The 460,050-nt window shown below is 60.6% G+C and carries 406 protein-coding genes, 8 tRNA genes and 12 pseudogenes (2 of these 426 cut by a window edge); 214 read left to right on the plus strand and 212 right to left on the minus strand.

The annotated features are described in order from the left end of the window. From K3F44_RS09950 to K3F44_RS09995, 10 genes are all read left to right on the plus strand, one after another. Positions 1-26, plus strand: the 3' portion of a protein-coding gene (locus K3F44_RS09950) for a hypothetical protein (protein ID WP_220633948.1). The gene continues 226 nt to the left of window position 1, outside the view; the window shows 26 of its 252 coding nt (coding positions 227-252); the start codon falls outside the window, past its left edge; its stop codon occupies positions 24-26. A 539-nt stretch (positions 27-565) separates the two neighbouring features. Beyond that, positions 566-841, plus strand: a complete 276-nt coding sequence (locus K3F44_RS09955) for a hypothetical protein (protein ID WP_150568872.1) — start codon at positions 566-568, stop codon at positions 839-841. Next, positions 838-1,098, plus strand: a complete 261-nt coding sequence (locus K3F44_RS09960; RefSeq protein WP_220633949.1) for a DUF551 domain-containing protein — start codon at positions 838-840, stop codon at positions 1,096-1,098. Before K3F44_RS09955 ends, K3F44_RS09960 begins: the two co-directional genes overlap by 4 nt. A 20-nt stretch (positions 1,099-1,118) precedes the next feature. Beyond that, complete coding sequence (locus K3F44_RS09965; protein ID WP_220633950.1) at positions 1,119-1,547, plus strand: hypothetical protein; 429 nt, start codon at positions 1,119-1,121, stop codon at positions 1,545-1,547. Next, entirely contained in the window at positions 1,544-1,771 is a 228-nt protein-coding gene (locus tag K3F44_RS09970) for a hypothetical protein (RefSeq protein WP_220633951.1), read from the plus strand. The genes K3F44_RS09965 and K3F44_RS09970 overlap by 4 nt, the downstream gene beginning before the upstream one ends. Then, the gene (locus K3F44_RS09975) at positions 1,768-1,989 is read left to right on the plus strand and encodes a hypothetical protein (RefSeq protein ID WP_220633952.1); all 222 of its coding nucleotides are present in this window, start codon (positions 1,768-1,770) and stop codon (positions 1,987-1,989) included. Before K3F44_RS09970 ends, K3F44_RS09975 begins: the two co-directional genes overlap by 4 nt. A gap of 519 nt (positions 1,990-2,508) precedes the next feature. Next, the gene (locus K3F44_RS09980; RefSeq protein WP_220633953.1) at positions 2,509-3,633 is read left to right on the plus strand and encodes a hypothetical protein; all 1,125 of its coding nucleotides are present in this window, start codon (positions 2,509-2,511) and stop codon (positions 3,631-3,633) included. 10 nt (positions 3,634-3,643) lie between these two features. Beyond that, the gene (locus tag K3F44_RS09985; protein ID WP_220633954.1) at positions 3,644-4,408 is read left to right on the plus strand and encodes an ERF family protein; all 765 of its coding nucleotides are present in this window, start codon (positions 3,644-3,646) and stop codon (positions 4,406-4,408) included. Further along, positions 4,392-5,009: a YqaJ viral recombinase family protein gene (locus tag K3F44_RS09990; protein WP_220633955.1), complete on the plus strand. Its 618-nt coding sequence runs from the start codon at positions 4,392-4,394 to the stop codon at positions 5,007-5,009. Before K3F44_RS09985 ends, K3F44_RS09990 begins: the two co-directional genes overlap by 17 nt. Before the next feature lie 77 nt (positions 5,010-5,086). Continuing rightward, entirely contained in the window at positions 5,087-5,539 is a 453-nt protein-coding gene (locus tag K3F44_RS09995; RefSeq protein ID WP_220633956.1) for a hypothetical protein, read from the plus strand. A 74-nt stretch (positions 5,540-5,613) separates the two neighbouring features. On the opposite strand, the gene K3F44_RS10000 is transcribed toward K3F44_RS09995, so the two are convergent. Continuing rightward, positions 5,614-5,847 carry a PLDc N-terminal domain-containing protein gene (locus K3F44_RS10000; protein ID WP_220633957.1) on the minus strand — a complete coding sequence of 78 codons (234 nt, stop codon included), beginning with the start codon at positions 5,845-5,847 and terminating at the stop codon, positions 5,614-5,616. A gap of 120 nt (positions 5,848-5,967) precedes the next feature. Here K3F44_RS10000 and K3F44_RS10005 point away from each other — a divergent pair, with 120 nt between their 5' ends. Then, positions 5,968-6,282, plus strand: coding sequence for a hypothetical protein (locus tag K3F44_RS10005; RefSeq protein ID WP_220633958.1), 315 nt, complete (start codon positions 5,968-5,970; stop codon positions 6,280-6,282). Positions 6,283-6,285: 3 nt separating this feature from the next. Here the strand turns inward: K3F44_RS10005 and K3F44_RS10010 are convergent, their stop codons facing one another. Next, positions 6,286-6,561: a hypothetical protein gene (locus K3F44_RS10010; protein WP_220633959.1), complete on the minus strand. Its 276-nt coding sequence runs from the start codon at positions 6,559-6,561 to the stop codon at positions 6,286-6,288. A 114-nt stretch (positions 6,562-6,675) separates the two neighbouring features. Here K3F44_RS10010 and K3F44_RS10015 point away from each other — a divergent pair, with 114 nt between their 5' ends. From K3F44_RS10015 to K3F44_RS10025, 3 genes are all read left to right on the plus strand, one after another. After that, positions 6,676-7,221: a hypothetical protein gene (locus tag K3F44_RS10015; protein ID WP_220633960.1), complete on the plus strand. Its 546-nt coding sequence runs from the start codon at positions 6,676-6,678 to the stop codon at positions 7,219-7,221. Positions 7,222-7,284: 63 nt separating this feature from the next. Continuing rightward, positions 7,285-9,228, plus strand: a complete 1,944-nt coding sequence (locus tag K3F44_RS10020) for a DNA cytosine methyltransferase (RefSeq protein WP_220633961.1) — start codon at positions 7,285-7,287, stop codon at positions 9,226-9,228. 154 nt (positions 9,229-9,382) lie between these two features. Next, positions 9,383-9,829 carry a hypothetical protein gene (locus K3F44_RS10025; protein ID WP_220633962.1) on the plus strand — a complete coding sequence of 149 codons (447 nt, stop codon included), beginning with the start codon at positions 9,383-9,385 and terminating at the stop codon, positions 9,827-9,829. Between the two features lie 39 nt (positions 9,830-9,868). On the opposite strand, the gene K3F44_RS24820 is transcribed toward K3F44_RS10025, so the two are convergent. After that, positions 9,869-10,168: a hypothetical protein gene (locus K3F44_RS24820; protein ID WP_259407052.1), complete on the minus strand. Its 300-nt coding sequence runs from the start codon at positions 10,166-10,168 to the stop codon at positions 9,869-9,871. A 178-nt stretch (positions 10,169-10,346) separates the two neighbouring features. Here K3F44_RS24820 and K3F44_RS10030 point away from each other — a divergent pair, with 178 nt between their 5' ends. From K3F44_RS10030 to K3F44_RS10065, 8 genes are all read left to right on the plus strand, one after another. Then, positions 10,347-10,670 carry a hypothetical protein gene (locus K3F44_RS10030; protein WP_220633963.1) on the plus strand — a complete coding sequence of 108 codons (324 nt, stop codon included), beginning with the start codon at positions 10,347-10,349 and terminating at the stop codon, positions 10,668-10,670. Then, a complete protein-coding gene (locus K3F44_RS10035; protein ID WP_220633964.1) occupies positions 10,667-11,023 on the plus strand; it encodes a hypothetical protein in 357 nt (118 codons plus the stop codon). Before K3F44_RS10030 ends, K3F44_RS10035 begins: the two co-directional genes overlap by 4 nt. Further along, complete coding sequence (locus K3F44_RS10040; RefSeq protein ID WP_220633965.1) at positions 11,020-11,268, plus strand: hypothetical protein; 249 nt, start codon at positions 11,020-11,022, stop codon at positions 11,266-11,268. Before K3F44_RS10035 ends, K3F44_RS10040 begins: the two co-directional genes overlap by 4 nt. A gap of 94 nt (positions 11,269-11,362) precedes the next feature. Beyond that, positions 11,363-11,581: a hypothetical protein gene (locus tag K3F44_RS10045; RefSeq protein WP_220633966.1), complete on the plus strand. Its 219-nt coding sequence runs from the start codon at positions 11,363-11,365 to the stop codon at positions 11,579-11,581. 43 nt (positions 11,582-11,624) lie between these two features. Then, positions 11,625-12,398 carry a site-specific DNA-methyltransferase gene (locus K3F44_RS10050; RefSeq protein WP_220633967.1) on the plus strand — a complete coding sequence of 258 codons (774 nt, stop codon included), beginning with the start codon at positions 11,625-11,627 and terminating at the stop codon, positions 12,396-12,398. Positions 12,399-12,454: 56 nt separating this feature from the next. After that, a complete protein-coding gene (locus K3F44_RS10055; RefSeq protein ID WP_220633968.1) occupies positions 12,455-12,871 on the plus strand; it encodes a hypothetical protein in 417 nt (138 codons plus the stop codon). 39 nt (positions 12,872-12,910) lie between these two features. Next, a complete protein-coding gene (locus K3F44_RS10060) occupies positions 12,911-13,147 on the plus strand; it encodes a DUF4224 domain-containing protein (RefSeq protein WP_220633969.1) in 237 nt (78 codons plus the stop codon). Between the two features lie 3 nt (positions 13,148-13,150). Next, the gene (locus K3F44_RS10065) at positions 13,151-14,215 is read left to right on the plus strand and encodes an integrase (protein WP_220633970.1); all 1,065 of its coding nucleotides are present in this window, start codon (positions 13,151-13,153) and stop codon (positions 14,213-14,215) included. A 101-nt stretch (positions 14,216-14,316) separates the two neighbouring features. On the opposite strand, the gene K3F44_RS10070 is transcribed toward K3F44_RS10065, so the two are convergent. Together K3F44_RS10070 and sohB are read right to left on the minus strand one after the other, a co-directional pair. Then, positions 14,317-14,390, minus strand: a tRNA-Cys gene (locus K3F44_RS10070). A 152-nt stretch (positions 14,391-14,542) separates the two neighbouring features. After that, on the minus strand, positions 14,543-15,562 hold the full coding sequence (gene sohB, locus K3F44_RS10075) for a protease SohB (RefSeq protein WP_101323058.1): 1,020 nt from the start codon (positions 15,560-15,562) through the stop codon (positions 14,543-14,545). 197 nt (positions 15,563-15,759) lie between these two features. Between sohB and K3F44_RS10080 the strand changes: the two genes are divergently transcribed. The 4 genes from K3F44_RS10080 to K3F44_RS10095 all read left to right on the plus strand — a co-directional run bounded on the left by K3F44_RS10080 (position 15,760) and on the right by K3F44_RS10095 (position 18,918). Continuing rightward, entirely contained in the window at positions 15,760-16,470 is a 711-nt protein-coding gene (locus K3F44_RS10080) for a histidine phosphatase family protein (protein WP_150568823.1), read from the plus strand. 54 nt (positions 16,471-16,524) lie between these two features. Next, entirely contained in the window at positions 16,525-16,842 is a 318-nt protein-coding gene (locus tag K3F44_RS10085; RefSeq protein ID WP_101320731.1) for an SCP2 sterol-binding domain-containing protein, read from the plus strand. A gap of 217 nt (positions 16,843-17,059) precedes the next feature. Then, positions 17,060-18,127 carry a phosphotransferase family protein gene (locus tag K3F44_RS10090; protein WP_150568822.1) on the plus strand — a complete coding sequence of 356 codons (1,068 nt, stop codon included), beginning with the start codon at positions 17,060-17,062 and terminating at the stop codon, positions 18,125-18,127. Positions 18,128-18,150: 23 nt separating this feature from the next. Next, the gene (locus tag K3F44_RS10095; protein WP_150568821.1) at positions 18,151-18,918 is read left to right on the plus strand and encodes an SDR family oxidoreductase; all 768 of its coding nucleotides are present in this window, start codon (positions 18,151-18,153) and stop codon (positions 18,916-18,918) included. 9 nt (positions 18,919-18,927) lie between these two features. Here the strand turns inward: K3F44_RS10095 and K3F44_RS10100 are convergent, their stop codons facing one another. Continuing rightward, positions 18,928-19,278 (minus strand): hypothetical protein, encoded by a 351-nt coding sequence (locus K3F44_RS10100; RefSeq protein WP_101320737.1) that lies wholly within the window; start codon positions 19,276-19,278, stop codon positions 18,928-18,930. Positions 19,279-19,395: 117 nt separating this feature from the next. Here K3F44_RS10100 and K3F44_RS10105 point away from each other — a divergent pair, with 117 nt between their 5' ends. Further along, the gene (locus tag K3F44_RS10105) at positions 19,396-19,698 is read left to right on the plus strand and encodes an RcnB family protein (protein WP_101320739.1); all 303 of its coding nucleotides are present in this window, start codon (positions 19,396-19,398) and stop codon (positions 19,696-19,698) included. A gap of 1 nt (position 19,699) precedes the next feature. On the opposite strand, the gene K3F44_RS10110 is transcribed toward K3F44_RS10105, so the two are convergent. Beyond that, a complete protein-coding gene (locus K3F44_RS10110; RefSeq protein ID WP_220633971.1) occupies positions 19,700-20,860 on the minus strand; it encodes a GGDEF domain-containing protein in 1,161 nt (386 codons plus the stop codon). 244 nt (positions 20,861-21,104) lie between these two features. Here K3F44_RS10110 and K3F44_RS10115 point away from each other — a divergent pair, with 244 nt between their 5' ends. From K3F44_RS10115 to K3F44_RS10125, 3 genes are all read left to right on the plus strand, one after another. Beyond that, complete coding sequence (locus K3F44_RS10115) at positions 21,105-21,500, plus strand: glycine zipper domain-containing protein (RefSeq protein WP_220633972.1); 396 nt, start codon at positions 21,105-21,107, stop codon at positions 21,498-21,500. 201 nt (positions 21,501-21,701) lie between these two features. Next, entirely contained in the window at positions 21,702-23,531 is a 1,830-nt protein-coding gene (locus K3F44_RS10120) for an SLC13 family permease (protein ID WP_220633973.1), read from the plus strand. Between the two features lie 104 nt (positions 23,532-23,635). Further along, positions 23,636-25,048 carry a GGDEF domain-containing protein gene (locus tag K3F44_RS10125; protein ID WP_220633974.1) on the plus strand — a complete coding sequence of 471 codons (1,413 nt, stop codon included), beginning with the start codon at positions 23,636-23,638 and terminating at the stop codon, positions 25,046-25,048. Between the two features lie 545 nt (positions 25,049-25,593). Here the strand turns inward: K3F44_RS10125 and K3F44_RS10130 are convergent. Both K3F44_RS10130 and K3F44_RS10135 read right to left on the minus strand, forming a co-directional pair. Beyond that, positions 25,594-25,947, minus strand: a complete 354-nt coding sequence (locus K3F44_RS10130; protein WP_150569955.1) for an SH3 domain-containing protein — start codon at positions 25,945-25,947, stop codon at positions 25,594-25,596. A gap of 64 nt (positions 25,948-26,011) precedes the next feature. Continuing rightward, on the minus strand, positions 26,012-26,503 hold the full coding sequence (locus K3F44_RS10135) for a GNAT family N-acetyltransferase (RefSeq protein ID WP_150569954.1): 492 nt from the start codon (positions 26,501-26,503) through the stop codon (positions 26,012-26,014). Positions 26,504-26,629: 126 nt separating this feature from the next. On the opposite strand from K3F44_RS10135, the gene K3F44_RS10140 reads away from it, so the two are divergent. Continuing rightward, complete coding sequence (locus K3F44_RS10140) at positions 26,630-27,577, plus strand: LysR substrate-binding domain-containing protein (RefSeq protein WP_220633975.1); 948 nt, start codon at positions 26,630-26,632, stop codon at positions 27,575-27,577. Positions 27,578-27,841: 264 nt separating this feature from the next. Continuing rightward, complete coding sequence (locus tag K3F44_RS10145; RefSeq protein WP_101320753.1) at positions 27,842-28,027, plus strand: hypothetical protein; 186 nt, start codon at positions 27,842-27,844, stop codon at positions 28,025-28,027. A gap of 11 nt (positions 28,028-28,038) precedes the next feature. Here K3F44_RS10145 and K3F44_RS10150 read toward each other — a convergent pair whose 3' ends face one another. Beyond that, positions 28,039-28,353: a hypothetical protein gene (locus tag K3F44_RS10150; RefSeq protein ID WP_220634172.1), complete on the minus strand. Its 315-nt coding sequence runs from the start codon at positions 28,351-28,353 to the stop codon at positions 28,039-28,041. Positions 28,354-28,710: 357 nt separating this feature from the next. Here K3F44_RS10150 and K3F44_RS10155 point away from each other — a divergent pair, with 357 nt between their 5' ends. The 3 genes from K3F44_RS10155 to K3F44_RS10165 all read left to right on the plus strand — a co-directional run bounded on the left by K3F44_RS10155 (position 28,711) and on the right by K3F44_RS10165 (position 31,029). Further along, positions 28,711-29,046, plus strand: coding sequence for a hypothetical protein (locus K3F44_RS10155; protein ID WP_101320755.1), 336 nt, complete (start codon positions 28,711-28,713; stop codon positions 29,044-29,046). Positions 29,047-29,261: 215 nt separating this feature from the next. Continuing rightward, the gene (locus K3F44_RS10160; RefSeq protein ID WP_220633976.1) at positions 29,262-30,503 is read left to right on the plus strand and encodes a DUF1835 domain-containing protein; all 1,242 of its coding nucleotides are present in this window, start codon (positions 29,262-29,264) and stop codon (positions 30,501-30,503) included. 190 nt (positions 30,504-30,693) lie between these two features. Beyond that, the gene (locus K3F44_RS10165) at positions 30,694-31,029 is read left to right on the plus strand and encodes a hypothetical protein (protein WP_101320759.1); all 336 of its coding nucleotides are present in this window, start codon (positions 30,694-30,696) and stop codon (positions 31,027-31,029) included. On the opposite strand, the gene K3F44_RS10170 is transcribed toward K3F44_RS10165, so the two are convergent. Next, a complete protein-coding gene (locus K3F44_RS10170) occupies positions 31,019-32,623 on the minus strand; it encodes a hybrid sensor histidine kinase/response regulator (RefSeq protein WP_310794638.1) in 1,605 nt (534 codons plus the stop codon). The two genes, K3F44_RS10165 and K3F44_RS10170, sit on opposite strands and share 11 nt — an antisense overlap. 123 nt (positions 32,624-32,746) lie before the next feature. Here K3F44_RS10170 and K3F44_RS10175 point away from each other — a divergent pair, with 123 nt between their 5' ends. Then, positions 32,747-33,349, plus strand: coding sequence for a response regulator transcription factor (locus K3F44_RS10175; RefSeq protein WP_101320763.1), 603 nt, complete (start codon positions 32,747-32,749; stop codon positions 33,347-33,349). Between the two features lie 21 nt (positions 33,350-33,370). Here K3F44_RS10175 and K3F44_RS10180 read toward each other — a convergent pair whose 3' ends face one another. Next, positions 33,371-34,969 carry a histidine kinase famiy protein gene (locus K3F44_RS10180; protein WP_220633978.1) on the minus strand — a complete coding sequence of 533 codons (1,599 nt, stop codon included), beginning with the start codon at positions 34,967-34,969 and terminating at the stop codon, positions 33,371-33,373. Between the two features lie 439 nt (positions 34,970-35,408). Between K3F44_RS10180 and K3F44_RS10185 the strand changes: the two genes are divergently transcribed. Next, positions 35,409-36,026 (plus strand): glutathione S-transferase family protein, encoded by a 618-nt coding sequence (locus tag K3F44_RS10185; RefSeq protein ID WP_150569949.1) that lies wholly within the window; start codon positions 35,409-35,411, stop codon positions 36,024-36,026. 227 nt (positions 36,027-36,253) lie between these two features. On the opposite strand, the gene K3F44_RS10190 is transcribed toward K3F44_RS10185, so the two are convergent. Next, entirely contained in the window at positions 36,254-36,871 is a 618-nt protein-coding gene (locus K3F44_RS10190) for a hypothetical protein (protein WP_220633979.1), read from the minus strand. Positions 36,872-36,964: 93 nt separating this feature from the next. Then, complete coding sequence (gene arfB, locus K3F44_RS10195; RefSeq protein WP_101323061.1) at positions 36,965-37,378, minus strand: alternative ribosome rescue aminoacyl-tRNA hydrolase ArfB; 414 nt, start codon at positions 37,376-37,378, stop codon at positions 36,965-36,967. A 116-nt stretch (positions 37,379-37,494) separates the two neighbouring features. Between arfB and K3F44_RS10200 the strand changes: the two genes are divergently transcribed. Beyond that, positions 37,495-38,226: a LexA family protein gene (locus tag K3F44_RS10200; RefSeq protein ID WP_409077663.1), complete on the plus strand. Its 732-nt coding sequence runs from the start codon at positions 37,495-37,497 to the stop codon at positions 38,224-38,226. 296 nt (positions 38,227-38,522) lie between these two features. Next, positions 38,523-39,173 (plus strand): polysaccharide lyase family 7 protein, encoded by a 651-nt coding sequence (locus K3F44_RS10205; RefSeq protein ID WP_220633980.1) that lies wholly within the window; start codon positions 38,523-38,525, stop codon positions 39,171-39,173. Positions 39,174-39,343: 170 nt separating this feature from the next. On the opposite strand, the pseudogene K3F44_RS10210 reads toward K3F44_RS10205, so the two are convergent. The 3 genes and pseudogenes from K3F44_RS10210 to K3F44_RS10220 all read right to left on the minus strand — a co-directional run. Further along, positions 39,344-39,640, minus strand: a pseudogene (locus tag K3F44_RS10210) (transposase); the annotation flags it as partial. Between the two features lie 247 nt (positions 39,641-39,887). Further along, a complete protein-coding gene (locus tag K3F44_RS10215; protein ID WP_220633981.1) occupies positions 39,888-40,286 on the minus strand; it encodes a TonB family protein in 399 nt (132 codons plus the stop codon). Between the two features lie 275 nt (positions 40,287-40,561). Then, a pseudogene (locus K3F44_RS10220) lies at positions 40,562-40,897 on the minus strand (terminase gpP N-terminus-related DNA-binding protein); the annotation flags it as partial. A 199-nt stretch (positions 40,898-41,096) separates the two neighbouring features. On the opposite strand from K3F44_RS10220, the pseudogene K3F44_RS10225 reads away from it, so the two are divergent. From K3F44_RS10225 to K3F44_RS10250, 7 genes and pseudogenes are all read left to right on the plus strand, one after another. Continuing rightward, positions 41,097-41,210: pseudogene (locus tag K3F44_RS10225) on the plus strand (phage holin, lambda family); the annotation flags it as partial. Further along, positions 41,207-42,040 carry an N-acetylmuramidase family protein gene (locus K3F44_RS10230; protein WP_220633982.1) on the plus strand — a complete coding sequence of 278 codons (834 nt, stop codon included), beginning with the start codon at positions 41,207-41,209 and terminating at the stop codon, positions 42,038-42,040. The pseudogene K3F44_RS10225 and the gene K3F44_RS10230, both read left to right, overlap by 4 nt. A 235-nt stretch (positions 42,041-42,275) precedes the next feature. Beyond that, a pseudogene (locus K3F44_RS24825) lies at positions 42,276-42,647 on the plus strand (LysB family phage lysis regulatory protein); the annotation flags it as partial. Further along, positions 42,568-42,834: an Rz1-like lysis system protein LysC gene (lysC, locus tag K3F44_RS10235; RefSeq protein ID WP_220633983.1), complete on the plus strand. Its 267-nt coding sequence runs from the start codon at positions 42,568-42,570 to the stop codon at positions 42,832-42,834. The pseudogene K3F44_RS24825 and the gene lysC, both read left to right, overlap by 80 nt. After that, positions 42,818-43,297, plus strand: a pseudogene (locus K3F44_RS10240) (phage tail protein). Before lysC ends, K3F44_RS10240 begins: the two are co-directional and overlap by 17 nt. A 681-nt stretch (positions 43,298-43,978) precedes the next feature. Next, positions 43,979-44,368 (plus strand): OB-fold protein, encoded by a 390-nt coding sequence (locus tag K3F44_RS10245; RefSeq protein ID WP_168199522.1) that lies wholly within the window; start codon positions 43,979-43,981, stop codon positions 44,366-44,368. A 23-nt stretch (positions 44,369-44,391) separates the two neighbouring features. Next, entirely contained in the window at positions 44,392-45,285 is an 894-nt protein-coding gene (locus K3F44_RS10250) for a viroplasmin family protein (RefSeq protein WP_140174214.1), read from the plus strand. 201 nt (positions 45,286-45,486) lie between these two features. On the opposite strand, the gene K3F44_RS10255 is transcribed toward K3F44_RS10250, so the two are convergent. Then, a complete protein-coding gene (locus K3F44_RS10255; RefSeq protein ID WP_140174213.1) occupies positions 45,487-47,634 on the minus strand; it encodes an AAA family ATPase in 2,148 nt (715 codons plus the stop codon). 550 nt (positions 47,635-48,184) lie between these two features. Beyond that, positions 48,185-48,550, minus strand: a complete 366-nt coding sequence (locus tag K3F44_RS10260) for a histone-like nucleoid-structuring protein, MvaT/MvaU family (protein ID WP_140174212.1) — start codon at positions 48,548-48,550, stop codon at positions 48,185-48,187. A 422-nt stretch (positions 48,551-48,972) separates the two neighbouring features. Here K3F44_RS10260 and K3F44_RS10265 point away from each other — a divergent pair, with 422 nt between their 5' ends. Together K3F44_RS10265 and K3F44_RS10270 are read left to right on the plus strand one after the other, a co-directional pair. Then, positions 48,973-50,217, plus strand: a complete 1,245-nt coding sequence (locus K3F44_RS10265) for a helix-turn-helix transcriptional regulator (RefSeq protein WP_145187269.1) — start codon at positions 48,973-48,975, stop codon at positions 50,215-50,217. A gap of 467 nt (positions 50,218-50,684) precedes the next feature. Then, the gene (locus K3F44_RS10270; RefSeq protein WP_140174210.1) at positions 50,685-51,662 is read left to right on the plus strand and encodes a phospholipase D-like domain-containing protein; all 978 of its coding nucleotides are present in this window, start codon (positions 50,685-50,687) and stop codon (positions 51,660-51,662) included. Positions 51,663-51,771: 109 nt separating this feature from the next. Here K3F44_RS10270 and K3F44_RS10275 read toward each other — a convergent pair whose 3' ends face one another. The 7 genes from K3F44_RS10275 to K3F44_RS10305 all read right to left on the minus strand — a co-directional run bounded on the left by K3F44_RS10275 (position 51,772) and on the right by K3F44_RS10305 (position 59,317). Next, complete coding sequence (locus tag K3F44_RS10275; protein WP_140174209.1) at positions 51,772-52,401, minus strand: hypothetical protein; 630 nt, start codon at positions 52,399-52,401, stop codon at positions 51,772-51,774. Then, positions 52,398-53,834, minus strand: a complete 1,437-nt coding sequence (locus K3F44_RS10280; protein ID WP_168199521.1) for an AAA family ATPase — start codon at positions 53,832-53,834, stop codon at positions 52,398-52,400. The genes K3F44_RS10275 and K3F44_RS10280 overlap by 4 nt, the downstream gene beginning before the upstream one ends. Before the next feature lie 387 nt (positions 53,835-54,221). Beyond that, the gene (locus tag K3F44_RS10285) at positions 54,222-54,677 is read right to left on the minus strand and encodes an NUDIX hydrolase (protein WP_140174207.1); all 456 of its coding nucleotides are present in this window, start codon (positions 54,675-54,677) and stop codon (positions 54,222-54,224) included. A gap of 41 nt (positions 54,678-54,718) precedes the next feature. Then, complete coding sequence (locus K3F44_RS10290; protein WP_140174206.1) at positions 54,719-55,369, minus strand: DUF7002 family protein; 651 nt, start codon at positions 55,367-55,369, stop codon at positions 54,719-54,721. Positions 55,370-55,372: 3 nt separating this feature from the next. Beyond that, a complete protein-coding gene (locus K3F44_RS10295) occupies positions 55,373-57,052 on the minus strand; it encodes an adenylosuccinate synthetase (RefSeq protein ID WP_140174205.1) in 1,680 nt (559 codons plus the stop codon). A gap of 3 nt (positions 57,053-57,055) precedes the next feature. Beyond that, the gene (locus K3F44_RS10300; protein ID WP_257225386.1) at positions 57,056-57,622 is read right to left on the minus strand and encodes an AAA family ATPase; all 567 of its coding nucleotides are present in this window, start codon (positions 57,620-57,622) and stop codon (positions 57,056-57,058) included. Positions 57,623-58,270: 648 nt separating this feature from the next. Next, the gene (locus K3F44_RS10305) at positions 58,271-59,317 is read right to left on the minus strand and encodes a DUF4062 domain-containing protein (RefSeq protein ID WP_140174204.1); all 1,047 of its coding nucleotides are present in this window, start codon (positions 59,315-59,317) and stop codon (positions 58,271-58,273) included. A 426-nt stretch (positions 59,318-59,743) separates the two neighbouring features. Between K3F44_RS10305 and K3F44_RS10310 the strand changes: the two genes are divergently transcribed. Continuing rightward, the gene (locus K3F44_RS10310) at positions 59,744-60,292 is read left to right on the plus strand and encodes a hypothetical protein (RefSeq protein WP_145187296.1); all 549 of its coding nucleotides are present in this window, start codon (positions 59,744-59,746) and stop codon (positions 60,290-60,292) included. Between the two features lie 95 nt (positions 60,293-60,387). Here K3F44_RS10310 and K3F44_RS10315 read toward each other — a convergent pair whose 3' ends face one another. Then, positions 60,388-60,612, minus strand: coding sequence for a hypothetical protein (locus K3F44_RS10315; RefSeq protein WP_145187299.1), 225 nt, complete (start codon positions 60,610-60,612; stop codon positions 60,388-60,390). 511 nt (positions 60,613-61,123) lie between these two features. Between K3F44_RS10315 and K3F44_RS10320 the strand changes: the two genes are divergently transcribed. The 3 genes from K3F44_RS10320 (at position 61,124) to K3F44_RS10330 (ending at position 65,137) form a co-directional block, all read left to right on the plus strand. After that, entirely contained in the window at positions 61,124-62,764 is a 1,641-nt protein-coding gene (locus tag K3F44_RS10320; protein WP_259407053.1) for an SIR2 family protein, read from the plus strand. 350 nt (positions 62,765-63,114) lie between these two features. Further along, a complete protein-coding gene (locus tag K3F44_RS10325) occupies positions 63,115-64,161 on the plus strand; it encodes a hypothetical protein (protein ID WP_140174200.1) in 1,047 nt (348 codons plus the stop codon). 202 nt (positions 64,162-64,363) lie between these two features. Beyond that, positions 64,364-65,137, plus strand: coding sequence for a hypothetical protein (locus K3F44_RS10330; protein ID WP_140174199.1), 774 nt, complete (start codon positions 64,364-64,366; stop codon positions 65,135-65,137). Position 65,138: 1 nt separating this feature from the next. On the opposite strand, the gene K3F44_RS10335 is transcribed toward K3F44_RS10330, so the two are convergent. Continuing rightward, positions 65,139-65,519, minus strand: coding sequence for a hypothetical protein (locus K3F44_RS10335; RefSeq protein WP_140174198.1), 381 nt, complete (start codon positions 65,517-65,519; stop codon positions 65,139-65,141). Between the two features lie 415 nt (positions 65,520-65,934). Between K3F44_RS10335 and K3F44_RS10340 the strand changes: the two genes are divergently transcribed. Both K3F44_RS10340 and K3F44_RS10345 read left to right on the plus strand, forming a co-directional pair. Continuing rightward, entirely contained in the window at positions 65,935-66,642 is a 708-nt protein-coding gene (locus K3F44_RS10340) for a hypothetical protein (protein ID WP_140174197.1), read from the plus strand. 305 nt (positions 66,643-66,947) lie between these two features. Continuing rightward, the gene (locus K3F44_RS10345) at positions 66,948-67,142 is read left to right on the plus strand and encodes a hypothetical protein (protein WP_038453505.1); all 195 of its coding nucleotides are present in this window, start codon (positions 66,948-66,950) and stop codon (positions 67,140-67,142) included. Positions 67,143-68,030: 888 nt separating this feature from the next. Here K3F44_RS10345 and K3F44_RS10350 read toward each other — a convergent pair. The 3 genes from K3F44_RS10350 to K3F44_RS10360 form a co-directional block, all read right to left on the minus strand. Then, positions 68,031-68,528: a hypothetical protein gene (locus K3F44_RS10350; RefSeq protein ID WP_140174196.1), complete on the minus strand. Its 498-nt coding sequence runs from the start codon at positions 68,526-68,528 to the stop codon at positions 68,031-68,033. A gap of 186 nt (positions 68,529-68,714) precedes the next feature. After that, positions 68,715-69,029, minus strand: a complete 315-nt coding sequence (locus K3F44_RS10355) for a hypothetical protein (RefSeq protein WP_145187325.1) — start codon at positions 69,027-69,029, stop codon at positions 68,715-68,717. Next, positions 69,029-69,760: a metallophosphoesterase gene (locus K3F44_RS10360; protein ID WP_140174194.1), complete on the minus strand. Its 732-nt coding sequence runs from the start codon at positions 69,758-69,760 to the stop codon at positions 69,029-69,031. The genes K3F44_RS10355 and K3F44_RS10360 overlap by 1 nt, the downstream gene beginning before the upstream one ends. Positions 69,761-70,098: 338 nt before the next feature. Between K3F44_RS10360 and K3F44_RS10365 the strand changes: the two genes are divergently transcribed. Beyond that, on the plus strand, positions 70,099-70,512 hold the full coding sequence (locus K3F44_RS10365) for a helix-turn-helix domain-containing protein (RefSeq protein ID WP_371921251.1): 414 nt from the start codon (positions 70,099-70,101) through the stop codon (positions 70,510-70,512). A 13-nt stretch (positions 70,513-70,525) separates the two neighbouring features. Here the strand turns inward: K3F44_RS10365 and K3F44_RS10370 are convergent, their stop codons facing one another. The 5 genes from K3F44_RS10370 to K3F44_RS10390 all read right to left on the minus strand — a co-directional run bounded on the left by K3F44_RS10370 (position 70,526) and on the right by K3F44_RS10390 (position 75,954). Further along, positions 70,526-71,182 carry an HAD family hydrolase gene (locus K3F44_RS10370; RefSeq protein WP_220633984.1) on the minus strand — a complete coding sequence of 219 codons (657 nt, stop codon included), beginning with the start codon at positions 71,180-71,182 and terminating at the stop codon, positions 70,526-70,528. 439 nt (positions 71,183-71,621) lie between these two features. Further along, the gene (locus K3F44_RS10375) at positions 71,622-71,933 is read right to left on the minus strand and encodes a hypothetical protein (RefSeq protein ID WP_140174192.1); all 312 of its coding nucleotides are present in this window, start codon (positions 71,931-71,933) and stop codon (positions 71,622-71,624) included. An 833-nt stretch (positions 71,934-72,766) separates the two neighbouring features. After that, positions 72,767-73,036 (minus strand): MbcA/ParS/Xre antitoxin family protein, encoded by a 270-nt coding sequence (locus tag K3F44_RS25100; RefSeq protein WP_088523308.1) that lies wholly within the window; start codon positions 73,034-73,036, stop codon positions 72,767-72,769. A gap of 212 nt (positions 73,037-73,248) precedes the next feature. Further along, positions 73,249-73,887: an NAD(P)H-dependent oxidoreductase gene (locus K3F44_RS10385; protein WP_220633985.1), complete on the minus strand. Its 639-nt coding sequence runs from the start codon at positions 73,885-73,887 to the stop codon at positions 73,249-73,251. Positions 73,888-74,292: 405 nt separating this feature from the next. Continuing rightward, positions 74,293-75,954 (minus strand): choline dehydrogenase, encoded by a 1,662-nt coding sequence (locus K3F44_RS10390; protein ID WP_220633986.1) that lies wholly within the window; start codon positions 75,952-75,954, stop codon positions 74,293-74,295. A gap of 705 nt (positions 75,955-76,659) precedes the next feature. Between K3F44_RS10390 and K3F44_RS10395 the strand changes: the two genes are divergently transcribed. The 7 genes from K3F44_RS10395 to K3F44_RS10425 all read left to right on the plus strand — a co-directional run bounded on the left by K3F44_RS10395 (position 76,660) and on the right by K3F44_RS10425 (position 86,980). Next, positions 76,660-78,123: an APC family permease gene (locus tag K3F44_RS10395; protein WP_256660719.1), complete on the plus strand. Its 1,464-nt coding sequence runs from the start codon at positions 76,660-76,662 to the stop codon at positions 78,121-78,123. A gap of 64 nt (positions 78,124-78,187) precedes the next feature. Beyond that, positions 78,188-79,621, plus strand: coding sequence for an aldehyde dehydrogenase family protein (locus tag K3F44_RS10400; RefSeq protein WP_088523312.1), 1,434 nt, complete (start codon positions 78,188-78,190; stop codon positions 79,619-79,621). 122 nt (positions 79,622-79,743) lie between these two features. Continuing rightward, complete coding sequence (locus tag K3F44_RS10405) at positions 79,744-80,532, plus strand: FadR/GntR family transcriptional regulator (protein ID WP_088523360.1); 789 nt, start codon at positions 79,744-79,746, stop codon at positions 80,530-80,532. Then, positions 80,532-81,206 (plus strand): cache domain-containing protein, encoded by a 675-nt coding sequence (locus K3F44_RS10410; RefSeq protein ID WP_140174190.1) that lies wholly within the window; start codon positions 80,532-80,534, stop codon positions 81,204-81,206. The genes K3F44_RS10405 and K3F44_RS10410 overlap by 1 nt, the downstream gene beginning before the upstream one ends. 237 nt (positions 81,207-81,443) lie before the next feature. Continuing rightward, positions 81,444-82,175 carry a TorF family putative porin gene (locus tag K3F44_RS10415; protein ID WP_088523314.1) on the plus strand — a complete coding sequence of 244 codons (732 nt, stop codon included), beginning with the start codon at positions 81,444-81,446 and terminating at the stop codon, positions 82,173-82,175. Positions 82,176-82,805: 630 nt separating this feature from the next. Beyond that, a complete protein-coding gene (locus tag K3F44_RS10420) occupies positions 82,806-84,728 on the plus strand; it encodes an ATP-binding cassette domain-containing protein (RefSeq protein WP_140174189.1) in 1,923 nt (640 codons plus the stop codon). Between the two features lie 152 nt (positions 84,729-84,880). Continuing rightward, positions 84,881-86,980: a methyl-accepting chemotaxis protein gene (locus K3F44_RS10425; protein ID WP_088523316.1), complete on the plus strand. Its 2,100-nt coding sequence runs from the start codon at positions 84,881-84,883 to the stop codon at positions 86,978-86,980. Positions 86,981-87,347: 367 nt separating this feature from the next. On the opposite strand, the gene K3F44_RS10430 is transcribed toward K3F44_RS10425, so the two are convergent. The 11 genes from K3F44_RS10430 to K3F44_RS10480 all read right to left on the minus strand — a co-directional run bounded on the left by K3F44_RS10430 (position 87,348) and on the right by K3F44_RS10480 (position 96,998). Beyond that, complete coding sequence (locus K3F44_RS10430; protein ID WP_088523317.1) at positions 87,348-87,974, minus strand: TetR/AcrR family transcriptional regulator; 627 nt, start codon at positions 87,972-87,974, stop codon at positions 87,348-87,350. 219 nt (positions 87,975-88,193) lie between these two features. Next, on the minus strand, positions 88,194-88,853 hold the full coding sequence (locus K3F44_RS10435; protein WP_088523318.1) for an amino acid ABC transporter permease: 660 nt from the start codon (positions 88,851-88,853) through the stop codon (positions 88,194-88,196). After that, positions 88,853-89,500: an amino acid ABC transporter permease gene (locus K3F44_RS10440; protein WP_088523319.1), complete on the minus strand. Its 648-nt coding sequence runs from the start codon at positions 89,498-89,500 to the stop codon at positions 88,853-88,855. The genes K3F44_RS10435 and K3F44_RS10440 overlap by 1 nt, the downstream gene beginning before the upstream one ends. Further along, the gene (locus tag K3F44_RS10445) at positions 89,500-90,267 is read right to left on the minus strand and encodes an amino acid ABC transporter ATP-binding protein (protein WP_220634175.1); all 768 of its coding nucleotides are present in this window, start codon (positions 90,265-90,267) and stop codon (positions 89,500-89,502) included. Before K3F44_RS10445 ends, K3F44_RS10440 begins: the two co-directional genes overlap by 1 nt. Before the next feature lie 176 nt (positions 90,268-90,443). Beyond that, on the minus strand, positions 90,444-91,340 hold the full coding sequence (locus K3F44_RS10450) for a nitrilase-related carbon-nitrogen hydrolase (RefSeq protein WP_088523321.1): 897 nt from the start codon (positions 91,338-91,340) through the stop codon (positions 90,444-90,446). After that, positions 91,333-92,832, minus strand: coding sequence for a class I adenylate-forming enzyme family protein (locus tag K3F44_RS10455; RefSeq protein ID WP_088523322.1), 1,500 nt, complete (start codon positions 92,830-92,832; stop codon positions 91,333-91,335). Before K3F44_RS10455 ends, K3F44_RS10450 begins: the two co-directional genes overlap by 8 nt. A gap of 45 nt (positions 92,833-92,877) precedes the next feature. Beyond that, positions 92,878-93,360: a MaoC/PaaZ C-terminal domain-containing protein gene (locus tag K3F44_RS10460; protein WP_042571930.1), complete on the minus strand. Its 483-nt coding sequence runs from the start codon at positions 93,358-93,360 to the stop codon at positions 92,878-92,880. Positions 93,361-93,375: 15 nt separating this feature from the next. After that, positions 93,376-94,188 (minus strand): polysaccharide deacetylase, encoded by an 813-nt coding sequence (locus K3F44_RS10465; RefSeq protein WP_042571931.1) that lies wholly within the window; start codon positions 94,186-94,188, stop codon positions 93,376-93,378. Next, entirely contained in the window at positions 94,185-95,369 is a 1,185-nt protein-coding gene (locus tag K3F44_RS10470) for an acyl-CoA dehydrogenase family protein (protein WP_088523324.1), read from the minus strand. The genes K3F44_RS10465 and K3F44_RS10470 overlap by 4 nt, the downstream gene beginning before the upstream one ends. Further along, on the minus strand, positions 95,366-96,154 hold the full coding sequence (locus tag K3F44_RS10475; RefSeq protein ID WP_088523325.1) for an SDR family NAD(P)-dependent oxidoreductase: 789 nt from the start codon (positions 96,152-96,154) through the stop codon (positions 95,366-95,368). Before K3F44_RS10475 ends, K3F44_RS10470 begins: the two co-directional genes overlap by 4 nt. Positions 96,155-96,209: 55 nt before the next feature. Continuing rightward, positions 96,210-96,998 carry an aspartate/glutamate racemase family protein gene (locus K3F44_RS10480; RefSeq protein ID WP_088523326.1) on the minus strand — a complete coding sequence of 263 codons (789 nt, stop codon included), beginning with the start codon at positions 96,996-96,998 and terminating at the stop codon, positions 96,210-96,212. A 347-nt stretch (positions 96,999-97,345) separates the two neighbouring features. Between K3F44_RS10480 and K3F44_RS10485 the strand changes: the two genes are divergently transcribed. The 4 genes from K3F44_RS10485 to K3F44_RS10500 all read left to right on the plus strand — a co-directional run bounded on the left by K3F44_RS10485 (position 97,346) and on the right by K3F44_RS10500 (position 100,668). Beyond that, positions 97,346-97,744 (plus strand): RidA family protein, encoded by a 399-nt coding sequence (locus tag K3F44_RS10485; RefSeq protein ID WP_140174186.1) that lies wholly within the window; start codon positions 97,346-97,348, stop codon positions 97,742-97,744. A gap of 17 nt (positions 97,745-97,761) precedes the next feature. Continuing rightward, positions 97,762-99,342 carry an NAD(P)/FAD-dependent oxidoreductase gene (locus K3F44_RS10490; protein WP_088523328.1) on the plus strand — a complete coding sequence of 527 codons (1,581 nt, stop codon included), beginning with the start codon at positions 97,762-97,764 and terminating at the stop codon, positions 99,340-99,342. A 277-nt stretch (positions 99,343-99,619) separates the two neighbouring features. Next, positions 99,620-100,021: a thioesterase family protein gene (locus K3F44_RS10495; protein ID WP_140174185.1), complete on the plus strand. Its 402-nt coding sequence runs from the start codon at positions 99,620-99,622 to the stop codon at positions 100,019-100,021. Between the two features lie 38 nt (positions 100,022-100,059). Then, complete coding sequence (locus tag K3F44_RS10500) at positions 100,060-100,668, plus strand: TetR/AcrR family transcriptional regulator (RefSeq protein ID WP_371921252.1); 609 nt, start codon at positions 100,060-100,062, stop codon at positions 100,666-100,668. Between the two features lie 40 nt (positions 100,669-100,708). Here K3F44_RS10500 and K3F44_RS10505 read toward each other — a convergent pair whose 3' ends face one another. The 4 genes from K3F44_RS10505 to K3F44_RS10520 form a co-directional block, all read right to left on the minus strand. Continuing rightward, a complete protein-coding gene (locus tag K3F44_RS10505) occupies positions 100,709-101,554 on the minus strand; it encodes an ABC transporter substrate-binding protein (protein ID WP_088523330.1) in 846 nt (281 codons plus the stop codon). Positions 101,555-101,620: 66 nt separating this feature from the next. Next, a complete protein-coding gene (locus K3F44_RS10510; RefSeq protein ID WP_088523331.1) occupies positions 101,621-102,280 on the minus strand; it encodes a TetR/AcrR family transcriptional regulator in 660 nt (219 codons plus the stop codon). A 56-nt stretch (positions 102,281-102,336) separates the two neighbouring features. Further along, entirely contained in the window at positions 102,337-103,137 is an 801-nt protein-coding gene (locus K3F44_RS10515; protein ID WP_088523332.1) for a citryl-CoA lyase, read from the minus strand. Positions 103,138-103,900: 763 nt separating this feature from the next. Further along, on the minus strand, positions 103,901-104,692 hold the full coding sequence (locus tag K3F44_RS10520; RefSeq protein ID WP_218570365.1) for an FAD-dependent oxidoreductase: 792 nt from the start codon (positions 104,690-104,692) through the stop codon (positions 103,901-103,903). Between the two features lie 173 nt (positions 104,693-104,865). On the opposite strand from K3F44_RS10520, the pseudogene tnpC reads away from it, so the two are divergent. Then, positions 104,866-105,824: pseudogene (gene tnpC / locus K3F44_RS10525) on the plus strand (IS66 family transposase); the annotation flags it as partial. Between the two features lie 26 nt (positions 105,825-105,850). On the opposite strand, the pseudogene K3F44_RS10530 reads toward tnpC, so the two are convergent. Next, positions 105,851-106,974: pseudogene (locus K3F44_RS10530) on the minus strand (sensor histidine kinase). A gap of 110 nt (positions 106,975-107,084) precedes the next feature. On the opposite strand from K3F44_RS10530, the gene K3F44_RS10535 reads away from it, so the two are divergent. Continuing rightward, positions 107,085-107,570, plus strand: coding sequence for a hypothetical protein (locus K3F44_RS10535; RefSeq protein WP_257225365.1), 486 nt, complete (start codon positions 107,085-107,087; stop codon positions 107,568-107,570). A gap of 283 nt (positions 107,571-107,853) precedes the next feature. Here the strand turns inward: K3F44_RS10535 and K3F44_RS10540 are convergent, their stop codons facing one another. From K3F44_RS10540 to K3F44_RS10570, 7 genes are all read right to left on the minus strand, one after another. Then, positions 107,854-109,443 (minus strand): hypothetical protein, encoded by a 1,590-nt coding sequence (locus K3F44_RS10540; RefSeq protein ID WP_177438141.1) that lies wholly within the window; start codon positions 109,441-109,443, stop codon positions 107,854-107,856. Then, the gene (locus K3F44_RS10545; protein WP_088523333.1) at positions 109,412-110,464 is read right to left on the minus strand and encodes a nucleoid-associated protein; all 1,053 of its coding nucleotides are present in this window, start codon (positions 110,462-110,464) and stop codon (positions 109,412-109,414) included. The genes K3F44_RS10540 and K3F44_RS10545 overlap by 32 nt, the downstream gene beginning before the upstream one ends. A gap of 843 nt (positions 110,465-111,307) precedes the next feature. Beyond that, positions 111,308-111,964: a hypothetical protein gene (locus K3F44_RS10550; protein WP_140174184.1), complete on the minus strand. Its 657-nt coding sequence runs from the start codon at positions 111,962-111,964 to the stop codon at positions 111,308-111,310. Then, positions 111,933-115,313 carry a hypothetical protein gene (locus K3F44_RS10555; RefSeq protein WP_145187356.1) on the minus strand — a complete coding sequence of 1,127 codons (3,381 nt, stop codon included), beginning with the start codon at positions 115,311-115,313 and terminating at the stop codon, positions 111,933-111,935. The genes K3F44_RS10550 and K3F44_RS10555 overlap by 32 nt, the downstream gene beginning before the upstream one ends. A 148-nt stretch (positions 115,314-115,461) precedes the next feature. Continuing rightward, positions 115,462-116,889: a site-specific integrase gene (locus K3F44_RS10560; protein WP_140174182.1), complete on the minus strand. Its 1,428-nt coding sequence runs from the start codon at positions 116,887-116,889 to the stop codon at positions 115,462-115,464. Between the two features lie 217 nt (positions 116,890-117,106). Then, positions 117,107-117,196 (minus strand) — tRNA-Ser (locus K3F44_RS10565). A 45-nt stretch (positions 117,197-117,241) separates the two neighbouring features. Further along, a tRNA-Ser gene (locus K3F44_RS10570) sits at positions 117,242-117,328 on the minus strand. Between the two features lie 120 nt (positions 117,329-117,448). Here K3F44_RS10570 and K3F44_RS10575 point away from each other — a divergent pair. The 8 genes from K3F44_RS10575 to K3F44_RS10610 all read left to right on the plus strand — a co-directional run bounded on the left by K3F44_RS10575 (position 117,449) and on the right by K3F44_RS10610 (position 123,209). Next, positions 117,449-118,120 carry a Bax inhibitor-1/YccA family protein gene (locus K3F44_RS10575; RefSeq protein WP_101320786.1) on the plus strand — a complete coding sequence of 224 codons (672 nt, stop codon included), beginning with the start codon at positions 117,449-117,451 and terminating at the stop codon, positions 118,118-118,120. A gap of 185 nt (positions 118,121-118,305) precedes the next feature. After that, positions 118,306-119,685, plus strand: coding sequence for a nucleobase:cation symporter-2 family protein (locus tag K3F44_RS10580; RefSeq protein ID WP_101320788.1), 1,380 nt, complete (start codon positions 118,306-118,308; stop codon positions 119,683-119,685). 73 nt (positions 119,686-119,758) lie between these two features. Continuing rightward, positions 119,759-120,151 carry a sulfurtransferase complex subunit TusD gene (gene tusD / locus K3F44_RS10585; RefSeq protein ID WP_101320790.1) on the plus strand — a complete coding sequence of 131 codons (393 nt, stop codon included), beginning with the start codon at positions 119,759-119,761 and terminating at the stop codon, positions 120,149-120,151. Between the two features lies 1 nt (position 120,152). Beyond that, positions 120,153-120,515 carry a sulfurtransferase complex subunit TusC gene (gene tusC / locus K3F44_RS10590; protein WP_220633987.1) on the plus strand — a complete coding sequence of 121 codons (363 nt, stop codon included), beginning with the start codon at positions 120,153-120,155 and terminating at the stop codon, positions 120,513-120,515. Further along, positions 120,512-120,808 (plus strand): sulfurtransferase complex subunit TusB, encoded by a 297-nt coding sequence (gene tusB / locus K3F44_RS10595; RefSeq protein ID WP_220633988.1) that lies wholly within the window; start codon positions 120,512-120,514, stop codon positions 120,806-120,808. Before tusC ends, tusB begins: the two co-directional genes overlap by 4 nt. Next, entirely contained in the window at positions 120,805-121,140 is a 336-nt protein-coding gene (locus tag K3F44_RS10600) for a TusE/DsrC/DsvC family sulfur relay protein (protein ID WP_220633989.1), read from the plus strand. Before tusB ends, K3F44_RS10600 begins: the two co-directional genes overlap by 4 nt. Next, positions 121,137-122,150 (plus strand): glycosyl transferase family protein, encoded by a 1,014-nt coding sequence (locus tag K3F44_RS10605; protein ID WP_220633990.1) that lies wholly within the window; start codon positions 121,137-121,139, stop codon positions 122,148-122,150. The genes K3F44_RS10600 and K3F44_RS10605 overlap by 4 nt, the downstream gene beginning before the upstream one ends. A 96-nt stretch (positions 122,151-122,246) precedes the next feature. Next, entirely contained in the window at positions 122,247-123,209 is a 963-nt protein-coding gene (locus tag K3F44_RS10610; RefSeq protein WP_220633991.1) for a glutathione S-transferase family protein, read from the plus strand. Between the two features lie 36 nt (positions 123,210-123,245). On the opposite strand, the gene K3F44_RS10615 is transcribed toward K3F44_RS10610, so the two are convergent. Both K3F44_RS10615 and K3F44_RS10620 read right to left on the minus strand, forming a co-directional pair. Further along, positions 123,246-124,028 carry an SDR family NAD(P)-dependent oxidoreductase gene (locus K3F44_RS10615; RefSeq protein ID WP_219860469.1) on the minus strand — a complete coding sequence of 261 codons (783 nt, stop codon included), beginning with the start codon at positions 124,026-124,028 and terminating at the stop codon, positions 123,246-123,248. Positions 124,029-124,118: 90 nt separating this feature from the next. Beyond that, a complete protein-coding gene (locus K3F44_RS10620) occupies positions 124,119-125,159 on the minus strand; it encodes a sigma-54-dependent Fis family transcriptional regulator (protein ID WP_150569904.1) in 1,041 nt (346 codons plus the stop codon). Between the two features lie 158 nt (positions 125,160-125,317). On the opposite strand from K3F44_RS10620, the gene K3F44_RS10625 reads away from it, so the two are divergent. Next, positions 125,318-126,241 carry a LysR family transcriptional regulator gene (locus K3F44_RS10625; protein WP_101320804.1) on the plus strand — a complete coding sequence of 308 codons (924 nt, stop codon included), beginning with the start codon at positions 125,318-125,320 and terminating at the stop codon, positions 126,239-126,241. A 3-nt stretch (positions 126,242-126,244) separates the two neighbouring features. Here the strand turns inward: K3F44_RS10625 and K3F44_RS10630 are convergent, their stop codons facing one another. Genes K3F44_RS10630 through K3F44_RS10640 form a run of 3 tightly spaced genes read right to left on the minus strand, consistent with a single transcriptional unit; the run spans position 126,245 to position 129,963 of the window. Then, a complete protein-coding gene (locus tag K3F44_RS10630; protein WP_101320806.1) occupies positions 126,245-127,039 on the minus strand; it encodes an SDR family NAD(P)-dependent oxidoreductase in 795 nt (264 codons plus the stop codon). Between the two features lie 12 nt (positions 127,040-127,051). Beyond that, positions 127,052-128,932 (minus strand): TRAP transporter large permease subunit, encoded by a 1,881-nt coding sequence (locus K3F44_RS10635; RefSeq protein WP_202883886.1) that lies wholly within the window; start codon positions 128,930-128,932, stop codon positions 127,052-127,054. Continuing rightward, a complete protein-coding gene (locus K3F44_RS10640) occupies positions 128,932-129,963 on the minus strand; it encodes a TRAP transporter substrate-binding protein (RefSeq protein WP_220634176.1) in 1,032 nt (343 codons plus the stop codon). Before K3F44_RS10640 ends, K3F44_RS10635 begins: the two co-directional genes overlap by 1 nt. Positions 129,964-130,354: 391 nt before the next feature. Here K3F44_RS10640 and K3F44_RS10645 point away from each other — a divergent pair, with 391 nt between their 5' ends. The 5 genes from K3F44_RS10645 (at position 130,355) to K3F44_RS10665 (ending at position 135,462) form a co-directional block, all read left to right on the plus strand. Then, positions 130,355-131,524 carry an acetyl-CoA acetyltransferase gene (locus K3F44_RS10645; RefSeq protein WP_150572323.1) on the plus strand — a complete coding sequence of 390 codons (1,170 nt, stop codon included), beginning with the start codon at positions 130,355-130,357 and terminating at the stop codon, positions 131,522-131,524. Then, positions 131,521-133,098 (plus strand): acyl-CoA synthetase, encoded by a 1,578-nt coding sequence (locus tag K3F44_RS10650; RefSeq protein ID WP_220633992.1) that lies wholly within the window; start codon positions 131,521-131,523, stop codon positions 133,096-133,098. The genes K3F44_RS10645 and K3F44_RS10650 overlap by 4 nt, the downstream gene beginning before the upstream one ends. Beyond that, complete coding sequence (locus K3F44_RS10655; RefSeq protein WP_181108605.1) at positions 133,095-133,646, plus strand: hypothetical protein; 552 nt, start codon at positions 133,095-133,097, stop codon at positions 133,644-133,646. The genes K3F44_RS10650 and K3F44_RS10655 overlap by 4 nt, the downstream gene beginning before the upstream one ends. Continuing rightward, entirely contained in the window at positions 133,643-134,041 is a 399-nt protein-coding gene (locus K3F44_RS10660; RefSeq protein ID WP_101320816.1) for a PPC domain-containing DNA-binding protein, read from the plus strand. The genes K3F44_RS10655 and K3F44_RS10660 overlap by 4 nt, the downstream gene beginning before the upstream one ends. Before the next feature lie 110 nt (positions 134,042-134,151). Further along, the gene (locus K3F44_RS10665; protein ID WP_259407054.1) at positions 134,152-135,462 is read left to right on the plus strand and encodes an OprD family porin; all 1,311 of its coding nucleotides are present in this window, start codon (positions 134,152-134,154) and stop codon (positions 135,460-135,462) included. Positions 135,463-135,552: 90 nt separating this feature from the next. On the opposite strand, the gene cysG is transcribed toward K3F44_RS10665, so the two are convergent. From cysG to ftsK, 6 genes are all read right to left on the minus strand, one after another. After that, a complete protein-coding gene (gene cysG / locus K3F44_RS10670; RefSeq protein WP_220633994.1) occupies positions 135,553-136,941 on the minus strand; it encodes a siroheme synthase CysG in 1,389 nt (462 codons plus the stop codon). After that, positions 136,942-138,222: a serine--tRNA ligase gene (gene serS, locus K3F44_RS10675; RefSeq protein WP_101320823.1), complete on the minus strand. Its 1,281-nt coding sequence runs from the start codon at positions 138,220-138,222 to the stop codon at positions 136,942-136,944. Positions 138,223-138,250: 28 nt separating this feature from the next. Beyond that, complete coding sequence (gene crcB, locus K3F44_RS10680; protein ID WP_220633995.1) at positions 138,251-138,625, minus strand: fluoride efflux transporter CrcB; 375 nt, start codon at positions 138,623-138,625, stop codon at positions 138,251-138,253. Continuing rightward, a complete protein-coding gene (locus tag K3F44_RS10685) occupies positions 138,622-139,947 on the minus strand; it encodes a replication-associated recombination protein A (protein WP_101320827.1) in 1,326 nt (441 codons plus the stop codon). Before K3F44_RS10685 ends, crcB begins: the two co-directional genes overlap by 4 nt. Before the next feature lie 12 nt (positions 139,948-139,959). Then, positions 139,960-140,583, minus strand: coding sequence for an outer membrane lipoprotein chaperone LolA (gene lolA / locus K3F44_RS10690; protein ID WP_101320829.1), 624 nt, complete (start codon positions 140,581-140,583; stop codon positions 139,960-139,962). A gap of 62 nt (positions 140,584-140,645) precedes the next feature. Next, positions 140,646-143,012: a DNA translocase FtsK gene (gene ftsK, locus K3F44_RS10695; RefSeq protein WP_178080833.1), complete on the minus strand. Its 2,367-nt coding sequence runs from the start codon at positions 143,010-143,012 to the stop codon at positions 140,646-140,648. Between the two features lie 402 nt (positions 143,013-143,414). Here ftsK and aat point away from each other — a divergent pair, with 402 nt between their 5' ends. From aat to infA, 3 genes are all read left to right on the plus strand, one after another. After that, positions 143,415-144,095, plus strand: a complete 681-nt coding sequence (gene aat, locus K3F44_RS10700; RefSeq protein ID WP_150569897.1) for a leucyl/phenylalanyl-tRNA--protein transferase — start codon at positions 143,415-143,417, stop codon at positions 144,093-144,095. 55 nt (positions 144,096-144,150) lie between these two features. Next, complete coding sequence (locus tag K3F44_RS10705) at positions 144,151-144,858, plus strand: arginyltransferase (protein ID WP_101320835.1); 708 nt, start codon at positions 144,151-144,153, stop codon at positions 144,856-144,858. A 102-nt stretch (positions 144,859-144,960) separates the two neighbouring features. Further along, positions 144,961-145,179, plus strand: a complete 219-nt coding sequence (gene infA, locus K3F44_RS10710) for a translation initiation factor IF-1 (RefSeq protein WP_002553999.1) — start codon at positions 144,961-144,963, stop codon at positions 145,177-145,179. An 87-nt stretch (positions 145,180-145,266) separates the two neighbouring features. Here infA and clpA read toward each other — a convergent pair whose 3' ends face one another. After that, positions 145,267-147,537 (minus strand): ATP-dependent Clp protease ATP-binding subunit ClpA, encoded by a 2,271-nt coding sequence (gene clpA, locus K3F44_RS10715; protein WP_101320837.1) that lies wholly within the window; start codon positions 147,535-147,537, stop codon positions 145,267-145,269. A 30-nt stretch (positions 147,538-147,567) separates the two neighbouring features. Further along, entirely contained in the window at positions 147,568-147,930 is a 363-nt protein-coding gene (gene clpS, locus K3F44_RS10720) for an ATP-dependent Clp protease adapter ClpS (RefSeq protein ID WP_101320839.1), read from the minus strand. A 228-nt stretch (positions 147,931-148,158) separates the two neighbouring features. On the opposite strand from clpS, the gene cspD reads away from it, so the two are divergent. Next, a complete protein-coding gene (cspD, locus tag K3F44_RS10725; protein ID WP_220633996.1) occupies positions 148,159-148,419 on the plus strand; it encodes a cold shock domain-containing protein CspD in 261 nt (86 codons plus the stop codon). Positions 148,420-148,488: 69 nt separating this feature from the next. Here cspD and icd read toward each other — a convergent pair whose 3' ends face one another. Continuing rightward, positions 148,489-149,745 (minus strand): NADP-dependent isocitrate dehydrogenase, encoded by a 1,257-nt coding sequence (gene icd / locus K3F44_RS10730; protein WP_220633997.1) that lies wholly within the window; start codon positions 149,743-149,745, stop codon positions 148,489-148,491. A 427-nt stretch (positions 149,746-150,172) separates the two neighbouring features. Between icd and K3F44_RS10735 the strand changes: the two genes are divergently transcribed. The 8 genes from K3F44_RS10735 to K3F44_RS10770 all read left to right on the plus strand — a co-directional run bounded on the left by K3F44_RS10735 (position 150,173) and on the right by K3F44_RS10770 (position 160,157). Continuing rightward, the gene (locus tag K3F44_RS10735; protein ID WP_101320843.1) at positions 150,173-152,398 is read left to right on the plus strand and encodes an NADP-dependent isocitrate dehydrogenase; all 2,226 of its coding nucleotides are present in this window, start codon (positions 150,173-150,175) and stop codon (positions 152,396-152,398) included. Positions 152,399-152,465: 67 nt separating this feature from the next. Continuing rightward, positions 152,466-152,906 carry an NUDIX hydrolase gene (locus tag K3F44_RS10740; RefSeq protein ID WP_188036305.1) on the plus strand — a complete coding sequence of 147 codons (441 nt, stop codon included), beginning with the start codon at positions 152,466-152,468 and terminating at the stop codon, positions 152,904-152,906. 56 nt (positions 152,907-152,962) lie between these two features. Continuing rightward, entirely contained in the window at positions 152,963-154,087 is a 1,125-nt protein-coding gene (gene mnmA, locus K3F44_RS10745) for a tRNA 2-thiouridine(34) synthase MnmA (RefSeq protein ID WP_220633998.1), read from the plus strand. Continuing rightward, complete coding sequence (gene hflD / locus K3F44_RS10750) at positions 154,084-154,710, plus strand: high frequency lysogenization protein HflD (protein ID WP_101320849.1); 627 nt, start codon at positions 154,084-154,086, stop codon at positions 154,708-154,710. The genes mnmA and hflD overlap by 4 nt, the downstream gene beginning before the upstream one ends. 258 nt (positions 154,711-154,968) lie before the next feature. Then, positions 154,969-156,339 carry an adenylosuccinate lyase gene (gene purB, locus K3F44_RS10755; protein WP_101320851.1) on the plus strand — a complete coding sequence of 457 codons (1,371 nt, stop codon included), beginning with the start codon at positions 154,969-154,971 and terminating at the stop codon, positions 156,337-156,339. An 81-nt stretch (positions 156,340-156,420) separates the two neighbouring features. Beyond that, entirely contained in the window at positions 156,421-157,587 is a 1,167-nt protein-coding gene (locus K3F44_RS10760; protein WP_150569895.1) for a cupin domain-containing protein, read from the plus strand. Further along, entirely contained in the window at positions 157,580-158,014 is a 435-nt protein-coding gene (locus tag K3F44_RS10765) for a GNAT family N-acetyltransferase (protein WP_101320856.1), read from the plus strand. Before K3F44_RS10760 ends, K3F44_RS10765 begins: the two co-directional genes overlap by 8 nt. 175 nt (positions 158,015-158,189) lie before the next feature. Then, positions 158,190-160,157, plus strand: a complete 1,968-nt coding sequence (locus K3F44_RS10770) for a DNA topoisomerase III (RefSeq protein ID WP_220633999.1) — start codon at positions 158,190-158,192, stop codon at positions 160,155-160,157. A gap of 15 nt (positions 160,158-160,172) precedes the next feature. Here the strand turns inward: K3F44_RS10770 and K3F44_RS10775 are convergent, their stop codons facing one another. The 3 genes from K3F44_RS10775 to K3F44_RS10785 all read right to left on the minus strand — a co-directional run bounded on the left by K3F44_RS10775 (position 160,173) and on the right by K3F44_RS10785 (position 163,363). Next, complete coding sequence (locus K3F44_RS10775; RefSeq protein WP_220634000.1) at positions 160,173-161,270, minus strand: extracellular solute-binding protein; 1,098 nt, start codon at positions 161,268-161,270, stop codon at positions 160,173-160,175. Continuing rightward, the gene (gene aguA, locus K3F44_RS10780; protein WP_220634001.1) at positions 161,270-162,379 is read right to left on the minus strand and encodes an agmatine deiminase; all 1,110 of its coding nucleotides are present in this window, start codon (positions 162,377-162,379) and stop codon (positions 161,270-161,272) included. The genes K3F44_RS10775 and aguA overlap by 1 nt, the downstream gene beginning before the upstream one ends. Positions 162,380-162,475: 96 nt before the next feature. Further along, complete coding sequence (locus K3F44_RS10785) at positions 162,476-163,363, minus strand: LysR substrate-binding domain-containing protein (protein WP_101320864.1); 888 nt, start codon at positions 163,361-163,363, stop codon at positions 162,476-162,478. A gap of 136 nt (positions 163,364-163,499) precedes the next feature. Here K3F44_RS10785 and K3F44_RS10790 point away from each other — a divergent pair, with 136 nt between their 5' ends. After that, positions 163,500-164,840 carry a glutamine synthetase family protein gene (locus tag K3F44_RS10790; protein WP_220634002.1) on the plus strand — a complete coding sequence of 447 codons (1,341 nt, stop codon included), beginning with the start codon at positions 163,500-163,502 and terminating at the stop codon, positions 164,838-164,840. 106 nt (positions 164,841-164,946) lie between these two features. Continuing rightward, the gene (locus tag K3F44_RS10795) at positions 164,947-165,726 is read left to right on the plus strand and encodes a TSUP family transporter (RefSeq protein ID WP_101320867.1); all 780 of its coding nucleotides are present in this window, start codon (positions 164,947-164,949) and stop codon (positions 165,724-165,726) included. On the opposite strand, the gene nudC is transcribed toward K3F44_RS10795, so the two are convergent. Both nudC and K3F44_RS10805 read right to left on the minus strand, forming a co-directional pair. After that, complete coding sequence (nudC, locus tag K3F44_RS10800) at positions 165,694-166,524, minus strand: NAD(+) diphosphatase (RefSeq protein ID WP_150569890.1); 831 nt, start codon at positions 166,522-166,524, stop codon at positions 165,694-165,696. The genes K3F44_RS10795 and nudC overlap by 33 nt on opposite strands. A 35-nt stretch (positions 166,525-166,559) precedes the next feature. Continuing rightward, on the minus strand, positions 166,560-167,372 hold the full coding sequence (locus K3F44_RS10805; protein WP_101320871.1) for a crotonase/enoyl-CoA hydratase family protein: 813 nt from the start codon (positions 167,370-167,372) through the stop codon (positions 166,560-166,562). A gap of 217 nt (positions 167,373-167,589) precedes the next feature. On the opposite strand from K3F44_RS10805, the gene nhaB reads away from it, so the two are divergent. Further along, on the plus strand, positions 167,590-169,092 hold the full coding sequence (gene nhaB / locus K3F44_RS10810; protein WP_220634003.1) for a sodium/proton antiporter NhaB: 1,503 nt from the start codon (positions 167,590-167,592) through the stop codon (positions 169,090-169,092). A gap of 10 nt (positions 169,093-169,102) precedes the next feature. Here nhaB and K3F44_RS10815 read toward each other — a convergent pair whose 3' ends face one another. Together K3F44_RS10815 and K3F44_RS10820 are read right to left on the minus strand one after the other, a co-directional pair. Next, positions 169,103-169,744, minus strand: a complete 642-nt coding sequence (locus K3F44_RS10815; RefSeq protein ID WP_220634004.1) for a LysE family translocator — start codon at positions 169,742-169,744, stop codon at positions 169,103-169,105. Positions 169,745-169,879: 135 nt separating this feature from the next. Beyond that, complete coding sequence (locus tag K3F44_RS10820; protein WP_220634005.1) at positions 169,880-172,240, minus strand: FdhF/YdeP family oxidoreductase; 2,361 nt, start codon at positions 172,238-172,240, stop codon at positions 169,880-169,882. Between the two features lie 152 nt (positions 172,241-172,392). Between K3F44_RS10820 and K3F44_RS10825 the strand changes: the two genes are divergently transcribed. Further along, the gene (locus K3F44_RS10825) at positions 172,393-172,698 is read left to right on the plus strand and encodes an NIPSNAP family protein (RefSeq protein WP_101320879.1); all 306 of its coding nucleotides are present in this window, start codon (positions 172,393-172,395) and stop codon (positions 172,696-172,698) included. A 43-nt stretch (positions 172,699-172,741) separates the two neighbouring features. On the opposite strand, the gene K3F44_RS10830 is transcribed toward K3F44_RS10825, so the two are convergent. Next, the gene (locus tag K3F44_RS10830) at positions 172,742-174,025 is read right to left on the minus strand and encodes a Zn-dependent hydrolase (RefSeq protein WP_220634006.1); all 1,284 of its coding nucleotides are present in this window, start codon (positions 174,023-174,025) and stop codon (positions 172,742-172,744) included. A 50-nt stretch (positions 174,026-174,075) separates the two neighbouring features. Continuing rightward, complete coding sequence (locus tag K3F44_RS10835; protein ID WP_220634007.1) at positions 174,076-175,566, minus strand: NCS1 family nucleobase:cation symporter-1; 1,491 nt, start codon at positions 175,564-175,566, stop codon at positions 174,076-174,078. A gap of 599 nt (positions 175,567-176,165) precedes the next feature. Here K3F44_RS10835 and hydA point away from each other — a divergent pair. From hydA to preA, 3 genes are all read left to right on the plus strand, one after another. Further along, positions 176,166-177,605 carry a dihydropyrimidinase gene (gene hydA, locus K3F44_RS10840; protein WP_220634008.1) on the plus strand — a complete coding sequence of 480 codons (1,440 nt, stop codon included), beginning with the start codon at positions 176,166-176,168 and terminating at the stop codon, positions 177,603-177,605. Positions 177,606-177,736: 131 nt separating this feature from the next. Next, positions 177,737-179,104 (plus strand): NAD(P)-dependent oxidoreductase, encoded by a 1,368-nt coding sequence (locus K3F44_RS10845; protein ID WP_220634009.1) that lies wholly within the window; start codon positions 177,737-177,739, stop codon positions 179,102-179,104. Continuing rightward, entirely contained in the window at positions 179,105-180,379 is a 1,275-nt protein-coding gene (gene preA / locus K3F44_RS10850) for an NAD-dependent dihydropyrimidine dehydrogenase subunit PreA (protein ID WP_220634010.1), read from the plus strand. Positions 180,380-180,431: 52 nt separating this feature from the next. Here the strand turns inward: preA and K3F44_RS10855 are convergent, their stop codons facing one another. The 6 genes from K3F44_RS10855 to gnd all read right to left on the minus strand — a co-directional run bounded on the left by K3F44_RS10855 (position 180,432) and on the right by gnd (position 187,261). Next, positions 180,432-181,052: a TetR/AcrR family transcriptional regulator gene (locus tag K3F44_RS10855; RefSeq protein ID WP_101320893.1), complete on the minus strand. Its 621-nt coding sequence runs from the start codon at positions 181,050-181,052 to the stop codon at positions 180,432-180,434. Between the two features lie 54 nt (positions 181,053-181,106). Next, the gene (locus tag K3F44_RS10860) at positions 181,107-182,297 is read right to left on the minus strand and encodes an MFS transporter (RefSeq protein WP_220634011.1); all 1,191 of its coding nucleotides are present in this window, start codon (positions 182,295-182,297) and stop codon (positions 181,107-181,109) included. A gap of 121 nt (positions 182,298-182,418) precedes the next feature. Next, complete coding sequence (locus K3F44_RS10865) at positions 182,419-182,877, minus strand: GNAT family N-acetyltransferase (RefSeq protein ID WP_150569881.1); 459 nt, start codon at positions 182,875-182,877, stop codon at positions 182,419-182,421. Positions 182,878-182,915: 38 nt separating this feature from the next. Continuing rightward, positions 182,916-184,706, minus strand: coding sequence for a glycoside hydrolase family 15 protein (locus K3F44_RS10870; RefSeq protein ID WP_220634012.1), 1,791 nt, complete (start codon positions 184,704-184,706; stop codon positions 182,916-182,918). A 72-nt stretch (positions 184,707-184,778) separates the two neighbouring features. Continuing rightward, positions 184,779-186,281 (minus strand): glucose-6-phosphate dehydrogenase, encoded by a 1,503-nt coding sequence (gene zwf, locus K3F44_RS10875; protein ID WP_101320901.1) that lies wholly within the window; start codon positions 186,279-186,281, stop codon positions 184,779-184,781. Continuing rightward, a complete protein-coding gene (gene gnd / locus K3F44_RS10880; RefSeq protein ID WP_101320903.1) occupies positions 186,278-187,261 on the minus strand; it encodes a phosphogluconate dehydrogenase (NAD(+)-dependent, decarboxylating) in 984 nt (327 codons plus the stop codon). The genes zwf and gnd overlap by 4 nt, the downstream gene beginning before the upstream one ends. 198 nt (positions 187,262-187,459) lie before the next feature. Here gnd and K3F44_RS10885 point away from each other — a divergent pair, with 198 nt between their 5' ends. The 13 genes from K3F44_RS10885 to K3F44_RS10945 all read left to right on the plus strand — a co-directional run bounded on the left by K3F44_RS10885 (position 187,460) and on the right by K3F44_RS10945 (position 206,501). Continuing rightward, positions 187,460-187,627, plus strand: coding sequence for a DUF6026 family protein (locus K3F44_RS10885; RefSeq protein ID WP_178080778.1), 168 nt, complete (start codon positions 187,460-187,462; stop codon positions 187,625-187,627). A gap of 90 nt (positions 187,628-187,717) precedes the next feature. Further along, positions 187,718-188,173: a DUF4440 domain-containing protein gene (locus K3F44_RS10890; protein WP_220634013.1), complete on the plus strand. Its 456-nt coding sequence runs from the start codon at positions 187,718-187,720 to the stop codon at positions 188,171-188,173. 145 nt (positions 188,174-188,318) lie between these two features. Continuing rightward, on the plus strand, positions 188,319-188,837 hold the full coding sequence (locus tag K3F44_RS10895) for a sigma-70 family RNA polymerase sigma factor (RefSeq protein ID WP_220634014.1): 519 nt from the start codon (positions 188,319-188,321) through the stop codon (positions 188,835-188,837). Next, complete coding sequence (locus K3F44_RS10900; RefSeq protein WP_220634015.1) at positions 188,834-189,760, plus strand: DUF4880 domain-containing protein; 927 nt, start codon at positions 188,834-188,836, stop codon at positions 189,758-189,760. The genes K3F44_RS10895 and K3F44_RS10900 overlap by 4 nt, the downstream gene beginning before the upstream one ends. An 804-nt stretch (positions 189,761-190,564) precedes the next feature. After that, positions 190,565-192,886: a TonB-dependent siderophore receptor gene (locus tag K3F44_RS10905; RefSeq protein ID WP_220634016.1), complete on the plus strand. Its 2,322-nt coding sequence runs from the start codon at positions 190,565-190,567 to the stop codon at positions 192,884-192,886. A gap of 11 nt (positions 192,887-192,897) precedes the next feature. Continuing rightward, positions 192,898-193,731 (plus strand): alpha/beta hydrolase, encoded by an 834-nt coding sequence (locus tag K3F44_RS10910; RefSeq protein WP_220634017.1) that lies wholly within the window; start codon positions 192,898-192,900, stop codon positions 193,729-193,731. A gap of 499 nt (positions 193,732-194,230) precedes the next feature. Beyond that, positions 194,231-195,790 carry a glycogen synthase GlgA gene (glgA, locus tag K3F44_RS10915; RefSeq protein ID WP_101320916.1) on the plus strand — a complete coding sequence of 520 codons (1,560 nt, stop codon included), beginning with the start codon at positions 194,231-194,233 and terminating at the stop codon, positions 195,788-195,790. A 14-nt stretch (positions 195,791-195,804) separates the two neighbouring features. After that, entirely contained in the window at positions 195,805-197,547 is a 1,743-nt protein-coding gene (gene treZ, locus K3F44_RS10920) for a malto-oligosyltrehalose trehalohydrolase (protein ID WP_181087550.1), read from the plus strand. Beyond that, a complete protein-coding gene (gene malQ, locus K3F44_RS10925; RefSeq protein WP_220634018.1) occupies positions 197,544-199,613 on the plus strand; it encodes a 4-alpha-glucanotransferase in 2,070 nt (689 codons plus the stop codon). Before treZ ends, malQ begins: the two co-directional genes overlap by 4 nt. After that, entirely contained in the window at positions 199,610-202,378 is a 2,769-nt protein-coding gene (locus tag K3F44_RS10930; protein WP_220634019.1) for a malto-oligosyltrehalose synthase, read from the plus strand. Before malQ ends, K3F44_RS10930 begins: the two co-directional genes overlap by 4 nt. Before the next feature lie 14 nt (positions 202,379-202,392). Next, on the plus strand, positions 202,393-202,713 hold the full coding sequence (locus tag K3F44_RS10935) for a DUF2934 domain-containing protein (protein WP_101320924.1): 321 nt from the start codon (positions 202,393-202,395) through the stop codon (positions 202,711-202,713). A gap of 151 nt (positions 202,714-202,864) precedes the next feature. After that, positions 202,865-205,018, plus strand: coding sequence for a glycogen debranching protein GlgX (gene glgX / locus K3F44_RS10940; RefSeq protein ID WP_101320926.1), 2,154 nt, complete (start codon positions 202,865-202,867; stop codon positions 205,016-205,018). Positions 205,019-205,424: 406 nt separating this feature from the next. Continuing rightward, positions 205,425-206,501 (plus strand): autotransporter outer membrane beta-barrel domain-containing protein, encoded by a 1,077-nt coding sequence (locus tag K3F44_RS10945; RefSeq protein ID WP_220634020.1) that lies wholly within the window; start codon positions 205,425-205,427, stop codon positions 206,499-206,501. 48 nt (positions 206,502-206,549) lie between these two features. On the opposite strand, the gene glgB is transcribed toward K3F44_RS10945, so the two are convergent. From glgB to K3F44_RS10960, 3 genes are read right to left on the minus strand one after another with little or no spacing between them, the layout of a single operon-like run. Continuing rightward, on the minus strand, positions 206,550-208,763 hold the full coding sequence (gene glgB / locus K3F44_RS10950; protein WP_150569869.1) for a 1,4-alpha-glucan branching protein GlgB: 2,214 nt from the start codon (positions 208,761-208,763) through the stop codon (positions 206,550-206,552). Next, positions 208,764-212,075, minus strand: a complete 3,312-nt coding sequence (treS, locus tag K3F44_RS10955; protein ID WP_220634021.1) for a maltose alpha-D-glucosyltransferase — start codon at positions 212,073-212,075, stop codon at positions 208,764-208,766. 25 nt (positions 212,076-212,100) lie between these two features. Next, positions 212,101-214,119: an alpha-1,4-glucan--maltose-1-phosphate maltosyltransferase gene (locus K3F44_RS10960; protein WP_220634022.1), complete on the minus strand. Its 2,019-nt coding sequence runs from the start codon at positions 214,117-214,119 to the stop codon at positions 212,101-212,103. Positions 214,120-214,258: 139 nt separating this feature from the next. Here K3F44_RS10960 and K3F44_RS10965 point away from each other — a divergent pair, with 139 nt between their 5' ends. The 5 genes from K3F44_RS10965 to K3F44_RS10985 all read left to right on the plus strand — a co-directional run bounded on the left by K3F44_RS10965 (position 214,259) and on the right by K3F44_RS10985 (position 220,323). Continuing rightward, the gene (locus K3F44_RS10965) at positions 214,259-214,420 is read left to right on the plus strand and encodes a hypothetical protein (RefSeq protein WP_181003808.1); all 162 of its coding nucleotides are present in this window, start codon (positions 214,259-214,261) and stop codon (positions 214,418-214,420) included. Positions 214,421-214,770: 350 nt separating this feature from the next. Beyond that, positions 214,771-215,934, plus strand: a complete 1,164-nt coding sequence (locus K3F44_RS10970; protein WP_220634023.1) for an isovaleryl-CoA dehydrogenase — start codon at positions 214,771-214,773, stop codon at positions 215,932-215,934. A gap of 18 nt (positions 215,935-215,952) precedes the next feature. After that, positions 215,953-217,560, plus strand: coding sequence for a carboxyl transferase domain-containing protein (locus K3F44_RS10975; protein ID WP_220634024.1), 1,608 nt, complete (start codon positions 215,953-215,955; stop codon positions 217,558-217,560). 4 nt (positions 217,561-217,564) lie between these two features. After that, positions 217,565-218,377: a gamma-carboxygeranoyl-CoA hydratase gene (locus K3F44_RS10980; RefSeq protein ID WP_220634025.1), complete on the plus strand. Its 813-nt coding sequence runs from the start codon at positions 217,565-217,567 to the stop codon at positions 218,375-218,377. Next, entirely contained in the window at positions 218,374-220,323 is a 1,950-nt protein-coding gene (locus K3F44_RS10985; RefSeq protein WP_220634026.1) for an acetyl/propionyl/methylcrotonyl-CoA carboxylase subunit alpha, read from the plus strand. The genes K3F44_RS10980 and K3F44_RS10985 overlap by 4 nt, the downstream gene beginning before the upstream one ends. A gap of 50 nt (positions 220,324-220,373) precedes the next feature. Here the strand turns inward: K3F44_RS10985 and K3F44_RS10990 are convergent, their stop codons facing one another. Then, on the minus strand, positions 220,374-221,081 hold the full coding sequence (locus K3F44_RS10990; protein WP_220634027.1) for a LexA family transcriptional regulator: 708 nt from the start codon (positions 221,079-221,081) through the stop codon (positions 220,374-220,376). A gap of 97 nt (positions 221,082-221,178) precedes the next feature. Here K3F44_RS10990 and K3F44_RS10995 point away from each other — a divergent pair, with 97 nt between their 5' ends. The 3 genes from K3F44_RS10995 (at position 221,179) to K3F44_RS11005 (ending at position 223,731) form a co-directional block, all read left to right on the plus strand. Then, positions 221,179-221,484: a DUF6124 family protein gene (locus K3F44_RS10995; RefSeq protein WP_101320948.1), complete on the plus strand. Its 306-nt coding sequence runs from the start codon at positions 221,179-221,181 to the stop codon at positions 221,482-221,484. A gap of 430 nt (positions 221,485-221,914) precedes the next feature. Continuing rightward, positions 221,915-222,421 carry a sigma factor-like helix-turn-helix DNA-binding protein gene (locus tag K3F44_RS11000; RefSeq protein WP_220634028.1) on the plus strand — a complete coding sequence of 169 codons (507 nt, stop codon included), beginning with the start codon at positions 221,915-221,917 and terminating at the stop codon, positions 222,419-222,421. Between the two features lie 161 nt (positions 222,422-222,582). Continuing rightward, on the plus strand, positions 222,583-223,731 hold the full coding sequence (locus K3F44_RS11005; RefSeq protein ID WP_220634029.1) for a M14-type cytosolic carboxypeptidase: 1,149 nt from the start codon (positions 222,583-222,585) through the stop codon (positions 223,729-223,731). Here the strand turns inward: K3F44_RS11005 and K3F44_RS11010 are convergent, their stop codons facing one another. The 7 genes from K3F44_RS11010 to K3F44_RS11040 all read right to left on the minus strand — a co-directional run bounded on the left by K3F44_RS11010 (position 223,732) and on the right by K3F44_RS11040 (position 230,034). Next, positions 223,732-224,700, minus strand: a complete 969-nt coding sequence (locus K3F44_RS11010) for a spore coat U domain-containing protein (protein ID WP_220634030.1) — start codon at positions 224,698-224,700, stop codon at positions 223,732-223,734. Continuing rightward, positions 224,697-227,018, minus strand: a complete 2,322-nt coding sequence (locus tag K3F44_RS11015) for a fimbria/pilus outer membrane usher protein (RefSeq protein WP_220634177.1) — start codon at positions 227,016-227,018, stop codon at positions 224,697-224,699. Before K3F44_RS11015 ends, K3F44_RS11010 begins: the two co-directional genes overlap by 4 nt. A 77-nt stretch (positions 227,019-227,095) precedes the next feature. Continuing rightward, positions 227,096-227,872, minus strand: coding sequence for a molecular chaperone (locus tag K3F44_RS11020; RefSeq protein ID WP_150569861.1), 777 nt, complete (start codon positions 227,870-227,872; stop codon positions 227,096-227,098). 36 nt (positions 227,873-227,908) lie between these two features. Beyond that, complete coding sequence (locus tag K3F44_RS11025) at positions 227,909-228,412, minus strand: spore coat U domain-containing protein (protein WP_150569860.1); 504 nt, start codon at positions 228,410-228,412, stop codon at positions 227,909-227,911. A 3-nt stretch (positions 228,413-228,415) separates the two neighbouring features. After that, positions 228,416-228,949 carry a spore coat U domain-containing protein gene (locus tag K3F44_RS11030; RefSeq protein WP_103437931.1) on the minus strand — a complete coding sequence of 178 codons (534 nt, stop codon included), beginning with the start codon at positions 228,947-228,949 and terminating at the stop codon, positions 228,416-228,418. Positions 228,950-228,966: 17 nt separating this feature from the next. After that, entirely contained in the window at positions 228,967-229,497 is a 531-nt protein-coding gene (locus K3F44_RS11035; RefSeq protein ID WP_101320964.1) for a spore coat U domain-containing protein, read from the minus strand. A 30-nt stretch (positions 229,498-229,527) separates the two neighbouring features. Beyond that, on the minus strand, positions 229,528-230,034 hold the full coding sequence (locus K3F44_RS11040) for a spore coat U domain-containing protein (RefSeq protein ID WP_188036386.1): 507 nt from the start codon (positions 230,032-230,034) through the stop codon (positions 229,528-229,530). Between the two features lie 345 nt (positions 230,035-230,379). Between K3F44_RS11040 and K3F44_RS11045 the strand changes: the two genes are divergently transcribed. From K3F44_RS11045 to K3F44_RS11055, 3 genes are read left to right on the plus strand one after another with little or no spacing between them, the layout of a single operon-like run. After that, on the plus strand, positions 230,380-232,632 hold the full coding sequence (locus K3F44_RS11045) for an ATP-binding protein (protein WP_409077664.1): 2,253 nt from the start codon (positions 230,380-230,382) through the stop codon (positions 232,630-232,632). A 15-nt stretch (positions 232,633-232,647) separates the two neighbouring features. Then, positions 232,648-233,109, plus strand: a complete 462-nt coding sequence (locus K3F44_RS11050) for a response regulator (protein ID WP_101320970.1) — start codon at positions 232,648-232,650, stop codon at positions 233,107-233,109. Positions 233,110-233,120: 11 nt separating this feature from the next. Next, positions 233,121-235,505, plus strand: a complete 2,385-nt coding sequence (locus K3F44_RS11055; RefSeq protein WP_220634032.1) for a hybrid sensor histidine kinase/response regulator — start codon at positions 233,121-233,123, stop codon at positions 235,503-235,505. A 95-nt stretch (positions 235,506-235,600) separates the two neighbouring features. Here the strand turns inward: K3F44_RS11055 and K3F44_RS11060 are convergent. Then, positions 235,601-235,675, minus strand: a tRNA-Gln gene (locus K3F44_RS11060). A 268-nt stretch (positions 235,676-235,943) separates the two neighbouring features. On the opposite strand from K3F44_RS11060, the gene K3F44_RS11065 reads away from it, so the two are divergent. Together K3F44_RS11065 and zapE are read left to right on the plus strand one after the other, a co-directional pair. Then, positions 235,944-236,186: a DUF465 domain-containing protein gene (locus K3F44_RS11065; protein ID WP_101320974.1), complete on the plus strand. Its 243-nt coding sequence runs from the start codon at positions 235,944-235,946 to the stop codon at positions 236,184-236,186. Between the two features lie 171 nt (positions 236,187-236,357). Then, on the plus strand, positions 236,358-237,437 hold the full coding sequence (gene zapE / locus K3F44_RS11070) for a cell division protein ZapE (protein ID WP_220634033.1): 1,080 nt from the start codon (positions 236,358-236,360) through the stop codon (positions 237,435-237,437). Here the strand turns inward: zapE and K3F44_RS11075 are convergent. Then, positions 237,434-239,323 (minus strand): propionyl-CoA synthetase, encoded by a 1,890-nt coding sequence (locus K3F44_RS11075; protein ID WP_220634034.1) that lies wholly within the window; start codon positions 239,321-239,323, stop codon positions 237,434-237,436. The genes zapE and K3F44_RS11075 overlap by 4 nt on opposite strands. 200 nt (positions 239,324-239,523) lie before the next feature. Here K3F44_RS11075 and K3F44_RS11080 point away from each other — a divergent pair, with 200 nt between their 5' ends. Then, positions 239,524-240,390 carry a LysR family transcriptional regulator gene (locus K3F44_RS11080; RefSeq protein WP_101320981.1) on the plus strand — a complete coding sequence of 289 codons (867 nt, stop codon included), beginning with the start codon at positions 239,524-239,526 and terminating at the stop codon, positions 240,388-240,390. Here K3F44_RS11080 and K3F44_RS11085 read toward each other — a convergent pair. The 5 genes from K3F44_RS11085 to K3F44_RS11105 form a co-directional block, all read right to left on the minus strand. Beyond that, complete coding sequence (locus K3F44_RS11085; RefSeq protein WP_220634035.1) at positions 240,364-241,521, minus strand: HPP family protein; 1,158 nt, start codon at positions 241,519-241,521, stop codon at positions 240,364-240,366. The two genes, K3F44_RS11080 and K3F44_RS11085, sit on opposite strands and share 27 nt — an antisense overlap. A gap of 133 nt (positions 241,522-241,654) precedes the next feature. After that, positions 241,655-242,974, minus strand: a complete 1,320-nt coding sequence (locus K3F44_RS11090) for a sensor histidine kinase (protein ID WP_220634036.1) — start codon at positions 242,972-242,974, stop codon at positions 241,655-241,657. Continuing rightward, positions 242,971-243,639 (minus strand): response regulator transcription factor, encoded by a 669-nt coding sequence (locus K3F44_RS11095; protein ID WP_101320987.1) that lies wholly within the window; start codon positions 243,637-243,639, stop codon positions 242,971-242,973. The genes K3F44_RS11090 and K3F44_RS11095 overlap by 4 nt, the downstream gene beginning before the upstream one ends. Beyond that, on the minus strand, positions 243,640-243,954 hold the full coding sequence (locus tag K3F44_RS11100) for a PepSY domain-containing protein (RefSeq protein WP_101320990.1): 315 nt from the start codon (positions 243,952-243,954) through the stop codon (positions 243,640-243,642). Then, a complete protein-coding gene (locus K3F44_RS11105) occupies positions 243,954-244,259 on the minus strand; it encodes a PepSY domain-containing protein (RefSeq protein ID WP_103437942.1) in 306 nt (101 codons plus the stop codon). The genes K3F44_RS11100 and K3F44_RS11105 overlap by 1 nt, the downstream gene beginning before the upstream one ends. Before the next feature lie 225 nt (positions 244,260-244,484). Between K3F44_RS11105 and queD the strand changes: the two genes are divergently transcribed. Further along, positions 244,485-244,841, plus strand: a complete 357-nt coding sequence (gene queD, locus K3F44_RS11110) for a 6-carboxytetrahydropterin synthase QueD (RefSeq protein WP_101320994.1) — start codon at positions 244,485-244,487, stop codon at positions 244,839-244,841. A 6-nt stretch (positions 244,842-244,847) separates the two neighbouring features. On the opposite strand, the gene K3F44_RS11115 is transcribed toward queD, so the two are convergent. Beyond that, positions 244,848-245,621, minus strand: coding sequence for a hypothetical protein (locus K3F44_RS11115; RefSeq protein ID WP_259407055.1), 774 nt, complete (start codon positions 245,619-245,621; stop codon positions 244,848-244,850). A gap of 67 nt (positions 245,622-245,688) precedes the next feature. Continuing rightward, a complete protein-coding gene (locus K3F44_RS11120; protein ID WP_101320998.1) occupies positions 245,689-246,156 on the minus strand; it encodes a DUF1289 domain-containing protein in 468 nt (155 codons plus the stop codon). A gap of 407 nt (positions 246,157-246,563) precedes the next feature. Here K3F44_RS11120 and acnB point away from each other — a divergent pair, with 407 nt between their 5' ends. Further along, positions 246,564-249,173: a bifunctional aconitate hydratase 2/2-methylisocitrate dehydratase gene (gene acnB / locus K3F44_RS11125; RefSeq protein WP_220634178.1), complete on the plus strand. Its 2,610-nt coding sequence runs from the start codon at positions 246,564-246,566 to the stop codon at positions 249,171-249,173. A 118-nt stretch (positions 249,174-249,291) separates the two neighbouring features. Here acnB and prpF read toward each other — a convergent pair whose 3' ends face one another. The 5 genes from prpF to K3F44_RS11150 form a co-directional block, all read right to left on the minus strand. Continuing rightward, positions 249,292-250,479 carry a 2-methylaconitate cis-trans isomerase PrpF gene (prpF, locus tag K3F44_RS11130; RefSeq protein ID WP_220634038.1) on the minus strand — a complete coding sequence of 396 codons (1,188 nt, stop codon included), beginning with the start codon at positions 250,477-250,479 and terminating at the stop codon, positions 249,292-249,294. A gap of 136 nt (positions 250,480-250,615) precedes the next feature. Next, positions 250,616-253,204 carry a Fe/S-dependent 2-methylisocitrate dehydratase AcnD gene (gene acnD, locus K3F44_RS11135; protein ID WP_150569850.1) on the minus strand — a complete coding sequence of 863 codons (2,589 nt, stop codon included), beginning with the start codon at positions 253,202-253,204 and terminating at the stop codon, positions 250,616-250,618. A gap of 155 nt (positions 253,205-253,359) precedes the next feature. Further along, positions 253,360-254,487, minus strand: coding sequence for a 2-methylcitrate synthase (prpC, locus tag K3F44_RS11140; protein ID WP_101321016.1), 1,128 nt, complete (start codon positions 254,485-254,487; stop codon positions 253,360-253,362). Between the two features lie 66 nt (positions 254,488-254,553). After that, positions 254,554-255,444 (minus strand): methylisocitrate lyase, encoded by an 891-nt coding sequence (gene prpB, locus K3F44_RS11145; protein ID WP_220634039.1) that lies wholly within the window; start codon positions 255,442-255,444, stop codon positions 254,554-254,556. Beyond that, positions 255,441-256,157 carry a GntR family transcriptional regulator gene (locus tag K3F44_RS11150; protein ID WP_101321020.1) on the minus strand — a complete coding sequence of 239 codons (717 nt, stop codon included), beginning with the start codon at positions 256,155-256,157 and terminating at the stop codon, positions 255,441-255,443. The genes prpB and K3F44_RS11150 overlap by 4 nt, the downstream gene beginning before the upstream one ends. A 306-nt stretch (positions 256,158-256,463) precedes the next feature. On the opposite strand from K3F44_RS11150, the gene K3F44_RS11155 reads away from it, so the two are divergent. From K3F44_RS11155 to K3F44_RS11175, 5 genes are all read left to right on the plus strand, one after another. After that, positions 256,464-257,000, plus strand: a complete 537-nt coding sequence (locus K3F44_RS11155) for an ATP-dependent zinc protease (protein ID WP_101321022.1) — start codon at positions 256,464-256,466, stop codon at positions 256,998-257,000. A 5-nt stretch (positions 257,001-257,005) separates the two neighbouring features. Next, the gene (locus K3F44_RS11160; RefSeq protein WP_101321024.1) at positions 257,006-258,541 is read left to right on the plus strand and encodes an inactive transglutaminase family protein; all 1,536 of its coding nucleotides are present in this window, start codon (positions 257,006-257,008) and stop codon (positions 258,539-258,541) included. After that, complete coding sequence (locus K3F44_RS11165) at positions 258,541-259,524, plus strand: alpha-L-glutamate ligase-like protein (RefSeq protein ID WP_150573635.1); 984 nt, start codon at positions 258,541-258,543, stop codon at positions 259,522-259,524. Before K3F44_RS11160 ends, K3F44_RS11165 begins: the two co-directional genes overlap by 1 nt. Positions 259,525-259,656: 132 nt before the next feature. Beyond that, a complete protein-coding gene (pabB, locus tag K3F44_RS11170; RefSeq protein WP_181108129.1) occupies positions 259,657-261,000 on the plus strand; it encodes an aminodeoxychorismate synthase component I in 1,344 nt (447 codons plus the stop codon). A 100-nt stretch (positions 261,001-261,100) separates the two neighbouring features. Next, positions 261,101-261,835 (plus strand): phosphoadenylyl-sulfate reductase, encoded by a 735-nt coding sequence (locus tag K3F44_RS11175; protein ID WP_101321028.1) that lies wholly within the window; start codon positions 261,101-261,103, stop codon positions 261,833-261,835. 48 nt (positions 261,836-261,883) lie between these two features. On the opposite strand, the gene cysB is transcribed toward K3F44_RS11175, so the two are convergent. Continuing rightward, positions 261,884-262,858: an HTH-type transcriptional regulator CysB gene (gene cysB / locus K3F44_RS11180; protein ID WP_101321031.1), complete on the minus strand. Its 975-nt coding sequence runs from the start codon at positions 262,856-262,858 to the stop codon at positions 261,884-261,886. Positions 262,859-262,985: 127 nt separating this feature from the next. Then, positions 262,986-263,483, minus strand: coding sequence for a universal stress protein (locus K3F44_RS11185; protein WP_101321033.1), 498 nt, complete (start codon positions 263,481-263,483; stop codon positions 262,986-262,988). A gap of 285 nt (positions 263,484-263,768) precedes the next feature. Here K3F44_RS11185 and K3F44_RS11190 point away from each other — a divergent pair, with 285 nt between their 5' ends. Then, complete coding sequence (locus tag K3F44_RS11190) at positions 263,769-264,845, plus strand: 3-deoxy-7-phosphoheptulonate synthase (RefSeq protein WP_150569846.1); 1,077 nt, start codon at positions 263,769-263,771, stop codon at positions 264,843-264,845. A gap of 57 nt (positions 264,846-264,902) precedes the next feature. Here K3F44_RS11190 and K3F44_RS11195 read toward each other — a convergent pair whose 3' ends face one another. After that, positions 264,903-265,184, minus strand: coding sequence for a GNAT family N-acetyltransferase (locus K3F44_RS11195; RefSeq protein ID WP_101321037.1), 282 nt, complete (start codon positions 265,182-265,184; stop codon positions 264,903-264,905). Positions 265,185-265,691: 507 nt separating this feature from the next. On the opposite strand from K3F44_RS11195, the gene oprI reads away from it, so the two are divergent. Further along, the gene (oprI, locus tag K3F44_RS11200) at positions 265,692-265,943 is read left to right on the plus strand and encodes an outer membrane lipoprotei OprI (protein WP_003259780.1); all 252 of its coding nucleotides are present in this window, start codon (positions 265,692-265,694) and stop codon (positions 265,941-265,943) included. Between the two features lie 136 nt (positions 265,944-266,079). Here oprI and K3F44_RS11205 read toward each other — a convergent pair whose 3' ends face one another. The 3 genes from K3F44_RS11205 to K3F44_RS11215 all read right to left on the minus strand — a co-directional run bounded on the left by K3F44_RS11205 (position 266,080) and on the right by K3F44_RS11215 (position 268,128). Next, positions 266,080-267,057 (minus strand): L,D-transpeptidase family protein, encoded by a 978-nt coding sequence (locus K3F44_RS11205; RefSeq protein WP_101321039.1) that lies wholly within the window; start codon positions 267,055-267,057, stop codon positions 266,080-266,082. A 125-nt stretch (positions 267,058-267,182) separates the two neighbouring features. Then, on the minus strand, positions 267,183-267,464 hold the full coding sequence (locus tag K3F44_RS11210; RefSeq protein WP_101321041.1) for a hypothetical protein: 282 nt from the start codon (positions 267,462-267,464) through the stop codon (positions 267,183-267,185). A 58-nt stretch (positions 267,465-267,522) separates the two neighbouring features. Next, complete coding sequence (locus K3F44_RS11215; protein ID WP_178080780.1) at positions 267,523-268,128, minus strand: arylesterase; 606 nt, start codon at positions 268,126-268,128, stop codon at positions 267,523-267,525. Between the two features lie 10 nt (positions 268,129-268,138). Between K3F44_RS11215 and K3F44_RS11220 the strand changes: the two genes are divergently transcribed. The 3 genes from K3F44_RS11220 (at position 268,139) to greB (ending at position 271,975) form a co-directional block, all read left to right on the plus strand. Next, on the plus strand, positions 268,139-268,822 hold the full coding sequence (locus K3F44_RS11220) for an ABC transporter ATP-binding protein (protein WP_220634040.1): 684 nt from the start codon (positions 268,139-268,141) through the stop codon (positions 268,820-268,822). Continuing rightward, positions 268,822-271,329 (plus strand): ABC transporter permease, encoded by a 2,508-nt coding sequence (locus K3F44_RS11225; RefSeq protein ID WP_220634041.1) that lies wholly within the window; start codon positions 268,822-268,824, stop codon positions 271,327-271,329. Before K3F44_RS11220 ends, K3F44_RS11225 begins: the two co-directional genes overlap by 1 nt. 169 nt (positions 271,330-271,498) lie before the next feature. Then, complete coding sequence (gene greB, locus K3F44_RS11230) at positions 271,499-271,975, plus strand: transcription elongation factor GreB (RefSeq protein WP_101321050.1); 477 nt, start codon at positions 271,499-271,501, stop codon at positions 271,973-271,975. Positions 271,976-272,007: 32 nt separating this feature from the next. Here greB and K3F44_RS11235 read toward each other — a convergent pair whose 3' ends face one another. Both K3F44_RS11235 and K3F44_RS11240 read right to left on the minus strand, forming a co-directional pair. Further along, a complete protein-coding gene (locus tag K3F44_RS11235) occupies positions 272,008-272,316 on the minus strand; it encodes a hypothetical protein (RefSeq protein WP_101321052.1) in 309 nt (102 codons plus the stop codon). Between the two features lie 205 nt (positions 272,317-272,521). Continuing rightward, positions 272,522-273,931, minus strand: a complete 1,410-nt coding sequence (locus K3F44_RS11240; protein ID WP_181108123.1) for a transglycosylase SLT domain-containing protein — start codon at positions 273,929-273,931, stop codon at positions 272,522-272,524. A gap of 148 nt (positions 273,932-274,079) precedes the next feature. Between K3F44_RS11240 and K3F44_RS11245 the strand changes: the two genes are divergently transcribed. From K3F44_RS11245 to K3F44_RS11255, 3 genes and pseudogenes are all read left to right on the plus strand, one after another. Continuing rightward, positions 274,080-274,889: a TatD family hydrolase gene (locus K3F44_RS11245; protein WP_181108122.1), complete on the plus strand. Its 810-nt coding sequence runs from the start codon at positions 274,080-274,082 to the stop codon at positions 274,887-274,889. Positions 274,890-274,997: 108 nt separating this feature from the next. Next, the gene (locus K3F44_RS11250) at positions 274,998-276,476 is read left to right on the plus strand and encodes a methyl-accepting chemotaxis protein (RefSeq protein WP_220634042.1); all 1,479 of its coding nucleotides are present in this window, start codon (positions 274,998-275,000) and stop codon (positions 276,474-276,476) included. 75 nt (positions 276,477-276,551) lie between these two features. Then, a pseudogene (locus K3F44_RS11255) lies at positions 276,552-276,773 on the plus strand (terminase); the annotation flags it as partial. A 2-nt stretch (positions 276,774-276,775) separates the two neighbouring features. On the opposite strand, the gene K3F44_RS11260 reads toward K3F44_RS11255, so the two are convergent. The 3 genes from K3F44_RS11260 to K3F44_RS11270 all read right to left on the minus strand — a co-directional run bounded on the left by K3F44_RS11260 (position 276,776) and on the right by K3F44_RS11270 (position 278,745). Then, positions 276,776-277,573 carry an acyl-CoA thioesterase II gene (locus K3F44_RS11260; protein ID WP_220634043.1) on the minus strand — a complete coding sequence of 266 codons (798 nt, stop codon included), beginning with the start codon at positions 277,571-277,573 and terminating at the stop codon, positions 276,776-276,778. Between the two features lie 111 nt (positions 277,574-277,684). Beyond that, positions 277,685-278,452: a CHAD domain-containing protein gene (locus K3F44_RS11265; protein ID WP_150569839.1), complete on the minus strand. Its 768-nt coding sequence runs from the start codon at positions 278,450-278,452 to the stop codon at positions 277,685-277,687. Positions 278,453-278,466: 14 nt separating this feature from the next. After that, complete coding sequence (locus tag K3F44_RS11270; RefSeq protein WP_101321064.1) at positions 278,467-278,745, minus strand: hypothetical protein; 279 nt, start codon at positions 278,743-278,745, stop codon at positions 278,467-278,469. 154 nt (positions 278,746-278,899) lie between these two features. Between K3F44_RS11270 and K3F44_RS11275 the strand changes: the two genes are divergently transcribed. Beyond that, positions 278,900-279,940, plus strand: a complete 1,041-nt coding sequence (locus K3F44_RS11275) for a patatin-like phospholipase family protein (protein ID WP_101321066.1) — start codon at positions 278,900-278,902, stop codon at positions 279,938-279,940. Positions 279,941-280,013: 73 nt separating this feature from the next. Here K3F44_RS11275 and K3F44_RS11280 read toward each other — a convergent pair whose 3' ends face one another. The 12 genes from K3F44_RS11280 to K3F44_RS11335 all read right to left on the minus strand — a co-directional run bounded on the left by K3F44_RS11280 (position 280,014) and on the right by K3F44_RS11335 (position 290,710). After that, a complete protein-coding gene (locus K3F44_RS11280; RefSeq protein WP_181108118.1) occupies positions 280,014-281,885 on the minus strand; it encodes a SurA N-terminal domain-containing protein in 1,872 nt (623 codons plus the stop codon). A gap of 180 nt (positions 281,886-282,065) precedes the next feature. Continuing rightward, complete coding sequence (locus K3F44_RS11285) at positions 282,066-282,338, minus strand: HU family DNA-binding protein (protein ID WP_101321070.1); 273 nt, start codon at positions 282,336-282,338, stop codon at positions 282,066-282,068. Between the two features lie 170 nt (positions 282,339-282,508). Then, positions 282,509-284,905 (minus strand): endopeptidase La, encoded by a 2,397-nt coding sequence (gene lon, locus K3F44_RS11290; RefSeq protein WP_220634044.1) that lies wholly within the window; start codon positions 284,903-284,905, stop codon positions 282,509-282,511. A gap of 153 nt (positions 284,906-285,058) precedes the next feature. Further along, entirely contained in the window at positions 285,059-286,342 is a 1,284-nt protein-coding gene (clpX, locus tag K3F44_RS11295; protein ID WP_101321075.1) for an ATP-dependent Clp protease ATP-binding subunit ClpX, read from the minus strand. A gap of 108 nt (positions 286,343-286,450) precedes the next feature. After that, positions 286,451-287,092 carry an ATP-dependent Clp endopeptidase proteolytic subunit ClpP gene (gene clpP / locus K3F44_RS11300; protein ID WP_101321077.1) on the minus strand — a complete coding sequence of 214 codons (642 nt, stop codon included), beginning with the start codon at positions 287,090-287,092 and terminating at the stop codon, positions 286,451-286,453. Between the two features lie 91 nt (positions 287,093-287,183). Further along, the gene (gene tig, locus K3F44_RS11305) at positions 287,184-288,497 is read right to left on the minus strand and encodes a trigger factor (RefSeq protein WP_103437967.1); all 1,314 of its coding nucleotides are present in this window, start codon (positions 288,495-288,497) and stop codon (positions 287,184-287,186) included. Positions 288,498-288,731: 234 nt separating this feature from the next. Next, positions 288,732-289,037: a DUF6388 family protein gene (locus K3F44_RS11310; RefSeq protein WP_150569837.1), complete on the minus strand. Its 306-nt coding sequence runs from the start codon at positions 289,035-289,037 to the stop codon at positions 288,732-288,734. Positions 289,038-289,239: 202 nt separating this feature from the next. Next, positions 289,240-290,019 carry a class I SAM-dependent methyltransferase gene (locus tag K3F44_RS11315; RefSeq protein ID WP_150572403.1) on the minus strand — a complete coding sequence of 260 codons (780 nt, stop codon included), beginning with the start codon at positions 290,017-290,019 and terminating at the stop codon, positions 289,240-289,242. Positions 290,020-290,256: 237 nt separating this feature from the next. Next, positions 290,257-290,332 (minus strand) — tRNA-His (locus K3F44_RS11320). 33 nt (positions 290,333-290,365) lie between these two features. Then, positions 290,366-290,450, minus strand: a tRNA-Leu gene (locus tag K3F44_RS11325). Positions 290,451-290,507: 57 nt separating this feature from the next. Next, positions 290,508-290,583: transfer RNA gene (locus K3F44_RS11330), tRNA-His, on the minus strand. A 50-nt stretch (positions 290,584-290,633) separates the two neighbouring features. Then, a tRNA-Arg gene (locus K3F44_RS11335) sits at positions 290,634-290,710 on the minus strand. 269 nt (positions 290,711-290,979) lie between these two features. Between K3F44_RS11335 and folD the strand changes: the two genes are divergently transcribed. Beyond that, the gene (gene folD / locus K3F44_RS11340; protein ID WP_101321083.1) at positions 290,980-291,834 is read left to right on the plus strand and encodes a bifunctional methylenetetrahydrofolate dehydrogenase/methenyltetrahydrofolate cyclohydrolase FolD; all 855 of its coding nucleotides are present in this window, start codon (positions 290,980-290,982) and stop codon (positions 291,832-291,834) included. A 78-nt stretch (positions 291,835-291,912) separates the two neighbouring features. Here the strand turns inward: folD and K3F44_RS11345 are convergent, their stop codons facing one another. Further along, positions 291,913-293,616 (minus strand): bifunctional diguanylate cyclase/phosphodiesterase, encoded by a 1,704-nt coding sequence (locus K3F44_RS11345; protein ID WP_101321085.1) that lies wholly within the window; start codon positions 293,614-293,616, stop codon positions 291,913-291,915. A gap of 401 nt (positions 293,617-294,017) precedes the next feature. Here K3F44_RS11345 and K3F44_RS11350 point away from each other — a divergent pair, with 401 nt between their 5' ends. The 4 genes from K3F44_RS11350 (at position 294,018) to K3F44_RS11365 (ending at position 297,878) form a co-directional block, all read left to right on the plus strand. After that, positions 294,018-295,328, plus strand: coding sequence for a C4-dicarboxylate transporter DctA (locus tag K3F44_RS11350; RefSeq protein WP_101321087.1), 1,311 nt, complete (start codon positions 294,018-294,020; stop codon positions 295,326-295,328). A 69-nt stretch (positions 295,329-295,397) separates the two neighbouring features. Next, on the plus strand, positions 295,398-296,105 hold the full coding sequence (locus tag K3F44_RS11355) for a FadR/GntR family transcriptional regulator (protein WP_101323070.1): 708 nt from the start codon (positions 295,398-295,400) through the stop codon (positions 296,103-296,105). A 16-nt stretch (positions 296,106-296,121) separates the two neighbouring features. Further along, entirely contained in the window at positions 296,122-296,817 is a 696-nt protein-coding gene (locus K3F44_RS11360; RefSeq protein WP_101321089.1) for a GntR family transcriptional regulator, read from the plus strand. 74 nt (positions 296,818-296,891) lie between these two features. After that, on the plus strand, positions 296,892-297,878 hold the full coding sequence (locus tag K3F44_RS11365; protein WP_259407056.1) for a hypothetical protein: 987 nt from the start codon (positions 296,892-296,894) through the stop codon (positions 297,876-297,878). Here the strand turns inward: K3F44_RS11365 and K3F44_RS11370 are convergent. Then, a complete protein-coding gene (locus tag K3F44_RS11370) occupies positions 297,868-298,296 on the minus strand; it encodes a PACE efflux transporter (protein ID WP_101321091.1) in 429 nt (142 codons plus the stop codon). The genes K3F44_RS11365 and K3F44_RS11370 overlap by 11 nt on opposite strands. 107 nt (positions 298,297-298,403) lie before the next feature. Between K3F44_RS11370 and K3F44_RS11375 the strand changes: the two genes are divergently transcribed. From K3F44_RS11375 to K3F44_RS11385, 3 genes are all read left to right on the plus strand, one after another. Further along, positions 298,404-299,282: a LysR family transcriptional regulator gene (locus tag K3F44_RS11375; RefSeq protein WP_188036398.1), complete on the plus strand. Its 879-nt coding sequence runs from the start codon at positions 298,404-298,406 to the stop codon at positions 299,280-299,282. Between the two features lie 176 nt (positions 299,283-299,458). Further along, the gene (gene mcpA / locus K3F44_RS11380; RefSeq protein WP_150570771.1) at positions 299,459-301,345 is read left to right on the plus strand and encodes a methyl-accepting chemotaxis protein McpA; all 1,887 of its coding nucleotides are present in this window, start codon (positions 299,459-299,461) and stop codon (positions 301,343-301,345) included. 168 nt (positions 301,346-301,513) lie between these two features. Beyond that, complete coding sequence (locus tag K3F44_RS11385; RefSeq protein WP_101321097.1) at positions 301,514-302,299, plus strand: sulfite exporter TauE/SafE family protein; 786 nt, start codon at positions 301,514-301,516, stop codon at positions 302,297-302,299. A 33-nt stretch (positions 302,300-302,332) separates the two neighbouring features. Here the strand turns inward: K3F44_RS11385 and K3F44_RS11390 are convergent, their stop codons facing one another. Further along, entirely contained in the window at positions 302,333-303,379 is a 1,047-nt protein-coding gene (locus K3F44_RS11390) for a DUF1176 domain-containing protein (protein WP_220634045.1), read from the minus strand. 100 nt (positions 303,380-303,479) lie between these two features. Further along, positions 303,480-304,019 carry a histidine phosphatase family protein gene (locus K3F44_RS11395; protein WP_150570769.1) on the minus strand — a complete coding sequence of 180 codons (540 nt, stop codon included), beginning with the start codon at positions 304,017-304,019 and terminating at the stop codon, positions 303,480-303,482. Positions 304,020-304,123: 104 nt separating this feature from the next. Here K3F44_RS11395 and K3F44_RS11400 point away from each other — a divergent pair, with 104 nt between their 5' ends. After that, positions 304,124-304,693 (plus strand): biliverdin-producing heme oxygenase, encoded by a 570-nt coding sequence (locus K3F44_RS11400; RefSeq protein ID WP_220634046.1) that lies wholly within the window; start codon positions 304,124-304,126, stop codon positions 304,691-304,693. Here K3F44_RS11400 and K3F44_RS11405 read toward each other — a convergent pair whose 3' ends face one another. From K3F44_RS11405 to K3F44_RS11425, 5 genes are all read right to left on the minus strand, one after another. After that, the gene (locus K3F44_RS11405) at positions 304,694-305,026 is read right to left on the minus strand and encodes a DUF3325 domain-containing protein (RefSeq protein ID WP_220634047.1); all 333 of its coding nucleotides are present in this window, start codon (positions 305,024-305,026) and stop codon (positions 304,694-304,696) included. Next, positions 305,023-306,558: a PepSY domain-containing protein gene (locus K3F44_RS11410; RefSeq protein ID WP_220634048.1), complete on the minus strand. Its 1,536-nt coding sequence runs from the start codon at positions 306,556-306,558 to the stop codon at positions 305,023-305,025. The genes K3F44_RS11405 and K3F44_RS11410 overlap by 4 nt, the downstream gene beginning before the upstream one ends. Further along, positions 306,555-306,842: an iron transporter gene (locus K3F44_RS11415; RefSeq protein ID WP_220634049.1), complete on the minus strand. Its 288-nt coding sequence runs from the start codon at positions 306,840-306,842 to the stop codon at positions 306,555-306,557. The genes K3F44_RS11410 and K3F44_RS11415 overlap by 4 nt, the downstream gene beginning before the upstream one ends. A gap of 23 nt (positions 306,843-306,865) precedes the next feature. After that, the gene (locus tag K3F44_RS11420) at positions 306,866-309,106 is read right to left on the minus strand and encodes a TonB-dependent siderophore receptor (RefSeq protein WP_220634050.1); all 2,241 of its coding nucleotides are present in this window, start codon (positions 309,104-309,106) and stop codon (positions 306,866-306,868) included. A 223-nt stretch (positions 309,107-309,329) separates the two neighbouring features. Then, on the minus strand, positions 309,330-311,270 hold the full coding sequence (locus tag K3F44_RS11425; RefSeq protein WP_220634051.1) for a methyl-accepting chemotaxis protein: 1,941 nt from the start codon (positions 311,268-311,270) through the stop codon (positions 309,330-309,332). Positions 311,271-311,520: 250 nt separating this feature from the next. On the opposite strand from K3F44_RS11425, the gene K3F44_RS11430 reads away from it, so the two are divergent. Beyond that, on the plus strand, positions 311,521-312,801 hold the full coding sequence (locus K3F44_RS11430; protein WP_220634052.1) for a Y-family DNA polymerase: 1,281 nt from the start codon (positions 311,521-311,523) through the stop codon (positions 312,799-312,801). A gap of 2 nt (positions 312,802-312,803) precedes the next feature. On the opposite strand, the gene K3F44_RS11435 is transcribed toward K3F44_RS11430, so the two are convergent. Next, positions 312,804-313,235 carry a LexA family transcriptional regulator gene (locus K3F44_RS11435; RefSeq protein ID WP_101321117.1) on the minus strand — a complete coding sequence of 144 codons (432 nt, stop codon included), beginning with the start codon at positions 313,233-313,235 and terminating at the stop codon, positions 312,804-312,806. A 102-nt stretch (positions 313,236-313,337) separates the two neighbouring features. Here K3F44_RS11435 and K3F44_RS11440 point away from each other — a divergent pair, with 102 nt between their 5' ends. Continuing rightward, complete coding sequence (locus K3F44_RS11440) at positions 313,338-314,045, plus strand: SOS response-associated peptidase family protein (protein WP_220634053.1); 708 nt, start codon at positions 313,338-313,340, stop codon at positions 314,043-314,045. 41 nt (positions 314,046-314,086) lie between these two features. On the opposite strand, the gene K3F44_RS11445 is transcribed toward K3F44_RS11440, so the two are convergent. The 7 genes from K3F44_RS11445 to K3F44_RS11475 all read right to left on the minus strand — a co-directional run bounded on the left by K3F44_RS11445 (position 314,087) and on the right by K3F44_RS11475 (position 321,259). Beyond that, on the minus strand, positions 314,087-314,296 hold the full coding sequence (locus K3F44_RS11445; protein ID WP_103438003.1) for a formate dehydrogenase subunit delta: 210 nt from the start codon (positions 314,294-314,296) through the stop codon (positions 314,087-314,089). Then, a complete protein-coding gene (fdhF, locus tag K3F44_RS11450; RefSeq protein WP_220634054.1) occupies positions 314,293-317,178 on the minus strand; it encodes a formate dehydrogenase subunit alpha in 2,886 nt (961 codons plus the stop codon). The genes K3F44_RS11445 and fdhF overlap by 4 nt, the downstream gene beginning before the upstream one ends. Continuing rightward, positions 317,175-318,728 carry an NADH-quinone oxidoreductase subunit NuoF gene (locus K3F44_RS11455; RefSeq protein ID WP_101321125.1) on the minus strand — a complete coding sequence of 518 codons (1,554 nt, stop codon included), beginning with the start codon at positions 318,726-318,728 and terminating at the stop codon, positions 317,175-317,177. The genes fdhF and K3F44_RS11455 overlap by 4 nt, the downstream gene beginning before the upstream one ends. Continuing rightward, positions 318,722-319,207 (minus strand): formate dehydrogenase subunit gamma, encoded by a 486-nt coding sequence (locus tag K3F44_RS11460; protein WP_220634055.1) that lies wholly within the window; start codon positions 319,205-319,207, stop codon positions 318,722-318,724. Before K3F44_RS11460 ends, K3F44_RS11455 begins: the two co-directional genes overlap by 7 nt. A gap of 322 nt (positions 319,208-319,529) precedes the next feature. After that, entirely contained in the window at positions 319,530-319,817 is a 288-nt protein-coding gene (locus K3F44_RS11465; protein ID WP_101321127.1) for a DUF3077 domain-containing protein, read from the minus strand. A gap of 24 nt (positions 319,818-319,841) precedes the next feature. Next, complete coding sequence (locus K3F44_RS11470) at positions 319,842-320,096, minus strand: hypothetical protein (protein ID WP_101321129.1); 255 nt, start codon at positions 320,094-320,096, stop codon at positions 319,842-319,844. Between the two features lie 401 nt (positions 320,097-320,497). Further along, complete coding sequence (locus K3F44_RS11475; protein WP_259407057.1) at positions 320,498-321,259, minus strand: hypothetical protein; 762 nt, start codon at positions 321,257-321,259, stop codon at positions 320,498-320,500. A 513-nt stretch (positions 321,260-321,772) separates the two neighbouring features. Here K3F44_RS11475 and K3F44_RS11480 point away from each other — a divergent pair. Beyond that, positions 321,773-322,336, plus strand: a complete 564-nt coding sequence (locus K3F44_RS11480; RefSeq protein ID WP_220634056.1) for a type 1 glutamine amidotransferase domain-containing protein — start codon at positions 321,773-321,775, stop codon at positions 322,334-322,336. Between the two features lie 667 nt (positions 322,337-323,003). Then, complete coding sequence (locus K3F44_RS11485; RefSeq protein ID WP_220634057.1) at positions 323,004-323,210, plus strand: hypothetical protein; 207 nt, start codon at positions 323,004-323,006, stop codon at positions 323,208-323,210. 209 nt (positions 323,211-323,419) lie between these two features. Here the strand turns inward: K3F44_RS11485 and K3F44_RS11490 are convergent, their stop codons facing one another. Next, positions 323,420-324,367 carry a DUF2971 domain-containing protein gene (locus tag K3F44_RS11490; RefSeq protein WP_220634058.1) on the minus strand — a complete coding sequence of 316 codons (948 nt, stop codon included), beginning with the start codon at positions 324,365-324,367 and terminating at the stop codon, positions 323,420-323,422. Positions 324,368-325,347: 980 nt separating this feature from the next. Here K3F44_RS11490 and K3F44_RS11495 point away from each other — a divergent pair. Together K3F44_RS11495 and K3F44_RS11500 are read left to right on the plus strand one after the other, a co-directional pair. After that, positions 325,348-326,775, plus strand: coding sequence for an AAA family ATPase (locus K3F44_RS11495; RefSeq protein ID WP_220634059.1), 1,428 nt, complete (start codon positions 325,348-325,350; stop codon positions 326,773-326,775). Next, positions 326,762-327,460, plus strand: a complete 699-nt coding sequence (locus K3F44_RS11500; protein WP_220634060.1) for an HNH endonuclease — start codon at positions 326,762-326,764, stop codon at positions 327,458-327,460. Before K3F44_RS11495 ends, K3F44_RS11500 begins: the two co-directional genes overlap by 14 nt. Here the strand turns inward: K3F44_RS11500 and K3F44_RS11505 are convergent. The 5 genes and pseudogenes from K3F44_RS11505 to K3F44_RS11520 all read right to left on the minus strand — a co-directional run bounded on the left by K3F44_RS11505 (position 327,437) and on the right by K3F44_RS11520 (position 333,167). Next, positions 327,437-328,226, minus strand: a pseudogene (locus K3F44_RS11505) (DNA adenine methylase). The gene K3F44_RS11500 and the pseudogene K3F44_RS11505 overlap by 24 nt on opposite strands. Before the next feature lie 152 nt (positions 328,227-328,378). Continuing rightward, positions 328,379-328,612 (minus strand): annotated as a pseudogene (locus tag K3F44_RS24830) (lysis protein); the annotation flags it as partial. A gap of 384 nt (positions 328,613-328,996) precedes the next feature. Continuing rightward, entirely contained in the window at positions 328,997-329,983 is a 987-nt protein-coding gene (locus K3F44_RS11510; RefSeq protein ID WP_220634061.1) for a hypothetical protein, read from the minus strand. Next, entirely contained in the window at positions 329,980-331,503 is a 1,524-nt protein-coding gene (locus K3F44_RS11515) for a DUF3696 domain-containing protein (RefSeq protein ID WP_220634062.1), read from the minus strand. Before K3F44_RS11515 ends, K3F44_RS11510 begins: the two co-directional genes overlap by 4 nt. 505 nt (positions 331,504-332,008) lie before the next feature. Next, positions 332,009-333,167: pseudogene (locus tag K3F44_RS11520) on the minus strand (site-specific integrase). A gap of 57 nt (positions 333,168-333,224) precedes the next feature. Between K3F44_RS11520 and dusA the strand changes: the two are divergent. The 3 genes from dusA (at position 333,225) to K3F44_RS11535 (ending at position 337,395) form a co-directional block, all read left to right on the plus strand. Further along, entirely contained in the window at positions 333,225-334,244 is a 1,020-nt protein-coding gene (gene dusA, locus K3F44_RS11525; RefSeq protein WP_220634063.1) for a tRNA dihydrouridine(20/20a) synthase DusA, read from the plus strand. A gap of 244 nt (positions 334,245-334,488) precedes the next feature. Then, positions 334,489-335,415 carry a transaldolase gene (gene tal / locus K3F44_RS11530; protein WP_101321150.1) on the plus strand — a complete coding sequence of 309 codons (927 nt, stop codon included), beginning with the start codon at positions 334,489-334,491 and terminating at the stop codon, positions 335,413-335,415. A 102-nt stretch (positions 335,416-335,517) separates the two neighbouring features. After that, complete coding sequence (locus K3F44_RS11535; RefSeq protein WP_220634064.1) at positions 335,518-337,395, plus strand: alkaline phosphatase D family protein; 1,878 nt, start codon at positions 335,518-335,520, stop codon at positions 337,393-337,395. A gap of 34 nt (positions 337,396-337,429) precedes the next feature. Here K3F44_RS11535 and rssC read toward each other — a convergent pair whose 3' ends face one another. From rssC to K3F44_RS11550, 3 genes are all read right to left on the minus strand, one after another. Further along, the gene (rssC, locus tag K3F44_RS11540; protein ID WP_101321154.1) at positions 337,430-337,912 is read right to left on the minus strand and encodes an anti-sigma factor antagonist RssC; all 483 of its coding nucleotides are present in this window, start codon (positions 337,910-337,912) and stop codon (positions 337,430-337,432) included. Beyond that, complete coding sequence (gene rssB, locus K3F44_RS11545; RefSeq protein WP_220634065.1) at positions 337,909-339,093, minus strand: two-component system response regulator RssB; 1,185 nt, start codon at positions 339,091-339,093, stop codon at positions 337,909-337,911. Before rssB ends, rssC begins: the two co-directional genes overlap by 4 nt. Before the next feature lie 319 nt (positions 339,094-339,412). Continuing rightward, positions 339,413-340,120, minus strand: a complete 708-nt coding sequence (locus K3F44_RS11550) for a VacJ family lipoprotein (RefSeq protein WP_101321158.1) — start codon at positions 340,118-340,120, stop codon at positions 339,413-339,415. A 189-nt stretch (positions 340,121-340,309) separates the two neighbouring features. Here K3F44_RS11550 and K3F44_RS11555 point away from each other — a divergent pair, with 189 nt between their 5' ends. Both K3F44_RS11555 and K3F44_RS11560 read left to right on the plus strand, forming a co-directional pair. Continuing rightward, a complete protein-coding gene (locus K3F44_RS11555; protein WP_220634066.1) occupies positions 340,310-340,867 on the plus strand; it encodes a phosphonoacetaldehyde phosphonohydrolase-related protein in 558 nt (185 codons plus the stop codon). A 122-nt stretch (positions 340,868-340,989) separates the two neighbouring features. Then, positions 340,990-341,253: a DUF4404 family protein gene (locus tag K3F44_RS11560; RefSeq protein WP_101321164.1), complete on the plus strand. Its 264-nt coding sequence runs from the start codon at positions 340,990-340,992 to the stop codon at positions 341,251-341,253. A 46-nt stretch (positions 341,254-341,299) separates the two neighbouring features. On the opposite strand, the gene queF is transcribed toward K3F44_RS11560, so the two are convergent. After that, a complete protein-coding gene (queF, locus tag K3F44_RS11565) occupies positions 341,300-342,130 on the minus strand; it encodes an NADPH-dependent 7-cyano-7-deazaguanine reductase QueF (protein WP_220634067.1) in 831 nt (276 codons plus the stop codon). 66 nt (positions 342,131-342,196) lie between these two features. Continuing rightward, positions 342,197-342,688: a plastocyanin/azurin family copper-binding protein gene (locus tag K3F44_RS11570; RefSeq protein ID WP_181107922.1), complete on the minus strand. Its 492-nt coding sequence runs from the start codon at positions 342,686-342,688 to the stop codon at positions 342,197-342,199. Between the two features lie 151 nt (positions 342,689-342,839). Here K3F44_RS11570 and K3F44_RS11575 point away from each other — a divergent pair, with 151 nt between their 5' ends. Beyond that, positions 342,840-343,520, plus strand: coding sequence for a heavy metal response regulator transcription factor (locus tag K3F44_RS11575; protein WP_181107921.1), 681 nt, complete (start codon positions 342,840-342,842; stop codon positions 343,518-343,520). Beyond that, positions 343,517-344,920 carry a heavy metal sensor histidine kinase gene (locus tag K3F44_RS11580; protein WP_220634180.1) on the plus strand — a complete coding sequence of 468 codons (1,404 nt, stop codon included), beginning with the start codon at positions 343,517-343,519 and terminating at the stop codon, positions 344,918-344,920. The genes K3F44_RS11575 and K3F44_RS11580 overlap by 4 nt, the downstream gene beginning before the upstream one ends. Here K3F44_RS11580 and K3F44_RS11585 read toward each other — a convergent pair. From K3F44_RS11585 to K3F44_RS11595, 3 genes are all read right to left on the minus strand, one after another. After that, positions 344,898-346,142, minus strand: a complete 1,245-nt coding sequence (locus K3F44_RS11585; protein WP_101323074.1) for a lipoprotein-releasing ABC transporter permease subunit — start codon at positions 346,140-346,142, stop codon at positions 344,898-344,900. The two genes, K3F44_RS11580 and K3F44_RS11585, sit on opposite strands and share 23 nt — an antisense overlap. 61 nt (positions 346,143-346,203) lie before the next feature. Beyond that, on the minus strand, positions 346,204-346,887 hold the full coding sequence (gene lolD, locus K3F44_RS11590; RefSeq protein ID WP_178080783.1) for a lipoprotein-releasing ABC transporter ATP-binding protein LolD: 684 nt from the start codon (positions 346,885-346,887) through the stop codon (positions 346,204-346,206). Positions 346,888-346,894: 7 nt separating this feature from the next. Beyond that, a complete protein-coding gene (locus K3F44_RS11595; protein ID WP_101321174.1) occupies positions 346,895-348,145 on the minus strand; it encodes a lipoprotein-releasing ABC transporter permease subunit in 1,251 nt (416 codons plus the stop codon). A gap of 93 nt (positions 348,146-348,238) precedes the next feature. Here K3F44_RS11595 and K3F44_RS11600 point away from each other — a divergent pair, with 93 nt between their 5' ends. Next, positions 348,239-348,823 (plus strand): PilZ domain-containing protein, encoded by a 585-nt coding sequence (locus K3F44_RS11600; protein WP_101321176.1) that lies wholly within the window; start codon positions 348,239-348,241, stop codon positions 348,821-348,823. Positions 348,824-348,854: 31 nt separating this feature from the next. Further along, a complete protein-coding gene (locus tag K3F44_RS11605) occupies positions 348,855-349,571 on the plus strand; it encodes a glycerophosphodiester phosphodiesterase (RefSeq protein ID WP_101321178.1) in 717 nt (238 codons plus the stop codon). Positions 349,572-349,619: 48 nt separating this feature from the next. Here the strand turns inward: K3F44_RS11605 and sthA are convergent, their stop codons facing one another. Both sthA and K3F44_RS11615 read right to left on the minus strand, forming a co-directional pair. Then, positions 349,620-351,014, minus strand: a complete 1,395-nt coding sequence (sthA, locus tag K3F44_RS11610) for a Si-specific NAD(P)(+) transhydrogenase (protein ID WP_101321180.1) — start codon at positions 351,012-351,014, stop codon at positions 349,620-349,622. A 338-nt stretch (positions 351,015-351,352) separates the two neighbouring features. Further along, positions 351,353-352,816, minus strand: a complete 1,464-nt coding sequence (locus K3F44_RS11615) for a glyceraldehyde-3-phosphate dehydrogenase (RefSeq protein WP_101321182.1) — start codon at positions 352,814-352,816, stop codon at positions 351,353-351,355. Between the two features lie 168 nt (positions 352,817-352,984). Between K3F44_RS11615 and mfd the strand changes: the two genes are divergently transcribed. Genes mfd through K3F44_RS11630 form a run of 3 tightly spaced genes read left to right on the plus strand, consistent with a single transcriptional unit; the run spans position 352,985 to position 360,321 of the window. After that, positions 352,985-356,434, plus strand: coding sequence for a transcription-repair coupling factor (mfd, locus tag K3F44_RS11620; protein ID WP_220634068.1), 3,450 nt, complete (start codon positions 352,985-352,987; stop codon positions 356,432-356,434). 10 nt (positions 356,435-356,444) lie between these two features. Then, the gene (locus K3F44_RS11625; protein WP_103438022.1) at positions 356,445-357,017 is read left to right on the plus strand and encodes a CsiV family protein; all 573 of its coding nucleotides are present in this window, start codon (positions 356,445-356,447) and stop codon (positions 357,015-357,017) included. Between the two features lie 4 nt (positions 357,018-357,021). After that, a complete protein-coding gene (locus K3F44_RS11630) occupies positions 357,022-360,321 on the plus strand; it encodes a DEAD/DEAH box helicase (RefSeq protein ID WP_220634069.1) in 3,300 nt (1,099 codons plus the stop codon). Between the two features lie 43 nt (positions 360,322-360,364). On the opposite strand, the gene nagZ is transcribed toward K3F44_RS11630, so the two are convergent. Both nagZ and K3F44_RS11640 read right to left on the minus strand, forming a co-directional pair. Beyond that, entirely contained in the window at positions 360,365-361,363 is a 999-nt protein-coding gene (gene nagZ, locus K3F44_RS11635; protein ID WP_220634181.1) for a beta-N-acetylhexosaminidase, read from the minus strand. An 81-nt stretch (positions 361,364-361,444) separates the two neighbouring features. Next, on the minus strand, positions 361,445-362,158 hold the full coding sequence (locus K3F44_RS11640; RefSeq protein ID WP_101321193.1) for a TetR/AcrR family transcriptional regulator: 714 nt from the start codon (positions 362,156-362,158) through the stop codon (positions 361,445-361,447). A gap of 235 nt (positions 362,159-362,393) precedes the next feature. On the opposite strand from K3F44_RS11640, the gene lexA reads away from it, so the two are divergent. Continuing rightward, a complete protein-coding gene (gene lexA / locus K3F44_RS11645; protein ID WP_101321195.1) occupies positions 362,394-363,002 on the plus strand; it encodes a transcriptional repressor LexA in 609 nt (202 codons plus the stop codon). A gap of 13 nt (positions 363,003-363,015) precedes the next feature. After that, positions 363,016-363,495 (plus strand): SOS-induced cell division inhibitor SulA, encoded by a 480-nt coding sequence (sulA, locus tag K3F44_RS11650; protein WP_220634070.1) that lies wholly within the window; start codon positions 363,016-363,018, stop codon positions 363,493-363,495. A 51-nt stretch (positions 363,496-363,546) separates the two neighbouring features. Here the strand turns inward: sulA and K3F44_RS11655 are convergent, their stop codons facing one another. The 7 genes from K3F44_RS11655 to K3F44_RS11685 all read right to left on the minus strand — a co-directional run bounded on the left by K3F44_RS11655 (position 363,547) and on the right by K3F44_RS11685 (position 371,871). Beyond that, positions 363,547-363,780, minus strand: a complete 234-nt coding sequence (locus tag K3F44_RS11655) for a hypothetical protein (RefSeq protein ID WP_101321200.1) — start codon at positions 363,778-363,780, stop codon at positions 363,547-363,549. A gap of 50 nt (positions 363,781-363,830) precedes the next feature. Further along, complete coding sequence (locus tag K3F44_RS11660) at positions 363,831-364,352, minus strand: DUF6586 family protein (RefSeq protein WP_101321202.1); 522 nt, start codon at positions 364,350-364,352, stop codon at positions 363,831-363,833. 173 nt (positions 364,353-364,525) lie between these two features. Then, on the minus strand, positions 364,526-367,138 hold the full coding sequence (gene topA, locus K3F44_RS11665; protein ID WP_150570742.1) for a type I DNA topoisomerase: 2,613 nt from the start codon (positions 367,136-367,138) through the stop codon (positions 364,526-364,528). A 101-nt stretch (positions 367,139-367,239) separates the two neighbouring features. Continuing rightward, the gene (locus K3F44_RS11670; RefSeq protein ID WP_101321206.1) at positions 367,240-367,491 is read right to left on the minus strand and encodes a DUF1653 domain-containing protein; all 252 of its coding nucleotides are present in this window, start codon (positions 367,489-367,491) and stop codon (positions 367,240-367,242) included. A gap of 78 nt (positions 367,492-367,569) precedes the next feature. Then, complete coding sequence (gene fadA / locus K3F44_RS11675) at positions 367,570-368,745, minus strand: acetyl-CoA C-acyltransferase FadA (RefSeq protein ID WP_220634071.1); 1,176 nt, start codon at positions 368,743-368,745, stop codon at positions 367,570-367,572. A 31-nt stretch (positions 368,746-368,776) separates the two neighbouring features. After that, a complete protein-coding gene (fadB, locus tag K3F44_RS11680; protein WP_220634072.1) occupies positions 368,777-370,924 on the minus strand; it encodes a fatty acid oxidation complex subunit alpha FadB in 2,148 nt (715 codons plus the stop codon). 509 nt (positions 370,925-371,433) lie between these two features. Further along, positions 371,434-371,871: a hypothetical protein gene (locus tag K3F44_RS11685; protein WP_220634073.1), complete on the minus strand. Its 438-nt coding sequence runs from the start codon at positions 371,869-371,871 to the stop codon at positions 371,434-371,436. A 109-nt stretch (positions 371,872-371,980) separates the two neighbouring features. On the opposite strand from K3F44_RS11685, the gene K3F44_RS11690 reads away from it, so the two are divergent. Further along, on the plus strand, positions 371,981-372,421 hold the full coding sequence (locus K3F44_RS11690; RefSeq protein ID WP_101321214.1) for a universal stress protein: 441 nt from the start codon (positions 371,981-371,983) through the stop codon (positions 372,419-372,421). Between the two features lie 49 nt (positions 372,422-372,470). On the opposite strand, the gene K3F44_RS11695 is transcribed toward K3F44_RS11690, so the two are convergent. Further along, positions 372,471-374,396, minus strand: a complete 1,926-nt coding sequence (locus K3F44_RS11695) for an ATP-binding cassette domain-containing protein (protein WP_101321216.1) — start codon at positions 374,394-374,396, stop codon at positions 372,471-372,473. 216 nt (positions 374,397-374,612) lie between these two features. Here K3F44_RS11695 and K3F44_RS11700 point away from each other — a divergent pair, with 216 nt between their 5' ends. Then, a complete protein-coding gene (locus K3F44_RS11700) occupies positions 374,613-376,541 on the plus strand; it encodes a transglycosylase SLT domain-containing protein (RefSeq protein WP_150570740.1) in 1,929 nt (642 codons plus the stop codon). 59 nt (positions 376,542-376,600) lie between these two features. Here K3F44_RS11700 and K3F44_RS11705 read toward each other — a convergent pair whose 3' ends face one another. Continuing rightward, on the minus strand, positions 376,601-377,404 hold the full coding sequence (locus tag K3F44_RS11705) for an MOSC domain-containing protein (RefSeq protein ID WP_188036425.1): 804 nt from the start codon (positions 377,402-377,404) through the stop codon (positions 376,601-376,603). 63 nt (positions 377,405-377,467) lie between these two features. After that, complete coding sequence (locus K3F44_RS11710; RefSeq protein ID WP_101321223.1) at positions 377,468-378,403, minus strand: chemotaxis protein CheV; 936 nt, start codon at positions 378,401-378,403, stop codon at positions 377,468-377,470. Positions 378,404-378,747: 344 nt separating this feature from the next. On the opposite strand from K3F44_RS11710, the gene K3F44_RS11715 reads away from it, so the two are divergent. The 3 genes from K3F44_RS11715 to K3F44_RS11725 all read left to right on the plus strand — a co-directional run bounded on the left by K3F44_RS11715 (position 378,748) and on the right by K3F44_RS11725 (position 381,109). Then, on the plus strand, positions 378,748-379,188 hold the full coding sequence (locus tag K3F44_RS11715) for a histidine kinase (protein WP_220634074.1): 441 nt from the start codon (positions 378,748-378,750) through the stop codon (positions 379,186-379,188). A 375-nt stretch (positions 379,189-379,563) separates the two neighbouring features. Next, entirely contained in the window at positions 379,564-380,460 is an 897-nt protein-coding gene (locus K3F44_RS11720) for a sensor histidine kinase (protein WP_220634075.1), read from the plus strand. Then, the gene (locus tag K3F44_RS11725; RefSeq protein WP_101321230.1) at positions 380,450-381,109 is read left to right on the plus strand and encodes a response regulator transcription factor; all 660 of its coding nucleotides are present in this window, start codon (positions 380,450-380,452) and stop codon (positions 381,107-381,109) included. Before K3F44_RS11720 ends, K3F44_RS11725 begins: the two co-directional genes overlap by 11 nt. On the opposite strand, the gene yegS is transcribed toward K3F44_RS11725, so the two are convergent. Next, positions 381,093-381,980 (minus strand): lipid kinase YegS, encoded by an 888-nt coding sequence (yegS, locus tag K3F44_RS11730; RefSeq protein WP_101321232.1) that lies wholly within the window; start codon positions 381,978-381,980, stop codon positions 381,093-381,095. The genes K3F44_RS11725 and yegS overlap by 17 nt on opposite strands. A 291-nt stretch (positions 381,981-382,271) precedes the next feature. Here yegS and K3F44_RS11735 point away from each other — a divergent pair, with 291 nt between their 5' ends. Then, complete coding sequence (locus K3F44_RS11735; protein ID WP_220634076.1) at positions 382,272-383,729, plus strand: mannose-1-phosphate guanylyltransferase/mannose-6-phosphate isomerase; 1,458 nt, start codon at positions 382,272-382,274, stop codon at positions 383,727-383,729. Positions 383,730-383,786: 57 nt separating this feature from the next. Further along, a complete protein-coding gene (locus K3F44_RS11740) occupies positions 383,787-385,034 on the plus strand; it encodes a glycosyltransferase family 4 protein (RefSeq protein ID WP_220634077.1) in 1,248 nt (415 codons plus the stop codon). Here K3F44_RS11740 and glp read toward each other — a convergent pair. Both glp and moaB read right to left on the minus strand, forming a co-directional pair. Further along, on the minus strand, positions 385,023-386,210 hold the full coding sequence (gene glp, locus K3F44_RS11745) for a gephyrin-like molybdotransferase Glp (RefSeq protein WP_220634182.1): 1,188 nt from the start codon (positions 386,208-386,210) through the stop codon (positions 385,023-385,025). The genes K3F44_RS11740 and glp overlap by 12 nt on opposite strands. Before the next feature lie 22 nt (positions 386,211-386,232). Next, entirely contained in the window at positions 386,233-386,772 is a 540-nt protein-coding gene (gene moaB / locus K3F44_RS11750; protein ID WP_101321240.1) for a molybdenum cofactor biosynthesis protein B, read from the minus strand. 182 nt (positions 386,773-386,954) lie between these two features. Between moaB and K3F44_RS11755 the strand changes: the two genes are divergently transcribed. After that, a complete protein-coding gene (locus tag K3F44_RS11755; RefSeq protein WP_150570734.1) occupies positions 386,955-387,176 on the plus strand; it encodes a YgdI/YgdR family lipoprotein in 222 nt (73 codons plus the stop codon). Positions 387,177-387,340: 164 nt separating this feature from the next. On the opposite strand, the gene K3F44_RS25105 is transcribed toward K3F44_RS11755, so the two are convergent. The 3 genes and pseudogenes from K3F44_RS25105 to K3F44_RS11765 form a co-directional block, all read right to left on the minus strand. Continuing rightward, on the minus strand, positions 387,341-388,108 hold the full coding sequence (locus tag K3F44_RS25105; RefSeq protein ID WP_375139929.1) for a methyl-accepting chemotaxis protein: 768 nt from the start codon (positions 388,106-388,108) through the stop codon (positions 387,341-387,343). A gap of 165 nt (positions 388,109-388,273) precedes the next feature. After that, positions 388,274-389,017 (minus strand): annotated as a pseudogene (locus K3F44_RS25110) (methyl-accepting chemotaxis protein); the annotation flags it as partial. A gap of 132 nt (positions 389,018-389,149) precedes the next feature. Continuing rightward, complete coding sequence (locus K3F44_RS11765; RefSeq protein WP_101321247.1) at positions 389,150-390,913, minus strand: ABC transporter transmembrane domain-containing protein; 1,764 nt, start codon at positions 390,911-390,913, stop codon at positions 389,150-389,152. Between the two features lie 266 nt (positions 390,914-391,179). Here K3F44_RS11765 and K3F44_RS11770 point away from each other — a divergent pair, with 266 nt between their 5' ends. After that, a complete protein-coding gene (locus tag K3F44_RS11770; protein WP_178080784.1) occupies positions 391,180-391,347 on the plus strand; it encodes a PA1571 family protein in 168 nt (55 codons plus the stop codon). An 89-nt stretch (positions 391,348-391,436) separates the two neighbouring features. On the opposite strand, the gene pdxB is transcribed toward K3F44_RS11770, so the two are convergent. From pdxB to K3F44_RS11795, 5 genes are all read right to left on the minus strand, one after another. Next, positions 391,437-392,579 carry a 4-phosphoerythronate dehydrogenase PdxB gene (pdxB, locus tag K3F44_RS11775; protein WP_220634079.1) on the minus strand — a complete coding sequence of 381 codons (1,143 nt, stop codon included), beginning with the start codon at positions 392,577-392,579 and terminating at the stop codon, positions 391,437-391,439. Positions 392,580-392,639: 60 nt separating this feature from the next. Further along, positions 392,640-392,882 (minus strand): sulfurtransferase TusA, encoded by a 243-nt coding sequence (tusA, locus tag K3F44_RS11780; protein WP_101321253.1) that lies wholly within the window; start codon positions 392,880-392,882, stop codon positions 392,640-392,642. 75 nt (positions 392,883-392,957) lie between these two features. Further along, complete coding sequence (locus K3F44_RS11785; protein WP_150570731.1) at positions 392,958-394,361, minus strand: aspartate aminotransferase family protein; 1,404 nt, start codon at positions 394,359-394,361, stop codon at positions 392,958-392,960. Between the two features lie 114 nt (positions 394,362-394,475). Then, a complete protein-coding gene (locus K3F44_RS11790) occupies positions 394,476-395,798 on the minus strand; it encodes an ATP-binding protein (protein WP_103438045.1) in 1,323 nt (440 codons plus the stop codon). Continuing rightward, on the minus strand, positions 395,795-396,469 hold the full coding sequence (locus K3F44_RS11795; RefSeq protein WP_101321259.1) for a response regulator transcription factor: 675 nt from the start codon (positions 396,467-396,469) through the stop codon (positions 395,795-395,797). Before K3F44_RS11795 ends, K3F44_RS11790 begins: the two co-directional genes overlap by 4 nt. A 182-nt stretch (positions 396,470-396,651) precedes the next feature. Between K3F44_RS11795 and dsbD the strand changes: the two genes are divergently transcribed. From dsbD to dsbG, 3 genes are read left to right on the plus strand one after another with little or no spacing between them, the layout of a single operon-like run. Beyond that, entirely contained in the window at positions 396,652-398,364 is a 1,713-nt protein-coding gene (gene dsbD, locus K3F44_RS11800) for a protein-disulfide reductase DsbD (RefSeq protein ID WP_220634080.1), read from the plus strand. Then, complete coding sequence (locus K3F44_RS11805; RefSeq protein WP_101321261.1) at positions 398,364-399,200, plus strand: TlpA disulfide reductase family protein; 837 nt, start codon at positions 398,364-398,366, stop codon at positions 399,198-399,200. Before dsbD ends, K3F44_RS11805 begins: the two co-directional genes overlap by 1 nt. A gap of 1 nt (position 399,201) precedes the next feature. Next, positions 399,202-399,960, plus strand: a complete 759-nt coding sequence (dsbG, locus tag K3F44_RS11810; protein ID WP_220634081.1) for a thiol:disulfide interchange protein DsbG — start codon at positions 399,202-399,204, stop codon at positions 399,958-399,960. 13 nt (positions 399,961-399,973) lie between these two features. Here the strand turns inward: dsbG and rlmM are convergent, their stop codons facing one another. Then, positions 399,974-401,050 (minus strand): 23S rRNA (cytidine(2498)-2'-O)-methyltransferase RlmM, encoded by a 1,077-nt coding sequence (gene rlmM, locus K3F44_RS11815; RefSeq protein ID WP_150570728.1) that lies wholly within the window; start codon positions 401,048-401,050, stop codon positions 399,974-399,976. 243 nt (positions 401,051-401,293) lie between these two features. On the opposite strand from rlmM, the gene acnA reads away from it, so the two are divergent. Together acnA and K3F44_RS11825 are read left to right on the plus strand one after the other, a co-directional pair. Continuing rightward, the gene (gene acnA, locus K3F44_RS11820; RefSeq protein ID WP_220634082.1) at positions 401,294-404,035 is read left to right on the plus strand and encodes an aconitate hydratase AcnA; all 2,742 of its coding nucleotides are present in this window, start codon (positions 401,294-401,296) and stop codon (positions 404,033-404,035) included. Positions 404,036-404,158: 123 nt separating this feature from the next. Continuing rightward, on the plus strand, positions 404,159-405,724 hold the full coding sequence (locus K3F44_RS11825) for a PAS domain-containing methyl-accepting chemotaxis protein (protein ID WP_150570726.1): 1,566 nt from the start codon (positions 404,159-404,161) through the stop codon (positions 405,722-405,724). Between the two features lie 47 nt (positions 405,725-405,771). Here the strand turns inward: K3F44_RS11825 and K3F44_RS11830 are convergent, their stop codons facing one another. From K3F44_RS11830 to K3F44_RS11850, 5 genes are all read right to left on the minus strand, one after another. After that, positions 405,772-406,656 (minus strand): pseudouridine synthase, encoded by an 885-nt coding sequence (locus tag K3F44_RS11830; RefSeq protein ID WP_150570725.1) that lies wholly within the window; start codon positions 406,654-406,656, stop codon positions 405,772-405,774. A 50-nt stretch (positions 406,657-406,706) separates the two neighbouring features. Next, complete coding sequence (locus tag K3F44_RS11835; protein ID WP_150570724.1) at positions 406,707-407,012, minus strand: transcriptional regulator; 306 nt, start codon at positions 407,010-407,012, stop codon at positions 406,707-406,709. A 72-nt stretch (positions 407,013-407,084) separates the two neighbouring features. Beyond that, positions 407,085-407,516 carry a D-Ala-D-Ala carboxypeptidase family metallohydrolase gene (locus K3F44_RS11840; protein ID WP_150570723.1) on the minus strand — a complete coding sequence of 144 codons (432 nt, stop codon included), beginning with the start codon at positions 407,514-407,516 and terminating at the stop codon, positions 407,085-407,087. 107 nt (positions 407,517-407,623) lie between these two features. Then, positions 407,624-407,863: a glutaredoxin family protein gene (locus K3F44_RS11845; protein ID WP_150570722.1), complete on the minus strand. Its 240-nt coding sequence runs from the start codon at positions 407,861-407,863 to the stop codon at positions 407,624-407,626. 56 nt (positions 407,864-407,919) lie between these two features. Continuing rightward, entirely contained in the window at positions 407,920-409,128 is a 1,209-nt protein-coding gene (locus K3F44_RS11850; protein ID WP_150570721.1) for an ammonium transporter, read from the minus strand. A 313-nt stretch (positions 409,129-409,441) separates the two neighbouring features. On the opposite strand from K3F44_RS11850, the gene K3F44_RS11855 reads away from it, so the two are divergent. From K3F44_RS11855 to K3F44_RS11880, 6 genes are all read left to right on the plus strand, one after another. Then, positions 409,442-409,756: a YqjD family protein gene (locus K3F44_RS11855; RefSeq protein ID WP_101321284.1), complete on the plus strand. Its 315-nt coding sequence runs from the start codon at positions 409,442-409,444 to the stop codon at positions 409,754-409,756. Between the two features lie 9 nt (positions 409,757-409,765). After that, positions 409,766-410,137 (plus strand): phage holin family protein, encoded by a 372-nt coding sequence (locus K3F44_RS11860; protein WP_101321286.1) that lies wholly within the window; start codon positions 409,766-409,768, stop codon positions 410,135-410,137. Then, positions 410,134-410,463: a hypothetical protein gene (locus K3F44_RS11865; RefSeq protein WP_101321288.1), complete on the plus strand. Its 330-nt coding sequence runs from the start codon at positions 410,134-410,136 to the stop codon at positions 410,461-410,463. The genes K3F44_RS11860 and K3F44_RS11865 overlap by 4 nt, the downstream gene beginning before the upstream one ends. A gap of 77 nt (positions 410,464-410,540) precedes the next feature. Continuing rightward, complete coding sequence (locus K3F44_RS11870) at positions 410,541-411,872, plus strand: deoxyguanosinetriphosphate triphosphohydrolase (protein ID WP_101321290.1); 1,332 nt, start codon at positions 410,541-410,543, stop codon at positions 411,870-411,872. 316 nt (positions 411,873-412,188) lie between these two features. Further along, entirely contained in the window at positions 412,189-412,809 is a 621-nt protein-coding gene (locus K3F44_RS11875) for a response regulator transcription factor (RefSeq protein ID WP_101321292.1), read from the plus strand. Further along, positions 412,809-416,417, plus strand: a complete 3,609-nt coding sequence (locus K3F44_RS11880; protein WP_220634183.1) for a response regulator — start codon at positions 412,809-412,811, stop codon at positions 416,415-416,417. The genes K3F44_RS11875 and K3F44_RS11880 overlap by 1 nt, the downstream gene beginning before the upstream one ends. Positions 416,418-416,468: 51 nt before the next feature. On the opposite strand, the gene K3F44_RS11885 is transcribed toward K3F44_RS11880, so the two are convergent. After that, positions 416,469-416,813, minus strand: coding sequence for a YggL family protein (locus tag K3F44_RS11885; RefSeq protein ID WP_101321297.1), 345 nt, complete (start codon positions 416,811-416,813; stop codon positions 416,469-416,471). A gap of 184 nt (positions 416,814-416,997) precedes the next feature. On the opposite strand from K3F44_RS11885, the gene dacB reads away from it, so the two are divergent. Next, positions 416,998-418,458, plus strand: coding sequence for a D-alanyl-D-alanine carboxypeptidase/D-alanyl-D-alanine-endopeptidase (dacB, locus tag K3F44_RS11890; RefSeq protein WP_220634083.1), 1,461 nt, complete (start codon positions 416,998-417,000; stop codon positions 418,456-418,458). 65 nt (positions 418,459-418,523) lie between these two features. Here the strand turns inward: dacB and K3F44_RS11895 are convergent, their stop codons facing one another. Together K3F44_RS11895 and rlmKL are read right to left on the minus strand one after the other, a co-directional pair. Then, positions 418,524-420,881 (minus strand): diguanylate cyclase, encoded by a 2,358-nt coding sequence (locus K3F44_RS11895; protein ID WP_220634084.1) that lies wholly within the window; start codon positions 420,879-420,881, stop codon positions 418,524-418,526. Positions 420,882-420,982: 101 nt separating this feature from the next. Next, on the minus strand, positions 420,983-423,184 hold the full coding sequence (gene rlmKL, locus K3F44_RS11900; protein WP_220634085.1) for a bifunctional 23S rRNA (guanine(2069)-N(7))-methyltransferase RlmK/23S rRNA (guanine(2445)-N(2))-methyltransferase RlmL: 2,202 nt from the start codon (positions 423,182-423,184) through the stop codon (positions 420,983-420,985). Positions 423,185-423,730: 546 nt separating this feature from the next. On the opposite strand from rlmKL, the gene rmf reads away from it, so the two are divergent. Next, complete coding sequence (rmf, locus tag K3F44_RS11905; protein ID WP_101321305.1) at positions 423,731-423,946, plus strand: ribosome modulation factor; 216 nt, start codon at positions 423,731-423,733, stop codon at positions 423,944-423,946. A 97-nt stretch (positions 423,947-424,043) separates the two neighbouring features. Here the strand turns inward: rmf and K3F44_RS11910 are convergent, their stop codons facing one another. Beyond that, complete coding sequence (locus K3F44_RS11910) at positions 424,044-425,069, minus strand: quinone-dependent dihydroorotate dehydrogenase (RefSeq protein WP_101321307.1); 1,026 nt, start codon at positions 425,067-425,069, stop codon at positions 424,044-424,046. A 138-nt stretch (positions 425,070-425,207) separates the two neighbouring features. Here K3F44_RS11910 and K3F44_RS11915 point away from each other — a divergent pair, with 138 nt between their 5' ends. The 5 genes from K3F44_RS11915 to cobA all read left to right on the plus strand — a co-directional run bounded on the left by K3F44_RS11915 (position 425,208) and on the right by cobA (position 430,869). Continuing rightward, on the plus strand, positions 425,208-426,422 hold the full coding sequence (locus K3F44_RS11915; protein WP_220634086.1) for a CmpA/NrtA family ABC transporter substrate-binding protein: 1,215 nt from the start codon (positions 425,208-425,210) through the stop codon (positions 426,420-426,422). Between the two features lie 11 nt (positions 426,423-426,433). Next, positions 426,434-427,009: an ANTAR domain-containing response regulator gene (locus K3F44_RS11920; RefSeq protein WP_220634087.1), complete on the plus strand. Its 576-nt coding sequence runs from the start codon at positions 426,434-426,436 to the stop codon at positions 427,007-427,009. 192 nt (positions 427,010-427,201) lie between these two features. After that, complete coding sequence (locus tag K3F44_RS11925; RefSeq protein WP_101321311.1) at positions 427,202-428,413, plus strand: NarK/NasA family nitrate transporter; 1,212 nt, start codon at positions 427,202-427,204, stop codon at positions 428,411-428,413. A gap of 9 nt (positions 428,414-428,422) precedes the next feature. Continuing rightward, a complete protein-coding gene (locus K3F44_RS11930) occupies positions 428,423-430,093 on the plus strand; it encodes a bifunctional protein-serine/threonine kinase/phosphatase (protein WP_220634088.1) in 1,671 nt (556 codons plus the stop codon). A 26-nt stretch (positions 430,094-430,119) separates the two neighbouring features. Next, positions 430,120-430,869, plus strand: a complete 750-nt coding sequence (gene cobA, locus K3F44_RS11935; protein WP_150570715.1) for a uroporphyrinogen-III C-methyltransferase — start codon at positions 430,120-430,122, stop codon at positions 430,867-430,869. 75 nt (positions 430,870-430,944) lie between these two features. Here cobA and K3F44_RS11940 read toward each other — a convergent pair whose 3' ends face one another. The 8 genes from K3F44_RS11940 to ppsA all read right to left on the minus strand — a co-directional run bounded on the left by K3F44_RS11940 (position 430,945) and on the right by ppsA (position 438,991). Next, positions 430,945-431,979, minus strand: a complete 1,035-nt coding sequence (locus K3F44_RS11940; protein WP_101321317.1) for an OmpA family protein — start codon at positions 431,977-431,979, stop codon at positions 430,945-430,947. A 110-nt stretch (positions 431,980-432,089) separates the two neighbouring features. Continuing rightward, a complete protein-coding gene (gene sigX / locus K3F44_RS11945) occupies positions 432,090-432,656 on the minus strand; it encodes an RNA polymerase sigma factor SigX (RefSeq protein WP_101321319.1) in 567 nt (188 codons plus the stop codon). A 113-nt stretch (positions 432,657-432,769) separates the two neighbouring features. Then, positions 432,770-433,594: a mechanosensitive ion channel family protein gene (locus tag K3F44_RS11950; RefSeq protein ID WP_150570714.1), complete on the minus strand. Its 825-nt coding sequence runs from the start codon at positions 433,592-433,594 to the stop codon at positions 432,770-432,772. Positions 433,595-433,596: 2 nt separating this feature from the next. Then, positions 433,597-433,848, minus strand: a complete 252-nt coding sequence (locus K3F44_RS11955) for a CrfX protein (RefSeq protein ID WP_101321323.1) — start codon at positions 433,846-433,848, stop codon at positions 433,597-433,599. Between the two features lie 89 nt (positions 433,849-433,937). Continuing rightward, a complete protein-coding gene (locus K3F44_RS11960) occupies positions 433,938-434,933 on the minus strand; it encodes a CorA family divalent cation transporter (protein WP_150573137.1) in 996 nt (331 codons plus the stop codon). Between the two features lie 27 nt (positions 434,934-434,960). Then, complete coding sequence (gene rraA, locus K3F44_RS11965) at positions 434,961-435,452, minus strand: ribonuclease E activity regulator RraA (RefSeq protein ID WP_101321327.1); 492 nt, start codon at positions 435,450-435,452, stop codon at positions 434,961-434,963. Between the two features lie 47 nt (positions 435,453-435,499). Further along, positions 435,500-436,519 (minus strand): alpha/beta fold hydrolase, encoded by a 1,020-nt coding sequence (locus tag K3F44_RS11970; RefSeq protein ID WP_220634089.1) that lies wholly within the window; start codon positions 436,517-436,519, stop codon positions 435,500-435,502. 96 nt (positions 436,520-436,615) lie between these two features. Further along, entirely contained in the window at positions 436,616-438,991 is a 2,376-nt protein-coding gene (gene ppsA, locus K3F44_RS11975; RefSeq protein ID WP_101321331.1) for a phosphoenolpyruvate synthase, read from the minus strand. 176 nt (positions 438,992-439,167) lie between these two features. Here ppsA and K3F44_RS11980 point away from each other — a divergent pair, with 176 nt between their 5' ends. After that, the gene (locus tag K3F44_RS11980) at positions 439,168-439,986 is read left to right on the plus strand and encodes a pyruvate, water dikinase regulatory protein (RefSeq protein ID WP_101321333.1); all 819 of its coding nucleotides are present in this window, start codon (positions 439,168-439,170) and stop codon (positions 439,984-439,986) included. Positions 439,987-440,789: 803 nt separating this feature from the next. Here the strand turns inward: K3F44_RS11980 and K3F44_RS11985 are convergent. Then, positions 440,790-445,655 (minus strand): NAD-glutamate dehydrogenase, encoded by a 4,866-nt coding sequence (locus K3F44_RS11985; protein WP_220634090.1) that lies wholly within the window; start codon positions 445,653-445,655, stop codon positions 440,790-440,792. Between the two features lie 326 nt (positions 445,656-445,981). Here K3F44_RS11985 and K3F44_RS11990 point away from each other — a divergent pair, with 326 nt between their 5' ends. The 5 genes from K3F44_RS11990 (at position 445,982) to K3F44_RS12010 (ending at position 450,949) form a co-directional block, all read left to right on the plus strand. After that, complete coding sequence (locus K3F44_RS11990; protein ID WP_101321337.1) at positions 445,982-446,335, plus strand: hypothetical protein; 354 nt, start codon at positions 445,982-445,984, stop codon at positions 446,333-446,335. An 82-nt stretch (positions 446,336-446,417) separates the two neighbouring features. Beyond that, on the plus strand, positions 446,418-447,128 hold the full coding sequence (locus tag K3F44_RS11995; protein WP_220634091.1) for a FadR/GntR family transcriptional regulator: 711 nt from the start codon (positions 446,418-446,420) through the stop codon (positions 447,126-447,128). A gap of 105 nt (positions 447,129-447,233) precedes the next feature. Next, positions 447,234-448,427, plus strand: coding sequence for an L-2-hydroxyglutarate oxidase (lhgO, locus tag K3F44_RS12000; protein WP_220634092.1), 1,194 nt, complete (start codon positions 447,234-447,236; stop codon positions 448,425-448,427). 38 nt (positions 448,428-448,465) lie between these two features. Next, positions 448,466-449,794, plus strand: coding sequence for an MFS transporter (locus K3F44_RS12005; RefSeq protein ID WP_101321344.1), 1,329 nt, complete (start codon positions 448,466-448,468; stop codon positions 449,792-449,794). A 195-nt stretch (positions 449,795-449,989) separates the two neighbouring features. Continuing rightward, on the plus strand, positions 449,990-450,949 hold the full coding sequence (locus K3F44_RS12010) for a MoxR family ATPase (RefSeq protein ID WP_101321346.1): 960 nt from the start codon (positions 449,990-449,992) through the stop codon (positions 450,947-450,949). 6 nt (positions 450,950-450,955) lie between these two features. Here K3F44_RS12010 and K3F44_RS12015 read toward each other — a convergent pair whose 3' ends face one another. After that, on the minus strand, positions 450,956-452,245 hold the full coding sequence (locus tag K3F44_RS12015; protein WP_188036446.1) for a DUF2235 domain-containing protein: 1,290 nt from the start codon (positions 452,243-452,245) through the stop codon (positions 450,956-450,958). A gap of 298 nt (positions 452,246-452,543) precedes the next feature. Between K3F44_RS12015 and K3F44_RS12020 the strand changes: the two genes are divergently transcribed. From K3F44_RS12020 to K3F44_RS12050, 8 genes are all read left to right on the plus strand, one after another. Then, entirely contained in the window at positions 452,544-453,488 is a 945-nt protein-coding gene (locus K3F44_RS12020) for a DUF58 domain-containing protein (RefSeq protein WP_101321350.1), read from the plus strand. Further along, positions 453,485-453,979: a DUF4381 domain-containing protein gene (locus K3F44_RS12025; protein ID WP_188036447.1), complete on the plus strand. Its 495-nt coding sequence runs from the start codon at positions 453,485-453,487 to the stop codon at positions 453,977-453,979. The genes K3F44_RS12020 and K3F44_RS12025 overlap by 4 nt, the downstream gene beginning before the upstream one ends. Next, positions 453,972-455,048: a VWA domain-containing protein gene (locus K3F44_RS12030; RefSeq protein WP_101321354.1), complete on the plus strand. Its 1,077-nt coding sequence runs from the start codon at positions 453,972-453,974 to the stop codon at positions 455,046-455,048. The genes K3F44_RS12025 and K3F44_RS12030 overlap by 8 nt, the downstream gene beginning before the upstream one ends. A gap of 132 nt (positions 455,049-455,180) precedes the next feature. After that, positions 455,181-455,258: a hypothetical protein gene (locus K3F44_RS25115; RefSeq protein WP_409077670.1), complete on the plus strand. Its 78-nt coding sequence runs from the start codon at positions 455,181-455,183 to the stop codon at positions 455,256-455,258. Positions 455,259-455,356: 98 nt separating this feature from the next. Further along, a complete protein-coding gene (locus tag K3F44_RS12035) occupies positions 455,357-456,769 on the plus strand; it encodes a tetratricopeptide repeat protein (RefSeq protein ID WP_409077671.1) in 1,413 nt (470 codons plus the stop codon). Further along, positions 456,766-458,397 carry a BatD family protein gene (locus tag K3F44_RS12040; RefSeq protein ID WP_188036448.1) on the plus strand — a complete coding sequence of 544 codons (1,632 nt, stop codon included), beginning with the start codon at positions 456,766-456,768 and terminating at the stop codon, positions 458,395-458,397. The genes K3F44_RS12035 and K3F44_RS12040 overlap by 4 nt, the downstream gene beginning before the upstream one ends. A 77-nt stretch (positions 458,398-458,474) precedes the next feature. After that, positions 458,475-459,713: an exonuclease SbcCD subunit D C-terminal domain-containing protein gene (locus K3F44_RS12045; protein ID WP_150570225.1), complete on the plus strand. Its 1,239-nt coding sequence runs from the start codon at positions 458,475-458,477 to the stop codon at positions 459,711-459,713. Next, positions 459,710-460,050, plus strand: partial view of an AAA family ATPase gene (locus tag K3F44_RS12050; RefSeq protein ID WP_220634093.1) — the 5' end (the start) only. The gene runs 3,304 nt beyond the window's last position; the window shows 341 of its 3,645 coding nt (coding positions 1-341); its start codon is at positions 459,710-459,712; its stop codon lies beyond the right edge, outside the window. The genes K3F44_RS12045 and K3F44_RS12050 overlap by 4 nt, the downstream gene beginning before the upstream one ends.

The following is a 460,050-nucleotide window of genomic DNA, read 5'->3' on the forward strand; positions in this document are numbered from 1 at the left end:
ACGATCGTTTCTCAGCATCAGCCTGACGTTAACTGCCCGATGCCCTGCTCCCCATCGCAGGGTGCATCGGAGTGTGAACTGAATCCTGCCGCCAAGCAGCACAGCTTCTATCCAGCGAGATCGGGAGGAACGAACACCGGTCGATGCAGGGATTGGCTCCTGCCAGTTCACACCCCGATGTAGCCAGAACGCACTGAGCTGATCAGTGAGGTCGCCCCGCCATAGGCGGCCTGTTCTCCAACCCTAATTCCGGCGAGTATCAGCAACGGGAAGCGCTCGATGTTGCAAGCTTCGAGTGAGGCATCCGCTGTTGGTAGCAGGGGCTCTCAATCACCAGCCTGCAGTGAGCCAAAAGCAGGCCCGATGCTCCCTTGGCGGGGTTCATCGGAAAGCGCATGGAACCGTCCGGATCAAATGTCGTTACCGGCCATGCGCTTCCCGATACACCCCGCATCCCCTTCCATTCACATACGACCGCATCGGCAGGCGCCAGGCCACCTTTCACGGTGGGTTTGGTCACCCGCGCCTGGCTCCTGGCCAATGCGGTTCTACTGAGGTTCACACGATGAGCAATAAGGACACTTTTGCTTTCCCTACGCCGGCGAGCGAATACGGCGGTCACGGAACCGCATTCGGTATGACCCTGCGCGACTACTTCGCGGCTCACACCGCCGAAGTTTCCGATGAGATCGGCATCCAATATGCCGAGAAAATAGTCGGCCGGAAGATGCCGGATTTTGCTGCTTTGCCTTTGGACAATGCAGCTTTTTGGGCGGAATACCGGGCCATCATGCGCTACATCGAGGCCGACGCCATGCTCGCCGCCCGGGTGAAGCCATGAGCGGCTGGATCAAGTGCTCGGACGGCAGGCCCGCCGACGGCCAAGTGGTGGTCGTGTGGCGAAAGTGGCCGAACTGGAACTGCTTCGCTGCCGAGCTGGACTGCTGGCAGGCCGATTCGAGCGATACCGAAGGCGGCACCTGGTACGAGGCCGAGGAATCCTGCCAGCACATCGAAAACTGCGCTGACGGCCCTGGCGAAGTCGCCCGGCCTATCACCACTCACTGGCACCCTCTGCCAGCTGATCCCACCGAGTAACCCACCACCTGGAGGCGACCATGGGCGCACTTCGAGCAGCACAGTTTGAGTACGACAACCGCCTCCCGCCGGCGGTGAGCGACGATGACGCCGATCAGGCGGAGTGGATCGAAACGAACGCGGCTCGGCTGGTTCTTGGCTACCGCATCATCTGGGGTTATCGCGGCGAGCGCGGCGAGGTCACTCAGGCCGATATGGCGAGGGCTGTTCAAGATCACCTGAACAATCGCCAGATTGAGGGCCTGGATACCAAAGACGCATTCGGCCAGCTGGTAATGGCGGGCACCGGTACCGGCAGCGCTGGCTTAATTCTGGGCCTGTGCACTTACCTCCTCGGCGGACCGAACGCTCTCACTGAGATCGCAGCCGACCTGCTGCGGCCGCACGCCGCCAAGGCAGTGGCCGCTGAGCGCGAACGCGAGCGCGATGAGCAGGAGTGCGGATTTTGAAGGCCGCCGCCCAGATGCACGCCCTGGCGATCGGCGAGGTGATGTCCCAGCTTGAACAGCTCGCCAAGTCGCCCCCCCCCGTACCTGATCAGACCTTTGTCTTCGGCATGCTTGAGGGCTTCGAGAAGATCGGCCTCTTCGATCTCCAGACCCTGACCCGCATTCGGACAAAGGTCGTCGTCACCACCACCCAACGTGTTGAGCAATTGAGGGAGCCAGCATGACCACACCACTGATCACCACGCTAATTGACGAGCAGATCGCCGAATTGCCCGAGGCCCAGGCATTGCCCGAAGGTCGTGTGCTGATGCTGTTCACCGGGCCGACCATGTTCGAAGCCAAGCGCGCGGCTGCTGAGGCGTTCATCGAGAATCCCGAGGCCTGGAGCTGCCGCGCCTGCCTCTGCGGTGAGTGGACCGTCGGGTATGAGGTTCGGGCATGAGCCACACCCACGATCCAGCTCCTAGCGATAGAGCGCGGCAGTTCATCCGATGGTGCGCTGAGCACATCCTTGAATGGCGAGAGCCTTACGTCAGTTGCGCTCGCTTCATAGGCAGTAAGAGCAAATGGTGGAGGAACAACGTGGATTGGCGCGAGCACCACAAGTCACTGTCGCCGAACCTGTGGGCCGTATGCACCAAGCGCCAGTGGCTCGAAGCGAGGGCGAAGTTGTGACCCGCTACCAGCGCGCCCGCCGCCTTGTGATATGGCGAGGCTCCTTCTCTGCCCTCTTCACCTGCACCGTATTCATGCTCGCCAGCGCACTGGCTGGCTCAATCACTTCCTGATCACACATCCGGCGCACGGCGGACCCTCGGGATAACCGTACCCCTTCGGGAGCGTAAGCGGCGAGAGCGCGCAACCATCCACCGCAGCCAGGGCCTTGAGCGTACCTCCGTGCCTGGGTGACCTGGCATTCCCTATTTCAACTGACGGCGCCGGCCTGGCGCGAGGTGTACCAATGTCCGCACAACAGAAACTGATCAAGATCGAAGAGATCAGCGAGGCGAACGCCCCGGCCATCTACGTGGCCGGCGGCCTGCAGCAATTCATCAGCCTGGTGAAGGGTGAGGTCGAAGGCGAAGTGCCCGACCTGACCACTCGCAAGGGTCGCGAACGTATCGCCAGCCTGGCCGCCAAGGTCAGCAAGTCAAAGACCGCCGTCGAGAAGCCCGGTCGCGACTACCTTCGCCGCCTGAAGGAAATGCCGAAGGTCGTCGAGGCGGAATTGCGCGAGTTCGTCACGGAAATGGACAAGCTGCGCGACGAGACGCGCCGGCCGCTGACGGAGTGGGAGCAGGCCGAGGCGGCGCGGATCGCTCGGCATGAGCAAGGCGTGGCCGCTATCAAGGCTGAAGGCACTGAGCTGGGCCTGTTGGACGCCGAGGACTTACTGGCTCGGATCGGCCGTGTCGAAGGAGTGACTCTGGGTCCTGACTGGGAAGAGTTCGCCGCTGAGGCCGGCCAGGTAAAAGACCAGGTGCTGGCCGCGCTGCGCGAAGCTCTGGCTGCGCGACAGAAATACGACGCCGAGCAAGCCGAGCTGGCCCGCCTGCGCCGTGAAGCAGAAGATCGCGCCGAGCAAGACCGCATCCGACTGGCACAGGAAGCGGCTGTCGAGGCTGAACGCCAACGCGTGGCGCAGGAGCAGCAAGCTGAACGCGAAGCCGCAGCCCGCCGAGAGCAGGAGCTGATCGAACAGGCTGCCACACAAGAACGCGAGGCCGAGAATCAGCGCCTCCAGCTCAAGTTGCAGGCCGAACAAGCCGAGCGCGCCCGCATCCAGGCCGAGGCCGACCGCGTTGCCGCCGAGCAGCGGATGGAGCAGGAGCGCCAGGCCGCCGTCCGCCGGCAGGAAGAAGCTGCCGAGCAAGCGCGCCAGGAAGAGCGCCGCCGGGCCGACGCAGCAGCAGCCGAAATCGTCCGCCAGCAGGAAGCCCGTGAAGCCGACAAGGCCCACAAAGCCAAGATCAACCGCGCTGCACTGGAAGCATTCATCGCCGGCGGCATGCCCGAGTCCTGCGCCAAGCAAGCGGTCACCTTGATTGCCCAGCGCAAGATCCCGAACATCGCCATTTCCTACTGAGGTAGCAGCCATGAGCAGCACCATCATTATTCCTGAGCAGCGCCGCCAGCCAGTAGTGGCGGCAGCACCCGTCGACAGTAGTATCCTGGCTGTGATCAGTCGGGCCGCAACCGATCCGACCTGTGATATCGACAAGCTTGAGCGCCTGATGGCGATGCACGAGCGCATGCAAGCCCGTGACGCCGAGGCTGAGTTCAACGCCGCCATGGCAGCCATGCAGAGCGACATCCCAAGCATCGCCGAGCGCGGCGCCATCGTCGTGAACGGCCAGAAGCGCAGCGACTACGCGACCTTCGAAGACATCAACGATGTGATCAAGCCGATCATGCAGACGCACGGCTTCGCGATCACCTTCAAGGTCGAGAACTTGCCCGCCGGCCTAAGCGTCACAGGCATCCTGATGCACCGTGCTGGTCACCGCGAAAGCACGACCATGCTCCTGCCGCTCGACACCAGCGGCAGCAAGAACGCGGTCCAGGCGGTCGGCTCATCCACCAGCTACGGCAAACGCTATGTCATGAGCGCGCTGCTCAACCTTACCACCCGAGGCGAGGACGATGACGGTCATGCCGCGGTGCCGACGGCAAACGTCACCACCGTTCAGGCGTCCGGCATCAATGCCCTGCTCGAGCGCTGCACCGAGAAAACGCGCGACTGGTTCACAGGCGAATACGGCTCTGCCGAATGCGTGCCGAAGGGCCGTCACGACCTGCTCGTCGCTCAACTGAACAAGGCCATCAGGGCTGCGGAGGCTGCAAATGCGGATAGTCAGTGACGTTGAGCAATGCACCCAGGCGTGGCTGGATCTGCGCCTGGGCATCATCACCTGCAGTGAACTGGACTGCCTTCTGGTGAATGGCAAGGGCCAGTCAGGCTTCGGCGCCGGCGCCTTCACCTACATGAATACGCTAATCGGCGAGCGCATCACCGGCGAAGCCGCCGATCCGTTCAGCGGAAATCGGCATACCGAGCGCGGCCATGAGCTGGAAGGTGTTGCCCGGGGCCTGTACTGCGACAGCGAAGAGGTCGAAACACATCAGGTCGGGATAATCCTCAACCACGGCATCGGCTACTCGCCAGACGCTCTGGTAGGCGAAGACGGCCTGACCGAGATCAAGACCAAGCTGCCGAAACTGCAGGTCGACGTCATCTTGGGCGGCGAGATCCCGAAAGAGCACGTTGCACAGTGCCAGGGCGGGCTTTGGGTGTCCGAGCGCGAGTGGATCGACTTCATCTGCTACTGGCCGGGCATGCCTCTGTTCGTTAAGCGTGCCTACCGGGACGAGGCGATGATCCGCAAGCTCTCTGAGCGCGTGAAAACCTTCTACGAAATCCTCGACGAGCGCATGAATCGGGTGCTCGGCATCGCAGCTTAGGGGGGGGCAGTATGAACCCATCAATCGACTTGGAGGCAGCGAAAGCTGCCTTTCTCTCATCTGGGGGAAGCATTGTTGTGCTTGAGGGCTTCCAGTATGTGCCGCCTCGCCCGCACCGCGATGTCGAAAAGGTGCAGACCCCCAAGCCAAAGCCACAGAGCGCAAAGAAGAAGCGGCGCCACGAGCAGCTTGTCTACCTGCGTTCGCTGGCCAAGACCATGACCTGCGCAGAGGCGCGTGAGCGAACCGGGCTATGCCGGACCACTCTGTACCTGGCAGCCGTCGAAGGTGGTTTCTCATTCCAGCCCGAGCCGCGCACTGCGCGCTCAACAGGTGAACGACAGTACGCCAGCCTCGAAGCCGACAAGGCACTGGCCCAGCAGATCACCGAGCTGCGCGACGCCGGGCTAAACCGGACCCAGGCCAAGGCCAAGCTCGGAATCTCCGACCGCAAGTTCTGCCGCGTCATCCATCTGTTCGGCGTCGACTACCCCAAGGTTGAGGGCAAGCGATGCGACGGACCAATCTGAAGGTTCGCCAGCGCCGCCGGCAAGAACAGTTGCACCTGCCGTCCAGCGGACTTATTTCAGAACCCAAAGAAGCTTCAACCTTTGCTGTGCTCTGGGGATGTAGGCCCTGCACCAGGCTTGATGCCACGTGGTCCGGCGATCCCCCATACAACCAGCCCGACTACGGGGAAAACCACGATACCCAAGAACCAGGCTACCTTGACGCCACCGGACTTGTCGCTTCGGAAAACACTCACGATGGCCCACAGGTCTACCAAAATGACGATCACCGCAACGGCAATCCAGAAATAGCTGACAGGATCTGACATGACTGCTTCCTCCTCGTTTGATAAAGGGTTGGCAACGTGCCGTATACAGGGTTCAAAAGATCGGAGCGTCAGACGACAGCATCCTGAGCAGGACGTGGAGAGGTTTGAAGGAGTTGCCGTATGGCTATGACACAACAAGTGCGGGACGAGAAACGCCGGGCCAAGGCAGCCAAGCTGCAGGAAGAAGACCTGCGCTTGAAGGTTCGACCAGGGACTAGACAGGCCCTGCTGGAATTGATGGAGTGGGCCGGGATCGAGGAACAGGGCGAGGCGATGACGTTGATGATTCATCACCTGCATGGGCTTGGCCCGGGCGGAGCGCTGCCGCTGCTGGAACCGCCGCGCCACGAAATCACGGTGTCACCATCTGTGGCGCGTAAGTTGGAACTGGCCTACCTGAAGGAGAAGATGCGAATCCAGCCAGATGACCAATGATAATCAGTCCTTGCCCTCAAACAGAGTGATTGTGACGCCGTTTTCCACATCCGGATCCTGAGAGTACGTTTGACTGACTTTTTCGAGATGGCACGAGAAACCTCCTTCCCCCCACGAGACATCAGCTAACCCTCCGTTGCTGAACGAAATGCGGTGAAAGACCCGACCATCACGTTGCTCGATTTGGTGCTCAGTCACTTGGTCAATGCTTTTGATGGAAATACCTGTGATGGTTTCCGCCAAAGTCACTACGCCATCTTTCATTGTAAAACTTGGCATTGATCACTGCTCCTATGTTCCGGCCCTTTACCGGGACCCCGTAATACCCCATCCCAAACCAAATTGCCACCATGCCGCCCGGCCACGGAGGGCGGCACATGCATGGAGAAAGCCATGAACGTCGAGATATCGACCGTCACCAAGCTGCTGATCACCGGGGCCGAAGGCCTGGACCCTATCAGCGTGTACCTTGAAGACCTGTCACCCTGCAAAGGCAAGATCACCGTCAGCTGCTACGACAAGACCTGGCACGCCTACTGGGGAGGCATGTGGGACGGCCTGACCATTGGCCAGTTTTTCTGCAAGCTGCACGACGCCTACATCATCGGCTACTTCGACCGGGCGCTGAGCTCTCGCCGGTTCAGTGCTGAAGCGCTTGCCGATAAAGCGCGGAAGGTGATCGTGCAAATGCGGCGTGACAGGGATCTGGACGCAGAAGACGCCCGGAGCCTGCTCGACGAAGCAGAGGATGTTCGCTACACCAGCTCGCTCGATGAGTGCGGCGGCGCCCACCGCGAGTTCATGCACCGCGTCTTCGGTGACGACTGGTGGAACCTGCCGGCCGACGCCATGGAGCGCAACCCCGACTGGGACTACCTCTGCCGCATCATCGCCACAGTTCAGCAGGCCCTGGCCAAGCAGTTCCCGATCGCCGCCTGACCCGCGCTGCCCGCCAGCGCCTTCCCCTATTCAACGATAACGCCTCCCCGGCGAGGAACGCCCATGTCTGCATTCCAGAAAAAGAACACGCTCGACTTCAAAACCCAATATGGCCTTGGCTTCGACCCGCAGGACGATGAGATCGTCGTGGACTTCTTCTGTGGCGGTGGCGGCGCCGGTACCGGCCTCGAGATGGGATTGAGCCGCGCGGTAACGGTCGCCAAGAACCACAGCCCGGCGGCGATCAGCATGCACACCGCCAACCATCCTGCCGCGCGGCACTTCACCACGGACGTTTTCGATGGTGATCCCGACGAAGAGTGCCAGGGCCGGCCAGTGGGCTGGTTCCACATGAGCCCGGATTGCACCCACCACAGCCAAGCCGCAGGCGGCCAGCCGCGCAAGCGCGAGATCCGCAATCTGTCATGGATCGGCCTCAAGTGGGGCGGCAAGAAAAAGCCCCGGGTCATGAGCCTGGAGAACGTGAAGCAGATCCTGCAATGGGGCCCACTGATTGCCAAACGCGACAAGGCCACAGGCCGAGTGATGAAGCTGGACGGCACAGTGGCTGCGATTGGAGAGCGCGTTCCGGTGCACCAACAGTTCCTCGTGCCCGACCCGAAACGTCGCGGCACCACCTGGCGGCGGTTCGTACAGCTGCTGGAAGGCATGGGCTATCAGGTCGAATGGCGCGTGATCAAAGCCTGCGACTTCGGCGCGCCGACCAGCCGCGAGCGACTTTTCATGATCGCCCGCTGCGACGGTCAGCCGATTGTGTGGCCGGAGCCAACACACGCCAAGCACCCTGCGAAGGGACAGCAGAAATGGCGCACCGCCGCCGACTGCATCGATTGGACCGTGCCGAGCAAGAGCATCTTCGGCCGCAAGAAGGATTTGGCCGGCGCCACGCTGCGAAGGGTAGCCAAAGGCATGAAGAAGTTCGTGTTGGACAACCCGCAACCATTCATCGTCCCGATTGCAAACTGGTCTGGCGAGCTGGCCCAGTCAGCGCAGGAGCCGCTGCGCACCGTAACGTCCTGGCCTCGCGGTGGATCATTTGCCATGGCCAGCCCAATCATCGCCCCCGCGACCCATCAGGGCAGCGATCGCGTCAACGACCCGGCAGAGCCGGTGCCGACCATTACCTGCGCCAACCGCGGGGAGCTGATGATAGCGAGCCCGATTATGGTTGGTGCTGGCGGGCCGATTTATGCGGGCCACCCAGTAACAGCCGACCAACCCATGGGCACCCTGATGACCCGTAGTCATCGCGCACTCGCATCAGCGCACCTGGTGAAGTTCCGATTCAACAGCGAGGGCTCCGCCATAACCGATCCCGTACCGACCATCACCAGTGGAGGAAACTACAAGCGCCCAGCCGGAGCGGCGCATGCCATGGGCGTTTGCACGGCCTTCATTGAGCAGGCGAACGGCGGTTTCAACACGACACCAGCCAAGGGCGCAGATGAGCCGCTCACCACGGTCACCAACACCGGCAGTCAGCAGCGCTTGGTGACTGCAAATCTGGCCACGCTGCGTAAAAACTGCGTGGGCAGAGGTGTCGATGAGCCGGTGCCGACGATGACCGCCGGCGCCGAGCATCACGCGCTGATCGAGTACAAGCTGTCGCCCGAGCACGAGGAAGGCGCCCTTCGGGTTGCGGCATTCCTGGTCAGCTACTACGGCACAGAGAACGTCAGCGCTTGCGATGCCCCAGCGCCCACGATCACCACCAAGGATCGACTCGCCCTGGTGACCGTATTCGTGAAAGGCACCCCGTACGTGATCGTCGACATATGCCTGCGGATGCTGCAACCGCACGAGCTTTACCGCGCCCAAGGCTTCCCGGCCAGCTACATCATCGACAAGGGTGCAGACGGCAAGCCGTTCACCAAGACCCAACAGGTGCACATGTGCGGCAACAGCGTCAGCCCGCCGCCGATGGCTGCGCTGGCCCGCGCAAACGACCCCTGGAGGATCACACAGAGCCAATCGGAGGCCGCATGAAGCCAATCCCCCGCTCCTACTCCCGGCCCCGAGTCGGCATGCCCCAGTTCCAGCTCTCAAATACGTGCGACGAGTGCGGCGGTAGTCGCGCCCACGGAAACCACAAGGCCTGCTCGAAGAAGCGACAGGCAAGGTATCAATCGGAGAATCGAGCATGAGCAATAACCAGATGGTCATCGTCCCGCGTGAGCAATTAGCGAGGGTCCGCGAATGGATCGAATCCGCTCGTGATGGCGTCCTGTACCCAATCGCTCGAGACTTCGACGGCGTGGTTGGGCGCAATGCCGAGGGCCTTGGTCAAGGCACTCCAGAGCTCTTGGATTTGATAGATGGATTGCTGGCAGCCAAGCCGGCCGAGCAGCACCAGGTAGCGCCAGAGCTGACTGATGATCTCCGCGAGATCCTAGGCCGCCCGAACTTCACCTGCCACTTCATCGCCAAGGCGCTGCGGGTTATGGGCCATTCGATCGCCCACAAGTCCGAAGATGAGCAGGCCGTGGTGATTCACTGGCTGCTCGGCATTTACTTGAAGCATGGCCCGGATTGGCGCCAGCGCGCGGCCGCAGAGCTGGAGGAAGCAAGCCAATCATTGAATACCTGATCGACCCGCTCTCCCCGAACAGCCCTGCAATCCAGACCACTATCGCGCTGCAGCGCTGACCCTGGCAGTCGGTGCACCGTTCACGGCTATCTGACGGGCTCGGCCGACTCCCCAAACAAGGGCCCTAGTCATCGACTCGTGGGGCCTTGACTCGTATGCCTCTTCGTAGATTGGCATACCAGAAGCCGCGTACACGCCAACAAACAACTGCGTATTACCGGTACGAGACAAGCGAACCTGGACGTCAATGACCGTCCCGTCATCGAGTATTTCATCGTGCATTCGATGGTGAAGGGTCGGATCAGCCCAAGTCCAAAATACATTCCCTCGAATCCTCATGTCGCCCTCCTTCGACTCGCTTTAATGGTTGTTCCCTCAGCAACTTTATCTAACCAACGACGACAGACAACCTTTAATGTCCGATATGCGGACTGCGTCTGACAACCGGCAACTTTTCTTATACCGAATAAATAATTTGTACAACTTATTGCCGCGATATGGCGGCCAAGGAATCGTCATGCCTGAAGAAATGAAGATGATCCAGCCGGCGCCGGTTGTGCGTGATGAACACGGCTTTTGGACCCACCCGGCCTGGCCCTCCACCGACGATGAATTAATACCGTACTCCTGGTTCGATGACCGCGGGCTGGACATCAAGCAGGTTGATTTCGAGTACGACGCATCCGAGACCCTGCAAGCGGCCTGGTATCAGGACGGCACCGCAGACTGCACCACCTGGAATCCGAGCCAGCCAGCCGGCGATGGCTGGTTCACCTTCTCGATCCACGACACAGAGGACGGCCCGATCTGCGTTTGGGTTCGCCACAAGGTGGCACCATGACCCGCCTCGCCCTCTGCCTCCTGCTGCTGGCCACCCTGTCCGGCTGCCGTGAGGCTACACCGCCACCAACCTCGTCCGTTATCAGCGGCTTCAAAGTGGAGAAGCTCTTCAGCACTGAAGGCTGCTCGGTCTATCGATTCATCGACGGAGGGTACCGGCGCTACTTCACCAACTGCTCAGGGTCGGCCTCCTGGTCTCAAGACTGCGGTAAAGGCTGCCCGTCGGCGCAAGAGATATCGGGCGGCAGCCACCAGGCCGGCAACGAGCGCCAGCTCTCCCCGCACGAAAAAGATTCAGGACCTACACCCGCACTGGCGCCTGGGCGCTGGATTGATGAGAGGTATGAGCTGTGAAAGACGCATCAGCACTAGGCCGCGACATGTGGATCATGCTCCGGCCAACCTTCGACGATGTTGCAGAGGCGAACGGATTCGACGGACCAATCGAAAAAGGCCAGCTCTGGGCCGGATTCATGGCGGCGGCAAACGGGGCCATGTATGCGCAGCTGGGCGCTGCCAACGCTCGCATTATCAACGATGCAATCCGCGACGCTGTTACGGACGTTGCCCGAAGCAAACTCCAGGTTGTGAAGCCATGACCTACCTGATCGAAGCGAAGACCTGCACCTGCCCATCCGGCGCCGGCTCACTGCGCTGGCCGTGCCCGGCTCATCCGCCAGAGGAGAAGCAGCCATGAATGATCTTGCTATGTGGCTGGGTTACGCGGTCATGGCTTGCGCCGGGGTAGCCTTAGTCGCCCTCGTGCTCTTCGTTCTGTCCTACGCCTCCATAACGATCGTGAACAAGTGGATCAAGGCCATGATGCGCGCCTATGACCTGAACACGCTGCGCAAGACAATGCGCAAGCTCGAGGCGGAAGGAAAGGTACGCAAAAAGGAGTTTCAGCCATGATCGCCCTCGCCTACATGGCCTACCTGATCGCAAGGGGGCCGCGATGAGCGAAGTCAGCCTGTACCACGGCGAGTGCCTGGAGGTGATGAGGTCGATCCCAGACGCCAGCGTCGACCTGGTGCTGGCTGATCTGCCCTATGGCACAACGCAGTGCGCCTGGGATGTGGTGATTCCTTTTGCCCCCCTGTGGGAGCAGTACTTGAGAATTGCCAAGCCCGAAGCGGCAATCGTGCTGTGTGCGGCTCAGCCTTTCAGCTCACTGGTGGTCGCCAGCAACCCCCGTGACTACCGCTACGAGTGGATCTGGGAGAAAGGCAACGCCACCGGCTTCCTCAACGCCAAGAAGCAACCGCTCCGGGCGCATGAGAGCGCCCAGGTCTTCTACCGGCGCCAGCCGGTGTACAACCCGCAAATGACGACCGGGCACGAGCGGCGTACGGCAAAGCGGAAAACGGTCAACTCGGAGTGCTACGGCAAGGCCCTGGCGCTCACCGAATACGACTCCACAGACCGGTACCCGCGCTCGGTTCAGTTCTTCTCGAGCGACAAGCAGACCGCCAACTTCCATCCGACTCAAAAGCCAGTCAGCTGGATGCGGTTCCTGATCGCTACCTACACCAACCCCGGGCAGGTAGTGCTCGATAACACGATGGGCAGCGGCACGACCGGCGTCGCCTGCATCCAGATGGGCCGGCGCTTCATCGGCATCGAGCAGGACGAGGCGCACTTCGGTACCGCGCAGCAACGCATCGCCGAAGCCATCACAATTCGCGACACCCAGGCAGCGCAGATCGAACTGTTCGAAGCGCGAGCCTAACCCCTCCCCCTACAACTCAAGCCCGCCGACATGCGCGGGCGTGGAGAGCTATTGCCATGACGAAAGAAGAATTGGCCGCCCAATTGACCGGTCTCGAGTACCCCACCCGCATACCTGGCTCGCTGATCGTCGCGGCACAGAGCGCCGGCCTGGTGATTATCTGCGGGGCCAGCGACGACCTGATGGAGTTCTACGGCGCCCGCCGCGAGGAGATCGGCTGCTACGACGGCGGTACCGCCTTCGTTGACGCAGATGGCGTACTGCCCGACCGGGACTGCTTGGATGGCGATGAAGAAATTGCCGAGTACGTGCAGCGCCAGAAGTCAGCCAAGGCGATCGAGGCGCTGTGGTGCAAGGAGGACGGCTACAGCTGGACCTACAAGACCGACATCCCGCACGCGACCTTCGAAGTCGTTGAAGACGGACAGCCCTACTGCCGCGGGATCGTGTTCGCGCTGGCGGAGCTGGCCTGACCACCAACCTGCCGCCACCGGCGGCGTGGAGACCATCCCATGGAACACACCAGCGAGATCCTCGACGAGGAGGAAGTGGCGCGCCTAACCGGTTACCAAATCCCAAGCAAGCAGATCGCCTGGCTTGCGAACAACGGCTGGCAATACACGCTCACCCGGGCCCGGCGGCCGATAATCGGCCGGATGTATTTCCGGATGAAAATGGCAGGCGTGAAGCCGAATGCCACGAACACAACAACCGAAACCTGGACTCTGGACTTATCGCGCGTGGGGTAAAGGATGCGCAGCAGGAAGGCAACGAACAAGGATCTGCCGCCACGGATGTTGCGGCGGGTCCGGAAACTGAAAAGCGGAAAACTTTGGGTTGGCTACTACTACGACGGGAGGGATGCAGACGGGAAGCGGCAGGAGGTGCCGCTGGGGACTGACCTCGCTGAGGCCAAGCTGGAATGGGCGCGCCTTGAGCACAAGGCAGCACCGAAGGTGATGGCGAAGATGGGTGAATTGTTCGACCGCTACGACCGGGACATCATTCCAGGTAAGTCGCCGCGCACTCAGAAAGACAACAAGTACGAACTGGAGCGCTTGCGCAAGGCATTCGCGGACGCCCCGATTGAGGCAATCACTCCACCGGTCATTGCTCAATACCGCGATGCACGCTCAGCAAAGACCCGGGCAAACCGGGAGATCGCCCTGCTCTCTCACGTATTCACGATGGCGATGGAGTGGGGATTCGCCGAGCGCAACCCGTGTTTGGCGGTTCGCCGGAACAAGGAGAAGGTACGCGACTTCTACGCGGCTGACGAGATATGGGACGCGGTGTACGCAGAGGGTGACCAAGGGCTGAAAGACGCCATGGACCTTGCGTACCTGGCTGGCCAGCGCCCTGCTGACACGCTGAAGTTCAGCACCGTCGACCTGGACGAGGACTTCTTGTGGGTGGACCAGAACAAAACCGAGAAGAAGCTGCGCATCAGGCGGCACCTGAATGGGGAGCTTACTGGCCTGGGCCGGTTCATTGATGCCCTGCTGGAGCGGCGCAAGCTGCAGGGCGTGCGAAACTCTCGCCTCATCACCAATGACTCAGGCCTGCGCATGAGCTGGGAGATGCTGAGGAACCGCTTTAGCGAAGCCAGGGACAAGGCGGCAAGAAAGCTCACCGCTGACGGCAACACCGACCTGGCGGGGAAGGTTCGTCAGTTCCAGTTCCGCGACATCCGCCCGAAAGCTGCATCGGAGATCGAGGACCTCGGCCAAGCCAGCAGGCTGCTGGGACACTCGAAAGAGGAGATCACCAAGCGGGTCTATCGCCGTGTCGGCGAGGTGGTCAGCCCGACCAAGTAACCTGCTGATGCGGAAACGATGCCTGATGATGCGGAAACGATGGGGTTTTCCAAACCACAAAGAAAAACCCCGCAGACGTTAATCTGCGGGGCTTTCAAATATGGAGGCCGAGGTCGGAATCGAACCGGCGTAGACGGATTTGCAATCCGGAGCATAACCACTTTGCTACTCGGCCTCAAAGGTTGGATCTAGCGGCTTGCGCCCTGCTATCTCCTTGAAACTTCAGCGCTTTTCAAGCTTGCTGCGCTTCAATGGACGCCATTATGTCTGCATTCGCTTGGCCTTGCAACCCCAATCTCAGAAAAAATCTTCAAGGGGTTCAAGGTGTTAGCGTAAGCGGCCGAGCTTGCTCCACAGCCCCACCAAGGTGTTCTCAACCGCGCCGCTGGCGGCCACACCAATGCGCTCCTGCAAGCTTTTGCGTTCGGCAAACCGCAGGTGGTAAAGGTTGGCTTCACGGGCGCGGTCACTGAGGTATTCGTCGCTGGTGCGCAGCTCATCAACCAGCTGCATGTTCAGCGCCGCAACACCCAGCCAGACCTCGCCGGTGGCCACCTCGTCCATATGCAGCTGCGGGCGATAACGACCAACAAAGTCCTTGAACAGCTGATGGGTGACGTCGAGGTCTTCCTGGAACTTCTCGCGGCCCTTCTCGGTGTTCTCGCCGAATACGGTCAGCGTGCGTTTGTACTCACCGGCGGTCAGCACTTCAAAATCGATGTCGTGCTTTTTGAGCAGGCGATTGACGTTTGGCAACTGAGCGACCACGCCGATCGAGCCAAGGATGGCAAACGGTGCGCTGACGATCTTGTCGCCGATGCAGGCCATCATGTAACCGCCGCTGGCAGCTACCTTGTCGATGCACACGGTGAGTGGGATACCGGCCTGACGGATGCGCGCCAGTTGCGACGAGGCCAGGCCATAACTGTGCACCAGCCCACCGCCGCTCTCGAGCCGCAGCACGACTTCATCACGCGGGGTGGCGAGGGTCAGCAGCGCGGTAATTTCATTACGCAGACTTTCGGTGGCAGAGGCTTTGATGTCGCCATCGAAATCAAGAACGAAGACCCGCGCCTTGTCCTCGCCCTTGGCTTTCTTCTGCTGCTTGTCGGCCTTGGCCTGCTGCTTGCGCAGGGCCTTGAGTTGAGCCTTGTCGAACAGGCCCGCCTCGAGCCGCTCACGCAGCGCCTTGTAGAAGTCGTTGAGACGGGTGACCTGCAACTGCCCGCCGGGCTTGCCGCGGCCTTTGCCGCGCAGGCCGGCAATAGCCGAAAGCACCACCAGAAAAGCAATCACCAGGGTGGCGGTTTTGGCGAGAAAGCTTGCGTATTCTGCAAGAAACTCCACGTTGACTCCTTTATAAATCAGCACCTGCACGGTGCGAAACTGCTGCCAGCATACCGGGGCGTACCGGGCACTGCCAGCAGGCGAAAACGCTGGCAACATCTTTCAAACAAGCTTTTCAAACGCTTGTATGTTTTTTCGTTGACAGCCACTCTGGCGCATCCTAACCTCCCAGCAACTTCACTCGGCCGGATATCGATGTGGGCAACCTCTACCTGATCCGACATGGCCAAGCCTCGTTTGGTGCCACCGACTACGACGTACTGTCGCCGGTCGGCGTGCGTCAGAGCCAGGCTTTGGGCAGCCATCTGGCCAACCTCGGCTTGCGCCTGGATCGTTGCATCGCCGGCGACCTGCGCCGGCAACAGGACACCGCCCTGCTCGCGCTCGAAACCATGAGCACCCTGGGCTGCGCGGTGCCGGCGCTGGAGACCGATGCCGGCTTCAATGAATTCGACGCCGACGGGGTGATTCGCACACTGCTGCCGGCGCTGCTGCCAGAGGAGCCGCGGGCGCTGCATGTGCTCAGCAACGCTGCGCAAAACCGCAGCGAGTTTCAGCGCCTGTTTGCCTTGATGGTGCAGCGCTGGCACGACGGCCAGCATCCGGCCGATGGGCTGGAGAGCTGGGAGGCTTTTACCGGCCGCCTGCGCAGTGCCCTGCAGCGGGTGTTGGACGCCGCCGACAGCGGCGACAACGTGGCTGTTTTCACCTCGGGCGGCAGCATCGCCGCCCTGCTCCACCTGATTACCGGCATCACCCCCAGCCAGGCGTTTGCGCTGAACTGGCAGATTATCAACACGTCGTTCAGCCAGCTGAAGTTTCGCGGCCATGACGTGGCACTGGCTTCCTTCAACTGTCAGGCCCATGTGCAGCTGTTGAAGGCGCCGGAGCTCATCACCTATAGGTGAGCCCGGCCTGTTGTGTCCCTGCGGACGCGAATTTCACTTAACAAGGAATACACCATGAGCGATGTAGCTAAAGCCGTCGAAGCGATGAAAGCCAAGTTCAATCCCGCTGCTGCTGAAGGCCTGGACCTGGTGTTCGGCTTCAACATCACCGACGAAGACAAGCAGTACGCGCTGGTCGTCAAAGACGGCACCTGCGACATCCAGGAAGGTGAAAACCCAGACGCCAACTGCACCCTGGTGCTGGACAGCGAGACCCTCAAAGGCATCGTCAGCGGCGAAACCGATGGCATGCAAGCGTTCATGGGCGGCAAGCTGCGCGTTGAAGGCGACATGATGCTGTCGATGAAGCTCAGCGAGCTGTTCCCTGCCTGAGTGGCAACGACGACTGTCTGAAAGAAACCGAAGCCTGCACCGGCTTCGGTTTTTTTTTGCCTGCTACGGCGCTCATCGCCCAATGTAGGTAATGCACATCAAGCGTACTGATCAAGCGCCAACACGCCTGCCTATATGGCGACTGGCACGCTTGTTCCATTACAGCAGGCCGATTAGATTAGCCAATAATCCTCGATACCGAGAATAAGGATCACGCATGACGCTGACTGACCAGTCCACCCAGGTACGCCCCGGCGAAGAACTCGATGCCAGCGTCATCGATCCCTATCTCAAAGCTCATCTGCCTGGCCTGGAAGGCATGCCGCTGATCAGTCAGTTCCCAGGCGGCGCCTCTAATCTGACCTACCTGGTCAGCTACCCACAGCGTGAGTTCGTGTTGCGGCGTCCGCCCTTTGGCGCCAAAGCCAAGTCAGCGCACGACATGGCTCGTGAGTTTCGTATCCTCAATCAGCTCAACAGCGGTTTTCCTTACTGCCCCAAGGCGTACCTGCACTGCACCGACGAAAGCCTGATCGGCAGCGAGTTCTACCTGATGGACCGGGTCGAAGGGATCATCCTGCGCTCGGACATCCCGCTGGAGCTGGGCCTCGATGCCCAGCGCACCGAAGCCCTGTGCAAAAGCTTCATCGACCGTTTGGTGCAATTGCATCAAGTGGATTACCGCGCCTGCGGCCTGGCTGACCTGGGCAAACCCGAGGGTTACGTGCAGCGCCAGATCGAGGGCTGGATCAGCCGCTATGAGCAGGCCGCCACCCCGGATGCACCGCGCTGGCAGCAGGTCATGGACTGGCTGCGGGCAAAGATGCCAGCCGACCACCCGCGCTCAGCCATCGTGCACAACGACTACCGCTTCGACAACGTCATCCTCGACGCAGCCAACCCGATGCAGATCATCGGCGTTCTGGACTGGGAGATGACCACCCTCGGTGACCCGTTGATGGACCTGGGCAACAGCCTGGCTTACTGGATCGAGGCCGACGACCCCGCCCCCATGCAACTGATGCGGCGCCAGCCAAGCAACGCTCCGGGCATGCTCAGCCGGGCGCAGTTCGTTGCCTACTACGCCGAGCGCGCCGGCATCCGCATCGACAACTTCGACTTCTACTATTGTTATGGACTGTTCCGCCTCGCAGGGATCGTCCAGCAGATCTATTACCGCTTCCACCACGGCCAGACGCAGGACAAACGCTTCGCGCAGTTCATTCACATGAACCGCCTGCTTGAGCAGATGGCGCTGCAAGTGATCGGCAAGTCCGCACTTTGACCACACACAACAAGGGACACAGCATGGCCAAGACGCAACTGTTCGACCTCGACGGCAAGATTGCCTTCGTCTCCGGCGCCAGCCGCGGCATCGGCGAAGCCATCGCCCACTTGCTGGCGCAGCAAGGCGCGCATGTGATTGTCTCCAGCCGCAAGCTGGACGGCTGTCAGCAGGTCGCCGACGCGATCATCGCAGCCGGCGGCAAAGCAACTGCAGTGGCCTGCCATATCGGTGAGCTGGAACAAATCCAACAGGTGTTTGCCGGCATTCGCGAGCAGTTCGGCAGGCTCGACATCCTGGTCAACAACGCGGCCACCAACCCGCAGTTCTGCAACGTGCTGGACACCGACCCAGGCGCCTTTCAGAAAACCGTCGACGTCAACATTCGCGGTTACTTCTTCATGTCGGTAGAGGCCGGCAAACTGATGCGTGAGCACGGTGGTGGCAGCATCATCAACGTGGCCTCGATCAACGGCGTGTCCCCGGGGCTGTTCCAGGGCATCTACTCGGTGACCAAGGCCGCGGTGATCAACATGACCAAGGTGTTCGCCAAGGAGTGCGCGCAGTTCGGCATCCGCTGCAACGCCTTGCTGCCAGGCCTGACCGATACCAAGTTCGCCTCGGCACTGGTCAAGAATGACGCCATCCTCAACGTCGCCCTGCAGCAGATACCGCTCAAGCGTGTGGCGGCGCCCAGCGAGATGGCCGGCGCAGTGTTGTACCTGGCGAGCGACGCCTCGAGTTACACCACCGGCACCCTGCTCAATGTCGACGGTGGTTTCCTGTCCTGAGCCGGCCGGTTACAGGCAGGTCGCCGCAGCAGCCCGGCGGCGCAGTGCGGTGGTGTCGGCTTTTTGCGCGTAATAGTCGACGCGTGTGCCACCGTCTTGCGGATAGATGTCGGCAAACGACTCTGCCTCACGGGTATAAACCGTCAAGCCGCCACTCTTGCGCGGCTGCAGGTAACCACTGGCGTCGACCCCAAAGACAGCCTCATCCTGCCAACTGAACTGGATGCATTGGGCAACCAGTTCCGCAGCCTTTTGCGATTTCAGCTGTGCAGTCGGCGCAGTGCCGCGCGCGGCATCCATGGTCGACGAGGCACACCCCAGCAGCATCAATGCTGCGGCCATCGGCACAATTGCACGCATGTTTCATCCTCGTAGGCAAAAAAGAACGCGACTCTAGCATTTGCGTGCCTGCACAAGTGAATTCTCGACGCTCAGCCGTTGTCGCATTAACACACCTATTGCATTTGGAGACTGTGCATGAAAATGCGCCCACTGCTGTCCGCCCTGCTGTTCACCGCCACCCTGCCTTGCCTGCCATTGGCTGCCACTGCAGCCGAAAGCAACGTCGAGAGCGTCAAGGCGCCGGAGTCTCACGACCGCGAACTGAAGGTCGGTGACAAGGCCCCGGATCAATACAAACGCGATGATGCCGCCGTGGTTGACTGGAAAGCCAACGGCCTGCCAGCGCCGGAAAAAGAAAGCCACTGGGTAAAAATGGGCAATCGCTTCGTGCTAGTGCAGATCACCAACGGTGTCGTGCTGGCCATTCACTCGAAGTGATCTAGCAGGGGCCAGACACTGCTGCCATGTGCACGGTATTACGCCCATCCGCCTTGGCCTGATACAGCGCCGCATCCGCTCGCCCGAGCAGCGCTGCAGCACTGTCATCAGGCCCGGGCACTGCGCACCACAGGCCGACGCTGAAGCGCAGCTCGATGGTGTCGTCAGCGAACTGCGCCGGGCTTTGTGCGATGGCCTGGCGCAAGCCCTGCAGTGCCGCCATCGCGCCCTCACGCTCGGTATGTGGCAACAGCAGCAGGAATTCCTCCCCGCCATAACGTCCCAGGCTGTCAGCCGCACGCAGGCGCCGTTGTAGCTGGCGAACGCAGTGGCACAACACCTCATCCCCAGCCAGGTGGCCATACAGATCGTTGATCCGTTTGAAATGGTCGATATCGATCATCGCCACCGCCAGGTGACTGCCCTCATCCCGCGCGCGCTCCAGCTCTTGGTCGAAACGCTGCAGGATGGCCCGCCGGTTGTAAGTGCCAGTGAGCACATCATGCAGCGCCATGTGCTGCAAGCGCGACTCGCTGCGCTCCTTGGCCATCAGCACCAGGCCAAGCGAATACATCATTACCGTTACCGTGCCGATCGCCACCGATACTGTCTGCTTGAGGTTGCTGATGTCGTAGCGCATCTCGGCTGCCTCCCCAGCCAGCACCGCGATAACCCGCATGCCCAGGCCTACTAGGCTTATAGAAGCGCCGATCACCAACAGCAGATGCGCCCGACCGGGACGTTCGGCATGACGTCGCGCCCAATGCAGCAACAGCCCGCATTGAGCCATGAGCACTACGGTGGCCAGCAGCATGCGCGGCTCGAGCGTCTCCAGCAGAAGCATCAGCCCACCTAACATGCCTAACGGAATGATGAAAATAACTCGCCACGGTACTTTCAGTTCACGCACCCGAAACAAGCTTGCCGAGTAGAACGCCAACGCCAGCGACAGCAGGCTGTTGCCCAAGGCATAGCTGACCCACAGTGGGGCCTGGGCATACAGCGTGTAGCAGATGTATGCGAGGGCGTGCGCAAGCAGGCCGCAGCCAGTCAGCAGCAGGTTGTCACGGCGGTTGTTTTGACCCACCAGCAACAGACAGAACGCCATGATGGTGGCAACCAGCGCGACGGCGGCGAACAGTGTAGGGGTATGGGCGATCATGTTGGTTAACCAGGCAGCGGGTGGCCGTCTCACTGCGGCCTGCCAACCAGTCTAGGGCGCCCCACGCAAACCGGCCATGACCGAACGGGACAGATCAGCAGCCATCGAGCCCGAGCGTTCCATCGAGTGACAAAAAATCCACTGTCGAAGAAACCAAATCGATCGAACCCGGTCCTACTGAGTACACCGTAATCCCTTACGGATCAATGACCTGACTTAGCCACTTGTTTCGAGGTTCACCATTATGCGTCTGACTCTGCCTTCTCTCGCCTTGGGTCTGTTGCTGAGCCAAAGCGCTTTTGCCGGTGACGGCACTGCAGCTATCGGCGGCGGCCTCGGCGGCGTGCTCGGTAATGTGGTCGGTCAACAGATGGGGGGCCGCACCGGCGCAGCTATCGGCGCGGGCCTGGGCGGCGCAGCTGGTAGCGCCGTCGGCGCGCGCAAAGGCAATCGCACCGAGGCAGCGCTGGGCGGCGGCCTGGGTTCGGCAGGTGGCTCGCTGGTCGGTGGCGCCCTCGGCGGCTCGACCGGTTCGACCGTCGGCGCTGGCGTGGGCGGCGCAGCGGGTGGCGCTTTGGGTAATCACATGGGCGACAACGGCGGCAGCAAGAAGAAGCACAAGCGTCGCCATCGCCACTGATCGCAGCTCAGAAAGCCGGGGCCCCGTTGCCGCCCCGGCAATCGCAAGCCGCCCCACCCTCACAACGCTTAGGCTGCTCCCGCACTGCACCAATGCAGCGCGTCAAAAACCTGCATCACATCAACACCCCCATCACGCCAAACTGCCACACTGACTGCTACTGTCTTGTATGCCCCCTGCGTGAAGGATCACTTCCTCGTCATGAACCCTGAGCTACTCATGGTGCTCGGCCTGCTGGCCGTGGTTATCCTGTTATTCATCCTCAACCGCCCACGCATGGACGTGGTTGCGTTGCTGGTCATCGTATTTCTGCCGCTGTCCGGCATCCTCACTGTAGAGCAAGCCCTGGCCGGCTTCAGCGATCCTAACGTGGTCCTTATCGCGGCGCTGTTCGTCATCGGCGAAGGCCTGGTGCGCACCGGCATTGCCTACCGCATCGGTGAATGGATGAGCGCCCGCGCAGGCAACAGCGAAGCGCGTCTGCTGGTCTTGCTGATGGTTTCGGTAGCCGGCCTGGGTTCGGTGATGAGCTCGACTGGAGTCGTCGCTATCTTTATCCCGGTGGTGCTGAGCATTGCCGCGCGGCTCGGCCTGGCACCCAGCCGACTGATGATGCCGTTGAGCTTTGCCGGTTTGATCAGCGGCATGCTCAGCCTGGTTGCCACGCCGCCCAACGTGGTTGTACACAGCGAGCTGGTGCGTCATGGCGAGCAGGGCTTCGGCTTTTTCAGTTTCACCCCGTTCGGCCTGGTAGTGCTGGTGCTGGGCATCGGCTACATGCTGCTGACCCGACGCTGGCTCAACGGCGAAGTACGCAAGGATGGCCGCACCGAAAGCCGCCGCACCTTGCTCGACCTGGTGCTCGACTACAAGCTCAATGGCCGCGAACGGCGCTTGCGCATTCGCCCTGACTCACCGCTGGTGGGGCATACCCTGGGTGAACTGGAATTACGCACCCGCCACGGCGCCAACGTGATCGGTATCGAGCGCCAGCACAAGTTCACCACCCGGGTGATCAGCGCCGACTCCAACAGCGTTTTGCAACAGGGCGATGTGCTGCTGCTCGATCTGTTCGCCAACCGCGATGATCTGCGCAGCCTGTGCCAATCGATGCGCCTTGAGCCGCTGCACTTCAAGGCGGCCTACTTCATCGATCAGTCGCAGGAACTGGGCATGGCCGAAGTGTCGCTGCCACCTGGCTCGCAGCTGATCGGCAAAAGCATTCTTGAGCTGACCTTCCGCAGCCGCTACGACCTCAACGTAGTCGGTCTGCGCCGCGAACAGGCCGCCATCGACGAGCAACTGGTGGAAGAAAAACTGCGCCAAGGCGATACCTTGCTGGTGGTCGGTCCCTGGAAGGCCGTGCGTCAGCTGCAAAGCCAGCCCAAGGATTTTCTGGTGCTGAGCCTGCCTGCCGAGATCGATCAGGTGGCGCCGGCACGAAGCCGCGCGCCATACGCCTTGATCAGCCTGGCGGTGATGGTTGGCTTGATGGTCAGCGGGCTGGTCCCCAACGTCATCGCCGCGCTGATCGGCTGCCTGCTGATGGGCGCCGGGCGCTGCATCGACATGAACAGCGCCTACCGCGCGATCCACTGGCAGAGCCTGGTGCTGATCGTCGGCATGTTGCCATTTGCCTTGGCCCTGCAGCAGACCGGCGGCATCGATCTGGCGGTCGGCGGCCTGGTCAGCCTGCTCGGCAATGCCGGGCCCAGCGCCATTCTTGCCTGCCTGTTCGCCGTGACTGCGATTATCGGCCTGTTCATCTCCAACACCGCCACCGCAGTGCTGATGGCGCCAGTGGCGATCAGCACCGCCGATCAACTGGGCATGTCGCCCTACCCGTTCGCCATGACTGTTGCACTGGCAGCCTCGGCGGCGTTCATGACGCCGGTGTCTTCACCGGTCAACACCTTGGTCCTGGGGCCTGGCCAATACCGCTTTGCTGACTTCGTCAAAGTGGGGGTGCCGTTCACCTTGCTGGTGATGCTGGTAACTGTGGTGATGGTGCCGTGGTTCTTTGGGCTCTAGTGAGGCAATTTGACAGCAGGCGGGCTGGCGAAACACACTGACACTAATTACCCAGGTGCCTGCAGTCGTTGTCCTGGATCCGTCTATGCCAGCCGGTAGAACCCATGGTGTTTCCAGCACGCTCGCAGCTCCTGCCTTATGTTGTCCTGTTCGGCCTGACCCTGGCCCTTACCCTTGGCGGCGTTCTCGCCCGCCCGATCGAGTCGTTGTCGCTGTTCTGGCCGGTCAACGCAGTGCTGGCAGGCGTCCTGCTGCGCTATCCCCGCCAGGCGACTCCACTTGGCTTCGCCTTGGTGTGGCTGGCCATGGTCGCTGCCGACCTGGCCTGCGGGAGTAATTGGCAACCGGCGCTGTGGTTCAACCTGTGCAATCTGAGCGTGATCGTCACGGTTTGGCTGCTGCTGGTCCGCTTGCCGCGCCAGCATCGGCGTATGCGCAGCCCTCAGGGCGTGCTTTGCGTGTTTGCCGCGTGCGCCGCTGGCGCCATGGTGGCGGCAAGCATGGCCTGCCTGATGTCGTCACCGTGGTTTCAGGAATCGATGCGCGCGACCTGGCTGGCCTGGTTCAGCGAACAGTTTTCCACCTGCATATTGATCGTGCCGGCCCTGCTGACCGCGCCCTCGCGGGGCGTGTTGCCGCATGGCGGCGGCAAGCCCGTTCGCCTGGCACCGCTGCTGGTGCTGGTGGGTTCGTTGGCATTGAGCATCGTATTTGGCGGCCCTGGCGCGATTGCGTTCCCGATCGCCGCCTTGCTCTGGTGTGCCTGGACTTACTCACCCTTCCTTGTGTCACTACTGGCGCTGATGGCGGGTAGCAGCTTGATCGTCGCCGTGGCGCAAAACCTCATGCACTTCAGCGTGCCGCAGAGCGTGTCGGGGGTGACCACGCTGATGTCGGCACGGTTGGGCATCGCCATGCTGGTACTGGGCCCTCTGGTAGTGGCCTGCGTGAGCAATGCCAACCGGAGCCTGCTGGCGAGGCTTGAACAACAGGCAACCATCGATCATCTGACCGGCGCCCTCACCCGCAGCGCTTTCACGCGTTTGGCCAATGCCCTGCTCGACAGCCGCCAGCAGCTTGATCAGGCCATGCCGCTGACCTTGATGATGCTCGATATCGATCACTTCAAAAGCATCAATGACCGCCATGGCCACGGTGTCGGCGACCAAGTGCTGCGCACCTTCGCCCACGCCCTGCAAGAGCAGCTGCGCGATGGCGAGCTGTTTGCCCGGTTGGGTGGCGAAGAGTTTGTCGTGGTCTTGCCCGGGCTTGCGCCCGAGCATGCCCAGTTCACTGCCGAACGCCTGCGCCGGGCAGTGCAGGACCTACACCTGAACCACGCCGACCCGCGCCTGCAGATGACCGTCAGCATCGGTTTGGCAGGTTGTGCCGAGGGCGGCCCATCGCCTGCGCTGGACGCGCTGCTGGTATGCGCCGACAAGGCGCTGTATCGCGCCAAGGCACGTGGCCGCAATTGCGTCGAGCTCGCCGAACAGGCGCTACGGCAGACCGTCTGAATCCAGGCCGATAATCGCTGCTCAAATTCTGCTCAATCTAACGCAGGCCGCTAACCACCTAACCTGCAGCGATTTATCCACAGACCTACCCACGTTTTCTGTGGACAGTTTTCCCAAGGCAAAGAACGACTTATCGCACATACGACAACGCCGAGTCGGCTTGTAGGCCACTCGGCTATGGGTAGTTGCACAAGGGTGAGCGCCGCAGCTCTGGCCCGCCTGGGGAAGCAGCGGGCCGGCAGCGGGGTATCGCCGGTCAAGGCGGCGGAATGGTGCCCAAAAGGCCGATACAGATTGTCAGCAGCAGAAAACCACCGAGGAACAGCGCAAGCTTGCCCATTGGAACCTCTACAGTGTGAACACGAATTGGCGTAGCTGGCCCGGGGCGGACCATCGCGGCACAAGTAGCTTGGCGTGCAACGGTCAGTCGACTGGGCTTGTGAGGTATTTTCCGCCTTCGGCTGATACGGTTACAGATGCAGGTTCGCGGAAAAAAAGCAGATCAGATGAGACCAGTAGCTGGCCGCAGGCACCTTTTCAAAGCGTCACTCCAGCAGTTGCAGCTTCTCGAGAGGCAGCCAGCCCAACTCACCATTGCCAGCACGGCGGCACCACAACCAGCCGTTCATGGGCAGCAGGGCGAGCACTTGCTGCCCCGGATCAACATCCAGCTCATGCGCCGAGTAGTGCTCCAGCGCCCTGCCCTGGGCGACGCCAACCCGCTCGATAAGCTGCGCCGGGATCCAGCCAGGCTCCTGCCCGGCGCAGGTACAGAGGTACCAGTCCAGCCAGCTCTCGTTACCTTCGTAACGCTGGCCGATCTCGAGCAGATCGCCCTTGGCGACCCGGATAGGTCGCGGGTATCCGGATCGATGAGCTTGGATAACAACGTACTTCACTTGCCTCTCCCTGGCTGAGTGCGCGTCGGGCCAAAGTTGGCGCGCCGGAAATCATATAACTGCCTTACAACGCCATGACCATCTCGTGCCAGCTCATGCCACCGTGATCGGAGGGTGATGGCTGCACATAGCGATAGCCGAGTTTTTCGTACAGGGCGACGTGGCGTTGCTTGCACATCAGATGGATCGTCGCCTTGCCCCGCGCGCGCATCTGCTCGACGAAGTGCGCCATCAGCAGCCCGGCAAAGCCGCGCCCCTGCAGCGCCGGGTCTACCACCACCGACATGATCACCACATTGGCAGCGCGCGGATCATGCCCGACCAGCTCCTTGAAGGCCTCATCGGACATCACCACCTGCTCGGCGCAACCGCTGTTGATGAAACCAGCAATCTCGCCATCCAGTTCCAGAATCAGAAAGCCCTCTGGATACTGCTCGATGCGCATGGCTATCTTTTCCCGAGTGGCCGCCTCATCGCCCTCGTAGGCGCTGGTTTCGATCTGGTAGCAGCGCTCCACATCCTGCAAGCTGGCCTGGCGCAAGGTTGGCGTGGTCATCAAACTGTCCCCCATTTCGGTAAAGCCCGCCATGCTAGCGCAACTGCCGGCGAACTTGTTGCTCGCGGGACAGACTGACGCCAGAATCAGCCGATCAGCCCACACGCGCCGCAGGAAGCCGCCCCCATGAGCACCGCCAAGCGACGCACCGCGCCCAGCGTGATCAATCATCTGGTTGCCTTTGAGGCCGCTGCCCGGCTGGGCAGCTTTCGCGCGGCAGGCGAGGCGTTGAGCGTCACCCAAGGCGCAGTCGCCCAGCAGGTACGCACGCTGGAAGAGAAGCTCGGCATGGCCCTGTTCGAACGCCTGCCACGCGGCCTGTGCACGACGCCCCAGGGCCGCGAGTACCTGCTGCGAGTCCAGCAGGCATTGCACATCATCGAAGACGCCACCACCGAGCTCCTCGCTCAAGGTGCCCCGGGCGATCCCCACCAGGTGGTGCTCAGCACCACGCCAGCCTTTGCCAGCCGCTGGTTGATCCCACGGCTGGGCCGGCTGGCGGCGGCACATCCGCAGATCGCGCTGATGATCGATGCCTCCGACAGTACCCGGCCACTGACCGGCAAAGGCGCGGTGGACATGGCCGTGCGTTGGGGCACTGCCCCTTTCGCGGGCTGTCACGCGCGTCACCTGCTGGCGGGCCAGGCTCTGCCCGTGTGCGCGCCGTCACTACGTAACGCGGGTGACTGGCAGGTACCTAGCGATCTGGCCAGTGCACCGCTGGTTTCCGACAGCCACAACAACTGGAAGCGCTGGTTCGATCACCACGGCCAGCCAGGCACCCGGTTTACCGGCCCAGTGTTCTCGCAAACCATTCTGGCGATAGAGGCTGCCGAGCAAGGCATGGGCATCGCCTTGGTGCCAGCACTGCTGGTAGCCAACGCCCTGCAGGCTGGCACGCTGGTACTGGCCTTGGCGGGCCATGAGTTACCCACCAGTGCGGGCTTCTACATACTTACTGGGGAAGCTGCGGCAGGTGGTTCGGCAGCCGCGCTGGTCACCCAATGGCTAGAGCAGGAGGCCGCCGAGCCAGGTCAATTGCAACAGGTCATTTCACGCGAGCCGCGCAGCTAGACGGATACAGGTGCAGTAACAAATTATTTCAAAGCGCAGACAAAAACTTTGGAAACACTGCACCGCTTGGCCTGTGAGTGCATTGAATACAAACGCTTCGAAATATCGGCACACACCCATCGTAGGACGGCTCTGATCTGCTTGTAGGATTAAGCCTACAGCAGTGCAATACCTGTACGAAAACGCAGTTCCGGCTCCCAGAATGAGCTGATACGGTCGGCTCATTCCTACAACGGCAGGGACGCCATGAGCCGGAGAATCGAGATGGAAAACTACGACCAGTCCGCCCTAGCACTGCAGAAAAACCTACTCACCCTGCGTCAGCAGCGCGATCGTCAGCGCGCAGTCGGCAACCACACCGAAGCTGATCATCTGGACAAGCTGATCACCGGCATCGAGCAGACGTTCGCCCAGTTGCAGGACACGTTTAAGCCGACGACCCTGCAATGATCTGAGCCGCCTCAGGCGTTGAATTTCTGCCGCACGACCCAGCTCAATGCCCAGCCGGCGAATGCGTAGAACGCGTCCAGATAAACCAGGCCTTTGTAGTTGGGCAGCAGCCCACCCTGTGCCAGCAGTTCGGCCATGTCCGGCGTCGGCGGGCTCAGCAGGTAGTAGGCGTTGGGCAACAATGCCAACGCCAGCAGGATCAGATACGTCACGCCTTTGAACAATGACTCTCGCTCGGGCGATTGTGCGGCCAGGCGCATCCCGAAAAAGGCGACCACGCCCGCTACTGGCAAGACCCACAGATGGGATGGCATGCTGAAGAAGATCTCTGCTGCCAGACTGCGTGATTCCACGGTTGAAGCTCCTTGTCAAAATGGGCAGGGCTTTTGCGGCGGCTGCATGACCGCCAAAAGGCCGGGATTGTTACAAGCGCGCAGACCAATTGCAAAGTCCGTACTGACTGAACGCGACCGCTCTCCCCCTTCGACGAGAATTACTACGACGGCTTGGGCACCTTTGCCTCAGGTTCCTGCGGCGAGCCCCGCACTGCGGTGGGCAATGCCAAGTGGCGCTTCTGACAGTGACGCGGGAATGAAGACAGCCAACTGCAGAACGTCGGGGTGTTCTGGTAAAGTGCCGCCGCCCAATATTTGGATTCGGGCTCTAGTCCATGGAGTAGTAATGTGAAGTCATTCAGCAAAGTCATCGCCTCTGCAGTACTGGGTCTCGCTCTGGCAGGTTGCACCGGCACCGCCATGAAAACTCAGCAGTACGACAGCAGCCAGTACACCGTTGTTGGCCACAGCGAAGCCAGTGCCACCGGCCTGATGCTGTTCGGCTTGATCCCGATTCGCCAGAACAGCCGCTTCGTACGCGCGCAAGATTACGCCATCAAGGCCAAGGGCGGCGATGCGATGATCAACACCCAGGTACAAGAGAGCTGGTTCTGGGCATGGGTTCTGAATGGCTACACCACCACCGTTTCCGGTGATGTGATCAAGCTGAAGACTGCTCAGTAAGTAGCGTCTTGCTTGATAAAGCCCGGTTCGCCGGGCTTTTTTATGTGTGCCAGCACGCGATCAGGCTTTACCTCCGTGACGCCTGGCCGTTACAGTCGATGCCTGGGCGTGTGCTGCGCCTGCGGTCCGCGCGAAGGGGTTTCCCAGGCATGCGTTGTACATTGCCCATTCCAGCTCCCGGCTTGTCGGCGGACCGAGCCCTGTAAGGAGTTGGCATGCCCACCATTAATGCTTCCCGCCATCATGGTCTTGTTGACCTGCCCTCGCTGCGCAAACGCGCAAAGCAGTTGCTCAAAGCCCTCAAGAACAACCAAGCCGAAGATACCCGCGTGCAGTTGCGCGCAATCGGCGTGCCTGGCCCTGAGTACAAGCTCGCCGACACTCAGTGGCTGGTAGCGCGTGAAACGGGTTTCTCTAGTTGGCCAAAGTTGATTGCACATGCCGACAGCGTCGCCTTCGCCGCACGTCATCCGGACTTTGCTGCGACCAATGAAGCCACCGTTCAGCACTGGCGCTGCGGCAACGATATCGAGCACAGCCTGCGAGTCGCTGGCTTCACGGGCACATTTCATATGTTCGATGATCCGATGGTCATGGGCCCTGTTCCGGCCCTGCCTGACGACGATTACTGGCAAGTGCGTGCAGCGTTCATTCAGCAGACATTCGGCCTATCGCCACGTGATGCCCAGCAACGCCAAGCCTCACAACACCAGGCCCTCGCGCAACTTGGCCACGATAGTGAATTGGTGCTGTGGTGCGAGGGCGACGCCTATGATCAGTTGTTTCTGATTCGGCTCCTGGCGAGTTTGGCTACGGTGCCGCGCAGGCTGGAACTGATCGAGATCAACCGCGTGCCGGGCGTTGAGCGTTTCATTGGGCTGGGCCAGCTGGCGCCGGATGTGCTTGCATGGCTCTGGCCACAACGGCGAGCACTGGCTGCAGATGCCTTGGCGCTGGCACGGGAGGCATGGGCGGCCTATACCTCAGCCGACCCTGGCAACTGGGCGCGGATGGCAGGCCAGGTGCATCCGGCATTGCCGCTGCTCGGGCCCGCGTTGGCCAGGCAACTCCAGGAACTCCCGGGCGCCTCGGATGGCTTGAGTCTGACCCAGCGTCTGACCCTGCGGATACTGGCAGATCACGGAGCGCTGCCTGCCGGCAAAGTGTTCACTCATTTGAGCAAGGACTATGAACCTCTGCCCTTTCTGGGGGATTTGATGTTCGCTACGCTGTTGCGCCCGCTCATCGATGCGCCGCAGCCACTGGTGCAGGAACAGCCGGGCGGTGAGTGGCAGCACGGTCTTGTTCGAATCACCGACCTGGGTGAGCGCGTATTACGAGGCACCGTGAATTGGCTCGACTGTGCCCCAGCCGAGCGCTGGGTTGGCGGCGTGCAGATCGTTGCTGAGCAAAAGCCATGGGTCGTCAGTGAACACGGGGACGTCTGCCGGCGTTGATTCAGTGATCAACACGCTCCTTTTACCGCAGCCCTAAAGTGCCACTAGCACACTTGTGCTAATCGACCCCGCACCCACCTGGCGCTATATTCGCCAGCAACCCCAATGCTCCCCGCCAGCACGGCGAATTCGCCGTGCAAGGGATCGTTGCGCAAAAAAAAAACCAAAACATCCCCAAGGAAGAAGCGCCATGAAACTGCACGCTCCAGTCACCCGCCTCGCCCTGCTCGGCGCCCTGATGATCGGCGTTGCCGGTTGCAGCCATATGAAACCCACCGAAGACCATCTCAAAACGCTCTCGGAAACCAATATCGGTGAGACGGTCAAGCGCGTTTCCAATGTGCGCAGTGACTCCATGACCACGTATTACATCGCCAGCACCGCTTCCGGTGACTACAACTGCTCCGTGCCCAGCGGTGCCAGTGGCGGAATGTTCGCCGTGGCCAGCTTCGGCATGATGAAACCCGCCGCCTACTGCCAGCCCAAAGGTGCCCGCGGTAATGGGTTGACCCCGTTCAACCAGTAAGCGGCCCCTGACTGAGCTCGCGCAGAGCGCCCCGTAGTTCAGCGGGGCGCACTGGCTTGGACAGAATGGCGATGTGCCGATCGTGCAGGGCTGCCTGGATCCGCTCGAGATCATGCCCGGTCAGAATCAGCGCTGGCACCGCCACGCCGCGCTGCGCGCGCAGGTGGTCGATGCATTCGATACCGGTGGCGTGGTTGCCCAGGTCATAGTCGGCGACGATGATGTCGCAATCGCTGACCAGATCACGCCCGCTCGACTCCGCCTGCACCTTGCAGCCCCAGCGCTCCAGCAATGCCTGGGTGGCGAACAGCACGTTGTGGTCATCTTCCACCAGACACACTTTCAAACCGGTCAACAGCCCCGCCTGACGTGGATCGTCGCGCACAACGTGTTGCTCCGGCGCGGTCGCCAGCGGCAAGCCGCTGAGGCTGACCGAAGTGCCACGGCCCACCCGCGAGCGCAGCATCACGTCCATGCCCATCAACAGCCCCAGGCGCTTGACGATAGACAAGCCCAGACCGACCCCTTCAACGTCTTTATCGCGCAGCTGGCGAACGCGATAGAACTCCTCGAACACCCGCGACAGATGCTCCTCGGCAATCCCCTGCCCTTGGTCGTGGATCTCCACCACCAGCCCGCCGTGGCGCCGGCGCACGCCGACCAGTACAGGGCGCTGGCGGCCGTACTTCAAGCAGTTGGAGAGCACGTTCTGCACCATGGTCGCCAACAGTGCCGGGTCGACCCGCACCCAGTGTTTGCATGGCCGCAGGCGCAATTCGACCCCGGCCCAACGGGCGGCTTCGGCATTCTGGCGGAGTAACTCGGCGAGCAACTCGCCCAGGTGAACTTCCTGGTACTTGGGCAGCAAGCGGCCGTTGTCCAGGGTGTAGAGATCGAGAATGGAGCGGAACAATTGCGAGACGTTCAGCAGCGACCGGTCGATGTTGTCCACCAGCCGCCGCTCCTCTTCGCCCAGGCGCGCCTCACGCAGGCAGGCGGTGAACAGGCCGATGGAGTGAATGGGTTGGCGCAGATCATGGCTGGCCTGGGCCAGAAAGCGCGACTTTTCCAGGTTGGCGGCGATGGCCTCTTCGGAGGCCTTGCGCGTGCGCTCCAGCAGCAGGTGGGCGTAGACCGGAATCACCGTACTGGTGATCATCAGCATCAGCATCATGAACGGCTGCGCCTGCCACAACGGATTCAGCCCGTACACGACCAGCAGCGCCAGCAAGCCAAGGACGGTGGCAATCGCCAGGTAGCGCGAACCATAGCGCATGCCGTTGCCCAGGTTGACCCAGACCATCACCGCATACAGCGGCAACGCCGCCTCGCCGCCGATCACCAGGCCGAACGAGGTGCCGGTATAATCGTGAATCATCCCGAAAACCCGCCGCGCCGGATAATGCCCGGGCCAGCGCGCGATGACCTGACGAAGTACGATCGAGGCCAGCAGGAACACCACGATATAGAGCATCACCGGCACGTAGTGCGCCACCGACTGCCCTGGCAAGAAGCCCAGCACACCGATGTACACCATGGCGCAAAGGGCTACCACAATACGCAGGTTGGCTTGATCCAGTTCAGCGTCTTTCATGAACTTCACGGGCAACGTCCTTGTACGGTCATCGTAATGCTGGCACGCCGAGCAAGCAGGCCCTGAGCAGAGTGTTAAAGTACCACGCAGGCGCAACACCTGACCCCCAGGGAGGGGCACTCCATGACATGCCGCATCATCATCGCTGACGACCACCCCATGTTTCGCGAGGGGATGCTGCGCACGGTGCAACGCTTGCTGCCCGAGGCTCAGGTAGAGCAGGCCGGCGATCTGGACACAGTGCTGAACATGCTCGAACGCGACAGCGACGTGGACACGCTGATCCTCGACCTGCGCTTCCCCGGCCTGACCTGCATCAGCCAACTGGGTGAGCTGCGCAAGCAGCTGCGGCGTACCACATTGATCGTGGTATCGATGGTCGATGACCCGCTGTTGATCGAACAGGTGATGGCGATGGGAGCCGATGGCTTCATCGGCAAGAACATCGCGCCCGAAGAGATCGGCCAGGCGCTGCTCGCCATCCGCGAAGGCGAGGTGCTGGTCAAGTTCGCACCCTCAGGGCTATTACCTCTGGACACCAACACCCTGACTACGCGCCAGCAGGAAGTGTTGCGGCTGATCGCTCAAGGCAAGACCAACAAGGAAATCGCCAAGGCCCTGGATATTTCGCCGTTTACCGTGCGCATCCATGTATCCGGATTGCTGCGAACCCTCAACGTGCCATCGCGGGCAGCGGCAGCCGTCAAATACAGCGCATCCTTGTAAGTCAGCGCTGCAGGGACACTGTTACACGCCGCCCGGTGAATCCAGCACCATCCTCACCTTGCGGCCAAGTTCCTGCGGTAAGTACGGTTTGGATATCACTTCAAATTCAGAACCGCCAATGTCAGTTCGCTCGATCGAGCTCTCTGCATAGCCAGTGGTCAGCAGCACCTTCATCGACGGATGCTGCAACTGCACCTTGCGCGCCAGCGTCACGCCATTGATGCCGCCCGGCATGATCAGGTCAGTGAACAGCAGGTCGAAGTGCAGCCCCTTCTCCAGGATCATCAACGCATCCTTGGCATCATTGGCCACCTGGGTCTCATAGCCCTGTTCTTCGAGGATCACCTGGGCCAGCTCGGCAACATCGGCGCGGTCTTCCACGATCAGGATGCGCTCATCACCGGTTTTGGACTTGAGCAGGCTCGCGCGCTCCAAGGGGTGCAGCTCGCTGGCATCGGCGGGGAAGTAAAAGCGCACGGTAGTCCCTACGCCCTCTTCCGAGTAGATCTTGACAGTGCCACCGGACTGCTTGGCAAAGCCATACACCATCGACAGCCCAAGGCCGGTGCCCTTGCCCTCGTCCTTGGTGGTGAAGAACGGGTCCATCGCTCGACCGCGCACGGCCTCGGGCATGCCCTCACCGTTGTCGGTGACCGAGACGCAGACGTAATGTCCCGCATGCAGCCCTTCATAAGACGCTCGCGCATCTTCGGTCACGATGACGTTCTTGGTTTCAATATTGAGTGCCTGGCGCTCATCCCCAGCCATGGCATCGCGCGCATTGATGATGACGTTGAGCAAGGCGATCTGCGCCTGAGCCGGATCGATACGGCAGTTGTGCAATTCGTCATCCAGGCTGAGCGATACAGAGACACCATCGCCCAACGTCTGGTTGATCAACACCTGTGCGTCAGCGACGATCTGATTGATATTGATCACCCGCCCCTGCAGCGATTGCTTGCGCGAGAAGGCCAGCAATTGCTTGGTCAACGTATTGGCCCTTTCCACCGCCTGGGTGGCATGGGTCAGGCCCCTGACGATCCTGGCCAGATCGGGCTGCTCCTTCTCGGCAGCCGACTTGGCCAACGAGACATAACCACCGATGACCTGCAGCAGGTTGTTGAAATCGTGCGCTATGCCGCCTGTCAGCTGCCCCAATGCCTCCATCTTCTGCGACTGGCGCAATGCATCTTCCACATCTCGACGCCGGCTGACGTCCAGCTGGGATGCGAAAAAGTATTTGAGCTCACCGCTGTCGTTATAGATCGGCGAGATGAATAGCGCATTCCAGAACGAACTGCCGTCTTTACGGTAGTTCAGCACCTCGGTGGAAAAGTCATAGCGCTGAGCGACGGCCTGGCGGATCGCAGAGATCACGTCCTGATCCGTATCCTTGCCCTGCAGGAACCGACAGTTGTGGCCGATCAACTCATCTTCGCCATAACCGGTCATTTCCTGAAAGGCCTGGTTGGCAAAGATGATCGGATTGTCCGGCTGATTGGGGTCCGTGACGATCATCGGCATGCGCGTGCTTTCGACCGCGGCGAAGAAAATGTCCTTCGGATGGCCCATGACTTCAGCAGTGAATCGATTGTCTACTCTAATCCCACTGGTCGGCACTGCGGAGTCCTCTGCGAAGGTGCGCTGGGGTCTGCAAATTGTCGAGACCCAATGATGACGGGGGATGCAGGGCAGCGCGCCCAGATCCAAGCCATTGCGCTTGGATCATTGGGCAGCAGCAAAGGTTCGCAGATTTTTCGATTCAGCTCGCTGTCACCAATCGTAAGTCATTTCCACAGATGCAACCCGCTCCTGCCCGTAGTAGCAGCCAAACGCATAGTTGCAGTCCGAAATGAACTCGCGGTCAAACACGTTCTGGGGATGGCAATAGCCCGCTGCAGCGAGCGCATGTTTGGACCGCGGCGATCCTCTGCGTAACCGTCGGCACCGCAACTGTCAAACCTGTTCTGTGAACATAACCTCATCACGCGGTCAGTATGTATTCGGCAGCGCGGCTCTATTCATGCCCTCGCCTCCACCATGACTGAGGATCACCATCATGATCACCCTGCATCACTTGAACGAATCGCGCTCCATTCGAACGCTATGGCTGCTGGAAGAGATGGGCGTGCCCTACAAAACGGAGTTCTATACCCGTGATCGAGCAACCCATTTCGCCCCTGAGTCGCTGAAGGCCATTCATTCACTCGGCAAGTCGCCGGTGATCGAGCTCAACGGTAAGGTGGTTGCGGAGTCAGGTGCGATTACCGAGATTCTGATCGAACGTTACGCCCCGCACCTGGCGCCGGCGAGAGACAGCGATGAGTACGTCGAGTACCTGCAATGGCTGCACTTCTCTGAAAGCTCCGCCATGCTGCCGCCGCTGCTTCAGGTGTTCATGCAGCGCGAGACGGCCGAGCTGGTTTTCCTGCCGAGCTATGCCCAGGCCGAGGGCAAGAAGATCTTCGCTTATGTGGATGACCAGCTGGAGAACAAAGACTACCTGGTGGGCGGCAAACTGAGCGGCGCTGACTTCATGATGTACTTTGTGGCCGAGCTTATTCAGCGCTTTGACCGCAAGGGTGAATACCCGAACATCGGGAAGTATCTGCTCAATCTGAAAACGCTTGAGAGCTGGAAGAAGGCGCAGGCGATCGAGGCTAGCCACTACGGATAAAAAGGTCCGTAGTATCAGCTGAGGTCGGTCCTAGGCTGTCGCCTTGAAGCGCATCGCTTTCAAGGTGTTCTGAAATTGCACATGCTTCAAGATCGCTGGGGCCGCTGCGCGCCCCAGCGAGCACAAGCGAGAGAAAAATCCAGAAAAATGCAGAGACCTTGAAAGGGATGGCCTTGAAGCGGGCATGTAAAAGCCTGACAACTTCGAGACCAGCAGCGCTCGTCAGCTTAGCGACTCCTTGGGTAGGCCGCTTTGGCAACAAGAACGACAGAGACGTCGTACATGATGTCGCCCCCTCTTGTTGTCTTGTAAATATTACAGAGCATTCTGCCCTCGCCCTTAGGTGGAATCACTCTGATAGCATCTGGACCTGTGGTTCTTTCCAGGCTCAACGGCGCGGCTGTCAACTCTCCCGCGTAAATCTCGGCAACCACGATATTTTTGGGTGTCGTCTTCTGCGACCGTTGCCTGACTCCCTGCCCCAGCCCCCTGAGCCTTCCGGCAATCAAACGAACGCACATGTCATCCAACTGCGTCTTGAGGGGTCTGGCATCCCTGCTGGAGGGCCATCGGACAAAATCACTCTTGACGCTCTTGACATCCTTTTTCAGCAAATTCTCACCCGCAGACGGCACGCCGGAAGCATCCGCAGCGAAAATATAGCTAACCGTCGAGGGATAAGCAGATGCCAGCCGGCGCGGATCATTCCGGGCAAGGTGCTGTTTGATATAAGCCTGCGTATACCACCGCGCTTCAATCTTTACTCTCTTCTTGTCGGTAGCCGCGTGGGCGCTATTGGCAAAGACCAATGAAAGCACTGCGATGGCAATCAAGCTGAAATTCACGAGAGATCCTTTCTGTTTGTTGTGATGTGACGCGGCCGTTGGTTCAATCCTGCTATAGCAAAAGCTTCAGTGGCCTTGTTCCCGCCAGCAGTACTAGAAATCCACCTTGCCCCGACCTGACTTGATGGTGCTGCGCTTGGCTTTGCCTTCGAGGCGGCGGGTCTTCGAGCCCAGGGTCGGTTTGGTCGGGCGGCGTTTTTTCTCGGTCTTGCCGGCAGCAATGATCAGCTCGGCAAGCCGCGCCAAGGCGTCGGTGCGGTTCTGCTCCTGGGTGCGGTACTGCTGGCCCTTGATGATCAACACGCCGTCGCTGGTGATGCGGCTGTCACGCAGCGCCAACAGCCGCTCCTTGTAAAAGTCGGGCAGCGACGAGGCGCGGATATCGAAGCGCAGGTGCACAGCGCTGGACACCTTGTTGACGTTCTGGCCACCGGCGCCCTGAGCGCGGATGTAGGTCAGTTCGATGTCGGTATCCGGCAGATGCACAGTGTTGGAGATGGTCAGCATGAGATGGCCTTTGTGGTTGCGCGCATTATCACAGGGTTGGCGGCTCGCCCATAGCAGCACAGCAAACTCCCTGAAGCAGTGCCGGAGTCGCCCTTCCGCAACGGAACGCGTTATAGATGATAACCCAAGCTATAGATAACAAAAACATAGGTTATTTGAAGCTTTATAACGCGTGTTTTACCCTTGGCGGTATGACCAAAGCCCCCGAAATGCTCAAAGATCGAATTCACCAACGCCGCACAGCCCTGGACTTGAGCCAGCAGCAGCTCGCCGAAAGATCAGGGGTGAGCCAGGTCACTATTCAGCACTTGGAGAGCGGCCGAAACGCGACGTCGAAGAAGTTGCTGGAGATCGCGAGGGCGCTCGGCGTAACTGCGGAGTGGCTGGGCTCGGGGCAAGAGGCTCCACCGGCAAGGAGTAACGTGCAGGCGACGCACGTTCTGCCAGAGTCATACCAGTATCCGGTGATCAGCTGGGTTGCTGCAGGCGCCTGGGCCGAAGCGGTAGAACCGTTCCCGCCTGGCTACTCGGACAGGTATGAAATGTCCGATTACGACTCGAAGGGCACTGCCTTCTGGCTTGAGGTCAAAGGTGACTCCATGACCTCCCCAGTAGGCACCAGCATCACTGAAGGCATGCTTATCCTGGTAGACCCGGAGGCTGAAGCGATTTCCGGAAAGCTGGTCATCGCCAAACTTTCCGACAGCAACGAGGCCACCTTCAAGAAGCTTGTAGAGGATGGAGGCCGCCGCTTCTTGAAGCCACTGAACCCTGCATACCCAGTAGAGCAGTGCATGGAGGGCTGTCGCATTGTCGGTGTGGTAGTGCGCGCCATGATCAAGCTTTAAGCGCTTACCCTCCCAAGGCCCAGCCATCGAGCTGGGCTTTTTTTCGCCTAGCGTATTTCGCCGCGCCCAGTTCTCCAGCATTGAGAACCTTCGGCACGCAGGGGTCCCGCGCGTAGCGGGATTCCATGGCGGAAATTATAACTTGTGTTATTGACATAAGGGAAACCTGAATTATCATCAATCAATAACACAAGTTATTTTTGGCTTCGATAGCCATGACGCTCTGCCCAACCTGACGTGTCCACCTTGATGCACCCAGGCCATTACGTGTCTACAACGCGGCCTGGATTCCTACCTTGAACAAGGAGATCACCATGCACGCATTTGGCAACATCACCGCAAACGGCAAGGTCTATCTTTACCCAGCCGAGCTGCCCAGAGACCTGCTCTGGATCGACCAGAACGGCCACACCAACTACTGGTGCTCGGTCCAGGCTGGCACCAGCGGCAGTTCAAAGAACCCACGCACCGAGGGCCGGCAAACGCTGCCAGGCACCGCTGTGTCTTTCAACTGGCTCCCGGGCAGCGCCAGGCACTCCATGTCCGGCCGGGTGCGGGTCGAGCAGGCGCCTTCCAGCGGCAAGGTCATCATCGGCCAGATCCACGCAGTCAATGCGCTCAACCCTTTTCTGATGGTGATCTGGTGGAATGGGTATGTGCGCATCGAGATTCGCGATGTGCCGCTCGGCGTCACCCGCACGCTGCTCAAGAAACAGATGCCGCTGGGCCAAGTGTTCGATTACTGCATCCAGGTCGACGAACGCAGTCAGCTAACTGCCACGCTCGACGAGCTCAGCGCCGGCGCGCCGGTGAATTCGAAGTGGAGCAAGTACCCGTTCTACTTCAAGGCAGGTGCTTATGTGATCGATAACAAAGGCGATGCAAGCGAGGGCGGATGGGTGGTTTACGAGGCGCTCGACGTGATCGACGGAGTGCTGCCCGCTTGATCACAGGGCTGGGTTTGCATGCCCCAAAAACGTTAAAGGCCCTGACAAGTCAGGGCTCTCAACAATCAGAGGCATCATACCCAACAATCCGCGCCACAGTGGTCGCCTGTCATGGTGGCCATTATTGTGCCACTATCTCCACTTCATTTAACCGTCATTCAATCGCTGTACTAGCCTCTGTACGAAAAGAGATGTCGCAAACACCGCGGGGAACAAGCCAGCGAGACCATAGCGGCATAGCTTTTCGCGAGCTTGTCGAAGCGCGTCACCATGCGTCGGTTCTCTTTCAGCCAGCCAAACATGCGCTCGATGATGTTGCGCTGTCGGTACTTGGGCCGATCAAACAGCCTTGGTAAGCCAGGCTTGGGTTTGCGCTTCATCGAGCGCAGCGGGATGACGGGTTGTATTCGATATCGGTCGCAATAACGGCGTAGCGCTTCTGCATCGTAGCCCTTGTCGGCAAGCAACCTGGTTGGAAACCTTACAAAAAATCAGCTTCCGAGGGATGCCGATTGGGTTTCTCGGGATTTCGTACAGAGCCTAGACTAAATAGGCCGCGTTTTGTTGTTCCAAGGACGATGCAACGCAAGAAATCGGGAGCACATCCAGAGTGGATAGAGTGGATGCAGAGCGGCTCAGGGTAACGCAGTAGCGACAGTGCGCATGCAAACAGCCCAGCGCGAGGCTGGGCTGTGGCGTTTCAGCCTGCACGGTCTACTGGCAGAGGCCGCAAGGATCTTCACCAGGAACGAAAACAAAGGGCGCTACCACTTCAATCTCGCCGTTTTCCAACATCCATGAAGGAGGGGCAGGCATAGGCGATGCATCTGTGACAATCTGCTGCGCGACCGCGAGAAAAAAAGGTGAACCTGAGTGCTCAGTTATTCTTTGTCGCAACAGATTGCCCTTGGCATCGAGGACAAAAGCAACCTTGACGATTCCGTGTAAATTTTGAACACGCGCCTCTTCCGGGAACGTCTTGAATAGAGCAATTTGGTGTAGTACCTGGCTTACCCACAGGTTTTGTTCGGCCTGCTCCTGTGGGCTCGGCCCGCTTTGGCACCCTGCGAGTACGGCCACCATCAAGGCTAGAGCTGGTATCAAGTTTCGCATGCGTTCTCATTGTCCCTAAAAGTCACAGAGTAACTCTGCTCCAAGTGTTGCGAGCGTCCGGTGAACCCACCTCGTGTAAGGCAGGCCGGCCCCAGTGTAACGTGATAGCAATCGCAGGATCCCACTTGACCGAGCCTGCGCAGACACATCATTACATCCTCCAGCGCGCTCTGCTGCGGAGTGACCCATGCGGGCAAACGAGTGACCACGTCGATGCTACGCCACAGTTGGGATGACGCGCGCGAGGAGGCAGTCAGGAGGCGACCGAAAGCGGGGGCTATATTCGGGTTCAGCTCGGTTTCGGTACCGCCACCCTGGAAGCGCTGAATTCTGGCTTGGCGCTCCAACTGGCGGTGCAGCAGACCGATTTCCTTGAAGTCCCCGGCACTCTTACCGTCCTTGAGGATCAGCTGCACGAGTCGGGCTTCCAGGGCGCCGCCGATGCGCCCTACGTTGTCTGCCCGGTCCCACTCGTCTCGGGCCTTCCAGCTGTGGACGGTCTTCTCCTTCTCGTCCAGGTAATCGCCAATATCAGTGATGCGCCAACCGGTCCAGTACAGGAACTTGGCGTGTCGGCGCGAGTCGGTGGTCGGTTGGGCTGTAGTGTTCATGGCGCCGATGCTGACGCTCACGCGCGCGTTGCCCCACTGGCGCACCCTGTAGCCCGCCCTCCTACAAAGCCATCGCGTTGCCGTACAGCAGCGCTTTGCGGACCATGCCCTCATCGCTAGGCACAACGCCACAGCACCGAGGACAGCCCGAATGGCCGCAAGCACCGCACCCGCCAAGAAACTTCGTTCCGACTGGTTCCGCATCCCAATCAGTGCTGCTCCGTTTTTCGGCGGTGTCATTGGCCTGCTGGGCGTCGAGTTCACCCGCGCCACCGCGAAGAAGTTCTTCACACGCAAAGAGGGAACCGCATGACCACACTTCGACACGGCGATCGCTCACAGGCTGTTCGTGAGCTGCAGCGCCTGCTCAACGCCAACGGCGCCAAATTGGACGCCGACGGTGCCTTTGGCGATGCAACCGAGGCGGCAGTCCGGACCTACCAGGGGAAGGTCGGGCTCGTCTCCGACGGCAAAGCCGGCCCGAAGACCATGGCCAGTCTGCAAGGCCTGGACATACGCAAGCTCCTCAAACATTCGGATCTGCTGCAGGCCTCCGCTCGCCTAGGCGTGCCGGTCGCGGCTGTGTACGCCTTGAACGAAGTTGAATCGAAGGGCCGCGGCTTCCTGGACAATGGAAAGCCGGTGATCCTCTTTGAGCGCCACGTCATGTACAAGCGTCTGCAACTGGCTGGTTCGCCGGGCGATGACCAGGAGCAGTTGCTCCACCGCGCCGATCTGCTGGCCAAGCAGGCGCCGAACCTGGTCAATCCAAAAGCCGGCGGCTACATCGGCGGAAGCGCCGAGCATCAGCGCCTTGCTCAGGCCCGGCAGCTGGATGAAGTAGCGGCACTGGAGTCCGCGAGCTGGGGTGGCTTCCAGGTAATGGGCTATCACTGGCAGCGTCTGGGTTACTCCAGCGTGCATGATTTTGTCGACGCAATGATGCGCAGTGAAGCAGACCACCTGGAAGCCTTCGTCCGCTACATCGAAGCCGACGCCAATCTGCTCAAAGCCTTGAAAGCCCAGAAGTGGGCAACGGTAGCCAAGCTCTACAACGGCCCGGACTACCAGCGGAACCTGTACGACGTGAAGCTGGAGCGCGCTTTCGAGCGGCACCAGAACCGCGCTTTGGTGGCGGCATGAGCGAGCGAGGGCAGAACCATCGCTTTCCATATCGAGAACTTATCCAGCGCATGACGAGCCTGTCACCAACTGGGGGATGCAGGGCTGTGCTTCTGCCGGCGGGGACTGACATCGAGGAATGCCAGAAGACCGCCGACGCACTAAAACAGGTGATGCCTACCCCGCCATTGGTGATCTGCGGCGATCTGCAGGCTCTCGATGAAGCAGACATGAACGCAGCCGGCTGGTATCGAAAATGATTGGCTTGCGCGAAGGGCTGTTGGCCGGAGCTTTGTTTGCTGCGGTTTCGGCTGGTCTGTGGGGGTGGGGCCAGCAGGTCTTGCTAGGGACTGAGAAGGGAAAATCAAAGGCCCTCCAGGACCAACTCACCACAGCCCAGGGCGAAGCCCGCGACAACCTGGCCGCTGCCAACACATTGAAAACCACCCTGGAGCGTGAACGCGAGAGCCAAGCCAAGCTGCTGCTGATACAGGGCGAGCTCCGCGCAGGGCTGGCGAACCGCGAAAGCCAGATCGAGGACCTCAAGAATGAGAACGAAGAACTTCGCAACTGGGCTGGTCAGCCTATTCCTGGTGCTGCTCGCCGGCTGCGGCAGCGTCCTGCGATCACCGGAGCCGCCGCCTACCGTCAGTGGCTGTCCCGTGGTGGTGCCTTGCCAACTGCCGGCGACGAAGCCAGCCCGGAACGGCCATCTACTGACTGATCAAGAGCGTACCGAGCTGGCCTGGGCCGAATGCGCTGCCCAAGTCGACGCGGTATTCCAGTACCAGGTGACCCATGAACAAACCCGATAGTCTTCGTGACCTCCTGCTGCAGGCCGTGCCCGGGCTGAGGAAAAACCCCGAGCGTCTGTTGATGTTCATTGATCAAGGCAAGGTCCGCTGCACGGCGGCTGTGAGTCTGTAGTTCGAATACAGCTACACCCTGCAGATGATCTTGACCGACTTCGACGGGCACACTGACAGTGTGATGATCCCAATCCTAGACTGGCTGCGGGTCAATCAATCCGAATTGCTCGTAAACATGGACAAGTCTGCCGAGGGTCTCAAGTTTGAGGCCGATATGCTTGACCGCAGTAAGGTGGATCTCAGCCTCACCCTGCCATTAACTGAGCGCGTGATCGTGACTCGCAGAGGTGGCGGCGGCTTTGCTGTCGAGCACGCCGCCGAGCCCCAATACGAGGGCTACGCCGAGCAGGGGTCTGTCACTCTATTTGCGGATGACGAACCGATCGCCACCTGGCATCGACGGCGATGATCTTCAAGCACTACGCGAAGTGGATCAGCGAGGACGGCCCTGATGTGGTGGGGTTGTTGAATCAGGCGCTCAGGTTGACCTGAACGCACAAAAAAGGGGCCGCTAGGGCCCCTTTCTTCTGCCTGTCATTCCCAAAGTGTTCCCAAAACGCTCCCATTTGCGGGTTCAGCGGTGGCGAACATCAATGAAATCAAGCACTTGTGTGGCGGAAGCGTAGAGATTCGAACTCTTCTCTAAGGAGTCCCCCCGTATACCGGTGGTAGGAATCCGTCACTGCTCACCTTGATTTCAAGTCTAACCCAATGAAAACGGGCCTCTCAAGCTTTTTTCATTTTCCACCCAAAAGATGCAACTAGTTGCACCTTAAGTGGTTACAGCTTATGAGAGGGATCTGCCCCGAGACTAACGCGCCCTCCCCGTCGACCTGCTGCATAGGAGCTCGCGAACAGCGGCGGATAGGTCATACCGATGGCCGCACCGGTGCACCGCCGAGGTCTTTTGCGTTGACCGTAACCAAAGCACCTGAGGGCTGTCCGAGGTCGCCCCTCACTCGTAACTAGCAATGCCCCCACGCTGATCTCTCGTTCAACGAATGATGCTACCCTTCAAAGCCTCACCCCCGCGAGATAAGCGATGGCCCGTCAGTCCAGGAACGCTAAGAGTTGGAGCTCACGCTACCGAATGGTTGTCGTCGCGCTCGGTCTGACCTGTTTTGCGGCGATCCTGTACGATGAATTGCACGCATCCGAGACGACAGCTCGCTATGTCCCGATCTACTGGCTCCTGTCTGCCTATGACAGTAACCAGTCACGGGCCGCCGAGCTCTACGCCGGCAACCGAGTGGCTACGCGCGGCACAGTGGAAGCCATCTACATTAACCGCGACCAGGCGTATTTACGCTTGACCACCAAGCCAGAGCCGCCGATCCACTTGCAAGGATTCTTCAACCCTTCGAAAGCCGCGATGTTGTCCTCGCTTTCAGAGGGCGATGCCATCAAGGTAGAGTGCACCATTGGCGAACCTGGCGAGCTATTGCTTGCTCACGATTGCTCGCTTCAACAAGCGAATTAGGTAAGTCAGGAAGGTTGCACAGGATGGCAAAGAAACCCAAATTCTACGCTGTCGTTCGCGGTCGGAAACTCGGGATTTTCAACAGCTGGGAAGATGGGGCTCGCCCGTCTATTGACCGGTTTCCAGAGGCGAAGCACCAGTCGTTCGCAACGCTTGCGCTCGCTGAGGAGTGGTACCGCCAGAACACCCTCACGCCTAGCTCGAATCACTCACCAGTTCTTCACTTCAGCACGCAAACGTCCAAGCCGCAGACGACCTCCGTCCGTAAGCAGACGGCACTTGAAGGCGTTGGTGCCAAGAAATATGTTGCTTATCTAATCATTGATCCCGTGACAGAGGAGCCTTTTTACGTGGGCCAGACGGGCGACTTCGGAAGTCGGCAGCAAGGCCATCTCGGGAAAGCCAACCACGACTGCAAGCGTGCAGCAGCCAAGATCGCCCAGATACTCGATGCGGGAATGACCCCAATATTTAAAGTTGTGGAAACCTGCGATTCTGAAGAGGACTCGTTGGAGGCAGAGTCACGCTGGATCGAGCACTGTACCTCCAGGGGTATCACGGTTTGGAACCGCTGGAGGGAGCACCGCGAAATCCAGGCATTACACATGAAGCCCAAAATCCAGTTTGATCGAATCATCGGGGACGGCCCCTTTACCCTCGGCCCTTACCAATACGACTCCAGGTTTGAGCTGAAGAGCAAGCTCAATGCCTTTCTTGCGAAATCTTCCCAAGGTGCTATACAGCTGCGCATAGCCACCGAGAAGCTCAAGTTGATCTGGAAACTCACCCGCCAGGCAGGGGAAGTGAGTGAATTTCGCATCATCAAGGACGCATCCAAGCATCAGCTCGAAGCAGTCCTCGTGTCCGGGTCAACCGTGAACTTTGACTATGGCGCCGCGATTGACCGCCTCCCCTAACTTCCCTGCTAAGCAGTAGGAGTGCACCTCTAGCCGCTTCCCCATGCTCCCTCACGAGACGTTACTAGAAAACTATACACAACCCTTACTCCCACCTTCCGTGGTTATTTTCAACATAGAAAGCTACGAAATCAACCTGCTCACTACTACCAAGACTGCCGTCTTCACTATTAAGAACGTAATTCACACTAATCAGCCGACTCAAGCATACTCTCCCATCATCTTCTCATAGTGCTCTTCAAAGCCAGTCCTAACAAAAACCTGCCTGAATCGATCCACGTAATGCGATGGCACAATCTCACCAAAATCCGTCAAGTTCACTGCGTCGGAATGAGACTCTCGATTGATATATCGATAGAGGGCTTTGAATTCAGTATCCTCATCAGATAGCGCCAGTAGCGCTGCCTGGAGTTCATCCTGCCGATGAACGAAGGTAAAGTAATACTCCAAGATGTTTCGCATCATATTCGGAATTACGCTAGAAGAAGTGCGGCCCGCCTGAGCATCCTTGATAGCCTGCCAGAATGACTGATAGTCATTCTGTACATCACTGGCCTTCATCGGTGTAATCATGCTGTGCGCTGCTTTGGTGATACGGAACAACGAGTATTCATCGGACTTCTTGAGGTGTTTAAGCATTTCATGAAAGAAGAATAAATTGTGCGTCAGGATAAATACTTGTTTGAAGCGTTCCTTTGGACTCAGCACTCGCCGATGGATCATCGTAGCGATGTCGTAAATATAGTTATGAGAGAGGCTTGAGATTGGATCATCAATGACAATGATCCGCTCACTTTTAAGCTTGCCACCTTTTTCGTCTAGCTCGCCATTACAGACTTCAAGGAAGTACAGGAATGAGATCAGAGTCTTCTCTCCCTCGCTGAGCGTCTTGAATACCCCAGCCTGCTGATCAGGCCGCTGAAGACGGTAGCGCGGCAACTCCCCCTCCTCCCTGACTACCACAAAGCCGTTCAGGCCCAATGCGGTAAGCGAGGAGTTAATGCTGTCAATGGATTGATCAATATTCGTGATCTTGGCTTTACTCTCGGCGATGATGTCTTGGTGAGCTTGTGATTTGAGACGGATCTCATCCGCCAGCTTACGTTTCGCGTCCTTCTTGACCCCAAGCTCCTCGTGCACCTTCCTGGCCGATGCGATGGCAGCATCGCAACTGGCTCTGAAGCAGATCCAGAAGCGTGACTTGATTTTTTCCAAATGGTTTTTCTTGTCTTTTACCTTAAGATTGAAAGCATCTATTTTCCTTTGATCTTCCGCAATCAAGTCGGAGAGATCATCAATGATCAACCCGGTAGGATCCAGTGCCACAACCATTGAAGGACTGGCCACTTTGGCATCCAGCTTTTGCGTATTTAGAGAAAGCAGAGTATCGAGTTTCGTAATCAGCAGCTGATACTCAGACGCGTGGTATTCGGGACGCTTGAGCTGGGTTCTCAAGCGAGTGACGCCGCCTTCGTAACGCGTTTTCAGGGCTTTCAATTGGGTAATGCGCTGTTCATACGTTTTGTCGAACACCTTCTGGATTTCTTCGTAAAATCCAGATGGCAGGGTTTGCTGACAAAACGGGCACTCCTCTCGCTGGGGGTACTGCAACCCTTGCTTAACCCAATCGGAGTTTCCAAGGTTGGTGATCAATGCCGAAAGATAGGAGTCGCCGGAGCCGGCAATGGCCTCCGACAGCAATGAGCTGACTTCAACGTCCGCTTCGGCGAACCTGATAGTTGGTATCGCCGGCAACTCAGCATCACTGGCTGATTGCAGCTGTTCCGCCTCCGCCGCCAACGCTGCGAAATCATCCGGCGACGGCGCAAGAGACAGGGTGCGTAGCTTTTCCCCAAGCCGTTCCTTAGTGTTGAGAGAGGCGAAGCAGTACCGCAGAGGCCCGGTATCGAAAGGTCGTTTGAGGGCCCATAGTTGATCGAGCAAACCCGCTTTATTGGATTTCTGGGATTCCCCGAACCCATTGCCCGCTGCCACCTCGGCCTGATGTTCAATCAGTAGCTTTTTGAGTGCTTCTTCAGCCGCGAGCAGCTTTTTCTCGGCCTCAATATTTCCTTCATTGAGCGTGAAGATGCCGGGCTGTGAGCTTGCGTGAAAATTGGTCTCCATGAAGGTGTGGTTGTAGACCATCACTTCACGTTCTGCCGAGACAGGCTGGGTCTTGCACTGGTGGTAGAGCAGGTCAGAAGGATCTTGAAGATAGTTGCCGATCGTGGTCTTACCCGTCCCGTTGTGCCCATAGAACATGTTCACTTTGGTGAGGGGGCCGATCTGGGAGTTTTGCTCGGGGGAGTAGCTCGAAACGCCGCGCAATATCAAAGTCTTGATCACGATGCTGTCCTTAGCTGCTGAAGGCCACTACTCGGTATCCTATTACCGTCGAGCCCAAGAGGAAAGACTGCTTTCGAGGCCTGTTTAGGCGTTTCCCCGGGCCAACCTTCGCCACGACGACACGCCAACCGTGCCCTGTTCAACCCACAATTTGCCGACGTCTCGGCTTGTGCCAGCCAGGCGCATGGTTCTCAACAGATTTCCCTTCAAATCGCTGTTCCACAGGAGTGATGCGAGCGCAGATCGCATTGGCTTGGCTTGGCTCATGGCACAAAACCCTGGATCGTTTCCATCCCAAATACGACCAGACTCCACCGCCTCGAAGAGAACATCGGCTCCGCCACTATCAGTTTGGGCGAGGACGATATGTCATCGGTTGCCGCTGGGCTTGATCAGATCTAGATCGTGGGTGACCGTCACCCAGCCCAATTCCAGAAAAACTTTAGCCGATAAAAGTTCTCGTTAACGTGATTCCGGCTTTCGTGGCAGGAAAACAAAAGCAAAAAACGGCCTCAATGGCCGTTTTTCTCATGAAGCGAATTTCCGAGACTCAGGAGAGCCAGGACTCAACTACATCGCTTCCATACTGAGCCTTCCACTCTTTCAACTGCTTGTGGTTGCCACCTTTGGTCTCAATGATCTCGCCACTTTCTGGATGCTTGTAGCGCTTGACCTGGCGCGCTCGGCGCGGCGCTTTTTCAGTAGCCGCAGGAACAGCTGCGCGGCGATCTGACTGAGGATCCAGGAGGTTGATGACGTCCCGGAGGCTGTATCCATACTCGCCCAGTAGAGCGCGGAGTTTGGTCTCAAATTCGATTTCCTTCTGCAGCTCCGAGCTGCCCTTCAGAGCCTCCAGCTCTGCAAGCTGCGCGGCCAGCTTCTGTTCAAGGGCACGAAACTCTAGAAGACGCGACATTGATACCTCCTCAATACGTGATAAGTAAGTTTAATTTAAAGCATTAAACACAATGCCCCCGAATTCAATCAAGATTAATCGCGTCATCAGCACTGATCCGTACAAACAGCGCTCGTGTGCCCCACTGAACTCTGGTTGTGCATACCCTATCTTGATCACCCGCGCGGCCAACACCGACGAAGGCCTTTCGGTAGATCTCACGAGGTGTCGCAGCACCGGGCTATGCCTGAACACCATCAAGTGTCACGCCAACCTATGGCGAGCCTCTTCCACAAGGTAGATTTCTGCCACATCATCGCTACTTGGCGCGAAAATTTTGCGACGTAACTTCCAACTCCTTTCCCACTGGAAACCAAGGTCGGAAGGTTCAATAGCGACCCTTCTCGACTGAGACATACCTTTATCGTTTGCTAGGACATAATTTGATCGAGCTACTGAAATCAAAGATCGGGCTGCTACACGGTGCAGAGCTCGAAAAATTCGTGAGACAACTGCTGCCGACGGTCTCCAGCGATTACGAGCTCTTGACCGATACACTGAATCACCTGGGCCGAGTCACCCAGGGGCCTGCCGACCTGCATGCCTACAAGCAGTCCAATGGTCGTTACATCGCTGTGCTGTGCTCTGGCCAGATCTCTGGGCTCCAAGCCAAGGTGTTGAGCGACATTGAAAAGCTCAGACGAGAGGACTGCGCGATCCGAGATCGGATAGACCATGTGGTCATCTGTCTATCAATGCCCGGCAGTACTGACGAAGAGATCTATCGCGGAGCATGCGAAAAATACGGATGGTCAACAACCGTGTACGCTCTGGATGGTCTGGCTCAGCTCGCGAACCAAAGCCCGGAACTCACTGATGCCCTGTGCGCTCGGGAACTGTCCGAAATGAGAAAAAAGCTAGCCCTTGAATCGCCTCCGCTGCCAGTGCCCTCATCCGCCCCACCCAAGGAGCGGCTCTACGACTGCGGGAAGCGAGTCGGTACCGTGAGAGCTCGCCTAGGGCTGTCCCCAAGCGAGTTCATTGATCTGATCGACTACGACAGTGAAAAGCGACTGGGCCAGCTGGAATCCGAGACGCTCGACATGAGCCAGTCAGAGATCACCAAGGTTTGCGAAGCAACAGGGGTTTCCGCAGAATGGCTGATACATGCCAAGGGAAGCATGTTCCCGATCGAGAGCATCTCAACCTACCACTGGGCAGAGCTAAAGCAGCTGAATGATGCGAACCCCAAATCGGTGCACATGCTCGTCAATAGCAAGACCCAGCAGTTGGTGATGCTCGCGCATCTGCACGCCAAAAATTGGAAAATCTACTGCATCGCATTCGATCTCAACTTTTCTGGATGGGCTGATGGTCATTTCAACATCCCAGAGATCTACGACATGCTCAAGCAGCTTGATGACGACTACAAACGACGCATCCATGGCCGGGTGATCAGCCCCGAGAGCTTTGCCGATATCCTCTCAGGTGACACTCATCCAGCACCTTTCCTCAAAAAGACCAATAATGCATATATGCATTGGTTTGACGACTTCCTTGACTATCGTCACAGGCATTCGGTAGCTGAGAACTATGAAGATTGGTACGGGGAGTGGTTCACAACCGCTCAAGAGTATTTCAGACGTTACGTAGTCGAGAAGGTGGCGTCCACCGCCGTTGAGCACTAAGCCAGTACCTGAGGCACGTGGGATCCGGGAAAGGTTGGCCATGACGTCTAGAACTGGAGAATGGCCAGTCAGGTTTCACAGAGGCTAGGACAGCGCTTACCTGTGCCGACGTGCTAGTCGTTGCCCGCCTCGGCGGGCATTCTTTTTTCAGCAATATAACCAGCACAGAACCCACGGGCTATTCCCCCACTGCTTAGTGAAGCAATATCAAAATGAACAAGAGTATTTTCGTTAATAGCAATGTACCAATCTACCCAAGATGGATCTGCAAGGTTGCTCAAGCGCTATAAATCCACGTTAGCCAAGCGATACATGGCATCCCGACCAAGGAGGATGTACCATTGGCAGCCTAATTAGACTTCTAATATCTGGCTCATTACCGACCAAATCGATGCCATCAGATCAATTAGCAGAAAGTCTAACGAAATTTTAGTATACCCCAACTTAACAGCAAGGATTAGGGATAGATGCTCAGGCCACCCTCCAAAAAAGAAGAAGTACATTTCGACAACATCGATTACTACCTCACTCAATGCCTGCAAAAATGCAGGGAATCCCTGAAGGTGTGTGTTGCCTGGATTTCCTGGGATCGGTACGCGCCGATTTTTAAGAGGCTGGCCGAAAAAGGCGCCACTGTAGAAATCATCTTCAACAACGACCCCAAAAACAGCGGCGCTTCTAGATTACAGGGCATTCCAGGAATAACGCTTTACCCTGTCAATACCCGACGTAAAAACTCTATAATGCACAATAAATTCTGCATCATTGATGACACCACATTACTAACCGGCAGTTTTAACTGGTCGCGCAACGCTGCAACACACTTCGAAAACATCCTGATTCTCTATAATCATTTTGATGTCATCAAGGAATACAAGCATGAGTTCGAAGATTTAAAGTGGCATTACGATTTTTACTCGATAGCCGAGAACATCGTATGCGGAAGCAAAGAGGAAGGTAGTCGGCATCCTTGTAAGTCCACGGCTTATCACTTGGGAATCCTAGGGGCATCGCGCGGATACAATAACGAGTCGACAGTTACCGTATGGAAGCTTTGCAGAGTATATGGACATGCAAAGCTGATTTCTGAGTCTGAAGAAATTTACTTGAATGACACCCTGTTTTCAGAGAACGAAGACGACCATAACTTTCCCCACACCAAAGACGCCATGTTGCAGTCTTTCGATGGAGAGAGAAGCAGAATGACAAGAGTTTCAAAATATTTTTCGGACAGGCACGAACTCCAGATTGATGCGGTCGGCATAGTCAGCATCATGAATGAACCAGAGCATTTAAAGTATCAAGAGCCGCCGGAACATGGCATTAGGATACTATGGCGCAACATGTACAGTCGCAAAATCATTCCTGACGAATTTTATGATGGCGAGTCTGATGGCGTGGACGAGATAATTGAAAGCACACTCAACTCCAATTATTACGACTAAATTTCAATATGCACCAAATGCCACTAAGCTTAGCCTCCTATCTTAGCGCCTCACCCAGGGCAGTTACATTGACTGCCCTGAGAAAATCGGAGGAAAACTTGCATTTCCTTTATAGCACGCGACTACCGAGACCTTGGACGGCTTGTACGACTAGAGCTTCTACATTGTGGGGAAGCAAGCCATGATCACGAGATTCATATAGAACTTCCTTTGCTCGCTCTCTCGTCAACCCAGGAGAGTCTAGGCTTAGGTTTAATATTGTCCATATTCCTTTTTCTGTCTTACCCACCGCAACTACTGGTAGGTCGTCATCATCCTTATCAAACCCTATATGCACCTCAACCTCATCCAAATAAGGATGCACCACATAAAACTCACAATCCTCATACTTTGCACTCAGAGTTTTAACAGTCGGCAAATCACCCTTATTAGAAAAACCGTTACAATACTCACAGGAAAGTACCAAATTTACGGCCAAAAATGTCCATTCCGGATGAATGGATTTTGGCGCGATATGGTCTCTGTGAATGGTTCGCCGCCCATCTTCCCCCAGGGGTAACATGCACCAAGCACAAAAGCTTTTTTGAATTGTTTTGCCTTGCTTCAAAATCTCATCACGAAATTGTAAAACGGCTTGCGACCTGCCATACCAACGCTTGGGTCGAATCGATACTGCGTATTTATCGAGTTTTGCAATGACACTGGCTGGAATCACAGCATGCGCTGCGAACCTAATCATGCCTCTGCATCCAGAAATGATGAGATTCGTTCGAGGATCACGTTCATTGCAATATTGTCAGGGCCATTGACCCGCTGTAGCCTTTCGTAAATATTAGTCAACTTTGACTGTTCGAGCGGCAATGTACCAGAAATCATCTGTAGGGCATTTCGCAGGTCATCTTCGACATAGATATTTCCAGCGGTTGCGACACCAAAAGCTCGATAAAGGATATTTTCTGGCGATCGTCCGTAGACATCCCCCTCAAACAGTTCAAAGCGGCACCTACGGCTGCTTTCGTCTTTCTGCGCAATCACCAAAGAAGAATTTTTATCATCAAGATCGGATATCATAAAATGCGAATGTGTGGCGATGAGTACATGGACACCCGATATGGATTCCAAGCATTTTTTTAGCGTTGGAATGTAGCGCATCTGCCACTCGGGGTGCAGACTTACTTCAGGCTCATCAATTACCACCAAGGAGTCTTCAGCTATTTCAGACAGAAGCCTAGAGTGGGTACCGATCAGTTGTTGCTCTCCAGAGCTCAGCTCTGAGAAAGGATATTCTTCTACATCATTTTTTCGTGAAAAAATTAGCGAAGCGCTTCTGAATGCCCTTAAACGCCTAGCTGCTTCATACCCTTTGCGCCAAGAGCTCAGCTCAAGATCGCTCATACTGGAAAGGTCACATAAATAAGTGACGCCCTCCACAGGATAATCCTTTAACCGCTGCAGAAAATTAAAAGCAACTGTCGTGCCATCAGAGGCCTGCTTAGTTACCCAGCCCGGCCTCTGCATCTCCAGCAAGACATTTTCCACTTCGCGAAAATCTTTAGAAAGCACTCTATCATTAATTGGCGAAATCTTAATCGAAAGCTGGTCGCTATACCCAGCCAGTGACAACCAGCTTTCCAAACTCCGCCTAAATTTCGGCCTTTCATAAATTTTTAGTACACCCTGAATTACTTTTGCTTCCAGTGCACCGGTTGTTGTGAGGTTTGTCGACTGCCTTAAACCTAAATACTTATAGAATGACTTTGGGTCATCTCTAACAAATCGAAATCTATCTACGGGCAAGTGCGAAACCACCGCAGCTTGCTTGGGGAACGGCATACTTCTCAAGTTGCATTCGATATCATTCGCATAACACTTGAATGAAAAGTGCTCGCCTAACTTGATTTGATACTCGACCCCATCGAGCCTATAGGCTATTTTTTTAAATCCTGAAAAGCTTCTCATTTTCCAGGTTTTTTTTTGATCATTACCAAGCCTGAGCTCTGCCAAGTATGTGAAGGCATCCACAATCCGACTTAGCACACGACTTTTACCCGAGCCATTCGGGCCAATAACTACGGAGACCTTGGTTTCACCTTGATCCTTGACGTCGTCAAGCAGCGGGATGTGAAAATCGCGATCTTGGTACTCGCGTAGCAAAAAACCAGTCTTACGCATCCATCTAAATTCCATTTGGGTATGGTGGGCTACTCAATGAGCGCCATCATAGTGCCATACTCCCATCCAGGGCAATCTAATGGGCTGCTCAAGATAGCTGCCCCGCGCCATAAATTCGCGACGTCATAAAGGTTCAGTGTCATAAGGGTGTTGGGCGGGGTGAGAAGTCACCCGGATAACCGTTCTCGACTCAAAGACGCTGTTACAGCGGTCTATAGACGTTGCCCTGGCACCGCCCAGACCTGGGTGGTTGTCGTCGCTAATCGCTTGCCCGTTTCATGACCCCGATTTCGCAACGAATAGGAACAACAGGACATCCAATTCGACAACCATTTCTAACTGAGCCTATCCAGAAAGAGCCTTGGAGCTTGTGCGCTCCTGATCGGCTTACGACCACTTTAGAGCCTGGGTTAGTAATGTAGGTAGATCCGGCGGAAACACAACCTCCTGGCACGCTAGCAACTCCTCCTCTGACCACCACCTCACTTCACTGACCACTTCACGCTCTTGGTCACTCCAACCCGTGGCGTCAAGCTGCTGCTCATTTGCATGCACCACGAAGTAATGTTCAACCGCGAGCACACGCTCGCCATCCGGCATCACCCAAGGAAACTCCTTGCGAGCAATGCACTGGCTGACGGACTGAACCTTGAGGCCAGTCTCCTCATGAAGCTCGCGCACTGCCGCTTCCTCAAATGCCTCGCCAGCCCTTAACTTCCCGCCAGGTGTCGCCCAGTAGCGCATGCCTGCCAAGACACCGGTGCGGTACTGGATCTTGAAGAGCAGTAGGCGGTTTGACGGGCTGATTAACAAGACCCGAGCTGCTAAACGATGGCGCAGCATAGTTCCCGCCCCTGCAGGTGGATTGATGTCAGGCGAGCAGGTTATCCAATAACGCCTAAGACCTCGCTGCCTTTCATACGGCGAACCTCCACCACGTATTCGGCGATGTTAGGTACGGCGTAGTCGACCACTAGCTCGACAACTGCCTTGGCTGGGCTGCCGGAAGGTTTCACAGGATAGTCTGGGATTCTGCGGAACACATCGGTACCACGACGGTGAGGAATAGGCCAAGTGTTGCCAGAGTTCATGTGGCACAGCCAAATCTTTTCAGCATACGCAGGGATCAGCGCCGCTGAGTTGAGGGTGAGCACGTCGTGCTCAAGATTCCGATAATCACGTGCGCCAAGCAGACGGTGGAGTCGTTCCTCTTCGACCCAGAAGAAGACTTTCTCGTTGATCAGCTCATACCACTGCTGCGGGGTTGTTCCATCCGTAAGCGCCTGCAGCAAACGCCCTTCGGGCATAGGTTTTTGATCCCGCAGCACGATATTGGACGGGTGCCCTGCCCTCACATCCATCTTCTGATCGCGATGCTCGCTTTCGAAGCGAGCTCGGTCATCCCCCTCAACTTCGAGATGGTCGAGCACGGCAGTGGTGCTCATCAGCCCGTGGGTGCGAATGCTGTCCCAAGCACCGCGCTCCGCCATGTGATACACGCGCGGGTACATCTCAATCAGCTTTTCCAGATTCATTCGTTACTTCCTACCAGATCGTGCAGTCCAGTTACGTCGGTCGATTAGAGAGCGCAGATCACTAGCCCCTGTGTCACGCGAGAATCGGGTATTGATGAGCGACACAGGCGCTTGTGAAACTCGCTCTAGCTCCTCCACAAACTTGATGGTTTCTGGATCGAGCTGCTCAAAGCGGCGCGCCTGGCTGTTGGTGGATTTGAGGTAATCCGCGAACGTAAGAACGATGTCGGTGGGCGCGTTGAGCGCACACGCCTTGCGGAATTGATCCCATTCGAACCAGCCTACGCGCCGGTTCCGCCGAGTGGTGGAGGTCTTCTCGGCTGCATTCAGTGCCGTGCCGTCTAGACCAGCAAATTCAGCAATCTCGTCGAAGGTCGTACCATGCTTAAGCTCTCCGGAGGTGTGCCCCTGGTCTCCATCAGGATCTCCAACACGAATGGGCATTGGCCGGATAACCATGAGTATTTTTCGGATGCGGCTGGGTGATATCCCAGCCTCGGCAAGGCAACCTGCGACGTTGGTGTCCCTTGAGGTCACATGAGGGTAGTCCCCATGAAATATGCTTAAGCCACTGCCTTGTGTGCCCTCCAGCAATATGGAGTGACCTCTACGGTAGGCCTCTTCCAGCCTATCTGTCGTACACCCATGGTAGTTTCCATCTGTACCTACGTATGGCCGTAATTCCTCGACATCCCTGGCGAGCCTGATCGTCTTCTTGCCTCTGCTAAGAATGCGCCTTGCCGCTGCTGCACCGCTCCCACTGCCCGTGGACGCGATTGTAGAGACCAAATGAGCCCGCTCCGTTTCAAGGTCATCATCTTCGATGATAGTGGCCTGGGGATCGATGAATAGTCGGTCAGGGCCGATATTGCACTCCTTGATCTCCTTCAAGAGCCCCGGCAATCGAATCGTCATCCCAGGGCCCAGCAGAAGCCTCGCACTTACGTCCCGCGACCCTGAGGGAAGATGATGGTAGGTATAAGGGCCAAGAGGGCTAGCGACTGTGTGTCCGGCATTGGGGCCACCGACGCGAACCATTACGTCATATTCACGGGCTAGGTAAGAAACGATGTTGCCTTTGCCCTCGCTCCCATACTGCCCCCCAATGAGTACATCCACGCACCTGATTTCGGGTGGTGTGAAGAGATGCAAGCGAGCGGCGACCCGCACAAGTGTGTCATTGGAGGCAGATCTCTCGGTGTAGATGCGGACGTCTGCATCCGCCTTGAGCAGCTCGATTTCGGCCTGGTCTCTAAGTTGGTTAACCTGGTCGTAAGCCGCTGGATCAGTATGCCCCTGGACACGCTCTGCGTACCGTCTCTGAAGCGTCGGATCGCTTGCATAGAGATGGACATGGATAAGGTTTGCCCCGAAGGTCTTTCGAAACTCCAGCACCTGCGCCAGAGTGTTCAGGTGATCGACCACCAGCGGCGGGCCTTCAACGTCCTTGGCGCATCTCGACTTGGTTTCCTGAAGCATCCAATGCTCATGTTCAGCCCCCTCCAGCTCACGCCGCCGATCAAGCACCGCCGGCTGATCAAGCTGTAGATGCCAGTCAGGATTTTTAGACTCTCGACGATCGCAAACGACGTCGAAGCTATATTCCTTTACCAGCAAATTAGCCAAGCCACTTTTTCCGCTGCAGGTCTTGCCACTGATGACTACTATCTGCCGAGTTTCCATGCGCTACGTCCCCCAGACTTGAATGATCTGATCTGCGATATCGGATGGGGTAAGCCCTTCGGTATCTAGGATTTGGTCGGCCAGGCTCGCCAAAGATCGCGCGCACTGCTCGTTGGGATGTGAAACGTCTGTCTCGTACTGAGGGAGATGATGCGGGTTCCGTGAAGCGTATCTCTGCTTGAGTACGGCTTCTGACGCGACGACGTGTACGTGCTTGACTGCATCTGTGAAACGATTCCTGAACAGCTCCACCTGTCGGGGCTTGCGGACGGCATCAACTAGCCAATTCTCGACGTCGGGTCGAGCCGTGATCGCAGGTATGGCTACAGACTCTATGAGCCAGGAAAAATCAGTCTCTTTGTCTAACGCATCGCCAAGTTCTTGCAAGTTATGGCGATCAAGCATCTGGTATCGGGCAGTAAGCTCCGCACGCAGATAAGCGCCACTGCTGACGGGGAAAAAGCCATAGCGTGCTTGCAGCACTTCAGAGATTGAGGTTTTGCCGCAGGCCATCGGCCCACTAAAAAGAAGTAGTCGCTTCACCGTGATGACGTTCCCTGTCTTGGACATGCAATATCACGGTAAAGCGTAGCTTGGTTCCCCAGAAACACACTTCAATCTAGAAGCTTCAAAAAGGCATGACATTCTCGCGCTGAACCTGCGAAATTGTCTCGTTAATGCCACTGGCCTTGCCATTACCTGAGGCCAAGGCACCCACAAGGCGCAGATTTGCGTCCGGGGAGTCAGAATCTGCACCGCACCGAGTAAGGGGCACCGCTCCGCAAGCGCGGCAGCCAGGAGACTGCTAACGCTCGTCGATCAAATGCGACCACGCTGCCCGATTCTTCACAAGTCGCGATCAGCAAGGGCTGTTGTTAGCCCTGAGCGGAGTTCCAGCAACCCTAGATGCCATAGAAACGCCCCATTACCCGGGGCAACGATGGCTGAATTAATCATCATCAGCGCAGTGGCAGGCGCCCTGGCATGTCACCCTCCGAGCCGAAATGAGGACATCCGGGCGCCCTCGACCTCGGCTTGTAAACCAAATTTTTGACGTGTTAACCAATGCGGTTTACACATCAAAAAAGAGGTTTACAGGGGGTGTGAGCGGCGAAGCTCTTCTTGGTGGTGATATTGAAGCGACCGCCCCACGTCCCACGATGAACAGTCCAGACGGTCTGCCTTATAGGCTTTGCCCTCACCGGCCCACGTACACCATCACATGGACATTTTGCGCTCAAACCTGAACATCACCTCGTCCAACCAATGACGGTACGCCGCCGGCGTGGCAGGAATCAACAAGCTCCGCTCTTCCAGCTTCTGCTCAGATCGGAACGGCAACGAAACGCTGTTGGAAGATGAAGCCGGAGGCTCAGCGAAGAGCTTGTGGTCAACCCCAGTTAGGCTGATCTGGAACCACCCACTCTTCCCTTCGCACAGCAGCCCGAACGCAGCTTCAGCGCCTGCTCTGACCCTGGATGGCGATAGGTAATACGAGTCCATGACGCCTCGCGACGTCGAAGCGTTGGCCAGTGAAATCGACAACCAGCACAAACCACTCTCATGGTGTCGCCACTTCAAGTCCGGAGTATCAATTCCCGTCTGATCGGCGCTATCGAAGTCCTTGTAGCCGCCTTTGATCGAGCCAAGCCCAGCCTGGCACAGCTTGAGAAAAAACGGGTCGTGTTGAGCATGGGCGGCGCGCAACGTGCCGAGGGTTTCAGGCTGAGGCAAGAACGCTACCTCCAGGCGAGCTTCGTGGTCATAGCCACCCCGCCGGCCATTGCCATCTTTCTGCTGCAAGCGCTGTACGAACTCTTGCTCCGATATGGCCTTACGACTCAGAGATAGTTGATTCAGGCCCTGAACGATGCCGTCTGATAGCTCATGCTGATCAGAAAATGTCAGCCGGAACAGGCCGTCGAGATAGTCGGAGACTTCCCGTGAAAACGCTCTCTGGCGCTCTTCCATCTCCACTGTTTCGAGAAAAGCCAGGATAGGCTTGCCGGTCGTCTTCGCTCGCCGAAACTCCTGTTGAGTAACTGACTCACCAGTGTCAGTTTCGTAGCCGAAATTCGCGCCAAGGATAAGTACCACGGCATCAGCTTGGTCGATCTCCGTCATGCACGCATGCTGCGAAGAGTAAGGACGTGCACCGAAGTCCTCGCACATGACTGGCGTGTGCCCCAGCAGTGTGATCGCCTTCCTAGCTGCAGCCCGGTACTGCTCAAACCCTCCGACAACGGAGCTCACGAACACCTTCATAATGATCCCCCAAACGCACGCCAAACTGACGGCCTTAGGGAACTACTGTATGTCCTAACAGCGGTCAGTGCCAAGCACCCGACGGAGCCAATTAGCGTCCGAATTGCGGGTGATAAGCCTTCTCCCACCTGCAGCGAATAGGGCACCAGAAGACGCTGAGCTTCATATTCATTTGGAGGGCAGCCGGGCGCGGGCATAGATAGACGCGAAAACGCGTCGCACGGAACACCGATGGCGATGACCAGAGCGACCACCGCCTTGACAGCCTCGCAACAGTTACTGCACCATTTTGGCCATAGGTACGACTACAGGTGCCTGAGCCGCCCGCTGGCCCAAGTGAGAACACTGTTAGCAAAAATCTGACGACTACCCACAAATCTTGGGCCTGAGCGGGCCAGAGCTCCGTATTGGATTTATGGGATAGTTATGTCCAAAACTCTTACCACCACACATCCCCTCACCCCCGAGCTTTTTCAGCAGATTAAGCGCGAAGCCAAGATTTTGAAGCGTAATAGCCAGAAGGCTTTGCGACATAAAGCCTGCTTGTCTATCGTCGCGCGCCGCTACGGCTTTGAGTCGTGGAAAAACTGCTTCGAAGCCTTCAAGAATGCATTCAAATCGTGGCGCGACCACGGTAAAGACCGCTGCGCAGCGGCACCAACCGACGAAAGAAAATCCTATTACTTCGTCCAGTTGCACGACTTCTTTGAGCGCAGCTTCTTCAGCCATTGGGTTGGGTGGTCGGACGACGGTTATGAGCTCCGAGTTCCATCGAAGGTTAACCCTGCTTGGTTTATCAGAGCCTTCCGGGAAACCAGAAAGGAGACGCTCTACGTGATCGAGACGCAGGAGGACTACAACCGCTGGACACTGTTCTGGCACGGCCCGGCATTGGTGGAGTGTGATCTAATGCTTTCAGAGGTGCCCAAATTCCTCAGCCCCGAGCCGTCCTATAGCCGGCCTCGACTGAAGTAAAACGCACAATGGGCAGGGCTCGCATCCCAGGCTGCGGGCCCTTCTCATTGCCTCCAGTTCGGATAGTCGAACCAGTTTGGCATTGGCTCCAGCGATTACGACTCTTCAATGTGCTTGAGTACCTGCTCCAGCTTCTCCTTTGGCCAAAGGAGTTCCTTACCGTTTTCCCTAGAGGCGTTCAGAACCTGTCCCGGGTTCATGACATTCACTTTGCGAATAACGCTAGCAACGGTCGCTTGGTGTACCTTCGTAGCGATGTTCAAATCGTGGGCTTGCAGCTGATCGGGGGTGAAGATGTGAAGATCTAGGTTCTGAGTCATGGCCAGCTCTCCTCAATCGCTCATTGTGAGCTCATCAATCTACGCCTCTTTCCTGCGCGCACAACACCGCTGCTCCGACATGTCCATGCAGTCGACGAGCGGTGGGAAACCGTCACCACACCAATGCTCAAGCCAGAGCAAGGCGTTTTCACCCGACTCTGGAGCCACCCGCCCTTCCCCCAGATCGCATGTTCATTCCAGAGAACTAGTTCTTCTGAGCCCCACCGAGCCTCCCCCATGGTCATGGCGTTGACATGGAGTCCAGAAGAAGCGATCCCTGCGTCAGTGATGGCCATTAGCTAGAATATCCCCACCCAGGATAACGTCAGCGAATCCGAGAGTTTCTGATTCGCTCTCCCCAGAACACAAGGAAGACCTTATGCCCATGATCGCAAATGACCCAACTACCCAGCTTGCATTTTCGGTGTACGAGAACAAAGGGGTGTACGCACTACTCCTGGGGTCAGGAGTGTCACGCTCTGCCGGCATCCCGACTGGGTGGGAGATCACCATGGAGCTGGTCAAGCGCGCCGGTATTGCCTCAGGCGTAGGGGAGCAAGAAGACTGGCATGCTTGGTATGTAGGTCAGACAGGAGAGCAGCCTAACTATTCGACGCTGCTTGAGACCCTGGCAGGGACGCAAAGCGAACGCAGGGCGATTGTTCAAGGCTTCCTGGAGCCCACAGCCCAAGAGCTAGAGGATGGGTTGAAGGTTCCCACACGGGCTCATCGAGCTATTGCAGAAATGGTGCGTGCTGGACACGTACGTGTCATCGTCACCACTAACTTCGACAGGCTAATGGAAAATGCTCTGCGTGATGCCGGCATTGAGCCCACTATCGTGAGTTCAGTCGACGCCTTGGCAGGGGCCGAGCCGATCACCCATTCCCAGTGCTTCATCCTCAAAATTCATGGTGACTACAAGGACGCCAGAATTCTGAATACGGATGTGGAATTGGGTGACTACTCTGCCGAGTTCAACGCCCTGCTCGACCGCATCATCGATGAGTTCGGTTTAATCGTCGCCGGCTGGTCAGGGGAATGGGATCATGCCCTGAGGGCCGCGTTTCTGCGCGCCCCCTCACGCCGCTACCCAACTTACTGGCTTGCCCGTGGTGGTCTCTCTGAACGTGGCCAGGAATTGGTCACACAGCGTCGCGCATCGGTGGTCACTGGCACTGACGCGGATACATTTTTCGACGCGCTTAAGCTGAAGCTTGAGACCATCCAGCAATCACGCCAGCCCAACCCGGCAAGCGTCGAGCTGATGATCGCCATGACAAAACGCTTCATGGATCGACCTGAACACAGGATCCAGCTCGACGACTTGGTCACGACCCAAACTCGGCAGACGATTTCTGATTTCTCCCCGCTTTTCGCAGGAGGGGCTGACGTGAGAAACGAGGCTTTCAGTGACTGGGTTCCAGAATACGAGGCCATTGTCGAACCTATCGCCCGCCTTGCTTCAGTATTAGGACGTTGGGGCACAGGTGACGAGTTGCGGCTCGTCCTGGACGCAGTCCAAGGGCTGTATGCCGAAGCTCATAGAGAGCAGGCTGGCTATACACACTGGCTAGCCCTGAAAGACTATCCGGCAATGTTGGTCGTGCTTGGCTATGCACTTGGGCTAACTCGTGCGAATCGCCTGGACGTTCTGCATCGGCTATTCAGTTCAACAGTTATTAACCGGCGCGAGCGGCCTAGTGTGGTGGGCTATGAACTATCACCGTTCTACCTTGAGTCCGGCAACGGGCTTCTAGCGCACTGGAAAACCCTAGAGGGCCAGAGCAGCGCCCGTACTCCCCTATCCAATCGACTTGCCAGCCTCATTTCCTGCAAATGGGCCCCCTCGTTTGCCGGAGTGCATGATCCTGAGCTGCTCTACGAGCGATTCGAGTTTATGAACCTACTGTTCTTCGTTCAAGAGAATGGCGTCAACGAAGAACAGCTCAACATTCTGATCCAGCAAAGTCAATTTCGAAATATCGCGATGGGGCGACTGTCATGGCACTCGGAAACCATCTCTCGCTTCGCTCAGGAATACTCTATCCCGGAATTCAGGGAGCCTTTGCTTGCTGCCGGCTTCGCCTTTGGCAGTGAAAGCTACCTCCAGCGATTTTTAGAGGGATTGGCGCGATTTAACAGGTGGTGAGACCTCCACTCCAGCGCTCAAGGCATCCAGGTCATGGATCACCGCTTGCCTCCAGATCCCGACGGAAGATTCCTCAGCATGTTGAAGATCCGCCTTCGAGGTACCAGCATTGATAGGCGTTTTCACCACCTGCTCAAGGAGGCAATCCAGCAAGCCAAGCAACGATCTCTTCGACCAGTAACCTACGTCGCCATGGTGGCGCAGCCCATCATGCGACAATGCCCGCCTCTTCATTTAAGCCCGGAGCCCGCTTTGGAGATCCCAGTAGGATGACGGTTGTAGAGAGCTAAAGCGAGCATCCATAGCCCTCACCGGCTTACCAAGAACGACGATTGCGACAGGACTTCAGAATGCTTGATCTAGCGCTGCTTGCTGCAACAATACTGTGTCCCGCATTGACCACCTTCTGGCTAGTCAGCAGAAAGCTCGGGGAAGGTCATGACTTGCATACCAAAGCACGCTCTGTCTTTGAGCTCAACACCGAGCATGGATTGATCAGGCAAGGTTTGCTGTGGTTAGCCATTGGCATTCCCTTGAGCCTAGGCTTCGCATTCGGCCTATGGACGTGGTCAGGTTATGAGGTAAGTCTCACAACCGAAGGGTACAAAAGGTTCGCTGAGATAAGTCTTCTTCCACTGGCGCTCATGTCAATATCACTGCCATTAGCCGCTTTGGTTGCACGCTTTCACTCGACCCAACAAGCTGCTAGACAAATCACTCTAAGCCGAACCAAGAACAATTTAGATGCTTACTACGCGCATCGAAAAGCCATGTTCGAATATTTCAAAGAAATAGACGATACCAAATACTTCAACCAGTATACGTTCAGCTACAAAACCCACCCAGTGATTCATAAAAGATTTTTTATTGGTACACCTGAAGACGGCACGCCCGTCATACATAAGCATGCCTTTGAACAAATTGAAAGTCTTATACAGGGAGCCGCCAGCCACTTGAGAGGCGTACTAGATGGAAGCAACAAAGACTCATTTAGCTTTTATCTGGCAGCAAGCAAAAACATTTATCACGCAGCAAAAAAACTAAACATCAAAAAAATATACATGACAATGAGAGAGCAAGGAGTGTATGTGCGATATGAAGACAACTCCGACGCCCCGACTTTTGGCACAAGCACCTTAGAAACTTTAGCTGCACTCCGCTTTACCTGGGAGTACTACAACAATCTGTGCGATTTTTCGGGAAGAGATCGTATGGATATCCCTCCCGAGCTAGAGGCCGTGTTCACAAAGACTGAGTTCTGGCTGAACAAGGGGAAATTCATTGAGGCGCTGCATGAAGGCCCAATTGCTGAGCTGGTAGCCAGTGGCCGCGCGAGCCTCGGAGAGCTGCATCACACACTTCAACCTAAGTCGGTCGGCTCAGCTACCTTGGAATAAAATCGGCCAAGTGGCGGGACTTTTCCCGAATAGAGCGCCAGGCCGAGCTTCGGGAAAACTCGCGCAAGCTCAACCCAGGCAACCCTCCAACGTCAATTGCGAACTGCTGGAGGAGCGTGCTCAAACGCTGCAGACAACCATCAGGGTGGCGATACCCGGCTCAACGCTTTAAGGTCGCCCTTTTGCCCACAAGGAATGACGGATGGCTGCAAGAGGTGGATTCTCGAACCGCGTTTACCAAGTTCAGGATATTTTCAGTCAGGCGCTGTACCCAAGAATGCGCGAGGAGCCGCTGCTCAACGAAGCAGATGAGCTGGTAATTCCAGTGAGAAATATCGACAGTCCCCATTTCAGGCGAATTGGCCGGGCCTCCTTTGGCACGCGTCTAGGAAGAAGCGAAAACGACCCCACGCACGATGAATGCGTGAGCTTGCTCTACGAAAACTTGAGTAGCGACAAAATCAACCGTGTCTCGATCTCAGTCTACGTCTTTGATGACAACGGGAAATATCAGGAACAGGTGGTCTTTTCCACCCTGGCAGGGACAGATTACCGTTGGTTCATGGAAAGCACCGCTCGCGTAGGCTTTCACGACGATAGGTACATCCAACCCGACCTCTCTGGGCGGGATGCCAACAAGTTCTTTCCCACCTCCAGCTCCCCTAACGTGATCATCGAGGTGATCCGTACCCACATTCCTGAAGAGACGACATTCGCGCGCCTACAGGAGCTCTCCAAGGCAAACACACTGGTGATCTTCTACTTCATCAACGAGCAAGAGGATGGGAGCAAAATCAACCGGTATCGGAAAAAAGACGACCAGTTGACGATACGGGTATCGAGGTACATGGTCGGCGGAGAGGTCTATGTGAATGGTTCGCCAGTGTTCGCTCAGCAGCCGGAGGAGAGCTTTTCACATTGGTATCGCTTCCTCTCCAACTCTTTCTTCGCTGACGGCATGAGACAGGCAAAATAGGCTACAGCGTCAGGGGTTGGAGGATGCACTGGGCTTCTCGCACGATCTGCCCTACCACCTTCCTCTGGTGCGCTACCGCTTCCCAGTATCCCTGACGCTCCGCCAGTGCCATTGCAAGTTCAAAATCTTGCTGCCTGATGGCCAAGTCTGTGTACTTGCGCACCACATCAGGTCGGACGGCAAACAACATTTCCTCAGCCGAGCGGATCGCTGTCTCCTCATCCCGGACTATGGGAAAGCCTGCGTCATCTTCGATGGTGTAGCACCATGCGTCACTCTCACCGACCTGGTAATCAAGCCCAAAGCTGAAAGCCAACGGGTCAACAAAGATCCCTACCTTGATAAAAGGCAATCTTGGGTGTGGTCTAGCATCTCGCATCATGATCTCTCGCCGCCTCAAATTCTGCGCCTTGCCCCTAACATCGCGTTGAAGCTGTGGCTTCGGTTGATTTGCTCTCATTTAGTTTGCAGATGGAGCAGAACCGAGCTCAAGAGTTTGTGGTATGAAATGTCGAGAGCAGCTGCGTCCCTGACGCATAACGTTAACGGATGGAAGGCTCAGACGAGCAACAACAGCTTCCAATTGTCGCGGAGGCGCCTTGTCAACCTACGTGCATGCACGGCCAAGCTCTCCAATAGGCATGAGGAACGCCTCTGAAAGGCTACTTGAGTGTGCAAGGCTTGGCGATCATACGCCCCCTCAACCCAGCGCCCGCGGCTTTGATAAGCGGCCTGATAAGCCATCATCTCCAAGACCACTCAGACCTGCCCACCACTCATCACTATAAGGACTTCAGATGCTGCAATGGATTACCCAACGATTTCGACAGGCTCGTCGATACCTTCCCTCAAACCATTTTCAGGATATCCCTGGGAGCTACGAGCCCACGATTGATGACCTGAGAGAAGAAGCCATCAATTTCGACAAATATGTGAAGGCTTACGTTGAGCGCGCGACGGGAAAAAAGCCGAAGGACTCACTAGGGGACTTGGTTCGTCACATCCTAAAGGCTCACCCGCAGAATCCTGAACACCCTGAAATCTGGGAGGAGTTCGTGAAGAAAGCGATAGATCTCAAAGGCTATCGCAATAGCATCATCCATGCAGACACCGAAGGCCTCCCACCCATTTCAGAACTATATGAGCAATTCAAAAAAGCAAACGCAATTCTCCGACCGTTCAGCGTCTATGGTGCCCGCCGAGACCGTTTCACGCAGTTCCGCTGGAAAATGGACTTTCTGAATTTCAAGATTGACGAGCAGTCTTTTTGTTTGTCCCAGCAGGACATTGAAAATCTGCTATCCGAACTGCACCCATCATCGCGAAGCAGGATCTACTTCAAGGCTGGCAAGCAGGTTAATAGCGCGATGCTGGACGTCGAAAATATAGCCCGTACGTATTTTGTAGAGGGCTACGAGCCTTTCAAGCTGAGCGATGAGGAGGCCATGGCTCTGGACGACTTGCTGATCTGCTTCCTCGGGAACCCTGGGCTCAGGATGTCTTGAGCAGAAGTGTTCAAGCGATGGCGAACGTCGACTATGTGATTGCCTATACACCACGGCCCACCTCCCCAGCATGCTTTCTACCGGAATCGTCACCGTGTCGCGGGAGGTCTCACCGTACCATCCGGGCCTCAATGCGGTCGCGAGTCCTGCTTCAGCGCGCCGAGGAGCGGCTCCAACTGGCATTTTTCCACATGCTGAGCAAGCTCCTTTGGGTCAGTGCCGTGTCATAACGCGACAATCACGCCGTGCTACGATCCTGCCACCATCGCATCACGCAGGGACGCCCCCCAATCAACGAGACGCGCATGACCTTATCCGACGCCATCCTAGTTCTGATGCTCGCTGACCGAATCCATGGTTCGGATGAAGCAGTCCGCCGCGCGGGCAAGAATATCGTTAAGAAGCTGCCCCGCAGCAAAAGAGACATCATCTACGAACTGATCAGTAACCCCCGCCCCAGGGAATTGATCCACCACATCGCGCTGAATATCGACGATTAGCCCGCCCGCGCGGCTGTTTGAGGCAAGGGAGGCTCGCGCTCAATCGCCTCACTGAAGAGCAGAGCATGCCCATGGCAATGAGTACCAATAAGACACGATACCAAACGCATCGGCTATGCATCGCCCCACGCATCCAAGTTGATCAGCGGGAGGGCTTTCTAGCGGGCGAATTAGCGCAGAGGCAGCGATGGGTGAATGGCCTCCGCAAACGCTTGGCCTGAATTGCTACTGGGAAACCAGGTGCCAGGCTCCGGCCCGTGTCAGCCGTTGCCCTAGGCCGCAATTCGCACCTCCGCGATACTTTCCGAGACGCTCGGTATCTGATGTCCTCAGTTCACCCTTGATCACCATGAACGTCATCGGGCCGCAATGAGTACGCAGCTTGATGCTAGAAGCCCCATATCCATGCCCCGCAATTTCATACGGCGCTTCCAGCGCCGCGACCTCAGCGCCTTGCTGAATGACTACACGAGCCTCCCCTCTCGTACCATGTACAAGGCTAGAACTGCTGAGTTCCAACCATGCGCCGTCCCCCAATGCCTGTGCTGCAGCGCCTGTATAGATTCCTGGGCACAAGATGCAGATGACTCCAACCATTGCGACCACATGCGCTGCCGACTTCTTCAAAACTGACACGTCTGGCTCCTTCTCACTTTCTCAAAATGCCCATAACAGTTGAGCAACGACTCAAGCTATCAGGTCTGTCAGGAAGAAACCTCCGAAGGCAGTGCAACCACTCACAGGGCTCTTCTTGACGTGCCTGCAGGACGGAAATCGGGAGCGGGAGTCAGTTCGGGCAGATGTTGATGGCAGGCCAACTGGTAGGGAAAACCTGACGCTCTGGGTCAACAGCAGCTCGCTTGCTCAAATCACTGGCTTCAAGCGCATTTATCGAACGACAACCCCATGCTCCGCCAGCTCTCGCACCAGAGTCTCACGGCGCAGCAGACCGGGTATTTTGAAAGCACTTCTGTACGCATAAAACAATCCAACCGGTATGAATACCAATCCAACGCCGAAGGTTGCTGTCGCGATGATCAGCCCCGCTGGGATGGCCGCCACGGCAAAAATAATGCCTTTGAGGACACTGGACTTCGCAACCGCCCGCATGTGCTCCAGATCATACTCAACCTTTCCGTTACTTTTTTCGAATGCAATGAGAACAATCGACTTCTTGCCAAGATGTTTGTAGTACCAAGTGCGCCGAGCATCTGTAGCGATCGCACCATGCCTCCTCAAATAGTTGAGCATCACGACTTCTTTAAAGTAAAAAGTCGTCCCTGCTTCATCCTCACACCGAACATTTCGATAGAGGGCATCTAGATCGCCACTCGCTTGAAGATCAAAGTTCTTAACTGTGACTGCAATTTTTTTAAGTTCAGACATGCATTATCCTTAAGCGCACTTATTCACTACGGAGGCTTGCGCGTAAATCTCATCGGTAGCGCAATACGTCACCGCCTTCAATCAGATAGGCGGCTTAGAGAATTGGAAAACTGCACCGGAGGTAGAATCCTGCGATCCGGCGTAATTGATAGCTAGCACTGAGTAGCAGCGCCCTGCGAAGCTCGGCTACATGTTCAGCTCGCTAGTGATTACGTAATAATCCTCACCACTAACACTACGCATCAATTTGAAACCCGACCTGGCCTCGACATATTCAAGAGGCGGTGTAGCGATGGTCATGCCATCCTGATTCACCCCTGACCGATCGCCGTAGATCAAAGCGGCATATCGCCTCCCGGCCTGAGCAGCATCGGCTAAGAACGCGTCGATAGGGACATTCCAGTCAATGCCCTGCGCCTGGATTACCTCCAAGGGAAAGTCCCGCACAAGGGAATCGGAATCGACAGCGAACAAAGGTTGCTTGTTCAAGTGATTAACCATCAAATCTGGATCTCGAAATAGGGATCAAAGCCCGTGTTTTCATTTGGATAGCCCTTAGGGTTCGAGATCACCCGGCAGCCAGCTAACTCAACGTCGACGGCGTAGTGCGTATGGCCAAATACCCACACATTCGCCTGAGCAATGAGCTCATTCCAGTCGTTCGCATAGGAGGCTGTGAGATGGCCTTCGTGCTCGTTACCTATCACCATCGAAGATGGTGAGTGATGTGTCAGCACGAGTGTTTTACCCTCAAATTGTTTTTCCAGCTCCTCACGGAGCCAAGCCTTGGCGACGTGGTTCCTGGAAATGACATCATCGGGCCGCAAACGCCTGTAGTTCAAATCAGCACGAATGTATTTGAAGTCGCTCATCCACTCCCGGGCCATATTGGTCGCCGCCACCTGGTCACCTGTCGATGTAAAATCAGTCCACCCCGTCGTACCCAGGATCCTGAGATTGCCAAACGTCAGGGTTTCATTCTCTAAAATGTGGACGTGGCCAGCGGCGGCGTCCCTCATTTTCTGCAGCGTTCGATCAACATGGCCGTCGTAAAATTCGTGGTTACCACTGACGTAGGCCACTGGGCATTCGAACGCCGCATTGGCCCAACGGACACCTCGCCCCTTCTTGTCAATGTCGCCCCCCAATAGGACGAGGTCGACGCCAGTGCAATCCGGAGCCTCCCAACCGTCAAACTCTCGGTGTAGGTCAGAATAAATCCGCACTCTCAAACCCTGACCTCCATTGAACTGGCAACCTCTCGGAAAGGATGATTGCAACGCGATTTAGGGGTTTATTGATCGTCAGGAGCCCCCCTGAAGACCATGACGAAGGGCGCTTGGCATATGCAGGCTCGGCCCCACGCTGGCCCATCACCGCCGGCCAGCCCAGAGCAACACATGGCGCAAAAGCGCCCTCGAACAGTTTTATACACTATGTGATGTGTAACTGTACACGCCGACGTGGCTACATCCTCAGTTTTGAGGACAACGACTTGACGTCGATAAGGCCCGCGCTTGCAGCAGTCATACGCTCAGTTCGTGGTAGCTTGGGCTTGACTCAAGAGGGTATGGCGCAGGCAACCTCCCGCACCTATCTGACCAAAATTGAAAGTGCCCAGAGCTCTCCTACCCTGGATAAATTCATTGAGCTTGCGGCTGCGCTCGAACTGAGCCCAGTGGCGCTGATGGCCTTGGTTCTGGGTACGCGTGACGAGCAGTCGAGCGCTGACCTACTGGCCCAGGCTAGAGAGGAATTGGAGGCGCTCCAAATGCGGGTGACCCCGGAAGACATCGCTGCACAGATGATGGGCACCGAGGTCGTTAAACGGCCACCCGCACGTCCAGCGGATCTGATAAAGCTGCAGAAGGTTCAGGCGTGTAAAGAGTCTGGCCTGAGCCAGGCAGCAACAGCCCGGCAGCTGGGAATCAGCAGATCAACTGTCAGCTTTCTATGGAAGCGAGAGCTGCCGGATGCTCCCTAGACCGGCTGCCCCATCAACCCCTACTTTCCCCTAGACGCTCACCCTTGATCACACGTTCTGCAAACTGAACGAGATCGGAGAGAGATCCAGCTCCCGTTCTGTCCATAAAGTGCCCGGAAATCCCGACAGCCCTAGGGCCTTTTTGATCACATTGCAGGGAATCGCCGACCATCACGACTTTGCCACAGGGGTCAGTCAAATCCGTCCCCAAGCGTGCACCTAATTGACGGCAGATCTCGCGATAGATTCCCTCATGAGGCTTCATAAGACCGACCTCATAGCTCAAGGCAAACCCATCCATGTCGCTCAGCAGATTCCTAAGCACAGGGCCGTAGGGCGCCGCCAGATTCGAACAGACTCCCATCACCATTCCCTCTGCCTTTAGTAACTGCTGCGCCTCAATGGCATCGGCATACACCGAGATCGACTCCAGCTCATCAAGGAGGTAATCCTGCAACGCCATCAATTGCTGCGAGCTCAATCTGATGCCGAAAACTTCAGCAGCCTCCTCCAGGGACAGGCTCGTCGTCATCAGGCAATGGAGGTCTGAAGCGCTTGGCTTGCGACCTTGCTGAGCACCAATGCGCAGCAATTTCCGGAATGGATGGTGCTTGCGCCTGATGTGAACCACAGTTCCAAAAGCATCAAACACTGCAGCAACGATTGGCATGAGATTGGCTTCCAAGAGTGCCGGCTAGCGTGCCGGCGGACTACGAACGGCTGGATCGTAGTAAGCAGTAAAATGGCCACACGTACACAACACTGAATCACCATCGAGGAGCGGGTATGCCCTCCAATGAATGCTTGCCGATTTCACGTCGTCGTGGACATACCCATAGCGGTAATCCGAGAAGCTGAGGGGTCTCGAACACTCTCGGTTACCACAGACCACAGTGTCGGGCCGTTGCTCATGGCGTGAAGGCATAATGATTCGCTCTCAATGGTGAATAGTCTGCGTGGGTAACCCGTTCACCAAGTCCTGCTCCACTGCAGGTGATCCCCTTTCTGTAATCGCCTGGGCTTTGAAACCACGCCTGCTGCGGGGACGACTGAGACAGGCAATGAATGCCCCGCCCCGCTCCCCCCTCCCAGCCAGCGATGCCGCATACTCAAACCTGAACAGGGGTGACTGAGATTACGTTGAAATATCGATACTTATTCTTTTTAGCCGCCGCTTTCGCTTCTGCCTCCGCAATCAATGTGCTGAGGGTATCGGCATCATGAGTGAACACGTCCTCCGGCCCTTCGAACTCCTTGGTGACGTGCAAAATGACACGCAACCTGGAGGACAGGCGTTTAGCCCTAGACGGCTTGACAGCCTCTAGCAACGCGGCCTGCTGCTGAATCGGCTCGCCGACAGAGCCAACCGTGTCCCCGAACAACGCGGCTCTCATCTCTTCTTCGCTTAGGTTCTCACTCATGTTTCAGATCTCAAGCACTTCAATTTCAGGGTGAATACCGTAAACGGGCCATAGGACGCTCAAGGGATGCATTTTACACGTACCCGCTAGATCACTCATGACTTCAGGCTTGAAGCAACTCCTGGTGCAAGGCTGGCCCGCCCCCCTCTGACAAAGGTGGCCAATGAAAGCAAAAACACTACATATAGATAAGAATCGCAAACAAATACACAAAGAACACTATATGTAGTTTTTTTAAAAAATTTACGTTTGGTTTGTAATCAAAGCGGAAGCAGCAGCCTGACGGCTGCAAAGTAAAGCGATCTCCCCACGCTGCACCCTTCTCGACCTCAGCTTCACTGCCAAGCTTCAAACCGTGGGATCTGGAAGGCGGAAGAATCGGATGTAAAAGCCGGCTGTATCCTGTGAAATTGACGGGTGTCTAAGCCACTACAGCTTTTTCTTTGCCCTCAAATATAAAACTCCGTCTCGCTTTAAAAATTTCAAGAGGGGGGGGGGGCTGAATTTGTCGCGAATCTGAACGTTATGTCGCGCAGACGACAGTTTGGACGACACTGGACGGGGATATCTTTCGAAGGCGGACTCTGACCGATGTGGATTTCCGAGCTCATCGCGACACGCACGAGTCACTTATTCATGCTCGGGTGCGACTGCTGTTCCTTTCTAGCTGAGTAATTGTTGCGCCGAGGTTACCCAGGAAGAGAGAACGTCACTGGAGGAGCCGAGTTGTTGGCAGGGACGCTTTCTGTAACCTACTCGGCAAGCTATGGCGCTTAGAGCCCTGTAGGGCTGTGCATCCGAAGAGGGCATGCCCAGTACGAAGCACCGTTGCGCTAGGCAGAAAAGCCATGATCCAGCCGTGTGAGCAGGTCTAATGCCTCTTTGATGTCTACGTCAGCCGGATTCTTCCCGCCTAAATTTGGCACGGGGGTGGTCAGCCATCGTATGGCGCGCACCCGATCGCCGAAGACTCGGACAGCAGCCTCTAGTAAGACAGGATCGATTCTCTCCATTGATGCTCCCTGAGCCCGGATCGGACTGCCTTCGGTGACAAATGTCGAGCCGGAGTCACCTGCCCCGTTTGCCTGCAACAAGTGCATCATAGGCCACGCGGCTCGACAGGCCCACCCTAAGCCTTGTCAGAAACTCTGCAGCAAGTGAACACGGGCCAGGAAACGCGCGCATGCCTGTCCAAGGCCAGCCAAAATGTCCCCCCCTAGCACTGGGGCCTGGTCATTACGGCAGCGATAGCAGAGATGTTGAGACAATTAAATCTCACGCTGTACAAGTGCGTCGACACCGCTGCTCCGTTCGGTCAGATACACTCCGAATGGCTCTGCTTAGCCACTGATCGATGGGGTAATGTCGCTGTAATTTCGGCCATGAAAGAAGCAAAGTTTTCATCATCGACATAGTCGGCTCCCCAAAGCATGGAAGTCCGGACGTCCTTTAGTCCGCAATACCCCAAAATGCCATCAACCACCTGAGTTTGAAATGCTGCTTTGCTTCCGTGTCGGCAGAACGATTCTTCGCCCGTTGTGATGGTGATAATGAGATGAACTGGGACAGGCTTCAGTCGCCCCGATGCTTTGCCATCACCCTGGTAGTCATAGGCCCATCCTGATGTGAACACACGCTCAAACCAACCCTTCAAAAGCGCAGGAACAGTCCACCAGTAAATTGGAAAAACAAAGTAGACCATGTCAGCCTTGTCGAATCGTCGCTGCTCCCTGACCACATCTTCTGGCAGATCACCCTCGCCTCGGTAGTAAGACACATCAGCAGGTGTCATAGCCGAAATAAATCCTTCAGCATGAAGGTCAGCAACCTCTACAGAAATATCGGCATCTATCAGCGCCTCACGTACCTGCCGAACGATTGAGTGGGTGAGTGATTCGGTCATTGGATGTGCGGCAATGATCAGTGCATGCTGCTTTGACCTAGTAGGAGCCATTAAAAACCTCTGCGTTCATGTCACGGTATTTTCGCGCATTATCGAAAGGAAAGCGAAGCGCCTGCCTAATCCCCAGGAATCTTGGCGCATGAGTCGCTCAAAAAAAATTCGGTGGGCGATGTTGGAGCTCCGTGAACCGATGGCCTTCTTTGACGGGCTCTACTCTCAAACCACGTGAGACCCCGGCTAGGCCGCTCCAGCAGTGGGTTCTCATGCCACCACCCCATCGGAAAGAGCTGCAAGATTTTTGAAGGGGTACTTCGCTCACACCGGTGATTAAGGGGGCGCACAGAGAATGGCCACCTGTGTCAGAGCATGCGGCTCAATCTGATGCGGTTTGGAGAGGCAACCGTCGAAGGGTAATGTCGCAGTGCGAGATAAGGGGGCCTAAGCCCCCCTCTCGAATCAGGCGTGTTCAAGCTCTGCTTTATAAAATTTTGCATTGGAGGGCGGAAGTTGGCGCCCCAGAATCATATCTGCGGCTTTTTCTGCGATCATGATGGTCGGAGCGTTGGTATTGCCGTTAGTAACCTCAGGCATTACCGACGCATCGACCACCCGCAAGCCGCGAACACCCTTAACGCGAAGCTGGCCGTCGACAACCGCATCACTGCCGCCACCCATCTTGCAGGTACCACAGAAGTGATAACCACTTTCCGCGTGATCGCGAATGAAGTCGTTAAGACCCTCATCATGCATCTCGGTTTTAAGCGGTTTCAACATCTTCCCGCGATACGGCCTGAAAGCATCCTGCTCCATGATTTCGATGGTCGAACGGATGGCGTTTCGTGAATCGATCCAGTCCTGCTCATGGGTCAACCAGTTGGGCTGGATAAGAGGCGCATCTTCAGGATTAGCAGAGGCGAGATTCAGCCAGCCTCGGCTCTTTGGCCGTTGAGGGCCAAGGTGCACTTGGTAGCTGTGGCCTTCAGCAGCCATTCGCCCGCTGTACTCGGCAGCAACCCCCACGAAGTGGCACTGAACATCCGGCCAAGGCTTATCAGGGGTCGAGCGCAAGAAGCCTCCCGCCTCGAAGAAGTTCGAAGCACCCAAGCCCGTATGCTTCGCCAACCACTCGGCGCCAATGGCTGCTTGCCTATGCAGCTTCAACTCCTTGTAGTACGAGACAGGCTTCAAACAGTCGTAGGCCACGATGTATTCAATATGATCACCGAGGTTCCGGCCCACACCAGGCGAATTGCAGACTACCGGAATACCGTGTTTTTTGAGCTCGTCCTCTGGCCCTACGCCCGACAGCATAAGCAATTGGGGCGACTGGATGGCGCCCGCAGACAGGATGACCTCGCGATCACAGCGAATCACTTGTTCGCTGTTTTCACTACGCAGAGCAATGCCGACGGCTTTGTCTCCTTCAAACACCACGCGTCGCACCAGCGCACCTGTGATTACCGTTAGGTTCGGGCGGGTCATCGCTGGGTGAAGATAAGCACGAGCAGCACTCTCCCTTACCCCATTGTGAACGGTCATATCCATGCGACCGAAACCCTCTTGGCGATAGGCGTTCTGGTCATTGACGTGCGCGTGGCCTGCTTCCTGGGCCGCTTCAAGGAACACCTGATACAGCGGGCTAGCTCCAAAGCCCTTGGTAACATGCAGTGGGCCAGAGCCACCCCGATACTCGCTTTCGCCTTGGTCGTAAGTTTCAGACTTCTTGAAGTATGGGAGACAGTGAGCGTAAGACCAGTGAGCCAGTTCTGGATCCGAAGCCCAGTTATCAAAGTCCATCGCGTTACCACGAATGTAGACCATCCCGTTAATGGTCGATGAGCCGCCCAAAACCTTCCCCCTGAAGTAGGGTACGCGACGGTTGCGAAGCTCAGGCACAGGCTCAGTCAGGAACTGCCAATTATAGGTTTTCCCCACCAGCGGATACGTAAGGGCAGCTGGCATTTGGATGCGGAAATCCCATTTCCGATCAGGCCCACCCGCCTCGATGACCAGCACCTTGACGTTGGGATCTTCACTTAGACGGTTTGCCACAACACAACCGGCCGAGCCGGCGCCTACGATGATGTAGTCGTACCCGCCACCCTTCACTGCACTCATTTCGCTCACCTTTTTGTTCGATTTTTCAACTGCCAGATCGGCAACACACGTCAGAAATTTGCGCTCTGAAGCTGGCCGGGCGGCACCTTAACCTGAGGAAAATTCGGCGCGCCGTGCATAAACCGCGCGACGTCGACGATAGCTCTCTCCCAAATGCTTCAAAATGAGGCGAAAATCGCTCAAATCGCACCATTTTGACCCGGTTACAGCGCGACCTAGCTCAGCGCAGGACTGCCTGTTCGTCTTTTCAAACTACCAAGCAAAAAAGATCTTGTCTAAAAATATTTGTAGACGTAGATTTAAGGCCAGCCCAGCGTTGCCTGCGGTTCACAAAAATAAGAGGCATGAAAATGACAACGATCAACGTCATCAGACGTGTCGCAGTGGTGGCAGCCCAGAGTCCCCTCTTTCCGAGCGAATCTGAGGCGAATCATTACTGCTGTGATGTGCGCGAAGAGTCCGTCAAGGACGTCCAACACTGCGTACCAAAAATAAGAAAAACAGGCTCTCCTAGCAGCCTGATTGAGCAGATCGAGCGCTGCTCCTTCAATGCTCTCCTTCCCCTACTGCCCAGGCAGCCACTACGGCTGAATTTTCTTACGCAAACGAATGCTCAGACGGGCTGATCCAGCCGTACGACGTACGAACTTGCAGCAAGTCCAAACTTACCTTGGCGGCACCTCTGCATAGACGGGGATTAAATGTATGAGTTATTCAGAACCTGCAGGGCTTAGCATGACAGCCCCTAAACAGCACCAGCCAGCGCAGCGTCTGCGCGGCAATCTCGGCACGTTCGACATCGTGTTCACAGTGCTCGCGTACAACGCCCCCTTGACCATCATCATTGGGTTGATCCCAGTGATTATTGGCATGGGTAACGGTCTGGGCGCCCCCCTCACCTACCTGGCGGCGGGCGGCTTGATGCTTCTTTTCGCCGTTGGCTTCACAACGATGGCTCGGCACGTGCCCAATGCGGGAGCGTATTACGCATATATCACTGCTGGCCTGGGTCGCTCTCTAGGGTTAGGCAGTGCCTTCATGGCGATCTTGGCTTATACGTTCATGCTGGTTGGGGCGTATCTCTATGTCGGGGTCACCTTCTCGACCATTTCACTCTCGTGGATCGGCCTGGAGACGCTGCCTTGGTGGCAGTGGTCGTTAGGTTTTGCCGCTATCGTGGCGGTGCTTGGCCACTTCCGCATATCGCTTTCTGCAAAGCTTTTGTCCTTGGCTCTTGTCTGCGAAGTGATCATTACCTTTGTCTGGGAAGCCGCCGTGTTCCAAGACGGAGGAGCCAACGGCTTATCACTGTCGTGGCTGACCCCCCAAGCATTGACCTCCGGATCGATTGGCTTGGCAGTACTCTTCGGCGTTACGTGCTTCGCAGGCTTCGAAGCCACTGCTGTGTTTCGTGAGGAGGCCCGCAATCCGGAAGTCACTATTCCCCGGGCGACCTACATTTCGATTATTGCCATGTCAGTGTTGTTCGCCTCAGCTACCCTGTGTTTCATCCTTGGATGGGGGCCGGAAGTAGCTCTAGATAAATCGATCAACGATCCAGTTAATGCCGGCATGGGCGTCATCGAGGCCTACTTGGGGAACGTGGGGGTCAGCATCGTCCACACGCTGGTATGCACCAGCATCTTCGCCTGCGTACTCGCAATCCACAACATCCTGGCTCGGTACATCTACTCCCTGAGCGTTGACGGCGTCCTGTTCAAATCACTGAGCACCGTCCACCCGACTCATGATTCGCCGTATCGCGCCTCAGGAATGGTTGCCATCATCACCGTACTCAGCATGTTCGCCGCCATTTATTCAGGTGTTGAACCCTACTCGGGTTACTCGTCCCTAGTGGGCATCGCCGGTTATACGCTGCTGATACTCCAGATCCTGACCTCGGTCGCGGTCATCGTGTTCTTCATCAAGACGCCCAACAGTGTGAGCGCGATGAAGACCAAGGTAGCTCCCGCTCTTGCACTAGTCGGCCTGTCTACGACCGCCTGGTTGGCAACCCAGAACATCGGTTTGCTCACAGGTAGCGAAAGCGTAGCCATGATCTTGCTAGCGTTTCTCTTTGGATCTTTGGTGTTCGGCTGCATCTACGCCATTTGGCTAGAACGCTCATCGCCCCTGGTCTACAGAGCGATAGGACGTCAGGTGATCTAACTCGTAGCGGGCTGCGATCGACTGCAGCCCAACAACGCCACCTTAGGAATGGAAGTTAAGCAACATGCAGAAGTACTCGACATTCTTCATCGGCGGGCAGTGGGTAGCACCTGCGTCGTCCACCTTCTCGCGACTCGCAGTGATTGATCCAGCAACAGAGGAAGCATTCGCCGAGATCGCGATGGGCACCAAAGAAGACGTGGATCTCGCCGTCCAAGCAGCTTCCAAAGCGTTCGAAACTTTCTCCCAGACTACCGTCGAGCAGCGCATTAACCTGCTGGATGGGGTTCGACGCGGTTTGGAGGAGCGTCGTGAGGACATTGCCCAGATCATCAGCCGTGAAATGGGCGCGCCGATCACGTTTGCTCGCGAAGCACAAACCTTTACCTGCATCGCTCACGTAGAAGCGATGATCGATATCCTTCGCAGCTATAAATTCGAGGAATCGCTTGGCACCACGCAGATCCTCAAAGAGCCTATCGGGGTAGTAGGTCTGGTTACACCGTGGAACTGGCCGCTCAATCAAATCATCTGCAAAGTGATTCCCGCGATCGCTGCCGGTTGCACTGTCGTGCTCAAGCCCAGTGAGATCGCTCCTCTCGATGCCATCATCTTCGCCGAGATCCTTGAACATGCGGGCGTCCCTGCCGGGGTATTCAACCTGGTAAACGGCGACGGGCCAACGGTTGGGGACGCTATTTCCCGCCACCCGGATATTCAGATGGTGTCCTTCACCGGTTCGACCCGTGCAGGCATTCAGGTGGCCAAGTCCGCTGCAGATACTGTCAAGCGAGTGACCCAGGAACTCGGTGGCAAATCTGCAAATATCATTCTGCGCGGAGCGGATCTGGAACAGGCTGTGGCTACAGGTGTCACCGTCTGCCTCAGCAACAGTGGACAGTCCTGTGACGCGCCTACCCACATGCTCGTTCCTGCGGAGCACTACGAACAGGCCCTGGCGATCGCAGCCAAGGTCGCGAATGAGGCCATCGTTGGCCTTCCAAGCGACCCTGCAACCGAGTACGGCCCGCTTGCCAGCCGCATGCAGTTCGATAAAGTTCAGACCCTGATCGAATCTGGTGTCAAAGAAGGCGCACGCCTGGTCGCCGGCGGCCTGGGTCGCCCTGACCATCTGCAGGTCGGTTTCTACGCTAAGCCGACAATTTTCGCAGACGTAACTCAAGAGATGGCGATTGTACGTGAAGAAATCTTCGGCCCCGTGCTGGTGATCTCGTCCTACGACACCGAGAAACAGGCGATCGAATTCGCCAACTCCGGTCTCTACGGTCTGGCGGCGTATGTGCAGTCCAACGACAAAGCAAAGGCCAACGCTGTCGCTAGGCAACTGCGGGCAGGTTCGGTGTTTGTAAATTATCCGGACTGGGACGTGATGGCTCCATTCGGCGGCTATAAGCAGTCTGGGAATGGTCGGGAAGGAGGGCCGCACGCCCTTACGGAGTATCTGGAAGTAAAAGCAATCGTTGGCTACGGCGCTTAACGTCCCAAACCGTGGCCGGCGCTCGTTTGATGCCCGGCCCTGGTTCTGATCGCCAGCGTCGACCCGAAGCGTGAGTTAGGTAGAATAGGAAGTCGGCTCCAATGTATTCCTATGAGGACTCAATGATCAGTGGTGTAAACCATCCCCAGCGCTTAACCATGTTCGCTCTGCGCTCGGAGCAGACGTTCGGCGTTGAATCCGTGATAGCAAGATTGCGCACGGCCATCGATCTTGGGTTTCTCCAGCACGGGGAGATGCTTCCTAAAGAAGCGCTGCTCGCCAAAGAGCTTCATGTGACAGCCTTTACGTTAAGAGAAGCGCTGGCTCAGCTCCGGGCAGAAGGCATGGTGGACACGAAGCCTGGCCGAGGTGGTGGAACGTTTGTTAACCATGCTTCAAGGCTTGTGAGAGGTAAAGCTACCTCACGGCTGCGAGAGCTGTCGGCTGTGGCACTTAGGGACTTGGCAGACTGGAAGGCGATGCTTTTAGGAGAGTCCGCAGAGCTCGCAGCTACGAGAGCTTCACCGTCGAACATCGCTCGGCTCGTTGGGTATAAGGCAAGGATCGCCGATGCCAAGGATGCTTTGACAGCTTGCCGAGCCCACGCTCGATTTGACGTCGAGCTTGCATCTGTAGCTCAGTCCGTTCGACTGAGTGCTGCAGCACTACAGATTTATGAAGACTTCGGATGGTTACTGGCCCTGGCCCACGAAGAACAAGAATATACCGATCTGTGCGCCGCCACTGTCGGAGAAGTTCTTGAGAGAATCACCCAAGGTGAAGGCATAGAAGCCGGGAACGTGGCACGGTCACGGACTCGCGTGTCTTTTGACAATCTCGTACGTTTAAGATTGAAGCTGATTGCCGAAGGCGCAGAGAATATCTTAGGCGAAAAGTTAGAGACCGCGTAATGTTGAAGCCGTTGGTAGACTCAGCTAGTGCTGTTTTTGACTCAACCTTCACCGAGCTAGAAAAGCTTGCGAGTCGGTTTGAGCTTCTGATTTCGAGCTCGAAGAACACTAAGAAAAGCATTAGTGAGTCGGGGCTGTCAAAAATTCGCCCGGACATGGTTCGATCCCTAACCAGCGTGGGAGTTTATGCCTATGCGCTGGGCATCGTTCTTGATGAAGGTGTAATTGAGGATTCGCCGTTTTGGCTGAACTGGATTGAGATCGACTCGGATGGCATCATCAATGATGACTCGAATATCAGGTACCCATGGCGCGGAAATTTCTATGAGTACCCAAATGCCGATTGGATGGTGATCCCTAAGACTCAGCGCTGCCCAGCAATTGTGGGCCCTTATGTTGACTTCGATAAACACATCATTACGCTCGCAACACCAATAGTTGTACAAGACCGATTTCTAGGTGTAAGCGCCGCCGACATCCGTTTAAGCGATTTCGAAAGAATCGTGGCCACCCCGCTTTCACGCATAGGCCGAGACTGTCTGCTCTGTAATCATGAGGGACGGGTAGTGGTATCCAATACAGCCAGTGCTCCCGTAGGCTCTCTAAACCCGGCATATTTGGGTGCGGGCGAAACCGTATCGACAACCGGCTGGAGAGCAATCATTCTAGATTGAAAGAGCAGCTTGTCGCTTCCTTTCAGCAGTAGGTCTTACACGGGCTACGACGGACAAATTCCTGATTAATAGCAACCCATAAGTGTCTATAGAACGAGCAACAAAATCGTACGCCCAAAATACTGACTACCGGGTATGATTTTACGATACCTAGTGTTCATTTATTCCGCAGGACGCTGGGCTACGCGAGTACCTTTGAGCAACTGAAATCTGCCAACAACATAATAGGATAAAAATGTGAAGACCAAATTTGGCATTATTACAGCTTCGATTCTCAGCTTCTCCTCCGGCATTGTCAGTGCCGCTGAGTTGAATGATGATTTTTCGATCGCACTGACGGCTGGCGTATTCAGCGACTATTGGTCACGAGGTGTGTCGCAAACCAAAGGTGATCCTGCGCTGCAGGCCTCGGCGACCCTTATCCATTCCAGCGGTTTGTATGCGGGCGTATGGTCTTCGAATGTAGACTTCGGCAACGGCAGCAAGACTCGACAAGAAATCGACTATTACGCGGGGTACTTCTGGCAGATATCAGATGATATTTCTCTAGACCTAGCCTATTACAAATATGAATACCCCAGACAGTCTCTCTCGAATTACTCTGAATACTATGCAAAATTAACCGCATATGGCTTCAACGTAGGCGGATACTATTCAGACGATCTAAATGATGATCAGAGCTACCTTTATAGCTTTGCAGGCTACACCGCCAATCTTCCCCACGAGGTCAAGTTAGACCTAACCTACGGAAAGGTCGACTACAAAGATCCTGTTTTTGTAAATGGCAGTGGTCAGTCTCGCGACAGTTATAATCTATGGCTAGCCAAGGTCAGCAAACCACTCTATGGCTTCGTATGGTCTGCCGCGTACGGTGATACAGATCTCTCCAGACAAGAGTGCATGAACTTCAATGGTTATGACGACATCTGCTCAAGCACGGTAATTTTCGGCGTCGAAAAGTCCTTCTAAACCGAACGGGAGGGCATTCTTGCCCTCCCCTCCCCTGCATCAGGGTGTTCGCACATGTTTATGAATCTCTGCCCCCTAGGCCAACAAGCCAAAATGGCTTCGAGGCCAGGCGCATAGCATGAGCACCGCATGCAACGGCGCACAAGGCGCCTAAATGCTCAGCTGAGCCCAATCGTTCACCCATTGGCAAAACTCGCAGCCGGAAACGACGCGTAAATTTTAGTCGGTGTAGGGGTATGGTCTAGGTGACGTACGGCTGGAGCTCGCTAGCTCGTGCTTGCTCGGAGTCGATTCGAACTCGCTGGGCCGACCAGTGATAGAGGCTGGCATTCGCATGCCCCAATATCAGCGTTGGCAGATGCCGCCTGGGATGAAAAGGCTATAGGGTTTGAGACCAGCCCAAACGCTCGCTTTGGGTTTGCGAGCATCCGAGATTTCTCATAGCTCCAGTCGCAGCGTTTTGGCCCATCCATGGGAATGCGATGGCACCCTCAATTCACATCCAGCCCCAGCTTAAAAACCCATCATGCATATTTCAAAACCTAGTGGTATCATTTTCTGACCACTCGGTATTTTTGCTATTCCCCTCCCCTAGCAATGCCGAGCCTTCCATTGCAGTCAGGCCTCCACATGATTTCTCTGAAGAACATAGAACTGAGATTGGGCACCAAGGTGCTTCTGCAGGACGCCACCATGACTGTCAATGCCGGAGAGAAAGCCTCTCTGATCGGAAGGAACGGTGCGGGGAAATCAACACTGTTTTCGCTTTTATGCGGCGCGCTTCATGAGGAGGCCGGCAAGGTCGAGCTACCCCGCCAGTGGCGTATTGCCCAGGTTGACCAGCACATGCCGGAGACCTCGGATGCTGCGACAGACTTTGTGCTTCAAGGAGATACCGTCCTGATCCATGCGAGAGCGGAGCTGAGACGTGCGACCGATCGCGACGACGGAATGGCAATCGCACAGGCGTACGGTGACCTTGCTGATGCCGGCGACCATGATTCAACGTCCCGAGCTCAATCTCTCATCCTGGGCCTTGGCTTCAAACCGAGCGACCTTGAAAAACCAGTGAATAGTTTTTCGGGTGGCTGGCGAATGAGACTACAACTGGCCAGGGCACTCATGAGCCCATCTGATCTGCTGCTGCTGGACGAACCGACTAACCATCTGGATCTTGATGCTCTGGTTTGGCTTGAAGAATGGCTCAAGAAATATGAGGGCACATTGCTGGTCATCAGCCACGATCGTGAATTCCTGGATGCCGCTACCCAGGTCACCATTCACCTTGAGCATGCGCAACTCACCCGATACAGCGGCAACTACAGCGCATTCGAACTCCTACGCGTGCAGAAGCTTGAGCAGCAACAAGCCGCTCACGAAAAGCAGCAGGAAAAAATGCAGCACCTGCAGAAGTACATTGATCGATTCCGCTACAAATCCACCAAAGCCAGGCAAGCTCAGAGCCGTATCAAAGCGTTGGAGCGCATTGAAAAAATCAGCGCCGTGGCCGCTGACGCCGAGTTCACGTTCACTTTCAAAGAGCCCGACCATCTACCAAACCCCATGATCGCGATTGACGACGCTGACTTCGGCTACCAGACGTCCGATGGAAGCCCTGATCGTAAAGTTCTGTCTCATGTCCGCAAAACCATAATGGCAGGCCAGCGGATTGGGATTTTGGGTGCGAACGGCCAAGGCAAATCGACTTTCATCAAGTCCATCGCGCGTGACTTGGAACCCCTTGCTGGATCGATCACCGAGGGAAAAGGGCTGACGATCGGCTATTTTGCCCAGCAAGAATTGGACGTCCTGGATCCTGAGCAGACGCCGCTGCACCATATGCTGGAGCTTGCACGCAAATCAGGGCAAGCCGGTCAGAGCGCCAGGGAACAGGAGCTGCGGAATTTCCTAGGCACATTCAACATCAACGCAGGCATGGTGACCCAGACCGTTAGTACATTGAGTGGTGGCGAAAAAGCACGCCTCGTGCTTTGCATGATTGTCTGGCAGAAGCCAAACCTGCTGTTACTCGATGAACCGACCAACCACTTGGATCTCGCTACTCGTGAAGCTCTCTCCCTTGCACTGAACCAGTTCGAGGGAAGCGTGATGCTTGTGAGCCACGACCGGGCCTTGCTTCGCGCTGTCTGCGATGAATTTTGGCTTGTAGGTCGAGGAGAGGTAACCCCTTTCGAAGGTGACCTTGAAGACTATCACCGCTACCTAGTTGATGAGTCCAAACGCAGCGCCGAGGCTAGACGGGCCGCGCATCCCGCTGTCGAACGCCCCGTAAAAACTGCACACCAACCTCACGCCTCAGGCTCGAAGCGATTAAAAAGCATCGAGCGTGAATTGCAAAAAATTGAGCAGAGGCTTACCCAAGCACAAGAGAACAAAGGTCGGGCCGAAAGTCGGATGTGCCCCATGCTGTCCTACACAGAAGTTCAGACCATCACGCTGGAATGGGAAACCATGGGCAAGCTCATTGGAGAGCTCGAAGAACAATGGTTGTTATTGCAAGACGAAGCTGAAGAATTATGCGCCAAGCGCTAGATCGCATTTACACCCTTAGGACACAGCCGAGCGATCTATAAAGAAAACAATAGTCACCCGTGCGAGCGAGGTTGGCCGCACTGATGATCCTTGCAACCATTCGAAGAATCAAACTGCCGATCTAGAATAACAAACACAGGGGCCAGAATCAGATGCTTCACAACCTTGCAATCAAAACCAAGATCACACTCGCTTCTTTAACCATCATATTAATTGTAATAAGCATTATTACATGCATAGGAATATTAAAAAATTCTGAGAACAACGACCTAATATACAGCAGCAGCAATGAGATAATTTCTCAGAGCATACAACAAGTCTTAGATTCAAAGTCTGCCGAACAGACAGAAAAAATCAGAAGCACTTTCAACAGCCAGATCAACCTCATTGAGTTCCTCGCCCACCAGACCTCCTCGATGCAAGCGCTCATCACCAACGGAGCAGATGCACGTAAAATCCGCTTAGAACAGAACACTCTGCTCAAAGATCTCTTCGAGGCTCACCCTAATATCCTGGGGCTCTGGATCATCATGTATCCCAATCAACTAGGTGAGGACAGCAACTTCGTCAACGCGTTGACAGCGGGATCCAATGAAGTGGGTAGATTTTCCAGCTATTGGGTGAGGCCTGACGGGCGATCTGTCAACCTGGCCACAAAAGAAGATAGCTTGAAAGACACGACCGTAGGCGACTCCGGCTATCCGGCCAACTACTACATGACATGCCCCGACACCAATAGGAGTACCTGCGTCTTGGAGCCGTTCTACGGTTCCGATTCGGGTACAGAGATTTTTATGACCAGTTTTTCGACGCCGATCATCGCCGACGGTAAGGTCATCGGAGTTGCTGGTATCGATGTTTCCCTCTCCTCGCTACAGGCAATCGCCGAAGAAGCTAAGCGCCAGCTATACGATGGAAAAGGCAACCTGGTCATTACCACCAGTCAGGGCCTAATCGCCGCGAATAGCGCTGATCCTGCGTCGATAGGCAAGAAAATGGAGACTGGCAATAGTTCAGGCCCTAACCCCTCAACTGCTACACAAAACGCGCCACTGAAGGTTACCAAGAATCTGGAAGTGGGCAGCACTGCTCCCTGGAAGATAAGTGTGGAGCTCCCGAGCGAGGTAGCCAGCGCAGACTCACTCGCACTAAAAAAAGCCCAGTCTGACCTTCAGCAAGCCTCCACGGTATTCTCGACACTCATTGCCGTAATCGCTGCCCTAGTCGGAGCTGTGGCCATGTGGTTCATCGCGGCAGGCCTGACAAAACCTATGAGCGGTGTAGCGGCAATGTTGAAAGACATTGCTGAAGGCGAGGGAGACCTGACCAAGCGCTTGCATTACGCCAGTACAAACGAGCTTGGAGAGCTGGTGCGCTGGTTCAACCTGTTCCTAGACAAGTTGCAGCCCACCATTCAGAAGATCCGATCAGCCACCGTAGAGACACGCTCAACTGCCAGTCGGTCTAATCAAATAGCCAAAGAAACCAGCATGGGGATGCAGTCGCAGCTGCGGGAAATCGAACAGGTTGCCACAGCCTCCCACGAGATGAGCGCCACTGCACATGAAGTGGCGGCCAGTGCAGCCAGAGCAGCAAGTGCGGCCCAGGGTGCGGATGAGTCTGCCAAGCATGGCCTGCAAGCAATCGCGCGCAGTACGCAAGATATCACCGGACTGGTGGAGACCCTGTCTGCCGCAATGACGGAAGCACGGTCGTTATCAGAAAATAGCGAAGAGATCGGAAGCGTTCTGGAGGTCATCAGAAGCATCGCCCAGCAGACTAACCTCCTCGCCCTCAATGCCGCGATCGAGGCGGCACGCGCAGGAGAAAGCGGGAGAGGTTTTGCTGTCGTGGCGGATGAAGTACGGAACTTGGCCATGCGCACGCAAGAGTCCATTGAACAGATCCGGGAGGTGATTGAGCGCCTGCAATCCGGTACCGAGGGCGTGGTCAACTCCATGCAGAGCAGCTACACCAAAGCTGAAATCAGTCATGAGACGATCCAGGCGACGGCGCGCTCGTTCGGAACCATCAGCGATGCTGTTTCCGTGATCAGCGAGATGAATCTCCAGATTGCCGCTGCCGCTGAAGAACAAAGCGCCGTTGCAGAGGACGTTAATCGCAACATCACGAACATCCGGCAGGTCACAGATGAGTTGAGTATCAGCGCCACAGAGACTGCGGCGATCAGCGAACATCTCAGCTCTCAAGCAGACCTTCAGTTCAGCCTGGCAGAGCAATTCAAATCTTAAAACCCATGGGCCCTCACGGGCCCTTTTTTCTCGGTTTGCTCTCCCTTCAGGCCACCAGGCACGTCGCAACTGCAATGCCCGCGCTGTGGAAATTGGGGTCTGCTCGGCATCACTACATGGGCAGAAGTCAGCTAACAATGTGAGCTTCAGGCCCCTTCGCTCGCAGAAGTGAACCGGCAAGAATCATGCATGAGGCCAGCGCAACGTTGAATGCGCTGTTCAGGTGTTGGAGACCTTACCGGCTCGATCAAATTCGCCTTGCACCGCGCCCAGCGAGACAATGATGAGCCTGGGATCCAGGAGTGCCAGCGGATAGGCCATCGAGCATGCGGCCAGAAGTGGTCAACAGAGCTCATCAATGATCCATCTACGTTGTGCCTGCCAGCCGAAGCGCCATTCCTTTCAGAGCTTCAATCGAATCCTGAAGCTTTTCCCCGCTGATAGTTGAGTTATTTATCAACTCATCAAGCATCGCGACGATGGCTTTCGCAGCGAAACGAGCATCTTGGTCGGGAAAGACCTGCGTCGCTTGTCCGTAAGCTAACAGCTCCCATAGCCGAGTCACTTTACGATCTCGAAGCACATTGAGCTCCGATAGTATGCCACTATTCAAGAGATGACCTTCGCGACGGAAAAGCATATGGTGCAATCTGTACTTGAGCCCACAGCGAACATACGCTTCGACGTAATTCTCCACAGCTTTCGATGTAGGGACTTTCCTTTGGCTTGCAGTGCTGACCTCCTCTAGTAAGCTGCTCGCCGCGCTCATGAACAAGTCTGCCAACAGCTGTTCCTTTCCCTCGCTAAGCTTATGAATTGACCCTAGCTTAATATTGGCCAGGGAGGCAATTTGGCGCAAACTAACCGAGGCATAACCGAATTCTAGAAAAAGAGAGAGCGCTGCTTGCTGGACTTCGTGCTTTCTGCCCGGCAACTGATCAGCCTCGATGCGATCTGTTAAATAGTGAAGATATGATTTCGGAAGATAATGCATCTAAGAATCCCGTTCAAAAAAAATGGGCTACCTACGCTAATAAATACTAACGCAGGAGCCCCAAAACGAAGATAGAGACGAGCAGCGGCAAAAAAGCCTGACCTATATGCTGGTACATAAGGCGGGAAAGCTCCCAAGCTAATATGCCAACGCAGCAGTGATGCAAACTAACAATACCAAGTGGTATTTTTGTTAGTCAACCTCATCAGCCGCTATTTATTAGGCACTTTCGTACCGAGATAAATGCTTTTCATAACGCCCTACGAACACGGTCGCCGGTACGCATACCGCCGCATACATCAGCCCGGTTAGCAACAATACCGACATATATTCGAAGGATGCAGATCCAATGTCATTGGCCACGCCGACAAGTTCGGGCAGCGCAATAGTGAAGCACAACGATGTGGTTTGCAGGATCACCAGAGAAAAGCCAAGCAGTGGCGGCAGAGCGATCCTCATCCCTTGAGGCAAGATTATGATCTTTAATGCATCCCAGCTGCTGAGTCCTAAGGTGCGAGCCGCCTCTCGCTGGCCCTGAGGTACTGCCCCCAGTCCTCCGCGAATGATTTCACTGGTGTACGAACCGGTACTCCAAGCCAACGCAAGGATTGATGCGGTGAAAGAAGGCAGCGTGAGGCCAGCGCTAGGCAGTCCGAAGTAAAAAAACTGAAGCAGGATCAGCACCGGCCCTCCGCGTCCGACCTCGATGAAGATGAGCGCGAGTGCACGGTTGAGCCGTTTTTTCGATCCTACCCACAGCGCGAATAACAACCCCAACGGAATCCCTATCACTAGGCTGATGGCGGTGACCTGCAGGCTCAGCCAGTAGCCATCCATCAGTTGAGGGAACCACTCAATCCAGCGGTCAATGAGCTCCATTACCGTTCAACCTTTGCACGAAGGTGAATATCAAGCTGTCGCGACAGCAGGGCCATAACAACGCTCACAACGAAGTACAGTAGGCCCGCGATGGCGTACACACTCAGGCCTCGGAATGTCTCCTGAGAGATATGGTTTGCGACCTGAGCCAGTTCCGACACACCGATAGTGGACGCAATGGCGGTGTCTTTCAGCAGGCCGATACAATAGGTACTCGCCGCTGGAACCGAGATCCGTACTACCTGGGGAACGATCACATGGACGTACTTCTGCCAGGTACTCAACCCCAGCACCTTTGTAGCTTCATACTGCCCTTTCGGTACTGCACTCAACGCTCCACGATAGATCTCGGCCATGTTAGCGGAGGTGATCAATGCCAAACCGATGATCGCTGCCACGAATGGACTTAGCTGAATCACGTACTGGCTGAATGCGAAGAAAATGAAGAACAGCCAAACAATTGGCGGAATTGAGCGCAAGGTCAGAATGATCGCGATGGCGATATTCCGAAGGATCTTGTGCTTGGAGATCCTCATAGCGCAGATCGGAATCCCCAGGATCGCTCCCCCCAGAAACGATCCGGCGGTGAGGGCGATCGTCCAGGGCAAGGCAGCGAGCATCGCCGCCAAAATTTGACTTGTTTCCATCACCGATCCCTCACGGCGGTCAGAAACTGTTGTACCCGTGGGTGCTGGGGATTACGCATGACATCGACGCTGCGCCCTTGCTCGATGATGCCGCCATCAGCCATTACCACCACGCGATCAGAGACGTTTTCTGCGAAGCGCATTTCATGCGTCACGACAATCATCGTCATACCTTCGTTGGCCAGCTCACGCATGACCGCGAGTACTTCCAGTCCAACTTCGGGGTCAAGTGCAGAGGTCGGCTCGTCGAAGAGCATGACTTCAGGATCGAGAGCCAGGGCGCGCGAGATCGCAATCCGCTGCTGTTGGCCACCGGAGCACCGGGAAGGGTACATGTTGGCTTTCGAGGCTAGGCCTACCCGCGTCAGGAGCTGCATGGAACGCTCGTCAGCTTCCTTGGCGCTGCGTTTCAGCACGCGGCGCTGGGCCAAGCTCACGTTCTCCAGAACGGTAAGGTGAGGAAAGAGATTGAAAGACTGAAAGACCATCCCGAGCTTTCGGTTCAGAAAAGCCAGCTGTTGCTTCGTGGCTCCTTTGCTAGCATCGATCGTCTGCCCACCAATGCAGATGGTGCCCTCTGTTGGCGGTTCAAGCTGGTTGATGCATCGCAGAAAGGTGCTTTTACCCGAACCACTAGGGCCAATGATCGCCACCACTTCGCCCGATGCCATCGAGAAGTCAACGTCATGGAGCACTCGAACGGAACCGAAGGACTTACCTAGGCCTTGTACAGTCAGGATAGGTGAGGCGTTTTCTCGGCGATTCATGTCTTTTATCTGCGCGACTTTAGTCATTTTTTCTCTGTCTTATTAACTGAATCTCTATGCCTGACCTGGAGTCGAGGCACATCACGGCAGCATTGCTAAATACAATCCCTGTTCGAGGTTATGCGGGTTATTTTCTTATCTTCAATGCGGGGCATACCTGCCCCGCGCGCTAACAATCAATTAGCTTGAAAACTTTTGTAAAGTTCAGGTCGGCGGTCTTTGAGGTGCCGAACCTCTCCACGCTCGCGGGACAGTCGCAGAGTGGCGAGGTTGAGATCTGCATGGATCAAACCCTCCTCACCCTCGCTGAAATCGGAAACCGCGTAGGTACCGTCCTCGACATTCATCCGGTTGTCGATCGGGCAAGCGATGAATGCTTCACCCGTCCCATTAACTGGGTAGTCGTTTGGAATGCCCAGATTGCCTACGAGTGGTGAAACGCAAACATAGATCTGGTTTTCGAGGGCCCTAGCGTGTGCGCTGTACCAGCTGCGCCAAGCCCCGCGCTTCTCCGTCAGGGTCGGCACGAACAGGACTTCGATGCCTTCAGCCACCAATGCTTGGGTGAGCTCCGGATACTGCACGTCATAACAGACGAACAAACCGCATTTCACGCCATCGATCTCGAACGCCGACAGGGTTTCGCCACCTGTGCTGTTGATGGCGCGCTCCCCACGGGTCAGGTGAATCTTGTCCTGACGCAACTGGGAGCCATCTGGGCTGAACACGAAGGCGCTGTTAAGACCCTTACCGTCTTCCTCATGCCAGAAGGTGCCGCCCACCAGGTAGATGTCGTGTTTCTTCGCCAAAGCAGACATCAGATGCTGGAATTCCGGGAGCATCGGGCTGAACACTTCACGGTAGAAGTCCGAAACTTTGGAGTTGTCGATTTCAGCAGCGGTGCCATGAGTCCACAGCAAGCCCATTGCCAAGAACTCGGGCAAAACCAATACCCGGCTGCCTGCAGCCTTGGCATCCACAACGAAGCGCTCAACGTGCTCGGCAAATTGCGCAAACTGCTGGTAGTGCTGGATACGGAATACTGAAACGGATACTTTCAAATTGTCAGACATGTGCTTTCCCCTTCCACAGCTTCAGCAGTTCTTTTTTGTCGATCTTGCCGGTGTTTCCAAGTGGCATCTCTGCCAGCGCAATGAATTCACTTGGCACTTTGAACTCAGCCAGCACCAAACGGCAGTATTCAGCCAGATCTTCTGGCTTAGGTTGAGTCCCTTGAGCAGCGACGAGGTACGCAACAGGCAGCTCGCCGAACTTCTGGTCTGGAACGCCAATCACAGAGGCCTGCACGACTTGTGGGTGAGACAACAACGCCTCCTCTACCTCAGCCGGGGCAATGTTGGCTCCGCCTTTGATGATGATGTCCTTAATCCGGCCAGTCAGGTAATAGAAGCCTTGAGCATCGACATGCCCAAGGTCGCCGGTGCGGAAGAAGCCGTCAACGAAGGCGGCAGCGCTCACTTCAGGCGCCTTGTAGTAGCCAGAGGTGGTAGCTGGAGCGCGCACCAGAATTTCGCCAGTCACGCCTGGGCCAACCTCTTGACCGTCACCGTCAACAATCTTGATCAATACGCAAGGGCTTGCTTTGCCGATCGCGCCTGCAGGCACTGGGGTGCTATCCCCGGAAAATTTGCCAAATACCGGTCGCACCTCAGTGAGTGCGTAATAGTCCTGGATCTCGACACCGAACTTGCTCTTGAAGCGGGCGCGCAGGTCGCTTGCCAATGGAGCGCCCGCCGAGATGACAGCGCGCATGGAGGACAAGTCGAAGTCCAGCCCGTTCTGCTCTGCGTATTCCAGCATCATGGAGAACATGGTTGGCACACCTTGGAACACGGTGACGCCATGCTGGACGAAGGCCTCAAGGGCTTCTCGCGGGTGGAACCGACGCTGGATGATCGTCTCGCACCCGGCCTGCAGCGCCATAGAGGCTGCGGTCGATAGTCCGTAAAGGAAGCCCAGCGGGAGTGCGACCAGCAGCTTGTCACTTGGCGTGACATACCACATATCGATCAGGGAAGCGTTGCCTGCCACCTCAGCCGGCTGACTGTAGAGAACCGCTTTGGGTACCCCAGTGGAGCCCGAGGTGTAGATGATCAGAAAGTCGTTCTTGATCGCCTCAACTTGCTCAACCTCTTCACTACCAGCGATGGTATTGCTGAAAAATTCACTGACTTCAATCAGACTGCAGGCTGTATCACTGACTGCCGTAACGGCATTCTCGTGCAGCTTTTTGTCAGTGAATAAGAATTTCACATCTGCGTGGCCAAGGATGTAGCTGACTTCAGCTGCACTGAGCACCGCATTAATCGGGACGAATGTTCCGCCCATCTTCGACATGGCGTAGTACAACACCATGATCTCAATATTGTTCTCGCAGTAAACCGCGATGGTGGTGTCAGCACTGACGCCTGCGTTTTTCAACAGGACAACAGCTCGATCAATTTCGCGCGCCAACGCACTATAACTGAGCACTTTGTTATCAAACCGCAAAGCCACACTGTCGCTTCGCTCAGTAGCGTGCTCTTCAACAAAACCTACGATCATCTTGCAAAACCTCAAAAATAGTACGTTAGCGGGCGGCCAAACCAATTACTCTGGTTTGCAGTGCATCATGACCTTCCACTCGCCTTCTTGAACCGACTCGCCGCGCTGGTTCACCAAAGCCACCTGGAAGTTCACAATACCCACGCCTGGCTTTTTGGTTTCGCGCTTGGAGCCAACCTTCTGATTGACATGGATAGTGTCGCCGATCTTGATCGGGCCGCGCAGATCCCAGGTCATACCGAGGAACGCAATTGCAGTGCCTTCCTTAATGCCGAGACGGCTTTCCAAACCGGTTGCGATAGCGAAACCAGCTGGGCCATGCAGGATGCGACCGCCGAATACGGTGTTCTTGGCGAACTCCTCGTCAGTGTGCACCGGGTTATGGTCACCGGTGAGTGCTGCAAACATCACGATGTCAGCTTCGGTGATCGTGCGACGTGGGGAGTTCCACTCTTGACCTTCATACAGCTCGTCGAAGTAGAGAGCGTTTTGGCCGATACCAGCTTCTTGTTTAACAGCAGCAGTCATGATTATCTCCAGCGTTTATTTATTAATCAGGGGTACAGCGTTGATCATGGTCGAGAACACAACATCATCGAAGCTCTGCATATACTCGATCAATTCTTCCAACATCTTGATACGTGGGCCGCGCCCAATAATTTCCGGATGGCAAGTCAAAGTGAACACACCGTTTTGAGCGCGTGCGGCATCAAACTCGGCAGCCCAGTACTTGTATACATCCGCAGGCAGGCGATTGCCGGTGTTCATCGGCTTGACCATGAACTGGAAGTACGGATAGTCATCAAGCTCCCAAGCAACAGGGAACTCGACCACCGAACTTTCGGGGCCTTTTGTGAAACCTTCTTCGGTAAGGACATCATCAGTACGTGCATAGAACAGTTCAAAGTCGTTAGACATCATGCTGCTGTCGTAACGAAGTCCGAACTCTTCCAGCAAAGGAATGGTGTTCGGGCTCAAGTCCCAAGCGGGCGAGCGATAACCTTGAGGACGCACCCCAGTGACGTCTTGCAATACCTTGATGCTCTTGGCCAAAAGCTCACGCTCCTCGGCGAGCTCAAGGTTCACCGGGGACTCATGCAAGAATCCGTGGCACGCGACTTCGTGACCGTCCGCTACAACCTGCTTCACCAAGTCTGGATAGGAGGTTGCAGTGTGCGCTGGCACGAAGAAGGTGGCCGGCACCTCACGACGTTTCAGAACATCCAGGAGCCTCGGCATACCCACATTCGCGCCGTATTCACCCCGCGACAGCGGTGTAGGCGACACTTGCTTGAAGGTGCTAAGCCAGATGGCTACGCCATCGAAGTCGAAGGTCAAGCAGACGGTCGTGGTCATGCTGGCAGCCCCAGAGCGTCCACTTCGCTACCGTCGATGATGCGACGGGCGATAACGATCTTTTGAATATCGTTGGTACCTTCACCTACGATGTAGAGCGGGGCCTCACGGTACAGGCGCTCAACAGGGAATTCGTTGATATAGCCGTAGCCGCCGTGAATACGCAGCGCGTCCTCACAAATTTCTTTAGCCGACTCACTGGCCAAGAGCTTGGCCATACCCGACAGCATGTCAGCGCGATGACCTGCTTCCTTCGCACGAGCCGCTTCTGCTGTCATCAGGCGAGCGGCGACCAGTTTGGTAGCCATGTCCGCCATACGAAGCTGGACGGCCTGATGCTGGTCGATGGTCACGCCGAACGAACTGCGCTCGCTTGCATAACGCTTGGCTTCGGCAAGGGCATTGGCGGCCAGACCGACGGCACTGGCAGCGATGGCAATACGACCGACTTCGAGCGAGTCCAGCAGGTGGCGCATGCCCAGACCGGTTTTACCACCGACAACCGCAGTCGCAGGCACTTTGACCTTGGAGAGCAGGATCTCGACGGTGTCGACCTGGGTATAGGCCATCTTGTGGAATTCGCTTTCCACGGTAACGCCAGGGAAGGCTTTTTCGACCAAGAACAAGCTGGAGCGTGGACGACCGGTTCCAGCGTCAACGCTGGTACGAGCCAATGTCAGCAGCAGCGTGGCGCGCTCGCCATTGGTCACAAAGATCTTGGTGCCGTTGAGCACGAAGTCCGATTCGTCTGCGGAAGCAACGGTGGTGATCGATTGCAAGTCAGAACCGGCTGCCGGTTCGGTCAGGCACAGCGCGCCACGGTGTTCCCCGGTTGCCATGAGAGGGAGGTACTGGCGCTTTTGCTCTTCAGTACCATGCTTGCTGATGGCATAAGCAACCGTGCAGTGGCTGTTGATGAAGGCAGCCAAAGTTGTCCAGCCAGCAGCGATGGCTTCCATCACGGCAGCGAAAACCGGCAACCGCAGTTGGTAGCCGCCATACTCTTCCGGAATGGCCAAGCCGAACAGGCCCATTTCTTTCATCGCGGCCAGCATCTCTGCAGGAAAGGTCTTGCTCAGTTCAAGCTGCTGAACGTTAGGCCGAACTTCCTTGGCGATGTACTTACGGACGGTTTCGAGAATCTCTTTCTCGACATCATCAAAGTCGTTGAATTGGCTCATGCAGTCCACCCTCCGTCTGCGGCAATAGCTTGGCCAGTGATGTAGCTCGCTTCTTCAGTGGCCAGGAAATAAATGAGGTTCGCGATCTCTTGTGCAGTACCTTTGCGCTGCGCCGGAATGATTCGGTTGATCCACTCAGGATTCGCACCGACGCCACGGTTCATGAACTCTGCAGCAGAGCTGACGATTGCAGCCGAGTTGCCACGCACATCAGTGTCGATCGCACCAGGGCAGACTGCGTTGACGGTGATGTTGTGCTTTGCATGGGTGTTGCTGATCTGACGGGTCAGACCCACCACACCAAATTTCGAAGCGGTATACGACGCGCCGTCTGCGCCGCCAATCAGCCCGCCAATGGACGAGGTGTTGATGATTCGCCCGTAGTTCTGCTTGACCATGTGCTTGATCGCGGCCTGGCAGCCAAAGAAGGTGCCTTTAAGGTTGATATCGACCATGTGATCCCAGAGGTTCTCGGTGGTCTCCTCGACATCAGCCATCCCGTCGAAAACCCCGGCATTGTTTACGAGGATGTCGATGCGGCCATACTGGTCGACTGCGCTCTGCACAAGCGCTTCAACGTCTGCTTGGTTACGAACGTCTACCTTGACGAACCGGACTTCGGCGCCAGTCTCCGCCAGTTCACGGGCAACGGCTTCACCGCGTTCGGCGAGAATTCCACCGATAACCGTTTTCACACCGGCAGCGGCAAATGTCTTGGAAAGCGCCAAGCCAATACCGGACTCACCGCCTGTGATGACCGCTACGCGGCCTCTGAGGTCAAACATAGTTATCTCCACATCATCAGGGGCTGAGTCGAAGGACGCAGCCCTTCAGACAGAATTATTTAGCGAAGCGCTGACGACGCCCGAAGCGCTCACGAACCGCAGCAAACTCTTCTGGGCGCTTCTGGGTCATCTGCTCGTAGTAACCGATGCGGCTGATGCCATATGCACCCATTTGCTTCAGCAGGCCGAGCGATTCCGCCATCTTCAGCGCGAAGGTGTTGGGATTAAGGATGGTGGGGTCGCGGTACTGGCCATTGCTGAGTAACCATTTCTCTGTGGCTGCAGAAATGATGGTGCAGGCCAGAATGACCGCTTCCACGCCGCCAACCTCACGGGCTTGTTCGGACGCCGAAAGTGCGTCACGGGCAACGCCTTCCAGGTCTTTGATCATGTCGGTGATGTGCCAGTCGATGTAACGGACATCGCGACACTTCTGCTCGGCACCATAGATTTTCACGAGGTCGGTCATGTAAGCCGCTGACTTCCGGTGATCAGTCACGAGCAGATAGTCGTAGCCAAAATAGCTTACGTGTTGCATCGCAGCCTCAAGAGGCCCGATTACGGGAATGTCCACCAGCTCACGAGCTGCGCGCACGCCTGGGTCGTTGCAGCAACCGATGATCACGGCATCGAAGCCATCTTTCTCAGCTTGGATCACACACTCAAAAAGCTCTTCTTCTACGAGGTGCTTGGGGTACCACCAGTCGCAGTTCTCGGGAACGTTTTCAGTATTGGTGACCACCAGCTCGTTCCCCTGATTGAGGTACGGCGTGAGGGTTTCAGAGATCAACCCGTTATAGGCAGACGTACCGAAGGGGTTGATGAAATTGACGCGAACACCCATAGGAAAAGCTCCGCTGTTGTTATAGCCCCGCCTCGAACGGAGCTTTCGGAAAAACCTACCAGCCGTATTAAAAATTAGACCGTCGAGTCAGTATGATTGAATCTTGCGACGTGTCAATAGGTCACGATCGTCTCGATACGCCTCTGCGTACCCGATCTCGGAAAGGCCCAGAACGCACCAATTAGCGACGCCCCGCGCCAGATCAGTGCAGCGTGAATCTGCTGACTCGCCTCTTGCACCGTGCCGGTCTGTTGTATAGATTATACCCATCGGTCAGTTTTTTAGTATGGCCGGACAATCAGAGGTGACTCATACCTCCAACTCCAAAATGATGTGAGGAGCAACGGATGATCAAGGCAGTAAACGTGGGCGCAGGCTTCCCAGGCGTATCCACCGCCACCCTCTCGGGCGAAGGCGAAATCCTTTTTTTGAGCGGCCATTGCCCAACCGATATCAATGGCGATGTTGTAGAGGGCGACTTCGAAGCTCAGGTACGCGCGGTATTTGAAAACCTGAAGGCAACTCTCGCCGAAGCTGGCGTGGGCTTTGAGGCAGTCGCGAAGCTGACTACGTACGTCGCGCACTTCGAGCCGTCAATGCTTCCCATCTTCAAGAAAGTGCGAAACTCTTACGTGAACGAGGCGTGCCCACCGGCCAGCGCTCTGGTTACCGTACCCATGCTCTACGACCCAGCCGTTTTGATCGAAATCGATGGCTTCGCAGTAGTACCACGTCAACCGAAGTAAATAAGCGAGCTGCCAGAATGTCTCAATTCGATGCTGTGATTGTCGGCGCCGGCCATAACGGCCTGGTATGCGCTGCGTACCTGGCCAAAGCTGGGAAAAAGGTCTGTGTGGTCGAAAGACGTAATATCGTAGGCGGAGCAGCCCTCACGGAAGAACTGTGGCCCGGCTTCCACCTTTCGGTTGCATCCTATTGGATGTCGTTGATGCAGCCCAAAATCATGCTTGACCTTGACCTGCCCAAATACGGCGTCGAAGTGATTCCGACCCCTCCCGGTATTCATCCATTCCAAGATGGCTCAGTCGTCACACATTGGGCAGACGTAGACCGGATGTGCGCCGAAATCCGCCGATACTCAGACAAGGACGCTGACGTCTACCCGGCTTATGTAGAGCACATGAAGAAACTGGTGGGCCATCTTCGCAAGCTGCTGTTTGAGGTGCCTGTTGATATCGCGACGGGCAAGGTAAAAGACCTGACCAAATCAGCCGCCCTGTTGTGGCGTATGAAAGCGGCAGGCCCGATGTTTTACGACATCTGGGATCTGCTGACGCTGAGCTGCCACGACTTCCTCCGCCGTTGGTTCGAGAGCCCTCAAGTGCTCACAATGTTTGGGTGCTACACCTCTGGCAGCGGCGGCAACATTGGCCCGATGGTTCCTGGCACTGCCTATGTGCTCGCTCGACCCTATCTTCGCGACGGCACCACTAAGGCCGGCCCAGGCGGCCTGGTCAAAGGCGGTATGGGCGCTTTGGCCAACGCGGTTAAGCAAGCATGCCTGGATCACGGTGTCACTATCCGCTGCAGCGCTCCCGTGAAAGAGATCGTTGTCAAAGACAAACGCGCCGTAGGCGTACGCCTCGATAATGGTGAGGTCATCCACGCCAAGGCTGTTGTCAGCAATGCGAACGCAAAAACCCTGTTCTTGCGCTTGCTCAAACCTCAAGATTTGCCGCCGGCAGTCATTGATGCCGTGAAACGAATTCGCACCAAAGCGAGCACCTTCAAGATCAACATGGCGCTGTCCGGCCTGCCCAGGTGGCAGGGCCTTAAGGCTTCGGATAACCAGACTCCCGGCTCAATCACGATCGCGGAAAATCTAGAAGAACTGCAGACTGCGTACGAGTCGGCCCAGCACGGTGAGATGGCCAAGCATCCCTACATGTGGATTTTGACCCCAAGCGTGTTCGATCCGACCGCAGCCCCTGCAGGCAAACACACCTTGAGCCTACTAGGCGGTCATGTGCCTTACGCGCTTCGAGATGGCAGGCCTTGGGACGAAACGACCAAGGAAGAGTTGTTCGACATCGTAGTCAATCAGATTGAACGCTATGCACCTGGTTTCCGCGAACTTGTCTTACATAAACAAGTTCTCGTGCCCTCTGACCTGGAGGCAATGTTCGACCTTCCAGACGGGCACGTTCACCATGGTGAGTTGAGCATCGACCAGATTTTCTTCCGTCGGCCTATCGCCCATTACGCAGACTATCGCTCGCCGATCGCTGGGCTGTATCAATGTGGTGCATCGACTCACCCCGGTGGTGGTGTCACCGGTGTTCCTGGCCACAATGCTGCGCAGGTTATTCTTAGCGAAATCTAATCGCGGTGTGGATTCCCCCTCTGCATGTTGGAGGGGGCTTTGCACCATCACCTCTGCTCCGCCGCTTCCTTCCCCGCCCTTCCCTACCGGCTATTCTGCTCGGACATTAGACCCCTTTGGACGCCCACGACCCCACAAACGCGGGCTTACGGGCACCAGACTAGAAAGATAAAAAATTTGACGTATCGGTCTATAAAACTGACAATGGACAACCAATGAGCGTGAAGTACCACTTCAGTCGCTCTCTATCGCACGCCAGAACCGAGTGGATGACTGAATGGAAATCACGTACAGAGGTGTTGTTTACCCTGCGCAAACGGATGCAATGGGACATATGACCGTGCAGTATTATGTTGCAGCGTTCGACCAGGCCTTCTGGCACCTGATCCACTCGTTGGGCTATAACGCCGATTGGCGCTTCGAGCGCAAGGAAGGCTGGGCAGATGTTCGATACGAAATTGATTACAGAGCTGAATTGAAGGTCGGTGACCTGTTCAAGGTGGCGAGCACTGTCGAAAAAGTCGGCAACTCTTCCATTGTCACTCGTCATCAGATGTACAGCGCCAAGGATGAGCTGTGCGCAGAAATCCAAATGACGTCGGTCTATTTCGATCTGGAGCAGCGGACTTCAAAGTCCATACCGAGTGACATCAAAGAAGCAGCCGTGAGCAGAATCTAACTGCCTAGCGATCTTAAACCTCTATCCAGGTGGTTACCTTGAATACTGTCGATTTGCGCGACCAACTAAAGCAAAAAAAACAAGCCTACGTCCAGGATGAAATCCTTGCATCTGCAGCTACCCTGTTCGCTGATAAAGGGTTCCGCGCCATCACCATCAATGATGTTGCTGCCAGCCTAGGCTATACGAAGTCGGTCGTTTACTACTATTTTAAAAACAAAAATGAGATCTTGTGGCAGATCTTCAATCGCATGCACCAGTGCTACGAAGACACGATCGTGGGAATTTTGCAGGAAGGCCTGCCGACTGATGAGACCCTCAAGAAGATCTTGTGCCAGCACGCACTGAACGTGATGCAGCGCAAAGATTGGACGGCGATCTACTTCCGCGACGAGAGCGAGCTTGAAGAGTCGCAACGCCTGGTCATTCGCAAGCGTAAGCGCGAATACGATAAGATGATCGAGGGCGTTTATCAGCGCGGTGTGGAGGAAGGCTTTTTCAAACCAGTGCCCACACACATTGCAGTGAGCGGGTTCCTAGGCATGTGTAACTGGCTGCACACTTGGTTCGATGAGAATGGCAAGATGAGTGCGCAGGAGATTGCTGAGACCTACGTCGACATGATGGCCGGCGGTTACCGAACATAAAAAAAGCGCCTCACAAGAGGCGCTTTTTGTTTCAACACACTTACTGGTCGGCGTAACGGGGCTCTCCCACGTCCGCGCCATCTGCTCTCAGACCCTGGTCAGTCAGCAGGCTCGCCAGCTTGCCCGACTCGCGCAAGCTTTTGATGGTTGCGTTAATCGCGGCGCCCAGCTCAGGATTGCCCTTGTTGTAGATAAACGCCGTTTGTGCCGGATACACTGAAGACTTCACCTTTTCGTCCGGCTTCGCGACCTTGATCTGAATGTCCTTGCCGACACCGCCCTTCTTCTGACTTTCAGCGCCGATTGCATAGGTGTTGACCGCAGCGTCGATTCGGCCACTGTTCAGATCCTGAGAAAGCGCCACAGCGTTCGGATAGAGAGAAAGCTTGTTACCGTAGAGTTTCTTCAACTCCGGAACCCAAAGGTAGCCAGTCACAGTGCCAACCTTGCGATCCTTGAGCTGATCGAACGTATCGGCGCCATCACGCGAGTAAATGGCGGTCTGCTCCAAATACACTGGGTCGGAGATACCCATGACCTTGGAGCGTTCGAAGGTGCGATACCAAGCGCCGACGGAGATGTCGGATCGAGAGGCCACGACGTACTGAATCGAAGCGGCAGAATCGGTGACGATGTGATTGACCTTCAGGCAGCTGTCCTTTGCGATCTGCTGAACAATTTCCCCGTCGACCCCGCTGAATCGACGGGCCTGATCATCATAGGCAAACGGCGGGAGCACTACCGAAGTCACGGTCAACTCGCCAGGCGTGATGGTTTTGAAGGTATACAGAGGTTTGCACTCCTCCGCCACCGCAGAAGCCGAAATGGCTAGTGCCAGAACCGAAGCGCCCATGCCCAGCAGACCTTTGATGCTATTATTTTTCATCGTCTCACCTAGCTTTATGAATTAACCGAGGGAACGTGAGCTTCAGCAAAGCTTCGCTCGCGTAAACTACTGCTTGCTCAAAACGGCTTGAAGTACGAACTTCTGGATCTGCTTGACCAGAGAGGCTACGCAAACGTCGCTTCCCCACTCCTTGGTGAGCGCCCCATCCAAAGTGGCGCAAATCGTCCCTGCAGTCATGCGGTCATCTTGGGCATGAAAGACGCCCCTCGTTCGACCTAAAGCGATAACGCCAGACAAGAGCTCGACAACTCGAACTCGAATTCGGTTGATATCTGCCTGCTGTTCAGCCAAGAGATTGCAGGTTTCACGTCGCGACAACACATAAAGGGAGCGATTTTCAAGCGCAATGGTCATGTATGTTTTGACGAAGGCTTCGAGCGCACTGATAGCATTGCGGCGACTTTTGAGTTCCTGCGTGATCGCATGTAACAACAACGAGTCGAGCTCCTCAATGAAATCAAACAAAAGAGTTTGTTTGCTCTCAATGTGGTTGTACAAAGAGCCAGCCTGGATTCCCACAGCATCGGCGAGCTGCCGGAGGCTGACAGACTGAAACCCTTTAGTCGCAAATAATTCCAATGCGGTGCGCCGTACAGCTACCGACTTGCACGAGCCGCTATCAATATTGGCATTGGTGGCGAACGAACTGGCAAGACTTCCCATATTGATACCACCAACCTCGTACAACAGGATGCCGTTGTACATAAACTAAGAAGTTACTATGAAATGCCGCCGCTCACTGGGAGCGGCAGCAGTAAACGTCAAAGCCCGCTTTTTGCCAGATCTTCCGCAAAGTTACGGCGGTCGCGAGCGTAGTCGACCTCACTGTCGCTGATCGCGCGAATGCGAACTTTGCTCTGCAGCTCCTCAGAAATGTGTGCGACCACACCTGGCATAGTGGAAATCACTGCCAGGCCAGTCATCTCTGCTGGGGTAAAGCCCATCTGAGCCAAAATCGCACCCATCATGCCGACCTCGTTGATCACGATTTCGGGCTTGTTGGCTTGAGTGATAAAGGCCTTGTGCACCGCCTCATACCATTCGCAGATATCGCCCCATACACCGGTTTCAACAGCCAGAGCCTTGAGTTGCTGGGCTCGCGGGTCGGTAAATCGGAAGACCGGGTGGCCCAGCCCTGGAACGCGCTCCTTGCGCGCACGCATACCTTCTACCAAGGCATTGGCCGAGGCCTCGAAGTCGTTTACGTCTGGCGAGAAGGTAGCGTTCAGGAAGTTGCCAGTTTGATCAGGGGCCAGCGAATACTCACCAGCCGACAAAACTGCGGTGGCCAAACCCGCGACCATGCTCGGGTTGCTGGAAACGCAGAAGCGGGCAGCCGCAGTACCAGGCTTTTTCAACGCGTAATCCAAGACCGAGCAGAGAATGCCATCGATCATCTTGGACTCGCCGGCATTCGGCAGGCGACCACGGATCAGCAGATAGGTCGCCGAAGCGAAGCTCAGCTTCCCGATCAAATCGCCCAGGTCATAGCCCCGGATGTAGACAGCGGACTCCTCGACGTCGCTAACCGAGGTGCTCCAATACCGTTTTTCTGTAGTCATTGCTGGTTCCTATGGAATGTTGCCCGTGCCATCCACCGAGACGGCCCGATGACTCGACTGTATTCTAGGTACTTTTTTTTGTCCAGCGGGTACGTAAAAATGATTTACGGGTCTTTATGGCATCACCCTAGCTCGGTGACGTCACTGGCCAGGCCTAGCGGCTCGCCCCTCCCCTAGGCCCACTTCCAGAGCGATGGCGTGGAGTTCTCACTGCTACGGCGATAACTCCCCAATCCATTTTTTCCTCCCCGTGCGAGGCCGGAAATACAAGCGCGAGCCCTCCGATGCCATACCTATCATCGCCGTAGGTATCGGTAGCACTGAAGACCAGCGAAGAAAGTGCATGATCATAGCCGCCGACAATATCCCGGCAATCATTGAATTGCATCCCGACTGGACGACCAACTTAAATCAGAGAAAATGCATTCATTGAATGAGACCTTCTCTGGCTTATTGCCAATTACTGCCGGGAGCTGAGCGCCTGGGATATGAAAGAATCAAGCCAATACCAATCGAGGCGCGCGTCCCCACACATCTATTTTATAAAACCATTAGGAATCAAAAAAGGTTTGTGAATCCACTAACCCTTATACACTCAAAAGGAAGCCCATTAACCTACACACAGACTTATTGAACCAAGACATGCAAATAGCACTAGCACTATAGGTGCCTTATTATCAATCTCGCCTACAGGGCCGTCAGCACTATAGACGAGATTTAACTTGGCGCAGCTTGATTTAAACCGTGAAGCGCACGACCCTAGTCAAACGCCAGCCCAAGGTATATCTCGTGCCGTGATCCTTTTTTTCAATGTGAACCCTTCTCCCGCGACTGGAGAGGAAACCAAGTCCGCAACAATCTGCCCTACTCCTATAGCGCAGATCGCGTCCACGTCATGCCCGACAGCTACAATTGCGCCATTTATTCCTTCAGGACGTCCCAGGTAAGGTTTGCCATAAGGTGTAACAGGTACATCTACTAGATCATCGCCTGCGGCGATGCGCTCCTCTTTGAGCCTTAAATCAAGGTTCAGGCACCCTTCGAATTTGGAACTGAGGACGCCCGCAGCAATAATGGTTTCATCTGCCAAGAACTGGCCAACGGGCGTCGATGCACCAACGACCTTATCGTCAGCCATGATGAGCTCAGTTACTTCGAGCTCTTCAAAAATCCGCCCGCCCCGATCGTTTACGACATTCCTCAAGTCCATAAGCATTTCATGCATCGAAAGCTCATTACCTAAGGTGCCTTTCCGCACACTATGAGCCGTGATCGTCGACTGAGAGGTGAAGCAGAACCGGCTCACCAGTCGCATTTTATAACCAAGATCCTCGAACAGGGGAGACACCAGCTCGCTTCCGCGCCTAGCAAGCTCTGACCTCTTATCACCGCCGCCGATGCAATCAACGAAGGGGGTGCGCGGCCCTTTGAGACCTACCCTTGATTGTTCAATCAAGGTGACTCGCATACCGGCCTTTTGCAGGAAGTAGGCTGAGCAGACCCCTACAGCCCCTCCTCCGATGATGAGCACATCCAGTCCAACGTATTTATCCACAGCGTGTACCTCGTGGTTGCCAGTGCCGGTATGGCCCGCGATCGGCCTGCTGGAGCTCCAGAACGGAACATACCCAGAAGACTGTTTTGCATACCCTTCGGTCAGTATTTGGGTCTAAAGCCGGCCTGTCAATCTATTCGAGTATCCGGGTGACGCTTGAGCGGACGAGTGGCCATATGCCGCTGTATCGCCAAGAGAAAATCTTTGGCCGCGCCGGACTGTAGATTGCTGGCTCGACCTTGGCGCAGTGGGTGGGCAACTGCGGCGTCCAATTACAACCGCTGTTGATGCGCTGCGCGAAGCCGTGCTGACGCATGGCTTCGTCCACGCCGACGAGACGCCGGTACAAATGCGGACACCTGGCGCGAAGAAAACTCATCGTGCTTATGTCTGGGCCTATGCCACCAGCCAGTTTTCCAATCTGGCTGCCGTCGTTTATGACTTCAGTCCGAGCCGTGCTGGTGAACATGCCCGAGCCTTCCTGGGCCACTGGAACGGCAAGCTAGTCTGCGACGACTTCGCTGGCTACAAGGCAGGCTTTGAACTGGGCCTCACGGAGATCGGCTGCATGGCCCATGCACGCCGCAAGTTCTTCGACCTGCACGTGACCAACAAAAGCCAGATTGCCGAGAAAGCGCTGCACTACATCGGGGCCTTGTACGAAGTTGAACGAGAAGTCCGCGAGCTGAAGCCGGATGTCCGACAGCGAATACGGCAGAAAAAGGCAGCGCCGATTATCGACGCACTTCATGCCTGGATGATCGCCCAGAGGCAGCTTGTGCCTGAGGGATCGGCCATCGGCAAGGCCGTGGATTACAGCCTCAGACGCTGGATAGCGCTGACGCGTTATCTAGATGATGGCGGTGTGCCCATCGACAACAACTGGATTGAAAACCAAATCCGCCCGTGGGCCCTTGGACGCTCGAACTGGCTGTTCGCGGGCTCATTACGCAGCGGTAAACGCGCGGTGGCGATCATGAGTTTGATCCAGTCGGCGCGGCTCGACGGTCATGATCCGTACGTTTATCTTAAGGATGTTCTTACACGCCTGCCGACGCAGCGGGCGAGTGAGATTACCGAACTGTTGCCGCATAAGTGGGCGTCTGTTCAGCCGTGCTGGCGTAGCCCGTAGACTCTTACAGAATGGTGTAGACCTCATTAGGTAATCGGTAGCAGCACTTTGAATACTGTTCCCTGCTCAACCGTTGACACCACCTCGATTTTTCCACCGTGGGCCGAGACGATTTCCGCCGCAATGAATAGGCCTAACCCGAGGCCAGCGGACGCACCTTTTTCTCTCGCAGCGTAACTTGAGTATCGAGCGTGTGGATTGAAAAGATGGGGCATTACACTGGAGGGAATAAGTTCGCCGCGATTCTGCACGCTGAAAACCTCAACGTCGTCACCCCGCGACAATGTCACGTTAATCGGTTGCTCTAAATCCCCATGCCGAACCGCGTTACTAATCAGGTTAGTGAACACCTGTTCCATGCGGGCCGGGTCGTACATCCCCGTCACTGCATCGCTTGCGTTCGTAATGATCTGTGCGCGGGGAAACCCGATACGAAGCTCTCCTACAACAGACGCGCAAAGGGCGCGTAAGTCAGCGTCCTCCGGATTTACGGGTATGCCACCTCCAAGATTACTACGAGCTAGATCGAGCAAGTCGCCCACCATGTGGTTAGCTCGACGCACACTCGCGTTAATCTGCGCTGCCAGCTTTTTTTCCCTGGCTGCCAGATTTTCGCTCCCGAGAAGCAGGTCACTGGCCATTAACACAGCGCCCAATGGTGAGCGTAGATCGTGACCTAACACCCCTAGAACCGTTTTGCGTGTGGACTCAACTGCCTGGCCAAAAGTAGCAATAGACTCGATTAGCGCTTGGTCTATGGCTTCATTGAAGCGGATCATGTCCTGCATATCGTGCTCTGCGTCCATCCGATGGTTGGCCAGCCACAGCCTGAGAACGCTAGATCGAAGAGCCCGATACTCTGAAACCATCTGATCCATGGAAAATCCTGCGACGAATCGTGTCATCGCATGCGTCTGAGAGGGTGCATCCCCCTCCGTCACTGGGCCAAGACCATGGGATTTTTTGAGCTGCTGCCGCTCGGATTGAGCCTTTGCATATCCTCAGCTACCGTCGTCAATATGTGCTGAGCGTGATTCCTCAGCCCTTTGGCGTCCATCGCAGGCAACGCGGTTTCCACAGTTCGAGCAAAACTCTCCCAAGCTGACAATATTTGCTCGGTGTGCTTAAGGATGAACTCGTGCAGTCTCATCGTTGTCCTTGAATTAGCTGGAAGAGGGGAATACCGATGCCGCCGCCGTGCGGTTCAAGATTAGTCCTGGAAATAGGTGGTGGCATAGCCGGTCAGCACAAACTTGGAACTTGCTTAACATCCTGTCCAGCTCCTTCTGGGAGCTTCTTCGTGACGCTAAATGTACTCCTGGTCGAGGACGAAAAAATTTTGCGCTCATTGATGGCGGAGGCTGTACGATCCTCGGTCATGTGGTCGACGAATGCCCCACCGCCGATCAAGCGCTGATAGCACTGGAGGGGACGGTATCGTTTTCCTTGATCATCACTGACGTGCGCACGCCGGGCAGGCTCGATGGCTTGGTCTTGGTTCGAACGATTTGGTTTCGATGGCCTTATCTGCACGTAATTATTATGTCCGGCAATACTGTGATTCCGCCTGGGTTTCTGCGCCCAAATGCGAAATATTTGCCTAAACCCGTGCATCTCGACTCTCTACATGGGGCGATTGTTGAGTTGTTGCCGCAAGCAGGATACCGAGGTGAACTCCACGGACGCTTGCCTTTGTTCGGGAACTTTTCCGAGCAAATGTTGAGCTTTGCACCAGCAGAGTGGTGAACATTCCTTAAAGAGCTTGCTGACAAAGTGGTTGACACGGGCACTGTATGAGCATACAGTAAATCCATCCACCCACGGTTCCCTCTTCAACTAGCGAGCAACACAGCATTGCAATGTGCCTGGGTCGAGTTGCGCTACAAACAGGATGTTTGTGACGAGTTGAGATAGCCCCTAATGGGGCTTTTTTCGTTTTTGTGATCAACCCCTGGCGCTTAGTTCGTCGGCTTTCACGCAACCCTCTCTGGGCTATACATCATTGACCGCGCAGCGAAAAACCCCCTGATCAAGCCTGACCGGGGCCTCCCGTTTTTGGGACGGTTTCTTTCAGCTCCGGGGTTGGCTGTGGCTTTATCTCAGGCTGAGGCATTATTTCAGGCTGAGACGCCGGCTTTTGCTGCGGTGTAATTTCGGGCCGAGAAACAGGGGCTGGCTGAGACTTGATTTGAGGCTGAGTCGCGGTGTCGCTGGCAGACGTCTGCGGGGCTGTTGGAGCTGCTGAAACTTGGGACGGGGGAACTACAGACGTCGACGATGAGGGTGGAGGAGCGCTGTAGGTAAAGGCGTAAACGGAAATACCCATGGCCGCGACCCCAAGCATCGCAATACCCAGACGACTCACCTTGTAGAAGAGCCCTTCGGCTTGCTCAATGGGATCCGCTACCATTTTCTTGAATTCGCCTTCAGGCAAAAAGCGATACAGCTTTGGCTGCCAGTCCTTGCGAAGCTTTCGCTGGATGTTGATGAACTTACGGCCCGACATCACGTTCAGTACCGTGTATCCAACTGCGACCGCCATGACGATCGAGATCAGGTACGGGTTGATCTGCAATGTGAGCCTCGCGGCGATCAGGCCCAGGCCAACGGTCAGCGCCGTGGAGATCGCTGCGATTGCTTGCCGGGTCGCGTCTGTGGCCTTCGACGTTTCCTCCGTCACGGCCTTACGAAGATCTGTCAGGGACTTCAGGGTGTCTTTGGTGATTTCCGAGACCGCCATCTGATAAGCGATTCTCGCGCAGTCCAAGGCAGCGGCCATGTTCTCCCTGAAGTACTCCTGTACCTCCCCGTCCGCCCGACCGGAACGCGCAATTTCGGCGGACAGCAGGATGTGCTTCACCTCTGCTTCCCGCGCGTTATCGAACACCCATGCCGCTGCTTCGTGGACAACTTCGAAGTCTGTAAGCGAGATGGATGAAGTCCCATCTATCGACTCTGGGATTGTCAGATTGAGCTTGGGCGGGCCTTTGAAAGTGAGCTTGCTACCACTGGTGTCGATTTCGTTCGCAAAGCAACGGCTGAGAGCACCGAACGCCTGCCCTGCCCAGAGCATGTGTAAAGGATCAGTCTCATCGAGATGGTGTCCTTCTGCGAGCAACCAATGGCGCACATCCTCCGGTACTTTGCGGAGGGTCGCTGATTCTTTCACCAGGAGCCGAGGTGACTTGGTCGCCTGTGATTCGGTGTAGTCGCCCCCTTCACCCCAACCACAATATGCCCTCGCTCTGGTATTGAAAGGCTGAGTGAGGCCAAGCAGGTGCCAACGTGCAGCAGCGTGTCCATTGACCAGGAACGCCTTGAAGCCTACTTCCGTCGCCACATAGAGGGCCTGTTCCTGGACATGGTCTTCCGGAAGTGGTTTCTCCAGCTCAACGCGGAACGGCCCGAAATCTTCATCCTCGTCATCGACGTCAGTTTCGCTACTCGCGCAGTCGTAAATCGTGAATGACCAGGCAGCATCGACAGCGGCTTTCTTGATCGACCGAGCAGTTTCCGCTGATAGGTCGGAAACGATGAGGGTAAGGTTGCCCTCTGTGATTAGGGCCTGACGCTTGCGCGATAGCTCGTTAATCAGGCTGGCCAGGCTTTGGTGTGACAACGCTGTCCTCCTTGACTCGATCTGTATCGACGATGATTTGTTTCTTATCTCCGTCGAGCTGTATCACCTGGACGTTGGGATTTTCCTTCCGATCAGGGAAGAGAATGGTGACGCCCTCAGCCGTGACGATCTTGCGCATGTAGGGCTGACGGAGGATCCGGCGGTCGGGCTTGAAGCTCAGCTCGTGAAGCTTGCTCTTCCTGACACGACTCCGAGTCTCACGCTCCAGGCGGTTGGCTATTTTCTCATCCTCAGGATGACCCGCTGCCATCATCACTGCCTCAACGATCGTCTCTTCATCAATGCGTCGACGAGTGCCCAAGTTGGCTTGGGCCCGCTGCAGCGCCTTGGCTATATCCTGACCGGGCAGGTGCTCAATGCAGGTCTGCAGTGCAGCCTTTAGGACTTTGCGGGTTATCTCGCTCAGCTCAGTGTCCGAGACTGCTCTGCTCACAGCCAAGAAATCGGCGAAGTAGTCGGCAAGATCCACCCCTTGCTTGGTGCGATCGGTAGCCGAAATGTTCTGGTCGGCAACCCCGCTGATCACCCGAATCAGTGCCGTTTTCTGAATGGCCTTTTTCTCGTCTACCAAAGCATTCACGATACGCCGCAGCTTCTTTCCTGGAGCACCGTCGTTCTGCTCCAACGCAAGCTTGTAGTCGTACTTGATCAGGCTGTAGATCTTCACATCCGGGTCTGCGACCGACAGCTCGAACATCAACAGAACGCCATCAGCACTGCCGCCCACGTGCGCACGGTTGAAACTGGCGGCTAGGGCCTGAGCGCCGGCCACGAAGGACGTGTCCGCACTTGCGATCGCCTCGACCTCGTTACGGGTCACCGATACCGCTTTGAACATGAAGACCGGCGCGGTGGCCATGTCTACGATCTTGCCGATGAAGAACGCTTCCTCCTCCAGAGCCCGCTCTGGCATGGCCGCGAAGTCCTTGGTACCCACTACATGCAAGATCATCCGTGTGATCTTGAGTGAATCAATCTCTTCGTCTGAAAAAAAGCTCATGCCATCTCCATGGAATCCGCCCCGTCCTAAGCAGGAAGAGGAACCACCCGCCTCGGCATGCGCCCAGACGACAATTACGCATCAATTGCAGCCTGCAGAGCCGATGGCCATTTCCGCGTAGGGCTGGATGTGATGCTGTGGCAGGAGCATATCCGGAAAGAATGGCCAGCGGCCAGTACAACAACGCTGTGGGTGCATTAGCCAACTTAAGCAGCGTAAGGCCATCCCACAGCTGCAACGCCGATCAGCTTTTGCTGCCAGAAATCTTCACAACCGCCTGGCTCCTCCATTAAAGAGTACATTTGTACTCAAACGCTACAAGTTTCTGTGTTGAGTTTATCAATGGACGAAACTCTGCTAATTCACATGACCCGGAATAGATGAAAGAGTGAGCGATGAAGGAAGGTTGCGTATCAACAGAAAATAGTTAGAGGAGTCATTGAAATATCATTGAAACCAATAACACCTAACCAAGGAGTCAAGGCTTGGAAAATCGTCAGATAGGTTGAAGAATTAGATACTGAGTGAAGCCATCATGCTTTAACCAAGAACTAACCTCAAACGCCTAATTCGCTCTAACACTGCGCCATTTATGAATGGCGATGCAACTCAGCAGAACCACCGGCAAGGTGAGCTTCCAGCGGAGCGATATTATAAAGTCAAGCACTCTACCTACTTACCCCCGTCACCCACGCCATCTAAATGCTCTTAAAACCGCTTGATATCTAATAGCACAAAATATAAAGCAAGGGAGACTGACTTTTAGCCCATTGATTTATAGCGGACACACTAAAACCCGGAAAATTCCGAGCAAAGTTAAAAAGGGAAAAACTTGAATGCTCTTTAACCCAATCGTTTCCTAATTCTATCTAGCTCTCTAAGCTCATCCAATGTCGATATCTTAGCCCACGGCCCATAAAACCCTGGCTCTGGGAAGTTTTCGGATTCCTCCCCTTCTAGAACTGTTTTATATATATCTGCCGCTTGCTCTACCATGCCATCAATCATCTTTAAGAATGTAACCAACGCATGCCTTAAAATCTCATACTCATCCACCACAGCTTGGTCTATCTTTCCCTGCGCTGGCAAAGCTACTAAATCAATGCTTCTAATCTTTTCTTTAAGCAATAAATTCTGCGACTCAAGGCTCGCATTGCGTATTCTTAAAGCTTCTATATCGGTTATGACACTACCTGAAATTGCCTCCACGGAGGCCTCCATCCCCAAAAAGTCTTCAAGTAGCTTACGGTAACTTGTATTCCTGAGCAGCGTAACGTGGCTCACAGGCTTACAAAGCTCCTCACGCTCTGAACCCATCTGAGCGAAGAACGCTTTCAACTCAAACTCCGTTACCAGCTTAGCCACATCCTTGGCTAACCTGGTAACATTATTATACTTAGCATTAGAAAGAACAATCAGTGCCTTCCTAATGAACTCTATACGCTGTTGTCTATGATTTTCCCTATACTCATCGAACGTGTCCTTTTTCGGGTTCAGCATCGTGTTTCTCCACTTGGCCGTGCCCGATCCTCTTGGTTATCAGCAAATCGGGTTTCACGGGCACTGGCGGTTTGGCTGCCGCCTGACTGATCTTGAAGACGTCCATAACGTCTAGTGCCTGTGAATTTACCATACTGCCAATTTGCGAAGCTAACGCCACGCCTGGTGGATGCTCACTGATATTGAGGACGCTATCTAGATCCCCCTGCTTCATTTGCAACATTGCTCGAAGATAGGCGAATTTAGTGTCCAGATCGGCGCTAGATGCGTCCGGAAAATTCTGGACGTCGATGAGACGCTTGACCAAATGCTCCCCCTCGGTGAGCTCCACCCGCTTGAAGTGGATCAACAGATCATCCTTCCTGGGCACGAACAGCTTATCCGCCTGCCCATTGAGTGCCATTTGGTACAGCTGCTGCTCGATAGCCTCGTACGCAAAGACCTCACGAGCATATCTATCGTGATCCTCACTCAGCGTCTCGATCACCTGCCGATCAGCTGCGGTGCGCTTCAGATTCCGATAATGTTGCAGCTTGCGAAGCACCTCTACCATTAACTCCTTGCATTTGTCCTTTTCGGCACTGATCGTCGGTAGGTGACAAACTCCGCGAATGGCGTAATGACACATATCACAGGGCCTGCCAGCCCCCAGCAGCTCCAGAATCTCTTTGGGGCACCGATTGTTGAATGGACAGATGTGAGTTGGGTTGAAGGCAAATACCGTATCCTTACGAGCCCTTAGAATCTCAATTCCGCTTTGATCTTCCTTCACTCCAATCAAGCTCATCAGCCCATGCGTTTTAATAGCTTGAGCGGGATCAGTTTTGATGTCAGCAGCTAATCGTGCATTGAGCTTGATGACCGCAGCAGCCAGCTCCGGAGCCTCTGCATCATTGAGTTTCTCAGTATTTTTCAGCAAATAATTCGCTAGTAGTTTCTGGTGACTCGGAAGGTCATCTTCTTCAAATACAGAGTAATACCACACATGCGGCTCGGACTGACCTGTCATATATTGACCGACAACCCATGCAGGGAGGAACCTGACTGCTTCCGAGACGAAGCCAGCGCGCAGCCCGTGAGGCGTATAATCACTGACCATAGAGTCAACAGTGATCCCCGCAAAGAATTCGTCGGTGTAAACAATAGGGATCTCACCCCCACCATTTCTCCTTCTTACGAAGACCAGGTCAGGGACTTTCAGATCTTTGAGTTGATTATGAATAAAGCACTGCAAAATCGACAGCATCACAGGATAATATCGATAGCTAGCCCAACTATTTTGCCCTTCCAGCGGCATTCTGAACAATGGCTTGAATTTGCCAAATTTAGAGCTCTCCTTATTTCCATACCATAAAGGCTCGCTATAGTTTTGCGCACTGCACTGTCCGTACCATTTCCTCTGCCTGTCAAGGATGGCCATCACCGGACGAGCAACAATCGCAGTCCACTCGCCATGCGACTTATCACTACTAACAAACAGCGGCGACAGCTGGCTACCACTGCTGCGATCCAGCATGCAATCGTATCGATCCTTATCAAGCCAGATGAGATGCTTCTGACGAAGGCCTGTCTCACACATAAGTTGCGTCAGGCGAACGTGATTAGGCACGATCCTTGGCACAACTTCGCCCCCAATTTCATAATCGATCGTACGATAGAAGCGGGGAAGAAATTCAAACTTATGGATTTTTCCATCGCAGTAGAAAATAGGACAATAGTTTAATTTACTCTGATCAATAACCGTGACCCGAGCCTCCCCCCTACCCCACATCGACTCCCATTCAGAAGATTCTTGTAGTTCGGCCAGGCTAGGTTGATACAGCGACCCCTGAATGACCCCTGGCATTTGACCGTCAGCCATCATATTCAGGTGCATAACCAAATATTCCATGGAATAAAGCATACTCACAAAGGCACCAAAGTACGCTCGGGGAATTGGCCGTTTGACTGTACCGTTCCGCCGCCTCAACGGTGGATAGCAGGCTGACGAGAAATTATTGGTAAAGCGATCAGCATTTGGGATGGTGAACCGGTGCTCTTGCACCCAATCACAAAACTCGTCTGCACAAAGGACGCGCGAATACCACGACTCATTCCCCCAATCGTTAAACTTAGCGTAGCACTCAAGAAACTTCAGAAATGTCATGGGAGGTTCTTTCTCATACACAAGAACCCCATCTACAAAGTTAGCCTCACGAGTAAAATACAACACGCAATCGTAATCATTGAAAGACGCCGGGTAATTTCGCAGATCTCCATCGCGAGCCAGGAAGAAATTAGGCAGATAGGTCGACAAGTATGCCAACTGCAAATTCAGCAGAAAAATCTGAGTTTTTTCGCTTTGCAACCGCTTCGATTTTACAAATGATCGGAAGGTGGCGTCCACTCCAGCACAGAAGACCCTGACCTTCTCAGGCAACCTAGCATAAAACTTCGCACCACCCTCTTGCATATCAAATACAGGTTTAAGCATGTACGACTTGACGCAACGAGTGAAAAGAGCATCAAGATCTACGGGCTTAATGCCATTCCCATACTCGACGCCCTCGTCAAACGCGATGTCTGCAGCGGCCTTTTTTGCAGGCTTCTTCCTGTTTTCCCGAGCAATTTTATTGACGTCGTCGATTTCCCTCCTGACTTCCGTGACAACCTCTTCTACCATTTCCCGAGCTGCAACGTTATCCCCGGCCAAAAAATACAGGAACTGCAACACACGGTATTGACCAAGAGGCTTTTTTCGCCCAATACTATCTTTATAAACCGCAACACAGTACTCCCGAGTCAAATCATCTGAAGAGTAAACCTGACCACTTAGCAACAGCTTAGTCCAACGTGTATAAGCGCTCTTGTCAAAATGACGATCGTGCTTGCTGGCGTATAACTTGTCATGATTCATATTCTTTCGTATCTGTTGGAGCGCAGGCGCGCCACCCAATGCGATCACTTTTTCGAGGACGCTATCCAGGTGGCTTACGGCCCTCATCGAAAGAGGCAGGATGACCTGCCTCCTCGACCACATGAGAATAAAGACTAGCTTGAAGAAATTTGCGAGGGCCTGTTCTTGCCGTGGAGTGCACGAAGTCAGCTGGGGATGAACATCCGCGAATTTCGCATCGGGATCATCAGTGCAGCAATTCACCAGCGCGCGATAGTGAGATTTCTCCCACAACGAGAAGTTAATAAACGCCCCCTGAAAATAGCTATCAACCTGATAGGTTGCATCGGGAGTTACCCCTGAAGAGTGTTCCTGATAGAAAGCTCTGACCTCTTTGCAAGCGCCTTGAATCGCAGATGCGATCTCCGACCCAGGAATCAACCACATCATCGAGTTTTTGTATAAAATCTTCATACCATGTTTACTCTTTAAGCAGAACGAAATAGCGAATTTTGGACAAGAGAAGCCCGCAGGCCGCACTTTATAATTACGTGCACCCGGATATTCCGCGCGTTTTTTGACTAGACGTTATTTACAGGGGCCAAATAGCACCAAAGGTAGATCAAGTCTCGCTGCTTACAAATTTTTCAAGATGAGCAATTTGCTGCCTCAAGTGCTCAATCTGTACCTTAGCTACATTGAAGGTACTATCTCGCATTCTCATAAGGTTCATCGCAGCCATGGACGCTCGAAGCATGTGGCTATCTTTGCGCGCATACCGCTCGACTGCAGTAGCAGAGGAGTGCCCAAGTAATTTCTGGACAACGCCAAGCTCGAAGCCAAACGCACCAGGTTTGAAAGGATTTGGGCAGTGGTTGTGCAAGTAGTATGCATACATATGGCGAAGAGAATGAAATCCATAGCTCTCACCCGTCAACGCTTTAGCGGCTGCGTTGAAGCGCTCCCACACGGCTTGATAGGAGGATGGCATGCCCTCTCCGTTGAGAAGATTTCTAAACAGAAAGCGATGCGATACAGGCCTGTGGCGCTTCATTTCCAGAGCACGCTGTTCGGCGATGTAAAGATCTAGATTCACCCAAAAATGAGAAGCGAACGGCTCTATCAGGAAGGTTTCGGGGTGCAAACGCCCTTTGTGGCTCAGCTTGCTGATAGCCACATCGGTCATGAAGCGGGACAGCTCTTTGATTCGACTGTTCGGATCGATGATCTGAACGTAGCTGTCAGCTGGCTTCCCAGGATAGATACATACATCAGACGTAAACATAGTCAGCGCTTCTGAGATACGGCAACCGCACGCCGCTAGCAGTGACCATAGCGTCTTGTCCCTGAGGCACGTCGCGCTCTCAATAAGCTTCACACATAGGTCAATCGGAAAGACTTTTTCATCGCCACCATAGCTATCAGTATGTGCCATGGTTGACGGCTTGGAGGTGGCGACCAGCCCCACCTGTCGTATCCGTTTTGCCCCACCCGCTATGCATCCTGCCAACCAGCTACTGTTGCCGATTGCAACGCTGATCTTCCTGGGCGCAGCTACGTACTGGGAGGTGATTGCCGGCAGCGCTGAAATGAGATCTTTGCCTACGTAGCCGGTCTCCTGGAGCTGAAAGATTGCCTTTCTGAAAGTCTCACTCGCGTCGATGAAGTTGTTGACGGCAGTAAGGTGCTTCCGGATCGAGCTACCCCCCATTTTCCGGTTACCCAAAATCCTCGCGACGGATCGGCTCAGCTTGACAGTACTGCCCGTGCCATAAGCCAGGAAATTCTCGTACCCCTCGATCGCTTCAGTCAGAAGCAAAGGCGTGAGGCCCCCATTCCGATCGGCGACCACCTGGATGTATTGGATGAACAGCAGCACTGCTGGGCCATAGGATTTCACGGTGTTCCAGGCCTGACGCTTCGAGAGCTCGAAGATCCAGGTGTCAAAGAACTCGCTGGTCACCACGTCAGCAGAAAGCATGCGGTACGTTGGCCTTCCGGCGCGAAACGTCTCCATGATGCTGATCGACACATCTACCACTGCAGCCATTAAGCCCCCGTCTTGGATGTAGGTTTGCTGGAATGGGCAAACCCCTAAGATGCAACTACCAGTTGCAACGGATGGCGATACTGCAACAAGACGCAACAACACGCAACAAAAACGTTGCACGCTTTAGTTTTCTTGTGGGCTTAGCGAGGTCGGGGTTAAGAAAATCGAGACGAAAAAAAGGGCCTAGATTGCTCTAGGCCCTTAATTCATTGATGTTTGGCGGGAAACCAGGGATTCGAACCCTGGGAACGCTCTCACGTTCGCCGGTTTTCAAGACCGGTGCATTCAACCACTCTGCCAATTTCCCGGGGTGTTCGTAGCGCCACTGGACAACGGCGCTATAAGATGCAACTAGAAGGGGCTTTAGATAAGAACTCTAGGATAGTTGCCCATCGACGGTTTTCAAGACCGTTGCCTTAAACCACTCGGCCACGCTTCCGGATACAGCGGGCGCCATAATACCGTAATGAAACACGCTGTCAAACTCTCTGTGTCGCGGCCTGCGGTGGCTCTGGTATGCTCTCAGCATCCATAGGTTTCTACCCACAGGAGTGTCGCCATGCGCGAACAGGATTATGCCCTACAACACGGCCAGCAGGCCGAGCAGCTGGAGGTCAGCAAGGTCCTGCGTAACACCTACAGCTTGCTGGCGCTTACCCTCGCATTCAGCGGTCTAATGGCGTTCGTTGCGCAGCAGATGCGTGTCGGCTACCCGAACATCTTCGTGGTGCTGATCGGCTTCTACGGCCTGTTCTTCCTCACTGCCAAACTGCGTGACTCAGTCTGGGGCCTGGTGTCGACCTTCGCTTTGACCGGCTTCATGGGCTTCATTCTTGGCCCGATCCTCAATCGCTACCTCGGCATGGCCGGTGGTGCGGAAGTGGTCAGCTCGGCATTTGCCATGACTGCACTGGTGTTTGGTGGTCTGTCGGCCTACGTGCTGATCAGCCGTAAAGACATGAGCTTCCTCAGCGGCTTCATCACTGCTGGCTTCTTCGTCCTGCTGGGCGCGGTGGTTGCGAGCTTCTTCTTCCAGATCAGCGGCCTGCAGCTGGCGATCAGCGCTGGTTTCGTGCTGTTCTCGTCGGTCTGCATTCTGTTCCAGACCAGCGCGATCATTCACGGCGGCGAGCGCAACTACATCATGGCGACCATCAGCCTGTATGTATCGATCTACAACCTGTTCATCAGCCTGTTGCAGCTGTTCGGCATCATGGGTCGTGATGACTGATCGTTGATTGACCGGTAACGCAAAAAAGCCCGCTTCGGCGGGCTTTTTTGTGGGCGACGTTTGGCGGTGGCCGACATTACCAGCCGTATCCAGCCAGACGCTGGGCTGAACCGCTGCATTTAGGCTACCCGAATCAGCCAGCGGCCCTTAGAATGCGCTCCTTTTTTCTTCCGGGGCAGCTACCCATGAGTTCGATCGAACAAGGGCCCGGCGCGGCAGCGCCTGACAATGAACTGGTCCTTGGCCTGGAGGACAAGCCGCGGCCGCTGATTGCCATGCTCGCTGCCCTGCAGCATCTGCTGGCGATCATCGTGCCGATCGTTACCCCGGGCCTGCTGATCTGTCAGGCGCTGGGTGTTTCCGCGCGGGATACCAATCTGATCGTATCGATGTCGCTGGTGATCTCGGGGATTGCCACCTTCGTCCAATGCCGCCGCTTCGGGCCGTTTGGTGCGGGGCTGTTGATCGTACAGGGCACCAGTTTCAACTTTGTCGGGCCGTTGATTGCCGGTGGTGCATTGATGGTCAAGCAAGGCACGCCGGTTGAGGGTGTGATGGCGGCGATCTTTGGTGTGGTGATTGCCGGCTCCTTCGTCGAGATGGGCGTGTCGCGCATTCTGCCTTTTATCAAACGCCTGATCAGCCCGCTGGTGACCGGCATCGTGGTGCTGATGATCGGTCTGACCTTGATCAAGGTCGGCTTGATCAGCATGGGCGGTGGCTTCACGGCGATGGCCAATGGCACTTTTGCCAACGGCGAAAATCTGCTGCTGTCGGGCGTGGTGCTGGCGATCATCGTGCTGCTCAACCGCATCCCGGTGGTGTGGATGCGCAGCTGCGCCATCGTCATCGCGCTGGCGGCGGGCTATGCCCTGGCCGGTTACATGGGCCGGCTGGACTTTACCGGTATGCACGAGGCGGCGCTGTTCCAAGTGCCGACGCCGTTGCACTTTGGCCTGAGTTTCTCGTGGGCGTTGTTCATTCCGATGCTGGTGATCTATCTGGTGACGTCGCTGGAAGCCATAGGTGACGTAACGGCGACCAGCAAGGTTTCGCGTGAGCCGGTCGAAGGCCCGGTTTGGATGCAGCGGATCAAGGGTGGCGTGCTGGTCAACGGCGCCAACTCGCTGCTGGCTGGGGTGTTCAATACCTTCCCGAGTTCGATCTTTGCGCAGAACAATGGCGTGATTCAGCTGACCGGGATTGCCAGCCGCCACATTGGTATCTGGATCGCTGCAATGCTGGTATTGCTGGGTTTGTTCCCGAGCGTTGCCGGGGTGATTCAGGCAGTGCCGGAGCCGGTGCTCGGTGGCGCAGCGATGGTGATGTTTGGCGCCGTTGCTGCTTCGGGGATCAATATCCTCGCCAGCACGCGGCTGGACCGGCGTGCCCTGCTGATCATCGCGGTATCGCTGGCCTTGGGCCTGGGCGTGGCGCAGGTGCCGGAGTTTCTTGCGCACATGCCGTCGGCGCTGCGTAACGTGCTGGAATCGGGCGTGGCCACCGGTGGCATCTGCGCGCTGGTACTGAACTGGTTCTTGCCCGAGAGCAAGGCGCAACAGTGAGCATTGCCCCGCCAGTAGCGGTGGCGGGGTTGTTTTGCTTTATCATGGTCGGATCACGTTGCAAGAGCCTCCCATGAAATTCGCCATCGCGGTTTTTTCCCCGGCCCATGCGCCCTCCTCACGTCGCGCCCTGCGCTTCGCCGAGGCGGCGCTGGCCGGCGGGCATCAGATTGCCCGCCTGTTCTTCTATCAGGACGGGGTGCACAGCGCCTCGGCCAACGTCGTCACGCCGCAGGATGAACTGGATGTGGCTGCGCAGTGGCGTGCGTTCATCGAAGGCAACCAGCTCGACGCGGTGGTGTGCATCGCTGCCGCCCTGCGCCGCGGCGTGCTGGATGCGACCGAAGCCAACCGCTACCAGCGCCCTGCCGTGAACCTGCCGGCACCCTGGGAGCTGTCGGGGCTGGGCCAGTTGCACGAGGCGGCGCAGGTTGCCGACCGTCTGGTCTGTTTTGGAGGCGATTGAAGTGGCCAAATCCTTGTTGATCATCAGCCGCCAGGCACCGTGGAGCGGCCCGTCCGCACGCGAAGCGCTGGACATCGCCCTGGCTGGCGGCGCCTTTGATCTGCCGCTGGGCATGCTGTTCATGGATGACGGCGTGTTCCAGCTCGCCGCTGCCCAGCAACCGGCCTCGCTGCAGCTCAAAGACCTCGCCGCCAACCTGCAGGCGCTGCCGATGTTTGGCGTAGAAGAGCTGTTCGTGTGTGCCCACAGTGTGGCTGAACGCGGCCTGGACCCGGCCAGCCTGAGCTTGCCGGTCGAGCTGCTGGATGATGCAGCGCTGGCGGCATTGATTGGCCGTTTTGACCAAGTGGTAACGCTCAGATGACGACCCTGCATGTAATCAGCCATTCGCCCTTCGGCGACAATCGCCTGGCCAGCTGCCTGCGTTTGCTCGCCGCCAACGACGCCATCCTGCTCTGCGGCGATGCGGTTTACGCACTGCGCGCAGGCACCGCGCCGCAGCAACTGCTACAAACGGCACGGTTGCAGCACCGCCTGTTCGCCCTCGCTGAGGATGTCCAGGCGCGTGCCATCGACAGCACCTTGGCCGAAACGGTGGACTACCCCGCTTTCGTCGAGCTGTCGTTGCGCTTCGACAAAGTGAACAGCTGGCTATGAACGCATTGACTGTCGGCGAGCATCACATCGCCCTGGACAAGGACGGCTTTCTGCTCGACCTGCAAGACTGGTCCCCCGCCGTCGCCGAGGCTCTGGCCGAGCGCGAAGGTATCGCGCTCAGCCCCGAGCACTGGGAAGTGCTCGAGGTGCTGCGTGGGTTTTACCAGGACTACCAGCTGTCACCGGCCACGCGCCCGCTGATCAAGTACACCGCGCTCAAGCTGGGCGTGGAAAAAGGCAACAGCCCGCACCTCAATCGCCTGTTCAATGGCACTCCCGCCAAACTTGCCGCCAAGCTGGCGGGCCTGCCCAAGCCGACCAATTGCATATGACCGAGCAACTCTCCGAACCGCGCCCGCTGACCCTGCACACCCCTGCCGAGCACCCGTTCGCCGAATTCGTGCGCATCCTCGGCAAAGGCAAGCGCGGCGCCCGCGGCCTGAGCCGTGAAGAAGCCCGTGCGGCGATGACCTTGCTGCTTGAAGGCAAGGTCGAGGACACCCAACTGGGTGCCTTTCTCATGCTGCTGCGGCACAAGGAAGAAAGCGCTGAGGAGCTCGCCGGCTTCACCGAAGCCCTGCGCGCGCAACTGCAAGCCCCGCAGATCACGGTCGACCTGGACTGGCCGAGCTATGCCGGCAAGAAGCGTCACCTGCCGTGGTACCTGCTGGCCGCCAAGTGCCTGGCAGGCAATGGCGTGCGCATCATGCTCCACGGTGGCGGCGCGCATACCGCCGGGCGCATGTATACCGAACAGGTGCTGCACCTGCTGGAGATTCCGCTGTGCCGCGACTGGGCATCACTCGCGCGCGCCTTGGACGAGCAACAATTGGCGTTCTTCCCACTGCAGGACTGGGCGCCGCAGTTGCAGCGCATGATCGACCTGCGCAACACCCTTGGCCTGCGTTCGCCGATCCACTCACTGGCACGGGTGCTTAACCCACTGGCGGCGCGCTGCGGCCTGCAGAGTATCTTCCACCCGGGTTATCAGGCCGTGCACCGTGAAGCCAGCCGCCTGCTCGGCGATCACGTGATTGTGGTCAAGGGCGATGGTGGTGAGATCGAGATCAACCCGGACGTGGCCAGCCACCTGTACGGCACCAGCGGCGGCGAGAATTGGGACGAAGAATGGCCCGCCATGAGCGCCCAGCGCCATGTCAAACCGGCCTCCCTGCAACCCGAGCATCTGCTGGCGGTCTGGCGCGGCGAGGCGCAGGACAGCTATGGCGAAATGGCCGTGGTCGCCACCATGGCGCTGGCCCTGCGTGGTCTGGGTAAGGATCGCGATCAGGCCTTTGCCGACGCGCAGCGGTTGTGGACGGATCGCAACAAGATCGACTAATTCGATAGATACCACGCAGTCTTTGCGCTATTTATTCGAACGCTAGTCCCTAGACTGGGCTCCAAAGACAAATCACTTTTGTACAAGGAGCTCGGCATGGGCCTTTTGATTGACGGTCGCTGGCATGACCAGTGGTACCAGACCAGCAAGGACGGCGCGTTTCAGCGCGAGAACGCACAACGGCGCAATCAGCTGCCCAAGGCCGAAGCCGGTCGCTATCACCTGTATGTGTCGCTGGCCTGCCCGTGGGCGCATCGCACGCTGATCGTCCGCGCGCTCAAAGGCCTTGAGCCGTTGATCGATGTCTCGGTGGTGAGCTGGCTGATGGGCGAGCACGGCTGGACCTTCGATCAGCAGCAAGGCTCCAGCGGTGATCACCTCGATGGCCTGCAGTACATGCACCAGCGCTACACTCGCGACGACCCCAACTATACCGGTCGCGTCACGGTGCCGGTGCTGTGGGACAAGCAGGAACAACGCATCGTCAACAACGAGTCGGCCGAGATCATCCGTATCTTCAACAGCGCCTTCAATGCGCTGACCGGCAACCACCTCGACCTCTATCCCGAAGCGCTGCGCCCTACCATCGATGCGCTCAACGAGCGGATCTACCCTGCCATCAACAATGGTGTCTACCGGGCGGGCTTCGCAACTTCGCAGGAAGCCTACGAAACCGCTTTCGATGAGGTGTTCAACGAACTGGACCATCTCGAGCAGCTACTGAGTGGCCAACGCTACCTGGCGGGCGAGTACCTGACCGAAGCCGACGTGCGCCTGTTCACCACGCTGGTGCGCTTCGATGCGGTGTACCACGGCCACTTCAAGTGCAACCTGCGCCGTCTCAGCGATTACCCTAACCTGTCCAACTGGCTGCGCGAGCTATATCAGTGGCCGGGTGTGGCCGAGACGGTGAACATGGAGCACATCCAGAAGCACTACTACCTCAGCCACAAAACCATCAACCCCAACGGCATCGTGCCCAAAGGCCCGCTGCAGGACTTCAATGCAGCGCATGATCGTCAGCGTCTGCCAGGTAGAGGTATCTACCAAGGCGTTTGAACCGAGCCTGCCACCGCGGTGGCAGATCAGCAAAGGTCAGTCGCGCATGAAGCCGCCGTCCACGTCCATGATCTCGCCGGTAACAAAGCCCGCCTCGACCGACGCCAGAAAGCACACCGCGGCAGCAATATCCCGCGGCGTGCCCGCCCGGCCCAAGGGCATCTGCGCCAGCACCTGAGCGCGTGCCTGCGGTGCCAGCGCAGTAGTCATTTCAGTGTCGGTGAGCGCCGGTGAGACTGCATTGACTGTGATATCGAAAGGCCCGGCCTCGCGCGCCAGACCTTTGGTCAGTGCGATCACCGCGCCCTTGGCGGCGGCATAGCAGCTGTTGCCCAGCAACCCGCCTCCACGCTTGCCAGCCACCGAGGCGATATTGATGATGCGCCCGCAGCGGCGGTCCATCATGCCCGGCAGCACCGCCTTGGCACAGAAGAACACACTGTTGAGGTCGATCGCCATGACCCGGTTCCACTCTGCCGTGGTCAGCTCCAGCAGCGGTACGGTGGAGACGATGCCGGCATTGTTGACCAGAATATCGACCGGCCCAAGCAGCCGCTCGACCTCATCGACCATCGCCAGTACCTGATCCTCCTGAGCCACGTCCACGGCCACGCCGATGGCCTGAATGCCCTGCGCACGCAGCGCTTCGGCAGCTCGTTCGGCTGCAATCGGATCAAGGTCGGCCAGGGCCACCTGGGCCCCGCAATGACCAAGCGCGACGGCAATCGCATGGCCGATACCGCGGGCGGCACCGGTCACCAAAGCGGTGCGGCCAGCGAGGCTGAAGTTCATCGGGGCGTAGGCGGCAGCTGTACTCATCATTATTATGTCCTTGATGAAGGGCGAACTCAGGCTCACCCCCTGCGCAGCAAAGGGTGTTCAAGCAAAGAGGATCAGGTGGAATGCGGCTCAGGCGCGGCGGCAGGCGTCCAGCGCCAGCTGTTCCTTGAGCGGCGGGATATCCAGCCGACGCAGCACCCGGTACAGCGAGGGCCGGCAGATGCCCAGCTCGCGCGCGGCCGCCGACATGTTCCAACGGCAGGTCTGCAGCACTTCCAGCACATCGGCGCGCTCGTCACCGGCGCGGCTCGGGCGGATCGGTGTCACGTTCGGCACTACCACGCGCACAGGTGCGCTAGCGGCCGGCAGCTGGGCGATAAAGTCCACTGGCAGGTCGGCGCGGGTGATCCGCGCGCCTTCCATCACCGCACAGGCGTAGCGAATCACCGCGCGCATCTGGCGAAGGTTACCCGGCCAGGCGTGGGTCAACAGCAGCGACCAGACCTCGGCGCTGATCACCTGGCGTGGGTCACACCCCGGCAGTTCATGGGCGACCATGTTGCACAGCAGTTCGCCGCGGTCAGTGCGCTCGCGCAGCGGCGGCAGTTCGACCACGCCGGTGGCGATGCGATAGAACAGGTCTTCCCGGAAACTGCCGTCGGCTACCCGCGCCGACAAGTCCTGGTGGGTTGCGCAGACCAGGGCAAAGTTGACCGGTACGCTGCGTTCGGCACCCAGCGGGGTCACCTCACGTTCGGCGATTACCCGCAGCAGGCGAGTCTGCTGCTCGTAAGGCATGTCGCCGATCTCGTCGAGAAACAAGGTGCCGCCATCCGCCTGCTGCACCTTGCCCTTCTTGCCGCCGGGCAATGCCCCGGAAAACGCACCACGGCTGTAGCCGAACAGCTCGCTCTCGATCAGCGTCTCCGGGATCGAGGCACAGTTGAGCGCCACCATCTGTGCGGCGCGACGTTGACTGTGGGCATGCAGGGCGCGGGCGAGGATCTCTTTGCCGGTGCCGGTTTCACCGCGGATCAATACCGCGATGCCGCGCTCCATCAAGCGCAGCGCCCGGCGAAACGCCTGGCGCACTTGCGGGTCACTGTCGTGGGCGATATCGGTTTCAGCAACTTCGGCGTGGCAAACAGCAGGGTCGGTCAGGGAATGCATCAGCGTCACCTTTTATTGTTCTATAGCTTGTGACTATGTCGGCGGGCGACGCTTGTGGCGTGGCCGTGGCCGATGGGGTGTGGCCTGATCACATTAGGTAGGCGGACTTATATTTTCCAATACATAATCAAGCATCCACTGATACCTTTGCGAGCATCATGATCGAACTTCGCCATCTGCAGTACTTCCGCACCCTGGCCGAGACCCTGCACTTCGGCCGCGCCGCCGAGCGCCTGCATATCTCCCAGCCGCCGCTGTCGCGGCAGATTGCTCTGCTTGAAGAGGAACTTGGAGTGAAGCTGTTCGACCGCTCACGGCGGCGGGTCGAGCTGACCGAGGCCGGGCAGCGCTTTTACCTGGATACCGGCACGGTGTTCGCCGCCTTCGAGCAGGCCAAGCGTAACGCCCTGGCAGCGGCACGCGGCGCTGCGGGCGAGTTGTCGGTGGGGTTCATGATGTCGACCGCCTACAGCATCACCCCGGCCATCACCCGCCGGTATGCTGCGTTGTTCCCGCAGGTCAATCTGAAGCTGACCGAGACCCTGCCGCTGGACCTGGCACAGGACATCAGCAGCGGCCACAAAGACGTCGCCATCATGTACCGACCGCAGGACTGCAGCGGGCTGGAGACGGTCACTCTGTACCGCGAAGAGATGACCCTGGTGCTGCCACCCGGCCACCGCCTGATGCAGCAGGAGCTGATCGAGCCGCAATCATTGGCGGGCGAGCCGTTCATCATCGTGCCGCGGCGAATCGCCCCGGCGCTGCATGACATGATCTGCAACTACTGCCTGCAACACGGCGTGACACCGAACATCGGCATGGAGATCAACCTGCAGCAGACCATCGTCAACCTGGTTGGCGAAGGCCTGGGCGTGGCCATCGTGCCGCGCTCGATGCGCAACATGCGCCTGGCCACCACCAGCTTCAAGCCGCTGCGCGATGCACCGGTGATCGAAGTGGTAGCGGTATGGAAGGCAGACAACCACAACCCGTGCATTGCCACCTTCGTCGAGGCGGCGCTGCAGGCCGGCGAGCAGGCTACGCGCGAGGACCACGCGCAGCGGCTGCTGGAGGGATAACACTCAGATTTCGAGGATGCCCGAGGCCATGAACCCGCCGTCCACCGGGATCACATGGCCACTGATGTAGGAGGCATCCTCGGACGCAAGAAACGCCACCGCACCAGCCATCTCCGCCGGCGTGCCATAGCGGCGCAGCGGCACCGCGCGGGCATACGACTCACGGGTGGCCGCCGAATGCAGCGCCTGGGTCAGCGGCGTATCCACCGGCCCTGGCGCGATGCCGTTGACAGTGATGCCGTGCTCGGCCAGCTCCACGGCCATCTGCCGGGTCAGGCCGATCACCGCCGCCTTCGACGTGCCATAGGCGGTACGGCCCATGCTGGCGCGCATGCCGCTGATCGAGGCGACGTTGACGATCCGCCCCCAGCCCCGTTCGCGCATCAGCTGCGCGGCGTGCTGGCTGCAGAGCAAGGTGCCGGTCAGGTTGATATTCATCAGGCGCTGCCAGCCTTCAAGCTCGGTATCGAGAAACGCCTGGGTGCGCGCCACGCCGGCATTGTTGACCAGCACATCGCAGCGGCCGAAGCGCTCGCGCAGCGCGGCGAACAATGCCCTGATCGACTGCGCATCACCGACATCGATGGCCATCGCCTGAGCCTCGATGCCCTGCACCCGCAGCCCGGCGACCATCTCCTCTGCCGCCGCCAGGTTGATATCGGCCACCACTACCGTGTGGCCATCGTGGCCGAGGCGCTCGGCAATGGCAGCGCCGATGCCCATGGCAGCCCCGGTCACCACGGCCACCCGACCATAGCCCGGCGCGTTGCGTGTTGTTGTTTTCGCAGCTTGGCTCATGACAGGACTCTCTTAAAGGAAACCAATGGAAATCCACGGGAAGCAGGCCACTACCGCCAGCGCTACCAGGAGCGCCCCGAGGTAACCCCAGACGCGGCGAATAACGTGGTCGGACGAGGTTTTGCTGATGGCGCAGGCGGCGTAGAAACCGACCCCCAACGGCGGCGCGAACAAGCCCACGCCCATCGCCAGGATCACCACCATGGCGTAGTGCACCGGGTGAATGCCGAGCATCTCTGCCAGCGGGAACATCAACGGCCCGAACAGCACGATGGCCGGAATGCCTTCGAGCACGCTGCCCAGAATCAGGAACACCAGAATCGTCACCACCATGAAGCCGAAGGTGCCGCCCGGGATTTCCTCGATCAGCTCCACCAGCGAGGCGGAGAAGCCAGATTGAGTCAGTGCCCAGGCCATCGCCGAGGCCATGCCGATGATCAGCAGGATCGCCCCCGACAGCGACGCCGCTTCCAGCAGCATCGGATACAGCCGGGCAAAGTCGATATGGCGCATGAACAAGTGCATGACCAGGCCGACCAGCACCACGTAGGCGACACCAATCGTCGACACCTCGGTCGCGGTCGCCGCGCCTTCGAGCACTGCCACGCGGATCAGCAACGGCAGGGCCAAGGCTGGCAAGGCGATGAGGAAGGTCTTGCCGACCCGCGACATCGGCGCGCGCTCGATCTTCGGCGCGTCTTCCTTGCGTGAACGCCACCAGCACACCGCCGCAATGGCAATGGTCGCGACCACGGCAGGCATCAGGCCGCCGATGAACAGCGCGGTAATCGAAACGCTGCACACCGCACCGATGGTGATCAGCACCAGGCTCGGCGGAATGGTCTCGGTCATGGCCCCGGTAGCGGCCAGCAGCGCCGCCAGTTCCTCGGGCTTGGAGCCGCGTTTTTTCATTTCAGGGAACAGCGCCGGTGCGACTGCAGCCATGTCGGCCACTTTCGAGCCGGAAATCCCCGACACCAGAAACATCGCCCCCAGCAGCACATACTGCAGGCCGCCACGGACATGACCGAGCAGCGAGGCCATGAAGTCGATCAGCGTGCGAGCCATGCCCGACAGCTGCAGCACCACGCCGAGCAGCACGAACAGCGGCACCGCCAGCAGGACCAGATGCGACATGCCCTCGTCCATCCGGCCGACCACGATCGACAGCGGCGCATGGGTCACCAGCGCCAGATAGGCCATGGTCGCAGTGCCGAATGCGAAAGCAATCGGGATACCGCCAAACACGCAGGCGCCGAGCAACACCAGGAAGAACACCACCAGATTGTAGTTACCCATCGCCGCCAGCAGCGGCTGCGCCAGCCACAACACTGCGGCCACTGCCGCAACCACCACTAGCCCAGCCATGAACTGGCGTACCGTCGAATAACGCGCCATTCGCGCCACCGCAGCCAGCAGCATCAAAACCGCGCCAACCGGCAAGGCCGCCGCCCGCACACCGTCGGGAATGCCCAGCGCCGGCGTGGTGATCGACATCTGCTCGTGGGAGTGTTCCATGGCCGGTGAGATGATCATCGCCACGAACAAACATACGATCAGCGCCGACAACGTCTCGCTGAACCCGCGCCAAGCAATCGGCAGCTTGTTGACCAAGGCCGACATGCGCATGTGCTCGCCGCGGTCCAGCGCCAGCACTGCGCCGAACATCGACAGCCAGATAAACAGCGACGAGGCCAGCTCGTCGGTCCAGATCAGTGGGCTGTGCAGCACATAACGGGAGATCACCCCCGCCAGCAGCACCAGCGTCTCGATTACCATCAAGGTAACGGCGAGTGCGCCAACCACGCGCATGATCCAGCTGTTCAGACAGATCAGCGCCCGGGCCGGCAGGCGCAGCGATTGATTGGGGGCCATGACGGCTGGCGCACTCATCAGGCCAGCTTCCCGGAGAATTGCTCAAGAATCGCCCACGCCTCGTTACCAAACTTGCCATGCCAGTCGGCATAGTAATTGGCGCTGCGCAGCTTCTCGCGGAACGGCTCTGCCGGCGACTCGACCAGCTCCAGGCCTTTGCCCTTGAGGGTGTCGCGGGTGCTGCCTTCAAGGGTGGCAAGGTCGGCGCGCTGGGCCATCACTGCCTTCTCGATGTGCTTGCGCAGCACCTCTTGCAGTTCCGGTGGCAGGCGCCCGATCGACGCGCTGTTGCCCAGCATCCAGAAGCCGTCCCAGACGTGGTTGGTCAGCGAGCAGTATTTCTGCACTTCATACAGCTTGGCCGATGACACCAGGGTCAGCGGGTTTTCCTGCCCTTCGACGATGCGCGTCTGCAACGCCGAATACACTTCGGCAAAGTTGATGCTGGTCGGCGCCGCATCCAGCGCACGGAAAATCGACATGATGATCGGGCTTGGCGGCACCCGCAGCTTCATCCCGCGCAGGTCATCCGGGGTGGCCACCGGGCGCGTGCTGGTGGTAGTCACGCGGAAGCCGTTGTCCCACATCCGCTCGTAGGCGAACAGGGTGCCGGTCTTGGCGATCTCGCTGCGCACGTGGGCGCCGAGCGCGCCGTCCATGGCACTCCAGACCTGCTGATAGTCCTTGAAGGCAAAGCCGACGGCGCTGATCTGCACCGACGGCACCATGGTGCCGAGGATCACCGGCGACAGCGAGAACAGGTCGACCGCCCCCGAGCGCACCTGCGCCAGGGTGTCGGTGTCGCTGCCCAACTGGCTGCTGGGGAACACCTGCACGCTCAAGGCGCCGTTGGTTTCCTCCTTGATCGCCTTGGCCATTTCCCGGGCGCGGATATTCATCGGGTGGCTGATGGGCAGGTTGTTGGCAAACTTCAGTTTGAAGTCCGCGGCGCGGCTGTTGCCGCTGTACAGGCCCATCCCGGCAGCGGCGACAGCAGCCCCTGCCAGCGAGGCGGTCTTGATAAAGGAACGGCGGGTGAAATCGCTCATGAAGCTCTCCTGACCTATTTGTTCTTATTGATCGAGTTGCGGCGATGATAGGCATGTTGTTAGCAATACGGGTGCCACGCTTGAGTAACAGCGCTCAGCAGGCCCCTTTGCCGGCTCGCAAGCACCGGGCAAGCGACTGATTTATCTTGAGAAAATATTTATCCGAGGGCTTGTTAGATTTTGTGACAGGCCTGCCAGAGGCGCCCAGCAGGTGTAACAGGTGTCTCCTTGAACTGTCGCCCTGGCAGCCAGGGCGACACCTGTAGACCGGCATTCGCTACCGACAACCACCCTCTTGCGCCAGCAAAGCCCCAGCCTAGAGGGCTATTACCGAGCTTGGCACCGCCCTTGCTATTGACCTCGCAAACAACATCATGCGAGGACGCACCTCATGGATTCCCCGGTAATCAGCGGTTGGTACCATTCCCCATTCGGCAAGTTTCCCGATATCGACCCCGAGCAGATGATGGCCGATGCCGCCATCGGCGCCCTGCAGCACGCCGGGCTCGACGCCGAGCAGATCGACTCGGTTCACGTCGGCCACTTCAATGCAGGCCTGATCTACCAGGACTTCCCTTCCGCGCTGCTGGCCAATCATCTGCCGGCGCTGCGCTTCACCCCGTCGGTGCGGGTTGAAAACGCCTGTTCCACAGGCTCCGCAGCGATCCACTCGGCGCTGCAGGCCGTGCTCAGCGGCCAGGCCCGCCATGCACTGGTGGTGGGCTTCGAGAAGATGAACGGGCTGCCCACCGCCGAAGTCGGCAAGATCCTGCTCAAGTGCTGTTATGCCCGCGAAGAAGCGCAGATCGAAAACGGCTTTGCTGGTGTGTTCGGCAACATCGCCCAGGCCTACTTCGAGCGCCACGGCGATCAGTCCGACGCGCTGGCGATGATCGCTGCAAAAAACCACGCCAACGGCGCCCTCAACCCGTTTGCTCATATGCGCCGGGATGTCGGCTATGACTTCTGCCGTAACCCGTCCGAGAAAAACCCGTTTGTGGCCGGCCCGCTCAAGCGCAGCGACTGCTCGCTGATTACTGATGGCGCTGCGGCGCTGGTGATCAGCCGTGCCGAACAACTGCCCGGGCAACAACCGGCTGTGCGCTTGCGCGCTGCGGTACAGGTCAACGATTACCTGCCGCTGTCACGCCGCGACCCGACCGTGTTCGAAGGCGCCGCACGGGCCTGGCAGCAGGCCTTGAGCGAGGCCGGCTTGAGCCTGGCCGACCTGTCACTGGTCGAGACCCATGACTGCTTCACCATCGCCGAGCTGCTCGAATACGAAGCCATGGGCCTGGCGCCACGCGGCCAGGGCGCGCGGGTGATTGCCGAAGGCATCAGCCGCAAGGATGGCCGCCTGCCGGTCAACCCGTCGGGCGGGCTCAAGTCCAAAGGCCACCCGATCGGCGCTACCGGCGTGTCGATGCACGTAATGGCCGCCATGCAGCTAACCGGCCAGGCTGGCGACATGCAGCTGCCACGGGCTGACCGCGCCGGGGTGTTCAACATGGGCGGCGCGGCGGTAACCAACTACGTCAGCATCCTGGAGGCTGTGCAATGACCGGGATCGACAATGTCATGAACCTCGGCGAGCTGCTCGCCCAGATCGCCCGGCGCCTGCCCGATGCCCCCGGCTTCATCCGCGGTGCCGACAGCTACAGCTGGCTGCAACTGCTGACCCGCGTCGACAGCGTCGCCGCGGCCCTGCGCGAGCGTGGTCTGGGCAAGGGCGACAAGCTGCTGGTGCACTCGCGTAATAATTTGCAGCTGTTCGAGAGTGCCTGGGTGGCGTTCCGCCTGGGCATGGTCTGGGTGCCGACCAACGTGCGCATCACCCCGCCCGAAGCGGCTTACCTGGGCAGCTCCAGCGGCGCGGTGGCGATGCTCTACGACGATGGCATGGCGGCCTATGTCGACGCGGTGCGCGAAGCTTCGCCAGCACTGCGCGTGGTCATCGCCATCGGCGCCCCGCGTGACGGCGAGCTGAGCTACGACGCCCTGCTCGACCAAGGCGCGCCACTGCAACCAGCGTTTCGCCCAGCCGAGGTCAACTACCACGACCCGCTGTGGTTCTTCTACACCTCCGGCACCACCGGCCACCCCAAGGCGGGCATCCTCACCCACGGCCAGATGGCGTTCGTCATCAACAATCACCTGGCCGACCTTATGCCCGGCCTGAACCCAAACTCGCGCTCGCTGGTGCTGGCGCCATTGTCCCATGGCGCCGGTATCCATGCCCTGATCAACGCCGCCCGTGGCGCCGCCTGCGTGCTGCCGGCCGGCGACCGGCTGGACTGCGACGAAGCCTGGCGGTTGATCGAACAGCACCGGGTCGACAACCTGTTCACCGTGCCAACCATCGTCAAGATGCTCACTGAAGACCCGGCCGTCGACCGTTACGACCACAGCAGCCTGCGCTATGTGATCTACGCGGGCGCGCCGATGTACCGCGCCGATCAGTGCCACGCCCTGCACACCCTGGGCAAGGTGCTGGTGCAGTACTACGGCCTTGGCGAAGTGACCGGCAACATCACCGTGCTGCCGGCGGACTGCCACGATGCCGAGGACAGCCCCCAGGCCAAGGTCGGCTCCTGCGGCTACCCCCGCACCGGCATGCAGGTGGCCATCCTCGATGAGCACGGCACTGAACTGCCAACCGGCAGCGATGGCGAGATCTGCGTACGCGGCCCGGCGGTGTTCGCCGGCTACTACAACAATCCCAAGGCCAACGCCGAGTGCTTCCGCCATGGCTGGTTCCATACCGGTGACCTCGGCCACGTTGACCAGGAGGGTTATCTGTTCATCACGGGGCGCGCCTCGGACATGTACATCTCCGGCGGCTCCAACGTATATCCACGCGAGATCGAAGAGGCGCTGCTGACTCATCCGGCAGTCACCGAAGTCGCAGTACTGGGGCTGCCCGACGAGAAGTGGGGCGAGTGTGGCTGCGCCGTGATCGTGGTCACTGCCGAGGTCAGCGACGAGCAACTGTTGGCCCACCTGGAGCCACGCCTGGCCCGCTATAAATGGCCGAAGCGTTTTGTGCGCTGGACCGAGATGCCCAAGTCCGGCTACGGCAAAATCGTCAAAAAACAGATCCGCGCCCTGCTCGACGCCAGCGAGGCGGTGCTATGAACCCGCATTTTGAAGAGCGCAACGGCGTGCGCGTATTCATCCACGGCGGCCAACCGCAACAGCCGCGCTTGCTCGACTGCGAGGTGCCGGACTGCGAAGAACTGCGCGTAGTGCTGCCGCTGGCCTGCAACGTTGCCCAAGGCCTGCTGCAGGCGCTGCAGGGCCGCCGCTATCGCAGTGCAGTCGGGCGCATTCTGTGTGGCGGCGCAGCGCACCTGAGCTACCACCGCATGGTCACCACCACTGACCAGCAGCGGCCCTACGACTACGGCCAGGCGGTGGTGCTGGACGGCTATATCACCTTTGTCAGCGGCGCCATCACCGTCGGCCGCGATGCCCACGGCGCGCCGCTGCTGCACTGCCACGCCGGCTTCATCGACCGCGACGGCCAGCAGCATGGCGGCCATCTGGTGCTCGACCGGTTGGTGGTCGGCAGCGAGCCGCTGGTGCTGCGCCTGTGCCTGTTCGACCAGGTCGCGTATCAGGTCAAACCTGATGCCGAAACCCACTTCAACCTGCTTCATCCGGTGTTCCAGGAGGCGTCATGAACACTGCAGCAATCCAGAGCGAAGCGCAGGTACAGAGTGGCCGGCTTGGCCGTCTTGTAGTGGCCCGGCTCAAGCCCAACGAAGACATCATCGACAGCGCCGAAGCCCTTTGCGCCAGCCACGGCATCAGCCTAGCGGTGGTCCGTGGCGGCCTCGGCAGCCTGATCGACGGCGAGTTGCAGTACCTTGGCCGCAGCGGCATGCAGGACATCCATGTACCAGGCCCAGGGGTGGAAATCCTCAGCCTCAGTGGTGAAATCGCCCCCGGCGCGAGCAGCCTGCAAGCGGTGCTGGCCGACGCCGACGGCAAGATCTTCGCCGGCCGCCTGCAGCGTGGCCGCAACCTGTCGTTCATCACCGTCGAGCTGACCTTGCAGGAATGGCTGCCTGACTGACTGCCCTCACTGAAGAGCATCAACCGGGCGTTGCCGCGCCCGGCTTTCTTGCGCCCGCGCGTTGGGCGCCCCACTGCATCAGGAAAACAACAATGACAAGAAAGACCTTAATGCACCTTTCACTGCTGACCGCTACCAGCGCCCTGCTCGTCCCCGCCGCCCAGGCGGCCTTCATCGAAGATGGCAAGGCCACGCTCAACATGCGCAACTACTACTTCAACAATGACATGCGCGACCGCCCCGGTGCCGCCGGGCAAAGCAAGACGGCCGAATGGGCGCAAGGCTTCATGCTCGACTACAAGTCAGGCTTCACCGACGGCACGGTCGGCTTTGGCGTCGATGCCCTCGGCCTGCTTGGGGTGCGCCTGGACGGCGGCGCCGGCAATCATCGCGGCAGCTCGATGATCCCCGACGACAGCGACGGCAGCGCTGTCGACGAATGGAGCCGGCTGGGCCTGACCGGCAAGATGCGCTTGTCCAAAACCGAAGCGCGCTACGGCACCTTGCAGCCCAAGCTGCCGATTCTGGTGGCCAACGATGGTCGGGTGCTACCGCAGACTTTTGAAGGCGGCATGATCACCTCGCAAGAAATCGACGGCCTGACCCTCATCGGCGGGCGCCTCGAGCATGCCACCGGGCGCGCCTCGACCAACCGCTCAGGGCTGGCCGTGGCGGGCGGCACCGAGCAAAGCAACGAGTTCATCTTCGCCGGTGCCGACTATCAACTGAGCAAGGCGCTCAAGCTGCAGTACTACGCCGCCCAGCTCGAAGACTATTACGTGCAGCACTTCGGCGGCCTGGTGCATGTATGGGCACTGAGCGACAACCAGTCGCTGACCACCGACCTGCGCTACTTCAAGACCGATGCAAGCGGACGCAACGATTCGGCCAGCGGGCGCGGCGAGGGTTATCGCGTCAGTGGCCTGGCCGATACGCCGGGCAAGATCGACAACGATACCTGGAGCGCCATGTTCACCTATGCCATTGGCGGCCACAGCGTACTGCTCGGGCATCAGCGCGTGTCCGACAGTGGCAACTTCGTTCAGCTCAACCAGGGCAATACCGGCGAAGGCGCCGCAGGGTCGAGCATCTACCTGTTCACTGACCGCCTGGTGACCAGCTTTACCCGCGCTGGCGAGCGCACCACTTTTGGTCAGTACGGCTACAATTTCGCCGCACTCGGGGTGCCAGGGCTGGTGGCATCGGTCACCTACCTGAAGGGCACGAATATTCGCATGGCCTCAGGCGGCGACGAAAAGGAATGGGAGCGCGATATCGCCCTGGATTATGTGGTGCAGGGCGGCACCTTCAAGGGGCTGGGGTTCAGCTGGCGCAATGGCATGTTGCGCAGTGGTGTGCCCAGCGAGTGGGATCAGGATCAGAACCGCTTGACCGTCAGCTATTCAATGCCGCTGTTCTAGGCCCACAACCCTGAAACGACTCGGGGCTATTGCAGCAGGTTTTTACAACCTGACCGCAATGGCCCCGAGTTTCAAACAGAACAGCGCAGCTTAGTCCTGAGTGCCTTCGAACCATGCCAGCTTCTCGCGCAACTGCACCACCTCACCGACGATTACCAGTGTCGGCGCATGCACTTCATGCTCGGCCACCATCGCCGGCAGATCTGCCAACGTGCCAGTGAACACTCGTTGATTACGCGTGGTGCCCTGCTGCACCAAGGCCGCTGGCGTAGTCGCCGCACGGCCATGGCGGATCAGTTCAGCGCAAATCGTCGGCAAGCCGACCAGGCCCATGTAGAACACCAGAGTCTGCCCAGGTGAAACCAGATCGTGCCACGGCAGGTTGCTGCTACCGTCCTTCAGGTGACCGGTGACGAAGCGCACTGACTGCGCGTAATCACGGTGAGTCAGCGGAATCCCGGCGTAGGCCGAGCAACCGCTGGCAGCGGTGATGCCTGGGACTACCTGAAACGGAATACCATGCTCGGCCAGCTCTTCGATCTCTTCGCCACCGCGGCCGAAGATGAACGGGTCGCCGCCCTTGAGCCGCAGTACGCGCTTGCCCTGCAAGGCCAGCTCAACCAACAGCTGATTGATCTGTTCCTGCGGCACCGAGTGATCGGCGCGGCGCTTGCCGACGTAGATCCGCTCGGCATCGCGCCGGCACATGTCGATGATCGCCGGTGCCACCAAGCGGTCGTACAGCACCACATCGGCCTGCTGCATCAGGCGCAAGGCGCGGAAGGTCAGCAGGTCCGGATCACCCGGACCAGCCCCCACCAGATACACCTCACCGCCCTGCTGCACCGGTGCGCCGTCGACCATCGCCTGCAACAAACGCTCGGCTTCAGCGCTCTGCCCGGCCAGCTGACGCTCGGCAATCGGGCCCTGGAACACCGTCTCCCAGAAGCCGCGGCGCTGATTGACGTCCGGGTACAGCGATTTCACCTGATGGCGAAACCGCGCGGCAAGCCCGGCAAGCTCCCCATAGGCCGCCGGAACCCAGGCTTCAAGCTTGGCCCGGATCAGTCGCGCCAACACCGGCGCATCGCCGCCACTGGACACTGCTACCACCAACGGCGAGCGATCGACGATGGCCGGGAAGATCACCGTACACAGCGCCGGCGCATCGACCACATTGACCGGCAGGCTGCGTGCCTGCGCTTCGGCCGACACCTGAGCATTGAGCTGCGGATCGTCGGTGGCAGCGATCACCAGCCGGCACCCTTCCAGGTCCGTGACCTGGTAGCCTCGCACCAGCACCTCGCCGCCGGTTGCCTCGGTCAAGCTGATCAGCTGGCTGTCGACCTGCGGCGCCACCACGCGCAGCGCGGCGCCGGCATCGGCCAGCAAGCGCGCCTTGCGCAGGGCGATTTCGCCACCGCCGACGACCAGTACCCGGCCGCCCTGCAACTTGTGAAACAGCGGCAGGTAATCCATTTAACCGATGACCTCGACGCCGCCCATGTACGGCTTGAGCACTTCCGGCACACGGATCGAACCGTCGGCCTGCTGGTAGTTCTCGAGCACTGCAACCAAGGTCCGGCCTACCGCCAGGCCGGAGCCGTTGAGGGTGTGTACCAGCTCGGGTTTGCCGGTTTCCGGGTTGCGCCAGCGCGCCTGCATGCGGCGCGCCTGGAAGTCGCCACAGTTGGAGCACGAGCTGATTTCGCGGAACTTGTCCTGGCTCGGCACCCACACTTCCAGGTCATAGGTCTTGACCGCACTGAAGCCCATGTCGCCGGTGCACAGGGCCAATACCCGGTACGGCAGCTCCAGCAGTTGCAGGACGCGCTCGGCGTTGGCGGTCAGGCCTTCCAGCGCTTCCATCGACTTGCTCGGCTCGACGATCTGGACCATCTCGACCTTGTCGAACTGGTGCTGACGGATCATGCCGCGGGTATCGCGGCCCGACGCACCGGCTTCACTGCGGAAGCACGGTGTGTGCGCAACGAACTTGATCGGCATTTGCTTGGCGTCGAGGATTTCGCCGGCAACGATGTTGGTCAGCGACACTTCGGCGGTCGGGATCAGGTAGAAGTCGGCTTCGCCTTCGCGGCTGATCTTGAACAGGTCTTCCTCGAACTTCGGCAGCTGGCCGGTGCCCTGCAAGGCAGGCGCCTGCACCAGGTACGGGGTATAGGCCTCTTCGTAGCCGTGCTCGCTGGTGTGCAGGTTGATCATGAACTGCGCCAGGGCGCGGTGCAGGCGGGCGATCGGGCCACGCAGCAGGGCAAAGCGTGCGCCGGAGAGCTTGGCCGCGGTCTCGAAGTCCAGGCCACCGCTGATTTCACCCAGGGCAACGTGGTCTTTGACCTCGAAGTCGAAGGCACGCGGGGTGCCCCAGCGGCGCACTTCGACGTTGCCGTCTTCATCGGCACCGACCGGCACGCTGGCGTCCGGCAGGTTGGGGATGGTCAACAGAATACCGTCCAGCTCAGCCTGGATCTCGTCCAGCTCGGTCTTGCCGGCCGCCAGTTCGTTGGCCATGCGCTCGACATCAGCCATCAGCGGCGCGATGTCTTCGCCCTTGGCTTTGGCCTGGCCGATCGACTTGGAACGGGCGTTACGCTCAGCCTGCAGCTGTTCGGTACGGGTCTGCACCGCCTTGCGGCGCTCTTCCAGTGATTCGATGCGCGCGACATCCAGGCTAAAGCCACGGGAGGCCAGGCGATCCGCCACTTCCTGAAGTTGGCCGCGTAACAGTTTGGCATCGAGCATATCGTTCTCTCGTTATAGGTGTGTTGGTTCAGAATTTGGTTAGCGACAGGCCGGCCCAGGTGGCAAGCAACCCGCCGCATACGCTAATAGCGGTATAGCCCAGGGCCAGCGGTATCTGGCCGTTTTCCAGCAGGCGCACGGTATCGAGCGAAAATGACGAAAACGTGGTCAGCCCGCCGAGAAAACCGACGATCAAACCAGCGCGTAGCTCGACCGGGACCATCGGTTTGTACAGAAACAGCCCATACAGCAGGCCGATCAGCAAGCAGCCGACCAGATTGACCGCCAGCGTACCGAGATAGAAGTGCCGTGGCCAGTGGGCGCTGACCCAGTTGGTGGTGGCAAACCGCAGCAGGGTGCCGGCGACGCCGCCGGCGCTGACGGCCGCAATCAAGGCAATCATGGTTTTCTCCGCTGGCGAGGGCTGTTGCGATCGAGCTCGGCGAGGTGGCGCAGCTTCTCGCCGATCTTCAGTTCCAGGCCGCGTGGCACTGGCTGATAGTAAGGTCGTGGTTCGAGTTGGTCCGGGAAATAGTCTTCGCCTGCGGCGTAGGCATCCGGCTCATCGTGGGCGTAGCGGTATTCTTCGCCGTAGCCCAGTTGCTTCATCAATTTGGTCGGCGCATTGCGCAGGTGCAGCGGCACTTCCAGCGAGCCGTGCTCGGCTGCCTCGCGCATGGCCGCCTTGAAGCCCATGTACACCGCATTGCTCTTCGGCGCGCAGGCGATGTAAGTGATGGCCTGGGCCACCGCCAGCTCGCCTTCCGGGCTGCCAAGGCGCTCCTGCACGTCCCACGCCGACAGGCACAGGCTCAGCGCCCGCGGGTCGGCGTTGCCGATATCTTCGCTGGCCATGCGCACCACGCGCCGGGCGATGTACAGCGGGTCGCAGCCGCCATCGAGCATGCGCGCGTACCAGTACAGCGCGCCATCCGGGTTGGAGCCGCGCACTGACTTGTGCAGCGCCGATATCTGGTCATAGAACGCTTCGCCGCCCTTGTCGAAGCGCCGGCGGCTGTCGCCGAGCAGGCTCTGCAGCAGATCAACGCCGATATCAGCGCCGTCTTCGGCCAGGTCCGAAGCGTTTTCGAGGAAGTTGAGCATGCGCCGGCCGTCACCATCGGCAGCGGCCATGAGCATCTTGAAGGCTTCATCGCCCACCGTCAGCTGACGCTTGCCCAGGCCGCGCTCTTCGCTGAGGGCGCGATTGACCAATTTGCGCAACGCATCCTCATCCAGGCTTTTGAGCACATAGACGCGCGCCCGCGAGAGCAAGGCGTTGTTCAATTCGAATGAGGGATTCTCGGTGGTCGCACCGATAAAAATCAGCGTGCCGTCTTCAACGAACGGCAGAAATGCATCCTGCTGCGACTTGTTGAAGCGGTGCACTTCATCGACGAAGAGGATGGTCCGCCGGCCGTATTGAGCCGCCTGCTGCTTGGCCACCTCAACCGCCTGGCGGATCTCCTTGACCCCGGCCAGTACTGCCGAGACCGTTTCGAAGTGGGCATCACAGAACTGCGCCAGCAGCCGCGCCAGGGTGGTCTTGCCAACCCCCGGCGGGCCCCAGAAGATCATCGAGTGCAGCGCCCCCTGCTCCAGCGCCTCGCGCAGCGGCTTGCCGCGCGCCAGCAGGTGCTCCTGGCCTACATACTCGTCCAGGTTGGACGGACGCAGCCGGGCAGCCAGTGGCTGAGAGACGGGTTCGCTACGAAACAGGTCCATGACGGCCTCTGATTACTCCTGGATAACGTCCGCGCCTTGCGGAATCTTGAAGTTGAAGCGGTCAGCAGGCACCGGCTGGTTGGCCTTGACCCCATTGAACAGGATGTTGGTGCGCTGGCCGACGCTGTCGATCAGTTGCATGTCGTTGATCAGGCCTTTGCGGAACGACACGCGCAGCGAATCGAACAGGGTGTCCTTGGTTTTAGGCTTGAGGGTGAAGTCCATCACCTCGCCCTGCTCCTTGGAGGTGATATCGAAGCTTTGGCTGATCTTGGAGACATCGCCCGACAGCAGCAGCGCCGGGGTCTGGTTCAAACGTACATCGAGCTTCTTCACCGTGGCCTGTTCCAGGTCCGGGTCCCACAGGGTGACCTTCTGGCCGTCGGAGACCACCACCTGCTCCTGCGGCGCATCGGTATGCCAGTAGAACAGGCCCGGACGCTTGACGGTCATCTTGCCCGTAGTTTCCTGCAGACTGGTACCGCCGGCATCCAGGGTCAGCTGGGAGAAATTGGCTTCGATGGTCTGCGACTTCTCGAGCAGATCGGTCAGGCGCTTCACATCGTTCTCGCCGGCATGCGCCGACAGGGTGCCCAGAGCCAGGGCGGAAACCAACAGCATGCGAATCGCGCGCATGGAAATCCTCGTTGAACAGTAGATGGGCCGGGCGCCGTGATTGGCGCCCGGCAGGGTGATGATCAATCGCGTGGGCCGCCCGGCGCAATCACTTCGCGCGAGCCGTTGGTGTTCATGGCGGTGACTACCCCGGCCATTTCCATCGACTCGATCATCCGCGCGGCGCGGTTATAGCCGATTTTCAGCTTGCGCTGCACCGCCGAGATCGAGGCGCGGCGGCTTTCAAGTACGAACTGCACGGCTTCGTCATACAGGGCGTCGGTTTCGGCATCGTCATCACCGCCACCGCTGCTGCCTTCAAAGCCGCTGCCGGCCTCTTCGACACCGTTGAGGATGTCGTCGTTGTAGTCCGGCGCGCCACGCAGCTTCCACGCTTCCACCACGCGGTGGACTTCTTCGTCGGAAACAAAGGCACCGTGCACGCGGATCGGCAGGCTGGTGCCCGGCGGCATGTAGAGCATGTCACCGTGACCCAGCAACTGTTCGGCGCCACCCTGGTCGATGATGGTCCGCGAGTCGATCTTGCTCGACACCTGGAACGCCATACGGGTCGGGATGTTGGCCTTGATCAGGCCGGTGATGACGTCAACCGATGGCCGTTGGGTAGCGAGGATCAGGTGAATACCTGCCGCCCGCGCCTTCTGCGCGATACGGGCGATCAGTTCTTCGACCTTCTTGCCGACGATCATCATCATGTCGGCGAACTCGTCGACCACCACAACGATGGTCGGCAAGGTTTTCAGGGTTGGCGGCTCGTCATCCATGCTCTCACGACGGTACAACGGGTCATGAATGACCTCGCCAGCCTCCTGGGCGTCCTTGATCTTGCGGTTGAAGCCGGCCAGGTTCCGTACGCCCATGGCCGCCATCAGCTTGTAGCGACGCTCCATTTCGGCAACGCTCCAGCGCAGGGCGTTGGCTGCGTCCTTCATGTCGGTAACGACCGGGCAGAGCAGGTGCGGAATGCCTTCGTAGATCGACAGCTCGAGCATTTTCGGGTCGATCATGATCAAGCGGGCGTCTTCCGGGCCGGACTTGAACAGGATCGACAGGATCATGGCGTTGACCCCCACCGACTTACCCGAGCCGGTGGTACCGGCCACCAGCAAGTGCGGCATCTTGGCCAGGTCGGTGATCACCGGCTTGCCGCCGATGTCGTGACCCAGGGCCAATGCTACTGGCGACTTGGCGTCATCGTACTGGGACGACGACAGCACCTCGGAGAAGCGCACCATCTGCCGGTTCTCGTTGGGGATCTCGATACCGACGGTGGTCTTGCCGGGGATCACCTCGACCACCCGCACGCTGGTCACGGCCAGGGAACGGGCCAGATCCTTGGCCAGGTTGGCGATACGGCTGACCTTGACCCCGGCTGCCGGCTGGATCTCGTAACGAGTGATCACCGGGCCAGGATGGATCGAGTCAACCGAGACCTCGACACCAAACTCCTTGAGCTTGATTTCCAGCAGATGGCCAACACCGGCCAGGGATTCTGGCGAGTATTCGATTTTCTTTTCTTCTGCCGGATCGAGGATCGAGATCGGCGGCAGAGTGCCTTCGACGGCACTGTCGACGAACAGCGGCGTCTGTTTTTCCTTGAGGATGCGTTTGCTCGGCTCCGGCGCCTTGACCGGGGCTGGCATGATCACCGGTGCCGGCTGCTGCACGCGCTGGGCAACGTGCTTGGTCAGCGCGTCGTCACGCTCGATGATGCGTTCGCGCGCCTTGAGCTGCTCGCGCTTGTCGGCCACCACCGGCGCTACGACCGTGTCGACCTGCTCGTCAACCTCACGCAGCTGCGCCACCAGGCGCTTGCGCTCGTTGCGAGCTTCCCACCAGCGATTGGCCGCACCTTGCACCAGCTCGAACAGGTCGAGGGTGATCTTGCCGGTCATGTCCATGACCTTGAACCAGGACAGATCGGTGAACACCGTCAGGCCGAACAGGAACAGGGCAATGAACATCAGGGTGCTGCCCTGCACATTCAACAGGCTGCGGGCCAGGTCGCCGAGGCTCTCGCCCAGCGCGCCGCCGGCCGAGAACGGCAGGCTTGCCGACGGGTGGAAGTGGATATGGGCCAGGGCTGCGCCCGACAACACCAGAAACACCAGACCAATCAACCGCCAGGAGAACAACCAGCCACTCCACTGCCACGGCTGATGGCGCTCACGGAAGATCTGCCAGGTCTTGATCCCCAGCAGCAACGGGAAGATATAGGCGAAGTAGCCCAGCACCATGAACAGAATGTCGGCGAAGTACGCGCCAGCGCGGCCAGCCGCGTTCTGCACCTGATCGACATTGCTGGTGTGGGTGAAGCCTGGGTCGGCGGTGTCGTAGGTCAGCAGCGCCATCCACAGGTACAGGCACAGCGCGCCGACGGCGATCAGCGCACCTTCCTTGAGGCGATAATGCAACTGCTGGCGCCACATCGGTACCGGCAGAGGGGGCGGAGTTGCGGTGGATTTCTTCAAAACGCGTCTATTCCTGCGCTTGCTGCGCGTCCAGTAGTGATCAACCCGATGTCCGGTCAATGAACCCGTACTTTTAACATTACTGCCCGCCAGCCGCCATGGCGGCGCGCCGGATGGGCGCGAACGGTCAGCAAACTTTCATGGGTGCAATTTGAGCACGCATTGCCTTGCGTGACAAAGGCTTATGCTGTGTTTTTGCACAGGTGTGACAACAAAGCCTCGGGTTGGTGCCGATTGCCTGAAAAATCTGCTGGCAATTGCCTTGGCGAGCGTCAGCGCTGCGGGTTGGCGTTGGATTGACCTGCTGACGAGGGCGGGCCATGCTGTCAGCCCTCCCCTCCCCCACTGCACATCACGCCCATGCTGACCTGGCTGACACGCGACTCGCTGACCTTTCCGCCCCTGACAAAGGCTCTGCAGGAGCCCAACGGATTACTTGCCGCTGGCGGTGACCTGAGCCCTGAGCGCCTGGTTCAGGCCTATCGGCATGGCTGCTTTCCGTGGTTTCAGGATGGTCAGCCCATTCTCTGGTGGTCACCCGACCCACGCACGGTGTTGTTCCCCGACGAGCTGCACGTGTCACGCTCGCTGGCCAAGCTGATCCGCCAGCAGCGTTACCAGGTCAGTTTCGATACTGACTTCGAAACGGTAATTGCCGCTTGTGCAGCGCCACGCGACTACACCGACGGCACCTGGATCACCGACCCCATGCGCGCAGCCTACTGCGAGCTGCACCGGCGCGGCTTCGCCCATTCGGTGGAAGTACGCGAGAACGGCGAGCTGGTCGGCGGCCTGTACGGCCTGGCCATGGGCCGGCTGTTTTTTGGCGAGTCGATGTTCAGCCGCGCCGACAACGCCTCCAAAGTGGGCTTCGTTACCCTGGTCGAGCACCTGCGTGCGGCCGGTTTCGTCCTGATCGACTGCCAGATGCCAACCAACCACCTGCACAGCCTCGGCGCCCGCGAAATCAGCCGCGCCAGCTTTGCCGAGCACCTCGCACGCGACCTCGACCAGACCGTCGACATCAGCTGGGTTCGCTAGGCGAGTTTGCCCAGCTGGCTTACACTTAGGACTACGTCTTGCCGAGGGGTCGATCATGACAGAGTTGGCGCGGTTGAAGTTCTATGCCACTCAGCCCCACTCCTGCAGCTACCTGCCCGATGAGCAGGCCACCACGCTGTTCCTCGACCCTAGCCAGCCGATGGACGTCGATGTGTATGCCGACCTCTCCGAAATGGGCTTTCGCCGCAGTGGCGACCACCTGTATCGCCCGCATTGCCAGAACTGCAACGCCTGCGTACCGGCGCGCATCCCCGTCGCCCGCTTCATCCCCAATCGCCAGCAGCGGCGTATCCTCAAGCGCAATAGCGACCTCCAGGTAACTGCCGCCCGGCCATCGTTCAAGGAGGAATACTTCGACCTGTACCGGCGCTACATCGAGCAGCGCCACAGCGACGGCGACATGTATCCACCCAGTCGCGATCAGTTTTCCACCTTTCTGGTGCGCGATCTGCCATTCTGCTGGTTCTATGAGTTTCGCCTGAATGGGCGGCTGCTTGCGGTGGCGGTATGCGATATGCTGCCCAACGGGCTGTCGGCGGTGTACACCTTCTACGAGCCGGATGAAGAACGCCGCAGTCTGGGGCGCTTCGCCATTCTCTGGCAGATCAGCGATGCACTGCGCCAGAACCTTGAGGCGGTGTACCTTGGCTACTGGATCAAGAACTGCAAAAAGATGAGTTACAAGACCCAGTATCGCCCCATCGAACTGCTGATCAACCAACGTTGGGTCAGCCTCAATTGAAAGCATTGGCTTGAAATACTCTTTTCGGGCATAATCCACGCCACTTTTTTGCCCGGTGCAGTTGCGCGTCGGGCCTACACTGGATACCGAGGGCTTTACTGCATGTCGAAAGAAGACAGCTTCGAAATGGAAGGCACTGTCGTCGACACCCTGCCCAACACCATGTTCCGCGTGGAGTTGGAAAATGGGCACGTCGTAACCGCGCATATCTCCGGAAAAATGCGCAAGAACTACATCCGTATTCTCACTGGCGACAAGGTCCGCGTCGAGCTGACGCCTTACGACCTGAGCAAGGGCCGCATCACCTACCGCGCCCGTTAAGCTCCAGTCATGAAAAAGCCCGGCCAATGTGCCGGGCTTTTTTGTGGCCAAAGAAAAAGGGCCGCCGAGGCGGCCCACTCTGCTCGATCACGCCACTTCGGCAGTGGTCTCGAAGTCGAACACCAACTCGCCATCACGTAGCTCGATGTGCACCACGCCGCCATGCTCGGCCAGCTCACCGAACAGGATCTCTTCAGCCAAGGGCCGCTTGATCTTGTCCTGGATAAGCCGTGCCATCGGCCGGGCACCCATCTGCACGTCATAGCCGCTGGCAGCCAGCCAGCCACGTGCCTCATCACTGACCTCAAGCAGTACACGCTTGTCTTCCAGCTGAGCCTGCAGTTCGATAAGGAACTTGTCGACGATGCTTTTGATCGTCTCGTGGCTCAGGCGACCGAACTGGATGATGGTATCCAGGCGGTTGCGGAATTCCGGCGTGAAGCTCTTGCGAATGACTTCCATCGCATCCGACGCATGGTCCTGATGAGTGAAGCCAATCGAAGCCCGGGCGGCGGTTTCGGCGCCGGCGTTGGTGGTCATGATCAGAATCACGTTGCGGAAGTCCGCCTTGCGCCCGTTGTTGTCGGTCAGGGTACCGTGGTCCATCACCTGCAGCAGCAGGTTGAAGACTTCCGGGTGGGCCTTCTCGATCTCGTCGAGCAGCAGTACGCAGTGCGGCTGCTTGGTAATCGCCTCGGTGAGCAAGCCACCTTGGTCGAAACCGACATAGCCTGGCGGCGCACCGATCAGGCGCGACACAGTGTGCCGCTCCATGTACTCGGACATGTCGAAGCGCACCAGCTCAACGCCCAGCGCCTTGGCCAGCTGACGCGCAGCCTCGGTTTTGCCGACGCCGGTAGGGCCAGCGAACAGGAACGAGCCTACGGGCTTGTCCGGGGCCTTGAGGCCGGCTCGCGACAGCTTGATCGCAGTCGACAGCGAGTCGATCGCTGGATCCTGACCAAATACGGTCAGTTTCAGGTCGCGCTCCAGGTTACGCAGCAGCTCCTTGTCGGAACTGGACACGTGCTTTGGCGGAATCCGAGCGATTTTCGCGACGATATCTTCGACCTGCGCCACTTCGATGCGCTTGACCCGATTGGCCTCCGGCTGCAGACGCTGGTAGGCGCCCGCCTCGTCGATCACGTCGATGGCCTTGTCCGGCATATGCCGATCATTGATATAGCGCGCAGCGAGCTCGGCAGCGGCGCGCAGGGCCTCGTCGCTGTACTCGATGTGGTGATGCGACTCGAAGCGACCTTTCAGCCCACGCAGGATACCCACGGTGTCTTCCACCGACGGCTCCGACACATCGACCTTCTGGAAGCGCCGCGCGAGGGCCCGGTCCTTCTCGAAGATGCCACGAAATTCCTGGAAGGTAGTCGAGCCGATGCAGCGGATATCACCTGATGAGAGCAGTGGCTTGAGCAGGTTGGACGCATCCATTACCCCACCCGAGGCCGCGCCGGCACCGATGATGGTGTGGATCTCATCGATGAACAGGATGGCCTGCGGACGTTTTTTCAGCTCACCCAGCAGCGCCTTGAAGCGCTTCTCGAAGTCGCCACGGTACTTGGTCCCGGCCAGCAGTGCGCCGAGATCGAGCGAATAGACCACGCTCTGCGCCAGCAGATCAGGCACCTGACCGTCGACGATACGTTTGGCCAGGCCTTCGGCGATGGCCGTCTTGCCGACGCCCGCTTCACCGACCAGCAACGGGTTGTTCTTGCGCCGGCGAGCGAGAATCTGCGCTACCCGCTCGACTTCTTGCTCACGGCCCACCAACGGATCGATACGACCCTGACGCGCCTGCTCGTTGAGGTTGCTGGCGTAGGTATCCAGCGGATTGCTCGAGGACGACGTTTCGCCACCCTCTTCATCCTGCATGTCCTGGTCGCTGTCGGCGCTAGGCCCATGGCCTGGCACCTTGGAAATGCCATGGGCAATGAAGTTGACCACGTCGATACGGGCCACGCTCTGCTGCTTGAGCAGAAACACGGCCTGACTTTCCTGCTCGCTGAAGATAGCTACCAGCACATTGGCGCCGGTCACTTCACGCTTGCCCGAACTCTGCACATGGAACACCGCGCGTTGCAGCACGCGCTGGAAGCCCAGGGTTGGCTGGGTTTCGCGGTCTTCGTCGTGCACCGGGATCAGGGGGGTAGTGGAGTCGATGAACTCTTGCAGGTCGTGCTTGAGCTTGTCGAGATTGGCGCCACAGGCGCGTAGAACGGTTGCGGCCGCCTCATTGTCAAGGAGTGCCAACAGCAGATGTTCGACAGTCATGAACTCATGACGCTTCGAACGGGCCTCCTTGAAGGCCAGATTGAGGGTGACTTCGAGCTCGCGGTTTAACATAGCTTCACCTCATACCCAAGTGGTCGGCGATTAACCGTCCTTCTCGATTTCACAGAGTAGCGGATGCTGGCTCTCCCGGGCGTATTGGTTGACCTGCGTCGCCTTCGTTTCGGCGATATCGCGGGTAAACAATCCGCATACTGCCCGCCCTTCGGTATGGACGGTCAGCATGATCTTGGTCGCCAGCTCGCGGTTCAAACTAAAGAACGTCTCGAGCACTTCGACGACGAAATCCATTGGCGTGTAGTCATCGTTGAATAAAACCACCTTGTACATGGGTGGCGCCTGCAGGATCGGCTTGGCTTCTTGAACAGCCAGACCGGAGCCATCGTCCTCGTTGGTCTGAGGACCATCCTGATTGAATGTTAGTCGAATCTGACTGTGTGCATGCATGGAAAGAATTTCATCACATCGACAAGTTAAGGTTGTGGGTTGACCGCATAGAGCTGGCGCCGGCGCAGGCGCCGCATGACCTTGACTATCGGCAAAACGGTGTTACAACCAATAGAACCCACCGTGGGCGATAAAGATCCGCGCAGTCAACCAGATTTTTCGCAAGGTTCGTATGCGGATACGTGGATGATACTCCAGTGATGGAGTCCTTTGCAGAGGGACATAGGGATGACAAGCGGTAAAGTCAAGTGGTTCAACAATGCCAAGGGCTATGGGTTCATCAACGAGGACGGCAAGACTGAAGACCTCTTTGCCCACTATTCGGCCATCGTAATGGACGGATACAAGACGCTGAAGGCCGGCCAGCTGGTCAAGTTCGAAATCATCCAGGGCCCCAAGGGCCTGCACGCGGTGAACATCAGCGACGCCAAAGCCGAGGTCACAAGTTCAGCAGGTCCGGCGACTGAACGCACGAAGGCCACTGTCTGACCATTTGTCTGCCGCTGAGATGTGAACGGGCCGATCGCCTCTTGAACGAGGCGATCGGTTTTTTCGTGTCTACATGTGTTTGATCATCTCATCGCCAAAGCCTGAGCTACCCACCAGCGTGGCGCCGTCCATCAGGCGCTCGAAATCATAGGTAACGGTTTTCGCCGCAATTGCGCCGTTGGTCCCTTTGATGATCAGGTCGGCAGCCTCGGTCCAGCCCATATGCCGCAGCATCATTTCGGCCGAGAGGATAACCGACCCCGGGTTGACCTTGTCCTGGCCGGCATACTTGGGCGCGGTACCGTGCGTCGCTTCGAACATTGCCACCGTATCCGACAGGTTCGCCCCAGGCGCGATGCCAATCCCGCCCACTTCTGCCGCCAGCGCATCGGACAGGTAGTCACCGTTCAGGTTGAGCGTGGCAATCACGTCATACTCTGCCGGGCGCAGCAGGATCTGCTGCAGCATGGCATCGGCGATCGCATCCTTGACCACCACGTTCTTGCCACTCTTGGGGTTGGTGAACTGCATCCACGGCCCGCCATCGAGCAACTCGGCGCCGAATTCTTCCTTGGCCACCTCGTAGCCCCAGTCCTTGAACGCGCCCTCGGTGAATTTCATGATGTTGCCCTTGTGGACCAGGGTCAGCGACTCGCGGTCATTGTCGACCACATACTGCAACGCCTTGCGCACCAGGCGCTTGGTGCCCTCCTTGGAGACCGGCTTGACGCCGATGCCGCAGTCCTGGTCGAAGCGGATCTTGGTGACGCCCATTTCCTCCTTGAGAAACTTGATCACTTTGATGGCTTCGGGCGAACCGGCCTTCCACTCGATGCCGGCATAAATGTCTTCGGAGTTTTCCCGGAAGATCACCATGTCGACGTCTTCCGGCTTTTTCACCGGACTCGGCACGCCCTCGAACCACACCACCGGGCGCAGACACACATACAGGTCAAGCTGTTGGCGCAGGGCCACGTTCAGCGAGCGGATGCCGCCGCCGACCGGTGTGGTCAGCGGGCCTTTGATCGACACCACGTATTCTTTGACTGCGTCGAGGGTCTCTTGCGGCAGCCAGGTGTCCTGGTCATACACCTGCGTAGCTTTTTCACCGGCATAGACCTCCATCCAGGCGATCTTGCGCTTGCCGGCGTAGGCCTTGTGCACCGCGGCATCGACTACCTTGATCATCACCGGGGAAACATCGACCCCGATGCCATCCCCTTCGATATAAGGAATGATCGGGTTGTCGGGCACATTGAGTGAATGGTCGGCATTGACGGTGATCCTGGCGCCGTCGGTCGGCACCGTGATTTTCTGGTATCCCATGCTTGCACTACTCCGGAGTCGGGTGTGGTTGGACATCATGCGATCCAATCAGCCTAAACCACATCTGCCGACCTGCAAGGCCGGGCTTGTACCTGCGGCAATGCACCACATTGCAGGTAAGTCTTTGGTCTTATAAATGCGCTGATACCACTTGGCCTTGCTGATTAGCCCAAAGGGTTTGGTATACTCCGGCCCTGACCGTAAGGTCATGGGGGCGAATCCCCGGAAATCGCGGCTTGCCCCCGGCCCTCGAAGGCCACAAAGTCTGGGCTGTTACCGCATCCCAGCCGCTTGACGCTCGACTGATGCATCCACCATCACCGCTCGTAGCCTCTCGACCTTTTGCCCATGGCGCGCCGTGGGCGATGCGCCTACCCAGCGCACCCCGAGACTCGAGTACGCTCAGCAAAACAGAGAGTTAACCCGCATGCCCACCCGCTCTAAGATCATCTATACCTTCACCGACGAAGCCCCTGCCCTCGCCACCTATTCGCTGCTGCCGATCGTCGAAGCGTTCACCGCCTCGGCTGACATCGCCGTCGAAACTCGCGACATCTCCCTGGCTGGCCGTATCCTTGCGGCATTCCCGGAGCAACTCGGCGCAGACAAGCAGGTAAGCGATCATCTGGCGGAGCTGGGCCAACTGGCCACCACCCCTGAAGCCAACATCATCAAGCTGCCGAACATCTCGGCCTCGGTGCCTCAGCTCAAGGCTGCGATCAAGGAACTGCAAGCCAAGGGTTACGCCGTCCCTGACTACGCCGACGAGCCTGCCAGCGCTGCCGAAAAAGAATCCCGCGCGCGCTACGACCGCATCAAGGGCAGCGCCGTAAACCCGGTACTGCGCGAAGGCAACTCCGACCGCCGCGCGCCGCTTTCGGTCAAGAACTACGCTCGCAAGCACCCGCACAAAATGGGCGCCTGGGCTTCCGATTCGAAATCGCACGTGGCCCACATGAGCCAAGGCGACTTCTACGGCAGCGAAAAAGCCGCACTGATCGAAGCTGACGACAGCCTGCGCATCGAACTGCTGGACAAGAACGGCGCAACTACCGTTCTGAAGGAAAAAACCGCTGTCAAAGCTGCAGAAGTGGTTGACTGCGCGACCATGAGCCGCAAAGCCCTGAAAGCCTTCATCGCCGAGCAGATCGCCGATGCCAAGGCCAGCGGCGTACTGCTTTCGGTGCACTTGAAAGCAACCATGATGAAGGTTTCCGACCCGATCATGTTCGGCGTCATCGTCGAAGAGTTCTACGGTGAAGTGCTGACCAAGCACGCTGCAGCGCTGGCTGACATCGGCTTCAATGCCAACAACGGCATCGGCGACCTGTACGCCCGCATCAAGGACCTGCCAGCTGACCAGCAAGCGCAGATCGAAGCCGACATCCAGGCCCTGTACGCCGTACGTCCAGCCCTGGCCATGGTCAACTCCGACAAAGGCATCACCAACCTGCACGTGCCGAGCGACGTAATCGTCGACGCCTCGATGCCGGCCATGATCCGTGACTCGGGCAAGATGTGGAACACTGCCGGCGAGCTGCAAGACGCCAAGGCCGTGATCCCGGACCGCTGCTACGCCGGTATCTACCAGGCTGCCATCGAAGACTGCAAGGTCAACGGCGCCTTCGACCCGACCACCATGGGCAGCGTACCGAACGTTGGCCTGATGGCGCAGAAAGCCGAAGAGTACGGCTCCCACGACAAGACCTTCGAAATCAAGGCCGATGGCGTCGTGCGCGTCGTTGATGGCAAAGGCAACGTGGTTCTGCAACAGAACGTCGAAGCCGGCGACATCTTCCGCATGTGCCAGACTAAAGACGCGCCGATCCAGGACTGGGTCAAACTGGCCGTCAACCGTGCCCGCCTGAGCGGTACCCCAGCGGTGTTCTGGCTCGACCCGGAACGCGCCCACGACGGCGTGATGATCGAGAAAGTCCAGAAGTACCTGAAAGACCACGACACCACTGGCCTGGACATTCGCGTCCTGCCGCCGGTCGAGGCGATCAAGTTCTCCCTGGCCCGTATCCGCGAAGGCAAGGACACCATCTCGGTGACCGGCAACGTTCTGCGCGACTACCTGACCGACCTGTTCCCGATCATGGAGCTGGGCACCAGCGCCAAGATGCTGTCGATCGTGCCGCTGATGAACGGCGGTGGCCTGTTCGAAACCGGCGCTGGCGGTTCGGCACCCAAGCACGTGCAGCAGCTGGTCGAAGAGAACTTCCTGCGCTGGGATTCGCTGGGTGAATTCCTCGCTCTGGCGGCCTCGCTCGAGCACCTGGGCGACACCTACGCCAACCCACGTGCCAAGGTTCTGGCCAACACCCTGGACCAGGCTACCGGCAAGTTCCTCGACAATAACAAGTCGCCTTCGCGCAAGGTTGGCGGTATCGACAACCGCGGTAGCCACTTCTACCTGACCCTGTACTGGGCTCAGGCCCTGGCTGCGCAGAGCGACGACGCTGCGCTGCAAGCGCGCTTCGCCCCGCTGGCCAAGACCCTGACCGAGAACGAAGCGACCATCGTCGCCGAACTCAACGCCGTACAGGGCAAGCCAGTCGACATCGGTGGCTACTACGCCCCGGATGCCGAGCTGACCGCCAAGGTGATGCGTCCAAGCCAGACCCTCAACAACGCGATTGCTGCGCTGTAAGGTTCACTTGAAGTAACCCCACAAACCCCGGCCACGCACCGGGGTTTGTGCTTTTCAGGATTCCACTATGACCTGGCACCCCCACATCACCGTAGCCACCGTGGTCGAAGACCAGGGCCGCTTCCTCTTCGTCGAGGAATTCAAAGCCGGCCAGCACGTCTTCAACCAACCGGCCGGCCACCTCGAGCCCAACGAAACCCTGCAGCAGGCCGCCCTGCGCGAAACCCTCGAAGAAACCGCCTGGGACGTCGAACTGACCGGCGTGGTGGGCATCTACCTGTACACCGCCCCCAGTAACGGCGTCACCTACCAACGCATCTGCTTCGCTGCCCGCCCCGTCCGGCACCATCCGCAACGCGCCCTCGACAGCGATATAACCCACGCGCTGTGGATGACCCGCGCCGAGCTGCTGGCCGAGCCACAACGCTGGCGCAGCGAGCTGGTGCCGCGCTGCATCGACGACTACCTGGCAGGCCCGCTGCACAGCCTCGCCTTGCTGCGCGACTGACGCGCACGAGCGGGCCTGATAGAATCGACCTTTTTCCCTGATACACATCGGTAGCCATGACCAGCCCAGCACTCAAAGACCCCGCCAAGACCCGCGTCATCGTCGGCATGTCCGGCGGCGTCGACTCTTCCGTCTCCGCCCTTCTGCTGATCGAGCAGGGCTACCAGGTGGAAGGTCTGTTCATGAAAAACTGGGAAGAGGACGACGGCACCGACTACTGCACCGCCCGCGAAGACCTGGCCGACGCCCAGGCCGTGTGCGATCGCATTGGCATCAAGCTGCACACGGCTAACTTTGCCGCCGAGTACTGGGACAACGTGTTCGAGCACTTCCTTGAAGAGTACAAGGCTGGGCGCACGCCAAACCCGGACATCCTCTGCAACCGCGAGATCAAGTTCAAGGCCTTCCTCGACTACGCGCTGTCGCTCGGTGCCGACCTGATCGCCACCGGTCACTATGTACGCCGGCGCGACACCGGCGAGCTGACCGAGCTGCTCAAGGGCCTGGACCCGAACAAGGACCAGAGCTACTTCCTGCATGCCGTTGGCGGCAAGGAAATCGCCCGCACCCTGTTCCCGGTCGGCGAGCTGGAAAAAACCGAAGTGCGCGCCATCGCCGAGAAACATGGCCTGGCTACTGCCAAGAAAAAGGACTCCACCGGCATCTGCTTCATTGGCGAACGACGCTTCAGCGACTTCCTCAAGCAGTACCTGCCGGCCCAGCCGGGCAACATCGAAACCACCGAAGGTGAAGTCATCGGTCGCCACCATGGCCTGATGTACCACACCATCGGCCAGCGCCAGGGCCTGGGCATCGGCGGCCTCAAGGACGCCGGTGACGACCCGTGGTACGTGCTGGTCAAGGACCTCGCCCGCAACGTGCTGGTGGTCGGCCAGGGCAACGAGCACCCATGGTTGTTCTCCCGCGCCCTGCTCGCCTCGGACATCTTCTGGGTCAACCCGATCGACCTCGCCACCCCGCGCCGCCTCACGGCCAAGGTGCGCTATCGCCAGGGCGACCAGGGCTGCACCCTGGAACGCACCGAAAGCGGCTACCGCGCCGTGTTCGACGAGCCGCAACGTGCGGTCACCCCCGGCCAGTCGGTGGTGTTCTATGATGGCGAGGTGTGCCTGGGCGGCGGCGTGATCGAGACTGCTGAGCCGTGGAGCCCGCGCCCATGAGCAACCTGCACGAGCAGTTGATTGCCCTGGGCGGCGTGTTTCAGGCTGCAGTGCTGGTCGACAAGCTGGCACGCACCGGCCAGTCCAATGACGCCGAGCTTGGCTGCATGCTTGGCAGCCTGCTGGTGATGGATCCCAAGGACACCCTCGAGGTGTTCGGTGGTGATGACCTTAACCTGCGCGACGGTTACCGCGCCCTGGTCGGCGCACTCGAGCGCGAGCCCAGCAGCCTGCAGCGCGAGCCGCTGCGCTATGCCCTGTCGATGCTCGGCCTCGAGCGCCAGCTGGCCAAGCGTGGCGACCTGCTGGAAACCATCGGCAACCGCCTGCCGCAAATCCAGGGGCAGGCCGATCACTTCGGCCTGACCCACGAGAATGTCATCGCTTCCAGTGGCGCCTTGTATCAGGACACCCTGAGCACCTTGCGCCAGCGCATTCAGGTGCATGGCGACATGCGCTTCCTGCAGCAAGCCAGCAACGCCTCGAAGATCCGCGCACTGCTGCTGGCCGGGATCCGCGCCGCACGCCTGTGGCGCCAGCTTGGCGGGCACCGCTGGCAGCTGGTATTCAGCCGGCGCAAGTTGCTCAACGAACTGTACGGCATGATGCGCACCAATTCCTGAATGCTGCGCATCCCCGCCTGGCACGGTCCATGTAGGAGCGGCCTCGTGTCGCGAAAGGTGCGCGAAGCGCGCCCAGCAATCCTAGGGTGCTGCACAAATCCTGGGGCCGCTGCGCAGCCCTTTCGCGGCACGAGGCCGCTCCTGCAGCGACCGCGATAAGCTTTGAAACGGCTCGACCTTTGGTCAGCCACCCGACCTCGGCGCATTTTTCATGTATGATATGCGCCCTCCAAAAGCCTGACTGTCCGAGAACACCCCATGCAGCTTTCCTCGCTCACTGCGGTTTCCCCTGTAGACGGCCGCTACGCCGGCAAAACCCAGGCCTTGCGCCCTATTTTCAGCGAATACGGCCTGATCCGTTTCCGCGCCCTGGTCGAAGTGCGCTGGCTGCAACGCCTGGCCGCCCACCCGCAAATCGGTGAAGTGCCGGCATTCTCGGCCGAGGCCAACGCCGTTCTCGATACCCTGGCCAGTGATTTCCAGCTGGCCCACGCCGAGCGCGTCAAGGAAATCGAACGCACCACCAACCACGACGTCAAGGCCATCGAGTACCTGCTCAAGGAGCAGGCTGCACAACTGCCTGAGCTGGCCAACGTCAGCGAGTTCATCCACTTCGCCTGCACCAGCGAGGACATCAACAACCTGTCCCACGCGCTGATGCTGCGCGCGGGCCGTGATGACGTGCTGCTGCCGCTGATGCGCCAGATCGCCGAAGCGATCCGCGCGCTCGCCCACCAGCATGCCGACGTGCCGATGCTGTCGCGCACCCACGGCCAGCCAGCCTCGCCGACCACCCTGGGCAAAGAGATGGCCAACGTCGTCTACCGCCTCGAGCGCCAAATTGCGCAAGTCGCTGCCGTGCCGCTGATGGGCAAGGTCAACGGCGCCGTCGGTAACTACAACGCGCACCTGTCGGCCTACCCGCAGATCGACTGGGAAGAAAACGCCCGCGCCTTCATCGAAGACGAGCTGGGCCTGCAGTTCAACCCGTACACCACCCAAATCGAGCCGCACGACTACATTGCCGAGCTGTTCGACGCGATCGCCCGCTTCAACACCATCCTGATCGACTTCGACCGGGACATCTGGGGCTACATCTCGCTGGGCTACTTCAAGCAGCGCACCGTTGCCGGTGAAATCGGCTCGTCGACCATGCCGCACAAGGTCAACCCGATCGACTTCGAAAACTCCGAAGGCAACCTCGGTATCGCCAACGCCCTGTTCCAGCACCTGGCCAGCAAACTGCCGGTTTCGCGCTGGCAGCGTGACCTGACCGACTCCACCGTGCTGCGCAACCTGGGTGTGGGCTTCGCTCACAGCGTTATCGCCTATGAAGCCAGCCTGAAGGGCATCAGCAAGCTGGAAGTTAACACTCAGCGCATCGCTGCTGACCTGGACGCCTGCTGGGAAGTGCTCGCCGAGCCGATCCAGACCGTCATGCGTCGTTTCAACATCGAAAACCCCTACGAGAAGCTCAAAGAGCTGACCCGTGGCAAAGGCATCACCCCTGAGGCGCTGCTGACCTTCATCGATGGCCTCGACATGCCAGCCGATGCCAAGGCCGAGCTCAAGCAGCTGACTCCTGCGACCTACATAGGTAACGCAGTCGCGCAGGCCAAACGTATCTAAGATTACGCCTGCGTCTGACGCCCGGCCTAGCCGGGCGTTTTTATTCCCGGACGAAAATTACGTTTTTTCAATAGGTTGAACATGAATTCTGATACTCCACTTCAGCTGCTTGGCGGTTTGACTGCTCGCGAGTTCCTGCGTGACTACTGGCAGAAGAAGCCATTGCTGGTGCGCCAGGCGTTCACCGACTTCGAGAGCCCGATCGACCCTGACGAGCTGGCTGGCCTGGCCCTGGAAGAGGAAGTCGAATCGCGCCTGGTCCTCGAACACGGCGAACGCCCTTGGGAGTTGCGTCGCGGCCCGTTCACCGAGGACGACTTCGCCACCCTGCCAGAGCGCGACTGGACCCTGCTGGTGCAAGCGGTCGACCAGTTCGTGCCAGAAGTGGCCGAACTGCTGGAAAGCTTCCGCTTCCTGCCGAGCTGGCGCATCGACGATGTGATGATCAGCTATGCCGCGCCCGGCGGCAGCGTCGGCCCGCACTTCGACAACTACGACGTGTTCCTGCTGCAGGGCTACGGTACCCGCAACTGGAAAGTCGGCCAGATGTGCGACAGCGACAGCAAGCTGCTCGAGCACGCCGACCTGCGCATCCTGGCTGACTTCGAGCAGACCGACGAGTGGCGCCTGGAGCCGGGTGACATGCTCTACCTGCCACCACGCCTGGCCCACTTCGGCGTTGCCGAAGACAACTGCCTGACCTACTCGGTCGGTTTCCGCGCGCCAAGCGCTGCTGAAGTGCTGACCCACTTCACCGACTTCCTCAGCCAGTTCCTGCCGGACGAAGAGCGCTACAGCGACGCCGACGCCCAGCCGGTCAGCGACCCGCACCAGATCCAGCACGACGCTCTGGACCGCCTCAAGGCCCTACTGGCCGAGCACATGGGTGACGAGCGCCTGCTGCTGACCTGGTTTGGCCAGTTCATGACCGAGCCACGCTACCCTGAGCAGGTCGCCGGCGAGCCGCTCAAGGAAGAAGAGCTGATCGACAGCCTGGAACAAGGCGCTATTCTTATCCGTAATCCAAGCGCACGCCTGGCCTGGTCGGAGGTCGATGACAATTTGCTGCTGTTCGCCAGCGGCCAGAGCCGGCTGCTTTCGGGCCACCTGCGCGATCTGCTGAAAATGATCTGCGCCGCCGATGCGCTGCACATCGAAAACCTGGGCCAGTGGCTCAAGGATGAAGAAGGTCTGACCCTGGTCTGCCAGCTGGTCGAACAAGGAAGTCTGGGTTTTGCCAATGAATAGAATCAGCGTTCGGCTTGCCGATTGGATCAAGGACAACAGTGACATCCGCCACATCCGCGATGCGGTGTTCGTTGCCGAGCAGCACATTCCGCCTGAGCTGGAATTTGACGCCGAAGACCCCCAGGCCGTGCATTTCCTGGCCCTTGAGGGTGACTACCCGATCGGCACCGCGCGCCTGCTGGCAGACGGCACCATCGGCCGCATCTCGGTACTCAAGGACTGGCGCGGGCTGAAAGTGGGCGACGCACTGATGCATGCGGTGATCGCCGAAGCCCAGGCTCGCGACCTCAAGCAACAGACCTTGAGCGCCCAGGTGCATGCCACGCCGTTCTATGAGCGGCTGGGTTTCAAGGTGGTCAGCGAGGAGTTCCTCGAAGCCGGCATCCCCCACGTGGAGATGGTGCGCGAGTCCTGCGACCTCTCCTGAGCAACCTCAGGGCCGCTTGAACCGGCCCTGTTTCGCAGCGGGCTGCAATGGCCCGCTGCGTGCTCTGCAACATTGGCTCACCAGCCAGCTGTATATGCATACAGATAAAACTTGCCTGGCGGCGCTTCTTTGTCCATCCTGACGCTCATCGTCTGCCCATGAAGCGTTCTCGGCCATGCGCCTGTTTCTCTGCGAAAAACCCTCCCAGGCTAAAGATATCGCCAAAGTGCTCGGCGCCACCCGCCGCGGTGACGGCTGCTGGCAAGGCACTGACGTGTGCGTGACCTGGTGCATCGGCCACCTGCTCGAAACCGCCCCACCCGACAGTTACGACGCCCGCTACAAGCGCTGGAGCCTGGACGACCTGCCGATCATCCCGGGCCAGTGGAAAATGCTGGTCAAGCCAAAAACCGCCAGCCAGTTCAAGGCAGTCAAACGCCTGCTTGGCGAAGCGCGCGAACTGGTCATCGCCACCGACGCCGACCGCGAAGGCGAGATGATCGCCCGTGAGCTGGTCGAGCACTGCCGGTACCGCGGCCCGATCCAGCGCCTGTGGCTGTCGGCGCTGGACGATGCCTCGATCCGCAAGGCTCTGGCCAAGCTGCTGCCCGGCAGCGAGACCTTCAGCCTGTACCATTCAGCTTTGGGCCGTTCGCGTGCCGACTGGCTGATCGGCATGAACATGAGTCGGCTGTTCACCCTGCTCGGGCGTCAATCCGGTTATCAAGGCGTATTGCCCGTTGGCCGCGTGCAAACCCCGACCCTGCGCCTGGTGGTAGACCGCGATCGCAGCATCGCCGACTTCGTGCCGGTGCCGTTCTGGGCCATCGACGTGCAGCTTGAGCATGCCGGTAGCCTGTTCAACGCACAGTGGCGTGCGCCTGAAGACGCCTGCGATGATCAGGCCCGCTGCCTTAACCAGAGCCTGGCCCAGCAAGCCGCCGCCGATATCGCTGCGGCTGGCAGTGCGCAGGTCAGCAAGCTGGTCACCGAGCGCGTGCGCGAAGCCGCACCACTGCCGTTCGACCTGGGCACCCTGCAGGAAATCTGCTCGAAGAAGTTCGGCTACGGCGCCCAGGAAACCTTCGACATCGCCCAGGCCTTGTACGAAACCCACAAACTGATCACCTACCCGCGCAGCGACTGCGGCTTTCTGCCAATGAGCCAGCACGCCGAGGCGCCGGCCATTCTCGCTGCATTGCAGCGCGCCGATGCCAGCCTGGCGCCGCTGCAAGCGCACCTGCAGCCGCAACGCCGCTCGCGCGCCTGGAACGACGCCAAGGTCAGCGCCCACCACGGCATCATCCCCACTGCCGCCGCCAGTGACCCGACGCGCCTGCCGCCCAAATACAAGGCCGTCTACACCCTGATCCGCGCGCGTTACCTGGCGCAATTTCTGCCCAACCATGAATACGACCGCACCCAGGCTGATTTCGATTGCGCTGGCCACGCCCTGCGCGCCGTCGGCAAGCAGATCGTCGAACCCGGCTGGCGCCGCGCCCTGCCAGAGGCGCTGACGCCGGCCAATGGCCGTGAAGCGCCGCCGGCGCAGGTGCTGCCAGCCTTGCAGCAAGGCCAGGTCTGCGCAGTGCGCAACGTCCAGCTCAAGGACCTGTGGACCCAGCCGCCGAAGCCTTTCACCGAAGGCGACCTGATCAAGGCGATGAAAAACGTCGCCAAGCTGGTGGATGACCCCAAGCTTAAGCAAAAGCTCAAGGACACCACCGGCATTGGCACCGAGGCCACCCGCGCCAGCATCATCCAGGGCCTGCTCGACCGCGGTTATCTGGTCAAGAACGGCAAGGCACTGGCCGCCACCCCAGCCGCGTTCAGCCTGATTGACGCCGTCCCACGGGCCATTGCCGACCCGGGCACCACGGCGATCTGGGAGCAGGCTTTGGACATGGTCCAGAGCGGCGAAATGACCCTCGAGGAATTCGTTGCCCGCCAATCGGCCTGGATGGGCAAGCTGGTGGAGCGCTGTAGCAGCATGCGCATGACCATCAGCGGCCCGCTGGCACCCGCCGGTGGCAAGAAGGCGCCCTGGAGCAAGAAGCGCCGCTCGGGCACCAAGGCCAAAGCGGCCGACGGCAAGCCCAAGGCGGCCAAGCCGAGGGTTGCCAGGCGCAAGGCCACTACCTGAGCCGCCGACCTGGCCTCAGGTGCCGCTCTTGAGTCGGCTGAAGGCTCGGGTCAGTTCGCGGTTGAATTGCTTGCCATTGTCGTTCTTGCTGTACAACCGCGCGCGCACCTCGGCCGGCGGATAGGTGCCGGGGGCGTTGCGGATCTGCGCATCGACCAGGTTGTCGGCGGCACTGATCGCATTGGCGTAGTGAATGGTGTCGGTGATCGGTGCGATCACCTCGGGGCGCATCAGGTAGTCCATCAAGGCCCAGGCCGCCTGCGGGTGCGGTGCGTCCTTGGGCACCACCAGCGCGTCGAGCCAGATCAACGTGCCCTCCTTGGGGATTCGGTAATCGAGGCTGTAGGTTTTGCCCGCCTGCTGCGCCTGGCCTTGGGCGATAGCCACGTTGCCGTTCCACGACATCGCCACGCAGGTCTCGCCGTTGGCCAGGTCGTTGATGTTGCGATCATTGTCGAAGTAGCGGATGTACGGGCGGATCTTGCGCAGGTGTGCCTCGGCCAGCTTGAGGTCCTCGAGGCGCTGCTGATTGATGTCCAGGCCCATGTAGCGCATCACTGCGGCAAACACTTCGTTGGGGTCATTGAGCAGGCTCACCCCGCAATCGGCAAATTTCGCTACCACCGCCGGGTCGAACAGCATCGCCCAGCTGTCCAGCGGCGCATCGCTCAGGCGTGCGGTCACGGCCTGCTGCTGAAAGCCGACCCCGGTGGTGCCCCAGGCGTAGGTCCCGGCATAGCGGTTGCCGGGGTCGAACACGGCCATGTGCTGACGAAACTCCTCGCCCACACCCTGCAGATGGGGCAGCCGGCTTTTATCCAGCGGCTGCAACGCGCCGCTGGCAATGGCCCGGCTCAGGTGCTGACCGGCGCTGAGCACCAAGTCATAGCCGCTGCGCCCGGTCAGCAGTTTGGTTTCGGCGGTTTCCAGCGAATCGAAGTGGTCGGCGACCACGCGGATGCCGGTTTCCTTCTCGAAATTGCTCAGCGTGTCTGGCGCCAAATACTCGCCCCAGATGTACAGGTTGACGGTGGGCTGCGCCGCATCGGCGGCGTACCCCGCCGCCGCGCTGCCGGCCAGCGCCAACCCAATTGCCAGCACAGAGGCTTTCATCAGCGAGGCCCTCCGGCGTATTGCGGCATGGTGATGCAGGCAACGTTGCCGCCGCCGAGCAGAATCTCGCGCGAGTTTTCGATGCCGATGATGCGCTTGCCCGGGAACAGCTCTGCCAGGGTCGCCTGGGCCACGCTGTCATTGCGGTCGCCGAACAACGGCACGACGATGGCCGAGTTGCCGGCGTAGTAGTTGATGTAAGACGCACAGATCCGCGTGCCGGCTTCGCGCACATGCGTGCCGTCGACCTGATCCAGCCCGGCGGCTTCGGCAGCGGTCCACTGCAGCACATCGGGTTGGGGCAGCTTGTGCACCTTGAGCTCACGGCCGCGGCTGTCGCGGGTGCTGCGCAGGATGTCGTAGGCTTCCTGGTAGATCTCCCACTGCGGGTCATCGCGGTTGTCGGTCCATTGCAGCACCACCTCGCCGGGCCGTACAAAGCAGGCCAGGTCGTCGACATGGCCGTCGGTTTCATCGAACTTGCAGCCACGTGGCAGCCAGATCACCTGCTCGGCACCAAGGTAATCCTGCAGGCGCCGGGTCACTTCTGTTTTGCCCAGATGAGCGTTGCGATTGCGGTTGAGCAGGCATTGCTCGGTGGTCAGCAGGCTGCCTTGGCCGTCACTCTGGATGCCGCCGAGTTCTGCGATCAACGGCGCGCGGTAGCGGTCCAGGTTTTCGATCTCGAGGACCTTGCGAGCGATCTGGTCGTCCTTGTCCCATGGGTAGTAGAGCCCACCGTCGAGGCCGCCATAGGCGTTGAATTCGAAGTCGACGCCGCGTACCTCGCCGCTGTCATCGTTGACCACGAAGCACGGTCCGCTGTCGCGAAACCAGGTGTCGTTGCAAGTCATCTCCACTACCCGCACCGCCTCCGGTAGCAGGCGTCGGGCATTGGCGTATTGCGCGGCGGAGGCACACACAGTGACCGGCTCGCTGCTGGCAATCGCCTTGACGATCTCGACCCACACCTGCTGCGCCGGTTTGGCACCATTGCGCCACACGTCCGGCCGCTCCGGCCAACCGAGCCAGCAGCCGGCCTTGGCTTCGAACTCGCCGGGCAAGCGGAAACCATCGGCCTTGGGGGTAGTGCTGAGCGAACGTGCCATGGGTCAACCTCGTCGTGACTGAGTGGGATGAGCCGAAGCTACGCCGCCAGCGGGCGCACATCCAACGATGAAAACTCAGCGATTGGTGAATTGAATTCACGGTTCGCTGATCTGTTCGATGAACCAGTCAACGAAGTCGCCCACTGCGCCGCGCTCCAGGCGCAAGCGTTCGCAGACCAGCGCGTACTGCCCCTGCGCGGTCACACTGGCACTGAACGGGCGCACCAGTCGGCCACTTTGCAGGTCGGCCTGGCAGGTCAGGTTGTCGCCCATGGCTACGCCCTGGCCGAGCAGCGCCGCCTCCAGCGCCAACGCCGCATGGGGGAAGTACAGCTGGCGGTTGGGCTGGCCGTCTTCGGCGTGGGTGGCCAGCCACGAGGTCCAGGTCTTGCCGTCCTGATCGTCGTGCAACAGACAGTGGCGCAACAGGTCGCGCGGGCGCTTCATGGCGCTCTGGTTGAACAGGCCGGGGCTGCACACTGGAAAGAACTGCAGCAGCGGCAACGGCCGCACGAAGTGCGTGCTGGCGTCCAGCGCGCTGGTGCCGTAGGTGATCGCCAGGTCAACGTCCAGCGCTGGCGCCCCGGCATTGATCGGCTGTTCGAGTAGATGCAGGGTGATGTGCGGGTAGCGGCTGCTGAAGTCAGCCAGGCGATTGATCAGCCATTTCTGCGCCAGCTCTGCCGTAACCGCAACCCGCAGCACTGCCTGCGAAGCCGGGTCACGCAGCTCGTCACAGGCCTTGCCGATCAACTCGAAGGCCTGTTGCAACTGCTGCAGCAGGCGCTCGGCTTCAGCACTCGGGCGCACCTGGCGGCCGACCCGCTCGAACAACGCCACGCCCAGCTGTGCTTCTAACTGGCGAATCTGGTGGCTGACTGCGCTGTCGGTGACGCACAGCTCGGCGGCGGCCCGGCCGAAATGGCCATGGCGGGCGGCGCACTCGAACGTGCGCAAGGCGGTCAGCGAGGGCAGACGGCGCATGATTGAAGTCCTGACAGGCGGCTGATGGGCATAGCCAGCATCAGCCAGGCGTTGCAATAAATACAAGCTTGCTGGCGAAACCAGCACCAGCTGCTAGATTTTTCAGGCTGAATCACAGCGCCGTCTAGAGCTCGCAATGACCCCCACTACCCTGCTGGACGAAGTCCGCGCGTTTCGCAGCCAACACCCCGAAGTGCGCTATGTTGACCTGATCAGCCTGGACATCCCCGGGCATTTCTACGGTAAACGCTACCCCATCGACATGCTCGAAAAGCTCGCCGCCGGCAGCCCGCTGAAGCTGCCGCAGAACTGCGTGCTGCTCGGTGCCCAGGGTGGCTTGTTCCCGATTGGCGATTACTGCTTCAACGATGGCGACCCGGATGCACTGCGCCGGCTGATCCCCGGTACGCTCAAGCCGGTCAGCTGGGAAAAGCAGCCACTCGGGCAGATGCTGATCAGCTCCGACGGCACCGATGCGCCCATAGAGTTCGAGCCGCGCGAGGTCCTCGCCCGGGTGCTGCAGCGTCTGCAGGCGCGGGGCATTCGCCCGGTGGTTGCATTCGAGCTGGAGTTTTACCTGTTCGACCGCGCGCTGCAGGACGGCCTGCCGCAGTTTCCCCGCGACCCGGTCAGTGGCGATCGCGATGACCAGCCCAACCTGCATATCGAGCGGTTGTCGCGCTTCTGCGAAGTACTGCACGACATGGTCGAAACCGCCAACGCCCAAGGCGTCGATGCCAACGTCATCACCGCAGAACTCGGCCCGGGTCAGTTCGAGATCAACTTCGGCCACTGCGACGACGGCCTGCGCGCCGCCGACTGGGCCGCCCTGTTCTGCCGCAGCAGCCGCGGTGTGGCGCGCAAGCACGGCCTGCGCGCCAGCTTCATGAGCAAGCCCTACCTGCAGGCACCCGGCAGTGGCATGCACGTGCATGTCAGCCTCTACGACGGCAGCGGCAACAACGTGCTCGCCGCCGACCAGCAGCGGCCGTTGCGCCATGCCGTGGCCGGCTGCCTGGCGCTGCTGCCGCAGTGCATGCCGATCTTTGCCGGCAACCACAATGCGTTTCGCCGCTATGGCGCCATGGTCAACGCCGCCAGCCGCGCCAGCTGGGGCTTTGAAGATCGTGACGCGTGCATTCGCATCCCCGAGTCGGACTCACGCAACCTGCGCATCGAGCACCGCCTGGCCGGCGCCGACGCCAATCCGTACCTGGTGCTGGCGGCAATCCTCTGTGGCATGGAGCAAGGCCTGGCGGCCCGACAAGAGCCGATTGCCCCGCTCAATGATGATCGCACCAGCGGCATCGACTTTCCCAAGGACATGCTTAGCGCGGTGGCCGCGATGCAAGCGCATCCTGCGGTCAGTGCCGGGCTCGGTGAGGAGTTCGTGAAGGTGTACTGCGAAAACAAACGCCAGGACCACCTGGCCTTCATGGATGAAGTCAGCGCACGCGAGTATCACTGGTTCTTGTAGCGGGCGGCAAAACCGCCTCGATACTGGCCACACCCGACGCTGGCGTTTACCATGGCAGCCTTTGCCGCGGCCTTTTGCCGCGCACTGCCGCTAAGCCCGAATCCTCATGCCTTTCGAACTCTCCGTTGAACCGCTGACGCTGCTGATCCTGACTCTGGTTGCCTTTGTTGCCGGCTTTATCGACGCCATTGCCGGCGGCGGTGGTCTGTTGACTACCCCTGCGCTGCTGACCGCGGGCATGCCGCCGCATCTGGTGCTGGGCACCAACAAACTCAGCTCGACCTTCGGCTCGGCCACCGCCGGCTTCACCTACTACCGGCGCAAGCTGTTCCACCCGGCGCAGTGGCGTCCGGCGCTGTTCGGCACCCTGGTAGGTGCCCTGCTCGGCGCGGTGATCGCCCATTACCTGCCGGCGGAGTGGCTGAACAAGATGCTGCCGGTGGTGGTGTTTGCCTGTGGCATCTACCTGTTGTTCGGTGGCACGCCAAAGGCGCCGCTGGACGCCGATGCGCCGATCAAGAAAACCTGGCAGTTGCCTCAGGGCTTCACCCTGGGCTTCTACGATGGCGTCGCCGGGCCAGGCACCGGTGCGTTCTGGACAGTCAGCACGCTGCTGCTGTATCCGATCGATCTGGTCCGCGCCAGTGGTGTGGCGCGGAGCATGAACTTCGTCAGCAACGCGGCGGCGCTGACGGTGTTCATCGCCTCTGGTCAGGTCGACTATATCGTGGGCCTGGCCATGGGCCTGGCGGTGATGGTCGGGGCGTTCTTTGGCGCACGCACGGCAATCAGCGGCGGCAGCAAGTTCATCCGCCCGGTATTCATCACTGTGGTCCTGGCGCTGACCGTGCGCCTAGCCTGGCAGCACTGGTTCGGCCAGGCCTAAGCGGCGCGCCACATACAGATCGATCAAGTGCCGGGCAATCGAACGCCCGGCCGGCAGTGGCGGCAGGGCATGCACGTTGAACCACTGCGCATCCTCGATCTCGTCCGGCTGCATGACGATCTCGCCACCGGCGTACTCGGCGTGAAAACCGAGCATCATCGAGTGCGGGAACGGCCAGCACTGGCTGCCGACGTACTGGATGTTCTTCACCTCTACCGCCACCTCTTCACGCACTTCACGCACCAGGCAGTCCTCAGCCGACTCGCCCGGCTCGGCAAACCCGGCCAGGGTGCTGTACACGCCAGTGACAAAGCGCGGTGAGCGCGCCAGCAGAATCTCGTCGCCGCGGGTGACCAGCACGATCATGCTGGGCGAAATGCGCGGGTAGCTGCGCAGGTCGCAGCGGGCACAGTGCATGGCCCGCTCCCAGTGGATCTGGGTCATGGCCTGGCCGCAGCTGCCGCAAAAGCGATGCTCACGCGCCCAGGTGCCGATCTGCGCCGCGTAGCCAAGCAGCTTGTAGATATCGAAGTCGCCTTCGAGCATGAACTGGCGCAGGCCACGCCAACCGCAACCGCTCACATCAGCGGTGCTACGCAGCTCCAGCAGGAACACCGGCTCACCGTCGAAGTGACCGATGCCGTGCTCGCAGAGGATGTCCAGGTCCTGGCGCTTGAGCCATTCACGCGGGAACAGCACGCCGTTATCGTCCAGCAGAAACCCGTCCGGGCCGCGGGCCACGGCCAGCCCTCCGGCGACATTGGGGTCGAGTACTGCGCTAGTCCAGCGTGCTGACATGGTGGGCTTTCCTTCAAGCGCGTCCACCGCCTCGGTCAGTCGGCGAACGTCGGTTTCTGTTTGCTCATGTGAGCCGCGACGGCGACCCGCAAGTCTTCGGACTGCAGCATGGCGGCGTTCCAGGTCGCAATGTACTCAAGGCCATCGGCGATACTGTGCTCGCGCATGTAATTGAGCATCTGCTTGCTGCCGGCCACGGCAATGGGGGATTTTCCCGCAATTTCACGGGCAATGGCAAAGACTCCGTCGAGCAGCGCCGCGTGATCGGGGTAAACCCGGTTGACCAGGCCGATCTGGTGCGCCTCCTGCGCCTCGACATGGCGCCCGGTGTAGGCCATTTCGCGCATCACGCCATCAGCGATGATCCGCGGCAGGCGCTGCAGGGTGCCGACGTCGGCGGCCATGCCCATGTCGATTTCCTTGATCGAAAACTGCGCGTCGCTGCTGCAATAACGCATGTCACAGGCCGAGATCAGGTCGATGGCGCCGCCCAGGCAGTAGCCCTGGATCGCTGCCAGCACCGGTTTGCGGCAGTTGTCGACGGCGGTGAACGACGCCTGCATGTTGAGGATGGTCTTGCGTAGCAAGCGCGCATTGCGGCCGACGTCCTTGCCCAGCTGGTTGGCCAGCGAGGCCAGCATCATCAAGTCGATGCCGGACGAGAAGTGCTTGCCGGCGCCGCTGATGACCACTGCGCGGACCGCATCGGTGTCATCGATCCACTGGAAGATCTCGATGATTTCCTGCCAGAACGCCGCGTTCATCGCGTTGATTTTTTCCGGGCGGTTGATCTGCACGTGAGCGATGTTTTCGGTCAGTTCGACTGTGAACGCGGTGTAGTCGGTCATCGGTGGCACTCTGGTGGCAAATGGGGTCTGCGCCGGACTATAGCGCACCTGTTGGTCATCTGCTTAAGGTCTGCTGGATTCTGAATACTGCGCCTGGTTTGAGGACGTACGGGGCTGCTTTGCAGCCCTTTCGCGACACAAGGCCGCTCCTACAGTTGCGCAATGAGCGTGCTTTGCGGCACCGTGCGCGACTGCAGAATCATAAGGATACAAATTCATGGAACGCTCCCTGCCGAGCACCCTCGCCCATTCGTTTCTTGGCCAGTCGCCGCGCTGGTACAAGGTGGTCATCTGCCTGTTCCTGTTGCTCAACCCGCTGGTGCTGGCCACTCTAGGCCCGGTAGCGACGGGCTGGCTGCTGGTGATCCAGTTCATCTTCACCTTAGGCATGGCACTCAAGTGCTACCCGCTGATGCCAGGCGGGCTGCTGCTGATCGAGGCGTTGTTGCTCAAGCTGACCACCGCCCAGGCGCTGTACGACGAACTACTGCACAACTTCCCGGTGATTCTGCTGCTGATGTTCATGGTCGCCGGCATTCACTTCATGAAGGAACTGCTGCTGTTCCTGTTTTCGAAGATCCTGCTCGGGGTGCACAGCAAGACCGTGCTGGCGCTGCTGTTCTGCGTACTGTCAGCGTTCCTCTCGGCGTTTCTCGATGCACTGACGGTAACGGCAGTGATTATCAGTGCCGCAGTCGGCTTTTATGCGGTGTATCACCGGGTCGCTTCCGGTGCCAATCCACGTGAAGACTCGGAGTTGGGCAGCGACCAGCAGGTCGCCCAGCTGCACCGCGAAGACCTTGACCAGTTCCGCACCTTTCTGCGTAGCCTGCTCATGCACGGCGCTGTCGGCACTGCGCTGGGCGGCGTCTGCACGCTGGTCGGCGAGCCGCAGAACCTGCTGATCGGGCATGAGCTGGGGTGGCACTTCGCTGACTTCTTCTTCAAGGTCGCGCCGGTATCGCTGCCGGTGCTGGGTGCCGGCCTGCTGACCTGCGTCGTGCTGGAAAAGCTACGCCTGTTCGGCTACGGCACCCTGATGCCGACGCGCGTGCGCCAGGTGCTGGCCGCCCACGCGGCCGAGGACGATGCCGCACGCACGCCGGCCCAGCGCCTGGCACTGTGGGTGCAAGGGCTGGCGGCGCTGCTGTTGATTGTCTGCCTGGGCCTGCACATTGCCGAAGTCGGCTTGATCGGCCTGATGGTGATCGTGCTGATCACGGCCTTCACCGGTATTACCGATGAGCACCGTCTGGGCCGTGCCTTCCAGGACGCCATGCCATTCACCGCGCTACTGGTGGTGTTTTTTGCGGTAGTGGCGGTGATCCACCAGCAGCAGCTGTTCAGCCCGTTGATCGCAGCGGTGTTGGCCCTGCCGCCCGAGCAACAACCGGGCATGCTCTATCTGGCCAACGGCTTGCTCTCGGCAATCAGCGATAACGTATTCGTTGCCACCATCTACATCACCGAAGTGAAGCAGGCGTTCATCGACGGACGCATGAGCCGCGAGCACTTCGAGACCCTGGCGGTGGCGATCAATACCGGTACCAACCTGCCCAGCGTGGCCACGCCCAATGGCCAGGCAGCGTTTCTGTTTCTGCTGACCTCGGCGATCGCGCCGCTGGTGCGCCTGTCGTACGGGCGCATGGTGTGGATGGCGCTGCCCTACACCGTGGTCATGGGCGGCCTGGGCTGGTATGCGGTGACCTACTGGTTGTAACCGGCAGTGTTCAGGCGCTCTGCCGCCGCATGGCCAGGATCGCAGCGCCAAAGCCGATGAAGGTAGTGCCCACCACCCGGCTGACCCAGCGAGCAAACTGCGGCCGGGTCAGCACGCCTTTGGCCCGTGCTGCGAGGCTGGCGTAGACCGCCAGCGACAGCAGCGACAACGCCATGAAGATCGCGGTCAGGATCAAGAACTGCGGCAGCAATGCCGCGCCCTGATCGATGAACTGGGGAAACAAGGCGGTGAAAAACATGGTCGCCTTGGGGTTGGTGGCTGCGGTCAGAAACGCCGACTTGTATAGTTTCAGCCGCGTCGGCCTGAGCACCTTCACCGGTGCTGCGCCCGCCTCCGCCAGCATCGGATTCTTCTTCAGCAGCTGCTTGCCGCCGAGATAGAACAGGTAGGCTGCACCGAGAATCTTCACCGCGTTGAACAGCACTTCCGAGCTGGCCAGCAGCGCGCCCAAGCCGAGCATCGCCGCAGCCGACAGGCAGAACAGCCCGCTGACATTGCCCAGCGATGACCAGACCGCCGAACGTGCGCCGTACAGAATACTGTTGTTGATCGCCATCAACGAGGCCGGCCCTGGGCTGGCAATGGCGATCGCGGCGACCAGGGTGTAGGCAAGTAGCGAGTGGCTGTCCATGGCGTGTAACCCGATAAGCAAGTGAGGTGCTGCAGCGCTTGACTGTGCACAAGAGGCTCCGATGCTAAAGCACTCACTCACCCCGCATAAGTTACAGATGACCCTGAATCAGGCCATACAGAGCCCTCGCAGCATTCAAGCAATCTGCTCGCCCTTGGGTAGTGCGCGCTGCAGATCCTGCGCCGAAGGCTGCCCAGGATGCAGCGTCACCGGCACCGACTTGGCCGCCGGCACTTTGCTGCGTTCGGCGTGATGCCACAGCGGGATCAATGCGTTGCACTCGGGGTAATACGCCGCCGCGCAACCTGCGGGGATGTCGTAGGCGATGATCTGCATCGGCCCGACTTCGCGGCGCACATCAGGCTCGACGGCGGTGCGCAGGTTGACCCAGTCGCCCGGGGCAAAACCCAGCCGAGTGACGTCGCTGTGGTTCATGAACACCACGCTGCGAGTGCCATGCACGCCGCGAAAGCGGTCATCGTAGCCATAGATGGTGGTGTTGAACTGATCGTTGCTGCGCAGCGTCATCAACTGCAGTACATCACGCCGCTCAGGGCTGACGGACACGTCATCATCCTCATCCAGGCGCCCGGCCGTGACGAACTGCGCCTTGCCCGATTCGGTGTGCCACTGGCGCTCGCAGGCCGGCAGCGGCCGATGGAAACCACCGCGCTGCCACATGCGGGTTTCCATGTCGTGGAAGATCTGCGGATACACCGCTGCGATCGCCTCGCGTACCAGCGCGTAGTCACGGCGCCAGGCGTCCCAGGGGATGTTCGCCTGCCCCGCGGTCAGGGTCGCTTCGGCCAGACCGGCAATGATCGCTACTTCGGCGCGCAAGTGCTCGCTGGCCGGCTCCGCGGTGCCGCGCCAGCCATGCAGGCAGCCGGTACTGTCTTCGGTGCTGTAGCTTTGCGCCACACCGTCCTGGCGGTCGATCTCGATACGCCCCAGACACGGCAGCAACCAGCCATCGCGCCCCGGCAGCAAGTGGGTGCGGTTGAGCTTGGTGGCGACCTGCACGTTCAACTGAAGGTTGGCCCAGGCCGGCTCCATTCGCGAGGTGTCCGGGATAGCCCGGAGGAAGTTACCGCCCAGACCGATGAAGGCTTTCACCGAGCCCGCGAGGATGCCCTCACAGGTATCCACGGTAGCCAGCCCCATCTGCTCGGGCACCTTGAAGGCGAACAGCGCTTCAATCTTGTCCACCGGCACTTTGGCCGGGTCTTCGGTGATCCCTACCGTGCGCTGGCCCTGCACGTTGGAATGGCCACGCACCGGGCACACACCGGCGCCGGGCTTGCCGATGTTGCCGCGTAGCAGCAACAGGTTGACCAGCATCTGCACGTTGGCCACGCCATGACGATGCTGGGTCATGCCCATGCCGAACACCAGCATCACCCGCTCACTGCGGGCATACACCGTGGCGGCGGCTTCCATCGCTGCGCGGGCCAGCCCCGAGCGCTGCTCGAGCGTAGCCCAGCTGTAGCTGTCGACCTGTTCGACAAAGCTGGCAAATCCCTCGGTATGTTCGGCGATGAAGGCATGATCGAGCACCGCCGGCCGGCCCTCGACATGTGCCACGCGGTCCATCTCCAGCAGCGTCTTGCTGATGCCAAGCACCGCCGCCAGATCGCCGCCGATGGCCACTTGATGATACTGGCTGCTGATCACCGTAGAGTCTGGGCCAAGCATCTCGCGCGGTGACTGCGGGTTGACGAAGCGCTCCAGGCCGCGCTCGCGCAGCGGGTTGAAGGTGATGATCGGCACCCCGCGCCTGCGCGCGTGCTGTAGGGGGTGAAGCATGCGTGGGCTGTTGCTGCCGACGTTCTGGCCGAAGAAGAAGATGCAGTCGGTCTGCTCGAAGTCTTCCAGAGTAACGGTGCCGACCGGCACGCCAATGCTCTCCTGCAAGCCAACCGAGGTGCTCTCGTGGCACATGTTGGAGCTGTCCGGCAGGTTGTTGCTGCCGTAGGCACGGGCAAACAGCTGGTACATGAACGAGGCTTCCAGCGAAGCCCGCCCCGAGGCATAGAACACCACTTGCTCGGGCGACAGCCTGCGCAGGGTCTGGCCGATTTCACGGTAGGCCTGCTCCCAGCTCACCGGCAGATAGCGATCACTGGCACGGTCATAGCGCAGCGGCTCGGTCAGGCGCCCATGCTGTTCAAGGTCGTGGTCACTCCAGCTGCGCAGTTCGCTGAGGGTATGCCGTGCGAAGAACTCAGGTTTGGTGCGTAACGAAGTCAGCTCCCAGGCGGTAGCCTTGGCGCCGTTTTCACAGAACTCCAGCGCATGCGGATTACCCGGTTTGGCCCAGGCGCAACTGACGCAGGCAAAGCCGTCCGGTTTGTTCTGCTTGAACAGCGCCTTGGGTGACTTGGCCAAGGCTTGCTCACGCCAGAGGATGGTCATCACTGAGTGCGCCGACCCCCAACCTCCCGCCGCCGAGTGATAGGGCTTGAAGCGGGCGTGCGGATGAATAAGCGACGACATGGCGTGCCTCGGTTGGCTGGATCAGAGGATTTGTCTAGATATTACGAGGCGAGACTGAGGGCTAAAGTTCAGGGCGGTTGCGGCGGGTCGACGCCAACGGTCGATCCGGCTACTGTGGGCGGCCGAGTTCCCTCACGCAAAGGATTGAAGCTGTGATCACCTGCCACCTGAAATACGTTATCGACCCCTATCAGATACCTGCATTCGAGGCCTACGCGCGGCTATGGATCGGCCTGGTCAATCGCATGGGCGGCACCCATCACGGTTATCTGCTGCCCGCCGAGGGCGCGAGCAATATCGCTTACTGCCAGTTCAGCTTCCCCAGCCTTGCCGCCTACGAGCAGTACCGCAAGGACTCGGAGAGCGACCCTGAGTGCCAGGCCGCATTTGCCCTGGCAACCGAACAGCGCTTTATCCTCAGCTACGAGCGCAGCTTCATGCGCCCCGTGTTCGAGTAAGTGCATCAGGGCAGCGTCTGCTGCCCCTTGCACATGTGCCCCGCTAGGCCGCCAGGCGCCCGCTGGCAATCGCTTCCGAGGCCGCCAGCATCGCGCGCAACAACACCGCGCAACCAGCGCCCAGATCTTCCGGCGTGGCGTTCTCGATTTCGTTGTGGCTGATGCCGTTTTCGCATGGCACAAAGATCATCCCGGCCGGCCCCAGCTCAGCGAGAAAGATCGCGTCATGCCCTGCCCCGCTGACGATATCCATGTGCGACAGCCCCAGCGCACCTGCAGCACTGCGGACGGCCGCGACACAGGTCTTGTCGAAGTACAGCGCAGGGAAATCCGCAGTCGGCGTCAGCTCGAAACTCAGCCCATGTTTGGCACAGGTCGCCTCGATCACCGCTTGCACTTCGGCGATCATCGCTTGCAACCGATCAGCTTCAAGGTGACGGAAATCCAGTGTCATGCGTACTTCGCCGGGGATCACGTTGCGTGAGCCGGGATACGCCTGCAGGCAGCCGACCGTACCGCAGGCATGTGGTTGATGGCTGTGCGCGGTGCGGTTGACCGCTTCGACCACCGCCGCCGCGCCGACCAGAGCGTCCTTGCGCAGGTGCATCGGCGTCGGCCCGGCATGCGCCTCGACCCCGCGCAGGGTCAGGTCGAACCACTTCTGGCCAAGCGCGCCGAGCACCACGCCAATGGTCTTGGCCTGATCCTCAAGGATCGGCCCCTGCTCGATATGCGCCTCGAAATACGCGCCCACCGGATGGCCGAGCACCGCGCGCGGGCCGGCGTAGCCGATCCCGTTCAACGCCTCGCCGACGCTGACGCCTTGCGCATCGGTCTTGGCCAGCGTCTCTTCCAGGGTGAACTTGCCGGCGAACACCCCGGAACCCATCATGCACGGCGCAAAGCGGGAGCCCTCTTCGTTGGTCCACACCACCACTTCCAGCGGTGCTTCGGTTTCCACGCCGAGGTCGTTCAGGGTGCGGATCACCTCGAGCCCGGCCATGACACCGAAGCAGCCGTCGAACTTGCCGCCAGTGGGTTGAGTGTCGATATGGCTGCCGGTCATCACCGGAGCCAGCGCAGGATTACGCCCGGGCCGGCGGGCAAAGATATTGCCGACCGCATCGATGCTGACACTGCAGCCAGCGGCCTCGCACCACTGCACGAACAGGTCGCGCGCCTGGCGGTCGAGGTCGGTCAGGGCCAGCCGACAGACGCCGCCCTTGGCCGTGGCACCGAGGCGCGCCAATTCCATCAATGATTGCCACAAGCGCTGGCTGTCGACGTGGCTGTGGCTGGATTGCAGGACATCCTTGGCAGGGGTCATGGGCATATCTCCTCAGGCAAATGAGTGGCTGCGTGGTTGTGCGTGCGGCTTCATGGCAACGGCTTGGCCAGGCGCACCGGGCTGCGTGCGGCCAGCGGGCCGAGCACGTAGTACAGCGCCGCACCCAGCAGCGAACCGGTGAACCAGCCGTAGTCGTAGAACCAGCTGAAGCTGCTGTTGCCGATCGACATCACCGTCAGCGCCACTGGCAGGGCAAAGGCCACAAAACCGGCCCAGTTCCAGGCTGGATAGACGTCATCGCGGTACAGCCCGGCCAGGTCCAGTTGCTGGCGGCGGATCAGGAAGTAGTCCACCACCATGATCCCGGCGATCGGCCCGAGCAGGCTCGAATAGCCCAGCAGCCAGTTGGAGTACACGCTCTCAAGGCTCAGGTCGGAGACGATCCAGCCCAGTTTCTTCAGCAACTCGTGGCCCATCAGCAGCAGGCCGATGACACCGGTCAGCAGCACTGCGCGGGTGCGCCCGATCAGGCGCGGGGCGATGTTCTGAAAGTCGTTGGTCGGCGAGACGATGTTGGCCGCAGTATTGGTCGACAAGGTGGCAATCACGATCAAGGCCATGGCCAGCGCGACCCAGCCTGGGCTCTGGATGCGGCCGATCAGGCTGACCGGGTCGGATATGGTTTCACCCACCAGCGACGCCGAGGCCGCGGTCAGCACCACGCCCAGTGAAGCGAACAGGAACATGGTCAGCGGCAGGCCGAAAATCTGCCCGAGAATCTGGTCTTTCTGGCTCCTGGCGTAGCGGCTGAAGTCGGGGATGTTCAGCGACAAGGTCGCCCAGAAGCCGACCATCGCCGTCAGCCCGGCGCAGAAGTAACTGACCACGCTGGCGCCTTCCGGGCGTTTTGGCGGCTGCGCCAGCAGTTCGGTCATCGACATATGCGGCAAGGCCCAGAACAGCAGGCCAAAACCGACCGCCACCAGCAGCGGCGCCGAGAGCGTCTCCAGCCACTTGATCGACTCCGCCCCGCGCAGCACCACCCACAGGTTGAGCACCCAGAAGATCATGAAGCCGATCACCTCACCGGTGCCGGCCAGGGCCTTCCAGCCATCGAAGATCGAGCTGAGAAACAGGTGGATGGCCAGGCCGCCGAACATGGTCTGGATACCAAACCAGCCACAGGCCACCACCGCCCGGATCAGGCACGGCACGTTCGAGCCGATGATGCCGAATGACGAACGCAGCAGCACCGGGAACGGGATGCCGTACTTGGTGCCGGGGAAGGCATTCAGGGTCAGTGGGATCAACACGATCAGGTTGGCCAGCAGGATCGCCAGCAGCGCCTCGCCCACACTCAGGCCGAAATACGCCGTGAGCACACCGCCCAGGGTGTAGGTCGGCACGCAGATGGACATGCCCACCCACAGCGCGGTGATGTGCCACTTGTTCCAGGTGCGCTGGTGCACCTTGGTCGGTGCCATGTCGTGGTTGTAGCGCGGGCTGTCGAGGACGTCGGAGCCTTCGGACAACTCGCACAAGCCGTCCTTTTCGATCACTTGCGATCTGCTCTGTTGCATGGGGCCTTCTCCAGGTTTTTCTAATTGTTTGCTCATCGGGCTAATGCGATGGCCGGAGTACCACCAGCAGTACTGCACCTGCGGCCCGGCCTGGCTGCGGGCGCACTCAATAAACGTGCCGAGTCGGCCAAAGGCTGTCTCGCTTGCCGCCGCCGGCCGCAGGTAACGTGCTGTTGTGCAAAGCATTCAAGTCATTGTTCGGTGTTGCCCTCGGTGGTGGCGGCCGGTGAACGTCAAAGTCTATTCACGGCAGCGGGTTTCAAACTGGTGCAGGCAATTTATTTTCACTTTGGCGTGCCTGTGTATCGCCGGATTTAAACATCTGATTTCGCATGAGAAATCTTGACCAAATTGGCATCTTGTCAAGTGCGTCAAAATGGTGAGGCGCCTCACCATTTTGGTGAATTTTGATTTTTATCCTTATAAATCAGACGCTTAATAACAACATATGCTTATAAAAATATTTCTTGAACAATAGTAGATCAACAACTAGATTTCATTCTTGTCAGGTCTGACAGGATTGAAAATATCCTCCAGCTACTGGCAGCACGATAATTTCAAGAACCGGCCAAGACCGGTCAGCCTGCGAGGAAGACGGCATGTCCCTGATGATCCGTGGTGCCACCGTGGTCACCCACGAAGAGAGCTACCCCGCCGATGTCCTGTGTGTCGATGGCCGTATTCAGGCCATTGGGCAAAACCTCGATGTACCCGCCGGCTGCGAGATCCTCGATGGCAGTGGCCAGTACCTGATGCCTGGTGGCATTGACCCGCACACCCATATGCAATTGCCGTTCATGGGCACCGTGGCCAGCGATGACTTTTTCACCGGCACCGCTGCAGGTCTGGCCGGTGGCACCACCTCGATCATCGACTTCGTCATCCCCAACCCGCAGCAGTCGCTGCTCGAGGCTTTTCATGCCTGGCGCGGCTGGGCCGAGAAGTCGGCCAGTGACTATGGTTTTCATGTCGCCATCACCTGGTGGAGCGAACAGGTTGCCGAAGAGATGGGCGAGTTGGTGGCCAAGCATGGGGTCAACAGCTTCAAACACTTCATGGCTTACAAGAACGCGATCATGGCAGCCGACGACACCCTGGTCGCCAGCTTCGAGCGCTGCCTGCAACTGGGCGCGGTGCCGACCGTGCATGCCGAAAACGGCGAGCTGGTCTATCACCTTCAGCAAAAGCTGCTGGCCCAGGGCATGACCGGCCCCGAGGCACACCCGCTGTCACGCCCGCCGCAGGTAGAAGGTGAAGCCGCCAGCCGTGCCATCCGCATCGCCGAGACGCTGGGTACGCCGGTGTATCTGGTGCACGTCTCGACCCGCGAAGCACTCGACGAAATCACCTACGCCCGGGCCAAGGGCCAGCCGGTCTACGGCGAAGTGCTGCCCGGCCACCTGCTGATCGACGACAGCGTCTATCGCCACCCGGACTGGTCCACAGCCGCCGGCTATGTGATGAGCCCGCCGTTCCGCCCGCGCGAGCACCAGGAGGCGCTGTGGCGCGGTTTGCAATCGGGCAACCTGCACACCACTGCAACCGATCACTGCTGCTTCTGCGCCGACCAGAAAGGCGCCGGGCGCAATGACTTCAGTCGTATCCCCAACGGCACCGCCGGCATCGAAGACCGCATGGCCGTGCTCTGGGACGCCGGCGTAAACAGTGGCCGGTTGTCAATGCACGAGTTTGTTGCGCTGACCTCGACCAACACCGCGAAGATCTTCAACCTGTTCCCGCGCAAGGGCGCGATTCGCGTCGGCGCCGATGCCGACCTGGTGCTGTGGGACCCGCAAGGCACACGGACGATTTCGGCCAAGACCCACCATCAACGGGTCGACTTCAATATCTTCGAAGGCCGCACCGTGCGCGGTATCCCTAGCCACACCATCAGCCAGGGCCGACTGGTCTGGGCTGACGGTGACCTGCGCGCCGAAGCCGGCGCCGGGCGCTACCTGGAACGGCCCGCCTACCCCTCGGTATTCGAAGTGCTCAGCCGCCGCGCCGAGCACCAGCGCCCCACGCCCGTCGAGCGCTGATTCAGCCTGCAAGGCGCACCGGCCCGGGAGAGGCCGGGCGCAGCCGTATTGCTGTTGTCTGCCATCAACCCAGACCGGCCAGGCGAGTAACCGCCGCCTGTACCGACAAAAAAAAGAGAGAGGCTCCAACCGTGATCGATGCCCTGAAGCACTTGCCGCGCCCGCGTGCCGGCGCCGAACAACTGGCCGATAACTTCGGCGATCTCGCCCCACCCCTCACCGCCCGCCAGGCTGCCGTGGAAAGCGCCCGCTGCCTGTACTGCTTCGATGCCCCGTGCATCAACGCATGCCCCAGCGATATCGACATCCCGTCGTTCATCCACCGAATCAGCGACGATAACCTGCAGGGTGCCGCCGAGAAGATCCTCTCGGCGAACATCCTCGGCGGCAGCTGCGCGCGGGTCTGTCCGACCGAGATCCTCTGCCAGCAAGCCTGCGTGCGCAACAACGCCCAGGAATGCGCACCGGTCCTGATCGGCTTGCTGCAACGCTACGCAGTAGACAATGCCAATTTCAGTGAACACCCGTTCAAGCGCTCACCTGCCAGCGGCAAGCGCATTGCCGTGGTCGGCGCCGGCCCTGCCGGGCTGTCGTGCGCGCACCGGCTGGCCATGCACGGGCATGACGTGGTGGTCTACGAAGCACAAGAGAAGGCCGGTGGCCTGAATGAATACGGCATCGCCCGCTACAAGCTGGTGGACGACTACGCCCAGCGCGAGGTTGATTTCTTGCTCGGCATCGGCGGCATCGAGATTCGCCATGGCCAGCGCCTGGGCGCCAACCTCAGCCTCACCGAGCTGCATCAGCAATACGATTCGGTGTTCCTCGGAGTGGGCCTGAATGCTGTGCGCCAGCTGGGTCTGGGGGACGAAGAGGCGCCAGGCCTGCTTGCAGCCACCGAGTACATCCGCGAGCTGCGCCAGGCTGATGATCTCAGCCAACTGCCGCTGGCAGAGCGCTGCCTGGTGATCGGCGCGGGCAACACGGCGATCGATATGGCCGTGCAGATGAGCCGCCTCGGCGCTCGCGACGTCAACCTGGTGTATCGCCGCGGCCATGCCGACATGGGCGCCACCGAGCATGAACAGGATATCGCCAAGGCCAACCAGGTCCGCTTGCACACCTGGGCGCGCCCCGATGCGGTGTTGCTGGATAACATGGGCCGCGTGCGTGGCATGCGCTTCATACGTACCGAGATGGCCGACGGTCGCCTGCGCGACACCGGCGAAAGCTTCGAGCTGGCTGCCGATGCCATCTTCAAGGCCATCGGCCAATGCTTCGACGACGCCAGCCTGAGCGACCCACTGGCGGCGCAACTGGCCCGCGACGGCGAGCGCATTCGCGTCGACCAGTGCCTGCGCACCAGCCTACCCGGCGTGTATGCCGGCGGTGACTGCACGGCGCTCGGCCAGGACCTCACGGTACAGGCAGTGCAACACGGCAAACTGGCCGCTGAAGCCATCCATGCCCAACTCATGCTCAATGTGGAGGCCGCATAAATGGCCGATCTGTCCATCGTATTCGCTGGCATCAAGGCGCCCAACCCGTTCTGGCTAGCCTCCGCACCACCCACCGACAAGGCCTACAACGTGGTCCGCGCGTTCGAGGCTGGCTGGGGCGGTGTGGTCTGGAAAACCCTCGGCGAAGACCCGGCCGCAGTCAACGTGTCGTCGCGCTACTCGGCGCACTTCGGCGCCAACCGGCTGGTGCAGGGCATCAACAATATCGAACTGATCACCGACCGCTCCCTGGAGATCAACCTGCGCGAGATCACCCAGGTGAAGAAGGACTGGCCGGATCGCGCGCTGATCGTGTCGCTGATGGTGCCCTGTGAAGAGGAGTCGTGGAAGTTCATCCTGCCGCGGGTCGAAGCTACCGGTGCCGACGGCATCGAGCTCAACTTCGGCTGCCCCCACGGCATGCCCGAGCGCGGCATGGGCGCGGCCGTCGGCCAGGTGCCCGAATACGTCGAGATGGTCACCCGCTGGTGCAAGACCTACTGCTCGCTGCCGGTGATCGTCAAGCTGACGCCGAACATCACCGACATCCGCCAGTCGGCCCGCGCGGCCCATCGCGGAGGCGCCGATGCGGTGTCGCTGATCAACACCATCAACTCGATCACCAGCGTCGATCTGGACCGCATGGTCGCCCACCCTATCGTTGGCGATCAGAGCACCCACGGCGGCTACTGCGGCTCGGCGGTCAAGCCGATCGCGCTGAACATGGTTGCGGAAATTGCACGCGATCCGCAGACCCGCGGCTTGCCGATCTGCGGCATCGGTGGCATTGGCAACTGGCGTGATGCTGCCGAGTTCATCGCCCTGGGCAGTGGCGCAGTACAGGTGTGCACGGCGGCGATGCTGCATGGTTTTCGGATTGTCGAGGACATGCAGGACGGCTTGTCGCGCTGGATGGATCAGCATGGCCATCAAAGCCTGGAAGCGTTCCGCGGTCAGGCGGTGGCGCACACGACTGACTGGAAGTACCTGGACATCAACTATCAGGTCATCGCCAAGATCGATCAGGATGCCTGCATCGGTTGTGGCCGCTGCCATATTGCCTGCGAAGACACCTCGCACCAGGCCATCGACAGCACGGTCAAGGCGGATGGCACGCACATCTACAGCGTGATCGATCAGGAGTGTGTGGGCTGTAACCTGTGCCAGATCACCTGCCCGGTCGAGAACTGTATCGAGATGGTCCCGCAGGACACCGGCAAGCCTTATCTGAACTGGACCCAGGACCCGCGCAACCCCTACCGCGAAGCCAGCTGAGGGCTGAACAGCGGCTATACAGTGCGCCGGGCTCAAGCCCGGCGCAGCTGTTTCAGGGCTCCAGGCCGATCCCGCGCAGGATCACCCCGGTTACGGTCTGGATGGCGCGCTCAAAGGCCATGTCCGACAGCGGCTCACCACCGTTGAGCAACGTCACCTGATAGCCGAAGTCGGCGTAGTGCTGGGTGGCGGCCCAGATCATGTACAGCAAGGCAGACGGCTCGACCGGCAGAATCTGCCCTTCTTCGACCCAGCGACGGATCTTGTTCTCCTTCAACTGCGCCCACGGCACCAGGCTTTCGTCCAGACTGGTGCCGAGCAGCGGCGCGCCGTGAAGCATCTCTTCAGCCCAGATCTTTGAGCCCAGCGAGCGCGAGCGCGAGTGGCTCATCTTGGCCCGGATGTAACTGGTCAGCACCACCCGCGGGTCGTCGAAACGCTCGAAGCACAGGGCGTCCTGCTTCCAAACCTCGAGCAGGTCCTGCAGCACGGCGCGGTACAGGTCGTCTTTGGTGTTGAAGTAGTAATGCAGGTTGGACCGCGGCAGCTCGGCCTGCTCGGCGATATCACCCATCGACGTCGCACCGAAGCCCTTCTCGGCGAAAACCTTTTCGGCAGCGTGCAGAATCTTTTCGACGTTACGGCGGCGGATCTCGATCTTGTGGTTGGCCATGGCCTGTCCAAAACGACTGAAACCCGTCAAGGCTAACAGTTTTGCCGGCGTTACTCACTCGGCAAGCGGCGCGCTGCGCTGCAGGCGTTGCAGCAGGCAACGGCCAGCTGCAAGCGCCCAGACCAACAGCGCGATCACGCTGACGCTGAACAGCATGCCCGAGACGCCGCTCTGGCTGATCAGCTTGCCGGCGAAGAACGGGAAGCCGAATACGCCGATGAAATACGCCAGGCTGAACAGCAGCAACGCCTGCGCGGTCAGGTGCGGCGGCGCTTCATTGGCTGCCAGGCCATTGATCACCGAGTAATTCAGGCCGTAGCCGATGCCCAGCACGCCGGCAGCCAGCACATAGCTGAAGCTGTCATGCACCCAGCTGGCAAAGCCCAGCACGGCGATCAGCATGAGTGTGGTCAAGGCCAGCGAGGCCGGCAGCGGACTGCGTTTGACCACCCAACCGGCGATCAACAACCGGCAGGTGATGGCGGCGCCCATGAAACCGATGAAAAACAGCGAATAGTCCAGTCCAAGACTGGCCGCGTAACTGGTCTGGAAACTGCCCATGCCGCCAAAGATCGCCCCACCCAGGCCGACCATCACGATCGACAACGCCGAGCGCGAGCGCAGCACCTCGGCCGCCGAGCGCAGGCTGATCTGTACCGGCTCGCTGGGGCGCTGCTGGGCGATGGCAGTGGCCGCGCCCAAGTGCCAGAAGTAGCCACCGCCCAGCGCTGCGGTCAACGCGGCAGTGATGAACGCGGCCTGCACCGGCAGCCCCGCCAGCGCCGCCAACTTGCCCGCCAACGGGCCGCTGCCGATGCCGGCCAGCATGCTCCCGGACAACAGCGCAAAGCAGTGCGTGCGCCGCGCCGGCGCGACCATCGCCGCGACCATGATCGGCCCCACGGTGTAGAACACGCCCCAGCCGATGCCAAGCAGTGCACCGCAGGCCATCAGCATCAGGCCCAGTCCCGGCGCCGTGGCGAAGCCCAGTGACGCGAGCACAAGGCACAGTGCGCCCAGCGCAATACAGCGGGCCGCGCCCAAGCGCTGCAGCACGTGGCCGGATACCAGCACCGCGATCAGAGTACTGACCATGGCCACCGCGAATACCTGACCAGCATCGTGCTCGTTACCGCCGAACGAGCGCACCAGCAGCGACAGCAGAAAGGTCGCGCCATAGGCAATCGAGAGAAGGAAGCTGGCAAAGCAAAAGGCGCCGAATCGAGGGGTGGCGGGTGAGTTCATCGGCGCGATCCGTGGGCGAATGGGAGTTGCTTTCTAACACGGCCGGAGGCTGCCTTAGGCATGCCAATGCCGGAGTTGAGTTAACCAGGATTGCATCTTTCAGTCTGGATGACCCCGCTCGCTAGAGATCGCGAGCCATCAGCCACTGCTGCTTGTCCCAGGCCTCAAAGCGCTCCAATACATGCCAGCCGCGCTTGGCGTAGTAAGCGCTCTGGTCGTGGGTGTGCAGGTACAGGCGAGGGATGCCCAGTGAGCTGGCGTGAGCGCAGATCGCTTCGATCAACTGCGCCGCCAGGCCCCTGCCGCGAGCCTCGGGTTCGACCAGTACACATGCCAGCCAAGGGCCGAGGTCTGGTCGCTCAGGCAGGTCAGCGGCTGCCAGGCAGGCGCCGCCCAGCAAGCGCCCTTGCTCGAGCGCGACCAGGCATTTCCAGTCACCATTGCGCTGGCCCTCGGCAAACTCCGCTTGCCAGTCGGCCAGCGGCTGCGTTGCATACTCGTAGCTGAATTGCTGGTGAAGCCGTTGCGCCATATCGGCGCAGAGGTGCATGTGCTGTTCGAGCCAGTGCAGCGAATGCATGAGCAAATCCTTTACAGGCAGATCCCTGAAGACCACATTCAACCACAACGCGCCCGCGCCGGGCACTGTGCCTTGTGCAGGTTCAACGCGGTGTTGATGATGCCGATATGGCTGAACGCCTGTGGGAAGTTGCCAAGCATGCGCTGTGCTGTCGGCTCATATTGTTCGGCCAGCAGGCCGAGGTCGTTGCACAGCCCGAGCAGGCGCTGATACAACGCTTCGGCCTGTTCGTGACGGCCCTGCAACACGTACACATCAGCCAACCAGAACGAACACACCAGGAACGTCCCCTCGCCCGCCGACAGCCCATCGCCGCCGCTCTCACTGTCGTAACGCAGCAGCAAGCCATCCTTCAACAGCCGGCTTTCGATCTGCTCAAGCGTGCGCACAAAACGTGGATCGTCGGCGGGCAAAAATCCGGTCAGGGCAATCTGCAGCAGGCTGGCGTCCATTTCACTGGAACCATAGGCCTGAACGAAATACTCGCCACTCGGGTCCAGCCCGTTGGCACAGACTTCACGGTGGATCTCGTCCGCTACCCTGCGGTAATGCTGACCGCGCTCAACCTCTTCCTCGGTGGTTTCTGCCAGGCTGGCGGCACGATCAAAGGCGACCCAGGCCATGACCTTGGAGTGCACAAAGTGCTGAGTGCCGCCGCGCACTTCCCAGATACCCTCATCGGGCTCGCGCCAAATGCTCTCCACATACGGCAGAATCAACCGCGCAATGGCCGCGCTGCGGGGATGGCGCGGCAGGCCGCCCTTGATCGCCTGGGTCATGGCATCGGCAACCTCGCCATAAATATCCAGCTGATGCTGCCCGGCCGCAGCGTTGCCGACCCGTACCGGCTGAGAGTGCTCATAGCCCGCCAGCCACGGCAGGTCGTACTCCTGCAGATCGCGCTCACCGGCCAGGCCGTACATTATCTGCATCTGCTCCGGGTTGCCCGCCACCGAGCGCAGCAGCCATTCGCGCCAGGCTTGCGCCTCGTCGAAGTAGCCCAGGTTCATGAATGCCAGCAAGGTCATGGTCGCATCGCGCAGCCAGCAATAGCGGTAGTCCCAGTTGCGCTCACCACCGACCCGTTCCGGCAGCGAGGTGGTCACCGCCGCGACGATGCCGCCAGTTGGCGCATAGGTCATCGCTTTGAGCGTGATCAGTGAACGCCGCACCTGAGCGCTATAGCGGCCAACGTCGGGGCAGCGGCCGGCAAAGGTCTGCCACTCGCTGAGGGTATGGGCAAATGCATCGTCCAGGTCGCAATCGGGCTGCACCGGCAGATGCGAAAGCTGATGGCGCAGGCTGAACACCTGGCGCTCGCCGGCAGCGACGCGAAAGCGCACGCCGGTATGGTGATCCCAGGCGTGGGTGGCTACGCTGCTGCAGAGAATCAGGCGGTCCGGGCCAGCAACCGCACTGAGGGTCAGCGGATCGATCTTTTCAACCCAGGGCACGCTGCGGCCATAATCAAAACGCAGCACCAGATCCATCTCGAAGCTGGTCTCGCCAGCAAGTCCCTCGACGATGCGAATCACCGAGTTGGTGTCACCCAGCGGCATCAAATCAAGCACCCGCGCCCGACCGCTGGCGGTGCTGTACACCGTCTCCAGAATCAGGCTGTCTTCAAGGTACTGGCGCGTGCTGCTCTCAACCGGATCGGAGGGCGCCAGGCGCCAGCGGCCGTTCTCTTCGTTGCCGAGCAAGGCGGCAAACACCGCCGGGGCGTCGAAGCGCGGCAGGCATAGCCAGTCGATCGAGCCGTCGCGGCTGACCAAGGCGGCGCTACGGCAGTTGCCGAGCAGAGCGTAGTCTTCGATCGGGGCTGGCATTGAAACTCCTTGGCATGGGTTGAACAGGTTTGGCGGGTTAAATCACCGAAAAGTTCTACCGACCCGGCAACATCAGCCAAGGCTATGCCACTCGCGCTTGTCACGGCTGAGCAGCTCGTTGCCCGCTTCCGGGCCATCCTCGCCGGCAGGATATTCATGCACCTTGCTCTCGCTGGCCCAGGCATCCAGAAACGGCTGTACGGCACGCCAGCCGTTTTCGATGTTGTCAGCGCGCTGGAACAGCGTCTGGTCACCGGTCAGGCAGTCGTAGATCAGCGTCTCGTAGCCGGTGGCCGGCGGCATCTTGAAAAAGTCCTTGTAGGCAAAGCCGAGCTCGACATTCTCCATGATCATCTCCGGCCCCGGGCGCTTGGCCTGCAGGTCGAACCACATACCTTCATTGGGCTGGATCTGGATTTTCAGGTAGTTGGCCTTGGGCCGCTCCAGCTCCGATTCACGAAACTGTGCGTACGGCGCTGGCTTGAAGCAGATGGCGATCTCGGTGTCACGCACACTCATGCGCTTGCCGGTACGCAGGTAAAACGGCACCCCAGCCCAACGCCAGTTGTCGATCATCACCTTCAAGGCGACATAGGTTTCGGTCTGGCTGTCAGGGGCTACGTTGGCTTCTTCGCGGTATCCCGGCACGCGCTTGCGGCCCTGCTTGCCGACGCTGTACTGGCCGCGCACCGAGTTCTTCAGGGCCATCTTGGTCGACCAGGGACGGATGGCGCCGATCACCTTGGCCTTTTCGCCGCGCACCGCATCGGCGCCGAATGCAGCTGGTGGCTCCATGGCGACCATGGCCAACAGCTGGAACAGATGATTGGGGACCATGTCGCGCAGCGCCCCGGTGTTGTCGTAGAACGCACCACGGGTCTCGACGCCGACGGTCTCGGCAGCGGTGATCTGCACGTGGTCGATGTAGTGATTGTTCCAGAACGATTCAAACAGGCCATTGGAGAAGCGGCTGACCAGGATGTTCTGTACGGTCTCTTTGCCCAGATAATGGTCGATGCGGTAGATCTGTCGTTCATGCATGACCTTGAGCAGGCAGGCGTTGAGCGCTTCGGCGCTGGCCAGGTCGGTGCCAAACGGTTTTTCGATCACCACCCGGCGGAAGCCCCCTGCCGACTCATCGAGCAAGCCCGCCTCGCCCAGCCGCTGCGCGACCTCAGGGAAGAATCGCGGCGAGGTGGCCAGATAAAAGATGGCGTTGCCATGGCGGGTGCCCTCGACGCGCTTGGCCAGGGCCTGATAAGTGGCCGGATCGAGGAAATCACCGGTCTGGTAATCCAGCCGCTTGGCCAGGCGCGCCCAGACCTTTTCATCGAGATTTTTGGGCGCGCCCTCGCCCTGCTCGCGGTTGGCCATGAAACTGTGCAGGCGCTCGGCAAACTCGTCTGCGCTGGCGGCGTTGTGGTCAACGCCGACGATACGCAAATTGCGATCGAGCAGGCCGTCGCGGCTGAGGTTGTACAGCGCCGGCATCAGCAGGCGCTTGACCAGATCACCATTGGCGCCGAACAGGAACAACGTGCACGGCGGTGCTGCGGGTATCTTCGTTTGGCTCATGGGCGCTTGTTCTCGACATGCCCACCAAAGCCCAGGCGCATGGCCGACAGGACCTTGTCGCCGAAGGTGCCCTGCTGCTGGCGTGAACGGAAGCGGGCAAACAGCGCGCTGGACAATACCGGTACCGGCACGGCCTGCTCGACGGCAGCGTCGATGGTCCAGCGGCCTTCACCACTGTCCGACACCGAACCACTGAACTGAGCCAAGGCCGGGTCGGCGACCAGCGCGTCGGCGGTCAGGTCGAGCAGCCACGAGGTGACCACGCTGCCACGGCGCCAGACTTCGGCGATTTCTGCCACGTTCAAGTCAAAGCGCTCGGCCTCGGGCAATTCATCACCGCCCTTGCTGCGCAGCAGGTCGAAGCCTTCGGCATAGGCCTGCATCAAGCCGTATTCGATGCCGTTGTGGATCATCTTCACGTAGTGGCCGGAGCCTGCCGGGCCGGCATGGATGTAACCGTGCTCGGCACGTGCGTGCTCACCTTCGCGGCCTTGGGTGCGCGGGATCTCGCCAACACCCGGGGCCAGTGCGCTGAACAGCGGCTCCAGGCGCTCAAACACGTCTTTCTCGCCGCCAATCATCATGCAATAGCCGCGCTCCAGGCCCCAGACGCCGCCGGAGGTGCCGACATCCAGATAATGCAGGCCACGCTGGGACAGCTCGGCCGCGCGGCGCATGTCGTCTTTGTAGAAGGTATTGCCGCCGTCGATGATCGCATCGCCTGGCTCGAGCAGGTCGGCCAGCTGGCGGATGGTCTGCTCGGTCGGCTCGCCAGCTGGCAGCATCACCCACACGGCGCGCGGAGCTTTGAGTTTTTGAATCATTGCGCCCAGGTCGTGGGCACCCTGGGCGCCTTCATTTTCCAGGGCGGTGACCGCGTCGCGATTGCGGTCATGGACCACGGTACGATGCCCGGCACGCATCAGCCGTCTTGCAATATTGCCGCCCATGCGGCCCAGCCCGACGATTCCCAATTGCATGTGGCGTCGCTCCCCTCAGAAATAGATAACAAGGCGTTTCAGGTTTTCAGATTAGTCCAGCTCATCGGCAAAGGGTTCAGCGACGAACGGCCTGACAACCATAAACAAAAAAGTTCCCAAGCTCGCAGAAAGAATTCAGAATGCGCGCCGTATGAGCGGCTACGCTTAGAATGTCACTAGCCAATTGCGAGGTGTGCAATGGGTACCTTGATGCAAAACACTCCTGTCCAGACCCTTTTTGTTTCCGTTCGCCGTGATGAACTGCGTCGTCTGAAGGAAGAGCGTGACCTGCTGTTGCAACAGGTCGCACAGTTGAGCCTGCAGCTTGAGCAGGGCAAAAACAGCGAAAAGTCCCTCATTAGCTGAGACCCTTTACCTACATTTATCGCACGTAGTTGTTTCTACCTTGGAAGCCTCGCAGGCCCACCCGGCGGCCTGCTTCCAAGGAGTTTCAGCATGAACCGCCCCTGCCTTTACCTATCTGTAGCTTTCCTGTGCCTGCCTGCATACGCGACCGCGGCAACCAAAGAGTGCCAGTCCGTTGCCGACGATGACGTGCTGTCGCTGTTCAGCCAATGGAATGCCAGCTTGCAGAGCGGTGATCCCGCGGCCGTGGCCAGGCTGTATGCAGTAGACGCGCTGTTGCTACCCACGGTGTCCAGTCTGCCGCGGCTGAGCACTGCCGAGCGTGTTGACTACTTCAAGCATTTCCTTGCTGACCGCCCATCCGGCAGGCTCGATAGTCACCATGTCAGCATCGGTTGCAACCAGGCGTCACTGGCCGGGCTGTACACATTCGATTTTGCGGCGACCGGCAAGCAAGTGGCCGCTCGCTATACCTTTACCTACGACTGGACCGGCAGCGAGTGGCTGATCAGCCATCATCATTCCTCGCTGCTGCCTGCTGACTGAAGCTTGTACCAGGCTTGGCAGGGCACGGCAGGCGGGCGCCAAAAGAGCTGCGCAGCAGACAATAAATAAGTTGAATTGGGAACCATTCGCTTTTATCTTGCGCCCGGTCCTCAATTCAACTGTGCCTGTCTGCCAGGGGCGTCGCATGTCGCTGCATGAAACAGATTCGATCATCCCTCTTGATGTTCTCTACGGCACCCAGCGCAGCTGGCTGCAGGCATGGCTGCGGCGTTCGCTGGGCTGCTCGCAGCAGGCTGCCGACCTGGCGCAGGACACGTTCGTGCGCTTGCTGGTGCGTAACCAGCCGATCAGCGACCGCGCCCCACGGGCGTTGCTGGTGCGCATCGCCCGCGGCCTGGTGATCGATCACTGGCGCCGCGATGCACTGGAACGCGCCTACCTTGAGACCCTGGCCCTGCAGCCAGAGGCCAGTTTCCCATCCCCTGCAGTCCGCCATGAGGCGCTGCAATGTCTGGAGCGCATCGCGCAAATGCTCGACGGCCTCAAGCCGGCCGTGCGTGAGGCATTCCTGCTTTACCAACTGAGCGGCCTGACCCACGTGCAAGTAGCCGAGCAGTTGGGTATTTCCAGCCGCACGGCCGAGCGACACGTAGCCAGCGCCCTGCTCCACTGCTATCGGGTGTGCTTCGAGGACGCCCTGTGAGCGCCTGCGCGGAGCGGTTGCCGGAGGCGATCGTGTGCAAGGCCATCGAGTGGCAGATGCGCCTGCGCGATCAGCCGCACCACCCCGAGTTGCAGGCGCAGCTAATGGCGTGGCGGCAGCGCGATGGCCGGCATGAGTTGGCCTGGCTGCGCTTGGGCCAGTTGGCTGGTCAGTTTGACCCTGGGCGGTTACCGGATGCAGCGCAGACCTCGGCCGTGTTACGGCGGGCCGAGGTAGATGTGGGTCGACGGCGGATGCTGTCGTTGCTTGGGGTGGGTTTGGCGGTTGGCAGTGGCGCGTTGCTGTTGAGCCATACCGCACCTGGCTGGCGGAGTGACTTTGCCACGGCTACCGGGGAGCGTCGACGGGTGCCGATGGCCGCTGGTGGTGAGGTGCTGTTGAACACTGACAGTGCAGTGGATATCGAAGCTGGGCGGGTGCTGCTGCGTTCGGGTGAAGTGTTGCTGGATGGGCCTAGCTGGGTTGTCGGTTGCCGCTTCGCCAGTTGTGAAGGGCGCGGAGCGCGGGCGGTGGTGCGGGAGCGGGCTGGGTTCACTGAGGTGCATGTGGCGCGCGGACAAGTGCTGGTGCGCGGGGCTGGCGGGGTGCAGCAGTTGGCTGCGGGGGATGGGGTGGCGGTAGATGGCGGAGGGGTCAGGCCGTTGGTAGGCGTGGGGATCGATCCGTTTGGTTGGAGTCGGGGGGTGTTGGTTGCCAGTGATGTGGGGCTTGGGGAGTTTTTGGCCGAGGCTGGGCGGTATCGGGATGGGTGGCTTGGGTGTGATGCGGGGATTGCCGGGCTGCGATTGAGTGGGGTGTTTCGTTTGGATGACCCTGAGGGGTTGTTGGGCAATATCGAGCGGTTGTTGCCGGTCAGGGTGGTGGAGCGGACGCGGTGGTGGGTTCGGGTTGTGGCGGTTTGATCTGTGGTTTGCTGCTTGTTTTGTGAGCTTATCCATTTTCTGTTGTGGCAGTGCGGGCCCCTTTCGCCCTTACGGCGAGTCACTTTTTTGGCAAACGCCCCAAAAAAGTAACCAAAAAAGGGCTCGCTCCCACATACGGCCCCTGCGCTGCGCTCCGGGGTCCCCTCACTCCGGCATAGCTCCCGGGAGGACCGCGCTGTACGGCCCATCCTGGGCCGCAGCGCTTGCCGGCCATCCATGGCCGGCACCTCCCTTCGCAATGCCTGCGTTCGGCCTCCTGAGGTCGCTGGTAGATCAAGATCAAGAGCACGCCTCGCTGCGCTGGCGCAGATCAAAAGCGAAGGTCAAAAGCTGGGGCCGTTTTGCGGCCCCGCCCTTGATCTGCGCCAGCGCAGCGAAGCGTGCTCTTGATCTTGATCTTGCTCTTGATCCACCGGCGACTCAGGAGGCCGAGCGCAGGTCTTGCGAAGGGAGGTGACGGCCATGGATGGCCGGCAAGCGCTGCGGGCCAGGATGGCCCGTACAGCGCGGTCCTCCCGGGAGCAAGACCGGAGCGAGGGAACCCCGCAGCGCAGCGGAGGGGCCGGATGTGGAGCCAAGCATTTTTTTGGTTACTTTTTTGGGGCGCTTGCCAAAAAAGTGACTCGCCGTAAGGGCGAAAGGGGCCCTAACAGCCACCACAGAAAACGGATAAGCCCACGAGGCAGAGGACAAACCACAAATAACCGAAGCCGCCAGAAAAAACTGTCGGACTTCTCCAGCTCATCCGGTTAGCAAAGATATCCCCTTCAACGGATCACCCCAATGCCACCCCACAGCAGCAACCTCCCCACCGCCCTGGCCCTGGCCCTGACCCTCTTGACCAGCAGCGCCAGCGCCGCCGAAAAAACCGCGCCAGCCATCCCCCCAGGCCCGCTGGCCCAAGCCCTGAGCACCTTCGCCGAACGCTCGGGCATTACCCTCTCCTTCTCCCCAGAAAACGTTCAAAACCTCACAACCCAAGGCACCCAGCCAGGCGGCACGCTCGACGAAGCCCTCGCCCGCCTGCTCCAGGGCACCAACCTTAGCCCGCACAAAACCCAGTCCGGCTACGTCATCCTGCCCACCGCGACCGACACCAGCCTGCAACTCGATCCCACCAACATCGACGCCAACGCAAGCCAAAGCGCCTTCGCCCCGGTCAGCGGCTACTACGCCAGCAACGCCAGCAGCGCAACCAAGACCGACCGCCCGATCCTCGAAACCGCGCAAAGCGTCAGTGTCGTCACCGCCGCGCAGATCGCAGACCGCAAGGTCGACCGCGTCGAAGACGCCGTCGCCTACACCGCCGGCGTGCGTGTGGGCAGCTCGGGCCTGGACCCGCGCTTTGACATGATCAGCGTGCGCGGTTTCGAAACCACCATGTCCGCCGACTTCCTCGACGGCCTGCGCCAACCCGGCAGCGGCTGGCTGTCGCTGTACCAGACCGAAGCCTACAACCTGGAACGCATCGAAGTGGTCAAAGGCCCTGCTTCGGTGCTGTACGGCCAGATCAGCCCCGGCGGCATGGTCAACAGGGTCAGCAAACGCCCGAGCCTGGACGCACGCAACGAAGTGCAGATCCAGGCCGGCAACTATAACCACCAACAAGGCCAGTTCGACCTCGGCGGGCGCCTGGACGAACAAGGCGACCTGCTCTACCGCGTGGTCGGCGTCTACCGCGATGCAGAAAACTACATCGAGCAACTGAACAACGACGTGCGCCTGATCGCGCCCTCGCTGAGCTGGCAGATCGACCCCGACACCCGTCTCACCCTGCTCGCCCAATACCAGGAGCGTGAAACCGCCGGTTCACCGATGCTCTACCAGCAAGGCGAGCACCTGAGCAACTTCTGGCAGGGCGATGAATACTTCGACAAACTCGAACAGCGCCAGTGGACCCTGGGTTACGAGTTCGAGCACACCCTCAACGACACCTTCACCTTCCAGCAGAACCTGCGCTACGGCCAGGTCGACACCACCAACCAGTACATGCAGCCCTTCCAGGAGCGTGGCTCGGTGCTCGATCGACAAGCCGTCGGCGTCTACGAAAACATGACCTCGCTGTCGACCGACACCCGCCTGGTCAGCCGCTTCGACACCGGCAACCTGCGGCACACCCTGGTCAGCGGCTGGGACTATGCGCTGCTTGAAACCGACCTGCTGTACGCCATGGGCCCCGGGCCTTCGATCGATCGCTACGCGCCCGACTACCATCAGCCGGTTGCGCGCCCGAACACGGCCTGGGCCGACGAGGACGGCCTGGAGCACCGCAGCGGCCTGTACCTGCAAGACCAGATCGAGATCGACCGCTGGCGCCTGTCGGCGGGGCTGCGTCGTGACAAGGTAGATGTACGCCGCAGCAATCACCTCGCCGGCAGCAAGCGCAAGGACGACGACGCGGCCACCACCGGCTCGATCGGCGCGCTGTACCTGTTCGACAACGGTGTCGCGCCCTACGTCAGCTATGCCACCTCGTTTTTGCCACAGAGCAGCAGCCAGCCCGATGGCAGCCCCTACAAGGCCACCGAAGGTGAGCAATATGAGTTGGGCGTGAAGTACCAACCACCGGGCAGCTCGACCCTGCTCACCGCCTCGCTGTACCACCTGACCCAGCAAAACGTACTGACCCGCGACCTGGCCGACCCGACCCGCAGCATCGCCACCGGTGAGCAGACCTCAAAGGGCCTGGAGCTGGAAGCGGTATCCGACCTGAGCGAGCGCCTCAAGCTGACTGCCAGCTACAGCTACAACGATGCCGAGGTGACCAAGAGCAACGACGGCAACCAGGGCAAGCAACCGCTCAACGTGCCACGCCATCTGGCCTCGATGTGGCTCGACTACCGCTTGCCGTTCGGCCTCGGCCTGGGCGCGGGTGCGCGCTACACCGGCAGCAACTTCGGCGATGCCGCCAACACCCAGAAGAACGAGGGCTACACCCTGGTCGACGCTGGCGTGCACTACGACTTTGCCGGCGACCTGGACGGCGTGCGCCTGGGCTTCAATGCGCGCAACCTGCTCGACAAGCGCTACATCAATTGCCAGCAGGGTTACTGCTATCGCGGCGAGGCACGCAGCCTGGTCACCAGCCTCAGCTATCGCTGGTAAGGAGAACACTGATGATGCGCACACTGTGGATTTACCTGAGCGCCCTGTTGTTTGCCGGGCTGGCACACGCCGCGCCGGTGACACTGGACGGCACCGAACAATGGACGATGAAAAGCGCCGAAGGCCGCGAGTACCGGATCATGGTCAGCCTGCCGGAAGGCGATGTGCCGTGGACCGGTGGCTACCCGGTGATCTACCTGCTCGACGGCAACGCGTACTTCCCGGCCTTCCACGCCGCCAAGCGCGCGCAGGAGCGCTTGCGCGGCTCGATTCTGGTGGCGATCGGTTATCCCAGTGACACCCCGCTGGACTTCGAGCGCCGCGCCTTCGACCTGTCTCCGCCGCAACCGGCCGAACGCAACGTGCCGCCGCAGGGCGGCCAGGACGTGTTTCTGGGTTTCATCGAAAAGCGGCTGATGCCTGAGGTCAACAGCCGCTTCAAGGTCGATCAAGACCAACGCAGCCTGGTCGGGCACTCGTTTGGTGGCATGTTCGCGGTGTATACCCTGTTCACCCGCCCGGCGCTGTTTCAGCATGCCGTGGCGATCAGCCCCAGCCTGTGGTGGCGTGACCGCTACTTGCTGGAACACGAGCGCACGTTCACCCAGCGTGCCCATGCCGGTCAGATCGACCTCACCCACAGCAGCCTGAGCCTGCTGATTGGTGATCGCGAGATGCCCCAGGAGATCCAGGACGCGCGCTCGCTGCAGTTGCGTCTGGAGCAGCTGTCGCAGTACGGCCTGCGCAGTGATTTCCAGATCGAGCCAGGCGAAGACCATATGTCGGCGCCATTTCGTGTTGCCCCGCGCGTGCTCGACGAACTGATGAGCACACGTCGCTACTGACCGACAGACATCACCCCAAAGCGGCGCACCAACACGGTGCGCCAGATCCAAGGCGCACCCCGCTGGCGCATTGCATCCATGACATGAAACTGTCGTAAATGGTCGAGATCTTCGCCATTTACACCTCGCTACAGACGCCAACGTTTGCGTCTGGCCCGCCTCATAACGAAAGTGACCGGCGGGTCACCTTTTTATCACCTACTCTCCTACACTCAAATTCCGGCCCGCCATTTGCTCTGTCTTGAAGTGACGCAAATAAGTCGAACTTTTCAAAACGGCGGTGGGTCAGCAAGTAAGTAGGCCAGGCGAGGGAAAAAACCAGCCCTGGTCAAGCCATCCCAGACCGATCGACCGCCTTTGGCAAGTATGCCGATTGCGCAGTGCCCGCGCGCACGATCACGAGCATGGATAGCACTACACCGTTTTGACCAGAGAGAACCCAACACGAAGCAATGCGACGGGTGCCAGCCACCCGACCAGATTAGGGATGGAGAGAAGAATGATCAGTGCCGCTGTCGAGCCACACGCAAGTACTTTCAACCCGAACAACCGCGAGCCGCTGCAGATGGAGCGCGGGACGGCAGGCAAGGCACCTGGTGCCGAGCGCCAGAACAACCCGAACAAGCGCAAGGTTCTCTTTGTTACTTCGGAATTCGCCGACCTGGTCAAGACCGGCGGCCTGGGCGACGTTTCGGCCGCACTGCCGCGTGCCATGGCTCACCTGCACGATGTACGGGTGCTGATCCCCGGCTACCCGCAGGTGGTCGACAGCGACTACCCGATCCATATCGTTGGCGAACTCGGCGGCCACGCTGCTCTGCCGCCGTGCAAGATCGGCCGTATGGACCTGCCCGATGGCCTGGTCATCTATGTGCTGATCTGCCCGGAACTGTATGAGCGAGAAGGCTCGCCCTACGGCGCCAACAACGGGCGCGATTGGCCGGACAACCATATTCGCTTCGCCCGCCTCGGCTTGGCCGCAGCAGAAATCGCTGCTGGCGAGGGCCTGGCACACTGGACCCCGGAGCTGGTCCACGCCCACGACTGGCCGGCTGGCCTGGCACCGGCTTACATGCACTGGCGCGGTCTGAAGACACCGACTCTGTTCACCATCCACAATCTGGCCTATCAGGGCGTGTACAACCGTGGCTGCAGCCCGGAGCTGGCGATCCCTGATCATGCCATGCAGCAGGAAGGCATGGAGTTCTACGGCAAGCTGTCGTTCCTCAAGGCCGGCCTGGCTTATTCCAGCCACATCACCACGGTCAGCGCCACTTACGCCAAGGAAATCACCACCCCCGAGTTCGGTTGTGGCCTGGACGGCTTCCTTGCCAGCAAGGCGCAACAGGGCTTGCTTGGCGGCATTCCCAACGGCATCGACGAAAGCTGGGATTCGGCGACCGACAAGCACCTGGTGCACAACTTCAGCATCAACGACTGGGACGGCAAGGCGCGCAATGCCGCGCAGGTCCGCGAGCTGTTCGAACTCGAGCCATCCGACGGCCCGCTGTTCGCGGTGGTCTCGCGGCTGGTGTTCCAGAAAGGTCTGGACCTGACCTTGGCCGTTGCCGACTTCATCGTCGAGCAAGGCGGCCAGATCGCGATCATCGGCCGCGGCGAGCCGGAAGAAGAACAGGCCATGCGCGAGCTTGCCCTGCGTCACCCAGGCCGGATCGGCGTGCGCATTGGTTTCAACGAAACCGACGCCCGGCGCATGTTCGCCGGCAGCGATTTCCTGCTGATGCCATCGCGTTACGAACCCTGCGGCTTGAGCCAGATGTACGCCCAGCGCTTCGGTTCGCTGCCGGTGGCGCGCAATACCGGCGGCCTGGCCGACACCATCGACAATGGCGTCACCGGTTTCCTGTTCAACGAATCCACCGTAGACAGCTATCGCGAGGCGCTGAGCCGCGCCTTCTATATCTATGGCAAGAAAGACCTGCTGCATGCCATGCGCTGCCTGTCGATGACCCAGCCATTCAACTGGTGTCAGGCGGTCGAACCCTATGCGCACCTTTATGAAGATCTGGTCAAACAGGTCCAGCTGAGCAATTACTGATCGGAGCTTCGAAGATGCACAGACATGGCGCACATATGTTGGACGCCACGTCCGCGCGCTTCGCCCTCTGGGCGCCGGATGCGCGCAGCGTGAGCCTGCAACTGCAAGACCAACCTGAAATCGATATGCAGCGTGACAGCGATGGCTGGTTCAGCATCGATGTCGCCTGCCCGCCCGGCAGCCGTTATCGCTATCGGGTCAACGCTGAACTGGAAGTGGCCGACCCGGCCTCGCGCTATCAGCCCGAGGGCGTACATGGCCCCAGCCAACTGGTCGACCTTGCTGCCTACCCCTGGCTGCACCCGTGGCAGGGCCGGCCCTGGCATGAAGCAGTTATCCAGGAAGTGCACGTCGGCCTGCTGGATGGCTATGCCGGGGTCGCCGGGCAACTGCCGCGGCTGGCTGAGCTGGGCGTAACCGCCATCGAATTGATGCCCTTGGGGCAGTTCCCAGGCGAGCGTAATTGGGGTTACGACGGCGTGCTGCCGTTCGCCGCGCAGCACACTTACGGCAGCCCGCAGCAGTTGTGTGCCCTGGTTGATAAAGCCCATGGCCACGGCCTGATGGTGATGGTCGATGTGGTCTACAACCACTTCGGCCCGGACGGCAACTACCTGCACGCCTACGCTGACCCGTTCTTCCGTGAAGACCGGCAGACGCCATGGGGCGCCGCGATTGATTTTCGCAAGCCCGAGGTGCGCGAGTACTTTATCCAGAACGCTCTGATGTGGCTGTGTGACTACCGCATTGACGGCCTGCGCCTGGATGCGGTGCATGCTATCGACCAACCGGATTTCCTGGTCGAGCTGGCCGCCCGGGTGCGTGCTGCAGTAGAACCGGGCCGACAGGTCTGGCTGGTACTGGAAAACGAGCACAATCAGGCCGACCTGCTCGAACAGGGCTTCGACGCGCAGTGGAACGATGATGGCCACAACGCCTTGCACGTGCTGCTGACCGACGAAGTGGAAGGGTATTACGAAGACTACAAGGACCGTCCAGTTGAAAAGCTCGCTCGCTGCCTGAGCGAGGGGTTCGTATTCCAGGGGCAGAACACTCGCCACGGCACCCCGCGTGGTGAACCCAGCGGGCATCTGCCACCGACCTCGTTCGTGCTGTTTTTGCAGAACCACGACCAGATCGGCAACCGCGCCATGGGCGAGCGCCTGACACGCCTCTGTCCGCCGCAGGCGCTGCGTGCCGCAACCGGGCTGTTGCTGCTGTCGCCGATGATCCCGTTGCTGTTCATGGGCGATGAAGAAGGCAGCTGCCAGCCGTTCGTGTTCTTCACCGACTTCCATGACGAACTGGCCGATGCAGTACGTGAGGGGCGCCGCGGCGAGTTTGCCCATTTCGCCGCATTTGCCAACCCCGATACCCGCGCCAAGATCCCCGACCCGAACGCCGCCGCGACCTTCAACGCCTCACGGCTCGATGGCCAGCAGGTACTGGCCGGCTGGCACGGCTTATACCAGCAACTGCTGCAACTGCGCGCTCGGCATATCGTCCCGCATTTGCCCGGCACCCGCGCACTGGGCTGCGAAGTGCTCGGCGACAAGGCCGTCAGTGCGCGCTGGCAGTTGGGCAACGGCAGCGAGCTGCGCATCGACCTCAATCTGGGCGGCACTGCCGTCAACGCCAACCTGCCCACCGCCCGCTGGCGCCTGTTCGACACCGGCGCCGATGCCCACCCTGACACTTCCCTGACCGCGCACAGTTGCGTGGTCAGCCTGATCCCTTCTGGCCTGGAACCTTCATGAGCGACTCGCCCCTGCACCAATTGGCCGCTCGGGCCGGCCTGGCCCGAGACTGGATAGACGCCAACAACCGCCCGCAACAGGTCAGTGACGAGGTCCTGCGCCAGGTCCTGGCCGGCCTCGGCCACCCTGCTGACGATGATGCCGCGAGCACTGCCAGCCTGCGTGATCTGGAACACGCCGAAGACGGCGAGCACCTGCCGCCGCTGTTGACCTGCGAGGTCGACCAGACTCTGTCGCTGGTGCATTACTTCCCGGCGGGCAGCGCTGTGCAGTGCGTGCTGGAAAACGGCGACCCGCTCGAGCTGCAACTGGACGAGCAGGCGCGGCTGCCGGGCACCCTGCCACTTGGTTACCATCAACTGCAGATCGAGCAGCGCGAGTTCACCGTGGCGGTTTGCCCGCCGCGCTGTTACAGCCTTGAACAAGCCGTTGACGAGCCGCCTGCGCGGCTGTGGGGCCTGGCCGCTCAGTTGTACAGCCTGCGCCGGGAAGGTGGCGGCGGTTACGGCGATTGCATGGCCTTGGAGCAACTCGCCCGCAGCGCTGCCGAGCGCGGTGCCGACGCCATCGCGATCAGCCCCATCCATGCCTTGAGCCTGGCCGATCAGCAGCATTTCAGCCCCTACTCGCCATCCAGCCGACTGCAGCTCAACAGCCTCTACGCCAGCCCCGCCACGGTGCTCGGTGAGCGTGCGGTGCGCCTAGCTGTGGAAACCTGCCTGTTGCAGCCAACCCTCGATGCACTGGAGCAGGAGCCGCTGGTCAACTGGCCGGTGGCCGCCGACGCGCAACAGCGCGTACTGGAAGCCCTCTACAAAGACTTCAATCAGGGCAATCATCCGCTACGTGAGGACTTTGACAGTTTCTGCGCCGCCGCCGGCGAGCCGCTCACGCTGCACTGCCGCTTTGAGCTGCTGCAGGCCGAAGCCGTCGCTCAGGGCATGAGCGGCGACTGGCGTAACTGGCCGCCGGCCTGGCAAGACCCTCACCACCCTGAAGTCGAAGCGTTGGCCGCCGCACATCCGTCGCGGGTCGAATACCATGCCTTCTGCCAGTGGCTGACCGAGCGCAGCCTGCAACGCGCGCAACAAGCGGCAGTTGCCGGCGGCATGGCCATCGGCCTGATCGCCGATCTCGCCGTGGGTGCCGACGGCGCCGGCAGCCAGGCCTGGAGCCGGCAGGATGAACTGCTGGCCAGCCTGACCGTCGGCGCACCGCCGGATATCCTCAATCGCTCCGGGCAAGACTGGGGCATCAGTGCGTTCTCCCCGGAAGGCCTCAAGCGCAACGGCTACCGCGCCTTCATCGAAATGCTGCGGGCCAACCTGGCACATGCCGGCGGCCTGCGCATCGATCACGTCATGGGCCTGCGCCGGCTGTGGCTGATCCCCAACGGCGCCAAACCCAGCGAAGGCGCGTACCTGAATTTCCCGCTCGACGACCTGCTGCGCCTGCTGGCGCTGGAGTCGGTCAAGCACGAGGCGGTGATCCTTGGCGAAGACCTTGGCACCGTGCCCGACGGCCTGCGCGAAACCCTGGCGAGCAAGGCCCTGCTGGGCATGCGCGTACTGCCTTTCGAGCAGCACTCCACCGGCCACTTCAAGACGGTCCTGGACTGGCCGGACGACGCCATGGCCACCACCGGCACCCATGACCTGGCGCCCCTCGCCGGCTGGCTGCAAAGCCGCGATATCGACTGGAGCCATCGCCTGCAGCTGCTCGATGCCACCGCCGAGCTGCACTGGCGTCACGACCGGCAAAAAGAGTGCGACGGCCTGCGCAGCCTGCTGGAAAGCAACTACGGCCCGCTGCCCGGTAACGACGAGTTGATTGACGCGGCTATCCGCTTTGTCGGCCATACCCGCGCGCCGCTGGTACTGATCCCGCTGGAAGACCTGCTTGGCAGCGATGAGCAGCCCAACCTGCCCGGCACTACCGAAGGCCACCCCAACTGGCGGCGGCGTTTTGCCAAGCCTGTAACTGAATTACTCGATGACGAAGACGCTGCACGGCGTTTGGAACTGCTGGCGCAAGCCCGCGAGCAAGCTTGGGAGCGTGACCGATGAAAGCCTTGACCGCCACTGTGCGCCTGCAATTGCACAGCGACTTCACCCTTGACGATGCAGTGCCGCTGGTGCCGTATTTTGCCCGCCTGGGCATCAGCCATGTGTACGCCTCGCCGATCCTCAAGGCCCGCGCCGGGTCACGTCATGGCTATGACGTGGTCGACCCGACCCAGATCAACCCGGAGCTGGGTGGCGAGGCAGCTTTGCTGCGCCTGATTGCCGCACTGCGCCAGCACGGCATGGGCTTCATTCTCGACACCGTGTCCAACCACATGGCCGTCGGTGGCGCCGACAACCCCTGGTGGCAGAGCCTGCTGGCCTGGGGCCGACGCAGCCCCTACGCCGAATTCTTCGACATCCAGTGGCACTCCGCCGACCCACTGCTGGCCGGTCAACTGCTGCTGCCGTTTCTCGGCAGCGATTATGGCCAGGCCCTGCAGAACGGCGAACTGCCGCTGACCTTCGATGCCACGACCGGCGTGCTCGAGGTTGCTCATTACGATCACCGCTTCCCGATCTGCCCGGCCGATTACGGCCAGATCCTCAGCCACAGTCCACAGCTGCAAGACCTGGCCCAGCACTTCACTGCCCTGCGCGGTTCGGCGCAGCCGCTGATCGACGCCCAGGCGCTGCACGCCGAACTGGCCCGTCGGGTCAACGCCGGCACCTCGCTGGAGCCAGCCTTGGCCGCCTTCGACAGCAGCAGTGAGCAAGGCTTCCATCGCCTGCACGAGCTGCTTGAACGGCAGAGCTATCGCCTGGCCAGCTGGCGCACCGCTGCCGACGACATCAACTGGCGGCGCTTCTTCGACATCAATGAACTGGGCGGCCTGCGCGTTGAGCGTTCGGTGGTGTTCGAGGCGACTCATGCGAAGCTGTTCGAGCTGATCGAACGCGGCCTGGTCGATGGCCTGCGCATCGACCATATCGATGGCCTGGCCGACCCTCGTGGTTACTGCCGCAAACTGCGCCGACGGGTCGACAGCCTGCTCGCCGCTCGGCCAGTGGAAGCCGCCGTGGAGCACTTCCCGATCTACGTCGAGAAAATCCTCGGCGTCGACGAGCACCTGCATCAGGACTGGTTGACCGACGGCACCACCGGTTACGAGTTCATGAACCAGGTGTCGTTGGTGCAGCACGACCCGGCCGGTGAGGCGCCGTTGACCGAGCTTTGGCGCGAAGTCAGCGAACGCCCCGAGTTCGAGGAAGAAGTCCGCCAGGCGCGCAGACTGGTGCTCAACGCGAGCCTGGCCGGCGACTGCGAATCGGTGGCGCAGGCCTTGTTGCAAGTGGCCCGCGACGACCTGATGACCCGCGACCTGACCCTCGGCGCGATTCGCCGCGCCTTGCAGGCACTGGTCGAGCATTACTCGGTGTACCGCACCTACATCAACGCCCTCGGCCGTCCTGCCGAAGACGAAGTGTTCTTCCAGCAGGCCTTGCTCGCTGCCCGGCAGACCCTCAGTGAAGCCGACTGGCCGCTGCTGACCCAGCTCGAGCAGTGGCTCGGCGGCCAGCGCTGGCGCAGCCTGCCACCGGGCCGCGCGCGCAAGCAGCTGCGTCATGCCTGCGTGCGCTTCCAGCAACTGACCGCGCCCAGCGCCGCCAAAGCGGTCGAGGACACGGCCTTCTATCGCTCGGCGCGGTTGTTGTCGCGCAATGACGTTGGCTTTGAAGCCGAGCGTTTCAGCGCACCGCCCGAGGCGTTCCATGAAGAAGCGCAGCGGCGCTTGCATGACTTCCCGGACAACCTGCTGGCCACCGCCACCCACGACCACAAACGCGGAGAAGATTGCCGTGCTCGGCTGGCCGTACTCAGCGAACGCGGGCCATGGCTGGCGGGCCGTGTCGAGCATTGGCGCGAATTGGCCGAGCCGCTGCGCGAGGCGCTGGACGATGGCCCGGCACCGAGCCCTGGCGACGAGCTGATGCTGTATCAGACACTGCTCGGCAGCTGGCCGCTGCACCTTGACCTGAACGATCAGAGCGCGTTGGAGCAATACGCCGAGCGCATCCGCCAGTGGCAGCAAAAAGCCCTGCGCGAAGCCAAACTGCGCAGCGCCTGGAGTGCTCCAAACGAGGCTTACGAGGCCGCCTCGGCGGCGTTTGTCGATGGCCTATTGCTGGAGCGTGATCACCAGCAACTGCGCAACTCGCTGGCCGAAGCTGCACAGGCGCTGGCCTGCCCAGGCGCACTCAACGGCCTGGTCCAGACCCTGCTGCGGATGACCTCTCCGGGCGTGCCAGACTTGTACCAAGGCAACGAGTACTGGGACTTCAGCCTGGTTGACCCGGACAACCGGCGCCCGGTCGACTACGCTCTGAGACGGGCCACGCTGGATGCCAGCACGCCACTGGCCGAGCTGCTTGGGCAATGGCGCGATGGGCGCATCAAACAGGCGCTGATCGCCGAGGTGCTGGACCTGCGCATGGCACACCCGCAGCTGTTCCGCCGTGGTGACTACCTGCCGCTGGAGGTACAGGGCGAACATGCCGACAAGGTCCTCGCATTTGCCCGTGTTGCCGCGGGCGAGCGCGCCATCGTGGTGGTGCCGCGCCTGGCCAGCAGCTTGCTGGGCACTGCCAGCACACCGTTGATCCCAGCGCAGAACTGGGGCAACACACAGCTGATTCTGCCGTTTGCCGAGTCCACTGCACATTGGACTGGACTTTTTGCCAGCCGCGCGGTCAGCCCTACTAGAGCGCTGAATTTGCGCGAGGTATTGGCGCAATGCCCGGTCAATCTGTTGATACAACAATCTTGAGTATCAGGAGCGTCATGATGAGTGCCAACGAAAAGCGTATTCGCCAGTTTGCCTACGAAATCTGGGAGTCCGAAGGCAAGCCAGAGGGTCATGAGGAACGCCATTGGGAAATGGCCCGCAAGCTCGTCGAAGCGGAAGCCAGCTCGCCCCAGGCCGAGCCCCGTAAAAAACCTGCAGCCAAGCCCAAGGCCGCTGCCGAGCCCAAAGCTGCCGCGCAGCCAAAGCCCAGCGCCGCCCAGAGCAAAGCAGCACAGGCCAAACCTGCCGCCAGCGCAGCAGAAAAACCAGCCGCCGCGAAGAAGCCTCGCACTGCGAAGAAACCTGCCGGCAGCTGAAACGCAACAATTACGTAGCGGTTGAGCTCAACGCCTCCAGCACCCCGGCGCCGTCCTGCAAAGCAAGTTTGCAGCGGCGCCGGGGCTGGCATGAGCTACCCGCCGTACGAACACCTTTGCCCACCCATTCCCCTTGCCATCGAGGTCTGCCATGAGCCCCCGTGCCCAAAAGAAAACCCGCTCCGTTGCTCCCTCGCGCATTCGCGAGGGCATGCCCTTCCCCCTCGGTGCTACCTGGGACGGCCTGGGCGTCAACTTCGCCTTGTTCTCGGCCAACGCCACCAAGGTTGAACTGTGCATCTTCGATTCCAGCGGTGAGCACGAGCTCGAGCGTATCGAGCTGCCTGAATACACCGACGAGATCTATCACGGCTACCTGCCAGACGCCCACCCGGGGCTGGTTTACGGCTACCGTGTGTACGGCCCGTACGAGCCGCAGAACGGTCATCGTTTCAACCCTAACAAGCTGTTGATCGACCCCTACGCCAAACAGCTGGTCGGCACCCTGAAGTGGTCCGAAGCGCTGTTCGGCTACACCATCGGCCATCCCGATGGCGACCTGTCGTTCGACGAGCGTGACAGCGCCCCGTTCGTGCCCAAGTGCAAGGTCATCGACCCGGCCTTTACCTGGGGCCGCGACCACCGGGTGCAGGTGCCGTGGGATCAGACCATCATCTACGAAGCCCACACCCGTGGCATCAGCATGCGCCACCCTTCGGTGCCAGAAGAGCTGCGCGGCACCTTCGCCGGCCTGGCCAACGATGATCTGCTCAAGCACATCAAGGATCTGGGCGTTTCGTCGATCGAGCTGCTGCCGATCCACGCCTTCGTCAACGACCAGCACCTGCTGGAAAAAGACCTGAGCAACTACTGGGGCTACAACAGCATCGCCTTCTTCGCGCCGCACCCGGCGTACCTGGCCAGCGGCAAGATCGCCGAGTTCAAGGAGATGGTTGCGCACCTGCACAACGCCGACCTCGAAGTGATCCTCGATGTGGTCTACAACCACACCGCCGAAGGCAACGAGCAAGGCCCGACGCTGTCGATGCGCGGTATCGACAATGCCTCGTACTACCGCCTGATGCCGGATGACAAGCGCTACTACATCAACGACTCCGGCACCGGCAACACCCTCGACCTGAGCCACCCCTGCGTGCTGCAACTGGTCACCGACTCGCTGCGTTACTGGGCCGGCGAGATGCGCGTGGACGGCTTCCGCTTCGACCTGGCGACCATCCTCGGCCGTTACCATGATGGCTACAACGAGCGCCACAGCTTCCTCGTCGCCTGCCGCCAGGACCCGCTGCTGAGCCAGGTCAAGCTGATCGCCGAGCCGTGGGACTGCGGCCCAGGCGGTTACCAGGTCGGCAACTTTGCGCCGGGCTGGGCCGAGTGGAACGACCGCTTCCGCGACACGGTGCGCAGCTTCTGGAAAGGCGACGAAGGCCAGCTGGCCGACTTTGCCGCGCGCATGACTGCCTCCGGCGACATGTTCAACAACCGCGGCCGGCGCCCGTATTCTTCGGTCAACTTCATCACCGCCCACGACGGCTTCACCCTGCGTGACCTGGTCTCGTACAACGACAAGCACAACGAAGACAACGACGAGAACAACCAGGACGGCACCAGCAACAACATGTCGTGGAACTGCGGTGCCGAAGGCCCGACCGAAGATCCCGAGATCGCCGCCCTGCGCATGCGCCAGATGCGCAACTTCTTCTCTACCCTGCTGCTTGCCCAAGGCACGCCTATGATCGTTGCCGGTGACGAGTTCAGCCGCACCCAGCACGGCAACAACAACGCCTATTGCCAGGACAGCGAGATCGGCTGGATCAACTGGGACCTGGACGAAGAAGGCAGCGAACTGCTGGCCTTCGTCAAACGCCTCACCCGCCTGCGCCTGAAGTACCCGGTGCTGCGTCGCTCGCGCTTCCTGGTCGGCGATTACAACGAAGCGATCGGCGTCAAGGATGTCACCTGGCTGGCGCCGGATGGCAACGAGATGAGCGTCGAGCAGTGGGAAGATCCGCACGGGCGTTGCCTGGGCATGCTCATCGATGGCCGTGCGCAGGTCAGCGGCATCGCCCGCCCAGGCTCGGAGGCCACCGTGTTGCTGATCGTCAACTCGCACCACGACACGGTGCCGTTCCTGCTGCCTTCGGTGCCACAGGGCGAGCACTGGAACTGCCTGATCGACACCGACCGACCTGAGCTGCGCAAGGCTGAGCGGCTGGAGTTCGGCACCACCTTCGAGGTGACCGGCCGTTCGTTCCTGCTGATGGTGCTGGAGCATGACGACGACTGAGTGCGGGCTGATGACTGATGCACCTCTGCAGCGCTGTATCGCTGCAGAGGTGCAGGTCACACACCGAAAAGTCACACGCCGCTAGCAATGTTTCGGCATAGCCAATTCAGGGCAAATAGCGATCCTCGCTATGCGCCTTGAATTGTTCAACGATTCCAATCCTTTACCTCCATTTACAGTTCATCGACACGCCCTTCACAGATTCTTGACGCAAGCGCTGCGGTCTCCTTAGCTGAACTTACCAACTGAAGTAAAAATTTCGCGCCGGGCGCTCTGGCGCGCGCCTTCGTGCGCGTTGAACACGCCCTGCGTGCTGGTTTGGGTCGCCCTCTGATGTGTGCCGTACAGCCCGTGACAACAGGCCAGGTCCCTTGGCTGTATTCAATGACAACAGAGGAGAACCGCCATGAACAAGACAGCGCATCCATCACGGATGGAACAGGTTTTCTACGCGGTTTCCACGTCGCTGCTTCTGGCAACCCCGGTGGAAACTTTTGCTTTCGATCAGCAGGACGACGAACCCTTCGCCAGCCTCTGGCAGCAACCGGCTGCGGCGCAGTTTGCGCTTGATCCGGTCAGCGCCAGCGGCTTGAACATCAATACCCTGAGCGCCCTCTCAGAACGGCTGAGCGAGCGTCAGCAGCGGCCCCGGCCTGACGTGGACGGCAACCAATGGGCGCAGCTTTTTCCCGGCCTGCCGCGCAGCAGCGCCCCAACGCAAAATCAGCTCGAAGCCCGCAGCCAGCAGTTGATCGTCGGCCCTGACCTGCTGGTGCGCGAATCATCCGCCGGCAACCTGCACCGCGCCGGCATCTTTGTCGGCCAGAACAACCTGCAGAGCTCGTTCAACGGCATGCGCCCGCTGCTTGGCGACAAGCAGCGCAATGCAGTCAGCCTCAGCGGCGAAAGCCTGGGCGTGTACTGGAGCATGAGCAATGACAAGGGCTGGCACCTGGATGCCGTGGCCATGGGCACGCGCATCGACGTCAGCGGCCGCAGCGACAGCGGCCAGCGCCTGGACGACAGCGGTCACGCCATGACCTTCTCGGTCGAGGGCGGTTTGCCTATTGGTCTGGGTGGTGGCTGGGTGATCGAGCCGCAGGCGCAGTTGATCAATCAGCAGTTCTTCCCCGGTAGCCAGGCGCAGGAGGCGACGTTGCAGACGTTCGACAGCCAGCCGAACTGGAGCGGCCGCGTCGGGGCCAAACTGTCGGCCCGCTATGATGTACGCGGAACGCCGGTCGAACCCTACCTGCGGACAAACGTCTGGTACGACTTCAGCAATGCCGATGGCGTGCAGCTGGATCAGGTCGACAAGATTTCCAGCTCGCGCAAGTCGACCACGGTCGAACTTGGCTTGGGGCTGGTAGCGCGGATGACGCCGGATGTGGCGCTGTTCGTCAGCGCCGACTACAGCAGCGACGTCGACGACAATGACCTGAATGGGCTGATTGGCAGCCTGGGTGTGAAAATGCGCTGGTGAACCGATCCGGGCAAGCTGCAGCGAGGCTGCGGCTTGCCCGGACTGGATTCAGTTGGCTGGCTTAAGCACCAATACGCCCAGGGGCGGCAGGTTCAGCGCCAACGACAGCGGCTGCCCATGAGCCGGCAGCGCTTCAGTCGCTACGGCGCCCAGATTGCCGACGTTGGAGCCGGCATACTCCTGTGCGTCGGTGTTGAGCAGCTCTTGCCAGTGCTCGGCAAACGGCACGCCAACCCGGTAGCCCTCACGCGGCACTGGGGTGAAGTTGGCCACCACCAGCAATGGCTCGCCGCTGCTACTCCAGCGTAACCAGGCAAATACACTGTTCTGCGCGTCGTCGCCGATCAGCCACTGGAAGCCCTGCGGCTGGCAGTCCTGCTCGTGCAGCGCCGGCAGTTCGCGATACAGGCGGTTGAGGTCGCCAACCAGCTGTTTGACGCCCTGGTGCTCGGAGTACTGCAGCAGGTACCAGTCCAGCTGCTGGTCGTGGTTCCACTCACGCCACTGACCAAACTCACAGCCCATGAACAGCAGCTTCTTGCCTGGGTGCATCCACATGAATGCCAGGTAGGCGCGCAGGTTGGCAAACTTCTGCCAGCGGTCACCGGGCATCTTGTCGATCAGCGAATGCTTGCCATGCACCACTTCGTCGTGGGAAATCGGCAGGATGAAATGCTCGGAGTAGGCATAGATCAGGCCGAAGCTCATCTCGTTGTGGTGGTGATTGCGGTGTACCGGGTCGTTCTGGATGTAATGCAGGGTGTCGTGCATCCAGCCCATGTTCCACTTGTAGTCAAAGCCCAGGCCACCCTGCTGGGTCGGTTGGCTGACGCCGGGCCAGGAGGTGGATTCCTCGGCGATAACCAAGGCCCCGGGCGCCTCATGGGCAACCACGCCGTTGAGGTGACGCAGGAAGTCGATGGCTTCCAGGTTCTCGCGGCCGCCATGGCGGTTGGGCACCCACTCGCCGGCCTTGCGCGAATAGTCGCGATAGAGCATCGAGGCCACGGCATCGACGCGCAGGCCGTCGATATGGAAGTGCTTCAGCCAGTGCAGCGCCGAGGCCATCATGAACCCGCGCACCTCGTTGCGGCCGAGGTTGTAGATCAGCGTGTTCCAGTCCTGATGGAAGCCCTCCAGTGGGTTTTCGTACTCATACAACGCAGTCCCGTCAAAGCGCGCCAGGCCGTGCTCATCGGTCGGGAAATGCGCCGGCACCCAGTCGAGAATCACGCCGATACCGCCCTGGTGGCAGGCGTCGATGAAGGCAGCAAAATCTTCGGCAGTGCCGTAGCGCGACGTCGGTGCGAACATCGACAGCGGCTGGTATCCCCACGAGCCCCCGAACGGGTGCTCCATGATCGGCAGCATCTCGATGTGGGTGAACCCCAGCTCCTGCACATAGGGCACCAGGCGCTCGGCCAGCTCACGCCAGTTATACAGTCGGGCTACTTCACCGCTGTCATTCAGCTCGCACTGCCACGAGCCCACGTGCAGCTCGTAGATCGACAGCGGCGCGTTGTAGGCATGGCGCTGGGCGCGTTGCTCCATCCAGTCCTGGTCGCGCCATTCGTGGCCCAACGGGCCGGCCACTTTCGAGGCAGTGCTGGGCGGCAGCTCGGTGGCGCGTGCCAACGGGTCGGCCTTGAGCGGCAGTACACCATCCTGGCCGAGCACTTCGAACTTGTAGGTTTCGCCAACGCCCAGGCGCGGCACAAACAACTCCCAGACCCCGGCGCCATGGCGCAGGCGCATCGGGTGGCGGCGGCCGTCCCAGTTGTTGAAATGGCCGACGACCGAGACCCGCTTGGCGTTCGGCGCCCACACCGAGAACAGCACGCCGTCGACGCCGTCGACCTGCATTGGCTGGGCGCCAAAACGCCCGGCCAGGTCACGGTGATTGCCTTCGGCAAACAGGTGCATGTCGATGTCGCCCAGCTGCGGGCCGAAGCTGTACGGGTCTTCGGTGACCTGTTCACCACCGGCCCAGTTGATTGCCAGTTGGTAGTCCTGCGGCTGCGCCATGTGGGCGCTGAACAGGCCGGGCAAGCTGCCCTGTTGCATCTCGGCAAGCACGCTGCCATCGCTGCGCGAAATGACTTTGGCGCTCAGCGCGGCGGGTAAAAAAGCACGCACGAACTGGCCGCCCGCACCGTCCGGGTGCGGGCCGAGCACGGCAAATGGATCGGCGTGCTCGGCGCGGGCCAGGGCGTCGATGTCCCGTTGCCGAAGGCCGCCGTTGTCACGCTTGATTGCGTTCATTTATGACTCTCCCCAAGTACTGATCAGTCCATGCAGACCATGCAAAGGCACGGCCAGCCAGCTTGGCCGGTTTTCGGCTTCATAAGTAATTTCGTAAGCAGCCTTTTCCAGGCAGAACAGCTCCAGTGCCGCGCGCTCGCCATCGGCCTGCTCCCAGGCGTGGGGCATGGCGGCAGTGGCCAGGCCATAGGCTTCGACGAAGGCGTGACGCGACTGGTGCAGGTACTGCCGGGCAACCCGCTGCCGGGCCTGCCGCGCGGCGTTGGACAGGTCTACTGCCGAGTCGCTGCGCAGAATCATCGCAGCAGCATAGTCGAACGAGCGCAGCACGCCGCTGACATCTTTGTACGGGCTGTGCTTGGCGCGGCGCTCCTGCAGCGGCCGGGCCGGCTCGCCCTCGAAGTCGATCAGGTAAGCGTCGCCCTGCACCACCAGCACCTGGCCCAGATGCAGGTCACCATGCACGCGCATGAGCAAGCCACCCTGGGCCTGTTGAGCCAGCTCCTCGACGCGCTTGGCAAGGCCGTCGCGCTGTTGCTGCAGGTCGTCGACCAAGGCCTGGCTTTCGCTGTCGAGGCTATCGCGGTGCTGCGCCAGCAGGTCCAGCGCGTGGGTCAGCTCGGCGCTGATCTGCTCGCCCCAGCGGGCGCTGTCGTCGGCGCTGCTGGCGCGCGGCGCGAACGCCTCGTCCTCGGTCGGCGTGGCCAGCAGCAGGTGCATTTCACCCAGACGCTGACCGAACAGTGCAGCAAAGCCGTTGAGCTCGGTCAGGGCATCGGTGTGCGCTTCAGCGTCGGTACGGGTGGGCTCCATTTCATCGCGGATCGCGCGCTCCAGAGTGTTCTGGGTCCAGGCCCAGGCATCGCCCTGGTTGCTCAGGTAGCCCTGGGCGATCATCAATAGATTTGGCTCTTTCTGCGCATCCACTCGGCTGACCCACGCCAGCAGCGGCGAGATATTGGCAAAGCCGCCAGCGGTCAGGTAGGCGCTCATTTCCAGCTCGGGGTGAATACCCGGATTGACCCGGCGGATCAGCTTGAGTACTACGCAATCGCCGATCACCACCGAGCTGTTCGACTGCTCGGCACTCAGGTAGCGCACCGGGCTGTCTTCATCCAGCCCAAGCGGCGCCAGCAGGTCAGTCGCCTGGAAGCGCAACTCGCCATGCTCATAAGGCAACACGGTGCCGTCCTGGCAGTTACGCAGCACCGCACGAATGAACGGCTCGAGCACGAAGGCGTCGGTGATGAGACCCACCTGACTGCCCCGGCGCACGCGCGACAAGGCCAGTTGCTGCGGCAGCGCGCTGTGGATCTGGTCTTCAGGCAGCAGGCCGAATGGCAATTGATAATGGGTGGTCACGCCATTGCTGAGCACTTCCAGCTCGGCCAGCAACACCGGCGTGGTGGCCGTAGCCAGGCGGACGCCGTAGCTCAGCCGAACCTGGTCAATCGGTGCTTCCTTGCCGGCAAACCAGCGCCGCTTGGGCAGGTATTGCGGCAGTACCGAAGTTTCCAGGGCGTCTCGTGCGGGGGCATCAAGTAGCTCTTCCATACGTTTACGCAGCACCAATGTGGTCAGTTCAGGGAGGCTTTCTGCAGGTTCGGCATGCCAGCTGGGCATGCGCTCGCGCGAGGCGAGGACGAACCAGTAGAAGCCGTAAGGCGCCAAGGTCAACAGGAACGGCAACTGGCCTATCGGCGGGAAGGCACTGCCGCCGAGCATCTCCACCGGCACCCTATCGACGTACTGTGACAGGTCGAGCTCGGCCGCCTGCGCGGCGCGAGACACGTTGGCCACGCAGAGAATGGTTTCGCTGTTGCCGTTGGCATCGGTGTACTCGCGGATGTAAGCCAGAATGCGCCGGTTGCTCGGCGTCAGGGTCTTCATGCTGCCGCGTCCGAAGGCCTTTTGCTGCTTGCGCACGGCGAGCATGCGCCGGTTCCAGTTGAGCAGCGAATGCGGGTCGTGGGCCTGGGCCTCTACGTTGACCGTCTGGTAGCCGTAGAGCGGATCCATCACCGGTGGCAGCACCAGCCGCTGCGGGTCGGCGCGAGAGAAACCACCGTTGCGGTCCGGCGACCACTGCATCGGCGTGCGTACGCCATCGCGGTCGCCCAGGTAGATGTTGTCGCCCATACCCAGCTCATCGCCGTAGTACAGGGTCGGCGTACCGGGCATCGACAGCAACAGGCTGGTCAGCAGTTCGATGCGCCGGCGGTCACGCTGCAGCAGCGGCGCCAGGCGCCGGCGGATGCCGAGGTTGATCCGGGCGCGGCGATCTTCAGCGTAGTAATTCCATAGGTAATCGCGCTCACGGTCAGTGACCATCTCCAGGGTCAGCTCATCGTGGTTACGCAGGAAGATCGCCCACTGGCAGTCCGCCGGGATCTCGGGCGTCTGGCGCAGGATGTCGGTGATCGGGAAGCGGTCTTCCATGGCCAGGGCCATGTACATGCGCGGCATCAGCGGGAAGTGGAACGCCATGTGGCATTCGTCGCCAGTGCCCTCGCCAAAGTACGGCCGGGTGTCCTCCGGCCATTGATTGGCCTCGGCCAGGAGCATGCGGTCGGGGTAGTTGGCGTCGATCTCGGCACGGATGGCCTTTAGCACTACATGGGTTTCAGCCAGGTTCTCGTTGTTGGTGCCATCGCGTTCGATCAGATACGGGATCGCGTCCAGGCGCAGGCCGTCGACGCCGATGTCGAGCCAGTAGCGCATTACATCGATTACGGCCTTGAGCACCTGCGGGTTGTCGAAGTTGAGGTCTGGCTGGTGCGAGTAGAAGCGGTGCCAGAAGTACTGCCCGGCAACCGGGTCCCAGGTCCAGTTGGACTTCTCGGTATCGAGGAAGATGATCCGCGTGCCGTCGTACTTCTGGTCGTCATCCGACCACACGTAGAAGTCCCGCGCCTTGCTGCCACGCTTGGCATGGCGCGCGCGCTGGAACCACGGGTGCTGGTCGGAGGTGTGGTTGATGACCAGCTCGGTGATCACCCGCAAGCCGCGCTTGTGCGCCTCGGCGATGAAGCGCTTGGCATCGGCCATGCTGCCGTAGTCCGGGTGCACTGCCTTGTACTCGGCAATGTCATAGCCGTCATCACGCCGCGGCGACGGATAGAACGGCAGCAGCCACAGCGTGTTGACGCCCAGCTCGGCGATGTAATCGAGCTTGCTGATCAGCCCGGCAAAATCACCGATACCATCATTGTTGGCGTCGAAAAACGACTTGATGTGCAACTGATAGATCACCGCATCCTTGTACCAGAGCGGGTCGTCGATAAAAGCTGCCGGGCGTGAACGCTTGGCCATGTGCGACTCCTGTACGAGATCAAGGCTACTGCGCGGCGCTGATACGCCAGATACCAAATGGCTGATAGCTCGGGTCGATGCGCATCCACTGGGTCTTGCCGTGCCAGGTCCAGCGGTGGCCGTTCATCAGGTCCTCGCCATAGGTGTCGGCGTTGTCATCCAGGCCCAGCTCCCACAGTGGCAGTTCAAAGTTCGCCTCCTGGACGTTGTTCGGGTCCAGGTTGATCGCGATCAGAATGTAGTTTTCGCGGTCGGCGGTGCGCTTGGCGAAGTACAGGATGTTGTCGTTCCAGCAGTTGAAGAACGCCACGCCCAGGTGCGTCTGCAAGGCCGGGTTTTGCCGGCGGATGCGGTTGAGCTGGGCGATCTCGGCAATGATGTTGCCGGGCGCGGTGAAGTCGCGTGGGCGGATCTCGTACTTTTCCGAATCGAGGTATTCCTCCTTGCCCGGAATCGCCGCCGCTTCGCACAGTTCAAAGCCTGAGTACATGCCCCACAGCCCTGAGCCCATGGTCGCCAGCGCGGCGCGAATCAAAAAGCCGGCACGGCCCGAGCGCTGCAGGAAGAACGGGTTGATGTCCGGCGTGTTGACGAAGAAATTCGGCCGGTAGCAGTGGCTCCATGGCGGCTGGTTCAGTGTCTCGAAGTACTCCTGCAGCTCCTGCTTGCTGTTGCGCCAGGTGAAGTAGGTGTAGCTCTGCGCATAGCCGACCTTGCCCAACCGGGCCATCATCGCTGGTTTGGTGAAGGCCTCGGCAAGAAACAATACGTCAGGGTACTGGCTACGCACATTGGCGATGAGCCATTGCCAGAACGGCAGCGGTTTGGTGTGCGGGTTGTCGACGCGGAAGGTCTTGACCCCCTCCTCGACCCAACCGATGACCACATCGCGCAGCGCCAGCCACAGCGAGGGCACGGCGTCGGCGGCATAAAAATCGACGTTGACGATGTCCTGGTACTTCTTCGGCGGGTTTTCCGCATAGCGGATGGTGCCGTCCGGGCGCCAGCTGAACCAACCGGGGTGCTCGACCAGCCAGGGGTGGTCTTGCGAGCATTGAATGGCGAAGTCGAGAGCGATTTCCAGGCCGTGCTCGGCGGCTGCAGCCACCAGCCGGCGGAAGTCTTCGCGGCTGCCCAGCTGCGGGTGAATGGCGTCATGACCGCCATCGGCACTACCGATCGCATACGGGCTGCCCGGGTCATCAGGGCCGGCCTGCAGTGAGTTGTTGGGGCCTTTGCGGTGGCTGCGGCCAATCGGGTGAATCGGCGGGAAGTACAGCACATCAAAGCCCATGTCACGGATCATCGGCAGGCGCGCATGGACGTCGTTGAAAGTGCCGTGGCGCGCCGGGTCGTCGGTGATCGAGCGCGGGAACAGCTCATACCAACTGGCGAACTGCGCCGCCGGGCGATCGACGTCCAGAGGGAATTCGATACTGCGGGTCAGGTAGCTGCGGTGCTCGGCCTCGGCCATCAGGCGCGCCGCATCTTCGCCGAGCAGCAATGCAACCTGGGCTTGCTCATCGAGCTCGGCCAGACGCGATTGCAGCGTCAGAATCTGCTCGCGCAAGGCGCCGTCCGTGCGCTCGGCGCCCTTGCCCAACAGCAGGCGGCCCTCCTCCAACTCCAGCTTGATCTCGACCGCAGCGTTGAATTTCTTTTCCAGGTCGTAGCAGTAGGTGGCGTACGGATCGATCCAGGCTTCGATGATGAACAGGTGCAGGCCCAATCCAGTCGGGGTGAATTGCCCAAGCCACAGATCATTGCCGGCGTCCTCCATCGGCACACTGTGCCACTCGCGGCTGCGCGCTTCACGCCAGTGCAGCAGCACCATCAGCCGATCATGGCCGTCGCTGTAGACTTTGCTGCTGACCATCACCGGCTGGCCGCTGATGGCCTTGGCGGCAAAGGTGCCGCCGTCGAGTACCGGTGCGGTGTCTTCAATGACCAGACGCGGCGCCAGCAACGCCTGGGCCAGGCTGATCGCCTGATCCGGGTGGTCATTGGCCATGGGCACGCTTTCGAAGGGCTCGTTGCGAGACATCGGACCTTGCTCCCTGTGGGCTTGAGGCGGTAAGGGTTCAGAGCCGTCGAACGCGTGGGGGGTTCAAAAAAAAATGAGCAAATGGCGCAGGCGTGGTTCAAAGCCTTTGCATCCCTCATTTACCCAGCGAGGTCAGGCCATGAACATTCCAATCCCGGCGGAGACACCCGATCCGAACATCGACGATCCAAGCTTGCCGCCGCCGGTGCCGCAGGATGATCCGGATGAGTTGCCGATCAAGCCGACCATGCCGCCTACGGTGGGCGATCCGCCGAGTGAGGAACCGCCGGTCAAGGTTTGAGCATAGTCAACAGGCGCGCTGAGCCTGTTTATGTTTGTTGTGGTGTGATATCCCGAGGGCCGCTTTGCGGCCCTTTTTGATGGCTCAGACGCTTGGAAAGCCTCCACAAGCAGACTAACGTTTACGTAAAGGTGATGCCGTGATTGACAGCCCTTGGCGGCAGGTTTACGTTAACGTCAACCCGCACCACACCGTGTAGGAGCGGCCTTGTGTCGCGAAAGGGCTGCGTAGCGGCCCCAGATTGCAGCCTCGCCGCCGAGATTGCTGGGCCCGCTTTGCGGGCCTTTCGCGACACAAGGCCGCTCCTGCACAGGGCGTGATGGTTTCAAGAACAATAAAGGTACCCAAGCATGCATTACCCCAGCCTGAACTTCGCCCTCGGCGAGACCATCGACATGCTTCGCGACCAGGTCCGCGCCTTCGTCGCTGCCGAACTGGCCCCGCGCGCGGCACAGATCGACCAGGACAACCTGTTCCCCGCCGACATGTGGCGCAAGTTCGGCGACATGGGCCTGCTCGGCATCACCGTGCCGGAAGAATACGGCGGCGCCGGCCTGGGCTACCTGGCCCACGTCGTAGCCATGGAAGAAATCAGCCGCGGCTCGGCCTCGGTGGCCCTCTCCTACGGCGCCCACTCCAACCTCTGCGTCAACCAGATCAACCGCAACGGCAGCCACGCGCAAAAGCTCAAGTACCTGCCCAAACTGCTCAGCGGCGAGCATGTCGGTGCCTTGGCGATGAGTGAGCCGAATGCCGGTTCCGACGTGGTGTCGATGAAGCTGCGCGCCGAACAGCGCGGCGATCACTACGTACTCAACGGCAGCAAGACCTGGATCACCAACGGCCCGGATGCCGACACCTACGTGATCTACGCCAAGACCGACCTGGACAAGGGTGCCCATGGCATCAGCGCGTTCATCGTCGAGCGCGACTGGAAGGGCTTCTCGCGCAGCAGCAAGTTCGACAAGCTGGGCATGCGCGGCTCCAACACCTGCGAGCTGTTCTTCGACAACGTCGAAGTGCCGGCGGAGAACATCCTCGGCCAGCTCAATGGCGGCGTGCGCGTGTTGATGAGCGGCCTCGACTACGAGCGCGTAGTGCTCTCCGGCGGCCCGACCGGGATCATGCAGGCCTGCATGGACCTAGTGGTGCCGTACATCCATGACCGCAAGCAGTTCGGCCAGAGCATCGGCGAGTTTCAGCTGATCCAGGGCAAGATCGCCGACATGTACACCCAGCTCAATGCCAGCCGGGCGTATCTGTATGCTGTGGCGCAGGCCTGCGACCGTGGCGAGACCACGCGCAAGGACGCCGCCGGGGTGATCCTCTACAGCGCCGAGCGCGCCACGCAGATGGCGCTGGAGGCGATCCAGATTCTGGGCGGCAACGGCTATATCAACGAGTTCCCGGCAGGCCGCCTGCTGCGCGATGCCAAGCTCTATGAAATCGGCGCCGGCACCAGCGAGATCCGCCGGATGTTGATCGGCCGCGAACTGTTCAACGAAACCCGCTGAGCACAAGGACCCGCGCCCATGGCTATTCTGCACACCCAGATCAACCCGCGCTCTGCCGAGTTTGCCGACAACAGCGCGGCCATGCTCGAACAGATTCAGGCGCTGCGCAGCCTGCTCGCCCAGATCAGCCAGGGCGGCGGCGCCAAGGCCCAGGAGCGGCACACCGCGCGGGGCAAGCTGTTGCCGCGCGAGCGTATCGACCGCCTGCTCGACGCTGGCTCAGCGTTTCTTGAAATCGGTCAATTGGCCGCTTACGAGGTGTACGGCGAAGACGTGCCCGCCGCTGGCGTGATCGCCGGCATCGGTCGGGTCGAGGGCGTCGAGTGCATGATCGTGGCCAACGATGCCACGGTCAAAGGCGGCTCGTATTATCCGCTGACGGTGAAAAAACACCTGCGCGCGCAGACCATCGCCCTGCAGAACCGCCTGCCATGCATCTATCTGGTCGACTCCGGCGGCGCCAACCTGCCGCGCCAGGATGAGGTGTTCCCGGACCGCGAACACTTCGGTCGGATCTTCTTCAACCAGGCCAACATGAGCGCCCTGGGCATCCCCCAGATCGCCGTAGTGATGGGCTCGTGCACCGCCGGCGGCGCCTACGTGCCGGCAATGGCTGACGAGGCGATCATGGTCCGCCAGCAGGCGACGATCTTTCTCGCCGGGCCGCCGCTGGTCAAAGCCGCCACCGGCGAAGTAGTGACCGCAGAGGAACTGGGCGGTGCCGACGTGCACTGCCGCATCAGTGGCGTTGCCGACCACTACGCCGACAACGACGAACACGCACTGGCCCTGGCCCGGCGCAGCGTGGCCAACCTCAACTGGCACAAGCTCGGCCGTCTGCAATGCCGCGCACCGGTTGCGCCGTTGTATAGCGCAGACGAGCTGTATGGCGTGGTGCCGGCCGACGCCAAGCAACCGTTCGATGTGCGCGAGGTAATTGCGCGGCTGGTCGACGGCTCGGTCTTCGATGAATTCAAGGCGCTGTTCGGCACCACCCTGGTGTGCGGCTTCGCCCACCTGCACGGCTACCCGGTGGCGATCCTGGGCAACAACGGCATCTTGTTTGCCGAGGCCGCGCAAAAAGGCGCGCACTTCATCGAACTGGCCTGTCAGCGCGGCATCCCGCTGCTGTTTCTGCAGAACATCACCGGCTTTATGGTCGGCAAGAAGTACGAAGAAGGCGGCATCGCCAAGCACGGCGCCAAGCTGGTGACGGCGGTGGCCTGCGCCCAGGTGCCGAAATTCACCGTGATCATCGGCGGCAGCTTTGGCGCTGGCAACTACGGCATGTGCGGCCGCGCCTATGACCCGCGCATGCTGTGGATGTGGCCCAATGCACGGATTGGCGTGATGGGCGCCGAACAGGCGGCCGGGGTGTTGGTCCAGGTCAAGCGCGAGCAAAGCGAACGCGCCGGTGCGGTGTTCAGCAGTGCCGACGAAGCCGCACTCAAGCAGCCGATTCTTGACCAGTACGAGCGCCAGAGCCATCCCTACTATTCCAGCGCGCGGCTGTGGGACGACGGCGTCATCGACCCGGCGCAGACTCGCGATGTCCTGGGCCTGGCGCTGTCTGCCGCACTCAATGCACCGATCGAACAGAGCCGTTTCGGCATCTTCCGGATGTGACCCAATGAGCGACTACAGCACCCTTGAACTGATCAAGGACCCACGCGGCTTCGCCACCCTGTGGCTGAACCGGGCCGACAAGAACAACGCCTTCAACGCGCAGATGATCCGCGAACTGATCGTCGCCGTTGACCGCCTCGGCGCCGACCCAAGCTTGCGCTTCGTGCTGCTGCGCGGCCGTGGCCGGCACTTCAGCGCCGGCGCCGACCTGGCCTGGATGCAGCAATCGGCGCAGCTCGACTTCAATACCAATCTGGACGACGCTCACCAACTGGGCGACCTGATGTACAACCTGTACAACCTCAAGCTGCCTACCCTGGCCGTGGTGCAAGGTGCCGCTTTTGGTGGCGCCCTGGGTCTGATCAGTTGCTGCGACATGGCCATCGGCAGTGAGGATGCGCAGTTCTGCCTGTCGGAAGTGCGCATCGGCCTGGCACCGGCGGTGATCAGCCCATTCGTGGTCAAGGCCATCGGCGAGCGTGCCACTCGCCGTTATGCGCTGACAGCCGAACGCTTCAGTGGCGTGCGAGCGCAGCAGCTGGGCTTGCTGGCTGAAGCCTACCCAGCGGAACAACTCGATCAGCAGGTCGAGGCCTGGGTCGACAATCTGCTGCTCAACAGCCCGCAGGCACTGCGCGCCAGCAAGGACCTGCTGCGTGAGGTCGGCCACGGCGAGCTGACTCCGGCAGTACGCCGTTATTGTGAAAACAGCATTGCCCGCATCCGCGTCAGCGCCGAGGGCCAGGAGGGCCTGTGCGCCTTCCTCGACAAGCGCCGCCCCGCCTGGCAACCCACCGACAAGGAAGCACGCCCATGAGCCACGCCACCCTGACTACCTTGCTGGTTGCCAACCGCGGCGAAATTGCATGTCGGGTGATGCGCACCGCCAAAGCCATGGGCCTGACCACTGTCGCCGTGCACAGCGCCATCGACCGCGACGCGTTGCACGCCCGCGAGGCCGATATCCGCGTTGATCTGGGGGGCAGCAAGGCTGCCGAGAGCTATCTCGATATCACTAAACTGCTGGCAGCAGCCAAAGCCAGCGGCGCCCAGGCGATCCACCCAGGCTACGGCTTTTTGTCGGAGAACGCCGGCTTTGCCCGAGCCATCGAGCAGGCCGGGCTGATCTTCCTTGGCCCACCGGCCAGCGCCATCGACGCCATGGGCAGCAAGTCGGCGGCCAAGGCGCTGATGGAAGCCGCGGGCGTGCCATTGGTGCCCGGCTACCACGGCGCTGCGCAAGATCTGCAGACCTTCCGCGAAGCCGCCGAGCGCATCGGCTACCCGGTGTTGCTCAAGGCCAGTGCCGGCGGCGGCGGCAAGGGCATGAAGGTCGTGGAAGAGGTCAGCCAGTTGGCCGACGCGCTGGCCTCGGCTCAGCGTGAAGCGCAGGCCTCGTTCGGCAATGCGCAGATGCTGGTGGAGAAGTACCTGCTCAAGCCGCGCCACGTCGAGATCCAGGTGTTTGCCGACCAGCACGGCAACTGCCTGTACCTGAACGAGCGCGACTGCTCGATCCAGCGCCGCCATCAGAAGGTCGTCGAAGAAGCGCCAGCGCCCGGCTTGGCGCCGGAGCTACGCAAAGCCATGGGCGAAGCTGCCGTGCGCGCTGCACAGGCAATTGGCTATGTCGGCGCCGGCACGGTCGAGTTTCTGCTCGATGCCCGCGGCGAGTTCTTCTTCATGGAGATGAATACCCGGCTGCAGGTCGAGCACCCGGTCACCGAGGCGATTACCGGGCTCGATCTGGTCGCCTGGCAGATCCGCGTGGCCCGCGGCGAACCGCTGCCGATCACGCAGGCGCAGGTGCCGCTGCGCGGCCACGCGATTGAAGTGCGGTTGTATGCCGAAGACCCGGCCAACGAGTTTCTGCCAGCCACCGGGCGCCTGGCGCTGTACCGCGAGTCGGCGCCGGGCGAAGGCCGCCGGGTCGACAGCGGCGTCAGTGAAGGGGACCAGGTGTCACCGTTCTATGACCCGATGCTGGGCAAGCTGATTGCCTGGGGTGAAGACCGCGAGCAGGCGCGTCTACGTTTGTTGGCGATGCTCGACGAATTCGCTATTGGCGGAGTCAAGACCAATATCGCCTTCCTGCGGCGGATCCTGGCGCACCCGGCGTTCGCTGCGGCCGAGCTGGATACCGGCTTCATCCCCCGGCATCAGCAGGCATTGCTGCCGGCAGCTGGTGAGCTGCCCGCGCAGTTCTGGGAAGCCGCAGCACAGGCCTGGCTGCAGAGCGAAGCCACGCGGGTTCGTGAAGATGATGCCGACTCACCGTGGGCGGCACGCACTGGCCTGCGCCTGGGCCTGCCTAGCCAGAGCAGCGTCCACCTGCACAGCGGCGGGCAGGCTCAAGCGGTGACGCTGCAGGCCAGCGCGCCGTCGACCCTGCGCCTTGAGGGGGAGCAGTTGTGCCAGGATCTGGACGGCGTGCGCCGGCGCCATCTGGCGATTCGTCGTGGCGCCACCCTGTACCTGCACTGGGACGGCGACATGCATGCCGTCAGCGCCTACGACCCGATTGCCGAAGCCGAGGCCAGCAACAGCCAGCACGGTGGGCTGAGTGCGCCCATGAACGGCAGCATCGTGCGGGTGCTCGTCGCGCCTGGACAGGCGGTCGAGGCCGGCACTGCGCTGGTGGTGCTGGAGGCCATGAAGATGGAGCACAGCATCCGCGCCGCCCAGGCGGGTACGGTCAAAGCGCTGCTGTGCGAAGAAGGTGACATGGTCGCTGAGGGCGCGGTACTGGTCGAGCTGGAGTAACGCCTGTGCGTGCTCCGTGGCCCGCTTTGCGGCGCCACGAAGCACGCCGATCAGAAGATGCCGTGCACGCGCACCACGACACCAAGGAATTCACAGCCCTCTTCGCACACCAGCGTTGGGTAGCTGCCATTTAGCGCCTTCAGGTAGCGTTGGCTACCCTCCTCCGTCAGCTGGCGGAAGATCGCCGATTTGCCAGGTTGGCGGGCCACAACCAAACGCCCTGGCTCCACGGCGACGCCACTGTCAACCAGCACCAGCATGCCCTCGGCAACGCTCTTGCCACTGACTGCGCTCATCGCATCGTTTTCAACCGGTAGCCACCAGGCGTTGCCCTTGGCCAGATAGTCGGTCTGCTCGAAGGCAGCAGGTTCGGCTGCCACCTCGCTGCCCAGTGCATCCCACGTCAGCAGCGGGTAACGAAAGCACACGATGTATTTGGTCCAGTCTTCATCTTCGACGCTGTCGTCGACGGCATAGCGCACGCGCTCTTCACCGATCTGCCCGGCCACCTGCAACTGCAGGCTGACGTGGTAGTGCGGCATGCCCAGTTCGACGAACACCTTGTTCATCGAATCGACCCGTGGTTGCCGGCGTTTGCACAGCCAGTGGCCAATGCTGCCCTGGGACACGCCAACGCGTTCGGCGAGCAGTTCCTGCGAGATGTCGAGCTCCTCCATCCGGTCACGGATGAGGGCAATCCATTTATCCATATTCATCGCTGGCACGATACGGACTGCCTCTAGGCGCTCAATACACATAAGGTAGTATTTCCTTGAAAGCACATAAATACATTAGGTATTAGAATCAGGCAGAGTCCTTCCCACAGCGCCGTTCCCGGTATCAGGATGAAACGCCATGAAAAAAGACGAAACAGATCTGGACAGTGAAGCTGCGCGCCGCGCGCTCGACTACTACCTCAACCCCACCCCGCCGCGGCCCAACCTGGACAACAAGGTGTGGACCTTGCAGCCCGGGGTTTCCATTGGCGAAGCCCATGACCATGCGCTGGCCCTGCTGCGCTGCGCGGCGGCAACGGCCCATGAAACCGCCACCCACCAGGACGGCATGACCCGCGAGGTGACACTGGCGCTGATGCATATGGTGAACATGGCAAGATCACTGCTCGAGCACAAAAAGGCAGTGATGACGGACGATAGATAAGAGCAGAACGTGAACGCCAGGTAACGGCAATGGCCCCGATTGCCGGGACAGGATGAGGAGTGCAGGTAATTTTTTTACCGATTTCAACAAATATCGTTTGACTGGCAAATGATAACGATTATTATTGCACTCAGCAGGTCGCGAGACCCGCTGGATAACCTGGAGACCTTAGGTCGGACTCTCAGATTATCTCCTCATCAGGCTAATCACGGTTTTTGACCCGGCTTTTTGCCGGGTCTTTTTTTGGTCTTCAGGCTAATGAAGATGGGTACCGCTTGATGGCCGCGATCATAGCAAAAGTGTTTCTACAGGTGAATGGATGTAACAGCCTTTTACGCAAACAGCACTTGAGAATCAATCTCGTTAAGATTAAGCTGTTTGCGCATCAGGGAAGATGCCCCCACCCCTACACCTGAGCAAGGAGCCACCCATGACCCGCCTGCTGCCCCTTGAACAGCACCTGCACAGCCATACCGATGAAGACGCCTTGCTGCACCGTCTGCGCCGTCTACCGCGGCGGGTGCAACAAGTATTTCTGCTCAGCCGCCTCGAACAACTGCCGTTCGCCGCCATCGCCGAGCGCCTCGATCTCAGCGTACACACGGTCGAACGCCACATGCATCAAGCGTTGCAGGGCACTCAGGCTCGGCCTGACAGCTTTGCCAGCGCCGCCGGCCATTGGTATGTGCGCCTGCAAAACCCACAGGTCAGTGCCAGCGAGCGGATCGACTTCCGCCGCTGGCTGGACGCCGCCGACGAGCACTTGCAGGCCTTCCACCAGACCGAACTGCACTGGCGCCGCCTGCTCGCCCCGGCACGTCAACTGGGGCAGGACGGTTGGTACCGGCATGGTCAGGCAGCGCTGTCACTGGGCGGTTGCTCGATCGCGGCCGGCCTGGGCCTGGCCGCCCTGCTGGCGATGGCGTACTGGGTGTGAGTAAATCCAGCCCTTGAGCCAAGCGCGGCCTGGCTGCGTTGCCGAGCAATGCCGACACTCGATGAAACACCCCCTGCCAACCGGCAACACATTTGCAGTCCCAGCCGGCGCTGCGAGCGGTGTAGAGTAACCGTCACAAAAAAAGCCACAGGAGCCTGGCAATGACCGTGACGTCGCCCGCTGTAACCATCGACTGCGCTTTCGATTCCGGCAATATTCAGGTGCTCGACGCCAGCAATCCAGAGCAGGTGCATCTGGCCATTCGCCCGGACAGCCACAGTGGCCACTTCCAGTGGTTTCACTTCAAGGTAGATGGCCTGACGCCTGGCCACACTCACCGGTTCAGCCTTGACAACGCCAGCCAGTCTTCCTATCCCAATGCCTGGAGCGGTTATCAGGCCGTGGCCTCGTATGATCAGCAGGTGTGGTTCCGCGTCCCCAGCCGCTTCGACGGCGAGGCCCTGCACTTTGAGTTGCAGGCCACTCAGCCGCAGGCCTGGTTCGCCTACTTCGAGCCCTACTCGCGTGCCCGCCACAATCAATTGATCGCCCGCGCCCAGCAGTTGCCGGGAGTCGAGTTGCTAGCCCATGGACGCAGCGTGCAGGGCCGTGATATCCCCCTGTTGCGCGCTGGTGACGGTGCGCCCGGCAAGCGCAAGCTCTGGCTGATCGCCCAGCAGCACCCGGGCGAGCACATGGCCGAGTGGTTCATGGAGGGCGTGATCGAACGCCTCGAAGCCAACGATACGCAGATTCAGGCATTGCTCGCTCAAGCCGACCTGTACCTGATCCCGAACATGAACCCGGACGGCGCCTTCCTCGGCCATCTGCGTACCAACTTCAAGGGCCAGGATCTGAACCGTGCCTGGCAGTCAGCCAGTGTCGACACCAGCCCCGAGGTGCTGTTTGCCCAGGCACAGATGAAGCAATACGGCGTCGATGCATTTATCGACGTGCACGGTGACGAAGAGATCCCCCACGTGTTCACCGCCGCCTGCGAAGGCAACCCAGGCTACACCCCGCGCCTGGCGAAACTCGAGGAGCAGTTCCGCAGCACCTTGTGCAGCATCACCGCAGACTTTCAGACCACCCACGGCTATACCCGCGACCAGCCTGCTCAGGCCAACATGACCCTGGCCTGCAACGCGGTTGGGCATCAGTACGACTGCCTGTCGCTGACCCTGGAGATGCCCTTCAAGGACCACGACGACGCGCCCAATGTGCAGACGGGCTGGTCTGGAAAGCGCTCAAAGGACTTGGCCGGTGCGGTACTGGAGACGTTGGCGAAAATCGCGCGTGATCTACGCTAGCTAGAACTGCACATCCAGAATCACGCTGTCGCTGTAGGTCGCAGCCGGCGGCGTCGGCTGATCGCTGTAGACCCGCGCGTTGTAGTTGAAAATCTGGCTACCGGTGCCAGTGCCTGCGCCCGGGTTGACGTTGGCATCGGTACTGGCACGCCTAGCTGTATTCAGCGAGCCCCAGCGCTCGCTGCCGGCGCTCTTGAAAATGTCATAGGCCAGATAGTTATTGGCCGGTGATTTCATCCGCCGACGGCCGCCAGCCGGGTATACCCCATCATCCAGGCCAACGGTGTAGTTGCTGCCCTTGGTGCAGGAGATGTTGATGCTTTGATTGACCGTGGTAAACGCACTGACCACCGGCGCACTGTTGAAGACAATGTTCGGGGTGGTGATCTGGCAGTCATTGCTTACCGTCAGGCTGACGTTGAGGGTGCGGCTGCCATTGCCCTTGTCGCGGCCCAGGCAAAGCGTGCCGGCACTGATGCCAGAGCAGTAGTCCCAGGCCCAGGCGATGGTCAGGGTTTCCTGGTACAGGCCCGCAGCAACGTTGGCACCCAGGTTGGTCTTCACATACAGCGGCACGGTCTTGGGTGTGGTGCCATTGAGCAGGCCAAGCAGGTCGAGGATGCCATTGCGGGCGAAGTCGAACGCCACGCCACGGGTGATCGGAAAGCTCGTGCTGTCGTTGGCATACAAGGTGTAAGGGATCACATCACCGGTTGGCCCAACCAGCCCGCTGGTGCTGGAGGTGATGGTTGCGTAGAAGTGATCGCCCGAACTCAGCAGACTGAGCAAAGAACCGGTGCACTGCAAACCGGCATTGGTGGTCGAGGCGCTTTGCACTGTGCCGCGCACCAAGGTCGAATTGACCGTGCCGAAGCTCGCCGGCAGGGTATCGACCATATTGCACAGGCCCCAGGCCGGCGCCGCCATCACCGTCGCGAGCAGCGCCACTGCCCCTGCAGAGCGGTTCATTGACACACCAACGGACCAATCAACGGCACCGGCCCCTGCCCTTCCGGCAGATCAAAGGCCACCTGGCACTGGCCGCCCTCGGCCAGCTCGACCTGCAGGGTGTTGTGCGCCGAGAGGTTCTCCAGATACACCAGGCCGTCCCAGCCGACCACCGCCAGGCTGCCGCTCTGCTGATGGGTCACCCGGCTACCCAGCTTGAGGTTGTTCTGCTGCGCGTCGACCAGCACGATGCTCGCCGCCAGCACCCGCTTAAGCGGGAACTCCAGCAAGTAGCCGCTACCCCGGCGCACGGCGACCCGCTGCTCGACCTGCGGTGCCAGCACATCGGCCGACAGCTCCATTGGATCGATCTCATACTTGCCGCGGTAGTAACCGCTGCTGTAAGGCACCAACAAGTGGCCATTGCGGTCAGTGCGGCCGACCAGCTGATTCTCGTAGCGCACCGGGACATCGGCGTAACCGTCGGTACTGACAACTACAAAGGCATCGTCAATCCGGTTGGCGGCAAACAGGCCGGCGTCCATCCATACCAGCGAACCGCTGGCGTCGGCCCAGCGGGTCATGGCGTCACTACTGCCATAGGTGCCAGCCTGCAACTGCACCGACTGCAGGCGCCAGGTCGCGTCAGCCTGGCGATAGGCCTCGCGGTCGCCATCGGCATAACCGAGATTGAAACCGACACCGCCACCCACCGGCACGGCGCGGCTGTAGTTGACCCGCTGCTGGCGGCTGCCATCCTGGCTGCGCTCCATGCTCAGGGCCAGGTTGCCATGCAGGTCGAACGGGATCACCAGCTGCGCCTGCATGGCCCACTGGCTTTCGCCGATCTCGCGGTTGGCCGACAGGTACAAGCTGCTATTGCCCCACAACGAGCGGCTCCAGCTCAGGTTGAGCAGACGGGTACGCGAGCCGTCTCCGGCCTGCACATCGAAATAGCCGGCACCGAGGCTGCCATAGCGCTCAAGGTTCAGGCTCAGGGTGACCTGTTCACTACGCCTGGACAGCTGCATGTAGGGCGTGTCGACCCGCGACAGGTCGGCGTAGTCGCCATGGCGCTGCAGGCGCTGGTAACTGAAACCGAGGCGCTGGCTGTTGTATTGATACCCCAGCGCAACCTGCTGGCCCTGCTCGCCGTCGAAACGGCTTTGCGCCAACGCCGCATTGAGCACGCCAAAATTGCCCAGCCGTAGATTGCCACCCAGGCCGCCGAGGGCGAGGGTCTCGGCGGTCTCCAGATGGCCCTCGAGGGTAAAGCTGTCGCTGACACCGTGGCGCAGGCTGGCGCTGGCAACGCCTGTGCCGTAGCCAAAATCACGTACGCCGTAGTCGCGGCGCAGGCTGCCGGCCGCCAGGGAAAAGTCGCTCAGGCCTTTACCCAGCAGGCTGCTGGTGACGTAGAACGGCAGCGTGGTAGACACCTGGCGGCCGAGGGCGTCGGTGGTCACCACCACCGCTTCGCCGGCACCGTTGATGAACGGCACGTTGGTCAGGGTATATGGCCCAGGTTGCAGGTCGGTGGTGCTCGCCTTGTAGCCGTTGATGAACAGGTCCAGCGACGTCGGTACCGCCGCCTCGCCGGCAAAGGCCGGCAGCGGGTAGGTGACCAGGTCCGGGCGGGCGGCAAAATCACGCGAAAGCTGCAGGCCGCCGAGCCGCACCGAGCTGGTCCAGGGCAAGGCGCCGGTGACCAGGTCACCGGCCTCGATGGTCAGCAGGCGTTGCTCGTCGGTATAGCGCCAGGTCGTGTCGTAGCGCAGAAATCCCTGACGGTTATCGGCCTGCGGTGCGCTGTTGAAGGCCTGGCGCCACTGGCCGGTGGTGCTGAACGTGCCCCAGCTGTCGAACAGACGCAGCTCGTTCCAGGCGGCCAGGTAGGTTCCGCTCTCATCGGTGTCATTCAGGTAGACGTCGTAGTTGAGCAGCGCGCCGAAGCTGCTGCGGGCGTCGCTGGCCGAGTACAGGCCGCGCTCGCCAACCCGCTGCAGCGGCAACCAGGCAGCGGGTACCTGCAACAGCAGGCGCTGGTTGGCGCTGTCGTAGTCGGCATGCAGGTCGGCATAGGCATCCAGCGCCACCTCACCCTGAGTAACCCCCGGCAGGCTGATGCCCGCTGCAGTGAGCACCTCACTGGCGATAAACAAGCGTCCGGCGCGTTGCTGCACGGGCACCAGCTCAGCCCTGGGCATTTGGTTCACCAGCAGGTCGAGGTACAGCGTGGCATCGGTGACCGCGCTGCTCTCGCTCGGTGGCGGCGGCAGGCCGTTGGCCAGCGCCAGCTGTGGCCCCAGCAGCAAGCCCAGGCACACCTGATGGGCCATCCACGACAGCCATTTCACACACGGCTTCCAGCCATTGTCGGGTCCTCCGTGGCCCCTGACGTCGATTCATCGAAGTTTCACTTGCCCGGGCTGATGGCCTGGGCCACGTCCTGTCCGTTGACCCGGCCCTTGAGCACACTCGCTGCGGTGGGGACTGCGGGCACTGGCCAACGCATGCTGGCGCCGGGCAGCACATAGCCAAGCAGGCCTTCAACCACCGGCTTGTCCTGGCCGGCCTGCTGCAGCACTACGTCGGTCAGGCGCGCGTGGACCGGGCCGCTGTTGCGCAGCTCGACGAAGGGCTTGCCCTGCACATTGACCGCGCGCCAGCTCAGCTGCGGCTTGCCGACTCCATCGGCACTGCGCTTGCCTTCCGGGTCGGGTTTGCCCCACAGGCCTTCGCCATACACGAACAACGGCACCGAGTAGCGCATCTGCAGGCGGATCGCCGCCGTTGGTGCCTGAGTACTGGCATCGACCGGCAAGGGTGAGGGGATTTCGTCGATGATGATGCGGTAGGCCTGCTCCTGACCGGCCGGCGAGCTGCCGGTACGGGTCAGCCGGATCAGCTGCTTTTGCCCCGGCCCGATATTCGCCACCGGCGGGCTGCCGATAATCTCGCGCTGGGCCTGGAACTGCTCCTCAAAGCCGCCCTGGCGCCAGGCAAATACACGCACCTGCAGGTTGGCCGGCGTAGTGCCGCGGTTTTCCAGCCACAGCGCCCCCGCCTTCTGATCTGCCTCCAGCACCGGGTCAATTGGCCAGATCAGCACCGAGGTTGCCGCCGCCGCTGGCTGACTGGCCAGCAGCAAGCCAACGACTATTGCTTGCGCCCACTTCGCGCCTGCCCCCATGCCATTCTCCTTGGTTTGTTGTGTTGATCCCTGCGTTCACCAGGTCACCGTGACCTGCACGACATCGGTATAGGTACCTGCCGGCAATGTCCCCGGCAGCTGCGTGCGACCGTAAACCGGCAGCTTGATCGCCGTCGGGTCGCTGTAGCTGACCGACGTCACCTGGCCGATTGCAAGGCTCTGACTGAAGCCGGCGTCGCGATACAGCTGGTAGGCGAGCAGTTGCGTACCACCGCTGCGCTTCAGGTTGCGGGTCCCGCCGCTGTTGTTCTGGCCACCGTCCAAGGCCATGCTCAATGCCACCCCCGGCGTGCACTGAAAGCTCACCGTGCTGCCACCCAGCGCTGCGCTGACGCTGGCCTTGGACAGGGCTGATTGCGTGCCGAAGTCGAGGCTGCCGTAAGCGCTCACCCCGCCCACCACCAGGCAGCCGGCCACGACCTGCGCGCTGACCTGAAAGGTACTGGTGGTCGCTGCATCCAACGGCAACGCCAGCACCAGGCCCAGCCCCGCCGTGGTTGCGCGAACCCAGCGATTCATGGCTCAGAACGTCAGCTCGACGGCAACCGTGTCGGTGTAGGTGCCCGCCGGCAGGCCAGCCTTGCCCTTGGCCTGGCCGTACAGGTTGACGGTCTGGGCAGCGCCGGTGCTGGTCGGCACGGCGATGCTGCCGTCGATGGCCAGCGGCACGGTGTGTCCGGCATCGGTATAGAAGTCATACGGCACGAAGTTGCCATTGCCGTCGGCCAGCGCCCGCGTCCCTCCCGTCGACAAGCCATCATGAGCGCCGGCGCGCACGCGAATTGACGCCCCGGTGCCATTCGAGCAGAGGATGCTCATGGCGCCGCCACCCGGGCCCATGACCTGGGCATTGGCGGTACCGAACAAGGCGTCCTGAGTACCGAAGTTGAGGTTACCGAAGTTGACCCCGGAGGTACCGGCACTGCCGTTGACCTGGCAGGCGGCGATCAGGGTCAGGGTCGAGTTGATGGTCCCGGTCACGGTGGCTGCCTGAGCCTGGGACGCCAGCGCCAGGGCGAGCCCGGCGAGTACTGAGCAGGTGAGGTGTGTGCGCATCGGATTCTCCTTGGGTGTTACCAGTCCAGGGTCACGCTGAGGGTGTCGCGGTAAAGCCCGGCGGGCAGCGCGCGCGGCTGCGCGATGACCACGCCGTAGATCGGAATCGGGATCTGCTGGCTGCTGTTGACGGTGAAGGTGCGCGCCTGGCCTACCGGGTAACGGCTGTTGCCGCTGGGATCGACCGCCAGTTGGTAAGGGATCATCTCGCGACCGTTGCTCAGCCGGCGCACCCCATCGCCACCGTTCTGGCCAGCATTGATGCGCACGCTGAAGGCACGCACCGACGGCGTGCAACTGATCTGCAGGCCACCATCGCCTGCGATTTCGTCGACCTTGCCCTGCAAAGGCTCCTGCCAGCTCGGCCCGCGCGAACCAAAGTCCATGACCCCTGGCGTACCCAGCGTCGCCGGTGGCTGGTCGCTGCTGATCTGGCACGCGGCACGGATCACCAGGCGCGCTTCGATAACCCCGGTGGTGCTGCCATGCACGGCGCCTGGCAGCAGCAGCGGGCCCAGGCTCAGGAGCAGAATGCTGGTGCGACTCATGACGTAGCCTCCTTGCTCATGGCGATGCCCCTACCAGGTGACCGTGACTTTCAACAAGTCGGCGTACAGGCCAGGCCGTGGCACCCAGGCCAGGCTGTCGATGCGCGCATACAGCGGCAATTCGACCGAGCCACTGTCTGGCACCCGCGCCGATTGTGCGCTGCCAACACTCAGCGGCTGGCGCCAGCCTGCGTCGCTGTAAAGCCGATAGGGAATGGGCCTGGCTTGCGCATCCGCGCTGGCCAGGAAGCGCAGCTCGCCTACGCCGCCATGCAGGCCGCCGTCGACGCGGATTTGATAAGGCGTGTCCGGGTTGCATTCGAGCCGTGGTGGCCGAGGGCTGAGCAACACGCCAGTCAGCGGCGCTGCGGCGCCGTCAAGGCGTGCTGCGCTGCCCAGGTCGATCTGGCCCAATGCTTGCGCCGCCGCATCGCGGGGTTGGTTGACCAGCATGCAACCACGCTCGACCTGCACCCGCACCTCGACCAGAAAGTCCGCCGCCAGGCTGTTCACGCTCAACAACAGACCCGACCACATGGCCACTCCGCGTACTTCCACCGCACTATCCCTGTTCCAAGCCCTGTTTCCAGGCTATGACCTTGAGGGTAGCAGCGCAGTCTGATCCCGCCGGGTTTGCCCTACCCTTCATTGGCATTAACAACAATGGCTTAGGTGGCTATTTGCCGCGTTAAAGACCCCCGTTCCGCACCTTTCACGGCACTGCACGCTATTTTTGTACTCAAACGGCGAACCCCTGAACTAATCAGACCTCAAATGGCCATATGCCGGCAAAGCAGCCGACAATCTGATACTTTTGCAGCAGCAACAGCCTATGCCATGCGCTTTCCGCCGGGCGAGGACAGAATCACCAGGAGTACCGCTTTGACAACTGCCCCCACCGCATTCGACCAGGCTGTCGAGCGCTGCGCCCAGGAGCCTATTCAGGTCCCCGGCAGCATCCAGCCGCAGGGTTTCATGCTGGTACTCGACGAGCAGGACCTGTGCGTGCTGCAAGCCAGCGAGAACGCTGAGCGCTGGCTTGGGTCTGCGGCGCCCGAGCTGCTTGGGCGCACCTTCGCTGATCTGATCAGCGACAGTTTCGACCTGCGTGCACAGATGCAGTATCTGCCGGTCGATGAGGTATTCCCGTTTCATATCGGCGACGTTGAACTACGCCAGCCCAGCCCAGACTGCAGCCACATGCGCGTGCTGGTGCATCGTCACGACCAGGTCCTGATCACCGAATTCGAACCGATCCGCACGGCCAGCGGCCCGTCCGGGCATGGCGATTACTACCCGCTGGTACGCGCCTTCGTCGGCAGCGTGCACAAGGTCAGCTGCATCGTCGAACTGTTGCAGCAGTCGGTCATGCAGATCAAACGCATTACCGGCTTTGGCAGGGTCAAGGCCTACCGCTTCGATGCCGAAGGCAACGGCGAGGTACTTGCCGAGGTCGCCGACCCCGGCTACCCGAGCTATCTGGGCCTGTGCTTCCCGGCCTCCGATATTCCACGCCAGGCCCGCGAGTTGTACCGAGTCAATCGGATTCGGGTCATCGAAGATGCCAACTACATTGCCTCGCCGCTGTATCCCCACAGCAACCCGCGCACCGGCAAGCCGCTGGATATGAGCTATGCGGCGTTGCGCGCGGTATCGCCGGTGCACCTGCAGTACATGCGCAACATGGGCACCCTGGCATCGACCTCTTTGTCGATCGTGGTAGACGGCAAGTTGTGGGGGCTGATCTCCTGCCATCACGACCAGCCGCATGCCGTCGACCTGCCCACTCGCACGGCCTGCGAGCTGCTGGCCAGCGTGCTGTCGCTGCAGATCGAATCCCGTGAAGCGCACACCGGCACCCAGACCATGCTCGACATGCGCCAGCGCATCGTGCGCATGCTGGCCTCGATGGCCGACCACGACAGCGTCAGTGCTGGTTTGAAGGCCTTGCCCCAGGTCCTGCTGGACTTTGCCGGTGCCACTGGCGCGGCGATCATCAGTGCCGAGCGCTGCGACCTGATCGGCGTGACGCCGCCCGCTGCGCAGGTCAATGCGCTGGTCCACTGGCTGTCGCAGCAAGACGCCGAGTCGGTGTTCAGCACCGACAACGTGCGCCGCGACATCCAGGACTTACCAGAGCTGGCCAAGCACGTTGGCGGTGTGCTGGCGGTGGCGATTTCGCAGATCCACTCGCACTATCTGGTGTGGTTCCGCCCCGAGCAGGTACGCACGGTCAACTGGGCCGGGCGCCCGGAAAAAGCCATCAGCGCCGCGGGCGACCTCAACCCGCGACACAGCTTCGAGCGCTGGCAGGAAGACGTTGGCGGTTACAGCGAATCTTGGGACCCGCTGATCATCGAAGGCGTGGCCGAACTTCGCATAGCCGTACTGGGGATCGTGCTGCGCAAAGCCGAAGAGCTGGCGCAACTGGCCGGTGAGCTGCGCCAGTCGAACAAGGAACTCGAAGCGTTTTCCTACAGCGTGTCGCACGATCTGCGCGCACCGCTGCGGCACATCGCCGGCTACACCGAACTGCTCACCGAAGTCGAAAGCGAGAACCTCAGCGAACGCGGCCAGCGCTTCCTCAAGCACATCGAAGAAGCCGCGCACTTTGCTGGCACACTTGTCGACAACCTGCTCAATTTCTCTCAGATGGGCCGCTCTGCCCTGCGCATGTCGGATGTCGACCTGAACGCCCTAGTCGACACCATTCGCAACGAGCTGACACCGGATTTTGCCGGCCGTACAATCATCTGGGACGTGGAAAAACTGCCCAAGGTGATCGCCGACCCGGCGTTCATCAACATGGCACTGCATAACCTGATCGCCAACGCGATCAAGTACACCCGTGGCCGCGATCCTGCGCGTATAGAGATCCGCGCCAAGCAACACCCGCACGAGACTGAAATCTATATACGCGACAACGGCGTCGGCTTCGATATGGCCTATGCCAATAAGCTGTTCGGCGTGTTCCAGCGCTTGCACCGCATGGAAGACTTCGAAGGCACCGGCATCGGCCTGGCCAGCGTGCGCCGGATCATCGAACGTCACGACGGCCGTGTCTGGGCTGACGGCGAGATCAACCAGGGAGCGTCGTTCCATTTCGCCCTCCCGCGCCATTCATCGAACACCTGAGGTAACGTACATATCATGCTAAAACCGATCTTGTTGGTCGAAGACAACCCCAGGGATCTGGAGTTGACGCTTGTCGCGCTGGAGCGCAGCCAGCTGGCCAACGAAGTCATCGTACTGCGCGATGGCGCCGACGCCCTCGACTACCTGTTGCGCCGCAACGGTTACGCCGACCGCGACGATGGCAACCCGGCCGTGCTTCTGCTCGACCTGAAACTGCCCAAGGTGGATGGCCTGGAGGTGCTCAAGGCAGTGCGCGAAACCCCTGAGCTGCGCAGCATCCCGACGGTGATGCTGACCTCCTCGCGGGAAGAACCCGATCTGCTGCGCGCCTATGAGCTCGGGGTCAATGCCTACGTGGTGAAGCCGGTCGAGTTCAAGGAATTTGTCACGGCCATCTCCGATCTGGGGATCTTCTGGGCCGTCCTCAATGAACCGCCGCCTGGCTCGTTGCGGCTGACTCGGCGTGGTAACAATTGAGTCCAACTAGCATGTTGTCAGGCCCGCTCAAGCTACTGATGGTCGAAGACAGTTCGATGGATGCCGAGCTGACCTTATTGCGCCTGGAGCGCAGCGGGCTGCACATCGAGTCGCAACTGGTGTTCGACCATATTGGCGTCGAGCATGCGCTGCACCACGGCCGTTTTGACCTGATCCTGTGCGACTGCGTGTTGCCTGGCTCGTCCGGCACCGAGGTGCTGGCGATTGCTCAGCGGCTGGCGCCAGATGTGCCGTTCATCTTCCTCTCAGGCATTTATGGTGAAGAGCACGCGGTGGAGATGATCCGCCTTGGCGCCACCGACTATGTCCTGAAGAAGAACCTGCCGCTGCTGCCCAAGGCCGTACGCCGGGCGCTGACCGAAGTGCAGGAGCGCCATCGCCGCCGCCGCGCCGAGGAAGCGCTGGCCGAGCTTGAGGCGCGCGCCCGGTTTGCCATCGATGCTGCCGGCATGGGTACCTGGGACTATCGCCCGCAGGAAGATCTGCTGCTCTGGGATGACCGCTGCAAGACCTTGTTTGGCCTGCCTGTCGACACTCAGATGTCGTTGGATGTGTTCTACGCAGGCATCTATCCCGAAGACGTCGTGCTGGTTCGTGACGCTGTCGAGCAGGTCATGCAGCCCCAGGCAGGCGGTCACTACCGGGTCGAGTTTCGTATCAATCAGCGTGACGGCCTCGAGCCGCGCTGGTTGCTCTCGAGCGGCCAGACCCAATTCCTCGACGGCCGCTGCGTGCGCTTTTCCGGCGTATTGCAGGACATTCATGAACAACGCCAGGCGACCACGGCGCTCAAGCAGCTCAACGAGATGCTCGGCGAGCGGGTCGAGCGGCGTACCCGGGAGCGCGATCGCTCATGGGAATTGTCCCAGGACTTGCTGGCGGTACTGAACAGAGACCTGACCCCGGTCGCGCTCAACCCAGCCTGGGAAGTCAGCCTGGGCATCTCGCGTGAACGCCTGAGCCAGACCACCCTGTTGCAGCTGCTACCCGAGCCGGATCAGGAGGCCTTTCTCGCTGAGCTGACCGCCCTCGGCCAGGGCCGCACCAGTGCGCGCTTTGTAGGGCGCATTCAACATGCCAGCGGCCAACAGCGCTGGTTGTCGTGGGTGATCGTGCCCGAGGACACCCTGCTCTATGTGGTCGCCCGCGATATCACCAGTGAGCGCGAATCGTCGATGGGCCTGGCCGAGGCCAACATGCGCCTGCGCGAGCAGATCGATGAGCGCGAGCGTATCGAAGCTGCGCTGCAGCAGATGCAGCGACTGGAGGCAGTCGGCCAGCTGACTGCCGGGGTCGCGCACGACTTCAACAACTTGCTGACGGTGATTCTGACCGGCGCGAGTTTCCTTGAGCGTGACCTGCAGAAAGAGAATTACGACAAGGCCCGCAGCCGCCTCAAGCACATCCGCGAGGCTGGCGAGCGCGGTGCCAAGTTGACCTCACAGTTGCTGGCCTTCTCCCGGCGCCAGCGGCTCGAGCCTGTTCCGCTGAACCTCAACCAGACCCTCACCGGCCTGGAAGAGCTGCTGCGACGCACCTTGGGCGGCAATGTCTCGGTACGCCTGGATCTGGATGCCAGCCTGTGGCAGGCACTGACTGACCCGACCCAGACCGAGATGATCATTCTCAACCTGGCGATCAACGCCCGCGACGCCATGGCCGATGGCGGCCAGCTGATCCTGTCGACGCGCAATACCTTGATCACAGAACGCGCCCAGCGACCGGAAGACCCGGAGCCTGGCGAGTACGTGATGTTGTCGATTCGCGATACCGGTTGCGGCATGAGTGAAGAGGTAGTCGGCAAGGTATTCGAGCCATTCTTCACCACCAAGGACATCGGTAAAGGCTCGGGCCTTGGCCTGGCCCAGGTGTTCGGCTTCGCCAAACAATCGGGCGGCGGCGTGTCTATCGATACTGCGCCGGACCAGGGTACCTTGGTGTCGGTCTACCTGCCTGCGGTCAAGCAGCCTGTAGCCTTCGAAGCACCCGCGGCGCCTGCGGCGCCAGCCCTCTCGGCAGAGGGCCGTGATCGCACCGTGCTGTTGGTGGACGATGATCACCTGGTCCGCGACATGATCGGCGAGCTACTGCGCTCGCACGGTTATCAGGTACGCCAGGCGCACGGTGGCGAGCAGGCCCTGTGCTTGCTCGATGAACACGTCGATGTGCTGCTGACAGACTTTGCCATGCCCGAATTCAACGGCGCGCAGCTCGCGTTGGCGGCGCGTGAGCGCTTCCCGCAATTGCCGGTGGTGATTCTCACGGGCTATGCCGAGCTGCAAGGCTTCGAGCTGGGCGACAGTGTGGTCATTCAGAAACCGGTACAGGATCAACTGCTGGCGAAAACCCTGGACGATTTGCTGGGCGCGGTCTGAGCACCGCGCTCGGCCGTTGCTCAGCAACTGCAATACGGATGGGTAGCGTTGGTGGATTGCGCGGGAATAGAGAGAGGGTAAAGCGAGGAAGATAATGGCAGGGGCGGCTGGATTCGAACCAACGCATGGCAGGATCAAAACCTGCTGCCTTACCGCTTGGCGACGCCCCTGTATCGGATGCGACAAGTGCGATGCACTGTCGTTCTGACAATCCCCCTGGCTGACAACATGGGTTGTTGTCGGGGAATGCGCGGCACTTTAACAACAATCCTTGACCATGAAAACCCCTCTGTTAAAAAAAATCTCAAAAAAACAGCAAGTTAGTCAGGCACCATCCGCCGCCTGACCGCCTGTCGGCAAAGCTCGCCCAGCTAAAAAACCAAATCCCTGCAGCCCTGCCCAATAGTCAAGTAACCCAGCGTTTACAAGGAGGGCGCCATGCCAGTTTCCCATGACCTGTACCAAGACCTGCACTACCCCCGCGAAATCGTTCAGCAGCGTCGCCAGCAGGATCAGACCCTTGATCGCCTGCTCGACGAGTACGTCGATATCGACAACCAGGTGCTGGCTGCCGAGGCCATCTCGGCGGGCTATACCAGCGATGATGACCTGCACCGCCTCAAGGAACGTCGTTTGTCGATCAAGTACATGATCGATCGTCAGCTCAAGCGCGAGGACTGAGGCTGTTCATTTGGCAGTGGCGCATGACCACTGCCAGTGGGCACTGACCGGTAGTCGCCCACAATCGCCTGGCTACTCGCCGGGAAGATTGCCTGCCAGCGGTGCCTGCGGCGAAAATGGTCACTCACTGAGGGCGCTAACCGCCCTGCCCCGCCTGCGAGGACCACCCGCTTGTCTGCCTGGATTCCCACGCCGCTTCGCCACTTGCGCCGCCGCTCGCGTACCGATGCGCAAGGCGACTGCCAGCTGTTGAGCTACTTCGAGGACAAGGCCAGGCAGCGCGGGTATAGCTTGAGCGAAGGTCAACGGCGGGTTATCGAGCGCATGGCGCAACAGTTGGCCGCGCTGACTGACGGCCAGGCGCGCAGCTTGTATCTGTATGGGTCGGTTGGCCGCGGCAAGAGCTGGCTACTCGATGGCTTTTACCAGGCGCTGGAGGTGGAGGCCAAGCTGCGCCTGCACTTTCACGATTTCTTCGCTCGTCTGCATCAGGGCATGCACCGCCATCGCGGCGCCGACAATGCCATGGCGGCAACCCTGGATGAACTGATTGGCGACTGCCAGGTGCTGTGCTTCGACGAGTTCCATGTGCACGACATCGGCGATGCGATGCTGCTCACCCGGCTGTTCAGCGCGCTGTTCGAGCGCAATGTATTTGTCGTCCTGACCTCCAACTATGCCCCCGAAGGCCTGCTGCCCAACCCGCTTTACCATGAGCGGTTCTTGCCAGTGATCCGCCTGATCAACAGCCGCATGCTGGTGATGGAAGTGGGCGGCGACATCGACTTTCGCAGCCTGCCGGCCAACCGCGCGCACCAGCGTTTTACCCAGGGCCACTACGTCTGGCCCGGCACAGCTGAGCAACGCCTGGCCCTGGCGCTGCCGGAAACCCAGCCGCTGACCCTGGACATCAACCAGCGCCCGCTGCGCGCCCTGGCCAGCCAGGATCGACAGGTGCACTTCAGCTTTGTCGATCTGTGCGAGCAGGCCACGGCGGTGGTGGATTATCTGGAGCTGGCCAGCCGTTACGATCGCTGGATCATCGACGACCTGGAAGACCTGGCCGAATGTTCGCTCGCAGCGCAGCAACGCTTCGTCAACCTGGTCGATGTGCTGTACGACCAAGACTGCGAGCTGGTGCTGATTGGCCGCTATCCGCTCGAGCAGAGCCTGGGTGGCGCCATTGCCGACCTGATGCGCAGCCGCAGCCGTCTCGGCCAGCTGCATCAGGTCGGCACGACTGTGCTTTAACCTGCGCGGGGCAGATCGACCAGCACCGCTTCGATTTCGCCAAGCACAGCCGGGTCATCCAGCGTTGACGGTGGTACATAGGCCTGACCGTCAGCGATCTTGCGCAGCACCGCGCGCAGAATCTTGCCGGAGCGTGTCTTGGGCAAGCGCTTGACCAACCGCACCCGGTTGAAGCATGCCAGCGCACCGATCTGCTCGCGCACACTGGCAACCAGTTCAGCCTGCAATTTTTGCTCGGCTAGCTCTTCGCCGTCCTTGAGTACCACCAACGCCAACGGCACCTGGCCCTTGATGTCGTCGTGCACACCGATCACCGCGCACTCGGCAACCGCTGCATGGCGGGCGACCAGATCTTCCATTTCGCCGGTAGACAACCGATGCCCAGAGACGTTGATGACGTCATCGGTGCGACCCATGATGTAGACGAAGCCGTCATCGTCCAGGTAGCCGCCATCACCGGTATGGTAGTAGCCCGGATAGGTGTGCAGATACGCCTGCAGATAGCGCTGATGATCACCCCACAGCGTCTGGCTGCAGCCCGGCGGCAGCGGCAGGGCGATGACGATCGCGCCCTGTTGATTCGGCCCGAGCAAATGCCCGTCGTCGTCCAGCACCTGCACGTGGTAGCCCGGTACTGCGCGGTTGCTCGACCCGGGGCGTGCGGCGCTGCCTTCAAGGCCGACACAGGGTGCGGTCACCGGCCAGCCGGTTTCGGTCTGCCACCAGTGGTCATGCACCGGTTTGCCGGTGACCTGATCCAGCCATTGATGGGTGCTTGAATCAAGCTTTTCCCCGGCCAGGAACAATTGGCGCAGGGAGCTCAGGTCATACCCGGCGAGCAGTTCGCCATGGGGGTCTTCCTTACGGATCGCGCGCATCGCCGTCGGCGCGCAGAACAAGGCATTCACCTGATACTGCTCGACCACCCGCCAGTACGCGGCGGCGTCCGGGGTGCGGATCGGCTTGCCTTCATAGAACACCGTGGTGCAACCGGTCATCAGCGGCCCGTAGACGATCAGCGAGTGACCGACCACCCAGCCCACATCGGAAATCCCCCACCAGACATCGCCCGCCTGCATGCCATAGATATGGCGCATCGTGTAGCTCAAGGCGACCGCGTTGCCGCCGTTTTCGCGGACGATGCCCTTGGGTTTGCCGGTGGTGCCGGAGGTGTACATGATATATAGCGGGTCGGTTGCACTGAGCTCGACCGGCGCCACAGACTGCGCGTTGACCAGTGCCTGTTGCCAGTCCAGGTCACGCCCAGGCTGCAGCGCGGCCTTGGCCTGTGGCCGCTGCAGCACCAGCACGTGGCGGGGCTGATGGGTGGCCAGTTGCAGCGCGCGATCGATCAGCGGCTTGTATTCGATGACCCGATCAAACTCCAGCCCGCAGGAGGCCGTGAGCACCAGGGTCGGCTTGGCATCATCGATACGCAGGGCCAGCTCGTTGGCGGCAAAACCGCCGAACACCACCGAGTGCACTGCGCCAATCCGCGCGCAGGCGAGCATGGCCATGGCCGCCTGCGGCACCATCGGCATGTAGATGACGACACCGTCGCCCTTGCGCACGCCCAACTCGCGCAGCAGCCCGGCCAGCCGCGCCACCTCATCGCGCAACTCACGGTAGCTGAAGCGCTGCTGGGTGGCGGTTACCGGCGAGTCGTAGATCAACGCGATCTGCTCGCCACGGCCTTGCTCGATCTGGTAATCCAGGGCCAGGTAGCAGCTGTTCAGGCGCCCGTCGGCAAACCAGCAATGGCTGCCGTCGGTGTTGTTGATCAGGGTCTGGCGCGGCTTGTGGTACCAGGCCAGCTGGTCGGCCTGTTCGGCCCAGAAGGCCACAGGGTCGGAAATGGAACGGGCGTAGCTGTGCTGGTAGGTCATGTCAGTCGCAACCCGATACTTGTTGTTATTGAAGGGCGAGCCTGCAGTATGGACCTGCCTGACGCCCCTGCCATGGGACTAAAGTCCATAACCGACCTGCAAATTCGCAGCAGCAGGCACTATCAAGGCAGCGCTTTTGATACGCGCCAAGCAGCGAGCAAGGCTCTAGAATAGCCATCACCTTGATCAATGAGCACAGCATGGATATCGAACAGGCACGCACCTTTCTGGAGATTGTGCGCTGCGGCAGCCTGGTCGCCGCCGCCGAGGGGCTGTGCGTGTCGCAGACGGCAATCACCGCGCGGGTGCAGCGTCTTGAGCAGCAGCTAGGTTGCCAGCTGTTTGTCCGCAGCCGCAGCGGCGCCAGCCTGACCGCAGACGGCGAAGCCTTCGTCACCTACGCCCACCAACTGGTGGAAACCTGGGAGGCCGCCCGCCGTGACCTGCCGCTGCCGCAGGGTTGTCAGCAGCTGCTGCACCTGGGCGGCGAAACCAGCCTGGGCAACCCGCTGCTGCTCGACTGGGTCAGTGCGCTGTACCGCGAGATGCCCAGCCATGCCATCCGCAGCGAGGTCAGCGACGGCGAATCGTTGCTGCGCAAGGTCGAGCGCGGCTTGCTCGATGCTGCGCTGGTCTATCAGCCCATCTACGGGCCTGGCCTGCAGGTGGAGCAGTTGATGGAAGAAAAACTGGTGCGCATCCGCCACGTTGAACGGCCAGAGCCTTATGTGTATATCGACTGGGGCGAGACGTTTCGCCGCCAGCACGATGCCGCCCTGCCCGACTGCGCCCGCCCAGCGCTGAGCTTCAACCTCGGCCCGCTGGCCTTGCAGTTCATTCTCGAGCACGGTGGCAGCGGTTATTTCCGTACACGGGTGGTGCAGGCTTATCTGGACAGCGGCGTGTTCGAGCGGGTGCCGCAAGCGCCGGAATTCACCTATCCGACTTTTCTGGTGTACACCCGCAAGCACGACAGCGCCGCCTTGCAGCAGGCCTTCGGCGTGCTGCGCCGGCAAGTCGCAGCGGGCGTCAGTGACTGGTCACAACGCTGGGACCCGCTCATCTGAAGCAAGCGTGCTGTGGTTGAGCAACTGGCGCTTGAGACCGGCAATCAGGTCGGTCTGGGTGATCACCCCGACCAGCTTGCCGTCATCGAGTACCGGCAGGCAGTGCAAGCCTTGCTCGCACAGCAATGGCAGCAGACGCTCCAGCGGGTGCTGGCTACTGACGCTGATCACCCGCCGGCTCATCACCTGCTCCAGCACCACCGGCCTGCGCCGCCACAGCCCGCGCCAGCTGAACCGCGCCCGCGCCATGGCCGCCGTCAGCACATCACTGAGGCTGACGATGCCAACCAGGCGCCCCTCCGCCAGTACTGGCAGCGTCTTCAGGTGGTGGCTGGCGAGCATCTGCCAGGCTTGCTCCAGCGTGGTCTGCGGGCTGGCAAACTGCACATCGCGGGACATCACCGACGCCGCGGTGATACCGCCTAGACTGCGCTGCAAGGCATGCTGTTCAGTGGCCAGAAGAATACGCTCAAGCTCGTCACGGCTGACGTCAACGTACTCGCCGATGTCTTCCAGAGCCTGATCGAGGTCGTCGCTGCTGAAACCTACCCGGGCGCTGGGCACTGGGTCGTGGGTGTGGTGCAGATCCTTGCGCGGTAAGCCAGGCTTGGGATAGCGCACGCCCGTCAGGCGGTTGTAGACCACCGCCACTGCGACCAGCACCAGCGCATTGAGCATGATTGGCTCGAGCAGATGATCGCCCATGGCGACCAGCCCGGAATCGGCCAGTACCGCGCTGACCGCTACTCCGCCGCCCGGCGGGTGCAGGCAGCGCAGCAGGCACATGACCAACAACGACAAGCCCAGCGCAGCGCCAGCCACCCACAGCTCGCTGCCCAGGTGCTGGCGCATGACCAAGCCGATTACGCCCGCCAGCGCGTAGCTGCCCAGCACCGACCACGGCTGCGCCAGCGGCCCGGCGTGCACGGCGAAAACCAGCACGGCTGTTGCCGCCAGAGGGCCAAGCAAATGCAGCGCAATGGAGGGACCATAGGCCAGGCTGCATAGCCAACCTGCGAGGCACAGGCCGAGCAAGGCACCGACGCCTGCGCGCAGCCATTCTCTGGGAGGAATATTGAGGGGCGCCGGCATCAGGCGCTGCAACAGGGGTTCGGGACGCGAGGCAGACATCGGCAGAACGTGCTCTTCAACTTGGCCGGGATGAGCCATTTCAGAGCAAGAGTGTGCCGCGCGCACTATTGTGGGGCAAATTCAAAATAATGCGGTTTGGGCTCAATAATTTTGCAGCATCAGCGTAGGCCGTTCAGCGGCCTTTGCCGGGCAGCTCGATGCTCACTCGCAGGCCGCCTTGAGGGCTTTCCTGCAGTGCGATGGCGCCACCCCAGGCGTCGACGATATCGCGCACGATACCCAAGCCCAGGCCGTGACCATTGACCTGCTCGTCCAGCCGCGAACCTCGCTCGAGCACGTGTACGCGTTTTTCCTCAGGAATGCCCGGGCCATCGTCATCCACCCATAGCTGATAGCCGGAGGCACTCGTAGCGATACCCAAGCGGACTTCGCTGTCAGCCCATTTGCAGGCATTGTCGAGCAGGTTGCCGAGCAGCTCGAGCAGGTCCTCGCGGTCCCAAGGCAGCAGCAGTCCAGCGGGCGTGTCGCGCTCCAGCAGCAGACCTTCACCATGAATCATGCCCAAGGTTGCCAGCAGGCTTGGCAACTCCGCATCGCAATCAAACTGCGCGCCGGGCAGAGCATCGCCCGCCAACCGCGCACGGTTGAGTTCACGTTCCAGGCGCTGCTGGATCTGTTCGAGCTGCTCGCGCATTTGCGTGCGTACGTCAGGCAAATCGCGCAAGCGCTCGCTGGAGGCCAGGCTGAGCAGAACCGCCATCGGCGTTTTCAACGCATGGCCAAGATTGCCCAGCGCATTGCGCGAGCGGCGCAGGCTGTCTTCAGTGTGGGCCAGCAGATGGTTGACCTGATCGACCAGCGGCTGCAGCTCGCTGGGTACTTCGGCATCCAGCTGTGAGCGCTGGCCTTGCTGCAGTTGCGCGATCTGCTGGCGGGCTCGCTCCAATGGCCGGAGCGAGCGGGTAACAGTGATGCGCTGCAATACCAGCACCAGCACCAGGGCGATCAGGCCCATACCCAGGCCGATCTGCTGCATGCGCTGAAAGCCCTGGCGTACTGGTGAATAATCCTGCGCGACGCTGATCGAGATGTCCTGACCCAGGCGCCGATAGTCAGCACGCAGGGCCAGCAACTGTTGGCCTTCAGGACCTAGTACATGGGTATCTTCGAGTCCCGGCTTGGCCGGCTTGGGCATGTCCAGGTCCCACAATGAGCGAGATCGCCAACTGCCCTGCTCGAAATCGATGCGAAAGTAATACCCGGAAAACGGCCTTTGGTACGCAGCCGAGATGCGCCGCTCATCCAGCTGCAAGCCGTCCGGGCCGCGCCCCAGCGCCACCAGCAGGTTCTCGCTTTCCTTGCGCAAACCGACTTCGAGGTAACGCTGCAGGCCGGCCTCGAACAGCCACAGGGTCAACTGTGCAAAGGCCAGCCCGATCACTACCAATACGGCGATAAGGCCAACACTCAAGCGTGCCTGGATCGACTTCACGGCGTGCTGCCGGCGTAGACGTAACCTTGCCCGCGACGGGTTTCGATGACGCTGCGGCCGAGTTTACGCCGCAGGTGATTGACGTGCACCTCAAGCACGTTGGAGTCGCGCTCGGTTTCGCCGTCATACAGGTGCTCGGCCAGATGCCCCTTGGACAGCACCTGGCCGGGATGCAGCATGAAGTAGCGCAGCAGGCGAAACTCCGCCGCGGTCAGTTGCACATCGACACCCTCGCGGCTGACACACTGGCGGCTTTCGTCCAAGTGCAGGCCGGCTGCTTCAAGCTTGGGCTGATTGGCTAGGCCCCGCGCGCGGCGCAGCAGTGCCTGAATGCGCAGTTGCAGCTCTTCAGGGTGGAACGGCTTGCTCAGGTAATCGTCGGCGCCGGCCTTCAAGCCTTCGATGCGCTCGGCCCACGAGCCGCGCGCCGTCAGGATCAGCACTGGCGTGGCCAACCCGCCTGCACGCCACTGGGCGAGGACTTCCAATCCCGGCAAGCCGGGCAAGCCAAGGTCGAGAATGATCAGATCGTAGGGCTCGCTCTGGCCTTGATAGACCGCATCACGGCCGTCTGCCAGCCAGTCGACGGCATAGCCCTGACGCTGCAGGCCGGCAGTCAGCTCATCGGCCAGCGGCACGTTATCCTCGACCAGCAACAGGCGCATTCAGTCGTCCTCCTCATCTTTGAGCAGCACACCGCTGCGGGCATCCAGCTTGATTTCGCGCACCACCCCTTCAAGGGTCAGCAGCTCGACCTCGTATTCATAGCGGCCATGTTTTTCTTCAAGCTCTGCCTCAAGCAGACGTGCCCCGGGGTAACGCCCTAGGGCAGAGTCGAGCAGATGCTCAAGCGGCAGGATGATGCCCTTTTGCCGCAGCGCGAGGGCTTCATCCTGGTCAAGATCACGCGCCAGCGCCAGTGAACACACGGCCATCAGGGCCAGCGCCAGGTAGCGCGGCGTGCGCGATAGCGGGCTCATTATTTGTCTTGGGCGTTTTTCAGTATTTCGCCGGTCTTGGCATCCAGATCAACGTCCCATTCAACGTTCTGCGCATCACGCAGTTCGACCTTGAGGATGTAGCGGCCGTATTCGTTTTCAAGCTCGGAGTCGGTGATGGTTGAACCAGGATGCTTGGCCTTTGCAGTCTCGGCCAGTTTCTGCAATGGCTGCACGGTGCCGGCTTTTTCCAGGGCGCTGATTTCATGCGCCGGTACGTCGGCCAGGGCAGCGGTGGCAGCAACAGACAGGGCAGCAGCAGTGAACAGGGCAGTCAAAGTCTTCATGAGTATCTCTCCATCGGGATGTACAAGTTGTCTACGGGGTTAAGATTAACCACGGCTCCTTAAGCCAACCTGAAATTGCTCGCGGGCATGATAGCGCATGCCTCGAGCACTGTTGCAGTGAGTGCGCAAGCGCCACCGGGCAGCTGACCACACAGGCACAACCACTCACTGCGGCCATGCTGGTAGAATCGCCGCCATTCTCGCTTGCAACAGAGTTACTACCCCGTGGAAATTTTCAAAGAGTTCACCTTCGAATCGGCCCATCGCCTGCCCAATGTCGCGCCTGGTCATAAATGCGGCCGCTTGCACGGCCACTCGTTCAAGGTTGCCCTGCACCTGACCGGCCCGCTTGACCCGCATACCGGCTGGATCCGCGACTTCTCCGAGATCAAGGCGATTTTCAAGCCGATCTACGAGCAGCTCGACCACAACTACCTGAACGACATTCCTGGCCTGGAAAACCCCACCAGCGAAGTGATCGCGGTGTGGATCTGGCAGCAGGTGAAACCGCTGCTGCCAGAACTGTCCAAGGTGCGTATTCACGAAACCTGCACCAGCGGCTGCGAGTACAGCGGCGCGTAGGCGGTTTCACTCTATCGAGGGTTTCGGGTGCGGCGGCACGCATGGGTTGTCGATACACATCAGCAACACACCCGGCCTGCCGCGGCCTGCATTCAGATACCCTTGCCCGTTCTCTACCAGTCGGCGCACCTTGACAGCTTCAAGGCCGCCATAGAGAGACAGGTTCAGGTGCAGACCGCCCTCCACCAAGTGTTCCGGATTCAGGCCTGCGATGTGCCAGAGCGGCGTCTTCAAGCCCTTTCTGAGTTTGTAGAGCGGCAAGTCGAGATCAATCTGCGTGTCTACCGGCAGTTTTACCGCCGGCGCGACACCGATCGGATCTTTCAGGGCGATTACCCCTTCTTTATCGGTCAGGCTTCCAGCTTTGGCGTCTGTAGGGTAAAAACCCAGATAGCCGCTCCTGCTCACGTCCAACCAGTAGTTGAGCCTGGGATACTGGTCGCTGTTGCGGCCAGTATAGGCCGGGCGGATCTCGTAGACGTAGCCCAGCGCATGGCGATAGGTGCCGAACCAGAAGGTATCGACACCGAGCGATTGTCGTAAATCTTCACCCTGCCATTCGTCCGGCGGAAATGAATCTGGCCGTGTTCCGTCATAATTGCGGCTCGCTATCAACCAGCCGCTGTCGCTATTCCAGCCATCGAATTCGGTCCAGAGCGGCCGGGACAGGTCGTCGCCGTCCTCCCATACCGCAGGGGTCGAAACATAATCTGCCAGTTGCCAGCGGCAGCGGCAGCGGGCGGTAAAACTCAGTTCAGGCATGAATACAAGGCTGCTCATCACGTCACTCCAGCTTGAAGGAGCGATGAACGCTAAGGACTGCTGGCGCTGCGCGGCAGCTGGAAGGCTACCCCAGCACGTCCTTGAGAAACGACGGTGCGATGTAGCGCTGGTAATGTGCTTCGGACAACAGGAAGAACTCCCGGTCGATGGCGTCGCGCAACTGTGGCAGATCCCAGCCACGAAACTCAGGCAACAGCGCCATGCCATAGGCCTCAAGGTCACGGATCATCCGCGCGCCGCGCGCTATCAACTGATACGCCCAGCAATATTCGGACTGCTGCACGACGAAGCGGATCGAACGCTGCTCCAGTTGCTGGCGCAAGCAGTCTTTGTCGAACACTTCAAGCTTGGCCATCATCACTTGCACCAGCAACTGCTCCAAGCGCAGCCAGACCGCCCGCTTGGCCTCCTCGCTGTAGCCGTTCCAGTGGATCACTTCATGATGAAAGCGCTTGCAGCCGCGGCATACAAGGTCGCCGTAGACGGTCGAGCAGAGCCCGACGCACGGGGTTTTGATGGACTGATTGGACATGAACAGACAACAGCTTGGCGGTGGCACACGGCTCCATGTTAGCCCTTTGTCTAACCAGGGTCACTTGTTAAAGTCGCATCCCGCGCCTTACTTTTGTTCAGTTTTTGCCGTAGAATCAACCCGCCTTTTCAAGGCAACAATGTCCGTTGGAAGCTGTTTTCAAAGCGTCACGAAGCACAGTTAATCCGGTAGAACGGTGTTGGCCGGCCCATGCAGCCCTCGCATGCTCCGCGCCAACCCCTCATCAGCGCTCCGTTCTACAGGCGTAAAACTTTGAAAACAGCTTCTGCAAGGATTTTCCGCACGCCTGGCTGGACGGCTCACGAAGCCGTATTGCGCATGGCCGCGTTGAATTCTGGATGAGCGTCCCGGACTCCCTTTAGGGACCACTGATGAGGGTAATAACTGTGCTTGAAGCCTACCGCAAACATATCGAAGAGCGTAAAGCCCTGGGCATCGTGCCCCAGCCGCTGAACGCCGAACAGACTGCAGGCCTGGTCGAACTGTTGAAAAACCCGCCAGCCGGCGAAGAAGCCTTCCTCGTTGACCTGATCACCAACCGCGTACCACCAGGCGTTGACGAGGCTGCCTACGTCAAGGCCGGTTTCCTCTCGGCAATCGCCAAGGGCGAAGCCACTTCGCCACTGCTCGACCGCAAGCATGCCACCGAGCTGCTCGGCACCATGCAGGGCGGCTACAACATCGAGACTCTGGTCGCGCTGCTGGACGACGCCGAACTGGCTGCCGTCGCGGCCGAACAGCTCAAGCACACCCTGCTGATGTTCGATGCTTTCCATGACGTCGCCGAAAAAGCCAAGGCGGGCAACGCCCACGCCAAGGCTGTGCTGGAGTCCTGGGCCAATGGCGAGTGGTTCACCAAGCGCCCTGAAATTGCCGAAAAGTACACCCTGACCGTGTTCAAGGTGCCTGGCGAAACCAACACCGACGACCTCTCCCCTGCCCCGGATGCCTGGTCGCGCCCTGATATCCCGCTGCACGCCCTGGCCATGCTGAAAATGGCCCGTGACGGCATCGAGCCTGAGCAACCAGGCTCGGTCGGTCCGCTCAAGCAGATCGAAGCCATGCGCGCCAAAGGCTTCCCGGTCGCCTACGTCGGTGACGTGGTCGGTACCGGTTCGTCGCGTAAATCGGCAACCAACTCGGTACTGTGGTTCTTCGGTGACGATATCCCCAACGTGCCGAACAAGCGCGCTGGCGGTTTCTGCTTCGGCACCAAGATCGCTCCGATCTTCTACAACACCATGGAAGACGCCGGCGCCCTGCCAATCGAATTCGACTGCAGCAACCTGGCCATGGGCGACGTCATCGACGTGTACCCGTTCAAAGGTGAAGTACGCCGTCACGAAAGCGACGAGCTGGTCACCACCTTCGAACTGAAGACGCCAGTCCTGCTCGACGAAGTCCGTGCTGGCGGCCGTATCCCGCTGATCGTTGGCCGTGGCTTGACCGACAAGGCGCGCACCGAGCTGGGCATGGGTCCAACCGACCTGTTCAAACTGCCGGACGCACCGGTCGATACTGGCAAGGGCTTCACCCTGGCGCAAAAAATGGTTGGCCGTGCCTGCGGCATGCCAGAAGGCCAGGGCGTACGTCCAGGCGCCTACTGCGAACCGAAGATGACCACCGTGGGTTCGCAAGACACCACCGGCCCGATGACCCGCGACGAGCTCAAAGACCTCGCCTGCCTGGGCTTCTCGGCTGACCTGGTCATGCAGTCGTTCTGCCACACCGCGGCTTACCCGAAGCCAATCGACGTCACCACCCACCACACCCTGCCGGATTTCATCCGCACCCGTGGCGGCGTGTCGCTGCGTCCTGGCGACGGCATCATCCACAGCTGGCTGAACCGCATGCTGCTGCCTGACACCGTCGGCACCGGCGGCGACTCGCACACCCGCTTCCCGATCGGCATCTCGTTCCCGGCCGGTTCCGGCCTGGTCGCCTTCGCCGCTGCCACCGGCGTGATGCCGCTGGACATGCCAGAGTCGATCCTGGTTCGCTTCAAGGGCAAGCTGCAGCCTGGCATCACCCTGCGTGACCTGGTCCATGCGATCCCGTACTACGCCATTCAGCAAGGCCTGCTGACCGTCGAGAAGAAAGGCAAGATCAACGCCTTCTCGGGTCGCATCCTGGAGATCGAAGGCCTCGACGAGCTGACCGTCGAGCAAGCGTTCGAGCTGTCCGACGCTTCCGCCGAGCGCTCTGCTGCTGGCTGCACCATCAAGCTGCCGGAAAAAGCGGTTGCCGAATACCTGCAGTCGAACATCACCCTGCTGCGCTGGATGATCAGCGAAGGCTACGGCGATGCGCGGACCATGGAGCGCCGTGCGCAAGCCATGGAAGCCTGGCTGGCCAACCCGCAGCTGCTGTCTGCAGACGCCGATGCCGAATACGCCGAGATCATCGAAATCGACCTGGCCGACGTCAAAGAGCCTGTGCTCTGCGCGCCGAACGACCCGGACGACGCCCGCCTGCTGTCTTCGGTACAGGGCGAGAAGATCGACGAAGTGTTCATCGGCTCGTGCATGACCAACATTGGTCACTTCCGCGCTGCTGGCAAGCTGCTGGAGAAGGTCAAGGGCGGTATTCCGACCCGTCTGTGGCTGGCTCCGCCAACCAAGATGGACGCTCACCAGCTGACCGAAGAAGGCTACTACGGCATCTACGGCAAAGCTGGCGCGCGCATGGAAATGCCAGGTTGCTCGCTGTGCATGGGTAACCAGGCACGTGTGCAGACCGGTTCGACCGTGGTCTCCACCTCGACCCGTAACTTCCCTAACCGTCTGGGCGATGCCACTAACGTCTACCTGGCTTCGGCCGAGCTGGCAGCAGTGGCTTCGATCATCGGCAAGCTGCCGACCATCGAAGAGTACATGCAGTACGCCAAAGACATCGACAGCATGGCTGCCGACGTCTACCGCTACCTGAGCTTCGACCAGATCGCCGAGTTCCGTGACGCTGCGGAAAGCGCCAAGATCCCGGCTGTTCAGGTCTAACACCTGTAACAAGCGCCTAGCGCGGTAAAAAAGAAGCCCCGGCAGTGATGCCGGGGCTTTTTTATGCGGTGCTTTTGTTGCCGTTCAGCTTGGGCGAAGCCGCTGCACAGCGATGTGGCTAGAAGCTGTCCGCCGGCACCCGCACCCAACCTTCCATCAGCACCCGCGCACTGCGGCTCATGATGGCCTTGGTCACGGTCCACTGGCCGTCTACCTGGCGCGCCTCGGCACCGACGCGCAATGTCCCGGACGGGTGCCCAAAGCACACCGCAGTGCGTTCACCACCGCCTGCAGCCAGGTTGACCAGCGTACCGGGGATAGCGGCTGCGGTGCCGATGGCGACTGCTGCAGTACCCATCATGGCGTGGTGCAGTTTGCCCATCGACAACGCGCGCACCAGCAGGTCGATATCTGCCGCCGCGACCGCTTTGCCACTGGACGCAGCATAAGCAGCCGGTGCCGCGACGAAGGCCACCTTGGGGGTGTGCTGACGTTCGCGGGCCTGCTCGAGGTTGCTGATCAAGCCCATGCGCAGTGCGCCATAGGCGCGAATGGTCTCGAAGCGCGCCAGCGCTTGCGGGTCAGCATTGATCGCATCCTGCAATTCGGTGCCGCTGTAACCGAGGTCTTGCGCATTGAGGAAAATGGTCGGGATGCCGGCGTTGATCAGAGTCGCCTTGAACGTGCCAACCCCTGGCACTTCCAGGTCATCAACCAGGTTACCGGTGGGGAACATCGCCCCACCGCCTTCATCATCGGCGGCCGGCTCGACGAACTCCAGTTGCACTTCGGCAGCAGGGAACGTCACCCCGTCCAGCTCGAAGTCACCGGTCTCCTGCACTTCGCCGTTGCTGATCGGCACGTGGGCAATGATGGTCTTGCTGATGTTGGCCTGCCAGATACGCACCGTGGCAGTGCCGTTGTGCGGGATGCGCGCTGGGTCGACCAAGCCGCTGCTGATAGCGAACGCGCCGACCGCTGCCGAGAGGTTACCGCAGTTGCCGCTCCAGTCGACAAACGCCTTGTCGATGGCGACCTGGCCGAACAGGTAGTCAACGTCGTGCTCAGGCTTGGTAGTGGTCGAGACGATCACCGCCTTGCTGGTACTGGACGTGCCGCCGCCCATGCCGTCGGTCTGCTTGCCGTATGGGTCGGGGCTGCCAATCACGCGCAGGATCAGCGCGTCCCGGGCAGGCCCGGGCTGGCGAGCGCGCTCCGGCAAATCTTGCAGGGAGAAAAACACGCCTTTGCTGGTACCACCACGCAAGTAGGTGGCGGGGATTTTGATCTGCGGTGCGTAGGTCATGATTGAGTCCTATGAATTCTGCGGTCTAGCCGGGGCCGCTGCGCGCCCCTTCGCGGGTGAACCCGCTTCCACAGGCACCGCGCAAACCCTGTGGGAGCGGGTTCACCCGCGAAGGGCCGCACAGCGGCCCCGGTACTCAGGCGGTAGCTTCGAGGAAATCCTGGGCGAAGCGCTGCAGCACCCCGCCCGCTTCGTAGATGGAAACCTCTTCGGCGGTATCCAGGCGGCAGGTCACCGGTACCTCGAGGCGCTCGCCGTTGCGGCGGGTGACCACCAGGGTGAGGGTCGCCCGCGGGGTGCGCCGGCCGAGCACGTCGTAGCTTTCGCTGCCATCGAGGCCGAGGGTGTTGCGGTCGGTGCCGGCCTGGAACTCCAGCGGCAACACCCCCATACCGACCAGATTGGTGCGGTGAATGCGCTCGAAGCCTTCGGCAACGATCGCCTCGACCCCGGCCAGGCGCACGCCCTTGGCGGCCCAGTCGCGTGACGAGCCTTGGCCGTAATCCGCACCGGCAACGATGATCAGCGGCTGCTTGCGCTGCATGTAGGTTTCGATCGCTTCCCACATGCGCACCACCTGCCCTTCCGGCTCAAGCCGCGCCAGCGAACCCTGCTGCACGCTGCCATCGGCCTTGCGCACCATTTCGTTGAACAGCTTGGGGTTGGCAAAGGTGGCACGCTGGGCAGTCAGGTGATCGCCGCGGTGGGTTGCGTAGGAATTGAAGTCTTCCTCGGGCAGGCCCATCTTCGCCAGGTATTCACCGGCGGCGCTGTCGAGCATGATCGCATTCGACGGCGACAGGTGATCAGTGGTGATGTTGTCCGGCAGCACCGCCAGCGGGCGCATGCCGCGCAGGCTGCGCTCACCGGCCAGGGCGCCTTCCCAGTACGGCGGGCGACGAATGTAGGTGCTCATCGGGCGCCAGTCGTACAGCGGCGGGACCTTGGGCCCGGTGTCTTCTTCGATGGCGAACATCGGGATGTACACACTGCGGAACTGCTCGGGCTTGACCGCGGCACCGACCACGGCATCGATTTCGGCATCGCTGGGCCAGATGTCCTTGAGGCGGATTTCCTTGCCGTCGACCACACCCAGCACATCCTTCTCGATATCGAAGCGGATGGTCCCGGCAATGGCGTAGGCCACCACCAGCGGCGGCGAGGCGAGGAACGCCTGCTTGGCGTACGGGTGGATGCGCCCGTCGAAGTTGCGGTTGCCCGACAACACCGCGGTGGCGTACAGGTCGCGGTCGATGATCTCCTGCTGGATAACCGGGTCGAGCGCGCCAGACATGCCGTTGCAGGTGGTGCAGGCGAAGGCGACGATGCCAAAGCCCAGTTGCTCCAGCTCATGTTCGAGCCCGGCTTCCTGCAGGTACAGCTTGACCGCCTTGGAACCCGGCGCCAGCGACGACTTGACCCACGGCTTGCGGGTCAGCCCAAGGCGGTTGGCGTTGCGGGCGATCAAGCCGGCGGCGATCACGTTGCGCGGGTTGCTGGTATTGGTGCAGCTGGTGATGGCAGCGATGATCACGGCGCCGTCCGGCATCTGCCCGGGCACATCCTGCCAGGCCCCGGCGATGCCCTTGGCGGCCAGCTCGCTGGTGGCCACGCGGGCATGCGGGTTGGATGGCCCGGCCATGTTGCGCACCACGCTCGACAGGTCGAAGCTGAGGACACGCTCGTAAACCGCGTCGACCAGGCTGTCGGCCCAGAGGCCGGCGACTTTGGCGTAGTTCTCGACCAGTTGCACCTGCTGCTCTTCGCGGCCGGTCAGGCGCAGGTAGTCGATGGTCTGCTGGTCGATGGCGAACATCGCCGCAGTGGCACCGTATTCCGGAGCCATGTTGGAGATGGTGGCGCGGTCGCCCAAGGTCAGCGCGCGGGCGCCCTCACCGTAGAACTCCAGATAGGCGCCGACCACCTTCTGCTTGCGCAGAAACTCGGTCAGGGCCAGGACCAGGTCGGTGGCGGTGATGTTCGGCTGCAGGCGGCCGGTCAGCTCGACGCCGACGATTTCCGGCAGGCGCATCCACGAGGCGCGACCGAGCATGACGTTCTCGGCTTCAAGGCCGCCCACACCAATGGCGATGACGCCCAGTGCATCGACATGCGGGGTGTGGCTGTCGGTGCCGACGCAGGTGTCCGGGTAGGCTACGCCGCGCTCGCTGTGGATCACCGGCGACATCTTCTCCAGGTTGATCTGGTGCATGATGCCGTTGCCGGGCTGGATCACATCAACGTTCTTGAAGGCTTTCTTGGTCCAGTTGATGAAATGAAAGCGGTCTTCGTTGCGCCGGTCTTCGATGGCGCGGTTGCGCTCGAAAGCCTGCGGATCGTAGCCACCGCACTCGACGGCCAGGGAGTGGTCGACGATCAGTTGCACGGGCACTACCGGGTTGACCTGGGCCGGGTCGCCGCCCTTGTCGGCGATCGCGTCGCGCAGGCCTGCCAGGTCGACCAGGGCGGTCTGGCCAAGAATGTCGTGGCACACCACCCGCGCCGGGAACCAGGGGAAGTCGAGATCGCGTTTGCGTTCGATCAACTGCTCCAGCGAGGCATTGAGGGTGGCTGGGTCACAGCGGCGCACCAGGTTTTCGGCCAGTACGCGGGAGGTGTACGGCAGACCTGCGTAGGCGCCGGGCTTGATCGCCTCGACCGCTGCGCGGGCATCGAAATAGTCCAGGCCGGAGCCTGGCAGGGCCTTGCGGAAGGTGCTGTTCATATAGTTATCAGGCTCACGGTATTGGTTGGTAAAGCTGGGGGCGCTGCGCGCCCCTTTCGCGACGCAAGGCCGCTCCTACAAAAGCACCGCAGTCCACTGTAGGAGCGGCCTTGTGTCGCGATAGGGCTGCAGAGCAGCCCCCGACACCCGCAGCCTCAACGCTGCTCTATCGGCACATACTCACGCTGCTCGACCCCGACATACTCCGCACTCGGGCGAATGATCCGGTTGTTGGCACGCTGCTCGAACACATGCGCCGCCCAGCCGGTCAGCCGCGAGCAGACGAAGATCGGCGTGAACAGCTCGGTCGGAATGCCCATGAAGTGATACGCCGAGGCATGGTAGAAGTCGGCGTTGGGGAACAGCTTCTTCTGCTCCCACATGGTCTTGTCGATCGCTTCGGAAACCGGGTACAGCACGGTGTCACCGGCTTCATCAGCGAGCTGTTTGGCCCAGCCCTTGATCACCTCGTTGCGCGGGTCGGACTCTTTGTAGATCGCATGGCCAAAGCCCATGATCTTGTCCTTGCGCTCGAGCATCTGCAGCAGCTCGGCGGTCGCTTCCTGCGGGCTCTGGAAGCGCTCGATCAAGGCCATCGCCGCTTCGTTGGCGCCGCCATGCAGTGGGCCGCGCAGCGAGCCGATCGCCGCGGTAACGCAGGAATACAGGTCAGACAGGGTCGAGGCACAGACCCGGGCGGTAAAGGTCGAGGCGTTGAACTCATGCTCGGCGTATAGAATCAGCGAGACGTTCATCACCTTCACATGCAGTTCGCTCGGCTTCTTGCCGTGCAGCAGTTGCAGGAAGTGCCCGCCGAGGGTGTCTTCATCGCTGTTGCAGTCGATGCGCACGCCATGGTGGCTGAAGCGGTACCAGTAGCACATGATCGCCGGGAACAGCGCCAGCAGGCGATCGGTCTTGTCCTGTTGGGTGTCGAAGGTCAGCTCCGGCTCAAGCGTGCCGAGCATCGAGCAGCCGGTGCGCATGACGTCCATTGGGTGGGTATCACGGGGAATGCGCTCAAGCACCTCCTTGAGCGCCTGGGGCAGATCACGCATGCCCTTGAGCTTGCGCTTGTAGTCGTTGACTTCGGCTTTGCTGGGCAGCTCGCCATACAGCAGCAGGTAGGCGACCTCTTCAAATTCGGCATGCTTTGCCAGGTCGCGCACGTCGTAACCACGGTAGGTAAGGCCGGCACCGGCCTGGCCAACGGTCGACAGCGCGGTCTGGCCGGCCACCTGGCCACGCAGGCCTGCGCCACTGAGTACTTTTGCTTCGGCCATGGGGCTTCTCCTTTATTGAACTTGTTATGGAATTGCTGGCTAATCCGGGCGACTGCTAACTGAGTGTCAGCCTTTTTTCTGGGCAAACAGCGCATCGAGGCTCTGCTCGAAGGCGTGGTAGCCGATGGCATCGTAGAGCTCCATGCGAGTCTGCATGGTGTCGATGACGTTTTGCTGAGTGCCATCGCGGCGCAGTGCGGTGTAGACGTTTTCCGCTGCTTTGTTCATGGCGCGGAACGCCGACAGCGGGTACAGCACCAGCGACACGTCGACCGCTGCCAGCTGTTCGGTGGTGTACAGCGGGGTAGCGCCGAACTCGGTGATGTTGGCCAGGATCGGCGCCTGCACGCGCTCGGCAAAGGTCTTGTACATTGCCAGTTCAGTGATCGCCTCGGGGAAGATCATGTCAGCCCCCGCCTCGACATAGGCGGCGGCGCGGTCCAGCGCGGCGTTGAGGCCCTCTACTGCCAGCGCGTCAGTGCGCGCCATGATCACGAAGCTGTCGTCCAGGCGCGCATCGACGGCGGCCTTGATCCGGTCGACCATCTCCTGCTGGGTGACGATCTCCTTGTTAGGCCGGTGGCCGCAACGCTTGGCCCCAACCTGGTCTTCGATATGAATGGCCGCGGCGCCGAACTTGTTCATCGAACGCACGGTGCGCGCCACGTTGAATGCCGAAGCGCCAAAGCCGGTGTCGACATCCACCAGCAACGGCAGGTCGCAGACGTCGGTGATGCGCCGCACGTCGGTGAGCACGTCATCCAGACCGGTGATACCCAGGTCTGGCAGGCCAAGCGAGCCGGCGGCGACGCCGCCACCGGACAGGTAGATGGCCTTGAACCCGGCGCGTTTGGCCAGCAACGCGTGGTTGGCGTTGATCGCGCCGACCACCTGCAAAGGATGTTCAGCGGCAACCGCGTCGCGGAAACGTTGGCCTGGCGTGCTCTTCACAGTCATGACTCACCTCGTGGGCTGTTGTTGTCTACGCCTTCATAGTGGCGCGCGATATTGCGTTTGGAGGCGCCGATATGGCGGCGCATCAGCAGTTCGGCCAGCTCGCCGTCGCGGTCGGCAATCGCATCGAGGATGCGGTGATGCTCGGCGAAGGCCTGATGCGGGCGGTTAGGCGTGGCGGAAAACTGGATGCGGTACATGCGCACCAGTTGGTACAGCTCGCCGCAGAGCATCTGCACCAGGGTCTGGTTGCCGCTGCCCTGAATGATGCGGTAGTGGAAGTCATAGTCGCCTTCCTGCTGGTAGTAGCCCACCCCGGCCTGGAACGCGGCATCGCGCTCGTGGGTGTCGAGCACCCGGCGCAATTCGTCGATCTCGGCCGCACTCATGCGCTCGGCGGCCAGCCGACAGGCCATGCCCTCGAGCGATTCGCGGATCTCGTACAGTTCGATCAGTTCGGCGTGGCTCAGCGATACCACGCGAGCACCAACATGCGGCACCCGCACCAGCAAGCGCTGGCCTTCGAGGCGATGGATGGCCTCGCGCAATGGGCCCCGGCTGATGCCGTAGGTGCGCGCCAGCTCCGGCTCGGAGATCTTGCTGCCTGGGGCGATTTCGCCTTTGACGATGGCAGCCTGGATACGCCGGAAGACGTTTTCCGAAAGCGTCTCGCTTTCTTCCACTATGGTCGGCGGGGCTTGGCTGAGGTCCAGCATATTGTCGACACCTTGAACTTCAATAGCCACAAAACTAGCTAAACAGACTTGAATAGTCAAAGCCAAAATGCACATTGTCGACAATCGTCTAGCGGCGAACTTAAAGCGCGCCAGCACTGTCAGATTGCGACGCGCTGGCGTCAAGACGTCGCCGTGGTAGAATGCCGCGCTTCCCTGAGGGGGCATCAACAGTCCGCCTGTCGTCGCATGTCATTTGTGTAGTCATTTGTATAAGTGTCGACAGATCAAAAGGATGCTTGGCCAGTCGCCTTGCCCTGAACCCAGCACAGCACCGCGCCAGGATTTATGAGACTTACACCCGTTCTATTGTTGTTCTGCCTTGCCCTGCTGCCGACCTTCGGCCACGCAGCCGAGAAGACCGTGTACGGCCTGAACGAGTACGCCCACTTGAATGACCTCGACCTCGAGGTTGCGGCCAAGCTCGATACCGGCGCCAAGACAGCCTCGCTGAGTGCCCGTGATATCAAGCGTTTCAAGCGCAACGGCGAGAGCTGGGTGCGCTTCTACCTGGCCATCGATAGCGCTCACTCGCACCCGATCGAGCGGCCACTGGCCCGGGTCAGCAAGATCAAGCGGCGTGCCGGTGATTACAATGCCGACGAAGGCAAGGCCTACACTGCCCGCCCGGTTATCGAATTGAACATTTGCATGGGCCGAGCCCTGCGCACCATCGAAGTCAACCTTACCGATCGCAGCACGTTCCAGTTCCCGCTGCTGATCGGCTCCGAGGCGTTGAAAGACTTCGACGCGCTGGTCGACCCCAGCCTCAAATACGCGGCCGGCAAACCTGCCTGTGCCACCGACGCTCCCAAAGCAGAGTAATCCCGATGCGCTCTCTCACCCTTCACCTCAAAGTCCTCATCACCGTGCTGGTGTTGCTGGGCGTGGCGGTCACGGCCTATCAGATCTTCTTCCTCGGCATCCCGATGACCGAAGACGAAACCGACGACTTGTGGAACATCGACGCCAAGGTCGAGTTCGTCGCCAGTGCCAAGGATCCAGTCAAGGTGCAGATGTTCGTGCCGCCGCTGAGCCGCGATTACGTCAGCCTCAACGAGAGCTTCATCTCCAACAACTACGGCGTCAGCGTCAACCGCGCCGATGGCAACCGCAAGGTGACCTGGTCGGCGCGCCGCGCCAATGGCAATCAGACCCTGTACTACCGCCTGGTGCTGACCAAGCGCTACAGCAACGAGAAGATCGCCATCAAAGGCCCGACCTTCCGTGACAGCAAAGCTGTCGAGGGGCCTGAGAAGATTGCCGCCGAAGCGTTGATGGCGCCGATTCGCCAGCACTCGGCCGACGTCGAAACCTTTGTCGGCGAGACCATCAAGCGGGTCAACAACCTCAACGACGACAACGTCAAGCTGCTGTTGGCCGGCGACACCTCGGCCATGAACAAGGCCAAGGTCATCGACCTGCTGCTGTCCATCGCCCACGTACCGATGGAAAAGGTCCACACCATTCGCCTGATTGCCGACACCCCGCAATCGCCTGAACTGTGGCTGCGCAGCTTCAACGGCAACGACTGGCTGTACTTCAACCCGGACACCGGCGAGCAAGGCCTGCCCAGCGATCGCCTGCTGTGGTGGACCGGCGATGACAACCTGATCACCGTCGATGGCGGCAAGAAGGCCAACGTCACCTTCAGCATGAACAACAGCGAGATGAATGCCATCCGCCTGGCCAAGCTGACCGACGAAAACACCGACGCCGACTTCCTCGAATACTCGCTGTACAGCCTGCCGCTGCAAACCCAGCAGACGTTCATGATCATGGTCATGATCCCGATTGGCGTGCTGGTGATCCTGGTGCTGCGCAACCTGATCGGCCTCCAGACCCTGGGTACCTTTACCCCGGTGCTGATCGCCCTGGCCTTCCGCGAGACTCAGCTGGGCTTCGGCATCATCCTGTTTACCGTGATTACCGCCCTGGGCCTGTCGTTGCGCTCATACCTTGAGCACCTCAAGTTGCAGATGCTGCCGCGGCTGTCGGTTGTGCTGACCTTTGTCGTGGTATTGATCGCTGCCATCAGCCTGTTCAGCCACAAGCTGGGCCTTGAGCGCGGCCTGTCGGTGGCGCTGTTCCCGATGGTGATTTTGACCATGACCATCGAACGCCTGTCGATCACCTGGGAAGAACGTGGCGGTGGCCATGCCATGAAAGTTGCCATCGGCACCCTGTTCGCCGCCTCGCTGGCGCACCTGCTGATGATGGTGCCGGAGCTGGTGTACTTCGTCTTCACCTTCCCTGCGGTGCTGTTGATTCTGGTGGGCTTCATGCTGGCGATGGGTCGCTACCGCGGCTACCGCCTGACCGAGCTGGTGCGCTTCAAGGCATTCCTGAAGAAGGCTGACGCCTGATGTTCGGACTGATCAAGACGTGGAAAGCCCTGGAGGCCCGGGGCATCATGGGTATCAATCGGCGCAACGCGGACTACGTCCTCAAGTACAACAAGCGCAGCCTGTACCCGATCGTCGACGACAAGATCATCACCAAGGAACGCGCCATCGCGGCCGGCATCCATGTGCCGGAAATGTATGGCGTGATCGAGACCGAAAAGCAGATCGACAAGCTGCACGAGATCATCGGCGGGCGTAGCGACTTCGTCATCAAGCCCGCTCAGGGCGCGGGCGGTGACGGCATCCTGGTCATCGCCGACCGCTTCGAGGACCGCTACCGCACAGTGTCGGGCAAGATCATGAGCCACGAGGAAATCGAACACCAGGTGTCGAGCATCCTCACTGGCTTGTACTCGCTTGGCGGCCACCGTGACCGGGCGCTGATCGAATACCGGGTAACGCCGGACCAGATCTTCAAGAGCATCAGTTACGAGGGCGTGCCTGACATCCGCATCATCGTCCTGATGGGCTACCCGGTGATGGCCATGCTGCGCCTGCCTACCCGCCAGTCGGGCGGCAAGGCCAACCTGCACCAGGGCGCCATCGGCGTAGGTGTCGACCTCGCCACCGGCGTCACCCTGCGCGGTACCTGGCTGAACAACATCATCAGCAAGCACCCGGACACCACCAACTCGGTAGACGGCGTGCAGCTGCCCAACTGGGACGGTTTCATGAAGCTCGCCGCCGGCTGCTACGAGCTGTGCGGGCTGGGTTACATCGGCGTCGACATGGTGCTGGATCAGGACAAGGGGCCGTTGATTCTCGAGCTCAACGCCCGACCGGGCCTGAATATCCAGATCGCCAACGACTGCGGCCTGACCCAGCGTACCCATGCCATCGAAGCGCATATCGAAGCGCTGGCCAAAGACGGCATCAGCGAAGATGCCGAGCAGCGCGTGCGGGTTGCGCAAAGCTTGTTTGGCCACGTCCCTTCGCACAACTGAGTAGTGCCTGCGCATGGGGCTGCGAGCAGCTCCACTGCGCTACCCAGGCTGCGGATGTCGCAGCCGGGACTAGGCCGCTCGGCATCAGCAGCCTACAATCGCCTCCTCGTTTTTTCAGCGCTGTTCATTCGCATGCCGACCTGTACGCTTCACCCCCTGCCCTATCAGGCCGACCCGGCCGTGTGGTTCGCTCGCCTGCGCCAGGCGCCGGGCGCGATCCTGCTGGACAGCGCCCGCCCCGGTGCTGAGCGCGGCCGCTACGATCTGCTCAGCGCCTGGCCAGTCGAGCAGCTGCAAATCCAAGCCGATGAAGATGGCCGGGCGTATCTGCAACGGCTGCGCGCCAGCCTCAGCCGGCTAGGCCGCGCCGAGCTGCCGGACGACGTCGAACTGCCCTTCGCTGGCGGCCTGATCGGCTATCTCAGCTATGATTTTGGCCGCCGCCTCGAGCAGCTACCGAACCAGGCTCGCGACGACCTCGGCCTGGCTGACGCGCAACTGGGTTTGTACGCCTGGGCCTTGGTCAGCGATCACCTGCTGGGCACCAGCCAACTGGTGTTTCATCCAAGCCTTGCGCCAGGCGAGCAACAGCGGCTGATCGCGCTGTTCAGCACCGCGGCCGAGGCTGCGCCCGGCACGTTCAGCCTGCTCGCGCCGATGCGCGGCGATCTGCAGCCCGACGACTATCGCCAGGCGTTTGATCGCGTGCAGCAGTACATCAAAGCCGGCGACTGCTACCAGATCAACCTGACCCAACGTTTTCGTGCGCCCTGCCAGGGTGACCCGTGGGCCGCTTATCAAGCGCTGCGCAAGGCTTGCCCTACGCCGTTCTCTGGCTACCAGCAGTTGGCAGATGGCAGTGCCCTGCTGAGCTTCTCGCCGGAACGGTTTGTGCGAGTGAGCCAGGGCGAAGTGGAAACCCGCCCGATCAAGGGCACCCGGCCGCGCTCCAGCGACCCGACGGAAGACGCACGCAACGCCGCCGAGCTGCTTGCCAGCAGCAAGGACCGCTCAGAGAATCTGATGATCGTCGACTTGCTGCGCAACGACCTGGGGCGCACCTGCGAGACCGGCACGGTCAAGGTACCCGAGCTGTTCAGCCTGGAGAGCTACCCCAACGTGCACCACCTGGTCAGCAGCATCACTGGCCGCCTGGCCGCAGGCAAGGACTCGCTCGACCTGCTCGGCGATAGCTTCCCTGGCGGCTCGATCACTGGCGCACCGAAGATCCGCGCCATGCAGATCATCGACGAACTGGAACCCACCCGCCGCGCACTGTACTGCGGCTCGCTGCTGTACATCGATGTACGCGGCGAAATGGACAGCTCGATCGCCATTCGCAGCGTGCTGATCAAGGATGGTCAGGCCTGCTGCTGGGGCGGCGGCGCGGTGGTGGCAGACTCGCACTGGGAGGCGGAATACGAAGAATCGATCGCCAAGGTGCGGGTATTGCTGCAGACCCTGCAAAGGCTCTGAGCTGCGGCGCGGGGCATCACAAGCGGTCCGTCCTGCCAATTTTTGTTACCATTTGCCGACTACGAGCGCACAGCGCCATAAACCCGATGGAAACCGCCTGATGAGCCAAGCCTTCGACGTTGCCACCCTGGCTGCAAGTTACGCCAGCAAGTCCCCCCAGGACATTCTCAAACTCGCCTTCGAGCACTTTGGCGATGACCTGTGGATCTCTTTCAGCGGCGCCGAAGACGTGGTGCTGGTGGACATGGCCTGGAAGCTCAACAAGCAGGTCAAGGTGTTCAGCCTGGATACCGGTCGGCTGCACCCGGAGACCTACCGCTTTATCGATCAGGTCCGCGAGCAGTACAACCTGCCGATCGAAATCCTCAGCCCCGACCGGGCCAAGCTCGAGCCGCTGGTCAAAGAGAAAGGCCTGTTCAGTTTCTACAAGGACGGCCATGGCGAGTGCTGCGGGATTCGCAAGATCGAACCGCTGCGCCGCAAGCTGGCCACAGTCAGCGCCTGGGCCACTGGCCAGCGTCGCGACCAGAGCCCTGGCACCCGCAGCCAGGTTGCCGCACTGGAAATCGACACCGCGTTTTCAACGCCCGAGCACACCCTGTACAAGTTCAATCCGCTGGCGCAGATGAGCAGTGAAGAAGTGTGGGGTTATATCCGCATGCTCGAGCTGCCGTACAACAGCCTGCATGAGCGCGGCTTCATCAGCATTGGTTGCGAGCCGTGCACACGGCCGGTACTGCCTAACCAGCATGAGCGCGAAGGCCGCTGGTGGTGGGAAGAGGCAACGCAGAAGGAGTGTGGGTTGCATGCGGGGAATATCATTTCCAAGGCGTAGTGCACGGCGCCTGGATCGGGGCTGCTTGGCAGCCCCTGATAGCGCAGATCAATGCACCGGCAGCTCAACCCCGTTGAACAGCTCTTCAAGCTCTTGCTTGTTATGGCACTGAATCGCCTTGGCCATCACTTCACGGGTCAGGTGCGGGGCGAACTTCTCGATGAAGTCGCACATGAAGCCACGCAGGAAGGTCCCGCGGCGGAAACCGATCTTGGTCACGCTGGCTTCGAACAGCTCGCTGGCATCCAGTGCCACCAGGTCGCTGTCGAGCTTGGCATCGACCGCCATGCCAGCCACGATGCCCACACCCAACCCCAGGCGCACGTAAGTCTTGATCACGTCGGCATCGGCTGCGGTGAACACCACTTTCGGGGTGAGGCCGCGATGGTTGAACGCCTCGTCCAGCTTGGAGCGGCCAGTGAATCCAAACACGTAGGTCACGATCGGGTATTCGGCAACCGCTTCCAAGGTCAGCTTCGGCAGCTTGGCCAGCGGGTGCCCCTGCGGCACCACCACACAGCGGTTCCACTTGTAGCAAGGCATCATGATCAGATCGCCGAACAGCTCCAGCGCCTCGGTGGCGATGGCGAAATCGACGGTACCGTCAGCGGCCATTTCAGCGATCTGCATCGGCGAGCCCTGGTGCATGTGCAGGGACACATCCGGATATTGCTTGATGAAGCTGCTGATCACCGGCGGCAGCGCGTAACGCGCCTGGGTGTGGGTCGTGGCGATCGACAGCGTGCCCTTCTTCTCGTTGGAAAATTCCTGAGCGATCTGCTTGATGCTTTCAACCTTGCGCAGGATCTCGCCAGCGGTGTTGATGATGCGCTCGCCGGCTGGAGTAACGCGGGTCAGGTGCTTGCCGCTGCGTGCAAAAACTTCGACGCCCAACTCATCCTCGAGCAGACGGATTTGCTTGCTGATCCCCGGCTGCGAGGTATACAGGCTCTGCGCTGTTGCGGAGACGTTGAGGTCGTGGTGCGCCACTTCCCAGATGTAGCGCAGTTGTTGAAGCTTCATAGGTTTCCCTCGGTTCTGCGGTAAGTCACCAGCAGCAGGCAGCGACGATATATAACTATATTAGTGGCTAATGTAATAAATCTAGAACTATTTTGTTACATGAGCAGGAAATGTCCTACGCCGCATTTCACAATTTCCTACGCCCCAGATGCTGGGCCAGAGGCACCATGTAGACCGGCACCGACGACAACTGCAACAGCCGCACCGCTGTGCGCCCGATGGGCACATCGACCCCTGCCCCGTGGGTATGGCTGCCGAAGATCAGCAGGTCAACGCTCAAGCGCTGGGCCTGCTCGAGAATGACCTGCGCAGGGTCGCCCTGACGCACCCTGACCGCTTGAATCACCGCCAGATCGGCGTCCTCGCCGAGCTCCTCACGAAAACTGGCCAGCACCCTCTGCTCAATGTTGGCCATGACCGTGTTGACGCCCTGACTGTGCAACTGATCCAGGGTTTGCTCATCCAGATAACTCTGTAGCAACGACTCGGCAAACTGGCCCATCGGCTCGACTGCATGAATCACATAAAGCTGCGCATTGAAGGTTCGCGCCAGCGCCAGGGCATGCTGCATGACAAACGGCGCATAAACCCCAAGGTCGGTGGCGTACAGCATGGAACGAATCATTCGGCCTCCTGCCCTGCCGCCAAGGCAGAGCAACTTCAGCTTAGCAGCGCCGCGCCCGGACGCCGTGCCGTCCAGCTACGCCGCTGCCATAGTTGCCCGCGCATGCCGCTATCTTGTGGCACCAGCTGTCATCTGATTGCACTCGCACCCTTTATTACCTGGGCTCAGCCCATTGTCGCGCCCCCTGTAACGCGCTAAGGTTCGGCCTCCCCGCTGCGAACAATCTGCTGCTGGGCCGCACGGGGATTGTTGGCGGCCGGCACCCGTGACCTGACGAGTAACACGATGGCTGATTTACCGATCGATGACCTAAACGTTGCCTCCAACGAGACCTTGATCACCCCTGATCAGCTCAAGAAGGAAATCCCTCTCAGCGCCAAGGCCCTGCAGACCGTTACTGCCGGCCGCGAAGTGGTGCGCAATATTCTCGACGGCAAGGACCACCGCCTGTTCGTGGTGATCGGCCCCTGCTCGATTCACGACATCAAAGCCGCCCACGAATACGCCGAACGCCTCAAGGTGCTCGCTGCTGAAGTCTCCGACACCTTGTACCTGGTGATGCGCGTGTACTTCGAGAAGCCGCGTACCACTGTCGGCTGGAAAGGCCTGATCAACGATCCGTACCTGGATGACTCGTTCAAGATCCAGGATGGTCTGCACATTGGCCGCAAGCTGCTGCTGGACCTCGCGGAAATGGGCCTGCCAACGGCTACCGAAGCGCTCGACCCGATCTCGCCGCAGTACCTGCAGGATTTGATCAGCTGGTCGGCGATCGGCGCACGCACCACCGAATCCCAGACACACCGCGAAATGGCCTCGGGCCTGTCTTCGGCAGTCGGCTTCAAGAACGGCACCGATGGCGGCCTGACCGTGGCCATCAACGCCCTGCAGTCGGTCTCCAAGCCGCACCGCTTCCTTGGCATCAACCAGGAAGGCGGCGTGTCCATCGTCACCACCAAAGGCAACGCCTATGGTCACGTGGTGCTGCGTGGTGGCAATGGCAAGCCCAACTACGACTCGGTCAGCGTTGCGCTGTGCGAGCAGGATCTGGCCAAGGCCAAGATCAAGGCCAATATCATGGTCGACTGCAGCCACGCCAACTCCAACAAGGACCCGGCACTGCAGCCACTGGTCATGGAAAACGTCGCCAATCAGATCCTTGAGGGCAACCAGTCGATCATCGGCCTGATGGTCGAGAGCCACCTGAACTGGGGCTGCCAGTCAATTCCCAAAGACCTCGCCGACCTGCAGTACGGTGTTTCGGTGACCGACTCGTGCATTGACTGGAGCGCGACCGAGAAGGCCGTGCGCAGCATGCACAGCAAGCTCAAGGATGTGCTGCCGCAGCGTAAACGCGGCTGACGCCAGACAGCAAAACGCCGGGCGTTGCCCGGCGTTTTTGTGTCCGCAGTCAGCGACTCAAGCCTTGCTCGAGTGGCGCTGCTGACGCTCCATGTAGCGCTCGACATACGAGCAGGACGGGATGACCGTATAGCCCATCTGTTCGGCATACTGCAGTGCCTGCTGGGTCAGCGCCGCTGCGATACCGCGACCGCGCAGGGCGTTGGGTACGAAGGTACGGTAGATATCCAGCGTTTGCTTACCCAGATCCATGTAGGTGAGGTAGGCACGATGACCGTCCACATTGGTCTCGAACTGATGACCGGCCTGGTCATGGTGGATGGTCAGCGCTTCGCTCATCACTACTCCTCGCAGGTCTCGTCGGCAGACCCATACCTTACCCGATTGATGTATCCGGCGGAGAAACTCTACGCCCCCTCATGCCCCCTTCGACCACAGGGTTCCCTGCACGTTCGGCATTTCTGGCACCTACAAATAGTAGGCGCCCGTGGCAGGATTGCTCAAGTTTTCAGCGCGCTTAGTCAGCGATGAGCAAACAGCGGTACACACCGCTGGCCCACTCACAAGAGCATCCGGATGATGTTCTGGTATGACGCTGAAAGACCGCTGAAGTCACCTTTAGTTCAACAAAAAAGTTCTGGTGCTACAAGTGCTTGCATGCGCCGGCGGCCATATTGGGGAAAACCCCGAGATGCGCCGCCAAGCCCCTATAAAGCGGCATTTTTTTCACAGTTCTTGCGCTCCGTCAGTTTACTTACTACAAGTAATGGGTACTATGTACGCCGGCCAGTTTCTCTTTTTTGAGAGATGGCTCTTTTGACTAGAAGATCCTTGAAGGGGAACACGATGAACAACGTTCTGAAATTCTCTGCTCTCGCCCTGGCCGCTGTTCTGGCTACCGGTTGCAGCAGCGTATCCAAAGAAACCGAAGCTCGCCTGACTGCTACCGAAGACGCAGCCGCTCGCGCTCAAGCCCGTGCCGATGAAGCCTACCGTAAGGCTGACGACGCTCTGGCTGCTGCTCAGAAGGCTCAGCAAACTGCTGACGAAGCCAATGAGCGCGCTCTGCGTATGCTGGACAAAGCCAGCCGCAAGTAATAATCCTCACGGATTGTTGTGAAGCCGACCCACTCGTGGGTCGGCTTTTTTATTGCCCAGGTTTTTCTGGGAAAACAAAAGTCTCAGGCAACAAAAAGGCCTGCACGCGGCAGGCCTTCGGGCAACGCACTGCGAGTTACTGGAGCTCTTCGGGAATGCTCGACACCATCGGTGCGCCAGCCTGCCCTGCCACCGGCACGGCAATTTCCACCGGCATGCCATCTTCGGCGGCGACAACATCGCGAACCATGTCCCAGTTCATGCGCAGGTTGTTGGCCAGGTCTTCGCGCTTGAGCAGGGCATTGATCACTGCGGTGTGCTTGTCGACCACCGACGGATCACCATGATCATCCAGCGGCGTGTGCGCTTCTAGATACACCTTGCCGGCACTAACACCGAACTTGTACGGCTCGTTGATGATGCGCACCGGGGTACCCACCGGAACCATCTTCGACAGCTCCAGCACATTGTTATTGAACATGCGGAAGCAACCGTGGCTGGTGCGCATGCCAATGCCGAACTTCTTGTTGGAACCGTGGATCAGGTAACCCGGCACGCCCAGGGTGAACTTGAACGGACCAAGCGGGTTATCCGGCCCGGCCGGCACCACGGTTGGCAGAATGTCGCCATCGGCGGCATGCTCGGCGCGGATCGAGGCCGGCGGCGTCCAGGTCGGGTTCGGCGTCTTGGCGGTGATCTTGGTGTTGGCGATCGGCGAGCCCCAGCCTTCGCGACCGATACCCAGCGGATAGGTATGCACCACGTTCTGCCCTTTCGGGTAGTAGTACAGGCGATATTCGGCCAGGTTGATCACCACCCCTTCACGGGGGCCAGGCGGCAGCACATAACGCGTAGGCAGGATGATCTCGGTGCCGGCACCCGGCAGCCACGGGTCGACACCCGGGTTGGCCGCGATCATCTCGAGGTAGCCGAGGTCGTTGGCGGTGCCGATGTCGGCGAAGGTGTCTTCGTACTTGGCTTTGATGGTCTGCACCTGACCAACGACGTCCTCACCAGGCGGCGGCAGTGGCAGTTCCAGCGCGCAGGCGGGGCCCGCTACCAGCAGGGCAGCCAGGGACAGGCGACGGGTGACGGCGGGAATGCGCGGCAACATCCGGAGAATCCTTCGAAGGTAGATCAAGACGGTCGATTGTACACCCGCCCCGGCGCAAGCGGGAGACGGGCAGTGGCTGCATACATTTCAGATGATGAAAGGCTGCTACGGTTCCACGCGGCCGTTCACAGCTGTGGCCAGACGGGACGAGTTCCGCGCCGCTGGGCATCGAGGATGGCCCGGCACAATGTACACAGGCGGTTATCGCGCTGGATCGAGCGCGGCACCACCGACCAGCGCGGCTGAGCCGGCAGTAAACCACCACAAAGGGTGCGGTCTACCGGCGCGCCCAACTCAAGTTGGCGAGCTACCAGGTGCACGCGGACTTCCTGACACGCGAACAGGTCCAGCTGATCATCAGGCTCGATCAGTTGATAGGCATACAGGGACCAGGCAGGACGCGGCATCGGGGGGTCTCGAAACGGGGGGCGCAACATTATCCGAAAGCGGCCCCCGTTTAAAGCGTCACAGCAAGGGTTTTATCACCGGCCAGGCATTTTCCAGCAGACGCTCCTGCGCGGCCTGCGCCGGATGAATGCCATCTGCCTGCATCAGCTCGGGTACCCCGCCCACGCCTTCAAGAAAGAACGGCACCAACGGCACCTTTTTATCAGCACCCAACTCTTCGAACACCTGGGCAAAGGCCGTGGTGTAGCGCAGGCCGTAATTGGGCGGCAAGCGCATGCCCAACAGCACCACCTTGGCCCCGCTGGCCTGGGAGCGCTCGATCATCGACGCAAGATTTTGTTTCAATTGCGCTGGGGGCTGCCCACGCAGGCCATCGTTGCCGCCCAACTCGATGATCACCAGCTCTGGCTTGTGCGCTGCGAGCAGCGCTGGTAGCCGCGCCTGGCCGCCTGCGCTGGTATCGCCACTGATCGACGCATTGACCACTTTGGCGTCGTTGCCCTGGGCCTCGAGCCGCTGCTGCAACAGGGAAACCCAACCCTGGCGGGTATCCAGGCCAAAACCGGCACTGATACTATCGCCGACAACCAGCAGTGTCCCCGCCGTCGCGCTCTGAGCCAGGCAACACAAGGCCAGACCCGCACTCAACCACCACGCTCGCATTGGATTCTCCATGGATCAAAGCATTCTCGTTGCGCAGAACCTTAGCAAAGTGGTCCCCAGCACGGAAGGCGACCTGACCATCCTGCACGCGTTGGACCTGGATCTGGCCAAAGGCGACAGCCTGGCCATCGTCGGTGCGTCCGGTTCGGGCAAATCCACCCTGCTCGGCTTGCTCGCGGGCCTCGACCGGCCCAGCGCAGGCAACGTAATCCTGGCCGGGCAGGATCTCAGCCCGCTGGATGAAGACCAGCGCGCGCGGGTACGGGCCGAGCACGTCGGCTTTGTGTTCCAGTCGTTCCAGTTGCTCGACAGCCTCAACGCGCTAGAGAACGTCATGCTGCCGCTGGAGCTCGATGGCCGTCGTGATGCCCGCGAGGTGGCACGCAGCCTGCTCGAGCGGGTTGGCCTGGGCCAGCGCCTGACCCACACCCCGCGCCAGCTCTCCGGCGGCGAACAGCAACGGGTGGCGATTGCCCGCGCGTTCGCCGCGCAGCCGGCGGTGCTGTTCGCCGACGAGCCAACCGGCAATCTCGACAGCCACACCGGCGAACGCATCAGCGACCTGCTGTTCGAACTGAACAAGGAGCGCGGCACCACCCTGGTGCTGGTCACCCATGACGAGCGTCTGGCCAAACGTTGCCGCCGCCTGATCCGCCTGGACGCTGGCCGTCTGGTCGCGCCCCTGGAGCCGTGATGAGACGATTGTCGTTGCTGCGCCTGTGCAGCCTGGCCCTGCGCCAGCTGCTGCGCGATGTTCGCGCCAGTGAAGTGCGTGTGCTGTTCTTCGCCCTACTGGTGGCAGTGGCGGCAAGCACCGCCATCGGCTACTTCGGCGCCCGCCTCAACGGCGCCATGCAACTGCGCGCCAGCGAATTCCTCGGCGCCGACCTGGTCTTGCAAGGCAGCTCGGCGGCAAGCGATCCGCAGATCAGTGCCGGCACAGAGCTGGGCTTGCGCCATGCGCGGGTCGTGGAGTTCACCAGCGTGGTCGGCACCGACGCCGGTATCCAGCTGTCGAGCATCAAAGCCGCTGATGCCGCCTACCCACTGCGCGGCGAACTGCGCAGCGCCGCCGCGCCGTTTGCCGAAGAACGCCCAGGCGGCGGCCCGGCGCCTGGCGAGGCCTGGGTCGAACCGCGCCTGCTGGTAGCCTTGGGCCTGGCCATGGGTGACAGCATCGACGTCGGCATGAAGAGCTTGCGCATCAGCCGGGTACTGACCTACGAGCCCGACCGCGCCAACAACTTCTACAGCCTGACGCCGCGGGTGCTGATCAACTTCGACGACCTGCAGGCCACTGGCGTGATCCAGCCTGGCAGCCGAGTGACCTACCGCGACCTGTGGCGTGGCGAGGCCGAGACGCTGAGCCGCTATCGCCAGACCGTGGAGCCAACCCTGGCGGCCAACCAGAGCCTGCGCGACACCCGCGATGGCAATCGCCAGATCGGCGGCGCACTGGGCAAGGCCGAGCGTTATCTGAACATGGCCAGCCTGGTCGCAGTGTTGCTCGCTGGGGTAGCCGTGGCGCTGTCGGCCAGCCGTTATGCCGCACGCCGCCTCGACGCCAGCGCCCTGCTGCGCTGCCTGGGCTTGTCCAGGCGCCAGGCCTTGGGCCTGTACTGTGTGCAACTGGCAGCCCTGGGCCTGGTGGCGGCATTGGCCGGGGCGGTTATTGGCTGGCTGGCACAGCTGGGCTTGTTCCGCCTGCTGGATGGGCTGATGCCGAGCACCATCCCGCCGGGTGGCCTCACTCCAGCGTTGGCCGGTATCGCCACCGGGCTGGTGGCACTGGCCGGCTTCGCCTTGCCGCCGCTGGCCGCGCTGGGCCGAGTGCCACCGCTGCGAGTATTGCGCCGTGACCTGCTGCCCGTGCCAGCCAGCAGTTGGCTGGTGTATGGCACAGCGCTGTTCGCCCTTGGCCTGATCATGTGGCGGCTGAGCCTGGACCTGTTGCTGACCTTTGCCCTGCTCGGTGGCGGCCTGATTGCCGCCCTGCTCCTCGGCGGCCTGCTCTTGCTCGGCCTGCGCAGTCTGCGCCGCTTGCTGGCCGGTGCGCCGCTGACCTGGCGCCTGGGCCTTGGCCAGTTGCTGCGCCACCCGTTGGCCGCTGCCGGCCAGGCGCTGGCGTTCGGCCTGATCTTGCTGGCGATGGGCCTGGTCGCGCTGCTGCGGGCCGAGTTGCTGGACAACTGGCAAGCGCAACTGCCAAAGGATGCGCCGAATCATTTCGCCCTGAATATCCTGCCGGATGACCGCGAGCCGTTCGCCCAGCGTCTGCGTGAAGCAAACGCCATCTCCGCGCCGTTGTACCCGGTCATCCCCGGCCGGCTGACCCATATCAACGATGAGCCGGTGCGCCAGCTGGTGAGCAAGGAGTCCACCGGCGAACGCGCTGTGCAGCGCGACCTGAGCCTGACCTGGGCGGCCGATCTGCCGCAGGGTAATGCGCTGGTCAGCGGTGAGTGGTGGCAGGCAGCCCCAGCGAGTGACGGCATCCCGGGGGTATCGGTGGAAACCGAGCTGGCTGCCAGCCTGCACCTCAAACTCGGCGACCTGCTCAACTTCGACATTGCCGGCCAGCAACGCCAGGCCCGCGTCAGCAGCCTGCGCAGCGTGCACTGGGACAGCTTCCAGCCAAACTTCTACATGATCTTCCAGCCGGGCACCCTGCAAGGCCTGCCAACCACCTACCTGACCAGCTTCTATCTGGCCCCAGGGCATGATCAGGAAGTGGTGGCGCTATCACGTGCGTTCCCGGCAGCCACCATCCTCCAGGTAGACGCCCTGCTCGAACAGCTGCGCAGCATCCTCGCCCAGGTCACCCTAGCGGTCGAATACGTGCTGCTGTTCGTGCTCGCAGCAGGCCTGGCAGTGCTGTTCGCCGGGCTGCAGGCCACCCTTGACGAGCGCATCCGCCAAGGCGCATTGCTGCGTGCACTGGGCGCCGGTCGGCCATTGCTGGTGCGGGCGCGACGGATCGAGTTCGGCCTGCTCGGCGCCGCCAGTGGAGTGCTCGCGGCAGTGGGCTGCGAGTTGATCAGCTGGGCGCTGTATCGCTACGCCTTCGATCTGCAGTGGGGCCCACATCCATGGCTGCTGTTGCTGCCGTTGATTGGCGCCCTGCTAGTTGGCGGTGCTGGGGTGTTTGGTACTCGCCGGGCGCTCAATGCGAGCCCGCTGACAGTGCTGCGCGAGGGCTGACGAGGCGCGCTCGACACCCGGTGTGACCGAGGCCAGCCTTGCGTGCTAGCCTCGGCTCCGTGACTGTTGGGCGTCTGCCCAATTCTGTATTGAATTCGACGTTTGCACGCCTGGCAACGCTAGCCTGGCCTTGTGCAAGCAGTCAGCTCGACCGTGCTTGGAGTCAGCATTGCCAACCAACATCATCACCCGCGCAGGCCACACTGCGCTGAAAGCAGAGCTGGATCATCTGTGGCAAACCTATCGCCCGGAAATCACGCAAAAGGTCGCCTGGGCGGCATCGCTTGGCGATCGCAGTGAAAACGCCGATTACCAGTACAACAAGAAGCTGCTGCGCGAAATCGACCGCAGAATCCGCTACCTGCGCAAGCGTCTGGAGGATATCCGCGTTGTCGACTACGCCCCCGAACAAGAGGGCAAGGTGTTCTTCGGTGCCTGGGTAGAAATTGACAACGAGGCCGGCGAGGTCAAACGCTTCAGAGTGGTCGGCTACGACGAAATTTACGGACGTAACGACTACATCTCCATCGACTCACCGATGGCGCGGGCGCTGTTGAAGAAGTCGGAAGGAGATGAGGTGATCGTGCAAACGCCGACCGGCGAAGCGGTGTGGTTTATTGCCAGTATCGAATATGAGGTGGGATGACGATTTGGGGGCTGCTCTGCAGCCCCACTCGCTCAACGCCGGGTAATCAACCCCTGCCGAGCAATCCGCGTCAGGTGACCGATCACCTCGCCGGCCTCCTCCGCCGTAGGCGACTGAATTACTGCCAGATCAAAACGATCACTTCCGTACTGCTTGAGCAAGGCACAGGTTTCAGCGAACTGGATCAGAAACGCGCGAGCCTGGCCCTTGCGCCGCGAAAAGCCGTCAAGGTGGCGCAACAAGGTAGGTTGGTGCTGACCGCTGAGTAGAATGCGCGGGGTGCGCGATACCTGGCCGGCAGGCAGAGGGGTCAGACAGACACTGGTACGTGGACAACTCATGGAGTAATTCTCCGCCTCGCGAATCCCGCTGGGCTGCGGTGGGAGGCGTCACCGAACCAGCGTTTTAGCGGTATTTCAGAGTGCCCTGGCACGGGCTGCCTCCTGCGCCCCGCAAGTAGCTGTTTAAATCGGCGCAAGGGTTATGCTAGAGCTACACGCGACAACTTACAAGCTGTACGTGTAGCCCTTGTGACAGCCAGATTGCTCAACGCCTGGCGACGCGCTCGAGGCTGGCGCGCTCGCGATTGAAGGCGAGGAAGTACTTGTTGACGCTGTTGACGAAATTGACCGGGCCCATGCCGACCTGCTCCATGGCGATGCGCTCGGTCTGGAAGAACCACTGATTACCATTGAGCCCCCGCCTGCGCGCTTCGGCACGCATCGCCTGGACCCGCTCCGGGCCGAGGTTGTACGCCGCCAGCACAAACGCCATGCGCTCGCGCTCGTTGAGCTGGGGGCTGGCGAAAAACTTGCGACGGATCAACGCCAGATACCGCGCGCTGGCCTGGACATTGCCATCCACGTTCGCCGTGTTGCTCACCCCTACCCGCTGCGCCGCCGACGGCGTGATCTGCATCAGCCCATGGGCGCCGCCGACGCCGCGCGCGGCGGGATTGAGGGTCGATTCCTTGAACGCCAGCGCGGCCAGATTGAGCCAGTCGATCTGCTGCGCCTCGCCGTGCTTCTGCAACACCCCACGCACCGCCTGCAAGCGCTGGCGCTCCTGGCGGGCCAGCGGATTGTGCACGCGGTACTGGCGCCGGTAGATACGCTCGAATGCGGCGTCCTGGTTTTCCGGGGCGCGGTAGCCGGCCAGAAAGCGGTCGACAGTTGCCAGCAACTGATCAGCGTCCTTACCGACGTACCAGCGCACAGCCTGCGGTTGGCCGATCTGTACCTTGCTGTCGACGCGCAGCCGCGGCATCACCCGCGCCCAGCGCAGCGCGATCGGCCGCTCCACCACGGTCAGGTGATAGATGCCGGCCTGGACCATCTCCAGCACATCCTCGACCGCCAGCGTTGGGTCTACCCATTCGATCTTGATCGGTGCGCGCTTGCGCAATGCCAGCTGCTGATTGATAGCCTGGATCGCAGCGCCCGCACCGCTGGCGGTGGTCAGGGCGATGGTGCGCCCGGACAACTGCTCGACCCGACTGAAGCTGCGCTCGCCCTTGCGTCCAACCAGCAGCAGCGGCACCTTGTCGAGCACTGGCGCACTCACCCCGACGCCACTGACCTGGGCCGGGTCGAGCAGCTCGCCCGGCGCTGCCAGGTCACCCTCCCCGCGCTGCAAGGCGCCGAGCAGTTGCTCCTTGGCCCGCGGGATCAATTTGACTTGAATCAGATCACCCTGGCGTTCGCGGCCATTGAGAAAATGTTCCAGCGCGCGCAGCCGATGGTATTCGATGCCGACCGGCTCGCCCTTGATTTCCCCGGAGCTGTTGCGGCTCTGGTTGACCAGCACCCGCAGTACCTTGCTGCTGCGCACCTGCGCAAGATCGCGCGGCTGCTTGCTGGTTGAGCTGGCCTGCGCCGGCCCGGACACTGCCGCATGCGCGGCGGCCGCCGTGAGCAGGCTGAACATCAGCGAAACAATCAGCAGGAATCGCTGCATCGGCAAACATGTCCATGGTGTGGGAAGAGGCCTCTGCGGCGGCGCCAGCAGAGACTGAAAGACCTTTGCAATCCATTGAAGTTCTTGGATTTTTCGCGATGTTCGGGGGATTTGCTATGCTGGCCGCCCCGCAGCACGAGGTAGCACCATGCAACTGATCGATATCGGCGTCAACCTGACCAACAGCAGCTTTCACGGCAAAGAGGCTGACATCGTCGAGCGCGCGCAGCAGGCAGGCGTCGTGCAACTGGTCGTGACCGGTACCAGCCTGGAAGGCAGCGAACAGGCGCTGGAGCTGTGCCAGCAACTGGATGAACCGGGGCATCGACTGTTCACCACTGCTGGCGTGCATCCTCACGATGCCAAGAGCTGGGGTGTCGACAGCGAGCGGCAACTGCGCCACCTGCTCGCTCAGCCTCGGGTAAAGGCAGTCGGCGAGTGCGGTCTGGACTTCAATCGCGATTTCTCGCCGCGGCCTGAGCAAGAGAAAGCCCTGCACGCGCATCTGGCCCTGGCAGTAGAAACCCAGCTGCCGGTGTTTTTGCATGAGCGCGATGCCAGCGAGCGCCTGCTGGCGATCCTGAAGGACTACCGTGACCAGTTACCGGCCGCTGTGGTGCATTGCTTCACCGGCGAGCGCGCGGCGCTGTTCGCCTATCTCGATCTGGACCTGCACATCGGCATCACTGGCTGGATCTGTGACGAGCGCCGTGGCACGCACCTGCATCCCTTGGTCAGCAGCATCCCCGTGGGTCGCCTGATGCTCGAAAGCGATGCACCGTACCTGCTGCCGCGAAGCTTGCGGCCGAAACCGAAAAGCGGCCGCAACGAGCCTGCGTTCTTGCCCGAGGTGCTGCGTGAGGTCGCCTTGCACCGCGGCGAGAGCCTGGAATACACGGCAAGGCACACCACCGAGTGCGCGCGTCAGTTCTTTGCCCTGCCGTCGGCAGACGCATAAGCTGACCGGGATTCGTTGACACACATCAAGACCCACTCTGAAGCAATCGGAAACAATGATGGCACCTTGCCAATACTGTTTCCGCTCAACTCAGAGAAGACCTATACGATGGGTGCCTGGCTTAGCAATATTTCCTTGAAGTACAAATTCTGGGCCGTCAACGCAGTGGCCTTTGTCACCACCCTGCTGCTGGTGCTGTACGCCGTGCAGCTCGAGCAGCAGGCCCGGGCCGAAGGTGCGCGAGCAACCGCCCAGGCGCAGGCTAGTCTGCTTGCGGCCTGGCCGGCCGGGCAAGCGCTGCCTGAACTGGCCAACCTGATCAGCTGGCAAGCCGGGCAAACGCCAAGTTTCGCCGGCCAACCACTGCCCGCGCTGAACAACGCCCAGGGCTGGGTCGAGCTGGCCAATCGCTCGCTATTGGGTGACAACCCGCTGCGCGGCGCTCAGGTCGTGAGCCATGGCCAACAGCAACTGGCGCTGCTGGCGCACTCGCCAAGCCTGCGCCAGGTGTTTATTGATCGCTTCGCCAATTACGCGGTGTGCGTGATGGTCCTGATGCTGGCCATGCTCGGTGCGTCGCAGCTGCTGATCCGCTTTCTGCTCAGCCAGCTCAACACGCTCAAGGACGTCATGCTCCACGTCGAGAAGACCGGCGACCTGTCTGCGCGTGTGCCGCTGGCCTGCGGCGATGAGGTTGGGCAAATGGCCGGCGCGTTCAACGCCATGCAGTCGACCTATCACCGGGTAGTCAGCACCGTAGCGCGCACTGCAGCGCAACTCGACTCCGGCGCCGCGCGCCTGGCAGCGAGCATGAGCGATGTACGCCACGGCATGCTCGGCCAGCAAAGCGAGACTGACCAGGCCGCTACCGCCATCAACGAAATGACCGCGACTGTGCACCACATCGCCCAACATGCCGGTGCCACCCGTGATTTGTCGCAAACTGCGGACAACCTTGCCGGCAGTGGACAGGCAGTTGTCGGTCGCGTGCAGGATTCAATTTCCGGGCTGTCCAGCGGCGTGCAGCAGACCGCCGAAATGATCCGTCAGCTGGCGGAAGACAGCCAGAAGATCAACGGCGTAGTTGGGGTGATTCATAGTATTGCCGAGCAAACCAATCTGCTTGCCCTGAACGCCGCCATCGAAGCGGCGCGGGCGGGCGATCTGGGTCGTGGTTTTGCCGTGGTCGCCGACGAGGTGCGCAACCTGGCCAAACGTGTGCAGAGCTCCACCGACGAAATCACCGACATGGTCTGCGCCCTGCAGTCCGGCACCCGCGATGCGGTGGAGTTCATGCAAGAGAGTTCATACAAGGCCGATGACTGCGTCAAGCAGGCTCGCGAGGCTGGTGAGTCGCTGGCGGAGATCACCAGCGCGGTTGCGCAGATGCGCGAGAGCAACACCCAGATTGCCGTGGCTGCCGAACAGCAAAGCCAGGTGGCCGAGGAAATGAACCGCGCGGTGGTAAGCATCCGCGATGTCACCGAGCAGACCGTGCAGCAGACCGTCGGCTCGGCGACCACCAGCAGCGAGCTGGCGACCCTCGCCGGTGAGCTGAACAAGGCGATCGGTCAGCTCAAGCTATAGTCACCATAGCCAGCCTCGATTGGCCGCAATGATCGCGCAGCACTAAGCTTTGGGCATGACTGTGAGGAAATGCCCATGAGCAAGCGCCTGTTCAACCTTCACCCCAGCCAATGGCGTGGCGCCCACCACGCCCACCGCCAACCGGCCGAGCTGGCACTGTTGCTGCTAGCCGTAGCGTTGGGCGTTCTTGGAGCATTGCTGGTCCTGTCCGGCGTGTTCAGTATGGACCTGAGCCAGATTGCGGTAGGCCTGATCGCCTTGATCGCGGGTCTGGGCCTGCAACGCCACGGCTATCGTCGCTAGGCAAATACGGTGACGGTTTGGCGGCTGAGGGCAAGCAGCTCGCCGTCAGCCGTCCACAACGCCGCGCGGGCATGGCCGTAGCCATCCTTGGCGTATTCCGTGTCCACGCAATACCGGCACCAGTCATGGGTGCTCAGTTGCGGCCGGGGCTGAATGAACTCGATGGTCCAGGTCAGAGTGCTGCCCGCCGCAGGCTGTTTCAGGTGCGGCAGCAGGCTCGGCGGCCAGGCGTCGACCAAGGCCAGCAGATGCGCTTCGGTCGCGGCTTCCTCAGGCACCTCCCGCAGACGCACCCAGCCACCCATTTGCCGTGAAGTGTTGCCACTGAAGGGCAGCCCGCCGAGCGTCCAGCGCAAGGCCACATTGCGCATGAACTCTGGCGTCACGCCTTTGATATAAGGCAGTTCCGGCGCTGCTTCGGCGAGCGCCTTCATCTCGACCGGGGGCTGCGCAGGAACATCTATCAGCGAGGAGCGGCCCGCGCCAAAGCTGCCCTGCACGATCGTCACTACCTGGCCTTGCTGCACAGCACGCCCAAGCAGGGTGCTGACGGCTTTACCCTCGCGCAGCACCTCTACGTCGAAGCTGATCGGGATATCTGCCGCGGCGGGAGCAACGAAGGTGATGGCCAGCGAACGCACCGGACGCTCGTCGACAAGTTGCAGGCGCATGCGCTCATAGACCATGGCAGCCATCAGTCCGCCAAAAACTGCACGCCCCTGCGCCCAGGTGGCAGGCACCGTGACGGCTTCTGGTGATTGTTGTACCGCGGCCAGCAATTGGGTGAAGGTCATGGCGATCTCGCAGGCTTGGCTATCGAATCGGGGCGGCCAGGCGCCCCAGCTGCAGCCGATCTTAACCAGCTGCGCTCGCCGATGCAGGCTTCATATCGGTCAATCCAGCGCCTAGCGGCGTGACACTGCCTTGTGCAGGCGCTTCAAGGTCAGGTCGCCTTGCCGCTCAGCGGCCTCAAGCTCAGCCTGCCAGGCCGCCTGGCAGGGCCGTAGCGCTGCGTCGAGCGGTACCTGCACCAACCACTGCAGACGGTCGTGCCAATCGCCCAGATCGCCTTGTGCGCGCTTGAGCAGGCGCTGCAACTTGTCGCCGGCATGATCAAGCTGTGGGTAGGCCTCATCGCCATAGCGCACCCGCTTGATCAGCAGGCGCAACCGGTGCCGATCGTGGGCTGGGTCGAGTAACCCCTGCTGTAGTTTGTGCCACTGTTTGCCGAGGCGTTTGTCGACGCGTTTTTGCAGGCCTTTGACCAGGCCTTCGCGATCCGCTGCCCGCAGAAACGCCGGAAACGCGTCGATGATCGCCAGCATGCGCGTCAACTCGGGACTCGCGGCCACAGTGGCAAAGGTCTGCGCCCTGCCCCGCAGGCGCCGCTCGGCAGCGTCCTGTTGACCACGCTCGCGCAACTCGGCAGCGAGCACCTCACGGTCACGCAGCGGCGTGGTCAGGGCGCCCAGTGCCCGCGCGGCATCTTCCAACTGATCGACTGCAGGCAAGCCCCGTAGCGGCCGCAGCAAACTGCGCAGGCGCCGCGTGGTGGTGCGCAGGTCGTGCAGGGCTTCACTGTCGACATCAGCCGCCAGCCGCTCGCGACAGGCGAGCAAGCGCACCTGCAGGGTCAGCACCTGGGCAACCACGTGATCAAGCATGGCAGACATACAACGCTCCTTGTTCAACGCCCGGCGCGGGACTCACGAATGTAGAAGCGGGCCTTCTCGGATTTTTTCGCACAGCCTTCGAAGCCTTCGAACTGCTGCTGGGTCTTGGCCCCGGTCAACAGCGACAATGCCTTGGAATAACTGACGGTGCCCGCAAACCCTTCGGCCTTGGCCAGGTCGAGCTCCTTCCAGGCGGCGTCCAGCTGGGTTGCGCAGCTATCACGATAGGCCGTCTTGCCGGCGCAGCCAGCGAGCGCCACAACCATCAATGGCAGGCAGATCCATGCTTTCATCAGTAATACCTCAAAGTGCACAAGGGAGTGGCCGTTCGACGCTCGGCCAAGCGAAAAGTGCCCTCATCAGCGTAGTCCAGCAAGGCTTGCATTGAAGCCGAGGGCGCAATGGGTGCATTGTTCGGGGATGGTTGCACAGCCACGAGGGAATGACATGAGTAAACGCGTTGCATTGGTGCTGGGTTCGGGCGGTGCACGAGGCTATGCGCACATCGGGGTGATCGAAGAAATCGAGCGCCGCGGCTACGAGATATCCTGCATTGCCGGCTGCTCGATGGGCGCGGTGGTCGGCGGTATCTATGCGGCCGGCAAGCTCGATGACTATCGCCACTGGATCGAGAGCCTGGATTACCTGGATGTACTGCGGCTGGTCGATGTGAGCTTTCGTCTCGGCGCTATTCGCGGTGACAAGGTGTTTGGCCAGATCCGCAAGATTGTCGGTGAAATCAACATCGAACAGCTGCGCATTCCCTATACGGCGGTGGCCACCGACCTCACCAATCAGCAGGAAATCTGGTTTCAGGAAGGCTGCCTGCACCAGGCCATGCGCGCCTCGGCGGCAATACCAAGCCTGTTCACCCCCGTCGTGCAGGGCAACCGCATGCTGGTCGATGGCGGCATTCTCAACCCGCTGCCGATCGTGCCGGTGGTTTCCAGCCACTGTGACCTGATCATCGCGGTCAACCTCAACGCCACCAACCAGAACCAGTACCAGTTGCCGGTGATCGAGCGCCCCGCCGCGTTCAAGAAGCGCTTCGACGCGTTGATGAGTTCGGTGGGTTCGCGCCTGCCGTTCCGCCGCAAGCCGGCAGAGCAGCTCAGCCGCATCGACCAGGCAGTGCTTGCCGAGAACCTGATCGCAAGCAATCCGTGGCTGGGTGAAGCAGCCAACCCCGAAGGCCAGCAACCCGCTGCGGCGCCCGAGAGCGGCGGCGCACCGCGCTCAGCAGCGGGCTCGTTCATCATCGACAACGTCGGCCCGGCGTCCCTGCTCGACTTGATCAACCAGAGCTTCGAGGTCATGCAGACGTCGCTGGCGCAGTACAAGATTGCCGGCTACCCGCCAGATGTACTGATCAACGTGCCCAAGCGGGTGTGCCAGTTCTTCGAGTTCTACAAGGCACCGGAGCTGATCGCCCTGGGCCGGGAAATCGCCCGCGACACGCTGGACATCTACGAGGGCAAGCGGCGCTGATTACCGCGCATTTGCAGGCTGCAGAAACCAGACAGGCCGCATAAGCGGCCTGTCTGGTTTTGGGCAGATCAACTCAGTAGCGAGTGATCTCGGCATTAGCTGCCAACTGCTTGCGGTAGGCCGCGAAGTCCTGCTGACCGGCACGCGAAGCGAGGTAGCGGCGGATCTGCTGTTTCTCTTCGTCGGTGGCCGCAGCGCCTTCGTTGACGCCGCGCAGCTGGACCACCACCAGGCTGCCATCGGCGAGCACGGCACTGGCGTATTCAGGCTTGTCCTTGCCGGCAGGCTTGGCCAGGCGGAACACTGCCTGCAGCTCGACTGGGTCGATACCTTCCTGGCCGCGGCTGACCGCTTCCTGGACTTTCCAGGTCTGACCGTCATGGCCAGCACCGGCGGCGATCGAACCGTCACGCAGACCGGCAATCAGTTTGTCAGCCTTGGCTTTGAGTTCGGCAGTCGCCTTCTCTTTGGCCAGGTGCTCGCTGATCCGTTGCGCGACTGCCTCCAGCGGCAGTTGCTCAGGCTTGCGGTGTTCTTTGACACGCAGCACCAGCACGGTCTCTGGATCCAGCTCGATGGCGCTGCTGTTGGCGCCTTCGTCGATCACTTCCTCGCTGAACGCGGCCTGGACGACCTGGCGGTTAGCTGTAATGCCGTCGCCACCTTCACGCCCGAACGGCGCCGAAGTCTGCACTTTCAAACCCAGGTCCTGAGCCGGCTGGGCCAGGTCGGAGGCTTCGAAGGCGGAGTCTTCCAGTTGCTTGGTCACTTCAACGAAGCGCTGCTCGACCTGCTGGGTTTTCAGCTCGCGGGTCAGCTTGTCTTTCAGGCTGGCGAAGGTCGGCACTTGCGGCGCCTCGACACCCAGCAGCTTGATCAGGTGATAACCAAACTCGCTGCGAACCGGCTGCGACACCTGGTCCTTGTTCAGCTTGTACAGGGCATCTTCAAACTCGGCGTCGTAAGCACCAGGGCCGGCGAAGCCAAGATCACCACCGCTGGCAGCGGAACCGGCATCCTGCGAGAACTCCTTGGCCAGGGCGGCGAAGTCTTCACCCTTGGCCAGACGCTGCTGGATCTCTTCGATCTTGGCCTTGGCCTGGGCATCGCTGACCTTGTCGTTGACATCGATGAGGATGTGCGCGGCATGGCGTTGCTCGGCCAGGTTGGCGATCTCTTTCTCGTACAGCGCTTGCAGCTCGGCCGGATCGACCTTGACCTGGTCGAAGAACGCCGACTTCTTCAGCTCGATGTAGTCGATGACGACCTGATCCGGCGTCATGAACTCCTTGGCGTGCTGGTCGTAGTGCGCCTTGACCTCTTCATCACTGACCTTGACCGCCGCCGGGTTGGCCTTGAAGGTCAGCGAGGCGAAGTCGCGGGTCTGTTTTTCCAGACGCGCAAACGCCTCGACCTGTTTGTCGGTGACAAAGCTGCTGCCGGCAAGCCCGGTGCGCAGCTGGCCGATGAGCATTTCTTCGGCGAGCATCTCGCGGAACTGCAGGCGCCCGTAGCCCATCTGGCGAATGACCTGGTCGAAGCGGTTTGCATCGAACTTGCCATCAACCTGGAACTCAGGCGTTTGCAGGATCACTTGATCCAGCGCCGCCTCGGAGAATGCAAATTTCGCGTCCTTGGCACCTTCCAACAGCAATTTGCGATCGATCAAGCCTTTGAGCGCTGCTTCACGCAGCATCTTTTCGTCCAGCAGAGCAGGATCGAAGTCCTTGCCCAGCTGTTGCATCAGCTGGCGGCGCTGCATATCGACAGCCTGGCTCAGCTCGTTCTGGCTGATGGTTTCACCGTTTACCTTGGCGGCGTCCTGGCTATGGCTGGCGGCCTGAAAAATCGCCTCGAAGCCCGTCAATGCCATCAGCACGACGATAAGGCCGATGATGGTCTTGGCAATCCAACCCTGTGAATTGTCCCTGATATTCTGCAGCATGCGTCCCCCAGAAACGGTTGTACCACTGCGTCGTCAACCGCGGAGCGTGGGTAGAGTCCTGATAGAAGAAAGGCGCATCCGAAGATGCGCCTTCTCGAAGCGAGCGTGACGGCGGGAACGTTTGCGTCCCGCCGTCACGCGATTGGCCACGGTAGCGCCGCGGCCGGCTGAACAGACGACTTAGTTGACAGCGTCTTTCAGGCCTTTGCCAGGCTTGAAGCCAGGAACCTTGGCGGCGGCGATCTTGATCGCAGCACCGGTTTGCGGGTTACGGCCAGTGCGCTCGGCACGGTCTTTGACCGTGAAAGTACCGAAACCTACCAGAACCACGTCGTCGCCTTTTTGCAGAGCGCCCTGTACGGAGTCGATCACTGCATCCAGAGCCTTACCGGCGGTGGCTTTCGAAATATCAGCAGATGTGGCGATAGCGTCAATCAGTTCCGACTTGTTCACTCTAAGTCCCCTTATATCTCTAATTTAAGTATGTTTCTAAGTATGTAATTAGTGCGTGTAAAAATTAGTGCGTGCAAAACGAGCGCTGGGTGGCCTGTTGACACGAGCGTGCCGCTTTATAGCAAGGGCCCGAAAAAACTGTCAAGGAAAGCCCCCCAGCGTGAAACGTATTAGTGCGTGCTGATTCTTTCCTTGGCATCGCTGTCGCGCTTGTCATCCTTCGCGACGATCTCCGGAGCCACATCTGGCAAGGGCTCGGGGGCGTATTGCAGCGCAATTTGGAGGACTTCGTCAATCCATTTGACCGGTTTGATCTGAAGATCCTGCTTGATGTTGTCCGGAATCTCTTTCAGGTCACGAACGTTCTCTTCGGGAATGATCACCGTCTTGATCCCACCCCGGTGCGCTGCAAGGAGCTTTTCCTTGAGCCCGCCGATGGCCAGAACCTGACCACGCAAGGTGATCTCGCCGGTCATGGCCACGTCGGCGCGTACCGGGATCTGGGTCAGTGCCGAGACCAATGCGGTGCACATGCCAACGCCTGCGCTCGGGCCATCCTTCGGCGTCGCGCCTTCAGGCATGTGGATGTGAACGTCGCGCTTCTCGTGGAAGTCAGCGGCGATCCCCAGACTACGGGCACGGCTGCGAACCACGGTTTGCGCCGCCGTGATCGACTCGACCATGACGTCACCGAGCGAACCGGTCTTGATCAACTGGCCCTTGCCAGGGATCACTACCGCCTCGATGGTGAGCAATTCCCCGCCCACCTGGGTCCAGGCCAGGCCGGTCACTTGACCGATCTGATCCTGCTGCTCAGCCAGGCCGTAACGGAACTTGCGTACGCCCAGGTGATGCTCGAGCTGCTCGCTGGTGACCTTGACCTTCACCGATTTCTGCCCGCTGTGCTCCTTGACCACCTTGCGGCAGATCTTCGCAATCTGACGTTCGAGGCCACGCACACCGGCTTCGCGGGTATAGAAGCGGATGATGTCGCGGATCGCCGAGACATCGATGTCCAGCTCGTCCTTCTTCAGGCCGTTGGCCTTGACCTGCTTGGGCACCAGGTACTTGACCGCGATGTTGATCTTCTCGTCTTCGGTGTAACCCGGCAGACGGATGACTTCCATTCGGTCGAGCAGCGCCGGAGGGATGTTCATCGAGTTCGAGGTGCACAGGAACATTACGTCGGACAGGTCGTAATCGACCTCCAGGTAATGGTCGTTGAAATTGTGGTTCTGCTCGGGATCGAGTACTTCCAGCAGTGCCGAGGCCGGATCGCCGCGCATGTCGCTGCCCATCTTGTCGATCTCGTCAAGCAGGAACAGCGGGTTACGTACGCCAACCTTGGTCATTTTCTGGATCAGGCGGCCCGGCATGGAGCCGATGTAGGTACGCCGGTGACCACGAATCTCGGCCTCGTCACGCACGCCACCGAGGGCCATCCGGACGAACTTGCGATTGGTAGCAGTGGCGATCGACTCGGCCAGCGAGGTCTTGCCGACGCCAGGCGGGCCAACCAGGCACAGCACAGGACCACGGATCTTTTTCACACGCTTCTGTACAGCGAGATACTCAAGGATGCGCTCCTTGACCTCGTCAAGGCCATAGTGGTCGGCGTCGAGAATTTCTTCAGCCTTGGCCAGGTCCAGGCGGACCTTGCTCTGGGCTTTCCATGGCACCTGCACCAGCCAGTCGAGGTAGGTCCGCACCACGGTAGCTTCAGCCGACATAGGCGACATCTGCTTGAGTTTGTTCAGCTCAGCCTGAGCCTTGATCAGGGCATCTTTGGGCAGGCCAGCGGCATCGATGCGCTTTTTCAGCTCTTCGACTTCGTTGTGGCCTTCATCGCCATCACCAAGCTCCTTCTGAATGGCCTTCATCTGCTCATTCAGGTAGTACTCGCGCTGGCTGCGCTCCATCTGCTTCTTGACCCGGCCGCGGATGCGTTTTTCAACCTGCAGCAGGTCGATCTCGCCATCCAGCAAGGCCAGCACGTGCTCGACCCGCGCCTGCAGGTCGACAATCTCGAGGATCTCTTGCTTCTGCTCGATCTTCAGCGCCATGTGCGCGGCCATGGTATCGACCAGGCGACCCGGCTCTTCGATGCTGTTGAGCGAGGACAGTACTTCAGCCGGGACTTTCTTGCCCAACTGCACATACTGCTCGAACTGCGACAGCAAGCTGCGCACGAACACTTCCGACTCACGCTCTGGGGCGTCGGTTTCATCGATCAGGCTGACGTCGGCACGGACATGCCCATCAACCTCGTTGAAACGCTCGACAGCGCCGCGCTGCTCACCTTCGACCAGGACCTTGACGGTGCCATCGGGCAGTTTCAGCAGCTGCAGGACAGTGGCGATGGTGCCGACGCGGTACAGGGCGTCTTCACCTGGATCATCATCGGCAGGGTTTTTCTGGGCAAGCAGCAGGATCTGCTTTTCGCCCGTCATCGCCGCCTCGAGGGCTTCGATGGATTTTTCGCGCCCCACAAACAGCGGGATAACCATGTGCGGGTAAACGACGACATCGCGCAATGGCAAAAGAGGCAAGTCGAGGGTTGTCTTCATGATTTCGCCTCTACAGCGGCCTTATGGCCGAATCCGGTGGAAATAGTGCTTGGACCTAATGTGGGGGTAGGTCCTTCAAATTACAAGCACTTAAGCGGGAAAAGCAGAAAGGGGCCCGAAGGCCCCTTTCATTTTTCACAACGGCTGCCTGGATCAGGCGTCCGGTGCGGCTTTGGCCTGCGGCTCGTTGTTCTCGTAAATGAGCAACGGCTGCGAGGTACCTTCGATGACGCTCTCGTCGATCACCACCTTGCTGACTTCCTTCTGCGAAGGAATCTCGTACATGGTGTCGAGCAACACGCCTTCGAGAATCGAACGCAGGCCACGGGCGCCGGTTTTGCGCTCCAGAGCCTTGCGCGCGACGGCCTTGAGAGCGTCGCTGCGGAACTCGAGGTCCACGCTTTCCATCTCGAACAGCTTGGCGTACTGCTTGGTGAGGGCGTTCTTCGGCTCGGTCAGAATCTGCATCAGCGCAGCTTCGTCCAACTCGTCGAGGGTAGCCAACACCGGCAGACGGCCAACGAACTCAGGGATCAGACCGAACTTGACCAGATCGTCAGGCTCGACCTCACGCAGGGATTCACCAACCTTCTTGCCTTCTTCCTTGCTGCGCACTTCTGCACCAAAACCAATGCCACCTTTGGTGGAACGGCCTTGGATGACCTTCTCGAGGCCAGAGAATGCGCCACCGCAAATGAACAGGATATTGCGGGTATCAACCTGCAGGAATTCCTGTTGCGGGTGCTTGCGACCACCTTGCGGCGGCACGGAAGCCACGGTGCCTTCAATCAACTTCAACAGCGCTTGCTGCACGCCCTCACCCGAAACGTCACGGGTGATCGACGGGTTGTCCGACTTGCGCGAAATCTTGTCGATTTCGTCGATGTAGACAATGCCCATCTGGGCCTTCTCCACGTCGTAGTCGCACTTTTGCAGCAGCTTCTGAATGATGTTCTCGACGTCCTCACCAACATAACCGGCTTCGGTCAGGGTGGTGGCGTCGGCAATGGTAAACGGTACGTTCAAAAGGCGTGCCAGGGTTTCGGCGAGCAGCGTCTTGCCCGAGCCAGTCGGCCCGATCAGGAGAATGTTGCTCTTGCCGAGTTCGACTTCGTCGCCCTTCTTGTCACGCTGATTCAGGCGCTTGTAGTGGTTGTACACCGCTACCGCGAGCACCTTCTTCGCGCGCTCCTGACCAATCACGTACTGGTCAAGGATGCCGCTGATTTCTTTCGGCGAAGGCAATTTGTGCGCATTGCTTTCGGCCTGGGCTTCCTGCACCTCCTCTCGGATGATGTCGTTGCACAGGTCGACGCACTCGTCGCAGATAAATACCGAGGGCCCAGCAATCAATTTGCGCACTTCGTGCTGGCTTTTGCCGCAGAAGGAGCAATAAAGCAATTTGCCGCTGTCCTCGCCGTTACGGGTGTCAGTCATTCGATCGATCCAATCCGGTAGGCTTGCAACACAAGATGAAGGCAATTGCGGGCTTTTTCAAGTCCGCAGGCAGGCGCTTTTGACGCCTGCCTGCTCTGGCCCTGAGGATCAGGACGCCAGTTGCCGCTTGTCGTATACCGAGTCGACCAGGCCGTACTCGGCCGCGCGCTGCGCGCTCATGAAGTTGTCACGCTCAGTATCACGCTGGATCGTCTCCAGATCCTGGCCAGTGTGGTAGGCCAGCAGCTCGTTGAGACGGGCCTTGATGCTGAGGATTTCCTGGGCGTGGATCTGGATGTCGGTGGCCTGACCCTGGAAGCCGCCAAGCGGCTGGTGGATCATGACGCGCGAGTTCGGCAGGCAGTGACGCTTGCCCTTGGCACCCGCGGTCAACAGGAAGGCACCCATGCTGCAGGCTTGGCCGATGCAGATGGTGGAGACATCCGGCTTGATGAACTGCATGGTGTCGTAGATCGACATGCCCGCAGTCACCGAACCGCCCGGTGAGTTGATGTAGAGATGGATATCCTTGTCCGGGTTTTCCGCTTCGAGGAACAACATCTGTGCCACTACCAGGTTGGCCATGTAGTCTTCTACAGGACCTACCAGGAAGATCACCCGCTCCTTCAAGAGGCGCGAGTAGATGTCATAGGCGCGTTCGCCGCGGGCGGACTGCTCGACAACCATCGGGACCAGACCGCCTGCGGCCTGGATGTCAGAGCTCTGCTGAATATAAGAATTGCGGGACATGTCCTGCACTCACTCCCAAATAGTCATGGCTTGAATACGCACAAGCCAGCGCGAAGGCTGGCTTGTGGTGGTTTCCTACGAGAGCTGCAGATTACTCAGCTTCGGCAGGAGCCTGTGCTGGTTTTACTGCTTCTTCGTACGAGACCGATTTGTCGGTCACAGTCGCTTTCTGCAGGACAGTATCTACAACTTGCTCTTCCAGCACAACCGAACGCACTTCGTTCAGCTGCTGGTCGTTTTTGTAGTACCAGCTGATGACCTGCTCTGGCTCCTGGTAAGCGGAAGCCATTTCTTCGATCATCTCGCGAACCTTGCCTTCGTCAGGCTTGAGGTCGAACTGCTTGACCACTTCAGCCACGATCAGACCCAGCACGACGCGGCGCTTGGCTTGTTCTTCGAACAGCTCTGCCGGCAGTTGCTCAGGCTTGATGTTGCCACCGAACTGCTGAACAGCCTGTACGCGCAGACGGTTGACTTCGTTTTCCAGCAGCGCTTTTGGCACTTCGATCGGGTTGGCGGCCAGCAGACCGTCCATGACCTGGTTTTTTACCTTGGTCTTGATCGCCTGGCGCAGTTCACGCTCCATGTTCTTGCGAACTTCGGTGCGGAAGCCTTCCAGAGTGGTTTCCTTGATGCCGAACTGGGCGAAGAACTCTTCGTTCAGCTCAGGCAGCTGGGGAGCCGAAACGCTGTTCACGGTGATGGTGAACTCAGCAGCTTTGCCAGCCAGGTCGAGGTTCTGGTAGTCCTCTGGGAAGGTCACGTTGACAACGCGCTCTTCGCCAGCTTTGGCGCCTACCAGGCCATCTTCGAAGCCTGGGATCATGCGGCCGGAGCCCAGTACCAGCTGGGTGCCCTTGGCCGAGCCACCGGCGAACTCTTCACCGTCAACCTTGCCGACGAAGTCGATGTTGACCTGGTCGTCGATCTGCGCAGCGCGCTCGACAGTTTCAAAGCGGGTGTTCTGCTTGCGCAGGACTTCCAGCATGTTGTCCAGGTCAGCATCAGCCACTTCGGCGCTCAGACGCTCGACGTTGATCGAGTCGAAGCCGGCAACGGTGAACTCTGGGAACACTTCGAAGATGGCAACGAATTCCAGGTCCTTACCTTTTTCGAAGGACTTTGGCTCAACGGCCGGGGCGCCAGCCGGGTTCAGCTTCTGCTCAACCACAGCCTCGTAGAAGGACGACTGAACCAGGTCACCGAAGGCTTCCTGACGGGCAGCTTCTTCGTAACGCTGGCGGATCACGCTCATTGGCACCTTGCCAGGGCGGAAGCCCGCAACCTTGGCGCGACGGGCAGTCTGCTGCAGACGCTTGTTGACTTCGGTCTCGACGCGCTCGGCCGGGACGGCGATGGTCATGCGGCGCTCGAGAGCGGAAGTGTTTTCAACCGAAACTTGCATGGATATTCCTCGTTGCACAGACGTTAGCCGGCGAAAGCCCGACTCCAGAATCAAGGGCAAGCATTCTAGTGACTCACGCACCAGAAGTCACCCCACTCAAGACGACGGGAAACCTCGCCGATCGATTTCATGGAAAACCCTGCGCAAAATGCGCCAGGCCTCATCTATAAAGGGCTGCACGCAGGCAGCCGCAGCCCCTGACTGAAAAACCTTGTCAAACAAACACGGCGGCAATCAGCCGTGCTCGGGGTCGATCTCGTTGAACGCGCAGTACTCATCCCACTCCATGCCCAACGCCTCGGCCACCTCACGGTGCACCTCAAGACGCATGGCGTGCAGTTCTTCAGGGCTCTGAGCGACCAGTTGCAGGGTCAGCTCCCAGGGCTCGATGCCCTGCTCCTGCGCTGCATCATCAAAGGCCCACTGGATCTGCTGAGCCTGCTCGCGCGGGCTCAATTCGCGGATCTCTTCGAGCATCTGCGGATTGGCCTCGGCAAAGCGTTGCAGTGCCAGCGCCTGGCGAGCTTCTTTGGCTATCATCGGGTATTTCCTCTGGCGGCAGCTGGCCGCAATTCAACCAGCTGAAATCTATCAGCTTTTACTGAATTGTCACCAGCGCAGCGTGCCAAAGCGCGTCCAGAGGCTACAGACGCCGAGCACGAGTGGCCCGACGAGGTGCACCTGCGGGCTAGCCCCAATCAGCAGGGGCCGCCCAAGACCTTTGCGGCAATAATGGTCGCGATCAGACGAAACTGATGTTATGACGCTGCGCACCGTAGACTACACGTGCCGCTGTAATCAGCTGATGTGGGATCTCTACATAGGGCACGTCGGAGTTGGTCAGCGCCACATCGAACAATTGCACCAGCTTGGAATTGCGGCGCACAAGAATCACGTCCGACCAATCCGTATTGGTGACTGCGACAGGGATGAAGTCGGTGCGCTTCATGAAACTGCCCAACGCCTCGAGAACACCCAGATTCTGCTTGGTGCCCATGACGCTGTGGCAGCAATCATTGAGCATCATGATGCCATCTTCACCGAGAAACTCCTGATAGCGCATCATATCGCGCAGGACGTATTCGTACTGATGATTGGCATCGACATACACCAGGTCAAACTGATGAATGCCGGTTTGTTGGCGGACCTTGTCGATGGCACTGATGGTATCGGCGCGGATCATGCTCACTTCCGGCTTGTCGACGAACTTCGCTGCGCACTCGTCATAGAGCGCATCCCAGGTCGCCGGGTCGTGCATAGAGCCGCCATAGTAGTACTCGTAGGCATCAACCGGTGCGACCCACTCCGGCAGCTCGTCGAATGGGCTGTAGGCATCGTTGGCCGCAGCGCTCCAGCTGTCAATCAGGACCATACGTTCCGGCTCCATGGCCGCATACATCTTCAATGCGTTTTCCCCGCGGAGCACACCCAGCTCCGCCACCAATGGGCGCTTTTCAAGCGACTGGAATACTGCACCCAGCAAACGATAAAAGTTGTCTCGATTGGTATGGCAGACTTTCATGGTTGATCCTTGTATGCACGAGAGTGGCGCGCCAGTAGACCAGCGGCAGGCCTCCCACCTAGCAAGAAACCGACCAACAAGAATAAAAAACCAATAGAATCAGCAGGTTATTCGCGCAAGCCACCCCCGACAGCCTGCATCATGCGAAGGCGGCGCCAGCCAAATGACGGACCACCTCGAAAAGAAGGCAAAAAAAAGGCGCCTGATCATTCGATCGAGGCGCCTTTAATATAAATATGGGGTGGACGATGGGAATCGAACCCACGACAACCGGAATCACAATCCGGCGCTCTACCAACTGAGCTACGCCCACCATAGTGCGGTACTGCGTTGAAACCTTGAAGCATGGTGCGGATGAAGAGACTCGAACTCTTACAGCTTGCGCCGCTGGAACCTAAATCCAGTGTGTCTACCAATTCCACCACATCCGCATGCAACACTTAAATCAAAGGCGCCAGATCGTTCAATCAAGGCGCCTTCGAAAAATATGGGGTGGACGATGGGAATCGAACCCACGACAACCGGAATCACAATCCGGCGCTCTACCAACTGAGCTACGCCCACCATATAGCGGCATTACGTTACTGCATCACTTGCGTGCCTAAGCTGCCTAATGGCGCACCCGGCAGGACTCGAACCTGCGACCATCCGCTTAGAAGGCGGATGCTCTATCCAGCTGAGCTACGGGCACATAAGCAATCTGCCTAACCTCACAGGGGCTGGCAGCAACGCTGCGAACCACCCATTCTGCCCGACTTCGCCAACCAGTGATAGGCTGTGCCCGACAAGTGCGCCGAATGTTATAGACGAGCTGTAAAAGCGTCAACACCTTTCTCTAAAAAATCGAAATTATTGAAGGAGTTAGAGGATTTGCCCGACCACCCGCCTTTGCCCTCGGGCCGTGTCGTGCGAGAATGCGCCATTCTATCTGTTTCTTTCTCGATGGTTAATCACGCGTCTATGACTGCACACCTTATCGATGGCAAGGCGATCGCCGCCAACCTGCGCCAGCAGATCGCTCAACAGGTCGTGGAGCGCCGCCAGCAAGGCCTGCGCACGCCAGGCCTGGCAGTGATCCTGGTCGGCACCGATCCCGCCTCCCAAGTCTATGTATCGCACAAGCGCAAGGACTGCGAAGAGGTCGGCTTTATCTCCCAGGCGTTCGACCTGCCCAGCGAAACCTCCCAGCAAGCGCTGACCGACCTGATCGACCAGCTCAATGAGGACGCCGCAGTCGACGGCATCCTCCTGCAGCTGCCGTTGCCAGCGCACCTCGACGCTTCGCTGCTGCTCGAGCGGATTCGCCCGGACAAGGACGTCGACGGTTTCCATCCGTATAACGTCGGCCGCCTCGCCCAGCGCATCCCGCTACTGCGCCCATGCACCCCGAAAGGCATCATGGCCCTGCTGGAAAGCACCGGCCAGGACCTGTACGGGATGGACGCTGTGGTCGTCGGCGCCTCGAATATCGTTGGCCGGCCGATGGCCATGGAGCTGCTGCTGGCTGGCTGCACCGTGACCGTTACCCACCGCTTCACCAAGGATCTGGCCGAACACGTCGGCCGTGCCGATCTGGTCGTGGTTGCGGCGGGCAAGCCGGGCTTGGTCAAGGGTGAATGGATCAAGCCGGGCGCAATCGTCATCGACGTCGGCATCAACCGCCAGGAAGACGGCAAGCTGGTCGGCGATGTGGTCTACGAGACCGCCCTGCCCCGTGCCGGCTGGATTACGCCGGTACCAGGCGGCGTTGGGCCGATGACTCGCGCCTGCCTGCTGGAAAACACCTTGTATGCGGCGCAAGAGCTGCATAAATAAGGTCAACGCCAACGGTGGCCAAGGCTGCTACAGCGTAAAAAACGGCACTCATGTGCCGTTTTTTTTGAGCCCAGTTCGTCAGATACGTTTGAGCACTCCACCAGGCCACTGCTCTGGCTGCACGTAGCCGTGCGCCCACACCAGCACATCCGCCGCCGGCATGGGCCGCGCAATCGCATACCCCTGAGCCAGATCACAGCCCAGCGCCATCAATACCAGGCCGTGCTCGTGAGTCTCAAGACCCTCGGCGATGACCTCGCGACCAAAGGCCCGAGCCAGGCCGATCACCGCCCGGGTCAGAGCCAGGTCATCCTGATCATGCAAAATGTCCCGCACGAACGACTTGTCGATCTTGATCGTCTGCGCCTGCAATCGCTTCAGGTAGCTGAGCGAGGAATAGCCGGTACCGAAGTCGTCCAGCGAGAAACGCACCCCAAGGCCCTGACAAGCCGCCAGGCATTGGCTGACGTGCTGGATATTCTCGATGGCGACCGACTCGACGATCTCCAGGTCCAGCAGCGCCGGATCGACCGAGGCATGGCGCGCCAGCAATTGCTCCAGACGCTCGGCAAAATCAGCGCGCTGCAAATGACGCGCAGCGATGTTGACGCTGACCGACCATTGATGACCTTGCGTGTGCCAGCTTTGCAATTGCCTCAAGGCCTGCTCGATCACCCATTCGCCCAGTTCGACGATCAGGTCGGTCTGCTCGACCAATGGCAGAAAATCTCCAGGCATCACCATTCCGTTGAGCGGGTGCTGCCAGCGCAGCAGCCCTTCAAAGCCCAGCACTTCCCCGCTGCGCATATTCACCTTGGGCTGGTAATGCAGGCACAGCTCACCGTCATGCAGGGCCTGGCGAACCCGCGCCACGGTCTGGTGAGTGGCCTTGAGTTCAAGCTCCTGCGTCACGTCGAACAGGTGGTAACGGTTGCGCCCGCGCTGCTTGGCAACATACATGGCCTGATCGGCATGGCGCACCAGGGTGTCGGCATCCTCGTCATCCTGCGGAAACAGGGTAACGCCGATGCTCGCACTGACGATCACGGTCTGCTCGCGTAACGGATAAGGCGCCGCCAGGGCATCGAGGATGCGCTGCAGGCCTGCATGCAGCTGGTCACTGTCCTTTACATGGCGCAGGATCAGCACAAACTCATCCCCTGACAGCCGCGCCACCGAGTCCCCTGCGCGCAAGATCTTTTGCAGACGGCTCGCCACTTCCACCAGCAACCGGTCACCCGCAGCATGCCCGTAGCCGTCGTTGACCGCCTTGAACCGGTCCAGATCAAGCATGCACACGGCCAACGGAATGTTCTCTCTGCGAGAGAAAGCCAGGGCCTGATTGAGCAGATCGGACAGGTAGGCGCGATTGGGCAGCCCGGTCAACACATCGTGTCCGACCCGCCACTGCAGGGTGTGCAGCAGTTGGCGCTTTTCGGTCACGTCGAAGCGGATCGAAACGTACTTGCGAACCTTACCCGACGCCGGATCAATCAACGGCACCATGGTGCTGTCGACCCAATACAACGAACCGTCCTTGGCACGGTTGCAGATCTCGCCTTTCCAGACCTGCCCGGCCACCAGCGCGCGCCACATGTCGAGGAAGAACTCAGGCTCGTGCAGGCCCGAATTGAGGATCCGGTGGTTGGCGCCGAGCAGTTCCTCCCGGCTGTAGCCGGAGATGCTGCAAAACTGCTGGTTGACGTAGGTGATACGCCCGCTCAGGTCGGCTTCGGAAAAAATCGCGGCCGCGTCCACGGCCGCGCGGTAGTTATCGTCCATATGCCATCCTGGCCCAGCGCTTGAACCGCTTCATCCATACAGATCAGGCGGCCGCTCAAGCAAAAGCGGCGGATTCTACGTGTCCATGCCGAGAATGGAAATGAGGCCAAAGCATCAGCGCACTGGCTAGCGCCGTTTGGGTTCAAGCGGCATCTGCCGCACCCTGCACAGCAAATTGCTCTGGCTCGAGCGCTTGCACAGGTAATTTCCCGCGCCAGAGCGGCCAGATGCAATAGCTCGCAACTGGTCAGACCGGTCAGGCCAAATTCACTTGCAATGTAGGAAATTTCGCGGTTTTATGATCGGGCACTGAACAAACCGGTAAGACCACAATAATTAAGTCCTGCGCTCTTTGGCCCGCTGCTCCATCGAAGCAAGGACACCGATCTGAGACTCCTCCCATGCTTAAGTGGTGCTCGCGTTCGATTTTCCTTCAGGTGGTGCTAGGGCTGGTCCTTGGTATCGTTTGCGGCCTCAGCTTCCCTGAGGTCTCCCTCCAGTTGAAACCCCTCGGCGACGGCTTTATCAAGCTGATCAAGATGCTCATCGGCCTGATCGTGTTCTGCGTGGTGGTCAGTGGCATTTCCGGTGCCGGCGACCTGAAAAAGGTCGGGCGCATCGGCCTCAAGTCGGTGATCTACTTCGAGGTACTGACAACTATTGCCCTGGTCATCGGCCTGGTGTTCGCCTTCAGTACCGGCATCGGTAGCGGCGCCAACATCCATCTGGATCAACTGTCTGTTGCCGACGCCAATGGCCTCGCCGACCGCGGCCAGCAGGTGCACAGCACCGCCACCTTCCTAATGGGCCTGATCCCGACCTCGGTCATCGGCGCCTTCGCCGACAACAACATCCTGCAGGTTCTGCTGTTCTCGGTGCTGTTCGGCAGTGCCCTGAACCTGGTTGGTGAAGCCGCGTCAGGCATTTCGCGCCTGATCAACGAACTCAGCCACGTGATCTTCCGCATCATGGGCATGATCGTGCGCCTGGCACCGATTGGCGTGTTCGGCGCGATCGCTTTCACTACCAGTAAATATGGCCTGGAGTCGCTGCACCACCTGGGCGGCCTGGTCGCGCTGTTCTACCTGACCTGCGCCGGCTTCGTGCTGGTCGTGCTCGGCACCGTGATGCGCCTGTCGGGCCTGCGCCTGCTGCCACTGATCAAGTACCTGCGTGAAGAGCTGACCATCGTCATGGGCACCGCTTCGTCCGACGCTGTACTGCCGCAGATCATGCGCAAGCTCGAGCACCTCGGTATCGGTAGCTCGACGGTTGGCCTGGTGATCCCTACCGGCTACTCGTTCAACCTCGACGGTTTCTCGATCTACCTGACGTTGGCCATCGTGTTCATCGCCAATGCCACCGGCACGCCGCTGGCCATGACTGACCTGATGACCATCTTGCTGGTATCGCTGGTCACCTCCAAAGGCGCCCACGGCATCCCCGGCTCGGCACTGGTGATCCTCGCAGCCACGCTGACCGCAGTGCCGGCGATCCCGGTGGTTGGCCTGGTGCTGGTGCTGGCAGTGGACTGGTTCATGGGTATCGGTCGCGCCCTGACCAACCTGATCGGCAACTGCGTCGCCACCGTGGCCATCGCCCGCTGGGAAAAAGACATCGACCTGGAGCGCGCCAACAACGTGCTCAGCGGCAAACCGGGCTTTGCCCACCAGCCGCGCAAACAACCCATCGCCCATCAACAGGAGTTCTGATTGATACAGGCCGGCAGCGATGCCGGCCTGTATCAGGAGCGTTATGCAACTTTTATCAGGAAACGACCCATGATCAGTTCATCGACCGTGGTCACATCAGTAGTGGAAAAACTGCGCCAGGCGCTGGCCCGCGGCCAGTGGCGCAGCGGTGAAATGCTGCCCGGCCAGCGCGAGCTGGCCGAACAGATGGGCATCAGCCGGCCGAGCCTGCGCGAAGCGGTAACCGTCCTCGAAACCCTCGGCCTGGTGCGCTCGCTGCCGGGCAAAGGGGTGCTGGTCCTGGACGCTGACGCCGCCGCAGCGCAGGAGCCGGTCGGCGACGCCGTCGGCGCTGCCAGCCTGGCCGACGTGCTCGAACTGCGTTACACCCTTGAGCCGTTTATTGTCGGCCTGGTCGCGCAGTCGGCCAACAGCCAGGACATAGGCCAACTGCGCCTGACCCTGATGGACATGCGCGAGGCGCTAGACGCCAGCGACAGCGAAGCCGGCGTCAACGCCTACATCGCCTTCCATCAGGAGCTGTTTGCCCTGACCACCAACCCGATTTTCCAGAGCGTGGTGCAACAGACCGGCAATGCCCTCAAGCAAAGCGCCGACATGCTGCGCAATTCGCCCGAGCACCTGGCTGCGCGCCTGCGTGAGAACGAAGCCGTGGTGCGTGCCATCCGTGACAAGAACAGCGCCCAGGCCAGTGCCCAGATGCGTCGGCACATCCTCCAGGAAGGCCTGCGCATGGGTATCGAACTGAATATCCCGGACGAACACCCCGGCCCATGACTCCAGGAGAGCGACCATGACCGCTTGCGCCCACGCCGCCCAGCCCCTGCCTGCCCTGCTCGGCGCCGGCGAGACCCGCCTCTCTGCCGAGCAGATCTACCCACGCTTGTTCGACGCCATCCTCGAACAGCGCCTGCCACCTGGCAGTGCACTGCCGGAACAGGCCCTGGGCGACGCCTTTGGCGTCAGCCGCACGGTGATCCGGCGGGTGCTTGGGCGCTTGTCCGATCAGCAAGTGGTGGTGCAGCGTCCAAGCCATACCGCGCACCTGGCCGCACCCGACCCGCAACAGGCGCGGCAAGTGCTCAGCGCCCGCCGCCTGGCCGAAACCACCCTGATCACCCTGGCGACCCAACGGGCCCGCCCCAATCAGATCCGGCAACTACGGCAACTGGTCGAGCGCGAGCGCCAGCACCATGAACAGGGCGAGCGCTGCACGGCGATCCGCCTCGGCGGCGAGTTCCACCTGAAGCTTGCGCAGATGGCCGCCAACGCACCCTTGGCGCGCTTTCTCAATGGCCTGGTGCCGATGACTTCGTTGATCATCGCCCGCTATGAGTCACCCTGCTGCGACCACTGCGCCTGGGAAGAACACGCCGCGATCATCGATGCCGTCGAAAGTGGCGACAGCAGCGCGGCGCTGACCTTGATGCACGAGCATCTGGACCGGCTCGAAGCCAAGCTCGATCTCGGCCAGGACCACAGCCTTTAGCAAAAACTGCCGCGGGGCCGCTGCCTACCTATAATCAGCTGATCCCCTCAGCCTCTTCACAAGGAGGCGCCGGCATGAATGCGCGTGGTGGCTTGCTCTTGCTCTGCCTGGTGCTGGCGGTAGGCGGCTGTGCCGGCAAGCGGCCCACTGCGCCGCCCCCGGTCGCTCTGAGTGTCGGCGCCTGGCAGCAGGTCGATCGCGAACTGATCAACGCCTCGCTGGCTGCCACCGGCTCGGCCAACGACTATGCGCGGCGCTCGATGCGAGTATGGAAGGACGAGGTGCAGAAACGCACCGAAAGCGACTTCATCCCGTGGTTCACCGGCTACTGGACGCAGCAGTGGCTGACCCTAAAAGTCGCCTGGTACAAGATGAACAGCGGCAACGGTGCCGAGCCACCCGAGAAGCGCCTGGCGTTGTATCTGCAGGAGCAGTATCACCAGCGCGTACTCGAGCCGGTGGCACGGGAGATCAACCCCGAAGCCATCCGTGACCGCGCCAGCGAGCTGTACCTGCAACTGTTTGCCCAGCAACTGACGGCCATCATCCAGCGCTACAACTCCCCGCCCGACCAGCTCAGCCAACGCCTCACGCGGGTCAAGGCAATCGCACTGGGCCCACCCGCTGCGCGGGATGCCAGCCTCTATCAACTGCTCAGAGCCAAACCCCTGGCGCAGCAACCAGCCTGGCTTGCGCTGCGCCAGCACCTCAATCAACAGGCAGCCAAACTCGCCAGCCAAACCCAGCTCGGCCTGTCGTCTGTGGCCACTCGCGCCAGTGAAAAGCTCAGCGCCACGCTCGCCCCACGCGGTATTGCCAGTGCGGTGGCAGCGGCGGTGGGCAAGGCCGCCGGGGCGTTGATCTCGGTAGCCGCTACCGGCATCGCGATGATCAGCCACGACCAAGAGCAACCGCAGATGGTCGAGCAACTGCGGGTGATCCTCAACGTTGCCTTCAACCAGGAGTGGCGCGAGCTGATGGACAACCGCCAGAGTGGGGCGATGTCCGGGGTGTATTACCTGTCGGGGCAGATCGAGGATGGCCTGCTGCTCAAGCAGTAGCCATGGCCGAGGTGGGCAGGCCGAACAGGCGATCGAATGCCCAGTTGTAGGCAAAGGTGTAGCACGGCACCAAGATAATGAACGCGAGATCCACCACCAGTGCTTCGAGCAAGGTCATGTCCAGCCACCAGGCAATCAGCGGGATCAGGTATATCACCAGGGTCAGCTGAAAACCGATGGCATGCGCTAGCCGCCGCGCCACGCTGCGCCCGCGCTTGCTCTGGCGCGCCTCCCAGTACTCGAACAGGCTGTTGTAGATCAGGTTCCAGAGCATCGCGATGGTGGTGATCATCACCGCCAGCGGCCCGGTATGTGACGCCTGGGTGTCGGACAGATAAGCCAGGCCGAGTGTCGACATGCACAGGCCGATCAGCTCATAGAAAGTCACGTAGACCAGTTTGCGTTTGACACCTTGCACAGCGTTACCTCACGTCTTGCGTTCACCGAAGACGCGCAGGATGCTTCAGTAGACTTGACAGGAAAAGTCAGCTGCTATCAGCTTTGCTGACAGGAGCCTGACCGACCATGAATTTTTCCAGCGACACGATCCAGCTGTTTCTCGCCGTCCTCGACCACGGCTCGTTCTCGGCCGCCGCCCGCGCCTTGCGCCGGGTGCCATCGGCGGTGAGCATGGCAATCGGCAATCTCGAAGCCGAGCTTGGCTACCCGCTGTTTCAGCGAGGCCCGCGTGAGGCCCGCCCTACCCCGCAAGCACTGGCACTCGAGCCTCATGCACGGCTGATCGGCGACCAGTTGGGCCGCTTGCAGGTGCATGCGCTGGAGCTGTCCAGAGGGCTGGAAAGCAGCCTGGCTATTGCGGTGGTGCCGGACATCGACCACCAACCCCTGCTGCAAGCCATTGCGACCTTGAGCGCACGCTATCCACTGCTCGACGTCGAGCTGATCAGCGCGCCGCAGGATGAGGCCCTGCACTTGCTCGACAGTGCACGGGTGAGCCTGTGCCTGGCGTTTGCCGAGCTCAAGGTCGACTCGCGTCGCAGCTTTCACAACATCGGCAAGGAGTCGCTACTGGCAACCCTGGCACCGCATCATCCGGCCCTGAACGGCAAGCGCATCCGCTACCTCGAAGACCTGGTCAATGTGCGCCAGATTCTGGTCTGCAGCAGCGAGCTGCCACTGGCTGATCCACGCACGCTGATCGGCGCCGCACACTGGCGCAGCAACAGCCTCGATCTGGCCCTGCAGCTGGTCGAGGCAGGCTTGGGCTGGGGTGACTTCCCGGCCTCCCGAGTCACCCCACTGGTCGCCGCCGGGCGCTTGCTGCAGCTGGATTTCGGCAATACCCAGAACGCCCTGGAGCTGCCCGTGCATGCTTATTGGAGCAAACAGCAGCCGCTGGCGCAGGGCGCGCGAATGCTGGTCGAGCTGCTGACTGAGCGTTAGCCGCAATGCACTGCAGCATGGGCAAACCAGCCGACGCTCACCGTCCGTCGCCGTGCACTAAATAAAGCCGCACTGGCCTATCAGTTTTGTCCGGCTTGAGCCGATAGAAATCAAGTAAGCCGTCATCGCGTCACAAGCGCCCGGCGTCCTCTCAACATGGCTCAAGGTCTCGAAACATGAACCTGAAGTTCCGCCACAAGATTCTCCTCAGTGCCTGCGGTGTCGTGGTGCTGGCATTTGCCCTGTTTACCCTCTACAACGACTACCTGCAGCGCAGTACGATTCGCCAGAACCTGGAATCGTCGGTGCAGCAGGCCGGCGCATTGACTGCCAGCAGCGTGCAAAACTGGATGAGTGGACGCATCCTGGTGCTGGAAAACCTCGCTGAAGACATTGCCGAGCAAGGTGCTGGCAATAACCTGGCCGGACTGATCGGCCAGCCTTCGTACACCCGCAACTTCCTCTTCACCTACCTGGGCCAGACCAATGGCGTATTCACCCAGCGCCCTGACGAGAAGATGCCCGATACCTACGACCCGCGTCAGCGTCCCTGGTACAGCGCCGCTGTCAGCGCCGGCCAGACCCTGCTGACGCCGCCCTACCAGAGCGCCGTCGGCGGCCTGGTGGTGACCATTGCCACCCCGGTCAAAGCCAAGGCCGACGGCCAACTGCTCGGTGTAATCGGCGGTGACCTGTCGCTCGACACCCTGGTCGAGATCATCAACTCGGTCGACTTCGGCGGCATCGGCCATGCGTTTCTGGCCGACCGCGACGGCCAGGTGATCGTCAGCCCGGACAAGACCCAGGTGATGAAAAACCTCAAGGACATCTACCCTGCCGCCAACCTGCGCGTCGAGCCGGGCATGCAGGACGTGGTGCTCGATGGCCAGGAGCGGCTGATCTCGTTCGCCCCGATCAACGGCCTGCCGTCGGCCAAGTGGTATATCGGCCTGTCCATCGACAAGGACAAGGCCTATGCCGCGCTAAGCCAGTTCCGCACTTCGGCAATCATTGCCATGCTGGTTGCCGTAGCGGCCATCGCCGGTCTGCTCGGTTTGCTGATCCCGGTATTGATGCGCCCGCTGACCACCATGGGCCGCGCCATGCGCGACATCGCCGAAGGCGAAGGCGACCTGACCCGCCGCCTCACCGTGCAGAACCAGGACGAGTTCGGCGAACTGGCGACCTCGTTCAACCGCTTCGTCGAGCGCATCCATGCTTCCATCAGCGAGGTGTCCTCGGCAACCCGCCTGGTCCATGACCTCTCGGAAAAAGTCGTCAGTGCCTCCAATGCCTCGATCAGCGGCTCGGAAGAGCAAAGCATGCGCACCAACAGCGTCGCGGCAGCGATCAATCAGCTCGGTGCCGCGACCCAGGAAATTGCCCGCAACGCCGCCGACGCCTCGCAACATGCCAGCGGCGCCAGCGACCAGGCCCATGACGGCCGCCAGGTGGTCGACGATGCCATCACGGCGATGACCGCACTGTCGCTGAAGATCAGCGAGTCGTGCGAGCAGATCGAAATCCTCAACACCAGCACTGACGACATCGGCAAGATCCTCGATGTGATCAAGGGGATTTCCCAGCAGACCAACCTGCTTGCACTCAACGCTGCCATCGAAGCTGCCCGCGCCGGTGAAGCCGGCCGTGGCTTTGCCGTGGTTGCCGACGAGGTGCGCAACCTTGCCCACCGTACGCAGGAGTCGGCAGAAGAGATTCACCGCATGATCACCAGCCTGCAGGTCGGTTCGCGTGAGGCGGTGCACACCATGAACGCCAGCCAGGTGTCGAGTGAGCAGACCGTGCAGGTCGCCAACAAGGCCGGTGAGCGGCTGGCCAGTGTCACGCAGCGGATCGGTGAAATCGACGGTATGAACCAGTCGGTGGCCACCGCCACCGAAGAGCAGACCGCCGTGGTCGAGAGCCTCAACCTGGATATCACCCAGATCAACACCCTCAACCAGCAAGGCGTGCAGAACCTCAACGAGACCCTGCAGCACTGCGATGCGCTGAGCCAGCAGGCTGGGCGTCTGAAGCAGCTGGTCGGCAGTTTCCGCATCTGATCCAGCCCCGCGTAACAAAGCCCCACGCCAGTTACGGCGCGGGGCTTGCCCGCAACACCCTCCCGCACCCGGTTATAACCTAATAACCAACAAATCTATTTGGCTATATCAACTACCTATATGCTTGCGCTCATCCGATCACGGGCAAGTTGGGCAGTCGAGTAACGTATGGATGTAGGTTCTTTCGGTTTCACCATTGCAGGGCTAATCGTAGGTTTCATCGTTGGCATGACTGGCGTTGGCGGCGGGTCGTTGATGACGCCGATCCTGCTCTGGTTTGGCGTCAACCCTGCAACTGCCGTGGGCACCGACCTGCTCTATGCTGCTATCACCAAGGCCAGTGGCGTCTGGGTGCACGGGCGCAACAAGAACATCGACTGGAAGATCACCGGCTGGCTCAGCCTGGGCAGTGTGCCTGCGGCGGCGCTAACCCTGTGGTTCCTCAGCACGCTGCATGCCGACACCTCGGCGCTGAATGCGGTGATCAAGCAAGGCCTGGCTGTGGTGCTGATCCTGACCGCGCTGGCGCTGCTGTTCAAATCGCGCCTGCAGGCCTTTGCCAGCCGCCATGCCGGCGACCACTATCACCTCAGCGATCGCACCCTCAACGGCCTGACCGTGTTCACCGGGGTGATCCTCGGCGTGATGGTGACCCTGACCTCGATCGGCGCCGGTGCCCTGGGTACGGTAGCGTTGTTCCTGCTGTACCCGTTCCTGGTTACCCGCCGCCTGGTCGGCACCGAGATCGCTCACGCCGTGCCGCTGACGCTGGTCGCGGGCCTTGGCCATGCCGGCATGGGCAACATGGACTGGTCGCTGCTCGGTTATCTGTTGCTGGGCTCGCTGCCGGGCATCTACCTGGGCAGCCACCTCAGCGGGCGCATCTCCGACAACGTCCTGCGCCCATGCCTGGCGGCGATGCTGCTGCTGATCGGTTACAAGCTGGCGTTCTGACCTTCTTCCGGGGCTGCAGCGCAGCCCTTGCCGTTACTTGCCGGCACGCCACAGCACCGGCCAATACTCTGAAGAAACCTGCGCACAGCGGTCCATCTTGGCCAGGCTGAGCAAGCGCATGCGCTCACCGTCGTAGCGCCAGATCTCGTTGACACCGCAGTCGCCAATCCCGCGGCCCTTGTCGAAGCCATACAGCTCGCCGCTGTTCGAATCGAACGCGACATAGCCGGTCAAGCGGCTGTCGACCACCTCACTTGCCAGCGCCTCGAACGGTAGCTCGCTGATCACGTAAGGCGCTGCGCGGCCAACCCGGTACAGCGTGTACGAGCAGTTGTAGGCGCCGCATTCCGAACTGATCAGGGCCAGCGCGTGCTGGCTGTCGAGTGGCTGCAGTTCGAGGCTGCGCACACCCTCTTCATCAAATACATCGCCATCGGCCTTGGCTTTGGCCATGACCGCGCGGCGCATCTGGGCGGCCTGCGCAGGGTCCAGCGCGGGCGCTGCGGTGAACAGCGGCAGCTTGGCCATAGCGGGTGCTGGTGGCACGCTCGCATCTGCGGCAGTGCCGGGGCGCACCAACGCGCTGGCGTGGCCGATACGGCCTTGCACCGAATCGATCAGCAGCAGCGCCGCACTGATGCCCTGCAGCGATGCCTGCAACGCGCCGTCGCTGCTGGCCGCTGTCAGGCGCTCGCCGTTGCGCAACTGGCGCACGAGCGCGGCACCGGCCTCACCGTCCACCTGCAGGACGGTCTGATATTCGTCGCGCTGCTTGTGCCAGCTGGCCGTCAATGGCTGGCCGTCGAGTAGCGGCGGCGAATCCCAGGCAGCACCGCCGACCACGCGCAGGCTCAGCGCACCGTTCAGACCAGCCTCGCGGTGCACCACCAGCCACAGCGAATTGGTATCTTCCTGCGCTGCGGCGACGGCGGTACAGGCGCGGGTGTTGTCGCAGCCAACGATCCAGTCCTTGATCTGCCGATATACCGGTACCGGCTCCGGGCCAGCCGCTACGGCCAGGCTCGGCAGCAACGCGAGGCCGAGCAGGGCTGCCCGGCATGGGAGGGTTACGTGCATCATGCTGATTCCTGTGCAGTCCTTGAGGTGCCCTGAACGGGCCTGACGATCATTGCAGATGCGCCGCCAAGTGCAACCGGGCGTTGCCAGCATTTGCGTCAGGTCACAGCAGACGCACCCGCCACTGCCCGTTGAAGCTCAGCTGCAGTTTTGCCAGGGGCAGTACATCGATGCGCTGCAGGGCAGCCAGCGGGCAGTCGAGCAGTTGCCCAAGCACAGCCCTGATCACCTGAGGATGAGTCACTGCCAAGGTCGAGCCTGGGCTGTTGAACGCCGCAAGCCAGGCGGCCACTCGTTCGCTCAGCTGAGCCAGGGATTCGCCGCCGTGGGAGGCACTGTAGGGATCGCTCAGCCACTGCGCCAGCGCATCCGGCTGCTCGCGCTGCAACTGCTTCAGCGTCAATCCCTGCCAGCGACCCAGATCAGCGTCGGCCAAGGCCGGCTCGCTCATCACCTGATCGCCCAGCACACCGGCGGTGTCGAGGGTACGGCGCTCGGGCGCTGACACTACCTGCGTGTAATCAGCCATCAGTTCAGCGGCAGAAGGCAGCGCAACCAGCGCATCATCAGGGCAAGCCATACGGCCGAGCCGCTGGGCATCGGTCAGTCCATGGCAGATCAAGGTCAAGCGAACAGCTTTCACCGGTGTCCTCCAACGCAGGCTTCAGGCGGGCTGATACTACGCTGCCACCGCTACCTTGCGGTAGGATGCTGTCTAGATGCCATACCCTTTTACCCGAGCCGCCAATGCCCCACACCCCCAGTCCGCTTCTGCTCGCACTGCGCGCAGGTACCCAAGCCTGTCACCAGCGCCTGGAAGTCCGCTTGCCGTTTTTCCGTGATGACTTCGACCTGCCTGCCTATCGACGGCTGATGCAGGCTTACTATGGCTTCCATGCCCCGCTACAAGCGCTACTGACAGACCATCAAGGCAGCGAGCGGGCCAAGACCACAGTGCTCGAACATGACCTTCAGGCATTGGGCCTGAGCCGCGCAGAGGTTGCCGCCCTGCCCCGCTGCGAGGCGCTGCCGGCAACTGCCGATGAAGCCAGCGTGCTCGGCGTGATGTATGTGATCGAAGGCTCGACCCTCGGCGGTCAGGTGCTCAAGCGGGCGATGGCCGAGCGCCTGGGGATCGACGGCGACCACGGCGCGCGCTTTCTCGACGTGTACGGGCCGCTGACCGGCGCGCATTGGCGCAGTTTCCTGCAGCGCCTCGACCAGCCTGCCGCCAGTCACCCGCAGACGGTGGCCGCCGCCATCGCTACGTTTGAGTGCTTCGAGCACTGGCTGCAGGACTGCGGCGTGCTGGCCTGATCAACCGAACAGGTGCAGCACGCCCCACGCCGGTATTGCCGCCACCAGCGCTACGGCGAACCTGGGCCAGTACGGCAGCAGCAGCACCAGCACCACCGCTGCCAGCGAGATCACCCCAAACCAGGCCACCGCGCCCATCGCCCAGCCCCAGGCCTGAGCGCACAGCAGCAAGCTCAACAGCAGCCCCAGCCAGCCCAGCGCGCGCAGGCTCAGGCGCAGCGCTGGCGACGGTGACCGTTGCCACACCTGTTTGTAATGGCGCTCCAGCCCCTGACACAAACCGAGCATGCCGGCATAGGCAAACAGCAGGCTACCCGTCACCAGACTGATCATGCCTTGGCCTCCATTGTGCGCGCCGCGCGCGGCTTGACCACCACCGGTTTGGGGCACGCCACACGCCATGCCGCCAAGGCCAGGCCAATACCCAACACCAGGCCCGTGACCTCGACACCCAGGCGCAGGTGGTCGACGCCGCCGGAAAAGATACCCAGCACACCCAGGCCACCGCACAGCACGGCGCAAAGTGCCAACTGCTCGACCCATGCCTGTTTGGCAGGGCGCACGCCGGCATGCAGCAACGCCAGCAGCCACAGGCCAAAGAACGCCCGCACTTCCCACGCCTCACGTTGCGCCAGCTCCGCTGGCAACAGTCGGCTGGCCCACAGCAAGCCGACACAGGCGACCATCAGGCCGCTGATAAAGCCGACGTTGCACACTTCAGCCACGCGATACCAACGTCGCGCCGCCGCATCGGCACGGCTGTCGGCAGCGGCATATTTGCGCCCACGCTTGACGCAGAACAGCACCAGCCCGCTGGCGATCATTGCGCAGCTGATCAAGCCGCAGATGAAGTACAGCCAGCGCATCGGGTAGCCACCAAACTGCGCAAAATGCAGCCCGGCCATGACCCGCTGAGTCAGCGGCGCCGGGCGCAGTTCGGGGACGTCGCTGAGCAGCTTGCCGCTGACACCGTCGAACACCATTGCATTGCCTTTGGTCAGCGCGATGCGGTTACCCAGCACCGGCCGCACTTCGATCAGCGCCGCGGCGGTGTTCGGGTTACGGATGCCAATGCTGCCAATTGGCCCGAGACGAGCTTCGGCCTGGGCCAGCAGCGGCGCCAGTTCGACCAGCTCGGCGGGCGTCTTGGCCAGCCGTCGCGGTTGTTCCACACGGGCATTGCCCTGGGCCTGGAAGTAGGCCCGGCTGTCGCCCTCGAAAATGGCGTCCACGCCTGCGGGGATGTAGATCATCATGAAAATCACCAGGCCGGTGTAGGTGATCATCAAGTGAAACGGCAGCAGCAACACCGCGCTGGCGTTGTGAAAGTCCAGCCACGAGCGCTGGCCTTTGTCGGGGCGGAAGGTAAAGAACTCCTTGAAGATCTTCTTGTGAATGACGATGCCGGTGATCAACCCCGCAAGCATCACCAGCGCCAGCGCGCCGACCACGAAAATGCCCCAGTTGCGCGGCAGGTCGAGGGTGAAGTGGAAGCGGAAGAAGAAGTTGCCGCCGACGCTGTCACGTACGGCAAGCGGCTCGCCGCTGTTCGGGTCGAGCGGCACCACCACGCCGTGGCGGCGATCGCCGGTGGACACGCTCAAGCCCGGCGAGCGTTCGGTCGGCAAGCTGATACCCCAGTTGCCGGCGTTGGCTTGGTGCTGTTGCAGGTAGCTGATCGCGCGCTTGGCGGCATCGGCCTGGGACACTGTACTTGCCGGGATTTCTGGCTGCATCCAGTGGTTGAGCTCTTTGTCGAACACCGCCAGGGTGCCGGTGACAAAGATCGCGAACAGCAGCCAGCCAAAGATCAGCCCGGCCCAGGTGTGCAGCCAGGCCATCGATTGAGTGAAGGTGTTTTTCATGCCAGCCACCGCAGCGCCTGCGGCCAGAAGCCAATCAACGCCAACGGCATCGCCAGCGCCAGTGGCGCCCAGGCCCGCAGCGCGTCACGGCTGGCGAAGGCCCAGAGAATCGCCAGGGTATAGAAGACGAACGCCGGCAGCGTGGCGACGATCACCGCGTCCGCCGGCGCCAGCGGCAGGATCCGCGCCAGGCAGGCGGTGCTGGCATAACTGAAGGCGTAGCCACCCAACAGGGCTGCGCCGCTGCGCGAGAGGATGCGCAGCCAGGTTGGGGTTTCGCTCATCAGAAGGTCCTTGTGCCGATCGATCAGAACGAAATATTCAAAGAGGCAAACACGGCGCGCCCAGGCTGGTTATAGGTGTTGGCGCCGGAGCTGCTGGCGTTGCCGCCGCGTAGGATCTGCTTGTCGAAGACGTTGTTCACGCCCACGCGCACGTCGTAGTTCTGGTTGAATTTGTAGCCGGTGCTGATATCCACCAGGCCGTAGGCTTCCACATCCTGCTGTGCTGCCAGGTCGTAGTCCTGCTGGGTGCGGTAGTTGTAGCTTGGCGACTTCTGCTTGCCGAAGTAGGTGCCGGCGAGCTGGAACGACAGCTTGTCGGTGGCGCGCCAGTCGAGGGTGGTGTTGACCGTGTACTCCGGAATCACCGACAACGGCTCGCCGGTTTCACGGTTGTCGTTGTCGAGCATCCAGGTCAGGTTGGTGTTCCAGTCGAGCGTCGGGCTCAGCTCGATGAAGAAGTTGCCCTCAATACCCTCGACCCGCGCTTCGCCGGCGTTTTCCCACTGGGTCACGCGACGACCACTGTTGATCGCATAGATCACGTCGGTGCCACCGATAATCTTGTTCTGGTAGTCGTTGCGGAAGTACGTCGCGCTGGTGCGCCAGGTGCCGCGGTCGTACTGCAGGCCAATTTCCTTGTTGACGCTGATTTCCGGCTTGAGGTCGCTGTTGCCCTGCAGGTAGCAGCCACCGGAGTTGGTCTGGCCGACGCTGCAACCGTTGCCGCGGCTGTACAGCAGGTAGTTGGAGTTGTACTGGTACAGGTTCGGCGTTTTGTAGGCACGGGCAATGCCGCCCTTGACGGTCAGCGCCTCGGTCAGCTTGTGCGACAGGTTCAGGCTTGGGCTGAGGTTGTCACCGAAGGCTTCGTGGTGATCCAGACGCAGCCCGGGGGTGACGGTGGTGTCGCCGATGATGACGTTGTCTTCGACGAACAGCGCGTAGCTCTTGGCAGTCATCTTCGAGTTGCTGCGATCAAAGCCACTGATCGCATCGCCGCCGTTGCCGCTCGGGTCGAAGCTCTGCGGGCGGAACGAGCCCTGGTCGTTGAGGCTCTCGTACAGGTATTCGCCGCCCAGGGTCAGCACGTGTTCGGTGCTGCCCATGGCGAACGGCAGGTTGACCTCACTGGTCAGGCGCGTGTTGCGCAGCCGCGACATAGCCGCGCCACTGTCGTTGATCGCGCCTTCCGGGCCACCGGCGAGGCCTTCGTTGAGGCGCCAGTTGCGCACGTACTCGTAGGCCAGCACGGTCTTGCTGGTGCCCCAGCTGAAGTCGCCCAGGTGGGTCAGGTCGTAGGTGCTTCGCTGCATGATGTTGGTCTCCTTGCCGTACAGGCTGGAGATCAGATCAACGTTGCCGCCGCCGTTGCTGTTCATGGTGTCGCCGGCGTAGATGTTGCCTTGGCGGCTGTAACCGCTGCTCATCTCGAGGCGATGCTCGTCGTTGAGCTTCCAGCTCAGCAGGCCGTTGATGTCTTTGTTGCGCACACCTTCGCGGCCGCCCACGAGGGCACTGTTGGCCGCGTCGGCATTGATGTCGAGGTCATCGGCGTCGGTCTTGGCCAGGCCGCCGAACAGACGGAAGCCAAGGTTTTCGGTCAGGCCACCGCTGAGGTTGAAGTTGGTCCGCCGACTCATGCCCTCGGCGCTGTCTTCCGGCAGCTGGGTGTAGACGTTGACGTTGCCCTTGAACTCATCGGTCGGGCGCTTGGTGATGATGTTGACCACCCCACCCATGGCCCCGGAGCCGTAACGCGCCGCCGCCGGGCCACGCAGGATCTCGATGCGCTCGACCGCTTCGGCCGGCACCCAGTTGGTCTCGCCACGGGTATCGCGGTCACCGTTCCAGCCGTAGCGCACGGCGTTGCGCGCATTGGACGGCTTGCCGTCGATCAGGATCAGGGTGTTTTCCGGGCCCATGCCACGCAGGTCGATCTGGCGGTTGTTGCCACGCGCGCCGCTGGCGCTGTTGCCGGTCAGATTGACCCCAGGCTCGCGGCGGATGATGTCGGACAGGTCATTAGCGGGCGGGCGGCGCTTGATGTCTTCTTCGGTAATGATCGACGAACCGAGCGCCTGACGCGCCTCACGTTCGGCGGTAACCAGAGTGTCCTGGATGATCAGTGCATTGCTGTCTAGCGGGACGTCCAGCACCTCGGCGTTTTGCTGCTCTTCGGCGTGAGCCGGCGCGACCAGCAGTGCTGGTGTGGCCAAGGCAACAAAAGCCAGGGCCAGGCCATTGGGTGAGGTTCTGGATTGCATCGACACATCTCCTGATCATGGGCAAATGCCAACCCCGACCAGGAAACCGAAGAGCCCACACCCTCCGGCCTCTCAAGCAGTACTTGGGGGGCCAATAGGGATGTGGAATATAACGATTCTCAAATGACTTTAAATCTTATTTACGAAATTTACAGATTGGGTGGGGAACTTGAACATTTTGGGGCCGCGTAGCGCCCCCAAAATCTGTCAGACCACCAAAATGTCAGGACTTGAACCGCCCAACCAACCCATTCAACTCCTGCGACAGCTGCGACAACCGCCCGGAGTCAGCCTGCGCCGAACTGGCCAGGCCCTCGACCAGCTGCGCTTCGTCATAGATCTGCTGAATATGCCGGTTGATCTCTTCGGCAACGCTGTGCTGCTCCTCCGCCGCTGCGGAAATCTGCAGGTTCTGGTCGCGGATTTCATTGACCGACAACTGGATCCCTTCAAAGCTGTCGCGCGCACTCTCGATCGACGACACGCTGGCCCGCGACAGATCCAGGCAGCTGTCCATCTTCTCCGAGACCTCTGCAGTCTTGCTGCCGAGGGTATTGAGCAGCAGGTCGATTTCGCCCGTGGAGTCAGCTGTACGCTTGGCCAGCGCGCGCACTTCATCGGCCACCACGGCAAAGCCGCGGCCCTGATCACCGGCGCGGGCAGCTTCGATCGCAGCGTTCAACGCCAGCAGGTTGGTCTGCTCGGCAATGGCGCGGATGGTGCCGAGGATCTGGTTGATGCTGCGACTGCCCTGCTCCAGCTCGACCATCGCCTGGGACGACTCGCTCAAGCGCATGCCGAGGCGGTTGACGTTGTCGGTGGTCTGCTCGATCTGCTGCTTGCCCTCAGCGACACGGCGGTGGCCGTTTTCGGCAGCATCGGCAGCGCTGCTGCACGAGCGCGCAACTTCGTTGGCGGTGGCGACCATCTCGTTGAATGCAGTGGACACCAGTTCGACTGCTTCGCGCTGACGCCCGGCGGCTTCGTTCATGTTGCTCGCCACCTCGCTGTTGACCCGCGAAGCGTCCTCGAGATTGCTCGACGCAGCGCCGATGCGCTGGATCAGCTGGCGAATCGCCGCAAGGAACTTGTTGAACCAGCCGGCCAGCTCAGCCGTTTCATCCTTGCCCTGCACCTGCAGATCTCGGCGCAGGTCACCCTCGCCTTCGGCGATCGACTGCAAGCCGGTGCTGACCTGGCCGATGGGCTTGACGATCAGCTTGGAGAACGCCGCCGCGATCACCGCAAATACCAGCGCCAGCAAGATGACGATGACTGCCGTGAGATAGCTCATGCGCGTGGCCGCAGCCATCACTTCCTGCTTCTCGATCAGGCCGACAAAGCGCCAGCCCAGGCCTGGCGAAGTCCATACGTTGGCCATGTAGTTGACGCCATCGATCTCGACTTCAGTCGAGCCCTGCGCGGTCGCTGCCAGATGCGCGTATGGCTCGCCAAGGTCCTTGAGCTGCTTGAAACTGTGGCTGGCGTCGCGTGGGTCGACCAGCACCGTGCCGTCTTCGACCAGCATCACGTAGCCGCTGTTGCCGAGCTTGATGCTCTTGATCAGCTCGGTGAGGTTTTTCAGCGAGACGCTGACGACGAACACACCCTTGGGCTTGCCGGCGTCATCGAGCAATGCCCGCGCAGTGCCGACCAGCGCCACATCGTCCTTGTCGTAGTAATAGGCAGCGGTGCGCACGGTCTTGTTCGGGCTGGCCATGGCCGCCTTGTACCAAGGCCGCGTGCGCGGATCGTAGTTGGCAAGCTTGGGATCATCCGGCCATTTCGCGTAACTGCCGTCTTCCAGGCCGATGGACAGAATCGCCGCGGCCGGGTGAGTCGAACCATAGCGGGCGAATTGATCAATGACCTGCTGCGCCGCAGCCGGCATTGGCTGACTGGCGGCGTCGGAACTGGTGTACTGTTTTAAAGTACTTACTGAAGTGTATACAGGATCAGCGGACAGTTGATCGACGTTTTGCGTAGTTGCATCAAAGAACTGACGCATGTTGCCGTCTATCTGACGGATTTCCCGCGTGCTGCCATCGACAAACTGTTCAAGTGCATCGGCGCGGATATTCAGCACCGATACAACCCCGACCACGCTGACTGGGATAAAGGCTACCGAGACGAAGGCAAGGATCAATTTGGTTTTTATTTTCACTGTCACGACCATCCATGTAGGGCGGGGGCAAATGGCCGCTGCTGGGCAGTAGTGGCGACCTGCTACTCACACTGTTTCGGCCGCACGGATCTATATCTTTAGCTAATCTCCTGTACACAATTTAACTGGCGATTGTTGTTGATCCACTGGTCAACTTTACCGACGACCACGGGCCGGTGGTCGCCGCCAGCTTGACCGGACTAAACCACAACTGTTTACTGTATGCATATACAGCTAAAAACAAGCCGCCATGCCACCCTCCACCCCTCCCGTATTCGCCCTGATTGACTGCAACAGCTTCTACGCCAGCTGCGAACGGGTGTTCCGCCCCGACCTGGTACGCACGCCGATCGTGGTACTGAGCAACAACGACGGTTGCGTCATTGCCCGCAGCGCCGAGGCCAAGCAATGGGTAAAGATGGGCCAGCCGTACTTTCAGGTGCGGGATGTGCTGCGCCGTCACGGCGTGGTGGCGTTCTCCTCCAATTACGCGCTGTATGGCGACATGAGCCAGCGAGTAATGACGGTGATAGAAGGCATGGTCCCGGCCACCGAGGTGTACTCGATCGATGAAGCCTTCGCCGACCTCAGCGGCGTGCCTGGCGATCTCGAGCAACTGGGCCGCGACATTCGCGAGCGTGTTCTCAAGCACACCGGCATTCCCGTCGGGGTCGGCATCGCCGGTACCAAGACCCTGGCCAAGCTGGCCAATCACGCGGCCAAGCGCTGGACCGCGCAAACCGGCGGAGTCTACGACATGCGCGACCCGGTACGGCGCGACTGGGTGCTGAAAAAGTGCCAGGCCTCAGACGTCTGGGGTATCGGCCCGCGCCTGGCGGCGCACCTGACCGCGCTGAACATCCGCAGCGCCTGGGACCTGGCTCAGGCCGACCCGTGGAGCCTGCGCAAGCAGTTCAGCGTGGTAGTTGAAAAAACCGCCCGCGAGTTGTCCGGCACGCCCTGCCTGGAACTGCAGGCGCAGGAGCCGCCGCGCCAGGAAATCTGCTGCAGCCGCATGTTCGGCGAGCGGGTCAGCGAGTTGCAGCCGATCAGGCAGGCGGTGGCGACCTACGTCATGCGCGCCACCCAGAAACTGCGCGCGCAACGCTCGCTGGCGCGCAAGCTGCGGGTGAGCATCCGCACCGGCATGTTCAACCCCGAAGAAGCCAAGTACGCCAGCGGCGTAGTGGTGCAACTGCCCTACCCCACCGACGACGTACGGCTGCTTACGCGCATGGCGCTGGAGGCGGTAGGCACGATCTTTCGCCCAGGCTTTCGCTACAGTAAGGCCGAGGTGTTGTTGATGGACCTGTGCCAACCGGGGGAGTTTTCAGATGACCTGTTCGCCCCCAGACAATCGCCGACTTGTGATCGCCTGATGCAGGTGATGGATGACATCAACGGGCGCTGGGGCTCGGGCACCATGCGCGCGGCCAGTGTGCCAGCGGCACCGGATTGGGAGATGCGCCGCGAGTTGATGAGCCAGAGTTTCACCACCCAATTCAATGCACTCTGGCGTGCCCGATCTTGAACTCAAGCCTTGGGATCGTGGCTGCGCACGCTGAAGGTGACCACGCCCCAGATCGCCAGCTCGTCGCCCTCGAGGATATGCCGCGGGGCAAAGCGCGGGTTGTCCGAGCGCAGCACCACCTGCCGGCCGACCCTATGCAGCCGCTTGCACAATGGCTCGCCATTGACGGCGGCGATCACCACATGGCCGTGCTGGGCTTCGATCGAGCGATCGACCAGCACCAGGTCGCCATCGAAGATGCCCGCGTCCTGCATGCTGTCGCCGTCTATTCTCACCAGGTACATATGCGGCGCGCGCAGGTTGAACAGCTCGTCCAGCGAGATCGGCTGCTCCATGTGGTCCGCCGCAGGCGAGGGAAAGCCTGCCGGCACGCTGAACAGATAGCGTGACAGCGCGCCTGCGCCGGCTGCGATGGGGCCAAGGATGGTAGTCATGGGGCACGCCTTGCAATTAAACTGTACGGATATACAGTTAATCGGGCGCCACGGCTTTGGTCAATTTCGGCGTAGGAAATTTCGACAAGTGGGAGACCTGCAATGTGCGGACGCTTTGTTCAGTCGCAAGGCCTGGCCGATTATCTGCGTGAGCTGGACGCCGAGCAGGATGTCATCAGTGGCTACGACAACGTGCCGATCGACCGCTACAACGTCGCCCCGGGCAGCCGTGTACTGATCCTGCACAACGCCGCCGACGGCCTGCGCATCGACCCGTGTCATTGGGGCTGGGCGCCGTTCTGGGCCACCGGCAAACGCCCAGCGCCGATCAATGCACGGGTCGAGACGGTGACTACCGGCAAGTTCTTTCAACCGCTGTGGCCGCAAGGCCGGGCACTGGTGATGGCCGATGGTTGGTATGAATGGGTGGTCGACCCGGCCGACCCCAAGCGCAAGCAGCCGTATTTCATCCGTTTGAAAAGCCGGGCGCCTATTTTCATGGCAGCGTTGGCGCAGGTGCAAGCCGGGCTTGAGCCGAACGAGGGCGATGGCTTCGTGATCATCACTGCGGCCAGTGACCAGGGCATGCTCGATATCCACGACCGCCGCCCGCTGGTGCTGGCGCCGGAACAGGCACGTGCCTGGCTCGACCCGCAATTGCCCGCTGAGCAGGCTGAACAACTGGCCCGCGAACAGTGCTTGCCGGTGGCTGATTTCGAGTGGTTTGCGGTCAGCAAAGACGTAGGCAACATGCGCAATGAAGGTGCCCAGTTGCTGGTGCTGGAAACAGTGCAAGGAACGCTGTTCTAGGCAGAAGGCAGCGGCTGGACGCCGCTGCCTGCCTCCTCTGGTCAACCCTCCGCGAGGGCCTCACGCACCAAACCGTCTACACCTTCATCGGGATGTGCCTGCATCCATTCCACGATCTGCTTGCGCATCAGCGGGGTCCAGAAGCTGTGAATATGCTGGCGTACCCCCTGCACCGCCAGCGTCCGGTTGGGCTCGCTGTCAAAGTAGTGGGCGATCTGATTGGCCATCTTGACCAGGCTGTCGACACTCATCGGCGTACCTCGGCAGTTTCCTGTTGCTCGCTGTTGCGCCGCTCCTGCAGCAGGCGCCGTTGTTCGTCACTGAACGCCTGATAACGCTGCTGCCATTGCGACGGCTGCGATACACGCACCACTTCTACCGCCGTAACCTTGTACTCGGGGCAGTTGGTGGCCCAGTCGGAGTTGTCGGTGGTGATGACGTTGGCGCCCGACTCGGGGAAGTGGAAGGTGGTGTACACCACCCCCGGCGCAACCCGGGTACTGACCTGAGCACGCAGCACCGTCTGCCCGGCGCGGCTGCCAATACCGACCCAATCGCCTTCGACAATGCCGCGGCTTTCGGCGTCGCTTGGGTGAATCTCAAGCCGATCCTGGGCATGCCAGGCGACGTTTTCGGTACGCCGTGTCTGCGCGCCGACGTTGTACTGGCTGAGGATGCGGCCAGTGGTCAGCAGCAGCGGATAACGGCTGTTGACCTTCTCGTCGGTGGGCACGTAGCCAGTCAGCATGAAGCGGCCCTTGCCGCGCACGAACTGGTCGATGTGCATGGTCGGCGTGCCGTCTGGCGCGGCTTCGTTGCACGGCCATTGCAGGCTGCCGTGACGCTCCAGCTCGCTGTAGCTGACGCTGTGGAAGCTCGGTGTCAGCCGGGCGATCTCGTCCATGATCTCTGACGGATGACGGTAGTTCATCGGGTAGCCGAGGGCGTTGGCCAGGGCCATGGTGCCTTCCCAGTCAGCCTTGCCGGCCAACGGCTGCATGACCTTGCGCACCCGCGAAATACGCCGTTCGGCGTTGGTGAAGGTGCCATCTTTTTCAAGGAAAGAACTGCCCGGCAGGAACACGTGAGCAAACTTGGCCGTCTCGTTGAGGAAGATATCCTGCACCACCACGCATTCCATCGCCCGCAGCGCGGCCGTCACGTGCTGGGTGTTGGGATCGCTCTGGGCGATGTCTTCGCCCTGGCAGTACAGCGCCTTGAAGCTGCCATCCAGCGCCGCCTCGAACATGTTGGGGATGCGCAGGCCTGGGTCAGGCTGCAGGGTCACACCCCAGGCCTGCTCGAACTCGGCACGCACCGTGGCGTTGGAGATGTGCCGATAACCCGGCAGCTCATGCGGGAACGAGCCCATGTCACACGAGCCCTGGACGTTGTTCTGCCCACGCAGCGGGTTCACCCCTACCCCTTCACGGCCGATGTTGCCAGTAGCCATAGCCAGGTTGGCGATGCCCATCACTGCGGTGCTGCCTTGGCTGTGCTCGGTCACGCCGAGGCCGTAGTAGATGGCCGCGTTGCCAGCGCCGGCATACAGCCGGGCTGCCGCACGGATCTGCTCGGCCGGTACGCCACAGGTCGGGCCAAGGGCTTCGGGGGAGTTCTCCGGCAGGCTGACAAAGTCGCGCCAGCGAGCGAACTCCGGCCCTTCACAGCGGGCATCGATAAAGCCCTGATCAAGTAGCCCTTCGGTAACGATCACATGGGCAAGTGCGTTGAGCATAGCCACGTTGGTGCCGGGGCGCAGTTGCAGGTGCAGCTCGGCGCGGGCATGCGGCGAGTCGACCAGATCGATCCGCCGAGGGTCGATCACGATTAGTTTGGCGCCTTCACGCAGGCGGCGTTTGAGCTGCGAGCCGAACACCGGGTGCGCGTCGGTTGGGTTGGCACCGATCACCAGGATCACGTCGGCCTGCATCACCGAGTCAAAGCTCTGGGTGCCAGCGGATTCGCCCAAGGTCTGCTTGAGGCCATAACCGGTCGGCGAATGGCAGACCCGTGCACAGGTGTCGACGTTGTTGTTGCCGAACGCCGTGCGCACGAGTTTCTGCACCAGATAGGCTTCTTCGTTGGTGCAGCGGCTGGAGGTGATGCCGCCGATCGAGTCGCGCCCGTACTTGAGCTGAATGCGGCGCAGCTCGCTGGCTGCATAGTTAACCGCCTCGTCCCAACTGACCTCTTGCCACGGGTCGTCGATGTGCTTGCGGATCATTGGTTTGGTGATGCGGTCCGGGTGGGTCGCGTAGCCCCAGGCGAAGCGGCCTTTGACACAGGCATGGCCGTGGTTGGCGCCGCCGTTCTTGTCCGGGACCATGCGCACCAGCTGGTCGCCTTTCATCTCGGCGCGGAACGAGCAGCCCACGCCGCAATAGGCGCAGGTGGTGATCACCGCACGTTCTGGCTGGCCCAGTTCGACCAGGCTTTTTTCAGTCAGGGTTGCGGTTGGGCAGGCCTGCACGCAGGCGCCGCACGACACGCACTCGGAGGTGAGGAAGTCGCTACCGCCAGCCGCCGCCACTCGCGAGTCGAAACCGCGACCGGTGATGGTCAGAGCAAAGGTGCCCTGAATGTCTTCACAGGCGCGCACACAACGGCTGCAGACAATGCACTTGCTCGGTTCGTAATTGAAATATGGGTTGGACAGGTCCTTGGCGTCGGCAAGGTGGTTGGCGCCTTCGTAGCCATAACGCACCTCACGCAGGCCAACCTGGCCGGCCACGGTCTGCAACTCGCAGTTGCCGTTGGCCGAGCAGGTCAGGCAGTCCAGCGGGTGGTCAGAGATGTACAGCTCCATCACATTGCGGCGCAGGTCGGCCAGGCGTGGCGTCTGCGTGCGCACCACCATGCCCTCGGTGACCGGTGTGGTGCACGACGCCGGGTAACCGCGCATGCCGTCGACTTCGACCATGCACATGCGGCACGAGCCAAAGGCTTCGAGGGTATCGGTGGCACACAGTTTGGGGATGTTGGTGCCGAGCAACGCGGCGGCGCGCATCACTGAGGTGCCAGCGGGCACGCTGATGGCGCGGCCGTCGATATTCAGGCTGACCTGCACCTGGCTTTCACGCGCGGGGGTGCCGAGGTCGGCATCACTGGCAGGGTCGAAATAATTGATCATTGAGCGGCCTCCGGGCTGGCCAGACCGAAGTCGGCAGGGAAGTGCTTGAGGGCGCTGGCCACGGGGTATGAAGTCATCCCGCCCATGGCGCATAGCGAGCCGTATTGCATGGTGTCGCACAGGTCGTGCAGCAGGTTGGCCTGGTCGGCGCGGTAGGCCGGGTCGCTGCTGGCGATCAAGCGGTCGACCACCTCCATGCCACGGGTCGAGCCGATCCGGCACGGGGTGCACTTGCCGCAGGATTCTTCAGCGCAGAACTGCAAGGCAAAGCGCGCCATGTTGGCCATGTTCAGGGTGTCATCGGCGACGACCACACCGCCGTGGCCGATCATCGCGCCAAGCGCGGCGAACGCTTCGTAGTCCAGCGGCGTATCGAACTGGCTCGGCGGCACCCAAGCGCCCAATGGCCCGCCGACCTGAGCGGCTTTCAGCGGACGCCCGCTGGCAGTGCCACCGCCGTAGCCTTCGACCAGCTCGCGCAAGGTCAAGCCAAATGCACGTTCGACCAAACCGCCATAGCGCACGTTGCCCGCCAGCTGGAACGGCAAGGTGCCCAGCGAACGGCCCATGCCGAAGTCGCGATAGAACTGCGCGCCCTTGGCCATGATGATCGGCACCGAGGCCAGGGTGAGCACGTTGTGCACCAGCGTCGGCTGGCCGAACAGGCCTTCGAGCGCCGGCAGTGGCGGCTTGGCGCGGACGATGCCGCGCTTGCCTTCGAGAGATTCGAGCAGAGCGGTTTCTTCACCGCAGATATACGCGCCAGCGCCAACCCGCACCTCCAGGTCGAACGCCACACCGCTGCCGGTGGTATCCAGATAGCCCGCCTCACGGGCCAACAACACCGCCTCGTTGAGCGCGTGGACCGCATCCGGATATTCCGAACGCACGTAGATGTAGCCCTTGCTGGCACCCACCGCCAGGCCGGCAATGATCATGCCTTCGATCAGCAGAAACGGATCGCCCTCCATCAGCATGCGGTCGGCAAACGTCCCCGAGTCGCCCTCGTCGGCGTTGCATACCACGTACTTCTGCACCGCCGGAGCATCGCGCACCGTGCGCCATTTGATCCCCGCCGGAAACGCCGCGCCGCCCCGCCCGCGCAGGCCGGAATCGAGCACTGCCGCGACCACCTCTGCCTGCTCCAGCAACGCAGCCTTGGCCAGGCCTTCGAAGCCGCCGTGGTTGCGGTAATCCTCCAGCGACAGCGGCCGGGTGATACCGGCACGGGCGAACAGTAAACGCTGCTGACTGCTCAGATATGGGATCTGCTCGACCAGGCCCAGCGCCAACGGATGCTCAGCCGGCGCCGCTGTCAACGCCTCGAACAGGCCCGCGACATCTTCGGCAGCCACCGGCCCAAAGCCCTGCCGGCCCTCAGCGGTTTCCACCTCAAGCAACGGTTCCAGCCAGTACAGCCCGCGCGAGCTGGTGCGCTGAATCTGTACCTCGACCTGCCGCCGTTGCGCCTCGGCGCTGAGCGCGTCGGCCAGTTGATCGGCGCCCACTGCACGCGCCACCGAGTCGCAGGGAACAAAGAGCTTCAGCATGGCTTCACCTCCTGCAGGCAGCCGCTGACCAGTGCGCTCAAGCGCTCCGGCGTCATCCGCGCATGCACCTGGCCATCCAGTTCCAGCGCTGGCGAACAGGCGCAGGCCCCCAGGCAATACACCGGCCGCAGGCTTACCGCGCCGTCGGCACTGGTGCCGTGATCATCCAGCCCCAACTGCTCGCGCAGCTGCGCCGCCAGCGTCTCGGCGCCACGGCTCTTGCAGGATTCGGCCCGGCACAGGCGCAGGATATGCCGCGCTGGCGGCGCGGTACGGAAGTCATGGTAGAAGGTGATCACCCCGCGCACCTCAGCCTGGCTGAGGTTAAGTGCATGGGCGATATCCGGCACGGCGGCATCGGGGATATACCCAACGCCGGCCTGGATCGCATGCAGGATCGGCAACAGCGCGCCGGGGGTGTCACGGTGGTGATCCAGCACACGCTGGATCACGGGCAGGTCAAGCGTCTCATCAGGCATACAGCGGACCTCGGCGTCGCGAGCGCAGGCAATACCTGCGCCCGACGTGTTCTGCTGCGGCGCACCGGCCACGTCACGGTTGCGTGGTCGCCGGACACCTCCTTGCCCACGGCCGCGCATCTACGTGCACTGGCGTCGAGGGCATCCTGACAGCATGGCACTCCTGCCAGTACAGGGATGTGCGCCAGCGACCAGACGTATCCTGAAACCGACGCGATGACCGATAGCGCTACTCGGTCACTGTAGGAGCGGCCTTGTGTCGCGAAAGGGGCGCACAGCGCCCCCAAAGTTTCTGCCCGACAAATACCTTGAAGGGTTCCCTTCAAGAGTTTCTGTTAATGCCCATATGCGCATCATCCATCAGCGCTTTAGCCATTTCACCAAGAAAATGAGAGGCCCAAACCAGTGCAGGCTCATTGTCCATGACGCCAATAAACGAGGCCTTACGGGCGCTATCCATCAACACCGATGCCTGCGCCAAGGCGTGATCACAACAGTTACCCGCTTCTACCCGAAACAGCCGCTTGCCCATAATGGCGCCTTCCAGGCAAGTCGCTGAGCCGACTGTCAGGCCCAGCCTGCCGATGCGGTCTAGCGGTTCTTTGTCCATGTGCAGTTCTCCGGCTTGGCTGACTCAGTGCAACGTCGGCTTGGTCGGCTCATCGAAGCGCTGTACCTGCGTGAGAGCCGTATCCACCAAAGCTCGGGCCGTTTCAAGCTCATGCATGATGGTCAGCATCATGATCGAGCCGGGCGTGCGCGGCAGGAGCAAGGCAGATTGATGGGCCACCGTCAGTGCGCACAGGACGTAATCTGCGGCTTGGATCAGGGTGTCTTCGAGGGCGTGGAGGGAGTTGGGATGGGGTGGGTCGGGGACGATTTTAATCATGGTGTGATCTCATCTTTGGACGATTGGACCACCACGTCACCACTTGCATTTGATGGGTTGCAGCTACGTACAGGTCTGCAAGACCGGAAGATGAGAAAACCGGCAGATCCGAAGATCTCCCATACGTAGCCACCATTGACCGAGGACACTGACATGCCTGAGCACAACAGTGTTTCGGAGGTGGGATTTCATCTTCGAGCTTGCAGGCCCGGTCGCAGGTTTGGCAGCGACAGGGCGAGACTAGAAGCTCAGAGAAACCACCGCAATGGCCCAAAGGCGGTAATAGGATGATTCGGAAATGGACTACAGGGAAGAGCGAAAATCTGATTAATTCACGTAGGACGTAGGTCCGATATGAAACAAAATAAGACACGCGTCATATCGACCGAGCTGAGATTGAATCAAACCGCGAGATACACAAGCTTGCGCAAAGCCCCAATCACCTCAGGGTTTCGTACCTCATGAACATCCGCCCGAATCCGCGCAATCACTGATTTGAGCAGCTCGGTCTGGCTCATCTGCGTGCGTTGCAACAGCGCCAGAAAATCCTGGGCAATATGCGGATTGATCTTCATCGACAGCCGCCGCGTTGCAGCCGGTGCCGCTAGCGCCCGTTGACGCAGCTGCTCATCCAGCGCAAGAACAAACGCCTCATGAGCAGTCTGCAGCCCGGCGGCACCGTCACCCTGCGCCAGCGCCTGAAAGTAGTAGCCCAGGAAGATCTTGCGCAGATTCACCCCCGCATCGCTGCTGACCTCATGCATCGCCGCATCCAGCACATCCAGGTAAACCGCAGGCAAGCGCGCCTCGATAGACCTGAGCTGCTGCTTGCGCGCGTCACGAATCGCCGGCGTGGACTGCGGCGGAATCGCCACCACGGTTTCACAGCCGCTGCAGACGCCCACAAGAATGTCTCGCGCCTGGCCTTGGCCGTCGCTGAATGGCACATCGCGACGCCCGTGAACAAACGCCACCAGCGCTTGGCAGTGCTCACACAGCGCCCTGCCCGTGTCGCCTTCAAAATAGATCTGCATGATCTGGATACTCACTGATGAACGCTGAGGAACCAGGCGTCTGGCTCGATGAAATAAAACTTGATGTACCAACCGTGCCGCCTCAGCACATGAGGACCGGCCTTTTTCCGCTTTGAAAACGTTGTCCATGGCATCGCTGATGCTGTACGAAAGACATCGTACATTGCTGCAGTTTGGTCCAGCCCGCCTGTAGAGCCATCCCTTTTGAGGTGTTCTGAAATTGCACTTGTCGTGAGGTCGTCGGGGGCGCTGCGCGCCCCTTTCGCGACACAAGGCCGCTCCTACACAGACGGCGCCATGCAGTAAATTTCGCCTACTGATCAAAATCAGGCTGCACGCAGCCCTGTAGGAGCGGCCTTGTGTCGCGAAAGGGGCGCGCAGCGGCCCCAGCAATCTCAAGCCAGACAAAAATTCAGATAAATGCAGAGCCCTTGAGGGAATGCCCTTCAGAGCGGAGCAACCAATGGTCGTCCGTTGCATGCCTCTGACCTTAGATCGACACCACTTGAGTCAGGCGCACCCGGCACCCGCCTGAATCCAGCTGAACTTTCGAAACCGCCCTGCCCTCCCATTTTTACGCGTCGGGAAAACCACCGACCGAACCATTTCCATCACCTTGATCGAAAGGACCGAGAGACCACCATGAGTAATCAACTGGCAGGCAAGAAGGTACTGTTCATCACCGCAAACACCGGCATCGAACGCGATGAGCTGGTCAAACCGCTGGAAGCGCTGAAGGCTCAGGGTGCGGAAGTCACCCACGGGGCGAGCGAGGGCGGCACAACGCAGACGTTCGTAGGCGACACCGAGAAGGATCGCACCGTCGAGTCCCAGACCGCTCTGGCTGGGCTCAAGGCGGCAGACTTCGATGCGCTTGTAATTCCAGGCGGCACGGTCAATGCCGATACGCTGCGATTGGACGAGAACGCTCAGCGCCTGGTGAAGGAGTTCGCCGATGCGGGCAAGGTGATCGCTGCGATCTGCCATGGCCCTTGGGTGTTGATCAATGCCGGGGTTATTCCGGGCAAGACCCTCACCTCGTACCCCAGCGTTAGGCTTGACCTTGAAAATGCCGGCGCTGAAGGTTGGGTCGATGCTGAGGTGAAACAATGCGAGGCCAATGGCTGGACCTTGATTACCTCGCGGACGCCGAAGGACATTCCAGCCTTCAATGACGCTATCGCTGCGGCGATTGAAGGGAAGTAAGGTACGCACAGATGGCAGCCCGCGTGGGTTGCCATCATTCCCTGCTCATTTTTTCCGCCATAAACGGCTGATGTAAGTCATATGGCACCCATCCGATCGGATGCTTGCTCCTGCCCTTTGAACTGCCACGGGCGCAAATGCCATTTTCGTGATCACTTCACCTCTAGTCGCCTCGTTCGAGCCTATCAGGGTGATCGCGGGCGAAACTGCGGGCTTCTTGGTAGACTACCGCATCCTTTCAGGCTAGTAGGGCGATGCAGCTAACCGATCCGTCAGCCTTATTACTTGCTCTCATTGTTGCCATCTCGACGGAGCCGGCGCGCCCAGCAGTGGAACCGCTTTCTCCGCTGTCATAACAAGGCGCCTACTCGTAGAAATGGTGCGGACATGCGTAGACCAGAATGCCCCTAGAATCAGCCTCAAACCCACAAACCACGAGCCCTGAGCCGTCCCGCCGGTTCAGCGTTGCGCCGATGATGGATTGGAGCCATCTTCCCTTCAGGCCATAGTTTGCAAAGGCTCCAGAGCACCAACCAGAATTTTGTACCACTTTTTTACCACTCGCCTCCCGAGCAGACAAAGGTAACAGTTGGCTTTCGCTCTAGGCGCTCCGTATACAAAGAGGGGGTGCGATAGCCCTAAGAGTTCTCAAACCTGGAGCATGCTCATGGATGACCAAGCCACAAATATAGCCGACACGCTTGAGCCGATGCTTCTGAACCAGATCGCCGTTAGAGCAGCGCTGGAGGAGCTCTCATTGTGGGTGAGCCATCGCGGTTCAGTCCACATCCATGAAAACGTGATGGCCGCCCTAACGACGCTCGATGTCCATGCTGAGGCAATCTCGTCCGGGATAGAACGCCTACGTGCGTGAGCGATGCTGCATCATTGAATGCGCTCACCGATCCGTGCGAACGCACTTGATAACCCGTCACCTCATCCTGCAACCCCTAGGCCATCGGCCTTCGTGGGCAGGCTTCAACCCAGCCAAGCAATTCGCTGAGCCTTACAGCTTCTCCAATCCACGGACCACCTCTTTTTAGCGATCCAAGGAGCACCCTATTTCGGCCTACCGCCTCAACATCACTCACCCATCGGCACGATTTTAAATTCTGTTTTTGACATTCTCATTGTAACTAAAGGTATATCTTGGACATTACAAATCTGCTCTAATTTGACCAAGTTATCTACACTGATCCGCACCCCAGCATACACCCTCTTAGGTTTCGGAACAGGGAGAGAGATAGGTGACGGTAAAAAATTATTAGAAAATACGAGCCTCCACTCCTTCTCATACGACCACTCTTTATTCTTTGTGATTGCCGGCAAAACAATAGATAGCGGATTTGCCTTTGACCGATCCAGATCGGCCATATGGTCAGAATGATCATGTAAGGCTTCACTATACAAAACCGGATACATAAACCTTGTTTTCAAATCATGCGCACCCAAGGAAGTAAAATCATACTCAATACAGAATCCCGTATGATCTCTTGCATAGTGCGCCCACATCAAAATTGACTTTTCCGACTCACAAAACGAACATATCTTAGCCAGCCCCTTCGTTTTCTCGGAAAAATCATTAATCAGTCTATCTTGCCTCTCATCAAGCACCGAAATAATCGCCTCATAAAAAGCTGGGTCCACATGCCCTTCGTCAGCCAATAGCTTAATCAAATCTTCAAGTGGGCTTGGGCTCCCAGCAAACAGGGCGATTACCCTCTCTCGCTCTACTTCGTTGTAACCTATCTGAGAAAGCAAATCATCCATCGCCTCAACTGGGGCCGGCATCAGCTTATAGAAGTTGACCATCATAGCGCAGTCATATGGATCATTGAAGCTTTGAGGCGAATTCATCCATACAGTATGATCTCGCAAATTCTCCAGGGAATACCCAGCGGAATCAAACTCCCTATATTTGAATAGGCGCCCCGGAATATTACTAAACTTTAGATCAAAAGACGCATCAATATCTTCAACGTCAATATACTTTCCAAGCATTTTATTTTTAAAAACTTCCATCCACTCCATGACCTGCCCTCATTCTTAACGTCCATTTGGCTATAGCCACATAGACGATATCATTACGCACCCCGATTGTGCTGCAGTATCAACGGAAAAAGCGCTAAACCCCATAGAGTCAAGGGCCAAGCGCATCTCAGCCACAACCAAAGGGCGCTCCGGTTGGCATTAAGTGGCATAGATTGGCGAGCGGGTTGCCCCATTTTTGCCCCATCCCATTGGCTATTTACACTCGTCAACTCACCGACAAATGACAAATTTCGTGCAAAAAAAAGCCGCTCTAGGAAGCGGCTTTTTTGTTTTGGTAACGGAGTAGGCACCGCTACCAAGATCTCAAGGGATCATTCGCCAGACAGAGTTTACCGATTTTGGTAAACCGAACCAACGTATTTTCCACTTTAAGTGTAAAAACGTAAACACAAGTCAGCTGATAAACCTAACAGGTTACAAGCGAGCCGAGCAATGAAAAACGCAAACGCTAACCAGCCGGCAAAATGCTGCTACCATTCATACAGTCAACCGGATCCACGGTTGCCGGACCTTCTGACTCGGGCCTAGGAACCCGTCTCAGCTACGTCAGAGGGCCTGAAGCAGGATAAGCCTCAGGGGATCATTCGCATGACATCTAACCTGGCAAGGGGCTGAGAGAAACCAGGGATGCAGCTCTTCATTTAAGAGACGAAACAGTATGCGGACTATCAAACGCCTACTGCGCCTAACGCTGAAATTTTATAGCGTTTACCGCGCCTGGAATTTCATTCGTGACAGCATAGACGCTCTGTAACTTAGGGCTCAGCAAAAAAAGCCTCTCCCTAGAATGGGGCTTTTTCATACCGGCAGCTTACAATCCCCATCTTAGCAAATCCACGCCTGGGGTCGAGCTGACCACTTCATCCGCATCAGGCCACCTACGCTGCTATAGGGATTTGAACCCGCCCGCGCGGGCAGCAGGCCGTCCGAACCAAAAGCTGGTTGCAGCACGATCCTCAATGGATAGACATCTTGTCACGAATGACGAATATCAACTAAGCTTAATGTTCGACGTTGCTCTAGGATCTCAAGCTAGGGAGCATTTCCAACGCCGATTCTTGTTACTTGGATCGACACTGAGGCAATCAGCGACCCTCATTGCACCTCAAACAATTCAATTTGCATCTTCCGACTCCAAAAAGCACTCAGGAAATTTATCAATGGGACCACAAATATCAAAGATCTTTGGCCAAATACCCAACACAGAAAACTTTATTAATCTCGACCTCAATGGGAAAAACTTACTTATAACCGGATCCAACGGTTCGGGAAAAACGTGGCTCCTTAAACACCTGGAACAAATCCTTCATCACGAACTGATGATGCCTACTCCTTCAATAAAAGAACTGCAGGCCGAGTTAGATTCTTTAAAAGCCAAAGGCGACCCGGAGGGGCGGGGTGACAATTACTACGAACACATCAGAAACACTGAGCGGATCGAACAAGCATTAAGCCGCTCCAATCACAGAATTTTAATAGATCGCACATCCAACGCCAGCATTACCCCTCATGAATTTTCGATGTTCTTCGAAGCAACACGACAAGCCTCCATCCCTTCTCCCTCCTCAATTGGAAGTGTTACAACCAGCAAGGCACAGTGGCGCTCATCGATTAACGGAAACTCAGTTGGCGGGGTTCTAGAGCAGCACCTGAGCAATCTAAAGCAGCGAGCAGCAACGGCAATAGCCTATGATAAAGATGAAGAGCTAGCCAAACGAATCGAAAATTGGTTTTCCATTCTAGAGTCGAACATTGGATTATTAATGGAAGATGATTCGACAAAACTACTTTACGACTCAGAAAAATACACGTTTGTCATCTCGCGTAATAACAAGCGAGATACAGACCTGCAATCACTATCATCTGGATACTCGTCTATATTCAGTATTTATAGCGAGATCCTCATGCGCACCGAGGTGCTTGAGATCACTCCTTCAGACTATGAAGCAGTTGCTTTTATCGACGAAATAGAAACCCACCTTCACGTATCACTGCAGCGCTTAATTCTTCCATTCCTTACCAATACATTTCCAAAAGTTCAATTCATAGTAACAACTCACTCTCCATTTATCATCACATCCACCACCGACGCCATCGCATATGACATAAGCACCAACAGCGTTGTTGACGAAGACTTATCTCTTTATCCATACACCGCCGTCATGAAAGGACTCCTACACACCAAGCCAACATCAATAGTTTTAGAAGGAATTATAAAAAACATATCAACCATTATAAACTCCAACTCCATAGACACCATCGCACTTCATTCAGAGCTAAGCAAACTCCGCGATTCTTACGAGATCCTTGATAACAGATCCAAAAACTTTTACATGCGCGGCGAACAAATTCTTCTAGATGCAGGAGAAAATGATGTTCAAAGTTAAGCGCCCAGACACCCCCCCAGAGTGCACCAAACAGACCGGATACAACACGAAGGAAATCGTATACGAACTAGAAAGAATTTTTTTAGGCAAGTGTTACCTTTGTGAACAAAACTCTCTGGCAGATCCGGAAATTGAACACTTTGAGCCTCATAAAAAGGATGAGAATAAAAAGTACGACTGGAAGAATCTGTACTACGCATGCAGCAGATGCAATAGCCTGAAAGGGGCGACTCACATTAACCTACTTGACTGCTGCGACCCCAATACCGATGTATTTTCACCGATCATGCTACTTGTACCAAGCAGATACGACGACGAGGTCACAGTAAAAGCAACTGGAGCCGAACCATGTGCAAAAACGCTTAACACAATAGAGCTCCTTAACAAGTGCTACAACGATAACTCTACAGGGCTTCGAGCCATCACACGTAGTGTGCTACTCGATAGAATTCATGATGAATACCAGAAAATACTAACCTACAGAAGAACAATTCTCAGGGTTGGATTCGGGGAGGAAGAAGTAAATATAGCCAAAATTCGCATCAAAGCAATGCTCCGAGATAATTATCCATTTTCGGTATTTTGGAAATGGTTTGTATTAGGAGACAGCGCGCTCTTGAATGCTATCCCCGAACTTCGAGGCTTAACAAATTTAAATAACTTAGAACAACTGACCAAGCCCTGAAGGACGCCAGTTCATGACCACAAGCTCACTACTTACGTCCGACCTAGATTGGCGCTGATTTGTGTTGGAATAGCGGATATCAAAACACTCGAAGTAAAAGCCATCAAAGGCGCTACGGATGTCTGGGTGGTCGTTGATGCTCACCATCACCCTGCCCTTGCAACGACGCATGAAGCCGGCCATACGCGTATTCCACGAACGGAAAATCGACGCCATAGCCGGCGGTCTGCCAATATGGCGGGTCCATGTAGAAGAAGTTGTGCGCTCGATCATAGCGCTCGGCGCAGTCGAGCCAAGACAGATTCTCGACGTAGGTCCCAGCGAGGCGCTGCCACGCGGCCGATAGGTTCTCCTCGATGCGGAACAGGTTGATGGCCGGGCCTGTTGTGGCAGTGCCGAACGTCTGCCCAGTGACCTTGCCGCCGAATGCGTGCTGCTACAGGTAGAAGAAACGGGCTGCACGCTGGATATCGGTCAGCGTCTCAGGTCGGGTCATCTTCTGCCATTCGAAGATCTGCCGCGAACTGAGCGCCCACTAACTGGCGCACGAACTCCTCCAGATGGTTCTGCACACGCGATAGTGGGTGACCAGGTCACCGTTCAGATCGTTCAGCACCTCCACGGGCGCTGGCTGGGGGCGCATGAAGAGCAACGCGGCACCGCCGGCGAAGACTTCAACGTAGCATTCGTGAGGGGGAAAGAGAGGGATCAAGCGGTCGGCCAGGCGGCGTTTGCCAGCCATCCAGGGAATGATTGGAGAGGTCATAGATTCGCAAGCCTTTACTGTATGGATAAACAGTTGTTAAGCTCGCCGCGCTTTGTGCACAGAGCGAGAGCCTCGGCTGGACTTGCAGGAATGGTCTGCGGGTTCGGCGGGCCGGCTGGGGGTGTTGACGCATCCTCGCCGGCTCGCTCTTTTCAACGTGTAATTTCGCGCACGTAGGCCTGGCAGGCCTGGAGCGCGATCAGTCCTCGATCGCCTTCGTCGGTGATGGCGATAATTCGTTGAGCATGCGCTGGGTCAAGGTTGGCTCGTACGGCTCCATGTACCACGCCTCCGGCGCTGCCGGCGGTAGGCACCCCACAGCCACTACTCTCGACTGTGGTTGCGGCGAGGATGACTGACAGCCGTAGATCAGCAGTAGCGAGCCTGGATGCGCAATTGAATAAGAGGTGACGGGCAGGCTGATACGGAGAATACCCCCCTTGATAAGGGTCAGCCGTAGGTACGGAACACCCAGTTGAATCCGCCCCTTCCACTCATTCGAATTCGCCCTAGCCACTCTGCTTCGACGGCCGCCGACGATCGGCGGCTATCGACCCGCCCCCAAATCGGCTGGATCGTAACGGCAGAAATGCACAAATCCACAATGTGATATCGACCGCTTTCGACGTAAAGCTGCCATTCGAAGCAGGCAGCTAATGGCCAAAAACGACCGGTGTAAATCCAATAAAATTGGCGCTCTATCTCCCGCAGTACGAGCCCATGATCACCAAAAAAGTTTAAAAACCTGCGCTAGTGCATTCTTATAAATCCTAAAAACTTTCGTACCACAGTTGAAAGTCACGGCTACTCGCTAAACTTTCGCGCCTGGGCAGATCTCCGTCACGATCGAATTTTGCCAAAAATGTACTGCTTGGGATGGGCACTGCTCCTAGCACTCTCATTCCGTTCCCCACCTGACAAATATGGCGATCAAAACCTAAGAATCTATCATGTGATTTTTTTACAAAAAATTCCTCTTTTGCTGATACGAGCGTCAAGTTTCCAACTACCTTCCAATAAGTCGGAACCTTGTAAACGCCCTTGTAAAAAGCGTCGTATACCCCTGTATGAAAATCACTACCCTTTTCGCCACCGTGCGAAATAATTCTAATATTGAACTTCTTATCAATCTTCGATAAGAAACTAAAAAAGTTTTTCATGGCATCATCTGTTGAGTCTCGACTAGCTGCCTTTCTGACATTTTCAAAAAAATATCGATCTACAATTGTTATTTTTTTAGAGTGCCGCGCTAGCGCCTCGAATCGGGTATCCCAGACCTTTTTAGGGGTGTCCGACTCTAAAATCTCCGAATCACTCAAGCTCAATGATTGAGTTATGTTTATCGACTCACTACACACGCCCGCCGCAAGCAATTCAAAATTAGTGTCAGAGCAAAACTGTTTATAGCTATCCGGCGCACCCAGCTGCAACCCAGCCGCTTCTTCAGAAAACGCAGTTTTGAAAACCGAACTTAACTCGCAAACTTTCGAAAACTCAGCGTAGTCAGAAAAGCTCCACCAACCACGATCAACCTCGCATCTCTTTCCATACTCTAGAGCCTCGAGCCACCTCTGACGAAATTTCGGAGGCAAAGTATCTATTAATTTTAATACGTCATTAACTCCGCCCCGCGGGAGAACCAGCACACCAACTTCTAGCCAAGACCTGGTAATGAAATCGTGTGCAGCGCTATTAGCATCGTCATTCAATGTCCGAGCACTGAAAAAGTCGTGATCTAGAGAAAATTCCGATATCATTTTCTTCCCCTCAACTTCTCAGTCAGTCTCTCCTCAAAGAAACCTTCAGGCCATGGATCAATGAAATCCCCCTCGTTATCCATTCGGATTTGTATCACCTCGCCGCCAGACGATGTAGGCTCTACATATAAAATTGTTACTTGGTCTGGCGTCACTAAACCTTCAGACATCATACCTTGAAGTCTAAGCATCAACGACTCACTGTGAGTCTCAACAATCCATTGATTACTTTTGCAGGTAGCTACGAAAAAATTTGCAAGATGCGCTTGCAGTCTAGGATGCAGGTGAATTTCTGGCTGTTCCACACAGATGATACTGTCATCTCTAACCAATCCCTCCACTACAATTGGCAGCATTTGGCCAATGCCAAAGCCAACGTCCGAGGGCCCTACTTTAACTCCAGTTCTTTTGTCTTCCAGCTGAAGACAAATGACAGGACCTGTTACATCCGTACCAATACTTTGGGAGGAGAGTTCATAGGGCACCTCAAACTTGGTAAACCAACAATTTATGTCCTCCTGCATTTCAGGTCGTTCATAGATAAACTTCGCGACATTTTCGCCCTGCTTACCTACCGACTCATCCTGATCTGCCTTAGGAGCATAGAATCTACTTGGATGACTCCTAAGAGGTCCAAGGTATGTTATTGCACCAAATTTATTTTTAAGATCAGAAGCTAGACTGGCAAAAGCGAAATTCAATTGAACGAAGCTGTCAACCGAAAAATTTGAATTTGCTCGCCCTTCCATTACCGCCATGGAAGGCGTGGCGTAGTTCAAGTCACTTCTGAAGCTTGAAACATCGAGCACTTTTTTTAGATCGGAGTCCTTTAAGGTTGCCGTAGGTCGATTGTTTAGATAGTCATAAGCTGCTGAATAACCACCATCACCAAACTTAAACGCTCTAGATGCCGCTAATCTTTTTGCTGGAAGCAGCTTTCTCAATAACTCTGCTTTTTCGGCAATCGCGATCTTTTCTTTGCTGCCAATTACTTCCGATGGCTTCTCAAGCTTTGAAAGCTCGGCCATTTCAATATCCATAGTACGTAAGAGCGTAGATTTTACTGCGGTTGAAAAAACAACAGACGAATTCGACTCATTTGTTACCTTGACAGACATAGTGTCAAGATACGAAAAACCCTTAAATTCTGACTCTCCATCTACGTAATTATAGACAAGTTCAAATTCTTTTCTTCTGTTCTTCCCAAAAACATCAAAACCATATCCGGCAATTGATTGTTTTTTGTTGGGCAGGTATGAAAAGCTGAATGAGATTGCGCGACTTAACTCATGGCCGTGAACCATGGAGGAATAATCGCCGAGATCTACAAACTCCCCATTGGAAACCAGTCCACCCTGCACATTCGGTCGCGTCAGCGATTGCTTTAGCAGCATAATCGAATGGATGATTGAACTCTTTCCTGAAGAATTAGGTCCATAAATCAATGTAATCGGCGCCAGTTTAATTTTCTGGCTGCCCGAAAATGCTTTGAAATTCGCAATTGATAGGGTTTCTAACATGATCATCCCTGACAATGAAAAGTATGACTACGACTCATGATGAACTGCGCCCTACAACCAAGAAGCCTCGAGACAAAGCTGTAACAGAGCTTCCTAGGCGAACTCGGCACTCGTTTTTAGCCTAGTTGGTTTAAAACTCACACCGAAGATAGCAATTTGCCATGCTTCGGTCTACTGCTAACTATTTTGGCCGTTTGCTGCCCTCGCGAAGCGCTGCTACGGCGCGATTGCAGCCGTTCACCCCTGGCCGTTTTCGACCCAAAGCAGCCCATCAGCAATCGGACGTAAACGGATTTCCATCAGTGTGAGCGGGCTTTCCCCGCGATAAGCATACGGCAGCTTGGCAGACAATCCTCATTGCCAGAGCTGCGGAGCAATTCCTCACCCACTGAGCCTCTATGTGCCGCCGGCTTTGGGTCGAAAGCCGCCACTCCTTTCAGACGGATCCACCCAAAGCGCTGTTACGCGCAGGGCTAATCACGGCCGTTCCGGGTACCCCAACAAACTATTCAACCCGGGCGCCTAGGGTGACTGAGGCCTGGATAATCCGCTCTAACCAACTCCATTCCATATATCGATCGCCACGCCCCCTCAGATGAGTGTAACGCCGCAGCGAGTTCCAATCACGATGGCCGGAAACACTTGATACGCGCGGGATATCCCAATCCGTTTCGAACAACCGGCTCACACCTTCATGGCGCAGATCGTGAAAATGCAGGTCCTCCACGCCAACCATCTTGCATGCCCTGGACCAGGCCGTGCCGATTGAATCGGTGTTGTACGGAAAGATTTCAGCGCATTGACGCGGCATGCTCTGAACGATCGCCCACGCCTCATCCGGTAGATGGCACCACACATCGTTGCCGATCTTCTGTCCAGGGTTCTTCATATCCCGAACCTTGACCGCCTGGCGGTGCTCATCCAGATCCTCCCACCTGACGCGGGCGACCTCGTCCATACGGCGTGTAGAGAAGATGGCAAACGCCACGACCTTCGGCATGTGAATCACAGTGGGGCGACGTGCAAGCATCTCGAAGAAATGCTCTAGAACCTTATCCAACTCATCAAGGGTTGGCCGTCGATCCCGCTCCCGACTTTTCATGTTGTAGCCGAGCCGCTTCAGCACCAGGCGCGCGTCAGGCATGGCTTGAGGGTTGATCTCGTATTCCCACGCCGCCCTGGCTAGCGACAATACCGAGCCAAGATGGGCCAGATCATTGCCGGCTGTCTGCGGCTTGATGCCACCGCCTTCAATGCTCATACGCCACAGTGCGTAGTCGAACAGCACCTGCTGAGAGATGTCGGAGTCGACCACCTCGCCGAGGTAACTGTTCTTGATGGCCAGCAGGGTCTGCCGCTTCGTCTTACCCAGCGGCCGAGCTTTCTCAGCTTCCACCAGATAGCGATCGATCATGTCCTTGATGGCATGCCCGCGACGGTTGGCCCGTTCGATTGCACCAGGTACTGCCAGCTCCGTCTCTCGTCGCTTCACCAAGGCCACCGCTGCCTGTTTGCGGACGAAGGTCTGGCTCTCTTGGTAGACTGTGACCTTAGTCGCGGTTGATGCGAATCTGAACGGTGTAGCTGGTGGTGCCATCGGCTTTCTTGCGCGGTCTGATCGTTGCCATAGGGAATTGGTACACGTCGTTGGTCAGTTGGTACATTGTACGAAGCGCTTGGTAAAAACGCCTTTAACCTCCCGAAAATCGGTACGAAACACGTTGAACGCAAACACTGATAAATCAGCCTCAAACCCACAAACCACGCGCCCTGAGCCGTCCCGCCGGTTCAGCGTTGCACCGATGATGGATTGGACCGACCGCCACTGCCGGTACTTCCTGCGCCTGCTCTCCCAGCACACCCTGCTCTACACCGAAATGGTCACCACCGGCGCCCTGCTGCACAACGACGCTGACCGTTTCCTGCGCCATGACGTCTCCGAGCACCCGCTCGCCTTGCAACTCGGCGGCAGCAACCCGGCCGACCTGGCCGCGTGCGCAAAACTCGCGCAGGCAGCAGGCTATGACGAGGTCAACCTCAACGTCGGCTGCCCAAGCGACCGGGTGCAGAACAACATGATCGGCGCCTGCCTGATGGCCCATCCGGCGCTGGTAGCCGATTGCGTCAAGGCAATGCGCGATGCGGTATCCACGCCGATCACGGTCAAGCATCGGATCGGCATCAACGGCCGCGACAGCTACGCCGAGCTGTGCGATTTCGTTGGTCAGGTGCGTGACGCCGGCTGCCAGAGCTTTACCGTACACGCGCGGATCGCGATTCTCGAGGGCCTTTCGCCCAAGGAAAACCGCGATATCCCGCCGCTGCGCTATGACGTTGCCGCGCAGCTGAAGACCGACTTCCCCGACCTGGAAATCATCCTCAACGGCGGCATCAAGACGCTTGATGAATGCCGCTCTCATCTGCAGACCTTCGATGGTGTGATGCTCGGCCGCGAGGCCTATCACAACCCGTACTTGCTGGCCGAGGTCGACCAACAGTTATTTGCCAGCACCGCGCCGGTAGTCACCCGCAGCGAGGCGATGGCGCGCCTGCGGCCTTACATCGTCGCGCACATCGAAAGCGGCGGTGCGATGCATCACATCACTCGGCATATCCTCGGCCTCGGCCAGGGCTTCCCGGGGGCGCGGCGGTTCCGGCAGTTGTTATCGGCAGACATCCACAAGACCGACCAACCGCTGGCGGTGCTGGATCAGGCGGCCGAGCTGCTGCAGGGCCGTTGAGCCGCCGGGCGGGAATGGATGGAACCCTGAGCACGGCTACGACTCGAACGTGCACACTTTCTTCAGCGCTGGGGCTGCGGTTCGCCGTCGGCCCCTGAGCTAACCCGCCGCCCCTCGTATTTGGCCCTGCCTGATCAAGGTTTCGCGCTATTTCACGAGGGGCATGCTCGGCCTGCCCTGACGCCCCTTGAGCGCTGCTCCGGGCTCGGGTAATGTCGAGCCATTGCACAGGACAGAGCACGCCATGACTTCCAAGCTGGAACAACTCAAGCAGTTCACCACCGTGGTCGCCGACACTGGCGATCTGGATGCCATTACCCGGCTGCAGCCGGAGGATGCCACCACCAACCCTTCGCTATTGCTCAAGGCTGCCGGTATTGCTGGCTATGCTGACTTGCTCAAGCAGGTGAAAGCGGATGCCAAAGGCGATGTTGGCCTTGCCTGTGACAAGTTCTCGGTGGCGGTAGGTAGCGGGATCCTTAAAGTCATCCCGGGGCGGATTTCGACCGAGGTCGATGCGCGCTTGTCGTTTGACGAAGATGCGCTGCTGGCCAAGGCGCGCCAACTGATTGCGCTGTATGACGCTGCCGGTGTTGGCCGTGATCGGGTGCTGATCAAGCTGGCGTCGACCTGGGAAGGTATCCGTGCTGCCGAGAAGCTGGAGAAGGAAGGCATCCAGACCAACCTGACCCTGCTGTTCTCCTTCGCCCAGGCGCAGGCCTGTGCCGACGCTGGGGTATTCCTGATTTCGCCGTTCGTTGGGCGTATCTACGACTGGTACAAGAAGAGCACCGGCAAAGAATATGTCGGCGCTGATGATCCGGGCGTGCAGTCGGTAACCCGCATCTACGACTACTACAAAACCAACGGCTACAACACCGTGGTGATGGGCGCGAGCTTCCGCAATATCGGCCAGATCGAGCATCTGGCCGGCTGCGACCGGCTGACCATCAGCCCTGAGCTGCTGCAGCAGTTGAGCGAAGACCACGGCGAGCTGCCGCGCATCCTCAAGCCTGGCAATGCCGGTGAAGCCAAGCAGCAACTGAACGAAAGCCAGTTCCGCTGGGCGATGAACGAAGACGCCATGGCCACCGAGAAGCTGGCCGAGGGTATTCGCCAGTTCGCCCGCGATCAGGAGAAGCTGGAAGCGCTGATGGCCGACAAGGCTTGATACAAATCTGCGCGTAAGCAACAGGCGGGAAATGCCGAGCATTTTCCGCCGTTTTTTTGCCTGTGAGATAATCCCCGGCTTGACCGAGCTGTTGAGTTGTCGATGACGCCTTCCCCCGAATCGTTACCCCTTGTCCTCGCTGGCCCGGTACTGCGCCGCCTGGAGCCTCAGCGCCTGGCGATCTGGCTGGTTGGATCGCAACCGCTGCAGCTGGACTTCGTCCTTGAACACCCCGGTGTCACTGCTCAGATTAATTGCCAGACCGTACCCATCGGCAGGTCGGCTTTTATCCACCTGCTGGATATCCATTTCGACACCGCGCTGCCGTTTGACGTGGCCCTCGAATACGACTTGCTGCTCGATTCGGGCGAAGGCATTGCCAGCTGGGCGCCGCACCTGCTCTACCCCGGCGCCAGCCGACCGAGCCTGGTGCTGCGTGAGCGCATCGACCAACTGCTGCATGGCTCCTGCCGCAAGCCTCATCACCCGGCGGCCGATGGCCTTCTCTGCGCCGACCGTTTGCTGCAAGCGAAGCCAAATCCGCAGCAGCGGCCTGCGGTACTGATGATGACCGGCGACCAGGTTTACGCCGACGATGTCGCCGGGCCGATGCTGCGTGCGATTCACAGTTTGATCGAGCGTTTGCGGTTGTTCGAGGAAAGCCTGGAAGGTGCGCTGGTCGCTGACAGCGCCGAGCTCTACGGCCACCCTGCCTGTTATTATCACCGCGCCGATCTGCTGCCCGCACAGGAAGGTAACGAGACCCTGCGTGAGCGCTTCTTTGGCGGCAAGCGCAAGCCGATCTTCTCCTCCAGCAACGCTGACAACCATCTGGTGACCTTCGCCGAGGTGATGGCGATGTATCTGCTGGTGTGGTCACCAACGCCTTGGAGCCTGGTGCAGATGGACATGCCGGCGGGGCTGACCGACAAGCGCCAGGCGCGCTATCAGGAAGAGCTGCCGCTGATCGAGGGCTTTACCGCAGGGCTCGGCGGGGTCGCTCGGGTCATGGCGCACCTGCCCTGCTTGATGATCTTCGATGACCACGACATCACCGATGACTGGAACCTGTCGGCGCAGTGGGAGGAGACCGCTTATGGCCATCCGTTCTCGCGGCGGATCATCGGCAATGCCCTGCTCGGCTACCTGCTCTGCCAGGGCTGGGGTAACGACCCGGACAGTTGCGCGCCACTGCTGGAGCAGTACTGCAGCCTGGCCGAGCAACATCTGGCCAAGCAAGCGCAGGATGCACTGATTGGCGAACTGCTGCGCTTTCAGGGCTGGCAGTTCAGCCTGCCGACCACTCCGCCGCTACTGGTGCTGGACACCCGCACCCGGCGCTGGCGTAGCGAGAACAGCCTGAGCAAGCCTTCTGGCCTGCTCGACTGGGAAGCGCTGTGCGAGCTGCAGCAGGCATTGCTTGACCACCCTTCGGCGATCATCGTGTCACCGGCGCCGATCTTCGGCGTCAAGCTGATCGAGGCGGTGCAGCGGGTGTTCAGCTGGCTGGGTTATCCGCTGCTGGTCGACGCTGAAAACTGGATGGCGCACCGCGGCGCGGCGCAGGTCATCCTGAATATCTTCCGCCACTCGCGCACCCCGGGGCATTACGTGGTGCTATCAGGCGACGTGCATTATTCGTTTGTCTATGAAGTGATGATCCGCCATCGCCAGCACAACCCGCACCTGTGGCAGGTCACCAGCAGCGGCATCAAGAACCAGTTTCCGCAGCGTTTGCTGGATGTGCTTGATCGGCTCAACCGCTGGCTGTATTCGCCGCGCTCGCCCCTGAACTGGTTTACCAAGCGGCGCCTGATGGAAGTCGCACCACGCCTGCCGAGCCGCAGCAAGGCCGGCGAGCGGCTGTGGAACAGCGCGGGGCTGGGGCAGGTGTTTTTCACCGCTGATGGCCAGCCAGAGCGGGTGTTCCAGCTCAATGCGGATGGCTCAGAGGCTAATGAGTTCTTGCGCGATCAGTGAGCGGCTGCGGTGATCAGTTCACCGCAGTCGAGGCTCAGGAGCGCTCGAGCGCGCTGACCAGGTCATGGAAGGCTTCACGATTGGAGTCGTTCAGGCCCATGAGGATGCGGTGTGCTTCAAGCACCTTGGAGCGTACAACCTCTTCGCTCTGGTCTTGCGACGGCAGGTCGGTCAGGCACTCTGGGCAGGGGATCGGCCGACCCACAATGTTGAACACCTGATCGAAACCCATCGACTGCAGCAAGCGCGAGATATCCGGATTGGTGGTGACCACGGTCGGCAACAGACCCACCTTCTGCCGGGACAGAATGGACAATTTGGCCAACAGCCCCAGGGTGGTGCTGTCGATGCTTTCGGTTTCGGTCAGATCGATGACGATGGCCGAGAAATTCAGCGCAGTGAAGATTTTCTCGATCGTCGCATCCAAAGCCGAACACAAGGTCAGGCGTACTTCACCGACAAACTTCAGTACAAAGGTACCGCTTTGCTCGGCGAACTGGATTCTACCGGTACTCATTGAAGGTTCCTGCTTAACACCAATAGGGCGATATCATCCGGCATCTCCCCAAGCGTAGCCAATCCGAAACGTTGGCGCAGCCCATCCAGGCTACCCCCTGCTGCTTTGACGATCTCCGGCAAGGCAGCTTCTTTATCTTTGAGCGTGTTACCGGGCAAAAGGTCCAGAATACCGTCCGACATCAGGCTGAGGCTGAACTGCGCGGGCAACTCGATCACCAGATCCTGATAGGTGGCTTCTTCGAACAACCCCACCGGCAAGCCGCGGCCTTCGAGGTAGCGCGTGTGCTCCGGGGTATACAGCACCGGCATTGGCAGGTGGCCGCCGACGGCGTAGGTCAAAAGGCCGGTGTCTTCGTCGATGACGCCACCGACCATGGTCACATGCTTGCCCAGCTTGCAGTTGATCAGGCCACGGTTGATGTGACTGAGCACTTCCGAAGGCTTGAAATCGCGCATCTTGCCGCCACGCTTGAATTCGAACATCAGGCGGGTGGTCATGAATTTCAATAGTACGGTCACGAACGCCGACGAAGCACCATGGCCGGATACGTCGGCCAGGTAGAACGCGATACGCCGCTCATCCACGCGGAAGTAGTCGGCAAAGTCGCCCGACAGGTACAGCGACGGGATGATCTGGTGCTCGAAGGAGAACTCGCCGGCTACCCACGGGCTCTCGGGCAGCATGTTCATCTGCACCTGGCGCCCTGCGGTCTGGTCTTCCTGCAGCAGGTGCAGGCTGGCCTCGAGCTCGCGATTGGCGGTTTCCAGTTTGTCGCGATAGCGCTGGTTTTCGACCAGCAGGCGCGAACGGTCAAGCGCACGGTGCACCGAGTGCTCCAGCACTGCCAGGTCCTCGAGCGGCTTGATCAGGTAATCGTCAGCGCCCAGGCGCAGAGCTTCGACAGCGTCGCTCATGACACCGGCACCCGACACCACGATCACCGGCAACTGCGGGGCCACTTCGCTGATCCGACGGATCAACTCAAGGCCGCCCATCTGCGGCATGCGCAGATCGCAGATCACGAGATCAGGCTGGTGTTGTTCGAAGACCTGAAGCCCCTGCTGGCCATTGCCGGCCTGGAGGACCCTGAAGCCGCTGTCTTCGAGATACGCGGCGAGGCTCGCACGGACCACGTCGTCGTCATCGATAATCAGCAGCGTTGCACTGGTTTTCTGCATGTGGGCGAACGGCGCCGGATTAGGTTTGCGTAGGATCGTCGCAATTGCGCCTATCACTACTGGAATACTGTTTGGCTGCTCTACCTATAGAGTTGTAGGACAAGAACCCTTGTCCGGCAACAGCAGAGGTGCCCTGTCAGGCGCAGACGGTACTCCCATCCGCCGGGGGTTTCAAGCATGCGCGAGTCGGCTTGATTACACAGCGTTTGGCAAATTGCTGGTAGTTATAAGAAATGTGTTTGAGGTAACCCGATGGTTGGTCGCAAGGCCCGTTGCGGGCCCAGCTGTGGGGCTGCTTTGCAGCCCCAGCTACCCAGACTTAGAAGTCGTCTTCGACTTCGCCATCCTTGACCTTGAACTCGCGGTTCTGCAGGTAGGCGTTGCGGATGAACACGTACTTGTCGCCACTGATCAGCTTTTCAGCCGAGAGCAGGCTGGCACGGGTGTCAACCAGGTCTACCCCCAGCGTAGTGTTACGGGTCGGTACATGATCGATGTAGCGGTACGGCTTGGTGTAGCTGTCCGGGTACTTGGCCAGGCCGTCACGCACGGTGCTCGGGCCGAGCAGCGGAATGACCACGTAGGGGCCACTTGCGACGCCCCAGTAACCGAGGGTCTGACCGAAGTCTTCGTCGTTGCGCTGCAGGCCCATGCGGGTGCCCACATCGAACAGGCCGCCAATACCGAAGGTGGTGTTGACGATCAAGCGGGCAGTGTCGACGCCAGCAGCGTGGGGCTTGAGCTGCAGGATGTTGTTGGCCAGGTTGGTGACATCGCCGATGTTGCGAAAGACGTTGTGAATGCCGTCTTCGACGAACTGCGGGGTGATCGCCTGGTAGCCTTGGGCCAACGGCTTGAATGCATAGGTGTCGATCGTATCGTTGAACCGGAAGATCGGCCGGTTGACCGCCTCCCAGGGATCTTCTTCGGTAGCTGCCTGCGTAGCAGCCACGGGCGCCAGCAACAGACTGGCGCAGACACAGGCCTGGGTGATTCGCTCGATCACACTGGCGCCGATCCTATGCATAGATGTTTCTCCATCAAGATTCACGGTCGCAGATGCGCGTTTGCTCTGCTGAGTTTGGCGACAGTATAAAGCGTCGACGGCTGATAAACAGCTTCGCTGAGTATTGCTCATTATTTTGTCAGTAACTGTTGCTACGTCATCTACGTGTAACAGTCGCTACTTAGTCTGACTATTTTCAGGGAAGTTGCCATGCACGACGCACCCGCCTTCACCGCTGTGCTTTTCGGGCTGCGTGGCTGCCTGGTGGAAACCGCCAATGACGTGTCTGTGCCAGCGCCTGGCGCGCTGGCCATGCTGGCTGACCTGCACAGCCAGCAGGTGCCTTGCATCTGGCTGGATGAGCCCGGCACCGGCGAGTCATTGACCAGGGTGCTGCCGAGTTGGCTGCCGGGGCATTCGACCCCTTCCCTGCCGTGGCCGGCACCGAATGCCTGCTGGCAGGCGCTGATGCAGCTCAACAGCGCGAAGCTTGATGGCAGCGTGCTGGTCAGCGGTGATCCGCGCTTGCTTGAATCTGCGCTCAAAGCCGGTTTGTGGACTATCGGCCTGGCGGCATGCAGTCCCCGCTGCGAGGCCTCGTCGAAGCGCTGGCAGGCGATGACCGCCCAAGACCAGCAAGCGAATCGCGGCAAGGCCACCCTTGAGCTGTTCAGGCTCGGCGCGCATTCGGTGATCGATCATCTGGAAGCGCTACAACCGTGCCTGGCAGATATCGCCCAACGCCGCCGCAAAGGTGAAAAACCCTGATACAGGCGGCTTGACGCGGATCATGCAAAGCCGTGGCGAGTGGATTACGCTTGAGGCATGCGCGAACCTTTGCCCAATGGCCGAGGTCCATGCTTTGCCAAGTCATAGAGGGAGAACACCTGATGCCTGCCCGCGAATTGCAAGAGCAGCTCGATAGCCTGCGCGATCAACTGGATCGCAACCCGCCGCTCACGCTGGAAGAGCGCGACAACCTGCACAGCCTGATGCAACAGATCGAGGCGCAGATCAAACTGGAAGAAGCCACCCAGGACACCAACCTGGTCGACGGCGTCAACCTCGCCGTCGAGCGCTTCGAGGTGGCCCACCCCGACCTCACCGCCACGCTGCGCAACATCGCCAACAGCTTGCACAGCATGGGCATCTGAATCAGGCGGGGCCGACGCGGCACTCATATGCCCCGTCGGCCCACTATTACTGCCGAACCAGACGCAGGTTTTGCGGGCTGATCGGCCCGGTGCTGCGGTACGGGTTGATATCCAGCCCACCGCGACGCACATACCGCGCGTACACCGTCAGGTGCTCAGGCTGCAGCAAGCGCTTGAGGTCCAGATAGATCCGCTCGACGCACTGCTCATGGAAGTCAGCGTGCTGGCGGAAGCTCACCAGATACGTCAGCAAGCTGGCGTGATCCAGCGCCAGGCCCTTGTACTTGACTACCACCGTGCCCCAGTCAGGCTGACCCGTCACCGGGCAATTGGACTTGAGCAGGTGGCTGTGCACCGTCTCTTCCACTACTTGGGTTGAATCGCACTGCAACAGTTGCGGCTGCGGTTGCTCGTAGTTGCTGATCGCGACATCGAGGTCGTCAATGCACACCCCAGGCAATGCGACTACACCTTCACTCTGCACTTCTGCCAGGCTGCGCACGCGCACCGTCACCGGCGCGCCCGCAGCGGCAGACAAGTCTTTCTCCAGGCAAGCCTGCAGCTCAGCGCTGCTGGCAAAGGCCGTCTGGTTAAGCGAGTTGAGGTACAGCTTGAACGACTTCGATTCGATGATATTCGGTGACTGTGCCGGGATGGCGAACTCACCGATGGCCACCACCGGCTTGCCGGACGGCAACAGCCAGGACAGCTCGAAGCAGTTCCAGTAGTCAACGCCCTGCCACGGCAGGGCGTCGCCACTGACACCGAGCTCGGCCCACTTGGCCAGGCGCGGAATCGGGAACAGCAGCGACGGGGTGTAGGTTGCAATGTATTCACTGGATTTACCCAGCGGAGAGTCTTCGGCAGCGGGATGCATGGTCAGGACCTGGAAAAAACGGATGCGCCCAGTTTACCGGTTTTGCAGCCCGCCTTGGGTCCGAACTCACTCGATGGTCAGCGGCCCGACCATCCCGGCCTGATAATGCCCCGGCACGTTGCAGGCAAACTCGATCGGCGCAGCGCTACGGAAGGTCCAGGTCAGCTCACCGCGCTGGCCAGGCTGCAGTAGCACGGTGTTGCCGCTGTCGTGGCCGTGTTCACCATGGCCCATCTGGCTGTGATCCATGCCCCCGGTGAACAGTTTGCCCTGCATCGCCACCATCTGTTTCTGATGCTCTGCGTGCATGGCCTTGTCGCCCAGGTTGAACTCGTGGGGCAACTGGCCCTGGTTGATCAGCACGAAACGCACGGTCTCGCCGGCCTTGACCTGCAAACTGCTGGGCTCAAAGGCGATGTCCTTGAGCACCACCTCAACCGTGCGAGTGGCCTTGGCCGCTGGCGCTGGCTCACCGAAAGCGAAGCTGGTGTGCTCGGCGTCAGCCCAGCCCGACGTGCTGAACAGCGCGAAGGCAGCGGCGATGAACAGGTGTTTCATATCTACTCCGATAATGACGGCAATGGCGTGCCACTCTGGGCTGGCGCAGCTGGCAACTAGCTGACCGCAAGATTACAACTTTGTCAGTTTGGCTTGAGAGCGGGTTCGTCACGTATCATTTCCACTACTCCCTGACCGACGCAAAAACCTGATGAAACTGCTGATCGTCGAAGACCAGGTCAAGACTGGCCAATACCTGCAACAAGGCCTCACCGAGGCCGGCTTTGCCTGCGAGCTCAGCGCCGACGGCGAAACCGGCCTGCACCTGGCGCTGACCGGCGATCATGCCCTGCTGATTCTTGATGTGATGCTGCCAGGCCGCAGCGGTTGGCAGATTCTGCAGGCGGTACGCCAGGCAGGGCTCGCCACCCCAGTATTGTTCCTCACCGCCCGCGACGCCGTGGAGGACCGCGTGCATGGCCTGGAACTGGGCGCAGACGACTATCTGGTCAAGCCGTTCGCCTTCTCCGAGCTGCTGGCCCGCGTGCGCAGCTTGCTGCGCCGAGGCGGCGCCGGGGTGCAGGACACCACCCTGGCCTTGGCGGACCTGCGCCTGGACTTGATCCGCCGCCGCGCCGAGCGTGCCGGCCAGCGCGTCGACCTCACCGCCAAGGAGTTCGCCCTGCTGGAATTGCTATTGCGCCGTCAGGGCGAGGTGCTGCCCAAGTCGTTGATTGCCTCGCAGGTGTGGGACATGAACTTCGACAGCGACACCAACGTCATCGAAGTGGCCATCCGCAGGCTGCGGCTGAAGATCGACGACGGTCACGCCAGCAAGCTGATACACACGGTGCGTGGCATGGGTTATGTACTCGAAGAGCGCCAGGACTGATGCGCCGGATATCCCTCGGCAGCCGCCTCGCTCTGCTGTTCGCTGCCTGTACCGCGGCGGTTTCGCTTGGCGCCGGCGTGCTCTTCACCCAAGCCAGCGAGCAGCATTTCATCGAGTTGGATGAGCAGCTGCTCGACACTCGCCTGACGCAGTTACGCGAGCAACTTACCGGTCTCCAGACACGGCAGCAGGTAGTCGACAGGCTCCCCGAGCTACGAAGCCAATTCAACCTCCAGACCGATGTCGCACTGCGCATCAGCAGCGGCACGGGCGAAGCCTGGTTCGAAAGCCGGCCAGGTTTGCCCGATGCCAACCAGTCTGCACAACTGAAGACACTGCAGGCCGGCGGCGTCGACTATCGCGGCTTGTCGGCGCCATTGATCGAGCATGACCCACAGTCACCGCAACTGACCGTGCTGCTCGACATCACCCATCACCAGCACTTCTTGCAGAGCATGCAGCGCTTGATCTGGCTAACGGTGGGTCTGTCGGCACTGGCCACGGCATTGCTCGGCGCCTGGGCGGTACGCCGCGGCTTGCGCCCGTTGCGCCAGATCGGCGCGGTGGCGGCGAGCGTCAACGCTCGTTCGCTGACCACACGTCTGCCAGTGGCGCAGATGCCCGAGGAGTTGGCTCAGCTGGCAGAAAGCATGAATGCCATGCTGCAGCGGCTGGACGATGCGTTTCAACGGCTGTCGGCGTTCTCCGCGGACATCGCCCATGAACTGCGCACGCCGTTGTCGAACCTGCTGACCCACACTCAGGTAACGCTAACCCGCCCACGCAGCCTGGACGAATATCGCGAGGCCTTGCATGGCAACCTTGAGGAGCTGCAATGGATGGCGCAGCTGGTCAACGACATGCTCTACCTGGCCAAGGCTGAGCACGGCCTGCTGGTGCCAGAACAGCAGGTGCTGGACCTTGCCTCGGAAGTGGATGCACTGCTGGAGTATTACGCGCCACTGGCTGAGGACGCTGGAGTGACCCTGCTCCGCGAGGGTGAGCTGGTGATCGAGGGCGATCGGCAGATGTTGCGGCGGGCGTTTTCCAACTTGCTGGAAAATGCGCTGCGGTTTGCTGGAGTAGGTGGCGTGGTGAAGGTGGGTTTACAAGCTGGAGGGCAAGTTACGGTCGCCAATACCGGTGCGGCGATTGAAGCAGCGGCTGCGCAGCGCTTGTTTGATCGATTCTACCGCGGGGATTCGGCACGGGCCGAAGGAGGCGCTGAGCACGCCGGGCTGGGCCTGGCAATTACCCGTTCGATCGTCCTCGCCCATGGTGGCGGGATTCAGGTGGAGTGCGAAGCAGGATGGACGCGGTTTGTGATTGATTTCGGCAAGGGGCCGCACAGCGACCCCAAAGATACCAACGCCGCCCTTACTCGTAACGCAGTGCCATAGCCGGCTCGATCTGCGAAGCCCGGTAAGCCGGATACACAGTCGCCAGGAAGCTCATCACCAAGCCCGCCGTACAGATCATCAGCACATCCCCCCACTGCAACTGCGAAGGCAAGCTGCTGATGAAATACACATCGGAGGTGAAGATGTGCTGACCGCTGACCCGCTCCAGCCAGCCAACGATCTGACTCACGTTGATCGCCGCAATTACCCCCAGCACCCCGCCAATCAGCGTGCCGACCACACCGATCAAGCTGCCCTGAACCATGAACGTGCCCATGATCTGCATCGGCGTGGCGCCAATGGTGCGCAGGATGGCGATATCCGCGCCCTTGTCGTTCACCACCATCACCAGGGTGGCGATGATATTGAACGCCGCCACCGCGATGATCATCATCAGCAGCAAGCCGATCATGGTCTTTTCCATCTTCATGGCGCTGAAAAGGCTGCCCTGGGTGTGCGACCAGTCATCGGCGTGATAGGCATCGCCCAACTGCCCGGCGATGGCCTTGGACACCTGCGGCGCCGCGTACAGGTCCTGAAGTTTGAGCCGCACGCCCTGCACGCTGCCCGGCGCCCAGCGCTGCATCTCGGCGGCGTCGGCCACGTTGATATAAGCCTGCGAGCCATCCAGCTCGGCACCCACCTTGAAGATGCCGACCACGGTCAGGCGCTGCATGCGTGGCGTGATACCACCCGGGGCCTTGCTGATTTCCGGCACGATCAAAGTCAGCTTGTCACCGGTGTTGAGCCGGAAGCGCCGCGCCGTCAGCTCGCCGATCACCACCCCGTATTCACCCGGGACCAGATCCTGCAACGCGCCCTGGACGATATGCTGGCCGACGATCGACACCTTGCCCTCTTCGGCCGGCTCGATCCCGCTGACCTGAATCGGCTGCATCGCGCCTTTGTACGAGAGCATGCCTTCCATTTCGGTGACCGGCGCCGCAGCGACCACTGCCGGGTTCTTCAGCGCTGCGTCAGCCACACTGCGCCAGTCGCTCAGCGGCTGCGCGCCAAGGATGCTCGCATGCGGCACCAGGCCAAGAATGCGTGAGCTCATTTCGCGCTGGAAGCCGTTCATCACCGACAGCACCACGATCATGGCCAGCACGCCCAGGGACAAGCCGATCATCGAAGTCATCGAGATGAACGAGATGAAGTGATTGCGGCGCTTGGCACGGGTGTAGCGAGCACCGATGAACAAGGGCAAGGGTCTGAACATGTACGAGAACACCCAATGAACAAAAGTTGCGGGGTGGATCATTCCACCCCGGGCAGTCGACTCAGATCGCCACCAGGTGGCCATCTTCCAGCTTGAGCACGCGATCCATCTGCCGCGCCAGGCTCAGGTCGTGGGTCACCACCAGGAACGCAGTGCGCGATGAGCTGGAAAGCTCTTGCATCAGTTCCTGAATGCCCTGCGCAGTGTGATGGTCGAGGTTGCCGGTCGGCTCATCGAGCATCACCAGCCCCGGCCGATTGACCAGAGCGCGGGCGATCGCCACACGCTGGCGCTCACCACCGGACAGCTCGGCCGGTTTGTGGCTCAGGCGATGGCCGAGGCCGACCCGCTTGAGCAAGGCCTCGGCACGCTCGCGCGCTTCCGGGATCGGCGTGCGCCCGATCAGCAGCGGCATGCACACGTTTTCCAGCGCCGTGAACTCGGCCAGCAGGTGGTGAAACTGATACACGAAGCCCAGCGCACGGTTGCGCAGCAGGCCACGGGCGCGCTCGCCCAGTGCCGACAACTCTTCGCCAGCCAGCCACACGCTGCCCTGGCTCGGCGTGTCGAGGCCGCCCAGCAAGTTGAGCAAGGTACTCTTGCCGGAACCGGAGCTGCCGACAATCGCCACCCGCTCACCCGGCAGCAGTTCAAGCTGCAGATTGGCCAGCACCTGCACCGACTCCGGGCCCTCGTCGTAGGACTTGCCCAGGTTGCGGCAACTCAGAACGGCTTTATCACTCATGCGCGACTCACTCATAACGTAGCGCCTCTGCAGGCTGGGTGCGCGCCGCACGCCAGGCCGGATACAGGGTGGCGAGGAAACTCAGGATCAATGCCGCGCCGCAGACCATCCACACGTCCTGGGCGATGATCTGCGAAGGCAGGTAGTCGATGAAGTACACATCGGCGTTGAGGAACTTGTGCCCGATCAGCTTCTCGATGCCGGCAATCGCTGCGCTGACATTGAGCGCTGCGAGAATGCCAACCACCGCACCAATCAAGGTGCCGACCACGCCGATCACCGTACCCTGGACCATGAAGATGGCCATGATCTGCCCAGGCGTAGCGCCCAGGGTGCGCAGAATGGCGATGTCGCCGCGCTTGTCATTGACCACCATCACCAGGGTAGAAATGATGTTGAACGCCGCCACCGCCACGATCAGCAGCAGGAGCAGACCAATCATCGCCTTCTCCATGCGGATAGCCTGATACAGGTTGCCGTGGGTGCGGGTCCAGTCACGCGAGTAGAACTCCTGCTCGCCCAACTGCTGGGCGATGCTCCAGGCCACGCGCGGGGCTTCGAACAGGTCGTCGAATTTCAGCCGCAGGCCCTGCACCTGATCCGCTTTCCAGCGGTGCAGGCGCGACAGGTCGGCGATGTTGGTCAAGCCCAGGAAGCCGTCGATCTCGCCCGCACCGACATGAAAGGTGCCGACCACGGTGAAGCGCTTCATGCGCGGGAACATGCCCGCCGGCGTGACGCTGACCTCTGGCGCCACGAAGGTCAGTTTGTCACCGACCTTGACACCCAGTTTGGCCGCGGCCTTGTCGCCGATCATGATGCCCCACTCGCCCGGCGCCAGCTTGTCGATGCTGCCTTCGCGGATGAAGTTGTCGATGATCGACACCTCTCGCTCACGCGCAGGATCAATACCGTTGAGCAGCACCTTGCTGACCTTGCCATCGAAGGTCAGCAGGCCCTGCATCTGGGTGAAGGGCGCGACCGCCACGACTTGTGGATTCTGCTTTACTTGTTGAGCAAGGGCAGGCCAATCATTGATCGGCTGGCCGCTCTCAAGCGTGGCGTGAGGGATCATGCCAAGCACGCGGGTACGCATCTCGTGGTCGAAGCCATTCATCACCGAGAGCACCACGATCATCACCACCACGCCCAGGGCGAGGCCGATCATCGAGGTCAGGGAAATGAACGAGACGAAATGGTTGCGGCGTTTGGCACGGGTGTAGCGAGTACCAATAAATACGAAAAGAGGTCTGAACATGTCGGGGCTTGTTCGGATGAAAGGGAACGTCCTTGTGGCGAGGCGCCTACGGCGGCTTTACACTCGGACCACCGCCGTAACCTTGGGTTCGCCATGACGACAATAGACGATGAAGATCGCCGCGAATACTACCGCATCGAAGACAGGATCGCACTGGAAATCACCCCGCTGAGCGCGGCTGAGGCCCTGGAGCCAGAACTGTTGCAGGATGATTCGCCGCTGTTCAACCTGCTCAGCGAACTGCATCTGTCGGACTTTGAATCGCAACATCTGCTGCGCCAGTTGAGCGACAAGGACCGCACCCTGGCGGCGTTTTTACGGGCCCAGAACAAACGCCTCGACCTGCTCAGCGCAGTGGTCGCGCACAGCCTGCTCGGCGAGATCGGCGCACCGCATCGGGTGATCCTCTCCGAGGGCGGCATCGAGTTCAGCCAGACCAGCGCGATCGCCGCCGGCACCCGGGTCAAGGTCAAGATGGTGTTGATGCCCCGCGCCCACGGTTTGCTGCTGCGCGGCCGGGTTACCCACTGCGACGCTCGCCCCGGCGGCGACTACGAAGTCGGCACCGAATTCACCGACATGACCGACGCCCAGCGCCAGTTGTTGGCGCGGTATATCCTGCAGCGCCAGCAACAGCAACGTCGGCAGGCACTGGAACAGAACGACCCCGCCTCCTGAGCTCCGCTCTTATTGATTTGAAGGAACGAACGTGACCCTGATCTACGGCCATCGCGGCGCCAAGGGCGAAGCACCTGAAAACACCCTGACCAGCTTCCGTCAGTGCCTGGAGCACGGCGTCAATCGCTGTGAACTGGACCTGCACCTGTCGGCCGACAACCAGCTGATGGTGATCCACGACCCGACACTCAAGCGCACCACTGGCCGCCGCGGCAAGGTGGTCGAGCACAGCGCCGCTGACCTGACCACCTATGACGCCCGTGCCGGCGGCCCCGGCCATGTACAGCCCTGCCCTATTCCACGGCTTGAAGAGCTGTTCGAGAAATGCGCATTCGAGCACTGGCAGCTTGAGGTCAAAAGCGCGTCGCGCACCCGCGCCGCCAGCACCGTGCTGGCCATCCGTGAGCTGGCGCAGCAATATGGCCTGCTCGACAAGGTCACCATCACCTCAAGCTCGCGTGAAGTGCTCAGCGCTGCGGTTGAGCTGGTGCCGGATGTATCGCGTGGACTGGTGGCGGAATATGCCTGGCTCGACCCACTGAAGGTCGCGCAGAACTACAACTGCCAGATGCTCGCCCTGAACTGGACGCTATGCACTCCCGAGCGCCTGATCAAGGCACAGCGCCAGGGTTTGCACGTGTCGGTATGGACGGTCAACGAGCCGGCACTGATGCGCCGACTCGCCGACTTTGGCGCTGACAGCCTGATTACAGACTTTCCCGGTTTGGCCAAGACCACCCTTGGGTAGGATTGAAACCGAGCTCCCCGACCGGCTCAGGCCACCGGTCGGAGCCGCTCAAAAAAGCCGGTTGAGACCGTCGTAGGCCGCTACGCGATAGGCTTCGGCCATGGTCGGGTAGTTGAAGGTGGTGTTGACGAAGTACTTCAGGGTATTGCGCTCACCCGGCTGATCCATGATCGCCTGGCCGATGTGCACGATCTCCGAGGCCTGGTAACCAAAGCAGTGTACGCCAAGGATCTGCAAGGTCTCGCGATGGAACAGGATCTTCAGCATGCCTTGCGGCTCACCGGCGATCTGCGCACGCGCCATGCTCTTGAAGAATGCCTTGCCGACTTCGTACGGCACCTTGGCCTGGGTCAGCTCCTGCTCGTTCTTGCCGATCGAGCTGATCTCGGGAATGGTGTAGATCCCGGTCGGCACGTCGTTGACGAAGCGCCAGCTGCCATTGTCGACAATGCTGCCCGCTGCCGAGCGGCCCTGGTCGTGGGCGGCACTGGCCAGGCTCGGCCAGCCGATCACGTCACCGGCGCCATAAATGTTCGGCACGGTGCTGCGGTAGGCTTCGTCGACTTCGATCTGGCCACGGCTGTTGACCTTGATGCCGATGTTTTCCAGGCCCAGCTTGTCGGTGTTGCCGGTACGGCCGTTGCACCAGAGCAAGGCGTCGGCCTTGATCTTCTTGCCCGACTTCAAATGCAGGATCACGCCGTTGTCGAGGCCTTCGACCCGCTCATAGTCTTCGTTATGACGCACGGTGATGTTGTTGTTGCTGAAGTGGTAGCTCAGTGCCTGGGAGATTTCCGAATCGAGGAAGCTCAGCAACTGCCCACGGTTGTCGACCAGCTCGACCAGTACACCCAGGCCGCTGAAGATCGAGGCGTACTCGCAACCGATCACGCCAGCGCCGTAGACAATCAGTTTGCGCGGGGTGTGGCTGAGGCTGAGGATGGTGTCGCTGTCGTACACACGCGGGTGGTTGAAGTCGATATCAGCCGGGCGGTACGGGCGCGAACCGGTGGCGATGATGATGTGCTTGGCCACCAGCTTTTCGACCACGCCATTGGCGCAGACCACTTCGACGGTTTGCTCGTCGGCAAAGCTGCCGGTGCCGACAAACACGTCGACGCGGTTACGGGCGTAGTAGCCAGTGCGCGAAGCGACCTGCTTGGAGATCACCTTCTCGGCGCTCTTGAGCACGTCCGGGAACGAGAACCAGCGCGGCTCGCCGATGGCACGGAACATCGGGTTGGTGTTGAACTGCATGATCTGCCGCACCGAGTGACGCAGTGCCTTGGACGGGATGGTGCCCAGGTGGGTGCAGTTGCCGCCAACCTGGCGACGGCTATCGACCATCGCCACCTTGCGCCCTGCTTTGGCGGCGTTCATTGCCGCACCTTCTCCGGCCGGGCCGGAACCCAGCACCACTACGTCGTAGTTGTAGACAGCCATGCGTACTCCTTCAAAACTGGCCCGCCGGCCGGTTGGCCGCGGGGCGCGATCATGTCGCCGCGGCGCCATGGAAAAATTCGGGTGCAGTCTAATCAAGCGGGAACGCCGCGCACATTAACCCTTGGTCGCGTCGTAGGCGAATTTTGCCTTCACTACATATCGTGGCAAGCACGCCTGCGTGAGGCGGCCGAATGCCCATCAGTTAAGCAATGGGGCCGCTTTGCGGCCCTTCGCGGGTGAACCCGCTCCCACAGGATCGCGCCTATCTGTGGGAGCGGGTTCACCCGCGAAGGGCTGCAAAGCAGCCCCAAAATCAGCAAAACAATGCTATCGGCGGATCAGCGCGGGAAGGCTGGCGGGTTGACCCCGGCCATGTCTTCCATCACGCGCACTACCTGGCAGCTGTAACCGAATTCGTTGTCGTACCAGACGTACAGGACAACACGGTTTTCGTTGCAGATGGTCGCTTCAGCATCAACCACACCGGCGTGGCGCGAGCCAACGAAGTCGGTCGAAACCACTTCCTGCGAGTTGACGTAGTCGATCTGCTTGTGCAGCTCGGAGTGCATCGCGGTCTGGCGCAGGTACTCGTTGATCTCTTCGCGGCTGGTGCCGGTTTCGAGGTTCAGGTTGAGGATGGCCATGGACACGTTCGGCGTCGGTACGCGGATCGCGTTGCCGGTCAGCTTGCCCTTGAGCACAGGCAGCGCCTTGGCAGCGGCGGTGGCAGCACCGGTTTCGGTGATGACCATGTTCAGCGGCGCGGCGCGGCCACGACGGCTGCCCTTGTGGAAGTTGTCGATCAGGTTCTGGTCGTTGGTGAACGAGTGAACGGTTTCGACGTGGCCGTTGATGATGCCGAACTTGTCGTTGACTGCCTTGAGCACCGGCACGATGGCGTTGGTGGTGCAGGAAGCCGCGGAGATGATCTTGTCATCAGCGCTGATTTCACCGTGGTTGATGCCGTGCACGATGTTCTTCAGCGCGCCTTTGCCAGGTGCGGTGAGGATCACGCGGGCAGCGCCTGGGCATGCCAGGTGCTGGCCGAGGCCGTCGGCGTCACGCCATACACCGGTGTTGTCGACGATCAGCGCATCTTTGATGCCGTACTGGGTGTAGTCGACTTCGCTCGGGCTCTTGGCGTAGATAACCTGGATCAGGTTGCCGTTGGCGGTGATGGTGTTGTTGGCTTCGTCGATGGTGATGGTGCCATCGAAGGGGCCATGCACCGAGTCACGACGCAGCAGGCTGGCGCGCTTGACCAGGTCGTTTTCAGCACCCTTGCGGACAACGATGGCGCGCAGACGCAGGCCGTCGCCACCACCGGTTTTTTCGATCAGGATGCGTGCCAGCAGACGGCCGATACGACCGAAGCCGTACAGCACGACGTCGGTGCCCTTGCGCGCCGAAACGTTTTGCTGACCAACCACGTCGGCCAGTTCTTCGCGGACGAACTGCTCGGCGCTGCGGCCATTGCCTTCAAGCTTGAACTTGTTGGCCAGCTTGCCCAGGTCGACCGAAGCGGCGCCCAGTTTCAGCTCGCTCATCGCCTTGAGCAAAGGGAACGTCTCGTGGACAGACAGTTCGGTCTCGTCGGTCTGACGGTGACGCGCAAAGCGGTGCGCCTTGAGGATCGAGATCACCGAACGGTTGATCAGGCTACGGCCATAGATCGAGCTCACCACATTGTTGTTGCGGTAGAGCTGACCGATAAGCGGGATCATGGCTTCAGCCAAAGCTTCACGATCAATCCACTCACCAAGACACTGGTCGGGCTTCTGAGTCACGGGAACCTTCCACATGTAGGGGTAGAAAAAAGGGGCTACATTATGACGCCCCACGGCGTATCGAGCAATGAGCGCCTGTCGTTAACGCTGCACACCGCTGCCTGAGCCCTCGCGAGCCTGACAGCTGGCACCGGCGTCGGTACAATCGACCTCTTTGCCGCAACGCTTGGAGTGCATTCTCCCGTGTCAGTTCTGCGCTTACCGCAATTGTCGGCCCAGGCCGGCAAACAAACCTGGGGCAACTTGCCCGGTGCCGCCCTCAGCCTGGCCATCGCCGAGGCCGCCAGTGGCGCCCGGCGCTTTACCCTGCTGCTGACCGCCGACAGCCAGGCCGCCGACCGTCTCGAGCAGGAGCTGCGCTTCTTTGCCCCGGACCTGCCGGTGCTGCCGTTCCCCGACTGGGAAACCCTGCCATACGATCTGTTCTCGCCGCATCAGGACATCATCTCGCAGCGTATCGCCAGCCTGTACCGGCTGCCGGAGCTGGACCACGGCATTCTTGTGGTGCCGATCACCACCGCCCTGCACCGCCTGGCGCCAACGCGCTTTCTGCTCGGCAGCAGCCTGGTCCTCGACGTCGGCCAGACCATCGATGTCGAGCAGATGCGCAGCCGCCTCGAAGCCAGCGGCTATCGCTGCGTCGACACGGTCTACGAGCATGGCGAATTTGCCGTGCGCGGCGCGCTGATCGACCTGTTCCCGATGGGCAGCAAGCTGCCGTTTCGGATCGACCTGTTCGACAACGAAATCGAGACCTTGCGCACCTTCGATCCAGAGACCCAGCGCTCGATCGACAAGGTCGAATCGGTACGCCTGCTGCCGGCACGCGAATTTCCGATGCAGAAGGAAGAAGTTACCCGCTTCAAGGCACGTTTCCGCGAGCGCTTCGACGTGGATTTTCGCCGCAGCGCGATCTTCCAGGACCTCGCCAGCGGGATCATCCCGGCCGGCATCGAGTACTACCTGCCGCTGTTCTTCGAAGAAACCGCGACACTGTTCGACTACCTTCCGGCTGACACCCAGGTGTTCTCGATGCCCGGCGTCGAGCAGGCTGCCGAGCATTTCTGGAACGACGTGCGCGGGCGCTATGAAGACCGCCGCGGCGACCTGACCCGACCACTGCTGCCGCCGGCTGAACTATTCATGCCGGTGGAAGACTGCTTTGCCCGCCTCAAGCAGTGGCCGCGCGTGGTGGTCAGCAGTGACGACCTCGAACCCGGCGCTGGCCGGCAGAGCTTCCCGGCGCGCGAGCTGCCCAACCTGGCCATCGAAGCCAAGGCCAATCAACCCCTGGCAGCATTGTCGGCATTTCTTGAGCAGTTCCCGGGCCGGGTGCTGTTCACTGCAGAATCTGCCGGCCGCCGCGAAGTGCTGCTGGAGCTGCTCGAACGGCTCAAGCTGCGCCCGCAGACCGTTGACGGCTGGACCGATTTCATTACCGGCAAAGAGCGCCTGGCGATCACCATCGCACCGCTCGACTACGGCCTGTTGCTGGACGACCCGGCACTGGCGTTGATCGCCGAAAGCCCGTTGTTCGGCCAGCGCGTGATGCAGCGCCGACGCCGCGAAAAGCGCGGCGAGACGGCCAACGATGCGGTGATCAAAAACCTCACCGAGCTGCGCGAAGGCGCACCGGTGGTGCATATCGATCACGGGGTCGGCCGCTATCTGGGCCTGGCCACACTGGAAATCGACGGCCAGGCCGCCGAATTCCTCACCCTTGAGTACGCCGAGAACGCCAAGCTGTACGTGCCGGTCGCCAACCTGCACCTGATCGCCCGCTACACCGGCAGCGATGACGCCCTGGCGCCGCTGCACCGGCTCGGCTCGGAAACCTGGCAGAAGGCCAAGCGCAAGGCTGCCGAGCAGGTCCGCGACGTGGCCGCCGAACTGCTCGACATCTATGCCCGTCGCGCCGCACGCAAGGGCTATGCCTTTGCCGATCCTGCAGCCGATTACGCCACCTTCAGCGCCGGCTTCCCGTTCGAGGAAACACCCGATCAGCAGAACGCCATCGACGCGGTGCGCGAGGACATGCTCGCTGCCAAGCCGATGGACCGTCTGGTCTGCGGCGACGTCGGCTTTGGCAAGACTGAAGTGGCCATGCGCGCCGCATTCATCGCAGTGCACAGCGGCCGCCAGGTGGCCGTGCTGGTACCGACCACCCTGCTCGCCCAGCAGCACTACAACAGCTTCCGCGACCGCTTTGCCGACTGGCCGGTAACCGTCGAGGTGATGAGCCGCTTCAAGTCGGCCAAGGACATCGCCACTGCTGCTGCCGATCTGGCCGAGGGCAAGATCGACATCCTGATCGGCACGCACAAGCTGCTGCAGGATGACGTGCGCTTCAAAGACCTCGGTCTGGTAGTGATCGACGAAGAGCACCGCTTTGGCGTGCGGCAAAAAGAGCAGCTCAAGGCCCTGCGCAGCGAAGTCGACATCCTCACCCTGACCGCCACGCCGATCCCGCGCACCCTGAACATGGCCGTGGCCGGCATGCGCGACCTGTCGATCATCGCCACCCCGCCGGCGCGCCGGTTGTCGGTGCGCACCTTCGTCATGGAGCAGAACAACAGCACGGTGAAGGAAGCTCTACTGCGCGAACTGCTGCGTGGCGGCCAGGTGTATTACCTGCACAACGACGTCAAGACCATCGAGAAGTGCGCCGCCGACCTCGCCGAACTGGTACCTGAAGCGCGCATCGGCATCGGCCACGGGCAGATGCGCGAACGCGAGCTGGAACAGGTCATGAGCGACTTTTACCACAAGCGCTTCAACGTGCTGATCGCCTCGACCATCATCGAAACCGGTATCGACGTGCCCAGCGCCAACACCATCGTCATCGAGCGCGCCGACAAATTCGGCCTGGCCCAGCTGCACCAGCTGCGCGGCCGGGTTGGCCGTAGCCACCACCAGGCCTATGCCTACCTGCTCACCCCTGCCCGGCAGAAGGTCAGCAGCGACGCCGAAAAACGCCTGGAGGCGATTGCCAACACTCAGGACCTCGGTGCCGGCTTCGTGCTGGCCACCAACGACCTGGAAATCCGCGGCGCCGGCGAGTTGCTTGGCGATGGCCAGAGCGGTCAGATCCAGGCAGTCGGTTTCACCCTGTACATGGAAATGCTCGAACGCGCAGTCAAGGCGATCCGCAAGGGCAATCAGCCAAACCTGGAACAACCACTGGGTGGCGGCCCGGAAATCAACCTGCGCCTGCCGGCATTGATCCCGGAAGACTACCTGCCCGATGTGCATGCGCGGCTGATCCTGTACAAGCGCATCGCTTCGGCGGCCGACGAAGAAGGCCTCAAGGACCTGCAGGTCGAGATGATCGACCGTTTCGGCCTGTTGCCGGAGCCGACCAAGAACCTGATCCGCATCACCCTGCTCAAGCTGCAGGCAGAAAAACTCGGCATCAAGAAAGTCGACGGCGGCCCCAACGGCGGCAAGATCGAATTCGAAGCCGAGACCCCGGTCGACCCGCTGACCCTGATCAAGCTGATCCAGGGCCAGCCCAAACGCTACAAGTTCGAAGGCGCTACCCAGTTCCGCTTCCTGGTGCCGATGGAACGCCCGGAAGAACGCTTCAATACCGTGGAGGCGCTGTTCGAGCGCCTCACCCCACAGCCTGCTTGAAGGAAGTTACATGCGTGCCATTCGTTGCCTGACCTTGCTGTTGACGCTGTGTGCGCCGACGGCGTTTGCTGATGGCTTGTATCAGGTGGAAATGCTACTGGTGCGGCAAAACGATGTGCCGGCGGTGACCAGCCAGTTCGCCCCGGAAGACTGGCGCGCCGGCGCGCCGCGCTTGAGCAAGGAAGCCGAACGGCCACCGGTGCTGACCGACGAAGCGACCCGCCTCGAGGCCACGCCGAGCTACACCGTGCTGCTGCACAAGGCCTGGCAGCAACAGCTCGGCAGCGAGCCCAGCAGCATTGCTCTGGGCGCTGGCGAGGAGCAGTTCGGTCACTTCCCGATCGAGGGCAACCTGAGCCTGGCCGACGGCCGCTTCATCGCCGTGCAGGCGAGCTTCTGGGTCAACCAGCTCGATGGCAACGGTAACGTGCTGCGCAGCGAGCACTTCCAGCAGAGCAATCGCAACATGAAAAGCGGCCAGCTGACCTTCCTCGACGGTGGCCACCTGGCACTTCTGCTCAAGGTCGCACCTGTCGGCGCGCGCAAACTGCCGGAGATGACTCCGGAGATGATGGAGCAGTGACACCGTGACTTCCGACGCAGTCGCCTTGGTGCGCAGCAACATCAGCTGGAAACGCGCCTTCTCCGCTGCGGTTTTGCAACGCGGCCAGCGCTACGCCGAAGAAGACCGGGTACAGATCCTCGACCATGACGACACGCGGATTGAAGCCACCTGTCGCGGTAGCGGCAGCGGCATCTATACCCAGCGCATTTTCATCACTGCGGCAGCTGGCCAGTGCCATGTGCGCGGCCACTGTTCGTGCCCGGTCAGAGAGAACTGCAAGCACTGTGCTGCGGTGCTGTTCGCCCTGCTCGACAGCAGCGCGCCGGCTGAAAGCGACGCCCTGCCCCATCATCTACAGCACTGGCTGCAAGGGATGCAGCAACCGGCCACCGTCAGCCTCGGCGCAGATGACAAACGCGGGCGGATGGTCTGCTATCAGCTGGTGCTCCATGAAGACCGCAGCTGCAGCCTGCGCGTGCGCAAAGGCACCGACGATGAGCGTGGCCTGCGCTTCAGCCGGGTGCAGTCGCTGTATGACTTTTTGTATGACACGCCGCGCTTCGTCACAGCTGAAGACCTGCGCATCCTGCGCCAGTTGAATGGACAGAACATCCCTTACGGCCAGGACCGCGGCTACGCACTCAAAGGCCAGGAAGGCGGCGAATTGCTGCAGCGCGCACTGGACACCGGCCGCGTCCTGTACAGCGACGACCGACCACTGCTGCGCCAGGGCCCGGAGCGCGAGGCCGAGTTCCGCTGGGTGCGCCAGAGCGACGCCACCTATTGCGGCAGCTGGTTCAGCGGCGAGGAGAAGCTGTTCGTGCTGGCACTGGCGCCGCTGTTCTGGCTGGATGTACGCGCCGGTGAAATTGGCCGTGTCAGCCACTCACTCGACCCGCATATTGCCCTGCAACTGTCACTGGCACCACCGGTACCCGAGCATCTGGTAGTGCCGCTGAGTCACAAGCTCAACGCCCTCAACCATCAAGTGCCGACCCCGACCCAGGTCAAGCAGCAGTTGCTCGAAGATATCCAGCCGACCCCGCGCCTGACCCTGGGCAGCCTCGAGTTCAGCGCTTACACGCCCAAGACCGGGCGCATGCAGCGGCAGATGCAACACCGCGCCGCGCTGGCGTTCGACTACGACGGCGTGCTGGCAATCGGTAACGACGATAAGCCCCTGACCCGCCTGGTTGGCGCCACCAGCCAGCGCATCCGCCGTCAGCCACAGGCCGAGCAAGCCATGCGCAAGACCCTGCGCGAGCTGGGCTTCAAGCTGGCCACCCGGCAAAGCAAAGCGTTGCCCGACAGTGCCGGCGACATGCATCAGCTTGCCGACGACGAAGCGTGGCTGACATTTGCCCGCGACGGCTTGCCGCGCCTGCGTGAGGCCGGCTGGCACATCGATGTGCACCGCGACTTTGCCTTCAACTTGCAGGAGGTCGAAGACTGGTACGCCAGCGTCGACGAAGCGCCTGGCCACGAATGGTTCGACCTTGAGCTGGGCATCGTTGTCGATGGCCAGCGTCACAGCCTGCTGCCGATCGTGCTGCAACTGCTGCGCAGCAATCCGGAAATGCTGCGCCCCAGCGAACTGGCCCGGCGCGGTGACGATGAGCACTTGCTGCTGGACCTCAACCGCGGCCGCCTCGATAGCCCGCCGCTGCGCGTTGCCCTGCCCTATGGCCGGATCAAGGCCGTGATGGCGACCCTCGGCGAGCTGTACCTGCATGAACATGCAGGCGGCCCGGCGCTGCGCCTGGACCGCGCCGATGCCGCGCGCCTGAGCGACATGGAACACATGCCGCTGCTGTGGGAAGGCGGCGAGCACGTGCGCGGCCTCGGCCGGCGCCTGCGCGATGCACGGGATATCCAGGTCGAGCCGCCGCTCGCGCTCAACGCCACCCTACGCCCGTACCAGCAACAGGGCTTGAACTGGCTGCAGGCGTTGCGCGAGATCGGCACGGGCGGGATTCTGGGCGACGACATGGGCCTGGGCAAGACTCTGCAGACCCTCGCCCATCTGCTGCTGGAGAAACAACATGGCCGCCTGCTGCAGCCAGCCTTGGCGGTGATGCCGACCAGCTTGATCCCCAACTGGATCGACGAAGCTCAGCGCTTTGCCCCCGACCTGCGCGTGCTGGCCCTGCATGGGCCGGCGCGCAGCAAGCACTTCGCCAGCCTTGACCAATACGACCTAGTCCTGACCACCTACGCGCTGGTGCCGCGCGATATAGAGCAGCTGCGCGGGCAGCACTGGCACACGCTGGTGCTGGATGAAGCGCAGAACATCAAGACCAGCACCAGCAAGGCCGCCGTCGCCGTCGGCGAGCTGCAGGCAGGCCAGCGCCTGTGCCTGACAGGTACGCCGATGGAAAACAACCTCGGCGAGCTCTGGTCGCTGTTTCACTTCCTCATGCCCGGCTGGCTGGGCGACAGCAAACGCTTCAATCAGGAATACCGCACCCCCATCGAGCGCCACGGCGATCAGGACCGCCTGGCCCACCTGGCTGGGCGCATTCGCCCGTTCCTGCTGCGTCGTACCAAAGAGCAGGTGGCCAAGGAGCTGCCAGCCAAGACCGAGATGGTGCACTGGGTCGAGCTCAGCGACGCCCAGCGCGACACCTACGAGGCGGTGCGGGTGGCGATGGACAAGAAGGTCCGCGACGAACTTGCCCGTAACGGCGCAGCACGCAGCCAGATCGTGATTCTCGATGCCCTGCTGAAGCTGCGCCAGGTGTGCTGCGACCTGCGCCTGGTCAAGAGTGTCGAGAGCAAGGGTAATCAAGCCGACAAGGGCAAGCTGGGCAGCCTGCTGCAGATGCTCGAAGAGTTACTCAGCGAAGGCCGCCGGGTCCTGTTGTTTTCCCAGTTCACCTCGATGCTGGCGCTGATCGAGCAGGAGCTGATCAAGCGTGATATCCGCTACAGCCTGCTGACCGGCGACACTCGCGATCGGCGCGCACCGGTGCAGCAGTTCCAGCAGGGTGACAGCGAAGTGTTTCTGATCAGCCTCAAGGCCGGCGGCACCGGGCTCAACCTGACCGCCGCGGATACGGTGATCCACTATGACCCATGGTGGAACCCGGCAAGCGAAAACCAGGCGACCGACCGTGCCTACCGGATCGGCCAGGACAAACCAGTGTTCGTCTACAAGCTGATCACTCGCGGTACCGTCGAAGAGAAGATTCAGTTGCTGCAGCAAGAGAAGGCAGCACTCGCCGCCGACCTGCTCGATGGCAGCCATAGCGGCCAGTGGCGTCTGGGTGATGAAGAGATTGAAGCGCTGTTCGCGCCGCTGCCGGGCAAGCGCAGCCGTTAGGTGAGCCGGGCTGACCTGTCACCTAGGTCAGCTCGGCATTTGTTCAGTCGATCAACTGTGCTTCTTTCAAAGCGCCAAGCGCCTCCAGCCAGCGTGGCTGCTGGCGATACTCGGTGCTGGCAAAACCTTGCCCGCGCATGCCGGCAACCCGTGGCGAAGGCTTGACCTTGAGCCGCTGCGCTGCACTCAAAGCCAGCTCTGCCGCGGCCCGGTCATTACACACCAGGCCCATGTCACAGCCGGCGCTCAAGGCCGCTTCGATCCGGTTGGCGGCATCGCCGACCACATGCGCACCGGCCATCGACAGGTCGTCACTGAAGATAACCCCGGTAAAGCCCAGCTCGCCACGCAGAATGTCCTGCAACCAGCGGCGCGAGAAGCCAGCAGGCTGATTGTCGATCTGCGGGTAGATCACATGCGCGGGCATGACCGCAGCCAACTGACCGCGCAGGCGGGTGAACGGCACCAGGTCAGCCTGGCGCAACTGCTCGAGGCTGCGCTCGTCGGTGGGGATGGCCACGTGCGAGTCGGCCTCGGCCCAACCATGTCCCGGGAAGTGTTTGCCGCACGCAGCCATGCCGGCTGAGTTCATGCCGCGGATGAACGCGCCGGCCAGTTGCGTGGCCCGCTCCGGATCGCCTTCGAAGGCGCGGCTGCCAACCACTGCGCTGCGCTGATGATCAAGGTCGAGCACCGGCGCAAAGCTCAGGTCCAGACCGACCGCCAGCACTTCAGTGGCCATCAACCAGCCACATTGCTCGGCCAGGTACTCGGCATTGCGGTTGTCGGCTATAGCGCGCATAGCCGGCAGGCGCACAAAGCCCTGACGCAAGCGCTGCACGCGCCCGCCCTCCTGATCGACAGCCAGAATCAGGTCAGGCCGGATCGCCCGGATCGACGCACACAACTCACGCACCTGGCGCGGGCTGTCGATATTGCGGGCGAAGATGATCAGGCCAGCTACTTCAGGCTGGCGCAGCAACTGCCGGTCCTCGGCAGTCAGCCAGGTACCGGCGATGTCGATCATCAGGGAGCCTTGCAGGCTGGCAGTCATGAAAAGTCCTTCAGGGAATGTCGTGCAGTGAATTATCTGCGAAGCCTGTGCCCGCGCGCCAGTGCCGGCTCAGGCTTTGGCCGGCGTGCCAGCAGGGCTGGTCTTGCTGCGCGGGCGCAGTTGCGCGGCAGCCATGGCCTGGTCGGTGACGCCGCTGTCGGCACGCATACCGGCTGCGAGGAACGGCACCATCAGGCGCATGACCTGCTCGATCGAGGTGTTGATACCAAAGTCGGTTTCGGCGATAGCGCGCAAGGCCTTGATCCCGGACATGCTGAACGCCGCCGCGCCAAGCATGAAGTGCACCCGCCAGAACAACTCGATCGGCGGGATACGCGGCGCGGCATCATTGACCAGCAGCATGTAGCGGCGGAACACCTTGCCGTACATGTCTTCAAGGTAGCGGCGCAGGTGGCCCTGGCTCTGGCTGAACGCCAGGCCGAGCAGGCGCATGAAGATCGACAGGTCATTATTGCTGCGCGGCTGCACCACCAGCGCTTGCTCAACGAGCATCTCCAGCAGCTCTTCAAGGCTCGGCTTGAGTTCCGGGCGGCCCTGGCGGCGCTCGAGTTCACGCTCAAGGCTTGCGCAGAACGGCCCGAGGAAGCGCGAGAAGACCGCCTGGATCAGCGCCTTTTTCGAGCCGAAGTGGTAGTTCACCGCTGCGAGGTTGACGCCAGCCTTGCTGGTGATCAGGCGCAACGAGGTTTCCGCGAACCCCCTTTCCGCGAATAGCTGCTCGGCAGCATCGAGAATGCGTTCAACGGTTTCCGATTGGGCCATGACTACTCGCTACTCCGGGGTGGGGGCCTGACAAACAGTTGTTTGAAACATACGTTTCAGGCTTCTATCTGTCAAGGTTGGCTGACTCACCGGTCGCCATTAAAACACAGCCTCGCGTACAGAGCTGCAGGCCACGCCGTGCGTCAGCCCGAGCATCTTCTGCGGCAAGATGCTTGCAGCCAGCCTTCTACTGTATATAATCCCAGTCACTGTATAAAAAGACAGAGCGATCGCCATGTTGAAACTGACGCCACGCCAAGCCGAAATCCTGGCTTTCATCAAACGCTGCCTCGACGACAACGGCTATCCGCCGACCCGCGCGGAGATCGCCCAGGAGCTGGGCTTCAAGTCGCCCAACGCCGCTGAAGAACACCTCAAGGCCCTGGCGCGCAAAGGCGCAATCGAGATGACTCCGGGCGCGTCCCGCGGCATCCGCATCCCTGGCCACGAAGCCAAGGCCGAAGAGAGCGGTTTGCCGATCATTGGCCGCGTCGCTGCCGGTGCGCCGATCCTGGCTGAACAGCATATCGAGCAGTCGTGCAACATCAACCCGACCTTCTTTCACCCGCCCGCTGACTACTTGCTGCGCGTACACGGCATGAGCATGAAGGACGTCGGTATCTTCGACGGCGACCTGCTGGCCGTGCATACCTGCCGCGAAGCACGCAATGGCCAGATCGTGGTCGCACGCATTGGCGACGAAGTCACCGTCAAGCGCTTCAAGCGTGAAGGCAACAAGGTCTGGTTGATGGCCGAGAACCCCGAATTTGCCCCGATCGAAGTCGACCTCAAGCAACAGGACTTGGTGATCGAGGGCTTGAGCGTCGGCGTCATTCGTCGCTGATCCAGGAGGCGTCATGCAGCAAGCAATCCACATACCGCAGTCAATTCAGTTGCCATTATTCGAAGCGTTTCTGGCCGAACCGGTGCTGCCTGGCCTCAAGGCCAGCGCCCAGGCACGGCAAAAAAACAGCGACCCCGAGCGGTTCAGCGAACTGGCCCTGCGCGGTGCGCCGGGACATTGCCAAAGCCTGCTGGCGCCGGTACTGCGCGACCTGAGCGAAGAAGTGGATGCGCGCTGGCTGACGCTGATCGCCCCGCCGACCAGCCTGACCCAGGCCTGGCTGCGCGATGCCGGGCTCAACCGCGAGCGCATTCTGCTGCTGCACCCCAGCAGCAACAAAAGCGCCTTGCAGCTCACCTGCGAAGCCCTGCGCATGGGCCACAGCCATACCGTAGTCAGCTGGCTGGGTAGCCTCAATGTCACCCTGCGTCAGCAGCTGATCCGCGCCGCCACGGTCGGAAACGCACAAAGCCTGAACATCCGCCTCGGCTGATGTTCAGGCTTCGCCTGCTCTCATCGTGATCGTGCAGGGGTCTGGCACTACTCAGTGCAGAACGCGCGGCCCTTCGTCACGCTCCAACTCGCCTTCCACCAGCTTGCCAGCCATTTGCACGCCGACGCTGAGCATGGCCTTGGCCACTTCGACGTGTTGGCCCTGCAAAAACACCTTGGCGTCCTCGGAGAAATCCAGGGTTACCAATGAGCCTTCATCTTCGGCGCGACGCAGCTCGATCCGGCCATCAGGCAACTCTACAATTTCAAGAAAGGACGTCGACATAAAAGGCTGTTCTCCACGAAAGGCGAGCATTGTACCAGCCAAGTGCCTGCTCAGCACTCACTCAACGCATCACGAAAGCGCCTGGCCAGGTCTTTCAAATTGCTCCGCCACTGCTCGAGCTCTGCCCGCGAAAGCGCAGGCTGCTCGGGCTCGTCGAGGTTGATGGCCTGAATCAACGGCTGGGTGACGTCAGTTTTGGCGGTTTTTTTCGCGACAGGTGGTCGGAACAAATCTGCATAAGCGGTCAACATCTGCGCCAGCCAGGTTTGCCGATTGTCTGCCAGTTCGATCAGCTCGGCCAACTCCGGGATGGCCATGCCGGCCAGCACTTCGGCGTCCAGTAGCTGTTCAGCGCGAGCAGCGCCCGCTTGCGGCAGGCGGTAGAAGCCGGCGATTTCGTGACATAACCCAAGCAGCGCACCGTAAAGATGAAACTGCGCCGCTTCGCGCTCAGCCTGCACCAGCCCCTGGGCGTTCATGGCCTGGCTTTGCTCAGCCTTGGCCATGGACTCCAGCGCGAGGCCGGCGAAGAACAGTTTCTGGTTGGTGCGGGTATAGAGTTCCTGGGCCATGGCGGTTGGCCTCCTGAGGGCAGCGTGGCGATCAGCAAGTTTCAGCTATCGCCGGGCACTCTCGCAAGCACAAAAGCCGCAAGCGCAAAAGCAGCGCGGGGCAAGCCTGCTGCTGCGCCTCACCCTGAGGACACAACAGCGGGCTTGCCCCGCGCAGGTGCTGCGGCGCCGGATCAGCGCTTGTCTTCGACCTTCCAGGCCTTGCCGTCGTAGAACGCCTTCCAACCGGTCGGCTTGCCGTCAACTTCGGACTGCACGTACTGCTCCTTGGTCTTGCGGCTGTAGCGGATCACGGTCGGGCGACCGTCTGGATCCTTGGCAGGCGCTTCACAGAGGAAGTGGTACTTGGGATCGATCTCATCCTTGTGCGGGATGATTTCTTTCACCAGTGGCGCGCGGGTTTCGCGGTTTTTCGGGAACTGGCTGGCCGCCAGGAACAAGCCCGAGGCACCGTCACGCAGCACGTAGGTGTCATCGACCTTCTCGCACTTGAGCTCAGGCATTTCCACCTTGTCCATCTTCGGTGGCGCTGCTTCGCCGTTCTTGAGCAGCTTGCGAGTGTTTTTGCAGGCCGGGTTGGTGCAACCGAAGAACTTGCCGAAACGGCCGGTCTTGAGCTGCATTTCGCTGCCGCACTTGTCGCACTCAAGGCTCGGACCTTCGTAGCCCTTGATCCGGTAGCTGCCCTGCTCGATTTCGTAGCCAACGCAATCCGGGTTGTTACCGCAGATGTGCAGCTTGTGCTTCTCGTCCAGCAGGTAGGCATCCATCGCCGTGGCACAGATCGGGCAACGGTGCTTGCCGAGCAGCACGCGCGATTCGGACTCCCCCTCGTCGTCCGCGGCGATTTCGTCGCCGGGGACCAGGTTGACGGTCGCCTTGCAGCGCTCTTTCGGCGGCAGGGTGTAACCCGAGCAACCGAGGAACACGCCGGTAGAGGCGGTACGAATCATCATCGGCCGGCCACATTCCTTACAGGCGATGTTGGTCATGGTCGGCTGGTTGGCGCGCATGCCGTTCTCGGGAGACTCAGCGGTTTGCAGCTTCTTGCTGAAATCGCCGTAGAACTCGTCGAGTACGTTTTTCCAGTCACGCTCGCCCTGGGCGACGTCGTCGAGGTTCTCTTCCATGCCGGCGGTGAAGCCGTAGTCCATCAGGTCGGAGAAGCTCTCGGACAACCGCTCGGTAACGATGTCGCCCATCTTCTCGGAGTAGAAGCGGCGGTTGTGCAGGGTGACGTAGCCGCGGTCCTGGATGGTGGAAATGATCGCTGCATAGGTCGACGGGCGACCGATACCGCGTTTTTCCATTTCCTTGACCAGGCTGGCCTCGGTGAAGCGCGCCGGCGGTTTGGTGAAGTGCTGGCTTGGATCAAGTTTGATCAACTTGAGCACTTCGCCCTGGCCCATATCAGGCAGCACGTCATCTTCGCCTGGCTTGCTCTGCTGCGGCAGGACGCGGGTGTAACCGTCGAACTTGAGGATGCGGCCCTTGGCGCGCAGCTCGAAGTCACCGGCCTTGACCGTGACGCTGGTCGACAGGTACTGCGCGGGTGGCATCTGGCAGGCCAGGAACTGGCGCCAGATCAGCTCGTACAGGCGCTCGGCATCGCGTTCCATGCCAGTCAGCTTGCTTGGATGGGTAGCCACATCGGACGGACGAATCGCTTCGTGCGCCTCCTGTGCGCCGGCCTTGCTGCCATAGACGATCGGCGCTTCCGGCAGATACTGCTTGCCGAACTCGCGCTCGATGTAGCTGCGGGCCATTTCCACGGCATCGGCCGAGAGGTTGGTCGAGTCGGTACGCATGTAGGTGATGTAGCCGGCTTCGTACAGACGCTGGGCCATCATCATGGTCTTCTTCACGCCGTAGCCGAGGCGATTGCTCGCCGCTTGCTGCAGGGTCGAAGTGATGAACGGCGCCGACGGCTTGCTGCTGGTCGGCCGGTCTTCACGCTTGGCGACGGTGTAGCTCGACGACTTGAGCTGATCCAGGGCAGCCATGGCCTGGGCTTCGTTGAGCGGCTTGAAGGCTTCACCCTTCTCGCGCGCTACTTCAAAGCGGACCTTGGCGTCCTTGGCGGTGCCGAGGTCGGCGTGTACTTCCCAGTACTCTTCCGGGTTGAACGCACGAATCTCGCGCTCACGCTCGACCACCAGCTTGACCGCTACCGACTGCACACGGCCGGCAGACAGGCCACGGGCAATCTTCGACCACAGCAGTGGCGAGACCATATAGCCCACCACACGGTCGAGAAAGCGCCGCGCCTGCTGGGCGTTGACCCGGTTGATGTCCAGCTCACCTGGCTGCGAGAACGCCTCCTGGATGGCCTTTTTGGTGATCTCGTTGAACACCACGCGCTTGTAGCGGGTGTCATCACCACCGATGGCTTCACGCAGGTGCCAGGCGATTGCCTCCCCTTCGCGGTCCAAGTCGGTCGCGAGATAGATGGTGTCGGCATCTTTGGCCAGGCGGCGCAGCTCTTCGATGACCTTTTCCTTGCCGGGCAAGATCTCGTACTTGGCTTTCCAGCCAGCGTCCGGATCGACACCCATGCGCGAGACCAACTGGCGGCGAGCCTTTTCTTTCGGCGTCAGTACCGGTGCCTCAGCCGCAGCTGCCTTGCCACGTTTGGCCGCCGGCTCCTTACTGGCGCTGGCCGAACCGCTGGTGGGAAGGTCACGGATGTGGCCGATACTCGACTTCACCACGTACTGGTTGCCCAGGTACTTGTTGATGGTCTTGGCCTTGGCCGGGGATTCCACAATGACCAGCGATTTGCCCATGGATCGGTGTATTCCTGAATCTGAAAATTAAAAATCGCGTCAGGTGCCGCACGCGGCACCGCTATATATAGTGGCTACAGGGTCAGGTCAAGCGCGCTCGACTAACCGCTGGCCTGTTCGGACGGGCCAAAACGCCCCTCCTCGGCCGTGACCAGAGCAAAGCGCGGGACCTGCTCGCCGTCAACTTCGACCGATTCGACAAACATTGCCAAGGGTCGCACCCACAGCCCGTAATCACCATACAGGCATTGGTAGAACACCATCCACTCTTCGCTTTCAGAATGGCGGGCTGCGCCGAACACACGATACTCAGGCCCTTTGTAATGCCGGTAGACGCCTGGCTGTATGTGCATGTTGCTGACCCTCGTGATAAATCCTGTAAAAAAACAAAAACCGGGGCACATGGCCCCGGCTGCTGTCTTGCGCCGCGATCAGACGCGTTCGAAGACAGTGGTGATGCCTTGGCCCAGGCCGACACACATGGTGGCGACGCCGAGGGTACCGCCATTCTGCTTCATGACGTTGAGCAAGGTGCCGGAAATTCGCGCACCGGAGCAACCAAACGGATGACCCAGGGCAATGGCGCCGCCGTGCAGGTTAACCTTCTCATTCATCTTGTCGAGCACTTTCAAATCTTTCAGCACCGGCAGGGCCTGTGCAGCGAAGGCTTCGTTGAGCTCGATGAAGTCGATATCGGCCATGCTCAGGCCGGCACGCTTGAGCGCTTTCTGCGTCGAAGGCACCGGGCCGTAACCCATGATAGCCGGGTCGACACCGGCCACCGCCATCGAGCGAAGCACCGCCAGCGGCTGGATGCCCAGGTCCATGGCGCGCTGACCGGACATGACGATCATGCACGAAGCGCCATCGGTAATCTGCGACGAGGTACCGGCAGTGACGGTACCACCTTTGGGGTTGAACGCAGGCTTGAGCGAGGCCAGGCCTTCGAGGGTGGTTTCCGGACGAATGGTTTCATCGAAGTCAAAGACCTTGATGAAGCCATTCTCGTCATAGCCCTGCATCGGGATGATCTCATCCTTGAACTTGCCCTCGACCGTGGCCTTGTGCGCCAACTGATGCGAACGCACGGCGAAAGCATCCTGTTGTTCGCGGCTGATGCCGTGCATCTTGCCGAGCATCTCTGCAGTCAGACCCATCATCCCGGAGGCCTTGGCAGCGTGCAAGGACATGTGCGGGTTGGGATCGACACCGTGCATCATGCTGACGTGACCCATGTGTTCGACACCGCCGATGACGAATACGTCACCGTTGCCGGTCATGATCGCCTGGGCAGCTGTGTGCAGTGCGCTCATCGACGAGCCGCACAGGCGGCTGACGGTCTGCGCCGCCGAGGTGTGCGGAATCTGGGTCATCAGCGAGGCCATGCGGGCGATGTTCCAGCCCTGCTCAAGGGTCTGGTTGACGCAGCCCCAGATCACGTCCTCGACTTCTTTCGGGTCGACCTTGTCGTTGCGCTCGAGCAACTTGCTGATCAGGTGCGCCGACATGTCTTCAGCGCGGGTGTTGCGGTGCATGCCACCCTTGGAACGACCCATCGGGGTCCGACCGAAGTCGACAATCACCACGTCTCTTGGATTCAGGCTCATATCAATACTCTCGCTCTAACTCGTTGGGCGCTCAGTTGAAGAAACGCTGGCCGGTCTTGGCCATTTCGCGCAGCTTCGCGGTGGGGTGGTACAGCGGCCCCAGGTCGGCATACTGGTCAGCCAGGGCGACGAACTCGGCAACCCCGATCGAGTCGATGTAGCGCAATGCACCACCGCGGAAGGGAGGGAAGCCGATACCGTAGACCAGGCCCATGTCGGCCTCGGCTGCGGTTTCGACAATGCCGTCTTCCAGGCAGCGGACGGTTTCCAGGCACAGCGGGATCATCATCCAGTTGATGATGTCCTCGTCGCTGACTTCACGCTGCTCGAAGACAATCGGTTTGAGCACTTCGAGCACACTCTCGTCGGCAACCTTTTTCGGCTTGCCGCGCTTGTCGGTCTCGTAGGCATAGAAGCCCTTGCCGTTCTTCTGGCCCAGGCGTTTGGCTTCGTACAAGGCATCGATGGCGGTGCGGCGATCGTCCTTCATGCGGTCCGGGAAGCCTTCAGCCATGACGTCGCGACCGTGATGGCCGGTGTCGATGCCGACCACGTCCATCAGGTACGCAGGACCCATCGGCCAGCCGAATTTCTCCATGACCTTGTCGATGCGCACGAAGTCGACACCGGCGCTGACCAGGCGAGCAAAGCCGCCGAAATACGGGAACAGTACGCGGTTGACCAAGAAGCCTGGGCAGTCATTGACCACGATCGGGTTCTTGCCCATTTTCTTGGCATAGGCAACGGTGGTAGCCACGGCCACTTCGCTGGACTTCTCGCCACGGATCACTTCCACCAGCGGCATCATGTGCACCGGGTTGAAGAAGTGCATGCCGACGAAGTTCTCCGGACGCTTGAGGGCCTTGGCCAACAAGTTGATGGAGATGGTCGAGGTGTTGGAGGCGAGAATCGCGTCCTCTTTGACCTGACCTTCGACTTCGGCCAGAACGGCTTGCTTGACCTTGGGGTTCTCGACTACAGCTTCGACCACGATGTCGACATTGGCGAAGTCGCCGTAGGACAAGGTCGGGCGAATCGCATTGAGCGCCTCGGCCATTTTCGCCGGGGTCAGGCGACCCTTCTCGACACGATTGCCGAGCAGCTTGGAGGCTTCGTTCAGGCCCAGCTGGATGGCATCCTCGCGGATATCCTTCATCAGGATCGGGGTGCCTTTGACCGCCGACTGATAGGCGATACCACCGCCCATGATGCCAGCGCCGAGTACGGCAGCCTGCTTCACGTCATTGGCGATCTGGTCGTGCGCCTTGGCCTTGCGCTTGAGCTCCTGGTCATTCAGGAACAAGCCGATCAGGCTGGCAGCGACGGGCGTCTTGGCCAGTTTGGCAAAGCCTGCAGCTTCCACTTCCAGCGCTTTGTCACGACCGAAGTTGGCGGCTTTCTGGATGGTCTTGATCGCTTCGACCGGCGCCGGGTAGTTCGGCCCGGCCTGGCCGGCAACAAAACCTTTAGCGGTTTCGAAGGCCATCATCTGCTCGATGGCGTTGAGCTTGAGTTTTTCCAACTTGGGCTGGCGCTTGGACTTGTAGTCCAGTTCACCGCTGATGGCGCGCTTGATCAGGTCCAGCGCTGCAGCCTGCAGCAGCTCTGGGGTGACCACGGCATCAACGACGCCAACCTTGAGGGCGTCTTCGGCGCGGTTTTCCTTGCCCGAGGCAATCCACTCGATGGCATTGTCCGAGCCGATCAGGCGCGGCAGGCGCACGGTACCGCCAAAGCCTGGGTAGATGCCCAGTTTGACCTCCGGCAGGCCGATCTTGGCGGTGCTGGACATCACCCGGTAATCAGCTGCCAGGCACATTTCCAGGCCGCCACCCAGTGCGATGCCGTTGATCGCAGCAACAGTAGGTACGCCGAGGTCTTCGAAATCATTGAAGATGCGGTTGGCTTCCAGGTTGCCAGCGACCAGCTCGGCCTCGGGCAGCTTGAAGTTGTCGACAAACTCGGTGATGTCGGCGCCGACGATGAACACATCCTTGCCACTGCTGACGATGACGCCCTTGACCGAGGCGTCGCTCTTGATGGCGGCCACGGCCTGACGCAGATCGTCCAGGGTCAGGCGGTTGAACTTGTTGACGGACTCACCCTTGAGGTCGAACTTCAGTTCGACGATGCCGCTTTCAAGAGCCTTAACCGTGATGGCTTTACCTTCGTAAATCATCAACTGATCTCCACGATATGGAAGCTAACTGTACACGCCGGACGCTGGCTAAACCCTGTCACAACAGCGGCTTGGTCAGGCACACCCGTCAGCGCGGTAGTCGGGATTGGCATGAACGGCGCAACATACAAACGCTCAATTCATACGCCCGTTTGATTTGGGTACGCACACATTCTCCGAAAAGGTCGGCGTTGTCAAATCCTCCCTGAGGAGGTGAAAACGCGACTTTCCGGTCATTTTGTAGCGACTAGGTATCAACCTTGATGACAGTGATCGCCAGCCATTCATGCCAGCGATAAACCCTTGGCGGGCAGCAGAAGCTGCGCCAGGCACCCGGCAAAAACTGCGCAGCAGGCTGCGGCGGGCTATAGTCACTCTCGCAAGCAAAGTATCCCGGCCTGCCTGGCCTTTCTGCGGCAGCAGAACGCATCGCGGGGCACCCTGCCGATCCGCCACCTGAGCATGGGTGGCGGATCGGCAGGGGTGCCCCGCGATGTCGTTACGAAGGGTTAAGCGAGGTCTTCGAGGGTTTGCGCAATGTTCTGCAACACAGATTCATCACCGCGCTCGCCCCAGTACAGGGCAACCATTTGCGTGGTGGCTTCAATCATGTAGACATTGCCCGGCAACACCGCCAAGGCCTTGGCCAGGCGCGGATCTTCGCAGGGCTCACGCCATTTGTTCCACCACACCCCAGAGCTGACCTGCCAATACGCCCAGCAGTCATCCCGGCCCTTGCGCCGCGGCCGATGGTACTGTGGGCACGGGCTTGGAGGCTGCTGCTCGAGCCAGTGCGGCCACTGCTGCGGCGCCAGCTGCATGGCCAGGCCAATGCGCCTGCCGGCCAGGCGCAGGCTCATCTGCTCGCTCTGTTTGCGTGATGGACGCAGCCAGGCAAGTGGGCTGAGAATCAGCGCAAGGATTGACACCACCAGCCATACCGTCATATCTGTAGATCCCATAAAGCGTTGCAAATGAGCTGGTTAGCCAGGTTTCACGGTAAACCGCCACAAAGCGACCATACTTCTACTATCGCGATTGTCAGGAGCACCTCCAATGTCCTACGAACATCTTCTGGTCGCTGTCGACCTCACCGAAGAATGCGATCCGGTGATCAAGCGCGCCAAGGCAATCGCTTCGGCGAGCGGCGCCAAGGTATCGCTGGTGCATATCGTCGAACCGATGGCCATGGCCTTTGGCGGCGACGTACCGATGGACCTGTCGCAGCTGCAGCAACAGCAGTTCGACCAGGCCAAGGAACGCATGGATCGCCTGTTCAACAAGTACCCGGATATCAACCGGGGTGACTCGCACCTGGTCTACGGCCAGCCGCGCCAGGAAATCCACCAGTTGGCCAAAGATCAGAAGTGCGACCTGATCGTGGTCGGCAGCCACGGTCGCCACGGCCTGGCGCTGCTGCTAGGCTCCACCGCCAACGATGTGCTGCACGGCGCGCCGTGTGATGTGCTGGCAGTACGCCTGCTGAAGAAAGACTGAAAAATGCACTGACGCCATCGCGGGCAACCCCGCGATGGCTGATGGCCGCTTAGCCTTCCAGCTCTGCCCAGCGCTCGACCAGAACATCCAGCTCGCCCTGTAGCTTCTCGAGCTTGGCCAGCACCTCGGACGTCTCGCCGATCGGGCGCTGGTAGAAGTTCGCCGAAGCCACTTCTTCCTGAAGCTTGGCCATGGCTTTCTCGATCACGTCGATCTGCCCTGGCAACGCCTCCAGCTCACGCTGCAGCTTGTAGCTGAGCTTCTTCTTGCTCGCCTCTACCGGTGCAGCAGCAACTGGCGCGGCCACATCGGCAGCCTTTTCGACCACGGCGCTGTTGAGTTCGGACTTGCCACCCTTGCTTTCGGTGACGCCCAGCAGCTTCGGCGAGCCGCCCTGACGGATCCAGTCTTCGTAGCCGCCGACGTATTCCTGAACCTTGCCGCCGCCTTCGAACACCAGGGTGCTGGTCACCACGTTGTCGAGGAAGGCCCGGTCGTGGCTGACCATCAGCACGGTGCCCTTGTAGTTGCACAGGACTTCTTCGAGCAGCTCGAGGGTTTCCACATCGAGGTCGTTGGTCGGTTCGTCCAACACCAGCAGGTTGGCTGGCTTGCTGAACAGCTTGGCCAGCAGCAGACGCGCACGCTCACCTCCGGACAAGGCTTTGACCGGCGTCCGGGCACGCTGCGGGCTGAACAGGAAGTCGCCCAGGTAGCTCAGGACGTGACGGTTCTGGCCGTCGATTTCGATGAAGTCGCGCCCCTCGGCGAGGTTCTCGATGACAGTCTTTTCCAGGTCGAGCTGGTGGCGCATCTGGTCAAAATAGGCCACTTCCAGCTTGGTGCCGCTCTCGACCTTGCCCGACGTCGGCTGCAAGTCACCCAGCATCAGTTTGAGCAGGGTGGTCTTGCCGGTTCCGTTGGCGCCGAGCAGGCCAATCCGATCCTGACGCTGCAGGACCATGGAGAAGTCCTTGACCAGCATCGGCCCGTTCGGGTGCGAGAAGCTGACGTTCTCCAGCAGCATCACTTGCTTCCCGGATTTTTCCGCGGTGTCGATCTGGATGTTGGCCTTGCCCTGACGCTCACGGCGCTCACCACGCTCGACGCGCAGCTCCTTGAGCGCACGCACGCGGCCTTCGTTACGGGTGCGGCGGGCCTTGATGCCTTGGCGAATCCACACTTCTTCCTGGGCCAGGCGCTTGTCGAACAGCGCGTTGGCGGTCTCTTCGGCCGCCAGCGCGGCTTCCTTGTGCACCAGGAAGCTGGCGTAGTCGCCGTTCCAGTCGATCAGCCCACCGCGGTCCAGTTCAAGGATGCGGTTGGCCAGGTTTTGCAGGAAGGAACGGTCGTGGGTGATGAACAGCACCGCGCCGCCAAAGCCGCTCAAGGCTTCTTCCAGCCAGGCAATCGCACCGATGTCCAGGTGGTTGGTTGGCTCATCGAGCAGCAGCAGGTCAGGCTCGGAAACCAGCGCCTGGGCCAACAGCACACGGCGACGCCAGCCACCGGAGAGCTCGGCCAGGGTCTTGTCGGCAGGTAGCTGCAAGCGGCTCAGGGTGCTGTCGACCACTTGCTGCAAACGCCAGCCATCGCGCGCTTCGAGCTCGTGCTGGACGTGCATGAGCTTGTCCAGATCTTCGTCGTTATGGATGTTCTGGCTAAGATGGTGATACTGCGCGAGCAGCTCGCCTACGCCGTCCAGGCCAGCCGCGACCACGTCGAATACGGTCCGCTCGTCGGCCACCGGCAGTTCCTGCGGCAGCTCGCCGATTTTCAGCGCGGGTGCGCGCCAGACCGAGCCGTCATCAGGCTTTTGCTCGCCCTTGATCAGGCGCAGCATGCTCGACTTGCCGGTACCGTTGCGGCCGATGATGCACACCCGCTCACCTCGGGCGATCTGCCAGGAAACCTTGTCCAGCAGCGGCATCGCGCCGAATGCAAGGGACACATCGCTTAATTTGAGCAGGGTCATGATCATCTCCAAAAACTGGGCGCGTATTCTACCTGACTTGACCCTCGCCAGCACTAAGTCAGCGTGTGTATCAAGGCTTTGCGATATCCGGTCGCCGATAACACCCCGATACAACCGCAGTGCTTTCGCCGGTAGCCGGCAACCGGCTAAGCTAACGCCATACAACAGTGCTGGCACCGCCGTCACTTTCCCATGGTTCAACTGCCCGGACGTATCATGCGCAGCCGCCTGTTACAGATTGCTTCATGCCTGCTGCTGACTGCCGCCACCGCGAGTGCGGCACAGGCCATCGACCTTAGCCAGCAGCGTCAGTACTACGACGAAGCCAAACGCGCCCTGGCCAAGGGCGACAAAGGTCCCTACCTGCGCTACTCGCAGGCCCTCAGTGACTATCCGCTGACTCCCTATCTGGCGTACGACGAACTCACTGCTCGCCTGAAGAGCGCCAGCAACGAAGAGATCGAGGGTTTTCTGGCCCAACACGGCGACCTGCCACAAGCCAACTGGATGAAACTGCGCTGGTTGCGCTGGTTGTCCGAGCGCGGCGAGTGGGCCACCTTCGCCAAGTACTACGACCCCAAGCTCAACTTCACCGAGCTGGACTGCATCAACGGCCAGTACCAGCTCAGCACCGGCAAACGCGCCGAAGGCTTTGCCAGCGCTGCCAAGCTGTGGAACGTGGGTAAGTCGCAACCTGCTGCGTGTGACACGCTGTTTGCGATGTGGGCGGCCGAGGGTCAGCTCACCGAAGCCAGACGCTGGGAGCGAGCCAAACTGGCCGCACAGGCGCGCAACTACCCATTGGCGAACAATCTGGTCAAGACCCTGACCACCCTCGCCCCCCAGGGCCAATTGCTGATCGATGTGGCGCAGAAGCCCGAGCTGCTCAACCAGCCGTCGCGTTTCACCCCGGTCAACGAGGCAATGTCCGACGTGGTCAGCCTAGGCCTGCGCCGGCTGGCACGCCAGGACCCCGAGCGGGCCATGGCGCTGCTCGATGACTATGCCCAGCGCATGCATTTCTCGCGCGACGAAAAGGTTGCCATCGCCCGCGAGATCGGCCTGACCCTGGCTCGCCGCTACGACCCGCGCGCGCTCGACCTGATGACCCGTTACGATCCGGAGCTGCGGGACAACACCGTCAGCGAATGGCGCCTGCGCCTGCTGCTGCGCCTGGGCCGCTGGGAAGATGCCTACGAGCTGACCAAGCGCCTGCCGCAGGAGTTGGCCGCCAGCAGCCGCTGGCGCTATTGGCAGGCGCGCAGCCTGGAACTGGCACAGCCGAACAACGCGCAGATCCCGTTGCTGTACAAAGCGGTCGCGCGTGAGCGTGACTTCTATGGCTTCCTGGCCGCAGATCGGGTGCAGACGCCCTACCAGCTGAACAACAAACCGCTGGTGCTCAGCCCGCAGCTGGTCAACAAGGTGCGCAACACTCCGGGCGTGCGCCGCGCACTGGAATTCCATGCCCGCGGCCAGATCGTCGAGGGCCGCCGCGAGTGGTACCACGTCAGCCGCCACTTCAACCGCGACGAAATGGTCGCCCAGGCCCGGCTGGCCTACGACCTGCGCTGGTACTTCCCGGCGATTCGCACCATCAGCCAGGCGCAGTACTGGGACGACCTGGATATTCGCTTCCCGATGGCGCACCGCGACACCTTGGTGCGCGAAGCCAAGGTCCGCGGCCTGCACTCGAGCTGGGTGTTTGCCATCACCCGCCAGGAAAGCGCCTTCATGGAAGACGCTCGCTCGCCGGTGGGCGCCAGCGGCCTGATGCAACTGATGCCAGCCACCGCCAAGGAGACTGCACGCAAGTTCAGCATCCCGTTGGCGTCACCGGCTCAGGTACTCAACCCGGACAAGAACATCCAGCTCGGCGCCGCCTATCTGAGCCAGGTACATGGTCAATTCAACGGCAATCGGGTGCTGGCATCGGCCGCCTACAATGCCGGGCCAGGGCGCGTGAGGCAGTGGCTCAAAGGCGCCAAGCACTTGAGCTTCGATGTCTGGGTCGAGTCGATCCCGTTCGATGAAACCCGCCAGTATGTGCAGAACGTGCTGTCGTACTCGGTGATCTACGGGCAAAAGCTCAATGCACCGCAGCCGCTGGTGGACTGGCACGAGCGTTACTTCGACGACATGTAATCGAGCCACCCTAAGCTCAAGCCCGCTGCCATCGGCTGCAGCGGGCTTGAGCTGGCGGCTTACTCCAGCACTTCTACCGGCATGCCCACGGCAATCTCACCCGGCCCATCCACCGCCAGGTTCTGCCCGAACAGCACATCGCCGTCACGCTCACGAAATGTCTTCAGGGTGGCCAGCGGTTCGCGGTCAGCACTGCGCTCGCCCGTGTGCGGGTCAAGGGTAGTGAATATGCAACGAACGCTGGGTTTGAGGATGCGATAAGTCAGCGCACCGATGCGGATCCGCTTCCAGCCGTCTTCGGCAAACGCTGCGCTGCCCTGCACCACCAGATTGGGCCTGAAACGCAGCATCTCCATCGCCCGGCCAACCCGCCGGCTCAGCTCATCCAGTGATCCCTGGCCGATCAGCAGCAACGGAAAGCCATCCGGAAACGCCGCACGGTCGCTGTTCAAGCCATAGCCGCTGGGCAGGTAACGCGCGCGCGGCTCGGGGCAATACACCAGCCGCACCGGCTTGCCGAGCAGTTGGCTCAACCACAGCGCAGCAGCGTCGCCTGCGTCTGGCACGCGCAAGGTGTCGCGCCAGATGGTCACACCGCGCAAGTCTTCGTCGTCCGCCGGCACGGCGACCAGCAGCGGTGCCTGCCCTGGCGTCTCCAGCAGCAGATCACCACTGGCAGCGACCGTGGCACTGAGCTGACTCAACAGTGGCCAGGCGCGCTGGGTCAGGAAGCGTCCGTTGCCCTCCTCTACCACCAGCCAGCGGCGGTCGCCTTCCAGGCCGAGCAGACCTACCGGCGAGGCCTGCAGGCTTTGCGCCCGACACGACTTCACCGGATACCGATACAACTCACTCACAAACATCCCTGCCCGCCTCATGCCAGTGCAAAAACGCCTAGCTTATACCCAGCAGGACGCGCGCAGGTATCAGGCCGGCGCGTGATCAAGCATCAGGCGCTGCCGCACCACCTCTACCAGACGGTCTGGCTGGAATTTGGACAGGAAATTGTCACAGCCGACTTTTTTCACCATCGACTCGTTGAAGCTACCCGACAACGAGGTATGCAGCACTACGTACAGACCACGCAGACGCGGATCGCTACGAATCTCGGTGGTCAGGCGGTAGCCGTCCATTTCCGGCATTTCGGCGTCGGTGAAAATCATCAGCAGTTTTTCACACAGGTCTTCACCGGCATCTGCCCAGGCCTTGAGCATGCGCAAGGCCTTCAGGCCATCGCTGGCCACATGCAGTTTGACGCCCAGTTGCGACAAGGTATCGCGCAACTGCGCCAAGGCCACGGTGGAATCGTCGACCAGCAATATCTCGCGGCCGCGCGCCTTGGCCAGTACCGGATCGGCAAGCTTGTCGCCGGACACCTTGGCGTTGTACGGCACGATCTCGGCCAGAACCTTCTCGACGTCGATGATTTCGACCAACTGCTCTTCGACCTTGGTGATCGCCGTCAAATAATGCTGGCGACCGGCACTGGTCGGCGGCGGCATGATGGCTTCCCAGTTCATGTTGACGATGCGATCGACACCGCCGACCAGAAACGCCTGCACCGAGCGGTTGTACTCGGTGACGATGATGGTGCTGTCCGGGCCTGGTTGCAGCGGGCGCATGCCAATCGCCTGGGACAGGTCGATCACCGGCAAGGTCTGCCCGCGCAAGTTGACCACCCCACACACATAAGCGTGACGCTGCGGCATCAAGGTCAGCTTGGGCAGCTGCAGCACTTCCTGCACCTTGAACACGTTGATGGCGAACAACTGACGGCCCGCCAGACGGAACATCAGGATTTCCAGGCGGTTCTCACCTACCAGTTGCGTACGTTGGTCTACAGTGTCGAGAATGCCAGCCATTGGAAGCCCCCAGGCGCGTATCGGGAAAATGTAATCATCTGCTCTGTATCGGCGGGTAAACCGGCAGCTTGACCCTCGTCAGCAAATCCAGACCAGGCGATTGATATCATTTTACCATCATGCTTTACTGCTTCGACACTTTCAGCAACACCTGTTACGGCGGCGTAACCAGCAACGCCCCTCAGGGTTTCCCCTATGCCGCGATCAGGCCTAACCTGATGTTCGCGATATCCATTAGCCATTAATGTGACGCCATTCTCATTGCATGAATGGAGTCAGGCTTTTGCTAGCAATCGTTTCGGTGTTGCCCAGCCCGCTCCAGCCCACCGTGCTGGGGGCTCAGGATGGATAGCCGCGTGCCGCCCGGCGCCGAGCTGCCGGAATTCCTGCGGGATGCACAGCGCTTGTTGAGCCAGGCGCAGGAGTGCCTGCTACACCTGCAGCTGATCGACAATGATCCAGATGCCTGCCGGTGCCTCAACGACACCCTCACCAAGCTGGCCAAACGCGCCGAGCAACTGGGCCTTGACGAGGTCGCCCACTACAGCTCCGCCCTGCACCATCTGCTCGCACCTGCCTGCGGCCAGCGACACCTGCATAGCACAGCACTGCCGGCAGTCGAAGCCTGCCTGAACCTGCTGGACTGGCAACTGGAGCTGGTCGATGCCCAAACCGGACAACTGAACCTGGACCGCAGCGAGCAGGCAGTGCTTCTGGATGATCTGGCCAACGCCCTGCAAGGGTCAGCCAGGTCGCCATCGGAATCACCGCCAAACGTACAGTAAGTTCGGCATTCGTCTGCAACTAAGTCAATCAAGCTGCATTTATCAGCCAGACACTTGGCAAGTTCCGAATGGCCGCTTGAGTAATAGTCGTTAGTTGCAGTGCTCGATTATGCACGCACTCGCCAATGCTGGCTTTTTGATAGTTATGCCAGACCCGGCCAGATCGTTTTGAGCCCGTGAATACGGCGGTTTGAGACCCCTGAGCAAGGCGACCAAACACAACTTAAGTGATACCATGCGCGCCAATGAATGCAGCCCATGCAGATAGCCGTCAATTGAACAGATGCTTTTAATTGATTGTGAGCAGGACGCCAAAGCCGCTGACTAGACACGTGCAAGGCCTCCAATAGCATTAACTCAGTGGCTTTCCAATTTATGTTCCCACGTTTGAATCTTACCCCGCGCCACTGCTCTCGCAGCGCCGTGGCGCGCTGGACGACCGCAGCGCTATGCGTGGCATCACTGAGCGCTAACGTGGCACTGCACGTAAAAGCCTTGCCGATGCCGATCGGCCTGATCCTGCTGCAGATGGCGGCCCTGCTTGGCGCCGCCTGGCAATGGCACCAGTGGGCCCGCTCGATCAGCCTGCGCCCCGCAGAACTGGCCGAGCGCATGCTCAAGGTCCAGGAGAACGAACGCCAGCGTCTGAGCCGTGAATTGCATGATGATATCGGCCAATTGCTCACAGCAGCGAAGCTGCAGTTGGACTGGCTCCAGCGGCGCCTGCCAAGCGAGCTGCTGAGCCATGCCAGCAGCTTGCGCAGCACCCTGGATGAGGCCTTGAACAGTGTGCGTGATGTTGCCGCCCTGCTTAATCCGCGCCAGCTGGCCAGCCTCGGCTTGGAAGCCAGCCTGCGCGAGCACCTGCTGCGCACGCTGAACGATAGCGAGGTGCAGTGGAGCCTGGAGTGCAAACAGCGCCTGACCGGGATCAACGACGACATCAGCATGGCTGCGTTTCGCATCACCCAGGAGGCTGTCACCAACATGCTGCGCCACGCCAGCGCGCGCAATCTGCGGGTGCAGTTGCAGCGCACCGCTGCGGGGCTGGCCTTGACCATCGAGGATGACGGCTGCGGATTCATCCCCAACAGCGATCCGGCTGCGGCCGGTCAGCGCGGTATGGCCGGCATGCATGAACGCGCCCACGCGTTGCACGGTAGCCTGAGCGTGTACAGCCAACCGGGACGGGGCGCCCGCATCGAGGCCATGCTGCCGTGGCCAGCCCGCACTCAAGAACGCGCCAGGACCTTTGCCAGCCATGACCTGTAGATTACTTCTGGTCGATGACCATTCGCTCATTCGCGCGGGGGTGCGCGCGCTCGTGGCGGACATCGCTGGCTATACGGTGGTTGGTGAAGCGGATGACGGCGGCCAGCTCAACGCGCTTGTCGAACAGCTGCAGCCGGACATCGTCCTGCTGGATATCTCCATGCGCTCTACCAGCGGCCTTGACGCCTTGACCCAACTGCGTGCCAGCGGTCATCCCTGCAAAGTGCTGATTCTGTCGATGCACACTGATCCGGAGCTGATCATGCGTGCGCTCGAATGCGGTGCGCATGGCTACTTGCTCAAAGACACCAGCGCTGTTGAACTGGAGCAGGCGCTGAGCGCCTTGCGTGGGGATGAACGCTATCTCAGCCCAGCGATCGCTCACACCGTGATCAACCAGGCCTTGCTGCGCGCGCAGAACAGCCGCCAAAGCATCAACGACCGACTTAACCTCACTGCACGCCAGCTGGAAATCCTGCGCTTGATCGTACGCGGCAAATCAACTCGGGAAATAGCCGGCGGCCTGGGCCTGTCGATCAAGACCGTGGAGACCCATCGCTCCCAGATCATGAAGCGCCTGCAGATCTACGACGTCGCAGGCCTGGTGCTGTTTGCCGTGCGCGAGAAGATCATCAGCCTGGACGACTGAGCAGCGGTGAATCGGCTGGCAGGTGCACACGCAGTGCTGCCGGGACGGCTTCGAAGCGCAGACTTTCGCCGTGCATCGGCTCACCATCCAGGTTGATATCCAACCCCTGCGCACTTTTTATTTCGACCCACGGCAGGCGCGCACGCACGTACAAGCCCTCACCACCGATCAGCTCTTTCAGCGCACCGACCACCTCCTGCGGTGCGGGCAAGATGCCGATATCGAGCAGGCCGTCGTCAGCCAGCGCCTCGGGGCACAGCTCATGCCCACCTCCGGCCTGGCGGCCATTGCCGATACCCAACGCCAGCACATCGCCTTGCCAGTGAAAATCCGGCCCGGTCAGCTCGACTGCAGCGGCCTGCAGCTCACTGAAGCGCGACAGCCCGGTAAACAAGTAGGCCGCTGCGCCCAGGACTTTCTTGAGGTCCTCGGAAGTGTTGGCCGTAACCTGGCTGCCGAAGCCGCCAGTAGCCATGTTCAGAAACAACTGATCACCGGCCCGCCCCAGGTCGATGGCGCGTGCGGGCTGGTCCAGCAAGGCCAGCGCCTGGGCTGGCTCCAGCGGTATTCCGGCCGCTTTGGCGAAGTCATTGGCAGTGCCCAGTGGCAGCAGCACCAGGCTGGCCTGTGTCGCGGCCAGGCCCATGGCTTCGGCGATATCGCGGAGGGTGCCATCACCACCACCGGCGATGATGTGGCTGTACCCTGCTGCCAGGGCTTCAGTGACCAGCCGCTGGGCGTCGCCGCCCTCCCAGGTCAGGCGCACATCGAGCTGCCAGCCTTGCTCGCGCATGGTGCCCACAGCGGCTCTGACATCCTCGTTCATGGCTTGCTTGCCATGCAGCACCAACATCGCTTTGCGCTCGCTCATCCGTTCCACTCCGCAAAAATACCTATCCCAATCTCGACCATGGCCGAGGGCATATTGCTGCATACAAAGAGCGCTTGCGTCAGAAAATAAGCGGGTTTAACACAAATGCCATTGAAAGCCGGCGCGAGCAAGCGCATCATCGACAAATAATTGGCCATCACGGAGGATGCCACTAATAAATGTCGGTTTTTTGACTTATTGCCTCGCCGTACATCTGACAGATCGCCTGAGTCTATGGCGAAGTCCCTTTGATCGCGCTGCCCTCAGCGCCCCCGCTTCGAGGCTGTGATAATGAGCGTTCTGATCCCTTGCATCATTGCTGGCGGTGCCGGCACCCGATTGTGGCCGGTTTCCCGTGAAGCCATGCCCAAACCGTTCATGCGCCTGGCCGATGGTGAAAGCCTGCTGCAGAAGACCTTCGTGCGTGCCAGCGCCCTGCCGGGTGTCGAGCGCGTGCTGACAGTGACCAACCGCGACGTGCTGTTCCGCACCCAGGATGAATACAACCGGGTCAACAGCTTCAATGTCGCGCTGGACTTCATTCTCGAGCCATGTGGCCGCAACACTGCGCCGGCCATCGCTGCCGCCGCGCTGCACTGCGCCAAGCAGTATGGTGAGGATAGTCTGCTGCTGATCTTGCCGGCAGATCATTTGATCGAAGACATCCCAGCCTTCGAACAAGCGGTCGCCCAAGCGGCCCAGCTCGCCCATGACGGCTGGTTGAGCACCTTCGGCCTGCTGCCCAGCCGTGCTGAAACCGGCTTTGGCTATATCGAGCAAGGCGAGACATTGGGTGAGCGCGCGTACAAGGTCGCACGCTTTGTCGAAAAACCGGACGCCGCGACCGCTCAGGCCTACCTGGACGGCGGCCGCCACCTGTGGAACGCCGGCATGTTCTGCCTGCGGGTCGACGCCGTGCTGCGCGAGTTGCAGACCCACGCGCCCGAGGTGCTGGAAACCGTCGCCCATTGCCTTGAGCAGAGCGTCAGCAAACAAGGTGAGCGTGCCCTTCAGGTAGAACTGGACCCGGACACGTTCGTTCTGGCGCCGGACATCTCCATCGACTACGCGTTGATGGAGCGCTCCAGCCAGGTTGCAGTGGTACCGTGCGAGCTGGGCTGGAGCGATATCGGCAGCTGGGAAGCAGTACGCGAACTGCGCCAGACCGACGCTCAGGGCAACTACGCCAATGGCGAGACCGTACTGCATGATGTGAGCAACTGCTACATCGACTCGCCGCGGCGCCTGGTCGGTGGCGTGGGCCTGGACAACCTGATCATCATCGACACCCCCGATGCGCTGCTGATCGCCGATGCGGCGCGCAGCCAGGAAGTCAAGATCATCGCCCAGCAGCTCAAGCGCGAGGGCCACGAAGCCTATCGCCTGCACCGGACCGTGACCCGGCCATGGGGCACCTACACCATCCTCGAGGAAGGTGCGCGGTTCAAGATCAAGCGGATCATGGTCCGCCCCGGCGAATCGCTGTCGCTGCAAATGCACCATCACCGCAGCGAGCACTGGATCATCGTCAGTGGCATGGCCTGCGTGACCAACGGTGACGAAGAGTTCCTGCTCGACACCAACGAGTCGACCTTCATCAAGCCAGGCCGTACCCACCGCCTGACCAACCCGGGGGTGATCGATCTGGTGATGATCGAGGTGCAGAGCGGCGAGTATCTGGGCGAAGACGACATCGTGCGCTTTACTGATATCTACGGACGCGTCCCGGAAGAAGCCGCCATCGGCTGAACCTGTGCGGGCGTGCCTTGCCATCCATGACCCAACCGTCAGCGAGGATTTGGGGCGATGCGCATACTTTGGACTTTGCCCTACCTGCCCTGGCCAACCACCAGTGGCAGCAAGACCCGGCAATACCATCTGCTGCGCGAACTGGCGCAGCGTGGTCACCGGATTACCTTGCTGGTGCAGTCCAAGGTGCCCCTCGGCGACGCCGCCCGCACTGCCCTTGAACCCCTGCTCGAGCGCCTGATCGTGCTGCCCAGGCGCGCGTTGCACAGCCCACTCAACCTGCTTGCTTCGCCGATCATCGATTACCCCATGCGGGCGATCATCCATGGCCTGGCTCCTGCCCTGCGTCATCAGTTCGAACAACTGCTGGACGAGCCCTGGGATGTTATCCAGATCGAGCACAGCTACAGCTTTCAGCCCTTCGAAAAAGCTCTGCAGGCCCGCGGCTTGCCCTACATGCTCAGCGAACACACGCTGGAGTCGGTGATGGGTGCTGCCTGTCACGACCGCCTGCCGCTGTGGCTCAGACCTCTGAACGCATTCGACCGTTGGCGCTACCGGCGCTGGGAGCAGCGGGTGCTGCGCCAGCCCTCGGAGGTGGTCGCGGTGAGCCCGCATGATGCCGAGTTGATCAGCCAGATCAGCGGCCGGCCGGTCAATGTGGTGGTCAACGGCGTTGATTGCGACTACTTCGAACAGGTGCGCCCCGCCGCGCACAGTCAGCGCCTGCTGTTTGTCGGCAATTTCGAGTATGGCGCCAACCTCGAGGCTATCGAGTGGGCGCTGGAAGAAATCCTGCCGCAGGTCTGGCTGAGCAACCCCGCCGTGCGCCTGGCGATTGCCGGGCACGCCCTGCCGGCGAGCTGGAAGCTGCACTGGAACGACCCGCGTATCGAATGGATCGGCTACCGCCCCGACCTGCGCGAACTGCAGCACCGCTCCGCGCTGTTTTTTGCCCCGCTACGGTATGCCGGCGGCTCCAAAGTGAAGATTCTCGAAGCCATGGCAGCCGGCCTGCCGGTGATCACTACCAGCAAGGGTGTGTCGGGACTGGCGGTCAACAACGGCGAGCATTACCTGGGCAGCGATGACAGCGGCCACTTGGCGTTGCAGATCACCCAGTTGCTCAATCAGCCGTGGCGGATGTGTCAGCTGGGCGAAAGCGGCCGCCAGTTCACCCGCCAGCGGCATGACTGGAGCGTCGTCGCGCAGCAGCTGGAGAGCGTGCACACGCGCTTGACCCAGACGCTGCCAAGCACCGCCCCAGCGCCAGCGGCGGTGATTCTGAGGCGCTCAGCCAAGTAGTTCGCTGAGGGGGATGAAACTGACGTTGTCGCCCTGTTGCGGGGTGCTGCCTTCGCGCACTTCGACCAGACCTTCAGCCCACGCCGCGCTGCGCAGCACACCCGAACTCTGGTTCTTGTAAATGCGCACGCGGCCGTCTTCGATACGGGCGCGCAGGTACTCGCGGCGCGTCCCGGCCTTGGGCCAATCGAACCCGGCTGGCACGCTGAACTGCAGCGGCGTGACATTTGCCACGCCCTGGCGACGCAATAGATAAGGTCGCGTCAGCAGGGCAAAGGTGACCAGGGTCGAGGCCGGGTTGCCAGGCAAGCCGATCACCGGTACACCGCGATAATGGCCAAAGGTCAGCGGCTTGCCGGGCTTGATCGCCAGCTTCCACAGCGCCAGCTCGCCAGCTTCACGCAGGGCGATGCCGAGATAATCAGCCTCGCCTACCGAAACCCCGCCCGTCGAAAGAATCAGGTCAACGTCAGCCAACCGCGTCAGGCAGTCGCGGGTCAGTTGCAGGTCGTCAGCCAGGATACCGGCATCGACCACTTCGCAGCCCAGCCGTTGCAGCCAACTGGCGAGCAGGCGACGATTACTGTTGTAGATCTGCCCCGGCCCCAGGGGCAAACCCGGCTCGACCAGTTCGTCACCGGTCGACAGCAGCGCCACGCGCACCTTGCGCACCACTTCGAGGCGCGCATGCCCAAGCGTCGCCGCCAGGCCAAGTTCAATCGGCCCAAGCCGAGTGCCAGCGCTCATGACCTGCTCGCCAACGCGGGTTTCCTGGCCCTGCGGACGAATATTCTGGCCCACCCGCAACGGCTCGCCGAAGGTTACCCGGCCGTCATCCAGCACTTGGGCGTTTTCCTGCATTTCGACACAGTCGGCGCCCTCGGGTAGCGGCGCACCGGTGAAAATCCGCGCGCAGGTCCCGGCCTGGAGCGGCTGCGGCGCATGCCCGGCGAAGATCCGCTGGCTGACCGCCAGCGGCTCGCCGTGCCAGTCGGCCAGGCGCAGGGCGTAGCCGTCCATGGCGCTGTTCGGCCAGGGCGGCAGGTCCAGTGCGGCCACCAGCTCGGTGGCCAGCACGCGGCCTTCAGCGGCCGCCAAGGCAACCCACTCGGTGTCCTTGATTGGCGCGGCTTCGGCCAAGGCCAGCAGACGTTGCAGGGCCTCTTCGACCGGCATCAATGGCCGGCTTGGGGCGGGTTCAACCACGGCTGTCACAGGCCGCTGCCTGCTTCAGATGAGGGACAAAGTTGCACGGGCGATGACGCGCGTCGAGCTGTTCGGCAAGAATGCCGTCCCAGCCGGTGCGCACGGCATTGGTCGAGCCCGGCAGGCAGCACACCAGCGTGCCATTGGCCAGACCAGCCAAGGCCCGGGACTGGACGGTCGAGGTGCCGATGTCGGCAAGCGATATCTGCCGGAACAATTCGCCAAAGCCATCGACCTGTTTATCCAGCAGGCAGGCGACCGCCTCGGGCGTGCTGTCACGGCCGGTGAAACCGGTACCGCCGGTGATCAGCACCACCTGCACCTGGTCGTCGGCAATCCAAGTCGCAACCTGAGCGCGAATCTTGTACAGGTCATCCTTGAGCAGCACCCGCGCGGCCAATTGGTGACCAGCCTCGGTGAGACGGTCGACGAACACCTGGCCAGAGGTGTCGGTTTCGAAAGTGCGGGTATCGCTGACCGTGAGCACGGCAATGTTCAGCGGCACGAACGGGGTATCTGCCTTGGCTTTCATGGGGGCTCCAGCGCAGGGAAGGAAGAAGATGGCGCCTGTTATATCACAGCCCGCACAGCGCCGAACGCGAGGCTTGTTCTCGGTCAATGTCAGCCTGCTGTGACTATGCTGCACTGGCTGAGGAACTTGCGCGGACACACCGCGTCATAAAACCATCAAGCACCATCGACAGGAGAAACACGATGATTCAACGGACCCTTCCCGCCTTTATTCTTGCACTTGGCCTCGGCGCCCTCGCCGGCTGTGCTTCGCCAACCGTGATCACCTTGAACGACGGCCGCGAAATTCAGGCGGTAGATACTCCAAGCTATGACGACGATTCCGGCTTCTATGAAATCGAGCAGCTTGACGGCAAGCGTACCCGCATCAATAAAGATCAGGTTCGTACTGTCAAAGAGCTCTGATCTGCGCTAATGCTAAATCGCTGGGGCCGCTACGCGACCCTTTCGTGACACAAGGCCGCTCCTACAGAGACCGCGCATTCAGGTAATACGCGGTCGGCGTAGGAGCGGCCTTGTGTCGCGAAAGGGCTGCGTAGCGGCCCCGGCAATTCTGAGTCGAACAAAGTTCACACCCCCAACCGCGCCGTCACCTGCCCCAACTGCCCGGACAACCCATGCAAGCGCTGCCCAGCCTGCTCGGTATGCTCGACCGCCTGCTGATTGGCCGTGGCGATGCGGGTGATTTCGATCAAGTTGCGCGAGATGTCCTCGGCCACGCTGGTCTGTTCCTCGGCTGCCGTTGCAATCTGCCGATTCATATCACGAATCGCCTCGACCGCCTGGGTAATCCGCTGCAGCATCTGCCCCGCATGCTGGACTTGTTCGGCGCCCTCCTCGCTGCGCCGCTGGCCGCTCTCGATCGCCTTGACCGCCTCCACCGCTCCTGATTGCACCGCGTCGATGATCTGATTGATCTCGGCAATCGAAGCCGCCGTGCGCTGGGCCAGGCTGCGTACTTCATCGGCGACCACGGCAAATCCGCGCCCGGCCTCTCCGGCACGAGCCGCTTCAATCGCGGCATTGAGTGCCAGCAGGTTGGTCTGTTCGGCGATCCCGCGGATGACTTCAAGCACTTTGCCAATGCGCGTGCTGTCGTGCTCCAGGTCGCGAATCACTGCAGCGGTGCCGGCAATCTCGCGGTTGACCCCGGCAATGGTCTCGATGGTTGCCTGCATCACCTGCTCGCCCGCCTGCGCACTGTGATCGGCATCGTCGGCAGCGTGGGCGGCCTGGGCAGCATGGCGCGCGACCTCCTGCGCAGTCGCCGACATTTCATGCATGGCCGTGGCCACCTGATCGGTGCGCTGGAACTGATCCTGGGTGCCCCGCGCCATGTCGCCGGCAAGGTTGCGCAACTGGCCACTGGCGCCTTCCAGTTCTTCGGCGTTGTCCTTGAGCCGGCCGATGGTCTCGGCAAGAAAATCACGCAAGGTATTGGCCGCACGCGCCAGGCGCCCGAGCTCATCTTTACGGCGATCATCAACGCGGGCGGCGAAACGTCCTTGGCTGAGCTGGGCCACATAGTCGATCAACTGGCGGATTGGCTCGATCAGGCTGCGGTTGACCAGCCACAGGCTGAGCAACCCCACCAATATGGCTGAGCCGAGCATGACCAGCAGACCGATCCACACGGTACGCTGGGCGCTGTCATTGATGATCGCCGCACGCTCGCGGGCCTCACTGCGCAGTTGCTCGACCAGCGCGCTCATCTGCTCACTGGCGGCGCGGTCGACACCCTTGACCGCCGCATCGCCTGCCACCGGGTCGCCGCCGGCGGCCAGAAACGCCTCACGCCCCTTGCTGTAGGCCTGGCCCAACTGGCGATGGCTGTCGCGCAGCTGGCGCAGTGGCGCCGTCAGCTCGCCATCGCTGTCTGCCAGCAACTGCGCCAGCAGGCTCTGCACCTGCTGCTCGCGGCTCTGAAACTGTTGCCAGTACTTGTCCAGCTCGGCCGGTTGGCGGCCGCGCAGCAGCACGTTCTTCCACTCCTGCACCTGGATCTTGAATTGCAAATTGGCCTCGTCGATCAACTGTGACGCGCGCAATGGGCCATCGACCAGCTCGGCATAGCTGCGCACGCTGGACGACAGGAACTGGAAGCAAACCAGCGCGATCAGCAGCATGGCGATCAGGCTGCCGCCCAGCAGAGAGAGAATTTGCACGCGAAGGGATGTACGCAACATGCGGGTCTCGAGAACAAGGAGAGAAGAAAACGGCGCTGCAGGCAGCACCACGACAGACATCCATGTCCTCGTTCGCAGGGCAAAAAAAAGCTGCCATCAGTCGATAGCAGCCAGGTCGAGCACTTACGCTGAGGCAGATAGTCTCAGGCCATTGCTACAGAAATGTGACAGATCAGCGACGTGCCTCCAATTTCAGCTCGAGGTGAACTGCAACTGCGCCAACCGCGCATACAGTGGGCTTTCTTCGATCAACTGGCGATGACTGCCCACCGCCACAATCTGGCCCTTGTCGATAACCGCGATGCGGTCAGCATGCTGCACGGTGGCCAAGCGGTGCGCGATCACCAGGGTGGTACGGCCCGCCATCAGCGCGGGCAGCGCCTGCTGGATCAGGTGCTCGCTCTGGGCGTCGAGGGCACTGGTGGCTTCGTCGAGCAACAGGATCGGCGCATCCACCAGCAGCGCCCGGGCAATCGCCAGGCGCTGGCGTTGCCCACCGGACAAGCCGACCCCGCCTTCCCCAAGCAAGGTCTGATAACCCTGCGGCAGCTGCTGGATAAACTCCTCGGCATGCGCCCCGCGGGCCGCGGCCTGCACCTCGGCGAAGCTGGCATCGGGGCGGCCATAGCGAATATTGGCCTCAACCGAGCCGCGAAACAGCGCAGGGTTCTGCGCCACCATCGCGAACTGGCTACGCAACAACAGTGGGTCGAGACTGGTCAATGCCTGGCCATCGAGGAGGATGCTGCCTTGTTGCGGGTCATAGAAACGCAGCAACAGGTCAAACAACGTCGACTTGCCGGCGCCGGACGGACCAACCAGCGCCAAGGTCTGGCCCGGTTCGATCAGCAAGCTAAGGCCATCGAGCGCCGCCACGGTCGGCCGCGACGGGTAGGCAAAGCGCACCTCGCGCAGCTCGATGCGACCGCTGGCGCGCGCGTTGGCCAAGCCCGCGCTCAGCGCCGGCGGCAGGATCTTACTCTGCGCTGCCAGCAACTCGGCGATCCGCTCTGCCGCCCCAGCCGCGCGTTGCAGCTCGCCGATCACCTCGCTGAGGGTGCCAAACGCGCTGCCGACGATCAGGCTGTAGAACACGAATGCGGCCAGCTCGCCACCGGAGATACGCCCGGCGATCACGTCCATGCCGCCCACCCAGAGCATTACCCCGACAGCGCCGAGCACTAGCACGATGACCAGCGTGATCAGCCAGGCCCGCTGGGCAATCCGCTGCCGCGCCACATCAAAGGCCGCCTCGACCGTGTCGGCAAACCGTTCACGGTCGAGGTTTTGGTGGTTGTAAGCCTGCACGGTCTTGATCTGGCCGAGGGTCTCTGCGACATAGCTGCCGACATCGGCGACCCGGTCCTGGCTCTGCCGCGACAGGCTACGCACCCGTCGGCCAAACAACAGGATCGGCGCCAGCACCAGCGGCAGTGCCAGCACGACGATGCTGGTGAGCTTGGGGTTGGTGATGAACAGCAACACTACGCCGCCAATCACCATCAAGGCGTTGCGCAGGAACATCGACAACGACGAGCCGATCACCGATTGCAACAAGGTGGTGTCAGCGGTCAGCCGCGACTGGATTTCCGAACTGCGGTTGTCCTCGAAAAAGCCCGGATGCAGGCCGACCAGGTGGTCGAACACGGCGCGGCGGATATCGGCCACGCAGCGCTCGCCGATCCACGACACGAGGTAGAAGCGACTGAACGTGCCGATCGCCAGTGCCAGCACCAGCAACATGAACAAGCCGAGGGTCTGGTTGAGCTGGTGCGCAGAACCGGTCATGAAGCCTTGATCGACCAGCAGGCGAATGCCCTGGCCCATCGACAACGTGATCGCAGCGGTGACGACCAGCGCGAGCAGTGCCAGTACCGCCTGCTTGCGGTAGGGACGCAGAAACCGCCAGCTAAGGCGCAAGGCGCGGCGCTGACGTGAGGAGACAGGTTCGGTCATGACTCAGATCATTCAGGCGAAGAAGCAGCAAGCCTACCATCCATCTGCACAGGCTGAACTTTGCAGCGGTTGTCAGGATCGCAGAAAAGGACATGCCATTGGCCAGCACAGCAGAGCACAGTAGCAATAGCTTATGGTTCTAAAGTGCTGGTGGAGCTTTGCCGAGCTTTCTGTTGGACTAGAGCAGTCGTGGCGGCACAGACAATGTCATACGCCAGTCACGACCCGTGGATAGGCTTGGTTTGAACCTGATGAGGAGACAGCACATGCAGCAGCACAGTGAAACGCACGCCAACCAGCAAGCGCAACCGCAGCCGATTTGCGGCTCGATCATCGACGACCAGGGCCGCGAAGTGGCAATTACCCCTGAGATGATCAAACAAGCGTGTGAAGAGCTGGAAAAAAGCCGAGTGGCGCTTGCCGAGAAGAATTGATTGGATCACAGCAGCGTGGCGCTCAGTTAGCTAGTTGAGCGCTGCGCGGGCTGGATTGGGGCCGCCAAGCGGCCCCTGCTTTACTACTGCTAAACCAGCACCGCCCCCAGCGCATTGATCATCTGCGCCAACTGCGCCGACTCGCCGCGCAACTTCACTGCCAACCCTTCGATTTCCCTGCGCACGGGGTAATGCTTGCGCAGCAGGTCAAAGGTTGCTCGCTGTTCGATCGGATCCTCGCTCAAGCTACGGCGCATGTCGGCATCGTCGCGGCGCGGGTCGTAAACTGCTCGGCAGACCGTCGCCAAGGCCACGGCCGGATCACTGGCCGCATTCAGTTCTATCTGGACTAGGTCGCGTTCCGGCAGCAGATCGGCCAACTGCACAGGCGCCGGCACGCCGCGCCACTGGCAAAATGCCTGATAGATCTGCGCCGTACCGCGCTGCTTGCCGTCGAGGCTGTAACCGGCAATGTGCGGCGTCGCCAGCGTGCACAGGTCGGCCAGTTGCAGGTCAACCTGAGGTTCACCCTCCCACACATCCAGGACCGCGTGCAGATCGTCGCGCTGCAGCAGCAACTCACGCAGCGCCTGGTTATCCACCACCGGCCCGCGACTGGCGTTGATCAGCCACGCGCCCGGGCGCAACCGCGCCAGTTGCGGGGCGCCGAGCAAGTGCCAGGTGGGGTGTTCGCCGTCGCGCTGCAGCGGAGTGTGCAGGCTGATCACATCACACTGCTCGAGCACGCGATCGAGGCTGACGAAATCGCCGCCTTCCGCCGCCTGTCGCAGTGGGTCACACACCAGTACTTTCCAGCCCAGGCCATGCAGCACCCGTACCAGACGCTCACCAACCTGCCCGGCACCGACCACGCCATAGACCCGCTCGGCGAGGTTTTCACCCTCGAGCTCGGCCAGGGTCAGCAGGCTGCCCAACACATAGTCGACCACGCCACGGGCATTGCAGCCCGGGGCGCTGCTCCAGCGGATACCGGCCTCGGCGAAGTAGTCCAGATCCAGGTGATCGGTGCCGATGGTGCAGGTACCGACAAAGCCGACCTTGCTGCCTTGCAGCAGTTGCCGATTGACATCGGTTACCGAGCGCACCAGCAGCACGTCGGCATCTTGCACGCACTGAGCATCGATGCTGCGGCCAGGGTAGCGGCGGATCTCGCCGAATCCGGCAAAAAACGCGTCGAGCAGCGGGATGTTTTCGTCGGCAACTATCAGCATGGCGCTCTCCTGTCAGGGGTCCGCAGTGTAGGCCCTGCGCCGGGCGCGATCCAGCGCGGCTCAATCGGCCTTTTTGCGAATCCAATACAGATAAGTGCCAGCCTGTTCCTGCTGCTCAAGCAACTGATGGCCGAGGAAGGTGCAGAACTTGGGGATGTCACGCTGGGTCGACGGGTCGGTGGCGATGACCTTGAGCAGGCCGCCGGCAGCCAGTGCGCGCACCTGTTGATGCAGCATCATCACTGGCTCCGGGCAGTTCAGGCCGCTGGCGTCGAGGACGGCGTCGGGGGTGTAATCGGTCATGGGCTACTCCGTGAATGGCCGACCATTGTCGCTCAAGCCCGCCCCCAGAACCATCCTCGACGCCTTTTCGGCGAATTAGCCGCAGCTCCCCAACGCAGCCTGCAAGGCCTCGGCAAAGCGCTGCGCGACCTCGTCGACCTGCTCGGCAGTGATGATCAGTGGCGGCAGGAAGCGCACCACTGCGCCATGCCGACCGCCGAGTTCGAGAATCAAACCGCGCTTGAGGCACTCGCGCTGCACCTTCGGCGCCAGCTCGCGGGCCACCGGCGGATGCCCGCGGGTGTCGAGTGGCCCATTCGGCTCGACCAGCTCGACGCCCAGCATCAGGCCACGCCCGCGGATATCGCCAAGCTGCGGGTAGCTGCGCTGCAACTGCTGCAGGTGGCCACGCAGGCGTTGGCCCATGGCCTCGGCGTGGTCTGCCAGGCGATGCTCGAGCAAATAGTCGATGACTGCCGAGCCCGCCGCCATGGCCATCTGATTACCACGGAAGGTGCCGGCATGGGCGCCCGGTTTCCACGTGTCGAGCCAGTCGCGATAGACCACCACGGCCAACGGCAGGCTGCCGCCAATCGCCTTGGACAGGGTCACCACGTCCGGCACGATGCCGGCATGTTCAAAGGCAAACATCTTGCCGGTGCGGGCAAAGCCGCTCTGGATCTCGTCGACGATCAACGCCACACCGGCCTGCTCGGTGATGCGCCGCACGCCCTGCAGCCATTCGATATCGGCCGGGATCACGCCGCCCTCGCCCTGTATCACTTCGAGGATCACCGCTGCCGGCAGCGGCACGCCGCCCTCCGGGTCGAGCAGCAGATTCTGCAGATAATGCAGGTTGGCGCGCACGCCTGCGGCACCGCCGAGGCCAAACGGGCAACGGTAGTCATACGGATACGGCATGAACTGCACACCGTTGCCCAGCAACGCGCCCAGCGGTTGCTTGGGCCCGACGCTGCCCATCAAGCTCAGCGCCCCCTGCGACATGCCGTGGTAGGCACCCTGGAACGCCAGCACCGTGCTGCGACCGGTCGCCGTGCGCACCAGTTTCAGCGCAGCTTCCACCGCGTCGGTGCCGGTCGGGCCACAGAACTGGACCTTCGCCTCACGCCGCAAGGCTTCGGGCAGAATGGCAAACAGGTCCTGGACAAAGCGGTCCTTCACCGGTGTGGTCAGGTCGAGCGTATGCAGGGGCAGTTCATCGGCCAGCACACGCTGGATCGCCGCCACCACCACCGGGTGATTGTGGCCCAGCGCGAGGGTACCGGCCCCGGCCAGGCAGTCAATGAACTGCCGCCCTTCGACGTCCTCGACATAGATCCCGCGGGCGCGCTTGAGCGCCAGCGGAATCCGCCGCGGATAGCTGCGCGCATTGGACTCCTGCTGCTGCTGGCGCAGCAGCAACGGTGATTCGGCGAATTCATACAACGGCTGCGGCGTGGCAAGCGGCAGGATCTGGGCAAGGCTGGAAGCGGTCGACATTGAAGAGTCCCTTGCAAGCGAAAGGTGGCATCGCTTGAAATACGCTTCAGCCCGGCACGGATTTACAAACATTTTGCGCCTGGGCCAACCCAGGCCAAGGCGCCGCCGGCAAACTCAGTTGTCCGCCCGAGTCGGCACCTGCAGCCAAACCCGCAAACCATCGCTGCGGCTGTCAAAGCGCAGGCTGCCGGCACAACGCTGGACAATCGCCTGCACAATCGCCAGGCCCAGGCCGCAACCGCCACTCTGGCTGTTGCGCCAGAAACGCTCGGTCATGTGCTGCAAATCGCCTGCGCTGATGCCCGGGCCATGGTCACGCACCAGGAACCCGGCCTGGCCGTCGGCCATCTGCACTTCCAGCTCCACGGCGGCATCACCGCCATGGCGCAGTGCGTTGTCGAGCAGGTTGCGCAACGCCGCCACCGCCAGCGGGCCGGGCATGCTCAGGTAAACCTCGGTGGCGTCCTGCGGCAGGCGTACGGTGATCCGCCGACTGTCACCGGCGCCGACATCCTGCACGGCCTGGCGCGCCACTTGCTCGGCAGTGCACTGCACCCCGTCGTCAAACGACAGGCTGCCCTCGACCCGCGCCAGCATCAGCAACTGCTCAAGAGTGCGGTGCATGCGGTCGGTGCCCTGCTCGGCGTGCTCGAGTGCCTGCTCGCGTACGGCGCCGTCGGTCATGCGTGCCACCTGCAGGTGCGTCTTGATCGCGGTCAGCGGGCTGCGCAGCTCATGGGCAGCGTCGTCGGTCAGGCGCCGCTCGCGCTCAAGGGTCTGGGCGATGCGCTGGAACAGCTGATTCTGGGTTTCCACCAACGGCTGCAGTTCACTCGGTATACCACTGACCTGCAGCGGCTCGACGCTGTCGACACGACGCTTGCGCAACGCATCGCGGATCCGATTGATCGGCTCCAGCCCTTTGCCCAGACCGATCCACAACAAGCCCAGGCTGCCCAGCAAGGCCATCAGCACCGGTGCCGAAGCCGCCAGCAGGATCGATTGATTGAGCGCCTCGCGCTCTTGATGGCGGTCCGCCGTGGTGATGCGGATATCACCGCGGTGGTAGGTGAACGTGCGCCAGCTTGCACCGTCGATGGTTTGGTCACGAAAGCCGCTGTACTGGTCGTCCATGGTGCCTTCGTGCTTGTGGTTGCTGGCGATGATCTCGCCGCGCAGCGAACTGACCTGGCAGGCCATGCCATCCGGCACGCTGAGCTGGTCAGCGGCAAAGCGAGTTTCTTCACCCTTGCCCGCCAGGGGCTGGGGCAACTGGTCGATCAGCCCGGCAACCATCCGCGCGGAGGCCACCAGGCGCTGGTCAAGGGAGAACATCATCTGCTGGCGCAGGTCGCGCAGCATCCAGGCCGCGGCAAGCGCCCAGATGACGATGAAGGCGCTGCCCAGAATAAGCGACAGGCGTACACGCAGGCTCATGGTGCGGGCACCTGCGCCGGGCCCAGCCGATAACCGAGGCCGCGCACGGTCTCGACAATGCCGTTGCCCAGCTTGCGCCGCAGGTGATGGATATGCACGTTGAGGGCATTGCTCTCGACTTCATCGCTGAAGCCGTAGACGCAGTCTTTGAGTTGTTCACTGGAGAGCACCCGCCCCTTGTTCTGCAGCAGTGCCTGCAGCAGCGCCTGTTCACGCCGGGACAAGTCAACAGGCTGGTCGCCCAGATAGGCTTCGCAGCTACTCGGGTCGTAGCGCAGCGGCCCGTGCTCGATCATGTTCACTGCGCGCCCGGCCATGCGCCGCAGCAAGGTGTGCAGGCGCGCCGCCAGCTCGCGCAGGTCGAACGGCTTGAGCAGGTAGTCGTCGGCGCCCGCCTCAAGGCCGGCGACGCGATCGGTGATCGCATCGCGGGCGGTCAGTACCAGCACCGGCAAGCTCTCGCCCTGCTGGCGCAGCCGCCGTAGCAACTTGAGGCCGTCTTCGTCAGGCAAGCCAAGATCGAGAATCATCACGTCGAACTGTGCCGCCTGCAGCAGCGCGCGGGCGGCCGAGGCACTGGCAACCCGATCCACGGTCAGGCCCTGGGCGGTAAGCCCGGCGCAGATGCCGCTGGCGATCAGGTCGTCGTCCTCGCAGAGCAGTACGTGCATGGTCAATCTCCAATAGGCGATGAGCTATTGCGCCATGGCCTGATTAAGTCAGGATTATGGACTGTGCGGCTGGATTAGTCGCCTGCGCCTGGCTGTAGTACGGCTCGTGTAGGACCGGGTTAACCCTCGGTTAATCAGGCCAATCCAGCATGGCCATTCTTCTGCACTGCCAAGGCCCAGACATGCGCGTTTTTCTGTTGCTGCTGACATTCTTCATGAGCGGGCCATTGCTGGCCAATCCATTCGAGGTCAAGCCTGACTTTCTCCCGGTGGAACAGGCGTTCATGCTCACCCATGAGCGCTTGCCGTCAGGCGAACTGCGCGTGCAGTTTCAAATCAAGGACGGCTATTACCTGTACCAGAAGCGGCTGAAATTCGACGGCCTGGATGCAACGCAGCAACCGCCGCTGCCAGCGGCACTCAACCATCACGATGAATTCTTCGGTGACAGTGCGGTGTACCGCAGCGAGCTTGAGCTGCTGATCCCGGCGACGGCCAGTGGCCAGCTGCGACTGGGCTGGCAGGGCTGTGCCGACGCCGGCCTGTGTTACCCGCCGCAAACCACCGTTATCGACCTTGGCGGCAGCCCGCCTGCTGCGAGCGCAGGCCAGGCGGATGACCAGGCGCTGGCAAGTGATCTGCAGCAGGGCCAGTTGGCCTGGGGCCTGCTGGCGTTCTTTGGCCTGGGGCTGCTGCTGGCCTTTACCCCCTGCTCGCTGCCCATGCTGCCGATCCTGGCCGGACTGGTGTTGGGCAACGGCGCCAGCGCTCGCCGCGGCTGGCTGCTGGCGGGCGTCTATGTACTGAGCATGGCTCTGGTCTACGCCGCACTGGGTGTGATCGCCGCACTGCTGGGCGCCAGCTTGCAAGCCTGGCTGCAGCAACCGTGGTTGCTCGGCAGCCTGGCGGGGCTGTTCATTTTGCTGGCGCTGCCAATGTTCGGCGCCTTCGAGCTGCAATTGCCTGTCGCCGTGCGCGACCGCCTCGACCGGGCCGGCCAGGGCACCCCCGGTGGCAACCTGTACGGTGCAGCCCTGCTCGGCGCGTTGTCCGGGCTGTTGATGGGCCCATGCATGACCGCGCCGCTGGCCGGTGCACTGCTGTATATCGCGCAGAGCGGCGATGTCGTGCAAGGCGCTCTGGTGCTGTTCAGCCTTGGCCTGGGGATGGGCGTGCCACTGCTGTTGCTGGTCACCCTCGGTAACCGCTTCCTGCCGCGCCCCGGCGCCTGGATGAACCGGGTCAAGGGCCTGTTTGGCTTTGTCTTCCTGGCCATGGCCCTGTACACCCTCCGCGGCTTGCTGCCAGCGCCTCTACTGCTGGGTCTGGCCGGCAGCTGGCTGATTGCCCTGGCCTGGGCCGCCTGGCCCGCACTGCAGCGCTTGCCGGCGCTGCGCGTGCTGCCACTGCTCGGCGCGCTGTGGGGTAGCCTGCTGCTGGTGGGCGCCGCTGCTGGTGGCAGCGAGTTATGGCAGCCGCTGCATCCGTTTACCGCCGGTGCGCCAAGCTCAGCGGGTAAAACCGAAGACGCCTTCATCACCGTCAGCCAGCCGCAGGACCTGCAACGCGAACTGCAAGCCGCCAAGGCCCGTGGCCAGTGGGTGCTGGTCGACTACTATGCCGACTGGTGCGTGTCGTGCAAGGTCATGGAGAAACAAGTCTTCGCTCGCGCTGATGTACAAGCCAGCCTGGCCGGTGTGCACCTGCTACGGCTGGATGTCACCGCTGACTCGCAAGCCAGTCGCGAGTTGCTGCAACACTACAAGGTACCGGGCCCACCGAGCCTGATCTGGATCGGCCCAGAGGGTGACGAACGCCGCCCCCGGCGCATCACCGGTGAAGTCGACGCGGCGACATTCTTGCAACACTGGGCACAGACAAGGAGCCAAGGCTGATGCTGAGCGTGACCCTCGGGCCATTGACCATGGCCCTGAACCATCTGCTGATGCTGGCGGCGCTGGCGATTGCCTGCGTGGTTGGCTGGGCCGTCGCCCGACGTGGTGGCCAGAGCCCGGAGTCGGCACTATTCAACCTGTTCTTGCTGGGGGTACTGGGTGCACGCGTGACCTTCGTGCTTGCCTACTGGCCGATGTACCGCGATGAGCTGCTGCAGATCATCGATATCCGCGATGGCGGCTTCTTGCTCTGGGGCGGCTTGCTGGCGATCGTGCTCGGAACCCTCTGGCAGGGCTGGCGCCAACCCGGCCTGCGCCGGCCGCTGGGCTGGGCGCTGGCCAGCGGCGGTGTGTTCTGGGTGCTGGCCAGCCTGGGCAGCCACCTGTACAGCAAGGGCACCGAGCTGCCGCAGCTGACCTTGCGCACCGCCAGTGGCCAGTCGATGGCGCTGCACGACTACCGCGGCAAGCCACTTGTGATCAATATCTGGGCGACCTGGTGCCCGCCTTGCCGGCGCGAGATGCCGGTGCTGCAACAGGCCCAGCACGAATACCCACACGTGACTTTCCTGTTCGTCAACCAAGGGGAAACCCCGGAAAACGTCAGCACCTTTCTTGCTACCACCGGCCTCAGTCTGACCCATGTGCTGTTCGACGGCGCTGGCCAACTGGCCCAACGGGTCGGTTCGATGGCCTTGCCCACCACCCTGTTCTACAGCGCCGACGGCAGGCTGGTCGGCAGCCACCTGGGCGAGCTGTCCCGGGCCAGCCTGAGCCACGCGCTGCAATCATTCGAGCGGGACGATGTGCCCGCCTCCGCTGCAAAAGGAAATTGACATGCGTTTGACCGCACTCCTGCCATTGACCCTCGCTCTGCTCGCCGCGCCCTTGCTGCAGGCCGAAGAACTGCCAAAGGCCATCCAGCAACTGCAGGCCAAGGGCGCCGTGATCAAGGGCAGCTTCGCCGCTCCAGACGGTATGCGTGGCTACGCAGCCGAGTACCAGAACAACGGTATTGCCCTGTATCTCACACCAGACGGCAAGCATGTGCTGGTCGGCAGCCTGTTTGACGAGCAAGGCCAGGATCTGAGCGCTGAACCACTGGAAAAACTGGTCTATGCGCCGATGAGCAAGGCGATCTGGGCAAAGCTGGAAAAGTCGGCGTGGATTGCCGATGGCAAAGCCGATGCACCGCGCACGGTCTACCTGTTCAGCGACCCGAACTGCCCCTACTGCAACATGTTCTGGCAGCAGGCACGGCCGTGGGTCGAGTCTGGCAAGGTGCAGCTGCGGCACATCATGGTCGGCATCATTCGTGAAGACAGCCCAGGCAAATCGGCAGCCCTGCTGGCCGCCAAGGACCCAACCAAGGCCCTGCTGCAGCACGAGAGTTCTGGCAAGGCCAGCACCCTCAAGGCGCTGGACAAGATCCCCGAGAGCGTCCAGCAACAGCTCGACAGCAACCTGGCGGTGATGGAAGAACTCGGCCTATCGGCAACCCCGGCGATCTTCTACCAGGACGCGCAAGGCCGCCTGCAAAGTCAGCAAGGCGCACCACGGCCGGACAAGCTCGGCGAAATTCTCGGCAAGCGTTGATCCCGGCAGAGCCTCAGCCGCGCGTGTTGCGCGGTTTGAGGTCAAGCCGGCGCAAATGGCAGGTGACTTCTTCGCGGTCGTGATAGAGCTGCTTGCAGGCGATCGAGACCCTGATCTTGCGCTCCTTGAAGCCCGCTTCGATGCGGTCCAGCAGGCGCCGGACTTCGGCGTAGCGCTGCTTCATCGGCAATTTGAGGTTGACCACCGCCTCACGGCACAAGCCCTCGCCCAGCCACGTCTCGATCAAGGCCGCACTGCGCGCAGGCTTTTCGACGATGTCGCAGACCATCCAGTCCACGGTGTGCTTGGGCTTCCAGGTGAAGCCATCGGCCATCAGGTGCTGCACCAGGCCGGTGTCCATCAAGCTTTCGGCCATCGGCCCGTTGTCGATCGCGGTAACCAGCATGCCGCGCTTGACCAGCTGATAGGTCCAGCCACCCGGTGAGGCACCCAGGTCGACACCGGTCATGTCATCCTGCAAACGCTCTTCCCACTGATCGCGCGGGATGAACTGATGCCACGCCTCTTCCAGCTTGAGGGTCGAACGGCTGGGCGCCTCACGGGGGAATTTAAGGCGCGGAATGCCCATTGGCCACAGCGCCGAGTTGTCCGCTTCGGCAAGGCCGACAAACACCCGTCGACCACTGATGAAGCTCAACAACAGGCGCGGCCGCTGAGCGTCTTCGACCAAGCGGCCAGCCTTCTCCAAAGCCTTGCGCAACGGCCCTTCGAACTTGCGGCAGAACGTCGACAGCTCTTTGCCGTCATTGGTATCAAGCACCTCCAGCCACAGGCTGCCGGCGACCGGCAGTGCTGCCAGATACTCGAGCAACACGCTGATGCGGTCGGTTTCGGGCAACTCGATAAATTCACCACGCGCCCATTGGCGAGGGAAGATCAGTTTGTCGAAGCGCAGTTCACGCATCAGGCGCTCGGCGGCACCCGGCTCGCTGCAGACGAACTCGGCACTGGCGCTCTGCGCTTTACCTTTGGCATAGCCGGCCACCCCAAGCTGGGCGGCGTGTTCGCTGATTTCGGCGCAGACCTCGCCTTCGAAACCAGGCCGGCAATGCATGAACAGGGTATTCATTTGTCACTCCACATCGCTGACGGCGATCGTCAGCCTTGATCCAGCGCACAACACGCACCGGCACGGCGGCGATGATAAAGGAAGATCGGAACCAGCGACATGCCCCGCCTGTCCAGTACAGGGTCATGGCCGCAATTTCGGCCTAACCTGACTACTCAGCCAGGTCCGTGCCGTGCGGACCTATTCAGAGCGGTGACACCGGCATGCACAAGAGGCCGGGCACCGGCGCAGAAGGAGTTGGCAATGCCCTCGCTCGATAGCCTGAACACCCTCAAGACCCTGCAGGTAGGCGACCGCGCCTATCAATACTTCAGCCTCGACGAAGCCGCACAGCAGCTAGGCGACCTGCAACGCCTGCCGATGTCGCTCAAGGTTCTGCTGGAAAACCTGTTGCGCTGGGAGGACGGCAAGACCGTCACCGGCACCGACCTCAAGGCGCTGGCGCAGTGGCTGGACACGCGCAGCTCCGACCGCGAGATCCAGTACCGCCCGGCCCGGGTATTGATGCAGGATTTTACCGGCGTACCGGCCGTGGTCGACCTGGCAGCCATGCGCGCGGCGATGGCCAAGGCCGGTGGTGACCCGCAGCGGATCAATCCGCTGTCGCCGGTGGACCTGGTCATCGACCACTCGGTGATGGTCGACCGCTACGCCAGCGCCGATGCATTCGAACAAAACGTCGATATCGAAATGCAACGCAACGGCGAGCGCTATGCCTTCCTGCGCTGGGGCCAGAATGCGTTCGATAATTTCAGTGTGGTGCCACCGGGTACCGGCATCTGCCACCAGGTCAACCTGGAATACCTCGGCCGCACCGTCTGGACCCGCGAGGAAGACGGCAAGGTCTACGCATTCCCCGACACCCTGGTCGGCACCGATTCGCACACGACCATGATCAACGGCCTCGGTGTACTTGGCTGGGGCGTGGGCGGCATCGAGGCGGAGGCAGCCATGCTTGGCCAGCCAGTGTCGATGCTGATCCCCGAAGTGATTGGCTTCAAGCTCACCGGCAAGCTGCGCGAGGGCATCACTGCAACCGACCTGGTGCTGACCGTCACGCAGATGCTGCGCAAGAAAGGCGTGGTCGGCAAGTTCGTCGAGTTCTATGGCGACGGCCTTGCCGAATTGCCCTTGGCCGACCGCGCGACGCTGGCCAACATGGCGCCGGAATACGGCGCCACCTGCGGTTTCTTCCCGGTGGATCAGGTGACCCTCGACTACCTGCGCCTGTCAGGCCGGCCGCAAGCCACGGTCGACCTGGTCGAAGCCTATTGCAAGGCCCAGGGCCTGTGGCGTATGCCAGGCCAGGAGCCACTGTTCAGCGACAGCCTGGGGCTCGACATGGACACCGTGGAAGCCAGCCTGGCCGGCCCGAAACGGCCGCAGGACAGGGTCGCTTTGGGTCAGGTCAGCCAGGCCTTCGATGACTTCCTCAAGCTGCAGGTCAAACCTGCCACCAAGGAAGTCGGCCGGCTCGAGAGCGAAGGTGGTGGTGGCGTTGCAGTGGGCAATGCCGACCAGACCGGGCAGATCGACTACAGCCACGAAGGCCAGAACTACACCCTGCGCGACGGCGCGGTGGTGATTGCCGCGATCACCTCCTGCACCAACACCTCCAACCCCAGCGTGATGATGGCCGCCGGTCTGGTGGCGAAGAAGGCGATCGAGAAGGGTTTGAGCCGCAAGCCTTGGGTCAAGAGCTCGCTGGCGCCTGGGTCCAAGGTCGTCACCGATTACTACAATGCTGCCGGCCTCACCCCATATCTCGACCAACTGGGTTTTGCCCTGGTCGGCTACGGCTGCACCACCTGCATCGGTAACTCCGGGCCGCTCGATGAAGCTATTGAAACGGCCATCGGCACCGCTGACCTGAGCGTCGCCTCGGTGCTCTCGGGTAACCGCAACTTTGAAGGCCGGGTGCATCCCCTGGTCAAGACCAACTGGCTGGCCTCGCCACCCTTGGTGGTGGCTTACGCGCTGGCTGGCAGTGTGCGCGTCGACCTCACCCAAGAACCATTGGGCGTCGGCAAAGATGGCCAGCCGGTGTACCTGCGCGACATCTGGCCGAGCCAGCAGGAGATCGCCGATGCGGTAGCCAAGGTCGATACCGCGATGTTCCACAAGGAATACGCCGAAGTATTCGCCGGCGATGAACAATGGCAGGCCATCGAAGTGCCCCAAGCGGCAACCTATGTCTGGCAGGCTGACTCGACCTACATTCAGCACCCGCCATTCTTCGAGGACATCGGCGGGGCGCTGCCCGAGATCGTTGATATTCAGCAGGCCCGTGTGTTGGCGTTGCTCGGAGACTCGGTCACCACTGACCACATCTCCCCTGCCGGCAACATCAAGGCCGACAGCCCTGCCGGTCGCTATCTGCGCGACAAAGGCGTGCAGCCCAAAGACTTCAACTCCTATGGCTCGCGCCGCGGCAACCATGAGGTAATGATGCGCGGCACCTTCGCCAACATCCGCATCCGCAACGAGATGCTCGGCGGCGAAGAAGGCGGCAACACCGTGCACGTGCCCAGCGGTGAAAAACTCTCGATCTACGATGCCGCCATGCGTTATCAGGCTGAAGGTACTCCGCTGGTGGTGATTGCCGGGCAGGAATACGGCACTGGTTCCAGCCGCGACTGGGCAGCCAAGGGCACCAACCTGCTCGGGGTCAAGGCAGTGCTGGCCGAGAGCTTCGAGCGCATTCACCGCTCGAACCTGATCGGCATGGGCGTGCTGGCTTTGCAGTTCATGGCCGGTGACAGCCGCAAGACGCTGAACCTGACCGGCACTGAACGCATCGATATCCTCGGCTTGAGCGACGCGCAGATCCGCCCGGGCATGACCCTGACCCTGCGCATCCACCGTGAACACGGCGAGCAACAGGACATCCAGGTGCTGTGCCGGATCGACACCCTCAACGAGGTCGAGTACTTCAAGGCAGGCGGCATTCTGCACTATGTGCTGCGGCAACTGATCGCCAGCTGATCGCCATCTCATCAACCCAGGGGCGCACTGCGCCCCTTCTCTCGCCCGCCGCTGGTTAAATAATCATTCAATAAAACCGCAGCCATGCCGATAGCCATGGAAAGCCTTGCGGACCGAGCAGCCATGCGTAACAACCAGCCGATTACCCAGAGAGAACGGACTTTCCCTGCCCAACAGCGGTTGATCTCCACCACCAATGCCAAAGGTGTGATCAGTTACTGTAACGATGCCTTCGTCGAAATCAGCGGTTTCTCACGCGAGGAATTGATCGGCGCTGCGCATAATCTGGTCCGCCACCCCGATGTCCCCGCAGCAGTGTTTGCCCACATGTGGCAGACCCTCAAGCAAGGCCTGCCGTGGATGGGTATCGTCAAGAACCGCTGCAAGAGCGGCGATCATTACTGGGTCAACGCCTACGTAACGCCGATTTTCGACAACAACCAGGTAGTCGGTTACGAATCGGTGCGGGTCAAACCTACCGCTGAACAGATTCGCCGTGCCGAAGGCCTGTACCAGCGCCTCAACCAGGGCAAGTCGGCGATCCCTCGCCGCGACCGCTGGCTGCCGGTGCTGCAAGACTGGCTGCCGTTCATTCTGGTCAGCCAGGTCGGCTTCCTGATCGGCAACTGGCTGGGCCATTCCTGGGGCTTCGCCCTCGCCGCCGGCCTGTCAGTACCGTTGGGCCTACTCGGTTTGAGCTGGCAGCAACGCGGCCTCAAGCGCCTGCTCGGTCTGGCTGAGCAAACCACCTCCGACCCGCTGATCGCGCAGATGTACACCGACAGCCGCGGCGTACAGGCGCGTCTTGAGATGGCCATGCTCAGCCAGGACGCGCGGATGAAAACCTGCCTGACTCGCTTGCAGGACAGCGCCGAACACCTGAGCGATCAGGCGCGTCAGTCCGATGTCCTGGCTCACCAGAGCTCATCGGGCCTGGAACGCCAACGGGTAGAAACCGAACAGGTCGCAGCTGCCGTCAACCAGATGGCCGCGACCACCCAGGAAGTTGCCAACCACGTGCAGCGCACTGCCGATGCCACCCAGGAAGCCAATCGCCTGACCAGCCAGGGCCGGCAGATCGCCGGGGAAACCCGCGAGGCCATTGCTCGCTTGTCCACCGCAGTCGGCGAAACCGGGCAAACCGTGACCCAACTGGCCAAGGACAGCGACGAGATCGGCGGCGTGGTCGATGTGATCAAAGGCATTGCCGATCAGACCAACCTGCTGGCCTTGAACGCTGCCATCGAAGCCGCCCGCGCCGGCGAAATGGGCCGCGGTTTTGCCGTGGTGGCTGACGAAGTGCGCCAGCTGGCGCAACGCACTGCCGAATCCACCGGGCAGATCCACGGCCTGATTGCCAAGCTGCAACAGACGGCCAGCAGCGCCGTGTTGACCATGGAAAGTGGCCATCGCCAGGCGCAGGAAGGCGTTGCCCGGGTTATGGAAGCGGATCAGGCGCTGATCGGCATCAGCGAAGCGGTGGCCAATATCACCGACATGGCGACCCAGATCGCAGCGGCAACCGAAGAGCAAACCGCCGTGGCTGACGAAATCAGCCGCAACATCAGCACCATTGCCAGCCTTGCTGACGAAACCGCCGAACAAGCACAGCACTCGGCTTTGCTCAGCGAAGAGCTGACCGGCACGGCGGGGACTCAGTACTCACTGGTGGAGCGCTTCAACCGTTGATGTGCTGACGGAGCCGTTATCGCTGGGCAACCTGCGGTGACGGCCGGTTACCAGTCCAGCGCCAGCCGCGTTTCGAAACAGCGCTCGCTGCCGTCCAGCGGATCGGCAAAGCGCAGGCTCTGCGCCAATAGTTTCAAGGGCCGCTGATAGTCATCCTCGACCGCCTGCAGCTGCGGGTAAAACGGGTCGTTGCAGATGCCAGCCCCCAACGCGGCCATGTGCACGCGCAACTGGTGCGTCTTGCCGGTTACCGGCGACAGGCCATAGCGCCAGCAATCACCATTTTTCTCGATCACATGCGCCAGCGTCTCGCTGTTCTCTGCGCCGGGGACCTCGTGCATGCGGAAAAACGGTTCGCCGTGCACCAACCTGCTGCGTCGCACCAGCGGGAAGTCGAGTTCAGGCAGTGCAGCGGCAATCGCCTGATACTGCTTGTCGATACGCCGTTCGGGGAACAGGCGCTGATAGGCGCTGCGGGTCTCAGGGTTGGCCGAGAACATGACCAGTCCTGCCGTATGCCGGTCGATGCGATGCAAGGGCACCAGGTGCGGGTTGCCCAGCCGGCGGATGAGCCGACGGAGCAAAGTCTGCTCGACGTATTCGCCTGTGGGCGTCACCGGCAGAAAGTGCGGCTTGTCGGCGATGACCAGGTGCTCGTCCATGTGCACAATCGATTCGTGCACCGGGATCGGTTTCTCGTTGGCCACTTCACGAAAATAATGCAGGCGCATGCCGCGTTGGTAAGGCAAATCTGCGCCGATTGCACGCCCTTCAGCGTCCAGTACCCGACCGCGGGCAAAACGGTCAAGCCATTGCTCGCGATCAATTGCCTTGAAGTGCTCACACAAGCAATCAAGCACCGTCTTCCACTCGCCAGGCGGCAGGCATACCGTGCTGGCTTGTTGATGTGCAGGATCGAAAGGTGCGCTCATGTCAGGCTCAGGCAGTCAGTAAGCCGGCATTATCACCCATGCCCTGCAGCTCAGCCAGCTTCGGCCGTCTCGCAGCGCACCTTGAGCCAGCGCAGTACCTGCACGGCGTCCCAGCGGCCAGGATCGTACAGCGCATAAACCAGGCCTTGATAGCCGACGACATCCAGCGCTCGGTGAAAACCGGCCCGTTGAAACAACGCCTCGACTTCAGCGAAGCAGGTATTGAAGTGGACCTTGCCAAAGGGCGTCCGGTCATCCGTGACCAGGCCCTCGAGACGCAGCTCCAGAACGGCGTCGGCTACACGCTCGGGCGCCATCCTGTTGATGCTGTATTTCAGTTGCTCGACATTGAGCATCGCTTCACCCTGGTACTGTATTTATATACAGCATACGAAGTTGTTCCGGCTTTCGTCAAATGGCAGGCGCTGTCAGTGGATGCCCGGTAGGTAGCCGCCGCCTCGTTGAATAGTCAGTACCTGACGGCGTGGATGCTCGGTCGAGACACCCAGGTGGACCCAGCTGTCGAACTCGAGAATCAACTGATCGAACATGATGTTACTGTCGCGAATCCGTATTGCAACTTGGCGTGCGGGAATGTTCAAAGCCGTGAAGTCAGCCGCCAGCCCCAGTACATGAGCGCTTTGCGCTGTGCCGCCGACCTTCTGGTTGAGCGCCTGGCTACGAAAGCCGCTGGTAATCGTCAGTGGCACCTGGAGCAGACTACGCACCTGCTCGAGTACGCCGCATAACAGGCCCAGGTTCGCCAACGCCGCGGGCGGCGGCGTGTTATCCAGACCTGCAAGCGCTGCTGTGCTGGAAGCGGTCATTTCGGCTAGCGTGAAGTGGGGGGTGATGAACATCACGGACCTCTGCGTGGCTGATGGCAAGGCTCGCTCATGGCGGGCCAGGGCCGATCATCTGTCACCACACAGGTTTGCACACGAGGGACGCGCCGCCGCTGGGGCGATCATTGCCGGAGGAAAGCCACCACCTGTTCGCTATCGAACGGCCAGTGCAACTCATCGCCTGAATCGCACCGACGCAGCACCGGGATGATCAATCCATAGCGCTCGAACAATGCCTCCTGTTCACTGATGTCGACCAGTTCGACCAGCAGGCCGCGCTCGACGAATGGCATCAGCACGGCTTCGGCGACTTCGCACAGGTGGCACCCAAGGGTGCCCAGCAGTTGGCATTCCGGAAGCATGGCGGGCCTGCGCACAATGGAGAGGTGGACTTATTGTAAAGTCCAGCCCGCACCCGTCAATCCTGGCTGGTGGCACCGATTCGATGCAGCGACAGGTCTGCCCCCTGAAACTCCTGCTCATGGCTCAGACGCAAGCCCAGCGTAGCCTTGAGCAAGCCATACACGACCAGGCCACCGGTCAATGCCACGAGTACACCGCCGAGGCTGCCGATCAGTTGACTGATCATGCTCACCCCGCCCAGGCCAGCCAGGCTCGGCTGGGCAAAGATCCCGCAGGCGATGCCGCCCCACACACCGCAAACGCCATGCAGTGGCCAGACGCCGAGAACATCGTCGATTTTCCAGCGGTTCTGCGCAGCGGTGAAACACCAGACGAACAGCCCACCCGCCACTACGCCGGTGAGCAGCGCGCCAAGTGGATGCATCAGGTCGGAGCCGGCACAGACCGCCACCAGCCCAGCCAACGGACCGTTGTGCAGAAAGCCTGGGTCATTGCGCCCGGCCAGCAGCGCTGCCAGGGTGCCGCCCACCATTGCCATCAGCGAATTGATCGCCACCAGGCCACTGATCCCTTGCAGGCTCTGCGCGCTCATGACGTTGAAGCCGAACCAGCCGATGATCAGGATCCAAGAGCCCAGCGCGAGAAACGGAATGCTCGAGGGAGCAAAGGCGATCAGTCGCCCGTCACGATAACGCCCACGCCGTGCGCCAAGCAGCAACACCGCTGCCAGGGCCAGCCAGCCGCCCATGGCATGCACTACCACCGAGCCAGCGAAGTCGTGAAACGGCGCACCGAAGCGCTGTTGCAGCCAGTCCTGCAAGCCAAAATTACCGTTCCACACAATGCCTTCATAGAACGGGTAGACGAACGCCACAATCAGTGCTGTCGCGCATAACTGCGGGGCGAAGCGGGCACGTTCGGCGATGCCGCCGGAGATGATCGCGGGAATGGCCGCTGCGAAGGTGATCAGGAAAAAGCACTTCACCAAGGCGTAGCCATGATCGCTGGCCAGCGTCGCTGCCGGCTGCAGGAAGGTCACCCCATAAGCAACCCAGTAACCGACGAAAAAGTACACCAGCGCCGAAATGGCAAAGTCGCTGAGGATCTTCGACAGTGCGTTGACCTGATTCTTGTGGCGAACCGTACCTACTTCCAGAAAGGCAAAACCGGCATGCATCGCCAGCACCAGAATGGCGCCCATCAGTAAGAAAAGCGTGTTGGAACCGTGGACCAGAGAGTCCATTGCGCTGTGGGTGTTTTCCATGAAATTGGCAGACCTGCTGAAAAAGGCACCATGACAGTTCAAGAACCGGCATCCCTGCACCGAATCGGTGCCCGCCCCGCTGCCCTGTTCTGGTGAGGCCTGGCGGAACGTGCGTGGTTTTTTCTTGGGTTTGTCGTGGATTGGGTTAAGGTTTATCGGTATGTGCAGACGTGATGCGCGAAATCGTCGCAGCCGCTGCAGGCACGCCCCAATACTTAACAAACACTTAGCAAACGCCATACCAGCAACTGCAGTGAACCTTCACAACAGCCATCACTCGAATTATCCACATACCTAAACAGGGAGAGACCCAATGGCCAGCAAATCGGCAAAGAATGCTCAAGAGATATTGATGGCTGACTTTCAGGCGCTAGTACGCGACACCGAGCGGCTGCTGGCGGACACGGCCAATCTGGCGGGTGATCAGGCTGACGAATTGCGCGAACAGATCCATGCGCGCCTCGAAGAGGCTCGTGCCAACCTGCAGGTGACTCAGGAATCGGTGCGCGCCCGCGGTCAGGAGGCGGTTGTTCAAGCCGAAGCCTATGTCCAGGAAAACCCTTGGCAGGCTATCGGCATTGCTGCAGGTGTCGGCCTGCTGATCGGGCTGCTGGCCAATCGCCGCTGAGGTAACTTCATGGAAAATGACGCCTCCACTGGCGCAACCGGCAAGCGCCTCGGCGCTGCCGTGCTTGGCCTGCTGCACAGCCACATCGAGCTGTTCGGCATCGAGCTGCAGGAGCAGAAAGGCCGTACCTTGAAGCTGCTGCTGTTCGCAGGCATGGCATTGGTATTTGCCCTGCTGTTGCTGTCGGCATTGTCTGGTCTGCTGCTGGTACTGGTCTGGGACAGTTATCGCCTGGCCGGGATCATCGGTCTGTGCGTGTTCTACTGCCTCGCCACGCTGTACTGCGCTGTTCGCCTGAAAGCTGCGGTATTCGATGAGTCTTCACCGTTCAGCTCCACACTTGAGGAGCTTGCCAAGGATCGGGAGCGACTGTTGCCATGAGCCTGCCTGAACTTCCCAATACGCGTAATCCGCGCGAGCTGCGCAAGGCGCTGTTGCGTCTGCGCCTCGAAATGCACCGCCAGGAAATCCGCCAGGAATCGGCGCAACTGCTCGAGCCAGTCCGTCGCCTGCGCGGCATAGGTAGCTCTGTGCAGCAAGGGCTGGGGATCAAGCATGCGCCGTTATGGGGCATTGCCGGCGTGGTTTTGATGGGCTTTCTGACTGGCAAGGGTGCCCGCGGTGGTGGCCTTACGCGCTTACTGCGTCTGGGCGGCACGTTGCTGCCCTTGGCCAGACTGTTCCTGCACAACGGTCGACGCCGCTAGCAGCGGCTGCGCCGGCCCCTTGCGCAGGCGCAGCGCTACCCTGAAGCTATGGCGATTATCCGATCGGAGAGCGAGCATTGGACTGGGATACCCTGCTGACCCGTGAGCGCCTGGGCAAGGCCTTGTACAGCCCTGAGGAACTAGGGCGCAGTCCCTTCCACAAGGACCACGACCGGATCATCTTTTCCGGTGCGTTTCGCCGGCTTGGACGCAAGACTCAAGTCCACCCGGTGTCGAGCAACGACCATATTCATACCCGCCTGACCCATTCGCTGGAAGTGAGCTGCGTCGGCCGCTCACTCGGCATGCGTGTGGGCGAGACCTTGCGCGACGAGCTGCCGGCCTGGTGCGAGCCAAGCGACCTGGGCATGATCGTGCAGTCGGCTTGCCTGGCCCACGACATCGGTAATCCGCCGTTCGGCCACTCTGGCGAAGACGCGATCCGCTCCTGGTTTCAGCAGGCGGCAGGTCGCGGCTGGCTGGACGGCATGAGCGACGAGCAACGCGCTGACTTTCTCAATTTCGAAGGCAATGCGCAGGGCTTTCGGGTGCTCACACAGTTGGAGTATCACCAGTTCGATGGCGGTACCAGGCTGACCTACGCCACCCTCGGCACCTACCTTAAATACCCGTGGAGTTCGCGTCACGCCGATGCCCTGGGCTACAAGAAGCACAAGTTCGGCAGCTATCAGAGCGAGCTGCCGTTGCTCGAGCAGATCGCACGCAAGCTGGGCCTGCCGCAGCTCGAGGAGCAACGCTGGGCACGCCATCCGCTGGTGTACCTGATGGAGGCTGCCGACGATATCTGCTACGCCTTGATCGACCTTGAAGACGGGGTCGAGATGGAGCTGCTGCAATATGCCGAAGTCGAAGCGCTGCTGCTGGACCTGGTCGGTGACGACCTGCCCGAGACCTACCGTCAGCTCGGCGCCAACGACTCGCGCCGACGCAAGCTGGCGATCCTGCGCGGCAAGGCTATCGAACACCTGACCAATGCGGCAGCCGAAGCGTTCGTCGAGCAGCAACGGGCGTTGCTCAGCGGTCAGTTAGCGGGCGACCTGGTCGAGCACATGCACGGCCCTGCCAAGCGCTGTGTACTGCAGGCCAAGGACATGGCGCGCAAGAAGATCTTCCAGGACAAGCGCAAGACGCTGCACGAGATTGGCGCTTACACCACGCTGGAAATCTTGCTCAACGCTTTTTGTGGCGCGGCCCTGGAACAACACGGCGGGCGCACCCCGTCGTTCAAAAGCCGGCGAGTGCTCGACCTGATTGGCAACCATGCGCCAAGCCCTGATGACACGTTGCACAACGCCTTCCTGCGAATGATTGATTTCATCGCCGGCATGACCGACAGCTATGCCAGCGAGATGGCTTGTGAGATGACTGGGCGTTCCAGCCCGACCTGAATACGGCAAACTTAGGCAGATCTCAGCCAGTATTGGGGCCGCTGTGCGGCCCCGGCTATGCGAAGGTTAGCAGTGTAGATAGATGAACCAATCTCACGCCTATCGATTAACCAACCCCAACTAACAGCCACTCACACCACGTTACTAATTTCTTGCTACATATAAACATCTCGTCTCAAGAATCATCGACTATGTAGTCTCTTACTGTAGTCCATTTCCCATATACGACTGACAAACGCTTGTTGCCTGCTTCCTGCCGCCCATCTGGGTTAAGGTGCGCTCTGTTCACGCCATCTGTCCCAATGGAATGTTAACTATGCAATCCGTATTTATTGTCGACGACCATCCGGTTATTCGCTTGGCCGTACGCATGCTACTGGAAAACCAGGGTTACAAGATCGTCGGCGAGTCTGACAACGGCGTCGACGCGATGCAGCTGATTCGCGAGGCACGCCCCAACCTGGTCATCCTTGACATCGCTATCCCGCGACTGGATGGGCTCGAAGTGCTGGCGCGTTTCCAGAGCATGGCCCTGCCCATGAAGGTGCTGGTACTAACTGCCCAGTCACCCGCGCTGTTCGCCATTCGCTGCATGCATTCGGGCGCATCGGGCTATGTCTGCAAGCAGGAAGACTTGAGCGAACTCATCAGTGCAATCAAGGCAGTACTTGCTGGCTACAACTATTTCCCCAGCCAAGTCCTGCAGGGTGAGACAGAAAGCAGCAGGTCGGAATTAGGTCTATTCCGACAGGTCAATGATCGAGAACTGATGGTGCTGCAACTTTTTGCCCAGGGTCGAAGCAACAAGGAAATCGCTTCAGGCATGTTTCTCAGTAACAAGACAGTGAGCACCTACAAAAAACGCCTGATGCAAAAACTACGGGTAAGTACTTTGGTCGACCTGATTGACGTGGCCAAACGGAACGCGCTGGTGTGATGCTGCGAGTGGGGCATTACTTGACCTGTTTGTGCCTTGTCCTGGCCGCCACCGGCTTGTCGGTGGCGGCGGAGCAGGAGCCTACGACACTGACCTTGCTCAAACGTACGTCAGCACAACCAAGCCGCCCACAGCTCAGCGCCGAGCAGCGCAACTGGCTTGAGACAAAGCAGCAACTGACGCTAGGCACCTCTTTCCCCGATTACGCCCCGTTCGATATCACCAGCGGTGGCCGTGACTACCAGGGCATTACCGCCGAGTACGCTGCGGTGATCAGCAGCGCGCTCGGGCTGCCGGTGAAAGTATTGCGTTTCGACAATCGCCTGGATGCCGTCGAGGCGCTCAAGCAAGGGCGGATTGACCTGTTGGGCAGCGCTAACGGCTTCGAAGCCGCTGCGCAAGGGCTGGGGCTGTCGGTCCCGTATGCGGTCGACCAACCCGTGCTGGTGACTCGCGAGGACGAGGCGCGCCCGCTGAACAACGGCCTCAATGGCATGCGCCTGAGCATGCTGTATCACTACCTGCCGCCCAAGGTGGTACGCGAGACCTACCCCAACGCTTCACTGCTGACGTTCGGCTCGTCGACCCAGGCACTCAATGCGGTTGCATTTGGGCAGGCCGACGTCTTCATCGGCGATACCATTTCCACCTACTTTCAACTCAATCAGGGCCATCTGCCGCGCCTGCGTATGGCCAATTTTGGCCAACATGAGGCCATTGGCTTCAGCTTCGCCATGCGCCGCGACGCATCGATGCTCAGAGGGTTGATCAACCTCGCGCTGCAAGCTCAGCCAGTGGTGGTGCAAAGCAACATTCTCAAACGCTGGAGCGCCGGTAGCGACATTCTGCTGAGCGAGCGCAAGCTGCAGCTAAGCCCAGCAGAAGAACAGTGGCTAAGGCAGCGTCCATTGTTGCGGGTAGTCATCGACGAAACGGCGGCCCCGGTGTCCTACTTCGACGCGGCCGGTCAGTTCCGCGGCATTACCGCCGACCTGCTGGAAATGCTCCGGCTGCGCACAGGTCTGCATTTCGAGATTCAGCGTGCGGGCAGTGTTGACGACATGCTCGCGCGGATTGCCGACGGTCGCGCCGATGTCATTGCAGCACTGCCGATGCAAGAGCAGCACAACCCGCAACTGCTGGTGACTCGGCCGTATCTGGAAAGCTCGCTGGTGCTGGTCACCCGACACAACGAAACGGCCAGCTCATTCGAGCAACTCAACGGCAAGCGGGTTGCCGTCACACGTGGCAGCGCAGCAGCGCAACTGCTTGCCCAGCAGTACCCGGATGTCATGGCTATCCAGACCGAAAGCCCGTACTACTCCCTGGCGCTGCTCAGCAGCAGTGCCGTCGACGGCGCTGTCAGCACGCTGATCGATGCCAATCATGCGCTGGCCAGCGACCCGGATCTGGTGATTCGCAATACGGTGGGCATCGAGCCCGCCAGCTTCGCGATGGCGAATGCCAGCAATGCGCAGCCGCTGGCAGCTATCCTCGACAAGGCCTTGTTGAGTATCTCTCCAGAAGAATTCGGCGTGATCTACAACCGCTGGAGCGGCCTCAATGCGCAAGACGATGCCTATTGGCGGAACCTGCGGCATCTGGCTCTGCAGATTGCAGTGGGGATCGGCTCTTTACTGTTGCTGGCGCTGGTCTGGAACGCGCATCTGCGCCGCCAGATTCGCCATCGCCAACGCGTCGAACGAGCCCTCAACGACCAACTCGAATTCATGCAGGTGATGCTCAATGGCACTCCTCATCCGCTGTTTGTGCGGGGTCGTGATGGCAAGTTGCAAAGCTGCAACGACAGTTACCTGAAGGCGATGGACGCCTGTGCGCAGGACGTCATTGGCAAACGCCTGGAAGAGAGCCTGGGCAGCCAGCATGCCTGTACGCATCAGATCGAAGCCGACTATCAGCAGGTCATGGCCGCCGGCGAGCCGTTGATCCTTGATCGCCAGCTCCGCCTGAAAGATCGCGAACTGACGGTGTACCACTGGGTCCTGCCCTATCGTGACTCGTTGGGTGAAGTGCAGGGCATCATTGGCGGCTGGATCGATATCAGCGAGCGCCGCCAGCTGGTGCAGGAGCTGCGCCTGGCAAAACAGCAGGCCGATGATGCCAACCGTGCCAAGAGCACCTTTCTGGCAACCATCAGCCATGAAATTCGCACGCCGATGAACGCAGTCATCGGCATGCTCGAACTCGCCGTCAGGCACGCCGATCAAGGCCGCGTGGACAAACCGGCACTGGAAGTCGCCTACCATTCCGCTACCGACCTGCTGGGCCTGATCGGAGATATCCTGGATATCGTGCGGATTGAATCCGGGCACATGAGCCTGGCGCCAGAACCGGTCGAGCTGGCTGCTTTGATCAAATCCGTAGCGCGGGTATTTGAAGGCCAGGCACGTGAAAAGGGCCTGGCACTGGAAGTCCAGATCGAGCCGAGCGCACAACGTCACGTACTGCTCGACCCACTGCGTTTCAAGCAGGTACTGAGCAATCTGCTCAGCAATGCGATCAAGTTCACCGACATTGGCCAGGTCCGCGTACACGCGCAGCTGCACCGATCAGCTTCTGCGCCAACCACCCAACTGGAACTTGAGGTGCGCGACAGCGGCATCGGCATTCCCGAGCACGAAATACAAGGGCTGTTCAGTCCCTTCGTGCAGGCCAACACCCAGAGCGACGGCGCACGCTGCGGCACCGGGTTGGGCCTGACCATCAGCCGCACCCTGTGCGAAATGATGGGTGGCACACTGACCCTGCGCAGTTTGCAGGGGGTAGGCACCCAGGTCCGCCTGAGCATGCCGGTCTGCCCAGCCGGTGCGCCGGTGGCAGCCGAGGCGGCGATACGCCAGGTCGACGCGCTCAATCCCGACTTGCGCGTACTGGTCATCGACGACCATCCCGCCAACTTGATGCTGATGGCGCAGCAGTTGAATTTCATGGGGCTGCGCCACACCAGTGCGCGGGATGGCAATGAAGCCTTGCAATGTTGGCACAGCGATACGTTCGATGTGCTGCTGCTCGACTGCAACATGCCCCACATGAACGGCTATCAGGTGACGCGAGCCATCCGCGCTGAAGAGCGCGCCAGCAACCGGCCACCCTGCGTCATTTTTGGCTACACCGCCAATGCCCAACCCGAAGTTCGCCAGCGCTGCCAGGATGCGGGCATGAACGACTGCCTGCTCAAGCCGATAAGCCTGCGTACGCTGAGTGAGCACCTCGCCAACGTCACTCCATTACCCGAATCCGCGGCGCTACAGCCCCGCCGAGCGGCGTTCGACGTCGCCAGTGTGAGGAGGGTTGCTGGCGACGACCCGGCAGATCAACAGCGTTTTCTGCAGCTGTTGCAGCAGAGCCTGAAGGATGACTGCACAGTGCTGATGAGCCTTGATCCAGAGCAGCAAGCCCTGGCCATTGTCGAGCAGGCACACAAAATCCTCAGCGCCGCACGGATGCTGGATGCTCAGGCAATGATGGAGGTGTGCGAGCTGCTCGCCAGTGGCGAACTGACGCTGAACGAGCTGAAGCTGAAGCGGCAGGCCTTGGCCAGGCACATGCGCAGAATTGAAAAAGCCCTGAGCCGTCAGCTGGGCTGAGCGTTCAGGGCTTTGGTATGGCGGCGCGCCGACAGCGCCCGCCAGGCTGGATCAGGAAGCCGAGTTGATCGGCTTTTCCGGATACCAGGCGTCGAGCAGCGGGCTGACTTTGACTTCGGTCAGCTCGTTACGGCCCTTGAGCCACGCTTCGACAGCAGCACGCTGCTCTTCGCTGACCGAGCCACGCTCGGCCAGGCAGACCAGACCGAAGTCATCGCCGCCGACGTAGTCCAGGCCGTTGGCGTCCATGGCTTCTACCAGGAAGGCGTCGAGGAAGGCATCGATGGCTTCTTCAGACAGGTCTTCCTTGAAACCAAGGTTCAGTTCGAAGCCCAGCTCCTGGAATTCATCTACGCAGAGTTTTTTGCGCAGACGGCGGGAACGGTTGGTAGCCATGAAACAATCCTCTTAAGTAATTACGGGCGGCACTTTACCAGTTTCCGGGGCGCAGCGGCGCTTTTGTGTCGAACCCGGCACATACAGGACGCGCTTGGGGCATAATGCCCGCTATATTTCGATCTGGGGCCACCATCTTTTACAGCCCCGTTATTTCCCCCTCGCCCGCAGGGTTTTCCTACTTATGATCAAAGCGCTCCGCCCACTGCTGCTCGCCGGCCTGATGCTGCCTCTGGCCATGCCCACTCAGGCCGCCGTCAACACCACCTTGCCGCCCAAGGTGCAACAGGCTCTCAAGACCAACAAATTGCAGGACAACGCCCTGTCGCTGGTCATGCTCCCCCTCGATGGCCCCGGTACGGCAACGGTGTTCAACGCCGATGTGTCGGTCAACCCGGCCTCAACCATGAAACTGGTTACCACCTACGCCGCGCTCGAGCTGCTTGGCCCGACCTTTCAATGGAAAACCGAGTTCTACACCGATGGCACCCTGAGCAATGGCGTGCTCAACGGCAACCTGTACCTCAAGGGTGGCGGCGATCCCAAACTGAACATGGAAAAGCTCTGGCTGCTGATGCGTGACCTGCGCGCCAACGGCGTGCGCACCGTCACCGGTGACCTGGTGCTGGACCGCAGCCACTTCGTGCAGCCCAACCTGCCCCACTTCGACGATGACGGCGGCGACACCAACAAGCCGTTTCTGGTCAAGCCAGACGCGTTGCTGGTCAACCTCAAGGCGCTGCGTTTCGTTGCTCGCAATGACGGCGGCAAGGTCATGATTGCAGTCGAACCGCCGATTGCCAGTATCCGCATCGACAATCAGGTCAAGGCGGTCGCCTCCAAGCAGTGCGCCGGTGAGGTCCGCTATAACCCGCAGGTCAGACCAGAAGGTGTCACCGTAGTGGTCAGCGGCCAATTGGGCGAAGGCTGCAACTCGCAGACCTATCTGGCCCTGCTCGACCACCCCGCCTACGCGGCAGGTGCCGTTCGCGCAATCTGGAACGAACTGGGCGGCACCATCCAGGGTGGCGATCGCATCGAGAACGTGCCGAAAAGCGCTCGAGTACTGGCGCGGGCATTCTCGCCCGACCTGGTCGAGGTGATCCGCGACATCAACAAATACAGCAACAACACCATGGCTCAGCAGCTGTTCCTGAGCCTGGGCGCGCAGTTCCGTACCGATGCCGACGGCGATGACGCGCGCGCCGCACAACGGGTCGTGCGTCAGTGGATGGCGAAAAAAGGAATCACCTCACCGCACCTGGTGATGGAGAACGGCTCTGGCCTGTCCCGCGCTGAACGTGTCAGCACACGTGAAATGGCCACCCTGCTGCAGGCGGCCTGGAACAGCCCTTACGCTGCTGAATTCATCAGTTCGATGCCGCTGGTGGGCATGGACGGGACCATGCGCAAGCGCCTTAAACGCACTTCCATGACCGGCCAGGCGCATATCAAGACCGGCACTTTGAATACCGTGCGCGCAATCGCCGGCTTCAGCCGCGACAGCAACGGCCACACCTGGGCAGTGGCGGCGATCCTGAATGATCCCAAGCCATGGGGTGCGTCACAAGTGCTTGATCAGGTGCTGCTTGAGCTGTATCGCCAGCCGAAACTGAACACTGGCACCGCCGCATCGGGGCTCTGAACCAAGCAGTCTGAGCAGCGCGTGCCAGCCGCCGCGGCGCTGCTCGGCAGGCAGATCAGGCCGACTTAAGGCTGCACTACTTCAACTCGGTCGCGGCCACCCTGCTTGGCCGCGTACACCCCGGCATCGGCGCGCAGCAGCAGCGCATCGGCGCCCTCCCCCGGGTGCCAGGCAGCCACGCCGAAGCTTGCCGTGACCTTGCCGACCCCGTTGATCACCAGACTGCGTACCCCCTGCCACAGCTCCAGCGCCAGGGTGCGCGCCTGCGCGATATCGCTACCTGGGCACAGCACCATGAACTCCTCGCCGCCGAGCCGGCAGAACACGTCCGTACGGCGCAGACGATGGCTGATGTGCTGGCACAGGCTGCGCAGGACATCGTCACCTACCGCATGCCCATGCTCATCGTTGATGCGCTTGAAGTGATCGACATCGAGCATGATCACCGCCAGCTCCAGGCCATCACGCGCGGCGCGATCAAGCTCGATCTTCAGCCGCTCCTGGAAGTAGCGGCGGTTGTGAATACCGGTCAACACGTCGGTAATCGATAGCGCCCGCAGCTCGTGCTCGACCCGCTTGGGCTCGGAAACATCGGTCAGATAGCCATGCCACAAGGTGCATCCCGCCTCGCCTAGTTCAGGCGTGGCCTCACCGCGCACCCAGCGCAAACCGGCCTGCGGCAGAATCACCCGATACTCTTCGCGCCACGGGGCAAGGTGCTCTGCCGAGTAACGGATCGAGCGCAGCACCCGCTCCAGGTCATCAGGATGAATCCGCTCGGTAATCGGCGCCGCATCCTCACGCAGCTGATGCAGGTCGATCTCGTAGATGTCGAACAAGCCCTGGCTGGCGTAGGGAAAACATGTATGTCCAGACGCATCCAGACGGTACTGATAGATGCCTCCGGGCACTTCGGCACTGAGCTTCTCCAGCAGCCGATCACGCACCGCCAGTGCCTCATGCACGCGGCGCCGTTCAGTGACATCAATGCAGATTGCCAGGTAGCCGACCCAACGGCCGTGCTCATCGAGCACCGGGCTGACCAGCATGGTCGCCAGCAGCTGGCTGCCATCGCTACGTTGCAGGGTCCATTCGCCAGGCTGGTTGTCCGCGGCCTGCGCCGCATCGGCAAAGATTGCCTGAGCGCAGCTGATGTCGCGGCCGTGCTGCTGGCTCAGGGCCTGGGCGCGCTGGTGCAACTCGTCGGCCTGAATCAGCGCGGGCAGATCAAGCCGGCCGACCACTTCGCTGGCGGCATAACCCAGCATGCGCTCGGCGCCAGCATTGAAGGTGATGATCCGGCCCTCGAGGTCAGTGGCGATAATCGCCACCTGAGTTGCCGCATCGAGCACGCTGCGCAGTTGGTTATGGGTGCCCCTGAGGGACTGCTCACTGATGCGCAATTCGGCCGTGCGCTGCTCGACCAGCTTCAATGCGCGCTGGCGCTGGCTGAGCACGCTGTACAGCAAAGCGCCGAGCAGCACGCTCAGCAGCGCCCCAAGTAGCGCGACCGCCGGCACCAACGATGAACGATTGGCGTGGACGAAGCTTTGGCTGGGACGAATCAGCATCTGATAGGGATAACCAGCCAGCTGCAGTTGACGGGCACTGGCCATTGCCAGCGGCGCTGCCGGGTTGAGCGACTGGTACAGCAGGTTTTGCCCGCTGCCATCGCTGATGCGCACCACCAGGTCGTCGTCCGTTGCAGCTGACACGCCCTCGCTGACCAAGCGCTGCAAGTCGAGCAGGACAATCACATAGCCACTGGGTACACCGTCGCCTGCAACATTGGCGAAGACTGGAGCAAGCATCATCAGCACTACCGCCGCAGGCTGCTCTGGCAACTGCCATGGCGCGGACACCGCCATGCTGCCTGGGGTAGTCGCGCGCACCAAAGTGCTTTGCACGCGTCTCAGGTTGAACAGCTCCAGGCCAGAAGGCAGCCCAGCCAGATTGGAAGTTTGCACAAAGCGTATGGGGTAGGCGTGGCCGCGTAATGCTAAGGGCTGTACCTGCGCCTGGCCGCCAGCATCAGGGGACGCATTGTGGACAGCCAGTTCGGCACTCGCCCCCCACCTGGCGGTGGCAACGGCGGGCGCCCAGGCGTAGGCCAAAGTGCGCTGCAACAGCGGTTTGACGTAACCCTGAAATTCGCCTGCGGTGACGTTATCGGAATAACTGAAAAAGCGCCGCAGGCTATCCAGGCGCTGTTGCTGGTCTGCCAGGCGTTCGGCAATACGGCTGTAGCGGTCTGCGGCCAGCAGCTCGAAGCGCTGGCGCAGTTGCTGTTTGGAGAAGCTGTACGCGGCGGTCGTCAGCGCCGCCGTGAACAAAGCGCCGCTGATTACCGCCAGCAGCGCCAACGCCCAGGCCGGTAATGCCTGATAGAGCAGGCCAAACACATTCGCACGCACCTTCGACATAGAGCGATCTCGTCACGTCAGCGTCCTGCGAATTTTTCAACCCTGACTATTTATAGCTATTGGCCATTAGCGGCGCAACTCCGACATTACCCAGTGCCACTTCAGCGCAGCTGCAAGCGCCAGGCACGGTGGATCTTGCTGTTGCGAGCAAAGTCCGGATCAACCGTCTGCGCGCTTATTTCTTCCACGGCATACCGCGCGCTCACGCTCTCGTCGAGCTGGAACTTGCGGAAGTTGTTGGAGAAATACAGCACACCGCCAGGCGCCAACCGGGCCAGGGCCAGGTCAAGCAACTGCACGTGGTCGCGCTGCACGTCGAACACCCCTTCCATGCGCTTGGAATTGGAGAACGTCGGCGGGTCGATGAAGATCAGGTCGTAGCTCTCGCGGCAGCTCTCCAGCCAGGCCATGACGTCACCCTGCTCCAGGCGATGGCGATCGGAGTAGCCATTGAGCGAGAGGTTGCGCCGCGCCCAATCGAGGTAGGTCTTGGACAGGTCGACGCTGGTGGTCTCGCGTGCGCCGCCCTTGGCCGCATGCACAGTCGCCGTGGCGGTGTAGCAGAACAGGTTGAGGAAACGCTTGCCGGCCGCCTCGCGCTGGATGCGCATGCGCATCGGACGGTGATCGAGGAACAGCCCGGTATCGAGATAATCGGTCAGGTTGACCAGCAACTTGACGCCGCCTTCGCTGACTTCCTGGAAACGCCCTTCAGTCGCTTGACGCTCATACTGGCGAGTACCGCTCTGACGCTGACGGCGCTTGAGCACAATACGCTGCTGATCGATGCCCAGTGCCTGCGGGATCGCTGCAAGCACATCGAGCAGACGCCCTTGGGCCTTTTCTGGATCGATGGTACGCGGGGCGGCGTACTCCTGAACGTGCACCCAATCCTGGTAGAGGTCGATCGCCACAGCGTATTCGGGCATGTCGGCGTCATACAGGCGGTAGCAGTCGATCTGTTCGCGGCGGGCCCACTTGCCCAGCTGCTTGAGGTTCTTCTGCAAGCGGTTGGCAAACATCTGCGCACCTTCGGAAAGGCGCGCCGGCTCGTTGACGACTGCCACCGGGCGATCGCTGTCAGCTTCTTGGGCCTCGACAGAACGACGCTCGCCGGAGACACCCGTGACGAACTGATCAGGCTGGATCTTGAACAGCAGCAGTTTGCAGGGCAACGCGCCGTTCCAGAACGCGTACTGTTTGTGGCTGCGCACACCCATACGCTTGCCCAGTTCAGGCGCGCCGGTGAACACCGCCGCCTCCCAGCCCAGACACGCCTGGCGCAGACGCTCGCCCAGGTTCTGGTAGAGGTAGAGCAAGCTGGCCTCATCGCCCAGACGCTCGCCGTAAGGCGGGTTGCTGATGACCAGACCTTTCTGGTTCTGGTCCGGACGCGGTTCAAACGTGCCGACCTCACCCTGGTAGATCTTGATCCAGTCGCTCAGGCCGGCCCGTTCGACGTTGTTGCGGCCCGGCTGAATCAGCCGTGGGTCGGCTTCGTAACCGCGAATCCACAGCGGCGGCTTGGCCAGGCCGGCTTCGGCGCGCTGGGTTGCTTCGTCATGAACCTTGCGCCACAACGCCGGCACGTGGCCAAGCCAGGCGCTGAAGCCCCAACGCTCGCGCTTGAGGTTGGGCGCAATATCGGCGGCAATCATCGCGGCCTCGACGAGGAAGGTACCGACACCGCACATCGGGTCAGCCAGCGCGCCGCCTCCGGCAGCAATGCGCGGCCAGCCGGAACGAATCAGCACCGCTGCGGCGAGGTTTTCCTTGAGCGGCGCGGCGCCCTGCTGCAGGCGATAGCCGCGCTGGTGCAGGCTGTGCCCAGAGAGGTCGAGCGAGAGGATCGCTTCACCACGATCCAGGCGCAGGTGCACACGCATGTCCGGATTCAGCTTGTCGACCGACGGGCGCAGGCCGTCTTTGTCGCGCAGCTTGTCGACGATGGCGTCCTTGACCTTCAGCGCACCAAAGTGGGTGTTGTCGATGCCCGAGCCATGCCCGCTGAACTCCACGGCCAGCGAGCCATCGGCGAGCAGATGATCCTGCCATTCGACGGCATTGACGCCGTCGTAGAGGTCATCGGCATTTTTCATCGCAAAACGTTTGAGCACCAGCAGTACGCGGTTGCCCAAGCGGGACCACAGGCACAAGCGGTAGGCGGTTTCCATGTCGGCCTCGCCACGAATGGCCGAGGTGTGCTCACGCACGTCCTCAAGGCCGAGGCCTCGAGCCTCATCGGCGAGCAGGCCTTCTAGGCCCTTGGGGCAGGTGAGGTAAAGTTCGAAACGGTCCGACATGAGTAATCCAGTGCCTATGGCTATTTGAGTGACGGGACGACGCATCGTCCGTCAGGGTTTTCCCGAGCGCCCTTTTCAGGCGCTCGGGTGGCCTTGCGTGATTCGCGAAGGCCTGGCCGCCCGACAATTGTGCATGCACCCAAGGGTGAAAGCAGCCTTTGATCGTCGAGCAGTACGAAAAATTCTTGCGCCAGGTCATTAAAGTGACCCTTCGTCGCATTTCAAATTAATTCAGCCGTTTTTTGACGACGCTGGCCAAATAGCGGCCAGTGCGGCTAAACCCCGATCACAGCGGGCATTTGCCCAAACAAGGTTGAGTCGCATTTATTTACTTATCACTTCACCTACAGAAACGTTACGTCCTTATGACAAAACGATCATTCACACTGTGACTTTCATTGGTTAGAACTGACCACAGGCCGCTTCGCAACGAAACGGCACTTCAAGCTCGCCACGCCGGCAGCGAGCGCAAACCGGCAGAAAGATTCTGCCCGGCCTCTGTGAGGCCGACGGGACATTACAGTCAACAAGTGAGGGCAACACCCTATGAGAAGACTTAAGCGTGATCCGTTGGAAAGAGCATATTCACGTGGCTACCAGTATGGGGTCACCGGCAAATCTCGCGAACTTTGCCCTTTCACCCTAGCATCTGTACGTCAGGCCTGGATAAACGGCTGGCGCGAGGGTCGCGGAGATAACTGGGACGGCATGACCGGCACTGCTGGCATTCATAGACTCAACGAAAATCACGCCGTTGGCTGATCAAGGAATCTGAATTCGAGTCACCATGCACGCCCCATCCGGGCGGCGGGCTGCGGCCCAGGGGCCCCTTAAAGGGGCCCTTTTTTATGCCCGCTGATCAGCCCCGTGGCATTGCTGCAATGGCATCGACTGCTTCGCGAATCAGCGCCGGGCCCTTGTAAATGAAGCCCGAATAGATCTGTACCAGGCTGGCACCGGCAGCGATTTTCTCAGCTGCGTGACGGCCTTCGGTGATCCCACCTGCGGCGATGATCGGCATCCGCCCGGCCAACTCCCCTGCCAGCACCTTGACCGTATGGGTACTCTTGGCCAGCACTGGCGCACCCGACAGGCCACCGGCTTCAGCGCCATACGGCAGGCTCTCGACGCCTTCACGGGACAGCGTGGTGTTGGTTGCGATCACTGCATCCATGCCCGACTCCAGCAGCGCCGCAGCTACCAGCGCTGTTTCTTCGTCGGTCATGTCCGGGGCAATCTTGATCGCCAGCGGCACACGCTTGGCATACTCAGTGGCAAGCTGCTCGCGGCGCACCGCAAGTGCATCCAGCAACTGCTTGAGCGAGTCACCGAACTGCAGCGAGCGCAGGCCCGGGGTATTCGGCGAGCTGACATTGACGGTGATGTAGCTGGCGTCGTTGTAGACCTTCTCCAGGCCAATCAGGTAATCGTCGACCGCGCGCTCGACCGGCGTGTCGAAGTTCTTGCCGATGTTGATCCCCAGCACGCCATCGAAGCGCGAGGCACGCACCCGCTCCAGCAGGTGATCGACGCCCAGGTTGTTGAAGCCCATGCGGTTGATGATCGCCGTTGCCTCAGGCAGACGAAACAGCCGCGGCTTGGGGTTGCCCGGCTGCGGGCGTGGCGTCACGGTACCGATTTCGACAAAGCCGAAGCCCAGCTGGGCAAAGCCATCGATGGCCGCGCCGTTCTTGTCCAGACCCGCCGCCAGCCCGACCGGGTTGGCAAAGTTCAAGCCCATCACCGTCACTGGCGATGGCGCCGGCTGCTTGCACAGCAGGCCATTGAGCCCCAGCCGGCCACCGGCACCAATCAGGTCCAGGGACAGGTCGTGGGAGGTTTCCGGAGAAAGCTTGAACAGCAGCTGGCGGGCCAGGTTATACATGGGCGGGCAAGACTCGGGGATGAGTGAGGGGGCGATTATAGCCAGCACGCCGCTGGCGCGACAGGCCTTTGCTGACCGTCTGGCATATGCCTTGCTTCAACAGCAGGCACAGCCTATTCGGTACAGGCGAGGATTTTTGTGAATACAGCTCCCCACGCAACACCTCTGGCCTGGGTCAACGGTAGTGACGCGCCGGAAAAACCCAGCCTCGATATCGGTTTCATGGCCCTTACCGACTGCGCTTCGGTAGTGGTTGCCGCCACTCAGGGCTTCGCCCAGCAGCAAGGCCTGACCCTCAACCTCAAGCGCCAGGCCTCCTGGGCCGGCATGCGTGACAAGCTGGTCAGTGGCGAGCTGGATGCAGGGCATTGCCTGTATGGCCTGATCTACGCCGTGCACCTGGGCATCGGCGGCAGCGCCCGCCGCGATATGGCCGTGCTGATGGGCCTGAACCAGAACGCCCAGGCCATCAACCTGTCACCCGCCCTGCAGCGCAAAGGCGTGACCAGCCCTGAAGCACTGGCAAAACTGGTGCACCAATCAGGGGCGAAGCTGACCTTTGCCCAGACATTTCCTACCGGCACCCACGCCATGTGGCTGTATTACTGGCTGGCCAGCCAGGGCATTCATCCGCTGCACGACGTCGCCAGCGTCGTGGTGCCGCCCGCGCAAATGGTCGCCCATGTACAGGCCGGTCGCATCGATGGCTTCTGCGTCGGCGAACCGTGGTCAGCCCAGGCGGTGGCCGAGGGCCAGGGCTTCACCCTCGCCACCAGCCAGTCGATCTGGCCGGACCACCCGGAAAAGGTCCTTGGCTGCGCGCGAGCGTTTGTCGAGCTGTACCCCAACAGCGCCCGCGCACTGGTCAAGGCGATATTGGCCGCCAGCCAGTTCATCGAGCAGAGCCAGGAGAATCGCCGTAGCACGGCTCATCTACTGAGCGGCAGTGCCTACCTGGATACTGCAGTGGCGACGATTGAACCGCGCCTGCTCGGCGACTATCAGGACGGGCTGGGCAATCACTGGCAGGACCCCCACGCACTGCGCTTTCATGACCAAGGCCGGGCCAACCAGCCCTACCTGTCCGATGGCATGTGGTTCATGACCCAGTTCCGCCGCTGGGGTTTGCTGCGCGAAGACCCCGACTACCTGGCGGTCGCCAACCAGGTGCAGCAGCTAGCCCTGTACCGCGCTGCTGCCGCTGAGCTCGGCTTGCCAGGCGACGTATCAGCGATGCGCAGCAGCCTGTTGATCGACGGTATCCGCTGGGATGGCAGCGACCCGCATGGCTACGCCCGCAGTTTTCACCTGCACGCCATGACACCGGCGCCTAGCGCCCATCTCGCTCGGTGAAGGGGCTGAACATGCTACGGATCCTGTTGATCGACGACACAGAGAAAAAAGTCGGCCGGCTCAAGCTGGCACTGATCGAAGCCGGCTTCGAGGTCATCGAGGCCACGGGCCTGACCATCGACCTGCCTGCCTGCGTCGAAACGGTGCGCCCGGACGTGGTCTTGATCGATACCGAGTCACCGGGGCGTGATGTCATGGAGCAGGTGGTGCTGGTCAGCCGCGATCAGCCGCGGCCGATTGTCCTGTTCACCGACGAACACGACCCGGATGTGATGCGCCAAGCGATCCACGCCGGGGTCAGTGCCTACATCGTCGAGGGCATTCAGAGCAGCCGCCTGCAGCCGATTCTGGATGTAGCGATGGCCCGCTTCGAGAGCGACCAGGCGCTCAAGGCCCAGCTGTTGGCACGCGACCAGCAACTGGCCGAGCGCAAGCGTGTGGAGCATGCCAAGGGCTTGCTGATGAAGATGAAGGACTGCAATGAAGAGCAGGCCTACACCCTCATGCGCCGCCAGGCCATGAGCAAGCAGCAGAAGCTCATCCAGGTGGCGGAGCAGATCATCGCCATGCACGAGTTGCTCGGCTGAAACGGTTGCCTCCCAAGGGGTTGGCCCGGCTTTTGCTCTGCAATCACTACAGGTAGCCAACGGCGGTTGCCACAGTTTCCGACAAAGACGTCGCTCACCCTCCATCAAGATGGATCGGGTAGCGGCGTCTTTTTCGTTCCAGCCCAGCACAGCCTGGGCATGACAACCGTTGCAAGCCGCGTGAGGTGTTCGATGAATACGAGCTTCTGGAAATCCGGGCATGTGCCTACCCTGTTTGCTGCATTCCTGTATTTCGACCTGAGTTTCATGGTCTGGTACCTGCTCGGCCCGATGGCGGTGCAGATTGCCACCGACCTGCAGTTGACCCCACAAGAGCGCGGCCTGATGGTCGCCACGCCCATCCTGGCCGGCGCCCTGCTACGCTTTGGCATGGGTCTGCTGGTCGATCGTCTGTCGCCCAAAACCGCTGGACTGATGGGCCAGGTGGTGGTGATCGTGGCGTTGGCCTGCGCCTGGCACTGGGGCGTGCACAGCTACGAACAAGCCTTGCTGCTGGGAGTTTTTCTCGGATTTGCCGGCGCTTCGTTCGCCGTGTCACTGCCGCTGGCCTCGCAGTGGTACCCGCCGCAGCATCAGGGCAAAGCGATGGGCATCGCTGGCGCCGGCAACTCCGGCACCGTCTTCGCGGCGCTGCTGGCGCCGGCCCTGGCCGCAGCCTATGGCTGGAACAACGTGTTCGGCTTCGCCCTGATCCCGCTGCTGCTGACCCTGCTGGTGTTTGCCTTGCTGGCCCGCAACGCGCCGCAACGACCAAAACGCAAAGCCATGGCCGACTACTTCAAGGCGCTGGGTGATCGCGATAGCTGGTGGTTCATGTTCTTCTACAGCGTCACCTTTGGCGGCTTCATTGGCTTGGCCAGCGCCCTGCCGGGCTACTTCAGCGACCAATATGGCCTGAACCCGATCACTGCCGGCTACTACACCGCGGCCTGCGTGTTTGGCGGCAGCATGATGCGCCCGCTGGGCGGCGCTCTGGCCGACCGCTTTGGCGGCATCCGCACCCTGCTCGGCATGTATGGCGTAGCTGCGGTATGTATCGCCGCGGTCGGCTTCAACCTGCCTAGCGCCACGGCTGCGCTGGCTCTTTTCGTCAGCGCCATGCTTGGCCTGGGCGCCGGCAATGGCGCAGTGTTTCAGCTGGTGCCGCAGCGCTTCCGCCAGGAAATCGGGGTAATGACTGGCTTGATCGGCATGGCCGGCGGCATCGGTGGCTTCCTCCTGGCCGCAGGGCTGGGCATGATCAAGCAGCACACCGGTGACTACCAGCTGGGTCTGTGGCTGTTCGCAAGCCTGGGCCTGCTGGCCTGGTTTGGCCTGCATGGGGTCAAACTACGCTGGCGCACCACCTGGGGCTCGGCTGCGGTTACCGCAGCGCGGGTATAGGGCAAACCCATGAGCCTGCAATTGCGCTTTGCCCAAGCCAGCGCCACCGGTCCGCGCAGCGAAAACCAGGACGCTCTGCGCCTGGTGACACCGGCGCCGGAATTGGCAGCGAGCAAAGGCTATCTGGTCGCACTGGCCGACGGCGTCAGTCAGTGCGCCGATGGCGGCCTGGCCGCGCGAGCCAGCCTGCAGGCGTTGGCGCTGGACTACTACGCCACGCCGGCCACCTGGCCGGTCGCGCAGGCTCTGGATCGCCTGCTGCTGGCGCAAAACCGCTGGCTGCGCGCCCAAGGCAGCGGCCAGCCGCTGCTGACCACCCTCACTGCGCTGGTCCTGCGCGGGCGCCGCTTCACCCTCGCCCACGTCGGTGACTGCCGTGCCTATCGCTGGGATCAGGGCCGCTTGCTGTGCCTGAGCGAAGACCATGTCTGGGATCAGCCGGGCATGCAGCATGTCCTCAAGCGCGCGCTGGGCCTGGACCAGTATCTGTTGGTGGACTACCTGGACGGTGAACTGGTTGCCGGCGAAACCCTGCTGCTGCTCAGCGATGGTGTCTGGGCCTGCCTTGGCGAGCAAGCGATTGCCGCCATCCTCAGAGATCAACCTGACCTGCAGGACGCCGCCGACATCTTGGTCGCCAGCGCCCATCATGCCGGTAGCCAGGACAACGCCAGTGCCGTGCTGGTGCAGATCGAACAGCTCGGCCCGAGCAACTTCAGCGACACCCTGGCGCAACTGCAGCAATGGCCAGTGCCCGGGCCGCTGCGCCCCGGGCAAGCCATCGATGGCTGGCAGGTCGATGCTCAGTTGACCCGCAGCCGCCAGTCGCTGCTGTATCGGGTGCATGACAGCCAGGGCCAGGCGTGGCTGCTCAAGACCCTGCCCGGCGCCGCCGAAGCAGATCCGGGTGCCGCTCAGCGCTTGCTGCAGGAAGAGTGGTTTCTGCGGCGGGTGGCCGGTCGGCACTTCCCAGAGGTGCACGCGGCCAATCACCGTCAGCATGTGTACTACCTGATGCGCGAATACCCGGGCCAGACCCTCAGCGCCCTGTACAACGTGCAAGGCCCGCTACCCCTGGCGCAGTGGCTGGAAATCGCCCGTCAGTTGCTGCAGGCAGTCGGCGTGCTGCACCGGCGCAACCTGCTGCATCGGGATATCAAGCCCGAGAATCTGCACCTGGGCACAGACGGCCAGTTGCGCCTGCTCGACTTTGGCCTTGCCTATTGCCCAGGGCTTTCTGAAGACGCCTCCCATGACCTGCCCGGTACGCCGTCATTCATTGCCCCGGAGGCGTTCGACGGGCAACTGCCGCAGGCGCGCCAGGACCTCTATGCCACGGGTGTAACTCTTTACTACCTGCTCACCGGGCACTACCCCTACGGTGAAATCGAGGCCTTCCAACGGCCGCGCTTCACCCACCTGGTCAGCCCCGGCCGTTATCGCCCGGACCTGCCTGAATGGCTGCAACGCAATCTGGAGCAAGCCGTCGCGGCCGATCCCCGGCAACGTTTCGAAACCGCCGAGCAATGGCTGCTGTTGCTCGAACGTGGCGACCGCCAGGAACTGAGCGAGCGGCCACGGCCATTGCTGGAGCGCGAGCCGCTCAAGGTCTGGCAGACGCTTGCCGTGCTGTCTCTGCTGTTCAACCTGATATTGCTGTTCAGCCTGTTCAAGGGCTGAGCGCGCTGCTTGATGAGGAACATCTGATGAACGCAAAAATCTGGTTGGTTGGTGCCGGCCCCGGCGACCCTGAACTGCTAACGCTGAAAGCGGTGCGGGCCTTGCGCGAGGCGCAGGTGGTGATGATCGATGACCTGGTCAATCCGGCTGTGCTTGAGCATTGCCCAGGGGCACGGGTAATTGCCGTGGGCAAACGCGGCGGTTGTCGCTCGACGCCGCAAGCGTTCATTCAGCGCCTGATGTTGCGCCATGCCCGCCAGGGGCGCTGCGTGGTGCGCCTGAAAGGCGGCGACCCATGCATCTTTGGCCGTGGCGGCGAAGAAGCACTGTGGCTGCAGCAGCGCGGTATCGAGGTGGAGTTGGTCAACGGCATCACCGCTGGACTGGCCGGTGCCACTCAGTGCGGCATCCCCCTCACCCTGCGCGGGGTCAGCCGTGGCGTGACCTTGGTGACTGCACATACCCAGGATGACAGCGAGCTGAACTGGGCAGGCCTGACTCAGGGCGGCACCACCTTGGTGGTGTACATGGGCGTGGCTCGGCTGGGGGACATTCGACGGGGTTTGCTCGAGGCCGGCATGGCGGTAGACACGCCCGTCGCCATGATCGAAAACGCTTCGCTCCCGAGCCAGCGCGAGTACCGCAGTACGCTGCTGGAGATGGCCATGGATGCGACCGCCTTCGCCCTGCGCAGCCCAGCAGTACTGGTGATAGGCGAAGTGGCGCGGCAAGGCGCGGTGGCCGAGCTGGTGACCGCAGCCGTAGGCGTTGCCTGAACGCGGCACAGCGGACTTTTTTACAGGCAAAGAAAAACCCGGCCTAGGCCGGGTTTTTCCTGAATCTCAGACCAATTACTTGGCTTGAGCTTCTACTTGCGCTTCAACGCGACGGTTAACAGCGCGACCTTCTTCGGTGGCGTTGTCAGCGACCGGACGGGTTTCGCCGTAGCCAACCGAGTCAACACGGCTCGATTCTACGCCGTACTGCTGGGTCAGAACTTGCTTAACGGCGCTAGCGCGACGCTCGGACAGCTTCTGGTTGTAAGCGTCTGGACCTACGGAGTCAGTGTGACCTTCGACAGTGGTAGTAGTCGATGGGTACTGCTTCATGAAGTCAGCCAGGTTCTTGATGTCGCCGTAGCTGTTAGGCTTGACAACCGACTTGTCGAAGTCGAACTTGACGTCCAGCTCAACACGTACGACTTCGGCAACTGCTGGGCAGCCGTCGGCGTCAACGGTAACGTTGGCTGGGGTGTCTGGGCATTTGTCGACGTTGTCGCAGACGCCGTCGTTGTCGCTGTCGGAGCACACTTCAGCAACTGGAGCTGGAGCGACTTCAGCAGTCTTCGGGCTACCGCCGAAGTTCAGGCCGATACCAACGCTTGGCGCCCACTCGGTGTCGCCTTGGTCGATGTTGTACTGAGCTTCAACGCCAGCACGAGCGTAGAACATGTCGGTGATGTACCACTTGGCACCAGCGCCAACGTTGGCGAAGGTGGACTGGTTACGACCACCACGGCCGGTCTGGCCGATGGACTGGTGGGAGAAACCAGCCGACACGTACGGACGGATTGCGTCGTACGGGTTGTTGAAGTGGTACAGAGCGTCCAGGGCGGTGTTCGAGCCCTTGATGTTCTTGCCATCTTCGCCACGAGCGTTGTGGACTTCGTCGTAGCCCAGACGCAGTTCAACGTCGTCGGTCAGGAAGTAACCGATCGAGCCGCCGAACAGGTTGCCGTCGTTCTTGAAGTCACGCTGGCTGTCGAAGAATTCTTTCTTGTAGAAGCCTTCGACTTCTACAGCGCCTGTGCCTTGTGCCAGAGCGCCGAACGAAGCAGCGGCAACGAGCGAGCCAATGGCCAAGCCCAAAGTGTTTTTCAATTTCATCCGTTAAATCCCCATCGTGTGATAGATAAGCAGTCCCACCAAAAACCGGGGGACAACTCGACGGCAAGTCTAGCAGAACTCACCGGTGGTTTAGAGACATTTGCTGGCCACTAAGTTTCAACCTCGCCAGCAAATTTCTCTCTGAGCTTGTCGAGCGCACGCTTGTAGCGCATTTTCGTTGCGCTCAAGCCCATGTGCATGATATCGGCGATCTCCTGGAATTCCAGCTCTGCGACAAAACGCAGCACCAGGATCTCGCGGTCAATCGGGTTCACATGCACCAGCCACTTGTCCAGGCCGCCCTTTTCTTCAGGTTTTGGTGCCTTGTCCTCTGACGCCTCTTCTATAGGGTCAAGGCTCAAGGCATCCATCAGCCTGCGTTTGCGTCGCTCCTTGCGGTACTGGGTGATGCACTCGTTGTAGGTGATGCTGTAGAGCCAGGTCTTGAACTTGGATTTACCTTCGAAGTTCTTCAACCCGTACAGCACTTTCAGCATCACCTCCTGACAGACATCGTCAGCGTCGCGGTCGTTCCCCAGATAACGTGCACAAACGTTGAACAGGGTCCGTTGGTACCGGCGCATGAGTTCCTCATACGCCCGGGTAACGTGAAACAGCTCCTCATGCGAACGCGCCACCAACTCCTCGTCGGTGAGTTCGTGTGGGTCATAGCGCATGGGCGGCGAATGAACTTTATTCAAAACGAATCTGGCCGACAGTCAGGTCAAGTCGCCGCACGCACCCTCAGGGCGCGTTTTCGCGGCGACATACAGTAACAGCTTTTACCCGGTTAGCGGCTATCGACACGCTGTTCGAGCAAGCTGCGGTTGGCCAACGACACCAATTCACCTTCGTCGGTCAGCACTGTCGTCTTCACCGTGCCGATCTCTTCGATCTGCCCTTCAACCTCTCCAATCCGGACCTGCTGGCCGACCTGATACAGCTCGCGCACGTAAATCCCAGCCAGAATCTGCCCGGCAATTTCGCGGCTGCCCAAGCCCATCGCCAGGGCAATTGCCAGACCAACGGTAATCAAGCCAATGACGATTACGTGGTTGAGCAGGTCGGTCTTGACCTCCAGCTGGCTGATAGCCACCGAGATCGCGATGATGATCACCAGGCCCTGGGCGATGCGCCCGACGCCTGCAGCGTACTCCAGGCCGATGCCCTCCGCGGCGCCGCGGACCAGGCCATTGACCAGTTGCGCAAGCATGACCCCGGCCAGCAGCACCAGGGCCGCGCCAAATACCTTGGGCAGATACAGCGCGAGCATGTCCAGCGTTGCCGAGACCCGCTCAAGGCCGAGTGACTCAGCCGCAGAGACGAGGAAGATCAGCAGCACGAACCAATACACGATCTTGCCGATCAGGGTCGATATCGGCACCTGAATGCCGCCGCGGCTGAGCATCTTGGTCATGCCGGTACCGGCCATCAGGCGGTCCAGGCCGAACTTGGCGAGCAGCTTGGACAACAGCGTATCGAGCAGCTTGGCCACCACGAAACCGAGCAGCACCACGACCAGCGCGCCGAACAGGTTGGGGATGAAGTTCGCCACCTTGGTCCAAAGGGCAGTCATTGCGGTGACCAGGCTCTGGGTCCAGAGATCGAGTTCCATATTCAATCAGCCTTATCAGCTTTGCTGCCAGCGGCAGGATTACGGCGCACCGGCGCAACATGCGCCGAGCCATTGTTGACGGCAATCATCAGCGCCTGGCTCCAACGGCCAAGCAAGCTGAATAGATCGCCTGCACCAACCTGACGGTTGGCGGTTTTCAGCACGCGACCCAGACACGCTGCGTCGTCTCGGTCCTGACCGGACGGCGACGCATTGAGCAGGTCACGCAAGGATTGTTCAAACGGATCGTGCATGGGCACCTCGCGTAATGTCAGTCAAAGACGAGGGCGCCGGGCAACGGGTCACAACGTCACCGCATGCGAATGTTTCAAAATGCACCGGATCACACCCAGCGCAGGCGGCGGAACAACCACCACTGCCCTGCCGCCAGCGCCAGTACCAGCAGGCTGGCGAACAGGAATCCATAGGGGCTGTCGGCGCCCGGAATGCCGCCGACGTTGATCCCCAGCAGGCCGGTGACAAAGCTCATCGGCAAGAAAATGCAGGTGATGATGCCGAAGCGGAACATGGTCCGGTTCATCCGCTCGCTGCGCCGCCGGTCTTCGCTCTCGAGCACCAGTGCGGCGCGCTCGCGGGTCAGTTCCAGCTCCTCTAGGTAGCGGATCAGGCTGTTGTTGAGCTCGTTCCAGTAATCGGCATCGGCGTCAGCGAACCAGCTCCACTTGTGCCTTGTAAGCTGTACGTAGATTTCCCGTTGCGGCGCCAGGAAGCGGCGCAGGCCGGCAGCGCGGCGGCGAATCTGCTGCAGCACGCCGTCTTCCGGAGTGTACCGTTCGTCGGATTCCACCTTCTCTTCTTCGAAATCGACCAGTTCGGACAGATCACTGACCAGCGCCTGCACCTTTTCGGTCAGCAGTTCGCCCATCAGCAAGAGCAACTCGGAGGCCGATTTGGGCCCCCTGCCCTCGCTCAGCAGCTGCAGGATTTCGTCGCTGGCACGCAGTGGCCGCAAGCGCAGCGAGATGATCCGTTGCGCCTGGGCAAATATGCGCACCGAGACCATATCTTCAGGCTCGGCACCAGGATTGAGATTGACCCCGCGCAAAAACAGCAGCAACTGCTCATCCGCCAACGGCAACAGCCGTGGTCGGGTGTTTTCTTCAAGCAGCAGCTCGCAGCTGAACTCGCTCAGCCCGCTTTCGCGCAGCAACCAGCTGCGGGTCTGCGGATGGCTGCGGTCCCAGTGCAGCCAAAGGCTCTGCTCTGGCTGCAACTGCAGGTCATCCAGTTCGGTCCGAGCGATAGAACGCGCGCCACCTTTGCCATCGAGCACCAGGGCATGCACCAGCCCCCACTGCGCGTTGTCTTCCTCGAACATTCCAGCTCCATCAGCGCGCGCGGCGCATCACTCGGGCATTTGCAGCGGTTGCGGCGAAACGATCACGCCGTTGTTGTCGGCGTAAACGTATTCACCCGGGCGGAAGGTCACGCCGGCGAAGGTCACCACCACGTTGAGGTCGCCAAGGCCACGCTTGTCGGTCTTCAGCGGATGCGCGGCCAGCGCCTGCACACCGACGTTGGTCTGCACCAGCACGTCGACATCGCGCACGCAGCCATAGATGACCAAGCCTTCCCAACCGTTTTGCGCAGCCTTGGCGGCAATCATGTCGCCCAGCAGCGCGCAGCGCAGCGAGCCGCCACCGTCGACCACCAGCACCTTGCCGCGGCCATCAAGCTCGGCTTGGGCCTTGACCAGCGAGTTGTCTTCAAAACACTTGATGGTCACGATCTGGCCGCCGAACGAGTCGCGGCCACCGAAGTTGCTGAACATCGGTTCCAGCACCTGGACCAGGTCTGGGTTGGCGTCGCACAGATCGGGCGTTACGTAATGCTGCATGGGAAGGCTCCTGTCAGGCACAACGAAAGCGGAAAGTCCAGCCAAGGCTACACCGCGCGAGGTGGTGCAGTCATCTGCGACTGCTCAGTCAGGCTGGCCGCCAGTTCGGCGCCACGTACCGGCGCGTCAGGATCACGCAACCAGCCTTCGATCAGCGGCCATACCTGGGTCTGCGCAGCCTTGCTTACCAACATGTCGACATGGCCAAAGGCATCGAAGCCCTGCTCCCGGCCCAGGCAAAGAAACTGCTTGCGCTCGGCGCCGTATTGCTCGAACAGCTTGCGGCAGGCCCACACCGGGTCCTGCAGATCACCCGCGCCCGCCACCGCCAGCAGTGGCACATCGACCTCGGTCAGCCCTGCCCACCAATCCTTGCCCTTCTCGCCGAAGCGCCCGAACAGGCCATGCCAACGCATGCTCTCCAGCGCCAGGCCGATCGGCTCGTCTTCCGGCCCGCGCTTGAGCCGGGAGCCAGAAATATGTGCAAAGCGTTTGAGCAGCAAGCGCGCGCCCCACTCCACTGTCGGCACCTTCAACGGCCAGTACACGCGGCTGATCTGGGTGCCAAACAGGGCCACGCTGGCCACCTGTTCAGATGGCAGGTAAGCGCCACCCAATGCTGCCGTAAGCGTGGTCCCGCCCAGCGAATGGCCGATCCAGTGGGGAGCCCGGCCGGCTTGTTCATGGACAAATGCAGCAATCACCGGCAGATCGTAGCGCGCGTAGTCGGCTACGCGGTTTTGCCGCCACTGGCGATTACGCGGTGACAGGCCATGACCGCGCATCTCCGGGATCCACACATCAAAACCGGCCCGCGCCAGAAACGCGCCCAAGCCGATGCCTTTGGGCGAAAACCAGAACCGTCGATTGGAGAAGCTGCCGTGCAGCAAAATCACCGGTATGCCATGAACGCCGCCGTGATCGGCAAGGCCAAGACGCGTGACCGCCAGCTCGACGCTGGGGTCGGGGCTGTTGCCAGCCTTGATCCGGTACACGTCTTCACTGAGGTCACCGCGGCGTTCGGCACTTTGCAAGGCCACGGGGAAGAGAGCGCTGCTGCTTTGCATAGAATACTTGTATGAAAAAGGGCGGGAACCATTGCTGGAACTCGCCCCGAAGAATACGCGCGCAGGCACGTTGGACGTGCCTGCGCAGTGGTTGGATCAGGCCGGGGCTTGACCTTCGGCCAGGAAGAACCAGGTCTCGAGTACCGAATCCGGGTTCAGCGACACGCTCTCGATCCCCTGTTCCATCAGCCACTTGGCCAGGTCTGGGTGGTCGGAAGGGCCCTGGCCACAGATGCCGATGTACTTGCCGGCCTTGTTACAGGCCTGGATGGCGTTGGCCAGCAGCTTTTTCACCGCAGGATTACGCTCATCGAACAGGTGCGCGATGATACCCGAATCGCGGTCCAGGCCCAGGGTAAGCTGAGTCAGGTCGTTGGAGCCGATCGAGAAGCCGTCGAAGTACTCGAGGAACTCTTCAGCCAGAATCGCGTTGGACGGCAGCTCGCACATCATGATCACGCGCAGGCCGTTGTCGCCACGAGCCAGGCCGTTTTCGGCAAGCAAATCGACAACCTGGCTGGCCTCACCCAGGGTGCGCACGAACGGTACCATGATCTCGACGTTGGTCAGGCCCATCTCGTTGCGCACGCGCTTGAGCGCACGGCACTCGAGCTCGAAGCAGTCACGGAACGACTCGCTGATGTAACGCGAAGCACCGCGGAAGCCCAGCATCGGGTTTTCTTCTTCCGGCTCGTACAGCTTGCCGCCGATCAGGTTGGCGTATTCGTTGGACTTGAAGTCCGACAGACGCACGATGACCTTTTTCGGGTAGAACGCCGCAGCCAGGGTGCTGATGCCTTCGACCAGTTTCTCGACATAGAAGCCGACCGGATCGGAATAACCGGCGATACGCTTGTCGACACTGTCCTTCAGCTCAGGTGGCAACCCGGCGTAGTTGAGCAGCGCCTTGGGGTGCACGCCGATCATGCGGTTGATGATGAACTCCAGACGCGCCAGGCCGACACCGGCGTTGGGCAACTGGGCAAAATCAAAGGCGCGATCCGGGTTGCCGACGTTCATCATGATCTTGAACGGCAGGTCGGGCATGGCATCGACCGAATTCTGCTTGATGTCGAAGCCCAGCTCACCTTCGAAGATGAAGCCGGTATCGCCCTCGGCGCAGGACACGGTCACGCCCTGGCCGTCCTTGAGCAGCTGGGTGGCGTTGCCACAACCGACTACGGCCGGAATGCCCAGCTCACGAGCGATGATCGCCGCGTGGCAGGTACGCCCGCCACGGTTGGTGACGATGGCGCTGGCGCGTTTCATGACCGGTTCCCAATCCGGGTCGGTCATGTCCGACACCAGCACGTCGCCCGGCTGGACGCGGTCCATTTCCGACACGTCGTTGATGATCCGCACCTTGCCGGCGCCGATGCGCTGGCCAATGGCGCGGCCTTCGACCAGTACCGTGCCCTTCTCTTTGAGCAGGTAGCGCTCCATGACATTGGCGCTGGCGCGGCTTTTTACCGTTTCTGGGCGGGCCTGAACGATGTACAGCTTGCCGTCGTCACCGTCCTTGGCCCACTCGATGTCCATCGGCCGCTGGTAATGCTGCTCGATGATCATGGCCTGCTTGGCCAGCTCGTTGACTTCGTCATCGCTCAGGCAGAAGCGCGCACGTTCGGCACGGTCGACTTCGACGGTCTTGACCGAACGACCGGCCTTGGCTTCGTCGCCGTAGATCATCTTCAGCGCCTTGCTGCCCAGGTTGCGGCGCAAGATCGCCGGGCGGCCGGCTTGCAGGGTGTGCTTGTGGACATAGAATTCGTCAGGGTTGACCGCGCCCTGAACCACGGTTTCGCCCAGGCCGTAGGCGCCGGTAATGAACACCACGTCGCGGAAACCCGATTCGGTATCGAGGGTGAACATCACCCCGGCAGTGCCGGTTTCGGAACGGACCATGCGCTGCACGCCAGCCGACAGGGCGACCAGTTTGTGGTCAAAGCCCTGGTGCACGCGGTAGGAAATGGCGCGATCGTTGAACAGCGAAGCGAATACTTCCTTGGCCGCGCGGATCACGTTTTCAACGCCACGGATATTGAGGAAGGTCTCTTGCTGGCCAGCAAAGGAGGCGTCTGGCAGGTCTTCTGCGGTGGCCGAAGAGCGCACGGCCACGGCCATGTTGTCGTTACCCTGGGCCATTTCGGCGAAGGCAGCGCGGATTTCGGCATTCAGGCGCTCGGGAAACTCGGCTTCCATGATCCACTGACGGATCTGCGCGCCGGTCTTGGCCAGGGCGTTGACGTCATCCACGTCCAGTGCGTCGAGCGCGGCATGGATCTGCGCATTCAGCCCGCTCTGCTCGAGAAAGTCACGGTACGCCTGAGCCGTAGTGGCAAAGCCGCCCGGCACCGAGACGCCGGCACCTGCGAGGTTACTGATCATCTCGCCGAGGGATGCGTTCTTGCCCCCCACATGCTCTACATCATGGACGCCGAGCTTATCGAGGGAAACTACGTACTCTACCAAGGTGATCTCTCCACTAACGGTGTTGGAAAAGCTCAGAGCGCCCGCCTGACGGTTCAGACTGGGCCGGGCGCTTATGGCCGGGACCTGGAAAATAAGTGAGAATGCCAAAAGCCGCATTCGGCAAAGCGAACTTATCATATCCAAGAAACGTCATCAGCTTAAGGCCTAGGGTGCAAATGAAACGAACCGCGTTTTTCATCTCCGACGGCACCGGCATCACTGCCGAGACCCTGGGTCAAAGCCTGCTCGCACAATTCGAGAGCATTCCGTTCAATAAATTCACCCGCCCGTACATCGACAGCCCGGAAAAGGCGCGCACGATGGTGCTGCAGATCAACGCAGCGGCGGAGCGTGACGGGATGCGGCCGATCATCTTCGACACCATCGTCAACCAGGACATTCGCGAGATTCTGGCGACTTCCAACGGGTTCATGATCGATATCTTTTCGTCGTTCCTGTCGCCCTTGGAGCAGGAGCTGACCGCGCATTCGTCGTATTCGGTGGGCAAGTCGCACTCGATTGGCGGCAACTCCAACTATATGGAGCGGATCGAGGCGGTGAACTTTGCGCTGGACAACGATGATGGTGCGCGCACGCATTACTACGACAAGGCCGACCTGATTCTGGTCGGGGTGTCGCGCTGCGGCAAGACGCCGACCTGTCTGTACATGGCGATGCAATTCGGGATTCGGGCGGCGAATTATCCGTTGACTGAAGATGACATGGAGCGGCTGCAGTTGCCGGCAGTGCTGAAGAAGCATCACAGCAAGTTGTTTGGCCTGACCATTGACCCGGACCGGTTGACGGCTATTCGCCATGAGCGCAAGCCTAATAGCCGATATTCGAGCTTTGCGCAGTGTGAGTTTGAGGTGCGTGAGGTGGAGAATCTGTTCCGCCGGGAGAATATTCCGAACATTGATTCGACGCATTTTTCGGTTGAGGAGATTTCGGCGAAGATATTGGTTGAGAAGGGGGTTGAGCGGCGGTTCAAGTAGGTTGGCTTTATTGAATGTGGGCTTATCTGTTTGATTTAGTGGCAGTTTTGGCCCCTTTTGCCCTTACGGCGAGTCACTTTTTGACAAACGCCCCAAAAAGTAACCAAAAAGGCCAGGCTCTCACATACGACCCCTGCGCTACCCTCCGGGGTTTCCTCACTCCGGCATTGCTCCCGGAAGGACCGCGCTGAACGGGCCATCCTGGCCCGTAGCGCTTGCCGGCCATCCATGGCCGGCACCTCCCTTTGCAATGCCTGCGTTCGGCCTTCTGAGGTCGCGGGTAGATCAAGAGCACGCCTCGCTGCGCTGGCGCAGATCAAAAGCGACAGTCAAAAGCTAGGGCCGCTTCGCGGCCCTTCGCGGGCAAGCCCGCTCCCACAGGGATCTGCGGGGTCTCAGGTCAGCATTAATCCCTTTGGACGCTACGGCGCTCCAGCAAATTTGCTACACAACTCATGAACAACGCTGACCCTGTGGGAGCGGGTTCACCGGGACGCCGGACCGCCGCGAAGGGTCGCGCAGCGGCCCAGCTGTTGATCTTGATCTTGCTCTTGATCCACCGGCGACTCAGGAGGCCGGAGCGAGGAAACCCCGCAGCGCAGCGAAGGGGCCGGATGTGGAGCCAAGCATTTTTTTGGTTACTTTTTTGGGGCGTTTGCCAAAAAAGTGACTCGCCGTAAGGGCGAAAGGGGCCCGCAAACCCACCACAAAATCCGGATAAGCCCCAAACCCCTAAAAGCAAAAAACCCCGGCACCACCAAAGGCACCAGGGTCTCTCACTCACAAACCAACCAAATCAGCTATCAGGAAGGCACAACCACAGCCTGCCCACTCATAGCCAGATCAACCAACTCCCGGTTAGCGACCGCATACATCGCATAGTCATGCCCCGAAGCACTGCGCAGATCATCCAGCATCGCGCGCCAGCGCTCCACCATCACCCGCCGCTGCTCAGACCACAATGCCACCCGCGCATCCATGTCCTGCGGCGCATCGGCCATCTGCAGCACAGAAATGGTGATCGCCCGCTGCTGCAGGTCGATATCGTCACGGAACGCCTCACGCGCCAGCGCCTGCCAGTTGTTCTCCACCGGCAAGTTGCTGATCTCCTGCAGGTACCAGGTCAGATCCAACGCACTGCCCACCGCGAAGAACGCCTTGGCCACCTGCGCCGGGTCATGCCCGGTCACATCCGAAGCCTCGATGATCGGCAGCAACGTGTACAAATGCGTGGTCCCGGCAACCATCCGCGCCAGCAACTCGGGTACACCAGCCTCGACGAAGCCCTGATAACGCACCTGCCAGCGCTCACGGGTCGGCCCTTCCAGCAGCTCGTCCAGTTTCAGCCCAAGCTGGGCGATCTTCGGCCCGAAGTGCGCCACATCACGGCCTGCATCCTGCTCGTTGCGACGGCTACGCAGGAACCAGCGCGTGGCGCGACGGCCCAGACGCATCAGCTCATCCATCAGGGTCAGCTGAATCTCGGCCGGGACCTGATAGTCCAACGCCTCGATCTGGCGGAACCAATGCGGCAGATGGAAGATATCGCGCACAATCACATAGGCCCCGGCGACGTTGGCCGGGCTCATGCCAGTCGACTCCTTGAGCCGCTGGACAAAGGTGATGCCCATGTTGTTGACCAGGTCGTTGGCGATCTGGGTGCTGACGATCTCGCGCTTCAGACGGTGACGGCGCATGGCCTCGCCGAACTGGTTGAGCAGTGACGGCGGGAAGGCCGTCTCCATGTCGCGGGTCAGATAGTCGTCATCCGGCACCTGCGATTTCAGCAGTTGCTCTTTGAGGTCGATCTTGCTGTACGAAATCAGCACCGACAGCTCGGCCCGGGTCAGGCCCTGGCCTGCGGCCAGACGCTCGGCCAGTTGCTCTTCGGACGGCAGGAATTCGATCGCCCGATCGAGCTTGCCGCGCGCTTCAAGGTCGGCCATCAGGCGCTTGTACTCGGCAATCCGCTCGCGTACGCGACGGGCCGCCAGCGACAGCGCCTGGGTCTGCTTGTAGTTGTTGCCCAATACCAGCGCGCCAACTTCTTCGGTCATGCTGCCGAGCAGCTGGTTGCGCTGCTTCTCGGTCATGTCGCCACCCTGCACCACTTCGTTGAGCAGGATCTTGATATTGACTTCGTGGTCGGAGCAGTCGACGCCACCGGCATTGTCGATGAAGTCAGTGTTGGTCGCACCGCCGTTGAGGCCATACTCGACCCGGCCAAGCTGGGTCATGCCCAGGTTGCCGCCCTCGCCCACTACCTTGCAGCGCAGCTCGTTGCCGTTGACGCGCAAGGCGTCGTTGGCCTTGTCGCCGACGTCGGCGTGGCTTTCGCTGCTGGCTTTGACGTAGGTACCGATACCGCCGTTCCAGAGCAGATCGACCGGCGCCTGCAGCAGCGCGTGCAGCAGCTCGGTCGGCGTCAGACGGTCGGCTTCGATGGCGAAGCGTTCCTTCATCTGCGGGCTGATGCTGATGCTCTTGGCGCTACGCGGGAAGATCCCGCCGCCTGCGGACATGATGCTGGTATCGTAATCGGTCCATGCCGAACGTGGCAGGTCGAACAAGCGCTGGCGCTCGGCGAAGCTGCTGGCCGGGTCCGGATTAGGGTCGATGAAGATGTGCAGGTGGTTGAAGGCAGCCACCAGTTGCAGCTTGTCGGACATCAGCAAGCCGTTACCGAAGACGTCACCGGCCATGTCGCCGACGCCGACCACCGTGATCGAATCTTGCTGGACGTTGATGCCGCGCTCCCGGAAGTGGCGCTGCACGCCCACCCAGGCGCCGCGGGCAGTGATACCCATCTTCTTGTGGTCGTAACCAGCCGAGCCGCCCGAGGCGAACGCGTCTCCGAGCCAGAAGCCGTAGTCGATGGCAATGCCGTTGGCGATGTCGGAGAAGGTCGCGGTGCCTTTGTCGGCCGCCACCACCAGGTACGGGTCGTCATCGTCATGCCGCACCACGTTGGCCGGTGGCACGACGCCGCCGTCCTTGAGGTTGTCGGTGATGTCGAGCAGGCCCGAGATGAAGATGCGGTAGCAGGCGATACCTTCAGCGGCGATGTCGTCACGGCTGCCGCCCAGCGGCAGGCGCCGGGGCAGGAACCCGCCCTTGGCGCCGACCGGCACGATCACCGAGTTCTTCACCTGCTGCGCCTTGACCAGGCCGAGCACTTCGGTGCGGTAGTCTTCTTCACGGTCCGACCAGCGCAGGCCGCCACGGGCGACGTTGCCGAAGCGCAGGTGGACGCCTTCGACACGCGGCGAGTAGACGAATATCTCGAACTTGGGCACCGGCTTGGGCAGTTCGGGGATGAGCTTGGGGTTGAACTTGAAGCTGAAGTACGACTTGGCCTGGCCGCTGCTGTCCGGCTGATAGAAGTTGGTACGCAGGGTGGCTTTGATCAGGTCCAGGTAGCGACGCAGGATGCGGTCTTCGTTGAGCACCTGAACGTCATCCAGGGCGCTGTTGATGGCCTGTTCCAGACGCAGCTGCTTGTCTTCCAGATCATCCTGGGTGAGCTTGCGTGCCAGGTAGAAGCGGGTCTTGAACAGCCGGGTCAGCTCGCGCGCGATGTCGGTGTGGTTGTTCAGGGTGCTGGCGATGTAGCCCAGATCGAAGCCCAGACGAATCTGCTTCATGTAGCGGGCGTAGGCGCGCAGCAGCGCCACATCACGCCATGGCAGGCCGGCGGTCAGTACCAGGCGGTTGAAGGCGTCGTTTTCGGCGTCGCCCTTGACGATATGGATGAAGGCATCCTGCAGAGTGTCGTTGAGCTGCTGGATATCCAGGCTCAGGCCTTCGCTGTAGGTGAATGCAAAGTCGTGGATCCAGTACTCGCGGCCATTGGCGTGGCGCAGGCGGTACGGGAACTCACCCAGCACACGCAGGCCAAGGTTCTCCAGGATCGGCAGCACGTCCGACAGCGCCAGCGGGGTATCGGCGTGGTACAGCTTGCAATGCAGCAGACGCTCGCCGTACTGGCCCAGGGGCTGATAGAAGCTCATCGCCAGCGGCTTGGCTTCGTTCAGGGCCAGCACATGTTGCAGGTCGACGACCGCCGAATGGGCGCCAAAGCGCTCGCGGTAGCCCGCCGGGAAGCCCTTGGGGAAGTCCGCCAGGATATTGGTGCCCTGAGCTTCGCCGAAGTTTTCCACGACCAGTGCGGAGTAATCGTCCTGCCACGAACGGCAGGCCTGGATCACTTCGTTTTCCAGCTGCTGCGGGTCGATGTCGATGCGGTTCTTCGGGTCTACCCGCAGAATCAGTTGCACGCGCGCCAGTACCGACTCGGAGAAGAACGTCCAGAATTCGCAATCGCTGGCCTTCAGGCGCTCCATCAACACTTGCTGGATCTTCTGGCGCACTTCGGTCGAGTAGACCTCGCGCGGTACATAGGCCAGGCAGTAGCAGAAGCGGCCGTAAGGGTCTTTGCGCAGGAACACGCGGATCTTGTTGCGTTCCTGGATCTGCACGATCGACATGACAGTGCTGGACAGCTCGTCGATCGGGGTCTGGAACAGGTCGTCGCGCGGCAGCACTTCGAGCACCTGCGCCAGTTCCTTGCCCAGGTGGGCCTTGGCATCGAAGCCGGAGCGGCGCTCGACTTCGGCTACCTTGCCGCGGATGTACGGAATGGCATGCACGCTCTCGCCATACACCGACGAGGTGTACAGGCCCATGAAGCGGCATTCCTTGATGACCTTGCCGTCGGCATCCAGCTGGCGGATCGACACATAGTCCGGGTAGGCCGGGCGGTGCACACGGCTCGGCAGTGCAGCCTTGGCGAAGGACAGCAGCAGCGGCTCGTTGAGGTAGGCCACAGCGTAGTCTTCGATGCGCAGCTCTTCGGCGGTCAGGCCGATGCGCAGGCGACGTGGCAGGCCGAGGAAGGACTGCTCGTCGTAGTTCATGCGGCCGCCATCGGGGCCGCCCTCGACGGTGAATTCTTCATAGCCGAGGAAGGTGAAGTGGTTATCCAGCAACCACTCGAGGAACGCCTTGACCTCGGCCTTCTCGTGCTGGGCTTGCGGGTACGGGGTCTGTTCGACCAGCGCCGCCACTTCGCGCAGCTTGGCTTTCATCGGTTCGAAGTCGGCAACCGCAACGCGCACTTCAGCCAGGACCTGTTCGATTTCCCGGGCCAGCGAGCTCAGTTCGGCTGCGTTGGCACAACGGTCGATTTCCAGGTACATCAGCGATTCATGTTGAACGCCGTCACCGTGGGTGCCTTTGGGCAGCAGCTCGAGCAGTTCGCCCTTGGCGCCGCGGCGCACGCTGAGCACGGTGGTCTGCAGGGTGTGGATGCTGTAGCCGCGGCGGTTCAGCTCGGTGCGTACCGAGTCGACCAGGAACGGCAGGTCATGGTGCAGGACTTCGACCACACTGTGGGTCGACTGCCAGCCATTGCGCTCGTAGTCGGGGTTGTACACCCGCACCAGCGGGGCTTCAGGGTCGAAGCGCTCGATGATGCGCCAGGCAGACAGGGTGCAGCCAGCCAGGTCGGAAAGCCGCCGCTGGGTAAGTTCGTCCAGAGAGATGATGCCGAAGAACTGTTCGGCGAACAGTGCCACTTGTGGCAGTGACTGTTCGCTGATGTGCTGCGCCAGGGCCGCTTGCAGTTGGTGCTGGAAGTCGGCTTTGCTGGCTGCGGTGAAAAACGCCATCTGTGGTACTCCGCTTGGGCTTTGTTTTGTAGTGAAGCGTCGTGCATGTGCGTGTTGCCTGGGATCAACAATAGCAACCCGGGGCAAAACAGGCCGATGAAACCAGGCGCTGAGCGTGTTTGCCACGCTCATCTGTTGGGTACCTGCAAAAGCGACTGCCTGTGGCTGTGCCTTTACGGGGACCCATCGACTGCGCAGCTTAACGACTGAGCGGTCACCGCGGCTTGCAGCGCTGCGACATATTCGGTCAATGCCCGGTAACATTCGTTTATGGAACGGCGCAAGACTGGCAGAATTCCATTTCATTTCGTCAATTCGAGCCGACCATGCAACTGACCACCCCCCTGCTGTTCGCCACCCCTTGCGATGATGAAGAAGACAACATGGCGACCCTGTGCTGCCACAGCGACCAGGGCCAGATGTTCCTGCTGACCCGCTACCCGGACGAAGACACCGTCGACCTGACCCTGGACGATGAGCCGTCGACCCTGGACGGTATCAAAATCACCTTCAGCGCCAAGCGCCTGCTGCTGGAAGTTGCCGCCGGTGACACTGACGCCCTCAAGGGCGATGAGACCCTGGAGATCGTATTGACCAGTGACGGCAATGACCTGGCCGAGATCGACGAGACTTTACGGATCATTCTGAACGGCACCGGCACTTACGTCAGCGAGCTGTAATCTGGCTGAGCTGGGGAAATTATTGACAGACACAGCGGATAGCGGGCATTGTCTGACAACCTGATCAATAGGCACTCCGTCCATGTTAGAGCTACAGCGCCCAGATACTCTGGTAGAAAGGGTTGTCAGCGCCATCCGTGCGGAAATCGACAGCGGCCGCCTGGCTGCCGAAGCACGCCTGCCCACCGAACAGCAACTGGCCGAGCAACTCAACGTCAGCCGCTCGGTGGTGCGCGAGGCAGTGGCTCAGCTCAAGGCCGACGGGGTGCTGATCGCCCGTCGTGGCCTGGGCTCGTATATCTCGCAGACGCCCCATGGCACGGTGTTTCGCTTCCCCGGCAGCAACGGGCGCAAGCCTGATCTGGTGCAGATGTTCGAAATGCGCCTGTGGATCGAAACCCAAGCGGCCGCCATCGCTGCCCGTCGCCGCGATGCGGGCGACCTGAGCAACATCGCTGCAGCGCTGGAGCAGATGCTCGACCCGCGCAATGACCTGGCCGCCGCCGCGGCCGCCGACGTGGCCTTTCACCGGGCCATCGCCGAGGCGAGCAAGAACGACTACTTCGTCGCCTTTCATGACTTTCTCGGCAGCCAGTTGGCCGCCGCGCGGCAGCGTGCCTGGGAAAACTCGGCGTCGCCTGCGGTAGGCGGCCCGGCAGACGCCAACCGGGAACATCAGGCGTTGTACCAGGCCATCGCCGATGGCGACCGTCACGCCGCTGCGAGCTGCGCCGAAGCGCATCTGCGGGCCTCGGCCAAACGCCTGAAAATTGAGCTTCCTGAACTGAACTGAACCGAGCAAACCGACCCTGCCCAATCAAGGCAGGGTTTTTAACGCACCACTTAGTCTGACAACCTGATAAGCAGATCCACTGACAAGAATGCCAAGGTACCCTGCATGACTTACGACTACTTGATCATCGGCGGCGGCATCGTCGGCCTGGCCACAGCGATGGCACTGCTCGGGCAGCGCCCCGGCGCTTCGTTGCTGATCGTGGAAAAAGAGGCCAGCCTCGGCCGCCACCAGACAGGCCACAACAGCGGCGTGATCCATGCCGGGATTTACTACGCGCCTGGCAGCCTCAAGGCCGAGCTGTGCAAACGCGGCGCGCAAGCGACCAAAGACTTCTGCAGCGAACACGGCATCCATTTCCAGGTCTGCGGCAAACTGCTGGTTGCCTCCAACGAACTGGAGATGCAGCGCATGCAGGCGCTGTATCAGCGCTCGCAGGAAAACGGGTTGAAGGTCGAGCAGCTCGACGCCGCTGAGCTCAACCACCGCGAACCCAACATCGCAGGGCTGGGCGCGCTGTTCGTCGATGCCACCGGGATCGTCGATTACCGCCAGGTGTGCCAGGCAATGGCCAAGGTAATCGAACGCGCTGGCGGCGAGCTGCGCCTATCGACCAGCGTCCGCTCGATCAAGGAATATTCCGAGCATGTCGAGGTATGCAGCGACGAGCACCGCTGGCAGGCGCGCCAGTTGGTGGCCTGCGCTGGTTTGCAGTCCGACCGCCTGGCACGCCTGGCCGGCGTGCGCATCGATCACCAGATCATCCCGTTCCGTGGCGAGTACTACCGCTTGCCTGCGAGCAAAAGCCAGATCGTCAACCACCTGATCTACCCGATTCCGGATCCGCAACTGCCGTTTCTGGGGGTCCACCTGACCCGCATGATCGACGGCAGTGTAACCGTCGGACCCAACGCGGTACTCGGTTTTGCCCGCGAGGATTACCGCAAGTTCGCCCGCAACTGGGCCGATATCGGCGAATTCGCGCGTTTCCCGGGCTTCTGGAAAACCCTATGGAACAACCTCGGCTCGGGTACCGCCGAGATGAAGAACTCGCTGTTCAAACGCGGCTATCTGCAGCAGTGCCGCAAGTACTGCCCGTCGCTCGAGGTCGACGACCTGCTGCCCTACGAAGCCGGCATCCGTGCCCAGGCGGTGATGCGTGACGGCAGCCTGGTACATGACTTTCTGTTCGCCGAGACACCGCGCATGGTGCATGTCTGCAATGCGCCCTCGCCCGCTGCCACCTCGGCCATCCCGATCGGTCAGATGATCGCCGAAAAGATCCTCAACGCCCGCTGAGCTGCACCCCTAACTACAAAGACAATAAGGACAATCAGATGTCGGTACATCAAGCAGCAGTGACCGCAAGTGAAACGCCAGAACAGACACGCAAACGCCTGCGCAAAGTGGCCGCGGCGACCATTTTCGGCTCGATGCTGGAGTGGTACGACTTTTACCTGTACGCCACCATGGCCGCGATCGTCTTCTCGAAGATCTTCTTCGACGCCAGCAACCCTGCCGTGGCATCGCTGCTGGCGTTCTCGACATTCGCCATCGGCTTCATCGCCAGGCCCTTCGGCGGCGTCCTGTTCGGCTACCTGGGCGACCGGTTCGGACGCAAACACGTACTGGTGATCACCTTTTGCATGATGGGCGTATGCACCGCGCTGATCGGCTTGATTCCAAGCTATGCAACGATCGGCGTGTGGGCGCCGATCCTGCTGGTGGTGATCCGGATCATTCAAGGCCTGGGTGCGGGCGCAGAGCTGTCGGGGGCGGCCGTTACCTCCTATGAACATGCCAGCGAAGGCAAGCGCGGCAGCCAAGGCGCCTGGCCGGCACTGGGCTTGAATCTGGGCCTGCTGCTGTCGTCGCTGACCGTCTACCTGCTGACCATGAATGGCAATGACTTCCTGCTCGCCGGTGGCTGGCGCATTCCGTTCATTGCCAGCATCGTGCTGGTGGCAGTGGGCCTGTGGGTGCGCAAGAGCATTCCGGAAACCCCAGACTTCAAGGAACTCGATCGCTCCGACGCCAAGCCGCAGATATCACCGCTGAAACTGCTGTTCAAAAATGACCTGAAAGGCCTCGCAGTGGTGTTCTTCGTCGCCATCGGCTACAACGCCCTGAGCTACATCTTCAAGACATTCTCGCTGGCCTACCTGACCCAGTTCAAAGGTGTAGAGGCGCACGTCACGTCGCTGTCGGTGACCATCGCCAGCCTGGTTGCGATCTTTGCCGTGCCGTTCTTCGGTTGGCTGTGCGACCGTTGGAGCAGCAAGACCGTGTTGATGCTGGGTGGCGTGCTGTCTGCCCTGTTCGCCTACCCATTCCTGCAGTTGCTGAGCACCGGCGAGCCGAGCATGATCTACCTGGCGATCGGGATCGGCACCGGGATTCTGGCACCGATGATGTTTGCCCCGCAGGGCTCGTTCCTCAGCCGCCAGTTCCCGACCCAGACCCGCTCATCCGGGTTTGGCACGGGCCGCGAAGTCGGTACCGCCGTGGCCGGCGGCCTGGCGCCGTTGGGCGGGCTGGCCCTGGTGGCCAGCTCGGCGACGCATTCCACCGACGGCGTCGCGCTGATGCTGACCATTGCCGGGATATTGGTTGTGGTGTTTGCGTTCTTTGATCAAGGCCGCAAGCACTCCAGCTCGAAAAACTGACGGCCGCCCAGCGCCACCGCCCTGTTGGCGACCTCACTGCAAACAGGGCAGTGGCCTGTGACACCCAACAGCCTGTGCCAGCGATAAATTTCGCCTCTGCCATTGGTCGTCACCACCCCGGATGGATTAAAGTAGCAGGCCCTGCCCGGGCTGCCTGCTGGCAACTCCCCGGCCTCTCTCCAGGAACCGTCGCCGATGGAACACCGTGAAGCGCTGAACGCGCTACGCACCTTTCTTTCCTCCCAGATTCTGGGCCAGGAAAAACTGGTCGAACGCCTGCTGATCGTCCTCCTTGCCGATGGCCACATGCTGGTCGAAGGCGCCCCGGGGCTGGCCAAGACCAAGGCGATCAAGGAGCTGGCCGAGGGCGTCGAGGCGCAATTCCACCGCATCCAGTTCACCCCCGACCTGCTCCCCGCCGATATCACCGGAACCGAGATCTACCGCCCGGAAACCGGCAGCTTTGTCTTCCAGCAGGGGCCGATCTTTCACAACTTGGTGCTGGCCGACGAGATCAACCGCGCGCCGGCCAAGGTTCAGTCAGCACTGCTCGAGGCCATGGCCGAGCGCCAGGTCAGTGTCGGCCGCAGCACCTACGACCTGTCGCCGCTGTTTCTGGTGATGGCCACGCAGAACCCGATCGAGCAGGAAGGCACCTACCCGCTGCCCGAAGCTCAGCTCGACCGCTTCCTGATGCACGTCAAGATGGGCTTCCCCGACGCGGCAGTCGAACGGCGCATTCTGCAGCAGGCCCGCGGCGAGGCGCTCAATGGCGAGACCAAGCCCGAGCGGCGGGTCAGCCAGCAGGCGATTTTTGCTGCGCGCAAGGAAATCCTCGGCCTGTACATGGCCGATGCAGTGGAGGAATACCTGGTGCAACTGGTGATGGCCACGCGCACCCCGGCCAAGTTCGACAGCGACCTGGCTGACTGGATCGCCTACGGCGCCAGCCCGCGTGGATCTATCGCGCTTGACCGTTGCGCCCGTGCGCACGCCTGGCTGGCCGGGCGCGACTTCGTCAGCCCCGAGGATATCCAGGCGGTGCTGTTCGACGTGCTGCGCCACCGGGTGATCCTGTCGTTCGAGGCGGAAGCGGCCGGGGTCGATCAGGACCGCGTGGTCCAGCGCATCCTTGATGTGGTTGCCGTTGCCTGAGGCCGATCAGACGTTTGGCTCTACCAACCGCCCCTCATCAGCCGGGCGGTTGAGATAGACCAGATCGTCTGGCAGAAACCCGCAGGCAGTGAATGCCTCCCAATTCGCCGTGGTGTGCACGTATTTGCGGTACAGCAAGTGTCGCTCTGTCTCGGTCAGGCCAATCTCCGCCGAGCGGCCTAGGGCGAAATCTTCCAGTTTGCCAGCGATAACCAGCAAATCCTGAGGCAGCTCCCATCCTGGCGAGGGCGCCGACAGCGGCTGCATCGGCACCTGCGAGTCGACCGCAAGGGCATGCATGATCCTCAGATAGACTCGCGACAAATGACCATGAACCTCGCGCTCACGATGCAGCACGGCATTCACGGTCTTGCGGTGTCCAAGCAAGCCTGCCAGCGCTTCCCACACCCGCACTTGCGGCGTGAGCCCAGGTACATCGGTATAGTCTGCGGCCAGCGCGAGCGCCGCAGCGTAAGCCTCGCTGTCGAACGGATCGGCATCCGCATTCAAATCACTCGTTTGCACACGAGACAGGTCGATTTTTTCGCGGCTCACTTGCAGATAGCCGCCGCCGAGATCGGCATGGGCACCGGGCAAACGCAGGTCGTTGCCGGTCGCGACCAGCGGATAGTTGTAGCGATGCTCGTCAGCCGCTACCAACTGTATGACCTTGCCGGCGACGCCCGGCGCCAGGGCCAGATGCAACTGTCCGTAGTCGCCATTGGTCGAGGTGAAATTGAACTTCAGCGGTTCGACGATGGCCCCGACGGTGTCAAATAGACCTATGAAGTCGATAGCGACGCCCTGCTCCCATCCCAGGCATGGTGAGAAATCGCAGGCTTGCGCAAGCAGGCTTTGAGTGCCTTTGCCTAGGTCATTGGCAAACGCTCGCGCGCCAGCCGCACCGCGACTGAAACCAAACAGGTCAAATTTCAGCGCCTGAAGCTGCACCGAGGGATGGCTCTGTCGCCAGGCCTGTAATTTCGCGGCCAGGGCCAAGGCAGCTTGCCCGAGGCGTTGACGAACCCCGGTTCCGCCGCTACCGGTATACCAGCCAATGTCGGAATCCGGTTTGCCCTGGAGGGTTCCTGGCCCTTCAACATACAGGCTCAGAAATCCTCGCGCGACTGGGTAGGCGTCATACAACAAGGCTATATTGGAGAGTGCACTCGCGTAGCTACCCGTTGCCTGCTCGGGCACAGGCTCGTCCCCTTTGACGGCGTTGCTGCGGTTGTTGCCTGTGCCATCGAAAAACACGCCGATACGCAGCGTGGTTGGCTCATGTTCCGTTGCCATGGTTGAACCTCCGTGATCAAGGGCACCATTGAACGGCACACGGCCTGCACGCGAGCATCAGCCAAATCTGTGAGTACCGTGTGATCAGCGGTGCAGACGAAGGCCACACGCCGCAGTTGCAGTCAGTTTTTTAGCATTCACGTTGGCCGGCAATGCTGCGGATGCTTTAAAGTATTGCGCTCTGCGCAGCTCGCCCCCTGGCCGATGCGCTCCCTACCCAGGAACCGTCAACCATGCACCATCCTGACGCACGCATAGCGCGGCAAGACCTGCGCGGCTTCGCGGTCGCCTGACGCCCATGCCCACCGCACAATTGGCCGAACCCGGTATCCGCACCAGTCTCAGCGAGCTGATCGACATGCGCCACCGCGTGCGCGAGATTCAGCTGTTCTCGCGGCCCGGCCAGCGCAGCCCGCTGGTGGGCCTGCACCTGTCGAAGCTGCGCGGGCGTGGGGTCGATTTCGACCAGGTGCGGGTCTACCAGGCCGGCGACGACGTGCGCAACATCGACTGGCGGGTGACCGCGCGCACCCAGGAGCCGCACACCAAGCTGTTCCATGAAGAGCGCGAGCGGCCGATCTTCATCATGGTCGAGCAGAGCCAGCGCCTGTTCTTCAGCTCCGGGCTGACCTTCAAATCGGTGCTGGCGGCTCAGGCGGCTGCGCTGTTCGGTTGGGCGGCACTGGGCCACAACGACCGCATCGGCGGGCTGGTGTTCGGCGATAACGAGCACTATGAAGTCAAGCCAAGGCGCAGCAAGCAAAGCCTGTTGCAGCTGCTCAACCGCCTGGCCAAGGTCAATCAGTCACTGCACCCCGAGGCCGTGCCTCAGGCCGACAGCCTGTCGCTGGCCCTGCGCCGGGCGCGCGAAGTCCTGCGCCCAGGCAGCCTGGCCATCGTCATCTGCGATGAGCGCGCCCTCAGCGAAGGCATCGAGCAGCATCTGTCGATGCTCTCACGCCATTGCGATGTGCTGCTGATGCCGGTTTCCGACCCACTCGATCATGCCCTGCCTGCCGCCGGCCTGCTGCGCTTCGGCCAACGCGGCGCGCAGTTGGAGCTGGATACCCTCGACGGCAATCTGCGCCAGGCCTACCGCCAGCAAGCCGAAGCGCGGATCGAGCGCTGGGAACTGCTGGCGCAGAAACTGCGTGTGGTGCTGATGCCGCTGAGCACCCAGAGCGAGATGGTCGAGCAACTGCGTGAATACCTCAACGCGCAGCGCCCGGGGCACCGCAAGTGAACCCGCTGGACGAGCTGCAACCGTTGCTGGCGCCGCCGGCGATCAGCCTGTGGCCGCCGGCGCCCGGCTGGTGGCTGCTGCTGGCACTGCTGCCGGTGCTCGCCTGGGGCCTGTGGCGACAACGCTACTGGCGCCCGGGCAAACGCCGCGTAGTGCGCGCCGAACTGCCGCTTGACCCGGTCCGCGAAGCAGCCCTGGCCGAACTCGCGCGCCTGCCGCGCCCCTACGACGGCGCGCCGGCCGGTGCCTGGCTGCAGCAGATCAACGCGCTGCTCAAACGCCTGTGCCGCAACCATTATCCGGGCGCCAACAGCCATACCCTGAGTGGCCGGCAGTGGCTGGCGTTTCTCGACAACCGCTGCCCGGCGGCAGGCTTGACCCGCTGGATGGTGCTGGTCGAAGGCACCTACAAGCCCGAGTGCAAGCTCGACGACAAAGCCATCGTCGGCCTCAGCCAGGCGGTCGAAATCTGGATTCGCAAGCATGTTTGAACTGGCCTGGCCGTGGATCTTCGTGCTGCTGCCGCTGCCGTGGCTGGCACGGCTGGTGCTGCCGGCTGCCGACAGCGGCGAGCCGGTGCTCAAGGTCGGCTTCATGAACGAACTCGAAGGCCTGGCCGGGCGCCGTGCCCGTCTCAATCTGCCCACCTGGCGCCAGCAGGCGCCGTTCGTGCTGATCTGGCTGCTGCTGCTGTTGGCAGCGGCGCGCCCGCAGTGGCTGGGCGAACCGGTACCGGTGGAAGCCAGCGGTCGCGACCTGCTGGTGGCCGTTGATGTGTCCGGCTCGATGGACTTCCCCGACATGCAGTGGCAGAACGACGAAATCAGCCGGCTGGACCTGGTCAAGGCGCTGATGGGCGACTTTCTCCAGGATCGCCAGGGCGACCGGGTCGGCTTGATCCTGTTCGGCAGCGAGGCCTACCTGCAAGCGCCGCTGACCTTCGACCGACGTACCGTGCGCACCTTCCTCGACGAAGCGCAAATCGGCATCGCCGGCAAAAATACCGCCATCGGCGACGCCATTGGCCTGGCCGTCAAGCGCCTGCGCCAACGCCCGGCGCAGAGCCGGGTGCTGGTGCTGATCACCGACGGCGCCAACAACGGCGGGCAGATTCATCCGCTGACCGCGGCCCGCCTGGCGGCCCAGGAGAACGTGCGCATTTATACCATCGGCATTGGTGCCAACCCCGAAGCCAGCGGCACTCCCGGTTTACTCGGCCTCAACCCAAGTCTGGACTTGGACGAAGCGTCGCTGCGCGAAATCGCCGACATCACCCACGGCAAATACTTCCGCGCCCATGATGGTGCTGAACTGGATGCCATCGGCGACAGCCTCGATCAGCTTGAACCGGTCGCTCAGCAACCGACCCAGACCCGCACCGCGAAAGAACTCTACGCCTGGCCGCTGGCTCTGGTGCTGCTGCTCAGCGTGTTATTGGTGATTACCACGCTATGGCCTGACAACCTGCTGCAGCGCGCCCTGCGCCGGCCACGTTTTCTGCAACCGCACCCTGAATGGCGCCAGCGCCTCAAGCGTCTGCGCCTGCGGAGGCGGCGATGATCGATCTGTGGCCCCAATGGCTGCGCCCGCTGTGGTTGCTGGCCGTGCCGCTGCTGGTCTGGCTGCTGTTCAAGCTGTGGCATCGGCGCAAGCGCGCGGGCCGCTGGCAGATGATTCTGCCGGCGCAGTTTCATGCGGTATTGCTCGGTGGCGGCAGTGGCAGCAACAGCAAGCTGCCATGGATCGCCCTCGGCGGTGCCTGGCTACTGATCGTACTGGCCCTGCTCGGCAGCAGCTGGCAACGCGTCGAGGAAACCCGCCAGCGCCCGGCCGACCCGCTGGTGATCATGCTCGAGCTGACCCCGCAGATGCTCGCCGAGGACAGCACGCCGAATCGCCTCGAACAGGCCCGGCGCAAGATCCTCGACCTGCTCGAGCACCGCCGCGACAGCCAGACCGCGCTGGTGGTCTACGCCGGCAGTGCGCACACGCTGGTGCCGCTGTCGGATGACCTTGGCACCACGCGTAACCTGCTGGAAGCGATCGACCCGTCGATCATGCCGCAACCCGGCCAACGCGCCGACCTCGCCGTGCAAAAGGGGCTGGCCCTGCTCGCCCAGAGCGGCCTCGGCCAAGGCCGCCTGCTATTGATCGGCTCATCCCTGAGCAATAGCGAACGCGATGGCATTCTGCGTGCCCTGGGCCGGCAAGGACCAAACCTGTTGATGCTCGGCATCGGCAGCAGCGAAGGCGCGCCGGTCCGCCAGGCAAACGGCGAGTTCCTCAAGGATGAGCAAGGCGCAATCCTCTTGCCACGACTGGACAGCGCCAGCCTCAAGGGCTTCATCAACAGCACCGGTGGCCGCTACCGCCACGCCCGCATCGACGACCTCGACCTGCGCGGGCTGGGCCTGTACGACAATCCACGCGCCCTGCGCAGCGACGGCCAGACCGTGCAACTGGACAGCTGGGCTGATCAGGGTTACTGGTTGCTGCTACCGCTGCTGCTGTTGGCCGCCTGCGCCGGGCGGCGTGGCTGGCTGTTCTGCCTGCCGCTGCTGTTCTCCCTGCCGCAGCCCAGCCAGGCCTTTGAATTCAACGACCTGTGGCTGCGCCCCGACCAGCAAGGCCAGCGCCTGCTGGAACAGCAACGCCCCGCCGCTGCCGCGCGCCACTTCGAAGACCCGCAATGGCGCGGCATGGCCCTGTACCAGGCCGGCGACTATGAAGGCGCGGCCAAGGCCTTCGCCCAAGGCAGTTCCGCCGCCGCACACTACAATCGAGGCAACGCACTGGCTCGCGCCGATCAGCTGGAAGCCGCCTTGGACGCCTACGAGCAGGCCCTGGAACGGCGCCCGGATCTACAAGCGGCGCTGGATAACCAGGCGCTGGTCCAGCAATTGTTGCTGCAGCGCCAGGCCAAGGCCCAAGCCGAAGAGCAGCAAGCCAAGGAAGATGCACAAGGCGCCCCCGGCAAGGACACCGACGGCAACAGCAGCTCGGCCAGCGATCAGGCACCCGGCGATGCCGACCAGCCCCAGGCCAAGGCCGGCCAGGAGCAAGGCGACAGCGCCAGCAACACCCCGCCCCCCGCCGGCAATCAGGCGGGTGACGACGATAACCTTACCCAACCGCCGCAACGCCCGGTTTCCACCAGCCTCGATGGCGAACAACGCCAGGCCCTGGAACAGTGGCTGCGGGAGATCCCGGACAACCCTGCGCAGCTGCTGCGGCGCAAATTCTGGTATGAACAGCAATTGCATCAGGAAACCCCACGATGAGTCGCTGCGGCGTCTTGCTTGTCAGTCTGCTCTGGATGCTTCAGGTCCAGGCCCAACCGCCGCTGCAGGCCAGCGTCGATCGCACCCGCCTGGAAGCCGGCGAAACCTTGGAGCTGATCCTCGAAAGCGAGGACGTCACCCAGTTCGGCAAACCCGACCTGCGTGCGCTGGAGGGCGACTTCGATGTGCGTGGCACGCGCCAGCTCAACAGCCTGCACACGCTGGATGGCGAGACCCGCGCCAGCACCCGCTGGATCATCACCCTGCTGCCAAGGCGCAGCGGCAGCCTGAGCATTCCCGCGCTGCAACTGGGCCAGTCGTTCAGCCAGCCGATCGAGGTGCAAGTGCTGCAGGCCGGCGACAACCGCCCGGAAAGCGCCTCGCAGGTGTTCGTCGAGGCGACCCTGGACAACAACGATGTCTACGTTCAGGCCCAGGCCGTGCTGACCCTGCGCATCTATCATTCGGTGTCGCTGTATGACGACAGTAGCCTCAGCCCATTGCAACTGGACAACGCCAAGGTCGAGCCGCTGGGTGAGTCGCGTACTTATGAGAAAGAGATCAACGGCGTGCGCCATGGCGTGATCGAAACGCGCTACGCGCTGTATCCGCAGCAAAGCGGCACGCTCGATATTCCACCGATGACCTTTACCGCCACCGCTGCTGCCGCTGATACCGGCGAGCAGCCGTCTGCTGCCCCGCGCGCAGGCCGCCAGGTCCAGGTCAGCTCGTTGCCGCTGCGCCTGAGCGTGCGGCCGATACCGGCCAATTACCCAGCCGGCGCCGCCTGGCTACCGGCGCGCAGCCTGACCCTGGAAGAACACTGGAACCCGGACCCGAGCAAACAAACCGTGCAGATCGGCGACTCGCTGACGCGCAGTATTACGCTGCGCGCCGACGGCCTCTCCAGCACCCAGCTGGCGCCGCTGCCGGCCACCGAAATCATCGGCCTGCGCCGCTACCCGGACCAGCCACTGCTGCGCAACGAGGTCACCGAGCGCGGCATGACCGCCAACCGCGAAGAGCGCGAAGCGCTGGTGCCGACCCACAGCGGCGAGTTGACCCTGCCGGCGCTGGAAGTCACCTGGTGGAACACCCGCGAAGACCATCTGGAAAACACCAGCCTGCCGGCGCGCAGCCTCAGCGTGCAGGACAACCCGGCCCTGAGCGCCGAGACGCCGGTGGGTGACAGCAGTTCATCCAGTCGCCTGCTCTGGCCGTGGCAACTGGCAACCCTGCTGCTGGCCCTGAGCACTGTGCTCGGTTTCACCCTGTGGTGGCGAGCCCGCTCGCAGCCAGCGGTGCTGCGTGCGGCGCAGACCGGCCCGAGCCCGCGGACCTTGCTCGATGACCTTAAACGCGCGTGCCAGGCCAACGACCCGCAGGCGACCCGCCAGGCCCTGGATGCCTGGGCGCGCCAGCATCCGGAGACGCTGGCCGAGATGGCGGCGCGCTTCGTGCCGCTGTCGGATGCGCTGGATGGCTTGAACGGCGCGCTGTACAGCGAGAGCGGCCAGCACTGGCAGGGCGACGATCTGTGGCGTGCGATCAATGCGATTCCGCCGGCCGAGCAGTTGCTCGACCCGGTCGGCGATGGCGGCAGCTTGCCGCCGCTCTATCCGAAGTAGCCCGGCGCGGCTGACCCGTTGAGTTACCATGCGCCGCGACCGCTGCTTCCCTCGAATTCACTTCAAACAGGTTATTCATGCGTCTGTTCCACACCTCCGACTGGCACCTTGGCCAAAGCCTGCATGGCCAGGAACGCGACTTCGAACACGCCTGCTTTCTCACCTGGCTGCTGGGCCAGTTGCACTTGCGCCAACCCGATGCGCTGCTGATCGCCGGCGATATCTTCGACACGGTCAACCCGCCGGTCAAAGCCCAGGAGCGGCTCTACCAGTTCATCGTCGAGGCCCACGAGCAACAGCCCAAGCTGGACATCGTGATGATCGCCGGCAACCACGACTCCGGCTCGCGCATCGAGCTGCCCGGCCTGCTCATGCGCCGCCTGCGCACCCATGCCCTGGGCCGGGTGCACTGGCTCGATGAGGGCCAGCTCGACGCTGAGCGCTTGCTGATCCCGCTGACCAACAGCCGTGGCAAGGTCGCCGCCTGGTGCCTGGCGCTGCCGTTCCTGCGCCCGGCCGAAGTCACCGGCCCACAGCTGGGCGACGACTATGTGCAGGGCATCACCCAGGTGCACCAGCAACTGATCAAAGCCGCCATGGCCAAGCGCAAGAAAGACCAGGCGCTGGTCGCCATCAGCCATGCGCACATGGCCGGTGGCTCGATCTCGGAAGACTCCGAACGCAGCCTGATCATCGGCAACGCCGAAGCGCTGCCGGCCAAGCTGTTCGATCCCGCCATCAGTTACGTTGCCCTGGGCCATCTGCACAAGCCGCAGAAGGTCAACCGCGAGGAGCGCATCCGCTACAGCGGCTCGCCGATTCCGTTGTCGTTTGCCGAGATCGGCTATCCGCACCAGGTGCTGGAGATCGAGCTTGAAGGCAGCCAACTGGTCAGCGTCGAGCCGCGCCTGGTCCCACGGGCGGTGGCGCTGCAGCGGATCGGCCCGGCGCCGCTGGCCGAGCTGCTCGAGCAACTGGCCGAGCTGCCGGTGATCGACCTGCTGGAAGACCCCAACCGTCAACCGTGGCTGGAAGTACGTGTGCGCCTCGACGAACCGCAGCCCGACCTGCGCCAGCAGATCGAGAGCGCCCTGCAAGGCAAAGCGGTGCGGCTGGTGCGGATCAGCGCCGAGTACGCCGGCCGCAGCGCGCTGGACGAGGACCAATTGCAGTTCGTCGAACTCAGTCAGATGACTCCGCAAGACCTGTTCAGCCGCGTCTGGGAGCAGGCCTACGGCAACCCGGTCGATGAGCAGACCCTGAGCGACTTTGCCCTGCTCCTGCAGGATGTGCAGCTGGAGGAGGAACAGCCATGAAAATTCTGGCCATTCGCCTGAAAAACCTCGCCTCGCTGGCAGGCCCGATCGACATCGACTTCACCGCCGAACCGCTGGCCAGTGCCGGCCTGTTCGCGATTACCGGACCCACCGGCGCCGGCAAGAGCACCCTGCTCGACGCCCTGTGCCTGGCGCTGTTCGGCAGCGTGCCGCGGCTCAATGACATCGGCCGTGAGGCCAAGGTGCCGGACGCCGATGGCGACATCCCCACCTACGACCCGCGCAACCTGCTGCGGCGCGGCACCGGCAGCGGCTATGCCGAAGTCGACTTCGTCGGTATCGACAGCAAGCGTTACCGCGCCCGCTGGGAGGCCAA

It is taken from the genome of Pseudomonas sp. S07E 245 (genome assembly GCF_019599025.1).
GTDB lineage: Bacteria > Pseudomonadota > Gammaproteobacteria > Pseudomonadales > Pseudomonadaceae > Aquipseudomonas > Aquipseudomonas shirazensis.

What these genes read in the sequence shown, in the direction of transcription:
- K3F44_RS09955 (WP_150568872.1), top strand. Translation starts at nt 566, where the DNA reads ATGAGCAATAAGGACACTTTTGCTTTCCCTACGCCGGCGAGCGAATAC.
- K3F44_RS09960 (WP_220633949.1), top strand. Translation starts at nt 838, where the DNA reads ATGAGCGGCTGGATCAAGTGCTCGGACGGCAGGCCCGCCGACGGCCAA.
- K3F44_RS09965 (WP_220633950.1), top strand. Translation starts at nt 1,119, where the DNA reads ATGGGCGCACTTCGAGCAGCACAGTTTGAGTACGACAACCGCCTCCCG.
- K3F44_RS09975 (WP_220633952.1), top strand. Translation starts at nt 1,768, where the DNA reads ATGACCACACCACTGATCACCACGCTAATTGACGAGCAGATCGCCGAA.
- K3F44_RS09980 (WP_220633953.1), top strand. Translation starts at nt 2,509, where the DNA reads ATGTCCGCACAACAGAAACTGATCAAGATCGAAGAGATCAGCGAGGCG.
- K3F44_RS09985 (WP_220633954.1), top strand. Translation starts at nt 3,644, where the DNA reads ATGAGCAGCACCATCATTATTCCTGAGCAGCGCCGCCAGCCAGTAGTG.
- K3F44_RS09990 (WP_220633955.1), top strand. Translation starts at nt 4,392, where the DNA reads ATGCGGATAGTCAGTGACGTTGAGCAATGCACCCAGGCGTGGCTGGAT.
- K3F44_RS10000 (WP_220633957.1), bottom strand. Translation starts at nt 5,847, where the DNA reads ATGTCAGATCCTGTCAGCTATTTCTGGATTGCCGTTGCGGTGATCGTC.
- K3F44_RS10005 (WP_220633958.1), top strand. Translation starts at nt 5,968, where the DNA reads ATGGCTATGACACAACAAGTGCGGGACGAGAAACGCCGGGCCAAGGCA.
- K3F44_RS10010 (WP_220633959.1), bottom strand. Translation starts at nt 6,561, where the DNA reads ATGCCAAGTTTTACAATGAAAGATGGCGTAGTGACTTTGGCGGAAACC.
- K3F44_RS10015 (WP_220633960.1), top strand. Translation starts at nt 6,676, where the DNA reads ATGAACGTCGAGATATCGACCGTCACCAAGCTGCTGATCACCGGGGCC.
- K3F44_RS10020 (WP_220633961.1), top strand. Translation starts at nt 7,285, where the DNA reads ATGTCTGCATTCCAGAAAAAGAACACGCTCGACTTCAAAACCCAATAT.
- K3F44_RS10025 (WP_220633962.1), top strand. Translation starts at nt 9,383, where the DNA reads ATGAGCAATAACCAGATGGTCATCGTCCCGCGTGAGCAATTAGCGAGG.
- K3F44_RS24820 (WP_259407052.1), bottom strand. Translation starts at nt 10,168, where the DNA reads ATGAGGATTCGAGGGAATGTATTTTGGACTTGGGCTGATCCGACCCTT.
- K3F44_RS10030 (WP_220633963.1), top strand. Translation starts at nt 10,347, where the DNA reads ATGCCTGAAGAAATGAAGATGATCCAGCCGGCGCCGGTTGTGCGTGAT.
- K3F44_RS10035 (WP_220633964.1), top strand. Translation starts at nt 10,667, where the DNA reads ATGACCCGCCTCGCCCTCTGCCTCCTGCTGCTGGCCACCCTGTCCGGC.
- K3F44_RS10045 (WP_220633966.1), top strand. Translation starts at nt 11,363, where the DNA reads ATGAATGATCTTGCTATGTGGCTGGGTTACGCGGTCATGGCTTGCGCC.
- K3F44_RS10050 (WP_220633967.1), top strand. Translation starts at nt 11,625, where the DNA reads ATGAGCGAAGTCAGCCTGTACCACGGCGAGTGCCTGGAGGTGATGAGG.
- K3F44_RS10055 (WP_220633968.1), top strand. Translation starts at nt 12,455, where the DNA reads ATGACGAAAGAAGAATTGGCCGCCCAATTGACCGGTCTCGAGTACCCC.
- K3F44_RS10060 (WP_220633969.1), top strand. Translation starts at nt 12,911, where the DNA reads ATGGAACACACCAGCGAGATCCTCGACGAGGAGGAAGTGGCGCGCCTA.
- K3F44_RS10065 (WP_220633970.1), top strand. Translation starts at nt 13,151, where the DNA reads ATGCGCAGCAGGAAGGCAACGAACAAGGATCTGCCGCCACGGATGTTG.
- K3F44_RS10085 (WP_101320731.1), top strand. Translation starts at nt 16,525, where the DNA reads ATGAGCGATGTAGCTAAAGCCGTCGAAGCGATGAAAGCCAAGTTCAAT.
- K3F44_RS10090 (WP_150568822.1), top strand. Translation starts at nt 17,060, where the DNA reads ATGACGCTGACTGACCAGTCCACCCAGGTACGCCCCGGCGAAGAACTC.
- K3F44_RS10095 (WP_150568821.1), top strand. Translation starts at nt 18,151, where the DNA reads ATGGCCAAGACGCAACTGTTCGACCTCGACGGCAAGATTGCCTTCGTC.
- K3F44_RS10100 (WP_101320737.1), bottom strand. Translation starts at nt 19,278, where the DNA reads ATGCGTGCAATTGTGCCGATGGCCGCAGCATTGATGCTGCTGGGGTGT.
- K3F44_RS10105 (WP_101320739.1), top strand. Translation starts at nt 19,396, where the DNA reads ATGAAAATGCGCCCACTGCTGTCCGCCCTGCTGTTCACCGCCACCCTG.
- K3F44_RS10110 (WP_220633971.1), bottom strand. Translation starts at nt 20,860, where the DNA reads ATGATCGCCCATACCCCTACACTGTTCGCCGCCGTCGCGCTGGTTGCC.
- K3F44_RS10115 (WP_220633972.1), top strand. Translation starts at nt 21,105, where the DNA reads ATGCGTCTGACTCTGCCTTCTCTCGCCTTGGGTCTGTTGCTGAGCCAA.
- K3F44_RS10120 (WP_220633973.1), top strand. Translation starts at nt 21,702, where the DNA reads ATGAACCCTGAGCTACTCATGGTGCTCGGCCTGCTGGCCGTGGTTATC.
- K3F44_RS10125 (WP_220633974.1), top strand. Translation starts at nt 23,636, where the DNA reads ATGGTGTTTCCAGCACGCTCGCAGCTCCTGCCTTATGTTGTCCTGTTC.
- K3F44_RS10135 (WP_150569954.1), bottom strand. Translation starts at nt 26,503, where the DNA reads ATGACCACGCCAACCTTGCGCCAGGCCAGCTTGCAGGATGTGGAGCGC.
- K3F44_RS10140 (WP_220633975.1), top strand. Translation starts at nt 26,630, where the DNA reads ATGAGCACCGCCAAGCGACGCACCGCGCCCAGCGTGATCAATCATCTG.
- K3F44_RS10145 (WP_101320753.1), top strand. Translation starts at nt 27,842, where the DNA reads ATGGAAAACTACGACCAGTCCGCCCTAGCACTGCAGAAAAACCTACTC.
- K3F44_RS10160 (WP_220633976.1), top strand. Translation starts at nt 29,262, where the DNA reads ATGCCCACCATTAATGCTTCCCGCCATCATGGTCTTGTTGACCTGCCC.
- K3F44_RS10165 (WP_101320759.1), top strand. Translation starts at nt 30,694, where the DNA reads ATGAAACTGCACGCTCCAGTCACCCGCCTCGCCCTGCTCGGCGCCCTG.
- K3F44_RS10170 (WP_310794638.1), bottom strand. Translation starts at nt 32,623, where the DNA reads ATGAAAGACGCTGAACTGGATCAAGCCAACCTGCGTATTGTGGTAGCC.
- K3F44_RS10175 (WP_101320763.1), top strand. Translation starts at nt 32,747, where the DNA reads ATGACATGCCGCATCATCATCGCTGACGACCACCCCATGTTTCGCGAG.
- K3F44_RS10185 (WP_150569949.1), top strand. Translation starts at nt 35,409, where the DNA reads ATGATCACCCTGCATCACTTGAACGAATCGCGCTCCATTCGAACGCTA.
- arfB (WP_101323061.1), bottom strand. Translation starts at nt 37,378, where the DNA reads ATGCTGACCATCTCCAACACTGTGCATCTGCCGGATACCGACATCGAA.
- K3F44_RS10200 (WP_409077663.1), top strand. Translation starts at nt 37,495, where the DNA reads ATGATAACCCAAGCTATAGATAACAAAAACATAGGTTATTTGAAGCTT.
- K3F44_RS10215 (WP_220633981.1), bottom strand. Translation starts at nt 40,286, where the DNA reads ATGCGAAACTTGATACCAGCTCTAGCCTTGATGGTGGCCGTACTCGCA.
- K3F44_RS10230 (WP_220633982.1), top strand. Translation starts at nt 41,207, where the DNA reads ATGACCACACTTCGACACGGCGATCGCTCACAGGCTGTTCGTGAGCTG.
- lysC (WP_220633983.1), top strand. Translation starts at nt 42,568, where the DNA reads ATGAGAACGAAGAACTTCGCAACTGGGCTGGTCAGCCTATTCCTGGTG.
- K3F44_RS10245 (WP_168199522.1), top strand. Translation starts at nt 43,979, where the DNA reads ATGGTTGTCGTCGCGCTCGGTCTGACCTGTTTTGCGGCGATCCTGTAC.
- K3F44_RS10250 (WP_140174214.1), top strand. Translation starts at nt 44,392, where the DNA reads ATGGCAAAGAAACCCAAATTCTACGCTGTCGTTCGCGGTCGGAAACTC.
- K3F44_RS10260 (WP_140174212.1), bottom strand. Translation starts at nt 48,550, where the DNA reads ATGTCGCGTCTTCTAGAGTTTCGTGCCCTTGAACAGAAGCTGGCCGCG.
- K3F44_RS10270 (WP_140174210.1), top strand. Translation starts at nt 50,685, where the DNA reads ATGCTCAGGCCACCCTCCAAAAAAGAAGAAGTACATTTCGACAACATC.
- K3F44_RS10275 (WP_140174209.1), bottom strand. Translation starts at nt 52,401, where the DNA reads ATGATTAGGTTCGCAGCGCATGCTGTGATTCCAGCCAGTGTCATTGCA.
- K3F44_RS10280 (WP_168199521.1), bottom strand. Translation starts at nt 53,834, where the DNA reads ATGCGTAAGACTGGTTTTTTGCTACGCGAGTACCAAGATCGCGATTTT.
- K3F44_RS10285 (WP_140174207.1), bottom strand. Translation starts at nt 54,677, where the DNA reads ATGCTGCGCCATCGTTTAGCAGCTCGGGTCTTGTTAATCAGCCCGTCA.
- K3F44_RS10290 (WP_140174206.1), bottom strand. Translation starts at nt 55,369, where the DNA reads ATGAATCTGGAAAAGCTGATTGAGATGTACCCGCGCGTGTATCACATG.
- K3F44_RS10295 (WP_140174205.1), bottom strand. Translation starts at nt 57,052, where the DNA reads ATGGAAACTCGGCAGATAGTAGTCATCAGTGGCAAGACCTGCAGCGGA.
- K3F44_RS10300 (WP_257225386.1), bottom strand. Translation starts at nt 57,622, where the DNA reads ATGTCCAAGACAGGGAACGTCATCACGGTGAAGCGACTACTTCTTTTT.
- K3F44_RS10305 (WP_140174204.1), bottom strand. Translation starts at nt 59,317, where the DNA reads ATGAAGGTGTTCGTGAGCTCCGTTGTCGGAGGGTTTGAGCAGTACCGG.
- K3F44_RS10310 (WP_145187296.1), top strand. Translation starts at nt 59,744, where the DNA reads ATGTCCAAAACTCTTACCACCACACATCCCCTCACCCCCGAGCTTTTT.
- K3F44_RS10315 (WP_145187299.1), bottom strand. Translation starts at nt 60,612, where the DNA reads ATGACTCAGAACCTAGATCTTCACATCTTCACCCCCGATCAGCTGCAA.
- K3F44_RS10320 (WP_259407053.1), top strand. Translation starts at nt 61,124, where the DNA reads ATGGAGCTGGTCAAGCGCGCCGGTATTGCCTCAGGCGTAGGGGAGCAA.
- K3F44_RS10325 (WP_140174200.1), top strand. Translation starts at nt 63,115, where the DNA reads ATGCTTGATCTAGCGCTGCTTGCTGCAACAATACTGTGTCCCGCATTG.
- K3F44_RS10330 (WP_140174199.1), top strand. Translation starts at nt 64,364, where the DNA reads ATGGCTGCAAGAGGTGGATTCTCGAACCGCGTTTACCAAGTTCAGGAT.
- K3F44_RS10335 (WP_140174198.1), bottom strand. Translation starts at nt 65,519, where the DNA reads ATGATGCGAGATGCTAGACCACACCCAAGATTGCCTTTTATCAAGGTA.
- K3F44_RS10340 (WP_140174197.1), top strand. Translation starts at nt 65,935, where the DNA reads ATGCTGCAATGGATTACCCAACGATTTCGACAGGCTCGTCGATACCTT.
- K3F44_RS10345 (WP_038453505.1), top strand. Translation starts at nt 66,948, where the DNA reads ATGACCTTATCCGACGCCATCCTAGTTCTGATGCTCGCTGACCGAATC.
- K3F44_RS10350 (WP_140174196.1), bottom strand. Translation starts at nt 68,528, where the DNA reads ATGTCTGAACTTAAAAAAATTGCAGTCACAGTTAAGAACTTTGATCTT.
- K3F44_RS10355 (WP_145187325.1), bottom strand. Translation starts at nt 69,029, where the DNA reads ATGGTTAATCACTTGAACAAGCAACCTTTGTTCGCTGTCGATTCCGAT.
- K3F44_RS10365 (WP_371921251.1), top strand. Translation starts at nt 70,099, where the DNA reads ATGGCGCAGGCAACCTCCCGCACCTATCTGACCAAAATTGAAAGTGCC.
- K3F44_RS10370 (WP_220633984.1), bottom strand. Translation starts at nt 71,182, where the DNA reads ATGCCAATCGTTGCTGCAGTGTTTGATGCTTTTGGAACTGTGGTTCAC.
- K3F44_RS10375 (WP_140174192.1), bottom strand. Translation starts at nt 71,933, where the DNA reads ATGAGTGAGAACCTAAGCGAAGAAGAGATGAGAGCCGCGTTGTTCGGG.
- K3F44_RS25100 (WP_088523308.1), bottom strand. Translation starts at nt 73,036, where the DNA reads ATGATGCACTTGTTGCAGGCAAACGGGGCAGGTGACTCCGGCTCGACA.
- K3F44_RS10385 (WP_220633985.1), bottom strand. Translation starts at nt 73,887, where the DNA reads ATGGCTCCTACTAGGTCAAAGCAGCATGCACTGATCATTGCCGCACAT.
- K3F44_RS10390 (WP_220633986.1), bottom strand. Translation starts at nt 75,954, where the DNA reads ATGAGTGCAGTGAAGGGTGGCGGGTACGACTACATCATCGTAGGCGCC.
- K3F44_RS10395 (WP_256660719.1), top strand. Translation starts at nt 76,660, where the DNA reads ATGAGTTATTCAGAACCTGCAGGGCTTAGCATGACAGCCCCTAAACAG.
- K3F44_RS10400 (WP_088523312.1), top strand. Translation starts at nt 78,188, where the DNA reads ATGCAGAAGTACTCGACATTCTTCATCGGCGGGCAGTGGGTAGCACCT.
- K3F44_RS10405 (WP_088523360.1), top strand. Translation starts at nt 79,744, where the DNA reads ATGATCAGTGGTGTAAACCATCCCCAGCGCTTAACCATGTTCGCTCTG.
- K3F44_RS10410 (WP_140174190.1), top strand. Translation starts at nt 80,532, where the DNA reads ATGTTGAAGCCGTTGGTAGACTCAGCTAGTGCTGTTTTTGACTCAACC.
- K3F44_RS10420 (WP_140174189.1), top strand. Translation starts at nt 82,806, where the DNA reads ATGATTTCTCTGAAGAACATAGAACTGAGATTGGGCACCAAGGTGCTT.
- K3F44_RS10425 (WP_088523316.1), top strand. Translation starts at nt 84,881, where the DNA reads ATGCTTCACAACCTTGCAATCAAAACCAAGATCACACTCGCTTCTTTA.
- K3F44_RS10430 (WP_088523317.1), bottom strand. Translation starts at nt 87,974, where the DNA reads ATGCATTATCTTCCGAAATCATATCTTCACTATTTAACAGATCGCATC.
- K3F44_RS10435 (WP_088523318.1), bottom strand. Translation starts at nt 88,853, where the DNA reads ATGGAGCTCATTGACCGCTGGATTGAGTGGTTCCCTCAACTGATGGAT.
- K3F44_RS10440 (WP_088523319.1), bottom strand. Translation starts at nt 89,500, where the DNA reads ATGGAAACAAGTCAAATTTTGGCGGCGATGCTCGCTGCCTTGCCCTGG.
- K3F44_RS10445 (WP_220634175.1), bottom strand. Translation starts at nt 90,267, where the DNA reads ATGAATCGCCGAGAAAACGCCTCACCTATCCTGACTGTACAAGGCCTA.
- K3F44_RS10450 (WP_088523321.1), bottom strand. Translation starts at nt 91,340, where the DNA reads ATGTCTGACAATTTGAAAGTATCCGTTTCAGTATTCCGTATCCAGCAC.
- K3F44_RS10455 (WP_088523322.1), bottom strand. Translation starts at nt 92,832, where the DNA reads ATGATCGTAGGTTTTGTTGAAGAGCACGCTACTGAGCGAAGCGACAGT.
- K3F44_RS10460 (WP_042571930.1), bottom strand. Translation starts at nt 93,360, where the DNA reads ATGACTGCTGCTGTTAAACAAGAAGCTGGTATCGGCCAAAACGCTCTC.
- K3F44_RS10465 (WP_042571931.1), bottom strand. Translation starts at nt 94,188, where the DNA reads ATGACCACGACCGTCTGCTTGACCTTCGACTTCGATGGCGTAGCCATC.
- K3F44_RS10470 (WP_088523324.1), bottom strand. Translation starts at nt 95,369, where the DNA reads ATGAGCCAATTCAACGACTTTGATGATGTCGAGAAAGAGATTCTCGAA.
- K3F44_RS10475 (WP_088523325.1), bottom strand. Translation starts at nt 96,154, where the DNA reads ATGTTTGACCTCAGAGGCCGCGTAGCGGTCATCACAGGCGGTGAGTCC.
- K3F44_RS10480 (WP_088523326.1), bottom strand. Translation starts at nt 96,998, where the DNA reads ATGGGTGTTCGCGTCAATTTCATCAACCCCTTCGGTACGTCTGCCTAT.
- K3F44_RS10485 (WP_140174186.1), top strand. Translation starts at nt 97,346, where the DNA reads ATGATCAAGGCAGTAAACGTGGGCGCAGGCTTCCCAGGCGTATCCACC.
- K3F44_RS10490 (WP_088523328.1), top strand. Translation starts at nt 97,762, where the DNA reads ATGTCTCAATTCGATGCTGTGATTGTCGGCGCCGGCCATAACGGCCTG.
- K3F44_RS10495 (WP_140174185.1), top strand. Translation starts at nt 99,620, where the DNA reads ATGGAAATCACGTACAGAGGTGTTGTTTACCCTGCGCAAACGGATGCA.
- K3F44_RS10505 (WP_088523330.1), bottom strand. Translation starts at nt 101,554, where the DNA reads ATGAAAAATAATAGCATCAAAGGTCTGCTGGGCATGGGCGCTTCGGTT.
- K3F44_RS10510 (WP_088523331.1), bottom strand. Translation starts at nt 102,280, where the DNA reads ATGTACAACGGCATCCTGTTGTACGAGGTTGGTGGTATCAATATGGGA.
- K3F44_RS10515 (WP_088523332.1), bottom strand. Translation starts at nt 103,137, where the DNA reads ATGACTACAGAAAAACGGTATTGGAGCACCTCGGTTAGCGACGTCGAG.
- K3F44_RS10545 (WP_088523333.1), bottom strand. Translation starts at nt 110,464, where the DNA reads ATGAGCTTTTTTTCAGACGAAGAGATTGATTCACTCAAGATCACACGG.
- K3F44_RS10550 (WP_140174184.1), bottom strand. Translation starts at nt 111,964, where the DNA reads ATGCTGAACCCGAAAAAGGACACGTTCGATGAGTATAGGGAAAATCAT.
- K3F44_RS10555 (WP_145187356.1), bottom strand. Translation starts at nt 115,313, where the DNA reads ATGAAGATTTTATACAAAAACTCGATGATGTGGTTGATTCCTGGGTCG.
- K3F44_RS10560 (WP_140174182.1), bottom strand. Translation starts at nt 116,889, where the DNA reads ATGGCTGCAGTGGTAGATGTGTCGATCAGCATCATGGAGACGTTTCGC.
- K3F44_RS10575 (WP_101320786.1), top strand. Translation starts at nt 117,449, where the DNA reads ATGCGCGAACAGGATTATGCCCTACAACACGGCCAGCAGGCCGAGCAG.
- K3F44_RS10580 (WP_101320788.1), top strand. Translation starts at nt 118,306, where the DNA reads ATGAGTTCGATCGAACAAGGGCCCGGCGCGGCAGCGCCTGACAATGAA.
- tusD (WP_101320790.1), top strand. Translation starts at nt 119,759, where the DNA reads ATGAAATTCGCCATCGCGGTTTTTTCCCCGGCCCATGCGCCCTCCTCA.
- tusB (WP_220633988.1), top strand. Translation starts at nt 120,512, where the DNA reads ATGACGACCCTGCATGTAATCAGCCATTCGCCCTTCGGCGACAATCGC.
- K3F44_RS10600 (WP_220633989.1), top strand. Translation starts at nt 120,805, where the DNA reads ATGAACGCATTGACTGTCGGCGAGCATCACATCGCCCTGGACAAGGAC.
- K3F44_RS10605 (WP_220633990.1), top strand. Translation starts at nt 121,137, where the DNA reads ATGACCGAGCAACTCTCCGAACCGCGCCCGCTGACCCTGCACACCCCT.
- K3F44_RS10610 (WP_220633991.1), top strand. Translation starts at nt 122,247, where the DNA reads ATGGGCCTTTTGATTGACGGTCGCTGGCATGACCAGTGGTACCAGACC.
- K3F44_RS10615 (WP_219860469.1), bottom strand. Translation starts at nt 124,028, where the DNA reads ATGAGTACAGCTGCCGCCTACGCCCCGATGAACTTCAGCCTCGCTGGC.
- K3F44_RS10620 (WP_150569904.1), bottom strand. Translation starts at nt 125,159, where the DNA reads ATGCATTCCCTGACCGACCCTGCTGTTTGCCACGCCGAAGTTGCTGAA.
- K3F44_RS10625 (WP_101320804.1), top strand. Translation starts at nt 125,318, where the DNA reads ATGATCGAACTTCGCCATCTGCAGTACTTCCGCACCCTGGCCGAGACC.
- K3F44_RS10630 (WP_101320806.1), bottom strand. Translation starts at nt 127,039, where the DNA reads ATGAGCCAAGCTGCGAAAACAACAACACGCAACGCGCCGGGCTATGGT.
- K3F44_RS10635 (WP_202883886.1), bottom strand. Translation starts at nt 128,932, where the DNA reads ATGAGTGCGCCAGCCGTCATGGCCCCCAATCAATCGCTGCGCCTGCCG.
- K3F44_RS10640 (WP_220634176.1), bottom strand. Translation starts at nt 129,963, where the DNA reads ATGAGCGATTTCACCCGCCGTTCCTTTATCAAGACCGCCTCGCTGGCA.
- K3F44_RS10645 (WP_150572323.1), top strand. Translation starts at nt 130,355, where the DNA reads ATGGATTCCCCGGTAATCAGCGGTTGGTACCATTCCCCATTCGGCAAG.
- K3F44_RS10650 (WP_220633992.1), top strand. Translation starts at nt 131,521, where the DNA reads ATGACCGGGATCGACAATGTCATGAACCTCGGCGAGCTGCTCGCCCAG.
- K3F44_RS10655 (WP_181108605.1), top strand. Translation starts at nt 133,095, where the DNA reads ATGAACCCGCATTTTGAAGAGCGCAACGGCGTGCGCGTATTCATCCAC.
- K3F44_RS10660 (WP_101320816.1), top strand. Translation starts at nt 133,643, where the DNA reads ATGAACACTGCAGCAATCCAGAGCGAAGCGCAGGTACAGAGTGGCCGG.
- K3F44_RS10665 (WP_259407054.1), top strand. Translation starts at nt 134,152, where the DNA reads ATGCACCTTTCACTGCTGACCGCTACCAGCGCCCTGCTCGTCCCCGCC.
- cysG (WP_220633994.1), bottom strand. Translation starts at nt 136,941, where the DNA reads ATGGATTACCTGCCGCTGTTTCACAAGTTGCAGGGCGGCCGGGTACTG.
- serS (WP_101320823.1), bottom strand. Translation starts at nt 138,222, where the DNA reads ATGCTCGATGCCAAACTGTTACGCGGCCAACTTCAGGAAGTGGCGGAT.
- crcB (WP_220633995.1), bottom strand. Translation starts at nt 138,625, where the DNA reads ATGATTGCCTTGATTGCGGCCGTCAGCGCCGGCGGCGTCGCCGGCACC.
- K3F44_RS10685 (WP_101320827.1), bottom strand. Translation starts at nt 139,947, where the DNA reads ATGGACCTGTTTCGTAGCGAACCCGTCTCTCAGCCACTGGCTGCCCGG.
- lolA (WP_101320829.1), bottom strand. Translation starts at nt 140,583, where the DNA reads ATGCGCGCGATTCGCATGCTGTTGGTTTCCGCCCTGGCTCTGGGCACC.
- ftsK (WP_178080833.1), bottom strand. Translation starts at nt 143,012, where the DNA reads ATGTGGCGCCAGCAGTTGCATTATCGCCTCAAGGAAGGTGCGCTGATC.
- aat (WP_150569897.1), top strand. Translation starts at nt 143,415, where the DNA reads ATGCTGACCTGGCTGACACGCGACTCGCTGACCTTTCCGCCCCTGACA.
- K3F44_RS10705 (WP_101320835.1), top strand. Translation starts at nt 144,151, where the DNA reads ATGACAGAGTTGGCGCGGTTGAAGTTCTATGCCACTCAGCCCCACTCC.
- infA (WP_002553999.1), top strand. Translation starts at nt 144,961, where the DNA reads ATGTCGAAAGAAGACAGCTTCGAAATGGAAGGCACTGTCGTCGACACC.
- clpA (WP_101320837.1), bottom strand. Translation starts at nt 147,537, where the DNA reads ATGTTAAACCGCGAGCTCGAAGTCACCCTCAATCTGGCCTTCAAGGAG.
- clpS (WP_101320839.1), bottom strand. Translation starts at nt 147,930, where the DNA reads ATGCATGCACACAGTCAGATTCGACTAACATTCAATCAGGATGGTCCT.
- cspD (WP_220633996.1), top strand. Translation starts at nt 148,159, where the DNA reads ATGACAAGCGGTAAAGTCAAGTGGTTCAACAATGCCAAGGGCTATGGG.
- icd (WP_220633997.1), bottom strand. Translation starts at nt 149,745, where the DNA reads ATGGGATACCAGAAAATCACGGTGCCGACCGACGGCGCCAGGATCACC.
- K3F44_RS10735 (WP_101320843.1), top strand. Translation starts at nt 150,173, where the DNA reads ATGCCCACCCGCTCTAAGATCATCTATACCTTCACCGACGAAGCCCCT.
- K3F44_RS10740 (WP_188036305.1), top strand. Translation starts at nt 152,466, where the DNA reads ATGACCTGGCACCCCCACATCACCGTAGCCACCGTGGTCGAAGACCAG.
- mnmA (WP_220633998.1), top strand. Translation starts at nt 152,963, where the DNA reads ATGACCAGCCCAGCACTCAAAGACCCCGCCAAGACCCGCGTCATCGTC.
- hflD (WP_101320849.1), top strand. Translation starts at nt 154,084, where the DNA reads ATGAGCAACCTGCACGAGCAGTTGATTGCCCTGGGCGGCGTGTTTCAG.
- purB (WP_101320851.1), top strand. Translation starts at nt 154,969, where the DNA reads ATGCAGCTTTCCTCGCTCACTGCGGTTTCCCCTGTAGACGGCCGCTAC.
- K3F44_RS10760 (WP_150569895.1), top strand. Translation starts at nt 156,421, where the DNA reads ATGAATTCTGATACTCCACTTCAGCTGCTTGGCGGTTTGACTGCTCGC.
- K3F44_RS10765 (WP_101320856.1), top strand. Translation starts at nt 157,580, where the DNA reads ATGAATAGAATCAGCGTTCGGCTTGCCGATTGGATCAAGGACAACAGT.
- K3F44_RS10770 (WP_220633999.1), top strand. Translation starts at nt 158,190, where the DNA reads ATGCGCCTGTTTCTCTGCGAAAAACCCTCCCAGGCTAAAGATATCGCC.
- K3F44_RS10775 (WP_220634000.1), bottom strand. Translation starts at nt 161,270, where the DNA reads ATGAAAGCCTCTGTGCTGGCAATTGGGTTGGCGCTGGCCGGCAGCGCG.
- aguA (WP_220634001.1), bottom strand. Translation starts at nt 162,379, where the DNA reads ATGGCACGTTCGCTCAGCACTACCCCCAAGGCCGATGGTTTCCGCTTG.
- K3F44_RS10785 (WP_101320864.1), bottom strand. Translation starts at nt 163,363, where the DNA reads ATGCGCCGTCTGCCCTCGCTGACCGCCTTGCGCACGTTCGAGTGCGCC.
- K3F44_RS10790 (WP_220634002.1), top strand. Translation starts at nt 163,500, where the DNA reads ATGACCCCCACTACCCTGCTGGACGAAGTCCGCGCGTTTCGCAGCCAA.
- K3F44_RS10795 (WP_101320867.1), top strand. Translation starts at nt 164,947, where the DNA reads ATGCCTTTCGAACTCTCCGTTGAACCGCTGACGCTGCTGATCCTGACT.
- nudC (WP_150569890.1), bottom strand. Translation starts at nt 166,524, where the DNA reads ATGTCAGCACGCTGGACTAGCGCAGTACTCGACCCCAATGTCGCCGGA.
- K3F44_RS10805 (WP_101320871.1), bottom strand. Translation starts at nt 167,372, where the DNA reads ATGACCGACTACACCGCGTTCACAGTCGAACTGACCGAAAACATCGCT.
- nhaB (WP_220634003.1), top strand. Translation starts at nt 167,590, where the DNA reads ATGGAACGCTCCCTGCCGAGCACCCTCGCCCATTCGTTTCTTGGCCAG.
- K3F44_RS10815 (WP_220634004.1), bottom strand. Translation starts at nt 169,744, where the DNA reads ATGGACAGCCACTCGCTACTTGCCTACACCCTGGTCGCCGCGATCGCC.
- K3F44_RS10820 (WP_220634005.1), bottom strand. Translation starts at nt 172,240, where the DNA reads ATGTCGTCGCTTATTCATCCGCACGCCCGCTTCAAGCCCTATCACTCG.
- K3F44_RS10830 (WP_220634006.1), bottom strand. Translation starts at nt 174,025, where the DNA reads ATGACCCCTGCCAAGGATGTCCTGCAATCCAGCCACAGCCACGTCGAC.
- K3F44_RS10835 (WP_220634007.1), bottom strand. Translation starts at nt 175,566, where the DNA reads ATGCAACAGAGCAGATCGCAAGTGATCGAAAAGGACGGCTTGTGCGAG.
- hydA (WP_220634008.1), top strand. Translation starts at nt 176,166, where the DNA reads ATGTCCCTGATGATCCGTGGTGCCACCGTGGTCACCCACGAAGAGAGC.
- preA (WP_220634010.1), top strand. Translation starts at nt 179,105, where the DNA reads ATGGCCGATCTGTCCATCGTATTCGCTGGCATCAAGGCGCCCAACCCG.
- K3F44_RS10855 (WP_101320893.1), bottom strand. Translation starts at nt 181,052, where the DNA reads ATGGCCAACCACAAGATCGAGATCCGCCGCCGTAACGTCGAAAAGATT.
- K3F44_RS10860 (WP_220634011.1), bottom strand. Translation starts at nt 182,297, where the DNA reads ATGAACTCACCCGCCACCCCTCGATTCGGCGCCTTTTGCTTTGCCAGC.
- K3F44_RS10865 (WP_150569881.1), bottom strand. Translation starts at nt 182,877, where the DNA reads ATGCATTCGCTGCACTGGCTCGAACAGCACATGCACCTCTGCGCCGAT.
- K3F44_RS10870 (WP_220634012.1), bottom strand. Translation starts at nt 184,706, where the DNA reads ATGCCAGCCCCGATCGAAGACTACGCTCTGCTCGGCAACTGCCGTAGC.
- zwf (WP_101320901.1), bottom strand. Translation starts at nt 186,281, where the DNA reads ATGAGCCAAACGAAGATACCCGCAGCACCGCCGTGCACGTTGTTCCTG.
- gnd (WP_101320903.1), bottom strand. Translation starts at nt 187,261, where the DNA reads ATGCAATTGGGAATCGTCGGGCTGGGCCGCATGGGCGGCAATATTGCA.
- K3F44_RS10885 (WP_178080778.1), top strand. Translation starts at nt 187,460, where the DNA reads ATGGGTACCTTGATGCAAAACACTCCTGTCCAGACCCTTTTTGTTTCC.
- K3F44_RS10890 (WP_220634013.1), top strand. Translation starts at nt 187,718, where the DNA reads ATGAACCGCCCCTGCCTTTACCTATCTGTAGCTTTCCTGTGCCTGCCT.
- K3F44_RS10895 (WP_220634014.1), top strand. Translation starts at nt 188,319, where the DNA reads ATGTCGCTGCATGAAACAGATTCGATCATCCCTCTTGATGTTCTCTAC.
- K3F44_RS10905 (WP_220634016.1), top strand. Translation starts at nt 190,565, where the DNA reads ATGCCACCCCACAGCAGCAACCTCCCCACCGCCCTGGCCCTGGCCCTG.
- K3F44_RS10910 (WP_220634017.1), top strand. Translation starts at nt 192,898, where the DNA reads ATGATGCGCACACTGTGGATTTACCTGAGCGCCCTGTTGTTTGCCGGG.
- glgA (WP_101320916.1), top strand. Translation starts at nt 194,231, where the DNA reads ATGATCAGTGCCGCTGTCGAGCCACACGCAAGTACTTTCAACCCGAAC.
- treZ (WP_181087550.1), top strand. Translation starts at nt 195,805, where the DNA reads ATGCACAGACATGGCGCACATATGTTGGACGCCACGTCCGCGCGCTTC.
- malQ (WP_220634018.1), top strand. Translation starts at nt 197,544, where the DNA reads ATGAGCGACTCGCCCCTGCACCAATTGGCCGCTCGGGCCGGCCTGGCC.
- K3F44_RS10930 (WP_220634019.1), top strand. Translation starts at nt 199,610, where the DNA reads ATGAAAGCCTTGACCGCCACTGTGCGCCTGCAATTGCACAGCGACTTC.
- K3F44_RS10935 (WP_101320924.1), top strand. Translation starts at nt 202,393, where the DNA reads ATGATGAGTGCCAACGAAAAGCGTATTCGCCAGTTTGCCTACGAAATC.
- glgX (WP_101320926.1), top strand. Translation starts at nt 202,865, where the DNA reads ATGAGCCCCCGTGCCCAAAAGAAAACCCGCTCCGTTGCTCCCTCGCGC.
- K3F44_RS10945 (WP_220634020.1), top strand. Translation starts at nt 205,425, where the DNA reads ATGAACAAGACAGCGCATCCATCACGGATGGAACAGGTTTTCTACGCG.
- glgB (WP_150569869.1), bottom strand. Translation starts at nt 208,763, where the DNA reads ATGAACGCAATCAAGCGTGACAACGGCGGCCTTCGGCAACGGGACATC.
- treS (WP_220634021.1), bottom strand. Translation starts at nt 212,075, where the DNA reads ATGGCCAAGCGTTCACGCCCGGCAGCTTTTATCGACGACCCGCTCTGG.
- K3F44_RS10960 (WP_220634022.1), bottom strand. Translation starts at nt 214,119, where the DNA reads ATGTCTCGCAACGAGCCCTTCGAAAGCGTGCCCATGGCCAATGACCAC.
- K3F44_RS10965 (WP_181003808.1), top strand. Translation starts at nt 214,259, where the DNA reads ATGAACATTCCAATCCCGGCGGAGACACCCGATCCGAACATCGACGAT.
- K3F44_RS10970 (WP_220634023.1), top strand. Translation starts at nt 214,771, where the DNA reads ATGCATTACCCCAGCCTGAACTTCGCCCTCGGCGAGACCATCGACATG.
- K3F44_RS10975 (WP_220634024.1), top strand. Translation starts at nt 215,953, where the DNA reads ATGGCTATTCTGCACACCCAGATCAACCCGCGCTCTGCCGAGTTTGCC.
- K3F44_RS10980 (WP_220634025.1), top strand. Translation starts at nt 217,565, where the DNA reads ATGAGCGACTACAGCACCCTTGAACTGATCAAGGACCCACGCGGCTTC.
- K3F44_RS10985 (WP_220634026.1), top strand. Translation starts at nt 218,374, where the DNA reads ATGAGCCACGCCACCCTGACTACCTTGCTGGTTGCCAACCGCGGCGAA.
- K3F44_RS10990 (WP_220634027.1), bottom strand. Translation starts at nt 221,081, where the DNA reads ATGTGTATTGAGCGCCTAGAGGCAGTCCGTATCGTGCCAGCGATGAAT.
- K3F44_RS10995 (WP_101320948.1), top strand. Translation starts at nt 221,179, where the DNA reads ATGAAAAAAGACGAAACAGATCTGGACAGTGAAGCTGCGCGCCGCGCG.
- K3F44_RS11000 (WP_220634028.1), top strand. Translation starts at nt 221,915, where the DNA reads ATGACCCGCCTGCTGCCCCTTGAACAGCACCTGCACAGCCATACCGAT.
- K3F44_RS11005 (WP_220634029.1), top strand. Translation starts at nt 222,583, where the DNA reads ATGACCGTGACGTCGCCCGCTGTAACCATCGACTGCGCTTTCGATTCC.
- K3F44_RS11010 (WP_220634030.1), bottom strand. Translation starts at nt 224,700, where the DNA reads ATGAACCGCTCTGCAGGGGCAGTGGCGCTGCTCGCGACGGTGATGGCG.
- K3F44_RS11015 (WP_220634177.1), bottom strand. Translation starts at nt 227,018, where the DNA reads ATGGCCCATCAGGTGTGCCTGGGCTTGCTGCTGGGGCCACAGCTGGCG.
- K3F44_RS11020 (WP_150569861.1), bottom strand. Translation starts at nt 227,872, where the DNA reads ATGGGGGCAGGCGCGAAGTGGGCGCAAGCAATAGTCGTTGGCTTGCTG.
- K3F44_RS11025 (WP_150569860.1), bottom strand. Translation starts at nt 228,412, where the DNA reads ATGAATCGCTGGGTTCGCGCAACCACGGCGGGGCTGGGCCTGGTGCTG.
- K3F44_RS11030 (WP_103437931.1), bottom strand. Translation starts at nt 228,949, where the DNA reads ATGCGCACACACCTCACCTGCTCAGTACTCGCCGGGCTCGCCCTGGCG.
- K3F44_RS11035 (WP_101320964.1), bottom strand. Translation starts at nt 229,497, where the DNA reads ATGAGTCGCACCAGCATTCTGCTCCTGAGCCTGGGCCCGCTGCTGCTG.
- K3F44_RS11040 (WP_188036386.1), bottom strand. Translation starts at nt 230,034, where the DNA reads ATGTGGTCGGGTCTGTTGTTGAGCGTGAACAGCCTGGCGGCGGACTTT.
- K3F44_RS11050 (WP_101320970.1), top strand. Translation starts at nt 232,648, where the DNA reads ATGCTAAAACCGATCTTGTTGGTCGAAGACAACCCCAGGGATCTGGAG.
- K3F44_RS11055 (WP_220634032.1), top strand. Translation starts at nt 233,121, where the DNA reads ATGTTGTCAGGCCCGCTCAAGCTACTGATGGTCGAAGACAGTTCGATG.
- K3F44_RS11065 (WP_101320974.1), top strand. Translation starts at nt 235,944, where the DNA reads ATGCCAGTTTCCCATGACCTGTACCAAGACCTGCACTACCCCCGCGAA.
- K3F44_RS11075 (WP_220634034.1), bottom strand. Translation starts at nt 239,323, where the DNA reads ATGACCTACCAGCACAGCTACGCCCGTTCCATTTCCGACCCTGTGGCC.
- K3F44_RS11080 (WP_101320981.1), top strand. Translation starts at nt 239,524, where the DNA reads ATGGATATCGAACAGGCACGCACCTTTCTGGAGATTGTGCGCTGCGGC.
- K3F44_RS11085 (WP_220634035.1), bottom strand. Translation starts at nt 241,521, where the DNA reads ATGTCTGCCTCGCGTCCCGAACCCCTGTTGCAGCGCCTGATGCCGGCG.
- K3F44_RS11095 (WP_101320987.1), bottom strand. Translation starts at nt 243,639, where the DNA reads ATGCGCCTGTTGCTGGTCGAGGATAACGTGCCGCTGGCCGATGAGCTG.
- K3F44_RS11100 (WP_101320990.1), bottom strand. Translation starts at nt 243,954, where the DNA reads ATGAGCCCGCTATCGCGCACGCCGCGCTACCTGGCGCTGGCCCTGATG.
- K3F44_RS11105 (WP_103437942.1), bottom strand. Translation starts at nt 244,259, where the DNA reads ATGAAGACTTTGACTGCCCTGTTCACTGCTGCTGCCCTGTCTGTTGCT.
- K3F44_RS11115 (WP_259407055.1), bottom strand. Translation starts at nt 245,621, where the DNA reads ATGAGCAGCCTTGTATTCATGCCTGAACTGAGTTTTACCGCCCGCTGC.
- K3F44_RS11120 (WP_101320998.1), bottom strand. Translation starts at nt 246,156, where the DNA reads ATGTCCAATCAGTCCATCAAAACCCCGTGCGTCGGGCTCTGCTCGACC.
- prpF (WP_220634038.1), bottom strand. Translation starts at nt 250,479, where the DNA reads ATGACCTACGCACCGCAGATCAAAATCCCCGCCACCTACTTGCGTGGT.
- acnD (WP_150569850.1), bottom strand. Translation starts at nt 253,204, where the DNA reads ATGAACAGCACCTTCCGCAAGGCCCTGCCAGGCTCCGGCCTGGACTAT.
- prpC (WP_101321016.1), bottom strand. Translation starts at nt 254,487, where the DNA reads ATGGCCGAAGCAAAAGTACTCAGTGGCGCAGGCCTGCGTGGCCAGGTG.
- prpB (WP_220634039.1), bottom strand. Translation starts at nt 255,444, where the DNA reads ATGACTGTGAAGAGCACGCCAGGCCAACGTTTCCGCGACGCGGTTGCC.
- K3F44_RS11150 (WP_101321020.1), bottom strand. Translation starts at nt 256,157, where the DNA reads ATGCTGGACCTCAGCCAAGCCCCGCCGACCATAGTGGAAGAAAGCGAG.
- K3F44_RS11155 (WP_101321022.1), top strand. Translation starts at nt 256,464, where the DNA reads ATGAGACTTACACCCGTTCTATTGTTGTTCTGCCTTGCCCTGCTGCCG.
- K3F44_RS11160 (WP_101321024.1), top strand. Translation starts at nt 257,006, where the DNA reads ATGCGCTCTCTCACCCTTCACCTCAAAGTCCTCATCACCGTGCTGGTG.
- K3F44_RS11165 (WP_150573635.1), top strand. Translation starts at nt 258,541, where the DNA reads ATGTTCGGACTGATCAAGACGTGGAAAGCCCTGGAGGCCCGGGGCATC.
- pabB (WP_181108129.1), top strand. Translation starts at nt 259,657, where the DNA reads ATGCCGACCTGTACGCTTCACCCCCTGCCCTATCAGGCCGACCCGGCC.
- K3F44_RS11175 (WP_101321028.1), top strand. Translation starts at nt 261,101, where the DNA reads ATGAGCCAAGCCTTCGACGTTGCCACCCTGGCTGCAAGTTACGCCAGC.
- cysB (WP_101321031.1), bottom strand. Translation starts at nt 262,858, where the DNA reads ATGAAGCTTCAACAACTGCGCTACATCTGGGAAGTGGCGCACCACGAC.
- K3F44_RS11185 (WP_101321033.1), bottom strand. Translation starts at nt 263,483, where the DNA reads ATGATTCGTTCCATGCTGTACGCCACCGACCTTGGGGTTTATGCGCCG.
- K3F44_RS11190 (WP_150569846.1), top strand. Translation starts at nt 263,769, where the DNA reads ATGGCTGATTTACCGATCGATGACCTAAACGTTGCCTCCAACGAGACC.
- K3F44_RS11195 (WP_101321037.1), bottom strand. Translation starts at nt 265,184, where the DNA reads ATGAGCGAAGCGCTGACCATCCACCATGACCAGGCCGGTCATCAGTTC.
- oprI (WP_003259780.1), top strand. Translation starts at nt 265,692, where the DNA reads ATGAACAACGTTCTGAAATTCTCTGCTCTCGCCCTGGCCGCTGTTCTG.
- K3F44_RS11205 (WP_101321039.1), bottom strand. Translation starts at nt 267,057, where the DNA reads ATGTTGCCGCGCATTCCCGCCGTCACCCGTCGCCTGTCCCTGGCTGCC.
- K3F44_RS11210 (WP_101321041.1), bottom strand. Translation starts at nt 267,464, where the DNA reads ATGCCGCGTCCTGCCTGGTCCCTGTATGCCTATCAACTGATCGAGCCT.
- K3F44_RS11215 (WP_178080780.1), bottom strand. Translation starts at nt 268,128, where the DNA reads ATGCGAGCGTGGTGGTTGAGTGCGGGTCTGGCCTTGTGTTGCCTGGCT.
- K3F44_RS11220 (WP_220634040.1), top strand. Translation starts at nt 268,139, where the DNA reads ATGGATCAAAGCATTCTCGTTGCGCAGAACCTTAGCAAAGTGGTCCCC.
- K3F44_RS11225 (WP_220634041.1), top strand. Translation starts at nt 268,822, where the DNA reads ATGAGACGATTGTCGTTGCTGCGCCTGTGCAGCCTGGCCCTGCGCCAG.
- K3F44_RS11235 (WP_101321052.1), bottom strand. Translation starts at nt 272,316, where the DNA reads ATGAGTTGTCCACGTACCAGTGTCTGTCTGACCCCTCTGCCTGCCGGC.
- K3F44_RS11240 (WP_181108123.1), bottom strand. Translation starts at nt 273,931, where the DNA reads ATGCAGCGATTCCTGCTGATTGTTTCGCTGATGTTCAGCCTGCTCACG.
- K3F44_RS11245 (WP_181108122.1), top strand. Translation starts at nt 274,080, where the DNA reads ATGCAACTGATCGATATCGGCGTCAACCTGACCAACAGCAGCTTTCAC.
- K3F44_RS11250 (WP_220634042.1), top strand. Translation starts at nt 274,998, where the DNA reads ATGGGTGCCTGGCTTAGCAATATTTCCTTGAAGTACAAATTCTGGGCC.
- K3F44_RS11260 (WP_220634043.1), bottom strand. Translation starts at nt 277,573, where the DNA reads ATGACCTTCACCCAATTGCTGGCCGCGGTACAACAATCACCAGAAGCC.
- K3F44_RS11265 (WP_150569839.1), bottom strand. Translation starts at nt 278,452, where the DNA reads ATGTCTGCCATGCTTGATCACGTGGTTGCCCAGGTGCTGACCCTGCAG.
- K3F44_RS11270 (WP_101321064.1), bottom strand. Translation starts at nt 278,745, where the DNA reads ATGAAAGCATGGATCTGCCTGCCATTGATGGTTGTGGCGCTCGCTGGC.
- K3F44_RS11275 (WP_101321066.1), top strand. Translation starts at nt 278,900, where the DNA reads ATGAGTAAACGCGTTGCATTGGTGCTGGGTTCGGGCGGTGCACGAGGC.
- K3F44_RS11280 (WP_181108118.1), bottom strand. Translation starts at nt 281,885, where the DNA reads ATGCTGCAGAATATCAGGGACAATTCACAGGGTTGGATTGCCAAGACC.
- lon (WP_220634044.1), bottom strand. Translation starts at nt 284,905, where the DNA reads ATGAAGACAACCCTCGACTTGCCTCTTTTGCCATTGCGCGATGTCGTC.
- clpX (WP_101321075.1), bottom strand. Translation starts at nt 286,342, where the DNA reads ATGACTGACACCCGTAACGGCGAGGACAGCGGCAAATTGCTTTATTGC.
- clpP (WP_101321077.1), bottom strand. Translation starts at nt 287,092, where the DNA reads ATGTCCCGCAATTCTTATATTCAGCAGAGCTCTGACATCCAGGCCGCA.
- tig (WP_103437967.1), bottom strand. Translation starts at nt 288,497, where the DNA reads ATGCAAGTTTCGGTTGAAAACACTTCCGCTCTCGAGCGCCGCATGACC.
- K3F44_RS11310 (WP_150569837.1), bottom strand. Translation starts at nt 289,037, where the DNA reads ATGATAGCCAAAGAAGCTCGCCAGGCGCTGGCACTGCAACGCTTTGCC.
- K3F44_RS11315 (WP_150572403.1), bottom strand. Translation starts at nt 290,019, where the DNA reads ATGAAAGTCTGCCATACCAATCGAGACAACTTTTATCGTTTGCTGGGT.
- folD (WP_101321083.1), top strand. Translation starts at nt 290,980, where the DNA reads ATGACTGCACACCTTATCGATGGCAAGGCGATCGCCGCCAACCTGCGC.
- K3F44_RS11345 (WP_101321085.1), bottom strand. Translation starts at nt 293,616, where the DNA reads ATGGACGATAACTACCGCGCGGCCGTGGACGCGGCCGCGATTTTTTCC.
- K3F44_RS11350 (WP_101321087.1), top strand. Translation starts at nt 294,018, where the DNA reads ATGCTTAAGTGGTGCTCGCGTTCGATTTTCCTTCAGGTGGTGCTAGGG.
- K3F44_RS11355 (WP_101323070.1), top strand. Translation starts at nt 295,398, where the DNA reads ATGATCAGTTCATCGACCGTGGTCACATCAGTAGTGGAAAAACTGCGC.
- K3F44_RS11360 (WP_101321089.1), top strand. Translation starts at nt 296,122, where the DNA reads ATGACCGCTTGCGCCCACGCCGCCCAGCCCCTGCCTGCCCTGCTCGGC.
- K3F44_RS11365 (WP_259407056.1), top strand. Translation starts at nt 296,892, where the DNA reads ATGAATGCGCGTGGTGGCTTGCTCTTGCTCTGCCTGGTGCTGGCGGTA.
- K3F44_RS11375 (WP_188036398.1), top strand. Translation starts at nt 298,404, where the DNA reads ATGAATTTTTCCAGCGACACGATCCAGCTGTTTCTCGCCGTCCTCGAC.
- mcpA (WP_150570771.1), top strand. Translation starts at nt 299,459, where the DNA reads ATGAACCTGAAGTTCCGCCACAAGATTCTCCTCAGTGCCTGCGGTGTC.
- K3F44_RS11385 (WP_101321097.1), top strand. Translation starts at nt 301,514, where the DNA reads ATGGATGTAGGTTCTTTCGGTTTCACCATTGCAGGGCTAATCGTAGGT.
- K3F44_RS11390 (WP_220634045.1), bottom strand. Translation starts at nt 303,379, where the DNA reads ATGATGCACGTAACCCTCCCATGCCGGGCAGCCCTGCTCGGCCTCGCG.
- K3F44_RS11400 (WP_220634046.1), top strand. Translation starts at nt 304,124, where the DNA reads ATGCCCCACACCCCCAGTCCGCTTCTGCTCGCACTGCGCGCAGGTACC.
- K3F44_RS11405 (WP_220634047.1), bottom strand. Translation starts at nt 305,026, where the DNA reads ATGATCAGTCTGGTGACGGGTAGCCTGCTGTTTGCCTATGCCGGCATG.
- K3F44_RS11410 (WP_220634048.1), bottom strand. Translation starts at nt 306,558, where the DNA reads ATGAAAAACACCTTCACTCAATCGATGGCCTGGCTGCACACCTGGGCC.
- K3F44_RS11415 (WP_220634049.1), bottom strand. Translation starts at nt 306,842, where the DNA reads ATGAGCGAAACCCCAACCTGGCTGCGCATCCTCTCGCGCAGCGGCGCA.
- K3F44_RS11420 (WP_220634050.1), bottom strand. Translation starts at nt 309,106, where the DNA reads ATGCAATCCAGAACCTCACCCAATGGCCTGGCCCTGGCTTTTGTTGCC.
- K3F44_RS11430 (WP_220634052.1), top strand. Translation starts at nt 311,521, where the DNA reads ATGCCACCCTCCACCCCTCCCGTATTCGCCCTGATTGACTGCAACAGC.
- K3F44_RS11435 (WP_101321117.1), bottom strand. Translation starts at nt 313,235, where the DNA reads ATGACTACCATCCTTGGCCCCATCGCAGCCGGCGCAGGCGCGCTGTCA.
- K3F44_RS11440 (WP_220634053.1), top strand. Translation starts at nt 313,338, where the DNA reads ATGTGCGGACGCTTTGTTCAGTCGCAAGGCCTGGCCGATTATCTGCGT.
- K3F44_RS11445 (WP_103438003.1), bottom strand. Translation starts at nt 314,296, where the DNA reads ATGAGTGTCGACAGCCTGGTCAAGATGGCCAATCAGATCGCCCACTAC.
- fdhF (WP_220634054.1), bottom strand. Translation starts at nt 317,178, where the DNA reads ATGATCAATTATTTCGACCCTGCCAGTGATGCCGACCTCGGCACCCCC.
- K3F44_RS11455 (WP_101321125.1), bottom strand. Translation starts at nt 318,728, where the DNA reads ATGCTGAAGCTCTTTGTTCCCTGCGACTCGGTGGCGCGTGCAGTGGGC.
- K3F44_RS11460 (WP_220634055.1), bottom strand. Translation starts at nt 319,207, where the DNA reads ATGCCTGATGAGACGCTTGACCTGCCCGTGATCCAGCGTGTGCTGGAT.
- K3F44_RS11465 (WP_101321127.1), bottom strand. Translation starts at nt 319,817, where the DNA reads ATGGACAAAGAACCGCTAGACCGCATCGGCAGGCTGGGCCTGACAGTC.
- K3F44_RS11470 (WP_101321129.1), bottom strand. Translation starts at nt 320,096, where the DNA reads ATGATTAAAATCGTCCCCGACCCACCCCATCCCAACTCCCTCCACGCC.
- K3F44_RS11475 (WP_259407057.1), bottom strand. Translation starts at nt 321,259, where the DNA reads ATGGACAACGTTTTCAAAGCGGAAAAAGGCCGGTCCTCATGTGCTGAG.
- K3F44_RS11480 (WP_220634056.1), top strand. Translation starts at nt 321,773, where the DNA reads ATGAGTAATCAACTGGCAGGCAAGAAGGTACTGTTCATCACCGCAAAC.
- K3F44_RS11485 (WP_220634057.1), top strand. Translation starts at nt 323,004, where the DNA reads ATGGATGACCAAGCCACAAATATAGCCGACACGCTTGAGCCGATGCTT.
- K3F44_RS11490 (WP_220634058.1), bottom strand. Translation starts at nt 324,367, where the DNA reads ATGGAGTGGATGGAAGTTTTTAAAAATAAAATGCTTGGAAAGTATATT.
- K3F44_RS11495 (WP_220634059.1), top strand. Translation starts at nt 325,348, where the DNA reads ATGGATAGACATCTTGTCACGAATGACGAATATCAACTAAGCTTAATG.
- K3F44_RS11500 (WP_220634060.1), top strand. Translation starts at nt 326,762, where the DNA reads ATGTTCAAAGTTAAGCGCCCAGACACCCCCCCAGAGTGCACCAAACAG.
- K3F44_RS11510 (WP_220634061.1), bottom strand. Translation starts at nt 329,983, where the DNA reads ATGATATCGGAATTTTCTCTAGATCACGACTTTTTCAGTGCTCGGACA.
- K3F44_RS11515 (WP_220634062.1), bottom strand. Translation starts at nt 331,503, where the DNA reads ATGTTAGAAACCCTATCAATTGCGAATTTCAAAGCATTTTCGGGCAGC.
- tal (WP_101321150.1), top strand. Translation starts at nt 334,489, where the DNA reads ATGACTTCCAAGCTGGAACAACTCAAGCAGTTCACCACCGTGGTCGCC.
- K3F44_RS11535 (WP_220634064.1), top strand. Translation starts at nt 335,518, where the DNA reads ATGACGCCTTCCCCCGAATCGTTACCCCTTGTCCTCGCTGGCCCGGTA.
- rssC (WP_101321154.1), bottom strand. Translation starts at nt 337,912, where the DNA reads ATGAGTACCGGTAGAATCCAGTTCGCCGAGCAAAGCGGTACCTTTGTA.
- rssB (WP_220634065.1), bottom strand. Translation starts at nt 339,093, where the DNA reads ATGCAGAAAACCAGTGCAACGCTGCTGATTATCGATGACGACGACGTG.
- K3F44_RS11550 (WP_101321158.1), bottom strand. Translation starts at nt 340,120, where the DNA reads ATGCATAGGATCGGCGCCAGTGTGATCGAGCGAATCACCCAGGCCTGT.
- K3F44_RS11555 (WP_220634066.1), top strand. Translation starts at nt 340,310, where the DNA reads ATGCACGACGCACCCGCCTTCACCGCTGTGCTTTTCGGGCTGCGTGGC.
- K3F44_RS11560 (WP_101321164.1), top strand. Translation starts at nt 340,990, where the DNA reads ATGCCTGCCCGCGAATTGCAAGAGCAGCTCGATAGCCTGCGCGATCAA.
- queF (WP_220634067.1), bottom strand. Translation starts at nt 342,130, where the DNA reads ATGCATCCCGCTGCCGAAGACTCTCCGCTGGGTAAATCCAGTGAATAC.
- K3F44_RS11570 (WP_181107922.1), bottom strand. Translation starts at nt 342,688, where the DNA reads ATGAAACACCTGTTCATCGCCGCTGCCTTCGCGCTGTTCAGCACGTCG.
- K3F44_RS11575 (WP_181107921.1), top strand. Translation starts at nt 342,840, where the DNA reads ATGAAACTGCTGATCGTCGAAGACCAGGTCAAGACTGGCCAATACCTG.
- K3F44_RS11585 (WP_101323074.1), bottom strand. Translation starts at nt 346,142, where the DNA reads ATGTTCAGACCCTTGCCCTTGTTCATCGGTGCTCGCTACACCCGTGCC.
- lolD (WP_178080783.1), bottom strand. Translation starts at nt 346,887, where the DNA reads ATGAGTGATAAAGCCGTTCTGAGTTGCCGCAACCTGGGCAAGTCCTAC.
- K3F44_RS11595 (WP_101321174.1), bottom strand. Translation starts at nt 348,145, where the DNA reads ATGTTCAGACCTCTTTTCGTATTTATTGGTACTCGCTACACCCGTGCC.
- K3F44_RS11600 (WP_101321176.1), top strand. Translation starts at nt 348,239, where the DNA reads ATGACGACAATAGACGATGAAGATCGCCGCGAATACTACCGCATCGAA.
- sthA (WP_101321180.1), bottom strand. Translation starts at nt 351,014, where the DNA reads ATGGCTGTCTACAACTACGACGTAGTGGTGCTGGGTTCCGGCCCGGCC.
- K3F44_RS11615 (WP_101321182.1), bottom strand. Translation starts at nt 352,816, where the DNA reads ATGTGGAAGGTTCCCGTGACTCAGAAGCCCGACCAGTGTCTTGGTGAG.
- K3F44_RS11625 (WP_103438022.1), top strand. Translation starts at nt 356,445, where the DNA reads ATGCGTGCCATTCGTTGCCTGACCTTGCTGTTGACGCTGTGTGCGCCG.
- K3F44_RS11640 (WP_101321193.1), bottom strand. Translation starts at nt 362,158, where the DNA reads ATGGCCCAATCGGAAACCGTTGAACGCATTCTCGATGCTGCCGAGCAG.
- lexA (WP_101321195.1), top strand. Translation starts at nt 362,394, where the DNA reads ATGTTGAAACTGACGCCACGCCAAGCCGAAATCCTGGCTTTCATCAAA.
- sulA (WP_220634070.1), top strand. Translation starts at nt 363,016, where the DNA reads ATGCAGCAAGCAATCCACATACCGCAGTCAATTCAGTTGCCATTATTC.
- K3F44_RS11655 (WP_101321200.1), bottom strand. Translation starts at nt 363,780, where the DNA reads ATGTCGACGTCCTTTCTTGAAATTGTAGAGTTGCCTGATGGCCGGATC.
- K3F44_RS11660 (WP_101321202.1), bottom strand. Translation starts at nt 364,352, where the DNA reads ATGGCCCAGGAACTCTATACCCGCACCAACCAGAAACTGTTCTTCGCC.
- topA (WP_150570742.1), bottom strand. Translation starts at nt 367,138, where the DNA reads ATGGGCAAATCGCTGGTCATTGTGGAATCCCCGGCCAAGGCCAAGACC.
- K3F44_RS11670 (WP_101321206.1), bottom strand. Translation starts at nt 367,491, where the DNA reads ATGCACATACAGCCAGGCGTCTACCGGCATTACAAAGGGCCTGAGTAT.
- fadA (WP_220634071.1), bottom strand. Translation starts at nt 368,745, where the DNA reads ATGAGCCTGAATCCAAGAGACGTGGTGATTGTCGACTTCGGTCGGACC.
- fadB (WP_220634072.1), bottom strand. Translation starts at nt 370,924, where the DNA reads ATGATTTACGAAGGTAAAGCCATCACGGTTAAGGCTCTTGAAAGCGGC.
- K3F44_RS11685 (WP_220634073.1), bottom strand. Translation starts at nt 371,871, where the DNA reads ATGACGGTATGGCTGGTGGTGTCAATCCTTGCGCTGATTCTCAGCCCA.
- K3F44_RS11690 (WP_101321214.1), top strand. Translation starts at nt 371,981, where the DNA reads ATGTCCTACGAACATCTTCTGGTCGCTGTCGACCTCACCGAAGAATGC.
- K3F44_RS11695 (WP_101321216.1), bottom strand. Translation starts at nt 374,396, where the DNA reads ATGACCCTGCTCAAATTAAGCGATGTGTCCCTTGCATTCGGCGCGATG.
- K3F44_RS11700 (WP_150570740.1), top strand. Translation starts at nt 374,613, where the DNA reads ATGCGCAGCCGCCTGTTACAGATTGCTTCATGCCTGCTGCTGACTGCC.
- K3F44_RS11705 (WP_188036425.1), bottom strand. Translation starts at nt 377,404, where the DNA reads ATGTTTGTGAGTGAGTTGTATCGGTATCCGGTGAAGTCGTGTCGGGCG.
- K3F44_RS11710 (WP_101321223.1), bottom strand. Translation starts at nt 378,403, where the DNA reads ATGGCTGGCATTCTCGACACTGTAGACCAACGTACGCAACTGGTAGGT.
- K3F44_RS11715 (WP_220634074.1), top strand. Translation starts at nt 378,748, where the DNA reads ATGGATAGCCGCGTGCCGCCCGGCGCCGAGCTGCCGGAATTCCTGCGG.
- K3F44_RS11720 (WP_220634075.1), top strand. Translation starts at nt 379,564, where the DNA reads ATGTTCCCACGTTTGAATCTTACCCCGCGCCACTGCTCTCGCAGCGCC.
- K3F44_RS11725 (WP_101321230.1), top strand. Translation starts at nt 380,450, where the DNA reads ATGACCTGTAGATTACTTCTGGTCGATGACCATTCGCTCATTCGCGCG.
- yegS (WP_101321232.1), bottom strand. Translation starts at nt 381,980, where the DNA reads ATGAGCGAGCGCAAAGCGATGTTGGTGCTGCATGGCAAGCAAGCCATG.
- K3F44_RS11735 (WP_220634076.1), top strand. Translation starts at nt 382,272, where the DNA reads ATGAGCGTTCTGATCCCTTGCATCATTGCTGGCGGTGCCGGCACCCGA.
- K3F44_RS11740 (WP_220634077.1), top strand. Translation starts at nt 383,787, where the DNA reads ATGCGCATACTTTGGACTTTGCCCTACCTGCCCTGGCCAACCACCAGT.
- glp (WP_220634182.1), bottom strand. Translation starts at nt 386,210, where the DNA reads ATGCCGGTCGAAGAGGCCCTGCAACGTCTGCTGGCCTTGGCCGAAGCC.
- moaB (WP_101321240.1), bottom strand. Translation starts at nt 386,772, where the DNA reads ATGAAAGCCAAGGCAGATACCCCGTTCGTGCCGCTGAACATTGCCGTG.
- K3F44_RS11755 (WP_150570734.1), top strand. Translation starts at nt 386,955, where the DNA reads ATGATTCAACGGACCCTTCCCGCCTTTATTCTTGCACTTGGCCTCGGC.
- K3F44_RS25105 (WP_375139929.1), bottom strand. Translation starts at nt 388,108, where the DNA reads ATGGCGCGGGGCACCCAGGATCAGTTCCAGCGCACCGATCAGGTGGCC.
- K3F44_RS11765 (WP_101321247.1), bottom strand. Translation starts at nt 390,913, where the DNA reads ATGACCGAACCTGTCTCCTCACGTCAGCGCCGCGCCTTGCGCCTTAGC.
- K3F44_RS11770 (WP_178080784.1), top strand. Translation starts at nt 391,180, where the DNA reads ATGCAGCAGCACAGTGAAACGCACGCCAACCAGCAAGCGCAACCGCAG.
- pdxB (WP_220634079.1), bottom strand. Translation starts at nt 392,579, where the DNA reads ATGCTGATAGTTGCCGACGAAAACATCCCGCTGCTCGACGCGTTTTTT.
- tusA (WP_101321253.1), bottom strand. Translation starts at nt 392,882, where the DNA reads ATGACCGATTACACCCCCGACGCCGTCCTCGACGCCAGCGGCCTGAAC.
- K3F44_RS11785 (WP_150570731.1), bottom strand. Translation starts at nt 394,361, where the DNA reads ATGTCGACCGCTTCCAGCCTTGCCCAGATCCTGCCGCTTGCCACGCCG.
- K3F44_RS11790 (WP_103438045.1), bottom strand. Translation starts at nt 395,798, where the DNA reads ATGAGCCTGCGTGTACGCCTGTCGCTTATTCTGGGCAGCGCCTTCATC.
- K3F44_RS11795 (WP_101321259.1), bottom strand. Translation starts at nt 396,469, where the DNA reads ATGCACGTACTGCTCTGCGAGGACGACGACCTGATCGCCAGCGGCATC.
- dsbD (WP_220634080.1), top strand. Translation starts at nt 396,652, where the DNA reads ATGCGCGTTTTTCTGTTGCTGCTGACATTCTTCATGAGCGGGCCATTG.
- K3F44_RS11805 (WP_101321261.1), top strand. Translation starts at nt 398,364, where the DNA reads ATGCTGAGCGTGACCCTCGGGCCATTGACCATGGCCCTGAACCATCTG.
- dsbG (WP_220634081.1), top strand. Translation starts at nt 399,202, where the DNA reads ATGCGTTTGACCGCACTCCTGCCATTGACCCTCGCTCTGCTCGCCGCG.
- rlmM (WP_150570728.1), bottom strand. Translation starts at nt 401,050, where the DNA reads ATGAATACCCTGTTCATGCATTGCCGGCCTGGTTTCGAAGGCGAGGTC.
- acnA (WP_220634082.1), top strand. Translation starts at nt 401,294, where the DNA reads ATGCCCTCGCTCGATAGCCTGAACACCCTCAAGACCCTGCAGGTAGGC.
- K3F44_RS11825 (WP_150570726.1), top strand. Translation starts at nt 404,159, where the DNA reads ATGCGTAACAACCAGCCGATTACCCAGAGAGAACGGACTTTCCCTGCC.
- K3F44_RS11830 (WP_150570725.1), bottom strand. Translation starts at nt 406,656, where the DNA reads ATGAGCGCACCTTTCGATCCTGCACATCAACAAGCCAGCACGGTATGC.
- K3F44_RS11835 (WP_150570724.1), bottom strand. Translation starts at nt 407,012, where the DNA reads ATGCTCAATGTCGAGCAACTGAAATACAGCATCAACAGGATGGCGCCC.
- K3F44_RS11840 (WP_150570723.1), bottom strand. Translation starts at nt 407,516, where the DNA reads ATGTTCATCACCCCCCACTTCACGCTAGCCGAAATGACCGCTTCCAGC.
- K3F44_RS11845 (WP_150570722.1), bottom strand. Translation starts at nt 407,863, where the DNA reads ATGCTTCCGGAATGCCAACTGCTGGGCACCCTTGGGTGCCACCTGTGC.
- K3F44_RS11850 (WP_150570721.1), bottom strand. Translation starts at nt 409,128, where the DNA reads ATGGAAAACACCCACAGCGCAATGGACTCTCTGGTCCACGGTTCCAAC.
- K3F44_RS11855 (WP_101321284.1), top strand. Translation starts at nt 409,442, where the DNA reads ATGGCCAGCAAATCGGCAAAGAATGCTCAAGAGATATTGATGGCTGAC.
- K3F44_RS11860 (WP_101321286.1), top strand. Translation starts at nt 409,766, where the DNA reads ATGGAAAATGACGCCTCCACTGGCGCAACCGGCAAGCGCCTCGGCGCT.
- K3F44_RS11865 (WP_101321288.1), top strand. Translation starts at nt 410,134, where the DNA reads ATGAGCCTGCCTGAACTTCCCAATACGCGTAATCCGCGCGAGCTGCGC.
- K3F44_RS11875 (WP_101321292.1), top strand. Translation starts at nt 412,189, where the DNA reads ATGCAATCCGTATTTATTGTCGACGACCATCCGGTTATTCGCTTGGCC.
- K3F44_RS11880 (WP_220634183.1), top strand. Translation starts at nt 412,809, where the DNA reads ATGCTGCGAGTGGGGCATTACTTGACCTGTTTGTGCCTTGTCCTGGCC.
- K3F44_RS11885 (WP_101321297.1), bottom strand. Translation starts at nt 416,813, where the DNA reads ATGGCTACCAACCGTTCCCGCCGTCTGCGCAAAAAACTCTGCGTAGAT.
- dacB (WP_220634083.1), top strand. Translation starts at nt 416,998, where the DNA reads ATGATCAAAGCGCTCCGCCCACTGCTGCTCGCCGGCCTGATGCTGCCT.
- K3F44_RS11895 (WP_220634084.1), bottom strand. Translation starts at nt 420,881, where the DNA reads ATGTCGAAGGTGCGTGCGAATGTGTTTGGCCTGCTCTATCAGGCATTA.
- rlmKL (WP_220634085.1), bottom strand. Translation starts at nt 423,184, where the DNA reads ATGTCGGACCGTTTCGAACTTTACCTCACCTGCCCCAAGGGCCTAGAA.
- rmf (WP_101321305.1), top strand. Translation starts at nt 423,731, where the DNA reads ATGAGAAGACTTAAGCGTGATCCGTTGGAAAGAGCATATTCACGTGGC.
- K3F44_RS11910 (WP_101321307.1), bottom strand. Translation starts at nt 425,069, where the DNA reads ATGTATAACCTGGCCCGCCAGCTGCTGTTCAAGCTTTCTCCGGAAACC.
- K3F44_RS11920 (WP_220634087.1), top strand. Translation starts at nt 426,434, where the DNA reads ATGCTACGGATCCTGTTGATCGACGACACAGAGAAAAAAGTCGGCCGG.
- K3F44_RS11925 (WP_101321311.1), top strand. Translation starts at nt 427,202, where the DNA reads ATGAATACGAGCTTCTGGAAATCCGGGCATGTGCCTACCCTGTTTGCT.
- K3F44_RS11930 (WP_220634088.1), top strand. Translation starts at nt 428,423, where the DNA reads ATGAGCCTGCAATTGCGCTTTGCCCAAGCCAGCGCCACCGGTCCGCGC.
- cobA (WP_150570715.1), top strand. Translation starts at nt 430,120, where the DNA reads ATGAACGCAAAAATCTGGTTGGTTGGTGCCGGCCCCGGCGACCCTGAA.
- K3F44_RS11940 (WP_101321317.1), bottom strand. Translation starts at nt 431,979, where the DNA reads ATGAAATTGAAAAACACTTTGGGCTTGGCCATTGGCTCGCTCGTTGCC.
- sigX (WP_101321319.1), bottom strand. Translation starts at nt 432,656, where the DNA reads ATGCGCTATGACCCACACGAACTCACCGACGAGGAGTTGGTGGCGCGT.
- K3F44_RS11950 (WP_150570714.1), bottom strand. Translation starts at nt 433,594, where the DNA reads ATGGAACTCGATCTCTGGACCCAGAGCCTGGTCACCGCAATGACTGCC.
- K3F44_RS11955 (WP_101321323.1), bottom strand. Translation starts at nt 433,848, where the DNA reads ATGCACGATCCGTTTGAACAATCCTTGCGTGACCTGCTCAATGCGTCG.
- K3F44_RS11960 (WP_150573137.1), bottom strand. Translation starts at nt 434,933, where the DNA reads ATGTTCGAGGAAGACAACGCGCAGTGGGGGCTGGTGCATGCCCTGGTG.
- rraA (WP_101321327.1), bottom strand. Translation starts at nt 435,452, where the DNA reads ATGCAGCATTACGTAACGCCCGATCTGTGCGACGCCAACCCAGACCTG.
- K3F44_RS11970 (WP_220634089.1), bottom strand. Translation starts at nt 436,519, where the DNA reads ATGCAAAGCAGCAGCGCTCTCTTCCCCGTGGCCTTGCAAAGTGCCGAA.
- K3F44_RS11980 (WP_101321333.1), top strand. Translation starts at nt 439,168, where the DNA reads ATGAAACGAACCGCGTTTTTCATCTCCGACGGCACCGGCATCACTGCC.
- K3F44_RS11985 (WP_220634090.1), bottom strand. Translation starts at nt 445,655, where the DNA reads ATGGCGTTTTTCACCGCAGCCAGCAAAGCCGACTTCCAGCACCAACTG.
- K3F44_RS11990 (WP_101321337.1), top strand. Translation starts at nt 445,982, where the DNA reads ATGCAACTGACCACCCCCCTGCTGTTCGCCACCCCTTGCGATGATGAA.
- K3F44_RS11995 (WP_220634091.1), top strand. Translation starts at nt 446,418, where the DNA reads ATGTTAGAGCTACAGCGCCCAGATACTCTGGTAGAAAGGGTTGTCAGC.
- lhgO (WP_220634092.1), top strand. Translation starts at nt 447,234, where the DNA reads ATGACTTACGACTACTTGATCATCGGCGGCGGCATCGTCGGCCTGGCC.
- K3F44_RS12005 (WP_101321344.1), top strand. Translation starts at nt 448,466, where the DNA reads ATGTCGGTACATCAAGCAGCAGTGACCGCAAGTGAAACGCCAGAACAG.
- K3F44_RS12010 (WP_101321346.1), top strand. Translation starts at nt 449,990, where the DNA reads ATGGAACACCGTGAAGCGCTGAACGCGCTACGCACCTTTCTTTCCTCC.
- K3F44_RS12015 (WP_188036446.1), bottom strand. Translation starts at nt 452,245, where the DNA reads ATGGCAACGGAACATGAGCCAACCACGCTGCGTATCGGCGTGTTTTTC.
- K3F44_RS12020 (WP_101321350.1), top strand. Translation starts at nt 452,544, where the DNA reads ATGCCCACCGCACAATTGGCCGAACCCGGTATCCGCACCAGTCTCAGC.
- K3F44_RS12030 (WP_101321354.1), top strand. Translation starts at nt 453,972, where the DNA reads ATGTTTGAACTGGCCTGGCCGTGGATCTTCGTGCTGCTGCCGCTGCCG.
- K3F44_RS25115 (WP_409077670.1), top strand. Translation starts at nt 455,181, where the DNA reads ATGCGGTATTGCTCGGTGGCGGCAGTGGCAGCAACAGCAAGCTGCCAT.
- K3F44_RS12035 (WP_409077671.1), top strand. Translation starts at nt 455,357, where the DNA reads ATGCTCGCCGAGGACAGCACGCCGAATCGCCTCGAACAGGCCCGGCGC.
- K3F44_RS12040 (WP_188036448.1), top strand. Translation starts at nt 456,766, where the DNA reads ATGAGTCGCTGCGGCGTCTTGCTTGTCAGTCTGCTCTGGATGCTTCAG.
- K3F44_RS12045 (WP_150570225.1), top strand. Translation starts at nt 458,475, where the DNA reads ATGCGTCTGTTCCACACCTCCGACTGGCACCTTGGCCAAAGCCTGCAT.